Origin of the sequence: Kitasatospora sp. YST-16 (assembly GCF_026802215.1) — a bacterium.
In the GTDB taxonomy this organism is placed as follows: Bacteria; Actinomycetota; Actinomycetes; order Streptomycetales; family Streptomycetaceae; genus Kitasatospora; species Kitasatospora cineracea.
This window is the reverse complement of sequence record NZ_CP113837.1, coordinates 2388284-2847086: the sequence shown is the minus strand read 5'-3', so window position 1 is coordinate 2847086 and position 458803 is coordinate 2388284. Positions and strand designations below refer to the sequence as shown.

The window sequence follows — 458803 nt, the reverse complement described above, 5'->3', positions numbered from 1 at the left end:
GTCTTCCTCGGCCTCGAACTCCGCAGGCTCGCTGACCGGGGTGTGAGCCGCGGAGTGGACCAGCAGGGTTCCGCCGAGGAATGCGGCGGCGGGCCAACCGGCGACGATGATGCGCAGCCAGGTCGGGGTGTGGCCGAGGTCCAGCAGCCCGGCGGTGCCGATGTTGGCCCCGAGCGAGGCGGCGAGGGCGATCACGAACCAGACCCAGGCGAGCCGGACGGAGGCCCGGGAGCGGAGCCGACGCCAGGCGGCGACCAGCAGCAGGTCCACCGAGACCGGGTAGGCCCACGCCTTCCAGCCGGTCTGTCCGGCGGCTTCGGCCAGGTCGTGCAGGTGGGCGAAGGACAGCGCGGCGGCGATCGCGGCCTGGAGCAGTACGGCGTCCAGCTTGGGCAGGCGGCGCATCGGGTCACCTCCCGTTCGACTGTGCGGCGGGTTCGTCCGAGGTGGTGCCGGCGCCGAGGCAGTCCAGGCAGGTGGCTTCCTGGTCGGCGACCTGACGCCGGCGGTTCCCCCGGCCGATGTGGACCGCGACGCTGATCTGCCCGGTGCCTTCGCAGGCGGAGCACTCACGGGGCGCGGATGCGGCGGTCACAGCACTACCGGTTTCGGCTGGACCGGTCGGCGGCGCGGCGGGCGTCCCGGGCCACCTCGGCGGCCTCGCGGTCGTTCGGGTTGTTCGCGGCGATCCGCTCCAGCAGATCGGCCTTCTCGGCCAGTAGCGGGCCGGTGTCACCGCCGGCACGGACGCGGGCGAGGAAGGCCCCGATCTCGGCGATGGAGGGCTTACGGGCCATGGGAGTTCAGCTCCATTCGGGCATGGCGCGGGTAGGGACTTGGCGCGATGCGGACACGCCGGCCGTACTTGCGTGGGGTGCTACTCGGCGATCGGAGCCGAGGCGTAGAGCGGCGGGGCGGACGGCATCGGCGGGACGTCAGCCGAGCTTCCGAAAGCCGCCGTGTCCTGCGGGCGGAACGCCGCCAGGCGGTACAGGTCGGGCGTCAGGTGCGCGAACTTGGTGCAGCGGTCGGCGACTTCGCCGAGCGAGCGGTACGGGGTGCGGATCTCGTACCACCGGCCGGAGGTGTCACCGGCGACGGCCATGCCGGGCATGGTCGGGCTGATCCGGGTGGCCGCGACCATGGCCGCTTCGGAGATGTCCCCGAGGCCCATGCGCGCGGTCTCCACGTCGTTGACGCGGTGGACGGTGCGGCCGGTGAGCTGGGAGCGCAGCATGGTCGCGCCCTTGCCCAGGTCGGAGCCGAAGCGCTGGCCGTTGATCTCCAGGAAGATGCCTGCGGCACGGGCGAGTTGGGCGAGCCGGATCAGCGCGGTGACGATCTGGTTCCGGCGCGGTTCGTCGGCCTTCGACGCCACGAGGAACAGCTCGGCGATCTCGTCCACCAACACCACGATCGGCACCGGGCGAACCTTCTCCGGCAGGCCCCAGACGTCGGCGGTCATCTCCTCCGCCGGCACCGAGCCGGGCATGCCTTGGTAGGCCCGGATCAGGTCGTACCGGTCGTCCATCTCGATCAGCAGTGCCAGCAGCAGGCCGAGAGCTTCCTCCTGGCTGGTGGCCAGCGCGGAGAGGCGGGGGGCGAAGGGCCGCTGTTCGATACCGCCCTTGCAGTCGATGCCGACCAGGGCGACCGGCTGAGCGGCCAAGCCGTGGATCAGGTTCCGGGTCAGCATGGACTTTCCGGACTGGCTCGCACCGAGGTTCAACCCGTGCGCGACCTCCCGGAAGTCCCGGACGTGCGCCGTACCGTCCGAACGCTGGGCGACCGGGACGCGCAGCAGGCTGTCACCCTTGATGCCGGTCCGGCGCGGCATCCGGACTTCCCGGAGCACGTCGTAGCCGACGATCCGCAGATCCACGATCCCCGGCTTGACCTCGGAGACGTACACCGCGTGAACGCCCCAGGCGTGCCGGAGCCGCTGGGCGGCGTTGGCCACGTCCTCGGTCTCCTGGCCACGGGCGAGCCGGAGACGGATGCGCAGGCCGGTGGCCGAGCCCCGGACGCCCTTGATCTTCGGAACGGCGGGCTTGCTCTCCCGGTTGGTCGCCTGCGCGGCCATGGCACGCCAGAACGAGGGCTCGACCGTCAGCCCGCAGGACTCCATCACGGCGTCGTAGTCGCGGTGGATCCGGGCGATGGTCAGCGGAAGGCCGACCGTGGACCAGTACGCGCGCGGGTGCTTCACCTTCGCGTAGAGCGCGGCCCCGGTGCCGGCGGCGGCCGGGATGCCGAGTTCAAGGAGAGCGGCGGTCAGCGCAGACACCGGTCATCAGCCCTTCGCGCCGACGAGCGCGGACATCGTGGCGGTGACGGCCTCGGCGCGGAAGGCGATGCCCGTGCGCTTCTGGCCGTTGAACTCGTTCTCCCAGGGGCGGGCGATAAGCTTGGTGAGCGCCACCAGCGTCCCAGGAACCAGACCCTCCGGGAGGCCGGGCTGCGGCACGGTCAGCGACAGGATCTCGGCCTGGCCGTTGGCGACGAAGGTGACGTCGAGCGTCATCAGCGGGGCGCCCGTCTCGGTGTCCATCGCCATCTCGCCGGTCCGCCGGTCCTTGAGCTTCGGCCGCGGCTCCTGGGCGACCATCACCAGCGCGCCGGTCGTGTCCACGGGGATGAGACGCATCTTCGGTACTCCTTCGCTGAGCCGGGGCATACGTCCCCGGGCACCGATCGGCCCCACGGAAGGGCCGAAGGTCATCAGCTCCTCAAGTCCTTAAGTCCTCATGAGGAGTTGATATGAACTATGACGGCGCATCAGCTAGTCGTCAACTCCTCTTGAGGACTTAAGATGTTCGGGAGACCACGACAGGACGGTGACGGCCCCATGGCCAACCAGTACGAGCGGATTTCCACCGATCTGCGGCAGCAGATCGCCAGCGGCGAGCTGGCCCCCGGCGAGAAGCTGCCGGCCGAATCGCAGCTCGCGAAGCACTACGACGTGAGCGTGCCGACGGTCCGCCAGGGCGTGGGAGTGCTCCAGGCCGAGGGGCTGGTCGAGAAGCAGCACGGTCGCGGGACGTTCGTCCGCCGGCAGCCGAAGAAGGTCACCCGGAGCAACGAGCGGCACCAGTGGGAGAAGGACCGGGCCCGCCAGCCGGAGGGCGTCCGCAAGAGCACCGGCGCGACCGAGCACGACACCGGCCTGACGGTGGACGACCTGGCCTTCCAGGCGAAGTACGACACGGTGCCGGCGACGGCGGACTTGGCCGCAGAGTTCGGCGTTCCGGAGGGAACCGACCTGCTCAGGCGCGAGTACCGGACGAGGTACAGCCAGGAACGGCACCCCTTCAACCTCGTTCGCTCCTACCTCCCGCTCGACCTGGTCTCGGCGAACCCGGACCTGCTGCGCGAAGACTGCGAACCGTGGCCCGGCGGGACGCAGAACCAGCTCCACACGCTCGGGATCGAACTCGACCGCATCGTGGAGACCTTCCGAGCCCGGCCCCCGACGCCCGAGGAAGCCGAAGAACTCGGCCTACCGGTCGGTGTCGCGGTGGTCCTGCTCCGGAAGACTTCGTACGACACCACGGACCGCGTGGTGGAGGTCTCCGACGTGACCCTGCCCGGCGACCGCACCGAGATGGTCTACACGACCAAGCTGGAGAGGTGGTGAGCATGGCCAACACCGTCAGCGTCATCACGGCAGTGCACGGCCCGGCGGCGAAGTTCCTGGCCGACGCCTACAAGTCGCTGTTGGAACAGGACCTGCCCGTCGGGTGGGACTGGCAGTGGGTGATCCAGGAGGACGGCGAGACCGACGAGGTAGCGCCGCACGTCCCGGACGACCCGCGCATCAGTTTCGGCCAGGGGCGCCACGGCCGCGCCGGCATGGCCCGCACGATCAGCCTGGCCCGTGCGACGGGCGAGTTCGTCAAGGTGCTGGACGCGGACGACATGCTGACCCCCGGAGCCCTGGCCCGAGACCTTGCGGTGCTCACCAGCCGGCCGGACGTGGCGTGGACGACCTCCCGGGTGCTCGATCTCCTGCCGGACGGCCGCACGGTCGGCTTCGACCAGGACCCGCCCGAAGGCCCGATCGAGCGCGGCGAAGTACTCCAGCACTGGAAGGCCCACAACTACCGGGCCCAGGTTCATCCGGCCACGCTGTGCGCCCGGCGCGATCTGGTGCTGGCGCTGGGCGGTTGGATGGCGCTCCCCGCTTCCGAGGACACCGGGCTGCTGATGGCGCTGGACGCCGTCAGCCGCGGGTGGTTCGTCGCCGACACCGGGCTGCTCTACCGGAAGTGGCCGGGGCAGAGCACCAGCCAGGCCGCGCACGTGCTGGAGACCGAGTGGGAGTCCCGGATGGCGGTGATCGAGGCGCGGGCCGAAGCCCTGTCCGCCCTGAACGCATGGCGGTTCGACGGCGCCTGATGCCTGTCCGTTGACCAGTACGGCCCCGGTAGCGAGGGAGACCTTGCCGCCGGGGCCGTTCGCTGTCTTCCGACTGGCTACTGCTCGGCCGAACTCTCCCTCTGCTCAGGGAGGATGAGGCCGCGGGCGGTGTGCTGGTCGCCGACGAACCCGCCGGACACTCCGAGGTCGGCGCGGGCGACTTCGTGGAAGACGTTGATCGCCCGGAAGATCTCCGTATGGAGGGCCCTCCACTCCTCAAGGGGCCCGTCCACCAGCCGGCGGGCCCGCCAGTCGATCGCCAGCGCGGCTGCGTTCACGGCGTGAGCCGACTCGATCACCCGGTCCCCGGCCAGCATCATCAGCCGCTCGAAGGCGAGCGCGCGCCGGCCCTCGGCCTCGGTGAGGTCCATCAGCAGCTCGTGCTCCGTCCTCGGCATGTCGCGGATCGAGTGCGTGACCTCGTAGGCCAGGACAGAGGCGTAGATGCAGGACCGGACGCTGCCCACGTACTCGACGTAGGCGTCGAGCTTCTTCTCGTCCCAGCGGACCCGGAGCGAGTCCCGGCGCTTGCTGCGCTCCACGAGCTGATTCGTCGCGTAGGTGCTCAGCCCACCCAGCAGCACAGCCGCGATTGTGACGAGCTGTGTAACCGTATCCATGATCCCCCGATGTGACGCGACGTCAGCCGAACCAGCCGAGCATACGGACGGTCGGGCCAGGTCAACAGGGGGCAAGGGAAGTGATCAGGGGGTGGTGGAGGGAGTGCGTAAAACTCTTCTCTACGGGTTCAAGGGCGCTTCGCGCCCGGGGCGCGGCCCATCCGCTCGCCCCCGCCCTTGTCTTCGCCCGGGCGAGGCGGCGGCCGGCCGCGCACGGCGGACAGACGGTCGTAGGTGGTTGCGGCCCAACGCGCCGTCGTGGCTGGGGCGGGCGGCTCCACGGTTTTACCCACCTGCCAGGACCGGGCCCCGCACCGAGCAAGACCGGGGGGCCACTCGGCCAAATTGCGGTCAGGCCCAAAGAGCCCTGACCGAGTCGCAACAGCTTACGGCCCCCCGATCATGCTCGGACCCAGACCAGGCAGGACACCGGCCAAAACCGCTCCACCGCCCTCGTGACGTGCCCGGTTGCCCCCGAGAGTGCCGCGCCCGTCACGCGGCGCGCACCTGGCATCACCTCACCCAGCTGACAGCACCACCCTCAGTCTCGTAAGCTTCACGGCATGCCCAAGAACACCGGTCGGCAGGCAGGTCTGTTTGCAGAGACCCTCGACGACGTCACTGCAGACGACACCGTCGTGCCCAGCTTGATCCCGTCGACATCGCCGTTTCACCAGCCTCGCGAGCTGACAGCAACCGAGCGTGAGCGGTTCCGTAGGATGTCGCAGGAGTCCCGGCGTGCCCGCCAGTCAGCCCTTGCCGGCGAGGGGCCAGAGCCACTTCATGAGATCAATTTCCCTCGTCTCGACCCGTTCAGTCTGATGCCGCAAAGGCCCGCCTCAGGGCTTCGATCGCTCTCACTCTTCAGTGGTGGCGGAGGCCTTGATCTTGGGTTTGAGCGTGCAGGTTTTGAGCACATGGCATCCTACGAAATCATGGAAGATGCCGCGGCGACGCTCCAGAAGGCAAGGCCGGACTGGGAAGTTCATGGTGGCGCCGATGGGGATGTTCGGAGGGCAAATTTCAAGCAATGGCGAGGGAAGGTCGATATCCTCCATGGAGGGCCGCCTTGTCAGCCATTTTCCAACGCGGGTCGACAGCGTGGCCATCTCGACGAACGCGATATGTGGCCAGAATTTGTTCGAGCCGTCAAGGAGATCAACCCAGTCGCATTCGTCGGGGAGAACGTCCCAGCGCTTGCCGGAGTCAAGTTTTCCGAGTATGTGAAGGAGCGGATTATTGCGCCGCTTTCTCCTGGGTACCATATTAGTCGTGTGATTCTTCAAGCTAGCGATTTCGGCGTCCCACAGGTCCGTCGCCGGGTGTTCTTTGTTGGATTCCGCAACAAGCGATCCTTGAAGCGCTGGAACGCACCCTCGCCTAGTCACTTCTGGGGTGAAGCTCCGCTCGACAGTGATATCCAACGGTGCATGGGCCTTCGAGAAGCGCTCGGATTGCCGGATATTGGTGTCGATGACTTGTCGCCGACTATCCGAAGTGGACTGACTGGCCCTCGGCACACGACCTCGATCCTGAACAGCGTTGCAGCCCAGAAGAGATTCGAGACGTTGGAGATTTGGCCGAACGGAGTCGCTGCCTCTAGGGAGGCAGCGCGCTCGTTCGTGGCAAAGAACGGCCATTTCCGCTTGTCCATCCCCGATGTTGCTCTTATCCAGGGATTCCCTCAGGACTGGCCCTTTGTGGGAGCCACGTATATGGCTCTAGGGCAGATCGGAAATGCGGTTCCGCCGCCACTGGCCTACGCCGTTGCCTGCTCTGTATCCGCCGCTGTCTGAAGAAACTGGCGAGTGAGGCTTCGGAGCGTCTGTGCGTGCTCCGCGGAGATTTCCGGGAACTGACGGATACGCCATGCCTCGATGTGAGGGTTATTTCTAGTGGCACCTCGCGACATGACGTACTCGCAGCGCGCGCGCATGATCTCGAGCATTGCGGTGCCAGAGTATCCATCGGGATGGTCGGACGCGGCGGCGTACTGTGAGACCGACCAGTTCCGCTTCATCACGGACTCGGCTTCTTTGCGGGTGTAAAATTCCCGATCCCCGAAGAGCTCGTGGACAGATTCCATAGTTACGCCCAGGGGGGCGTACTTGCCTAGAATTATATCCGGCTGGGCATAATCCACCTGGGCGTCAACCCACTGTTGCATATGTGCGGGCGACGCATAGTGGCAGCGGATCATGTTCACTGAGTGATCATCGAAGATTCCGAAAAGCCAATGCATGTTCCGCCATTTTTCAACATGCCTTGGGCCGAAATCTCGGACGGTGGAGATAGATTTCCCCGTTGTGGTCGACTTCAGCTCAAAGTCGAGCACACTGCCATCGGGGAGATGGAGATGAGCGTCGACATCTCCCCGCTTTCGATCGGGCAGCACCGTAAGGTTGAACAGTGCTGCCATGTGGCGTTCACGAACGTCATCCTGGGCTGGCATGGGTGGATCATGCCACGGCAAGCGCGCGACTGGTGGAGGTTCGGGTCGGGTCTGCCACAGCCTGACGCCCCAAGATCGAACCCACTGTTGGCCAGGCCGAGTTGGTAGGCGGTGCCGCCAATCGCGCGGGAGGGCGATCTTGATCCGGACCGTATGCGGACCGGACTGCTCCCCCCTAGCGACGCTCGGGGCTTCGGTGCTGGGCAGAGTAGGCCAGGGTTGAGAGCGATCAGCAGACTGTAAATCTGTCGCGCAAGCTACGCAGGTTCGAACCCTGCACCAGCCACCGGATAGTGAAGAAGCCCCTGGGCTGCGGAAACGCAGCTCAGGGGCTTCTTTCGTTGCCGCGGGCCGGGCGGCTCAGCCCGGGTGGTTCTGGCGGGGGAGGGCCAGGGTGACGGTGTCGGCGAATTCGCGGACGGCGCTGGTGCGGGAGACGATGCGGCCGCAGTGGACGACCAGGCGGGACTGGCCGCCGGAGAGGGCGCCGTCCAGGGTGTCGCCGCGGACGGCGAGGAGTTCGGCGGGGAAGCCGGCGTCGACCCGGACGGGGGGCAGGCCGAGGGTGGTGCGGGCCTGGGCGGAGACGGCGTCGTAGGCGGCTTCGGGGGAGAGGGCGCCGCTCGCGGCGAGCAGGCGGGCGGCGTCCAGCGGGTCGGCCCGGCCGACCGGGTTGGAGGGGTCGCGGAGGGCTCCGGCGCCGGCCGTGAGGGCGACCCGGGCGCGGGCGAACTCCCGTACCAGGGACGGGCGCAGGCCGATCGGGGGGCCTTCGAGGCCGGTGCAGCCGCCGTTCTGCGGCAGGCAGGCGACCCGGATGCCGGCGCCGGCCAGCACGCCCGCGCCGCCGGGCGGCAGCGCGCTGCACGGGCCGAGCGTGACCCGGGGCCGGTGCGGGGCCAGCGCGGCGACCAGTCGGGCGAGTTGGGCCTGGTCGGCGGCGTTGGTGTGCAGGTCGACCGGGCAGTCCGCCTCGGCCGCGGCGTCCAGGACGGCCTGCGCGTAGCCGACCGGGTCCGGGTCGAGGTCGGGGCAGCCGCCCGCCGCGTCCGCGCCGAGTTTGAGGGCGTCCCGCAGCAGGGCCCGGCCGTCGGCCCCGGCGCGGCCGGTGAGCAGCCGGGGCATCGCCACCGCCTGCAGTTCGGCCAGCCCGCGCAGCGCCTGGCGGGCGGTGAGGACGGCCTCCAGCCGGCGCAGCCCGTGCGCGTCGCCGATCCGGACGTGGGTGCGCTGGGCGGTGGCCCCGTAGCCGAGCGAGGTGAGCGCGGACTCGGTGGCCCGGCGGACCAGTTCGGCCGGGCCGTCCGGGGCGGGTTCGGGCAGGGCGGCGGCGAACGCGCTGTCGTGGTGCCCGTGCGGTTCGGCGGGGGCGGGCAGCAGCAGGTAGCCGGAGAGGTCGATCCGGGCGCCGGTGGTGACGGTGGGCTGCCCGGGCAGGGCGGGCAGCGGCCCGAGGCTGCCGACGGTGCCGACGGCCTGGATCCGGTCCCCGCTGATCCGGACGTCCACCACCCGGCCGTCCAGCAGTCGGGCGCCGGTGAGCAGCAGCACCGGCCCGTGCCCGAGCGGGTTGGCGGGCGGTGGCTGGGCGCCCTCGGTGGGTTCGCTCATCGGCCCGCTCCTCCAGTCCCGTTGACCGCCCGGCGGCTCCGGGGCCCGGTGCGGGCGGGCCGGCCGGCGGCGCGCCCGTGCGGCCGTGGGCGGCCGCGCGGGGGATCACTGACGGTCGAGCCTAGGCCGCGCTCGGCGGGGACCGGTGGATGCGGGCCGCCAGGACGTGTCGGGACGTGTCGGGCGGGCCCGGGTTGCGGCGGGGGTCGAACGGGTGTCGGGTGACGGCCCGTCAGTACGGGCCCGCCGACCTGCGGAGATCCGGCGCGGATACGGATTTCACCTCTGGCCCGGAACCGTGTAATCTCTTCCTCGTTCGCCCCTATAGCTCAGTCGGTAGAGCGTCTCCATGGTAAGGAGAAGGTCTGCGGTTCGATTCCGCATGGGGGCTCTGGTGAAGAGTTCCTCGCCTCGGCGGGGTTCCGATCATCAAAGCGGTGTAGCTCAGTTGGTAGAGCAAGCGGCTCATAATCGCTGTGTCACCGGTTCAAGTCCGGTCACCGCTACCCCGCGTAGTCGATCGGGGGATCACTCCCGATCGGCTACTCTTGTCTGTGTTCTTATTCGTTGTCCAAGGAAGGCACTCCCGTGGCTGCCACCGATGTCCGCCCGAAGATCACGCTGGCCTGCGTGGAGTGCAAGGAGCGGAACTACATCACCAAGAAGAACCGGCGTAACGACCCGGACCGTCTTGAGATGAAGAAGCACTGCCCGCGTTGCAACTCTCACACGGCGCACCGCGAAACCCGCTGACTTTGCCTCGACTCCAGGCCGCACCCCACCACGGGGAGCGGCCTGGAGTCATTTCTGCATGACGGGCCGGACGCCGGGCCGGACGCACGACCAGAGGAGTTGCCCCCATGCCGCTCGACCCCTCGTTCATCGGGCGGACCTACCCGCCCACCGAACCGTACGAGGTGGGCCGGGAGAAGATCCGCGAGTTCGCCGCGGCGATCGGTGACGCGAACCCGGCGTACACCGACACCGAGGCCGCCAAGGCGTTCGGGCACCCGGACGTCATCGCTCCGCCGACCTTCCCCTTCATGCTGAGTTTCCGGGCCGCGGCGCAGGTCGTGAACGACCCCGAACTCGGGCTGGACTACAGCCGGGTGGTGCACGGCGACCAGAAGTTCGTCTACGCCCGCCCGGTGCGGGCCGGTGACCGGCTCTCGGTCACCATCAGCATCGACGCGATCAAGTCGCTGGCGGGCAACGACGTGCTGACCGTCCGCGGCGAGGTCGACGACGCCGGCGGCGAGCACGTGGTGACGTCGATCATGACGCTGGTGGCGCGCGCCGCCGAAGCCGGGGAGGAGTGACCGTGACGGTCCGCTTTGACGAGGTCCAGGTCGGCACCGAGCTGCCGGCGCAGTCGTTCCCGGTCACCCGGGCGACGCTGGTGCAGTACGCCGGTGCCTCCGGGGACTTCAACCCGATCCACTGGAACGAGAAGTTCGCCCTGGAGGTCGGCCTCCCGGACGTGATCGCGCACGGCATGTTCACCATGGCCGAGGCCGCCCGGGTGGTCACCGACTGGGTCGGCGACCCGGGCGCGGTGGTCGAGTACGGCGTCCGCTTCACCAAGCCGGTGGTCGTCCCCAACGACGGCGTCGGCGCCACCGTCGAGGTGACCGGGAAGGTCGCCGCGCTGCTGGAGGACAACCGGGTCCGGGTCGACCTGGTGGCGACCAGCGGCGGGCAGAAGGTGCTCGGGATGGCCCGGGCGGTCGTCCGGCTGGGCTGAGCGCCCGCGGGGTGCGGTTTCCGGGGGCCCGGCCCCCGGAACGCGCCCCACCGGTCCGCTTGCCAAAGTTATTGGCCAATCACTAACCTGGGGGGCATGGCCAGGAACAGCATGCGGATGTCCGCCGAGGAGCGGCGCGAGAGCGTCGTCCGGGCGGCCATGGTGGAGTTCGCCCGGGGCGGGTACCGGGGGACGTCCACCGAGGCGATCGCCCGCCGGGTGGGCGTCTCGCAGCCGTACCTGTTCCGGCTCTTCCCCAACAAGCAGGCGATCTTCGAGGCGGCCGCCGAGCACTGCATCGAGGAGACCTGGCGGGTCTTCGACCGGGCGTCGGAGGGCCTGACCGGGGAGGCGGCGTGCGAGGCGATGGGCGCCGCGTACCTGGACCTGATCGCGGACCGCGAGCAGGTCATGATGCAGATGCAGATCTACGTCTCGGTGTTCGCGGCGGAGTCGGCCGGCGAGCACGGCATCGGGGAGGCGGCCCGGGAGGGCTGGATGCGGCTGTTCGAGCGGGTCCGGGAGCGGATCGGCGGCGACCAGGAGGCGGCGACCGGGTTCATGGCGCACGGCATGCTGATCAACACCCTGGTGGCGCTCGGGTACCCGGCGGGCCACCGGATCTGGTCCGGGCTCGAGGGGCCCCGCGCGCAGGAGGCCGGGGAAGGCTGAGGCGCTCCGCCGGGGACGGCGGCGCGCCCTTTTTTCGGCCCGTGAAAGTTATTGATCAATCACAACCTTTGGGGGAAAGAGAAGATGAACAGGCAAGCCGTCTGGACCCTGGTGGTCGTCAGCGTCGCCAGCTTCATGGCCGGACTCGACAACCTGGTGGTCACCACCGCGCTCCCCGCGATCCGCACCGACCTCGGCGGGGCGCTCGCCGACCTGGAGTGGACGGTCAGCGCGTACACCCTGACCTTCGCCGTCCTGCTGATGTTCGGCGCGGCCCTCGGCGACCGCTTCGGCCGCCGCCGGATGTTCGTCGCCGGACTCGCCGTCTTCACCCTCGGCTCGGCCTCCGCCGCGCTCGCCCCCGACATGGGGACGCTGATCGCCGCCCGCGCCGTCCAGGGCGCCGGCGCGGCGGTGATGGTGCCGCTCACCCTCACCCTGCTCACCGTCGCGGTCCCCGCCGCCCGGCGCGGCATGGCCTTCGGCATCTGGTCCGGCGTCGCCGGGCTGGCCGTCGCCACCGGCCCGCTGATCGGCGGCAGCCTCACCGAGCACTTCTCCTGGCAGTGGATCTTCTGGGTGAACGTCCCGGTCGGCCTGGTGCTGCTGCCGCTGTCCCGCGCCGTGCTCGGCGAGAGCCGCGGCGAGCACCCCCGCCTCGACCTCCCCGGCACCGCACTGGTCAGCGCCGGACTGTTCGGCCTCGTCCTCGGCCTGGTCCGCGGCAACCCCGACGGCTGGACCGACCCGCTGGTGCTCGGCTCGCTGACCGGCGGCGCCCTGCTGCTGGCCGCCTTCGTCGGGTACGAGATCCGCGGGGCGCAGCGGCCGATGCTCCCGATGCGGCTGTTCCGCAGCCGGGCGTTCAGCGCCGTCAACGCCGCCAGCCTGCTGATGTACCTGGGCATGTTCGGCTCGATCTTCCTGATCAGCCAGTACTTCCAGGGCGTCAACGGCTACAGCTCCGAGCAGGCCGGCGTCCGGATGCTCCCCTGGACGGCCATGCCGCTGCTGGTCGCCCCGGTCGCCGGGCTGCTCACCGACCGGATCGGCGGCCGCCCCATCGTGGTCACCGGACTGGTCCTGCAGGCCCTCGGCCTGCTCGGGATCGCCCTGCTCGCCCAGCACTCCGCCGGGTACGGGCAGCAGGTCCCGGTCCTGATGGTCTGCGGCATCGGCATGTCCCTCTACTTCGCCCCCACCGCCAACCTGGTGATGGCCAGCGTCCGCCCCGCCGAACAGGGCATCGCCTCCGGCGCGAACAACGCGATGCGCGAGGTCGGCGGCGCGCTCGGAGTGGCCGTGCTCTCCGCCGTGTTCTCCGCCCGCGGCGGCTACGGCAGCACCGCGGCCTTCACCGACGGGCTCACCGCCGCGCTGCTGGTCGGCGCCGCCGCGATCGGGGCCGGCGCGGTCGCCGCCGCGCTCGTCCCCCGGCGGCACGGCATGCGGACCGCCGCCGGAGCCGACCCCGAACCCGTCCTGGCCGGCCGGTCCTGACCGGCCCGGCACCCGCCACCGCACGAGGAGGAACCGACCGTGCTCGCCATGACACTCCCCTGGACCCCGGGGCCCGCCGCGCAGCGGCCACCGGCCCGGCCCGTGGTGATGGCCGCCGAACTCCAGGTCCGCGGACTGCGCCACGTCCCCGGCTTCCTGCGGCAGTCGCTGAAGGTCCGCGACCGGGCCCGCCGCGCCCCCGGCGCGCTCGGCGTCACCCTGCGCGCCGCACCGCTGCGCCGCACCTTCTGGGTGCTCTCCAGCTGGAGCGACGAGGAGGCGCTCGCCGCGTTCGTCCGCTCCGGGCCGCACCGGCAGGCGATGACCGCGCTCCGCCCCGTGATGGCCCGCTCCGCGTTCGCCAGTTGGGAGGCACAGAGCGCGGCCGAACCCGGCTGGACCGAGGCCCGCCGCCGGCTCGCCGAAGCCGGGTAGTGCCCGCTCCGGGGCCCGTGCGATCCGGCCCCGCGCACCGGCCCGGTGGCCGGGGGCGGGCCGGATCTCGCTTACGCTGGGGCGGTGATCGAGCAGATGGATGCGCCGCTGGCCCCGTTGACGACGCTGCGCCTGGGCGGCCCCGCCCGCCGGCTGGTGACCGCCGGGACGGACGCCGAGGTGGTGGCCGCGGTGCGGGCCGCCGACGCGGCCGGGGAACCGCTGCTGGTGCTCGGCGGCGGGTCGAACCTGGTGATCGGGGACGCCGGCTTCCCCGGCACGGTGCTGCGGATCGCCACCGAGGGCTTCGCCCTGGACGGGACGCTGCTGGAACTGGCGGCCGGCGAGGTCTGGTCGGACGCGGTGGCCCGCACCGTCGCCGCCGGACTGGCCGGCCTCGAGTTCCTGGCCGGCATCCCCGGCTCGGCGGGCGCCACCCCGGTGCAGAACGTCGGGGCGTACGGGCAGGAGGTCGCCGAGAGCATCACCGAGGTGGTCGCGTACGACCGCCTGCTCGGCGAGAGCGTCACCCTGGCCAACGCCGACTGCGCCTTCTCCTACCGGCACAGCCGCTTCAAGGCCGACCCGGACCGGTACGTGGTGCTGCGGGTGCGGTTCCGGCTCGCGGACGAGGGCGGCCTGTCCTCGCCGGTGAAGTACGCCGAGGTGGCCCGGGCGATGGGCGTCGAGCCGGAGCAGCGGGTCAAGCTCGGCGACGCGCACGCCGAGGTGCTGCGGTTGCGCGCGGGCAAGGGCATGGTGCTGGACGCCGCCGACCACGACACCTGGTCGGCCGGCTCGTTCTTCACCAACCCGGTCCTGACGGACGCCCAGTTCGCCGCGTTCACCGCCCGGTTGGGCGACCTGCGGGCGCCGGCCTACCCGGCGGGGGAGGGGCTCACCAAGACCTCCGCGGCCTGGCTGATCGACAACGCGGGCTTCCGCAAGGGCCACGGCAGCGGCCCGGCGACGCTCTCCACCAAGCACACCCTCGCCCTGACCAACCGCGGCTCGGCGACCACCGAGGACCTGCTCGCCCTGGCCCGCGAGGTCCGCGACGGCGTCCGGGCGGCGTTCGGGGTGGAACTGGTCAACGAGCCGGTGATGGTGGGCGTCAGCCTCTGAGGCCCCGGGGGCGGTGCGGCCGGTACTCAGCCGGCGGCTGAGTACCCGCGCGCTGTCGGGCCGCGCCCCGGGTGCGGGACGCTCGGCCGGTGAGAGCGACGACCGCGGACCGCGCACCCCTGCTGCTGCCCCTGCTGACCGCCGTCCTGGCCTGGGCCGCCTGGCTGGGGTGGGACGGGGAGCGGGACGTCGCCCCGGACGGCACGGTGTCCGGTCCGTACGAGGGGTGGCAGGTGCTCGGCCTGGTGCTGACGGTCGGCGCGGCGGTGTGCTGGTCGGCGCACCGGGGCCGGGCGCGCGCCGCGGTCGCGGGCAGCACGGCGGGCCTGACGGGCGCCGCCTGGGCGGACTGGTCCGGGGAGGGCGACGGGCTGTTCGTGGTCGGGGTGGCCCTGGTCGCGGTCGGCGCCCTGGCGGCGGGCGGGCTGCTCGCCGCGGCGACCGGCGCCCTCACCCGGCGACGTCGCCGTCGGCACTAGACCGGTTCCTCCACCAGCCAGGCGTCGACCTCGCCGAGCAGTTCCTTCACCACGTGCTCGGGGGCCCGCGAGGAGCGGATCGACTGGCGGGCGAGCTCGGCCAGCTCGGCGTCGGTGAAGGCGTGCGACTCGCGGGCCAGGGCGTACTGGTCGGCCAGCCGGGAGCCGAACAGCAGCGGGTCGTCGGCGCCCAGGGCGAGCGGGACGCCGGCCTCGAAGAGCGCGCGCAGCGGCACCTGCTCGGGGCTGTCGTAGACGCCGAGGGCGACGTTGGAGGCCGGGCAGACCTCGCAGGTGACCTGCCGGTCGGCGAGGCGCTGGAGCAGCCGCGGGTCCTCGGCGGCGCGCACGCCGTGGCCGATCCGGGCGGCGCCCAGGTCGTCCAGGCAGTCCCGGACCGACTCCGGCCCGGCCAGCTCGCCGCCGTGCGGGGCCGCGATCAGCCCGCCGTTGCGGGCGATGGCGAAGGCCCGGTCGAAGTCCCGGGCCAGGCCGCGGCGCTCGTCGTTGGACAGGCCGAAGCCGATCACGCCCTGGTCGGCGTACCGGACGGCGAGCCGGGCCAGCGTCCGGGCGTCCATCGGGGACTTCATCCGGTTCGCCGCGACCAGCACCCGGATCCCGACGCCGGTCGCCTCGGACGCCTCCCGGACGGCGTCCAGGACCAGTTCCAGGGTCGGGGTCAGGCCGCCGAGCAGCGGTGCGTACGAGGTCGGGTCGACCTGGATCTCCAGCCAGCGGGAGCCGTCGGCGCGCTCGTCCTCGGCGGTCTCCAGGACCAGCCGGCGGATGTCGGACTCGTCGCGCAGGCAGGAGCGGGCGGTGTCGTAGAGCCGCTGGAAGCGGAACCAGCCGCGCTCGTCGGTGGCCCGGAGCTTGGGCGGGTGCTCGGAGCTGAGCGCCTCGGGCAGCCGGATGCCGTGCTTGTCGGCGAGTTCGAGCAGCGTCGCGGGGCGCATCGAACCGGTGAAGTGCAGGTGCAGATGGGCCTTCGGCAGGCTCCGGACATCACGCAGGCGATCCATTCACCGATCCTGCCGCAAAACCCCCCGGAACAGGAACCGCCCCCCGCACATCGCCCGAAGGGGTGAGGTGCGGGGGGGCGGCCGTGACGGACCGTCAGTCGCGGGCCTCGGACAGCAGCTTCTGCATCCGGCTGACGCCCTCGACCAGGTCGGCGTCGCCCAGCGCGTAGGACAGCCGCAGGTAGCCGGGGGTGCCGAAGGCCTCGCCGGGGACGACCGCGACCTCGGCCTCGTCCAGGATCAGCGCGGCCAGCTCGGCCGAGGTCTGCGGGCGCTTGCCGCGGATCTCCTTGCCCAGCAGGCCCTTCACCGACGGGTAGGCGTAGAACGCGCCCTCCGGCTCGGGGCAGAGCACGCCCTCGATCTCGTTCAGCATCGCCACGATGGTGCGGCGGCGGCGGTCGAACGCGGTCTTCATCTCGTCCACCGCGGACAGGTCGCCGGCCACCGCGGCCAGCGCCGCGCGCTGCGCCACGTTGGAGACGTTCGAGGTGGCGTGCGACTGCAGGTTGGCGGCCGCGCTCACGACGTCCTTGGGGCCGATCAGCCAGCCCACCCGCCAGCCGGTCATGGCGTAGGTCTTGGCCACGCCGTTGACCACGATGCACTTGTCGGCCAGCTCGGGCAGCAGGGCCGGCAGCGAGGTGAAGGTCGCGTCGCCGTACACCAGGTGCTCGTAGATCTCGTCGGTGAGCACCCACAGGCCGTGCTCCAGCGCCCAGCGGCCGATCGCCTCGGCCTCGGCCTCGGTGTACACGGCGCCGGTCGGGTTGGACGGCGAGACGAACAGCACCACCTTGGTGCTGGCGGTGCGGGCGGCCTCCAGCTGCGCCACCGAGACCTTGTAGCCGGTGGTCTCGTCGGAGAGCACCTCGACGGGGGTGCCGCCGGCCAGCTTCACGGCCTCCGGGTAGGTGGTCCAGTACGGCGCCGGGATGATCACCTCGTCGCCCGGGTCGAGGATCGCGGCGAAGGCGTTGTAGATCGCCTGCTTGCCGCCGTTGGTCACCAGCACCTGCGAGGCGTCCACCTGGTAGCCGGAGTCGCGCAGCGTCTTGGCGGCGATCGCGGCCTTCAGCTCCGGCAGGCCGGCGGCCGGGGTGTAGCGGTGGTTCGCCGGGTCCTGGCAGGCGGCGACGGCGGCGTCCACGACGTAGCCGGGGGTCGGGAAGTCGGGCTCGCCGGCGCCGAAGCCGATCACCGGACGCCCGGCGGCCTTGAGGGCCTTGGCCTTGGCGTCGACGGCGAGGGTCGCGGACTCGGCGATGGCGCCGACCCGGGCGGAGACCCGGCGGTTCGCGGGGGACAGGTTCTCGGGGGTGGGTGCGCTCATGCCTGAATGCTCCCAGACCCCACGGGCGGCGGGCATCGCGGTTTCAGCAGGAGTACAGGGGTGTTCCAGCGACCGTCCCGCGGACCCGGACGATCTCGGGCGGAAGCCGATCGAAGCCGGAGGATCTCGGGCGGACGGCGTCGAAAGTCGGCGAATGTGGATCTCGGTGAATGAGGTTCGACCAATCGGCGAAGAACCCGTACACTCACTGCTCGATGGCTCCCGAAGTGCGGATCCTTCGGCCGGGTACACCACACGGCCGGTCGGATGCGGTAGGTTGGGGGCCGCACCGGAACCGCGAGGTTCCGTAGGGCACTAGCTCAATTGGTAGAGCACCGGTCTCCAAAACCGGCGGTTGGGGGTTCGAGTCCCTCGTGCCCTGCTGCTCGATCTGTGCCAAGCCCGTTCGCTCCGCAGAGCGAGCGGGCTTGATGCGGAGAGGGCCCCACCCAGCACAGCTTTCGCCGGACAGCCCGTGCACCAGGCACGGGCCTCCGCAGGACCGGATTCAGGTGAGGACGAGTGACGGAGACCACGGGCTCCACCGCAACGCCTGAGAGCGGCAACCCCGAGGGGACCGAAGGCGCCGCGGACGGTGCGACCGCCGAGGACGGCAAGCTCTCCCGGCGCGAGCGCCGGCGGGCCAACAAGGCGTCCGGTGGCGAGGGGAAGAAGTCCGGCAAGCGGGCGAAGAAGGGCCTGTTCGCCCGGACCGCGATCTTCTACCGCCAGATCATCGCCGAGCTCCGCAAGGTGGTCTGGCCCACCCGCAGCCAGCTGATCCAGTACACCACCGTCGTGGTGACCTTCGTGATCGTGATGATGCTGCTGGTCGCCGGCCTCGACTGGGTCTTCGCCAAGGGTGCCTTCTGGATCTTCGGCTGACGTCCGATCCGGCAGAAAACCGCCGGGACCCCGCAGGTCCCGCACCGCATACCTCACCCCGACCCGGGCCGAATCCTTCGGCCCGGGTCGAGCTGTCGGCGCGAAGGACAGCGGGCGACTACCGTTGAGTCGGTACTGTTGAGGTATCCGTTCCACAACCAGGAAAGAAGCAGCGACCGTGTCTGAGTCCCCCCTGTACGACGCCGACGAGACCGTCCGCGAGGCGGATGTCGCCGCCGAGCTGGACGCGGCCGAGGCTGCCGACGTCGAGACCGCCGACGTCGAGACCGCTGAGGAAATCGTGGACGAGGCGGACGCCGAGGAGGACGAGGTCGAGGCCGCCGACGAGCTGGAGGCGGGGGAGCCCGCCGAGACCGCCGCCGTGCACGAGGTGGACGAGGCCGAGGCCGCCGACGTCGAGACCGCCGAGGTCGAGGAAGAGGCCGAGGCCGCCGAGGAGGTCGAGAGCGACCCGGTCGCCGAGTTCCGCGAGCAGCTGCGCCGCGCCCCCGGCGAGTGGTACGTCATCCACACCTACGCCGGCTACGAGAACCGGGTGAAGCAGAACCTGGAGCAGCGCTCCGTCTCGCTGAACGTCGAGGACTACATCTTCGAGTCCCAGGTTCCGCAGGAGGAGGTCGTCCAGATCAAGAACGGCGACCGCAAGACCATCCGGCAGAACAAGCTCCCCGGCTACGTGCTGGTCCGGATGGACCTCACCCCGGAGTCCTGGGGCGTCGTGCGCAACACCCCCGGTGTCACCGGCTTCGTCGGCAACGCCTACGACCCGTACCCGCTGACCCTGGACGAGGTCGTCAAGATGCTCGCCCCCGACGTGGAGCGCGCCGCCGCCAAGGAGGCCGGCAAGGCCTCGCCGGTGCGCCCGGTCGAGGTGCAGGTGCTGGACTTCGAGGTCGGCGACTCGGTCACCGTCACCGACGGTCCGTTCGCCACCCTGCAGGCGACCATCAACGAGATCAACCCCGACTCGAAGAAGGTCAAGGGCCTGGTGGAGATCTTCGGCCGGGAGACCCCGGTCGAGCTCTCCTTCGACCAGATCCAGAAGAACTGATCCACGTACTCCGGTTCCGGGGCGGGGGCGAAGGCCCCCGCCCCGGAACCGTTTTGGTCCAGCGCCGCCTCAGCGGTTAGCCTGGTCCGATGTGTGCCTTGGCAGCCGGGTTTCGCCCCGGGGCCGGGCGCATCAGCACTCACCTCTCGGAAGGACCCGGAGAGAAATGCCTCCCAAGAAGAAGAAGGTCACGGGGCTTATCAAGCTCCAGATCAACGCCGGTGCGGCCAACCCGGCGCCGCCGGTCGGCCCCGCGCTCGGCCAGCACGGCGTCAACATCATGGAGTTCTGCAAGGCGTACAACGCGGCCACCGAGTCGCAGCGCGGCATGATCGTGCCGGTGGAGATCACGGTCTACGACGACCGTTCCTTCACCTTCGTCACGAAGACCCCGCCGGCTGCGCGCCTCATCCTGAAGGCCGCGGGCATCGACAAGGGCTCCAAGGAGCCGCACAAGACCAAGGTCGCCAAGCTGACCTCGGCCCAGGTGCGCGAGATCGCCACCACCAAGATGCCCGACCTGAACGCCAACGACCTGGACGCGGCGGAGAAGATCATCGCCGGCACCGCCCGGTCGATGGGCATCACCGTCGAGGGCTGACCAGCCCGTACGTCCCCCGTGGTAGGGCCCAGCGCGGCCCGCGACTACCACGAACTCCATTAATCACCAGGAGCAGCAGTGAAGCGCAGCAAGGCCCTCAAGGCCGCGGACGCCCAGGTCGACCGCGCCCGGATCTACGCCCCGCTCGAGGCCGTCCGCCTCGCCAAGGCGACCTCCACCACCAAGTTCGACGGCACCGTCGAGGTCGCCATGCGTCTGGGCGTCGACCCGCGCAAGGCCGACCAGATGGTCCGCAGCACCGTCATCCTCCCGCACGGCACCGGTAAGACCGCTCGGGTCCTGGTCTTCGCGAACGGTGAGCGTGCCGAGGCCGCGCGTGCCGCGGGCGCCGACATCGTCGGCTCCGACGAGCTGATCGACGAGGTCGCCAAGGGTCGTCTGGACTTCGACGCCGTCGTCGCCACCCCGGACCTCATGGGCAAGGTCGGCCGCCTGGGCCGCGTGCTCGGTCCCCGTGGCCTGATGCCGAACCCGAAGACCGGCACCGTGACCCCGGACGTCGCCAAGGCCGTCAACGACATCAAGGGCGGCAAGATCGAGTTCCGCGTCGACAAGCACTCGAACCTGCACCTGATCATCGGCAAGACCTCGTTCTCCGACGAGCAGCTGGTCGAGAACTACGCCGCCGCGCTGGACGAGGTCCTCCGGGCCAAGCCGTCCGCCGCCAAGGGCCGCTACATCAAGAAGATCGCCTTCTCCACCACGATCGGCCCCGGCATCCAGGTGGACCCGAACCGCACCCGCAACCTCCTCGTCGAGGAGGACCCGGCGGCGGTCTGACCCCGAGTCAGTTCCCCACGCGGTCAACGCTTCACCGGGCCCGCACCCCTTCGGGGGTGCGGGCCCGGTGGCGTTCGGAAACGGTTTGCGCGGGCGGCGGAGCGGTTCGGTAGAGTCCAGGGTCGTCATCAGGATGAGAATCCGATTAGAGGGGGACCTCCGTGCGCGCACTGCGTACCGTTGCCGTGGCCTGTCTGGCCCTCGGCGCCTTGACCGCCTGCAGCAGCTCCGGCTCGACCGGTTCGACGGGGGGCTCCGGCAGCTCGCAGGCCGCTTCCGCCCCGGCGGCCGACGGCGCGGGCAAGGGCGGCTCGAAGCTCGCCCCCAAGGAGGCCCTGCTCGCCGCGGCCGCGGTCATGGACAAGGCCGGCAGCGCCAAGCTGACCGTCAAGGGCGGCGGCAGCGACGGCACCGCCGACTACGTCTGGAAGTCCCCGTCCTCCTTCCTCATGCACACCACGCAGGAGGGCAAGCAGGTCGACGTCCTGTTCGCCGGCGACCAGATGTACATCGGGGCCACCCCCGAGATGGCCGCCGTGGCCAAGGGCAAGAAGTGGATGTCGCTCAGCGCCAAGGACTCCTCGGGCGCGGTGGGCAACGAGGCCGGCGCCTTCGCCTCGATGATGCAGCTGATGAACCCGTCGGTGCAGCTGGTCGCCGCCTCCCAGAACGCCACCCTGGTCGGCACCGAGACGGTGGCCGGCCAGAGCGCCACCCACTACCGCAGCGACATCAAGGTGGACGAGCTGGTCGCCAAGATGCAGCTCGACGCGTCGACCAAGGCCCAGGTGCTGGCCGAGCTCAAGAAGAAGGGCTCCAGCTCCACCGTCGACCTGTGGGTCAACGGCAAGGGCGAGCTGGTCCAGCAGTCCAGCGCCAGCCTGACGGCCGACAGCGGCAGCACCCCCGGCGTGGTCACCTACGGCGACCTGGGCAGCGTCAAGGCCACCCCGGCCCCGGCCGCCTCCGAGGTCTTCTCCCTCACCGACCTGATGCAGCAGTAGGCCGGGCCGGCCCGTGTCCCGGGGGCGGCTCCGGGACGCGGGCGGACCGCATGGCATCGTGGGAGGGACCGGACGGCGGGGAACGGCAGGAGGAGGGACCGATGGCGGCACCGGCGCGTTGGGCCGCGGCCCTGCTGGCGGCCGTCCTGCTGGTCGGCACGGCCACCGCCTGCACCGGCTCGGGCACCGCCGCCGACCCCGCCTCCCCGTCCAGCCCGACCCCGTCCACCGGGGAGGCCAGCCCGACCGACCGCTCCCCGCACGGGGTGCTGCTCTCCGCGCAGCTGGTGCTGCACGACGCCCGGCGCGCCGAGTACACGGCGGTGCTCGCCGGCGAGGACGCCAAGGGCGCGCTGTTCTGGGCGCCCAAGACGGTGCTGAAGTACCAGGCCGAGGGGGTGGGCCGGACCCTGGTGGTGCTGGACACCTCCGCCTACCTGGGCGGCGACCCGGGGACCGCGGCCCGGCTCGGCGGCCCGCACTGGCAGAAGTTCTCCGACGGCCGGATCCCGTACGGCGGCCTGATCGACCGGCTCAGCCCGGTGGTCGCGGTCGCCGCCGCGGCGGCCGCGGACGAGCCGCGGCTGATCGGCGAGGAGAAGCTGCTCGACACCACCGTCGAGCACTACCGGGTCACGGTGAGCGCCGCCCGGTACGTCGCCGCGCAGAACCAGCTCGACCAGGGCCGGCGGCAGGCGCTGGAGGCCGCGCTCGGCCCCGGCGACGTGGTGCTCGACCTCTGGCTCGACGACCGCGACCAGCTGGTCCGGCTGCGCCGGGCCGCCGCCGAGGTGGACACCGTCGACTACACCGGGTTCGGCAGTTCCGCGATCTCGGTGCAGGCCCCCGCGGAGGCCGACACCGCGCCCGGCGCCGGCGCCAGCCCGCCGCCGCTCCCGTAGGCCAAACCCGTTTCCGGAAGCCGATTTGGCCAAACCCGTTTCGTCCCGTTACGCTGGCCGAGCCAAAGACCGCTGGTTGTCGCCGTTCCCCGCGAGGGCGGACGGTACCGAAGGGTCCGCACCCGTTGCGGATCGCCCGCGCAGGTTGTGGAGCAGAGTGAAGATCTCCGGGCCGTTCACGGTCCGTCGAGGTCATTGCAAGCCCCGTGCGCCTGCGCGCCGGGGCTTCTTCGCTTCCTGGGGTCCGCGGCGTTGGATGGTCGACTTCTCGAAGGTCGGCCCGACTTCGACATCACGGAAGGAGGCGTAAGCCTATGGCCAGGCCCGACAAGGCTGCCGACGTCGCCGAGATCACGGACAAGTTCCGTGCCTCCAGCGCCGCCGTTCTGACCGAGTACCGCGGTCTCACGGTGAAGCAGCTGAAGACGCTTCGTCGCTCGCTCGGCGGCAACGCCGATTACGCCGTGGTGAAGAACACGCTGACCAAGATCGCGGCCAACGAGGCCGGGATCTCCGAGCTGGACGACCTGTTCGCCGGTCCGACGGCTGTCGCCTTCGTCACCGGTGACCCGGTGGAGTCGGCGAAGGCTCTGCGTGACTTCGCCAAGGAGAACCCTGCTCTCATCATCAAGGGCGGTGTCCTTGACGGTAAGGCGCTGTCCGCCGATGAGATCAAGAAGCTCGCGGACCTCGAGTCCCGCGAGGTGCTGCTCGCCAAGCTGGCGGGCGCCCTGAAGGCCAAGCCCTCCCAGGCTGCCGCCGTCTTCCAGGCGCTCCCGTCCAAGCTCGTGCGCACCGTTGAGGCGCTGCGCGAGAAGGTCGAGCAGGGCGGTGCCGGTACTCCGGCTCCCGCCGAGGACGCGGAGTAACCACTCCCGTCCCAGCGGGCCCGTAAGCACGCCCGCCAACCCGTACATCCGGCACCTGCCGATTTAGTGGAAGGACGCCAATCATGGCGAAGCTCAGCACCGAGGACCTGCTCGAGCAGTTCGAGGGCATGACCCTGATCGAGCTCTCCGAGTTCGTCAAGGCCTTCGAGGACAAGTTCGACGTCACCGCCGCCGCCCCGGTCGCCGTTGCCGGCGTTGCCGGCCCGGGCGCCGTCGCCGAGGCCGTCGAGGAGCAGGACGAGTTCGACGTCATCCTCGACGGTGCCGGCGACAAGAAGATCCAGGTCATCAAGGAGGTGCGCGCCCTCACCTCCCTCGGCCTGAAGGAGGCCAAGGACCTCGTCGACACCGCCGGTGCGAAGGTTCTGGAGAAGGTCGCCAAGGACGTCGCCGAGAAGGCGAAGGCCCAGCTCGAGGGCGCCGGCGCCAAGGTCACCGTCAAGTGACTCGTTCCTCTCTCTGAGAGGTGCTCTTCCGGCCGGGCCGGCCACCCTTCGGGGTGGCCGGCCCGGCCTGCTCGCGTTCCGGGCCGGGGCGCCCGGGTTGCTCCCGATGGCCCACGCCGGACTCGGCTCCTGTCGGCGGCCGGGAGTAGGGTGATCGCTGTCGTCGGCCCCCGGGCACGGGCAGCGTGTAACGCGCCGGGCGGTCCGGACGATGGGCAGTACGAGGTCCACACCCTGGTGCGGGCCTTGACGAACAGCACGCGGCGCGCGATTCTCAAGGCGCGTGCCCAAGCGGAACCGTCTCCGATGCATATTCGGCGGCGGCACTGGGAAGGTTCCCGGTGACGCAGAAGTGGGTGCGACGGCCCGGCCGGTGAGGGATCACTGCCCGGGTTGTCGGTTGTACGGGAGGAGCGTCCGATTCGGTCTCCGAATCAGGGCTTGCTAGCAGTGTCGCCTTTGGCTACACTGTCCCTTTGCGCTGCCTGTTAGCTGCTCCGTGACTCGTCGCCCGGAGTGGTCCCTGTCCTGACCTGGGGTTTTCCGCCTCGGCCAAGGCCCGGCCGGTATGCGCGTAGTGAGCTCCGAGCCCTCGGAAGGACCCCCCTCTTGGCCGCGCCGCGCAACGCCTCGAACAATTCCGCATCCACCGCCCCGCTCCGCGTCTCGTTCGCGAAGATCAAGGAGCCCCTCGAGGTCCCCAACCTCCTCGCCCTGCAGACCGAGAGCTTCGACTGGCTGCTCGGCAACGCGGCCTGGAAGTCCCGGGTCGAGGCTGCCCTGGAGAGCGGTCAGGACGTCCCCACCAAGTCCGGTCTGGAGGAGATCTTCGAGGAGATCTCCCCGATCGAGGACTTCAGCGGGTCGATGTCCCTGACCTTCCGGGACCACCGTTTCGAGCCGCCGAAGAACTCCATCGACGAGTGCAAGGACCGCGACTTCACCTTCGCGGCCCCGCTCTTCGTCACCGCGGAGTTCACCAACAACGAGACCGGTGAGATCAAGTCCCAGACCGTGTTCATGGGCGACTTCCCGCTCATGACCAACAAGGGCACGTTCATCATCAACGGCACCGAGCGTGTCGTCGTGTCCCAGCTGGTGCGTTCCCCCGGCGTCTACTTCGACTCCACCCTGGACAAGGTCTCCGACAAGGACATCTTCTCCGCCAAGATCATCCCCTCCCGCGGTGCCTGGCTGGAGATGGAGATCGACAAGCGCGACATGGTCGGTGTCCGCATCGACCGCAAGCGCAAGCAGTCGGTCACCGTGCTGCTCAAGGCCCTCGGTTGGACCACCGAGATGATCCTGGAGGAGTTCGGCGAGTACGAGTCGATGCGCGCCACCCTGGAGAAGGACCACACCCAGGGCCAGGACGACGCGCTGCTCGACATCTACCGCAAGCTGCGCCCGGGCGAGCCGCCGACCCGCGAGGCCGCGCAGACGCTGCTGGAGAACCTGTACTTCAACCCGAAGCGCTACGACCTCGCCAAGGTCGGCCGCTACAAGGTGAACCGGAAGCTGGGCAACGCCGAGTCGCTCGACTCCGGCGTGCTCACCGAGCCGGACATCATCGGGACGATCAAGTACCTGGTGAAGCTGCACGCCGGCGAGACCGAGTGGCGCGACGACACGAGCCGCGACATCGTCATCGAGGTCGACGACATCGACCACTTCGGCAACCGCCGCCTGCGCAACGTCGGCGAGCTGATCCAGAACCAGGTCCGCACCGGCCTCGCCCGCATGGAGCGCGTGGTCCGCGAGCGGATGACCACCCAGGACGTCGAGGCGATCACGCCGCAGACCCTGATCAACATCCGGCCGGTCGTCGCCTCCATCAAGGAGTTCTTCGGCACCAGCCAGCTGTCGCAGTTCATGGACCAGACGAACCCGCTGTCGGGCCTGACCCACAAGCGCCGTCTGTCCGCGCTCGGCCCCGGTGGTCTGTCCCGCGAGCGGGCCGGCTTCGAGGTCCGCGACGTGCACCCCTCGCACTACGGCCGCATGTGTCCGATCGAGACCCCCGAAGGCCCGAACATCGGTCTGATCGGCTCGCTCGCCTCGTACGGCCGGGTCAACGCGTTCGGCTTCATCGAGACCCCGTACCGCAAGGTCGTCGACGGTGTCGTCACCGAGGCCGTCGACTACCTGACCGCGGACGAGGAGGACCGGTACGTCATCGCGCAGGCCAACGCCCCGCTCACCGCGGAGCTGACCTTCGCCGAGCCGCGCGTCCTGGTCCGCCGCCGCGGCGGCGAGATCGACTACATCCCCGGCACCGAGATCGACTACATGGACGTCTCGCCGCGCCAGATGGTGTCGGTCGCGACCGCCATGATCCCCTTCCTCGAGCACGACGACGCCAACCGCGCGCTGATGGGCTCGAACATGATGCGCCAGGCCGTCCCGCTGCTGCGCAGCGAGGCGCCGCTGGTCGGCACCGGCATGGAGTACCGCTGCGCCGTCGACGCCGCGGACGTGATCACCGCCGACAAGGCCGGCGTGGTGCAGGAGGTCTCGGCCGACTACGTCACCGTCGCCAACGACGACGGCACGTACAACACCTACCGGGCCGCCAAGTTCACCCGCTCCAACCAGGGCACCGCCTTCAACCAGAAGGTGCTCGTGGACGAGGGCCAGCGGGTCGAGGTCAACCAGGTGCTGGCCGACGGCCCGTGCACCGACGAGGGCGAGATGGCCCTCGGCAAGAACCTCCTCGTGGCGTTCATGTCGTGGGAGGGCCACAACTACGAGGACGCGATCATCCTGTCGCAGCGCCTCGTCCAGGACGACGTCCTCTCCTCGATCCACATCGAGGAGCACGAGGTCGACGCCCGTGACACCAAGCTGGGCCCCGAGGAGATCACCCGGGACATCCCGAACGTCTCCGAGGAGGTCCTCGCCGACCTCGACGAGCGCGGCATCATCCGGATCGGCGCCGACGTCGTCACCGGCGACATCCTGGTCGGCAAGGTCACCCCGAAGGGCGAGACCGAGCTGACCCCGGAGGAGCGCCTGCTCCGCGCGATCTTCGGCGAGAAGGCCCGCGAGGTCCGCGACACCTCGCTGAAGGTGCCGCACGGCGAGTCCGGCAAGGTCATCGGCGTCCGCGTCTTCGACCGCGAGGAGGGGGACGAGCTTCCCCCGGGCGTGAACCAGCTGGTCCGCGTCTACGTCGCCCAGAAGCGCAAGATCACCAACGGTGACAAGCTGGCCGGCCGCCACGGCAACAAGGGCGTCATCTCCAAGATCCTGCCGGTCGAGGACATGCCGTTCCTGGAGGACGGCACCCCGGTCGACATCATCCTGAACCCGCTGGGCGTCCCGTCCCGAATGAACCCGGGACAGGTCCTGGAGATCCACCTCGGCTGGCTCGCCATGCAGGGCTGGGACGTCTCCGGCCTCGCCGACGAGTGGGCCAAGCGGCTCCAGGCGATCGGCGCCGACACGGTCCAGGGCGGCACCAACCTCGCCACCCCGGTCTTCGACGGCGCCCGCGAGGACGAGATCACCGGCCTGCTGGACAACACCACCCTCACCCGCGACGGTGAGCGCCTGGTGAACTCCACCGGCAAGGCCCGGCTGTTCGACGGCCGCTCCGGCGAGCCGTTCCCGATGCCGGTCTCGGTCGGCTACATGTACATCCTCAAGCTGCACCACCTGGTCGACGACAAGCTGCACGCCCGTTCGACCGGCCCGTACTCGATGATCACCCAGCAGCCGCTCGGTGGTAAGGCGCAGTTCGGTGGTCAGCGCTTCGGTGAGATGGAGGTGTGGGCCCTTGAGGCGTACGGCGCCGCTTACGCGCTGCAGGAGCTGCTCACCATCAAGTCCGACGACGTCCTGGGCCGCGTGAAGGTCTACGAGGCCATCGTCAAGGGCGAGAACATTCCCGAGCCCGGCATTCCCGAGTCCTTCAAGGTCCTCATCAAGGAAATGCAGTCGCTCTGCCTCAACGTGGAGGTGCTGTCCTCGGACGGCCAGTCCATCGAGATGCGCGACAGCGACGAGGACGTGTTCCGCGCCGCCGAGGAGCTCGGCATTGACCTGTCCCGGCGCGAGCCGAGCAGCGTCGAAGAGGTCTGACGGAGGCCGGGCCGGCCGTTCCCGAACGGCCGGCCCGCCCCCAGGCCCCCCTCAGACCAACAGACAGACTCTCGAATCACGAAAGAGGGCTTGACGACCAGTGCTTGACGTCAACTTCTTCGACGAGCTCCGCATCGGACTGGCCACCGCCGACGACATCCGCCAGTGGTCGCACGGCGAGGTGAAGAAGCCGGAGACCATCAACTACCGCACGCTGAAGCCGGAAAAGGACGGCCTCTTCTGCGAGAAGATCTTCGGTCCCACCCGGGACTGGGAGTGCTACTGCGGCAAGTACAAGCGCGTCCGCTTCAAGGGCATCATCTGTGAGCGCTGCGGCGTCGAGGTGACCCGCGCCAAGGTGCGCCGCGAGCGGATGGGCCACATCGAGCTGGCCGCCCCGGTCACCCACATCTGGTACTTCAAGGGCGTCCCGTCGCGCCTGGGCTACCTGCTGGACCTGGCGCCGAAGGACCTCGAGAAGGTCATCTACTTCGCCGCCTACATGATCACCTGGGTCGACGACGAGCGCCGCCAGCGCGACCTGCCGTCCCTGGAGGCGCACGTCTCGGTCGAGCGCCAGCAGATCGAGAACCGGCGCGACGCCGACCTGGAGGCCCGGGCCAAGAAGGCCGAGTCCGACCTGGCCGAGCTGGAGGCCGAGGGCGCCAAGGCCGACGTGCGCCGCAAGGTGCGCGAGGGCGCCGAGCGCGAGATGAAGCAGCTGCGCGACCGCACGCAGCGCGAGATCGACCGCCTCGACGAGGTCTGGACCCGGTTCAAGAACCTCAAGGTCCAGGACCTGGAGGGCGACGAGCTGCTCTACCGCGAGCTGCGCGACCGCTTCGGCACCTACTTCTCCGGCTCGATGGGCGCCGCGGCCCTCAAGGACCGCCTGGAGTCCTTCGACCTGGGCGAGGAGGCCGAGCGCCTCCGCGAGATCATCCGCACCGGCAAGGGCCAGAAGAAGACCCGCGCGCTCAAGCGCCTCAAGGTCGTCTCCGCCTTCCTGCAGACCAGCAACAAGCCCAAGGGCATGGTGCTCGACTGCGTCCCGGTGATCCCGCCGGACCTGCGCCCGATGGTCCAGCTCGACGGTGGCCGCTTCGCCACCTCCGACCTGAACGACCTGTACCGCCGCGTCATCAACCGCAACAACCGCCTGAAGCGGCTTCTCGACCTCGGCGCGCCCGAGATCATCGTGAACAACGAGAAGCGCATGCTCCAGGAGGCCGTCGACGCGCTCTTCGACAACGGCCGCCGCGGCCGCCCGGTCACGGGCCCCGGCAACCGTCCGCTGAAGTCGCTGTCCGACATGCTCAAGGGCAAGCAGGGTCGTTTCCGCCAGAACCTGCTCGGCAAGCGCGTCGACTACTCGGCCCGTTCGGTCATCGTCGTCGGCCCGCAGCTCAAGCTGCACCAGTGCGGCCTGCCCAAGGCCATGGCGCTGGAGCTCTTCAAGCCGTTCGTGATGAAGCGCCTGGTCGACCTGAACCACGCGCAGAACATCAAGTCGGCCAAGCGCATGGTCGAGCGCGCCCGCCCCGTGGTGTGGGACGTCCTCGAAGAGGTCATCGCCGAGCACCCGGTGCTGCTGAACCGTGCGCCCACCCTGCACCGCCTCGGCATCCAGGCCTTCGAGCCGCAGCTGGTCGAGGGCAAGGCCATCCAGATCCACCCGCTCGTCTGCACCGCGTTCAACGCGGACTTCGACGGCGACCAGATGGCCGTGCACCTGCCGCTGTCCGCGGAGGCGCAGGCCGAGGCCCGCATCCTGATGCTGTCCTCGAACAACATCCTGAAGCCGGCCGACGGCCGCCCCGTCACCATGCCGACCCAGGACATGGTGCTGGGCCTGTTCTTCCTCACCTCGGACCGCGAGGAGGTCAAGGGCAAGGGCCGTTCCTTCTCCTCGACCGCCGAGGCGATCATGGCCTTCGACGCCCGCGAGCTGGACGTCCAGGCCACCATCGACCTGCGGATGGCCGCCGGCACCGTCCCGCCCCGCGGCTGGACCCCGCCGGTGGACGAGGACGGGCAGCCGACCTGGCACGAGGGTGAGCCGTTCCGGATCACCACCACGCTGGGCCGGGCGCTCTTCAACGAGCTGCTGCCCGAGGACTACCCGTTCGTCGACTACGAGATCGGCAAGAAGCAGCTCTCGGCGATCGTCAACGACCTCGCCGAGCGCTACCCGAAGGTCGTCGTCGCTGCGGCGCTCGACAACCTGAAGGCGGCCGGCTTCCACTGGTCGACCCGTTCCGGTGTCACCGTCTCGATCTCGGACGTCATCGTCCCGCCGACCAAGCCCGCCATCCTGGAGGGCTACGAGGCGCAGGCGGAGAAGGTCCAGCGCCAGTACGAGCGCGGTCTGATCACCGACAACGAGCGCAAGTCCGAGCTGATCGGCATCTGGACCCGCGCGACCAACGAGGTCGCCGACGCGATGGCCGCGAACTTCCCGAAGACGAACCCCATCTTCATGATGGTCGACTCGGGCGCCCGCGGAAACATGATGCAGATGCGTCAGATCGCCGGTATGCGCGGTCTGGTGTCGAACGCGAAGAACGAGACCATCGCGCGTCCCATCAAGGCCTCGTTCCGTGAGGGCCTGTCCGTGCTGGAGTACTTCATCTCCACCCACGGTGCCCGCAAGGGTCTGGCCGACACCGCGCTGCGCACCGCCGACTCGGGTTACCTGACCCGTCGTCTGGTGGACGTCTCGCAGGACGTGATCATCCGCGAGGAGGACTGCGGCACCGAGCGCGGCCTCAAGCTGTCGATCGGCTCGGTCGGCGCGGACGGCGTGCTGCGCAAGGCCGACGACGTCGAGACCAGCGTCTACGCCCGCATGCTCGCCGAGGACATCACCGTCGACGGCAAGCTGATCGCCACCGCCAACACCGACCTCGGCGACGTCCTGATGGACGAGCTGATCCGGCACGGCGTGAGCGAGGTCAAGGTCCGCTCGATCCTGACCTGCGAGTCCGCGGTCGGCACCTGTGCCTTCTGCTACGGCCGCTCGCTGGCCACCGGCAAGCTGGTCGACATCGGTGAGGCGGTCGGCATCATCGCCGCCCAGTCCATCGGTGAGCCCGGCACCCAGCTGACCATGCGCACCTTCCACACCGGTGGTGTGGCCGGTGACGACATCACCCAGGGTCTGCCCCGTGTCGTCGAGCTCTTCGAGGCCCGCACCCCCAAGGGTGTCGCCCCGATCTCGGAGGCCCAGGGCCGGGTCCGCATCGAGGACACCGAGAAGACCCGCAAGGTCGTCGTCACCCCCGACGACGGCAGCGACGAGATCGCCTACCCGGTCTCCAAGCGCGTCAAGCTGCTGGTCAGCGAGGGCGAGGCGGTCGAGGTCGGCCAGAAGCTGACCGTCGGTGCGACCAACCCGCACGACGTGCTGCGCATCATGGGCCAGCGTGCCGTCCAGATCCACCTGGTGGCCGAGGTCCAGAAGGTCTACAACTCGCAGGGCGTGTCGATCCACGACAAGCACATCGAGATCATCATCCGGCAGATGCTCCGCCGCGTGACGATCATCGAGTCGGGCGACGCCGAGCTGCTCCCGGGCGAGCTCGTCGAGCGCGGCCGCTTCGAGCAGGAGAACCGTCGCGTGGTCTCCGAGGGCGGCCACCCCGCCTCCGGCCGTCCGCAGCTGATGGGTATCACCAAGGCCTCGCTGGCCACCGAGTCCTGGCTGTCGGCCGCCTCCTTCCAGGAGACGACCCGGGTGCTCACCGACGCGGCGATCCACGCCAAGTCGGACCCGCTGCTGGGCCTCAAGGAGAACGTCATCCTCGGCAAGCTCATCCCGGCCGGTACGGGTCTGCCCCGCTACCGCAACATCCGGGTCGAGCCGACCGAGGAGGCCAAGGCCGCGATGTACTCGGCCGTCGGCTACGACGACTACGACCTGTCGCCGTTCGGCGCGGGCTCCGGTCAGGCCGTCCCGCTGGACGACTACGACTACGGCCCGTACACCGGCTGAGCGATCGGCTGATCCGGCACGGCTGTACCGCAGGGCGGTCACCCCACTCGGGGTGGCCGCCCTGCGGCGTTCCCACTAGGGGATCCCCCTGGGGACGGAGGCGGGGGAACCACTCCCTGGAGGGAGGCGGCGGCGGGGGCCGGCCGGGAGACTGGTGGGTGTCGAGAGGAGGCCGCGGTGAAGCGGATCATGGGGGCGGCGGCGGTCGTGGCGCTGCTGGCGGTCGGGGCGGTCGGGTGCGGGCCGTGGGACGACCAGAAGAAGACGGTGTCCTACGAAGTGCCCGGCCAGGTCACCGAGTTGGAGGTGGACGGGCAGGTCGGCGGGATCGAGGTGCGGGCCGGGGACGGGCCGGTGCAGGTGGTGGAGAAGCGCACCTGGCGGGACCGGGAGCCGCAGGCCACCCACGTGCTCGCCGACGGGGTGCTGAAGCTGGCGTACTCCTGCTCGCAGTGCGGGATCGGCTACCAGGTGCGGGTGCCGGCCGGGACGGTGCTGCGGCTGAAGGAGACCACCGGCGGCATCTCGCTGCACGGGATGGCGGGCGACATCACCGCGCGGACCGTCACCGGCGGGGTGGAGGCCAGCGGGCTGCGCGCCGCCAACGTCACGCTGGAGGCCGAGACCGGCGGGGTGACGGCGCGGTTCGCCGCGGCGCCGACCCGGGCCGAACTGCGCACCGAGACCGGCGGGGTGCAGCTGACCGTGCCCGCGGGGGAGGCGTACGCGGTGGACGCGCACGCCTCGACGGGCGGCACCGACGTGAGCGTGCCCTCGCAGGCCGGGGCCGCGCACGCGCTGGTCGCCCGGGCGAACACCGGCGGCGTGAAGGTCAGCACCGGCTGATCGCCAACTGTCGGTGCCGGGCCGTAGATTGGGCGGTGTCGGCAGGTGGCGAGGGCCCCGCCGGCTCCCCCGAACTCTGTGCCCGAAAGGGGCGTCGGCCATGGCTGCCACCGTTTCCGCGGACCCGCAGGTGACCTACCTGGAACTCTCCGAGGACGAGGGGAGCGCCCACAAGTTCTACGAAGTCACGGTCAAGGAAGCCGAGTTGACCATCCGCTACGGCCGGATCGGTGAGAGCGGCACCACCAAGACCACGGTGTGCGCGAGCGCCGAGAAGGCCGCCGCGCAGGCCGCGAAGAAGATCGGCGAGAAGGTCCGCAAGGGCTACGCCCCGGCCGTCCGGGGCGTGCGCCAGCGCCGGTCCGTGACCCGCCGGCAGATCACCTCCAGCCGCTCCACCGCCCACCAGGCGCCGCTGCTGTGGCGCTTCCGCTCCGGCTCGCCCGCCTTCGGCGTGTACGTCGGCGAGGAGCACGCCTGGGTCGGCAACGAGAAGGGCGACGTCTACACGCTGACCACCGACGGGCAGGTCACCGGCCGGTTCGGGCTGCCCGACGGCGTCAAGTGCATCGTCGCCGACGACTGGTGGATCTACGCGGGCTGCGACGACGGCAAGGTGTACGACCTCGGCGGGAAGGTGCCGCGGGTGGCGTACGAGATCGCCCAGGACGTGGACATCTACTGGCTGGACATCCACGACGGCGTGCTCGGCGTCGCCGACGAGCGCGGCGGGCTGACCACCGTCGACCACGAGGACGAGTTCCAGTGGCGGCGCAGCGCCCAGGGCTCGTCCGGCTGGATGGTGCGCTGCGACGCCGACTCGGTCTACCACGGCTGGTCGGCGGGCGTCGCCCGGTACGCCAAGCGCGGCGGCGACCAGCTCTGGCACACCCGCACCAAGGGCCAGGTGCTGTTCGGCTGGCAGGAGAAGGACGAGGTGTTCGCGGGCACCTCGCAGGGCTGGGTGCACCGGCTGCGCAAGGCCGACGGCTCGGAGGCCGCCGCGTACAAGTGCGACGCCGCGGTGTTCTCCTGCGCGGCCTCCCCCGACGGGGAGTTCGTGTTCGCGGGCGACAACCACTCGTCCGTCTACTGCTTCGCCGCCGACGGCACCCGGCTGTGGAAGCTCGGCACCGGCTGCGGCTCCGCGTACAGCATGCAGTACCGCGACGGGCGGCTGTACCTGGTCACCACCGACGGCTCGCTGGCCTGCCTGGACGCCTCCCAGGGCGCCGTGCGGGCCGCCGAGCAGGGCACCCTGCCGGCCACCGCCGAGGTGAGCGGCGCGGGCGTCGAACGGGTCGCGGCCGGCGCCGAGCTGGAGACCGTCAGCGCCGGTGCGGTGGCCGCCGGGACGGGCGCCGGGGGCATCGAGGTGGAGTGCGTGGCCGAGGGCGGGCGGCTGCGGGTCCGGGTGGTCACGCCCGGCTACGACGCGGCGCTGCGGGTGCAGTTCCCGAAGGACGTCCGGGTCGCCGGGGCGCGGTACCTGGTCGCCGAGGTGCGCCGGTCCGAGTCCGGCGGGTTCTACCGGGCCCGCGGGGAGATCAAGCGGCTGCTGTGACGTCCCGGGCGGTTCGCGCAGGGGGCGCTCCCGGTCGGGGGCGCCCCCTCGCGGGTGCGGGAGGGCCGCGGTGACCGTGCAGGCGATGCGCGGCGAGCCGGAGGGCGCCCCTCGCGGGTGCGGGAGGGCCCTGCGGCGGCCGGCCGACGGTGCGAGAGGATGCGCGGCATGGGGAAGTGGACGGAGGGCCTGCTGGCCCGGGGGCGGGCCCGGCCGTGGGCGGTGAACGGGCCGCTGGTCGCGCTCGCCGTCGGCGTCTCGCTCTGGGGGGTGTACGCCGACCAGCACGACGACGAACGCCAGTGGTGGGCCTACGCGTTGGCGCTGGCCGGGTCGCTGCCGCTGTGGTGGCGGCAGCGGGCGCCGTGGGCGGTGATGGTGGTCACCGCCGTCCCCACCGCGGTGCTGTCGGTGACCGCGCACTTCGCCATGCCGCAGATCCAGGTCGCCACCGCGGTCGCCATCTACACCGTCGCCGACCGCGGCCGGGACTGGCAGCGCGCCGTGCTGCTGGCCTTCGTGGTGGCCGGCAACGTGGTCGGCACCCGGTCCTTCGGCGGCATGCTGTTCAGCCTGGTGGTGTCGGTGGGCAGCTTCGCCATCGGCTCGCTGGTGCGGGAACTGCGCCGGCTGGCCGGCGTCGAGGCCGAACGGGCCCGGCAGGCCGGGCTGCGGGCCGCCAGCGACGCCGCCCGGGCCGTCGCCGAGGAGCGCGCCCGGATCGCCCGCGAGATGCACGACATCCTCGCCCACGCGGTCTCCCTGATGGTGATCCAGGCCGAGGCCGGGCCGCTGGTGGTGCGCGGCGACCCCGACCGGGCGATCCGCGCGTTCGACGCGATCGCCGACTCCGGGCGCGACGCGATGGTGCAACTCCGGCGGGTGCTGGGCGTGTTGAAGGAGGAGGGCGCGGCCCCCGCGCTCGCCCCGCAGCCCCGGCTGGCGGAACTCGCGGGCGTGCTGCAGCGGGTCCGCGACTCCGGGGTGGCGGTCGACGCCGAGATCGAGGAGGCCGGGCCGGCCGAGGTGCAGGCGGCGGCCTTCCGGATCGTCCAGGAGGCCCTCACCAACGTGGTCAAGCACGCCGGGGCCCGGCACGTCAGCGTCCGGGTCGCGGTCCGGGACGGGGACCGGCTCGCGGTCGAGGTCGCCGACGACGGGGCCGGGGCCGGGGTGGGGGCGGCGGGCGCGGCCGGGAACGGGGCCGGGATCGACGGGCGCTCCGGCGGGCGCGGCCTGCTCTCCATCCGGGAGCGCGCGGCGGCCTGCGGCGGCAGCGCCGAGACCGGGCCCCGGACCGACGGACCCGGCTACCTGGTGGCCGCCGTGCTGCCGCTCAACGCCTGAACAACTCCCCAGGAAGGCAAGCGAGTTGACCATTCGTGTAGTGATCGCCGACGACCAGGAACTGGTCCGGGCCGGCTTCGGCATGATCCTCGACGCCCAGCCCGACATCGAGGTCGTGGCCGAGGCCGGCGACGGGCAGCAGGCCGTCGAGGCCGTCCGCGCCCACGCCCCCGACGTGCTGCTGCTCGACGTCCGGATGCCCGTCATGGACGGCATCGAGGCCGCCCGCCGGGTCTGCGCCGAACACCCCGCCTGCAAGGTCATCATGCTCACCACCTTCGACGTCGACGACTACGTCTTCGACGCGCTGCACGCCGGGGCCAGCGGTTTCCTGCTCAAGGACGTCCGCCGCGACGACCTGGTCCACGCCGTCCGGGTCGTCGACTCCGGCGAGGCCCTGCTCGCCCCGTCCGTCACCCGCCGCGTCATCGGCGAGGTCACCGCCCGCAAGGCCGGCGCCGCGCCGGTCGTCCCGCGGATCCTCGGCCGGCTCCTGGAGTCGCTCACCGCACGGGAGTTGGAGACCCTGCGGCTGGTCGCCCGGGGCATGTCCAACGCCGAGATCGCCGCCGAACTGGTGGTCAGCGAACACACCGTCAAGACGCACGTCAGCAACCTGCTGCAGAAACTCGGCCTCCGCGACCGGGTGCACGCGGTGGTCTTCGCGTACGAGGCGGGGGCGGTTACGGCGGGGGAGTAGGCCGCCCGCACTCCCCGGGCCCCTAGGGGTAGCAGGGGCGCCCCGGCCGGGCTCCGGGCGGGCCCCGAGAAGGCCCCGAGGGGCTCCTCCGCAGGAGGGAGCGGGCACTCTCACCGGCGCGGGGGAGGCGCCGCGCGGCCCGGCGGAGGAGGGTTGAGGTGTCGGGAAGAAGGCACTCTCACAAGGCGGTTGGGACGATGGCGGCGGGACGACGGGCACTGGGCTGGGCGACGGGACTGCTGGCGGTGTACGGGCTGGTGCGGCTGCTGCCGGGCTCGCGCGGAGTGGGCGTCGGCTGGACGGTGGGGCACCTGGCGCTGTTCGCCGGACTGGCTCTGCTGGGAGCGGGGCTGGTGGAACTGTGGCGGCTCGGCGGCCGCACCGGGGCGTGGGGCCGGACCTGGCTCGGCCTCGGCTGCGCCGGGGTCGCGGCGGGGCTCGCCCAGGCCGGCATCGACCTGTACGCCAACGCCGTCTCGGCCGACCGGGCGGCCCGCTCGGAGCTGTTCGACCGGGTGCAGTCGGTGCCCGGGGTGATGCCGCTGGTGTACTCGGTGGTGCCGATGCTGCTCTACGTCGGCCTGCTCGCGCTGCTGGTGCGGCTGGCGCTGCACCGGACCGTCCCGTGGTGGAGCCCGGCGCTGGTGCTGCTGGGCACCCTGGCGATGGGGGCGTCCCTGGACCTGTTGGCGCTCGGCGCGGTGCTGTACCTGCTGGCGTTCCGGCCGGTGATAACCGGTGGCCGCGGCGGGCTGCGGGCCGTACCGTCCGGGAAGTGAACGCACACTTCGTCATCACATTGTCTCCAAGCCCGCCCACGGGCACGCGGGAGCGGCACTAGGCTCGGGGTAACCCGCTCCGTCGACTCCCGAGTGAGGCATGTTGTCCACCGTCGCAAGCAGTGCTCCTGGACCGGACGACGCCTTGAGGGTGCGTCAGATCTTCCGGTACCTCGCCGAGGCAGGTGAGAGTCGGGTCAAACCGGTGCGCTCGCTGGAGCAGGCGCGGCACGTTCTGTGGCTGTCCGACATGCCTTACGGCACACCGGAGTTGCAGTGCTTCCTGGCCGCACCGCTGTCGGGCGACGAGCCGTGCTGGCTGGCAGTGGAGCGTCCTCCCCACCGTGAGGCGCCGGCACCGGGTGGCCTGCTCGCCGACTGGCTGGACGCCACTGAGGCGGCGGACTGCGATCGGGAACGGCCGCCCGCGCTCCGGGCGGAAACCGAGCTACCCGGAACGGAGACCGGTCCGGACGACGGGGAGACGCGGGTCGTCACGACAGTGGCGCTGGAGAGCTTTCCGCGCCGTGTCGAAGTGGAGGCCGAGTACCAGGTCTGGGCGGGACTGTGGGCCGAGTGGGCGGAGTGGCGGCGTGCGACCAGGCCGATCGGCCGGTTGTACGAGAGCCTGTACCGGATCCACGAGGATGCCAGTGCGCTCGGTGAGAGCTACGAGCTGGTGCTCTGCTTCGGTTACTTGACCTGGTCGGCGGGCGAGGAGCCGATCCGGCGCCACCTGCTGACCGGTCGGGCCGTCCTCGACCTTGATGTCCACACCGGGCGGCTGGTGCTCACCCCCGATCCCGAGTCACCGGGTCTGGTGCTCGAGGAGGGCATGCTCGACGCGAACCAGAAGGTCCGCAGCGACACCCGGGAGGTGATCCGCCGCAGCCTGGAGGACGCGGGGGCCGTCACCGAGCAGAACGACATCGAATACGTCCACCAGGCCCTCGAAGCCTGGGCGATAGCCGCCCATCAGAACGGCCGCTACCTGCGGCAGGAGGCTCAGCACCGGTCCTCGTCGGCGGTCGAACCGCGGGTCAGCTTCGCTCCCGCGCTGGTGCTCCGGGAGCGCAGCCGCCGCACCAACATCGACGCGCTGCAGGGCATCGCCCGGGCGATCGAGCAGGGGGCCGGGCCCACCGATCTGTTGCGGTTCATCGCCGGACACACCGAGGACGGGAACGGACAGGACCCGCAGCACACCTCCACCACCCCCGACGGACCGGTGGAGACGTACTTCGCGCTGCCGTCCAACGAGGAGCAGCGCACCATCGCCGAACGGCTGCGGGCCGGCCGACTGGTGGTTGTCCAGGGGCCGCCCGGGACGGGCAAGACCCACACCATCGCCAACCTGGTCACCGACCTGCTGGCGCAGGGGCAGCGCGTGCTGATCACCAGCCACACCGCTCGGGCGCTGAAGGTCCTCAAGGACAAGCTTCCTGCCAGCATCCGTGAACTCTGTGTCAGCCGCACCGACGACGGACTCGCCGCCCAGCAGGAACTGCGAGGGTCGATCCAGGCGATCCTGGAGCGCCAGGGAAGCTACGAGCGCCGCGCCTACCAGCGCCGGATCGACAACCTGGAACAGCGGCTCCGAGGCGCCCGGACAGCCCAGGCCCTGGCCCTGACCGAACTGCGGGCGATACGCGAGCAGGAGACGTACCAGCACCCCGTCGAGATCGGCGACTACCAGGGCACCCTGCAGGAGATCGCCCACCGGCTCGCCGCGGAGGAGCCCGTACTCGGGTGGCTCGGACCCGTACCGACCGCCAGCCCGGGCGTCACCTCCGACCAGGTCCGAGCGCTGCGGGAGGCATCGGCGGCTTACACCCCGCAGCACCGGGTCGCGGTCGACGAGGTGGCGGAGCTCCCCGCCGAGGGCGAGATCCTCGGGGCAGCCGCCTTCGAGCAGGACCTGCGGGCGGTGCAGAAAGCGGAGCAGGGGCTGGCGGCACTACGGCACAACGACCTCACGGACCGCCTCGACGGCCCCGTCGCCCGACTCGCGCCGGACGCCCAGCAGCGGGTCTCCGCCGCCCTCGAGACGTACTCCGCCGCCCGAACCGCTACCGCGACCCTTCCCGGGTGGGCCGAACCGCTGCGGGCCGAAGCGCTCGGCGGCGATCAGTGGCAGTTGCGCAGCCGGCACCGGACCACGGTGGAATCGCTGCAGCAGGCGAAGGAACGGGCCGCTGCCCTGAACGGCTGCCGGGTGGACGGACTGGAGGCCCACGACGTCGCCACCGCGCTGCGGTTGGCCACCACCCTGCGCGACGGGCTGGCAGCGGGCGAGAAACTGCGCGGCCCGCTCGGCCTCAAACCGAAGTTGCGTAAGGCGGTCGGGGACTTCCCCGAGACCGTGCGGGTCGACGGGCTCGCCGTCGACAACGTGGAAGCCGCCACCAAGGTGCTCGCCCGGGTCGAACTGGAACGGCACCTGCAGGACGTCGAGCAGGAGTGGGAGGACGCCACCGCCCCCTGGCAGGCGCTCACCCGAAGGCTGGCCCGACTGGAGTCCGCCGCCGCCGTCCTCGACGGGCTGATGGTTCTGGTCGCGGCCCGCACCGGGCTGCTCGACGCCCTCGCCCCGGTGCCGGAACTGACTGTCCGGCCCTGGCACCTGGACGAGGAGTGCCGGGCGCTCGGCGCGCTGCTCACCGCCCGGGAGGCCCTGCGCGGGGCCGAGGCGCCGAAGGCCCGGCTGGCCGCCACCGAGCAGGCCCTGGTGGCCTGGGCCGACCGTGCCGACACCGCCGCTGCTCCGGTCCGGCTGCTGCTGCGCGCGGTGCGCGAATCCGCCGCCGAAGCGTACCGGGAGCACTCCGATGCGCTGGCCGGTCTGCGGACCGCACTGGAGCTCAAAGCCCGCTACGAGGCCGCACGGCAACCGGTCGCCGCCGTCCTGCCGGAGCTGGCCCAGCAGTTGGGGGAGGACCCAGGTGCCGACCGCTGGACGGACCGGATCCGGGCGTTCGAACGGGCCTGGGCCTGGTCGGCCTGGTCCGAGCGGATGCGCGAACTGACCGATCCGGCGGCTGAGGAGAAGCAGCGCAAACTGCTGGCCGAGGCGGATGGCGACATCCGGATCGCGCTGGAAAAGCTCGCGGCCGACCGCTCCTGGTTCGGCTGCCTGGAACGGCTGACCGACGGGGAGGCGGTGGCCCTGGCCTCGTACCAGCAGAGTGTCAGCCGTTTCGGGAAGGGCACCGGCAAGCACGCCCACCGCTACCGGGTGCAGGCGATGGAGAGCCTGAAGGAGTGCCAGGGCGCCGTCCCCGCCTGGATCATGCCGCTCTACCAGGTCACCGCGACCGTTCCGATGGACCGGGCCGGCCGTTTCGACGTGGTCATCATCGACGAGGCCAGCCAGTCAGGCCCGGAGGCGCTACTGCTGGCCTGGCTGGGCAAGAAGATCATCGTGGTCGGTGACGACAAGCAGGTCAGCCCCGCCAACGTCGGCCTCGACCAGGACCAGCGCTTCCAACTGCAGAACCGGCTGCTGGAGGCGCTCCCCGCATCCCGGCGCAACCTGTTCAGTCCGATGGCGAGCTTCTTCGACATCGCCACCGGTCTGGCCGGTGGCCGGGGCCGCCTGATGCTCCAGGAACACTTCCGGTGCATGCCGGAGATCATCGGCTTCTCCAACGAGCTCTCCTACCACGGCAGGCTCCAGCCGCTGCGCCAGTTCGGTGCGGACCGCCTGCCTCCGATCCGCACCACGTACGTCCCCAGCGCCTACGTCGACGGCACCGGCCAGCGCCAGTACAACCGGGCCGAGGCCGAGCAACTGGTCGACCAGGTGGTCCGGTGCTGCACCGACCCGGCCTACCAGGGCCGCACCATGGGCGTGATCACCATGCTCGGCAGCGGGCAGAAGCAGCTCATCGAAGACCTGCTGAGCGAGCGGCTGCCGGTCGACGTCCGCCAGCAGCGCAAGATCCGGATCGGCGACGCCGAGGACTTCCAGGGCGACGAGCGCGACATCGTCTTCATCAGCCTGGTGATCAGCCTGGCCGGCGATGACGGGCCGCGCCGCCCCGGGCCGTTCGCCAGCGAGGCCATGCAGCAGCGGCTCAACGTGGCCGCGTCCCGGGCCCGTGACCAGGTCTGGGTGTTCCACAGCGTGACCGCCACCGACCTCGGCCCAAACGACCTGCGCCGCAAGTACCTGGAGTACTGCCTGCGCCCCGCTGACGAGCGCAGGGGCCCCGGACCCGAGGACGTCCGACCTGACGTCCGGCACGAGGACTTCGACAGCCTCTTCGAACAGCGGGTCTACCTGGCGCTGCGCGGCCGTGGCTACCAGGTCCGGCCGCAGTACCCCGCCGGCCGATACCGGATCGACCTGGTGGTGGAGGGTGGCACCCGGCGACTCGCCGTGGAGTGCGACGGTGACGCCTTCCACAACGAGGAGAACGCCGACGCCGACGCGGCCCGGCAGCGCGAACTCGAGCGCGTCGGCTGGACGTTCGTGCGGATCAGGGGCAGCCGGTTCTTCCTCGATCCAGAACGTGCCCTGGAACCGTTGTGGGCCGAACTGGACCGCCTCGGCATCTCACCCGGCGGATTCGAGGACGCAGCTGACGGCGAGGCCACCGAGAGCACCGGCGGCGCCGACGAGCTCCACGTCCTCGAGCCCGACCCGTCCGCGGCTCCCGCACCCACTCCCGCCGTGCCGGCGGCCGACGTCCCGGGCCGGTCGGAACGCCCGGTCTTCCCCGTGACGGTGGTGTCGGTGAACTCCTACCGCCGGGCGCAGCGCGAGCTGACCTTTCTGGAGGACCGGATCGCCTCACCGGCCGAGCTGGGCCCGGCAGTCGACGGTGCTGCGCTCGCAGCCCGGCGGGCGGCCCAGGACGAGGCGCGTCAGCGGGACGAGGAACGCCGGGCATTCCTGCGGACATACCTGGACCAGGTGACGCCGGACCAGCGGTTGACGGGTGTGGGAGTGGTGGTGCCGGGCTGCCTGATCGGGGTCGAGCACGAGGGCGACCCGGAGACCGTCCTGTACACGATCTCGACGGCGCCGAGCACGGAGGCGCAGCGGATCTCACCGAACTCGGATCTCGGAAGGGCGCTGCTGTGGTGCGAGGTGGGCGAGCACCTCAGCTACCAGATCGGACGGGACGGGACCGAACGGGCCGTGGTGCGGTTCATCGAGGACTGACGGCGCCTCACCGTCCGTGCCGGTGATAACCGGTGGCCGCGGCGGGCTGCGGGCCGTACCGTCCGGGGAATGACTGGGAAGCGGCCGCTGGTGGCGGTGTTGACGGGTGCGGGCATCTCCACGGACTCGGGGATCCCCGACTACCGGGGCCCGCAGGGGCTCTGGCAGCGGGACCCGGGCGCGCAGGACCTGGTGACGATCGGCCCGTACCTGGCGAGCGGCGAGGTGCGGCGCCGGTCCTGGCTGATGCGGCGGGACGCGGGCGCGATCGGCGCCGAGCCGAACGCCGGGCACCGGGCGCTGGTGGACCTGGAACGGGCCGGCGTCCCGGTGCGGGTGCTGACGCAGAACGTGGACGGGCTGCACCAGGCGGCCGGGCTCCCGGCCCGCAAGGTGGTCGAGCTGCACGGGACGGCCACCGAGGTGCAGTGCGTGCGCTGCCGGGTGACCGGCCCGATGGCGGCGGCGCTGGAACGGGTCGCCGCGGGCGAGGACGACCCGGCGTGCGAGCAGTGCGGCGGGGTGCTGCGGCCGCGCACCGTGATGTTCGGCGAGGCACTGGACGAGCGGGTGCTGCAGCAGGCGGACGCGATCGCCAGGAACTGCCAGGTGTTCCTGGCGGTCGGCAGCTCGCTGCAGGTGCACCCGGCGGCGCTGCTGCCGAGGATCGCGCTGGAGCACGACGCGCGGCTGATCGTGGTCAACGGCGAGCCCACGCCGTGGGACTGGGCCGCGCACGAGGTGATCCAGGTGCCGATCTCGCAGGCGCTGCCCGAGCTGGTGGCCCGGCTGGTGGACGGCGACCTGTCCGAGGTGTGAGCCGCGGGCGCGGTGGGGCGGAGACGTAGCATGGCGGCCCGACGAGCAGGGAGGACCCCCATGTCGATCGACGCCTTCGACCCGTGGTCGGCCGCGTTCGTGGCCCGCCCCTACCCGGCGTACGCCGCGCTGCGCGAGCAGGCGCCCGTCCACCACTACGCGCCGACCGGCCAGTGGCTGGTCTCCCAGTATGCCGACGTCAACGCGCTGCTGCGGGACCGGCGGCTCGGCCGCACCTACACCCACCGGTTCACCCACGAGGAGTTCGGGCAGCCCGCGCCGGACCCCGCGCACGAGCCGTTCCACACCCTCAACGACCACGGCCTGCTCGACCTGGAGGGCCCCGACCACACCCGGATCCGCCGCCTGGTCGCCAAGGCGTTCACCCCGCGGATGGTCGAGTCGCTGCGCCCCACCGTCCGGCGGCTGGCCGGCGAACTCGTCGACGGCCTGCTCGCCGACGGCGGCGGCGACCTGATCGCCGAGGTCGCCGAACCGCTGCCGGTCGCGGTGATCGCCGAGATGCTGGGCGTCCCGGAGTCCGACCGGCACCTGCTGCGCCCCTGGTCCGCCGACATCACCGGCATGTTCGAACTCCACCCGAGCGAGCAGACCGCCCACCGCGCCGTCACCGCCAGCCTCGAATTCTCGGCCTACCTGCGGGAGTTGATCCGCCGCCGACGCGCCGACCCGGGCCCCGACCTGATCAGCGCGCTGGCCCTGGCCGCCGAGGACGGGCAGGTGCTCAGCGAGCAGGAGACGGTCTCCACCTGCGTCCTGCTGCTCAACGCCGGCCACGAGGCCACCGTCAACACCACCGGCAACGGCTGGCTCGCCCTGTTCCGCAACCCCGGCGAACTCGCCCGGCTGCGCGGCGCCGTGGACGAACTGCTGCCCACCGCCGTCGAGGAACTCATGCGGTACGACACCCCGCTGCAGATGTTCGAACGCTGGGTGCTGGACGACATCGAGGTGGCCGGCACCCGCATCCCGCGCGGCGCCGAGGTCGCCCTGCTGTTCGGCTCCGCCAACCACGACCCCGACCGCTTCACCGACCCCGAGCGGCTCGACCTCGGCCGCACCGACAACCCGCACCTCACCTTCGGCGCCGGAATCCACTTCTGCCTCGGCGCCCCGCTCGCCAGAATGGAACTCACCGAGTCCTACGGCGCACTGCTCCGCAAGGCCCCCGGGCTGACGCTGCAACGCGAACCCGACTGGCGCCCCGGCTACGTGATCCGCGGACTGGAGCAGCTGCTGGTCGAGACCTGAGGGGGAACACGCGATGCGACGGGCGACGGGCGCGATGCTGGGACTGGCGATCGGCGACGCGCTGGGCAAGCGCACCGAGTTCCTCACCCTCGACGAGATCGGGCTGCTCAGCCCCGACTGGCGGCGGCTCCCGCTCCCGAAGAAGGCCCAGGTCACCGACGACACCCAGATGACCCTGGCCCTCGCCCGCGCCCTGCGCGCGGCCCTCGCCGAGGGCCCGCTCACCCCCGAGCGCCTCGAACTCCCGCTGCGCGCGGAGTTCGTGGACTGGTGGCGCTCCCCGGACAACGACCGCGCCCCCGGCATGACCTGCCTGCGCTCCTGCTCCCGGCTCTCCACCGGCGGCCCCTGGCAGGCCGCCAGTGACCTCGGCTCCAAGGGCTGCGGCGCGAACATGCGGGTCGCCCCGCTCGGCCTGGTCCGGGAGCTGACGGACCGTCAGGTCTCCGGCGCGTCCCAGCTGCAGTCCGGCCTCACCCACGGCCACCCCACCGCGCTGGCCGCCAGCGAACTCACCGCCTTCACCGTCCGCCGGCTCGCCCAAGGCGCCGACCCCGCCGAACTCCCCGCCCGGCTGCGCGCCCACGCCCGCGAACAGCGCACCCGCTACGACGGGTTCTGGCTCGGCGACCTCTCCGCCCGGGACCACTTCGGCTCCCCGGAGGAGTTCATCGCCCGCGGCTGGGACGAGTGCCTGCTCGCCCTCGACCGGCTCGACGCCGCACTGGCCGCCGCCGACCCCGAGGCCGACCCGTGCGAGCGCACCGGCGCGGGCTGGGTCGCCGAGGAGGCCTTCGCCAGTGCGCTGCTCTGCTTCCTGCTGTTCCCCGACGACCCGGTCGCCGCCGTCCGCCGCGCCGCCGTCTCCTCCGGCGACTCCGACTCGCTGGCCTGCCTGGCCGGAGCCTTCGCCGGCGCCCACCGCGGCGCGGACGCCTGGCCGGCCGACTGGACCGACCGGATCGAGTACCGCGAGGACCTGCTGTCCTTCGGCGCCCACTGGGACTGAACCGCCGGACCTGGGACTGAACCGCCGGACCTGGGACCGAACCGCCGGACCTGGGACCGAACCGCCGGACGGACGGCCCGTCAGAGGCCGGTGTCGCGCTGCCGGAACCGCGTCCGCCCGGACGGGTCGGCCGGGAGGACAACGGCGGCCGGGGAGCCGCGGGGGCGGGGGCCGCCGCGGCGACGGCCGCCTGCGGGTAGCGCGCGGCCAGGGCCGTCCGGTCGCCGTGGGTGGCCGCGGTGACCAGGTCGTCGGCCACCTGCAGGACGACGTCGCGGCCCTCCACCAGGGCGCACCAGTCGGCCGGCAGGCCGGACAGGCCGTGCAGGGCGCCGACCAGGTTGCCGCAGACCGCGCCGGTGGAGTCGCTGTCGCCGGAGTGGTTGACGGAGAGCACCAGGGCGGTGCGGGCGTCCGGGGCGGCCAGGGCCGCGTACACGGCGACGGCCAGGCACTCCTCGGCGATCCAGCCGAGGCCGACCCGCTCCACGCCCTCCGCGCTGCCGGGGCCCTCGTCGGCGATCCGGACGGCCCGGCGCAGCGCGTCGCCGGTCTCCTGCCCCAGGTACTGCGCGTCGACCTGGGCCAGGACCGCGTCGATCGCCGCGCGCAGCGGCTCCCCGGCGGCGACCCGGGCGACCAGGGCGGCGAACGCGCCCGCCGCGAGGTAGCCGGTGGGGTGGCCGTGGGTGAGCTGGGCGGCCACCGCGGCCTGCCGGAACGCCTCCTGCGGGCCCAGCCCGAACAGGCCGAACGGGGCCGAGCGCATCACCGTCCCGCAGCCCTTGGAACCGGGGTTGACCGGCCCGTCCTGGCCGAACGGGGCGGCGGGCCGGTAGCCGGTGGCCACCCCGGTGGTGCAGGCGTTGCCGGGGGCCCGGGAGGCGTACAGGAAGTCCTGGGCGGCCAGCCAGCCGTCCGGGTTCGGCCCCGGCTCGGGCAGCCGCTGGGTGAGGAACCAGCGCCGGTACGCGGCGTGCAGGTCCTCCGGGCGGCCGCCGCGCAGCAGGCCCTCCGCGGTGAACAGGGTCATCTGGGTGTCGTCGGTGACCTGCCCGCCGAGCCCGGCGTCCGCCAGGTCGGTCAGGCCGTCCGGCCCGAACCGGGCCCGGATCTGGTCCAGCCGCTGGAACTCGATCGGCCAGCCCAGCGCGTCGCCCAGCGCGCCGCCGAGCAGCGCGCCCCGTACCCGGTCCGTGAAGTCCATCGCTCTTTCCCCCTCGGTCGGGTGCCGCCGGCCGGTCAGCGCTCGATGCGCCCCGAGCCGCGGTGCAGGGAGGCGCGGTCGGCGGCGGCCCGGCCCTCGACCCAGCCCTCGCCGTCGCTCACCCGCACGCGCTGCGACACCAGTTTGGGGAACATCTTGCCCACCGCGTCGTCGACGGCCTCCGCCCGGGCCGCCAGTACCGGCAGCAGGCCCCCGGCCGGGACGGCCGGCAGCGGCCCGCCGTCCGGCCCGGCACCGTCCCCGGCGCCGCTCCCGGCACCGTCCGGGCGGCCCGCCACGGCCTCCTCGGTGGCCCGCTCGGTGGCCTCGGCCAGCCGCTCCCGGATCCGCGCCGCGTACGCCACCAGGAAGGACTGCCGGAACGCCTTGGTGCGGGCCGCGCCGTCCTTGTGCTTGCGGCTGCCCGCCCGGTGCATCGCCGCCGTGGCCTGCACCAGCAGCGAGGTGTACAGCAGCTCCACCGCGTCCAGGTCGGCGTCGAAGCCGACCACCGTGCAGAACCCGAACTCCTTCGCCCACACCACCCGGCACCGGTTCGCCGCCGCCACCGCGTCCAGCAGCATCGTCTTCGGGCCCTCGTACGGGTTGTCCACGCCGATCCGCACCGCCGCCGGGCCGTCCGCCGACCGGCCGCCGCCCGCCGCCAGCAGCGCCTCGTCGATCGAGTGCCGGGCCATCAGCTCCTGCGCCTTCGCGGTCAGCGCCTCCGCCTCGTCCGGGAACCCGGTCGACTCGGCCTTCGCCAGCAGCGCCCGGATCCGGCCCAGCATCCGCGGCTCGCCCGACCGGGGCTCGCTCGCCCGCGGCGCGGACCGCCCGGGCACCGGGCCCACCGGCTGGACCGGCGGCAGCAGCGCCCAGGCCCGCAGCAGCTCCAGCGCCGCCGTGGCCAGCGCGAACCGGTCCAGCCGGTGCCGGGCCGCGAACTCCGGCAGGAACGCCTCGTCCGACGGCCACCACGGCCGGGCGTCCAACTCCCGCAGCTGCTCCTGCCAGCGCCGGTCCAGCGCCGCCACCGGGTGCCGCCGGCCCTCCGCCGCGATCAGGTCCACCGCCAGCGCGACCTGCACCGGGCCCAGCTCCCGCCGGGCCACCCGCACCAGGTCGGCGGGCTGCCAGCCGGCCGCCCAGCAGCGGCCCACCGCCCGCTCGGCCGCTCCCAGCAGCGCCCGGCTCACCCCCGGCCACCGGTCCGCGGAGGCCGCCAGCAGCGACGCCGCCCCGTCCACCACGTACTCCAGACCCCCGGGCTGCGCACCCGCCACCCGGGCCACCGCCTCCGCCACCAGCTCGTCCACGGGCTGATCGGTGCTGGCCACGGCGGTTCCTGCTTCCTGCGGGGGACGGGGGACCCCGGGGGAGGGGACGCCCTCCATGATGCCGGAGCGGGCCCGCCCGCCCGTCCGGCCCTCAGCCCGCGCCGCCGGTCCCGCCGGTCACCGCTCGACGACCTTGGCGAGGATCTCCGGCGCCCGCGCCAGCAGCCGTCCCGAGGCCAGCCGGATGCCCAGCAGGGCCGCGCCCGCCCCGTACAGCGCGCCGACCGGCAGCACCGGCCAGGCGGGGTGGTGGCCGAGCAGCAGGAAGCCGAGCAGGGCTCCGAAGGGCAGGCAGAGCAGCGCCACGCCGATCATCGAGCCGAACGCGTTGAGCATCACCGCGCCGTTCTGCCCGGGCGCCGCGTTGCGCATCGGGTTGCCGTCGGCGGGCAGCGCGTACGGCGCGTGCACGCTGAGCAGGCAGCCCAGGCCGATCGCGGTGCCCAGCACGGCCAGGGACAGCCCGAGGGCGGGGGCCAGACCGGTCCAGTCGCCGGTGAGGGCGGCCACCGGCGGGCCGAACAGCACCAGGACCGGCACGCCGTACGCCGCCACGGCCAAGGCCCGGCCGCGCAGTTCGTCCCGGGCGTCCCGCCGGGTGGACAGGGTGGCCGCGATCATCCAGAACCCGGAGCCGTCCATGCCGAACAGGTTGCCGGACTGCAGGCCGAGCATCAGGCCGCCGATGGCGATCACGTACACCGAGCTCCAGCCCTGCACCACCGACAGCGCCGCGAACACCGCGGTCATCCCGATGCCGGTGAACACCGCGGCCTTCGCCCGCGGCTCCCGCCAGGCGTACCGCAGCTGCCGCTGGGCGACGGTGCCGACCCGGCCCGCGGGCAGCAGCCGCCACAGGCCCGCCGCCCGGGCCGCCGCGGCGGGCGAACTCTCCAGCAGCGTCGAGGAGTCGCCGCTCACCATCAGCTCCCGCAGGCTGCGCAGCCACCAGCGCAGCAGCACCGCCAGCAGGGCCGCGGTCAGCAGCAGCTGCCCGGCCGCGACGGCGTACGCGCCCTCCCCGGCCGAGCGCACCGCGTCGATCGCCGCGACCGGCGGCAGCCACCGCACCACCGAGGCGTACGGGTGCAGCACCGACAGGTCGACGCCCCGGCCGGAGCCGTTCAGCGAGCTCTGCAGGGCGAGGTTGCCGCCCTGCGCCAGCACCGCGAACAGCAGGCCGCCGAAGACGGCGAAGTCCTTGCCGCGCCGGCTGGACAGCATCCGGGCGTTGGCCGCCCCGATCGCCCGGATCAGCGCGACCAGCACCAGCAGGGTCAGCGGCACCGCGAGCACCGCCACCGCCGCCGAGGCCGCGCCCCGCCCGGCGGCGACCGCGGCGCCGGTCAGCAGCAGCAGGTTGATCAGCGGCCCCGGCCCGACCAGCCCGCCCAGCAGGGTGCCGCGCAGCAGCACGGCGGGCCGCAGCGGCAGCATGGTCAGCCGGGTCGGGTCGGCGCTCTCGTCGCTGGAGAAGAAGAACAGCGGCATCGCCGCCCAGCACCCGGTCAGCCCGGCGACCAGCACCGCGGCCGCGTCCGCCGCCCCCGTCCGGCCGTGCAGCACGGCCAGCCCGAAGGCCGCGGACAGGCCGAACAGCAGCCCGATCAGCAGCCCGATCAGGTACCCGGCGGCCAGCCCGGGGCTGCGCCGCAGCCCGTTGCGCAGCAGCCGGAGCTTCAGGGCGACGAGGGTGCGGACGACCGCCCGGTCGTCGGCGGTGACGGAGGCGGTGGAGGAGGTGGAGGAGGCGGGGGCGTCGGCGGTGGTCAACGGTGGCCCCCGCCCAGCCAGCCGAGCGCCTGCCCGTCGTCCGCGCGGACGCCGACCAGCCCGAGGAACGCCTGGTGCAGCGAAGTCCCGCCGCGCACCCGGTCGATGGGCCCGGCGGCGACCACCTGCCCGGCGTTCACCACGGCGACCCAGTCGCACAGCGACTCGACCAGCTCCATCACGTGGCTGGAGAACACCACCGTCGACCCGGAGGCCGCGTACCGGGTCAGCACGCCGCGGATGGTCTGCGCGGAGACCGGGTCGACGCCCTCGAACGGCTCGTCCAGGAACAGCACGTCCGGGTTGTGCAGCAGCGCGGCGGCCAGGCCGATCTTCTTGCGCATGCCGGTGGAGTAGTCGGCGACCAGCTTGTCGGCGGCGCCGGTCAGGTCGAGCACCGCCAGCAGCTCCTCGGCCCGCCGGTCGGTCTCCGCGCCGTCCAGGCCGCGCAACCGGCCGTTGAAGCGCAGCAGTTCGCGTCCGCTGAGCCGCTCGAACATCCGCAGCCCCTCGGGCAGGATGCCGATCCGCGCCTTCACCGCGACCGGGTCCTGCCAGACGTCCGCGCCGTGCACCAGCACCGTCCCCCGGTCGGGCCGCAGCAGTCCGGTGGCCATCGACAGCGTGGTGGTCTTGCCGGCCCCGTTCGGGCCGACCAGGCCGATGAACGACCCGGCGGGCAGGTCGAGGCTGAGCCCGGCGACGGCGGTCTGCGCACCGAAGCGCTTCCACAGGTCGCGGATCGAGACGGCGGGCGGCGGAGTGGTCGCCTCCATGGCGGGTGGTCTCCTTGTCGACGGCGGTCCGGACGGATTCTTCCGACGGGTTCCTGCACGGGGGAGCGGTGGCCGAGGGTGTGCCTGACGTGACCCTATGATCATTCCTTTACCCGGACATCCCCCGTTCGGCGGTACGCCACCCCTTCCCCCGCCGGGACCGGCAACTACCCGGCCCCTCCGTTCGTCCTGCATCCTGGGAGCGCACACGCAGCAGGGGGAACGGGAGGAGGCCGCGGTGGCAGGACAATGGGGACCGCCGGCGCCGTACGGGCAGCAGCCCTGGCAGCCGGCGCCGACGCCGCAGTCCGCGATGCGGGCCGCCAACTCCGACCGCGAGCGCACCATCGACGTGCTGAAGGCCGCCTTCGCCGAGGGCCGGCTGACCGCGGCCGAGTACGAGCACCGGATGTCCGCGACCCACCAGGCCGCCACCTACGGGCAGTTGGCCGCGCTGGTGGCCGACCTGCCGTCCGGGCCGATGGTGCAGCCGTTCGGCGCGCCCGTCCCGGTGGTGCCGCCGACGTTCATGCCGGCCTTCCTGCCGCCGCCGCCCGCCCGCAACAACGGCCTGGCGGTGGCCTCCGCGACGCTCGGCTGCCTGACGATGCCGGTCTCCGGCTTCATCTCCATCATCTCCGGGGTGCCCGGCCTCATCGCCCTCGGCCTCGCCGGCACTTCCGCCGTGGTCACCGGACACATGGCCCGCGCCCAGCTGCGCACCACCAAGGAGGACGGGGACGGCCTGGCGGTGCTGGGCCTGATCCTGGGCTGGCTCTCGGTGGCGGCCATGCTGCTCGCCGTTCTGATCGTGACGGCGCGTTGAACCGCACCGCCCACCCGGGCGCACTCCATTTGTTTTGACCGCCGCCTGTGCGCTAGGTACGCTCTGACCTTGTGCCTGGGGTGTGCCCGGGTCCTTGTGCGTGCCAGCAGATCGGCCGCCGCAGCGGAGACTCCACCCGCTCGGTGTGTGCCGTAGCCGCAGCGCAGCTCATGGGATTCCGCGATTCTTCCCCCGAAGAAGGCCAACACACCCGACCGCGTGGGTCGGAGGGTGCGGGCCATACCGCAGGTTAGTTCCACCAAGCCTTGGCACACAGAAAACGGAGAAACGGTGCCTACGATCCAGCAGCTGGTCCGAAAGGGCCGGCAGGACAAGGTCGAGAAGAACAAGACGCCCGCACTGAAGGGTTCGCCCCAGCGCCGCGGCGTCTGCACGCGTGTGTACACGACCACCCCGAAGAAGCCGAACTCGGCTCTCCGCAAGGTCGCCCGTGTGCGCCTCACCAGCGGGATCGAGGTCACCGCTTACATTCCGGGCGAGGGCCACAACCTGCAGGAGCACTCCATCGTGCTGGTCCGCGGTGGCCGTGTGAAGGACCTTCCTGGTGTCCGCTACAAGATCATCCGCGGTTCGCTCGACACCCAGGGTGTCAAGAACCGCAAGCAGGCCCGCAGCCGCTACGGCGCCAAGAAGGAGAAGTAAGAATGCCTCGTAAGGGCCCCGCCCCGAAGCGCCCGGTCATCATCGACCCGGTCTACGGCTCCCCCCTGGTGACCTCGCTGGTCAACAAGATCCTGCTGCACGGCAAGCGCTCCACCGCCGAGCGGATCGTCTACGGCGCCCTCGAGGGCGTCCGCGAGAAGACCGGCGCCGACCCGGTGGTCGCGCTCAAGCGCGCCCTGGAGAACGTCAAGCCGACCCTCGAGGTCAAGTCCCGCCGCGTCGGTGGCGCCACCTACCAGGTGCCGGTCGAGGTCCGTCCGGGCCGCGCCAACACCCTGGCGCTGCGCTGGCTGGTCGGCTACTCCCGCGCCCGTCGCGAGAAGACCATGACCGAGCGTCTGCTCAACGAGATCCTCGACGCCAGCAACGGCCTGGGCGCTTCCGTGAAGCGTCGCGAGGACACCCACAAGATGGCCGAGTCCAACAAGGCCTTCGCGCACTACCGCTGGTAGTCCGAACCCCGTCACTAGACAGAGAGAGAACGAGCCACCATGGCTGCAACCTCCCTTGACCTCGCCAAGGTCCGCAACATCGGGATCATGGCGCACATCGACGCGGGCAAGACCACCACCACCGAGCGGATCCTGTTCTACACCGGTGTCTCGTACAAGATCGGTGAGGTCCACGACGGCGCTGCCACGATGGACTGGATGGAGCAGGAGCAGGAGCGCGGCATCACCATCACGTCGGCCGCGACGACCTGCCACTGGACCCTCGACGGTGTCGACAACACCATCAACATCATCGACACCCCGGGCCACGTCGACTTCACCGTCGAGGTGGAGCGCTCGCTGCGCGTCCTCGACGGTGGCGTGACGGTGTTCGACGGCGTCGCCGGTGTCGAGCCCCAGTCCGAGACCGTGTGGCGGCAGGCTGACCGCTACGGCGTCCCGCGCATCTGCTTCATCAACAAGCTGGACCGCACGGGCGCCAACTTCTTCTTCTGCGTGCAGACCATCGTGGACCGCCTCGGCGCCACCCCGCTGGTCATGCAGCTGCCGATCGGCGCCGAGGGTGACTTCACCGGCGTCGTCGACCTGGTGAAGATGAAGGCGCTGGTCTACTCGGCCGACGCGCCCAAGGGCGAGATGTACGACACCGTCGACATCCCGGCCGACCTCGCCGAGCAGGCCGCGGAGTACCGCGAGGCCCTGATCGACACCGTCTCCAACGTCAGCGACGAGGTGATGGAGCTCGCCCTCGAGGGCGAGGACATCCCCGAGGACGTGCTGGTCGCGGCGATCCGCAAGGGCACGCTCGACTCGTCCTTCACGCCGATCTTCTGTGGTTCCGCGTTCAAGAACAAGGGCGTCCAGCCCCTGCTCGACGCGGTGGTGAAGTACCTGCCGTCGCCGCTCGACATCGAGGGCATCGAGGGCACCAAGCCGAACAACCCGGAAGAGAAGATCGTCCGCCAGGCCTCGGACGACGAGCCGCTCGCCGCGCTCGCGTTCAAGATCATGTCGGACCCGCACCTGGGCAAGCTCACCTTCGTCCGCGTGTACTCCGGCCGCCTGGAGTCCGGCACCTCGGTGCTGAACTCCGTCAAGGGCAAGAAGGAGCGCATCGGCAAGATCTACCGCATGCACGCGAACAAGCGTGAGGAGATCGACTCGGTGGGCGCCGGCGACATCATCGCCGTGATGGGCCTCAAGCAGACCACCACCGGTGAGACGCTGTCCGACGAGAAGAACCCGGTCATCCTGGAGTCCATGGACTTCCCGGCCCCGGTCATCCGCGTCGCGATCGAGCCCAAGTCCAAGGGCGACCAGGAGAAGCTGGGTGTCGCCATCCAGCGCCTGGCCGAGGAGGACCCGTCCTTCCAGGTCAACACCGACGAGGAGACCGGCCAGACGATCATCGCGGGCATGGGCGAGCTGCACCTCGAGGTGCTGGTCGACCGCATGCGCCGCGAGTTCAAGGTCGAGGCCAACGTCGGCAAGCCGCAGGTCGCGTACCGCGAGACGATCCGCAAGGCCGTCGAGCGCATCGACTACACGCACAAGAAGCAGACCGGTGGTTCCGGCCAGTTCGCGAAGATCCAGATCGCGATCGAGCCGCTGGAGTCCGGCGAGGGCTACGAGTTCGTGAACAAGGTCACCGGTGGCCGCGTTCCGAAGGAGTACATCCCCTCGGTCGACGCCGGTTGCCAGGAGGCCATGGAGTTCGGCGTGCTCGCCGGCTACCCGCTCCAGGGCGTCCGCGTCAGCCTGCTCGACGGTGCGTCGCACGACGTCGACTCGTCCGAGCTGGCGTTCAAGATCGCCGGTTCCATGGCGTTCAAGGAAGGTGCCAAGAAGGCGTCGCCGGCTCTGCTGGAGCCGATGATGGCTGTCGAGGTCACCACCCCCGAGGACTACATGGGCGACGTGATCGGCGACATCAACTCCCGCCGTGGCCAGATCCGGGCCATGGAGGAGCGTCACGGTGCCCGCGTCGTCAAGGCGCTGGTGCCGCTCTCCGAGATGTTCGGCTACGTCGGTGACCTGCGCAGCAAGACCTCTGGTCGCGCAAGCTACTCGATGCAGTTCGACTCGTACGCCGAGGTTCCGCGGAACGTGGCGGACGACATCATCGCCAAGGCCAAGGGCGAGTGACGTCCCGGTAATCGGGATGAATCAGACCCTTTAGGCTAGAAGGAGGGCACCCGGACGTTTGCCCGTCCGGGTTCCGCCCGGGAGCCCTCCGGCACCCCCCACCCGCGGGACGGCTACGGGGCGCGACACCAGCGCCCCGTTACCAAAAACCCGATCCAGACCAACTGACGTCGTACGGCGTACAGAACTGTCCTCAGGAGGACTGCAGTGGCGAAGGCGAAGTTCGAGCGGACGAAGCCCCACGTCAACATCGGCACCATCGGTCACATCGACCACGGTAAGACCACGCTGACCGCGGCCATCACCAAGGTGCTGCACGACGCGTACCCGGACATCAACCCCTTCACGCCGTTCGACCAGATCGACAAGGCGCCGGAGGAGCGTCAGCGCGGTATCACCATCTCCATCGCGCACGTCGAGTACCAGACCGAGGCGCGTCACTACGCCCACGTCGACTGCCCGGGTCACGCGGACTACATCAAGAACATGATCACCGGTGCGGCCCAGATGGACGGTGCGATCCTCGTCGTCGCCGCCACCGACGGCCCGATGCCGCAGACCAAGGAGCACGTCCTCCTGGCCCGCCAGGTCGGCGTCCCCTACATCGTCGTCGCCCTGAACAAGGCCGACATGGTGGACGACGAGGAGATCCTGGAGCTCGTCGAGCTCGAGGTCCGCGAGCTCCTCTCCGAGTACGAGTTCCCGGGCGACGACCTGCCGGTCGTCCGCGTCTCGGCGCTGAAGGCGCTCGAGGGCGACAAGGAGTGGGGCGAGAAGCTCCTCGGCCTCATGCACGCCGTCGACGAGGCCATCCCGACCCCGGCCCGCCTCACCGACCAGCCGTTCCTGATGCCGATCGAGGACGTCTTCACGATCACCGGTCGTGGCACCGTCGTCACCGGCCGCATCGAGCGCGGCATCCTCAAGGTCAACGAGACCGTCGACATCATCGGCATCAAGACCACCAAGACCACCACCACGGTCACCGGTATCGAGATGTTCCGCAAGCTGCTCGACGAGGGCCAGGCCGGTGAGAACGTCGGTCTGCTGCTCCGCGGCATCAAGCGCGAGGACGTCGAGCGCGGCCAGGTCATCATCAAGCCGGGTTCGGTCACCCCGCACACCGACTTCGAGGCCCAGGCCTACATCCTGTCGAAGGACGAGGGTGGCCGTCACACCCCCTTCTTCAACAACTACCGCCCGCAGTTCTACTTCCGCACCACGGACGTGACCGGCGTCGTGACCCTCCCCGAGGGCACCGAGATGGTCATGCCGGGCGACAACACCGCCATGACCGTCGCGCTGATCCAGCCCGTCGCCATGGAGGAGGGCCTGAAGTTCGCCATCCGTGAGGGTGGCCGCACCGTCGGCGCCGGCCAGGTCACCAAGATCGTCAAGTAATTGCCGATCTAGGGCCTGCCCGTACCACAGGCAGCGAAGGGGCCCCCGACACCGCGAGGTGTCGGGGGCCCCTTTTCGGCATCCCTGCCTTCGAACAGCCCCGGGGGTGCCGGATAGACTGACCGCCCTCCGTCCTTGCGCCCCCCGCGAGGATCATTCCGGGCGTGAGGCCCGCCTCGTGAAAGCTCTCCCGCATGACTGACGCTCCCGCTCTCACGCAGCCATCGCCCTCCCCGCACGGCGCCCGGAACCCGGACCGGGCCGGGGCGGCCGCCGACGGACGGGTCCGCCGTCCCCGGCTCTACGCGCTCGACGGGATGCGCCTCGTCGCCGCCCTGAGCGTGCTGTCCTTCCACTGGACGGCGTACGTCGGCATCGGCAACGTGTGGCAGGGGAAGACCCCGCGGCAGGTCATCCCGACGGTGAACCACCTGGCCTCCTACGGTTGGCTCGGCGTCGAACTGTTCTTCGTCATCAGCGGCTTCGTCATCTGCATGAGCTGCTGGGGCAAGCGGCCGGGCGACTTCTTCGTCTCCCGGGTGGTCCGGCTCTACCCCGCCTACTGGGCGGGCATCGCGCTGACCAGCGCGGTGGTGCTGGGCCTCACCGGGTACGCCCGGCTGGGGGCTGCCGAGGGGCTGGACCTCAAGCGCATCCTGATCAACCTGACCATGCTTCAGGAACCCTTCGGCGTCCGGCACGTCGACGGCGTGTACTGGACGCTCTGGGCCGAGATGCGCTTCTACCTGCTCTTCGCCGTGGTCGTGGCGATGGGCCTGACCTACCGTCGGGTGATCGCCTTCTGCGGCATCTGGGCGGTGGCCGGCGCGTTGTCCGTGCCCGCCCAGATCCCGCTGCTGACCACCCTGGCGATGCCCGACCAGGCGCCCTTCTTCATCGCCGGCATCGCCATGTTCCTGATGTACCGGTACGGCCAGAACCTTCTGCTCTGGGGCATCGTCGGCTTCTGCTGGCTGCTGGCGCTCTCCCAGATCGTCTCGATCAAGGCGGTGTACGAGAACGTCCTCGGCTACCACCTCTCCTGGAACGCGATCGCGCTCGGCATGACGCTGGCCTTCGCCGCGGTCCTGGCCGCCGCCCTGGGCATGTTCAACTGGGCGAACTGGAAGTGGCTGACGGTGGCGGGCGCGCTGACCTACCCGCTCTACCTGATCCACCAGGAAGTCGGCTGGACGGTCATCCACCTCAGCCTGTCGAACGGCCTCGGCGTCCGCGCCGCACTGGGCGTCGCGCTCGTCTCGATGCTGGCTGCCGCCTGGCTGATCCACCGCCTGGTCGAGCGCCCGGTGTCCGGGGTGCTGAAGAAGCACCTGGACAGCTCGATGAAGACGCTCCGCCGGCTCTCCGACGAGAACCCGGCGAAGACCGGGAGCTGATCCCCGGTACCCGCGCCCGGAACGGACCGCAGGCGCTCCTCCACCACTGGACTCCCAGCCCGACAGGAAGACCTTGATGCCACGCTCCGAAGCGGAGACCCCTGACGCCGCCGTCCATCGGAGAGCTCCGGCGGCGTCCGAGGCGGCGGGCGGCACCGGCATGCGCTCCCCGGCCGCCTACCGGTGGGCGGTCCGGCACATCTGGGTGTGGCCCACCCTGGCGGCCCTGCTGATCACCACCTTCCGGGCGGGCAGGCCGGAGATGGGGCAGGACGAGCTGATCAGCTGGGAGATGTCCACCCGCTCGATGGGCCGGATCATCGACACGGTGCAGAACGTGGACGGCGTGCACGCCGCCTACTACCTGCTGCTGCACGTCTGGACCGAACTGTTCGGCGACTCGCTGTACAGCCTGCGCGGCCCCGGCATCCTGGCGATGACCGGCGCGACGGCCTTCGTCGCGCTCTCCGCCCGGCTCCGGTTCGGCAACGCGGCGGCGCTCGCCTCCGGCCTGCTGTTCTGCCTCGTCCCGTCGGTCACCCGGTACGCCCACGACGTCCGCTCGTACGCGTTGGTGATGTTCTGCGTCGCCGGGGCCACCTGGGCCCTGCTGCGGGCCCTGGAACGGCCGACGGTCTGGTGCTGGCTGGCCTACGTGCCGTTCGTGGCCGGTGCCGGGGTGCTGCACGTGGTCTCGCTGACCTTCCTCAGCGGGCACGCTGCGGTGGTGCTGCTGCGGTGCGCTGGCCGGCGGAGCCTCCGCCTGCTGCTCGGCTTCGCCCCGGCCGTCCTGGTCGGCGTCCTGTGCACGCTGCCGGTCGTCCGGCTGGGACAGGCCCAGGCCGGGCGCCAGATCGGCTGGCTGCAGAAGCCGACCCTGCACGACCTGCCGGCCATGTGGCCGGGCCTGTTCGCCGGGACGGCGGTGAGCGTCGCCGTCCTGGCGTGCGCGGCGCTGCCGCTGGCCTGGCGCGGCGGCAGGCTGCCCGCGCTGGAGTTCGCCCTGCTCGGCCTGCTGCCGTTGTTCGCGGTGTGGGTCTTCTCGATGGAGGGCCAGTCCTCGTACTGGCTGGCCCGGTACGTCCTGTTCACCGTGGCGCCCTTCGTGGTCCTGGCGGGCGCGGGGATCGCGGCACTGCGGCCCAGGGCGCTCGGCGCCCTGGTGCTGGCGGTGATCGCACTGCTCGCCCTGCCCGACCAGCGGTTCATGCGGACGGTCGGGTCGCACGACTGGTTCACCTACCCGGCCCTCCCGCCGTACGGGCTGTCGACCCACACGGTCGACTTCCGCGGCGCGGCCGCGGTGCTGGAGAAGGGCTACCGGCCCGGCGACGGCGTGGTCTACCTGCACGACCCGCTGGACTGGCGGTCGGTGAACTACGGCGTCGGCTACGAGCTGCCGCGCTCGATGAAGATGCGGGACGTCTTCGTCCAGCAGAGCGCCGTCGCGCGGAACGACATCTGGTCGGTGTCCTGCCCGGAGCCGGCCAAGTGCCTCGGCCCGGAGCCGCGGCTGTGGGTCGTCACGCTCGGAGTGGACCAGTCCAATCCGTTCCCGACCATCCCGCAGGCGCAGGTGGACGCCATCACCGGCGCGTACCGGGTGGCAGAGGTCCACCGGCTCGCCGACATGACCGTCACCCTGGTGGTCAAGGCGCAGTAACGGAGAGCCGGAGGGGCCGGAGCGCTTCGGTGCTCCGGCCCCTCCGGCTCTCCGCAGCCCGGTGTCAGCCGACCGGCGGAGCGGTGCGGGCCCGCCACAGGTCGGCGACGCCGTCGGCCAGGGTCCGGGTGGGAGCCCAGCCGAGCTGCTCGCGGGCCAGCGAGACGTCCATCTGCTGCCACTCCGTCTCCGGGCCGGTGCCGTCGGGGGCGGGCACCTCGGTGATCTCGGTGGGCACCCCGCTGGCCTCGATCAGCAGCTCCACCAGGACCCGGGCGGCGGTGGCCCGGCCGGTGCCGACGTTGATCACCGGGACGGTGGTGCGCGTGCCGATCGCGGCCAGCACCGCGTCCACGGTGTCGGCCAGGTCGACGAAGTCGCGCTGCGCGGTCAGCGGCTGCAGCGACAGCTGCGCGGTGCGCCCGGCCAGCCGGGCCTCGTCCAGCTTCGCGGCCATCACGCCGAGCAGGCTGTGCCCGGGCTGGCCGGCGCCGACCACGTTGCCCAGCCGCAGCGTCACGGCGTCGATCCGGCCGTCCGCGACCGCCCGGGTGATCGTCTCGGTGGCGGCCAGCTTCAGCTTGCCGTACTCCATCACCGGCGCCGGCGCGTCGTCCTCGCGCCGGCTGGTGCCGATCGGGGCCATGCCGTACTCGTGCACGGTGCCCAGGTGCACCAGCCGGGCCGGGCGGGCCATCGCGGCGACCGCCTCGACCAGTCGGTCGACCAGCACCACGTTGGCCTCGTGCATCTGCTCGTCGGTCAGGCCCCACATGCCGCCGGCCGCGTTGACCACGGCGTCGACGCCCTCCCGGTCCAGCAGCGCGGCCAGCTCGGCGGGGGCGGTGGCGGACAGGTCCACGGAGGCGAAGCGTCCGGCCGGCGGGTCGGCGGGCACCGTCCGGGCCAGGGTGAGCACCTGGTGGCCGCGCTCGGCCAGCCGGGCGCACAGCACCCGGCCGATGAACCCGGTGCCGCCGAGGACGGCCACCCGGGCGGGAGCGGAGGGGGGAACGGACATGGCGCGCAACTCTCCTAGGGGACGGGGGACTTCAGCGGCCGCGGCCGGAGCCGGCCGCGGCGTTCTTCAGCAGCGACTTCGCGCCCTTCCACTGCTTGGCCCTGAGTGCCCCGGGCACCAGGGTCAGCGCGTGGATGCGGGCCGAGATGTGCAGCCGGGACGCCTTCGCGGCGCGGTGCCAGCCCTGCGCGTCCAGCCGGTCGGCGGCGTCCAGGAAGTAGCGGTGCGCCTCGGCGAAGCGGTGCCCGGAGAACGCCGAGGTGGCGGAGACCGACAGGTGCCGGCGGTACTGGAAGCTGCGCACGTCGTCGATGGCCATCTCCTCGCCGGCCTGCAGCAGGTCGATCACCAGCGCCAGGTCCTGGATGATCTCCAGGTTGTCCCGGAAGCCGGTGCCCTTGACCGCGTCGGTGCGCCAGCAGATCGACGGGAAGTACAGCCAGTTGCCCTTCAGCAGGCTGACCGCCAGCTCCTCGCCGCCCATCGTGTACCGGCCGGTGCGCCGGGGCGCGTACAGCCGCCGCTTGGCCTCGTCGGCCAGCGAGCTGGCGGGCTTGCCGTCGCCGTCGATCACCTCGACGCCGGGCTGGATCATCGCCACGCCGGGGAAGGCCTCGATCGAGGTCCGGACGTTGGCGACGTAGTTCGGCAGCATCACGTCGTCGGTGCCCATGAACACCAGGTACTCGTGCTCGGCCAGCCCCAGGCACTTGCGGTAGTTGCCGGTCACGCCGAGGTTCTGCTCGTTGCGGAAGTACCGCACCCGCGGGTCGCCGAGCTGCTCGAACCACTCCGGGACGCCCGGCTCCTTGCCGTCGTCGACGACGGTCAGGCGCCAGTCCCGGTCGGTCTGGGCCAGGACGCTCCGTACCGCCTCCTGCATCAGGGCGACATTGCCGTAGTAGGGGAGCAGCACATCGAGCGTGGTCATGTCGGGGCACATCCGCTGAGGTGGGTGGGAGGGCCCGGGGGCCCGGCGGCGGGCCCATCATACGTGCGCGCCCCGTGGCCGAACGGGTCGGCGGCGGGGCGCGCGGGCGGCTCCGGGACGGCTCAGTCCTGCCGCAGACTCCGGTAGAACTCCTGGCACTTGTCGTACTCGGGCAGCAGGCCGGAGGCGAGCGCCTCGGCCAGCGTGGGCGCCTCGGCGTCCTTCGCGGACAGCTGCGGGTCCTCCACCGGCCACTCGATGCCGAGCTCCGGGTCGAGCGGGTGCACGCCGTGCTCGCCGGTCGGGTTGTAGGTCTCCGAGCAGACGTATGACAGCGTCGCGTCGTCGGTCAGCGCGCAGAAGCCGTGGCCCAGGCCCTCGGGGATGTACACCGAGCGGCGGTCGGCGTCGTCGAGCCGGACGAACTCCCACTTCCCGAACGCGGGGGAGCCGACCCGCAGGTCGACGACCACGTCCAGCACCGCGCCGCGCACGCAGCTGACGTACTTGGCCTGGCCGGGCGGTACGTCGGCGAAGTGCACACCGCGCACCACGCCCTTCGCGGAGACCGACAGGTTGCCCTGGGCGAGGCGCAGCGGGTGCCCGACCACCTCGGACAGCTTGTCGAAGCGGTACCACTCCATGAACAGGCCGCGCGGGTCGCCGAACTGCTGCGGGGTGACCTCGAAGGCGCCGGGGATCGACAGCTCGCGGAACTTCACCGGGGGTTCTCCTCGTCCAGCAGGGCCAGCAGGTACTCGCCGTACCCGCTCTTGGTGAGCGGTTCGGCCAGGGCGCGCAGCTGCGCGTCGTCGATCAGTCCGGCCCGCCAGGCGGTCTCCTCCAGGCAGCCGATCTTGAAGCCCTGGCGCTCCTCGATGACCCGGACGAACTCGGAGGCCTGCACCATCGACACGAAGGTGCCGGTGTCCAGCCAGGCGGTGCCCCGGTCCAGCGTGGTGACGTGGAGCTGGCCGCGCCGCAGGTACTCCTCGTTGACCGAGGTGATCTCCAGCTCGCCGCGGGCGCTGGGCTCCAGCTCCGCCGCTATCCCGACCACCTGGTTGTCGTAGAAGTACAGGCCGGGCACCGCGTAGCGGGACTTCGGCTTCGCCGGCTTCTCCTCGATGGACAGCACCCGCCCGTCCTCGGCGAACTCCACCACGCCGTACGCGGTCGGGTCGGCCACCGGGTAGGCGAAGACCCGGCCGCCCTCGGGCGAGGTGTGCTGGGCGAGCCGGGTGCCCAGCCCGGAGCCGTGGAAGATGTTGTCCCCGAGGATCAGCGCCACCGACTCGTCGCCGATGAAGTCCGCGCCCAGCACGAAGGCCTGGGCGATGCCCTCGGGCTTCTCCTGCACCGCGTACTCCAGCCGCAGGCCGAACTGCGAGCCGTCGCCGAGCAGCCGCTCGAACTGGTCCCGGTCCTGCGGGGTGGTGATGATCAGGACCTCGCGGATGCCCGCCATCACCAGGGTGGAGAGCGGGTAGTAGATCATGGGCTTGTCGAAGACCGGCAGCAGCTGCTTCGAGACGGCCCGGGTCAGCGGCCAGAGCCGCGAGCCGGTGCCGCCTGCCAGGAGGATTCCACGCATGCGGGCAGCTTACGGGGCCCGGCGGGGGCGGGGGAGACCGAGGGCGGGGGCCCGGGGCCCGGCGGGTAGACTGCCGCCACTATGCGCATCCTCGTGACCGGCGGAGCCGGCTTCATCGGTTCGGAGTTCGTCCGCCAGCTCCTCGGCGCGGATCCGGCCGCCCAGATCACCGTCCTCGACAAGCTCACCTACTCGGGCGTCGAGGCCAACCTCGCCCCGGTCGCGGGCCACGCGGGCTACGCCTTCGTGAAGGCCGATATCTGCGACCCGGAGGCCGTCGACGCCGCGATGGCCGGCCACGACGTGGTGGTGCACTTCGCCGCCGAGTCGCACGTCGACCGCTCCATCGAGGGCGCCGGCCCGTTCGTCACCACCAACGTGCTGGGCACCCAGGTCCTGCTGGACGCCGCCCGCAAGCACGGCGTCGGCCGCTTCGTGCACGTCTCCACCGACGAGGTGTACGGCTCGATCTCCGAGGGCTCCTGGACCGAGACCTGGCCGCTGGTCCCGAACTCCCCGTACTCGGCCTCCAAAGCCGCCTCCGACCTGCTGGCGCTGGCCTACCACCGCACCCACGGCATGGACGTGGTGGTCACCCGCTGCTCCAACAACTACGGGCACTACCAGTTCCCGGAGAAGGTCATCCCGCTGTTCACCACCAACCTGCTGGACGGCCGGAAGGTCCCGCTGTACGGCGACGGCGGCAACATCCGCGACTGGCTGCACGTCTCCGACCACTGCCGCGGCATCGAACTGGCCATGAACAAGGGCCGGGCCGGCGAGGTCTACAACATCGGCGGCGGCACCGAGCTGACCAACAAGGAGCTCACCGGCCTGCTGCTGGAAGCGGCCGGCGCCGACTGGGACCGGGTCGAGCGGGTCGCCGACCGCAAGGGCCACGACCTGCGCTACTCGCTGGACATCAGCAAGATCAGCGAGGAGCTGGGCTACGCCCCGCAGGTCCGCTTCGAGGACGGCCTGGCCGCCACCCTCGCCTGGTACCGCGACAACCGCGACTGGTGGGAGCCGCTCAAGGCCCGCACCGGTCTCCAGGGCTGAGCCGCGGAGAGGGAACCGTTCCCGTGAGCAACCCGATCGGCAAGCTGCTCGGCGCGCTGCCCCCCGGCGTCCGGCTGGTCGCCGGGGGCACCGTCGTCCTCGGCGCGTCCTCGTACATCTACCTGGCCCTGGCCGGCTACAGCCTGGACAAGAGCCAGGTGGCGGGGATCTCGGTGCTGTGGACCGTGGTTATGTCCGTCGGCTACGGGCTGTTCACCCCGGTCGAGCTGGAGCTCAACCGGCTGGTCTCCACCCGCGACGCGGTCGGCCAGGGGCCGCTGGCCGCCGCCCGCCGGGTCCTGGTGTTCACCGGGGCCGTGCTGGCCCTGGTGCTCGCGGTGATCGCCGCCGCCGCCCGGCCGATCGCCGACGCGCTGTTCTCCGGCGACCTCGGACTGGTGGTCGGCCTGGCCGGCGCGATGGTCGGACTGGCCGTCAGCTCGGTGGTCCGCGGCGTCCTGGCCGGCCTCGGCCGGTTCAAGCCCTACGGTCGGCAGCTCGCCGTCGACGGCGGCCTGCGGATCCTGCTGGCCGCGCTGCTCCCGCTGGTCGGCCTGCACTCGGCGGTCGCCTTCAGCCTGATCCTGGTGGCCGCGCCGCTGGCCGCCTCGGTGATCGGCCTGCGCGGCGTGCTGGCCGACCGCCGCGGCGGCCCGGCGCCGAGCTGGCCCGCGGTGGTCCGCGGGGTCGGCATGCTGACCGGCTCGACCCTGCTGTCCCAGCTGATGGTCAACGCCGCGGTGGTCAGCGTGAAGCTGCTCGCACCGCACGACAACGACCTGGTCTCCGCCCTGCTGAACGCCGTGGTGCTGGCCCGGGTTCCGCTGTTCGCCTACGCCGCGATCCAGGCCTCGCTGGTCTCCGCGCTCTCCGGCGCGGCCGCGGTGGGCGACCACGCGGAGTTCCGGCGCACCCTCACCCGGACGGGGGGGATCGTGGCCGCGATGTGCGCGCTGGCCGGCCTCCCGACCGTCCTGCTCGGGCCCGACCTGATCCGGTTGGCCTTCAACGCGGCCCCGGTGCTGGACCGCGCGGACTTCCTCTGGCTGGTCCTGGGCACGCTGTTCTTCATGCTGGCCACGGTGTTCGGCCAGGCCCTGCTCTCCGTCGGCCGGCACCGGCAGCAGCTGTTCTCCTGGCTGGCGGGCACCATTGTCCTGGCGGCCGTGACGCTGTTGCCCGGGCAGGTCGCGCCGCGGGCAGAATTCGGCTACCTGGCTGGTGCCGCGATCAGCGCTGCTGGCATGCTGTGGTCGCTGGTTCGTTCGCTGTCCCACGGCCGGCGCCCAGCAGCCGACCGGGCGGCCGACGAACGGCACCCCGCACCGGCCGTACCCGGTACCTCGGACCGTTATGCGCGGTAGGCGTCGGACGTTTCGCACGGCACGACGGAGAACGTGCTGCGACCGCCGCGCCCACCGCCGCTGAAAGGCGAATCTTGTCGTGCGACTAACGATCATCACCTCCATCACCGGTGTACTGGTGCTGCTGTACATCCTCGAGCTGCTGCGGCGTCAGCAGCTGCGGGAGAAGTACGCGGTGATCTGGCTGGCCATCGGCATCGCGGTGGCCCCGCTCGGCTTCTTCCCCGACCTGCTGGACTCCACCGCGGGCCACCTCGGCATCGCGTCCGGCGTCAGCCTGGTGCTCTTCGCGGGCTTCGTCCTGGTCCTGCTGGTCTGCCTGCACCTGAGCTGGGAGGCCAGCCGCCTGGAGGCCGAGACCCGCAGCCTTGCCGAGGAGGTCGCGCTGCTGCGCTCCCACCTGGTCGAGCACCACGGGTACCCGGTCAGCAAGCAGAACAAGGCGGAGACCGCCGACGACACCGAGGTGTACTCATGATCGACGGCAAGCGCGTCCTCATCATCCTGCCCGCCTGGAACGAGCAGGACGGCCTCCCCGGTGTCCTCAAGGAGATCCGCACGACCCTCCCGGGCGTGGACACCCTGGTGGTCGACGACGGCTCCACCGACCGCACCTCCGCGGTCGCCGCGGAGTTCGGCTCCCCGGTCGCCCAACTCCCGTACAACCTCGGCGTCGGCGGCGCGATGCGGCTGGGCTACCGGTACGCCTTCCTGCACGGCTACGACGTCGCCATCCAGGTCGACTCCGACGGCCAGCACGACCCGGCGTACGTCCCGGTGATGCTGGAGAAGCTCAAGGAGGCCGACCTGGTGATCGGCGCCCGCTTCGCCGGCCAGGGCGACTACACGGTGCGCGGCCCCCGCAAGTGGGCGATGAGCCTGCTGTCCGTGGTGCTCTCCCGGATCACCCGCACCAAGCTGACCGACACCACCTCCGGCTTCCGCGCCTCGAACAAGCAGCTGATCGAGTTCTTCGCGCAGTGGTACCCGGTGGAGTACCTCGGCGACACCATCGAGAGCATGGTCGGCGCCGCCCGCTGCGGCTTCGTCGTGCGCCAGGTGCCGGTCGCCATGCGCGAGCGGACCACCGGCACCCCCAGTGCCTCGCCGATCAAGGCCACCGTCTACCTGGGCCGGGCCGGCCTGGTCCTGCTGCTGGCGATGATCCGCCGGATGCCCAAGCACCTCAAGGCCCTGGCCCCGGGACGTGGTTCACGGAAGTCACGGAACCGACTCGTCGGCCAGAACTGAGAGTGGGACGGCGATGACTGAGGTCACACCCGAGCCGGGCTCCTCCCTCGGCTCCGAACACGACGTCGAGACCGGCGCCGGGGAGCGCCCGACAGGACGCTGGGGCGCCCGTTGGGTGCTTCCCGTGTCGTTGGTCACCGGTTACCTGGCCCAGGTGTTCTTCCGGCTGTGGCTCGACCGCGGTCAGAACTTCCCGGTGGTCCTCCCGGACGAGCCGATGTACCTGGTGATCGCCCGGGTGCTGGCCGGACTGCCGACCACCGAGATCCCCGGCAACGAGGTCATCCCGGGCGGCTATCCACTGCTGCTCGCGCCCGCGATGCGGCTGGCGGACGGTCCGGTGCAGGCGTACCACCTGATCATGGTGACAAACGCCCTGATCAGCGCCCTGGTGCTGCCGCTCGGCTACTGGGCGGCGCGTCGACTGCAGGTACCGCGTGGCCTGTCGTACCTGTTCGCCTTCGCCGCGGCGCTGCTGCCGCCGGCGGTGTTCTACGCGCAGTACGCGATGGCCGACACCCCGCTGCCGGCGCTGGTGCTGGCCTGGCTGATCGGCATGCACGGACTGCTCTCCGACGGGACCCGGCGGCGCCGGGTCCTGTTCGGCCTGCTGACCGGCGGCGCCGCGGGCTACATGATGCTGGTGCACGACCGCGGCAGCGTGGTGGTCGTGCTCACCGGCCTGGTGCTGCTGGTGGTGCTGGTGTTCGGTTGGGCCCCGCGGATCGCCACCGCGACCGGGCTGGGCGCGATCGTGGCGCTGTTCTTCGCCAAGCAGGTCATGACGCAGTGGCTGGTGTCGCACATCGCCAACGCGCACCCCAGCCAGGTCGGCAACGTCCTGGTGGAGAACCTGGAGAACAGCGAACTGCTGGACCGCACGGTGATGCGCACGGTCGGGCACCTCTGGTACTTCGCCACCTCCACCTGGGGCATCGGCGCGATGGTCGCGCTGGCCTGCGTCGTGGTGGTGTTCACCCGGGGCCAGTCGAAGGCGAACCGGGTCTGCGCCTTCCTGATGGTCTCGCTGATGTGCGGCGTGGCGCTGGCGGCGGCGGCAGCCCTGCCGGAGGACGGCCGGATCGACACCATCGTCTACGCCCGCTACCTCTCGCTGCTGGTCCCGGTGTTCTTCCTGGTCGGCCTGGTGCTGATCCTCCGCCTGCCGTGGAAGCGGCTGGCCCTGCTGGGCGGCGTGACGGTGGTGCTGGTCGGGGCGCAGACCCTGCTGCTGCTGCACCTGGCGGGCGGCGTCTGGAAGAAGTCCTACTTCATCCTGTGGGGCCTGCCGGACGTGACCTTCCTGTCCACCCTCACCGGCGGCAGCTGGTGGTCCTTCCACGCCTGGCGGACCACCGTGGTCGCCCTGCTGGTGCTGGCCGTCGTGCTGCTGATCCGGGTGCCGGCCCGCACCGGCCGCCGGGCTGTGCTGGCGAGCGGGGCGGTCGGCGTGCTGTTGCTGGCCTTCGGAGGGTGGGCCACCTACAGCATCACCGAGAACGTGGTCAAGCCGAACACCCGGTCCCGGTACGGCGACGCGACCGGGTTCCTCAAGCAGGCCGGGATCAAGCCGGGGGAGAAGCTGGTGATGGACTCGGGTTTCCGCTGGGAGACCCAGATGACCCTGGCGTTCACCGTGCTGGACGGCAAGGTCATGACGCGCGACGTGCTCTCGGGCAAGGACCAGGTCCCGGCTGAGGCGACCGCGGTGGTGGTCTGTCTGTGGGACACGGCCAAGCCCGCCGATCAGAGCTGGCCGAACCACCCCGCCGACTGGCACGTGGCGGTGGCGCACCAGGACAAGGGCTACGTGCTCTGGCGCAAGGGCTGAGGACCGCCGCTCCACCGGTCGGCCCCCCGGACGCTCGCGCGTCCGGGGGGCCGATTGGCGTATCGCGCTCCTCCTGTGGCAGGATGTCCGGGTTGCTCGGTTGAGTACCGATGCTGCGCGCCTCCCGCCGGGAGGACCGGAAGCGAGTCCCATGTACTCGTCGTTCCCGTGAATGGCCGTTCATGTGCCCACGTGCTGTGTGTGGGTGCAGTGGTGTGTAAGCGACACCGCGGCAGCTGCGGGGCGAAAGTACGGGAATCTTCCGGGAAGCGTGTGCGGGGTACCGGCCCGGCTCACCCCAACTCCCAGAAGTTCGAAACCGACGAGATGTTTCGCCGGTTTTTTGCAAGCGCGAGGGCGACACGCCCGAGCGCGGGGGTCGGAGGGGGAGTCGTGCAGCGACGTACGACACAAAGGACTACGAAGTAGCCATGGCGGGACAGAAGATCCGCATCCGGCTCAAGGCCTACGACCACGAGGTCATCGACTCCTCGGCGAAGAAGATCGTCGAGACGGTGATCCGGACTGGTGCGCAGGTCGCGGGCCCGGTGCCGCTGCCCACTGAGAAGAACGTTTACTGCGTCATCCGCTCGCCGCACAAGTACAAGGACTCGCGCGAGCACTTCGAGATGCGCACTCACAAGCGTCTGATCGACATCCTCGACCCCACGCCGAAGACGGTTGACTCGCTGATGCGTCTCGACCTGCCGGCGGGCGTCGACATCGAGATCAAGCTCTGAGAGGCGCACCGAAGATGGCTAAGCAGATTAAGGGCATCCTGGGCGAGAAGCTCGGCATGACCCAGGTCTGGGACGAGAACAACCGGGTCGTCCCGGTGACCGTCGTCAAGGCCGGGCCGAATGTCGTGACCCAGGTCCACACCGCCGACAGCCCGGCCGGCTACGACGCCGTCCAGATCGGCTTCGGCGAGATCGACCCCCGCAAGGTGAACAAGCCCCTCCAGGGCCACTTCGCCAAGGCCGGTGTCACCCCCCGCCGCCACCTGGTCGAGCTCCGTACCGCGGACGCGTCCGAGTACACCCTGGGCCAGGAGATCACCGCCGAGCTGTTCGAGGCGGGTGTCAAGGTCGACGTGACCGGCACCTCCAAGGGCAAGGGCTTCGCCGGTGTCATGAAGCGTCACAACTTCAAGGGCCTCGGCGCCGGTCACGGCACCCAGCGCAAGCACCGTTCGCCCGGCTCCATCGGTGGCTGCGCCACCCCGGGTCGTGTGTTCAAGGGCATGCGCATGGCGGGTCGGATGGGCCACGAGCGCGTGACCACCCAGAACCTGACCGTGCACGCGGTCGACGCGGAGAAGGGTCTGCTGCTCATCAAGGGCGCGATCCCGGGTCCGAACGGCGGCCTCGTCCTCGTCCGCACCGCGGCGAAGGGGCTGTGAAGGATATGAGCACCATTGACATCCTGTCGCCGGCCGGCGACAAGGCCGGCAGCCTGGAGCTGCCCGCCGAGATCTTCGACGCCAAGGTCAGCGTCCCGCTGATGCACCAGGTCGTCGTGGCGCAGCTCGCCGCGGCTCGCCAGGGCACCCACAAGGTCAAGCGTCGTGGCGAGGTCCGCGGTGGCGGCAAGAAGCCGTACCGCCAGAAGGGCACCGGCCGCGCCCGCCAGGGCTCGACCCGCGCCCCGCAGTTCGCCGGTGGTGGCGTCGTGCACGGTCCCGTGCCGCGCGACTACTCGCAGCGCACCCCGAAGAAGATGATCGCCGCCGCCCTGCGCAGCGCGCTCACCGACCGGGCTCGTCACGAGCGCATCCACGTCGTCACCGGCGTGACCGCGACCGAGGCTCCGTCGACCAAGGCCGCCAAGGTCCTGTTCGGCAAGATCTCCGAGCGCAAGAACCTCCTCCTGGTGGTCGAGCGCGAGGACGAGCTGGGCATCCTGTCCGCTCGCAACCTGCCGAACGTGCACATCCTGGACGCCGGCCAGCTGAACACCTACGACGTGCTCGTCTCCGACGATGTGGTCTTCACCCAGGCCGCCTTCGAGCGTTTCGTGGCCGGTCCGGCCGCGTCCGCCAAGGCCGTTGCTGCTGAGGGCGAGCTCGAAGGGACTGCCGCCTGATGAGCGAGATCACCTCCAAGACGTTCACGGACCCCCGTGACGTCCTGATCAAGCCGGTCATCTCGGAGAAGAGCTACTCGCTCCTCGACGAGAACAAGTACACGTTCGTCGTGGCTCCCGGTGCCAACAAGACCCAGATCAAGCAGGCCGTCGAGTCGGTCTTCTCGGTCAAGGTCGAGGCCGTGAACACGCTGAACCGCCAGGGCAAGCGCAAGCGCTCCCGCACCGGTTTCGGCAAGCGCAAGGACACCAAGCGCGCGATCGTGACGCTGGCCGAGGGCAACCGCATCGACATCTTCGGTGGTCCGGTCGCCTGACCCTCGGGTCAGGGACTGCGATCGTCGTAAAGGACGAGGACAGAAATGGGTATCCGCAAGTACAAGCCGACTACGCCGGGCCGTCGCGGCTCCAGCGTGGCCGACTTCGTCGAAATCACGCGGTCCACGCCGGAGAAGTCGCTGGTTCGCCCGCTGCACAGCAAGGGCGGCCGTAACAACGCCGGTCGTGTCACCGCTCGCCACCAGGGTGGCGGTCACAAGCGCGCCTACCGTCTGATCGACTTCCGTCGTCACGACAAGGACGGCGTGCCGGCCAAGGTCGCTCACATCGAGTACGACCCGAACCGCACCGCGCGCATCGCGCTCCTGCACTACGCGGACGGCGAGAAGCGCTACATCATCGCCCCCCGCGGCGTCGCGCAGGGTGACCGGATCGAGAACGGCGCTGGCGCCGACATCAAGCCGGGCAACAACCTGCCGCTGCGCAACATCCCGGTCGGTACCACCATCCACGCGGTGGAGCTCCGTCCCGGCGGTGGCGCCAAGCTGGCCCGTTCCGCGGGTTCCGGCATTCAGCTGCTCGCCCGTGAGGGCCGCATGGCGCACCTGCGCATGCCCTCCGGTGAGATCCGCCTGGTGGACGCGCGCTGCCGCGCGACCGTCGGCGAGGTCGGCAACGCCGAGCAGTCGAACATCAACTGGGGCAAGGCCGGCCGTATGCGCTGGAAGGGCGTCCGCCCGACCGTGCGTGGTGTGGCCATGAACCCGATCGACCACCCGCACGGTGGTGGTGAGGGTAAGACCTCCGGTGGTCGCCACCCGGTCTCGCCGTGGGGCAAGCCCGAGGGCCGCACCCGTCGCCCGAACAAGGCGTCGGACTCCCTCATCGTGCGCCGCCGCAAGACCAACAAGAAGCGCTAGGAGCAGGTCAGATGCCGCGCAGTCTCAAGAAGGGCCCCTTCATCGACGACCACCTTCAGAAGAAGGTGGACGTGCAGAACGAGGCGGGCACGCAGAACGTCATCAAGACCTGGTCCCGTCGTTCCGTGATCTCCCCGGCCATGCTGGGCCACACGATCGCGGTTCACGATGGCCGCAAGCACGTCCCGGTGTTCGTCACCGAGTCGATGGTCGGCCACAAGCTCGGCGAGTTCGCTCCCACGCGCACCTTCAAGGGGCACGTGAAGGAAGACCGCAAGTCGAAGCGTCGCTAATCGCTTCCGCGAGCTGTAGCGCCAGAACGACAAAGTGACTTACTCCATTAAGGGGACAACCATGGAAGCCAGGGCCCAGGCGCGGTACATCCGCGTCACGCCCATGAAGGCCCGCCGCGTGGTGGACCTCATCCGTGGCCTGCAGGCCACGGAGGCCCAGGCGGTCCTGCGTTTCGCTCCGCAGGCCGCCACCGTGCCGGTCGGCAAGGTGCTCAACAGCGCCATCGCCAACGCCGCGCACAACTACAACCACTCCAACGTGGACGACCTCTACATCTCCGAGGCGTACGTTGACGAGGGTCCGACCCTGAAGCGGTTCCGTCCGCGCGCCCAGGGCCGTGCCTACCGGATCCGCAAGCGGACCAGCCACATCACCGTGGTCGTCAGCAGCAAGGAAGGGACCCGGTAATGGGCCAGAAGGTTAACCCGCACGGGTTCCGCCTCGGCATCAGCACGGACTTCAAGTCCCGTTGGTACGCCGACAAGCTGTACAAGGACTACGTCAAGGAAGACGTCGCCATCCGGCGTCTCATGACGCAGGGCATGGAGCGCGCCGGCATCTCGAAGGTGGAGATCGAGCGCACCCGTGACCGCGTCCGCGTGGACATCCACACCGCTCGTCCGGGCATCGTGATCGGCCGCCGTGGCACGGAGGCCGACAAGATCCGCGGCAAGCTGGAGAAGCTGACCGGCAAGCAGGTCCAGCTGAACATCCTCGAGGTCCGCAACCCCGAGATGGACGCCCAGCTCGTGGCCCAGGGCGTCGCGGAGCAGCTGTCCTCCCGCGTCTCCTTCCGTCGCGCCATGCGCAAGAGCATGCAGTCGACCATGAAGGCCGGCGCCAAGGGCATCAAGGTCCAGTGCTCCGGTCGTCTCGGCGGCGCCGAGATGAGCCGTTCGGAGTTCTACCGCGAGGGCCGTGTGCCGCTGCACACCCTGCGCGCGAACGTCGACTACGGCTTCTTCGAGGCCAAGACCACCTTCGGCCGCATCGGCGTGAAGGTCTGGATCTACAAGGGCGACGTCAAGAACATCGCCGAGGTCCGCGCTGAGAACGCCGCCGCCCGCTCCGGCAACCGCCCGGCCCGTCCCGAGGGCGGTCGTCCCGCCCGCGGTGGCGAGCGCGGTGGCCGTGGTGGCGAGCGCGGCGGCCGCGGCCGTCGTCCCGCCGCTGCTGCCGAGGCCCCCGCGGCCCAGGCCGCGGTCGAGGCTCCGGCTGCCGAGAACACCGGAACGGAGGCCTGACCGCAATGCTGATCCCCCGTCGGGTCAAGCACCGCAAGCAGCACCACCCGAAGCGCCGCGGCGCTGCCAAGGGTGGCACCGAGCTGGCGTTCGGCCAGTTCGGCATCCAGGCCGTGACCCCGGCCTACGTGACGAACCGTCAGATCGAGTCCGCTCGTATCGCGATCACCCGTCACATCCGTCGTGGCGGCAAGGTCTGGATCAACATCTACCCGGACCGCCCGCTCACCAAGAAGCCGGCCGAGACCCGCATGGGTTCCGGTAAGGGTTCGCCGGAGTGGTGGATCGCGAACGTGCACCCGGGTCGGGTCATGTTCGAACTGTCGTACCCGAACGAGAAGATTGCCCGCGAGGCGCTCACGCGTGCCGCGCACAAGCTTCCGATGAAGTGCCGGATCGTTCGGCGCGAGGACGGTGAGAGCTGATGTCGGCCGCTACCAAGGCTGCTGAGCTTCGGGAACTGGACAACGAGGCCCTCGTTGCCAAGCTCCGCGAGGCCAAGGAGGAGCTGTTCAACCTCCGCTTCCAGGCGGCGACCGGGCAGCTCGACAACCACGGACGGCTCCGGCTGGTCCGTAAGGACATCGCGCGGATCTACACCCTGATGCGCGAGCGCGAGCTGGGCATCGAGACGGTGGAGAACGCCTGATGACTGAGAACACCAACGAGACGCGCGGTTTCCGCAAGACCCGTGAGGGTCTCGTCGTCAGCGACAAGATGGACAAGACCGTCGTCGTCGCCGTCGAGGACCGCGTCAAGCACGCGCTGTACGGCAAGGTCATCCGCCGTACCAACAAGCTGAAGGCGCACGACGAGCAGAACGCGTGCGGTGTCGGCGACCGTGTCCTCCTGATGGAGACCCGGCCGCTGTCCGCGACGAAGCGCTGGCGCGTCGTCGAGATCCTCGAGAAGGCCAAGTAACAAGGTTGTTCGCGGTACGGCCGTATGTGCACCGGGCCCCAGGGGCGCGGGTGTGAGCAGCGGCCGGCCCGTCAACACTTGTTGACGATCAGGAGAAAGCTGTGATCCAGCAGGAGTCGCGACTGCGCGTCGCCGACAACACGGGTGCCAAGGAGATTCTCTGCATCCGCGTTCTCGGTGGCTCCGGTCGCCGCTACGCCGGTATCGGGGACGTCATCGTCGCCACCGTCAAGGACGCGATCCCCGGCGGTTCGGTGAAGAAGGGCGACGTCGTCAAGTGCGTCGTCGTTCGCACCGTCAAGGAGCGCCGCCGTCCGGACGGTTCGTACATCCGCTTCGACGAGAACGCCGCCGTGGTTCTCAAGAACACCGATGGCGACCCCCGCGGTACCCGCATCTTCGGCCCGGTGGGCCGCGAGCTGCGCGACAAGAAGTTCATGAAGATCATCTCGCTGGCGCCGGAGGTGCTCTAACCCATGGCGAACAGCATGAAGATCAAGAAGGGTGACCTGGTCCAGGTCATCACCGGCAAGGACAAGGGCAAGCAGGGCAAGGTCATCCAGGCCATCCCCGCTGACAACAAGGTCCTGGTCGAGGGTGTCAACCGGGTCAAGAAGCACACCAAGCCGGGCCCCGGCACGCAGGGTGGCATCGTGACCGTCGAGGCCCCGGTGCACGTCTCCAACGTCCAGCTGGTCGTGGAGAAGGACGGCAAGAAGGTCGTCACCCGCGTCGGCTACCGCTTTGACGACCAGGGCAACAAGATCCGCGTTGCCAAGCGGACCGGTGAGGACATCTGATGTCTGAGACGACTGTTGAGAAGGTGACCCCCCGCCTCAAGGAGAAGTACCTCTCCGAGGTCAAGGGTCAGCTGCACGAGCAGTTCTCGTACGAGAACGTCATGCTGATCCCCGGCCTGGTCAAGGTCGTGGTCAACATGGGTGTCGGTGAGGCCGCCCGTGACAGCAAGCTGATCGAGGGTGCCATCAAGGACCTGACCGCGATCACCGGTCAGAAGCCGGCCGTCACCAAGGCCCGCAAGTCCATCGCGCAGTTCAAGCTGCGCGAGGGCCAGCCGATCGGTGCCCACGTCACCCTCCGTGGTGACCGCATGTGGGAGTTCGTGGACCGTCTGGTGTCGCTGGCGCTGCCGCGTATCCGTGACTTCCGCGGCCTCTCGCCCAAGCAGTTCGACGGCCGTGGCAACTACACCTTCGGTCTGACCGAGCAGGTCATGTTCCACGAGATCGACCAGGACAAGGTCGACCGTCAGCGCGGTATGGACATCACCGTCGTGACCACCGCTCAGACCGACGATGAGGGCCGGGCGCTGCTGCGCGCTCTGGGCTTCCCGTTCAAGGAGGCGTGAGCCATGGCGAAGAAGGCCCTGATCGCTAAGTCCGAGCGCAAGCCGAAGTTCGGCGTCCGGGCGTACACCCGGTGCCAGCGCTGCGGCCGTCCGCACTCGGTGTACCGCAAGTTCGGCCTGTGCCGTGTGTGCCTCCGTGAGATGGCGCACCGCGGCGAGCTGCCGGGCGTGACCAAGAGCTCCTGGTAAGTCCTTACCGGAAGTTCTGACATCAGCGAGCAGTGTGCCCGACCTCGACGCTTTTGGGTTCCCGCGAGGGATCCCGTAAGGTGTTGGGGTCGGGCCCCTGCTGCGGCGTCCCCTCCGGGCGACCCGCGGCCTTCCTGAGAGGGCTCGCGACACCCAGTCTTACTACGTCGCAGGTCCCCTGCGCTTGTGCCCCTTTCGCACTCCACCGAGTGCGCGGAGGGGGACCTGGCGCGGAGAAACCACGGCGGGAGAGGCCTGAGGCCACCATGACCATGACCGACCCCATCGCAGACATGCTCACGCGTCTGCGTAACGCGAACTCGGCGTACCACGACTCCGTGGCGATGCCGGCCAGCAAGATCAAGGCGCACGTCGCCGAGATCCTGCAGCAGGAGGGGTACATCTCCTCCTACAAGGTTGAGGAGCCCGTCGAGGGCGAGGTCGGCAAGAAGCTGACCATCGAGCTCAAGTTCGGCCCCAACCGCGAGCGTTCCATCGCCGGCATCAAGCGCATCAGCAAGCCGGGTCTGCGTGTGTACGCAAAGTCCACCAACCTGCCGAAGGTGCTCGGCGGCCTGGGCGTGGCGATCATCTCCACGTCCTCCGGCCTCCTGACCGACAAGCAGGCCGCCAAGAAGGGCGTAGGCGGAGAAGTTCTCGCCTACGTCTGGTAATTCGGGAAACGGAGGTACAGCAATGTCGCGCATTGGACGGCTGCCCATCCAGGTTCCCGCTGGTGTGGACGTCACCATCGACGGCCAGACGGTCTCGGTGAAGGGCCCCAAGGGCACCCTCACCCACGTCGTCGCCGCGCCGATCGAGATCGGCAAGGGCGAGGACGGCACTCTGGTCGTCACCCGCCCGAACGACGAGCGTCAGTCGAAGGCCCTGCACGGCCTGTCGCGCACGCTGGTGGCGAACATGATCACCGGCGTGACCGCGGGCTACCGCAAGTCGCTGGAGATCAGCGGCGTCGGCTACCGAGTCACGGCGAAGGGCTCCGACATGGAGTTCGCGCTGGGCTACAGCCACCCGATCCTGGTCACCGCGCCGGAGGGGATCACCTTCGTCGTCGAGACGCCCACCAAGTTCCACGTGGACGGCACCGACAAGCAGAAGGTCGGCGAGATCGCCGCCAAGATCCGCAAGCTGCGCAAGCCCGACCCGTACAAGGCCAAGGGCGTCAAGTACGCGGGCGAGGTCATCCGCCGCAAGGTCGGAAAGAGTGGTAAGTAAGCGATGAGCGTCTCTGTCAAGATCGGCAAGGGCAACGCCTACAAGAACGCCGCCCGCAAGCGCCGCGCCATTCGCGTTCGCAAGCGCGTCGTCGGCACCGAGGTGCGTCCGCGCCTCGTCGTGACGCGTTCGAACCGCCACATGGTCGCCCAGGTCATCGACGACGCCAAGGGTCACACCCTGGCGTCGGCGTCCACCCTCGACGTGTCCATCAAGGGCACCGAGGGCGACAAGACCGAGCTGGCCAAGAAGGTCGGAAGCCTGGTCGCCGAGCGCGCCAAGGCCGCCGGCGTCGAGTCGGTCGTCTTCGACCGCGCGGGCAACCGGTACGCCGGCCGCATCGCCGCCCTGGCGGACGCGGCCCGCGAGTCCGGGCTCGACTTCTAAGCCGCTCGTCGACTCTGTCGGCGGACGTAAACGAGAGAGGTAATTCCAATGGCTGGACCCCAGCGCCGCGGTAGCGGCGCCGGCGGCGGCACCGGTGGCGAGCGGCGCGACCGTAAGCGGGACGAGCGGGGCGGCGCCCCGGTCGCCGAGAAGACCGCTTACGTCGAGCGCGTCGTCGCGATCAACCGTGTCGCCAAGGTTGTCAAGGGTGGTCGTCGTTTCAGCTTCACCGCGCTGGTCGTGGTGGGCGACGGTGACGGCACCGTGGGTGTCGGTTACGGCAAGGCGAAGGAGGTTCCGGCCGCCATCGCCAAGGGCGTTGAGGAGGCCAAGAAGAACTTCTTCAAGGTCCCCCGTATCCAGGGCACCATCCCGCACCCGATCCAGGGCGAGAAGGCCGCCGGCGTCGTGCTGCTGAAGCCGGCGTCCCCCGGTACCGGTGTCATCGCCGGTGGCCCGGTGCGTGCCGTCCTGGAGTGCGCCGGCGTTCACGACATCCTGTCGAAGTCGCTCGGCTCGGACAACGCGATCAACATCGTGCACGCCACCGTGGCCGCTCTGAAGGGCCTCGTGCGCCCCGAGGAGATCGCCGCCCGTCGTGGCCTGCCCCTGGAGGACGTGGCCCCGGCCGCGCTGCTCCGGGCCCGTGCGGCTGGGGTGAGCGCCTGATGGCTCGCCTGAAGGTCACCCAGACCAAGTCGTACATCGGTAGCAAGCAGAACCACCGTGACACCCTCCGTTCGCTCGGCCTGAAGCGGCTGAACGACACCGTGGTGAAGGAGGACCGCCCGGAGATCCGCGGCATGGTCCACACCGTTCGCCACCTCGTCACGGTCGAGGAGGTGGACTGATCATGTCGGACTCGCCGATCAAGCTCCACAACCTGAAGCCCGCCCCGGGTGCCAAGAAGGACAAGATCCGTGTTGGTCGCGGTGAGGGCTCCAAGGGCAAGACTGCAGGTCGTGGTACCAAGGGCACCAAGGCCCGCTACCAGGTTCCGCAGCGCTTCGAGGGTGGCCAGATGCCCCTCCACATGCGCCTGCCGAAGCTGAAGGGCTTCAAGAACCCGGCCCACAAGCAGTTCCAGGTCGTGAACCTGGACCGCCTGGCCGAGCTCTACCCGAACGGTGGCGAGGTCACCGTGGCCGACCTGATCGCGAAGGGCGCCGTTCGCAAGAACGAGCTCGTCAAGGTCCTCGGCCAGGGCGACATCGCGGTGGCGCTGCAGGTGACGGTCGACGCCGTCTCCGGCTCCGCCGCCGAGAAGATCACCGCGGCCGGCGGTTCGGTCACCGAACTGCTCTGACGCGGTCGATCTGACGCACGGACAGACACCGGGCCCCGAGCCCCTCTTGTGAAAGGGGGGCCGGGGCCCGGTGCCGTTGGCACCCCTTGCACACGCTCTATTTGTGTGTCAAACCCGGGCAAGCCGTACCCCATGAGTGGGGGAGCGGCCGCACGCGCTTCTTTCCGGCCCCCGGGCACTGTTAGAGTCCGTGAAGTTCCCTTTCCCCACATCAGGACCGACCCTTCCGCCGACGACGCGCGGGAGGCGCAGGAGGCACCGTGCTCAGTGCGTTCGCGCGGGCGTTCCAGACGCCCGACCTGCGCAAGAAGCTGCTGTTCACGCTGGGCATCATGGTGCTGTTCCGGCTGGGCGCCCACGTCCCCATGCCCGGAATCAACTTCCAGGCCGTCCACGCGTGCGTCAACGGGCAGAAGGAAGGCCTGTTCGGGCTGGTCAACCTGTTCAGCGGCAACGCGCTGCTGCAGCTGACCATCTTCGCGCTCGGCATCATGCCGTACATCACGGCCAGCATCATCCTGCAGCTGCTCACCGTGGTCATCCCGCGGCTGGAGGCCCTGAAGAAGGAGGGGCAGGCCGGCACCGCGAAGATCACCCAGTACACCCGCTACCTGACCATCGCCCTCGCGGTGCTGCAGGGCACCGGCATCCTGGCGACCGCGTCCAGCGGTGCGCTGTTCTCGGGCTGCCCCGAGGGCGGCAACATCGTGCCGAACCAGTCGATCTTCCGGATCGCCACCATGGTCATCATCATGACCGCCGGCACCACCGTCATCATGTGGCTGGGTGAGCTGATCACCGACCGCGGCATCGGCAACGGCATGTCGATCCTGATCTTCACCTCGATCGCGGCGGGCTTCCCCGGCTCGATGTGGGCGATCAAGGAGTCCGGCAAGCTGCTGGACGGCTGGGGCGAGTTCGCCTCGGTCATCGCGGTCGGCATCATCGTGGTCTGCCTGGTCATCTTCGTCGAGCAGGCCCAGCGCCGGATCCCGGTGCAGTACGCGAAGCGGATGGTGGGCCGCCGGTCCTTCGGCGGCACCTCGACCTACATCCCGCTGAAGGTCAACCAGGCCGGCGTCATCCCGGTCATCTTCGCCTCCTCGCTGCTGTACATCCCGGCGCTGGTGGTGCAGCTGACCAACTCGCAGGCGAGCTGGGCGATCTGGATCCGGAACCACTTCGTCAAGGGCGACCACCCGGTCTACATGGCGACCTACTTCGTGCTGATCGTCTTCTTCGCCTTCTTCTACGTCGCCATCTCCTTCAACCCCGAAGAAGTTGCCGACAACATGAAGAAGTATGGTGGCTTCATCCCGGGCATCCGGGCCGGCCGGCCGACGGCCGAGTACCTGAACTACGTGCTCACCCGCATCACGTGGCCGGGTTCCCTCTACCTGGGCCTCATCGCGTTGATCCCGATGGTCGCCCTGGTCGCCTTCGGACAGCAGACCAACTTCCCGTTCGGCGGCACCTCCGTGCTCATCGTCGTCGGCGTCGGACTCGAAACTGTGAAGCAGATCGAGAGCCAACTCCAGCAGCGCAATTACGAAGGGTTCCTCCGCTGATGCGAATCGTCCTCGTCGGACCCCCCGGGGCCGGGAAGGGTACTCAGGCGCACGTTCTGGCCAAGACCCTGTCCATTCCCCACATCTCCACCGGTGACCTGTTCCGTGCCAACATCAGCCAGGGCACCCCGCTGGGTGTCGAGGCGAAGTCCTACATGGACGCCGGGCGCCTGGTGCCCGACGAGGTCACCATCGGGATGGCCAAGGACCGCATGCTCCAGCCGGACGCCGCAGGCGGCTTCCTGCTGGACGGCTTCCCGCGCAACCTGGGCCAGGCGGAGGCGCTGGACGCCATCCTGGCCGAGAACGGGATCGCGCTGGACGGCGTGCTGGACCTTGAGGTCCCCGAGGACGAGGTCGTCAAGCGGATCGCCGGTCGCCGGCTGTGCCGCAACGACGGCGCCCACGTGTTCCACGTGGTGTACAACCCGCCGAAGGTCGAGGGCGTCTGCGACGAGTGCGGCGGCGAGCTGTACCAGCGCTCGGACGACACCGAGGAGGCCGTCCGGGTCCGCCTGGAGGAGTACCACTCCAAGACCGAGCCGATCATCGGCTACTACCAGGCGCAGGGCCTGCTGGTCACCATCTCCGCCCTCGGCAAGGTGGACGAGGTGACCGAGCGCGCGGTCGCCGCCCTGGAGCAGAACAAGAACGCCTGACGCCACGACGCGTCGTGAGACGGCCGGGTCGCCCCGAAGCGGGCGCCCCGGCCGTCTCGTGCGTCGTACGGTGGAGGGCAGTCCGAAATCAGAACGTGGAAGGCGTTGACCAGATGGTGGAGATCAAGACCCCCGAGCAGATCGCCAAGATGCGGGCGGCCGGGCTGGTCGTCGCCGAGGCGCTGAAGGCCGCCCGCGAGGCGGTCGCCCCGGGGGTGACCACCGGCGAGCTGAACGACATCGCCGACGCGGTCATCGCCAAGCACGGCGCCACCTCCAACTTCCGCGCCGACCACGGCGGTCTGTGGTTCCCGGGGGTGATCTGCGCCTCGGTGAACGAGGAGGTCGTGCACGGCATCCCCGGCGAGCGGGTGCTGAAGGCCGGCGACCTGATCTCGATCGACTGCGGCGCGATCCTGGACGGCTGGCACGGCGACGCGGCGATCACCGTCGCGGTCGGCGAGACCGCCGCCGAGAACGTGATGCTGTCGAAGGTCACCGAGGGCTCGATGTGGGCCGGCATCGCCCAGATGAAGAAGGGCAACCGGCTGGTCGACGTCTCCCGGGCGATCGAGGGCTTCGTCCGCCGCCAGCCGCTGCCGCCGAAGGGCAAGTGGGGCATCACCGAGGGCTACGGCGGCCACGGCATCGGCACCGCGATGCACATGGAGCCGCACGTGCTGAACTACGTGGCCGGCCGCGGCAAGGGCATGAAGCTGGTCCCGGGCACCGTGCTGGCGATCGAGCCGATGGTCTCGCTCGGCACCCCGCACACCGCGGTGCTGGAGGACGACTGGACGGTCGTCACCACCGACGGCACCTGGGCCTCGCACTGGGAGCACTCGGTGGCCGTCACCGAGCAGGGCCCGCTGGTGCTGACCGCCTTCGACGGGGGCCGGGCCGAGCTGGCCAAGCTGGGCGTCACCGCGGCGCCGGACCCGCTGGGCTGAACCGGATGATCTGAGGGACTTCTCTCACTGCGGGCGGATCGGGCCCGGGGGTTTGGACCTCCGGGCCCCTTGTCCTATTTTCATCAGCTGACACCCGCAGCAACCCCAGGGGAGAGACAGTGCTCAAGGGCTTCCGCGACTTCATGATGCGCGGCAACGTCATCGACATGGCCGTCGGTGTGGTCATCGGTGCCGCGTTCACCGGCGTGGTGACCGGTTTCGTCACCGCCTTCCTCACCCCGGTGGTCGGCGTGGTGGTCGGCGCGGCCGGCGACTTCAGCGCCTACACCTTCTCGGTGGCCGGCGTGCACTTCCCGTACGGCCAGTTCCTGAACGTGCTGATCGCGTTCGTGCTGACCGCCGCGGTGCTGTACTTCTGCGTGGTGCTGCCGGTGTCCAAGGCCACCGCCCGGTACCTGCCGAAGAAGCCCTCGGTGCCCAAGCGCCCCTGCCCCGAGTGCCTGACCGAGATCCCCGAGGCCGCCCGCCGCTGCTCGGCCTGCACCGCCGTGGTGCAGCCGGTCGTCCCGGTGCAGGTCGCCGCGAAGTACTGAGCCCCGGCACCGCGCCGAGCTGATTTCGCTCCGGTGCGGTGCTTGGTTTACGATGGTGCGTCGGCTCTCTCGTAGCGTGTTCCCGCACGCCCTCAGCCCAGGGGAATCCCCCGTGGCAGAGGTGAAGCCTGGTTCGCACGAGCGTTCCGCATACGGTAGCCGGACCCGAAGGGTGGATCTCGCAGTTCATGGCTAAGAAGCAAGGCGCCATTGAGATCGAGGGCACCGTGATCGAGTCTCTTCCGAACGCGATGTTCAAGGTCGAGCTGCAGAACGGTCACAAGGTCCTCGCGCACATCAGCGGCAAGATGCGCATGCACTACATCCGCATCCTCCCGGATGACCGGGTCGTGGTGGAGCTCAGCCCCTACGACCTGACCCGCGGCCGGATCGTCTACCGCTACAAGTAACAACCGCCAGATCTAGACCCCGGAGAACCTGAATCATGAAGGTCAAGCCGAGCGTCAAGAAGATCTGCGACAAGTGCAAGGTGATCCGCCGCCACGGCCGGGTCATGGTGATCTGCGACAACCTGCGCCACAAGCAGCGCCAGGGCTGATCCACCCCCCAGCATTTCTCGTAGGACCTTCGCGCGACGCGCACCAACGTCATAAGCGGGCCGCCCGATCCGTCCGTCCCGGACGGACTGCCACCCCCGGTCAGAGGCCGGGGCTCCCTGTCGAGAGACAGCGAGTAGGCGGCACGTCAGACCTCTGAGAAGAACCACAGGAGCCTTGAATGGCACGCCTTTCCGGCGTTGATCTCCCCCGCGAGAAGCGGATCGAGATCGCCCTCACCTACGTCTACGGCATCGGCAAGACCCGCGCCCAGCTGGCCCTCGCCGAGACCGGCGTGAGCGGTGACATCCGCGTGCGCGACATCAGCGAGGACGACCTCGTCAAGCTGCAGAAGTTCGTGGACGCGAACTTCGAGGTCGAGGGTGACCTCCGCCGCCAGGTCGCCGCCGACATCCGCCGCAAGGTCGAGATCGGCTGCTACGAGGGCCTGCGCCACCGTCGCGGTCTGCCCGTCCGCGGCCAGCGCACCCACACCAACGCGCGTACCCGCAAGGGCCCGCGTCGCGCGATCGCCGGCAAGAAGAAGCCGGGCAAGAAGTAGTCCGTCCCGTCACCGGACATCCCTCCGGCCCGCGGGTCAGCGGACCGACCACCTCAGTAGGAGAACAGACTTATGCCCCCCAAGGGTCGTCAGGCTGCCGGCGCGAAGAAGATCCGCCGCAAGGAGAAGAAGAACGTCGCTCACGGGCACGCCCACATCAAGAGCACGTTCAACAACACCATCGTTTCGATCACCGACCCCTCGGGCAACGTGATCTCCTGGGCCTCTGCCGGCCACGTCGGCTTCAAGGGCTCGCGCAAGTCCACCCCGTTCGCCGCGCAGATGGCCGCCGAGGCCGCTGCCCGTCGCGCGCAGGAGCACGGCATGCGCAAGGTCGACGTCTTCGTCAAGGGTCCGGGCTCCGGCCGTGAGACCGCGATCCGCTCGCTCCAGGCCACCGGCCTGGAGGTCGGCTCGATCCAGGACGTCACCCCCACCCCGCACAACGGCTGCCGTCCGCCGAAGCGCCGCCGCGTCTGACGCGACGCCTGGGGTCACCAGGCGTCCGGTGTTTCAAACCTGGTACGGGGTCCCGTTCTCGACGGGACCCCGTACGCTTGAGTTCTATCGGCATCAAATAGTGGGTGCCGAAGACAACTGGAGGATCCAGAACATGCTGATCGCTCAGCGTCCTTCGCTGACCGAAGAGGTCGTCGACGAGTTCCGCTCGCGGTTCGTGATCGAGCCGCTGGAGCCGGGCTTCGGCTACACCCTCGGCAACTCGCTCCGCCGCACGCTCCTCTCCTCGATCCCGGGTGCCGCCGTCACCAGCATCCGGATCGACGGCGTCCTGCACGAGTTCACCACCGTGCCGGGCGTCAAGGAGGACGTCACCGACCTCATCCTGAACATCAAGCAGCTGGTCGTCTCCTCGGAGCACGACGAGCCGGTCGTGATGTACCTGCGCAAGCAGGGCCCGGGTGTGGTCACCGCCGCCGACATCGCGCCCCCGGCCGGTGTCGAGGTGCACAACCCCGAGCTGGTCCTCGCCACGCTGAACGGCAAGGGCAAGCTGGAGATGGAGCTGACCGTCGAGCGCGGTCGCGGCTACGTCTCCGCCGTGCAGAACAAGGCCTCGGGCCAGGAGATCGGCCGCATCCCGGTCGACTCCATCTACAGCCCGGTGCTCAAGGTCACCTACAAGGTCGAGGCGACCCGTGTCGAGCAGCGCACCGACTTCGACAAGCTGATCGTCGACGTCGAGACCAAGCCGGCCATGCGTCCGCGCGACGCGATGGCGTCGGCCGGCAAGACCCTGGTCGAGCTGTTCGGCCTGGCCCGCGAGCTGAACGTCGACGCCGAGGGCATCGACATGGGCCCGTCCCCGACGGACGCCGCCCTGGCCGCGGACCTGGCGCTGCCGATCGAGGAGCTGGAACTCACCGTCCGCTCCTACAACTGCCTCAAGCGCGAGGGCATCCACACCGTGGGTGAGCTCGTCGCCCGCTCGGAGGCCGACCTGCTCGACATCCGCAACTTCGGTGCGAAGTCGATCGACGAGGTCAAGGCGAAGCTGGCCGGCATGGGCCTGGCCCTCAAGGACAGCCCGCCCGGGTTCGACCCGACCGCCGCCGCCGACGCCTTCGGCGCCGACGACCTGGACGACCAGGGCTACGCGGAGACCGAGCAGTACTGAGTTCCCTGAAGTCTTGACGCCGGGGGCGGTTCCCAGTGGATCGCCCCCGGGGCCATGAGAAGTCGTGCGGGCACAGTGTCCGCACGCCCGCTGCGGTACCTGGTACGGCCGTAGTCGGAGATACGAGGAGTAACCATGCCCCGTCCCACCAAGGGTGCCCGTCTCGGCGGCGGCCCGTCCCACGAGCCGCTCCTGCTGGCCGGCCTGGCCCGCGAGCTGTTCCAGTACGGCCGCATCACCACCACCGAGGCCAAGGCCCGTCGCCTGCGCCCGCTGGCGGAGAAGCTGATCACCAAGGCGAAGAAGGGCGACATCCACAACCGTCGCCTGGTGCGCAAGACCATCACCGACGTGTCGGTGCTGCACACCCTCTTCACCGAGATCGCCCCGCGGTTCGAGAACCGCCCCGGCGGCTACACCCGCATCACCAAGATCGGCAGCCGTCGCGGCGACAACGCCCCGATGGCCGTGATCGAGCTGGTCGAGGGCGAGATCGCCACCAAGGCGACCGTCGCCGAGGCCGAGGCCGCCGCCAAGCGCGCCGTCAAGGAGGCCGACCAGGCCGCCGAGGCGAAGGCCGACGAGGCCGCCGAGACCACCGAGGCCTGAGCCTCCGCGTAGTCTTCGTCCGGGCCCGCCCTCCCGCTCGTCGGGGGAGCGGGCCCGTTCGCATCCCAGCAGTGAGACAGGGGAGTTGGAGTGGTGAACGACTGCGCGGAGCTGCCGCCGGTGAAGGACGGCCCGGCGGACGGGCACACCCGGATCCGGCTGGACCTCGCCTACCACGGCGCGGAGTTCTCCGGCTGGGCCCGGCAGCGCGAACGGCGCACCGTGCAGGGCGAGTTGGAGGACGCGCTGCGGATCGTGCTGCGCAGCGAGGAGAACTTCCCGCTGACCGTGGCCGGCCGCACCGACGCCGGGGTGCACGCCCGCGGCCAGGTCGCGCACGTCGACCTGCCGGACGCGCTGTGGGCCCAGCACGGGCAGAAGCTGCTGCGCCGGCTGGCCGGGCGGCTGCCCGCCGACGTCCGGGTGTACCGGGTCTCCGAGGCGCCCCACGGCTTCGACGCCCGGTTCGCGGCGGTCTGGCGGCGCTACGCGTACCGGGTGGCCGACCACCCCGGCGGGGTCGACCCGCTGCTGCGCGGGCACGTGCTGTGGCACGACCGGCCGCTCGACCTGGCGAAGATGAACGAGGCGGCGGCGCTGCTGGTCGGCGAGCACGACTTCGCCGCGTACTGCAAGAAGCGCGAGGGCGCCACCACCATCCGCACCCTGCTGGAACTGCACTGGGACCGGGTGCCGATCGACCCGTACGCGGCCCAGGAGGGCTCGCTGGCGGTGGCCACCGTGCGGGCGGACGCGTTCTGCCACAACATGGTGCGCGCGCTGGTCGGGGCGATGCTGCTGGTCGGCGACGGGCACCGGCCGGTGGAGTTCCCGGGGGAGGTGCTGGCGGGCGGGGTGCGCAACTCGGCGGTCAACGTGATCCGGCCGCACGGGCTGACGCTGGAGGAGGTCGGCTACCCGGCCGACGACCTGCTCGCCGAGCGCAACCGGATCTCGCGGCGGCTGCGGACGCTGGGGGAGCCGGTCCCCGCGGGTGCTCCCGGCAGGTAAAGGGTTTGGTCGGCGGCGCGCGCCTTGGCACAATCCGAAGGCATGGGACACGTCGAGATTTCGCACCTTGAGTACTACCTGCCGGACGGGCGGGTGCTGTTCGACGACGCGTCCTTCCGGGTCGGCGAGGGCGCGGCCGTCGCGCTGGTCGGCGCCAACGGCGCGGGCAAGACCACGCTGCTGCGCATGATCGCGGGGGACACCCAGCCGCACGGCGGCTCGGTGACGGTCACCGGCGGGCTGGGCGTGATGCGGCAGTTCGTCGGCACCACCGGCCGGGAGAGCACCGAGGACGCCCCGGGCGCGCTGCCCGCCGACGCCTCGGTGCGCGACCTGCTGGTCTCCGTCGCCCCGAAGCGGATCGCCGACGCGGCCCGCGCGGTGGACGCCGCGGAGCTGGCGATGATCGCCCAGGACGACGAGAAGTCGCAGATGGCCTACGCCCAGGCGCTCTCCGACTGGTCGGACGCCGGCGGCTACGAGTACGAGGCCGACTGGGACGTCTGCACGACGGCCGCGCTCGGCATGCCGTTCGAGCGGGCCCAGTGGCGCGGCCTGAACACCCTCTCCGGCGGCGAGCAGAAGCGGCTGGTGCTGGAGGCGCTGCTGCGCGGCCCGGACGAGGTGCTGCTGCTCGACGAGCCGGACAACTACCTGGACGTGCCGGGCAAGCGCTGGCTGGAGGAGGCCATCAGGGCCACCAACAAGACCGTGCTGTACATCTCGCACGACCGCGAGCTGCTCTCCCGCACCGCCGAGAAGATCATCGCGGTGGAGTCCGGCGCGACCGGCTCCAGCGTCTGGGTGCACGGCGGCGGCTTCGACACCTTCCACGAGGCCCGCAAGGCCCGCTTCGAGCGCTTCGAGGAACTGCGCCGCCGCTGGGACGAGGAGCACGCCAAGCTGAAGAAGCTGGTGCTGACGCTCCGTCAGGCCGCCGCGGTCAGCCACGAGATGGCCTCCCGGTACGCCGCCGCGCAGACCAGGCTGAAGAAGTTCGAGGACGCCGGCCCGCCCGAGGCGCCGCCGCGCGAGCAGTCGATCACCATGCGGCTCAAGGGCGGCCGCACCGGCGTGCGGGCCTTCACCATGCAGGGCCTGGAGCTGTCCGGTCTGATGAAGCCCTTCGACCTGGAGGTCTTCTACGGCGAGCGGGTCGCGGTGCTGGGCTCCAACGGCTCCGGCAAGTCGCACTTCCTGCGGCTGCTGGCCGGCGACGACACGGTGAAGCACGGCGGCGAGTGGAAGCTCGGCGCCCGGGTCGTGCCGGGGCACTTCCGGCAGACCCACGCCCACCCCGAACTGCTCGGCCGCACGGTGCGCTCGATCGTCGAGGAGGAGCACGCGCTCTCCCGCGGCGCGGCGATGTCCGCGCTGCGCCGCTACGAGCTGGACCGGCAGGAGGAGCAGAAGTTCGAGTCGCTCTCCGGCGGCCAGCAGGCCCGGCTGATGATCCTCAAGCTGGAGCTGTCCGGCTCGACCGCGCTGCTGCTCGACGAGCCGACCGACAACCTGGACCTGGAGAGCGCCGAGGCGCTGCAGCAGGGCCTGGAGGCGTTCGACGGCACCGTGCTGTGCGTCACCCACGACCGCTGGTTCGCCCGCAGCTTCGACCGCTTCCTGGTGTTCGGCTCGGACGGCCGGGTCTACGAGGCCCCGGAGCCGGTCTGGGACGAGACCCGGGTCGTCCGGGACCGCTGAACCGGAGCCCGTCCCGCCGGGCCGGTTTGGATTCCACCCCACCGGCCCGGTAAGGTTGGCCGCTGTTGTGCGTATTGGCTCGCTCTATCTCACGTGAGAGGTCGGTACGCCGGAGACGACAGGCCGAACTCCAGCGGCTGCCCGAATTGCGTCCGGGCGGATCGGCTGGAGGCCCCGGGCCTTGGTGCTCCTGTCAGGACCCACTCACTGAAAAGCGAAGGCTACGACCGTGCGTACGTACAGCCCCAAGCCCGGCGACGTCCAGCGTCAGTGGCACGTCATCGACGCGACCGACGTCGTGCTCGGCCGCCTGGCCTCCCAGGCCGCCAACCTCCTGCGGGGCAAGCACAAGGCGATCTACGCGCCGCACGTTGACACTGGTGACTTCGTCATCATCATCAACGCCGACAAGGTGCACCTCTCGGGCAACAAGAAGACCCAGAAGCTGGCCTACCGCCACAGCGGCTTCCCGGGCGGTCTCCGCTCGGTCCGCTACGACGACCTGCTCGCGAACAACCCGGAGAAGGCCGTCGAGAAGGCCATCAAGGGCATGGTTCCGAAGAACAGCCTGGGCCGTCAGATGCTCTCGAAGCTGAAGGTCTACTCGGGCGACCAGCACCCGCACGCTGCGCAGCAGCCGGTGCCGTTCGAGATCACCCAGGTCGCGCAGTAATTCCGGCCACCACACACCCCAACTGACGTAGAAGAGCTGAGGAACACCGTGGCCGAGACTGCCATCGAGAGCACCCTCGAGGTCGACTTCGACGACGAGAACGTCGACGAGTACACCACCGAGACCGAGTACACCACCGAGTCGCTGGCCGGCCGCTTCGGCGAGGCCGTCCCCGGCGCCGGCCTCGGCCGCCGCAAGGAGGCGATCGCCCGCGTGCGCATCGTCCCCGGCACCGGCCAGTGGAAGATCAACGGTCGCACCCTGGAGAACTACTTCCCCAACAAGGTGCACCAGCAGACCGTGAACGAGCCCTTCAAGCTCCTGGAGCTGGACGGCCGCTACGACGTCATCGCCCGCATCGCGGGTGGCGGCGTGTCCGGTCAGGCCTACGCGCTGCGCCTCGGCGTGGCCCGCGCCCTGAACGAGGCGGACGTGGACAACAACCGCGCCGCGCTCAAGAAGGCCGGCTTCCTGACCCGTGACTCGCGCGCCGTCGAGCGCAAGAAGGCCGGTCTCAAGAAGGCCCGCAAGGCGCCGCAGTACAGCAAGCGCTAATCGCACCCTTCATGCGATCCTCGCCCCGGAGCACTCCAGTGCTCCGGGGCGTTGTGCCTCCCGGGCCGGTGCGGAGTCCGCGGGGGCGGCACCACCCGAGCCCGGTACAGGCGCGACAGAACGGACGAACGCGAACATGACACGACTCTTCGGTACGGACGGGGTGCGCGGTGTGGCCAACGAGGGCCTGACCGCGGAGCTGGCACTGGGCCTGTCGGTGGCCGCCGCGCACGTGCTCGGCGACGCCAACGCGTTCGAGGGCCACCGGCCGGTGGCCGTGGTCGGCCGGGACCCGCGGGCGTCCGGAGAGTTCCTGGAGGCCGCCGTGATCGCCGGCCTGGCCAGCGCCGGCGTCGACGTGCTGCGGGTCGGCGTGCTGCCCACCCCCGCGGTGGCCTACCTGACCGGCGCGCTCGGCGCGGACTTCGGCGTGATGCTCTCCGCCAGCCACAACGCGATGCCGGACAACGGCATCAAGTTCCTCGCCCGCGGCGGCCACAAGCTGGACGACGCGATCGAGGACGCGATCGAGGCGCACTACCGCCGCTACGGCGTCGGCGACGAGACCTGGACCCGCCCGACCGGCGGCGCGGTCGGCCGGGTCCGCCAGTACAACGAGGGCTTCGACCGGTACGTGGCGCACCTGGTCGCGGTGCTGCCGAACCGGCTCGACGGGGTCCGGGTCGTCATCGACGGCGCGCACGGCGCGGCCGCCCGGGTCGCCCCCGAGGCGTTCGCCCGGGCCGGCGCCGAGGTGGTGCACACCCTGGGCACCGAGCCGACCGGCCTGAACATCAACGACGGCGTCGGCTCCACCCACCTGGACAAGCTGCGCGCCGCGATGAAGGAGCACCGGGCCGACCTGGGCATCGCCCTGGACGGCGACGCCGACCGCTGCCTGGCCGCCGACGCGGACGGCAACGAGGTCGACGGCGACCAGATCATCGCCGTCCTCGCGGTCGCCATGAAGGAGGCCGGCACGCTGCGCGGCAACACCGCGGTCGCCACCGTGATGTCCAACCTGGGCTTCAAGCTGGCGATGGAGCGCGAGGGCGTCGAGCTGGTGCAGACCGCGGTCGGCGACCGGTACGTGCTGGAGGAGATGAAGCAGCACGGCTACGCGCTCGGCGGCGAGCAGTCCGGGCACGTCATCCTGCTCGACCACGCCACCACCGGTGACGGCACCCTGACCGGCCTGATGCTGGGCGCCCGGCTGGCCGCCACCAAGCAGCCGCTGGCCGATCTTGCCTCGGTCATGACCCGGCTCCCGCAGGTGCTGATCAACGTCAAGGGCGTGGACAAGAACCGGGTCGAGTCCTGCGTCGAGCTCCAGGCCGCGGTCGCCGAGGCGGAGGCCGAACTGGGCAGCACCGGCCGGGTCCTGCTGCGCAAGTCCGGCACGGAACCGCTGGTCCGGGTCATGGTCGAGGCGGTCGGCGAGGAGCAGGCGCAGGACGTCTGCCAGCGGCTCGCGGACGCGGTCCGGCTGCACCTGGGGTGACGGGCCGCGGGGCCCGCCGGGGCCCCGCGGCAGGCGCCTACTGCTGCGGGGCGGCGTTCTTCTTCACGGGGATCCACACCTGGTAGAAGCCGTTGCCGTAGCTGTTGCGGTAGGGGATGCTGACCAGCAGCCGGTACTTGCCCTCGGTGCGCAGCTGCTTGGTGAGCTTGTCGTCCAGGGCCCCGGTGACCGTCCGGTCGAACACCACGACGTCGAAGTAGCTGTCGGTGAGGGCGGCCTGGAAGCCCGCCTCGCCGGTGAGCAGCTTCTTGTCCTTGTTCTGGTAGGTGATCGTGTACGTGGACGTCCACTGGCCGAAGCCGACCTGCTTGCGCAGGTAGTAGCGCGGCACCGAGTTCGCCTCGACCAGGTAGTGGCCGTCGGGCACCAGTTGCCGGTTCAGGGTGGAGATCAGCTGGTCCGAGTTCGGCCAGGCGTGGTACAGGCTGGTGGACTGCACCATGCCGAGCACCAGCATGGTGACCCAGGCGAGGATGCCGAGCTGCGGGTGGCGGAAGTGCGAGCCGACCACGCGGGTGATGCCGAGGGCGGCCATCGGCGCGGCGAAGAGCAGGCCGTAGCCGATGTGCTTGTGCAGCGAGACGCTCTCGTGGATCCAGATCTGGTAGGCCGGGGCGAGCAGTGCGGTGCCGGTCAGCAGCAGGCCCATCAGGACCCGCCACAGCCGCCGTGGCACCCGGACGGCCTGCAGGGTGGGGGCCTCGTTCATCCGGCCCTTGCGGGCGTACAGGACGGTGCCCAGCAGCGCGAGGGCGAACAGCAGGCCGCCCCACTCGACGCAGTCGCGGAGCATCTCCGTCCGGACGCCGTGGCCGGTGGCGCGGCCGGTGGTGGTGGACTGCAGGCCCGCGAGGATGTCGGAGCCGGTGAGGCGCAGCGCCGCGTACGCGCCGCCGACCGCGACGGCGGGGATCAGGAACAGCCGCAGCAGCGACCGCCACGCGTGGTACGGGACGGCGGCCAGGCAGGCCAGCGCGACGACCACCGGGGCGTACATCAGCGAGGCGTACTTGACCGCGACGGCCAGCAGCAGGACCGGCGGGAGGGTCAGGGTGCTCAGCCACCAGCCGCGCCGGGCGGTGCGCACCGCCAGCCAGGCGGCGAGCGCGATCAGGAACAGCGCCATCGCGTCGTAGGTGGCCAGTGCGCCCATGAAGAGGGTGGACTGGGTGACCGCGAAGCAGCCCGCCGCGACCAGCGCGACCCGCTCGTTGAACAGCCGGCGGGTCATCATGTACAGCAGCGCGGTGGCGCCCAGCATGAACGCCAGCGACAGGGCGCGGGCGCCGGCCAGGCCGAAGTAGGCGTCGGCCGCGGCGGCCAGCGGCGGGTACAGCAGCGGCGATCCGGAGAAGTACGCGGCGAAGGAGTCCGGCAGCGGGGCGCCGCCGTTCAGGTGGTGCAGCTGGAGGTGGCCGGCGTACAGGTACAGGGCCTCGTCCTCGAAGGCGCTGTTGCCGAGCCGGAGCGTCAGCAGCGCCTGGGCGACCAGGATGCCCAGCAGCACCAGGCGGCTGATCCAGGTGCGGCGGCTGCTCGGCAGCGGGTCCCAGCCGACCTCGGGGACCTCGGGGAGGGTGTACCCGGGTTCGGCGGGTGCCGCCGGCTGCTCCGGGACCTCGGGTTCGGCGGTGAACCAGCCGAAGTTCCGTTCCGCGTGGTAGCGGTCCTCCCGGGCCGGGAACTCGGAGGAGTACGTGTCGTCGCGCTGCTGCGTCATCAGGGTTTTCTCGGATCGAAGCCGTACTGCGGGTCGGCGGCGTGCTCCTTGAACGCCTTCAGCGAACTGGGCGTCTTCTCGAGCCGCCAGTCGGCGCGCTTGCTGATGTTGAACCAGACGAAGCCGAGGACGTCGGGGTGCGCCTCGACGCCGGCGAACAACTGGTCGACGAACGAGGACGCCTTCCTGCCGGGTTCGGCGGCGGTCTCGCTGATGATGAACGGTTTGCCGCTGAACTTGCGGACCTGGTTCATGGTCGGGCCGTAGACCTGCTCGAAGTCCTTGTCGCAGCACTCGGTCCAGTAGCCGACCATGCCGATCCAGTCGACGTAGCCGTCGCCCGGGTAGTACGGCTGGAGGGCGACCTGCTGCACCGGGTTGACGATGTTCGGGCTCCACACCCAGATGACGTTGGACGCGCCGCGGTCCTGGAAGATGTCGTGGATCCGGTGCCACGCGGCGACGAAGTCCTCGGGGCTGTTCGTCTTGGTGCCCCAGTCGTACCAGTGGCCGTTCATCTCATGGGCGAAGCTGATCGCCACCGGCACGTTGGTCTTCTGCACCGCGGTGGCGAACGCCTTGATGTACGCGTCCGAGTCGCCCTTGCCGATGTCGGCCAGCGGGGTCTTGTGCGGTTCCCAGGCGATGTACGGCAGGGCGCCGTTCTGCCAGGTCAGCCGGACGCCGGTGGAGTCGAACTGGTCGCCCCAACCGGCGTAGTTCTCGATGACGTTGGGCTGCTTGCCGACCATCTCGGCGTACTTCTGCACCGGTTCCATGGAGGCCGGCGCGCCGTCCAGCGCGACACCGATGTACTTCTTCGCGGGCTGCAGCAGCGGCGTCAGGTCGACCGGGGCCTGGCTGCTGGGGGCGGCGGAGGCCACCTGGGTGTCGCCGGAACCGAAGGCGTCACCGCCGTTCGACGGTCCGGGCCGGTCGCAGCCCGGCAGCAGCATGAGCACACCGGCCAGCAGCAGGCAGGCGGTGGTCCTGGCTCGACGGGTCGGGTTCACGCGGCCTTCTCGCTTCGGGGCTGGAGGAGGGTGCGGCCGACCACCAGGGCGTAGAACAGCCCGGAGGCGAGCACCAGGGCGTAGTCCGGCGGGTACCCGGTCAGGATGCGCCAGACGGCGATGCCGACCCAGGCGAGCGCGGTGCCGCCGCCCCAGACCCACAGCCCGGTCCACAGCCGGCGGGTCCGGTTCTTCTTGGCGGTGCTGGAGCCGGTCGGCTGCCAGGCCATCCGCTTGCGGCGCAGGATGTCCCAGATCGCGAAGAAGTGCGCCCAGCCGTACATCATCCGGCAGGACCAGGCTTCCAGGCGGTACGGGACGCGGTGCCAGAGCGGGAAGATCACCGTGGTGTACACCAGGCTCGGCAGCACCAGCCAGAGCCGCTCGACCAGGAACATCTCCGGGTGCCAGATCAGCAGGACGAGCGGGATCACCGGCGACAGGAAGATGAAGATCGCGGTGTGGATGTAGTAGAAGAACCCGGACATGTAGCACAGCCGGCTGCCCCAGCGGAGCTTGGTGTCCCAGAACTTGCGGCTGCCGAGCAGGCTCATCGAGCCGGAGCACCAGCGGTACTGCTGGTTGTAGAAGGCGCCGGCGGTGTCCGGGCAGACCCCGGTGGCCAGTGCCAGCGGCACGTAGCGCAGTCCCCAGCCGAGGCGGCGCAGGTCGAAGCCGGTGTGCACGTCCTCGGAGTGTTCGATCAGGGTGGTGCCGCCGTTCTCCTCCAGCGCGGACCGCCGGTAGACGGCGCAGCTGCCGACGCAGATCGCGCCGTCCCTGGCCTGCCGGGAGACCTGCACGGAACGGTAGAACAGCTCCTGCACGGCGCCGGCGCCGCGCTCGACCCAGCTCTGCGAGTCCAGGACCCGGAAGTACTGCGGGGACTGCACGATGCCGAGCTTCGGGTCGGCCTCCAGGTGCGGGAGGAGTTCGTTCAGCAGGTCGGCGCGCGGGGTGAAGTCGGCGTCCAGGATGAGGATGTACTCGCCGTCGGAGTTGCCGAACCCGAAGTGCAGGTTGCCCGCCTTCTTGTACCAGCCGCGGTTCGGGCGGGTGCCGTAGCGGAAGCCGAAGTCGGCGGCCATCGCTTCGAGTTCGGGGCTGGCCGAGTCGTCGAGGACGTAGGGCATGCACAGGCCGGGGTAGTGGTCGGCCATCTCCCGGACGTGCGTCCAGGTGTTGTGCAGGATCTCGATCGGCTCGCCGCACACCGGGAGGAAGACGTCGACCGCGGGGTACTCCTGGGGGCGCCAGGAACGCACCAGCTGCCGGTGGCCCTTGAGGTCGAAATCGCCGTTGAGGCCGGTGACCCGCAGCGAGATCAGGTAGTAGACCACGGTGAACAGCAGGAACGGCGAGTAGATCCACAGCCAGGGCGTGTTCGCGAGCAGGGTGGCCTGACTGGCGGCCAGGCAGCCGAAGCTGATCAGCGAGCTGAGCGTCAGCACCCACAGGTGGCGCTTGGCGTACGAGAACTTCTCGCTGTCGTCCGGCGGTTGCGGCAGCAGTCCGAGCTGCGGTGCGACCGGGTCCCTGCGGCGGCGCTGGGCGGGGACGGCTGCGCGGCGCCGGCTGCGGCGCGTCGATTCGGTACTGCTGGACAAGAGGGCCCCCGTGGCCGTGCTTCGGACTCGATTTCAGCCTGCCTGCGCGGAGATCGGCGTGAACCGGCGGCCGCTAGAGCTTAGCCGACGGCGTTCGCCGGGCCGGGGCCGGGTAGTGACGTTTGCATTACGGTGCGAGGCGCCGACGGGGCGGAAAGCGGACATTTCGGTTTGCTATGGAGGCGGCATCACCGAATGGGCGCACATGCCCTAGCATTCACGCACATGAGCGATGGGATGGGTGTACCGCAGAGTCCGAACACTCCTGGCGGCCAGCCGCAGCAGCCTTACAACGGCGCTCAGCCGGTGCCCGGACAGCCGCCGGTCCAGGGCCCGCCGATGCAGGGCCCGCCGGTCCAGGGCCCGCCGCCGTTCCCGCAGCAGCCCCAGCCCCAGCAGTGGCAGCAGCCACAGTACTCCTACCCGGGGCCGCCTCCGCTGCAGCAGCCGTCCGGGCCGGACTGGCAGCAACTCGCCGACGAGCGCGAGGCGCAGGCGCGCCGCAAGCGGCTGATGGTCACCCTGAGCATCGGCATCGGCGTGGCGGTGCTCGCCGCGGGCGGGGTCGCCATCGCGCTGCTGAGCCAGGGCAGCGACCAGCCGGACCCGATCGCCTCGGGCTCGGCCACCCCCTCCGCCCCGGCCTCCGGTTCCGCCAAGCCGTCGGCCTCCGGTTCCGCCAAGCCCTCGGCCAGTTCGTCGCCGGGCAAGACCCTGCCGCCGGCGATCACCATCGACGCGCTCTTCGCCGACCAGTCGCTCAACATCGGCGGGCACAACTACGTCCGCAAGACCACCGTCACCGACACCCCGTGCTGGAAGGCAACCGGCAACGGCCTCGGCGACGTCCTCAGCAACGCGAACTGCGACCAGCTGATGCGCGGCACCTACTACACCGGCAACACGGCGGTGACGGTGGGCGTCGCGACCTTCAAGAGCGAGGCCGACGCGGCCAAGGCGGGCAACGGCTTGAAGGGGCAGATCCAGCCGCTGTTCGGCAAGGACAACGTCACCGAGTTCTGCCGCAACGTGGCCTGCGCGTCGACCGGCCGGGTCGAGGGCCGCTACCTGGTGTTCACCATCGCGGGCCCGATCAGCGGCGGCGCGGGCGACCAGGACCCGGTGGCCCAGAGCTCCGGCAAGGAACTCGACGGCTACTTCGACCAGTTGCTGGCCAAGGGGGCCTGACAGTCGAACGAGGGGGACGGAACGGATGAACCGCCGATCGTGGTGCCGCGGTGCGGCAGCGCTGGTGCTGCTCGCCGCCGGGGTGTCGTGCTCGGCGCAGTCCGACGGCACCGGCCCGGCCGGTGCGATGTTCGGCGAGGACGCGGACCAGTCCCCGTCCCCGACGGCCACCGCCCCGCCGCCGTCCCCCACCCGGCCCACCAAGGACGAGCTGCTCCGTTCCGCCGGGGTGTACTTCGGGGTGAGCACCTACCAGACGCCGTTGGCGTCCGAGACCGACGCGGTCGCGGCGGCGGCCGGCAAGCGGCCGACGATGCTGCAGTACTTCCTGGACTGGCGCAAGGAGTTCGACCCGGCGACGGTGCGGGAGATCTACCGGCAGGGCGCGGTGCCGATGCTCACCTGGGAGCCCGGGGACGCCCCGTACGAGGCCGACCAGCCGTGGTACTCGACCCGCCGGATCGCCTCCGGCGAGTTCGACGCCTACATCACCCGCTTCGCCCGGGGAGTGCGCGACCAGCAGTGGCCGGTGGTGCTGCGGTTCGCGCACGAGATGAACGGCGACTGGTACCCGTGGGCGGCGAAGGCGAACGGCAACCGGCCGGGCGACTACGCGGCGGCCTGGCGGCACGTGCACGACATCTTCGCCCAGGAGCACGCGGACAACGTCATCTGGCTGTGGAGCCCGAACGTGCTGCGCGGCACCTCCGCGGACCTGCAGAGTCTCTACCCGGGCGACGCGTACGTCGACTGGCTGGGGATGGACGGCTACGGCTTCGGCGAGAGCACGGCCTCCGAAGTCCTCGACCCGACCTACATCCGGCTGCGGGAGATCGCCGACAAGCCGGTGTTCGTCTCGGAGACCGGCGCGATGCCCGACCCGGGCAAGCCCGGCTGGATCACCGACCTGTTCCAGTGGATCGCCGACCACCCGAAGGTGCCGGGCTTCGTCTGGTTCGAGCACAGCGTCGAGCAGGGCGGCCGCTACGACTACCGGTTCGCCGCCGACCCGGCCGCCCGCGAGGCGTTCGCGGACGGCCTGGCCACGCTGAAACTGCGCACCTGGCCCGTGACGGGGAAGCCCCCGTCCTGAGGCGGGCCGCCCCGGTGCCGCTCAGAGCTTGCGCAGCAGCGCCCGGCGGACCTTGTGGTCCTGCCCCTTCTGCAGCACCAGGGTGGCCCGGCCGCGGGTGGGCAGCACGTTCTCCAGCAGGTTCGGCTTGTTGATGGTCCGCCAGACCTGTCGGCCGTAGTCCATCGCCTCCTCCTCCGGCACCTCGGTGAACCGCCGGAAGTAGGAGTTCGGGTCCTGGAACGCGGTCTGCCGCAGCTTGCGGAACCGGTCCAGGTACCAGGCCTCGATGTCGTCGGTGCGGGCGTCGACGTAGATCGAGAAGTCGAAGTAGTCGGCGACCGCCATCCTGGTCCGCCCGTCGGTGCCGGGCAGGGCCGGCTGCAGCACGTTCAGGCCCTCGACGATCAGGATGTCCGGGCGCTCCACCACCAGTTGCTCGTCCGGGACGATGTCGTACACCAGGTGCGAGTACACCGGCGCGGTCACCCGCTCCTTGCCGGCCTTCACGTCCGCGACGAAGCGCATCAGCGCCCGCCGGTCGTACGACTCGGGGAAGCCCTTGCGGGCCATCAGGCCGCGCCGGCGCAGCTCCGCGTTGGGCAGCAGGAAGCCGTCGGTGGTCACCAGCTCGACCCGGGGGTGCTCGGGCCAGCGGGCCAGCAGCGCCTGCAGCAGCCGGGCGGTGGTGGACTTGCCGACCGCGACCGAGCCGGCCACGCCGATGATGAACGGGGTGCGCACCCGCTCGGTGTCCGGGGTGTCCAGGAACGTGCCCACCGCGCCGCGCAGTTCGTGCGTGGCGTGGATGTACAGGTTCAGCAGCCGGGACAGCGGGAGGTAGACGTCGCGGACCTCGTCGAGGTCCATCGCGGTGCCGAGCCCGCGCAGGCGCTCGACCTCCTCGGCGGTCAGCGGCAGCGGGGTGCGCTCGCGCAGCGCACTCCACTCGGCGCGGTCCAGATCCACGTACGGGGAGGGAGTGGGCGCGGACGGCGCACCCTTCGTACAGAGTTCGGTCAGCACGGTGTCCATTGTGGGCCGTCTCCGGGGCGACGGGTGTTGTGGTGTCGGTCACCCGGTGTGGTCACCCGACCCCCCGGGGCCCGAACAAGCGCACTTATGCTGGCGCACATGTGCGGAATTGTTGGATATACCGGGCCTCAGGCGGCCCTCGACGTAGTGATCGCAGGTCTGCGGAGGCTGGAGTACCGGGGCTACGACTCGGCCGGCGTCGCGGTGCAGACCGCAGGAGCCGACGGGCAGTGGCTCCTGTCCACCGACAAACGGGCCGGAAAGCTCGTCAACCTCGAGAAGTCGCTGGCCGAAACCCCTCTCCCGGCCGGCACCACGGGCATCGGACACACCCGGTGGGCCACCCACGGCGGCCCCACCGACGCCAACGCCCACCCCCACCTCGACGACCACCGCAAGGTCGCGGTCGTCCACAACGGCATCATCGAGAACTTCGCGCGGCTGCGCGCCGACCTCACCGACCGGGGCCACACCCTCCGCTCCGAGACCGACACCGAGGTCGTCGCCCACCTGCTCGCCGAGGCCTACGACGGCGACCTGGCCGAGGCCATGCGCGCCGTCTGCCGCCAGCTCGACGGCGCCTTCACCCTCGTCGCGGTGCACGCCGACGCCCCCGGCACGGTGGTCGGCGCCCGCCGCAACTCGCCGCTGGTGGTGGGCGTCGGCGACGGCGAGAACTTCCTCGCCTCGGACGTCGCCGCGTTCATCGCGCACACCCGCGAGGCCATCGAGCTCGGCCAGGACCAGGTCGTCGAACTGCGCCCCGAGGGCGTCACGGTGACCAACTTCGACGGCACCCCCGCCGAGGTCCGCGAGTACCACGTCGACTGGGACGCCTCGGCCGCCGAGAAGGGCGGCTACGACTACTTCATGCTCAAGGAGATCGCCGAGCAGCCGAAGGCCGTCGCCGACACCCTCCTCGGCCGGATCGGCACCGACGGCCGGCTCACCCTCGACGAGCTGCGCATCCCCGACCAGGTGCTGCGCGAGGTCGACAAGGTGGTGATCGTCGCCTGCGGCACCGCGTTCCACGCCGGCATGATCGCCAAGTACGCGATCGAGCACTGGACCCGCGTCCCCTGCGAGGTCGAGGTCGCCAGCGAGTTCCGCTACCGCGACCCGATCATGGACGACCGCACCCTGGTGATCGCCATCTCGCAGTCCGGCGAGACCATGGACACCCTGATGGCGCTGCGGCACGCCCGCGAGCAGGGCGCCAAGGTGCTGGCGATCTGCAACACCAACGGCTCGACCATCCCGCGCGAGTCCGACGCCGTCCTCTACACCCACGCCGGCCCCGAGGTCGCGGTCGCCTCCACCAAGGCGTTCCTCACCCAGCTGGTCGCCTGCTACCTGGTCGCCCTCTACCTCGGCCAGGTCCGCGGCACCAAGTGGGGCGACGAGATCTCCTCCGTGATCCGCGAACTCGGCGACGCCCCCCGGCAGGTCGAGCAGGTCCTCGGCACCATGGAGCCGGTCCGCGCCCTCGCCCGCTCGCTGGCCGACGCCCGCTCGGTGCTCTTCCTCGGCCGGCACGTCGGCTACCCCGTGGCCCTCGAAGGCGCGCTCAAGCTCAAGGAGCTCGCCTACATGCACGCCGAGGGCTTCGCCGCCGGCGAGCTCAAGCACGGCCCGATCGCCCTGATCGAGGAGGGCCTGCCGGTCGTCGTCGTGGTGCCCTCGCCGCGCGGCCGCTCGATCCTGCACGACAAGATCGTCTCCAACATCCAGGAGATCCGGGCCCGCGGCGCCCGCACCATCGTGATCGCCGAGGAGGGCGACGAGGCCGTCGTCCCCTACGCCGACCACCTGATCCGCATCCCGGTCACCCCGACCCTGCTCCAGCCCCTGGTCTCCACCGTCCCGCTCCAGGTCTTCGCCTGCGAGCTGGCCACCGCCAAGGGCCACGAGGTCGACCAGCCGCGCAACCTGGCCAAGTCCGTCACGGTCGAGTAGCCGCGTATCGTCCCTGCCTGGAGGTGGACGTCCACCTCCAGGCAGGGACGAAGGAGCGGGACGTGATCATCGGGGTCGGCATCGACGTGGCGGACATCGGACGGTTCGGGGAGTCCCTGGAACGCACCCCCGGGCTCGCCGAACGCCTCTTCACCCCCGCCGAACTCACCCTCCCCTCCGGCCTGCGCCGCGGCACCGCCTCGCTGGCCGCCCGGTTCGCCGCCAAGGAGGCCGTCGCCAAGGCCCTCGGCGCCCCGCCCGGCCTGCGCTGGGAGGACGCCGAAGTCCGGGTCGAGGACTCCGGCCGCCCCCTGCTGCACATCACCGGCACCGTCGAGGCCCGCGCCGCCGCGCTCGGCGTCACCTCCTGGCACGTCTCGCTCAGCCACGACGCGGGCGTCGCCTCGGCCGTCGTCATCGCGGAAGGGTAGTCAGGGGGCTCCGGTGGAAACGGCGGGTCGATGCTGCCGGCGGTCGGAGCCCATCGGAGTGCCCGTGCTGCTGCGGGTGGCAACAGAACCGGAAGCAGACGCGCGCAACGGCAGTGCACCGCCGGCAGACTCGGGCTCGCCGTTCCCCGAGCCCCTGAACACGCGCTCTCGTGAGCCCCAGATTCCGCCTCTCGTCGAGAATGGAGAACCCGCATGCGCCACGCCCACACCGTCGAGCAGGTCCGGGCCGCCGAGGCCGCGCTGATGGCCCGGCTGCCGGAGGGGGCGCTGATGCAGCGGGCCGCCGCCGGGCTGGCCGCCGTCTGCGCGGGGCTGCTGCCGCGGGTGTACGGGAGCCGGGTGCTGGTGCTGGCCGGGTCCGGCGACAACGGGGGAGACGCCCTGTTCGCCGCCGCCCGGCTGGCCCGGCGCGGGGCCCGCGCCGAGGCGCTGCTGCTCGACCCGGCGAAGGCGCACGCCGAAGGGCTGGCCGCGCTGCTCGCCGCGGGCGGCCGGACCACTACGGACCCGGACGCCTTCGGCCGGGCCGACCTGGTGCTGGACGGCATCGTCGGGATCGGCGGCCGCGGCCCGCTGCGCCCCGCCGCCGCCCCGTTCGCCGCCATGGCGCGCCGCGGCCGCCTGGTCGCCGTGGACGTCCCCTCCGGGGTGGACCCCGACACCGGCGAGGTCGCCGGGCCCGCGCTGCGCGCCGACGTCACGGTCTGCTTCGGCACCCACAAGCCCGGCCTGCTGATCGACCCCGGCGCGCAGTACGCGGGCGTCGTCCACCTGGTCGACCTCGGCCTCGACCTGCCGCCCGCCCCCGTCCGGGCCCTCCAGCACGCCGACGCGGCCGCGCTGCTGCCCGTCCCCGGCGCGGAGAGCGACAAGTACCGGCGCGGGGTGGTCGGCGTCGCCGCCGGGTCCGCCCGCTACCCCGGCGCGGCCGTGCTGGCCGTCGCCGGGGCGCTGCACGGCGGGGCCGGGGCGGTGCGCTACACCGGGCACGCGGCCGCCGAGGTGGTCCGCCGGCACCCCGAGACGCTGGTCACCGAGGACGGCCCGGCCCGGGCCGGACGCGTCCAGGCGTGGGTGGTCGGCCCGGGCGGCGGCGAGGACGCCGAACGCACCCTGCGCGAGGCGCTCGACACCGGCGCGCCCGTCCTGGCCGACGCCGACGCGCTCACCGAACTCGCCCGCCTCGGCCCGGCCGCGCTGGCCGGCCGCGACGCGCCCGTCCTGCTCACCCCGCACGCCGGGGAGGCCGCCCGGCTGCTCGCGGGCGTCGGCGAGGACGCCGACGCCGGGGCGGTCGCCGCGCGGCGGCTGTGGGCGGCCCGGCTGCTCGCCGCCCGCTACGGCGCGACCGTGCTGCTCAAGGGCTCCACCACGGTCGTCGCCGACCCGGACGGCCGGGCCCGGGTCAACTCCACCGGCACCGGCTGGCTCGGCACCGCCGGCAGCGGCGACGTCCTCTCCGGCCTGGCCGGCTCGCTGCTCGCCACCGGACTCGCCCCGCTGGACGCCGCCTCCGCCGCCGCCTACCTGCACGGCCTGGCCGGGCGCCACGCCGCGGGCCCCGGCGCCCCGATCACCGCCCTCGACCTCGCCGCGGCCCTGCACCACGCCTGGGGCTCGCTCACCGGCTGAGGGCCGCCGCCGGAACCGGAACGCGGGCCACCGCGTGGAAGCACCCGGGACGGCCGACGGGCCGGGGCGGGCGGGTGACGCGCCCCGGCGGGCCGTGCCCCTGCTGGGGGGAGTGGCCGCTGTCTGGGAGACTGATACGCGATGACGACTGCGAACACCACCGGGACGCCCGCACTGACCCAGGGCGCGCGGGCCGAGGCGACCATCGACCTGGCCGCGCTGCGCGACAACCTGGCCGCGCTGCGCGCGCGCACCAACGGGCCCGAGCTGATGGCGGTGGTCAAGGCGGACGCCTACGGCCACGGCGCGCTGCGGTGCGCCCGGGAGGCGGTCGCGGCGGGCGCGGGCTGGCTCGGGACGGCCACGCCGCAGGAGGCGCTCGCCCTGCGGGCCGCGGGCATCGGCCCGGAGCAGGCCCGGATCCTGTGCTGGCTGTGGACGCCGGGCGGGCCGTGGGCGCGGGCGCTGCGCGAGTCGGTGGACGTCTCGGTCAGCGGGCAGTGGGCGCTGGACGAACTGCTGGCCGCCGTCCGGGAGACCGGCATCCCGGCCCGGGTGCACCTGAAGGCCGACACCGGCCTGGGCCGCAACGGCTGCCAGCCGCACGACTGGCCCGACCTGGTGGAGAACGCCGTCAAGGCGCAGGCCGACGGCCTGCTGCGGGTGGTCGGCGTCTGGTCGCACTTCGCGGCCGCCGACGAGCCCGGACACCCCTCGATCCAGGCCCAGTTGGACTCGTTCGCGCAGGCCCTGGCGTTCGCCGAGCGGGCCGGCGTCGACCCCGAGGTGCGGCACCTGGCGAACTCCCCGGCGACGCTGCTGCTGCCGCAGTCGCACTACGACCTGGTCCGGCCCGGCCTGGCCATGTACGGCCTGTCGCCCGTCCCCGACGTCGGCTCCCCGGCCGACTTCGGGCTGCGCCCGGTGATGTCGCTGGCGGCCCGGCTGGCACTGGTCAAGCGGGCGCCCGGCGGCCACGGCATCTCGTACGGGCACCACTACACGACGGCCGGCCCGACCACGCTCGGCCTGGTCCCGCTCGGCTACGCGGACGGCGTGCCGCGGCACGCCAGCAACACCGGGCCGGTGCAGATCGGCTCGACCTGGTACCGGGTGGCGGGCCGGGTGGCGATGGACCAGTTCGTCGTCGACCTCGGCGGGGACACCCCGGAGACCGGCGACGAGGTGCTGCTGTTCGGCTCCGGCGAGCGGGGCGAGCCCACCGCCGAGGACTGGGCGCGGGCCTGCGGCACCATCGCGTACGAGATCATCACCCGGATCGGGGGCCGGGTCCCCCGACGCTACGTCGGCGGACTGCGGGGGTGACCGATGGCTGAGGAGTCCACCGGCGGGGTGTCCAGGGCCGGGCTGATCGGCATCTCGCTGGGCGTGCTGGCGGCCGGCGCCGCGGCCGGGGTGGCGATAGAGCGGCTGACGGTCGGCCGGGCGATGCGCAAGCGGGCCCGCGAGGAGCTCGACGCGGCCGCCGCCTTCGGCTCGCTGCGCGGCACCGCCACCACGGTGCCCGCCGCCGACGGCACCGGCCTGTACGTCGAGGTCGACGAGGCCCCGGCGGCCGGCGGGCCGACCGTCGTGTTCTGCCACGGCTACTGCCTCAACCAGGACGGCTGGCACTTCCAGCGGGCCGCGCTGCGCGGCGCGCTGCGCACCGTGTTCTGGGACCAGCGCAGCCACGGCCGCTCCGAGCGCTCCCGCTCGTACGCGGGCGGCGAGCCCGCCTCGATCGACCAGCTCGGCGCGGACCTGGAGGCGGTGCTGGACGCGGTCGTCCCCGAGGGGCCGATCGTGCTGGTCGGGCACTCGATGGGCGGCATGACCGTGATGGCGCTGGCCGACCGGCGCCCCGAACTGTTCGGCCCCGGCGGCCGGGTGGCCGGCGTCGCGCTGATCGGCACCCTGGCGGGCGACTGGGACGCGGTGCCGCTGGGCCTGCCCGCGGTCGGCGCCAAGGTGGTCAAGCGGGTCGTGCCCGGGGTGATACGGCTGCTGGGCCGCCAGGTCGAACTGGTCGAGGCCACCCGGCGCTGGGGCGCCGACCTGGCCGCGGTGTTCTACCGGCGGTTCTCGTTCGGCAGCAAGGACGTCGACCCGGCGGTGGCCCGGTTCGCCGAGCAACTGCTGGACGCCACCCCGATCGACGTGGTCGCCGAGTTCTACCCGACCTTCTCCGCGCACGACAAGCGGGCCGCGCTGGCCGCCATGGACGGCCTGCCGGTCCTCGTCCTGGCCGGCACCAAGGACCTGCTCACCCCGCCCGAGTACTCCGAGGCGATCGCCGCCGCGCTGCCCGGCGCCCGGCTGGTGCTGGTGCCGGACGCCGGGCACCTGGTGATGCTGGAACGCCCCGGCACCGTCGACCGGGAGCTCGCCGCGCTGCTGGAGCGCGCCGCCGACCGGGCCGGGACCGGCCCGCTGCCGGACGCGGTGCGGGAGTTGGCGGCCGAGCAGCCCGAGGACTGAGCGGAACGCTCCGTCCGGTGTGGCACCTTAGGGGTGGCCGCAACGAACGAAGAAGGACGCCATGGGCTCGCAGACCACTCTGACCGTCGACACCGCGGAGCGGATGACCGGCCTCGGCCGGCGCCTGGCCGCCCTGCTGCGCCCCGGCGACCTGGTGCTGCTCTCGGGGGAGCTGGGCGCCGGCAAGACCACGCTGACCCGCGGCCTGGGCGAGGGCCTGGGGGTGCGCGGCGCGGTCACCTCGCCGACCTTCGTGATCGCCCGGGTGCACCCCTCGCTGACCGGCGGCCCCGCGCTGGTGCACGTCGACGCGTACCGGCTGGCCGGCGGCCTGGACGAGATGGAGGACCTCGACCTGGACGTGTCGCTGCCCGAGTCGGTGGTCGTCGTGGAGTGGGGCGAGGGCAAGGTCGAGGAGTTGTCCGAGAACCGGCTGGAGATCCGGATCGAGCGCACCCTGGGCGGCGAGACGGCGGACGAGCTGGGCGAGTCGGACGGGCGGCGGGTCACCGTCACCGGGCTGGGCGGGCGCTGGGACGCCGCGGACCTCACCGGTTTGAGTGAGAACTGACCCGGGTTTCCGACAGCGTGTCGGGAAACGGTTGCGGCGCACGGCGGGGCCGTGATGGGATGGCGCCAGCAGGTTAGGTATGCCTAACTAGGGAGGCGCCCGATGGCGAGCACACCCCCCAGGACCACCGAGGACCGTCCCGCGGCCCGGCCGGCCGCCGAGCCGGAGCGGGCCGCCGCCGCACCGGTGCCGATGCGCGCCCTGCTGGCGGCCGGCCGGGCCGCCGAGGCCGTCTCCACCCCGCCGGAGCGCAAGGCGGCCTGAGCGCGGTGCCGTCTCCGGGGCGAAAGGCCCGGGTCAGGCGATCACCACCACCCGGGTGCCGTTCGGCGCGAAGTCCCACAGCGCCTGGCCGTCCGCCCGGGACGCCCGGATGCCGCCGGTCTTCGTCTTCGGGTCCAGCGCCGGGGCCGGCGCCTTCTCGTCCACCAGGGCGCTGAACCCGAACACCGTGCCGGACTGCTGGGCGAACCGCACCACGTGCTCGATCTGCCGCCCGTCCGTGCCGGTGCCCGCCGCGGTCCGGCTGGTGACGGTGTAGGTGCCCGCGGCCGGCAGGGTGTTGCCCGGCACCACCTTGAACGCGGCCACCACCGGGTTCGGCTTCTTCGGGTCGACCAGCCACACCTGGTGCTCCTGCAGCGCGTACACCACCCGCAGGCCGGTGCCGGACTCGGCGGGCAGCGGCGGCACGCTCGGCCGGGCGCTCTCCGGGGCGGAGGCCGACGGGGCCGCGCTCGACGCGGACGGCACCGCCGCGACCGCGCGCGAGGCCGCGCCGTTCGCCTGGAAGGCCAGCAGCCCGATCACCGCCAGGGCGCCCAGGGTCAGCCCGCCGACCACCGCACCAGGACCCAGCTTCGCCACGTCAGCTCCTCAACGCTCCGCGCCGCACCGTATCGACCTCAGCGAAGCCCATCGTGCCAGGTGCGGTCCGCCGTTCCGGCCTCCTGTCGGTCGTGTGTTCCGGCCGGACCGGGTCGCACGGGCCCCGCGCCGGACCCTCTAACCTTGGACCCGTGCTCCTCCTCGCCTTCGACACCGCCACCCCCGCCGTCACCGCCGCCGTCCACGACGGAGAGCGGGTGCTCGCCGAGTCCTACGAGGTCGACGCCCGCCGGCACGGCGAACTGCTGCTGCCCACCATCGCGGCCGTGCTGCGCGCCGCCGGAGCGGACAAGCGCGACCTGACCGGCCTCGCGGTCGGCGTCGGCCCCGGCCCGTACACCGGCCTGCGGGTCGGCCTGGTCACCGCCGCCGCCCTCGGCGACGCGCTCGGCCTGCCCGTGCACGGCGTCTGCACCCTCGACGCGATCGCCCACCAGGCCCGCACCGAGGGCCTGACGGGGGCGTTCACGGTGGCCACCGACGCCCGGCGCAAGGAGGTCTACTGGGCCTCCTACGCCGCGGACGGCACCCGGACCGGCGGCCCCGCGGTGGACCGCCCGGCCGAGACCGACCCCGGCGAGCGGACGGTCGGCGCCGGCGCCCTGCTGTACGGACTGCCCGCGGCGAGCGGCCCCGAGCACGTCTCGGCGGGCGCGCTGGCCGACTTCGCGGTCCGCGAGCTGGCCGCCGGCCGGGAGCTGCTGCCGAACGCGCCGCTGTACCTGCGGCGGCCGGACGCGCAGGTCCCGGCGGGCTACAAGGCGGTGCTTCCGGCGTGACCGGCGCTCCCGGACGGGCGGGCGGCCGGCGTGGCTGAGTACGCGCTGCGGCCCATGCGGTGGTGGGACATCGAGGCCGTCATGGTGCTGGAGCACCGGCTGTTCCCCGAGGACGCGTGGTCGCGGGGCATGTACTGGTCGGAGCTGGCGGAGGCGTTCCCCGGCGGGAGCCGGCACTACGTGGTGGCCGTCGACCGGGGCGGGGCGGTCGTCGGGTACGCCGGGCTGATGGCGGTCGGGCCGGACAGCGACGTGCAGACCATCGCGGTGGACGCCGACCGGCAGGGGGCGGGGCTCGGGACGCTGCTGCTGACCGAACTGGTCGGGGAGTCGGTCCGGCGCGGCTGCGCCGAGCTGCTGCTGGAGGTGCGGGTGGACAACCTCCGGGCGCAGCGGTTGTACGAGCGGTTCGGGTTCGAGCCGGTCGGGATCCGGCGGGGCTACTACCAGCCCGCCAACGTGGACGCACTGGTGATGCGTCTGGACCACCTGGCAAGCGACGCAAGCGATCTGAAGGATCATCACAATGGCTGACGAACCCCTCGTCCTCGGCATCGAGACCTCCTGCGACGAGACCGGCGTCGGCATCGTCCGCGGCACCACCCTGCTGGCCGACGCGGTCGCCTCCAGCGTCAACGACCACGCCCGCTACGGCGGCGTCGTCCCGGAGATCGCCAGCCGGGCGCACCTGGAGGCGATGGTCCCGACCATCCGCCGGGCGCTGGACACCGCCGGGGTGAAGGCGAGCGACCTGGACGGCATCGCCGTCACCGCGGGCCCCGGCCTGGCGGGCGCGCTGCTGGTCGGCGTCAGCGCCGCCAAGGCGTACGCGTGGGCGCTGGACAAGCCGCTGTACGGCGTCAACCACCTGGCCTCGCACATCTGCGTGGACCAGCTGGAGCACGGCCGGCTGCCCGAGCCGACGATGGCGCTGCTGGTCTCCGGCGGGCACTCCTCGCTGCTGCTCAGCGGCGACATCACCGCCGACGTGCGGCCGCTGGGCGCGACCATCGACGACGCGGCGGGCGAGGCGTTCGACAAGGTGGCGCGGGTGCTCGGGCTGGGCTTCCCGGGCGGGCCGGTGGTGGACCGGATGGCCAAGGAGGGCGACGGGAAGGCGATCGCCTTCCCGCGCGGGCTGAACAACGCCGGGGACCCGGCGTACGACTTCTCGTTCTCCGGCCTGAAGACCGCCGTGGCGCGCTGGGTGGAGGCCAGGCGGCGGGCCGGCGAGCCGGTGCCGGTGGCGGACGTCGCCGCGTCCTTCCAGGAGGCGGTCACCGACGTGCTGACCCGCAAGGCCGTCCGGGCCTGCAAGGACAACGACGTCGACCACCTGATGATCGGCGGCGGCGTGGCCGCCAACTCGCGGCTGCGCGAGATGGCCCAACAGCGCTGCGACAAGGCGGGCATCGTGCTGCGGGTGCCGCGGCCCGGCCTGTGCACCGACAACGGCGCGATGGTGGCCGCGCTCGGCGCCGAGATGGTCTGGCGGAACCGCACCCCGTCCTCCTTCGACCTGTCGGCGGACTCCTCGCTGCCGGTCACCGAGACCCACGTCCCGGGCGAGCACGGCAGCTTCCACGCGCACGCGCACGAGGCCCTGAAGTGACCCTGGCGGCCATGTGGGAGGCCCGGGCGGCGGACGGCCGGGGCGCCGAACTGCACGCCTGGGCCCGGGAGTCCGCGCTGCCCGCGGTGCGCGGCGCGGCCGGCCTGGAGCGGGTCGAGCTGTTCACCGCGCCGGGCGAGCGGGTGCTGCTGATCGCGCTGTGGACGGGCGAGCCGCAGCCGGTGCCCGAGCCGCCCGCCGGGCTGCTGGCCCGCCCGGTGCACCGCTGGACCTTCACCCGCACGGATGCCGGGTAGGCAACCGCCGAACCGGTACCCTGCGTCCTGAACATCGACACGCGTGTAGAAGCAGCAGAGGCGACGGGGGCACCGGTGGGCATGCGGGAGCGGATCGGGTACGGGGCGGGCGCGCTGGCCGTGCTGCTGGCGGCGAGCGGCTGCGGGAGCGACCCGGCCCCGGCCGGGTCGTCCGCCGCCCCGGCCAAGCCCGCCGCGGCGTCCTCCGCGGCCGGCTCGCCGTCCGCCGGCGGGTCCGCCTCCCCGGCCCAGGACGCGGTGCCCGAGGCCGCCTGGGCCAAGTGGGGCCTCAAGCCGATGCCCAAGGCGCCCGCGCCGCCCGCCGACCGCCCGATCAAGCTGACCAAGTCCGGCCAGGTGCCGGTGTTCAGCGAAGTCCCGACCTCCGACAAGGTCGTGTTCATCACCATCGACGACGGGGCCGAGAAGGACCCGAAGTTCGTCGAGATGCTCACCGAACTCAAGGTCCCGATCACGATGTTCCTGACCAAGGACATCGTGAAGGGCGACTACGGCTACTTCAAGCCGCTGCAGGCGCTCGGCAACAGCATCCAGAACCACACCGTCAGCCACCCGGTGATGAGCAAGCTCACCGCCGCCCAGCAGAAGTCGCAGGTCTGCGACGACCAGGCGGCCCTCACCGAGCAGTACGGCACCGCCCCGTACCTGTTCCGCCCGCCCTACGGCGACGGCGCCAACACCCCGACCCTGAACACCGCCGTCCAGGAGTGCGGGCCGCGCGCCGTCGTGCTGTGGCGGGAGTCGATGCAGATCCACGACATGCAGTACCAGGCCGCCGACAAGAAGCTGAAGAACGGCGACATCATCCTCGCCCACTTCCGCGGCCCGTCCGAGCTCAAGGGCGAGACCATGACCCAGATGTTCGGCGAACTGCTCTCCCGGATCCAGGAACAGGGCTTCGCGGTCGCCCGCCTCGACGACTACATCGCCAAGCCGACCGGCTGACCCAGCATCATCACCGGGCCGGCCGCGGTGCGGGCCACGATCACCGTCACCGCGTTCGGCCCGGCCGGCTTCACCTGCCGCCGCAACTCCTCCGGGACGACCGACGCCCCGCGCTTCTTGACCACCAGGGTGCCGATCCGGCGCTCCTTCACCAGCGCCTTCAACCGCTTCACCTGGAACGGCAGCACGTCGGTCAGCTCGTACGCCTGCGCGTACGGGGTCGGCCGCAGCTCGTCCGAGGTGACGTAGGCGATCATCGGGTCGATCAGCCGCCCGCCCACCGCCGCCACCACCTCCGCCACCATCCGGCCCCGGATCACCGCCCCGTCCGGCTCGTACAGGTAGCGCCCCACCGGGCCCACCGGCGGGGCCGGCAGCGCGCCGCCGGACAGCGAGTGCGGGCCCGGCAGCAGCGTCGCCCGGTACGGCTCGGCGGCGTCCGTGCCGAACCACAGCACCGCCTCCTTCACCTCGCCCCGGTCCGAGACCCACTCCGCCTCGGCGCCCTCCGGCACCAGCTCGTGCGGGATGCCCGGCGCCACCTTCAGCGCGCCGAACGGGGCGCCGCGGGCCGCCTCCACCGCCCAGGACAGCGGCGGCGAGTACGCCTCGGGGTCGAACACCCGGCCGCGCGAGGTGCGCCGCGCCGGGTCGGTGAACACCGCGTCGAAGCCCGCCGTGTCGACCTCCGCGACGTCCGCCTGCCGGACCTCCACCAGGTCGGCCACGCCCAGCGCCGCCGCGTTCGCCCGGGCCACCTCGCAGGTCAGCCCGTCCCGGTCGACCGCCAGCACCGCGATCCCGGCCCGGGCCAGCGCGACGGCGTCCCCGCCGATCCCGCAGCACAGGTCGGCCAGCCGCTTCACCCCCAGCGCCGCGAACCGGCCCGCCCGCCACTCGGCGACCGACCGCCGGGTGGCCTGCTCCACCCCGTGCTGGGTGAAGTACATCGAAGCGGCGTCCGCCCCGAACTTCGCCTCCGCCCGCTGCCGCAGCCGGGCCTGCTCGAACGCCGCCCGCACCAGCTCCGCCGGGTACTCCCGCCGCAGCCTGGTCGCCAGCGCCAGCTCCCCGGCCGCCGTGAACCCCCGCAACTCGGCCAGCAGCGCCTGCCCCTGCTCGGTCAGCAGCGCCCGGAACGACTCGATCTCCACCGGGCCATTGTCCCCGCCCGGCGCCGGTGCTCAGAGCCCGACCACCGAGGACAGCGCCACCGCCAGCACCGGGCCCGCCGTCCACAGCGAGAGCGGCGCGATCCGGTACCCCCGCCGGGCGGTCAGCGCCGTCGCCAGCACCGGCACGGCCACCGCCAGCAGCAGGAGCAGCCCGCACACCGCCACCGCCGAGCCCGCCCCGTCGCCGGTCCCGTCCGGCTCGGACATCACGGCCAGGCCGAACACGCCCACCACGAACAGGTACGGGACCGCCATCAGCAGCGGCACCACCAGGGCCAGCAGCCACACCGCGTGGAACGCGTCCCGCCGCACGGACGGTCGAATCGTCGTCATGCGCCCAGCGTGGCAAGGGGATCGGCGCACCGCCTGAGTGCCGCTACTCAACCCGCGCGGGCCCGTGCTCAGCGCGGCGCCAGCGGCGAGAAGGCCCGCAGGACCCCCAGCGGCAGCCCCGCCAGCAGCGCCGCCGGTGCGAGCCGCAGGCCCAGGCGGCGCGACACCAGCACACCGGTCGCCAGCAGCACCGGTACGGCGCCCAGCAGGCCCAGGCCGCCCACCAGCAGGAAGCCCCCGACCAGCTGCCCCGGCAGGCCGAAGACCGACGGATCGGCCACGTACGCGTAGCTGAACCTCAGCATGGTCAGCAGCTGGGGGAGCTGGGTCAGCGCCAGCACCTCCAGCGCCAGCAGCCACGTCGCGTGCAGCGCGTCCCGGCCGGCGGGGCGTCGAATCGTCGTCATGTGCCCATCCTGGCCGGGCCGTTGGTGCACCACCTGAGTACCCGGGCTCAGCTCCGTCCGGCGCGGGTACCCGTTCCCGGGGGGCGTGCGGCGGGTGGCGGGCGAGAATCCGACACGACGTCGTTGGCACTCTGGTTGACTGAGTGCTAACGGCGTCCTAAGGTCGTTCCTGGCACTCCCCCCAGGGAGAGTGCTAACGCGATGAAGCGTGTCCGACCCCCGCGACGGCGGGCGCGCAGAAGTCGCCACCTACCTGTTAGACAACCCCGTAATCTCCGAAGGGGAGCTCGGACGTGACCACCAGCAGCAAGGTTGCCATCAAGCCGCTCGAGGACCGCATCGTGGTCCAGCCGCTCGACGCCGAGACCACCACCGCCTCCGGCCTGGTGATCCCGGACACCGCCAAGGAGAAGCCCCAGGAGGGCGTCGTCCTGGCCGTCGGCCCGGGCCGCTTCGAGGACGGCCAGCGTCTGCCGCTCGACGTCGCCGTCGGTGACATCGTCCTGTACTCGAAGTACGGCGGCACCGAGGTGAAGTACCAGGGCGAGGAGTACCTCGTCCTCTCGGCCCGCGACGTCCTCGCGATCATCGAGAAGTAAGACGTCCGCGCAGTAAGACGTCCCAGCCCGCCCCGGATCCGTGTCGCACCGACAGGGGCCCGGGGCGCGGTTGTTGCTCCACGTACGCAGACCTACCCCTGAGGAAACGGGACCATGGCGAAGACCCTGCAGTTCGACGAGGACGCCCGCCGCTCGCTGGAGCGCGGTGTCAACAAGCTGGCCGACACCGTCAAGGTGACCATCGGCCCCAAGGGCCGCAACGTCGTCATCGACAAGAAGTTCGGCGCCCCCACCATCACCAACGACGGTGTGACCATCGCCCGCGAGGTCGAGCTCGACGACCCGTACGAGAACCTCGGCGCGCAGCTGGTCAAGGAGGTCGCCACCAAGACCAACGACGTCGCGGGCGACGGCACCACCACCGCCACCGTGCTGGCCCAGGCCCTGGTCAACGAGGGCCTGCGCAACGTCGCCGCCGGCGCCGGCCCGGCCGCCCTGAAGAAGGGCATCGACAAGGCCGTCGCCGCCGTCTCCGAGCACCTGCTCTCGGTGGCCCGCGAGATCGAGGGCAAGGACGACATCGCCGCCGTCGCCTCCCTCTCCGCCCAGGACGCCCAGGTCGGCGAGCTGATCGCCGAGGCGATCGACAAGGTCGGCAAGGACGGTGTGATCACCGTCGAGGAGTCCAACACCTTCGGCGTCGAGCTCGAGTTCACCGAGGGCATGCAGTTCGACAAGGGCTACCTGTCGCCGTACTTCGTCACCGACGCGGAGCGCCAGGAAGCCGTCCTGGAGGACCCGTACGTCCTGATCAACCAGGGCAAGATCTCCTCCATCCAGGAGCTCCTGCCGCTGCTGGAGAAGGTCCTGCAGGCCGGCGGCTCCCGCCCGCTGCTGATCATCGCCGAGGACGTCGACGGCGAGGCCCTCTCCACCCTGGTGGTCAACAAGATCCGCGGCACCTTCAACGCGGTCGCGGTCAAGGCCCCCGGCTTCGGCGACCGCCGCAAGGCGATCCTCGGCGACATCGCCACCCTCACCGGCGGCCAGGTCGTCTCCGAGGAGGTCGGCCTCAAGCTCGACCAGGTCGGCCTGGACGTGCTCGGCACCGCCCGCCGGATCACCGTCACCAAGGACGAGACCATCGTGGTCGACGGCGCCGGCGACTCCGCCGAGGTCGCGGGCCGGGTCGCCCAGATCAAGGCCGAGATCGCCAACACCGACTCCGACTGGGACCGCGAGAAGCTCCAGGAGCGCCTCGCCAAGCTGGCCGGCGGCGTCTGCGTGATCAAGGTCGGCGCGGCCACCGAGGTCGAGCTCAAGGAGCGCAAGCACCGCCTGGAGGACGCCATCTCGGCGACCCGCGCCGCGGTCGAGGAGGGCATCGTCGCCGGCGGCGGCGCCTCGCTCGTCCACGCCGCGAAGGTCCTGGCGGACGGCCTCGGCCTGTCCGGCGACGAGGCCACCGGTGTCGCCGTCGTCCGCAAGGCGCTCGCCGAGCCGCTGCGCTGGATCGCCCAGAACGCCGGCCTGGAGGGCTACGTCATCACCTCCAAGGTCGCCGAGCTGGAGGCCGGCCAGGGCTACAACGCCGCCACCGGCGAGTACGGCGACCTGGTCAAGGCCGGCGTCATCGACCCGGTCAAGGTCACCCGCTCCGCCCTGGAGAACGCCGCCTCCATCGCCTCCCTGCTGCTCACCACCGAGACCCTCGTGGTGGAGAAGAAGGAAGAGGAGGAGGCCGCGGGCCACGGCCACTCGCACGGCGGCCACGGCCACAGCCACTGAAACGGCTAGCCGCCAGGCACTGAAGGGGCGCGAGGAACTGCGCGACCGGCCGGGCACCCCCGTGGTGCCGGGCTCGGGCCGCCGGGGCCTCGCGCCCCTTCGCGTGGAGCAGGGCCCCGGAGGCACGTCGTCGGCCGCGGGCGGTGCCGGGCGCGCAGTTCCCCGCGCCCCCGCTTTCGCAGTCTCTCGGGCCCTGGTGTTTTCCGGCTCCCCTTACAGTTGACGGCGTGATCGAAGCCCGCCACCTCCGCGTCCTGCACGCCGTCGCCCGGACCGGGTCGTTCTCCGCCGCGGCGCGCGAACTGGGGTGCACGCAGCCCGCGGTGAGCCAGCAGATGAAGGCGCTGGAGAAGGCGGTGGACACCCCGCTGGTGGTGCGGTCGGGGCGGGAGATGCAGTTGAGCGAGGCCGGGCGGGTGCTGCTGCGGCACGCGGACGGGATCCTCGCGGGGCTGTCGGCGGCCGAGGAGGAGGTCGCGGCGATCGCCGGGCTGCGGGCCGGGCGGGTGCGGCTGGTCTCGTTCCCGACGGCGAGTTCGACGCTGGTGCCGCGGTCGGTGGCGCAGGTGCGGGCGGCGCACCCGGGGGTGCGGGTCTCGCTGGTGGAGGCGGAGCCGACCCAGGCGCTGGCGATGCTGCGGGGCGGCGAGTGCGAGGTCGCGCTGGCGTTCCGCTACCCGGACTCGCAGGGCGGGCTGAGCCTGCCGTCCCCGCACGCGACGCTGCGCGAGGCGCGGGCCGAGGCGGCGCTGGAGGCGGCGGCGACGGCGGCCGCGAACGACTGGACGGAACTGGTGGTGCGCCCGCTGCTGGACGATCCGCTGGTGGGCCTGGTGCCGGCCGGGCACCCGCTGGCGGGCCGGGGCGAGGGCGACCCGGTGGACCTGGCGGAGCTGGCGGGGGAGCAGTGGATCGCGGGCTGTCCGCAGTGCCGGGGGCACCTGGTGGAGCTGTGCACGGACGCGGGCTTCGCGCCGGCGATCGAGTTCGCCACCGACGACTACCCGGCGGTGGTGGGCCTGGTCGGCGCGGGCCTGGGGGTGGCGGTGCTGCCGGGGCTGGCGCTGGAGTCGGTGCGGCACCCCGGGGTGGCGGCGGTGCCGGTGCGGGTGGCGTCGGGCGAGCCGGCCCGGCGCGAGGTGGTGGCGCTGACCCTGCCGGACCTGGCGGAGGTTCCGGCGGTGGCGCTGATGCTGGACCAGCTCGCGGCGTCGGCCGCCGCCCGCTGAGCGCGGCGCCGGCCGGGGACGGGCGGGCGACGCGTCCGCGTGGTGCGGGCCGCTGCGGCGGGGACGGCCGCGGCGGGGCGGGGGTTCAGCGGCGGATGGTCTGCGGCATCGCCAGCGGGACTTCGGCCAGGCGGTTGCGGGAGCGGCCGAGCAGCTCCTCGCGTTCGTCCTCGGTCATGCCGCCCCAGACCCCGTAGGGCTCGCGGACGGCCAGGGCGTGGGCCGCGCACTGGGTGCGGACCGGGCAGCGCATGCAGACCTCTTTGGCGCTCGTCTCGCGGGAGGTCCGGGCCGCGCCGCGCTCGCCCTCGGGGTGGAAGAACAGCGAGCTGTCGACGCCGCGGCAGGCGGCGGAGAGCTGCCAGTCCCAGAGGTCTGCGTTGGGGCCGGGGAGGCGGGAGAAATCTGCCATGGCTCATTCCCTTCATGGCTCGGGACCTGGCGGCTCGGCTGCGACTGCTGCGGCGAGGCTGCACGGGGCCGGTACGGACACCTGGAAATATGACTTACGCCAACTACACGGACAAGTCACCCACAGTCCGACGAATCAGTCAATGACCTGACAGAAGCTATAAAAACGGACAAACGGGGCAAGAGGTTTGAACCCGATTGCTGCACCGATCGGGTGCCCGATCGGGCGCGGGCCCTCCGCGGAGGGCGTGCGCGGCGCGGGCACCGCGCGCGAGCTGCACAAAAGTGCGGCGTGTGCACCGCGAGGTGGCTCTTCTGTGATGGGTCGGCCACGTACAGTGGTGGATATGGACGTGAGGCCGTAACTCATTCGAGTGACGGTCGTTGGATGTACGGAGGCGGTCAGCGGGCGCAGGACAGGGAACGGTCGCGCAGCGAGGCGATCGGGACGGGTCCGTCCGGGGCCGTGTCGGAGAGGTTCGTACCAGCCAGGAGGCTCAACGTGACGCGGATCAGCTGCGGAGGACGACGGTCATGACATCCGTACTCGTCTGCGACGATTCCCCGCTCGCCCGGGAGGCGCTTCGCCGTGCGGTGGCGACCGTGCCCGGCGTGGACCGGGTGACCACTGCGACGAACGGTGAGGAGGTCCTCCGCCGCTGGGTGGCCGACCGTTCCGATCTCGTTCTGATGGACGTCCGGATGCCCGGCCTCGGCGGGGTGGAGACGGTCCGCCGGCTGCTGTCGGCCGACCCGGGCGCCCGGATCATCATGCTCACCGTCGCCGAGGACCTGGACGGGGTGGCCCTCGCGGTCGCCGCCGGGGCCCGCGGCTACCTGCACAAGGACGCCTCGCGCGCCGAGCTGCGGGCCACCGTCACCCAGGCGCTGGCCGACCCGACCTGGCGGCTCGCCCCGCGCCGGCTGCGCAGCCCGGACATGGGCGCCGCACCGACCCTGACGGCCCGTGAGATCCAGGTGCTGGAGGGGATGAGCCACGGCCGCTCCAACGCCGAGATCGGCCGCGAGCTGTTCCTGTCCGAGGACACCGTGAAGACGCACGCCAGGCGGCTGTTCAAGAAGTTGGGCGCCTCGGACCGCGCGCACGCGGTGGCGCTGGGCTTCCGTTGGGGCCTGGTCCGCTGAGCGGGCGCGCGAACTGCGCTCGCTCGGACGTGTGACGTTGTGGTCCCGAGGCTGCACCATGGAGTAGTGGAGCACCTCGGGGACCAGCGGACAGGCAGGGGAGGCGGCACGGTGCACGCGGCGACGGATAACGTTCCGATGCACAAGTCCGGACGCGGTGCCGCGTTTTCCGGCCCGACCAGGCACCATGGACCGATGCGTGACGACGAGGAGGCCGCCGGGCCCGACCCGGTGCAGCCCGCCCCCGAGGGTGCGGCTGCCGATCCGTCGTCGGCACCGGGCGGTCCGGTGACCGGATCCGACGGTCCGTCGGGGGCGGCGGTCCGCCCGCCCGTCCTCGGTGCGGGGACGTCGCCCGAGGTGGCCGAACTGGTCGCGGCGGCGGTCCGCGGGGACGGCCCGGCGATCGAGGCGCTGCTCGGCTACGTGCTCCCGCTCGCGCTGCGGTACTGCCGCGGCCGGCTGGTGCGGCTGCCCGGCGGGGCCCGGCACCACGTGGACGACGTGGCCCAGGAGGTGTGCGTCGCGGTGCTCTGCGCGCTGCCCCGCTACCGGGACACCGGGCGCCCGTTCGAGGCCTTCGTGTACGGGATCGCCGCGCACAAGATCGCCGACCTGCAGCGGGCCGCGATGCGCGGGCCCGGTTCGACCGTGATCCCGCCGGACGACCTGCCGGAGACCCCGGACGACTCGCTCGGCCCGGAGGAGCGGGCGCTGCTGTCCAGCGACGCCGAGTGGATCAAGGAGCTGCTGTCCTACCTGCCGGCCCGGCAGCGCGAGCTGGTGCTGCTGCGGGTGGCGGACGGGCTGTCGGCGGAGGAGACCGGCGAGGTGCTCGGGATGTCCCCGGGCGCGGTGCGGGTCGCCCAGCACCGGGCGCTGTCCCGGCTGCGGGCGCTGGCGGAGGAGAGCGGCTGACCCGGCCCCGGGTGCCCGGCCCGCGGAAGAAGCGCGGGCCGTCGGGTGTTGTCAAGAGGGCGCGACGACCTACCCCGGGTCACCAGTACCATGGGGTATCGGCGCCTGGTCGGGTCGCCAAAGTTTCTCCGGTGCGCGCGGGGTTCCGTTGGAGGTTCCTCCAGAGCATCGGGCGCCTTGGCGGCCGATGACAGCCGGGCGCCCGTGCGCAGAACGACGGCCCGCCACGGAAGGTTCCCCATGTCTTACAACGCCGCCGGCGTACCCGAGAAGTTCGCCATGCTCGGACTCACGTACGACGACGTCCTGCTGCTGCCCGGGGCCTCCGAGGTGCTGCCCAACCAGGTCGACACCTCCTCGCGGATCTCCCGGAACGTGCGGGTCAACATCCCGCTGCTGTCGGCCGCGATGGACAAGGTCACCGAGTCCCGGATGGCGATCGCGATGGCCCGCCAGGGCGGCGTCGGCGTCCTGCACCGGAACCTGTCGATCGAGGACCAGGTCAACCAGGTCGACCTGGTGAAGCGCTCCGAGTCCGGCATGGTCACCGACCCGATCACGGTCGGCCCGGAGGCCACGCTGGCCGAGGCCGACGCGCTGTGCGCCCGGTTCCGGATCTCCGGCGTGCCGGTGGCCACGGCCGAGGGCAAGCTGCTGGGCATCGTCACCAACCGCGACATGGCCTTCGAGACCGACCGCAGTCGCAAGGTCGGCGACATCATGACGCCGATGCCGCTGATCACCGGCAAGGTCGGCATCTCCGGCGAGGACGCGGTCGCGCTGCTGCGCCGCCACAAGATCGAGAAGCTGCCGCTGGTCGACGACGAGGGCCGGATCAAGGGCCTGATCACCGTCAAGGACTTCGTCAAGGCCGAGAAGTACCCGAACGCCGCCAAGGACGCCGAGGGCCGGCTGCTGGTGGGTGCCGCCGTCGGCGCCTCCGCCGAGGCCTTCGACCGCGCCCAGGCGCTGGTCGGCGCGGGCGTGGACTTCCTGGTCGTCGACACCTCGCACGGGCACTCGCACAACGCGCTGTCCTGGATCTCCAAGATCAAGTCCGCCGTGCCGGTGGACGTCGTCGGCGGCAACGTCGCCACCCGGGACGGCGCCCAGGCGCTGCTCGACGCCGGCGTGGACGGCGTGAAGGTCGGTGTCGGCCCCGGCTCGATCTGCACCACCCGCGTCGTCGCCGGCGTCGGCGTCCCGCAGGTCACCGCGATCTACGAGGCCGCCCAGGCCTGCCAGGACGCGGGCGTCCCGATCATCGGCGACGGCGGCCTGCAGTACTCCGGCGACATCGGCAAGGCGCTGTGCGCCGGCGCCGACACCGTGATGCTCGGCTCGCTGCTGGCCGGCTGCGAGGAGTCGCCCGGCGAGCTGCTCTTCATCAACGGCAAGCAGTTCAAGTCGTACCGCGGCATGGGCTCGCTGGGCGCGATGCAGACCCGCGGGCAGGCGAAGTCCTTCTCCAAGGACCGCTACTTCCAGGCCGAGGTCTCCTCGGACGAGAAGCTGATCGCCGAGGGCATCGAGGGCCAGGTGCCCTACCGCGGCCCGCTGTCCGCGGTGCTGTTCCAGCTGGTCGGCGGCCTGCGGCAGACCATGGGGTACGTGGGCGCGGCCAGCATCGAGGAGATGCAGACCAAGGGGCGGTTCGTCCGGATCACCTCGGCGGGCCTCAAGGAGAGCCACCCGCACGACATCCAGATGACGGTCGAGGCGCCGAACTACAACGCGCGCTGAGCCACCGGGACCGCCCGGCCGCGGAGGACCGCGGCCGGGCGGTCCCGTGCTGTCCGGGGCCGGGCGCGCCCCTGGCGGGGCAGGTGGGGGCGAGTACGGGATACTTGGGGGCGTGGCCGGGGGGACCCGGTCGGGAGATGGAAAGCAGCAGAAGGGCTCGAAGTGACTGAGATCGAGATCGGGCGAGGCAAGCGCGGCCGCCGGGCGTACTCCTTCGACGACATCGCCGTCGTCCCCAGCCGCCGTACGCGTGACCCGAAGGAGGTCTCGATCGCCTGGCAGATCGACGCCTACCGGTTCGAACTGCCGTTCCTGGCGGCGCCGATGGACAGCGTGGTGTCGCCGCAGCAGGCCATCGCGATCGGGCAGCTGGGCGGCCTGGGCGTGCTGAACCTGGAGGGGCTGTGGACGCGGTACGAGGACCCGCGCCCGCTGCTGGAGGAGATCGCCGCGATCACCGACGAGGCGGCGGCGACCCGGCGCCTGCAGGAGGTGTACGCGGAGCCGATCAAGGCCGAGCTGATCAAGGAGCGGATCAAGGAGGTCCGTGACTCCGGCGTCGTGACCGCCGCCGCGCTCTCGCCGCAGCGCACCGCCGAGTTCTCCAAGGCCGTGGTGGACGCGGGCGTCGACGTGTTCGTGATCCGCGGCACCACGGTGTCGGCCGAGCACGTGTCGGGCGCGGCCGAGCCGCTGAACCTCAAGCAGTTCATCTACGAGCTGGACGTGCCGGTGATCGTCGGCGGCTGCGCCACCTACACCGCCGCGCTGCACCTGATGCGCACCGGCGCGGCCGGCGTGCTGGTGGGCTTCGGCGGCGGCGCCGCGCACACCACCCGCAACGTGCTGGGCATCCAGGTCCCGATGGCCACCGCCGTCGCGGACGTCGCGGCCGCCCGCCGCGACTACATGGACGAGTCCGGCGGCCGGTACGTGCACGTGATCGCGGACGGCGGCGTCGGCTACAGCGGCGACATCCCGAAGGCCGTCGCCTGCGGCGCGGACGCGGTGATGATCGGCGCCGCGCTGGCCCGCGCCACCGACGCGCCCGGCCGGGGCTACCACTGGGGCATGGAGGCCGTCCACGAGGAGCTGCCGCGCGGCAAGCGGGTGCACCTGGGCACCGTCGGCACCACCGAGCAGATCCTGGCCGGCCCGTCGCACACCCCCGACGGCACGATGAACCTGTTCGGCGCGCTGCGCCGGGCGATGGCCACCACCGGCTACACCGAGCTCAAGGAGTTCCAGCGGGTCGAGGTCACGGTCAACCCCGGCCGGTGACGCCTCGCTGAGCACCCGTCAGCAGGCCGCAGGGCCCCCGCCGCAACCGGCGGGGGCCCTGCGGCGTCCGTACGCCGGGGAGACACCCGGAGGTCACCGGCCGGTCGGACCGGGGGCGGGTGGCCGGGCCGGGGCGGGACAGGGGATGATGGGGGCTCCGGCGTGCGACCGCCGCCCCCGGCGGTCCGACATGCCGTCAGGTCACGGCCGGGGTGCCCGCCGAGGGCCGCAACACCATGGGGAGAGCGCACCGATGACGCAGCCGCAGGAACCGACCGGCCGACTGCTGGCGGACCGCTACCGGCTCGGCGAGGTGCTCGGGCGCGGCGGCATGGGCACCGTCTGGCGGGCCGAGGACGAGATGCTGGGCCGGATCGTCGCGGTCAAGGAACTGCGGATGACCGGCACCGTCGACGAGATCGAGAAGCACCGGCTGGTGGTCCGCACCCTGCGCGAGGCCAAGGCCACCGCCCGGATCCGGCACACCGCGGCCGTCACCGTCTTCGACGTGGTCGAGGAGGACGACCGGCCGTGGATCGTGATGGAGCTGGTGGCCGGCCGCTCGCTGGCCGACGTGGTCGCCGAGGACGGCCCGCTCGCCCCCGAACGGGCCGCGAGGATCGCGCTCGACCTGCTCGGGGTGCTCGGCGCCGCGCACCGCCAGGGCATCCTGCACCGCGACGTCAAGCCGTCCAACGTGCTGATCGGCGAGGACGGGCGGACCGTGCTCACCGACTTCGGCATCGCCAGCGTCGAGGGCGACACCTCCATCACCTCCACCGGCATGCTGGTCGGCGCGCCCTCCTACATCGCCCCCGAGCGGGCCCGCGGCAAGCTGCCCGGACCGCCCTCCGACCTGTGGTCGCTGGGCGGCACGCTGTACGCGATGGTCGAGGGCGTCCCGCCGTACGACCGGGGCGACGCGCTGGCCACCCTCACCGCGGTGATGACCGAGCCGCTGCCGGAGCCGCGCAACGCCGGGCCGCTGCGCGGCGTCATCGAGGGCCTGCTGGAGAAGGACCCGGCGAAGCGGATGGACGCCGACGCCGCCCGGCCGCTGCTCGAACTGATCGCGGCCGGCAAGCCGCTGCCGGAGGCCGAGACGGTGGCCGTCCCGAAGCCGCCGGAGCCCGGGCCGGAACCGGCCGCGGCGCCGATCGCGGAACCGGCCGCCGGGCCGGCCGCCGGGCCTGCGCGGAAGGCCGAAGTGCCGCCTGCGGGCGGGCCGTTCGGCTCGCGGCGGCGGGCGCTGCTGGCCGGGGCGGCGGCGGTCGCGGCGCTCGCGCTGATCGCGGCGCTGGTGGTGTTCTGGCCCCGCGGCCACGGCGGCGGCGCGGCCGCCGCGGACCAGGCGTCCCCGGCGGCCGCGGCGTCCGCGCCGGCCGGCCCGCCCTCGGCGGAGGCGTCCGCGAGTCCGTCGGCCGACGGCTCGCCCTCGGCGCCGGCCGCCGCGGACCCGTCGCCGGTGCTGTCGCCCGGGCAGCTCCCGGCCGGGTACGCGGTGTACAAGGACAAGTCCGGGTTCAGCATCGCGCTGCCCGACTGGATGTCCGACCAGGGGCCGGACTACCGCGCCACCAGCCGGCGCTTCGAGGGCCGCGGGCTGCGGCTGGTCGTCGACTGGCAGTCCCCGGCCGGGGCGAGCGCCCTGAAGGACTGGCAGGAGTCCGACCGCAACGCCAGGATGACCAACTACCGCAAGGTCCGGGTGGAGGCCGTCTCCTACCGGGACTGGGCCAACGCCGCCGACTGGGAGTGGACCTACACCGGCAAGACCGGCACCCTGCTGCACTCGCTCAACCGCGGCTTCGTCACCGGCAACGGCAAGTACGGGTACGCGATCTACTGGACCATGCCCGAGGAGGTCTGGTCGGCCCCGGACGGCTCGCTGGCCCGCCGGATCGCCTTCGAGAGCTTCCAGCCCGCGCCGTAGGTCGCGGCGGCCGGGGGCCGTACGCTGGCGGGACGACGGCGTGAGGAACAGGCATGCGAGCGGAGCCGGGTCAAGTGGTGGCCGGGCGGTACCGGGTGACGGACCGTTCGGAGGGGGAGGTCGGCCTTCCCGCGGTGGACGTCCAGAGCGGGGCGCGGGTGCGGCTGTTCGGGCTGGAACTGCCCGAACTGCTGGTGCCCGGGCACCCGGTGGGGGCGCCCGCGCCGTCGTACGGGCCGCGGCTGACCGCCCGGGTCGCGCAGGTCGCGGCGGCCGCCGCCGCGCACCCGCGGCTGCTGCGCGGGCTCGCGGCGGGCCCGGAGGACGAGGTGCTGTGGGTCGCCGAGGAGGCGGTGAGCGGGGTGCCGCTGGAGCGGCTGGCCGGCAACGGCCCCGTCTCGCCGTACCGGGTGGCGGAGATCGGCGCGGACCTGGCGGGCGCCCTGCGGGCGGTGCACGAGGCCGGTCTGACGCACGGGAACCTGACCCTGCGCACGGTGCTGGTCTGCGAGGACGGCGCGGCGATGCTCGGCGGGCTGCTGCTGGGCGCCGCCGAGGAGGAGCTGTGCGCGGCGCTCGGCGGCGAGGTGCCGCGCCGGGTGTACGAGACCCGGGCGCTGATGCTCGGACCGCTCGCCGAGCGCTGGGCGATCGACGCGGGCGCCCCCGCCGACACCTGGGCGCTGGGCGTGCTGCTGTACCGCCTGCTGACCGGCCACGGCCCCTACCCGGAGCACGACCTGCCGGCGCTGCTGGCGGCCGTCCGGGACGGGCAGCACCACCCCGCGGACGGCTGCGGCCCGCTGCGGCCGCTGGTCGAGCGGCTGCTGCGGCCGGACGCCGCGGCCCGGCCCGACGCGGCCGCCGTGCAGCGGGAACTGCGCGACCTGCTGGCGTTCGCGCCCGAACCGGGCCTGGACGGCCCGCCCGGGCCGCTGCTGCCGGTGCCCCGCCCGGAGGCCGGTCCGCTGGTGCCGCGGCCGCGCGGCGGCCGCCGCCCGGCCCGGCCGACGGACCGTCAGGGCCCGGCCCGCCCGCCGCGGGTGCCGCCGAAACTGCTCGGGCCGCTGGTGCTGGCGGGCGTGCTGGTGCTGCTGTGCGCGGCGATCGGGGTGATCGTCGCGGTCGCGGGCTGAGAGCGCCCGGTCACCGTGCGATGCGGAGGCCGGGGCGCGATTCCCGGCGGGCGCCGGGCAGCCTAGGCTTGCCTCCTGAACCGTCGGTGCGAGCAGGCACACGGTCTGCCAGGACCCCGTCCGACCGGCGGTGGGGGAATGAAGGGGGGGACGGTCATGGGCGCACAGGACCAGTCGACAGGCCGTCTGCTGGCCGGGCGTTACGCGCTCGGCGAGCGTCTGGGACGCGGCGGGATGGGGACCGTCTGGCGTGCCAGGGACGAGATGCTGGACCGGGAGGTGGCCGTCAAGGAGCTGACGGTCAGCCACCTCTCGGAGGAGGACCTGGAGATGCTCCAGACCCGGATGAAGCGCGAGGCCCGGGCCGCGGCCCGGATCAAGCACCCGGGCGTGATCACCATCCACGACGTGCTGGAGCAGGACGGCCGGCCGTGGATCGTGATGGAGCTGGTGGACGGCCGCGCGCTGTCCGACGTGATCAACCAGGACGGCACCCTGACGCCCCGGGAGGCCGCCGGCGTCGGCCTCCAGGTGCTCGCCGCCCTGCACCGCGGTCACCAGCTGGGGGTGCTGCACCGCGACGTCAAGCCCGCCAACGTGCTGCTGGAGCACGGCACCGGGCGGGCCGTGCTGCTCGACTTCGGCATCGCCAAGTTCGAGGGCGCGATGGACATCACCCGCCCCGGCGACCTGGTCGGCTCGCCCGACTACCTGGCCCCGGAGCGGGCCCAGGGCCAGCGGCCCGGACCGGCCTCCGACCTGTGGGCGCTCGGCGCGACGCTGTACCACGCGGTCGAGGGCGAGTCGCCGTTCCGCCGCGACAACCCGCTCAGCACGCTCACCGCGGTGGTGGACGAGCCGCTGCCCGAACCGCGCCGGGCCGCCGGGCTCGGACCGGTGCTGGCCGCGCTGATGGCCAAGGACCCGGCCGAGCGGCCCGGCGCCGACGAGGCCGGCCGGATGCTGCGCGAGGTCGCCGACGGGCACACCGTCAGCATCCGGGTCCCCGAGCAGGCCGGGGAGCCGCGGCTGCCCACCCAGGTCGTCCCGGTGGTCGACCGGACCACGGAGGCGGCCGAGGCCGAGGCCGCTGCCGCCGCGGCGGCCGCCGCCGCGGTGGCCGAGCCGGTCACCGAGCCGGTCCGCACCCCGGTGCAGCCGGCCGCGCCCGCGCCCGCGCCCGCTCCCGCCGCCGCTCCCGTTCCGGCGCCCCGGCGCCGGCGCGGCCGGGCGGTGCTGTGGACGCTGGTCGGCGCGCTGCTGCTGGCCGGGGCGGGCGGCGGCGTCGCGTACTACCTGCACCAGCACCGCGGGACGCCGGTGGTCGCGCCCGAACCGACCCCGCCCGCCCCGCTCCCCACCGGGGACAACCCGCTGCCCAGCGACAGCCCGCTGCCCAGCGGCGCGCCCGCGCCCGCCGGGTACACCTGGAAGGACGACCCGGCCGGGTTCCGCTTCCTGCTGCCCACCAACGGCACCTGGGTGCGCACCGAGAAGGACGGCGGGCAGATCTACTACACGCCCGACAAGCAGGAGCACTTCCTGCTGTTCGCGGTGATGGTCGGCCAGCCGCTCGCGCCCGAGGACCACTTCCTGCAGATGGAGGGCTCGCTCAGCAAGAGCCTCACCGACTACCAGCGCACCAGCCTCGACACCGCCAAGATCAAGGGGCAGGAGGCGGCGGTGTGGGAGTTCAGCTTCGGCGCCAAGGACGCCCGCCGCCACGCCAAGGAGGTCGAGTTCCGGCGCGCCGACGGGACGGCGTTCATGGTGTACGTGTCCGGGCCGGAGAAGGACTGGCGCGACAGCCTGCGGCAGTTCACCACCGTCCTGAACAACTTCACGCCCACCATCTGACCGGACCCGCCCGCCGTCCGACCGGAATCCGACCCGCCGCCTTTTGGTGTTACCGGCGGGTACACAAGTCGGGTTCCAGGGCCTAGGCTGCCCGCATGACGGAGAGCACGATCCAGGGCCGGCGCAACCCCGCGGCGAAGGGGGCGGCGCGCGACGTCGCCTCGGCGGTGCCGGCCGCGCTGGTGGCGCGGCTGGCCGAGGGCGTGACCGCGACCGGCGGTCAGCGCGCCGAGACGCTCGCGCCGCTGACCGGCGAGGCGCTGGCCGCGCTGCCGGTCTCCTCGGAGGCGGACGTCGAGCAGGCGTTCGACCGGGCGCGGCGGGCCCAACCCGCCTGGGCCGCACTGTCGGTGCGGCACCGGGCGGGCGTCCTGCTGCGCTTCCACGACCTGCTGCTGCGGCGGCAGGACGAGGTGCTGGACCTCATCCAGGCGGAGACCGGCAAGGCCCGGCTGCACGCCTTCGAGGAGGTCATGGCGGTCGCCTCGGCCGCCCGGCACTACGGCCGCACCGCGCACTCCTACCTGAAGGACCGCCGCCGCGGCGGCGCCGTGCCCGGCCTGACCAGCGCCGTGGAGGCCCGCCGCCCCAAGGGCGTGGTCGGCCAGATCTCGCCGTGGAACTACCCGCTGGAACTGTCCGTCGGCGACGCGCTGCCCGCGCTCGTCGCGGGCAACGCGGTGGTCAACAAGCCGGACACCCAGACCGCGCTGACCGCGCTGTGGGCCCGCGAGCTGTTCGTCGAGGCCGGACTGCCCCCGCAGGTGTGGCAGATCGTGCTCGGCGACGGCCCCGTGGTCGGCCCGCAGGTCGTCGAGCGCGCCGACTACGTCGCCTTCACCGGCTCCACCCGCACCGGCCGCGACGTCGCCCGCCGGGCCGCCGAGCGCCTGGTCGGCGCCTCGCTCGAACTCGGCGGCAAGAACGCCATGCTGGTGCTCGCCGACGCCGACCTGGACCGGGCCGCGGCCGGCGCCGTCCGGGCCTGCTTCTCCTCGGCCGGCCAGCTCTGCATCTCCATCGAACGGCTCTTCGTGCACCGCTCGGTCGCCGACGCCTTCCTGGCCAAGTTCGCCGAGAAGACCGCCGCGCTGCGCCTGGGCGGCGGCCTCGCCTACGGCGCCGACATGGGCTCGCTGGTCTCCCACCGCCAGCTGGAGACCGTCACCCGGCACGTCGAGGAGGCCGTCAAGGCCGGCGCGAAGGTGCTGGCCGGCGGGCAGGCCCGGCCCGACCTGGGCCCGCTGTTCTACGAGCCCACCATCCTCGACGGCGTCACCCCCGAGATGGCGGTCTGCGCCGAGGAGACCTTCGGCCCGGTCGTCTCGGTCTACCGCTTCGACACCGAGGACGAGGCCGTCACCGCCGCCAACGCCACCCCGTACGGCCTGAACTCCAGCGTCTGGACCAGGGACACCCGCCGCGGCCGCAAGGTCGCCGCCCGGCTGCGCACCGGCACCGTCAACGTCAACGAGGCGTACGCCGCCGCCTACGGCTCGGTGGCCTCCCCGATGGGCGGCATGGGCGACTCCGGGCTCGGCCGGCGGCACGGCGCCGAGGGCATCCTGCGCTACACCGAGGCGCAGACCGTCGCGGTGCAGCGGCTGCTGCCGATCGGCCCGTCGATGGGCATGGACGACCGGAAGTTCGCCGAGTTCTTCACCACCGGCCTGAAGGCCATGAAGGCGTTCCGACTGAAGTAGCACCGGAGGAGGGGCAGCAGTGTCGTACGACTACGACGTCGTGGTGGTCGGTTCGGGCTTCGGAGGGTCGGTCGCGGCCCTGCGGCTGACCGAGAAGGGCTACCGGGTCGCCGTCCTGGAGGCCGGGCGCAGGTTCCGCCGCGAGGAGCTGCCCAGCACCTCCTGGAACCTGCGCGACTACCTGTGGGCACCCGCCCTCGGCCGCTACGGCATCCAGCGCATCCACCTGCTGCGCAACGTGCTGATCCTGGCCGGGGCGGGCGTCGGCGGCGGCTCGCTGAACTACGCCAACACCCTGTACGTGCCGCCGAAGGCGTTCTTCGAGGACCGGCAGTGGCGGCACATCACCGACTGGCAGGCCGAGCTCGCGCCGTTCTACGACCAGGCGCAGCGGATGCTCGGCGTCCGGCTCAACCCGACCATGACCCCCTCCGACGTGCACCTGAAGGCCGCCGCCGAGGCGATGGGCTGCGGCGACACCTTCCACCTGGCGCCCGTCGGGGTGTTCTTCGGCGACGGGCAGGACGGCACCGGCGAGGCCAAGGCCGCCCCCGGCGGCGAGGTCGACGACCCGTACTTCGGCGGCGCCGGGCCCCGCCGCAAGGCGTGCACCGAGTGCGGCGAGTGCATGACCGGCTGCCGGCACGGCGCCAAGAACACCCTCACCGAGAACTACCTGTACCTGGCCGAACGGGCCGGCGCCGAGATCCTGCCGATGACCACCGTCAAGCGGCTGCGCCCGCACGGCGAGGGCTACGCCGTCGACGTGCTGCCCACCGACGCCCGCACCCGGCGGGCGCAGAAGGCCGGGGCGCGCACGATCACCGCCGAGCGGGTCGTGGTCGCGGCCGGCACCTACGGCACCCAGAGCCTGCTGCACCGGATGCGCGAGGGCGGGCTGCTGCCCCGGATCTCCGCCCGGCTCGGCCACCTCACCCGCACCAACTCCGAAGCCCTGGTGGGCGCGCAGACCTCCACCCGGCGCTACGGGGAGCGCCCCGACTTCACCCGCGGGGTGGCCATCACCTCCTCGGTGCACCCCGACGCCAACACCCACATCGAGCCGGTCCGCTACGGGCGGGGCTCCAACGCGATGGGCGCGCTCTCCATCCAGCAGGTGTCCGGCGCCGGGCGCGGCCCGCGCTGGCTGCGCTACCTGGGCACCGCCGCCCGGCACCCGTGGACCTTCGTCCAGTCGATGAACCAGCACCGCTGGTCGGAGAAGACCATCATCGGCCTGGTCATGCAGTCCCTGGACAACTCGCTGACCGTCTCGCTGAAGAACGGGAAGCTCACCTCCCGGCAGGGCCACGGCGCGCCCAACCCCAGCTGGATCCCGGCCGCCGAGGAGGGCGCCCGGGCGCTGGCCGCCTCCATCAACGGCTTCCCCGGCTCCACCGCGGGCGAGATCTTCGACATCCCGCTGACCGCGCACTTCCTCGGCGGCTGCCCGATCGGCGACAGCGCCGAGACCGGTGTCGTCGACCCCTACCACCGGCTGTACGGGCACCCCGGGATCAGCGTGGTCGACGGCTCCGCGGTCTCCGCCAACCTGGGCGTCAACCCCTCGCTGACCATCACCGCGCAGGCCGAGCGCGCCATGTCGATGTGGCCCAACCGCGGCGAGGCCGACCCGCGCCCCGAACCGGGCACCGCCTACCGCCCCGTGCCGCCCGTCGCACCGCGCCAACCCGCCGTCCCCGCAGGGGCGTTCGGCGCGCTGCGGCTGCCGCTGCTGCCCGTCCCGGCGGTGCCCCGGCGGGCCCCGGAAGAAGATTGACAGCCCTTCGGCCGCGGTGGGATAAACGGGCCCTCGGAACACGGACCATCCCGGGGGGACCACCATGCCCATCTGCCAGTCCTGCGGAGCGGCCTCGCCCGACCCGGCGGTGACCTGCGCCAACTGCGGGAGGCCGGTCGCCGCGCCCGCCATCGGCGACGTCGTCGAGGACACCGGCACCGCCGCGGCCGGCCCCTCCCCGTGGGGCGCCGGCCGGGTGCACCACCCCCGGGAACTGCCCGTCCCCTCCCGCGGCTGGCTGACCGCGGGCCGGGTGCTGATCGCACCGACCGGACTGCTGGTGCTGGCCGCCGTGATCGGCGCGGGCAGCGACGACGGCCGCGCCGGCTCGGAGATCTTCGCCACCGCCTGGTCGGCCGAGGGCTTCCAGACCTGGCTGGCCCTGGTCCTCACCGCCTTCGGCACCCCCCTGCGCATGGTGATGAGCGCGCCCGGCACCAGGGCGGACACCATCTCCAGCGACAGCCACCTGATCATGTACGTGGTCGCGCTGGGCTGGCTGCTGGCGCTCTGGGGCGGCCAGCACCTCACCGCCCGGGCCCGCCGCCGGAGCGCCGCCGCCGAGCCGACCGTGGCCGCCGCCGGCCTCCAGGCGCTGCGCACCGGCGCGCTGTCCGCCGCCCTCGCGCTGCTGCTGGGCCTGCTGGCCGGCCACGACGCGGACACCGGCGCGAAGAGCGCCGAGCTGAAGGTCGAGCTCGGCCCCGCGCTGCTGCCGCTGGCGCTGTCCGCGGGCCTGGCCGCGGCCGTCGTGGTGCTGGCCGTGGACGGCGCGCCCGCGCTGCGAGCCGAGGCCGCCCGGCGCGGGTGGCTGGGCAGCCTGCTGCTCGCCTGGCAGCACGCCTCCCGGGTGGTCGGCGGCCTGCTGGTGCTGCTCACCGCCGTCGCGCTGGTGGTGCAGCTCTCCTCCGACACGGTCTTCCCGGACAGCGGCTCACTGGGCCTGGTCACCAACAACGGCCTGCTGCTCCACGGCGTCGGCAGCGGCGCGACCCTGCTGTCCGCCGGGGCCTTCGGGCTCGGCCACCGGTCGATGTCGCTGTTCGACCTGGACGGCCACGGCAGCGGCTGGTGGTGCGCGGTGCTGCTGCCGCTGGCCGCCGCGCTGGCGCTCGGCTGGTCCGCGCACCGGGGCCGGCTGGGCCGGCGCGACCGGGCCGTGCTCGCGGGCCTGTACGCGGTGCTCACCGCCGCCCTGCTGCTCGGCACCTCGATCTGGGCCGCCCAGAGCCGGAGCAGCGCCGCCGGGGTCGGCGGGTTCTCGCTGCGGGACCGGGACGCGCTCGGCTGGTCGCTGCCGTCGGTGCTGGTCGCCTGCGCGCTCTGGGCGCTGCTCGGCGCGCTGGTGGTGCCCGCCGTGCTGGACGCCGTGCGCGGCACCCCGTACCGCCGGCCGCCCCGGCCGCTCCCGCCGTCCCGCCCGCGCCGTCCGTCCCGCCGATGCCCGTCGTGCCGCCGCTGCCCGGGCAGACCGTGGCCGACACCCTCGCGCACGGGTCGGTCGAGCCGGTGGCCGACCTGCCGCCGACCGCCGCCGTCGCGGCCGATGCGGGCGGCGACCCGCACGCCGCGTACCGGCGCCCGGACGCCGGCTGAGCCCGCGGGCCCCGGACAGGGCAAAGGGCCCCGCGGGGGAACGGGGCCCTTTGTCGCAGCACTCGGCGTCAGGGCCGCGCCGGTGCTGGGAGACGGCGCCGGGGGAGGAGCGCCGTCCGGGAAGGATGGTCATGGCACGCGCCGGGGCCGTCCGGGCCTCACGGAGCGTGAAAGGGGGCCGTGCGGGTCGACGGCCTCATCGCGGCCGGGGGTGTACGGTGAGCCCCCGCCTCCCAGCATCGTCGTGGACGAGGGCCTTGCCGTGCAACCGATTCGGCGTAAAAGAAGGGGTGGACGGAACAGGACACGGCGCGGGGGAGCGCCGGACCGGACCGCCAGGAGGCGGTCACCGTCCGTGATAACGGCTTGCGGGGCGTACCGGGGCGTACGCCGGAGCGGGCGGCTGACTGAGGTGTGGCGGCCGGCACCGGTACCGGCCGCCACACCCCGGGTCCGCCCGGTCGCGGACGGGGTCGCTGTCCCCTGCTGACCCGACCGCGGCACCGGGGCGCGGTCCCACGGCGGGCCCGTGCCCGCCACGCGCACCCGGTGGACCGGAAATGATCCACGCGTGGTTCCGCCGCCCGGTGCGGCCCGCACCTGGAGGGTGCCGGCGTCTCGTGCGGTCTCCCGGTGCAACGATTCGCCTGCCCGGCCGGTCACGGGCGGCGGTGCGGGCAGTCGGGTGAAAGCGTCCCGGTAGACTCGGGGGCGACACCCCCTTGTACCGCCGCCGGAAGGCCGTCTGTGTCCGCTGATACACCCGCCCAGTCCGCACCCGAGAACGACACCGTCCTGGTCGTCGACTTCGGTGCCCAGTACGCCCAGCTCATCGCCCGTCGGGTGCGTGAGGCGCGGGTCTACAGCGAGATCGTGCCGAGCTCCATGCCGGTCGCCGAGATGCTCGCCAAGAACCCGAAGGCGATCATCCTCTCCGGCGGTCCGTCGTCGGTGTACGAGGAAGGCGCCCCGCAGCTCGACCGCGCGCTCTTCGAGGCCGGCGTCCCGGTCTTCGGCATGTGCTACGGCTTCCAGCTGATGGCCAAGACCCTCGGCGGCACCGTCGACAACAGCGGCGCCCGCGAGTACGGCCGCACCGCGCTGACCGTCACCCGCTCCGGCTCCACCCTGTTCGAGGGCACCCCGGACCGGCAGTCGGTGTGGATGTCGCACGGCGACGCCTGCTCGGCCGCGCCCGAGGGCTTCACCGTCACCGCCTCCACCGACGTGGTGCCGGTCGCCGCCTTCGAGAACGACGACCTCAAGCTGTACGGCGTGCAGTACCACCCCGAGGTGATGCACTCCGAGCACGGCCAGCAGGTGCTGGAGCACTTCCTGTACCGCGGCGCCGGCATCGCCCCGAACTGGACCACGACCAACGTGGTCGAGGAGCAGGTCGCGCTGATCCGCGAGCAGGTCGGCGACAAGCGCGCCGTCTGCGGCCTGTCCGGCGGCGTGGACTCCGCGGTCGCCGCCGCGCTGGTGGCCCGCGCCATCGGCGACCGGCTGACCTGCGTGTACGTCGACCACGGCCTGATGCGCAAGGGCGAGACCGAGCAGGTCGAGAAGGACTTCGTCGCGGCCACCGGCGTCAAGCTGGTCGTGGTCGACGCCGAGGAGCGCTTCCTGACCGCGCTGAAGGGCGTCTCCGACCCCGAGCAGAAGCGCAAGATCATCGGCCGCGAGTTCATCCGGGTCTTCGAGCAGGCCCAGGCCGAGATCGTCGCCGACGAGGGCCCCGCCGTGGAGTTCCTGGTCCAGGGCACCCTGTACCCGGACGTGGTGGAGTCCGGCGGCGGCACCGGCACCGCCAACATCAAGTCCCACCACAACGTCGGCGGCCTCCCCGAGGACCTCGAGTTCCAGCTCGTCGAGCCGCTGCGCAAGCTGTTCAAGGACGAGGTCCGGATGGTCGGCCAGGAGCTCGGCCTGCCTGCCGAGATCGTCCAGCGCCAGCCGTTCCCCGGCCCCGGCCTCGGCATCCGGATCGTCGGCGAGGTCACCAAGGAGCGCCTCGACCTGCTCCGCGAGGCCGACGCCATCGCCCGCGAGGAACTGACCCTGGCCGGCCTGGACGCCGAGATCTGGCAGTGCCCCGTGGTGCTGCTGGCCGACGTCCGCTCGGTCGGCGTCCAGGGCGACGGCCGCACCTACGGCCACCCGATCGTGCTGCGCCCGGTCTCCTCCGAGGACGCCATGACCGCGGACTGGTCGCGCCTGCCCTACGAGGTGCTGGCGAAGATCTCCACCCGGATCACCAACGAGGTCAAGGACGTGAACCGGGTCGTCCTGGACGTCACCTCCAAGCCGCCGGGCACCATCGAGTGGGAGTGATCCCACCGGCAACCGTGTGACCGCGCCGCCGCTTCCCGCGCCAGGGGAGTGGCGGCGCGGCCATGTGGGAAGGGCACCGGGCACAATCGGACCCGACCCCGCCGGCGGACGGCGGGCGGCGAGCGGCGAGCGAGAGGGCGGCAACGATGGCGACCGGCACCGGCGGCACGGCGGGCACCAGGACCACCGAGTGGAAGGCCCTGGGCGCGCGCTACGCGCTGCTGCCGCTGCGGCTGTTCCTGGGGGCGACCTTCGTCTACGCCGCCTTCGACAAGCTCTCCGACGCGCACTACCTGGCCGGCGCCGGCGACGCCGCCTCCTTCCACTCCCAGACCGTGGCCGCCCAGGACAGCAGCCCGATCGGCTGGGCGCTGGGCCCCGCGCTGCACGCGCCGACCTTCTTCGGCCTGCTGATCGCCTTCGGCGAACTCGCCGTCGGCCTCGGCACCCTGTTCGGCCTGTGGGGCCGGGTCGCCGCGCTCGGCGGCGCACTGCTGTCCGCCACCCTCTGGCTGACCGTCAGCTTCCACACCACCCCGTACTACCTCGGCAACGACCTGGCCTACCTGCTGGCCTGGACGCCGCTGCTGCTGGCCGGGACCCCCTACCTGTCGGTCGACGGCTACCTCGCCGCCCGGGCCGCCCGCGACCGGGCCCGCGGCCTCGCCGAGGACGCGGTGCGCCGCCGCGCCCTGCTGGACGGCGGCATCGCGGCCGTCGCGCTCGGTGGCGCCGGGCTGCTCTCCGGCTCGCTCACCGCGAGCTTCGGCCGGGACGGGACCCCCGTCGCGGCCGGGACCGCGGGCGGCGCCGGCGCCACCAGCCCCGTTCCGCAGCCCGGGCCCGCGGTGCCGGCCGCGCAGGTCCCGGTCGGCGGCTCCGCCACCGTCAAGGATCCGGCCAGCGGCGACGCCGTCTACATCGTCCAGCCCGCCGCCGGGCAGTACGCCGGGCTGTCCTCGGTCTGCACCCACTCCGGCTGCGCGGTCAACCCGCCCAAGGACGGCAAGCTGTACTGCCCCTGCCACGGCTCCACCTTCGACGCCGCCACCGGCGCGGTCATCACCGGCCCGGCCGTGAAGCCGCTGCCCAAGTACGCCGTCACCAAGAGCGGCGACCGGCTGGAGCTCGGCCCGCAGCAGGCCTGAGCCCCGCTCAGTCCAGGCTGTGGTCGTCGTCGCGGGCCCCGCCCCGGCCGCGGCGGGAGGCCGCCACCAGGGCGCCGGCCAGGCCGCCCGCGCCGAGCACGATGCACGCCAGCGGCAGCACGAAGCGGCTGTTCACCTCCCGGTCGTTCAGCGAGGCCACCAGGTACAGCACCGCCAGGGCGGTGAACAGCCCGCCCGCGACCAGCGCGTACAGGTCGAACCGATGCTTCCTCATCACCGCACCACCTCGATGTCGCCGGCGCCCACCGTCACCGTCAGTTCCAGTACTCCCTTGGACGGCTGGCCGTCCGGGACCTCGATCACCACGTCCTCGTCGGTGAACGGCCCGTCGAAGCGCTGCCCGTCCGGCAGGTCGACGCCGCCCGCGCCGTCGCGCAGCTTCAGCCGCAGCTCCACCCCGGCGGGCACCGTCACCCGGGCGCTGCCCGCGCCGACCCGCAGCTCGGTGGCGAGGGTGCCGCCGTGCGGGTCCAGCGCCGACAGGTCCAGGCGGGCGTCGCCCAGGCCCAGCGTGTACCGCGAGCGCAGGTCGTCCTGGGCGGCCGTCCAGGTGCGGTCGCCGGTGGAGTCGGCGACCGTCGCCGAGGTGCCGGCCGCCAGCACCAGGCCCGCCGTCAGCAGCAGCGCCAGCAGGGTCAGCCCGCGGGTCCGCCCCCAGCGGGAGCTGATCGCCATGGCCAGGCCCAGCGGCAGCAGCGCCACCGCCAGCACCGTCGACCAGCGGTGCTCGCCGTGCCCGGCCGCCCCCACCGCCCAGGACGCGCCGAGCGAGACCAGTACCGCCGACGCCCCCAGCACCGAGCGGCCGCGCTCGGCCTTGCGCCGGGCCTTCCACTCGCGGTGCCGGGCCATGCTCTCCCGGTGCCGTTCCATGGCCTGCCGCTGGGCCTCGTGGCGCCGGTCGGCCCGCTCCCGGAAGTCCGTCATCCGGCGTTCCATCCGGTCCTGGTAGGTCTCCTCGCGCGGCTCCTTGCGCAGCGGGTCGCCCTCCGGCAGGTCGGTGCGCTGCCACCACGGCCGGGCGGGCGCCCCGGCGGCGGCGTGGCGCCGCCGCCGTACGGGTCGCGCTCCGGGTGCCGCGGGTCCCACAGGTAGCCGGACGGGCCGACCGGCGGGGTGTCGCCGTACTCCTCGGAGCGGGCCGTGCCGGCCTCCGCGTGCCGGGCCCGGATCCGCTCGTGCAGCTCCGCGCTGCGGGCCCGCCACTCGACCCGCAGGTCCCGGCCGACCGACTCGCTCCAGGTCTTCCAGTCGGCGAACGGGCCGGAGTCCTCCAGCCGGTCGCGCGGGGCGGCCCCGGGGGCCGGCGCGGCCGGGTTCTCGCCGTCGAAGCGGCGCCGCCGCTCCGGGTCGTAGCGCAGCGCCAGGAACACCAGCGCGGCGAGCAGCAGCAGCGGGAACAGCTGGCCGCCGTCGCCCATCGAGGAGAAGAACACCCCGGTGCCGATCACCGTCACCAGCACCGCGCCCACCGACTGGCCGTCGACCCGGCCGGTCAGCACCCGCTGCAGCTCGGTGCTGCCGCCCTCGCCGTCCGCGGCCTCCCGCGGCACCACCAGCCAGGCCAGCCCGTACAGGAACAGCCCGAGTCCGCCGGTCAGGCCGAGCACCGCGATCACCACCCGGAACACCACCGGGTCGATGTCCAGGTAGCGGCCGAGGCCGCCGCACACGCCCGCCACCACCCGGTGCCGGGAGGAGCGGGTGAGCGCCGGGCGGCCCGCTTCGGGGGCGGCCGGCGGGTCCTCCGGGATCTGGTCGTCCGTCATGCCTCCATCCTTCCGGGCCGCCGGGCCCCGCCCAACCGTCCGGGGCCCGGGAGCGACCCTGAACTGTCCCTGAGGGCGGACTAGGGGCCGGACCCTGATGCGCCGCCGCACCGGCACCTGCCACCATCGGTGCCGTGGCCGTACCCGAGACCAGAAACACCGAGCCCGTCCCGACCGACCCGCCGGACGGCGGGACGCCCTACCGGCGGCTGTACCGCAGCCCGCACGGCCGGATCCTCGGCGGCGTCTGCCAGGGCCTGGCCACCCACCTCGGCGTGCCCGTCACCTGGGTGCGGCTGGCGTTCATCGTGCTGTTCTTCTCCGAGGGCATCGGCGCCCTGCTGTACGCCGCGTTCTGGGTGGTGGTGCCGCTGGGCATCAACCAGGCCGCCCCCGGCGCCGCCCCCGCCCGCCGCCCGGCCGCCGACCCCGGCCGCTTCGGGTGGCTGCGCGACCTGCTGGAGCGCACCTTCCACGGCGAGCAGGACGCCCCCGCCGCGGCCGGCGACGGTCCGGCCCCGGCGGGCGCCCGGACCGGCCGGGGCGGCAGCATGGGCCAGCTGTTCGCGCTGGTCGCCCTGGTGATCGGCGTGATGGCGCTGCTGTCCGCGCTCGGCATCCAGACCGCCAAGCCGTACGTGTGGCCGCTGCTCGCGGTCGGCATCGGCGTCGCCCTGGTGTGGCGGCAGGCCGACGACTCGCGCTGGCAGAGCTGGTTCGGCCCGACGCCGGGCAGCCGCCGCGGCGCCTACCTGCGGGTGCTGGCCGGGGCGCTGCTGGTGGTGGCCGGCATCATCGGCTACTTCGTCACCCAGGGCGTGGACTCCCCGGTCGCGCTGGTCGTGGAGTCCTCGCTGGCCGTGGTGGCGGGCGTGCTGGTGCTCGGCGGGCCGTCCATGCTGCGGATGTGGCAGGACCTCGGCGCCGAGCGCACCGCCCGGATCCGGGCCCAGGAGCGGGCCGAGATCGCCGCGCACGTGCACGACTCGGTGCTGCACACCCTCACCCTGATCCAGCGCCGGGCCGAGGACCCCAAGGAGGTGCTGCGCCTGGCCCGCGCCCAGGAGCGCGAACTGCGCCTGTGGCTGTACCGCCCGGAGGCCGCCGCCGAGGCCGCCCCCGACACCCTGGCCGAGCACCTGCGCGAGATCGTTGCCGAGGTCGAGGACCGGCACGGCGTCCACCTGGAGCTGGTCTGCGTCGGCGACTGCCCGATGGACGAGAAGATCGCCTCGCAGATGCAGGCGGCCAGGGAAGCCATGGTGAACGCCGCCAAGTACGGTGGCGGTGGACCGGTCCAGGTCTACGCGGAGGTGGAGGGGAGGACGGTGTCGGTGTTCGTCCGCGACCACGGCCCCGGCTTCGACCCCGACGACCTCCCCGAGGACCGCATGGGCGTACGCGAATCGATCATCGGCCGGATGCGGCGCAACGGGGGCACCGCGCGGGTGCGGCCCGCGCCGGACGGCGGGACCGAGGTCGAGCTGGAGATGGAGAGGGCGGCAGATGACTGACGCAGCGTCAGCGGAGGCACCCGGCAGGCGGGCCCGGGTGGTGCTGGTGGACGACCACCGGATGTTCCGCACCGGCGTGCGGGCCGAGATCGGGCGCACCGACGAGACCGGCATCGACGTGGTCGGCGAGGCCGACGACGTCGAGTCCGCGGTCCGGGTGGTCGCCGAGACCCGGCCCGACGTGGTGCTGCTCGACGTGCACCTGCCCGGCGGCGGCGGCGTCGAGGTGCTGCGCCGCTCGGCCGGCGTCGAGGGGGTGCGCTTCCTCGCGCTGTCCGTCTCGGACGCCGCCGAGGACGTGATCGGCGTGATCCGCGGCGGCGCCCGCGGCTACGTCACCAAGACCATCACCGGCACCGACCTGGTCAACGCGATCTTCCGGATCTCCGACGGCGACGCGGTGTTCTCGCCCCGGCTGGCCGGCTTCGTGCTCGACGCGTTCGCCGCCACCGACACCCCGCCGGTCGACGAGGACCTCGACCGGCTCACCCAGCGCGAGCGCGAGGTGCTGCGGCTGATCGCCCGCGGCTACGCCTACAAGGAGATCGCCAAGCAGCTGTTCATCTCGGTGAAGACCGTGGAGAGCCACGTCTCCGCGGTGCTGCGCAAGCTCCAGCTCTCCAACCGGCACGAACTGACCCGCTGGGCCACCGCCCGCCGCCTGGTCTGACACCCCGGCCCACCGCTGCCCCCGCCCCTTCCCTCCGGCCCGCCGACGGAGCGGCGGGGCAGCGGACGGGCGGCAGGTGACGGTGTGTTTGGATAGGGCCGTGCCGACTTCCCGCCCCCGTCGCCCCCGGGTGCGACGACCCTCCCGTCCCGCCGCCGTGCCGGCCCCCGCGGCCGGACACCGCGACGGCCCCGCCGCATGAGCGTCGGAGCGGCCCGCGGTCCCGCCCGCGGCCCGGACACCGACCCGACCCCGACCGGACCCCGACGGCGCGCCGGGCAGGCCCTGCTGGCCCGGGCCGGCCGCCTGCTGTGGCTCTGGCCCACCGCGCTGACCCTCGCGGTCTGCCTGTACGGGGCGGGCGGACCACTGCCGTGGGACGACGAACTCGCCACCTGGAACGCGGCGAACCGCTCCCCGGCCGAGATCTTCCACCTGCTGGGGAACCTGGACGCCGTGATCGGCGCCTACTACCTGCTGATCCACTTCTGGACCGAGGCGTTCGGGCACTCCGTCCTCGCGCTCCGGATCCCCTCCGCGCTGGCCATGGCCGGGGCCGCCGCCTTCGTCACGCTGACCGGCCGCAAGCTCTTCACGCCCACCGCCGGCCTGGTCGCGGGCCTGCTGTTCGCGTTGACCCCGTCGGTGTCCCGGTACGGGCAGGAAGTCCGCGGCTACGCCTTCGTGGTGCTCTTCGCCGCCGCCGCGACCTTCCTGCTGCTGCGCGCCCTGGAACGGCCCACCGCCGGACGCTGGGTGCTGTACGCGCTCGCGCTGGCCGGCGCCGGACTGTTCCACGTCGTCGCGCTGGTCCTGATCGTCCCGCACGCCCTGGTCGCGGCCGGGCGGTGGTGGACCGGCCGCGCGCGCGGCGTGCTGGTCGGCCACCCGCTCGCCGTCCTCGGCGCGGTGCTGCCGCTGCTCCCGCTGATCGCGCTCGGCCAGGACCAGGTCGGCCGGCAGCTCAGCTGGCTGGCCAAGCCCACCGTCCCGGCCGTCGCCCGGATGTGGCCCAACCTGTACGGCTCGGCCTGGGTCGGCCTGCTGGTGCTCGCCTGCGCGGCGCTGCCGCTGGCCTGGCCGCACGGGCGCCGCCCGGCGGTGGAGGCCGGCCTGGTCGCCGTGCTGCCGATCCCGCTGCTGTGGGCCGCCTCGCAGGGGCACACCTCCTACTTCCTCGACCGCTACCTGCTCTTCACGCTGCCCGCCTGGGCCGTGCTGGCCGGGGCCGGCCTCGCCGCGCTGCGCCCCCGCGCGCTCACCGCGATCGGCCTGGCCGCCGTCCTGGTGCTCGGCGCGCACGACCAGCGGGTGGTGCGCCAGCGCTACGCGCACACCACGTGGGACGGCGCGGCCGCGGCGAAGGTGATCGCCGACGGCTACCGGCCCGGCGACGGCGTCGCGCCGCAGCGCTACGGGAACGCGATCTTCACCGCCGTCCCCACCGCGCTCGACCTCTACCTGCCCGAACGGGTCCGGCTCGACGACGTCTTCGTCGAACGCAGCGCGGTCGAACTCGGCGAGCTCTACCCGCAGTTGTGCGCCGACCCGGCGGCCTGCCTGGACGGCGTCCAGCGGGTCTGGGTGGTCACCGTCCTGCCGGACGAGGACACCGCCCCGGGCCGGGCCCCGGTCGTCCACGACGACCCGTTCGAGGGCTTCGACCCCGCGCAGGCCGCGGCACTGCGCAAGGCCTTCCCGAAGAGCACCGTCACCCACCGGCACAACGTCCTGGTCACCCTGATGGAACGCTGACCCGGGCCACCTGCCCGCCGGGCCGCCCGCGCCCGCTCCCGCGCCCGGCGAGCCTGCGCGGGCCGCCGCACCCCGCTGCATAGCGTGGGCGCCGTGCCAGCCACCCCCGCGACCGCGCCCGGCCGGCGCCCGCCGGACGGGGCGGGCCGTGCCCCGGGTCCTGACCGGGGACGCCGACGCGCCGGGCCGCGCACCCGCCGCCCGCCGGCGCCCCCGCTACCCCCGCCCCGCCGTCCGGGCCGCCCTGCTCGGCTACCTCGCGGTCCGGGCCGCCGGAGTCCTGCTGCTGGCCGGCTGGGCCGGCCCGGTCGGCGCCGCGCACCGGCTCGACGGCATGTGGGACGCCCACTGGTACCGGCAGATCGCCCTGCACGGCTACGCGGGCACCCCGCCGGTGCCCGGCCCGTACGGCCCGTACGAGGCGTACGCGTTCTTCCCCGGGTACCCGCTCCTGGTCCGGGCCGCCGCGCTGCTGCTCCCGGTCGGCGCGGCGGCGCTCGCGGTGGCCTGGGCGGCGTCGCTGGCCGCCGCCGGGGGGATCTTCGCGGTCGCCGCCCGGCTGTACGGCGACCGGGCCGGGGTGTGCGCCGCCGTGCTGTGGGGCGTCCTGCCGTACGCGGTGGTGGAGAGCGCCGCCTACTCGGAGCCGCTGTTCACCGCCTTCGCCGCCTGGGCCGTGCACGCGGCGCTCCGGCGCCGCTGGGTGGCCGCCGGGCTGCTCTGCGCCGCCGCCGGGCTGACCCGCCCGACCGGGGCCGCGCTCGCCCTGGCGGTCGCCGTCGCCGCGCTGCTGGAGTGGGCGCGTCCGGGCCCGGGCGCGGCCGGCCGCCGCGACCCGCGCGCCCTGGCCGGGGCGCTGCTGGCGCCGCTGGGCTGCGCGGGCTTCGTCGCCTGGGTGGGGTGGCGCAAGGGCCGCTGGGACGGCTACTTCCGGGTCCAGGACGCCTGGCAGAGCCGGTTCGACCTCGGCCGCTCCACCCTGCTCGCCTTCCGCCGCCTGCTGACCGCCGCCGAACCGGTCTGGCTGGCCGACGTGGTCGCCGCCGGCACCCTGCTGGCCGCCGTGCTGCTGCTGGCGCTCTCGGCGCTGCGCCGCCAGCCGCCGGTGCTGCTGCTGTACAGCGCCGCGATGCTGGCCCTGGCGCTCGGCGACGCCGCCTACTTCACCTCCCGGGCGCGCTTCCTGCTGCCCGCCTTCGGACTGCTGCTCCCGCTCGCCACCGCCCTGGCCCGCACCCGCGGCCGGGCGGTGCCCGCGGTGCTGCTCGGCGCGGCCGCGCTGCTCTCCGCGGCGTACGGCGGCCACGTCGTCCTGGTCTACCCCGACGCCCCGTGACCCGCGCCCGCGGCGCCGGGCCGCCGGAACCCGCGGTCCCCGCGGCCCCGTTCGGGGAAGCGGCCTGGGATGTCGGCGGCGGGTCATAGACTCGAAGGGCCATGAGTAGCCTCTTCGATGACCTCCCGCTCCCCGGCTTCGAGCGTCCCGCCGTCGGGTCGAGCCCCCGCCCCGCAGCGCCGCAGGCGCCGCTGCCGCAGTGGTCGGAGGAGGAGGCACCGCCCGCCGACGAACCGCCCTACGAGCCGTACGACGCCGGCCCCTACGACGAGCCGTACGGGGAGGACATCCCCGACGGGCTGTTCGCCACCGACCACGCCGCCGAGGCCGAGCGCGACGCCTGGCACCGCAACGGCGCGGCCCGCACCGTGGTCGACCCGGCGCAGCTGCTGGAGGGCATGAACGACCCGCAGCGCGAGGCCGTGCTGCACGCCGGGTCGCCGCTGCTGATCGTGGCCGGCGCCGGCTCCGGCAAGACCCGGGTGCTCACCCACCGGATCGCCCACCTGCTGGCCGCCCGCGGCGTGCAGCCCGGCGAGATCCTGGCGATCACCTTCACCAACAAGGCCGCCGGCGAGATGCGCGAGCGCGTCGAGGCGCTGGTCGGCCCGCGCGCCAAGGCGATGTGGGTCTCCACCTTCCACAGCGCGTGCGTGCGGATCCTGCGCCGCGAGGCCAAGCAGCTGGGCATGAACTCCAGCTTCTCGATCTACGACTCGGCGGACTCGCAGCGCCTGATGTCCCTGGTCTGCCGGGACCTCGACCTCGACCCCAAGCAGTTCCCGCCGAAGTCCTTCACCGCCAAGGTCAGCAACCTCAAGAACGAGCTGATCGACGAGGAGACGTACGCCGACCAGGCCGCCAACCCGATGGAGAAGAAGCTCGCCGAGGCGTACTTCCTCTACCAGCGGCGGCTGCGCGAGGCCAACGCCCTCGACTTCGACGACATCATCATGACCACCGTCAACCTGCTGCAGGCGTTCCCCGACGTCGCCGAGCACTACCGGCGCCGGTTCCGGCACATCCTGGTCGACGAGTACCAGGACACCAACCACGCCCAGTACACGCTGGTGCGCGAGCTCTCCGGCGGCTCCGCGGGGCAGGCGCCCCGGATGACGGCCGACGGCGACTACGTGAACCCCGCCGACGCGCAGCTCGCGCAGATCCCGCCTGCCGAGCTGTGCGTGGTCGGCGACGCCGACCAGTCGATCTACGCCTTCCGCGGCGCGACCATCCGCAACATCCTCCAGTTCGAGGAGGACTACCCGAACGCGACGACGATCCTGCTGGAGCAGAACTACCGCTCCACCCAGACCATCCTCACCGCCGCCAACTCGGTCATCGAACGCAACACCAACCGCCGCAAGAAGAACCTGTGGACGGCCGGCGACCAGGGCGAGCAGGTCGTCGGCTACGTCGCCGACGACGAGCACGGCGAGGCCCAGTTCATCGCCGAGGAGATCGACCGGCTCACCGACGCCGGCCACGCCCGCCCCGGCGACGTGGCGATCTTCTACCGCACCAACGCCCAGTCCCGGGTCTTCGAAGAGGTGTTCATCCGGGTCGGCCTGCCCTACAAGGTCGTCGGCGGCGTGCGCTTCTACGAGCGCAAGGAGGTCAAGGACGTCCTGGCCTACCTACGGGTGCTCTCCAACCCCGAGGACACCGTCCCGCTGCGCCGCATCCTCAACGTCCCCAAGCGCGGCATCGGCGAGCGCGCCGAGGCGATGATCGACGCCCTCGCCTCCCGCGAGCGGATCTCCTTCGCCGCCGCGCTGCGCCGGGTCGACGAGGCGTACGGGATGGCCGCGCGCTCCGCCAACGCCGTCAAGAAGTTCAACGAACTGCTGGCCGGGCTGCGCCAGGTCGTCGAGTCCGGCGCCGGACCGGCCGCCGTGCTGGAGGCCGTCCTGGAGGAGACCGGCTACCTCGCCGAACTGCAGTCCTCCACCGACCCGCAGGACGAGACCCGGGTGGAGAACCTCCAGGAGCTCGCCTCGGTCGCCCTCGAGTACGAGAAGGACCCGGGGGAGCGCCCCGAGGGCGACGAGGGCCCGCCGGTCGGCTCGCTCGCCGACTTCCTGGAGCGGGTCGCCCTGGTCGCCGACTCGGACCAGATCCCGGATGCGAAGCAGTCCGGGACATCAGAAGGAAGCCCGGACGACGAGGACGGGGCCGGGGTCATCACGATGATGACCCTGCACACCGCCAAGGGCCTGGAGTTCCCCGTCGTCTTCCTCACCGGCATGGAGGACGGGATCTTCCCGCACATGCGGGCCCTCAACCAGGCCAAGGAACTGGAGGAGGAGCGCCGCCTCGCCTACGTCGGCCTCACCCGGGCCCGGCAGCGGCTCTACCTGACCCGCTCGGTGCTGCGCAGCGCCTGGGGCCAGCCCTCCTACAACCCGGCCTCGCGCTTCCTGGAGGAGATCCCGGAGAAGCTGATCGAGTGGAAGCGCACCGGCGCCGCCGCGGTGCCGGTCTCGCGCGGCTACTCGTCCTCGGGCTCGTCCGGCTCGGGCTCCTCGCGGGGCTCCGGCTCCTCGGCGGCCGCCTCGCCGAAGGCCGGCTGGGGCAGGTCCGCCCGGACGGTCACCGACCGGGAGGTCGTCGCGCTCGCCGTCGGCGACCGGGTCAGCCACGACAGCTTCGGCCTCGGCACCGTCGTCGCCACCCAGGGCGTCGGCGACAAGGCCCGCGCCACGGTCGACTTCGGCTCCGCCGGGCGCAAGGAACTGCTGCTGCGCTACGCCCCCGTCGAGAAGCTCTGACGGGCCGGGCGGCCCCGCACGCTGTGATTTTGCCCTCCTCTCGGCAGGTGGGGAAGGACGGCGGCCCCGCCGGGCCGCTACCCTCCCCTCAGATCTGTTAAAAGTGGTTAACACCGAGCCCGCGGCCGAGAGCGGCCGGGTGGTGGACAACGTGGTCCAGGAGGCAGTCATGGTGGTGTCGGGGCCGATCCGAGTCGTGGTCGCCAAGCCCGGACTCGACGGGCACGACCGGGGAGCCAAGGTCATCGCGCGCGCCCTGCGCGACGCCGGCATGGAGGTCATCTACACCGGCCTCCACCAGACCCCCGAGCAGATCGTCGACACGGCGATCCAGGAGGACGCCGACGGCATCGGCCTGTCCATCCTCTCCGGCGCGCACATGACCCTCTGCGCCAAGGTGATCGAGCTGCTCAAGGAGCGCGACGCCGCCGACATCAAGGTCTTCTGCGGCGGGATCATCCCGGACGCCGACATCACCGAGCTGAAGGCCCTCGGCGTCGCCGACATCTTCACCCCGGGCACCTCCACCCAGGACGTGGTCAGCTGGGTCGAGTCCAACCTGCGCTCCGCGTAGCGGACCGGACGGGCAGCACGGCAGGGGCCGGGAGCGGAAACACCGCTCCCGGCCCCTGCCGCGTCCGGGTCTGGTCGCGTTCGGGCCTAGTCGAGTTCGGCGAGCATCGCCTGGCGGAAGCGGAGGGTGCCGGCGAGGCGGGTGAAGGTGTCGGACCAGGCGGTGTCGGGGGAGGTGTCGGCGGCGAGGGCCTCCACGGCGGGGGCGGTCTCGGGGGCGAGGGCGCGTTCGGTCATGCCGAGGACGCCGCTGTGGCTCCAGGGGTAGGAGCCGAGTTCGGCGGCGCGCTTGAGGGCGGCGACGACGGCGGTGGAGAGCGGGGGCGTCCACGGGGTGGCGCAGGCGCCGAGGAGTTGGAAGGCGTCGCCGAGGCCGTGGGTCTGGACGAACGCGGCCGTCCAGGCGGCACGTTCGGCGGGCGGCAGGACGGCGAGCAGCTTGGCGGGGGCGCCCGGCGCGCGGGTGTCGCGGCCGGGGCGGGGCGGGGTGCCGAGCAGGGCGCGGGCCCAGGCGGCGTCCTGCTGCCGGACGGCGGCCCGGGCCCAGGCCTCGCGCAGGTCCTCGGCCCACTCGGCGCCGCCGCCGTCGGGCGAGTCGGTGGTGGGCAGGGCGAGCAGCTGCTCGGGGGTGCGGCCGGTGTCGGCCGTCCAGCCGGCGAGCGGCGCCCCGGCGACGACCTCGCCGAACCACCAGGCGCGCTCGCCGCGCCCGGTGGGGGACTTCACGGGTATGCCGTCGCGCTGCATGGCGGCGTCGCAGGCGGCGGGCGGGGTGATGTGCAGCCGGTCGCCGTCGGGCCGGACGGCGCTCCGGGCGCGGGCGGCCATCCGGGCGGCCAGGGCGGAGCCGGGCAGGGTGGAGAGCAGTTCCGCGGCGGTGGCCCGGACGTTCTTGGAGCGGTCGGAGAGCGCGGCCTCCAGGAACTCCTCGTCGGCGGCGGAGAGCCCGTCCTGGAGGGCGTCCAGGAAGAGCACCCGGTCCTCGGCCCGCTCGGTGCTCCAGGTGGAGGCGAGCAGGGCCAGTCCGGCGGCCGGGTCGGTGCGGCGCAGCCGGGTGAGGTGGGTGACGCGTTCCGCGAACAGCCCTTCCTGCCAGAGGAGTTCACCGGGCTGGTCGAGGGCGTCCTGGTCGCCGGCGGTGCGGGTGACGTACTTCCAGTCGGGATTGTGCGGGGCCAGCCAGCGGCCGAGCGGGCCGGCCAGGGTGACGGCGTCGGAGCGGAGTTCGGAGCGGGCCCGGCCGGTGTCCAGCAGGGCCGGGACGAGGGCGGGCGGCAGCCGGTAGCCGCGGGTGCGGGCGGCGGTCAGCCACTGCGGGAGGAGTTCGGAGAGGTTGGCGGTGGTGCCGTGGCCGCTGCGGGTGCCGAGCAGGACGGCCAGTCGGCGGGCGGCGGCCTCGGGCAGCGCGGGCCGGGGGTCGGCCGGGGCGGGCTCGGGGGTGTCGACGGCGGGCGCGGGCAGCGCGCCGGCCCGGCGGCGGACGGCGGCGACGGCGGCCAGGTCGAGCAGCGCGCCGGCCGGGTCGGCCCGGTCGACGGCGGCGGACAGCGGGGTGCGGGCCTCGGGCAGCGGGCGGCGGTCGGTGCCGAGCAGGGCGGCGCCCTGCAGGTCGGCCCAGTCGTCGGAGCCGGTGGGGCCGGTGGGGCCGGTGCCGGTGAGGGGGGAGGCGGTCATGCCCGGACTCCGTTCGGCCGGTGGGTGATGGTGCGGTGGCGGCGGCCCCAGCCGCTGGCCAGGGCGGCGCGGCGGGCGGCGTGGTGCAGGGTGATGCGTCGGACGGCGGTGTGCTGCCGGGTGCGGGTCATGGTTTCCTCCGGTCGACGGTGGCGGTGCGTCAGGGGGCGCCGGGGAGCGTCCCGTTCCGTCGGGGGGTGGGCTTGCGGTGCGGGGAGCGTGGGTGACGGCGCATCAGGGCGTGCCGGGCTGACCCGGCGGCCGACGGTTCGTCAGCGGGGTTGCGTGCGTGTCGGGTTGGGGCGAGGTGGGTTCGGGCGGCGGCGGTCAGCCGAGGGCGACCGGCCGGTGGTCGGCGTCCCAGGCGGTGACCGGGGCGAAGCCGTGGTGGCCGCACTCGCCGAACAGGGTGACGGGGTGGCCGGCGGAGACCGCGGCGAGCCGCCACAGGGCGGGCTCGGGCAGGGCGCCGCGGCGCACCGGCAGGGTGTGGGTGCCGTCGGTGAGCTGCCAGCCGTCCGGGGTGCGGACCGGCACCACGTCGGCCAGCACGGCCGGCCAGCTGTCCAGCCACGGGTCCTCGGCGACGGCGGCGCCGTACTCGGCGAGCGCCGCGGCGGGCGACAGGCCGGCCGGCGCGGCGGCCGGGGCGGGCTCGGGGCTGCCGTAGCGGGTGCCGAGGACGGCGCGCAGCGGGCGGGCGCCGGGGTGGTAGGCCAGGTCGGCCTCCAGCAGGCGGCCGGTGGGCAGGGCGAGGTCCGGGGCCTGGCCGGGGCGGCCGAAGGCGAGCAGTAGGGCCTGCCGTCCGGTCTTCGCGCCGCGCAGCCAGACCCGGCGGGTGGTCAGCCGGTCGTCGGCGGTGTCCCGGCTGCCCAGGACGTGCCAGCGGTCCCGGACGGTCGGGCCGGCGAGCAGCTCGGCGGTGTCGGTGGTGAAGCCGACCCGGGTGCGGACGGTCGCCGCGAGGGCCTGGGGCAGGGTGTCGATCCGGCCGTAGGCGCCGGCCAGCAGGTGCAGCATCGCGTACTCCTCCAGCAGTTCGTCCTGCGGGGCCCCGGCCAGCGCCCGGACCCGGGAGGCCAGGCCGGGGGCCTGGGCGTCGACCATCCGGGCGGCGACCTCCTCCCAGGCGCCGGCCGGCTGCGGGTCGGCCAGGCCGCGGCGGACGCCGTCGACGAGCCGCAGCCGCAGCTCGCGGGCTCCGCCGGCGACCCGGGCGGAGCGCTTCCCGGCCCGCTTGCGGGCGGCCTCCGGGTCCGCGTCGGCGGCCCTGGCCTGCTGCTTGGCGGCCTTGTCGGCGGCGGCCCGGCCGCGGCCGTCCAGCCACTCCTGCACCCAGTCCGGCGGGGTGGCCCCGTCGGCGACCGCCCCGGGCCCGGCGGCCCACAGCAGGAGCAGCCCGAGGGCGTGCTTGCACGGGAACTTCCGGCTCGGGCAACTGCACTTGTACGCGGGCGTCCCGAGCTCCACCGCCGTCCGGTAGGGCGTGCTGCCGCTGCCCTTGCACAGGCCCCACAGCGCGCCGCCGCCGGTGCCGGTGGCCGACCACGGGGCGGGCCCGGAGAGCTTGCCCGCGGCCTTCAGGGAAGCCGGGTCGGGCGCCAGCGAAAGGACGTGTTCGGTGCTCCAGCGTTCCTCCATGGCACCGACGATAGGGGGACCCACTGACAACCCCTCAGGGCGCTGGCGGGGCCCTGGCGGGCGTCCTAGTCGGTGAGGGCGCCGAACACCATGTTCCACCAGCTGTCCGGGGCGGCGAAGGCGTACGGGTCGCGGGCGGCGAGGTACTCGCGGAGCTTGGCGGTGTACTCGTCCGCCTGCCGGTCGGACACCCCGGCGACGTGCTTGAGGCGCAGCGCGTACCGGTAGAGGAACTCGACGAAGGAGGCCAGGTCCCGGTTCACGATCTCGGCGGTGGGCTCCTCGCCGAGGCCGAGCAGGATCACGTACCCGTTGTCGAGGTCCAGGCAGTAGCGCATCAGGTCGGCGTCGGTGGGGCCGCCGAGGGCCAGCACGGTGACGCCGTCGTCCCCGGCGCTGATCGGCACCAGGGTGTACGCGAGCGGGTCGCCCTTCACCTTGGCCGTGAACAGCACGTCGACGAAGACCGGCACGCCGACCTCCGCGAGCAGGCGGGCGTCCTCCTCCGGGATGCCGTTGGCGAGGGCCTCCTCCAGGGGCATCCGGACGATGCCGTCGGGGCTGAACAGCTCGGCGAGTTCGGCGTATGTGGCCACGTCAGGTCTCCAGTGTCGTCACGGTGCGGTGGGCCGGTCGCCGTCAGGCGGGGACGCGGCCGGCGGCCTGCAGCAGGCGCCACCAGTCGTCCCGGGCGAGGTCGTCCGGGTCGTCGCTCTCGACCAGCTCCGGGAAGCGCGGTCCGGCGGCCCAGTCGGAGACGAACGCGTCGAGGCCGTCGGCGAGCCGGACCAGGGTGCAGCCCTGGTACCAGAGGCCGCTGCCGGCGCGGGCCGCCCAGACGCTGCCGTCGGTGGTGTCGAGCAGCAGCGGGGCCTCGTTGACCGTGCCGATCATCAGGTAGTCCTCGACGTTCGGGATCCCGGCGGCCCGGGCGAGCGTCTCGGCGTACTCGTAGAACGGGAGTTCCTCGGCGGGGAGGACGGTCGCCCGCACCCCGAGGTGGATCCCGTTGCTCAGCGACAGTAGCCGCCGCAGGTCGGCCGGGAGCCCGTCGGGCAGCGAGCCGGCCGGTGCGCCCGGGCGGATCCGGACCGCCGGCAGGTCGGGGTCGGCCTGCCGGGCGCGGATCAGCTCCGGGATGAGCAGTTCCATGGTCTCGCCGCTCGGCACCGCTACCACCACTTCCACTTCACCTTGATCTTGATCGGGGTCCCGACCGGCACCTTGTGGTCCTCCAGGCTCCGGTTGATCTGCTGTGAGCCGATGTCCCAGTTGGTCCACTTGTGCAGCATCCGGAGATTCTTCCACGAGTCCTGGCCGCCGAGTTGGAGCTCGTTGATGTGGTCCGCCTCCATCGCGTGGACCCGCTCCATGATCTTGTCGTAGTTCGGCGAACCCTTGTGCTCGTTGTGCAGGATCTGGATCAGGGCGTTCTTGTACTCGGTGGTCAGCTCCTTCTCGCGCGCCACCTTCGGCGCGTTGAAGAGCTTGCCCTGCTTGCCGAGCCGCTGCAGGGCCATGGCCTTCTGCATGAACTCCAGCCGCGGCATGCCGTGCTTCCACTCGAGCGTGATGGTGTGCGGCTCCAGTCCGGGCTTGGGCCCGTGGTGCTCCGGGCCCTGGGCCTTGCGGACGCCGTCGGCCTTCGAGTCCAGCCGGAGGATCTTCTTGAGGGCGTCCTCCAGGTTCTTGTCGTTCTGCTCGTGGTTCTTGGAGGTCTGCTGCAGACCCTTGGCCATGTTCTGCAGGTGTTCCTGCAGTTGGCTCTCGGCCTTGCGGATGACGTCCAGGATCTTGGTGGAGCCGTTGGCCACCGCCGAGGCCAGCGGGTCCTGGCCGTGGTGCTTGAGCAGCCGTTTGTGGGCGTTGCCGCTGTGCGGGCCGGCCGCGCCGTGCAGGCGTTCGGCGTGCTGCATCAGGCGGCGGGCCATTCGGTCGGTCTCGCCGTAGTTGTGGCGGATCTCGCTCACTGCCGGGCCTCCCCGCCGGTCACCGCGGAGCCGAGCTGCGACTGCTTCGCCCCGTCCAGGCCGGAGCGGCCGACGGAGCCCCAGTCGACGCCCTGCTTCATGCCGAGGGCGTTCTCGCCGAGTTGCAGCACCAGGTCGCCGGCCATGTTGGACAGCGCGTTGAGGACGGGCTCCTCGACGACCGAGAGCAGCTGCTGGACGATCTGCTGCTCGGCCTCCTTGAGCAGGCGGCGGACGATCAGCCGGGTCGCCTGGGTGGCGCCCAGCGCCCCGGCCTCGGAGAGGCCGAAGGTGAACGGCGCGGCGGCCTGGGCGGCGATCACCTCGACGGCCAGGGCGACGAGTTGGGCGACCGCGGCGATCTTGGCGCCGGTGATCACCAGGGCGGCGCCGTCCAGTGCGGTGGCGAGCAGCCGGCCGGCCTCGCCGAGGCCCTCCAGGTGCTTGCCCGCCACCGAGGTCCAGTGGTTGTTGAAGGCGTCGCTGGCCGGGCCGACGTTCTCCGAGACCAGGCGGGCGACGGCGGCGATGGTGTCGGTGCGCCCCTCGTCGACCTCCTCGGCGAACGCCCGCATGCTGTCGGCGATCTCGCGGAACTCGTCCTCGTCCACGTTCGGCCAGTTGACGCCGATGAGGTCGAGGACCCAGGCGACCTCGTCGGGCAGGACCACTCCCATGACACGCACCCCCCGAGCGCTAATCAGTCCATCGGACGATATGGCCCGTCCGCCGCGGGGGGCAAGGAAGTTGGCGGACCGGCGGACCGGCGGCCGCGGCTCCGGTTGTCAGTGGCGGGGGGCAGAGTGGAACTCGCACGGGGCGAACGGGAGTTCTCCCGCCCAGGTCAGCGCCCGTGCCGCCCGTCCTTCTCGCGCCCGCTGCGCGCACCGTTCTGATGACCCGTGAGATCCCCGTGAGATCGGAGCAGTCGATGACCACCGAGACGACCAGCGAGGTCCTGCGGCAGCACGCCGAGGACGCGTTCGCCGAGGAGCTGGCCGCCCTCGCCCGGCACGACGACCGGACCAGGCCGGAGCGCTGGCGGCTCTCACCGTGGGCGGTCGCCACCTACCTGCTGGGCGGCGAGCTCGCCGACGGCACGGTGATCACGCCGAAGTACATCGGGCCGCGCCGGGTGATCGAGGTCGCCGTGACCACGCTGGCCACCGACCGGGCGCTGCTGCTGCTCGGCGTGCCCGGCACCGCCAAGACCTGGGTCTCCGAGCACCTCGCCGCGGCGATCTCCGGCGATTCGACGCTGCTGGTCCAGGGCACCGCCAGCACCCCCGAGGAGGCCGTCCGCTACGGCTGGAACTACGCCCAGCTGCTGGCCCACGGCCCCAGCGAGGACGCGCTGGTGCCCTCCCCGCTGATGCGCGCCATGCGGCACGGGCAGATCGCCCGGGTCGAGGAGCTCACCCGCATCCCGGCGGACGTGCAGGACAGCCTGATCACCATCCTGTCCGAGAAGACCCTCCCCGTCCCGGAGCTGGGCTCCGAGGTGCAGGCGGTGCGCGGCTTCAACGTGATCGCCACCGCCAACGACCGCGACCGCGGCGTCAACGAGCTGTCCTCCGCGCTGCGCCGCCGCTTCAACACCGTGGTGCTGCCGCTGCCCGGCACCCTGGAGGAGGAGGTGGAGATCGTCACCCGCCGGGTCGGCCAGCTCGGCCGCTCGCTCGACCTGCCCGAACTGCCGGGCGGCGCCGAGGAGATCCGCCGGGTGGTGACGGTCTTCCGCGAGCTGCGGGCCGGACTGACGGCCGACGGCCGGACGAAGGTGAAGACCCCCAGCGGCACGCTCTCCACCGCCGAGGCGATCTCGGTGGTCACCAACGGCCTCGCGCTGGCCGCGCACTTCGGCGACGGCGTGCTGCGCGCGGGCGACGTCGCGGACGGCATCGTCGGCGCGGTGGTCCGCGACCCGGTCGCCGACCGCCAGGTGTGGCGCGAGTACGTGGAGGGCGTGGTCCGCGACCGCGACGGCTGGAAGGACTTCTACCGGGCCGCCCGGGAGGTTTCCGCGTGAGTGCCGAGGCCATGAGCGCCAAGGCGGCGGGCGCGGAGACGGCGGGCGCGGAGACGGCGGGCGCCAGGGCGGCGGGCGCGGAGGTGACGCTGCTCGGGGTGCGCCACCACGGCCCCGGCTCGGCCCGCGCGGTGGCCGCCGCGCTGGCCGCTCTGCAGCCCGACGCGGTGCTGATCGAGGGCCCGCCGGAGGCCGACGGGCTGGTCGCGGCCGCCGCCGAGAAGGAGATGGTGCCGCCGGTCGCGCTGCTCGCCCACGTCGCCGACGACCCGGCGCGGGCCGCGTTCTGGCCGTTCGCCGAGTTCTCGCCCGAGTGGGTGGCGCTGCGGCACGCGCTGGACGCCGGCGTGCCCGTCCGGTTCATCGACCTGCCCGCCGCGCAGAGCCTCGCGCTCGGCCCGCGCGGCGCCGAGGACGCACACGGTGAGGACGCACAGGGCGGGGCCGCGCCCGGCGAAGGCGACCCAACCGTTACCGGGGAGGGCGACACCTCCGGCGGCGACGGCGCGTCAGAAGAAGGGGAGGGGTCGGGAGTGCCGGGGGGCACTTCCGGGCCCGCGCCCGTCGACCCGATCGCCGAACTCGCCGCCGCCGCCGGCCACCCCGACCCGGAGTCCTGGTGGGAGGACGCGGTCGAGCACCGCACCCCCGACGGCGACCCCCTGGCCCCGTTCGCCGCCCTCGCCGAGGCGATGGCCGCGCTGCGCGAGCACCACCCCGCCGAGCGGCGCGACCTGGTCCGTGAGGCCGCCATGCGCCAGCAGGTCCGGGCCGCCCGCCGGGCCGGGCACCGGCGGATCGCCGTGGTCTGCGGCGCCTGGCACGTCCCGGCGCTCGCCGCGACGCCCACCGTCGCGCACGACCGGGCCCTGCTCGCCGAGCTGCCCAAGAAGCTCAAGGTCGAACTGACCTGGGTGCCGTGGACGCACCGCCGGCTGTCCCAGCACACCGGCTACGGCGCGGGCATCGACTCGCCCGGCTGGTACCACCACCTGTTCACCTCCCCCGAGCAGCCGGTCGCCCGCTGGATGACCAAGGTCGCCGAACTGCTCCGCGCCGAGGACCACCCGGTCTCCTCCGCGCACGTCATCGAGGCGGTCCGGCTCGCCGACACCCTCGCCGCGGTGCGCGGCCGCCCGCTGCCCGGCCTCACCGAGACCCTGGACGCGGTGCGCGCCGTGATGTGCGACGGCTCGGACGTCGCGCTCGCCCTGGTGCACCGGCGCCTGGTGGTCGGCGACGCGCTCGGCGAGGTCCCCGACTCGGTGCCCGCCGTCCCGCTCCAGCGCGACCTCACCCGCCTGCAGCGCACCCTGCGGCTCAAGCCCGAGGCCGAACCCCGGGACCTCGTCCTCGACCTGCGCAAGGACCTCGACGGCGAACGCTCCCGGCTGCTGCACCGGCTGCGGCTGCTCGGCCTGCACTGGGGCCGCCCGTCCCGGGACGGCGTCAACTCCACCGGCACCTTCCGGGAGACCTGGCAGCTGTGCTGGGAGCCGGAGTTCTCGGTCCGGCTGGTCGAGGCCGGCCAGTGGGGCACCACCGTGCGCTCCGCCGCCACCGGCAAGGCCGTCGCCGACGCCGCGAACGCCGAACTCACCGCCCTGACCGCGCTCGCCGAGCAGTGCCTGCTGGCCGACCTGCCCGACGCGCTGCCCGAGGTGATGCGGGCCCTCGCCGACCGCGCCGCGCTCGACACCGATGCCGGGCACCTGGCCGCCGCGCTCCCCGCCCTGGTCCGCACCCTGCGCTACGGCGACGTCCGGGCCACCGACACCAGCGCGCTCACCGCCGTCGCGCACGGCCTCGCCGAACGCCTCAGCCTCGCCCTGCCCGCAGCCTGCACCGGCCTCGACGCGGACGGCGCGGCCGCCCGCCGCACCGAACTCGACGCCGTCCACCAGGCGATCGCCCTGCTCGGCGGCGACACCGCCGAACGCTGGGCCGGCGCGCTGGCCGCCCTCGCCGCCCGCGAACCGCACGGCGGCCCCGCGACCGGCGTCCCCGGCCTGCTGCGCGGCCGCGCCGTGCGGCTGCTGCTGGACGACGGGCGGCTCGACGCGGAGGAGGCCGGGCGGCGGCTCGGCCTGGTGCTCTCCACCGCCTCCGAACCGGCCGACGCGGGCGGCTGGGTCGAGGGCTTCGTCTCCGGCGGCGGCGCGCTGCTGCTGCACGACCCGACGCTGCTCGGCCTGCTCGACGCCTGGCTGTGCGGGGTGCCGGCCGACGCCTTCACCGACCTGCTGCCGGTGCTGCGCCGGACCTTCTCCTCGCTGGAGACGGGCGTCCGCCACACCATCGGCTCCCGGGTCGCGGCCGGCCCGCTCACGGCTCCCGCGGGGGGCTCCGCCCCGAGCGCCCCGCTCGACGAGGAGCGCGCCGACGCGACCACGGAGGTGCTGGCCCTCCTGCTGGGCGTGCACGTCCCGCAGCCGCGCATCCCGCGCCAGACGGACCGCCGGGCCACGGCCTGACCTCTCCCCTCCCTTTCCCCTTCCGCTTCGCGCAGTTCCCCGCGCCCCTCGGGGCGCGGGAGTTAAGGAGTGATTCGAATGACTGTCCGTCAGGACGACGAGCGGATGCGGCGCTGGCGGCTGGTGCTGGGCAGCGACGGGGACGGCACGGGGGTGCGGCTGACCGGGCGGGACGCGGCGATGGACGGGGCGCTGGGGGCGCTGTACCGGGAGGACGGGAAGCGGTCAGCGGGGCTCGGGGGGTCGGCGCCGAAGGTGGCGCGCTGGCTGGGGGACATCCGGGAGTACTTCCCGACCAGCGTGGTGCGGCTGATGCAGCAGGACGCGATCTCCCGCCTCGGCCTGGACCGGCTGCTGCTGGAGCCGGAGATGCTGGCCGCCGTCGAGCCGGACGTGCACCTGGTGGGGACGCTGCTGTCGCTGAAGCACGCGCTGCCGGAGACCACTCGGGAGACGGCCCGGATGGTGGTCGGCAAGGTGGTGGCGGAGCTGGAGCGCCGGCTCGCCGACAAGACCCGTTCGACGGTCGGCGGGGCGTTGGACCGCAGCGCCCGGGTGAACCGGCCCCGGCACCGGGACATCGACTGGGACCGCACCATCCGGGCCAACCTGTCGACGTACCTGCCCGAGTACCGCACGGTCGTCCCGGAGCGGCTGGTCGGCTACGCGCGGGCGCAGCGGGCGGTGAAGAAGGACGTCATCCTGTGCATCGACCAGTCCGGGTCGATGGCGCCGTCGGTGGTGCACTCGGCGGTGTTCGGCGCGGTGCTGGCGTCGATGCCGAGCCTGGACACCCGGCTGGTGGTGTTCGACACCTCGGTGGTCGACCTGACCGAGCAGCTGAGCGACCCGGTGGACGTGCTGTTCGCCACCCAGCTGGGCGGCGGCACCGACATCAACCGGGCGCTGGCGTACTGCCAGTCGAAGATCAGCCGCCCGTCCGAGACGATCGTGGTGCTGATCAGCGACCTGTACGAGGGCGGGATCCGCGACGAGATGCTGAAGCGGGTCGCGGCGATGAAGGCCGCGGGGGTGCAGTTCATCGCGCTGCTGGCGCTGTCCGACGAGGGCGCCCCGGCGTACGACCACGCGCACGCGCAGGCGCTGGCGGAGCTGGGCGCCCCGGCGTTCGCCTGCACGCCGGACGCGTTCCCGGAGATCATGGCGGCGGCGATCGAGAAGCGTCCGCTGCCGGTGCCCGACCGGGGGTGAGCGGAATGGTCTGGGGCCGGTCAAGGGGCGCGGCGCCCACTCGTCCGGGTGAAGCGGTGGTGGGCCTCACCGCTGCGCGCCCCCGCTGGTGAGGGGCCCGGACCGGGGCGGTTGTGACGGTTCTCACCAAGGCGGACCCGGCCCCGGGCGAAACACGCCGGTCGTCCGGGGATAACCTGCCATGCGGACGTGACGCGCGTGTTGATTGACGATGCGCCCGGCAACTGCGTGGGCCGCAAGGCCGTACATCTGCGTACCCGCTCAGTGTCGACGACCCGCAGCGAAGATCCTGCCGTGGCACGCTCGTAGAGACACATTCCGCGACCACGAACAAGGACAAACACGTGGACCTGTTCGAGTACCAGGCGAGGGACCTCTTCGCCAAGCACGGCGTACCCGTGCTTGACGGCGATGTCATCGAGACCGCCGCAGACGCTGCCGCCATCGCGGAGCGCTTCGGCGGCCGAGCCGTCGTCAAGGCTCAGGTGAAGGTGGGTGGCCGAGGCAAGGCCGGTGGCGTGAAGCTCGCGTCCGACCCGCAGGACGCCGTGGCCAAGGCCGAGGCGATCCTCGGCATGGACATCAAGGGCCACACCGTCCACAAGGTGATGCTGGCCCAGACCGCGGACATCAAGGAGGAGTACTACGTCTCCTTCCTGCTCGACCGCACCAACCGCACCTTCCTGGCGATGGCCAGCGTCGAGGGCGGCGTGGAGATCGAGGTCGTGGCCGAGGAGAACCCGGACGCGCTGGCCAAGATCCCGGTCGACGCGAACGAGGGCGTGACTCCGGAGAAGGCCGCCGAGATCGTCGCCGCCGCGAAGTTCCCGGCCGAGATCGCCGACCAGGTCGCCGACGTCCTGCAGAAGCTCTGGGTCGTCTTCGTCAAGGAGGACGCCCTCCTGGTCGAGGTCAACCCGCTGATCAAGTCCGGCGACGGCAAGATCATCGCCCTCGACGGCAAGGTCTCCCTGGACGAGAACGCCGAGTTCCGCCAGCCCGAGCACGAGGCCCTCGAGGACAAGGCCGCCGCCAACCCGCTGGAGGCGGCGGCGAAGGCCAAGGGCCTGAACTACGTCAAGCTCGACGGCCAGGTCGGCATCATCGGCAACGGCGCGGGCCTCGTCATGAGCACCCTGGACGTCGTCGCGTACGCCGGTGAGAACCACGGCGGCGTGAAGCCGGCCAACTTCCTCGACATCGGCGGCGGCGCGTCCGCCGAGGTGATGGCGAACGGCCTGGAGATCATCCTGGGCGACACCGACGTCAAGTCGGTCTTCGTCAACGTCTTCGGCGGCATCACCGCCTGTGACGCGGTCGCCAACGGCATCGTGCAGGCCCTCGCGCTCCTGGAGAGCAAGGGCGAGGCCGTCACCAAGCCGCTGGTCGTCCGCCTGGACGGCAACAACGCGGAGCTCGGTCGCCAGATCCTGACCGACGCCAACCACCCGCTGGTCGAGCAGGTGGACACCATGGACGGCGCCGCTGACCGCGCCGCCGAGCTGGCCAACAAGTAAGGAAGGGGACTTCAACACCATGGCTATCTTCCTTACCAAGGACAGCAAGGTCATCGTCCAGGGCATGACCGGCTCCGAGGGCATGAAGCACACGCGCCGCATGCTCGCCTCCGGCACCCAGATCGTCGGCGGCGTGAACCCGCGCAAGGCCGGCACCACCGTGGACGTGGACGGCACCGAGGTGCCCGTGTTCGGCACCGTGGTCGAGGCGATCGAGAAGACCGGTGCCGACGTCACCGTCATCTTCGTGCCGCCGGCGTTCACCAAGTCCGCCGTGATCGAGGCCATCGACGCCGAGATCGGCCTCGCCGTGGTCATCACCGAGGGCGTGCCGGTGCACGACACCGCCGCGTTCTGGGCCCACGCCGGCGCCAAGGGCAACAAGACCCGCATCATCGGCCCGAACTGCCCCGGCCTGATCAGCCCCGGACAGTCCAACGCGGGCATCATCCCCGCCAACATCACCGGCTCGGGCAAGATCGGTCTGGTGTCGAAGTCCGGCACCCTGACCTACCAGCTCATGTACGAGCTCCGTGACCTCGGCTTCTCCTCCGCGGTGGGCATCGGTGGCGACCCCGTCATCGGCACCACCCACATCGACGCCCTCAAGGCGTTCCAGGAGGACCCGGAGACCGAGCTCATCGTCATGATCGGCGAGATCGGCGGCGACGCCGAGGAGCGGGCCGCGGCCTACATCGCCGAGCACGTCACCAAGCCGGTCGTCGGCTACGTCGCGGGCTTCACCGCGCCCGAGGGCAAGACCATGGGCCACGCCGGCGCCATCGTCTCCGGCTCCTCCGGCACCGCCCAGGCGAAGAAGGAGGCCCTCGAGGCCGCCGGCGTCAAGGTCGGCAAGACGCCGTCCGAGACCGCCCGCCTGGCCCGCGAGCTGATCGCCGCCGCGAAGTAAGCAGTAGCAGGTAGCAGGTAGCAGGTAGCAGGTAGCAGTACGGCGGAGGCGCCGCGCACCGTTCGTGACGGTGGGCGGCGCCTCCGGCGTTCCCGGGTCCGGCCGGGTCCGGCCGACCCCGGTCAGGGCGTGCGCGGCGGGGCGCAGTGCTCGACCGGGCCGCACGGGCCCGCCAGCGGGGGCGGGAGCGGGCGGCGCTCCGGCGGGGGCGGGGCGAACAGCGGGCGGCGGGCCGCGAACAGGCCGGGCGGCAGCGCGTCCGGGCCCGGCAGGTCCGCGGCGGCGGCCGGGGCCAGCGGCGGCGGCAGCGGGCCGACCGGGCCGCCGGCCACCCGGACCGGGACCCCGGGCGTCGGCCCGCACCACGGCGTCCGCAGCCCCGGCGCGCCGCCCGGGGCCGCCGGGCCGGCGCTGCCCGAACCGGCCGAGGTGCAGGCCGTCTGCCGCACCGGCTCCGGCCGGGCCGGCCCGGACGGGCCCACCCCCAGCAGGGTGGCCGCGATCGCCCCGCCCACCACGGCCGTCAGCGCCGCCGCCGCGCCCGTCACCAGGCCGGTGTGCAGCCGGCTGTCCGCCACCAGCCGCGCCGTGGACGGCAGCCGCGGGCCCGGGCAGCCGTGCACCGCCGCCCGGTGCAGCAGCTCCGCCAGCCGATCCGCGAACCCCGGCTCCTCCGGGTCCGCGCCGACCAGCGCCGGCACCTCCCGGGCCAGCGCGGCCCGGGCCGCCCGCACCCGGCCCGCGGCGGCCGCCGTGCTCGACTCCACCTCCACCGCGACCCGCTCCACCGGCAGGCCCAGCGTGTCGTGCAGCACCAGCGCCCGCCGCCGCGGCCGCGACAGCCGCAGCAGGGCCTTCACCAGCGCCCGGTCACGACGGGTCAGCTTCTGCGGCGGCTCGGGCGGTTCGGGCGCGCCCGCCGCGCCGACCGCGATCCGGCGCCGCGGCCACCGCAGCAGGTGCGCCCGCCGCGGGCCGCCCCGGTGCCAGGGCGACAGCGCCAGGTCGAACGCCGCCCCGCGCACCCGCCCCTCCGGGTCGGGGTCCGCCGCCACCTCCGCCCACCGGCGGGCGGCCGCGCCCAGCGCCAGGTGCACGCAGTGCACGGCGCGGTGGCGGTGGCCGGTCAGCAGGAAGGTCTGCTGGACCAGGCGGGTGTGCACCCGGGCGGCGAACTCGTCGAAGGTGGCGGGGGCGGGCTCGGCCGCGGGCCCGGCGGCGGGTGCGTCGGCGGGCGCGTCCGGGCGCGGGGGCCGACGAACTCGGCGGCGGCGGAATCGGATGACGGTGCGTCAGGTGCGTCAGGCGCGTCAGGCGCGGGGGGTTGGGGTGCCTGGGGTGCTTCCGGGGCGAGGGTGGCGAGCAGCGCGAGGGCCTCCTCGCGGTCGCGGACGCCGAGTTTGCGGATCGCCCGGTTGAGGTGGTTGCGGGCGGTGCTGGGGGCGACGCCCAGGTGCCGGGCCGTCGCGCGCAGGTCGTCGCCGGCGGCCAGCCGGGCCAGGGCCTGGGCCTCGTGCGGGGCGAGGCGGCGGAGCAGGAGTTCGGCGTCCTCGCGGGCCCTGGGCGAGGTTCCGGTGGTCGGCTCGGGCTCGGCGGTCGAGGGCGAGGTCACCGGTCTCCTCCGTGGCGTCCGGGGCAGGTACGTGCCGGAAAAAGGCACATGTACTGATAATCCGGGACACGGCGAAGGTTCGCCCGTTGACACCCCTCAACGGGTGGCCTTGGCAGCATGAGGGCCATGACGCAGCTGATGGGCCGTCCGATCCTGGGCCTGCCGAGCGACTTGGACAGCCGCTCCACCCTCACCGACCTGCTCACCGGCGTCCGCACCGCGCTGCTCACCCTGTCCGTGGTCGCCGCCCCGGTGTTCGGCCTGTGGGTGCTGGCCCCGTACGGCGACGACACGGCGCAGGACGCCGCCCGGGCGGTCTTCGGGCTCTGGCTGCTCGGCCACGGCGCCCCCCTGGCCCGCGGCCCGCAGGACGCCCCGCTGACCGTCGCCCCGCTGCTGCTCACCGCCGTCACCGCCGTGCTGCTCTCCCGGGCCGGACACCGCCAGGCCCGGCGCGCCCGGGGGCGCGGATGGGTCCGCTGGCGCTCCCCGCTCACCGTGTACGCCGGGTACCTGCTGGTCGCGGCCCTCGCCGTCGCCCAGTGCGCCGACCCGCGGGCCCTGCTGCACTCCCGGGCGGTCGCCGACCTCGCCGCCGTCGCCCTGCTCGCCGCCGCCGGACTCGGCCACGGCCTGTGGTCCGGCCTCGGCCGCCCCTGGGCCCTGCCCCGGCTGCCGCTGCCGCCCGCGTACTGGCCGGACGGCGCCGGGGCCGCCGTCGGACGGGCCCTGGCCGGCTGGCTGCTCGCGCTGACGGCCGGCGGCGGGGCGGTGTTCGCCGTCGCCGTGCTGCTCGGCTCCGCCGGACAGGACGCGCAGCGGCTCGGCGGCGGGGCGGCCGACTGGCTCGGACTGCTGCTGGCCTGCTTGCTACTGGTGCCCAACGGGCTGCTCTGGGCGGCGAGTTACGCCCTCGGGGTGGGCTTCGCGGTCGGCACCGGCGGCCACGCCGGACCGCTCGGCACCCGGCTCGGCCCCGGCCCCGACTTCCCGCTGCTCACCCTGCTGCCCGCCGACCGCGGCCCCGACTGGCACCTGCTCGCCTGCGCCGCCCCGCTCGCCGCCGCGACCGCCACCGCGCTGCTGCTCGGCCGCGCCGCCACCCGCTGGACCCCGGCCCAGACCGCCGCCGTCGCCGCCGCCACCGCCCTCGCCGCCATCGGGCCCGGCCTGCTCGCCGGGTACGCCGCGGGCGGTGCGCTCGGCCCCGGCCGGATGTCCGAACTCGGCCCGGTGCCCTGGCAGTTCGCCCTCGCCCAGAGCGCCTGGCTGCTCGCCGTGGCGCTCCCAGGGGCACTGCTGCACCGCTGGTGGCTCGGCCGCCACGGCGACGGCGCGGGCCCGGTGATCCGGGCCCGGGTCGGGGCGTACCGGCTGGTGTGCCGCCTCGCCGCGTAGGCGGGGGCGGGAGGGCACAGGCAGGGGCGCGGGGAACTGCGCGCAGCGGCAGGGGAGCGCCGGCGAGACCGCGACGGCGACACCGGCTTGCTGCCACCTCGCGATCTTGCTGTGCGTGCGTGGCTGGTCGAAGGCGGCGCGTCGAAGGCGGCGCTCGGTGCTGCTCACGCGTCCTTGCGGCGCAGGGTGCGCAGGCCGGCGAGGACTGCCGCCGCCGTCCAGGCGGCCATCAGGAGCAGGCCGGTGGTGTGGCCGTAGTGGATGCCCGGGGTGTCGTCGAGGCGCAGGGCGTACTGGCCGGCCCGGTCCGGGAGGAACTGGGCGGCTTCCCGGATGCCCGGGATGCCGGCCAGGACGGTGGTGCCGAGGAAGACGGCGGGCGGGAGCAGGCCGAGTGCCGCGGTCTGGTTGCGCAGCGCGGTGGTGAGCGCCAGGCACAGGACGAGCAGCAGCGGGTGGTAGATGACTCCCGCGGCCAGTGCCCGGGTGGTGCCGGGGGCGGTCGGGTCCAGGCCCACCGTGCCGATGGTGGCGGCCAGTTGGGCGCCGACGGTGGCCAGGCCGACGGCCAGGCCCAGGCCCGCGCCGAGCAGGAGCTTGGCGCGGTAGAACCGGAGCCGGTCCGGGACGGCGGCGAGCGAGGTGGCCAGCGTCCCGGAGGCGTACTCCTGGCCGATCAGCAGGACGCCCAGGCAGGCGACCGCGACCTGGCCGAAGTTCAGCCCGTAGAACAGGCCCTCCATCGGGTCGTCCCGCAGCGAGTCGTCCGAGTGCCCGTACGCGACCTGGACGGCCGTGGTGATCCCGGCGCTGAGGGCGACCGCGAGCAGCGGGGCCGCCCACAGCGGGCGCAGGGTGGCGAACTTCGCCCACTCGGCGCGCAGCGGGCGGGTGCGGGCGCTCATGCCGCCACCGCCCGGTACTCGACGGCGTCCGCGGTCATCCGCATGAAGGCCTCCTCCAGGGAGTCGTGGGTGACGGAGAGTTCGACCAGAGCGACCCGGTGTTCGGCGGCCAGCGCGCCCAGCCGGCCCGGGTCGGCGTCCGGGACGTCGAAGGCGCCGTCGCCGCTCGGCACCGCGTCCGGGTGGGCGGCGGACAGCAGCGCGGCCAGCGCGGCCGGGTCCACGGCGCGGACCCGGACCCGGCGGCGGCCGTGCACGGCGAGGAAGTCGGCGGTGGAGGTGTCGGCGAGCAGGCGGCCCCGGCCGATCACCACCAGGTGGTCGGCGGTCACCGCCATCTCCGCCATCAGGTGCGAGGAGACCAGCACCGCCCGGCCCTCGCCCGCGAGCCGGCGCAGCAGGCCCCGGATCCACCGGATGCCCTCCGCGTCCAGGCCGTTCACCGGCTCGTCCAGCAGCAGCGCGGCCGGGTCGCCGAGCAGCGCCGCCGCCACGCCCAGGCGCTGGCGCATGCCGAGTGAGAAGGTCCGGATCCGGCGGTCGGCGACCTCGGCCAGGCCGACCAGCGCCAGCACCTCCCGGACCCGGCGGGCCGGCAGCGCGTGCGAGGCGGCGATCCAGCGCAACTGCCCGGCGGCGGTCCGGCCCGGGTGCACCGCCTGCGCGTCCAGCAGCGCGCCGACCCGGTCCAGCGGCCGCTCCAGCGCGGCGTACGGCCGCCCGTCCACCAGCGCCGCCCCGGACGTCGGCCGGTCCAGGCCCAGCACCATCCGCAGCGTCGTCGACTTCCCCGCCCCGTTCGGCCCCAGGAAGCCGGTCACCCGCCCCGGTTCGACCCGGAACGCCAGGCCGTCGACCACCCGCCGCCCGTCGTACTCCTTGGTCAGGTCGCGGATCTCGATCACGGCAACTCCCTTCGTCCGGCTGCTGGTTCGAGTCAACCGCCCGGACCGGGCCCGCCGGATCCCGCCCGCGAGTGGCCCGCCTCCCTCCCGGGAGGGAGCCGGGCGGACAGGAGGGTGCGGCAGGATGGCCGGATGGCCGCCCTGTTCGCTCCGTTGCTGCGTCCCGTGACGTACACCCGCTGGCTGCACCTGATGATCGGCACGGTGTTCGCCGGGGTGGTGCTGCTGGTGTACCCGGGGACGGAGGGGGTGTCGACGGGGCGCGCGGTGCTGTGGGGGGTGGTGCTGGACGTGCCGCTGCTGTGCCTGGCGGCGCTGGTGCCGGGGATGCGGCGCGGGGAGGGGGTGCAGGCGCGGCTGCTGCTGGGGCCCGCGCGGGAGGAGGAGATCGGGGTCGCGCCGTCGGCGGGCTGGGCGGACCGGGGGCGGACGGCGTGCTGGCTGGTGGCCCGGGTCGGGCTGGGCGTGGCGGTCGGGGCGGTGACGGTGGCGGCGGTCCGGGCGGTGGTGCACGCGCCGCTGCTGGCGCTGCCGGCCGTCCCCGGCCTGCTCTGGCTGACGGTGCTCGCCGGGAAGCTCCAACTCGCGCTCGCGGTAAGTCTTTTGGGGCCGTCGGGGGCGGAGCGGCTGGCGGCCGCCGAGGCCCGAGCGGAGCGGCTGCTGGAACGCAACCGGCTGGCCCGGGAACTGCACGACTCGATCGGGCACGCCCTGACGGTGACGGTGGTGCAGGCGGGCGCGGCCCGCGAAGTGGCCGATCCGGCGTTCCGGGAACGGGCGTTGGAGGCGATCGAGACCACCGGGCGGCGGGCCCTGGACGACCTGGAACGGATGCTGGTGCTGCTGCGCGAGAGCCCGGACGCGACCGCCGCCGAGCGTCCCGGCCTGGACCGGGTCGGCGAACTGTTCACCGCCGCCCGGTCGGCCGGCAGCCCCGTCGACGCCCAACTCGACGTCCGGGCCGCCGAGTTGCCCGGCGTGCTGTCCCGGGAGGCGTACCGGATCGTCCAGGAGGGCGTCACCAACGCGCTGCGGCACGCCCCGGGCGCACCGATCCGGGTCCGCGGCGCCGTCAGCGGCGGGGTGCTGGAGCTGTCCTGCCGCAACGGCCTTGCGGTGAAGGGCAGTTCGCACCGCGGCGGCGGCAAGGGCCTGCGCGGGGTGCGGGAGCGGGCGGTGCTGCTCGGCGGCGACTGCGAGGCCGGCCCCGACGAGGCGGCCGCGGACGGGACGGCCTGGCTGCTGCGGGTGCGGCTGCCGCTACGGTTGGGCCGGTGACGGTGATCAAGGTGCTGCTGGTCGACGACGAGGAGTTGATCCGGTTCGGCCTGCGCGCCGTCCTGGACGCCCAGCCCGACCTCGACGTGGTCGGCGAGGCCGCCGACGGCGCCGAGGCGCTCGGCCTGGTCCGCACGCTGCGCCCCGACGTGGTGCTGATGGACGTGCGGATGCCCGGCCTGGACGGCCTCGCCGCGACCCGGGCGATCCTGCGCGGCCCCGACCGCCCGCCGAAGATCCTGGTGGTCACCACCTTCGAGGCCGACGACTACGTGTACGAGGCGCTGCGCGCGGGCGCCGACGGCTTCCTGCTCAAGCGCTCCCGCCCGGCCGAGGTGGTGCAGGCGGTGCGCCTGGTCGCCGCGGGCGAATCACTGCTGTTCCCGGCCTCGATCCGCCGGCTGGCCGCCGCCCGGGCCGGCCGGGACCCGGCGGACGGCGGCGCGGTGGCCCGGGCCGGACTGACCGCCCGCGAGGGCGAGGTGCTGCGGCTGATGGCCCGCGGCCTGTCCAACGCCGAGATCGGCGACCGGCTGCACCTGGGCGTGCAGACCGTCAAGACGCACGTCAGCAGCCTGCTCGGCAAACTCGGCGCCCGGGACCGCACTCAGGCCGTGATCGCCGCCTACGAGTCGGGCTTCGTCACCCCGGAGTCGGACTCCGGGCAGTCGTAGGACGGCGCGGCGGTCGCGCCCGCGCCCACGCCCGGGCACGGGCCGTGGCACGGCACCGGGCGCGGGTCGGGGCGCGGCGTGGGGTCGGCGCACAGCAGGCGGTCCCCGAGCAGGTGGTCGCAGTCGCCCCGCTTGATGGCGTGGCGCAGATCGGCCCACTCGTCGGGGTCCACGACCAGCACCTTCCGCGGATCGGTGGCCCGGGCGATGGCCACCCCGTGGCGGGAAGCCGCCAGCACCAGCCCGTCCAGGTCGTCGCTGACCGCGTGCCAGTCCAGCCCGGGAAGGCCGTGCGGGTAGTACTCCACCGGGTGCATCATCGCGCTCCCCCTTCCGGCCGCCGCGGGTCGATCTCGGCCCACAGGTGCTCCCACCGCTCGTTCCTGCCGTGCCCGAACCGGTCGCCCGCGCCGAGCACCCGGAGCACCGCCGCCGCCACGGCTGAGTCCGGGTGCTCCACCACCCGGGCGGTGATCCGGAACCCCCCGTCACCGGTGCCCTCGACCAGCGGCTGACGCCCGGTCAGCCGGTGCAGCGCGCCGCCGATCCAGCGGGCCCGCTCGCCGGCGTCCCCCGTCGGCGGGTCGGTCTGTGCTGACAACGCTTCTCCTTCCTCTCCTCGATCGGGTGAACCGGACGACGTCATCCGGTGCCGCCGCGGGCGTCCGGGACGGGACCGAGACCGTCCCGGTGGACGGGCACCTCCGTCCCGCCGCCGACCGGCCGCACCCACATCAGCCCGCACCACTCGCCCATGTACCGGACGACCTCCCCGGACTTCCGGTCGAGCACCAACTCGCCCACGGCGGAAGGCCGGTACGCCTCGGCCGCCGGGGGCTCGTCCCCACCGCTCACTCTCTGCTCCGATCCTTCGGCGATGTGTCACCAGCATCGGCACCGGCGACTACGATCGGAAGCGGTTTCCATTCAACATCTCGGCACGTTGAAAAGAGGGAACGTCCGTGCGCATCAACGAACTTGACCCCTCGTCATCCCCGCTGGCGGCCTTCGGCTGGCAGATCCGTGAACGGCGGCGACGCGAGGGCCTCACCCAGGGCGAGCTGGGCCGGCTGGCGGGCTACACGGCGGCGTACGTGTCCCTGATCGAGAACGGGCGACGACGCCCACCTGTTGAATTCATCCGGGCCCTGGACCGGGCGCTGGGCGCGGCGGGGGCCCTGGAGGGCGCGTGGTGGATGCTGGGCCACACCGCGTTCCGCGGAGGTTTTCCGGAGTACGTCGGCCTTGAGGCGGTAGCCCGCCGCATTCGGGTGTGGGAAGTCGGAATTACGCCCGGTATTGCGCAGACCGAGGAGTTCGCGCGAGCGCTGGAATCCGGTTATGTGGAGCGGGGGTCGGTGACGCCCGAGCAGGCCGAAGAGCGGATCGGCGTGCTGCTCGGCCGGCAGGCCCCGCTGCACCTGCCGGACCCGCCTGAGTTGCACCTGGTGCTCGACGAGAGCTGTATCCGCACGGTGGTCGGTTCGCCCGGAGTGACGGCGCGGCAACTCGCTTGGCTGGCAGAGCTGTCGGCCCTCCCCAATGTGGTCCTCCAGGTCATGCCGTTCACCAGCGGGGCGAGACGCCCTTTCATGCATATGACCATTCTGCTGACACTGGCTGACGGTGCCTCGGTCGGCTATACCGAGACGCACCAACGGGGTTATGTCGAACACGAAAGCGAAACCGTGGCGGGATGGGTGGACGAGTATCATCGCCTGCAGATCGAAGCACTTTCCCCGGCTGACTCCCTCGCGCTGATCAGCAAGGCTCGGAAGGATCTGTGCAACATGCTCTCTGTCGACCAGGCCAAGGCCGGTTGGTTCAAGTCCAGTTACTCGGGGGGCGGCGGCGCGTGCGTCGAGGTCAGCACCGCCTACGCGGAGTCCCACGGCGTGGTGCTGGTCCGTGACAGCAAGGACCCGGACGGCTCGTACCTGACCCTGCCGGTTGCCGCGTGGAGCGCCTTCGCGGGCGCGGTCTGATCCGGTCGGACGGCGAACGGCAGCAGTCCCCGGCGGTCCGCCGGGGGCTGCTGGTGTTTCCGGGGCCGGGACGGGACTACTGGTCGGTGGAGACTTCGGCCAGGTTGCTCAGCCAGGTCGGGACCTCGTACTCCTGGGAGCAGCTGCGGGCGGCTTCCTGGGTGACCGAGGCGGTCCGGCAGTCCAGGTAGTCGTGGTAGGCGAACTGGATGGTGAAGACGCTCAGCGAGACCACCAGGGCGAGGCCGCCGGTCAGCAGGGCGCCGAGCGCGGCCGGGACCTGGGGGCGGACGGGGCGCGGGGCGAACGGGTCGCTGACGGGTTCGGCGGGGGTGCGCAGGACGGCGACGGCGTACCAGACGGCGAGCAGGGACAGCGGGAAGGCCAGCCAGTAGAGGCCGAAGAGCACGGTGAGCAGCGCGGCGAAGCCCGACAGCAGGGCGTTGCGGGCGGTGCGCTGCGCCGGGTCGTCGGGCTTGGGCGGGGCGGGCTGCTGGGGGTCCTGGTCGGGGCGGTGGCCCCACGGCGGCGGCTGGGGCCGGTCCTCGTCGGGGGAGCCGTCCGGTCGTGGGCCGGAGGCGGGCGGCCGCGGGGTGCGGGGACGCCAGGGCTGGTCGGGCGCGCCGGGCGGAGGGGGCGCGAAGGGGTTGCGCTCGCCGCTGTCCTCGCCGCTGCTCATGGTGTCCCGTTCCTGTCTCGTCGGGTGGCCGTCCGGGGGTGGGGGAGTGGACGGTCGGTCAATGATCCCCCAGCCGGTTCCCGGCCGTGCGGCACCCTGCCGGGTCGGTGCCGTGCCGGGTGGGAGATCCCCGTCTCAACTACGCGCGTAGCGTGGCCGTCCGGTTACGGGTGGCCTCCCACCAGCCGTTATCGTGGTGACGGTCGGCAGCTTCCCAAGGTTCCTCGGGCCACCGCAGCGCCGCGGCCGCCCGGCGACCCGCCGCCGTCGCTCCCGACCTGCCGCCGCCCGTAGTGGCCCCACCGACGGTGGACGTACCAGCGGGCGACAACCCGACGTACGGAGAATCGCGCCCGTGGCTGCCGCTGACGCCCAAGTGTTCCCGCCCCGTACCCCCGGACCGGCCCGGCTGGTGGTGCTGGTCTCCGGCTCCGGCACCAACCTCCAGGCGCTGATCGACGCCGCCGCCGACCCCGCCTACGGGGCGGAGATCGTCGCGGTGGGCGCCGACCGCGACGGCATCGCGGGCATCGAGCGGGCGGAGAAGGCCGGCATCCCGGTCTTCGTCCAGCGGATCAAGGACCACGCCGACCGGGCCGCCTGGGACGCCGCGCTGACCGCCGACATCACCTCGTACGCACCGGACCTGGTGGTCACCGCCGGGTTCATGAAGATCCTCGGCCCCGCGTTCGTCGCCGCCTTCGCCGGGCGCACCGTCAACACCCACCCCGCGCTGCTGCCCGCCTTCCCGGGGGCGCACGGCGTCCCCGACGCGCTGGCGTACGGGGTGAAGGTCACCGGCTGCACCGTGCACCTGGTGGACGCCGGGGTGGACACCGGGCCGATCATCGCCCAGGGCGTGGTGGAGGTCGAGGACGCCGACCACGCCGACGGCGGCGAGGCGCTGCACGAGCGCATCAAGACTGTCGAGCGCAAGCTGCTCGTCGAGGTCGTGGGCCGGCTGGCCCGCGAAGGACACCGCATCGAAGACCGAAAGGTATGGATTCCGGCATGAGCGCCGCTTCCTCCGCCAGCAAGCCCGTCTCCGAGAACGTGCGCCCCATCCGGCGCGCGCTGATCAGCGTCTACGACAAGACCGGGCTGGAGGAGCTGGCCCAGGGGCTGCACGCCGCCGGGGTCGCCATCGTCTCCACCGGCTCCACCGCCGGGAAGATCGCCGCCGCGGGCGTCCCGGTCACCGAGGTCTCCGAGCTGACCGGCTTCCCCGAGTGCCTGGACGGCCGGGTCAAGACCCTGCACCCGCGCGTGCACGCCGGCGTGCTGGCCGACCTGCGCCTGGAGTCGCACCGCGCGCAGCTCGCCGAGCTGGGCGTCGAGCCGTTCGACCTGGTCGTGGTGAACCTGTACCCGTTCACCGCCACCGTCGCCTCCGGCGCCACCCCCGACGAGTGCGTCGAGCAGATCGACATCGGCGGCCCGTCCATGGTCCGCGCCGCCGCGAAGAACCACCCCTCGGTGGCCGTCGTGGTCGACCCGGCCTGCTACGCGGACGTGCTGACCGCCGTGCGGGGCGGCGGCTTCGACCTGCTGACCCGCAAGCGCCTGGCGGCCGCCGCGTTCGCGCACACCGCCGCGTACGACGTCGCGGTGGCGAGCTGGTTCGAGGAGTCGGGCTACACCGAGTCCGAGGCCGCGTTCCCGACCTTCCTCGGCGACACCTGGGAGCTCGGCAACGTCCTGCGCTACGGCGAGAACCCGCACCAGCAGGCCGCCCTGTACACCGACGGCACCGGCGGCCTGGCGGGCGCCGAGCAGCTGCAGGGCAAGGAGATGTCCTACAACAACTACGTGGACACCGACGCGGCCCGCCGCGCCGCCTACGACCACGCGGGCCCGGCCGTCGCCATCATCAAGCACGCCAACCCGTGCGGCATCGGCACCGGCGCGGACGTCGCCGAGGCGCACCGCAAGGCCCACGCCTGCGACCCGGTCTCCGCGTACGGCGGCGTGATCGCCGTCAACCGCCCGGTGAGCGTCGAGCTGGCCGAGCAGATCGCCCCGATCTTCACCGAGGTCGTCGTCGCCCCCGGCTACGAGGACGGCGCCCTGGAGGTGCTGGCCAAGAAGAAGAACCTGCGGGTGCTGCGCGCCCCCGAGGCCCCCGCCGACAAGCTCGAATCCCGCCGGATCTCCGGCGGCCTGCTGCTCCAGCAGGTCGACCGGGTCGACGCGGCCGGCGACGACCCGGCCACCTGGACGCTGGCCACCGGCGCGGCGCTGTCCGCCGACGAGCTCGCCGAGCTGTCCTTCGCCTGGCGGGCCTGCCGGGCCGTCAAGTCCAACGCCATCCTGCTCGCCAAGGACGGCGCCTCGGTCGGCGTCGGCATGGGCCAGGTCAACCGGGTCGACTCCTGCAAGCTCGCCGTCGAGCGGGCCGGCGAGCGCGCCACCGGCGCCTACGCCGCCTCGGACGCGTTCTTCCCGTTCGCCGACGGCCTGGAGATCCTGCTCGCCGCGGGCGTCAAGGCCGTGGTGCAGCCCGGCGGTTCGATCCGCGACGAAGAGGTCGTCGCCGCCGCCGAGAAGGCCGGCGTCACCATGTACCTCACCGGCACCCGGCACTTCTTCCACTGACCCGGCGCGCCCGATCCGGCGCCGGGAACGCCCGAGGGCCCCGTACTCCGCGGAGTACGGGGCCCTCGGGCTGCGCGGGGGCGGGTTACTTCTTGACCACCAGGGTGCCGGCGGCCCGGTCGTGCCAGCCCTGCAGCTTGCCCGAGTTGTCGAAGAACGGCGACACCCAGACCAGGATCATGCCGATGCCGCAGACCAGGTAGCCCACCCACGGGATGATGTAGCGGACGAATCCGGCGCCCAGGCCCGGGTGCTGGCCGTTGTTCTCGCGGACCACGCGCAGGCCCAGCGCCATCTTGCCGACGGTCGCGCCCGCCAGGCTGATCAGCAGCCACTCGTAGAGCAGGCTGAACACCGCGATCACCGCGAACATGGTGAAGAACGCGGCCACCGCGCTGGTGCTCGCGTTCGACACGCAGGTGTTGTAGTCGGAGCTGGTGTAGTCGCACTCGTTGGCCTTGTTCGCCAGGCCGACCGCGCCGGCCATGCCCGCCGCCATGGCGATGCCGATGACCACGCCGGTCACCAGGCCGTCCAGCAGCCGCGCCAGGAAGCGCTGGCCCATGGTGGCGACCTGCACGGTGCCCAGGTGCGCGATGTTGATGTAGCCGTTGTTGGCCTGGATCGTGCCGGCCGGCTGCGGGTAGCCGTAGCCGGGCTGCGGCGGGACCTGCTGCGCGTAGCCGTACGGCTGCTGCTGCTGCTGCTGCTGCGGGTAGCCGTAGCCGGGCTGCTGCGGGGGCTGCTGCTGCGGGTAGCCGTAGCCGGGCTGCGGGGGCTGCTGGCCGTACGGGTTGTTCGGGTCGGGCGGGTAACTCATCGGTGCCTCCGGGCAGGAAGGGGTGTGGACGGAAAAACCTGGGGACGGGCGGGCAGAGACGCCGACCGCGGGGCAGAGTAGCGGACCATCCGGACAGGACACAGGGCAACAGCCATCGACCGACCGCCCGTTCAGAACCGGAACGGGCCGAGCCGGGCCAACTCCCAGGCCCAGGCCGGCAACAGGGCGGCGGCCAGCAACAGGTTGCGGCCCGCGTACGACAGCTCCCGCCACCGGCGGCCCGGGCCGAGCGGCCAGCCCACCAGCAGCACGGCGGCCAGCGCCGTCACCGGGTTCGCCAGCAGCGCCGCGCCCCAACGCCCGTGCCCCGCCTCGATGAACACCGTGGTGCTGCCGCACAGCGGGCACGGCACCCCGGTCAGCAGCCGCAGCGGGCACAGCACCCCCGGGTCGTGCGCGTCGTGCGCCGCCGCCACCGCGACCGCCGCCCCGGCGACCACCGCCCCCGCAGCAGCACCCGCAGCGCCGCACCCGGCACGGTGCCCGCCGACCACCGGGGCGCGGCCGGGAGCGGGACGGCGCGGACCGGGGCCGGGGCCCCGGGGGCGGTCACGGCCGCAGGGGGGCGCGAACGGGCAGGGCGGCAGCCGCGCCGCGGACGACCGACGGCCCCGGCAGGTACGGTTCGCTCACTGTCGTTCTTCCCCCGAACATCTCGTCCCCCGCCGGCGGACGGCCCGTCACCAGACCCGGTGCGGCAGGGATTGCCAAGCCATCGTCGTCCGTACCACGCCGCGCTGTCCAGCCGCCAGCCGCAACCCGCACCGGACCGTGGCACAACCGCAACGGGCCGGCACGCTCCGTGTCCGCCCCGGGGACGCTCGGTGGCCACCGCGCCGCGCCGGTCCGACGGGCGGTACGGCGGCACGCCCCCCGCCCCGGATCCGGGAGAATGGGCCCATGACTGCCCAGATTCTCGATGGCAAGGCCACCGCGGCCGCGATCAAGTCCGAACTCGCCGTCCGCGTGGCGGCCCTCAAGGAACGGGGCATCGTCCCCGGCCTCGGCACCGTCCTGGTCGGCGACGACCCGGGCAGCCGGTGGTACGTCAACGGCAAGCACCGGGACTGCGCGGAGATCGGCATCGCCTCCATCCAGCGCGAACTGCCCGCCACCGCCACCCAGGAGGACGTCGAGAACGTCGTCCGCGAGCTCAACGCCGACCCGTCCTGCACCGGCTACATCGTCCAACTCCCGCTCCCCAAGGGCCTGGACCAGAACCGCGTGCTCGAACTCATGGACCCCGACAAGGACGCCGACGGCCTCCACCCGACCTCGCTCGGCCGCCTCGTCCTCGGCATCGACGGCCCGCTGCCCTGCACCCCGCTCGGCATCGTCGAACTGCTCCGCCGCCACGGCGTCGCCCTCGACGGCGCCGAGGTCGTCGTGGTCGGCCGCGGCATCACCGTCGGCCGCTCCATCGGCCTGCTGCTCACCCGCCGCAGCGAGAACGCCACCGTGACGCTCTGCCACACCGGCACCCGCGACCTCGCCGCGCACCTGCGCAAGGCCGACATCATCGTCGCCGCCGCGGGCGTCCCGCACCTGGTCAAGCCCGAGGACGTCAAGCCCGGCGCGGCCATCCTCGACGTCGGCGTCTCCCGCAGCGAGGGCAAGATCGTCGGCGACGTGCACCCCGGCGCCGCCGAGGTGGCCGGCTGGATCTCCCCCAACCCCGGCGGCGTCGGTCCGATGACCCGCGCCATGCTCCTCAACAACATCGTCGAGGCGGCCGAGCGCCGCGCCGGCGTCTGACACCGGTGCCCGGCGTCCCGCGGCGAGGCCGCCGCCGTCCCCCCGTCACCACCCTGGGCACCCTGCCCCCGGAGGGCTCCGCGGCCGCCCTCGGCCGTCGCCACACCCTCCCGCTGCGCCAGTGGCCGATCACCCTGGTGCTCGCCGTGGCCGCGGCCGGCCTGCTCACCACCTGGAGCGGCCACTTCCGGCCCGGCCTGCTCACCGTCGGCGCGGCGATGCTGCTCGGCGGCCTGCTCCGGCTCGGCCTGCCCGACGTCGGGCTGCTCGCCGTCCGCAGCCGGTTCACCGACGTCACCCTGATGTTCCTGCTCGGCGGCGCGATCCTGCTGCTCACCCTGGTCGCCCAGCCCGACCCGTGGCTGCGGGTGCCGGTGCTGGAGAACATCGGACGGCTGATCGGGCACCCGATGCGGTGAGCGGAGCCGGGGCGCGGGGAACCGCACGCGGTTCCCCGCGCCCCTGGCTTCGCGCTCTTCGGCCTTGCGATAGCCTTGCCCAGGTCTCTCGATATCGAGAGATCATCCTCGGCTCCAGCGCGCCGGTGTGCCTGGGGCACCTGGCGATCGCAGGAGAAGGCTGAAATGACTCGCACCCCCGTCAACGTCACCGTCACCGGAGCCGCCGGCCAGATCGGCTACGCGCTGCTCTTCCGCATCGCCTCGGGCCACCTGCTGGGTGCCGACGTCCCGGTGAACCTGCGCCTCCTGGAGATCCCGCAGGGCCTGAAGGCGGGCGAGGGCGTCGCCATGGAGCTGGACGACTGCGCGTTCCCGCTGCTGCGCGACATCACCGTCACCGACCAGGCGAACACCGCCTTCGACGGCGCCAACGTCGCCCTGCTGGTCGGCGCCCGTCCGCGCACCGCGGGCATGGAGCGCGGCGACCTGCTCTCCGCCAACGGCGGCATCTTCGGCCCGCAGGGCAAGGCCATCAACGACAACGCCGCGGACGACATCAAGGTCCTGGTGGTCGGCAACCCGGCCAACACCAACGCCCTGATCGCCCAGCGCAACGCCCCGGACGTGCCGGCCGAGCGCTTCACCGCGATGACCCGCCTGGACCACAACCGGGCCGTCGCCCAGCTCGCCAAGAAGGCCGGCGTCACCGTCGAGGACGTCAAGAAGGTCACCATCTGGGGCAACCACTCCGCCACCCAGTACCCGGACCTGTTCCACGCCGAGATCTCCGGCAAGGCCGCCTTCGACGCCGTCGGCGCCGACCAGGAGTGGGTCGAGAAGTTCTTCATCCCGAAGGTCGCCAAGCGCGGCGCCGAGATCATCGAGGTCCGCGGCGCCTCCTCGGCCGCCTCGGCCGCGAACGCCGCCATCGACCACGTGCACACCTGGGTCAACGGCACCCCCGAGGGCGACTGGACCTCGATGGGCATCGTCTCCGACGGCTCGTACGGCGTGCCGGCCGGCCTGATCTCCTCCTTCCCGGTCACCACCAAGGACGGCAAGTTCGAGATCGTCCAGGGCCTGGACCTCTCCGAGTTCGACCGCAAGCGGATCGACGCCTCGGTCGCCGAGCTCGCCGAGGAGCGCGACGCGGTGCAGGAGCTCGGCCTCATCTGAGCCCCTCCCCGCAGTGGTCGAACGGCCGGGTGCCCACGGGGCGCCCGGCCGTTCCCGTGCGGGCGGCGGCCCTACACTCGGCCCGTGAGCGAAACCCTGCAGGACGCGGCGCTCGTCCTGGTGTTCATCATGCTGGGCGGCCTGTTCAACGTCGCCGAGATCGCGCTGATCTCGCTGCGCGAGGGCCAGATCCGGGCCCTGGAGGCGGTGGGGACGCGGCGGGCCGCGCGGGCCGCGCACCTGGCGGCGGACCCGAACCGGTTCCTGGCGGCGGTGCAGGTCGGGGTGACCTGCATGGGCTTCCTGTCGGCGGCGTTCGGCGCCGACACCCTGGCGGGCAAGCTGGCGCCGGTGTTCGTCCGGGCGGGCCTGTCCGAGGGCGTCGCGGACGCGGTCGCGCTGGTCGGCCTGACCCTGGTGATCTCCTACGCCTCGCTGGTGCTGGGCGAGTTGACGCCCAAGCGGATCGGCCTGCAGCGGGCCGAGTCGATCGCGCTGCTGGCCGCGCCGGTGGTGGACGTGATGTCGGTGGTGCTGCGGCCGGCGATCTGGCTGCTGGGCCACTCCACCAACCTGATGGTCCGGCTGCTGGGCGGCGACCCGAGCGCCGGGCGCGGCGTGATGAGCCCCGAGGAACTGCGCGGCCTGGTCGCCGCCAACACCGAACTCGGCTCGGACGAACGCGAGTTGATCAACGAGGTGTTCGCGGCCGGGGAGCGCCAGCTGCGCGAGGTGATGGTCCCGCGCACCGAGGTGACCTTCCTGGACGGCGACCGCCCGGTCGCCGAGGTCCGCCACGAGACCGACTCCGCCCCGCACTCCCGCTACCCGGTGGTCGACGGCTCGTACGACGCGGTGACCGGCTTCGTGCACGTCCGCGACCTGTACGGGGCGCGCGGCGAGCAGGCCGTCCGGGTGCGCGAGCTGGCCCGCCCGGTGAAGCTGCTGCCCGCCACCAAGCGGGTGCTGGAGGCGATGAGCGAGATGCGCCGGGAGGGCCACCACCTGGCGATCGTGGTCGACGAGTACGGCGGCACCGCGGGCATCGTCACCCTGGAGGACCTGGTCGAGGAGGTGGTCGGCGAGATCCGCGACGAGTACGACGCCCAGGACACCACCGCGACCCGCCGGCTGGCCGGCGGCGGCATGGAGATCGACGGCCTGCTCAACCTCGCCGACTTCACCCAGGAGACCGGCCTGGCCCTGCCCGAGGGCCCGTACGAGACGGTCGCCGGGTTCGTGGTGCGCGAGCTGGGCCGGCTGCCCCGCAAGGGCGACCAGGTGGTCACCGAGACCGGGGCCCGGCTGACCGTGGCCCGCCTCGACGGGCGGCGGATCGAACGGCTGCGGGTGAGCACCGTCACACCGGCCGGTCCGCTCGCCCCGGAGGTTTCCTGACCGGCCGGGGAAGCTGGAACAATGGCCCCATGGTCAACGCAGCGGTCACCGGTCCCGTGAAGGACCGTCCCCGGGTGCTCTCCGGCATCCAGCCCACCTCGGGCTCCTTCCACCTGGGCAACTACCTCGGCGCGGTGCGCCAGTGGGTCGACCTGCAGGAGGCCAACGACGCCTTCTACATGGTGGTCGACCTGCACGCGATCACCGTCGAGCAGGACCCGGCGGTGCTGCGGCAGAACACCCGGATCTCCGCCGCCCAGCTGCTCGGCGCCGGCCTGGACCCGGAGCGCTGCACCCTGTTCGTGCAGTCCCAGGTGCCCGAGCACGCGCAGCTGGCCTGGGTGATGAACTGCCTCACCGGCTTCGGCGAGGCGTCCCGGATGACCCAGTTCAAGGACAAGTCGGCCAAGCAGGGCAGCGACCGCACCACGGTCGGCCTGTTCACCTACCCGGTGCTGATGGTCGCCGACGTGCTGCTCTACCAGGCCGACGCGGTGCCGGTCGGCGAGGACCAGCGCCAGCACCTGGAGCTCACCCGCGACCTCGCGGACCGCTTCAACACCCGCTACGGCAAGACCTTCACCGTCCCCGAGCCGTACATCCTCAAGGCCACCGCCAAGATCCAGGACCTCCAGGACCCGGCCGCGAAGATGAGCAAGTCCGCGGCCACCGACAAGGGCCTGGTCAACCTGCTCGACCCGGCGAAGACCAGCGCCAAGAAGTTCAAGAGCGCGGTCACCGACACCGACACCGTGGTGACCTACGACGAGGCGAACAAGCCCGGCGTCTCCAACCTGCTGCGGATCCACTCCGCGCTCAGCGGCCGGTCGATCGACGAGCTGGTCGCGCACTTCGAGGGCAAGATGTACGGCGCCCTGAAGACCGAGCTGGCCGACCTGTTCACCGAGTGGGTCACCCCGTTCCAGGCCCGCACCCAGCAGTACCTGGACGACCCGGCCGAGCTGGACCGGGTCCTCGCGCTGGGCGCCGAGAAGGCCCGCGCGGTGGCGTCCGAGACGCTCGCCGAGGTCTACGACCGGGTCGGTTTCCTGGCGCCCAAGCGCTGATGCCGACGGCTGCCGCCACCGAGGGGGACGGCCTCGACGAGGCCGTCACCATCGGCGTGTCCATACACGTCCCGGAGCCGTACGGCAGCCTGGTGCAGGACGCCCGGGCCGGGCACGGCGACCCGCAGGCCAGGTCGATACCGACCCACGTCACCCTGCTGCCGCCGACCGAGACCCGCACCGGCTTCCTGCCCGCGATCGAACGCCACCTGCGGGCGGTGGCCGCCGCGCAGCGGCCGTTCCGGATGCTGCTGCAGGGCAGCGGCACCTTCCGGCCGGTCTCCCCGGTGGTGTTCGTCCGGGTCGAGGAGGGCGCCCAGGAGTGCCGGGTGCTGGAGGCCGAGGTCCGCTCCGGCCCGCTGGCCCGCGAGCTGGCCTTCCCCTACCACCCGCACGTCACCGTCGCGCACGGCCTGCCCGAGCCCGTCCTGGACCGCGCGTACGAGGACGCCCGGGGGTTCCGGGCGGTCTTCGAGGTCGCCGAGTTCGTGCTCTCCCGGTTCGGCGCCGACTCGGTGTGGCGCCCCTGGCGGAGCTACGCGTTCGGGCCGGCCTGAGCGGCCCGGACACCCCGGCCGTCCGGGGCGTCCGGGCTGGGAGTTCCCGGCGGGTTCACTGGGAGTCCGCCGGGAGCCGTCCGGCGAGTTCGAGCATCCGGTCCACCACCCGGGCCGCGGCCCGGCCGTCGTCGAGCGGGCAGAACCGCTCCCGGAACGCCCGGTAGCGCTCCCGGTACGGCTCCGGGTCGAGGTCGCGCAGGGCGGCCACCACGGCGGCCGAGTCCGCCAGCAGCGGGCCCGGGGCGCTCGACTCGAAGTCGAAGGTGAAGCCGCGCAGCCGGTTGCGGTAGTGCTCCAGGTCGTAGGTGAAGAACAGCATCGGCCGACCGGTCACCGCGAAGTCGAACATCAGCGACGAGTAGTCGGTGACCAGCACGTCGGCGGCCAGCATCAGGTCGGCGACGTCCGGGTGGTCCGAGACGTCCCGGACGAAGTCGTCGTCCGGCATCCGCCCGCCGACGTGCACGTGCGGGCGCAGCAGCAGCACGTGGTCCCCGCCGAGGGCTGCCCGGGCCGCCCCGAGGTCCAGCTGCAGGTCGAGCCGGTAGCGGTCGCCCTCGCGCTGGTCGTCGCGCCAGGTCGGGGCGTACAGCACCGCGGTGCGCCCCTCGGGGACGCCGAGCCGGGCCCGGACCGCGGCCCGCTCGGCCGGGTCGGCGCGCACCAGCCGGTCGTTGCGCGGGTAGCCGGCCTCCAGCAGTTCGCCGCGGTAGTCGAAGGAGTCGGCCAGCACCGGGGTGGCGAACGGGCTGGGGGAGAGCAGCAGGTTCCACTGCCGGACCTCGTGCTCCAGCCGGTCCAGGTAGCCGTCCTCGGTCATCCACGCGGCCCGCACCTGGCGCGCTATCCGCTTGAGCGGGGTGCCGTGCCACAGCTGGGCGACGACCTGGCCCTCGCGGCGCTCCAGGAACTCCGGGAAGTGCGTGTTGCCGACCAGGTAGCGGCTGGTGGCCAGCGCCTCGTACCACTCGGGGCTCCACATCCGCAGCGCGGTGGTGCCCGGCGGGGGCTGCTCCTGGCCGTCCTCGACCACCCACAGGTGCTCCAGCGGCAGGCCGCGGGCGGCCAGTTCCTCGTGCACGGCGCGCGGGTTGCAGGAGTAGCTGCGGCCGCCGAAGACGTCGTACAGCACGGCGTCGCGCAGCGGGCGGCGGCGGGCCTCCGGGTAGGCCACGGTGCGCAGCCGCAGCTGGCGGCGGGCACTGCGCTCGGCGGCGGTGAGCACCGGGGTGCTGTCCAGGATCAGGGTGTCGTGCCAGCGGCGCTCCAGCACGAAGGTCTTGGGGCCGCGCGCGGCGCGCAGCGGCAGCGCCTCCAGGACGCCGGGGTGCAGGCGCAGCGACAGCTCCTCGTGCTCGGGGGCGCCCGCCCGGCGCAGCGACAGCTCCCAGACGCCCTTGGCGAGCGGGCGGGGGCGGCCGTCGGAGGCCGGCGGCTCCAGCGGCAGGACGGTGCCGAACCGGCCGTCCGGGCCGGTGGTGACGGGGCGCCGGCGCTCCCGGCCGTCGCCGCTGTGGCGCAGCACCAGTTCGAGCGCGGCGCCGTCGTGGTGCGGCAGCTCGCCGGCCACCCGGTAGCCCTCCGGGACGGCGGTGAGGGTGTCGACCAGCGGCTCCGGGTCCTGGACGCAGAACTGCAGGTGCAGGTCGGAGAGCTGCTTGGCGTACAGCACCTGCCGGTCCGGCAGCGGGAGTTGGCGGCGGCCGGCCGGCGGGCAGTCGGCGCGCAGGTCGACGGTGGCGCCGCCGGGGCCGAGCAGGGCCGGCTCCCAGTGCCCGGTGAGCGAGCACTGCCCGGCGGCGATCCGGGCGGTGAACGCGGCGCCGTCCCAGTCGGTGGCGCAGCCGACGGCGGTGTCGGTCTCCCGGTGACGCAGTATCAGCCGCCCGCCGGCGGCCGCGGCGGGGGCCCGGCCGGAGAGCCGGAAGCCGTCGGGGGTGCGCTCCAGGCCGGTGACGGCGCCCAGGCCGGTGAGCACGGTCAGCTGCAGGGTGCCGCCGCCGAACCGGGGGACCAGCAGCACGCCCTCGTCGACCCAGCGGGCGGGCGGGTACTCGGCGCTGCCGCACCAGTGCGCGGCCAGCGGGGCGCGGGCCCGGACCTGGCCGGCGGCCACCAGCGCGTCGACCCGCCAGGTGCCGGGCCGCCACCGGCCGCCCGGGCCCAGCGACCGGGGGTCGAGCAGCGCGGTGAAGCCGGTCCAGTCGAGGCCGTGCGCCTGCTGGCCGCTGTCGTCGGTGGCCTCGGGCAGGTAGCGGGGGTGGGTCGGCAGGACCAGCGGCCGCTGCTCGGTGGGCGGGGTCAGTTCGAGGGTGACCGCGGTCTCGCCCGGGCGGTCGCCGGGATGGCCCTCCAGCCGCCCGTCGCCGGACAGCGACAGGACGTCGCCGTCCCAGACGGCCTGGCGCAGCCCGACCCGGGCGGAAGCGGCCGGTGCGGTGCGGAGGCGGTCCTGGCGGCCGGCGAAAAGGGAGATGCGAGACACTCGCCCATGACAGCCAGGTGAATGGGGAAAGTCAATTCCCTGCTTTCTGGGAAAGTTCTCAGCTTTTCCTGAAATATGCAGGGAATTGGCAGTCCATTGACCGGCGGCGACGCGGCCGCCGCCGGTCGGCGCCCCCGGCTACTCGCCCTCGGTCAGCAGCGCGTCCACCACCCGCGCCGCGGCCTGGCCGTCGTCCAGGTCCCCGTACGCCTCGCGGAACGCCGCGTACTTCTCGGCGTACCGGGCGGCCGTCCCCGGCAGGTCGCCGAGCGCCGCGACCACCTCGGCGGAGGTCCGCAGCAGCGGGCCGGGCGCCTGGGCCTCGAAGTCGAAGCTGAAACCGCGCAGGTTGTCGCGGTAGTGCTCGAGGTCGTAGGTGAAGAACAGCACCGGGCGGCCGGTGTTCATGAAATCGAACACCGAGGCGGAGTAGTCGGTCACCAGCACGTCGGCGACCAGCAGCAGCTCCGCCGTGTCCGGGTAGGTGCTGACGTCCCACACGTAGCCGTTGCCGGCCTCGGCGATCTGCCCGCGCACCACCTCGTGGCCGCGCACCAGCAGCACCTGGTCGTCGCCCAGCGCGGCCCGGGCCGCGTCCAGGTCGAGCTGCAGGTTCAGCTGGTAGCCGCCGTCCGGCAGCCGGCGGTCCTCCCGGAAGGTCGGCGCGTACAGCACCACCTTCTTGCCCTCGGGCAGGCCGAGCTGCTCGCGCACCCGCTCGGCGGTCTTCTCCCGGTCTGCGGCGAACAGCAGGTCGTTGCGCGGCGAGCCGCTCTCCAGCACCTTCCCCCCGTACCCGAAGGCGCGCCGCAGCACCGGCACCGACCAGCGGTTGCCCGCGGTCAGCAGGCTCCACTGCGGCACCTCCTCCTTGAGGTGCTCCAGGTACCCGGAGTCGGTGAACCAGACCTTCTCGAAGTCGGTGCCGATCCGCTTCAGCGGCACGCCCTGCCAGGTCTGCAGGACGACCTGGCCGGGGCGGCGGCGGAAGTACGTGGGCAGGTGGGTGGAGGTGACGATGTACTTCGCGGTGGACAGCGCCCGGAACCACTCGGGGGAGCGGTGCCGGACCGCCTCGGCGGTCTGCGGCAGCTCGGCCTGCAGGTCCACCGAGGTCCACAGGTGGCGCAGCGGCAGGCCGCGGCGGACCAGCTCCTCGTGCACCGCCCGCGGCGAGTCGCTGTAGACGCCGCCGTCCGCGGCCCACCAGTCCTCCCGGACGGTGTGGTACAGCACCGTGTCGGTCAGTGGGCCGGCCTGCTGCTCGGTGTAGGCGTGGCGCAGGGCGCGCTGCCGGTAGCCGCTGCGCTCGTCCGGCCCCAGCGGGTCGTGCGACTCCAGCGAGAGGGTGTCGAAGCCGCGGCGCTCCAGGGCGATCCGCTTGCCGCGGGCCTCGACCTCCAGCGGCAGCGCGTCGAAGGTCCCCGCGGCCAGCGCGGCCGCCGGCCACGGGCTGTCGACCGGCGCGCCGACCGGGCGGAACAGCACCGTCCAGGTGCCCTTGTGCAGCGGCACCCGGCCGGCGAAGGACGCGGTCGGCACGGCGGGCAGCGCGGCCCGGAACCGGCCGTCGGCGATCTCCACCGGGTAGGCGTGCTCCTCCTGGCGCTTGTGGTGCCGGATCACCAGCTCGTAGCGGTGCGCGCCGGGCAGCGGGAACGAGCCGCTGAGCACGAAGCCCTCGCCGTCGGCGGCCCGGGCCACCTCCTCGATCACCGGCTGCAGCACCTGGTCGCACAGCTGCAGGTAGCCGGACGGGGAGGGCTTGGCGTACAGCGAGCGCCCGCCCGGCAGCGGCAGGTGCAGCTCCACCGGCGCGGTGCGGTCGTCCAGCACCAGCGGCAGCGTGCTGCCGTCGGCCAGCTTGAGTTCGAGGTCCCAGCGGTCCCGGGTGCGCTCCTCGGCGGTCGGGTCGAGGGCGTCCCAGGCCTCCCGGACGGCGGTCAGGTCGGCGGTCCGGAACCGCGCGGTGAACGGCAGGTCGCGGCCGGCCGGGGTGCCCAGCTCCAGTTCGGCGAACAGCTCGCGGTCCGACTCGACGTGGGTGAGCCGCAGTTCGGCGCCGGCCAGGTCCGGGCCGGAGCGGACCAGGCCGCGCAGTTCGACCGCGCCGTCCGCTGCGGCGGCCGCCACCGCCCGGGCGCGCACCCGCTCCACCCGCAGCAGCAGGTGGCCGTCCCGGGACCACGGCACGATCCGGACGTCGTCCTCGACCCAGTGCACCGGCGGGTACTCGTTGCGGTCGTGCCAGCCGACCGACACCCGGCCCTTGTACACGCCGCCCTTGCCGGCCCCGGCCACCAGGACCCGCCAGGAGCCCTCCTTCCAGGCGCCGCGGGACTTCAGCCGCTGCGGGTCGATGGACGCGGCGAAGCCCGCCCAGTCGCAGCTGTACAGGTCGTGCGGGGAGCTGGAGGTGGCCTCCGGGGAGTACTGCGCCTTCGTCTGCACGGCCACCACGCCGCGGCCCTTGGCCTCGCGCAGGATCAGCGCCTTGACCATGTCGTGCTTGTGCTCGGCGCCCAGGTGCTCGGGGAAGGCGTGGCCGGTCAGCTGGAGCTTCCCGCCCTCCCAGCGGGCCTCGTACAGCCGCGAGCGCATCACCAGGGCGTTCTTCAGCCGCAGCACGTCCGCGGGCACGCTCTTGCGGCCGCCGCGCAGGAACGGGTAGTCGGCGTACGGGCGCAGCAGGCCGCGGGCCGGGGCCGCGCCGTTGCTGTCCTGCTCGAAGCGGAGCTGCTCGATCAGCTCCTCCAGCCGGCCCTGCAGGGTCAGGTGGTACTTGAGCCGCAGCGGGGCGCGCAGCTTGCGGACCTGCTCGGGGCCGATCGCGCGCAGCAGCCGGCCGACCGACTCCAGGTAGGCCGCGTTGTACTCCGGGTCGTTCTCCAGCACCGAGCCGAAGAACATCGGGATCTCCTCGACGAGGTTGTTCTCGTCGTAGGTGCGCAGGTACTTGCGGTACTTCGGGTCGCCCTGCGCGGAGAGCCAGTCCCGGACCAGCTCCATCGACTTGACCCGGTCGATGACGCCCCGCGGGTTGGTCTTCATCTGGGTGATCGACATCTCGCCGACCTCCCGCTCGCGCCAGTGGTAGATCGGCTCGGCGAGCACGTCGACCCGGCGGGCCATGAAGTGGTGCGGCACGCTGACCGGGGCGTCCTCGTACAGGATGCCCTCGGGGTACAGCACGCCCGCCTCGTCGAAGAACGAGCGCCGGTAGACCTTGTTCCAGGCGGTGCGGTCGGTGATCAGCGCCGGGATCTCGGTGATGTGGGTGCGCAGCCGGGTCGCCGCGAACGGCTTGCGGTGGCCGCCGGACTGGTAGTGGCCGACCGCGCGGAAGCGCTGCACGTTGCCGGTGCAGAAGTCCGAACCGGTCTCGTCCAGGGTGCCGATCATCAGCTCGTACGCGGACGGCGGCATGGTGTCGTCGCTGTCGACGAAGGCGAGGAACTCGCTGTCCGGGGAGACGTGCCGGTAGCCGGTGTTGCGCGCCGCTCCCAGGCCCTTGTTGACCTGCCGCACCAGCCGGAACCGGGAGTCCTTCGCGGCGTACGCCTCGGCGATGGCGGCACTGGAGTCCTTGGAGCCGTCGTCGACCATGACGCACTCGAAGTCGGCGAAGGTCTGGGCGGCGATGGAGTCCAGGCACTCCTCGAGGTAGCGCTCGACGTTGTAGATCGGGACGACGACGGACAGACGGGGGGCCATCGGTAGCGCAGAGCCTTTCCTCAGGGAGTGCGACCGGCGGGCCCGAGAAACGTGCTAAAGCGGACCGGCACCGGCCGCGATCCTACCTCTCCGGGCTTGCTAGTCTGCGCCAGGCCAGGCCAGGTCGGGAGAGTGAAGAGATGCCGCGGTTCAGCGTTGTGGTGCCGGTGCACGCCGTCGAGGAGTACCTCCCGGAGTGCCTGGAGTCGGTCCTGACCCAGTCCTTCACGGACTTCGAACTGATCGCGGTCGACGACCGCTCGCCGGACGGCTGCGGCGCGATCCTGGACGCCGCGGCCGCCCGCGACAGCCGGGTCACCGTCCGGCACCTGCCGGAGAACGTCGGCCTCGGCCCGGCCCGGAACGCCGGCGCCGAACTCGCCACCGGCGACTACCTGGTCTTCCTGGACAGCGACGACACCCTCACCCCCGGCCTGCTCGCCGACACCGACGCCCGGCTGCGCGCCACCGGCGACCCCGACCTGCTGGTGTTCGACTACGCCCGCAGCTACTGGGACGGCCGGGTCACCCGCTCCGCCTCAGCCCCGGTCTTCGCCCGGCCCGGCGCCGAGGTGTTCACCCTCGACGAGCGCCGCGACCTGCTCGACCTGCTGCAGGTCGCCTGGAACAAGGCGTACCGCCGCGAGTTCCTGCTCCGGCACGGCCTGGACTTCCCGCCCGGCTACTACGAGGACACCCCGTTCACCTACCCGGCGCTGCTCGCCGCCGAGCGGATCACCCTGCTCGACGCCGTCGGCGTCCACTACCGCCAGCGCCGCGAGGGCGGCAACATCCTCGCCACCGCCTCCCGCAAGCACTTCGACGTCTTCGCCCAGTACGACCGGGTGTTCGCCTTCCTCGACACCCGCCCCGACCTGGACCGCTGGCGCCCCGTCATCTACCGGATGATGCTCGGCCACCTCGCCACCGTGGTCTCCAAGCCCGGCCGGGTCCCGGCCGGCGACCGCCGCGAGTTCTTCCGCCGGGCCGCCGAGCACTGCGCCCGGCACCGCCCGGCCGGCTACCGGCCGGCCCCCGGCCGGGAGGGCCTGCGCGGCGAACTGCTCGGCCGCGGCAACTACCTGGGCTTCCAGGGACTGCGGGTGCTCGCCCGGGCCCGCCGCGCCGTCCGCCGCTGAGCCGGCGCTGAGCCGCCGCCGGACCGCCGCTGAGCCGCCGCGCCGTCCGCGGCCGAACCGCCGCCCGGTGAGCGGACGCTGACGGTGCGTCACGGTGCGCCCCGTTCCCGCGTCGTTCCCGCCCCGGTGGCCCGGACGGCGGTATACAGCCAGGCGTGGACTTCCTCACCAAGCTGCCCGTGATCGGCCCGGCGGCCGCCCGCCTGCTGCGCAGCCGCCCCTACCGGGTGTACCTGCTCTTCGACGACGTACAGGGCAACCGGCTGGCCGGGGCGGTCACCTTCTTCGGCTTCCTGGCCCTGTTCCCGCTGCTCACGGTGGCCCTGGCGATCGCCCTGGCCACCCTCTCCGACTCCCGGGTGCACCAGCTCCAGGACAAGATCACCGAGCAGCTGCCCGGCCTCGCCGACTCGCTCGACCTGAACGCCATGGTCGCCAACGCCGGCACCGTCGGCCTGGTCTCCGGCCTGCTGCTGGTGGTCTCCGGCCTCGGCTGGGTGGACACCATGCGCGGCGCGGTGCGGGCCATATGGCGGCTGCCGGACGACGGCGGCAACCCCGTCCTGGTGAAGGCCCGCGACTGCGTGGTGCTGCTCGGCCTCGGCCTGGTCTGCCTGGCCTCGCTGGCCGCCTCCGCGCTCGCCACCACCCTGGCCCACCGGCTCGCCGACGGCCTGGACCTGCACGGCACCGCCGCCCGCTGGCTGCTGTCCGGACTCGGCTTCCTGATCGCGGTCTGCGCCGACCTGCTGCTGTTCGCCTACCTGCTCGGCCCGTTCCCGCGGATCACCGGCCAGCACCGCCGGGCCCTGCTGGAGGGCGCGCTGATCGGCGCGGTCGGCTTCGAACTGCTGAAACTGCTGCTCTCCTCCTACCTGGGCTCGGTGGCCGGCCGCAGCCTGTACGGGGCGTTCGGCGTGCCGGTGGCGCTGCTGCTGTGGATCGACTTCGTCTCCCGGCTGCTGATGTACTGCGCGGCCTGGACCGCGCTCGCCGACCCGGAGGAGGCCCGGCAGCGCGCCCTGCGGCAGGCCGGGGCCGCGCTGGAGGCCGCCGCGAAAACACCCGCTCCTCCTGCTGTCCGCCATCCGGACGAGTGACTATGATCCCGGTCACAGCCGACCGGCTTCCGCCGACCGCACGCCGCCGCCGCGCCCTACCCGGTCGCCGGCCAGCTCCCCAGGAGACCGTGTGTCCGCACCCGACACCGCCGCCGTGCCGCCCGCCCCCACCGGGCTGCCCGTGCCGGCCACCCCCGACGACGTCCCGGGCTGGTTCTTCCGGGCCGACCAGGAGGTCTTCGCGCACCTGCTCGACCGGCAGAGCGCCGCCGGCACCACCGGCGACCTGCTGGAGCTGGGTGCCTACCTCGGCCGTTCGGCGATCCTGCTCGGCAGCCACCTGCGCGACGGCGAGACCCTCACCGTCTGCGACCTGTTCGACCTCGACGCGCCGGACGACGAGAACTCCGCCGAGATGGACATGTCCTACCGGCAGACCCTGACCCGGCGCGCCTTCGAGACCAACTACCGGGCCTTCCACCCCGCCCTGCCGGTGATCGTCCAGGCCCCCACCTCGGTGCTCGCCGACGGCCGGATCCCGGCCGGCAGCTGCCGCTTCGTCCACGTCGACGCCTCCCACCTGTACGAGCACGTGGCCGGCGACATCCTGGTCGCCCGGGACGCCCTGGCCAAGAACGGCGTCGTCGCCCTCGACGACTACCGGGCCCCGCACACCCCCGGCGTGGCCGCCGCCGTCTGGGAGGCGGTCTTCACCCTCGACCTGCGCCCGGTCCTGCTCACCCCCGAGAAGTTCTACGGCACCTGGGGCGACCCCGACGCCGTCCGCGCCGACCTGCTGGCCCGGGACTGGCGCGGCGAGGGCTTCCGGCTCGACGAGGAGCACCTCGCCGGGCAGCTCTGCCACCGCCTCGCCTGGGACGAGCCCCGGTCCGGGCCGTCCCGGACGCCCGCCCCGGCCCGCCGCTCGCTGCCCCGCCGGGTCGCCCTCGACGTGCTGCCGCCGTTCGCCACCCGCTCGGTGCGCCGGGCCCTGCGCGCCGCCCGCCGGGCCGCCTGACGCCCCGGGACGCGCCGGGACGCGCCGGACGGGCGCGTGCCCGTCCGGCGTCCGGTCAGCCCCCGGCCGGCCAGCCCCCGACCGGGCGGCCCGGCGGCGCAGCGCCCGCAGCCGCAGCAGCCCCGCCACCGCGACCGCCGCGCACAGCCCCACCGCCGACCAGGTGGCGGCCCCGGGCCGCCCGCCGCGGCGTGCGCCGCCAGCCCGCTCGCCGGACCGGCCGGCGCGGCCGGCGGAGCCGACCCGGCCGGGGTGCCCGAGGGCGCCGGGGCGTCCGCCACCGGCTGCGCGGCGGCCGCCGGGGCCTGCTGCTCCGGGGCCCCGTCCTCGGCCAGCACCCCCACCGGGGTGACCTTGCCGGCCGCGGCGAAGCCCCAGTCCAGCAGCGCCGCCGCCTCGTCGTACACCTTCGTGCCGTTCGCCGGGTGCATCACCGTCACCAGCAGGGTCCGCCCGTCGCGCTCGGCCGCGCCGGTGTAGGTGGCGCCCGCGTTGGTGGTGTAGCCGTTCTTCACCCCGATCAGGCCCGGGTACTTGCCCAGCAGCCGGTCGGTGTTGGCGATGCCGAAGCTCCCGCGCTGCCCGGTCTTCTTGTCCACCGCGCCCGGGAACTGCGCCCAGCGGGTCGCGCAGTAACCGCGGAACTCCGGATTGCGCAGGCCCGCCCGGGCGAACAGGGTCAGGTCGTACGCCGAGGTGACCTGCCCGTCCATGTCGTAGCCGTCCGGGCTGACCACGTGGGTGTCCCGGGCCTGCAACTGCTCGGCCCGGGCCTGCATGTCGGCCACCGTCTTCGCCACGCCGCCGTTCATGTTCGCCAGCACGTGCACCGCGTCGTTGCCGGAGGACAGGAACACCCCGCGCCACAGGTCCTCGACCTTGTAGTCCAGGTCCTCCTTGATGCCCACCAGGCTGCTGCCCGCGCCCATCCCCTGCAGCTCCGTCCACGTCACCCGGTGCACCTGGGAGGCCGGGAAGCGCGGCAGCACGGTGTCCGCGAACAGCATCTTCAGCGTCGACGCGGGCGGCAGCTGGGCGTGCGCGTTGAACGCCGCCAGCACCTGCCCGCTGCCCGCGTCCGCGACCACCCAGGACTGCCCGGTCAGGTCCTTCGGCAGCGGCGGCGCCCCCGGCCCCGGCGCCACCTGCGCCCCCGCCGCGCCCAGCCGCTCCCCGCCCACCACGCCGGGCGGCGGGGCGTCCCCGGGCACGGCGGCGCCCGCCGGCAGGACGGGCACCAGCAGCAGGGCGGCAGCGGACGAACCGTGGAGAATCCGGCGGATTATCAGCATTCCGGGAAAATAACCCGCACCCCGCCCGGCCCCCGGCGACGCCGCCGCCCCGCGCCACGAACGAGTACCGCCCGCTGCTCCGATCGGCGGGCCCCGCATACTGGACGGGCACCCCGTCTGCCGCGAAGGACCCCGCCATGAAGCTCAGCCGCCCGGTCTCCTGGTTCCTCACCGCCTTCGGCGTCTGGTCGCTCTTCGTCTGGACGACCTTCGCCAAGAACCTGTGGAAGGACTCCGGCGGCCAGGCCTTCGTCAACGGCGACCACTCCCAGCCCACCGCGTTCTTCTGGGTCCACCTGCTGCTCACCATCACCTCCCTGCTGCTCGGCCTCGCCATCGGCTGGATCGGCGTCCGCGGCCTGCGCGCCCTGCGCGGCGCGGCCGCCGCCGAGGGCACCGCCGCCGAATAATCCCCCCGCGAAAAGGCCCGTCCGAGGCGTGGTCAATTCGCTTGCGCAGCACCGGGGCCGAGGAGAAAGATGCCCGGCCGGGCGGGCCCGACCCGCCCGTCCGACGTCTCCCTGGGGGGAACCTTGACCCGAGCCGTGTCCCCGCGCCTGCTCGCCGCCTGCGCGACGGCCGTCCTCGCCGCCGGCCTGTTCGCCGCACCCGCCGCGCAGGCCGACACCGGCCCCGCCGTCACCGGACCGGCCGTCCTGCCCGGCCCCGTCCTCGACAGCGCCGCCGCCGACGGCTGCGCCGCCACCGGCACGCCCGGCTGGACCACCACCGCGGACCCGGTCCTCAGCGCGCACACCACCGCGCCCGCCGCCCGCTTCAAGCTGTGGGACGCGCACGGCACGAAGCTCCTCGACACCACCGCGGACACCGCCGCCGACGGCACCGTCCGGGCCCCCGCCACCGGCCTGGCCGAGGGCGCCGGCTACACCTGGCAGGTCTGGCCGCAGTACCGCCCCGGCTCCGGACAGCCCACCGCCACCTGCCGCTTCGGCGTCGACACCGCAGACCCCGCCGTCCCCACCGTGCACTCCGCCGACTTCCCCGAGCAGGGCGGCGGCAAGTACGCGGGCCAGCCGGGCGTCTTCACCTTCTCCGCCACCGACAGCGGCTCCGGCACGGCCTGCTTCCAGTACGTGCTCAACGGCATGTTCGGCGTGCCCGGCGCGGGCACCGACCTGTGCGCACCGGGCCCGGGCACCGTCCCGGCGGGCCCCGACGGCACCGCCACGCTCACCATCAAGCCCGGCGACTGGGGCAGCAACGACCTCCAGGTCCGGGCCGTCGACCACGCCGGACGGATCGGCCGGGGCGCCCGCTACTCCTTCTACGCGCCGTGGAACCCCAACCCGCCCAAGGCCCTCGGCGACGTCGACAACGACGGCGTCCCCGACATCCTGCTGCCCGACTCCCGGGGCAACCTGCTGGTCATCAGCGGAGACTCCGCCACCACCGCCCCGAGCACCGTCGTCCCGGCCGTCTGGTCCCCCATCGGCGGGAGCTGGACGGGCCTGCAGGTGCTCCACAAGGGCTGGAGCGGCGGCGGCGCGCCCGCCGACACGGTCTACGCCCACGACCCGGGCGGCAGCTACCTCTACCAGTACGTCAACCAGGGCTCCCTGCCGCTGGGCGTGCGCTCCCCGTCGCTGTCCGGGCACGCCACCAGCTGCGTCGACACCGCGTTCAACCAGGTCGCCTGCCCGGCCGACATGCTGCACGACTACTCCGACGTCCAGCAACTGGTCGCCTTCGGGCCCACCGACCCGCTCCAGCCCGAGGGCATCACCCTGCTGGACGTCGAGCACGGAGACCTCTGGCTCCAGAACGACCCCTCCTGGTTCGGCGACGCCACCCGCCTGACCACCAGCGGCGCCTGGAACGGCTACGACCTGATCGCCCCCGGCCCCGACGCCGACGGCAACCTCGCCCTGTGGTCCCGCGAACAGGCCACCGGCACCCTGCGCGCCCACCCGGTGCCCAAGCTCGCCGGCGGCGGCTACGACTTCTCCGGCCTCGCCGACCCCGCCACCGGCACCGTCCTCGGCACCTTCCCGGCCGCCGACTACCCGACCCTGGGCAGCTCCGGCGACCTCGACGGCGACGGCCGCCCCGACCTGTACGCCGTCACCGCCGACCGCCACCTGCTCACCTACCGCGGCACCACCGCGCCCACCGACCGGGGTGCCCTGGCCTGACGCCGCCCCCTCGGGGCCCCGGGGGCCCGCGCCGGAGCTTCCCGGTGCGGGCCCCCTTCAAGTGGCCGAATCCCGCTGCTAGCCTGCCCGGCACGAACTGCTGGGAGGGCTTCGGCGTGAGTACCAGTACCACCCTCGGTGAGACCCGCCCGGAGTGGGCGCGGCGGCAGGAACGGGAGCGGCGGCACCGGCGGGCGAAGTCCCGGCTGCGGCTGCCGTCCGCGGTGGCCGCGGCCTGCTGGGCGGTGCTGCTGCTGTGGTGGGCGGCGGTCTACCCGGCGTTCACCGGGGACGCCCCCGAGCCGGGCGCGCCGCTGTACGCGGCCGCGGTGCGGGCCCTGCACACCGGCCCTGCGGTGCTGGTGCAGACCGCGGCGGCGGCCTTCGCCCTCGGCTACCTGGTGGCCGCGCTGGCCCACTTCGGGGTGCGCGGGCGCTACAGCGGGCCGGTCGCGCTGGCGCTGGCCGGGCTGCCGCCGACCGCGAGCCTGGTGGTCTCGGCCACCCCCGAGGCGGTCGCCACCGTCGCCGCGCTGCTGCTCACCGGGGCGGGGCTGCGGCTGCTCGCCCGGCGGGCCCAGGGCACCCTCGCGCAGGGCGGCCCGGCCCAGCGGCTGGATCTGGCCGCGCTGACCGCGGCCGTCTGCGCCCTCGCCCTGACCGGCACCCGGGGCGCCGGAACGGCCCTGGTCGCCGTCGCGGTGCTGCTGCTGTTCCTGCCCGGGGCCCGGGTGCGCCTCGCGCTGCTGACCGTGCTCGCGCTGGCGGTGCCGATCGCGCTCGGACTGCTCGGCCACCCCGCCGCCCGCGGCGGCGACCTGCACCCGCTGCGGGCCGCCGACCTGGCCCGGGCCCAGTACCGGGCCGCCGCCCCGTTGGACCCGGCGCTGACGGCGGCCGCCCCGCCCGCCGACTGGGCCGCGGCGGGCGCCGACTGCTCCGCCACCGCCGCCCTCACCGACCGCTGGAACCCGGCCGCGGCCCGCCGTGCCGGAACCGAACTCGCCGACGCCTGGCGGCAGTTGCTCCGCGACCACCCCGACCGGGTACTGGACGCCCGGCTCTGCCGGGGCCGGATCGCCTGGGCCGTGTGGGCGGCCGACGGCGGCCCGCACGCCGCCACCGCGGTGCCCGGCCCGGCGGCCGGCTCGCACGGCCTGTGGCACCCGCTGCACGCCGCCGCGAGCTGGAGCCATACCCTGCTGCGCGCCCCGCAACTCGACTGGCTGCTGTGGCGCGGCGCCCTGTGGGCCTACCTGGGCCTGGCCGCCGCCGTGCTGCACGCCTGGCGGCACCGGATCCGGGCCCTGGTCCCGGTGGCCGGCGCGGCCGTCCTCGGCGCCCAGCTGGCACTCACCGCCTCCGCCGCCGACCAGGACTACCGGACGATGGGCGCCGCCCTGTTCCTCGGCCCGCTGCTGCTCACCCTCGCCACCGTCCGCACCCGCCGCCCCGCCTGAACGCCGCCCCGCCCGGACGCCGCGCGGACCGGACGCCGAAGGGCCCGCCCGGAGCGAACTCCGGACGGGCCCTTCGAGCGGGTCGGACTAGAAGCGACGCGTGACGAGCGCGCGCTTCACCTCCTGGATCGCCTTGGTGACCTCGATGCCGCGCGGGCAGGCCTCCGAGCAGTTGAAGGTGGTGCGGCAACGCCACACGCCCTCACGGTCGTTGAGGATCTCCAGGCGCTGCTCGCCGCCCTCGTCGCGCGAGTCGAAGATGAAGCGGTGCGCGTTGACGATCGCCGCCGGGCCGAAGTACTGGCCGTCGTTCCAGAACACCGGGCACGAGGAGGTGCACGCGGCGCACAGGATGCACTTGGTGGTGTCGTCGAAGCGCTCGCGGTCGGCCTGCGACTGCAGCCGCTCGCGGGTCGGCTCGTTCCCGTTGGTGATCAGGAACGGCATGACGTCCTTGTACGCCTGGAAGAACGGGTCCATGTCCACGATCAGGTCCTTGAGGACCGCGAGGCCCTTGATGGCCTCGATCGTGATCGGCTTCTCCGGGTTGACGTCCTTGATCAGGGTCTTGCACGCCAGCCGGTTGCGCCCGTTGATCCGCATGGCGTCCGAACCGCAGATGCCGTGCGCGCAGGAGCGGCGGTACGTGAGCGTGCCGTCCTGCTCCCACTTGATCTTGTTGAGCGCGTCCAGGACGCGCTCCTTCGGGTCCATCTCCAGCTGGTAGTCCACCCACACCGGGTCCGGGTGCTCCTCCGGGTTGAACCGGCGGATCCGGAAGGTGACGCTGATCAGCTGGGTGCTGCCCGCCTCGACCGCGTCCAGCGCGGCCGAGTGCGTCTCGACGGTCGGAGTGGACATCAGTACTTACGCTCCATCGGCTGGTAGCGGGTCTGCACGACCGGCTTGTAGTCGAGGCGGATCGAGGTGGAACCGTCCTCGGCCACCTCGCGGTACGCCATGGTGTGCTGCATGAACTTCACGTCGTCGCGGGTCGGGAAGTCCTCGCGGTAGTGACCGCCGCGGGACTCCTCGCGGGCCAGCGCGGAGACGACCAGGACCTCGGCCAGGTCGAGCAGGTTGCCCAGCTCGACGGCCTCCAGCAGGTCGGTGTTGTAGCGCGAGCCCTTGTCCGCGATCGAGACGTTCTTGAAGCGCTCCTTGAGCGCCGCGACGTCCTCGACGGCCTGCTGCAGGGTCTTGCCGGTGCGGTAGACGGACACGTTGGTGTCCATCGACTCCTGCAGCTCCTGGCGGATCTTGGCGACCGACTCGGTGCCGGTGGACTCCCGCAGGCCCTCCACCAGCGCCTCGACCAGCGCGCCCGGGTTCTCCGGCAGCGGCACGAAGTCGTGCTTGTCGGAGTACTCGGCGGCCGCGATGCCCGCCCGGCGGCCGAACACGTTGATGTCCAGCAGCGAGTTGGTGCCCAGGCGGTTGGCGCCGTGCACCGACACGCACGCGACCTCGCCCGCGGCGTACAGGCCCGGGACGATGTCGGTGTTGTTGCGCAGGACCTCGCCCTCGACGTTGGTCGGGATGCCGCCCATCGCGTAGTGCGCGGTGGGCTGGATCGGGATCGGGTCCGTGTAGGGCTCGATGCCGAGGTAGGTGCGCGCGAACTCGGTGATGTCCGGCAGCTTGGCGTCCAGCTGCTCCGGCGGCAGGTGGGTCAGGTCCAGGTAGACGTGGTCGCCGTCGGGGCCGCAGCCGCGGCCGGCCCGGATCTCCGAGTAGATCGCGCGGGAGCACACGTCACGGGACGCGAGGTCCTTCATGACGGGGGCGTAGCGCTCCATGAAGCGCTCGCCGTCCTTGTTGCGCAGGATGCCGCCCTCGCCGCGGGCGCCCTCGGTGAGCAGGATGCCCATCCGCCAGATGCCCGTCGGGTGGAACTGGAAGAACTCCATGTCCTCCAGCGGCAGGCCCCGGCGCAGCGCCACGGCCTGGCCGTCGCCGGTCAGGGTGTGCGCGTTCGAGGTGACCTTGAACATCTTGCCGGTGCCGCCGGAGGCGAACACCACGGCCTTGGCCTGGAAGACGTGGATCTCGCCGGTGGCGAGCTCGTAGGCCACCACGCCGGCGGTGCGGCCCTCGTTGATCAGCAGGTCGAGGACGTAGAACTCGTTGAAGAACTCGACGCCGTGCTTGACGCAGTTCTGGAACAGCGTCTGCAGGATCATGTGGCCGGTGCGGTCCGCGGCGTAGCAGGACCGGCGGACCGGGGCCTCGCCGTGGTTGCGGGAGTGGCCGCCGAAGCGGCGCTGGTCGATCCGGCCCTGGTCGGTGCGGGAGAAGGGGAGACCCATCTTCTCCAGGTCGAGGACCGCGTCGATGGCCTCCTTGCACATGATCTCGGCGGCGTCCTGGTCGACCAGGTAGTCACCGCCCTTGACCGTGTCGAAGGTGTGCCACTCCCAGTTGTCCTCCTCGACGTTGGCGAGCGCGGCACACATGCCGCCCTGCGCCGCGCCGGTGTGGGACCGGGTCGGGTAGAGCTTGGTCAGCACCGCGGTGCGGCTGCGCTGCGTCGACTCGATGGCCGCGCGCATGCCGGCGCCGCCGGCGCCGACGATGACGGTGTCGTACTGGTGAATCTGCATGGGGGTCAGTCGCCTCTGGTGGCTCGTCTAGATGTTCGGGTCGAAGGTGAAGATCACCAGGGTGCCGAGGACGACCGTGAAGACGGTCGCGACACCGAGGAGACCCTTGAGCCACAGACGAGTGGCGTCCTTCTCCGCGTAGTCGTTGATGACGGTGCGCATGCCGTTGGAGCCGTGCAGCATCGCCAGCCACAGCATCAGCAGGTCCCAGACCTGCCAGAACGGGGACGCCCAGCGGCCCGCCACGAAGGCGAAGCTGACCCGGGAGACACCGCCGTCCAGCATCAGGTTGATCAGCAGGTGGCCGAGGACCAGCACCACCAGGACGACACCCGACAGGCGCATGAACAGCCAGGCGAGCATCTCGAAGTTGGTGCGGGTGCGGCGCGGGGTCTTCTTCGTGCGGGTCCGGGCGGGCTCCACCACGAAGGCGTCGGCCGGGTTGCCGGTGCCCAGTCCCTTGGCGGTGTGGGCCTGGAGGGAGGGGACCACCAGGTCGTTGGTGTCAGTCGACATCAGGATCAGCCCCCGAACCAGGTGCGAAGGGTGTGCTCGAGGACGGGGTAGAAGGCGCCGGCCATCAGGACGACCCAGACGCCCACGACGGTCCACAGCATCTGCTTCTGGTACTTCGGGCCCTTGGCCCAGAAGTCCACCGCCACGACCCGCAGACCGTTCAGGGCGTGGAACAGGATGGCGGCCACCAGGCCGTACTCCATCAGGTTCACCAGCCAGAACTTGTACGTGGCGATCACCGAGTCGTACGCCTCGGGCGACACCCGCACCAGGGCGGTGTCCAGGACATGTGCGAACAGGAAGAAGAAGATCAGGACGCCGGTGACTCGGTGAGCCACCCAGCTCCACATGCCTTCCCGGCCGCGGTACAGCGTTCCAGCCGGCACGGAAAACCCTCCGGAAGCGGTTCGGGGGCTCGGCCGGCTTCGGTGTCGGTCAGCCCGGCCGGATACGGTCCACCGGCCGCGAGCATCCTATCGACGCGCCGTCGGCAACCGCCGTCGGGGGCCCCTGGTGTGATCAATCAGGCACGCACGGCCTAATCGGAACGGGAACTGTGACGCTGCGTCACGGTTCGACTGCGCTACGGTACGCCTCCCGCTCCCCCCGCTGCCCAGCCGAGAGGCCCGCCGTGCGACCCCTGCCCGCCCTCGCCGCCCCCACCGCCCTCGCGCTCGCGCTCGCCGCGGCCGGCTGCACCGGCGCGCCGCGCCCGCCCTCCGCCGACGCCGTGGTGGCCACCGCGGCGGCCTCCGCCGGGAGTTCCGCCGGGCCCGAGTACGACGCCGCCGCGGTGCGCGCGCTGGCCGTCACCGACGCCGACCTCGCCCCCGGCTGGCACGTCACCCTGATGCAGCCCGGCCGGAGCGACATCTCCAGCCCCCCGCAGACCGCCGACGCCCCGGCCTGCCAGCCCGTCCTGGACGCCCTCACCCCGTCCAAGGGCGCGGCCGGCCCGCTGGCCGAGACCGACCTCGACATCGCCCGGGCCGGCGACACCCCCGCCTCGCTCTACACCGCGGTGCTGGCCTTCCGGCCCGGCCGGGCCGCCGCCGTGCACTCCGGGCTCGACCGGGTCCTCGACCGCTGCCGGGCGTTCACCTCCACCGCCGGCCGGCACCTGCTCACCCGCCTCGACACGCCCACCCCCGGAGGAGCCGACGCCGCGACCGCCTTCACCCTCACGAATGAAACCGGCGGCACCACCATCGTCCAGCGCGCCCTGGTCACCCGGACCGGGGACCTGCTGGCGGTCTTCACCACCCTCGACGCGACGGGGCACCCGGCGCCGGAGCCGGACCGGGGCGTGGTGGCGGCGCAGCTGGCCAAGTTCGGCCGGAACGGGATGCGGCCGGGGCCCCGGGAAGGGGCCCCGGCCGGGGGGTCCGTCAGCTCTTGACCGCGACCAGGTGTTCCAGGCGGCTGAGCGCGATGCGGCGCAACTCCTCGGCGGAGACCAGGCGTTCCTCGTCGGGGTCGTTGGCGAGCCGGGTGCGGAGCGAGGTGAGGACGGCGTCCAGCATCTCCTCGGGGTCGACGCCGTCCAGGCAGACCACGAAGACGTACCCGAACCGGGCCTCGTACGCGGCGTGGGCGGCGCGCAGCGCGGTGTGCGCGGCCTGGCTGCCGGGCGCGCGCATGCCGAGCAGCGGCTGGGGCATCCAGCTCTCGTCGGCGAGGGCCTCCGCGAGGTCCGCGGGGCGCAGGTCGTAGCTGGCCTCGCTGGCCGCGGCGAGCAGGGACTCTATGTCGGGATAGGGGCGGTGGGCGGTGAGGCGGAGGGCCCAGCGGTGGCTGCCGCAACAGGCGAGCAGCGCCTCCTCCACCGCACCGGAGTCGGCTTCGTTGAACCGGTGAAGCCCCAGCAGGGACGGTGCCGACCGCACGTCGAGACGCTGCGGCGGGATGTCGCTGGCCAGCGGATCCTCCTCGTGAGGGCAGGAAGGCGGAATGCTGCAGAGACGGGGGGTGGGCCGGGGAAGGCGGGTGCGGCGGTGCCGCCGCGCGGGGCCGGTACAGCTCGGCGGGGCAGCGCCTCCACGGTAGTTGAGGGCTCATCAGTTGGGGAGGCGGCGGGCCGATTTCACCCGATCGAGCTATCAAGTTGTGACCCGCCGCCCTTTCCGTTCACGCGGAACGGATCAACTGGCCCGGTGCACCTTGTGGTTGGCGGCCTGGGCGCGGGGCCGGACCACCAGCAGGTCGATGTTCACGTGGGCGGGCCGGGTGACCGCCCAGGAGACGGTGTCGGCGACGTCCTCCGAGGTGAGCGGCTCGGCGACGCCCGCGTAGACCGCGTCCGCCTTCTCCCGGTCGCCGCGGAAGCGGGTCAGCGCGAAGCCCTCCGACTTCACCATGCCGGGCGCGATCTCGATCACCCGGACCGGCTCGGCCACGAGTTCGAGGCGCAGGGTCTGGGCCATCGAGTGGACGGCGTGCTTGGCCGCCACGTACCCGCCGCCGCCCTCGTACGCGGCCAGCGCCGCGGTCGAGGACATGATCAGCACGGTGCCCTCGCCGGTGGCGCGCAGCGCGGGCAGCAGCGCCTGGGTCAGGTGCAGCACGCCGATCACGTTGACCTCGTACATGGTGCGCCAGTCCGCCGGGTCGCCGCTCTCGACGCTCTCCGCGCCGAGCGCGCCGCCCGCGTTGTTCACCAGCACGTCGACCCGGCCCACCTCGGCGGCGAACGCGTCCACCGCGGCTCGGTCGGTGACGTCCAGGGTGTAGGGGCGGCCGCCGATCTCCTTCGCCAGCGCCTCGATCCGCTCGGTGCGGCGGGCGGTCAGCACCACCTCGAAGCCGTCCGCGGCCAGGCGGCGGGCGGTGGCCGCCCCGATGCCGCTGCTGGCGCCGGTGACCACGGCCACCTTCTGCTCGGTCATGTTCGTGCACTCCTCGTGTGTCCGGTCGGTGGACCGATCATCCCAAGGAGCGGGTCGCGGATGTTGTGAGCAAGGTCCCAGCCGTGGCATCTGTCTGCTCCCGACGGGGCACGGCTACATTGCGTATCCAGCCGACCCGTTAATCGGCGCTAACCCTCACACCTTTCCCGCGGAGGACACCCATGGCAGCCGAGCCCCGCCGCACCGAGTCGGGCCTGCCGATCGAGCCGGTGTACGGCCCCGACACCCTGGACGGCTTCGACGCCGCGAGCCGGCTCGGCGCGCCCGGCCGGTACCCGTTCACCCGCGGCGTGTACCCGACCATGTACACCGGCAAGCCGTGGACGATGCGCCAGTACGCCGGCTTCGGCACCGCCGCCGAGTCCAACGCCCGCTACAAGCAGCTCATCGCCAACGGCACCATGGGCCTGTCGGTGGCCTTCGACCTGCCGACCCAGATGGGCTACGACTCGGACGCCGCGATCTCGCACGGCGAGGTCGGCAAGGTCGGCGTGGCGATCGACAGCGTCGAGGACATGAACGTGCTCTTCGGCGGCATCCCGCTCGGCGAGGTCTCCACCTCGATGACCATCAACGCGCCCGGCTCGCTGCTGCTGCTGCTCTACCAGCTGGTCGGCGAGGCCCAGGGCGTGCCGTCGAACAAGCTCACCGGCACCATCCAGAACGACGTGCTCAAGGAGTACATCGCCCGCGGCACGTACATCTTCCCGCCCAAGCCCAGCCTGCGGCTGATCGCCGACGTGTTCCAGTACTGCCGGGCCGAGATCCCCAAGTGGAACACCATCTCCATCTCCGGCTACCACATGGCCGAGGCCGGGGCGAACCCCGCGCAGGAGATCGCCTTCACCCTCGCCAACGGCATCGAGTACGTCCGCACCGCGGTCGCCGCCGGGATGGACGTCGACGACTTCGCGCCCCGGCTCTCCTTCTTCTTCGTCTCCCGCACCACGCTGCTGGAGGAGGTCGCCAAGTTCCGTGCCGCGCGCCGGATCTGGGCCCGCGTCATGAAGGAGGAGTTCGGCGCGAAGAACCCCAAGTCGCAGATGCTCCGCTTCCACACCCAGACCGCGGGCGTCCAGCTCACCGCCCAGCAGCCCGAGGTCAACCTGGTCCGGGTCTCGGTCCAGGCGCTCGCCGCGGTGCTGGGCGGCACCCAGTCGCTGCACACCAATTCCTTCGACGAGGCGATCGCCCTGCCGACCGAGAAGTCCGCCCGGCTCGCGCTGCGCACCCAGCAGGTGCTCGCCTTCGAGACCGACGTCACCGCCACCGTCGACCCGTTCGCCGGCTCCTACGTGGTCGAGGCGATGACGGACGAGCTGGAGGCCGCCGCGCTGGAACTGATGGCCAAGGTCGAGGACATGGGCGGCGCCGTCGCCGCCATCGAACAGGGCTACCAGAAGGGCGAGATCGAGCGCACCGCGTACCGCATCCAGCAGGAGCAGGACTCCGGCGAGCGGACCGTGGTCGGCGTCAACCGCTTCCAGCTCGCCGAGGAGGAGCCCTACGAGCCGCTGCGGGTCGACCCGGCGATCGAGGCCCAGCAGGCCGAGCGGCTGGCCCGGCTGCGGGCCGACCGGGACACCTCGGCGGTCGACCGGGCGCTGTCGCAGCTGCGCAAGGCCGCGGAGGGCACCGACAACGTGCTCTACCCGATGAAGGAGGCCCTGGCGGCCCGGGCCACGGTCGGCGAGGTCTGCGACGCGCTGCGCGGCGTGTGGGGGACGTACGTGCCGGTCGACCGGTTCTGAGGCCGCGACGCGAGGGCGGCGGCGCTCCGGCGGTGCGACTCGCCGCCGGTGCCGCGACCTTGCCGGCGTGCGCCTTCCGCTTCGCGCAGTTCCCCGCGCCCCTGACGGGGCGCGGGGACGGAGTCGGAGCCGGGGGACGGCGAGAGGGGCCTGCCGGGGAATCCCCCGGCAGGCCCCTCCGTCGTGCGCTGCGGGCTACTTCTTGATGGCGAAGGACTTGAAGAAGTCCTTGCCCGGGGAGCCCAGGCCGGTGGCGGTGTCGTAACCGCGGTCGGCCGAGAGGCCGAAGTCGGCGCCGATCTTGTAGAGGCGGACCCGGAGGGTGTTGTTCACCACGCCGAGGTCGACCACGTTGCCGCGCTTGGTGTGGACGGCGTCGTCGTTCACGTCGTGGAAGGCCTTGCTGCCGGCCCGGTCGTAGAGGGCCGGGTTGGCGAAGCCGAGGGCGCGGCCGCCGCGGGACTGGATGGCGTTGGCGAACATCGCGGCGGTCTCCGGGGCGGAGACCGAGGTGCCGCCGTAGCCGCCCTCGCTGTAGGTGCCGCCGTCGGTGAAGCCGACCAGGGTGGCGGCGACCAGGTCACCGCTCATGGCGATGTCGGGGGTGGCGCGCAGCGGGGTGGCGGACTTGGTGCCGTCGGCCGCGGTCTTGGAGATCCGGTCGGGGACGACGCCCTGCTGGTACCACGGCTGGGCGAAGTCCTTGGAGACGCCGCCGCCACCGCCGAAGTAGAAGGTGCCGGGGAACGGGCTCCAGGACTTCTGGTCGGCGGAGAGCACCGAGCGCAGGTCGCCCATCGAGACCTCGGCGCCGTACTTGCCGGCCTTGTCGTCCAGTTGGAGGGCGGTGCCGCCGACCGAGGTGACCCACGGCGAGGCGGACGGCCAGTCGGCCTGCGCCTGGTTGGTGTCCTTCTGGCAGTTGGCGCCGGTGGCGGCCGCGCCCGGGGAGCTGTCGCCGCAGTCGCCGGAGGAGAAGGTGAAGCCGATGCCGGTCACCGCGCCGAGCTGGAAGATCTGGTTGTCGGCGGCGACCACGGCCGGGTCGATGTCGCCCCCGGTGCCGTGCATGATCTCGCCCCAGGAGTTGGAGACGATGTCGGCCAGGTGCCCGTCGACGACCTTGGCCATCGCGTCGTACAGGTCCTCGTCGTAGCAGGAGTTGCCGCCGACGTAGACGACCTGCGCGTCGGGCGCGAGGCCGTGGACCATCTCGACGTCGAGCGCCTCCTCGCCGGCCCAGCCGGCCGGGCCGCCGCACTCGTCCTGGTGGGTCCACTTGTCCGGGGTGACGTACTCGGTGTACTGGCCCGGCTTGAACGGCTGGTCGCCGTGCAGCGAGGAGTAGTGGTTGGCGTCCTGCTCCATGGTGGACAGGCCGTAGGCGTCGATGATCGCCACCCGGGCGCCCTTGCCGGAGACCTTGGCGTCGGTGACGCCGTAGGCCTTGCGCAGCTGGGAGGGGACGTACGAGCAGGGGGCGAAGGGCTCGTTCTTCTCGTAGCCGACCGGGGCGCCCTTGGCGGTCTTGGAGCCGTAGCCGTCCTCGGAGCAGGTCGGCACGTCCGGCAGGGTGGCCGGGGCCTTCTTGTCCGGGGCGGCGAGCCGGGAGGCGGCGTTCGCGCGCTGCTCGGCCTCGCGCACCGAGGTGGCGGTCGAGCTGTTCTTGTGGATCGCGTCGGCCAGGCCGGAGACGGCCAGCACCGAGCCGGCCACCGCGGCGGGGACCTTGGCGTCGGTGGTGGGCGCGCGGTGGGTGCCGTCCGCGGTGCGGTAGTTGTGGAAGCCGGTGCCGAAGGCCTTGGCCATCGCGGCGGTGGAGCCGGCCACCTGCACGTAGTGGTTGGTGCTGGCGGAGACCGTCAGGCCCGCGCCGGTCACCCAGTCGGTGACGGCCTTGACCTGCTCCGGGCCGGCGCCGAACTTCGCCTGGACCTGGTCCGAGGTCAGGTACTGGCCGTAGGAGCCCGAGTTCGGGTCGGAGACGGCCTTGGCGAGCGCGGCCAGGCCGCTGGCGTCGCGGCCGGCCAGGTAGATCCGCGCGGTGGCCGGGGCGGCCGCGTCGGCGGCGCCGGCGTCGGCCTGCGGGGTGGCCCACTCGGGGTGGGTGCCGGGCAGCGCCTGGGCGCCGTCGCCGGCCGGGGTGGCGGCGGAGGCCGGAGCGACCGCGCCGAGGGTGGCGAGGATGAGTGCGGCGGCGACGGTGGCCGGCGCGATGCTCTTGGCGAGCTTGTTGCGCGCGATGGGCACGTCGGTCCCCCCTTCTCGTTCGATGGATCGTCAGCTGCCCCTCGTGAGGGCGTGACGAGGTGCGCCGCGAGCGGAAGACCCCCCACCGCGGCACCGGAGTTGACTGTGCGGAAGCTGTCTATTCGGACTGATGTACGCCACTCAAGAGCAGGTCCGAAAGCTTTACCCCCGCATGACTCGATCGGGGGGAAACGTTTGACCGGGGCGCTCCGGGGCCCGCACGGAGCAGCCGCCGTGTCCGATCGCCGGTGCGGGTCGTTGCACAGGGGCAGGGGGGTCGGAACGAAGGGCGGCGAAACGAAGTGTCCTACCCACCCCAGCGGCCGCTATGCACCCATCCGGTGATCAGTTCTCCGGAACCCGGGCCAAAACCCCACCGTCGGCCTACTCTTGTCAAGGTGAACGATCCCCAGCCGGCAGCCGCCGCCACCGTCACCGCCGCCCGCCCGCCCGCCGACCTGCGCGCCCGGGTGGCGTCGTACCGGGACGAGTTGATCGAGCTGCGCCGTGACCTCCACCGGCACCCCGAGCTCGGCCGCCAGGAGTTCCGCACCACCCGGCTGCTGCGCGAGCGGCTGGTCGCCGCCGGGCTGGAGCCGCGGGTGCTGCCGGGCGGCACCGGGCTGCTGGTGGACCTCGTCCCGCCGGGCACCGCGCCGGGCACCCCGCTGCTGGCGTTCCGCGCGGACATCGACGCGCTGCCGATCGACGACGCCAAGCAGGACGTGCCGTACCGCTCCACGCTCCCCGGCCGGGCGCACGCCTGCGGCCACGACGTGCACACCGCGGTGGTGCTCGGCACCGGCCTGGTGCTGGCCGAGGCGCTGGCCGCCGGGGAGCTGGCCCGCCCGGTGCGGCTGATCTTCCAGCCCGCCGAGGAGATGATGCCCGGCGGCGCGCTGGACGTCGTCGCGGCCGGCGGGATGGAGGGGGTGGGGCGGATCTTCGCCGTGCACTGCGACCCCAAGGTGCCGGTCGGCCGGATCGGGCTGAAGACCGGGGCGATCACCTCGGCCTGCGACAAGGTGCGGATCGCGCTGGACGGCCCGGGCGGGCACACCGCCCGCCCGCACCTGACCACCGACCTGGTCACCGCGGTGGCCAAGCTGGCCGCCGAACTGCCCGCCGGGCTCTCCCGCCGGATGGACCCGCGCTGGGGCGTCTCGCTGGTGTGGGGGCGGATCGCGTCCGGCTCCGCGCCGAACGTGATCCCGCAGCACGCCGAACTGGAGGGCACCGTCCGCTGCCTGGAGCTGGCCGGCTGGCGGGAGGCGCCGGAGGTGCTGGAGGAACTGGTCGCGCACCTGGCCGAGACGCACCGCGCCAAGTGGACGCTGGACTACCACCGGGGCGTCCCGCCGGTGGTCAACGAGGCCGCGTCGATCGACCAGTTGGAGACCGCGATGAACGCCCGGTTCGCCGACGGCAGCGGCCCGGTGGTCGAGCCCACCGAGCAGAGCCTGGGCGGCGAGGACTTCTCCTGGTACCTGGAGCACGCCCCCGGCGCGCTGGCCCGGCTCGGGGTGCGCGGCCCGGACGAGAAGGGCCCGCGCGACCTCCACCAGGGCGACTTCGACGCGGACGAGCGGGCGATCGGCATCGGCGTCGAACTGTTCGCCGCGCTGGCGCTGGAGCACGCCCGGATCTGACCCGGGACGAAACCGGGGGGCCCTTCCCCGGGGCGGCCGCTGCGTGATCGAATCATCCGCGCAGTGATCACCCAGGGGAGGACCCGCACCATGCACAGCACCCGCCGCAAGCTCCTGTTCGCCGCCGGAGCCACCGCCGCCGCCGGCCTGGCCGCCGCACCGGCCGCGCACGCCGTCGATCCGACCGCGCCGGTCGTCGACTGGATCAGCGTCATGGCGTACGGCGACCTGGTCGTCAACGGCGACTACGGGCCGGCCATCAGCGCGGCCATCGCGGCCTGCCCGCCCGGCGGGGTGGTGTACTTCCCGGCCGGGCAGTACGTGGTGAGGACGACGGTGGTGGTGCCCGGCCACATCACGCTGGCGGGCACGCTCGGCAGCCGCTGGTTCGACTACCTGCCGAAGACCGACAACCGCCCGATCCCGCCGGTGTCCATCAAGCCGATGTGGGGCGACTTCACCGGCACCGAGCTGATCCGGCTGGAGGGCAACGGCGCCCGCCTGCGCGACCTGACGCTGGCCTCCGGCCGCACCCCGAACAACAGCGGCGGCAACGTCGACGGCCTGGCCGCGAGGGGCGGGATCAAGGCCGTCCGGCTGCAGAACCTCGGCATCTTCAACTTCCGCGGCTACGGCGTCTACACCGACAGCAAGGACGGTGAGTTCCCCGGCGGCTGGGAGGTCTCGCACCTGAACCTGGCCTCCAACAGCCTCGGCGGCTGGCGCTCGGACAACACCACGGGAACGGCGCCCTTCGCCTTCGCCGACTCGATGTTCGACTCCTGCGAGGCGGGTGCCAACAACACCGGCGACGGCTGGTACTTCGGCGGCATCGGCGCCACCGGCTTCACCGGCGTCCGGGCCACCTGGAACGACGGCAACGGCTTCCACCTGACCGGCAAGTGCGGGACGGTCGGCTTCACCGAGTGCCAGACCGACCGCAACCACCGCAACGGCTGGCTGATCGAGAGCGCCCAGAACGACCCCGCCCACGCCCCCGCGCCGCACGTCATCACCCTGACCGGCTGCCAGGCCAGCCGCGACGGCCGCAACGACAACGTCAACCCGGGCGGCTACGCGGGCTTCCGGGTCACCGCCCCGGCCGGCGGCGCCGCCGCCCTCCCGGTCGCGCTGACCGGCTGCGCCACGCACGTCTCCGACGACGACGGGTCCGGCGGCCTGCTCTCCCCCGACTACGCGGTGTACGCCGACCACGCGCTGCGGGTGCTGCTCACCGGCTGCGTGCTGACCGGCACGGTGGCCAGCGTGCGCGACGACGGCGGCGCGGTGCTGGACACCGGCACCACCATGCACAACCGGTCCACCAGGACGGCGGTGTCCTACGACATCCCGTCACCGGTGCTCACCCCGGTCGGCAACGCCCCGCAGCCCGCCGACTCGGGCTACGGCACCTGGTCCTTCGACCCGGCCGCCGCCACCGGCCAGGGCGCCCAGCTGACCTCGGGCAACGTCTACCTGGTACGGGTGGAGACGCACCAGCCGGTCACCGTCTCGGCGGTCTCGGTGCTGCTGACCGGGTCCGGCTCCGGGTTCGGCACGGGCAACCTCGTCGGCGTGTACGACCGGACCGGCAAGCTGCTGGCCCGCACCTCGGGCGAGCAGTCCACGGCCTGGGCGGGCGCGGCGAACAAGCTGTGCCGGATGCCGCTGTCCGGGCCGGTCACCCTGGGGCCCGGCTTCCACTGGGTGGCGCTGCTGGCCAACGGGACCACCCCGCCGTCCTTCGCCCGCGGCTCGTCCTTCCCCGACCCGGGCGCGTTCCTGAACGCCGGGCTCACCCCGGCCACCTACCGGGTCGCGAACCTGAACGGCAGCGCCACCGCGCTGCCGGCCACCTTCGACCCCGCGCAGAACCGCAACGCCACGGTGCAGGTGTTCTGGGTCGGCCTGAGCTGAGCGGCCCCGGGGGTGCCGCGCCGGAGGGTTCGGCGCGGCACCTTCTCGGGGATCGGTGGCGGGGCGTACCGTGGTGGCCCGGTACCAGCCGGTAATGAACATCGGGTTGACCGTGTGTGCGGCTATGTCCGGATTTGCCTGGGCGTACGACCACATTTTGATAACAACCCGGATGCCTCCGCAGGCCGTAACACAACCGTGTTCTACGCGCGTTACGGTGGCGCTCGACCACGCCAACCGGGTGTGTGAGAAGGAGAAACTCCCTTGCGCCGTTCACTCAAGCTCGCCGCGGTCGTGCTCTCGGGTTCCCTGGGCATCGCCTCGCTCGCCGCCTGCGGCGCAAAGAGCACCGACGACAAGTCCTCGGCCGGTGCCGGGGCCTCCGGTTTCAAGGTCGGCATGGCCTACGACATCGGCGGCCGCGGCGACCAGTCCTTCAACGACTCCGCCGCGCGCGGCCTGGACAAGGCCAAGAACGAGCTGGGCGCCACCGTGAACGAGGCCGAGGCCAAGTCCGGCGAGTCCGAGAGCGACCGCGAGCAGCGGCTCAAGTCCCTGGTGACCAGCGGCTTCAACCCGATCATCGCGGTCGGCTTCGCCTACCAGGACGCGGTGGACAAGGTCGCGGCGGAGAACCCGAACGTCAACTTCGCCATCATCGACTCCGCGGCGGCCGACCAGCCGAAGAACGTCACCTCGCTGACCTTCTCCGAGGAGCAGGGCTCCTACCTGGCCGGCGTGGCCGCGGCCAGCAAGTCGAAGACCAACCACATCGGCTTCATCGGCGGCGTGCAGTCCGAGCTGATCAAGAAGTTCGAGGCCGGCTACACCGCGGGCGCCAAGTCGGTGAACTCCGGCATCACCATCGAGGTCACCTACCTGAGCACCCCGCCGGACACCTCCGGCTTCGCCGACCCGGGCAAGGGCAAGCAGGCCGCCCAGGGCCAGCTCGACAAGGGCGCCGACGTCATCTACTCGGCGGCCGGCTCCTCCGGCACCGGCGCGATCGAGGCCGTCTCCACCGCCGCCGGCGAGAAGAACGACAAGTGGGCCATCGGCGTCGACTCCGACCAGGCCAAGCAGCCGGCCCTGGAGAAGTACAAGACCCACATCCTCACCTCGATGGTCAAGAACGTGGACACCGCGGTGTTCACCTACATCAAGTCGGCCAAGGACGGCAACGTGCTGACCGGCGTGAAGAACTTCGACCTCAAGGAGGGCGGCGTCTCGCTGGCCGTCACCGGCGGCTACATCGACGACCTCAAGGCGAAGCTCGACGCCGCCACCCAGCAGATCACCAGCGGCCAGACCACGGTCCCGACCGCCCCGTAAGGACGGCAGCGGCCCCGCCGCACCCCGCCCCCACCCGGCGGCGGACCGGCGGGCCCACCGGATCGCACGGCAGGGGCCCGGACGGATGCGCCCAGGCGCGCCCGCCCGGGCCCCTGCCGGTTCCGTCCCCACCGCCGCACCACGCCCCGGCCCCGCGGCGCGGCTCCTCCCGGGTTTCCCCCTGAGCCCTCAGCGCGACGAAGCGCCCGACGACCAGCAGGAGATCGCCATCACCCCCTCCGACTCCGTCCCGACGGACGGCACCCCCCGCGCGGGGACGGCGACACCTGCCGTCGAACTGCGCGGCATCACCAAGCGCTTCCCCGGCGTGGTGGCCAACCACGACATCGACATCACCGTGCAGCGGGGCACCGTCCACGCGCTGATGGGCGAGAACGGCGCGGGCAAGTCCACCCTGATGAAGATCCTCTACGGGATGCAGAAGCCGGACGAGGGCACCATCGCCATCGACGGCGAGCGGGTGGAGTTCTCCACCCCGGCGGACGCCATCGCGCGCGGCATCGGGATGGTCCACCAGCACTTCATGCTGGCCGACAACTTCACCGTCTGGGAGAACATCGTCCTGGGCGGCGAGAGCCTGCACGGCATCGGCGCCAGGGCCAAGGCCCGGATCCGCGAGCTCTCCGACCAGTACGGCCTGGGCGTCAAGCCGGACGCGCTGGTCGAGGACCTGGGCGTGGCCGACCGGCAGCGCGTCGAGATCCTCAAGGTGCTCTACCGCGGCGCCCGGATCCTGATCCTGGACGAGCCGACCGCGGTCCTCGTCCCGCAGGAGGTCGACGCGCTGTTCGACAACCTGCGCGAGCTCAAGGCCGAGGGCGTCACCGTCATCTTCATCTCGCACAAGCTGCACGAGGTGCTCTCGGTGGCCGACGCGATCAGCGTGATCCGCCGCGGCACCACCGTCGGCGACGCCGACCCGCGCGAGGTGACCGCCCGTCAGCTCGCCGAGCTGATGGTCGGCGCCGAACTGCCCTCCCCGGAGAGCCGCGAGTCCACCGTCACCGACACCGAGATGCTCCGGGTCGAGGGCCTGCGGATCGCCAAGCCGGACGCCGAGGGCGTCGAGCGGGTCGTCCTGGACGACGTCTCGCTGCGGATCCGCAAGGGCGAGATCCTCGGCATCGCCGGCGTCGAGGGCAACGGCCAGGCCGAACTGGTCGAGGCCATCATGGGCATGCTGCCGCTGGACGCCGGCACCGTCGTGCTGGACGGCGCCGACCTGACCCGCACCCTGACCCGGGCCCGCCGCGAGGCCGGCATCGGCTACATCCCCGAGGACCGGCACCGGCACGGCCTGCTGCTGGAAGCCCCGCTGTGGGAGAACCGGATCCTCGGCCACGTCACCGAGCGGCCCAACTCCAAGGGCGTGCTGCTCGACCTGGTCGGCGCCCGCGCCGACACCCAGCGGATCGTCGAGGAGTACGACGTCCGCACCCCCGGCATCGAGGTCACCGCGGCCTCGCTGTCCGGCGGCAACCAGCAGAAGCTGATCATCGGCCGGGAGATGAGCCACTCCCCGAAGCTGCTGATCGCCGCCCACCCCACCCGCGGCGTGGACGTCGGCGCGCAGGCCCAGATCTGGGAGCAGATCCGCTCCGCCCAGCGCGACGGCCTCGCGGTGCTGCTGATCTCCGCCGACCTGGACGAGCTGATCGGCCTGTCCGACACCATCCGGGTGATCTACCGCGGCCGCCTGGTCGCCGACGCCGACCCGGCCACCGTCACCGCCGAGGACCTGGGCAGCGCGATGACCGGCGCCGCCACCGGCCACATCGAGTCCGACCCGGAGGCCGTCGCCGAGGCGCAGGCCCTCGCGGCCGAGGCCACCGAGGCCGCCGCCGAGGCGACCCCGCCCACCGACACCGCCGACGACGAGCAGGCGGGGGAGTAACCACATGACCAGTCCCAACCCCCCGGCCGCACCCGCGGCCAAGCGGTCGCTGCGCGAGCGCGTCGACCTGGAGCGGATCGGCCTCGCGCTGGCCGCCCCCGTGCTGGCCGTGCTGCTGTCGCTGATCATCGCCGGCACCCTGCTGGCGGTCTCCGGCCGCGACCCGTTCGACGCGTTCTCCATCATGTGGAACTACGGCACCGCGTCCGACGGCCAGGTCGCCACCCTGAACAAGGCCATCGTGTACTACCTGGCCGCGGCCGCCGCCGCGTTCGGGTTCCGGATGAACCTGTTCAACATCGGCATCGAGGGCCAGTACAAGCTGGCCATGCTGTTCGCCGCGTACGTGGGCAGCCAGATCGACCTGCCGGCCTTCGTGCAGATCCCGCTGCTGCTGGTGGTCGCCATGTGCGTCGGCGGCCTGTGGGCGTCGATCGCCGGCCTGCTGAAGGTCTACCGGGGTGTCAGCGAGGTCATCTCGACCATCATGCTGAACGCCATCGCCGTCGCGCTGATCGGCGTGCTGCTGGTGCCGGGCGTGCTCGCGCCGAAGACCAGCGGGACCACCAACTCGATCCAGACCGGCAAGATCTCCGAGTCCAGCCGGTTCTTCTCGTTCGAGACCCAGGGCGGCACCCTGTGGGGCTTCCTGGTGATCGCGGTGCTGGTCGGCGTGGTCTTCCACTTCACCCTGAACCGCACCCGGTTCGGCTTCGACCTGCGCGCCACCGGCCGCTCGGAGAGCGCCGCGGGCGCCTCCGGCGTCAACGTCAAGCGCATGGTGATCACCTCGATCGTGGTCTCCGGCGCGCTGGCCGGCCTGGTCGGCCTGCCCGAACTCATGCAGAACACCCCGTACTTCGGGCAGAACGTGCAGAGCGGCCTCGGCTTCATCGGCATCTCGGTGGCGCTGCTCGGCCGCAACACCCCGATCGGCATCGCGTTCTCGGCGCTGCTGTTCGCCTTCCTGGACGCCTCCGGCGCCCAGCTGCCCACCCGGGGCGACTACCCGGCCGAGATCATCCCGGTGATCCAGGGCACCATCGTCATCTGCGTCGTCGTGGCCTACGAACTGGTGCGCCGCTACGGCCTCAAGCGCCAGCAGCAGAAGGTCGGCGCCGAGCTCGCCGCGCAGGCTGCCGCGGCCGCCCAGAAGGAGGTCGCGGCATGAGCACCGCAGTCGCCGACAAGCCCAAGACGCCGGCCGCCCCCGCGAAGCGGGCCAAGCTCACCTGGCCGGTGGTGCTGCTGCTGATCGCGCTCGCCCTGGTGCTGTTCGCCGCCGTCGGCGCCGCCACCGGCAACCACGGCCTGACCTCCTCCGGCCAGATCACCGCCGCGCTGGCCTCCGCCGTCCCGATCGCCATGGCCGGCCTCGGCGGCCTCTGGGCGGAGCGCGCGGGCGTGGTCAACATCGGCCTCGAAGGCATGATGGTGGCCGGCACCTTCTGCGGCGCCTGGGGCGGCTTCCTGGTCAACCCGTGGGTCGGCCTGCTGGCCGGCATGGCGGGCGGCGCGCTCGGCGGCCTGCTGCACGCGCTGGTCACCGTCACCTTCGGCGTCGACCACATCGTCTCCGGCGTCGGCATCAACCTGCTGATCCCCGGCATCTGCGCCTACGTCAACCGGATCTACTACAAGGACTACGTGGCCGACGGCGCCGGCGCCAACCAGTCGCCGCCCGCCGACGCGCTGCCCACCTTCACCTTCCCCGGCCTCTCCAGCTGGCTGGACGGCATCGAGCAGCACCACTGGTTCCTGGTCTCCGACGTGGCGGGCATCGTCCGCGGCCTGGTCACCGACCTGTCGGTGGTCACCCTGATCGCCGCCGCGCTGCTGGTCGCCAGCTACTTCCTGCTCTGGCGCACGGTGTTCGGCCTGCGGCTGCGCTCCTGCGGCGAGAACCCGACCGCTGCCGAGTCGCTGGGCGTCAACGTCTACAAGTACAAGTACCTCGCGGTGGTCGCCTCCGGCGCCTTCGCGGGCCTCGGCGGCGCCTACCTGTCGCTGGTCGCCGCGCACTTCTACCGGGACGGCCAGACCCAGGGCCGCGGCTTCATCGGCCTGGCCGCGATGATCTTCGGCAACTGGATGCCGGGCGGCCTGGCCGCCGGCGCGGGCCTGTTCGGCTTCACCGACAGCCTCCAGCTGCGCGACGCCGACTCGGTGCACGTGCTGCTGCTGGTGGTCGCCATCGCGATGGCGCTGCTCGCGCTCTGGCAGTTCTACCGCCGCAAGCTCACCGCCGGCGTGATCAGCCTGGTCGTCGCGGGCGGCACCGCCACCTGGTACGCCTGCACCGACCAGGTGCAGCGCCCGCTGATCGTCGCCACCCCGTACGTCATCACCCTGGTGGTGCTCGCGCTGGCCTCGCAGCGGCTGCGGATGCCCAAGGCCGACGGCCAGGTCTACCGCAAGGGGCAGGCCAAGTGACGGCGGCCGTCGAGGTCGGGGACGTCGACTGGGAGGCGCTGCGGGAGGCCGCCCGGGCCGCGATGCGGCACGCGTACGCGCCCTACAGCAAGTACCCGGTCGGGGCCGCGGCCCTGGTCGAGGACGGCCGCACGGTGGTCGGCTGCAACGTGGAGAACGCCTCGTACGGCCTCGGCCTGTGCGCCGAGTGCGGGCTGGTCTCCGCGCTGCACGCCTCCGGCGGCGGCCGGCTGGTCGCCTTCACCTGCGTGGACGGCGGCGGCGAGCTGCTGATGCCGTGCGGGCGCTGCCGGCAGCTGCTGTACGAGCACGGCGGGCCCGACCTGCTGGTCGAACTGCCCTCCGGGGTGCGGCCGATGAGCGAGGTGCTGCCGGACGCGTTCGGGCCGGACAAGTTGTAGCTGTTTGCCTGGTTACGCGCGTAGAGTGTCGCGGGGGACATCCCGCGGCACTCTACGCATTTCACCTCTTACGGCCACCTCTTCTGGAGCACGTGTATGGACGCCATCTCCGTCATCCGGGCCAAGCGCGACCGGGGCGAACTGACCGACCCCCAGATCGACTGGGTCATCGACGCCTACACCCGCGGCGAGGTCGCCGACGAGCAGATGTCCGCCCTGGCCATGGCCATCCTGCTGAACGGCATGACGGCCCGGGAGATCAGCCGCTGGACCGACGCGATGATCCGCTCCGGCGAGCGGATGGACTTCTCCTCGCTCGGCGTCCCCACCGCCGACAAGCACTCCACCGGCGGCGTCGGCGACAAGATCACCCTCCCGCTCGCCCCGCTGGTCGCCGCCTGCGGCGCCGCCGTCCCGCAGCTCTCCGGCCGCGGCCTCGGCCACACCGGCGGCACCCTCGACAAGCTGGAGTCCGTCCCCGGCTGGCGCGCCCTGCTCTCCAACGAGGAGATGCTCGACGTGCTGCGCGGCTGCGGCGCCGTCATCTGCGCCGCCGGCGACGGGCTCGCCCCCGCCGACAAGAAGCTCTACGCCCTGCGCGACGTCACCGGCACCGTCGAGGCCATCCCGCTGATCGCCTCCTCGATCATGTCCAAGAAGATCGCCGAAGGCACCGGCGCCCTCGTCCTGGACGTCAAGGTCGGCTCCGGCGCCTTCATGAAGAACCTCGACGACGCCCGCGAACTCGCCCGCACCATGGTCGAGTTGGGCCGCTCCGCCGGGGTCGCCACGGTTGCCCTGCTCACCGACATGTCCACCCCGCTCGGGCTCACCGCCGGCAACGCGCTCGAAGTCCGCGAGTCGGTCGAGGTGCTGGCCGGCGGCGGCCCCGCCGACGTCGTCGAACTCACCCTCGCCCTGGCCCGCGAGATGCTCGCCGCCGCGGGCGTCCACGGCAAGGACCCGGCCGACGCCCTGCGCGACGGCACCGCCATGGACCACTGGCGCCGCATGATCACCGCCCAGGGCGGCGACCCCGACGCCCCCCTCCCGGTCGCCCGCGAGACCCACGTCGTCCCCGCCCCCGCCACCGGCGTCCTCACCGCCCTCGACGCCTACGCCGTCGGCGTCGCCGCCTGGCGCCTCGGCGCCGGCCGCGCCCGCAAGGAGGACCCGGTCCAGGCCGGCGCCGGCGTCGAACTCCACGCCAAGCCGGGCGACCCGGTGACCGCCGGCCAGCCCCTGCTCACCCTGCACACCGACACCCCCGAGCGCTTCCCCTACGCCCTGGAGTCCCTGGAGGGCGCCGTCACCGTCGCCCCCACCGGCACGGCGTTCACCCCGGCGCCGATCGTGCTGGACCGGATCGGCTAGCCGGGTGCCGGCGTCCCGCGCACCGCTCAGCCGGAGTAGGTGCGCAGGACGCCGGTGTCGAGGGTCCAGGGGCCGACGGTGATCACGTCGCCGAAGGCGAAGTCGGTGCGGCAGGTGTAGTTCGGTTCGTCGTGCACGATGCCGGTGCCCGTGCGGGGGTCGACGAGCAGGTAGGTCGGGATGCCCATGGCGGCGTAGTCACGGGCCCTGGTCCGGTGGTCGAACTCCAGGAAGTGCGGGGCGACGACCTCCACGACCAGGAGCGGGCGGGCGACCGGGGCCGGGAGGACCGCGAGGTCGGGACGGCGCAGGAGGCCCAGGGACGGGGCTTCCAGGGGCGCGGCCGGGACCACCCGTCCGGGGGCCGCCAGCTGGGCGGCCAGTTGACGCCGGACCAGCTCGACGGCGGCGCCGTGCCTGGGGCCCGGCAGGAGCGCGAGGTGAACCGTGCCCTCGGCGATCTCCGGAGCCCGCAGGTCCGGCACCGCGGGCACCAGGTCGGCCAGTGCCCGCAGTGCTCGGTATTCGTCGGTCATGCCCGCACGGTAGCGGCCCCCGCGCGGCGGGTGGCATGGGCGCGGTGGGTGGCGTAGAGGGTGACGCCGGCCGCGCAGGCCATGGCGGTGAGGGCGACGGTGGCGGTGCCGGACCAGCCGGTGGAGTGGTAGGCGTCGGCGCCGAGGGTGCCGCCGAGGCTGTTGCCCAGGTAGTAGGCGATCAGGTAGAGGGCGGAGGCCTGGGCGCGGCCGGTGGTGGCGGTGCGGCCGACGGCGGAGGAGGCGGTGGCGTGGCCGGCGAAGAAGCCGGCGGTGATCAGGACCAGGCCGAGGACCGCGCAGAGCAGGGAGCCGGCGAGGGAGAGCAGCAGGCCGGCGGTGGTGGTGCCGATCGCCAGGTAGAGGGTGCCGCGGCGGCCGCAGCGGGCGGTCAGCCGGCCCGCGGAGGCGGAGGACGCGGTGCCGACCAGGTAGACCACGAAGATCGAGGCGGCCACCGACTCCGGGAGGTGGAAGGGGGCGGCGGTCAGCCGGTAGCCGACCGTGTTGTAGACCGCGCCGAAGACGGCCATGAAGAGCATGCCCAGCGCGTACAGCCGCAGCAGCAGCGGGTTGCGCAGGTGCGCGGTGACGGTGGCGGCCAGGGCCCGGGCGTCGACGGGGACGCGGCGGAAGTGCCGGGCGCGCGGGACCAGGGCGCGGAAGGCGAGCGCGGCGAGCAGCGCCAGGGCGGCCGAGACCGCCAGCCCCCAGCGCCAGCCCCAGGCGGCCGCGGCCCAGCCGGAGACCAGCCGGCCGCCCATCCCGCCGATCGAGTTGCCCGCCACGTACAGCCCCATCGCGGAGGCCAGCGCCGACGGGTGCACCTCTTCGGCGAGGTAGGCCATCGCGGTGGCGGGCAGGCCGGCCAGGGCCGCGCCCTGCACCGCGCGCAGCACCACCAGGGTGGTGAGGTCCGGGGCGAACGGCAGGGCCAAGGCGAGCAGCGCGGCGGCCAGGGTGGAGGCCGTCATCACGGCGGTGCGCCCGTAGCGGTCGGACAGGGCGCTGGCCGGGAGCAGGGCGAGGGCGAGTCCGAGGGTGGAGGCGGAGGCCGTCCAGCTGGCCTGACCGGGTGTCAGGCCGAGGTCGGCGGAGAGGACCGGCAGCAGGCCCTGGGTCGAGTACAGCAGGACGAAGGTGGCCACTCCCGCCGCGAACAGGGCGAGGTTGGCGCGGCGGAAGTCCCGGCTGCCGGGGCGCAGGCGCAGGTCGGCGGGGGTGCTGGTGGGGGCGGGCGCGGACGCCTCGGTACTGGCGGGCTGCATGGTGCCGACGCTAGGCCCGGGCCGCTTGATGCGTCCAATGCATGAATGGGGGAGCATTGATGCCATGACGCATGAGAGCAGCTCCGGGCCCGCCCGCCTCGCCGAACTCGGCCCGGACGCCGATGTGACCCTGCTCGCACCGCAGTTGGCGGAGTTCGCGGCGGTCGCCCGGCTGGAGCACGTCACCCAGGCCGCCCAGCTGCTCGGCAGGCCGCAGCCCACCCTGTCGCGCGCCATCGCCCGGCTGGAGGCCGACCTGGGCGTCGGCCTGCTCGCCCGGCAGGGCCGCACCGTCCGGCTCACCCGCTCCGGCCGGATCCTGCTGGACGCCGTCGAGCGGGCCCTCGCCGAGGTCGAGCGCGGTGTCGAGGCGGCCCGGGCGGAGGCCGACCCGGCGGCCGGGCGGGTCGCCTTCGGCTTCCTGCACACCATGGGCACGGACGCCGTCCCCGCCCTGCTGCGAGGCTTCCGGGCCGGGCACCCGCGGGTGCGCTTCCAACTGGTCCAGGACTACGTGGCCGCGATGCTGGAGCGCCTGCGGGCCGGGGAGCTCGACCTGTGCCTGGTCTCCCCGCTCCCGGACGAACCCGGCCTGACCGCCCGGCCGCTGGACGAGCAGCGGCTCTTCCTCACCGTCCCCGCCGACCACCGCCTCGCGGCCCGCCGCCGGATCCGGCTCGCCGAGGTCGCGCGGGAGAGCTGGGTGACGGTCGAGGAGGGGTACGGGCTGCGCCACATCATGGAGGGCTTCTGCGCGGAGGCCGGGTTCACCCCGCGGATCGCCTTCGAGGGCGAGGAGGTCGAGACCCTGCGCGGCCTGGTCGCGGCCGGCCTCGGCGTCGCGCTGCTCCCGCCCGCGCTGGTCCCCCGCCCCGGCGTCGTCGAACTGGAGGTCACCGCCCCCCGTACCCGCCGCGCCATCGGCCTCGCCTGGCACGCGAACCGCCCGCTCACGCCGCCGGCGGCGGCCTTCCGCGACTTCGTGCTCTCGCGCCGGGGGAGCATCCTGGCGCACGACTGAGAGGCTCCTCCGCGGGGGTGGGCGGACGGGTTCCGGTTCGGGCGGGTGGCGTGGCGATAGGCAATCTACGCGCGTAGGGGCTATGCTCCGGCAATGGAGAAGCAGATCAGTGCAATCGCGGGCACCACGGCCCCGCGCGTTCCCACCCCCGAGCAGATCGTCCGGGCGCCGAAGGTGCTGCTGCACGACCACCTGGACGGCGGGCTGCGGCCGGAGACGATCGTCGAACTGGCCGCCGACTGCGGCTACCGGGGGCTGCCGACCACGGACCCGAAGGAGCTCGGGGAGTGGTTCCGGGAGGCGGCCGACTCCGGGTCGCTGGAGCGGTACCTGGAGACCTTCGCGCACACCTGCGCGGTGATGCAGACCCGGGCCGCGCTGGTGCGGGTCGCGGCGGACTGCGCGGAGGACCTGGCCGCCGACGGGGTGGTGTACGCCGAGGTGCGGTACGCGCCGGAGCAGCACCTGGAGGGCGGGCTGAGCCTGGACGAGGTGGTGGAGGCCGTCAACGAGGGCTTCCGGCTGGGCGAGGCCAACGCCCGGGCGCGCGGGCACCGGATCCGGGTCGGCACGCTGCTGACCGCGATGCGGCACGCCGCCCGCTCGCAGGAGATCGCCGAGCTGGCCAACCGGCACCGGGACCGCGGCGTGGTCGGGTTCGACATCGCGGGCGCCGAGGCGGGCCACCCGCCGACCCGGCACCAGGCGGCGTTCGACTACCTCAAGGGCGAGAACAACCACTTCACCATCCACGCGGGCGAGGCGTTCGGCCTGCCGTCGATCTGGGAGGCGCTGCAGTGCTGCGGCGCGGACCGGCTCGGCCACGGGGTGCGGATCGTGGACGACATCACGGTCGGTGCGGACGGCCGGGTCGAGCTGGGCCGGCTGGCCGCGTACGTCCGGGACAAGCGGATCCCGCTGGAGATGTGCCCGACCTCGAACCTGCAGACCGGCGCGGCCTCCTCGTACGCCGAGCACCCGCTCGGGCTGCTGGCCCGGCTGAAGTTCCGGGTCACCGTCAACACCGACAACCGGCTGATGAGCGGCACCTCGATGAGCCGCGAGTTCGCGCACCTGGTGGAGGCGTTCGGGTACACCCTGGCGGACCTGGAGTGGTTCACCGTCAACGCGATGAAGTCGGCGTTCCTGCCGTTCGACGAACGGCTGGCGATGATCAGCGACGTGATCAAGCCCGGGTACGCCGAGCTGAAGGCGGAGTGGCTGTTCGGCCCGCGGGGCTGAGCAGGGAGGGCCTCCCGGACGTCCAGGGAGATGGTCGGACTTATCACTCTCCGGAGTGGTCGGGCTTTGGAGGGCGCGGGGACTTCTCACTACGGTGGGCCGGTCACTGCTGACTCGGTGTGACGGCGACGTCCCCGACTCCGGGCGTCCGCCGGTGCACCGGCCCGACCAGGACTGAGGACGCACACATGAAGCAGGCCACTCTCAAGGCCGCCGGCACCGCCGCGCTCGGCGTCGCCTTCGCCGCCGTCGCCGCGGGCTCCGCCGCCGCCGCGCCGGCCGCCCCCGGCGGCCTCGGACTGCCGACCGGCGCGCTCACCAACCCCGGCGTGACCGGTGCGGCCACCGGCGCGGTGAGCAAGCTCCCCGGCGGCGACCAGCTCGGCACGGTCACCGGCACCCTCAACCCGGCCGCCGGCGCCCGGCCCACGCCCCCGCCGTCGAGCAGGCCCCGCCGGTCGCCGAGCAGACCGGCCCGGGCGGCGCCGACCAGATGCAGGGCGCCCCGGCGCCGTCCGCGCCCGCCGCGGCGGCCAACCGGGTCGGCGGCCTGGACTCCGTCCCCGGCGGCCAGGGCCTGGCCAAGACCCCGGTCGGCGGCGTGGTCGGCACCCTGAGCAGCCTCTCCCCGACCAGCGGCGGCGCCCCGGGTCTGCCCAGCCTGCCGGGCCTGGGCGGCTGACGCACCGGACGCGCACGCACGACAGGGGCCGTTCCCGCTGGGGGAACGGCCCCTGTCGTGCGTGCCGGAGCGCCGGGCTCGACGGCGGGCCCGGGCGGCGGGCCCGGGCGGCGCGGGCCGGGCGGCGCGGGCCGGGTCACGGCTCCTGGGGGAGCAGCAGCCACAGCGCCAGGTAGACCAGGAACTGCGGGCCGGGCAGCAGGCAGGACACCAGGAAGATGATCCGGACCGTCCACGGGTCCAGCCCGAAGCGCTGGGCGATCCCGGCGCAGACGCCGGCGATGACGCGACGGTGGCGGGGGCGGGCGAGGGTGCTCATCTTCTCCTCCGTGGGGGTGGGCCCGGTGCGGTCCGTCCGACCGGGCGATGACTCCATCCTGCCGCCGTGACCTGGCCTTTCACGTCAGCCGCGAAGCCGATCCGGACCCTGGTGCGGTCCCCGGGCGGGAGGACGCCGGACTCGGGGTCGGCTCCGGGGACACCCTGAGTTTGTGCGGCGGGCCATCGAAGGTAATGGGGTAGTAAATAAGTGGGAGGTAAGGCAAGGGCCGTTTCCGGTCGCTGGAAGACTCGCGCATCCGATCGTCATAGGAAACGGGAACAGACTCTGATGCGTGCGAACCGGCTGCTGGCCGTCACCGTGCTCTCCGTCCTCGGTGTCACCGGCCTGACGGCCTGTGGTCCCGACGCGACCAAGAAGGGCGACTCCGCGCCCGCCGCCTCCGGCTCCGCCGGTGCCGCCGCCTCGAAGCCCGCGGCGGGCGGTGGCCTGGAGGGGCTGTCGGTCGAGCAGATCATGACGAAGATGCGGGCCGCCAACGGGAAGCTCAAGAGCGTCAAGGCCGCCTTCCAGGTGCAGGAGGCGGAGGGCGACATCAGCGGTGACGTCGCCGCCGACTCCACCGGCAACTGCGCCGGCACCATCGGCATCAAGGGCAAGGGCAAGGCGGAGATCCTGCGCATCGGCGGGAAGGTGTGGCTCAAGCCGGACGCCGAGTTCATCAAGGTGGTCGTCCCGGGCGCCAACACCTCGGTCGCCAACCTGATCTCCGGCAAGTGGCTGACCTCCACGAAGTCCGCCACCATGGCCGGCCGCTTCGACCAGTTCTGCGACATGCCGCTGGGCCTGATGAAGAAGGCCGGCCTGAACGAGGACGGCACGCCGGACAACAGCGGGACCAAGAACAGCACCAAGAAGGTCGGCGGGGTCGACGCGGTCGTCCTCACCGTGGGGGGCGAGGAGAGCGGCAAGCAGATGGAGGTCGCCATCGCCGACCAGGGCGAGGCCTACCTGCTCTCGGTCGACGGCGGCGAGAGCGGCAGCATGCGGTTCAGCGACTTCGACAAGCCGGTGCCGGCGACCGCCCCGGCGGCCGACCAGGTCGTCGACGTGGACAGTCTGAAGAAGGCCGCGGGCTGATCCGTCCGGTGCTCAGCCCCGCGGCGCGGCCGGGGGGCCGAGCACCTGCAGGGCCGGGCGGGGGAGCGTCCGGTTCCGGTCCTCGGTGCGGCCGGCGGCCGGTGCCGGGGTGCCCTCGGCGGCTTCGGCCACCCCTGCGGTCTCGGCGGTCTCGGCGGCCTCGATCCAGCCGGCGGTGGAGCGGCGGCGGTCCAGGGCGCGCAGCGGGGGCATCAGCAGCAGGTGGGCCAGGGCCGCGCCCGCGATGCCGAGCAGGACGTCGTCCACGTCCAGGACGTGGCCGGGGGCCCAGCCCTCCAGGATCTCCAGGGCGGTGCCGAGCAGTGCGGCCGCGCCGGTGGTGCGCAGGAAGGACAGCAGCCAGGAGCGGCGGGGGGAGCCCACGGCGAGCGGCAGCAGCACCCCGATCGGGGCCAACGGCAGCATGCCGGAGCCGAGTTGGCGGACGGCGGCGGCCGGGCCGAGGGACAGCGCCTGGTGGACCGAGGAGAACGGGCTGAGGTTGGGCGGGCTGGTCCAGGCGACCGGGACGGGCCGCAGGCTCAGCCAGCCGAGCAGCAGCAGGTGCAGGCCGAGCAGCAGCCGGGCCGCCGTCCGCGACCGGTACGGCGCCGCCGCTCCGGCACCGGCCCGCCCGGCCGTCGGTCGGCGGGTCGGGCGGTGGTCGGCGGTCGCGGGGTCGCGGGGTGCGGTGGTGTGCACACTGCGGGGGACGCAGGTTCCGTCCGGCCCGGTTCCCCGCGGCCGTCCGGCGGCCCCGCCGGGTCCTGTGGTCTTCCGCACCCCCGTCGCCCCCGGCTCAGGGGCAGGTGCTGGCGGACGGGGCGACGAACGCACTGCTGGGGGTGGCCGGCGGCGCCGGGGCCGGGGTCCGGCCGGCCGCCGGGGAGGGGCCGGGCGCGGGGACGGCGGACGGGGAGGCGCTCTCCGGCGCCATCGGGACCAGCACCTCGCCCGGGCAGGCGGTGCGGCTGGCCGGGGCGCCGGCGTCCACCGGCACCTCGGTGGGGCGGATGCCGCAGCCGGCCAGCAGCGCGGGGGCGAGCAGGCCGCCGGCCAGCAGGGCCAGCGCGCGGGACCGGTGGGCCCGGCGGGCGGGACGGGGACGGTGACGGGGACGGGGGGTCATCGGCGGTCCTCCGGCCCGGGGGCGGGCGGCTGGGTGAGCGGCAGGGTGAGGGTGAAGACCGCGCCGACGCCGTCCGGGTTGTTGGCGGCGGTGATGTCGCCGCCGTGGATCCGGGCGTTGGCCTCGGCGATGGACAGGCCCAGGCCGCTGCCCTCCGAGCGGGCCCGGCCCTTGTCGGCCTTGTAGAAGCGGTCGAAGACGTGCGGCAGCACGTCCTCCGGGATGCCGGGGCCGCCGTCGGAGACCGAGACGACGACGGTGTGCGCCTCGTCGTCCTGGCGGACCCTCACCTTCACCGGGGAGCCGCCGTGCTTGAGCGCGTTGCCGATCAGGTTGGCGAACACCACGTCCAGGCGGCGCGGGTCGACCACGGCCAGGATGCCGCGCGGGGCGTCCAGTTCGACCGCGTCGTACCAGGCCCGGCCGTCGATGCAGGACATGATCAGGTCGGCCATGTCGACCTCGTCGGCGACCAGCTTGGCGGTGCCCGCGTCGAACCGGGTCACCTCCATCAGGTTCTCCACCAGGCCGGACAGCCGGCGGGTCTCGGAGACCACGATCCGCACGGCCGGCTCGATCATCGGGTCGAGGGCGTCGGCCTCGTCCTCCAGGATGTCGGTGACGGCGGTCATCGCGGTCAGCGGGGTGCGCAGCTCGTGCGACATGTCGGCGACGAACCGGCGGGACTGCGCCTCGCGCGCGCTCAGCTCCGCGACCTGCTCCGAGAGCGACTCCGCGGTGCGGTTGAACGTCCTTGCCAGCTCGGCGAGTTCGTCGTTGCCCTCGACGTCGAGCCGGGTGTCCAGCTCGCCCTCGCCGAGCCGCCGGGCGGCGTCCCCGAGCCGGCGCACCGGCCGCAGCACGGTCGCCGAGGCGGCCTGGGCGAGCAGCGCCGAGCCGACCAGCGCCAGCAGGGTGGCGATCGCCAGCGAGACGCCCAGGGTGTTCAGGTCGGCCCGCTCGTTCTGCAGCGACTTGAACATGTAGGCGGTCGGCCCGCCCGGCACCACCTTCGTCCCGCCGACCACGTACGGCCCGGCCAGGTTCACCCGCTGCCAGTACAGGTGGTACTCGTACGGGTTGCCGGGGCCGGTCTCGCGCGGCTTGTTCACCGCGGTGACCAGCGCGGCCGGCACCTGCCGCAGCGAGAAGCCGATCGGGTCGGAGGACGCCGTGCAGCCCGGCACCGAGTCGTCGACCACCACCACGTCGTACGCCAGCCCGGAACTGGCCACCTGGACGGCCAGCATCCGCAGGTCCTGGCAGGTCGGGTGCAGCGGCAGCAGCGAGACGTTGCGGGTCAGCGAACCCCGGAAGTCGTTCAGCGCGGTGTCCTGGGCACGCTTGAGCACCGCGTCGCGGTTCAGCCAGTAGGCGATGCCGGACGCGGAGACGGCGGTGACCAGCGCGACCGCGGCGAACACCGCTATCAGCCGGACCCGCAGTGAACTGAGCCGCCGCCAGGACGCCGAACGGGCGCGGCGCGGCGCGGTCTGATGGTCGGTCAAAAAAGGCTCACCAGTCGGAGGGGGAGAAGGGTCACGCGGGCGGGTCGAGACGGTAGCCGACCCCGCGGACGGTGCGGATCAGCGTCGGCGCGGACGGCACGTCCTCGACCTTCGCCCGCAGCCGCTGCACGCAGGCGTCCACCAGCCGGGAGTCGCCCAGGTAGTCGTGCTCCCACACCAGCCGCAGCAGCTGCTGGCGGGAGAGCGCCTGCCCGGGGCGGCGGCTCAGCTCCAGCAGCAGCCGCAGCTCGGTCGGGGTCAGCTGGAGGTCCTGGCCGTCCTTGGTGACGGTCATCGCCGAACGGTCGATCACCAGGCCGCCGTACGCCGCCGAGTCCGAGCTCTCCCGCTCGCCGCGGCGCAGCACCGCCCGGATCCGGGCGTCCAGCACGCGCGGCTGGACCGGCTTGACCACGTAGTCGTCGGCGCCGGACTCCAGGCCGACCACCACGTCGATGTCGTCGGAGCGGGCGGTCAGCAGGATGATCGGCAGTTGGTCGGTGCGCCGGATCCGCCGGCAGACCTCGAAGCCGTCGATGCCGGGCAGCATCACGTCCAGCACGATCAGGTCCGGGCGCTGCTCCTTGAACAGGCGCAGACCGTCCTCGCCGGACGCGGCGGCGGCCACCCGGTGACCCTGGCGGGTGAGGGCGAGCTCGAGGCCGGTGCGAATGGCGTCGTCGTCCTCGATCAGAAGCAGGAAAGACACGGGGGTCATTGTGTCCCACCCGGCCACCGGAAGCACCCACCCGGGTGACTCCCGGCGCACCGGGAACCGGACCGCCCCGCTCCGGCGTCCGCATCCGAGGAGCCCGGGACCGTCACGGACCGCCCCTCCTTGTGACAGCCCTGTGACAGTCGACGGACACCGCCATGACGCGCGGACGGCAGGATTTTCCTCGTCGCCGCAGAACGGAGCCGGGCCACCGCCCGGAACCGCAGCGGCGCAGAACCGCTCGTACCGACCATGGGGGTGCCCGATGACCGCAACGCTGACGACCCGAAACGCCGGGCCGCGTTCCGCCGTCCTCGGCACCAACCGGACGCGGCACGAGGAGGAGAACGCCGGCAACGTGCTCGTACGGGGGTGCGCGCACAACGCCGGGACCCGCCGCCCGGTCGTGGGGACCAGGAGCGGGGACACCACCCACGGCCGGTTGGGGAACCTGGCCGCGGGCCGGACGCTGCGGGTCGCACCGCAGACCTTCCGGGGCGAGCAGGCCGAACAGGGAGGCGCGCAGGGGGAGCACCCGGCCGCCGCGACGGACGAGGCGCGCGACATCGCCGAGTTCACCGCGTACGTGCGCGAGCGCCGCGCCTCCCTGTACGCCACCGCCTACCACCTCACCGGCGACCGCTACGAGGCCGAGGACCTGCTGCAGAGCGCCCTCTTCTCCACCTACCGCGCCTGGGGCCGGATCACCGACAAGGCCGCCGTCGGCGGGTACCTCCGCCGCACCATGACCAACCTGCACATCTCCGCCTGGCGCCGCCGCAAGGTCAACGAGTACCCGACCGAGGAACTCCCCGAGCACGCCGGCGACACCGACGCGATGGGCGGCACCGAACTGCGCGCCGTGCTCTGGCAGGCGCTCGCCAAGCTGCCCGAGAACCAGCGCACCATGCTCGTGCTGCGCTACTACGAGGGCCGCACCGACCCGGAGATCGCCGACATCCTCGGCATCAGCGTCGGCACCGTGAAGAGCTCCATCTGGCGCGCGCTGCGCCGGATGCGCGAGGACGAGCAGCTCAACCGCTCCGGCGACACCGTGCACGCCTTCGGCGAGCTGGTCGCCTGACGACACCGGGACTCCCGTCGGGGGACGGGCAGTGGGGGGAAGGGCGCGGGACACGGCGGACGGCTCGGGGGAGACGGCCGCGGGGGGAAGGTCCCGCACCCGAACGGAACGGGCGGGGCCCCGGTGCGGGGGAAACGGCACCGGGGCCCCGCCCGTTCGCCGTGCGCCGGTTCAGTGCGCGCCGGCGGTGTGCAGCACGTCCTGGGCGCGGTTCAGGCCGCGCAGCACGAACGCCTCCACGGCGTCCGCGCAGCGCTCCAGCAGCTCCGGCATCCGCTCCCGCTCCTCGTCCGAGAAGCGCTCCACCACGAAGTCGCTCACCTTCACGCCCTTCGCCGGGCGCCCCACGCCCACCCGCAGCCGGGCGTAGTCCGCGGTGCCCAGCGCCGCGTGCACCGAGCGGGCGCCGTTGTGCCCGCCCGGGCCGCCGCCGCGCTTCAACCGGGCCGCGCCGAACGGGAAGTCCAGGTCGTCCTGCACCACCAGCAGCCGCTCCAGCGGGACGCCGTGCCGGCGCAGCAGAGCGGCCACCGGGCGCCCCGACAGGTTGATCGACCACTGCGGTTCGGCCAGCAGCACGGTGCGGCCGTCCAGCTCGAACGAGGCGGTGCGGGTGGTCAGGCCCCGCCAGCGGGCGCCGTGCCGCTCGGCCAGCCGGTCGGCCACCAGGAAGCCCGCGTTGTGCCGCGTTCCCGCGTACCGGCGGGTCGGATTGCCCAGCCCCGCCACCAACCAGCGTCCGTCCACCGCCCCGCGCCCCCTCAGACCAGTTCGGCGGGCAGCTGCCGGGCCACCGCGGCGATCCGGCGGCCCGCCTCCACGCCGGAGCAGGCGTAGGAGCCCAGTTCGACCTGCCGGGCCACGATGCCGCGTTCGGCCCGCATCAGGCGCAGGCCCCGGCGGACCAGGTAGGGGACCGACTTGCGGCCCTCCCGGACGTCCCGCCGGAAGCGCCGCCAGGCGGTCGTGGAGGGCTTGTTGCGCAGGCACAGGGCGTCGCCGAGCAGGCCCTCGGCGGCGCAGCGGCGGACCAGTTCGGCGGCGAAGATGCCCTCGGCGACGAAGCCGGCCGCGCCGTCCAGCTCCAGCAGGTGGCTGCCGGCCCGGCCGTTGTCCGGGATCGAGTACACCGGGACCTCGGCCCGGCCCTCGAAGGCCAGGGTCCGGATCGCGGCCAGTGCCTGTTCCGCGTGCCAGGAGAGCGGGGAGTCCCAGTCCGTCCCGCCGTCGTCGGGCAGTTGCGGCAGGGACGGGTCGTCGCCGTCCTTGTAGAAGTCGTCCAGCTGCAGCACCGGGAGGCCGCTGCGCTCGGCCAGCGAGGACTTCCCCGACCCCGAGGGGCCCGACAGCAGGATGACGCGGGATATCGGGCGGCGGTTCAGCGGGGTGTCACTCACGGGAAACCAGTCTGAGGCATCACAGGGGCAGCTCGGAACCCGCCGGTCGGCCCCTCCTGCGAACGGGGCGGGTGCGCGGGCATGGGGACGGGCCCGCACCAGGGGGGGAGAAGTGCGGGCCCGTCACGGCCGCCCGGGCCCCGGGGGGGGTAGGGCACTGAGGACGGCCGGTCTGCGGGGTCGGGCGGGTGGGCTAGATGCCCATCGGGTGCCAGACCGTCTTGGTCTCCAGGAAGGAGAGGAGCCGCCCGGTGCCGGGAGCGGCCGTCCAGTCCTCGGCGGACGGGTCGGCGGCCGGCCGGACCACTCGCTTCAATGTATCCGCCGCCGACGCCTCCAGCGCCGCCGCCGCGCCGGGCCCGTCCGGGTCGATCGCCCCGGCCAGGTCGAGCGCGTTGACGTCCTGGTGCGAGGCCAGCGTCGGGGCGAGGTCGGCGGTGCGGCCGGAGAGCAGGTTGACCACGCCGCCCGGCACGTCCGAGGTGGCCAGCACCTCGCCCAGCGACAGCGCGGGCAGCGGGGCCTGCTCGGCCGCCGCGACCACGACGGTGTTGCCGGTGGCGATCGCCGGGGCGATCACCGACACCAGGCCCAGCAGCGAGAAGCCGGTGCCGGCCCGCGGCGCCAGGACGCCGACCACGCCGGTCGGCTCCGGGGTGGACAGGTTGAAGAACGGCCCCGCCACCGGGTTGGCGCCGCCCGCGACCTGCGCGACCTTGTCGGTCCAGCCCGCGTACCAGACCCAGCGGTCGATCGCCGCGTCCACCAGCGCCGCCGCCTTCTTCGCGCCCACGCCCTCGGCCGCGGCCACCTCGGCCGCGAACTGCTCCCGGCGGCCCTGCAGCATCTCGGCGACCCGGTACAGCACCTGGCCGCGGTTGTACGCGGTGGTGCCCGACCAGCCCTTCACCGCGGCGCGGGCCGCCAGCACGGCGTCCCGGGCGTCCTTGCGGGTGCCCAGCGGGGCGTTCGCCAGCCACTGGTCCTTGCTGTCGGTCACCTCGTACACCCGCCCGCTCTCCGAGCGCGGGAACTTCCCGCCGACGTACAGCTTGTAGGTCTTGAAGACGTCCAGTCGGACGGTGGTCTCAGACATCGAGGTACGCCTCCAGGCCGTGGCGACCGCCCTCGCGGCCGTAACCGGACTCCTTGTACCCGCCGAACGGCGAGGTCGGGTCGAACTTGTTGAAGGTGTTCGCCCACACCACGCCCGCCCGGAGCCGGTTCGCCATCCACAGGATGCGCGAGCCCTTCTCCGTCCAGATGCCCGCGGACAGGCCGTACGGGGTGTTGTTGGCCTTCTCCACCGCCTCGGCGGGGGTGCGGAAGGTCAGCACGGACAGCACCGGGCCGAAGATCTCCTCGCGGGCGATCCGGTGCGCCTGCGAGACGCCGGTGAACAGGGTCGGACGGAACCAGTAGCCCGCGCCCGGGAGTTCGCACTCCGGGGCCCAGCGCTCGGCGCCCTCCTGCTCGCCCGCCGCGGCCAGCTCGGTGATCCGGGCCAGCTGCTCGGCCGAGTTGATCGCGCCGATGTCGGTGTTCTTGTCCAGCGGGTCGCCGACCCGCAGGGCGCCCATCCGGCGCTTGAGCGCGTCCAGCAGCTCGTCCTGCACCGACTCCTGCACCAGCAGGCGGCTGCCCGCGCAGCACACGTGGCCCTGGTTGAAGAAGATGCCGTTGACGATGCCCTCGACCGCCTGGTCCAGCGGCGCGTCGTCGAAGACGATGTTGGCGGCCTTGCCGCCGAGCTCCAGGCTCAGCTTCTTGCGGGTGCCCGCCAGCTGCTTGGCGATGGCCCGGCCCACCGGGGTGGAGCCGGTGAAGGCGACCTTGTTCACGTCCGGGTGCGCGGTCAGCGCGGCGCCGGTGCGGCCGTCGCCGGTGACGATGTTCACCACGCCCTTCGGCAGGCCCGCCTGGCGGCAGATCTCGGCGAAGCGCAGAGCCGTCAGCGGCGTCGTCTCGGCGGGCTTCAGGACCACCGTGTTGCCGGTGGCCAGCGCCGGGGCGACCTTCCAGGCCAGCATCAGCAGCGGGAAGTTCCACGGGATGACCTGCGCGGCCACGCCCAGCGGGCGCGGGTTCGGGCCCCAGCCCGCGTAGTCGAGCTTGTCGGCCCAGCCCGCGTAGTAGAAGAAGTGCGCGGCGACCAGCGGCAGGTCGACGTCGCGGGTCTCCCGGATCGGCTTGCCGTTGTCGATCGACTCCAGGACGGCCAGCTCGCGCGAGCGCTCCTGGATGATCCGGGCGATCCGGAACAGGTACTTGGCGCGCTCGCTGCCCGGCAGCGCCGACCAGTCGGCGAACGCCTTGCGGGCGGCCGCGACCGCGCGGTCCACGTCCTCCCCGGTGCCCTGGGCGAACTCGGCGAGCACCTGCTCGGTGGCCGGGTTGACGGTCTTCAGCGCCTCCGAGCCGGAGGAGTCGACGAACTCGCCGCCGATGAAGTGGCCGTAGCTCGTGGCGATCTCGCCCGCGGCGGCGGGGGACTCGGGGGCCGGGGCGTACGCGAACAGGCTCCCCGTGCGGGCGGGCCGCTGCGCGTCCCCGGCCGGGGTCTCGGTCTTCTTGGTCTTCGCCATCGTCCTCAGTCCACCGTCACGTAGTCGGGACCGGAGTACCGGCCGGTGCTCAGCTTCTGGCGCTGCATCAGCAGGTCGTTCAGCAGGCTGGAGGCGCCGAACCGGAACCAGTGCGGGCTCAGCCAGTCGTCGCCCAGGGTCTCGTTCACCATCACCAGGTACTTCATCGCGTCCTTGGTGGTGCGGATGCCGCCGGCCGGCTTCACGCCGATCTGCACGCCGGTCGCCGCGCGGAAGTCGCGCACCGCCTCCAGCATCAGCAGCGTCACCGGCGGGGTCGCGTTCACGGCGACCTTGCCGGTGGAGGTCTTGATGAAGTCCGCGCCGGCGATCATCGCCAGCCAGGACGCCCGGCGGACGTTGTCGTACGTCTGCAGCTCGCCGGTCTCGAAGATCACCTTGAGGTGGGCCGAGGTGCCGTCGGGGCGCTCGCAGGCCGCCTTGACGGCCCGGATCGTCTCGAACACCTCCAGGTAGCGGCCGGAGAGGAACGCGCCCCGGTCGATCACCATGTCGATCTCGTCTGCCCCGGCGGCGACCGCCTCCGCGGTGTCGGCCAGCTTGACCGGCAGGCCGGCCCGGCCGGAGGGGAACGCGGTGGCCACCGAGGCGACCTGGACGGCGCTGCCGCGCAGCGCCTCCTTCGCGGTCGCCACCATGTCCGGGTACACGCAGATCGCCGCGACCCGCGGGGTGGAGCGGTCCGACGGGTCGGGGCTGAGGCCCTTCGCGCACAGCGAGCGGACCTTGCCGACCGTGTCCGCGCCCTCCAGCGTGGTCAGGTCGATCATCGAGATGGCGAGGTCGATGGCGAAGGCCTTGGCGGTGGTCTTGATCGACCGCGTGCCGAGGGTGGCCGCCCGCGACTCCAGACCGACCTGATCGACCCCGGGCAGGCCGTGCAGGAAACGGCGCAAGGTGGCCTCGGACGCCGCGACGTCCGCGAGACCGCCGCCCGCGGCGCCGGGGGCGTTGGCTGCAAGAGTGGACATAGTCACCAGAGCAGCATATCTACGCGCGTAGGAAGCCGGTAGGGCGGGGCGGTTTCGAGTCCTGACCGAAATGTGCCCACCCGCCGGAGCGGAGAGCGCCCGGCCCCGGGACGGGGACAATGGCGGGATGAGCGGCGGTACGAAGGCGCGGGGGCGGCGGCCCGGGGGCGGGGACACCCGGGGGGCGGTGCTGGCGGCGGCCCGGACGGAGTTCGCGGCGCGCGGCTACCAGAAGGCCAGCATGCGGGCGATCGCCCGGGCCGCGGGGGTGGACGCGGCGCTGCTGCACCACTACTTCGGCAGCAAGGACCGGCTGTTCATGGCGGCGCTGGAGTTCCCGCTCGACCCGCGCACGGTGGTGGAGAGCGTGTTCGCGGGCGACCCGGCAACGGTCGGCGAGCGGGTCGCGGGCTTCGTGCTGGGGCTGTGGGAGCAGCCGCCGGTGCGCGAGCGGCTGCTGGCGCTGGTGCGGACGGCCGCCGCCAGCGAGGAGGTCGCGGCGCTGATGCGCGACTTCATGGTGACCGAACTGGTCGCCCGGGTGGCCGGCCTGCTCGACCTGCCGGACCCGGAACTGCGGGTCGAACTGGTGATGTCGCAGGTCGTCGGCCTGGCGGTGGCCCGCTACGTGATCGCCGTCGAGCCGCTCGCCTCGGCACCCCCGGAGGTGCTGGCCCCCCTGCTGGGCCGCACCGTCCAGGGGTACCTGACGGGCTGAGGGGACGTCAGGCGCCGCCGCCGAAGCGCTCGGTCCAGGCGGCCAGGTCCTCGTCGGTGATCTTGGCGAACAGCACCGGCGGGACGGTGAAGCCGGTGCCGGCCGGGACGAGGGACAGCTCCCGGGCCTCGTCGGCCGACACCCAGGTGCGGGTGTCGCCGTCCAGCGCGAAGGACTCCCGGATCGCCTTGGCCGCGGCCGGGATGAACGGCTCGGAGACCACCGAGTAGAGGTGGATCAGGTTGATCGCGGTGCGCAGGGTGCGCGCGGCCGCCTCCGGGTCGGTCTTGATCTGCGTCCACGGCGCGGTGACGTCCAGGTACGCGTTGCCCGCGGACCACAGCGCGCGCAGCGCCTGGGCGGCCTTGCGGAAGTTCAGCGCGTCGAGCTGGGCCTCGTACTCGGCGAGCAGCTCGGCGATCTGGGTGCCGAGGGCGAGCTCCGCCTCGCCGTTCGCCGCGCCGGCCGGGACCTCGTCGCCGAAGCGCTTGCGGCTGAAGGAGAGCACCCGGTTGACGAAGTTGCCCAGGGTGTCGGCGAGGTCCTTGTTGACGGTCGCCGCGAACAGGTCCCAGGTGAAGCTGGAGTCGTCGGACTCCGGGGCGTTCGCCATCAGGTAGTAGCGCCAGTAGTCGGCCGGCAGCAGCTCCAGCGCGACGTCGGTGAAGATGCCGAGCTTCTGGCTGGTGGAGAACTTCCCGCCGTAGTACGTCAGCCAGTTGAACGCCTTGACGTAGTCGACCTTCTTCCACGGCTTGCGCGAGCCGAGGATGGTGGCCGGGAACATCACGGTGTGGAACGGGACGTTGTCCTTGGCCATGAACTCGGTGTACCGGACGGTGTCGTCCGCCTCGTACCACCAGGAGCGCCAGTCGCCGCCGGTGGCGTCCGCCCACTCCTTGGTGGCGCCGATGTACTCGATCGGGGCGTCGAACCAGACGTAGAACACCTTGCCCTCGGCGGCCAGTTCGGGCCAGGTGTCGGCCGGGACGGGGACGCCCCACTCCAGGTCGCGGGTGATCGCGCGGTCCTGCAGGCCCTCGGTGAGCCACTTGCGGGCGATCGAGGAGGCCAGTACGGGCCAGTTGTCGCCGTTGGCGGCGATCCAGGACTCGACCTCGTCGGTCAGCTTCGACTGGAGCAGGAACAGGTGCTTGGTCTCGCGGACCTCCAGCTCCGAGCTGCCGCTGATCGCCGAGCGCGGCTCCAGCAGGTCGGTCGGGTCGAGGACCCGGGTGCAGTTCTCGCACTGGTCGCCGCGGGCCTTGTCGTAGCCGCAGTGCGGGCAGGTGCCGACGATGTAGCGGTCCGGCAGGAAGCGGCCGTCCGCGATCGAGTAGACCTGGCGGATCGCCCGCTCCTCGATGAAGCCGTTGGCCTGCAGCTCGCGGGCGATCTCCTGGGTGATCTCCCGGTTCTGCGGGGAGGAGGAGCGGCCGAAGTAGTCGAAGGACAGCTGGAAGCCGTCGTAGATCGCCTTCTGCTGCTCGTGCGCCCGGGCGCAGAACTCGGCCACCGGCAGCCCGGCCTCCTGGGCGGCCAGCTCGGCGGGGGTGCCGTGCTCGTCGGTGGCGCAGATGTACAGCACCTCGTGGCCGCGCTGGCGCAGGTACCGGGAGTAGACGTCCGCCGGGAGCATCGACCCGACCATGTTGCCCAGGTGCTTGATCCCGTTGATGTAGGGAAGCGCGCTGGTGATCAACTGCCGAGTCATCTCTTGGATGCTCCCTGTTCTCCGGCGGGCGCGCCGACGCGCCCGCGGGTGGGTGTCAGAGGACCGGTGCGGGGCCGTCAGGGCAGCCGCCCGGCCGCCGCCAATCGTACCGAACCGGCCGGTCCCGGCCGGACCGGTTATCCGGGGGCTGTCAAGCGGGGCGGGCGGACCGGGGGAGCGGGCGGCGGGGACGGGCCGGGGCGCGGGCGGAGGAGCCCGCGGGGAGCCGGTGTGCGGGCGCTTGACGCGGCCGGGGCGCGGCGAGAAACTCATCACATGATGAATTCTTCGGCGGGGCCGGCCGACGGCCCCGCGATCCGGATCGCCGGACTGGTCGTCCGCCGGGGCCCGGCCACCGTGCTGCCCGGCCTGGACCTGGAGGTCGGCCGGGGCAGCGTCACCGGCCTGCTGGGCCCCAGCGGTTGCGGCAAGACCACGCTGCTGCGCTGCGTCGTCGGCGTGCAGCGGACCGCCGCCGGGAGCGTCACCGTGCTCGGCCGGCCCGCCGGGGACGCCGCGCTGCGCGACCGGGTCGGGTACGTCACCCAGGCCCCCTCGGTCTACGGGGACCTCACCGTCGGCGAGAACCTCGACTACTTCGCCGCCGTCCTCGGCGCCCCGCCCGGCGCCGCCGCCCGGGCGATCGGCCAGGTCGGGCTGGACGCCCACCGCCGCACCCCCGTCGCCCGGCTCTCCGGCGGCCAGCGGGCCCGGGTCTCGCTCGCCGCCGCCCTGCTCGGACACCCCGAACTGCTGGTCCTGGACGAACCCACCGTCGGCCTCGACCCGGTGCTGCGGAAGGAGCTCTGGGAACTGTTCCGGCAGCTCGCCGCCGACGGCGCCACCCTGCTGGTCTCCAGCCACGTGATGGACGAGGCCACCCGCTGCGACCGGCTGCTGCTGATGCGCGAGGGCCGCCTGCTCGCCCACGACACCCCCGCCGCGCTGCTCGCCGCCACCGGCGCGGCCGACGTCGAGAGCGCCTTCCTCACCCTCGTGCGGACCGGACAGGAGGCCCACCGGTGAACGCCGCGACCCGCCGCACCCTCGCCACCGCCCGCCGGGTGCTGGCCCAACTGCGGCACGACCCGCGCACCGTGGCGATGCTGCTGCTGGTGCCCTGCCTGCTGCTCGTCCTGCTCAAGTACGTGTACGACGGGCAGCCCCGCACCTTCGACCGGCTCGGCCCCGAACTGCTCGGCGTCTTCCCGCTGCTGGTGATGTTCCTGGTCACCTCGGTCGCCATGCTCCGCGAACGCACCGGCGGCACCCTGGAACGCCTGCTCACCATGCCGCTCGGCAAGCCCGACCTGCTGCTCGGCTACGCGCTCGCCTTCGGCGCCGTCGCCCTGGTCCAGGCCGCCCTCGCCTCCGCCCTGACCATCGGCGTGCTCGGCCTCGACGTGGCCGGGCCGACCTGGATGCTGTTCGCCGTCGCGGTCGCCGACGGGCTGCTCGGGATGGCGCTGGGCCTGCTGGTCTCGGCGTTCGCCGCCACCGAGTTCCAGGCCGTCCAGTTCCTGCCCGCCGTCCTGCTGCCCCAACTGCTGCTCTGCGGGCTGTTCGTGCCCCGCGCCGAGATGGCCCCCGTGCTGCGCTGGGTCTCCGACGTCCTGCCGCTCTCGTACGCCGTCGACGCGATGGGCCGGACCACCGCGCAGGGCGGGGTGGGCGGCCGGGTCCTGGCCGACCTCGCCGTGGTGGCCGGGAGCGCCCTGCTCGCGCTCGCCCTCGGCGCCGCCACGCTGCGCCGCCGCACCGCCTGACCGGGCGGCCCGCGGGACGGTCATTCGTGACCGTCCCGTGCCCGGGTCGCCATTGGGGACGGCCGCGGGCCTGGGGCAGAATCGACGGCATGACCGAATCCGACCGGACACCCCACCAGGGTTCCGCCGCCGAGGAGCCCGTGTACGCCGACCGCGTCTACCGCTCCGTCCCCAGCGTCATCGCGGGCGCCATGATGCTCGCCGTCGCCGCCTGGCTGATCATCGACGCCGTCGTGTCCGGCACCGGAGCCACCCCGTGGGTCGCCCTCGCCGCCGCACCCGTCTTCGCCTTCCCGGTGATCGCCTACACCCTGCGGCCCGTGGTGCGCGCCAACGACCGGCGGCTGGTCGTCCGCAACCCGCTGCGCACGATCGTCGCGCCCTGGGGGAAGGTCGAGCAGCTCAAGGCGGGGTACTCGGTCGAGCTCTTCGCGGACGGCCGCAAGTTCCAGGTCTGGGCGATCCCGGTCTCGATCCGCCAGCGCAAGAAGGCCACCCGCCGGGCCACCCGGGCCGCGGCCGAGGGCGACCCGAACCTCCCGGCCCGGCCTGCCCGCAAGACCCCCCGCCCGGACCAGCTCGACCCGACCCGGGCCTGGTCCGACGCCGTGGTCACCGCCCTCCAGGAGCAGGCCGAGCGCAACGCCCACAAGCCCGCCGCGGCCGGTGAGCTGCAGGCCACCTGGTGCTGGTGGATCATCGCCCCGACCCTGGCGGGCCTGGTCGCGCTGGTCTCGGTGATCGCGGCGACCTGACCGGCCGGGTCGACCGGGCCGGACCGCTCAGCGGTCCAGCGCGACGACGTACTTGCCCTCGGCCCGCCCGGCGGCCAGCAGGTCGTGCGCGGCGGGGACGGCGGCCAGGCCGGGCAGCACCGTCAGCGGGGTGTCCAGCGAGCCGGTCGCCAGCAGGTCGAGGGTGCGGCGGACGGCGCCGGCCACCTTCGCGGGGGCGTGGGTGAGCAGCCCGTTGTGGCTGAAGCCGGTGAGGGTGGCGTTGGCCCCCAGCAGGCGGGGGAGCGGCGGCAGCGGCGCGGGTTCGGCCCCGCTCGCGTTGCCGAACAGGACGATCCGGCCGCCCGGGGCGAGCAGGTCGAGGTCGAGGTCGAGCGCGGTGGTGCCCAGCGGGTCGAGGACCAGGTCGACGCCGCGGCCGCCGTTGGCCGCGCGCAGCTCGGCGGCCAGGTCGTCGCCGCCCCGGGCGTGCACGGCGTGGTAGCCGTGGCGGCGGGCGGCCCCGGCCTTCTCCGGACGGCCGACGGTGCCGAGCAGGCGGCCGCCGCCGAGGTGGGGCAGCAGGCGGGCGACGGCGGTGCCGATCCCGCCGCTCGCCGAGTGGACCAGCACGCTCTCGCCGGGGGCGAACCGCCCGGCGTCGGTGAGCAGCAGCAGCGCGGTGGCCAGGCCGAGCGGCGTGGTGGCGGCGACCTCCAGCGGGACGCCGTCCGGGACCGGGACGGTCAGCTCCGCGTCGGCGACCGCGACCTCGGCGAGACCGCCGCCGCGGGTGGCGGCGACCACCCGGGTGCCGACGGCGAGGTGGGTGACGCCCTCGCCGAGGGCCAGGACGGTGCCGGCGACCTCCTTGCCGGGGTGGTGCGGCCAGTCGGCGGTGTAGCCGCCGTCGCCGCGGCGGGCCATCACGTCGACGAAGTTGAGCCCGGCGTAGGCGACCTCGACGGCGACCTGGCCGGGGCCGGGCCGCGGCGGTTCGAGGTCGAGGACGTGGCTGTGCTCGGCGCCGCCGGCTTCGGTCATGACGAGTGCGCGCATGGTGGTCCCCCTGGATCGGTCCGGATCGGTCGCAGTTACGATGTTCTACGAACGTCGAAATTAGTACCACGCCATTTCGAGATCTGTCGAACATCGCAGGGAGAGGTGCCCCCGTGCCCCGAGCCAGCCGCCGCCGCGAGGCGCCCCACTACCCCGACACCGCCGACATCGACCTGCTGGACGTGCTGCACGCGCTCTCCGACCCGACCCGGATGACCATCGTGCTGACCCTCGGCCGGGAGCCCGAACGCGCCTGCGGCACCTTCCCGGTGGGCGTCGCGCCCTCCACCCTCAGCCACCACTTCAAGGTCCTGCGCGAGGCCGGCCTGATCCGCCACCGCGAGGAGGCCAACCGCCGCCTGACCACCCTGCGCGCCGCCGACCTGGAGCAGCGCTTCCCGGGCCTGCTGGCCGTCGTGACCGCCGCGTACGCGAACGGGTAGTGAGTGGGGCGAAGTGTGACATGTCCGGTGGTCGACGCATCGGTGTCGACCGCCTTCTGATGCTCACTCAGGAATGTTAAAACCGTTGCAATGGGCCGTGCTTGATGCTGCGTCAGGACCTGACGGCATGTCTCATTCTCTCCGGGCAGGTCGATTTCCCGAACACCCTTTGTCTGCCAACGAATTCATCATCACTGCAGGTAGGAGCGGTACTTTGCTCGGTGGAAGTCGATTGACCGGGCGGCTCTTGGTGATTCATTGATGAATATTCAGGGCAATATTGGGCATCTTGCTGCCCGGGCTTGACCCGTTCTTCACGGAGGCTGCATTGTTCCCGTTCGAATGCCTGCTCATCGGGGGCAGGCAGTTCGGAGGGAGACCGCGCGCGCCATGTCCGATACGACCTCACCGAGACACCGTCGATGGTGCGCCCGGCCCGACCGGAGGGGCGTGCTCGGCCGCGCGACGGTGGCCGCGGCCACGGCGCTCGTGCTCACCGCGATCTCCTCCCCGGCCGCCTGGGCCGTCGACCCGACGCCCGGGCCGGTGTCCACCGCGGGCGCGGACGGCGCGCAGCCGCAGGCCGAGAGCGAGCAGGCCGGGGCGATCCGCTCGGCCCTCCAGCGGGCCGAGGAGACCGGCAAGCCGGTTCGGATCGACGCGATGACGAACGAGACCACCGAGGTCTTCGCCGACACCGACGGGCGGACGCTGTACTCGGAGGCCAACGCCCAGGACGTCCGCACCAAGCGCAACGGCACCTGGCAGGACCTCGACGCGACCCTGCACGGCAACCCGGACGGCACCGTCACCCCGGCACTGACCGGCACGGACCTGGTGCTCTCCGGCGGCGGCAGCGGCCCGCTGGCGAAGATCACCGCCGCCGACGGCACCTCGATGTCGATCACCGCGCCGTTCCCGCTGCCGAAGCCCACCTTGGACGGGGCGACCGCCACCTACGCCTCCGTGCTGCCCGACGTGGACCTCCAGGTGACGGCCCGTCCGGACGGCGGCTGGCGGGACGTGATCGTGGTCCGGACCACGCAGGCCGCCGCCGACCCGCGGCTGAAGAGCCTGCGCTTCCCGCTGAGCACCAGCGGCCTGAAGGTCGGTGCGGACGCCGCGGGCAACGTCTCGTTCAAGGACGCCGCGGGCAAGGTGCGCTTCCACGCGCCGACCCCGTTCCAGTGGGACTCCACCGCCGCTCCCGCCCCGGCTCCGCTGCTGAAGTCGGCCGGTGTCCAGGCCAAGTCGCTGTTCGCCGCGCCCGCCTCCACCGAGGTGGAGGCCGCGGCCGGGACCTCGACCGCCGAGCGGCCCGGCTCCGGCGCCGCGGTCTCCGCCATCGGGATCGCCGCCCGCGACACCGAGTTGGTGCTCACTCCGGACCCGGCCACCTTCGGCCGGGGGACCGGCCCCTGGTACCTCGACCCCGAGACCAGCGTCGACAAGGGCGCCACGGTCAACGCGCAGGTCCAGGAGAACCACCCCGACACCGCCAACGTCAACACGCTCAGCGCGCTGGGCGTCGGCTACTGCGGCTACTCGGACTGCAGCGGCTACGGCCGCTACCGCGCGTACTACCAGATCCCCAGCCCCGACGGCCTGTTCGAGGGCGGCGGCCACGGCGCCGCGACCGTCACCCGGGCCACCCTGTCCACCAACGTGGTCGACGCCTCGTCCCCGGGCACCAAGTCGACGCTGAACGTCTACAGCGCTCCGGCCTTCCAGGGCACCACCACCTGGAACAACCAGCCCTGCGGCACCAACGGCAAGATGACCGGCTGCACCTGGGCCGCCAACGCCGACGTCACCGGCACCGGCACCGGCACCATCAGCTGGGACGTCACCTGGTGGATGCAGAAGATCGTCAACGACAAGACCCCGAACTGGACGATCGGCATCTCGGCCGAGAACGAGACCGACAAGCTGCTGCGCCACCACCTGGGCTCCAACGCGCACATCACCACGTACTACGACATCACGCCCACCATCTGGTGGCCCCGCACCACCCCGACGCCCGGCTACACCAACGACCCCACCATGGGGACGCAGGTCAACGACTGCCAGACCCCCGGCGGCGACGCCTGGTACAAGCCCGGCTGGGTCGGCGCCAACCAGTACATCTACCTGAACGCCAGCGCCTGGTCGCCGATCGGCGCCGGCACCACGGTCAACTTCAACATCTGGGACGACAACAACAGCGGGTGGCGCGCCACGCCCAGCAGCAGCGGAGCCGGTAGCTACGGCGACGCCACAGTCCCGGTCGACCGCCTGACGGACGGTCACCAGTACGGCTGGACGGCGAACGTCACCGACACCCAGCTGACCTCGGGCAACACTCCCTGGTGCTACTTCCGCGTGGACAAGACCCCGCCGCAGGTGAGCATCAGCTCCGACGACTTCCCGGCCAGCGGCACCATCGGTGCCGCCCCGAAGAAGAAGGCCGGCGAGAGCGGCACCTTCGTCCTCAGCGCCCAGGACCCGGCCCCCGGGGCCGGCCTGAACGCCTCGGGCCCGGCCTGTATCCGCTGGAGCACCGACCCGACCGCGGTCACCGGCTGGTCCTGCAACGCCACGGGCACGCCCAACAAGGACGGCGTGGTGAAGAGCGTCGACCCCAACGACCCCACCCGGATCACCGGCACCATCGCCTTCAAGCCGCCCCGTTGGGGCACCAACACCCTGTACGTGCAGGCCATGGACGTGGCGGGCAACTACAGCCAGCCGATGCCGTACACCTTCTACGCCCCCTGGGACGCCAGCACCGCCGCCGGCGCTCCCGGTGACCTCGACGGCGACGGCCGCGGCGACGTCCTGCTCCCGGACGACCTCGGCAACCTGCGGGTGGTCGGCCTGGACAGCGACATGACCGCCATCCAGGGCGCCCCGGTCGGCCTCGCCCCCGGCGGCACCTCCTGGAAGAGCAACCCGGCCGCCAACCTGACCGTCCGCACCACCCACCTCGGCGCCCTGCGCCAGTCGCCCACCCCGGTGGACGACACCATCGCGTGGACCAACGCGGTCTCCGGCGGCACCTCGCTCGCGAGCAACCTGTACCTGTACCAGAACAACGGGGACGGCACCTTCAAGGCGCCGGTGCTCCTCGCCAAGCCGGACTACCCCAAGTTCGTCGGCGCGAACGGCACCGTCTCCGAGACGGAACCCACCGGCTGGACCTACGACTGGAGCAAGCTGACCCAGGTGGTCGCGCTCGGCCGCACCAGCGCCCCCGCCAGTGCCAACGAAACGAAGATCCCCCAGGACCAGACCGCCCTGCTCACCGTGGAGAACGGCAACCTCTGGCTCTACCGCACCCTCTCCACCAACGACGTGGCGGCACCGGTGGTCAAGGTCTCGGACGCCAAATGGGACAACTACGAGCTGATCGACCCCGGCAACGCCTCCGGCACCGCCCAGCCCACCCTGTGGACCCGGGACAGGACCGACGGCACCGTCCGGGCCTACGACATCAAGCTCGACGCCAACGGCCGCCTGGACTTCGGCAACCTGGTCGACCCGACCAGCAAGGCCCGGACGCTCGGCACCCAGAAGTTCACCGTCGCCGCCTACCCGCAGCTCGGCTCCAGCGGCGACGCCACCAAGGACGGCCTGCCCGACCTCTGGGCGCTCGACACCGCCAACCGCCTCAAGGTGTGGCCCGGCACCGCCACCGCCGGCTCCACCGCGGTGACCGGCTTCGCCGGCACCCCGTACGACCAGGGCGACAGCCGTCGCACGGTCGACCGGATCAAGCTCTCCAACCCCGGCGGCTCCGTCGTCACCGACGTCTACGGCAGGAAGCCGATGACGGTCGGCAGCGCGGTCACCTTCCCGACCGACACGGTGAACGGCAGGAGCACCACCGTCGCGCGCTTCGACGGAACCACCGGCGCCAACTCGAAGATCGCCTACGGGACGGGCCAGACCGACCGGATCAAGATCGACACCACGAAGTCCTTCACCGTCAGCGTCTGGGCCAAGCCCGCCGCCGTGGGCGGTCCGGTCCTGTCCACCACGGGCTCCGTCTCCAGCGGGTTCATCCTCTGGCCCGACAAGGACGGCACCTGGCACTTCGGCATGGCGACCAGTGACAACTCCGGCTGGAACTACCACCAGACCTCGGAGGCCAGCACCAGTGCCGCCGCCTACAAGGCGGACCGCTGGGACCGCCTGACCGCCAGCTACAACGCCACCACCGGTGGCATGTCGCTGTACGTCAACGGCGTGCTCGCCGGCAGCGCTTACCACGCCGGCAAGTTCGGCTACAGCGCGCCACTGGTGATCGGCAGCTACCAGGACGCGGGCGCGTTCGCCTCCGCGTTCAACGGCAGCGTCAGCGACGTCGAGGTGTACGACGTCCCGACCGACCCGAGCAGCACCACCAGCCGGATCATGGCCAACCTGCCGACCGGGGTCGGCGCCAACAAGTGCCTGAACGCCAACGGCAGTGTGGACGCCAACGGCACCGCGATCCAGATCTGGGACTGCAACCCCAGCGCCGCCCAGCAGGCCACCGTGCAGCCGAACGGCACCATCAAGGTGCTCAGCCGCTGCGTCGACGTGACCGGTGCCGCCACCGGCAACGGCACCAAGATCCAGCTGTGGACCTGCGACGGCAACCCCGCCCAGCAGTGGCTCTACCGAGCAGACGGTTCGCTCTACAACCCGATGTCCGGCCGCTGCCTGGACATCCCGAACGGCAACCTCGCCAACGGGACGCAGCTGCAGATCTGGGACTGCAACCAGACCTACCCGCAGCGCTGGGGCACGGGGGCGGCCGCCTGACCGACCCGCCGGACCAGGCCGGCCGGGGGCGCCACCAGCGCCCCCGGCCGGGCCCACCGCCCCGGAAATCCGCACGGAATTCTCCGACGGAATTCCGCCGAGGCGGTTTCAGGCGCACCTTTCGAAAGGCTTTCCGGGGTGCTCCGGAAAAGTTCCCGTCCGATTGGTCATTTCTATAACGGAATGGTCAAGTTGCCTGTTGAGGGCTGGTGTTGACGGTCCGTGAATCTCTAGTTTCAGAGTCGACCATCGCGCATGTTCCTGTGGCGTCCTGTTTCCTGACGGGGCGTCTTTTGTGCGTGGTCCCACATCATCTGGGGAGATTCATATGGGGGCACAGCGTGAACGCACCCCGCGCCACCGGCTGAGAGGCCGGTCCAGGGCGCTGGGGTTGCTGACGCTCATGGCCGTGACCGGGTCACTGCTCGGCGCGCCACCGGCGTTCGCCGAGAAACCGCCGAAGGTCTGGGTACCGCCCACCACGCCGCTGCAAGAGGCGGACTCGGTGGCCGGACGCTCCGACGGCGCCACCGGGACCACCGCCACCGGCGGCGTCCCGCGGCAGTGGAAGCAGTCCGCCGCGACCGCGGCGAAGGCCGGCACCGCGACCGTCCAGGTCACCGACGTGTCGGCGGAGCAGGAAGCGGCGCGCCGGCTGGGCGGCGGGGCCGCCCCGGCGGCCGGCGGCAAGGCCAAGGTCAAGGCCGGCGACCTGCCGGTGTTCCTGACCGACCTGGGCACCGCCAAGGACAAGGCCGACGGCACGCCCTCGGTCAAGGTCGACCTGCTGGAGGAGGGCAAGGCCAAGGCGGCCGGCTCGACCGGCCCGGTGGTCCGGCTCGAAGGGGCCGGCGGCGCGGCCAAGGGCGGCCACAAGTTCCAGGTCGCCCTGGACGTCAAGGCGCTGACCGGCAACGCGATGTGGTCCGACCGGGCCCGACTGGTGCTGCTGCCCGAGTGCGCGCTCACCACGCCGAACGCCGCCGAGTGCCGCACCAGCACCCCGGTGCCGTCCACCGTCGACCCGGTCTCCGGTCTGCTGACCGCCGACGTGCAACTGCCCGAGGCACCCGCCGCGGGCATCGCCACCCGTGCGGCGCTCGACAGCGGCTCGACCGGCACCGTCGTGCAGGCCGGATTCGTCCAACAGACCGCCACCGCGTCCTCGGGTGCGATGGTGCTGGCCGCGCAGGCCACCTCGTCCGGCTCCTCGGGCTCCTTCGCGGCGACGCCGATCGCCCCGTCCGCTGCCTGGAGCGCGGGCTCCAACGTCGGTAACTTCACCTACTCGTACACCTTCGACATGCCGACCGCGGTCGGCGGGTCCGCCCCCAGCGTGGTGCTGGGCTACGACTCCTCGTCGGTGGACGGCCGCACCGCGGCCACCAACTCGCAGTCGGGCTGGGTCGGTGACGGCTGGGACTACTCGGCCGGATCGATCTCCCGCTCCTACAAGCCCTGCGCCAAGGCCGGCATCGACATGTCGGGCGACGAGTGCTGGGCCGGGCAGTCGCTCCAGCTCAACCTGGCCGGCCACTCCGGCGTCGTGGTCAAGGACGACACCACCGGCGTGCTGCGCCTGCAGGGCGACGACGGCACCCTGATCACCCCGCTGACCGGCCTCAACAACGGTGCCTGGAACGGCGAGGGCTTCAAGGTCACCACCACCGACGGCACCCAGTACTACTTCGGCGCCAACCACCTGCCCGGCGGTGACGGCACGGACGCGGCCAGCAACTCGGTCAACACCGTGCCGGTCTACCACCCGCACGCCGGCGACCCCTGCTACAACTCCTCGACCGGTCTGGCCTCCTGGTGCCAGATGGGCTGGCAGTGGAACCTCGACTACATCGTCGACCTGCACGGCAACCTGATCAAGTACCAGTACGCCAAGGAGTCCAACTACTACGCCCGCGGCGGCGGCCAGAACAACGGCACCGGCACCCGCACCGCGTACGACCGGTACTCCGACGTCACCTCGATCCAGTACGGCCTGCGGCTGTCCGATCAGATCGCCTCCAAGGGCGCCGGCAACCCCGCCTCGAAGATCGACTTCACCACGGCGGAGCGCTGCTTCGCCTCCGGCTCGATCACCTGCACCGCCGCCCAGCGCGTGGTGGCCAACCAGTCCTCCTGGCCGGACACCCCGCTCGACCAGGCCTGCACCTCGTCCGGCACCTGCACCAACTACGGCCCGTCGTTCTGGACCTCCAAGCGGCTGACCAAGATCCAGACCACCGTGTACGTCGGCGGCGCCGCCCGCGTGGTGGACTCCTGGGCGCTCAACCAGGTCTTCTCCGACCCCGGTGACGGCAACGCGCCCACCCTGTGGCTGAGCTCGATCCAGCGCACCGGCAAGAACGGCCAGGCCGACACCACGCTGCCCGCCGTGTCCTTCACGGCCGCGCAGATGGCCAACCGGGTCGACGGCCTCGTCCCGGCGGTCTCGCAGTTCAACCGCCCCCGGATGAAGGAGATCACCACCGAGACCGGTGGCAGGATCACCGTCAACTACAAGCCCACCGAGTGCTCCCGCACCAACAACACCATGCCGGCCTCCGAGGCCGCGAACACCATGGCGTGCATGCCGGTGAAGTGGGTCCCCCCGGGCTCGCAGGCCGGCACCAAGCCGATCGACGACTGGTTCCACAAGTACCTGGTCTCCTCGATCGTCGAGTCCTCGCTGGTCACCAGCTCCACCGTGGCCAAGGAGACCCAGTACTCCTACGGCGGCGGCGCGGCCTGGCACCGCAACGACTCCGAGTTCGCGGACGACGACACCCGCACCTACGACAACTTCCGCGGCTACCAGACCGTCACCACCACGACGGGCTCCGGCTCGGACGGCCCCCGCACCAAGTCGGTCAGCACCTACCTGCGCGGCATGGGCGGACAGGTCACCGACAGCTGGGGCGAGTCGATCACCGACGTGGAGGAACTGGCCGGATTCGTCCGGGAGACCCAGAACTACGAGTCGGACGCGGCGGGCGCCAAGGTCGTCGGCGGCGAGCTCACCACCCCGTGGCTTTCCAAGATCACCGCGACCCACACCCAGCCCGGCACCCTGCCCAAGGTGACCGCCCGGTACGTCAACACCGCCAGCGTCAAGAACCGCTCGCTGCTCTCCGACGGCAAGTGGCGCACCACCGAGCGCAAGGCCACCTACGACGAGGACCACGCCGGACGCGTCCTGACCACGGACGTCCTCGGCGACACCACGCTCAGCGGCTACCCGCAGCGCCAGTGCACCTCGGTGACGTACGCCTCCGGCAGCAACCCCGCCCTGGTAGAGATGCCCTCCCGCATCCTCACCCTGGCCGGCGGCTGCGACCAGACGCCCAACCAGATCAACACCATCTCCGACGCGCTGACCGTCTACGACGGCCAGGCCCTCGGCACCATCGGCGACAATGCCGACCAGACCGAGACCCGCGTCCTGGAGTCGTACGGGGCCAACAACACCCCCAACTACCGGGTGACGGCCAAGGCGCAGTACGACGCCTACGGCCGCCAGACCGCCACCACCGATCCCAACCGCACCGACACCGCCCACCCCAACGGCGCGACCACCACCACGGCGTACACCCCCGCCACCGGTGAACTGCCGTCCCAGGTGGACGTCACCAACCCGCTCGGCTGGAAGTCCACCACCGTCGTCGACCCCGCTCGCGGCCTGCCCACCAAGGCGACCGACGAGAACGGCCGCACCACGCTGGAGACCTACGACGCCCTCGGCCGCCTCACCGCGGTCTGGCTGCCCGGCCGCGACCCGTCCAGCACGGACGCCCGGAAGACCGCGCCCAACCGGAAGTTCACCTACGCGCTGAACGGCTCGGCGTCCCCGTCGGTCGTCACCAGCGAGAGCATCCGCGAGGACCGCACCTACGCCAAGAGCCTGCAGATCTACGACGGCCTCGGCCGCGTCCGGCAGTCCCAGTCGATACCGGTGCAGGGCCAGGTCGGCCGCCTGATCTCCGAGGCGTTCTACGACTCGCACGGCTGGCAGGTCAAGTCCACCCCGTCCTACTACAACGCCGACTCCGGCCCGGTCGCCACCGTCTTCCTGCCGCAGGACTCGCAGGTCCCGACCCAGACCTGGAACGAGTACGACGGCCTCGGCCGCATCACCGCCAGCAAGTTCATCTCCTACGGCCAGGAGCAGTGGCGCAGCACGGCCTCCTACCCGGGCGCCGAGCGCACCGACGCGACCCCGCCGCCCGGCGGTTACGCGACCACGACGATCACCGACGCCACCGGCGCGGCCGTCGAGGTCCGGCAGTACAAGGCCGGCACCCCGACCGGGGCGTACGACACGACCACGTACGGGTACGACGTCGCGGGCAAGCCGACCTGGGTCCAGGACAGCAGCACCCCGGCGCACCGGTGGACCTACAGCTACGACCTGCTCGGCCAGCAGACTAGCTCGACCGACCCGGACACCGGCACGTCGACCACGGCCTACGACAAGGCCGGACACCCCGTCACCACCACCGACGCGCGCGGCAAGTCGACCAGCACCACGTACGACCTGCTGGGCCGTCCGGTCGCCTCGTACGACGGGACCAGCACCACCGACGCGAGCAAGAAGCTCGCGGAGACCACCTACGACTCCCTGGCCCTGGGCAAGCCCACCAGCACGACCACCTACGCCGACGCCCCCAACGGCACCGGCAGGGTCGCCTACGTCAACACGGTCAGCGGCTACGACATCGGCTACCGGCCGACCGGGACGTCCGTGACGATCCCGTCGGTCACCAAGGAAGAGAAGCTGGCCAAGACCTACACCTGGTCGAACAGCTACTCGTTGGTCCTCGGGCTGGCCAGGAGCACCACGCTGCCCGCGGTCGGCGGTCTGGCGGAAGAGACCGTCGGCAACTCCTACGACGTCGACGGCAACTTCCAGACCTCCAGCGGCCTGGACTACTACGTCCAGGACATGCAGTACGACGCGTTCGGCCGTCCCACCCGCACCACGGTGGGCGCGTCCGGCAAGCAGGTCGTCTCCACCCAGCAGTACGACCCGGGCACCGGCAACGTCGTACAGTCCACCCTGGACAAGCAGACCGCGGCCACCACCCACGTCGACTTCACGAACTACACCTACAACAAGGTGGGTTCGATGACCTCGGCGAAGACCGTCCGGGACGGCACTGCCACCGACCTGCAGTGCTTCACCTACGACTACCTCGGCCGGCTCTCCGCGGCCTGGACCGACAAGGGCACCACCACCACCGCCCCCGCGCCCTCGGTGCAGGGCATCGGCGGCTGCACCAACGCCACCGAGCCGACGGCGGCCACCGCGTCCGCCCGGATCGGCGGCCCGGCCCCGTACTGGCAGTCCTACTCCTACGACCTGACCGGCAACCGCACCAAGCTGGTCCAGCACGACACCACCGGCGCGGTCGTCAACGACAAGCAGACCGACCAGACCTTCGCCGCCGGCCCGAACACCGCCACCACCGACCCGGCCACGGGCGGCGGCACCGGCGGACCGCACGCGCTGCTCACCTCCAAGACCAGCTCGAACGGCACCAGCAAGGTCACCACGTCGACCTACGACGCCACCGGCAACACCACGTCCCTCACCAGCACCAGCGGCACCAAGACGCTGACCTGGAACAACCAGGGCAAGCTCGCCAAGGTCCATGACACGGCGGCACCCGCCAACGACACCAGCTACGTCTACAACGCGGACGGCAGCCAGCTGATCCGGCGCGTGGGCAGCAAGACCACCATCAACCTGGGCACGGACGAGCTCACCCTCGACACCGTCACCGGCAAGACCACCGCCACCCGCTACTACGGCGCGCCCGGCGGCCTGACCATCACCCGCACCGCCGACGACGCCGGCGCCACGGCGCTCTACTACCAGGCGTCCGACCCGCACGGCACCGCCGGCGTCCAGCTGGACGCCGCCAACCTGGGCGTCACCCGGCGCCCCACCGACCCCTTCGGCAACGCCCGCGGCACCCAGCCCGGCAACGGCGTCTGGGCCGGCGACAAGGGCTTCGTCGGCGGCACCATCGAAGGCACCGGATTCACCAACCTCGGCGCCCGCCAGTACGACCCGGCCACCGGACGCTTCCTGTCCGTCGACCCGGTCTTCAACGGCTCGGACCCGCAGTCGTGGAACGGCTACGCCTACGCCAACAACAACCCCGTCGACCACGCCGACCCGTCCGGCACCTGCATCCCCGACGACACCGGCCGCTGCATGTCGGCCGCCGGCTGGGACGCCTTCGCGGCCGGGAAGACCGGGCTCGACCAGGGCAGCGGCAGCAGCGGAAACAGCTCCACCAGCACCAGTCCCGCCTCCAAGGAAGCGAAGAACGCCTCCAACGAGGCCGTGCGCCAGAAGCAGGCCGCCGATGCGGCGCTTGCCAAGGCGAAGCAGGCCCGCGAGGAACTGGTCAAGAAGATCGTCGACGTGGTCGGCGACCTGATCGGCTTCAACGACGCCCGCGACTGCTTCACCAAGGGCGACGTGATGGGCTGCATCAACACCGCCCTGAACTTCGTTCCCTGGAGCAAGGTCTTCAAGGCCGTCAAGGTCGGCATCAAGGCGTTCAAGCTGTGGCGCGAGGGCGAGAAGGCCTACGACGCCATCCGCAGCGCGGAACGTGTGGCGAAGGAAGCTGAAGAAGTCCTCTCTTCTGCCCGAAAAGCCGAAAAGGAAATTGCCGATTCCGAGGCTCAGGCCGCCAAGGCAGATGCACCAAAAAAGGCAGAATCCCCCGAAGGGGAAGTTGAATATGCAGGTGGCAGTAAGGGTAATTCATGGGCGGAAGACTCTGCAATTGAGAGTGCCACTGGGAAGTCTTCCAGGTCGCGATCAAAGGCGCTTGAGGTTGTGATATCCGAAGACTTCAAGGATCTAAAGCTAACTCATATTCCCAAGTATAGCCCGACCGTTAATACGGGCATGGCAAAGAAGGGGGTGGGGACGCAGATCGGAAGGAAAAGATTCTCCAGTAGAAATGATTTGAGGAACACTATTGTTCACGAGGAGTTGCATCATAGATGGTATGCTCGGGGTATGACTGGGCATCATCCTAGGGATGGTTCTGGAACTTCTGACCGCTTCTATGAAGTTGTCGATAGGTATATGAAGATGAGGGGCTGGAGTGAGTGAGCAAGGTGCTAATTTTTATTTGAAGTGCACCAATTGCGCGTCTGAAGTGACTGGCTGGCACAGCCAGTCTGTAAATAGGGGAGAGCTCAGGTGGAACTCGGAGTGGGAATGTGAAGCCTGTGGTCTTATCAGTGATGATGGTGGGGTCGGTGCCGCTCCAAACCTTGTTCGAGAAGCCATCATCGCCAAATGGGGGATGGTTCGCATGAGCGTGACGTCCGTAGCGGATAAACCTCTCGCCCTAAAGACCATCCGCCGCCTGTCCGGGCTCTCTATAGGCGAGTCGGTAAGTCTCCTTAAGGAGCTTTCAGGTCGAGGCGTCGAGCGAACTTTCATCGAGGCTGAGTTTATCTCCGGAGCCCTGGAGGAGGTTGGGGTTAGGTGCTCAGTTGTGAAGATCGAGAGCTAGCGATTGAGGCTCGCAATTTCCAGCACCTCATCCCTGTCGCGATGTGGGGTTAAATAGTCAGATGGATTCCTTTGTTGGCCGATGTGGAGGGTTTCATTGCCGCATCGGCCAACAATTTTATGTCCAACCACCGATTGGATTTTGGCAAATTTTCCATGTAGTGCCATTTGGTGCGAGGGGGTGAATTTTACCTGAGGGGGATATATTTATCGCGTCACCCGGGGTGCATGGAAGTGATTCAGGCCAGGCCCGCCGCCGTGGCGAAGTTCTGCTTGAGGGCGTCCAGCAGGTCCTGGGCGGTGGAGCGGACGGCGGGCAGGTCGGCGCGGGAGGCGACCGGGAGGACGGCCTCCAGGTAGCACTTGAGCTTGGGCTCGGTGCCGGAGGGGCGGACGACGACGCGGGCGGAGCTGACGGCCGGGCCGGTGAGGAAGTACCGGAGGCCGTCGGTCGGGGGGAGCTCCGGGGTGCCGGCGGTCAGGTCGTCGGCGCGGGTGACGGTGAGGCCGGCGAGTTCGACCGGGGGCTTGTCGCGGAGGGCTGCCATCGCGTCGGAGATGACGGAGAGGTCGTCGACCCGGACCGAGAGCTGGTCGGTGGCGTGCAGGCCGTGGGCGAGGGCCAGGTCGTCCAGGAGGTCGGTGAGGGTGCGGCCGTCGCGCTTGAGGCCGGCGGCGAGTTCGGCGATCTGGAGGGCGGCGGTGATGCCGTCCTTGTCGCGGACGCCGTCCGGGTCGACGCAGTAGCCGAGGGCCTCCTCGTAGCCGTAGCGGATGTCCTCGGTGCGGGAGATCCACTTGAAGCCGGTGAGCGTCTCGGCGTAGCCCAGGCCGGCCGCGGCGGCGATCCTGCCGAGCAGGGTGGAGGAGACGATGGTGGTGGCGAAGACGCCGTCGGAGGTCTTGGCGGCCAGGGCCGCGCCGAGCAGGGCGCCGACCTCGTCGCCGCGGAGCATCCGCCAGCCGCCGTCGGCGGCGGGGTCGGGGACGGCGACGGCGCAGCGGTCGGCGTCCGGGTCGTTGGCGATGACCAGGTCGGGGCGGGCTTCGCGGGCGGCGGCGAAGGCGAGGTCCATCGCGCCGGGCTCCTCCGGATTGGGGAACGCGACGGTGGGGAAGTCCGGGTCGGGCTCGGCCTGTTCGGCGACCACGGTCGGCGCCGGGAACCCGGCCGCGGCGAACGCGGCCAGCAGCACGTCGCGGCCGACGCCGTGCAGCGGGGTGTAGACGGTGGCCAGGTCGCGCGGGCCGGCCGGGTCGAGGACGGCGGCGGCGCGGGCCAGGTAGGCGGCGAGGACGTCGTCGCCCAGCACCTCCCAGCCGGACTCGGCGCGCGGGACGTCGGCCAGCGCGCCCAGCGCGTCGATCTCGGCGGCGATGTCGGCGTCCGCGGGCGGCACGATCTGCGAACCGTCGCCCAGGTACACCTTGTAGCCGTTGTCCTGCGGCGGGTTGTGGCTGGCGGTGACCACCACGCCGGCCGCCGCGCCCAGGTGCCGGATCGCGTACGCCAGCACGGGCGTGGGCAGCGCGCGGGGCAGCAGTGCGGCGCGCAGCCCGGCGCCCACCACCACGGCGGCGGTGTCGAGGGCGAAGTCGTACGACTTGTGGCGGGCGTCGTAGCCGATCACCACCAGGTCGCCGAGCGCCGGGTTCTTCCGCACGTACGCGGCCAGGCCGGCGGCGGCCCGGATCACCACGGCGCGGTTCATCCGCATCGGCCCGGCCCCCAGCTCGCTGCGCAGCCCGGCGGTGCCGAACTGCAGCCGCCCGGCGAAGCGCTCGGCCAGCCGGGACCAGGCGATCCGCTCCTCGGCCTCGGCCTCCGGCCCCTCGGCGGCGGCCAGCAGCGCGGTCAGCTCGGCGCGGGTCTGCGGGTCGGGGTCCTCGGCCAGCCAGGCGCGGGCCCGGTCGAGGAGGTCGGTGGTGGGTGCCTTCGGCATGCGGCCCGCTCCCTGTGTGTGGAGGACGAGAGGACGAAAGGTGTGAGGACGAGGAAGAGGAAGAGAGGTGTGGAGGGTGGGGACGGGAGCGGGGACGGGCGCGTGCGGTGCGGTGCGGTGCGGGCCGGACCGGGTCCCGACGCCCGCCGGAGGAGGGCCCGCCGGGTTCGGCGGACGGCCCGGCTGCGGCGCCGCGGACCGGCCTCGCGACCCCGGGGCGCCCGGCGACTCGGCCGCAGTGCCGCAGGCCCGGTCGCCGTTGCCCCGGCCCGGCTCCGGCGGCCCGGGACCGGCTTCGCGGTCCCGAAGCCTGGCCCGGATGCCTCGGGTCCGGCCCTCCGGCCCCGGTCCCGCGCCGCGTCCGACGGCCCGGACCGGTGTGCGGAACCGGTTTCGCGGTCCCGCGTGCTCCGGCCCGCTCGCCCGGCCGCCGTTGCTCCGACTCCGACTTCGGCTCCGGCTCCGGCCCCGGCGTGGCGGTCCGGCTCCCGTCCCGTTGCCCCGTGCTGTTGCTCGCCACATCGCCCGATTCTCCGTCAGGCGGGCGGCGCGGGGCGGGAGTCCGGCTCCTGCCGGGGTGTCAGATCCGTTCCAGGACCTTCGCCAGCAGGGCGCCCATCCGCTTGGCGGAGGCCTTGCCGGCCTCCAGGACCTCGGCGTGGTTGAGGGGCTCGCCGGTGATGCCGGCGGCCAGGTTGGTGACCAGCGAGATGCCGAGCACCTCGGCGCCGGCCTCGCGGGCGGCGATGGCCTCCAGGGTGGTGGACATGCCGACGAGTTCGCCGCCGATCACCCGGGCCATGTTGACCTCGGCCGGGGTCTCGTAGTGCGGGCCGCGGAACTGCACGTAGACGGCCTCGTCGAGGGACGGGTCGACCTCGCGGCACAGGGTGCGCAGGCGCTTGGAGTACAGGTCGGTGAGGTCGACGAAGTTGGCGCCGACGATCGGGGAGTCCGCGGTCAGGTTGATGTGGTCGCTGATCAGCACGGGCTGGCCGGGGACCCAGCCCTCGCGCAGGCCGCCGCAGCCGTTGGTGAGCACCACGGTGCGGCAGCCGGCCGCGGCGGCGGTGCGCACGCCGTGCACCACGGTGGCCACGCCGTGGCCCTCGTAGTAGTGGTTGCGGCCGAGGAAGACCAGGGCCCGGCGCTCGCCGCCGCCGGGGATCCGCACCGAGCGGATGGTGCCGGCGTGGCCGGCCACCGCGGGGGCGGGGAAGCCGGGCAGGTCGGTGACCGGGAACTCGGCCAGCGTCTCGCCCAGGGCGTCGGCGGCCGGCACCCAGCCGGAGCCCATCACCAGGGCGACGTCGTGGCGCTCGGCGCCGGTGAGTTCGCGCAGCCGGTCGGCAGCGGCCCGGGCGGCGGCGTAGGGGTCGGCGGAGACGACCGTCTGAGGAGATGCGTTCACACGGTCGAGGATAGGTCAAATCTGCCTACGCGCGTAGACAGCACGCCCAGGCCATGCCGGATCGTTACCCGGATTGCGTGGAACGACAGCATTCCTCCCCCGCCGGAGCACCCGGCTGGGCGGAAGGCACAGGCCCGGCCGGACCGGTGCACGGGCCCGGCAGGGCAAGGGCAGGGCCGGCGGCGCGGGCTCAGCAGGGCCGGCGGCGCAGGTCCAGCACGTAGTCGTCGGGGGCGCCGGCGCTCTCCGCCGCGTCCGCGATCAGGCCGAGGTAGCGGGCGGCGGGCAGCCCGCCCTCGTAGTCGTTGAGCACGTACGTCCAGACCGCGACCTCGCCGTCCAGGGTCTGCGCGCGCAGCTTCACCTTGCGGTAGATGCCGAGCTGCACGCCCTCCCAGCGGTCCAGGCCGTCCTCGTCCATCGGGGCCACGTCGTAGAGCGAGACGAAGACCTGCTCCTTCTCGTCCTCCACCACGGTGGCCAGCGAGCCCTCCCAGCCGAGCTGTTCGCCGCCGAAGGTCAGCCGCCAGCCGGGCAGCCAGCCGGTGCCGCGCAGCGGGGAGTGCGGGGCGCGCCGGGACATCTGCCGGGCGTCGAGGTTGGTGGCGTAGGCGGCGTAGAGCGACATGGCGCCAGCCTACGGGAGCGGGGCGGTCCGCCGGGCTGCGCGTCCGGGGCGGGCCTACGGTGGAGGGAGGTCTCATCCCGCGGGCGGACCCGCCGGGTCGGGGGCGGGGTGCGCGCCGGACGGGAGCGTCCTGATGCGACAACTACCGGTAGTGGCGGGTGCACCGGCCGTGGCGGCGGTGCTGCTCGCGGCCGCGGTCGGCTGCGGTTCCAGCGGCGGCTCGGGCGGCGGCGCGGGTGCCAGCCCGCCGGGCCCGGTGACCGTCACCGCGGCGCCCACCCCGACCGTCACCGTCACCCCGACGCCGACCCCGACCGTCACCGTCACGCCGACGCCGACCCCGACGGTCACCGTCACGCCGCAGACGGTCACCGCGACGCCGAACCCGACCGTCACGGTCACCACCGCGAAGGGCGGCGGCAACCCGACGCTCACCAGCGCGATCGCCGTGGTGCAGCAGTACTACGAGGACATCAGCAACCACGACTACGCGGCGGCCTGGGCGCTCGGCGGCAAGAACATCGGCGGCAGCGACTACAACGGCTGGGTGAAGGGCTACGCCACCACCGCCAGCATCTACCTGGGCACCACCAGCACCTTCGGCTCGAACCAGGTGCGGGCGGTGATCTACGCGGTCCAGACCGACGGCAGCACGAAGACCTACGAGGGCACCTACACGGTGTCCGGCGGGGTGCTGGTGTCGGCCTCGATCCAGCAGACCGGCTAGCCGGGCGGGCAACAACAACGCCCCCGGCGTGGAATCCGTTCCGGCATGCGGGACAATGGGGCACGTGACTCGGATCGTGATCATCGGTGGCGGACCAGGCGGATACGAGGCGGCCCTCGTGGCCGCCCAGCTCGGCGCGGAGGTGACCGTCGTCGACCGCGACGGTCTGGGCGGATCGGCGGTGCTGACGGACTGCGTGCCGTCCAAGACGCTGATCGCCACCGCCGAGGTGATGACCAGCTTCGACAGCTCCTACGAGGAGCTGGGCATCCTGGTCGCGGACGGCACGCCGGACCCGGCCGACCCGGCCCGGGTGGTCGGCGTCGACCTCGGCAAGGTCAACCGGCGCGTGAAGCGCCTGGCGATCGCCCAGTCCCACGACATCACCCAGGCCGTCACCCGGGCCGGGGTCACCGTGCTGCGCGGCCGCGGCCGGCTCGGCACCGGCGGCCAGGCGATCGACGGCTCCCGCGAGGTGCTGGTCGAACTCGCCGACGGCGCCGTCGAGTCGGTGCGCGCCGACGCGGTGCTGATCGCCACCGGCGTCCGCCCGCGCCAGCTGCCCGACGCGCAGCCGGACGGCGAGCGGATCCTGGCCTGGACGCAGGTGTACGACCTGGAGGAGCTGCCGCGCGAGCTGATCGTGGTCGGCTCCGGCGTCACCGGCGCCGAGTTCGCCGGGGCCTACCAGGCGCTCGGCTCGAACGTCACGCTGGTCTCCTCGCGCGACCGGGTGCTCCCGGGCGAGGACCCGGACGCCGCCGAGGTGCTGGAGGACGTGTTCCGCCGCCGCGGCATGAACGTGATGAGCCGCTCCCGGGCCGAGAGCGCCAAGCGCGTCGGCGACCGGGTCGAGGTGACGCTGGCCGACGGCAAGGTGATCACCGGCACGCACTGCCTGATGGCGGTCGGCTCGCTCCCCAACACCGAGGAGCTGGGCCTGGAGGAGGCCGGCGTCGCGGTCAACGACTGGGGCCAGATCAAGGTGGACCGGGTCTCCCGCACCTCCGCCCCCGGCGTGTACGCGGCCGGCGACTGCACCGGCGTCTTCATGCTGGCCTCGGTGGCCGCCATGCAGGGCCGGATCGCCATGTACCACGCGCTCGGCGACGCGGTGCAGCCGCTGAACCTGAAGACCGTGGCGTCCAACGTGTTCACCGACCCGGAGATCGCCACCGTCGGCTACACCCACGCCGACGTGTCCTGCGGGAAGATGGACGCCGTCGAGGTCAAGCTCCCGCTGCGCGGCAACCCGCGGGCCAAGATGCAGGGCATCCGGGACGGCTTCGTGAAGCTGTTCGCCCGCCCCGGCACCGGCATCGTGGTCGGCGGCGTGGTGGTCGCCCCGCGCGCCTCCGAGCTGATCCACTCCATCTCGCTGGCCGTCGACAACAACCTGACGGTGGAGCAGGTCGCCAGCGCCTTCACGGTGTACCCGTCGCTGTCCGGCTCGACCGCCGAGGCGGCCCGCCAGCTGCACATCCGCAAGCGCGAGGGCGCGGGCTCCTAGCGGGGCGCGCGGGCCTCGGACCCCCGGGGCGCGCGGGACGTACGGGAACGAGCCGGGCGCGCGCTGCCCGGCTCACCCGCCCGGTGGAGCGCGCATTGTACGGTCGTGCGCCGTCCCGAGGTGAGCAAATCCCGTTACCAGGTGCAAACGCCTGAAAGCAGACGGTCACTCGGGTTACCGTCGGTCCTGTGTTTGCAGCAGAACGTCGCCAGTTGATCCTCGAGATGGTGCGCGCCAACGGAGCCGTGTCGCTCCGTGAGCTGGCCCGCGTCGTCCAGACCTCCGAAGTCACCGTCCGCCGGGACGTCCGGGCGCTGGAGTCCGAAGGGCTGCTCGACCGCCGCCACGGCGGCGCGGTGCTGCCCGGCGGGTTCAGCCGTGATCCGGGCTACCCGCAGAAGACCCACCTCGCCACCGCCGAGAAGAGCGCCATCGCCGACCTCGCCGCGGACCTGGTCGAGGAGGGTGACGCCATCGTGGTCGGCGCCGGGACGACCACCCAGGAGCTGGCCCGCCGGCTGGCCCGGGTGCCCGGGCTGACCGTGGTCACCAACTCGCTGCTGGTCGCCCAGGCGCTGGCGCACGCCAACCGGGTCGAGGTGGTGATGACCGGCGGCACCCTGCGCGGCTCCAACTACGCCCTGGTGGGCAGCGGCGCCGAGCAGTCGCTGGCCGGGCTGCGGGTCACCAAGGCGTTCATCTCCGGCAGCGGACTGACCGCCGAACGCGGCCTGTCCACCGCCAACATGCTCTCCGCCTCGGTCGACCGGGCCCTGGTGCAGGCCGCCAACGAGGTGATCGTGCTGGCCGACCACACCAAGCTCGGCGCCGACAGCATGTTCCAGACCGTCGCCACCGAGGCGATCACCCGGCTGGTCACCGACGAGCGCACCCTGCTGGAGGACCTCACCTCCCGCGAGCAGCACGCCCTCGCCGACTGCGGGGTGCAGGTCTCGGTGGCCTCGCTCGGCCTGGCCACCGAGAGCGCCGCCCACCAGCAGGCCGCCCGCCGCCCCGGCCCGCCGCAGCCCGGCCTGGCCCCCGGCGCCCCGCTGCCCGGCCAGCGCCGCCCCGCCCCGCACGGCGCCCTGCCGCCCGCCGCCCGGCTCGCCGAACGGATCCGCTGACCGCGCGGGCGGCCGACCCGCCCGGCGGCGCCGCACTGACCGGTTCCGGCCCGCCCGCGGCCGACCCCTGGCCGCCCCGGCCGAGCCGCTTGTAGCGTCTGCCCCCATGGACGCAGCGAGCGAAACACTCGACCGCACAACCGAATTGACGGTGCGTCGGGCCCGCGGCGGCCGCGGCCCCGCGACCTGGGGCCAGCGCGCCATCCACACCGCCCTGGTCCGGCTCGGCGCCGAGTCGCCCCGCTACAACCTGCGGCTGGCCGCCCCCGTCGACCCCGGCGCGGAGCCCGGCACCGTGCTCCGCGCCTGCACCGAACTGCTCCACCTGCACGACGCGCTGCGCACCCGGCTGGTCGAGCAGGACGGCGCACTGCACCAGCTGGTCGACGCCGACGGCACCCTCCCGGTGGCGCTGCTGCACCGGGACACCCCCGAGCGGGCCGCCGCCGCGGCCGCCGAACTGCTCGACCGGTACGCCCGGGAGCCCTTCGACCCGGCCCGCGAGTGGCCGGTGCGGCTCGGCCTGGTGCTGGTCGACGGCCTGGTCCGGCAGACCGTCCTGGTGCTCTCGCACACCGCCGCCGACGGCTGGGGGATGCGCCGCGCCGTCCGCGACCTGATGCTGCTGGCCGCCGGGCGCAGCGCCCGGGACCTGCGCGCCGAACGGGAGTTCGCCCAGCCGCTGGACGAGGCCGCCGAGCAGGCCGGCCCGCGCGGCCGCCGCCGGGACGCCGCCGCCCGCCGGCACTGGCGGGAGAAGCTGGCCGCCGGCCCGCGGGCCCTGCTGCCCCGCCCGGCCGCCGCGCCCGACCCGGCGCGGACCTTCCCGTACGCGGTGCTGCGCTCTCCGGCGCTGGCCGACGCCCTCCCGGCGGCCGCCGCCCGGCTGCGCACCGGCGACGCCACGGTGCTGCTGGCCGCCGCCGCCACCGCACTGGGCCGGCTCGGCGGGCAGCGCGAGTTCCTCTGCCAGGTGGTGGTCGGCAACCGGTTCACCGAGCGGTCCGCGGAGGCCGTCACCACGCTCGCCCAGGAGGGCCTGTTCCACCTCCCGGAGCTCGCCGACGACTTCGCCGAGACCGTCCGCCGCGCCCACGGCCCGGCGCTCACCGCCTACCGGCACGCCGGCTACGACAAGCCGCGGCTGGACGCCGAACTGGCCGGGCTGCGGGCCGCGGGCGTCGAACCGGCCGACCACTCGGTGGTCTGGAACGACACCCGGGACCCGCTGGCCGCGCTGATGGCCGACGCGCCGGGGCCGGGCGGCGCGGGGGAGCGGGAGCTGAGCTTCCCGGACGAGTTCCCGGCCCGCCCCGGGGTGTCGGTCGCGGTGGACGTGGTCGCGGTGCCCGGCGCGGTCGAGCTGCGGATGGTGGCGGACGGCGCGCTGCTGGACCGGGCGCAGATGGCCGGGTTCCTGTGCGGCGTCGAGGAGTTGGTGCTGGGCGCGGCGGGCGCGGCCGATCCGGTCGGCGCGGCCGGGTAGGCCGAAGGGCGGCGGGGTCCGGAGACTCCCGCCGCCCTTCCGGGGCGTGCGCGTCCTACCCTCAGACGTCCTTGATCTCGCAGAGCGCGGCGCCGCTGGAGACGGAGGCGCCGACCTCGGCCTTGAGGCCGACCACGGTGCCCGCCTTGTGGGCGTTCAGCGGCTGCTCCATCTTCATCGCCTCCAGGACCACGATCAGCTCGCCCTCGGCGACCACCTGGCCCTCCTCGACGGCGACCTTCACGATGGTGCCCTGCATCGGCGAGGCCAGGGTGTCGCCGGAGACCGCCGAGGCGGCCTTCTTCGCGCCCACCCGGCGCTTGGCCTTCGCCGAGCCCGCGGCGGCCGCCGGGGCCGAGGCGACGCCGAGGGAGGACGGCAGCGAGACCTCGATCCGCTTGCCGCCGACCTCGACCACCACGGTCTCGCGGCCCTCGGGCTCCTCGCCGTCGCCGCCCGCGCCGGTGAACGCCGGGATGGTGTTCTCGAACTCGGTCTCGATCCACCGGGTGTAGACCGTGAACGGCTCGGCGGAGCCGGTCAGTTCGGGGGCGAACGCGGGGTCGGTGACCACGGCCTGGTGGAACGGGATGGCGGTGGCCATGCCCTCGACCTTGAACTCCTCCAGGGCGCGCTTGGCGCGCTGCAGGGCCTGCTTGCGGTCGGCGCCGGTGACGATCAGCTTGGCCAGCAGGGAGTCCCAGGCCGGGCCGATCACCGAGCCGGACTCCACGCCGGCGTCCAGCCGGACGCCCGGGCCGGACGGCGGGGCGAACAGCGTGACGGTGCCGGGCGCGGGCAGGAAGTTGCGGCCCGGGTCCTCGCCGTTGATCCGGAACTCGAAGGAGTGGCCGCGGATCTCGGGGTCGTCGTAGCCGAGCTCCTCGCCGTCCGCGATCCGGAACATCTCGCGGACCAGGTCGAGGCCGGCGACCTCCTCGGAGACCGGGTGCTCGACCTGCAGGCGGGTGTTGACCTCCAGGAAGGAGATCAGGCCGTCCTGGGAGACCAGGAACTCGCAGGTGCCGGCGCCGACGTAGCCCGCCTCGCGCAGGATCGCCTTGGACGCCCGGTACAGCTCGGCGTTCTGCTCGTCGGTCAGGAACGGCGCGGGCGCCTCCTCGACCAGCTTCTGGTGCCGGCGCTGCAGCGAGCAGTCGCGGGTGGAGACGACCACCACGTTGCCGTGCTGGTCGGCCAGGCACTGGGTCTCCACGTGCCGCGGCTTGTCGAGGTACTGCTCGACGAAGCACTCGCCGCGGCCGAACGCGGCGACCGCCTCGCGGACCGCCGACTCGTACAGCTCGGGGATCTCCTCCAGCGTGCGGGCGACCTTCAGGCCGCGGCCGCCGCCGCCGAACGCCGCCTTGATGGCGACCGGCAGGCCGTGCTCGGCGGCGAACGCGACGACCTCGTCGGCGCCGGAGACCGGGTCGGCGGTGCCGGCCACCAGCGGGGCGCCGGCGCGCTGGGCGACGTGCCGGGCGGTGACCTTGTCGCCCAGGTCGCGGATGGCCTGCGGCGGCGGGCCGATCCAGGTCAGGCCGGCGTCGAGCACGGCCTGCGCGAACTCGGCGTTCTCGGAGAGGAAACCGTAGCCGGGGTGGACCGCGTCCGCTCCCGAGTCGGCGGCGGCCTTGAGCACCTTGGCGATGTCCAGGTAGCTGGTGGCGGGGGTGTCGCCGCCCAGCGCGTACGCCTCGTCGGCGGCCCGCACGTGCAGCGCGTCCCGGTCAGGCTCCGCGTACACGGCGACGCTGGCGATACCCGCGTCCCGGCAGGCCCGGGCGACGCGGACGGCGATTTCTCCGCGGTTGGCGATGAGCACCTTGCGCACTGTGGCTCCCTTCTCGAACCTCGTCGAGTCTATGGATTGGAGGGCGCTACCGGCGAGTAGTCCCTGGTGGTGAGCGTGCTCACACGCTCGGTTGCCGTACTCCCGTGCCAGTGGCGGCCGTTGGCGGCGCGTCGCAGGCAGTGGGCCCTGGGCGATCGTGCACCGGAGCGCTGGAGCGCCGGTCGGGGGTGGGGTGGCCTTCGCCACACCGGGGTCGGTTCAGACCGCCGCCGGTTCCGGACGGCTGACCGCCGCGTCCGTCACGTCGGCCTCGAACTCGACCACGTCCGGCCCGTACGCGCGGGCGTTCACCACCCGGAGCACCACCGCGAACGCGCCGTCCCGGCCGTGCTTGCGGGCCAGCTCCCGGTGGTGGGCGACCAGGTAGCGGGCGGCCGCGTGGTTGGAGACCGCGGTCTGCCCGGCGATCAGGAACACCGGCCGGCTGCCCTCGCGCAGGTGCACCCGGGCCAGCAGCACGTGGGCCCGCTGGCCGGGCTCCTCCCGGGAGGTCAGGAACCGGAACTCCCGGGTGCCGACCAGCAGGGTGTGCACCGGGTGCCCGGCCTCCGCGGGCGGGTCGACGAACGCCACCCCCGGCAGCCAGGACTCCAGGTGGGCCGCCGTCCGCCGGTTGCCGACCGGGCCGCCCACGCAGAACTCGGTCTTGTCGCCCAGCCCCTGCCGGACCTCGTCGTGCCCGGTCAGCGTCGCCCGCGCGCCGCACTCGCGCACCAGCGCGGACAGCTCCATCAGCGCGTACACGTCGTCGCGGGCCACGCTCTTGGCGTCCGTGGCCGACGCCTGGCGGTTGACCACCAGCAGCGCCTCGCCGCCGGCCGGCAGCCCGAAGAACGCCCGCTCCCGTTCCAGCCGGCGCCGACGGCGCAGCGACTGGGCCAGCCAGCCCAGCCCGGCGCTGATCGCCGAAGCGACCAGTCCCAGAACGACGTTGAGCACTCCATCGGTCATCTTCGGCTCCTCGTCGCCCCTTTCCGGTCCGGCTGCGTCAGCCTAACGGCGCCCGGCTGGAGAGGGGGTGGAACTCTGCAACAGATGTGCGGGCCCGGTTCTGTCCGATTCCGCAACCGGGAAACCGGAGCGGGGTGATCCGGTTCCGGGCCGGCCATAACGGAATGGTTCAGACCATTGACCCCCGGTCGGGCCGCTCCCTACCGTCACAGCCACTACGCACCGTCCGCACGATTCACGGGGGAAAACGTGAAGCGTTCCGCACTGCCCGTCGCGCTGGCCGCGACCGCCCTGCTGCTCACCGCCTGCTCCGGCGGCGGAGGCGCGAAGGCCGACCCGGCGCCCAGCGCCGACACCTACGGCTGCGTCACCCAGGAGCAGGCCGCCAAGGGCTCCTTCACCCTCGACGGCGGCACCGCCGCCGGGAACCACCTGGACGCCTACTACCGGGACTCCGACGCCGGACACGCCAAGGTCGGCGTGGTCTTCTCGCACCAGGCCGACGGCTCGCTCTGCGAATGGGCGCCCGTCCTCGACCGGTTCACCAAGGCCGGCTACGCGGTGCTCGCCTTCACCTGCTCCGGCGACGTCACCGAGGGCATCAAGGCCGCCGAACGCTACTACCAGGGCAAGGGCGTCGGCGCGGTCGCCCTGGTCGGCGCCTCCAAGGGCGCCGCCGCCTCACTGGTCGCCGCCAAGCTCGACAACCCGCTGCCGGTCAGGGCCGTGGTCTCGCTCAGCTCGCCCGAGTCGTACCCGCTGTTCAACGCCGCCCTGGCGGTCACCGTGGTGAAGACCCCGACCTACTTCGCCGCCGAACAGCTCGACTCCCCGTTCGCCGCCAACGCCAAGGCCCTGTACGACGCCTCCGTCGCCGAGGACAAGCAGCTCAAGGTCTACCCCGGCGGCAACCACGGCGCCCCGCTGCTCCGGGACGGCGCGCTGCCCGACGTGCTCGGCTACCTGGCCAAGCACGCCCCCGCGACGGGCTGACGGGCCCTCAGGCCCACAGGTCGGTGATGCGCACGTCCAGCTCGGCGAGCAGGCGGCGCAGCAGCGGCAGCGACAGGCCGATCACGTTGCCGGGGTCGCCGTCGATCCCCTCCACGAACGGTGCCGAACGGCCGTCCAGGGTGAACGCCCCGGCCACGTGCAGCGGTTCGCCGGAGGCGACGTACGCGGCGACCTCGGCGTCGTCCGGCGTCCCGAACCGGACGGTGGTCGAGGCGGTCGCGGCGGCCCGCCGCCCGGTCGCGGTGTCGATCACGCAGTGGCCGGTGCGCAGCACGCCCGCCCGGCCGCGCATCGAGCGCCAGCGCTCCAGCGCCTCCGCGGCGTCGGCCGGCTTGCCCAGCGCGACGCCGTCCAGCTCCAGCACCGAGTCGCACCCGACCACCAGCGGCGGCTCGCCCGGCTCCGCGGCCAGCTCCCCGGCCACCTTCTCCGCCTTCGCCACCGCCAGCACCAGCGCCAGCTCGCCGGGCGTCGGAGCACTCAGCGCGTCCTCGTCCACCCCGCTCACCCGCACCAGCGGCTCCAGGCCGGCCTGCCGCAGCAGGCCCAGACGGGCGGGGGAAGCGGACGCGAGAACCAGCGGGCGACGAGCGGTCATGCCCCCAGCCTAGGGCCTAGAGCAGCACCAGGGCCGCCCCCGCCAGGGCCAGCAGTGCGAGCACCAGCCCCGTCCGCCGCAGCCTCAGCTGCACTTCACGAGCCTCTTGCGACGGCTCGTCGCGGGGGTCTGACCAGAGCACACCCCCACCCTGCAACGGCCTTCCGGCGCGGCGCCTGAGTATCCGTACTCACTCCGCCGCGCCGGGGCGCCGGGTCAGCGCGGCCAGAGGCTGGTGCGCCAGGCGTGCGGGCCCGGGGCGGGCAGCGGGCGGTGGGTGCGGGTGGTCCAGGCGGTGGCCGGGCCGCGCGCGGGGGCGGCGGCCCGCGTGGCGGCCCGGGATTGGACCACCGCCAGGACGGTGGCCAGCTCCTCGGGGGTCGGCTGCCCGTGCAGCACGTGGATGGGCGTCATGGTGCGGAGCTCCCTTCAGGGGTCAGAGCGGGATGTTGCCGTGCTTCTTCGGCGGCAGCGCCTCCCGCTTGCCGCGCAGCGCCCGCAGCCCGCGGACGATGTGCCGCCTGGTCTCGCTGGGCGCGATCACCGCGTCCACGTAGCCGCGCTCGGCGGCCAGGTACGGGTTGAGCAGGGTGTCCTCGTACGAGGCGAGCAGTTCGGCGCGGCGCTCCTCGCCGACGCCCTCGGCCTCGGCGGCGGCGATCTCCCGGCGGTGCAGGATGTTGACCGCGCCCTGGGCGCCCATCACGGCGATCTGGGCGGTCGGCCAGGCCAGGTTGAGGTCGGCGCCCAGGTGCTTGGAGCCCATCACGTCGTACGCGCCGCCGAACGCCTTGCGGGTGATGACGGTGATCAGCGGCACGGTGGCCTCCGCGTAGGCGAAGATCAGCTTGGCGCCGCGCCGGATGATGCCGTCCCACTCCTGGCCGGTGCCGGGCAGGAAGCCGGGCACGTCGACGAAGGTCAGCACCGGGATGTTGAACGCGTCGCAGGTGCGCACGAAGCGGGCGGCCTTCTCGCTGGCCGCGATGTCCAGGCAGCCGGCCAGGTCCATCGGCTGGTTGCCGACCACGCCCACCGGGTGGCCCTCGACCCGGCCGAAGCCGACCACGATGTTGCCCGCGTACAGCGGCTGGACCTCCAGGAAGTCGCCGTCGTCCAGCACGTGCTCGATCACCCGGCGGATGTCGTACGGCTGGTTCGCCGAGTCCGGGACGATGGCGTCGAGTTCGAGGTCCTCGTCGGTGATCGACAGGTCCGCCTGCTCGGGGTAGGCCGGCGGGTCGGAGAGGTTGTTGGAGGGCAGGTACGAGAGCAGGCTCTTGACGTACTCGATCGCCTCCTTCTCGTCGGCGGCCAGGTAGTGCGCGTTGCCGGACTTGGTGTTGTGGGTGCGGGCGCCGCCCAGCTCCTCCATGTCCACGGTCTCGCCGGTGACGGTCCTGATCACGTCGGGGCCGGTGATGAACATGTGCGAGGTCTTGTCGGCCATCACCACGAAGTCGGTGACGGCGGGGGAGTAGACCGCGCCGCCCGCGCACGGGCCCATGATCAGCGAGATCTGCGGGATCACCCCGGAGGCGTGCACGTTGCGGCGGAAGATCTCGCCGTACAGGCCGAGCGAGACCACGCCCTCCTGGATCCGGGCGCCGCCGGAGTCGTTGATGCCGATCATCGGGCAGCCGGTCTTCAGCGCGAAGTCCATCACCTTGACGATCTTCTCGCCGAACACCTCGCCGAGCGAGCCGCCGAACACCGTGAAGTCCTGGGCGAACACCGCGACCTGGCGGCCGTCCACGGTGCCGTAGCCGGTGACCACGCCGTCGCCGTACGGGCGGTTCTTCTCCTGGCCGAAGTTGGTGGAGCGGTGCCGGGCGAACTCGTCGAACTCCACGAAGGAGTCCTCGTCGAGCAGTTCGAGGATCCGCTCACGGGCCGTCAGCTTGCCCTTGGCGTGCTGCTTCTCGACCGCCGCGGCCGAGCCGGAGTGCACCGCCTCGTCGATCCGCCGGCGCAGGTCGGCGAGCTTCCCGGCGGTGGTGTGCGGGTTCTGCGGTGCCTGGGTCATTCCGGTGGCTCTCCCTGCGTCCTCGGCCGCCGGCCCGGCGCGTGAGGGGTGCGGGCAGGGCGGCGCTGCGGTCTACCGTTGAGTAGCGTAACCAGCGCCGACGCGCGCGTGGTTATGGCCATCGCCACATCGTCCCACTGCCCGTTCTGCGGGACGATGATGCGGCGTGCGGCGTCCGTGCGGCGGCCTAGGCTGGCCCGGTGACCACTCCCGACAGCCCCCGTCCCCGCCGCTCCGGCCTGCGCGGCTTCGGCCACGACGGCCCCTCCCCGTGGACCGACCTGGAGCGCCCCCCGCTGGACGAACGGGCCCTGCGGCTCGACCTGCTGCGCCCCGGGGCCCTGTGGACCTCACTCGATGTGGTGACCGAGACCGGCTCCACCAACGCCGACCTCGCCGCCCGGGCCAAGGACGGCGCGCCCGAGGGCGCGGTGCTGGTCGCCGAGTCGCAGAACGCCGGTCGCGGCCGCCTCGACCGCCGCTGGAACGCCCCGCCGCGCTCCGGGCTGTTCCTGTCGGTGCTGCTGCGCCCGCAGGGCGTGCCGATGGAGCGCTACGGCTGGCTGCCGATCCTGATCGGCACCGCCGTCTCCGCCGCCCTCGACCGGATCGCCGAGGTGCGCACCGGCCTGAAGTGGCCCAACGACCTGCAGGCCGTCGTCGACGGGCAGGAGCGCAAGCTCGGCGGCATCCTCACCGAACTGTCCGGCGGCGCCGTGGTGGCCGGCCTCGGCCTGAACGTCTCACTGCGCGCCGACGAACTGCCCGTCCCCACCGCGACCTCGCTCTCCCTGGCCGGCGCCGCGACCACCGACCGCTCGACCCTGCTGCGCGCCGTGCTGCGCGAGTTCGCCGAACTGTACGGCGAGTGGACCGCCGCGGCCGGCGACCCGCACGCCAGCGGCCTGCTGCCCGCCTACACCGCCCGCTGCACCACGCTGAACCGCCCGGTGCGGGTCCAGCTCCCCGGGGAGCGCGAACTGCTCGGCGAGGCCGTCGCGGTGGACGGCGACGGCCGCCTGGTGGTGCGCACCCCCGACGGCGCCCGGCACCCCGTCGCCGCCGGGGACGTGGTGCACGTCCGCCCGCAGGACTGACCCCGCGGCGGCCGCGCCGGTCTCACCCAGCGGGACCGGCCGACCGGCTGCCGGGCGGATGCCCCGGATTACGCGATTCCGTGCGAACATTCCACCTGGCAGCGGTGTGAGGCTCGCCACTACCCCCGCGGTGGTCGCGTGCCCGCACCTCGAAGACGGCAAGACACAAGTGCGGCAGGCCGCACGGGGACGGACCGGTGACAGACAACGGCGGCGCCACGGAGGGCTCCGGCAACGGCGCGACGGACGACGGGGCCACCGTCGCCACCGACCTGGAGCGGCTGATCCTCGACGCGCCGCGCAAGTACACCCCGTACCAGGCCGCGCGCGCCGCCGAAGTCCCGATGGACCTCGCCACCCGGTTCTGGCGCGCCATGGGCTTCCCCGACATCGGCCAGTCCCGCGCCCTCACCGACAACGACGTGATCGCGCTGCGCCGGCTGGCCGGCCTGATCGAGTCCGGGCTGCTCAGCGAGCCGATGGCGATCCAGGTCGCCCGCTCCACCGGCCAGACCACCGCCCGGCTGGCCGGCTGGCAGATGGACACCTTCCTCGACAACCTCACCCAGCCCGTCGAACCCGGCATGACCCGCTCCGACGTCGCCTACCCGCTGGTCGAACTGCTGCTCCCCGAGCTGGAGCAGTTCCTGGTGTACGTCTGGCGCCGCCAGCTGGCCGCCGTCACCGGCCGGGTGGTCGCCGCCGCCGAGGACCACGAGGTCACCTCCGGGCGGCTCGCCGTCGCCTTCGCCGACCTGGTCGGCTTCACCCGGCTCTCCCGCCGGCTGGAGGAGGAGGAACTCGGCGAACTCGTCGAGGGCTTCGAGAACACCTGCTCCGACCTGATCGCCGGCCAGGGCGGCCGGGTGGTCAAGACCCTCGGCGACGAGATCCTGTTCGTCTCCGAGGACCCGGCCACCGTCGCCGAGATCGCCCTCTCCCTGGTCGAGACGCTCGCCAAGGAGGACAACATGCCCGCCCTGCGGGTCGGCATGGCCTTCGGCACCGTCACCTCCCGGATGGGCGACGTCTTCGGCACCACCGTCAACCTGGCCTCCCGGCTGACCTCGATCGCCCCCAAGGACGCCGTCCTGGTCGACGGCGAACTCGCCGCCGCGCTCGACCAGCACGGCACCGCGACCCTCCCCGAGAGCGCCCCCGCCCCCGGCCACCGCTTCCACCTCCAGCCGATGTGGCGCCGCCCGGTCCGCGGCCTCGGCCTGGTCGAGCCCTGGCTGCTCACCCGGGTGCCCACCGGCGACTGACCTGCCGGCGGCGGGGCGGGGTCAGATCATCTTCCGGACGATCTCGTGAACCGTGGTGGAGGGGTTGAGGTGTTCTCCGCAGCAGCTTTCCCAGCGTTTCGCCGCCCGGTCGACCGCGGACTCCACCCCGTCCCGGTAATGCTTGAACTCCAGACGGCTCTTGTCGTACTTCGGAAGGTGCTTCTTCAGTAGTCGGGCGAGGCCCCGGTAGTCGGGGACCTCCGCGTTGCACGCGGTGAAGTGCAGAAGAAGCCAGTACTCGAAGCACGGGACCGAAAGAGCGATCCTGATTCCGTGCTTCCGGGCGAGCTTCATCGCCGGACCGAGGTCGAATTCGTCCTTGTCGATGACGGCCCAGCACTCTTCGAAGTCGTCCTGGGACTGCTCGCGCCGCTTGATCGCGGACCGTACGACATCGAGCGGACTGCCGACCTCTACGGCGATTTTCACGACGACGTTGGAGTTCTTCCTCTCGTCCCGCAGGGATTCGAAATACTGCTTCTCGGTCTCTTGCGCGCCACAGATCACAAGGATGCGGTCCTGCAATCGGCGGGAGCCGGTCGGCCGTCTGCGGCCCGAAGTGGTGCGACGGATGCCGGACATCAGGAATCGCCCTCACCGCGGGCAACTGCATCGATCATGCCGGACGACGTGACGTAGGGGATTGCCCCAACCGCGCCACCCAGGTAGCGACGTTCCCAGTTCAAGCCGTCGCGGGGTTTGAAATCGGTCAGGGGGAAGAGCGCGGACTCGCCGTTCCCGTTCTTCTCCATGAACCAGATCTCGTCCCGCCGGAGCAGTTCATCGCCACCGTGCCGACCGAGCAGCGACGTGTCATGGGTGGTGAAAACCAATTGGGCCCCCCGGGGGTTCGCGTCAGGGTCCTGGAACAGCTTCACCATGTGGGCCAGCAGCACCGGATGGAGGCTGGTGTCGAGCTCGTCGACGACCAGGGTCCACCCGTTCTCGAGTGCCCCGATCAGGTAGCCGGCGGCTTCGAACCACGCCCTCGTGCCACGGGACTCCTGTTCGAGGGGGAATTTCGCGTTCCGGACCCCGGAGTGTTCGAAGAGCACCGATTTATTGAGGCTCTGGAGATTGTGGATCTGAAGGAGCAGATCGGGAGGGACCCTCTCGCCGGAGTGGAGTACTTTCACCGCGCCTCCGGGCTCAAGGGTCAGGCGCGCCGCGTCACCGTCCAGATCCTTGCTGTCCACCCGCTCGATCGAGATGGCCGGAGTTTCGCGTTCGACGCCGAGGATGCCGAAGTCCGCAGCCCTGATCAGCCTGCGAATCCGTTCGGACGTCTCCGGAGCCGCCAGCATTTCCATGGTGCGGTGGCGCATCTGCGAGATGTTCGCGCGCTCGTCCGAGGCGAACCAGAGAGACCGGTGGAACCAGTCGAAAACGGTGCGCGGCTCTTCGATCTTCGCCCGGGCGGCATAGGAGAGGAAGAGCCCGTTGTCAGGTGTCAGTTCATCCAGGAGCCGGACGCGGGGTGATCCGAAGGCGCGCCCGAACTTGAACTTCGCGCCGGTCCGCTCGAACAGCAGCTGCTTCCTGCCCGAGGGGTACGAGTACAGCCACTCCTCGGTGACGCGCATCCTGTCGATGCTGAACCCGTAGGAGTACTTGATCCCCCCGGCCACCAGGTCGACGGCGTACGAGGACGGACTTTCGGGTGATTCGGCATCGAGCATGAAAGGCTGCTGGGGGACGCCTTCCGTGCCGCGCCATTCGGCGCTCTGCTCCGTGACGGCGTCGTGCATGAACCGGAGGCCGTTGAGAATGTTCGATTTTCCCGAGGCGTTCGGTCCGTAGACGGCCGCGACCCGGATGGAGGTCTCGTTCTTCCGGTAGACGGGGCGCAGGTCGAAATCCTGCTCAGCCTTGATCGAGCGGTGGTTGGCGATCCTGAAGCCCAAGAGCATGGCGACCTCCGGAGCCCTCGAACGGGGCTTGTGAACAAGTGATTTGCGCTATTGGCAGTAAGGGAACCCTACGGCGTGCCGGTGGGGGTGCACCAGTAGGTACTTCGTCAGGAGTGGCGCCGCCACCCCTCGGTGCGACAGGTCTCGAATGGGTCCGCCGTGGTCGAAGAAACCTTCGATGCGGATGGCCGTAGGTCGGACGCGTGTGCCGGATGTCCCGGTGGGGCGTGTGTGTCCGGCGCCTGCTTTGGCCAAAACCCTCCTGAACCGACCTAGGCTGGGTGAAAGGGTCACGTGGGCAGGAGGGCGGCTGACGGTGAGTAGCGGTGAGTGAGGCGACCATGGACGAGCGGGCCTCGTTCGAGGCGGCGGCGCCCGACCTGCGGCTGCAGGCCGTGGTGGAACTCGCCCAGGACATGGCGGGCGCGCTGACCCCGCTGGAGGCGGTCCGGGCCGCCGCCGCCCGGGCCGTCTCCGCGCTCGGCGCCACGATGGCCGCCGTCTCGGTCTGGGACCGCGAGTCCGGGCGGCTGCGGGTGCTCGTCAACCACGGCGAACTCTCGCCCGGCGAACAGGAGTTGCCCGAGGATGAGTCGTACCCGGTGGCCGACTTCCCGGAGATCGTCACCTACCTGGAGGAGCACTGGACCACCGGCCGGCTGCCCCGCGCCTGGGTCCAGACCGCCGAGGACAGCGGCCCGCACACCGGCCACGACCACCCCGGCTCCGGCGCGTTCTGCCGCCAGCGGGCCGCCGGGCTGCGCCGGCGCGGCCGCGGCTGCTGCCTGGTCGCGCCGATCGTCCTGCACGGCCAGGCCTGGGGCGAGCTCTACCTGGCCCGCGGCATCGGCATGCCGGTCTTCACCGGCGCCGACGCCGAGTACGCCACCCTGCTGGCCGCCCAGGTCTCGGCCGGCCTGGCCCAGACCGAGCGGGTCGCCGACCTGCGCCGCCTCGCCTTCACCGACGCGCTCACCGGCCTGGCCAACCGCCGGGCCGTCGACGCCCGGCTCGACGAGGCGCTCAAGGCCCACACCCGGGACGGCGCGGTGGTCTCGCTGGTGGTCTGCGACGTCAACGGACTCAAGCGGGTCAACGACCAGCTCGGCCACGAGATGGGCGACCGGCTGCTCGAACGCTTCGCCCACCAGCTCTCGCTGTCCGCCGCCAAGCTCCCCGGCAGCCTGGCCGCCCGGCTCGGCGGCGATGAGTTCTGCCTGCTCGCGGAGGGCCAGTCGGCCGACGAGGTGGTCGCCGTCGCCGAGGAACTCTGCGTCCGCGCCCTGGAGTTGACCGACGGCGAGGGCGTCGCCTGCGGCATCGCCTCCACCGGCGACTCGATCGGCCCGGTCACCACCCCCGACCGGCTGTTCCGGCTCGCCGACGCCGCCCAGTACCGGGCCAAGGCCGGCCGGGCCGCGCACCCCGTGGTGGCCGGCCGCAGCCACGGCCCCGCCTACGCCCCCGACCCGACGGTGCAGCTCGCCGACGCCGCCGACCCGCAGCAGCGCCGGGCCCCCGGCGGGCGGCCGGGCGGCGACCGGCGGCGCTTCCGCGGCGCCGCGCACAGCGCCGACCCCGGGCAGCTGCTCGCCGCCGTCCTCGGCGCCCTCGACCAGGCCGGCCCGACCCACCCCGCCGACACCCTCGGACGGCTCGCCCTGGTCGCCGAGGCCGCCTCCCGGCTGCTGAACGCCGTCGGCTGGTGGATCTCCTACGTGCCGCCCGGCTCCCCGCTGATGCGCACCGCCCGGCACGCGGTCTACCGGATGACCGGCGGTCCGGCCTCCGCCCGGGCCCAGACCCAGCGGGCCCAGATCGAGGCCCCCGACGCGGTCTTCGACCTGCGCCACTACCCGCTCACCTCGCGGGCCGTCACCGGCGGCTCCTTCACCCTCCGGGCCGGGGCCCCCGGCAACGACGCCGCCGAGGAGGCGGTCATGGTGGTCTCCGGCTACCGGGCGATGGCCGCCGCGGGCGGCACCAACCCGGCCGGCGGCTGGCTGCTCGAACTCTTCGCGGACGAGTCCACGCTGCCGTTCACCCAGACCGCCCCGGCCCTGCGCGCCCTGGTCGCGGTCGCGCTCGCCGGGCCCTGCTCGCCGCCGCCCGCGTAGCCGCGGCTCAGGCGCCCGCGGGGACGACGGCCAGCCGGTCCACCAGCAGCTCCACCCGCTGCTCGGTGAACTCGCGCGGCAGCCGCCCGGTCCGGGTCAGGGTGGCCAGGCCGTGCAGGGCGGCCCAGAAGGTCTCGGTGAACAGCCCCGGGTGGACGCCCTCGCCGGTGACCTCGGCGAGGGGTTCCAGCAGGGCGGCGAAGGCGTCCTTGAGCGGGGCGGGGGTGTCCTCCTGGGCGTAGGGGAGGCCGCCGTCCAGCTGGAAGATCGCGTCGTAGACCGCCGGGTGCCGTTCGGCGAAGTCCAGGTAGGCGCGGGCCAGTGCGGCGACCCGGGCCCGCGGGCCGTCCGCCGCGGCGGTGGCGGCCCGCACCGCCGCGGCCAGTTCGGCGGCGCCCTCCAGGGCGACCGCGCCGATGATCTCGCGCTTGCCGCGGAAGTGGCTGTAGAGGACGGGCTGGCTGTACTCGATGCGCTCGGCGAGCCGGCGGGTGGTGACGGCGTCCCAGCCCTGCTGCTCGGCGAGTTCGCGGGCGGTGGCCACGATGAGGCGTTCGCGCCCGGCCCGTTCGCGTTCCTTGCGTTCCTGTACCGACATGAGTCGATCCTAGCATCGCTAGACAAGAGAGCGGCAGTAGCGCTAGCGTTGCACCATCACCTAGCGCCGCTAGGTCGCAGTCCGGGAGGGAATGCCATGATCAACGCGCTCGAGGTCGTCACCGTCGTCGCCGTCGGCCTGATGGTGGGGGTGGAGCTCGCCGTCGCCTTCGTGGTCAACCGGATCCTCGGCGCGCTGCCCGAGGACAGCTACCAGCTCGGCCGTGCCCACGGCGGCCGGATGCTCGGCGCCCTGATGCCGTTCTGGTACTTCGGCTCGCTCGGCCTCGCCGCGGCCTGGGCCGCCGCCCGCTGGCACCACCCCGGCACCCCGCTGGTGGTCACCGCCGCCGGGCTGCTGGTGGCCAGCGTGCTGATGTCGGTGCTGCTGCTCGTCCCGATCAACAACCGGAGCAAGCACTGGACCCCGGAGAACCGGCCCGCCGACTGGCGCGAGCAGAGCGACCGCTGGGACCGCTACCACTACGCCCGGGTCGCCGTCCTGGTCGCCGCGTTCGCCCTGCTGGTCGCCGCGCTGGTCTGAACGGGCGGCCGGGGCCCGGGTTCGGGGCCCGGGGTCCGGGGCCTGGGCCTGGGCCTGGGGCCTAGCCGATCCGGTCGGGGCGGGTGTAGACGTTCGCGGTGTCCTCGCGCAGGAAGCCGACCAGGGTCAGGCCCAGCTCCTCGGCCAGGTCGGCGGCCAGCGAGGACGGGGCGGAGACCGCGGCCAGCAGCGGCAGGCCGGCCAGCGCGGCCTTCTGGGTCAGCTCGAAGGAGGCCCGGCCGGAGACCAGCAGCAGGTGGCCGGCCAGCGGGAGCCGGCCCTCGCGCAGCGCCCAGCCGACCACCTTGTCCACCGCGTTGTGCCGGCCGACGTCCTCGCGCGCGCACAGCAGCGTCCCGTCCGCGGTGAACAGGCCCGCGGCGTGCAGGCCGCCGGTGCTGTCGAAGGTGCGCTGGGCGGCGCGCAGCCGCTCGGGGAGCAGGTAGAGGGTCTCGGCGGGGACGCTCAGCGGGTCGGTGGAGACGTCCCAGCGCGAGCGGGTCCGGACGGCGTCCACGGTGTCCCGGCCGCACAGGCCGCAGGCGCTGGTGGTCAGCAGGTTGCGGTGGGCCGATAGGGCCGGGCGGGCGCCGCGGACGGTGGCGTCGACCACGTTGTAGGTGTTGGCGCCCCCGGCGTCCGTCCCGGCGCAGTAGCGCAGCGCGGCCAGCTCCTCGGTGGCGCCGACCAGGCCCTCGCCGACCAGGAACCCGGCGACCAGGTCGAAGTCGTGGCCGGGGGTGCGCATGGTGACGGTCAGCGCCTCGCCGCCGATCCGGATCTCCAGCGGCTCCTCGGCGGCCAGGCTGTCGGGCCGCGCCCCCCGTTCCCCGCCGCGCAGCCGTACCACCCGTCGCCGTTCCGTTGCCCGCGCCATGCGTCTCGCACCTCCGCGGGCCAGTCAACCACCGGCGGCTGGCCGGACGGGGTGCGCGACGCTGCTTGTCACATCACCATTCACCTGATGAGATTGTGCATATGGATATGCACAGTGTGGTCGTCCGGGTCGGCAAGGCCGACGTCAGCGCCGAGGACGTCCTCGCCGTCGCCCGCGGCGGGGCCCGGGTGGAGATCGGGCCGGACGCGCTCGCCGAGATGGCCGCCGCGCGGGCCCGGATCGACGCGCTGGCCGCCGAGCCGCGGCCGGTGTACGGCGTGTCGACCGGCTTCGGGGCGCTCGCGGTGCGGCACATCAGCCCCGAACTGCGGGCCCAGCTGCAGCGCTCGCTGGTGCGCTCGCACGCCGCGGGCATGGGGCCGGTGGTGGAGACCGAGGTGGTCCGGGCGCTGGTGTTCCTGCGGATGAAGACCCTGGCCTCCGGCCGCACCGGCGTGCGCCCGCTGGTCGCCGAGACGATGGCCGCCCTGCTGAACGCCCGGATCACCCCCGCGGTGCGCGAGTTCGGCTCGCTGGGCTGCTCCGGCGACCTCGCCCCGCTCTCGCACTGCGCGCTGGTGCTGATGGGCGAGGGCACCGCGTTCGGCCCGGACGGGGTGGAGAAGCCCGCCGCCGAACTGCTCGCCGCCGCCGGGATCGCCCCCGTCGAACTGCTGGAGAAGGAGGGCCTGGCCCTCATCAACGGCACCGACGGCATGCTCGGCATGCTGGTGATGGCGCTCGCCGACCTGCGCCGGCTCTACACCACCGCCGACGTCACCGCCGCGATGAGCCTGGAGGCGCTGCTCGGCACCGACAAGGTGCTCGCCCCCGAACTGCACGCCCCGATCCGCCCGCACCCCGGGCAGGCCGCCGCCGCCGCCAACATGCTGGCCGTGCTGCGCGGCTCCGGCCTGACCGGCCACCACCAGGACGACGCGCCGCGGGTCCAGGACGCGTACTCGATCCGCTGCGCCCCGCAGGTCGCCGGCGCCGGCCGGGACACCCTGGCGCACGCCGCGCTGGTCGCCGAACGGGAACTGGCCGCCTCGGTGGACAACCCGGTGGTGCTGCCCGACGGCCGGGTCGAGTCGAACGGCAACTTCCACGGCGCGCCGGTCGGCTACGTGCTGGACTTCCTGGCGATCGCCGCCGCCGACCTGGCCTCGATCTCCGAGCGGCGCACCGACCGGCTGCTGGACAAGGCCCGCTCGCACGGCCTGCCCGCCTTCCTGGCCGACGACCCGGGCGTCGACTCCGGCCTGATGATCGCCCAGTACACCCAGGCCGCGCTGGTCAGCGAGAACAAGCGGCTCGCGGTGCCCGCCTCGGTCGACTCCATCCCGTCCTCGGCGATGCAGGAGGACCACGTCTCGATGGGCTGGTCCGCGGCCCGCAAGCTGCGCCAGGCGGTGGCCAACCTCGGGCGGGTGCTCGCGGTGGAACTCGTCGCCTCCGCACGGGCGTTGGAGATCCGGGAGCAGGCCGCCGAGCAGCCGGGCGCGCTCGCCCCGGCGACCGCCGCCGCGGTCGCCGCCGCCCGCGCGGCCGGCGTCGGCGGACCGGGCCGGGACCGTTTCCTCTCCCCGGACCTGGAGGCCGCCGCCGACCTGGTCGCCTCCGGCGCGCTGCTGGAGGCGGTCGAGCAGGTCACCGGACCGCTGGCCTGACCGGCCGCGAAACGGGCGGGCCGGGCGGTGGGCGGGCGGCGCACCCGCCGGCTCGCGCTCCGGAGCCGCCCGTCCCGCCAGGCGATACGGGATTGCCCACCTGGCGGGACTGCGCCACAGTCGTCCCACCGTCGAAGCCACCGGCGACCGCCCAACCGAGCGTGGAGGTAGCGCACATGACCGCCCTGGACGAGACCGGCACCGCCACCGGGCCCTCCGCCCGGCTGCTCCACCTCTTCGAGGGCCACCGCCTCACGCCCACCCAGCGGCGGATCGCCCACTCGCTGGTCCGGCACGCCGCCGAGGCGCCGTTCCTGTCCAGCGTGGAGGTCGCCGAACTGGCCGGGGTCAGCCAGCCCTCGGTGACCAGGTTCGCGGTCGCGCTCGGCTACGACGGCTACCCGGCGCTGCGCAAGCAGCTGCGCGAGCTCGGCGTCGGCGAGCCGGGCACCCCCGAGAGCCACCACGACGTGGTGCGCAACGAGCACCAGCAGGCCGTGCTGGCCGAGATCGAGCACCTGCGCCACCTCGCCGAACTGCTCGCCGACCCGGCCCCGATCGTCCGGGCCGCCCGGATCCTGGCCGCCTCCCGCCCGCTGCCCGTGCTCGGCCTGCGGGCCGCCTCCGCGCAGGCCCGCGGCTTCGCGTACTTCGCGGGCAAGGTGCACCCCGACATCCGGCTGCTCGACGAGGGCGGCTCGATGCTCGCCGACCGGCTGGAGCAGGTCGCCGCCGCCGGGGCCACCGCGCTGCTCTGCTTCGCGCTGCCGCGCTACCCGCGCGAGCTGATGGACGCCCTCGCGGTGGCCCGGGAGTGCGGGCTGACGGTGCTCACCGTCGCCGACTCGGCGTTCGCCCCCGTCGCCAAGCTCTCCGACGTCCTGCTGCCCGCCGCCGTCGGCACCGGCCTGGTCTTCGACACCGCGTGCGCGCCGATGATGCTCGGCCGGGTCCTGCTGCAGACCATGTGCGACGAACTGCCGGACGCCGAAGCCCGGCTGGAGGCGATCGAGCAGTCCGCGACGGCCCGTCAACTCTTCCTGGACTGACACCCGTTGTTCGCCGAATGACACCTTTCCACCGGGTTGGCGACGGGCGGTGAGCGGGCATGCCTCTCGGTAGGGAGAAGACAGCTTGGACGGGGGAAGTCCAATGCCACCGCCGATCCACCAGATGAGACTCACCGGCCGGCTCGGTTCCGGGGCCGACGAATGGTCCTGCCCGCTCTGCGGCCGCCGCATCGCGCTGCGCCGCCTGCCCGACCCCGAACTGATCGTCCTCGACCCGGGCGACGAGGAGGCCGTGCACATCGGCGTCCTGGAGCCCGGCGACCCGGCCTCCGAGGCCGCCGCCGCCCGCTACGGCGTCGGCCCGGTCCAGCACATCCCGCGCCCCCCGGCCCGCCCCGGCCAGCCGACCCCCGAGCCCGACGCGGCCGACCGCCGCTGGCTGGCCGAGATCGGCATCGACTGGGACGGCGACGAGGCGGCCTGAGCCACCGCCCGCGGCGGCGCGGACGGGAGCAGACTGGAGGTGGCGCACCGGACGGGTGCGGTGGCGGGTGAGGGCGATGAGGTACTGGCACCACGGGCCCCGCGGCGGAATGCCGTGGGTGTGGCCCGGGATCGCGTTCCTGCTGTTCGGGCTGCTGCTGGTGGTCCTGCTGGCCGTGCTGTGGCGGGTGGCCGGGCAGCACCGGACGACCGGCGTCCCGGCGCCCCGGTGGGGGAGCGCCCCGCCGCCGGCCCGGCACGCCGAGGCGGAGCGGCTGCTGGGCGAACGGCTGGCCCGGGGCGAGATCGAGGTCGAGGAGTACCGGCGGCGGCTGGCCGCGCTGCGCGGCGAGCCGGGGGAGGAGGGGGCCGCGGGGAAGGGGCCGGACTGATCCGCGGGCGCGGGACTCTGGCCGGGCCGCTGCTGTTTGGATATATTCAGCCTCGTTGATCGTGAATGGAATCCATCCGGCAGAGAGGCTGGCCCATGGCAGAGCAGACGAGCGGCCCGCGCGAGGTCCGCGCGGCCCGGGGCACCGGGCTGAGCACGCAGGGCTGGCAGCAGGAGGCCGCCCTGCGGATGCTGATGAACAACCTGGACCCGGAGGTCGCCGAGCACCCCTCCAAGCTGGTGGTCTACGGCGGCACCGGCAAGGCCGCCCGGGACTGGCGCTCCTTCGACGCGATGGTGCGGACCCTGCAGGGCCTCAAGCAGGACGAGACCATGCTGGTCCAGTCCGGCCGCCCGGTCGGCGTGATGCGGACCCACGAGTGGGCGCCGCGGGTGCTGATCGCCAACTCCAACCTGGTCGGCGACTGGGCGAACTGGGAGGAGTTCCGCCGCCTGGAGTCGCTCGGCCTCACCATGTACGGCCAGATGACCGCCGGATCCTGGATCTACATCGGCACCCAGGGCATCCTGCAGGGCACCTACGAGACCTTCGCCGCCGTGGCGAACAAGAAGTTCGGCGGCACGCTGGAGGGCACGATCACCCTCACCGCCGGCCTCGGCGGCATGGGCGGCGCCCAGCCGCTGGCCGTCACCATGAACGGCGGCGTGGCGATCTGCATCGACTGCGACCCGTCCCGGATCGCCCGCCGGATCGAGCACCGCTACCTCGACGTCGAGGCCCGCAACCTCGACCACGCCCTGCAGCTGGCCGTCGAGGCCCGCGACAAGCGGCAGCCGCTCTCCATCGGCCTGCTCGGCAACGCCGCCGACCTGCTGCCGCAGCTGCTCGCCACGGACGCCCCGATCGACATCGTCACCGACCAGACGAGCGCCCACGACCCGCTCGCCTACCTGCCCACCGGCGTCGCCTTCGAGGACATGGCGGCCTACGCGGCCGACAAGCCCGCCGAGTTCACCACCCGGGCCCGCGAGTCGATGGCCCGGCACGTGGAGGCGATGGTCGGCTTCCAGGACCGCGGCGCGGAGGTCTTCGACTACGGCAACTCGATCCGCGGCGAGGCCCAACTCGCCGGGTACGACCGGGCGTTCGCCTTCCCCGGGTTCGTCCCCGCGTACATCCGGCCGCTGTTCTGCGAGGGCAAGGGCCCGTTCCGCTGGGCCGCGCTCTCCGGCGACCCGAAGGACATCCACAAGACCGACAAGGCCGTCCTCGACCTGTTCCCGGAGAACGAGTCGCTGCACCGCTGGATCACCATGGCCCAGGAGAAGGTGCACTTCCAGGGCCTGCCCGCGCGGATCTGCTGGCTCGGCTACGGCGAGCGCGACAAGGCCGGCGAGCGGTTCAACGACATGGTGGCCTCCGGCGAGCTGTCCGCGCCGATCGTGATCGGCCGCGACCACCTGGACTGCGGCTCGGTCGCCTCCCCCTACCGGGAGACCGAGGCGATGCTCGACGGCTCCGACGCGATCGCCGACTGGCCGCTGCTCAACGCCATGGTCAACGTCGCCTCCGGCGCCTCCTGGGTCTCCATCCACCACGGCGGCGGCGTCGGCATCGGCCGCTCGATCCACGCCGGGCAGGTCACCGTCGCCGACGGCACCGCGCTGGCCGGCGAGAAGATCCGCCGGGTCCTCACCAACGACCCCGGCATGGGCGTCATCCGGCACGTCGACGCCGGCTACGACCGGGCGGACGAGGTCGCTGCGGAGCGGGGCGTTCACATCCCCATGAACGAGCGCAGCCCGATGGCGGAGCTGTGAGCTTCGACGCGATGTGGGCGGAGCTGCTCCCCGTGGGCCGCTCCGCCGCCACCGGCGGCTACCGGCGGCACGCCTGGAACTCCGCCGACGCCGAGGGCCGGGCCTGGTTCGAGCAGCAGGCCCGGTCCCGGGGCCTGGCGTACGAGATCGACCGCAACGGCAACCAGTGGGCCTGGCACGGGGACCCGGCCGCCGGGAACGCCGTGGTCACCGGCTCGCACCTGGACTCCGTCCCCGACGGTGGCGCCTACGACGGGCCGCTCGGGGTCGTCTCCGCCTTCGCCGCCCTCGACGAACTGCGCGCCCGCGGGGCCGGGTTCACCCGCCCGCTGGCGGTCGTCAACTTCGCCGACGAGGAGGGCGCCCGGTTCGGCGTCGCCTGCGTCGGCTCCCGGCTGGCCACCGGCGCGCTCGACCGGGACGCCGCGTACGCGCTGCGCGACGCCGACGGCGTCCGGCTGCCCGACGCCATGGAGAAGGCCGGGCACGACCCGGCGCTGATCGGCGCCGACCCCGAACGGCTCGGCCGGATCGGCGCGTTCGTCGAACTCCACGTCGAACAGGGCCGGTACCTCACCGAGCGGCAGCCGGTCGGCGTGGCCGGCGCGATCTGGCCGCACGGGCGGTGGCGGTTCGACTTCCACGGCGAGGCCAACCACGCCGGCACCACCCTGCTCGCCGACCGCCGCGACCCGATGCTCACCTACGCCACCACGGTGCTCGCCGCCCGCAAGAAGGCCCGGCTGGCCGGGGCGCTCGCCACCTTCGGCAAGGTCGCCGTCGAACCCAACGGCACCAACGCGATCGCCTCGCTGGTCCGCGGCTGGCTGGACTCGCGCGCCCCCGACGAGCAGACCCTGCACCAACTGGTCGAGGGCATCGAGCAGTCGGCGGTCGAGCGGGGCGGGCGCGACGGCGTCCGGGTCGAGCTCACCCGCGAGTCGTACACCCCCGTGGTCGACTTCGACGGCCCGCTGCGCGACCGCCTCGCCGCCCTGCTCGGCGCCCCCGTGCTGCCCACCGGCGCGGGACACGACGCCGGGATCCTGGCCGCCGCCGTCCCGACCGCCATGCTGTTCGTGCGCAACCCCAGCGGGGTCTCGCACTCCCCGGCCGAACACGCCGAACGGGCCGACTGCCACGCCGGCGTCACCGCCCTGGCCGACGTACTGGAGGACCTCGCATGCCGGCCGTCGTGACGTACTGGGCCGAACACGCCTGGCTGCCGCACCGGGGCGGCCCGGCCGTCCGGCCCGAGGTGCTGATCACCGCCGGCCCGGACGGCCGGATCACCGGGGTCGTCCCCGACAGCGGGCCCTGCCCCGCCGGGGCGGTCCGGCTGGCCGGGCTCGCCCTGCCCGGCCAGGCCAACGCGCACTCGCACGCCTTCCACCGGGCGCTGCGCTCCACCGTGCAGGTCGGCTCGGGCACCTTCTGGACCTGGCGCGACACCATGTACAAGGCCGCCGCCGCGCTCGACCCCGACCGCTACCTGGCGCTCGCCACCGCCGTCTACGCCGAGATGGCGCTCGCCGGGATCACCGCCGTCGGCGAGTTCCACTACCTGCACCACGCGCCCGGCGGCGCCCGCTACGCCGACCCCAACGCGATGGGCGCGGCCCTGGTCGAGGCCGCCGCCCGGGCCGGCATCCGGATCACCCTGCTCGACACCTGCTACCTGTCGTCCGGGTTCGGCGCCGGACCCACCGGGCCCCAACTCCGGTTCTCCGACGGGGACGCCGACGCCTGGGCCGAACGGGCCTCCGCCCTGGCCGGCGCCGAGCACGCCCGGATCGGCGCCGCCGTGCACAGCGTCCGGGCCGTCCCCGCCGGGCAGTTGGACACCGTCGCGCAGTGGGCCGCCACCCGCGGCGCCCCGCTGCACGTCCACCTCTCCGAGCAGACCGCCGAGAACGACGCCTGCCTCGCCGCGCACGGCGTCACCCCGACCCGGCTGCTCGCCGACCACGGCGTGCTCGGCCCGCGCACCTCCGCCGTGCACGCCACCCACCTCACCGACGAGGACGTCCGGCTGCTCGCCGAGACCGGCACCACCATCTGCATGTGCCCCACCACCGAACGGGACCTCGCCGACGGCATCGGCCCGGCCCGGCGGCTCGCCTCGGCCGGCTGCCCGGTCACGCTCGGCTCCGACAGCCACGCCGTGATCGACCCGTTCGAGGAGGCCCGCGCCCTCGAACTCGACGAGCGCCTGCGCACCCGCACCCGCGGCCACTGGACCGCGAACGCCCTGCTGAAGGCCGGCACCGCCGACGGCCACGCCTCGCTCGGCTGGCCCGAGGCCGGCCGCCTGGAGGCCGGCGCGCTCGCCGACTTCTGCGTCCTCGCCCTCGACACCGTCCGCACGGCCGGGGCGCCGCCCGTGCTCGGCGCCGAGACCGCGGTCTTCGCGGCGGGCGCGGCCGACGTCCGCCACCTGGTGGTCGGCGGGCGGCACGTCGTCCGGGACGGCGTGCACCGGCTCGTCCCGGAGACCGGGCGGGCGCTCGCCGCGGCCATCGGCGCCCTGCGGTAACGACGCCCCGCGGCAACGGCCCGCCCCCCGTCCGACCGCCCCCGCCGGGGCGCCCGACTCCCGTGAAGGACCAGCGCGTTCATGAGCCTGCTCATCAGCAACATCGGTTCGCTCGTTACCAACGACCCGGCCCTGGGCGAGGGCCCGCTCGGGCTGCTCGCCGACGCCGCCGTGGTGGTGGACGGCGAGCGGATCGCCTGGGTGGGCCCGGCCGCGGCCGCGCCCGCCGCCGACGAACACGCCGACGCGGGCGGCCGGGCCCTGCTGCCCGGCTTCGTGGACAGCCACTCGCACCTGCTGTTCGCGGGCGACCGGACCGCCGAGTTCAACGCCCGGATGTCGGGGCGGGCGTACAGCGCGGGCGGCATCCGCACCACCGTCGCCGCCACCAGGGCCGCCCCGGACGCCGAGCTGAACGCCAACCTGACCCGCTACCTGGCCGAGATGCTGCACCAGGGCACCACCACCGTCGAGGTGAAGTCCGGCTACGGGCTGAGCACCGAGGACGAGGCCCGGGCCCTGCGGATCGCCGCCGGGCACACCGCCGAGACCACCTACCTGGGGGCGCACGTGGTGGCGCCCGAGTACGCGGACGACCCGGCCGGGTACGTCGAGCTGGTGACGGGCGAGATGCTGGCGGCCTGCGCCCCGTACGCCCGCTGGGTGGACGTGTTCTGCGAGCGCGGCGCCTTCGACGGCGACCAGGCGCGGGCGGTGCTGACCGCCGGGAAGGCCGCGGGCCTGCTGCCCCGGGTGCACGCCAACCAGCTCGGCCACGGCCCCGGCGTGCAGCTCGCGGTGGAGCTGGGCGCCGCGTCCGCCGACCACTGCACCCACCTGACCGACGCGGACGTCGCCGCGCTGGCCGGCGGCGAGACGGTGGCCACCCTGCTGCCGGGCGCCGAGTTCTCCACCCGGGCGCCCTACCCGGACGGCCGCCGGCTGCTGGACGCGGGCGCCGCCCTCGCGCTGTCCACCGACTGCAACCCGGGCTCCAGCTTCACCAGCTCGATGCCGTTCTGCGTGGCCGTCGCCGTCCGCGAGATGGGCCTGACCCCCGACGAGGCGGTGCACGCCGCCACCGCGGGCGGCGCGCTCGCGCTGCGCCGCACCGACGTGGGCCGGATCGCCCCCGGCGCCCGGGCGGACCTGCACCTGCTGGACGCGCCCTCGCACGTCCACCTGGCCTACCGCCCGGGCGTCCCGCTGACCGCCGCCGTGTGGCAGGGCGGCGTCCGCAAGGTGTGACGCCCGGTCAGCGGACGTCGCCCATCAGCTTCCCGACCCGGCCGCGGGCGGCGAACAGGCCGACGCCCGCGGCCACCGCCAGCACGCCCTGGACGGCGAAGTACCAGGTCGAGCCGACCACGTCGTCGCCGAGCAGCAGCTGGGCCAGGGCGGCCACGCAGTCGCCCGCGGTGACGGCCAGGAACCAGACGCCCATCATCTGGCTGGCGTACTTGGCGGGCGCCAGCTTGGTGGTGACGGACAGGCCGACCGGGGAGAGGGTCAGCTCGCCGGTGGTCTGGATCAGGTACACCACGGCCAGCCAGAGCGGCGAGACCTTGACGCCGCCCGAGGCCGCCGCCATGGCGAGCATCATCACCAGGAAGGACGCGCCGATCATCAGCAGGCCGAAGGCGAACTTCGCGGTGGTGGAGGGGTTGCGGCCGCGCCGGGCGGCGGCGTTCCACAGCCAGGCGAAGACCGGGGCCAGCGCCATGATGTACAGCGGGTTCAGCGACTGGAACCAGCTGGAGGGGAAGGAGAAGCCGAACAGGCTCCCGGCGGTGTTCCGCTCGGCGAACACGCTCAGGGTGGACCCGGACTGGTCGTAGATCATCCAGAACACCGCGGCGGCCGCGAAGAACCACAGGTAGCCGCCCATCCGGGAGCGCTCCGCGCCGGTCAGGTCGCGGTCGCGGCGGATCCGGGCGAACACCAGCACGGGGATCGCGATGCCGGCCAGCGACAGCGGCCAGATCGCCCAGGAGACGGTGAAGTGCCCGGTGCCGGCCACCACGCCGTAGAACACGGCGGCGGCGGCCAGCCAGATCCCGGCCTTGCGCAGCACCGCGCGGCGCTCGTCCCGGCTCATCGGCGCGGCGACGACGTTCGAGGCCGGGCTGAGGTGGCGGCTGCCCAGCAGGTACTGGACCAGGCCCAGCGCCATGCCGACACCCGCCAGCGCGAAGCCCAGGTGCCAGTCGACCTGCTGGCCGACGGTGCCGATCACCAGCGGCGCGAGGAAGGCGCCGAGGTTGATGCCCATGTAGAAGATGGTGAAGCCGCCGTCGCGGCGCGAGTCGTCGTCCTTGTCGTAGAGCTGGCCGACCATCGTGGAGATGTTGGCCTTCAGCAGGCCGGAACCGATCGCGATCGGGACCAGGCCGGCGAAGAAGAACCCCTTGCTGGGGACGGCGAGCATGAAGTGCCCGACCATGATGATCAACCCGCCGAGGGCGACGGTGCGCCGGGCGCCGAGCAGCCGGTCGGCGATCCAGCCGCCGGGCAGCGCGAGCAGGTAGACCATGGCGTTGTAGACCGAGTACACGGCGGCGGCGGTGGCCGCCGGGACCTCCAGGCCGCCCTTGGCCGCCTCGGTGGTCATGTAGACCACCAGCAGGGCCCGCATGCCGTAGAAGCTGAAGCGCTCCCAGGTCTCGGTCATGAAGAGGGTGGCCAGGCCGCGGGGGTGGCCGAGGAAGGTCCGTCCGGGGGTGGGGGAGGGCCGTACCTCGGACTCCAGGGTGGTCGAAGCCATGCTGATTCCTTGCCTGTTTTCTCGGGTTCCCCACCACTCTAAGTCGCGGATTCGACCGACTGCGGAGAGTGAATGGTATGCAGAAGGTAAAGTCTGGCGGCCGTGCGCCGTGCATTTTGATGCCGTGGCCGGAAGATTGCCTGCGATGCCAAGGGTGCTGCGAAGAATGTCCGTGAAAGTACAGTTGCTGCCGCAGGGGCCTGCCGATCGCAGATGATCACCGGCTGTGACGGTGTTCACAGCGCCCGGCCCGGGCGCGCCGGGACTGCCCGAGACCCTCTGATCAGCGGCCGCCGCGCGGTCTACCATCGCCCCTATGACCTGTGTGCTGCTGGCCGAGGACGACCCGGCAATCTCCGAACCGCTGGCCCGCGCCCTGCGCCGCGAGGGCTACGAGGTGCTCGTCCGCGAGGACGGACCGGCCGCCCTGGGCGCCGGCCTCAGCGAGGACGTCGACCTGATCGTGCTCGACCTCGGGCTCCCCGAGATGGACGGCTTGGAGGTGTGCCGGCGGCTGCGCGCCGACGGCAAGAGCTTCCCCGTCCTGGTGCTCACCGCCCGCGCCGACGAGGTGGACACCGTGGTCGGCCTGGACGCCGGCGCCGACGACTACGTCACCAAGCCGTTCCGGCTGGCCGAACTGCTCGCCCGGGTCCGGGCCCTGCTCCGCCGCGGCAACGTGGACCAGCTGACCACCGGCGCGCACGGCGTCAAGATCGACATCGAGTCGCACCGCGCCTGGCTCGGCGAGGAGGAACTCACCCTCTCCGCCAAGGAGTTCGAGCTGCTGCGGGTCCTGGTGCGGGACGCCGGACGGGTCGTCACCCGCGAGGAGATCATGCGCCAGGTCTGGGACACCACCTGGTGGACCTCCACCAAGACCCTGGACATGCACATCTCCTGGCTGCGCAAGAAGCTCGGCGACGACGCCGCGAACCCGCGCTACATCGCCACCGTGCGCGGCGTGGGCTTCCGCTTCGAGAAGAACTGACCGGAGCCCGAGAAGAACTGACCGGAGTCCGAGAAGGACCGGCCGGAGTTCGAGGAGAACCGACCGGAGGACCCGCGGCGGACCCGACCGCGGCGGCCCGAACCGAACCGAAGGGCCGCCAGGCGTGAAGCGCAGGATGATCAACTCGCTGCTGGGCGTCGTCCTGGTGGTGGTCACGGTGTTCTGCGTGCCGCTGGCCCTGATCGAGAAGCAGTCGATCGTCAACGCCGCCAACGACCGGGTGGACGCGGTGGCGGTCCGGGTGCTCGGCCTGGTCGAGAGCCGGCTCGCCGCGGGCGAGCCGGTCAGCGGCGAGAAGTTCGCCGCCGTCGTCACCGACGAGTACTACGTCACCGTGGACATCCCCGGGCAGCCGCAGATCGCCCTCGGCCAGCCGGTCCGGGGCGACGCGCTGTCCGCCACCGAGCCCGGCGCCAGCGGGGAGACCGTCACCGTCGCGCAGTCCCGCACCGCGCTCGACCACGAGATCGGCAACATGCTGCTGCTGCTCGGCGTGGTCGCGCTGCTCGCCGTCCAGGCCGCCGTGGCGCTCGCCGTCTGGCAGGCCAAGCGCCTCGCCCGGCCGCTCACCGACCTCGCCGAGACCGCCGAGCGCCTCGGCTCCGGCGACCCCCGCCCGCAGGGCCGCCGCTACGGCGTGCCCGAACTCGACCGGATCGCCGAGGTGCTGGACACCAGCGCCGAACGGATCGCCCGGATGCTCACCGCCGAACGCCGGCTCGCCGCCGACGCCTCGCACCAGCTGCGCACCCCGCTCACCGCGCTCTCCATGCGGCTGGAGGAGATCACCGCGCTCGCCGAGGACCCCGGCACCGTCCGCGAGGAGGCCGCGATCGGCCTCCAGCAGGTCGAGCGGCTCACCGACGTGGTGCAGCGGCTGCTCACCAACCAGCGCGACCCGGGCAGCCCCACCGCGGTGACCTTCGGGCTCGACGAGGTGGTCAAGCAGCAGGTCGAGGAGTGGGCCCCGACCCTGCGCGACAGCGGCCGCCGGCTGGCCATCGAGGGCCTGCGCGACGCCCGGGTGATCGGCACCCCCGGCACCGTCTCCCAGGTGCTCGCCACCCTGATCGAGAACTCGCTGATGCACGGCGCCGGCACCATCACGCTGCGGGTGCGCCGCTCCGGCAGCTCGGTGGTCGCCGAGGTCCAGGACGAGGGCGCGGGCGTCCCCCGCGAACTCGGCAACCGGGTCTTCGAACGGGCGGTCAGCGGCCGCAACTCCACCGGCATCGGACTGGCCGTCGCCCGCGACCTGGCCGAAGCCGACGGCGGCCGCCTCGAACTGCTGTCGCTGCGGCCGCCGGTGTTCGCGCTGTTCCTCGCGCACGGGGGCGAATGAGCCTGCCCCGCGGGGGAGTTCGCGGTGGGGTGCCTCAGTTCGCCAGGGTGCGGCTCGGCCCGGCGGCCAGCAGCAGCTCCGCCTCCTGCACCACGGCGGGCTCCTCCAGCTCCGGCATCGCCTTGAACACCCAGGTGCGGTAGGAGACGAAGCGGAACACGGTGGCCACCACCAGGCCCAGCACCTTGCCGCCCATCTTCTCGAACGGGGTGTCCAGGCCCAGGACGTACTGGGTGAAGCCCAGGGTGCCGGTCTCGATCAGCATGCCGATGCCGCTGAACAGCAGGAAGAGGGTGATCTCCCGCTTGCGGGAGGCGGCGTCGCGGTCCCGGTACAGCCAGTACCGGTAGCCCAGGTAGTTGGTGGCGATGGCCACCAGCGTCGCGGCGATGTTGGAGCGCAGCGAGGCCAGGCCGACGCCGTTGGTGAGGATCCAGAACAGGCCGAAGTTGACCACCACGCCGCTGGCACCGATCACGGCGAAGCCGATCGCCTCGGCGGACAGCCCGCGCATCCGCTGGGTCAGGGAGGGACGCGTCTCGGTGCTGGTCGTCATCCGGGCTGTCTCCGTCTGCTTCACATGATCGGATAAGTGGTGTTCTACGATCCGGCCCACCAGGCTACCCGCAATCCCCGCGGCCTCACCCCCGCCCCGGTGCGAGAAGCCCCGCCGCACGCCGGAACGGGCGTCGCGCCCGCCGGTGCCGAGCCCTCCCACCGGCCCGGATATCCTGGAGCGCGTGACTGTAGCGGGCAATGCGAACTTTCCAGTGGTCGGAGTCATCGGCGGCGGGCAGCTCGCCCGCATGATGCACCAGGCGGGCATCCCGCTGGGCATCCGCTTCAAACTCCTCGCCGACACCCCCCAGGAGTCGGCCGCGCAGGTGGTCGGCACCACCGTGCTCGGCGACTACCGCGACCTCGACACGCTGCGGGCCTTCGCCGCCGACTGCGACGTGATCACCTTCGACCACGAGCACGTGCCCACCGAGCACCTGCGCACCCTCCAGGCCGAGGGCATCGCCGTCCGCCCCGGGCCAAACGCGCTGGTCAACGCCCAGGACAAGGGCGTCATGCGGGCCAAGCTCGACTCCATCGGCGTCCCCTGCCCCCGGCACCGGCTGGTCGCCGACCCGGCCGACGTCACCGCCTTCGCCGCCGAGGGCGAGGGGTACCCCGTCGTGCTGAAGACCGTCCGCGGCGGCTACGACGGCAAGGGCGTCTGGGTCGTCGAGGACGAGAACGAGGCCGCCGCCCCCTTCCTGGCCGGCGTCCCCGTCCTGGCCGAGGAGAAGGTCGACTTCCTGCGCGAACTCGCCGCCAACGTGGTCCGCTCGCCCAGCGGCCAGGCCGTCGCCTACCCGGTCGTCGAGTCCGTCCAGGAGAACGGCATCTGCGCCGAGGTCACCGCCCCCGCGCCCGGCCTCGACCCCGCCCTCTCCGACGAGGCCCAGCAGCTCGCCCTGCGGATCGCCGGCGAGCTCGACATCACCGGCCACCTCGCCGTCGAGCTCTTCCAGACCCGCGACGGCCGCATCCTGGTCAACGAGCTCGCCATGCGCCCGCACAACTCCGGCCACTGGACCCAGGACGGCGCCGTCACCTCCCAGTTCGAGAACCACCTGCGCGCCGTCCTCGACCTCCCCCTCGGCGACCCCCACCCCCGCGCCAAGTGGACCGTCATGGTCAACGTCCTCGGCGGCGACTACCCCGACATGTACCGCGCCTTCCTGCACTGCATGGCCCGCGACCCCGGCCTCAAGATCCACATGTACGGAAAGGACGTGAAGCCCGGCCGCAAGGTCGGCCACGTCAACGTCTTCGGGGACGACCTCGAAGACGTCCGCGAGCGCGCCCGCCACGCGGCCGCCTACCTGCGAGGAACGATCACCGATTGACCTGGAAGTCCCCTCGGCCTCGCGGCCGGGCCGCCGCGCACGAGCGCGGCGGTCGGGACGACTTCCTGCTTCACCGACGACTGCCCGCCCGGAGTGCTCCGTTGAGGTCCTACGCCGTCTCCACAGGCTGCAACCGCCAGTCCGGCGGCCAGGATGTTGCGCGCCGCATTGACGTCCCGGTCGTGGACGGCGCCGCAGGCGCACTCCCACGTGCGGACGTGCAGCGGCAGGTGGTCGCGGACGGTGCCGCACACACCGCACAGCTTGGAGCTGGGGAACCACCGGTCGACGACGACCAGCTCCCGGCCGTACCAGGCGCACTTGTACGCCAGCATGCTCCGGAGTTCGGCCCAACCCGCATCAGCCACCGCACGGGCGAGCCGACGGTTCCTGAGCATCCCGCGCACCGGCAGGTCCTCGACCACGACCGCTTGGTTCTCACGGACGAGCCGAGTGCTCAGCTGGTGCAGGAAGTCCCGGCGCCGGTCGGCGATCCGGGCGTGGATGCGGGCCACCTTGCGGCGGGCCTTCTCCCGGTTGCTGCTGCCCGGGGCCTTGCGGGCCAGCTCGCGCTGCGCCCGGGCCAGGCGGGTACGGTCACGGCGCTCGTGCCGGGGATTGGGGACCTTCTCCCCGGTGGAGAGCACCGCCAGGTGCGCGATGCCCAGATCAACGCCCACGGCGGTGTCCAGCACGGGCAACGGCCGCACATTCGGGTCCTCGCACAGCAGCGACACAAACCAGCGCCCCGCCGCATCCCGCGAGACCGTCACCGTGGACGGCGAGACGCCCTCGGGCAGCGGCCGCGACCAGCGGATATCCAACGGTTCGGCCATCTTCGCCAGCACCAACCGCCCGTCGCGGTAGCGGAACGCCGAACGCGTGTACTCGGCGCCGGCCCGCGAGCGCTTCTTCGACTTGAACCGCGGATGCCCCGCCCGCCCCGCGAAGAAGTTCACGAACGCCGCCTGCAGGTGCCGCAGCGCCTGCTGCAACGGCACGCACGACACCTCGGACAGGAACGCCAGCTCCGCCGTCCGCTTCCACCCCGTCAGCAGCGCCGACGTCGCCCCGTACCCCACCCGCTCCCCGCGTTCCGCCCAGGCCTCCACGCGCGCGGCCAGGGCCAGGTTGTAGACCAGCCGCACGCACCCGAACGTGCGCGACAGCTCGGCCGCCTGCGCATCCGTCGGGTAACAGCGGTACCTGAAAGCCCGCTTCACGTGAGTGGTCGCCACGACACCCACGCTAGGACCCGTCACTGACAGCACGTCAGTCGATCACCTGCTGTGATGCCGGAACGTCCTGACGACAGCCCGGCCCGCCCGCCCCGGCCCAAACCCCGGGGTACCTATGAGAGGACTCTCCCTATGACGCAGCCCCCCCTTGTCGGCATCGTGATGGGCTCCGACTCCGACTGGCCCGTGATGGAGGCCGCCGCGCAGGCGCTCGACGAGTTCGAGATCCCGTACGAGGTCGACGTGGTCTCCGCGCACCGGATGCCGCGCGAGATGGTGGCGTACGGCGAGCGGGCGCACGGGCGCGGGCTGAAGGCGATCATCGCCGGGGCCGGCGGGGCCGCGCACCTGCCGGGGATGCTGGCGTCGGTGACGCCGCTGCCGGTGATCGGGGTGCCGGTGCCGCTGCGCTACCTGGACGGCATGGACAGCCTGCTGTCGATCGTCCAGATGCCCGCCGGGGTGCCGGTGGCCACCGTGTCGGTCGCGGGCGCGCGCAACGCCGGGCTGCTCGCGGTGCGGATGCTGGCCGCGTTCGACGCCGAACTCGCCGAGAAGATGGTCGAGTTCCAGGCCGAGCTGAACAGCCAGGCCACCGAGAAGGGCCGCAAGCTGCGCGCCAAGGTCGCGGGGAACGACTCCTTCGGCTTCGGCAAGTAGTAGAACGGGGGGATGACCCCCGAACTGCTCGACCGCGCCCGGGCCGTCCTGCGCACCACGCCGGTGGTGGACGGCCACAACGACCTGCCCTGGGCGATGCGCGCCCAGGCCGGGTACGACCTCGACGCCGTGGACCTGACGGCGGACCAGAGCCACCGGCTGCACACCGACCTCGGCCGCCTGCGGGCGGGCGGGGTCGGTGCGCAGTTCTGGTCGGTGTACGTGCCGGCCGAACTGGCGGGGGACGACGCGGTCAGCGCGACGCTCGAACAGATCGACTTCGTCCGGGCGATGGCCGCCCGCCACCCCGACCACCTGCGGCTCGCGCTGACCGCCGACGAGGTGGAGGCCGCCCGCGCCGAGGGCCGGATCGCCTCGCTGATGGGCGCCGAGGGCGGACACTCCATCAACTCCTCGCTGGCCACCCTGCGGGCGCTGTACGAGCTGGGCGTGCGCTACCTGACGCTCACCCACAACTCCAACGTGCCGTGGGCGGACTCCGCCACCGACGAGCCCGTGCACGGCGGGCTGACCGCGTTCGGCGAGGAGGTGGTGCGGGAGATGAACCGGCTCGGCATGCTGGTCGACCTCTCGCACGTCTCCGCCGACACCATGCGCGACGCGCTGCGGGTCTCCGAGGCCCCGGTGGTCTTCTCGCACTCCTCGGCCCGCGCCGTCTGCGACCACCCGCGCAACGTCCCCGACGACGTGCTGGCGGGGCTGCCCGCCAACGGCGGCGTGGTGATGGCCACCTTCGTGCCCAAGTTCGTGCTGCCCGCCGCCATCGAGTGGACGCTCGCCGCCGACGCCAACATGCGGGCCAAGGGCCTGCACCCGCTGGAGACCACCCCCGAGGCGATGGCCGTGCAGCGCGCCTACGAGGCCGAGCACCCCCGCCCGGTCGCCACCGCCGCCACCGTCGCCGACCACCTCGACCACCTGCGCGAGGTGGCCGGCGTCGACCACATCGGCCTCGGCGGCGACTACGACGGCACCGCGTTCACCCCGGCCGGCCTGGAGGACGTCGCCGGCTACCCGGTGCTGGTCGCCGAACTGCTGCGCCGCGGCTGGTCCGAGGCCGACCTGGCCAAGCTGACCTGGCACAACGCGGTGCGGGCGCTGCGCGGCGCCGAGACGGTCGCCACCCGGCTGCGGGCCGAGCGCCGCCCCTCGATCGCCACCCTGGCCCGGCTGGACGGCGCGTGAACCACCGCCTTGACCTCGCCCCTGGGGCAGGGGGCAGCGTTGCCGGTGCGGAGGAGGAACGGCTGCTCACCACCGGTGAGTTCGCCCGCCGCGGCCTGCTGTCGCCGAAGGCGCTGCGGCTGTACGACCGGCAGGGACTGCTGCCGCCGGACCGGATCGACCCGGACAGCGGCTACCGGTACTACCGGCCGGAGCGGCTGGCCACCGCGCGGCTGATCGTCCGGCTGCGCGGCCTGGACATGCCGCTGGCCACGGTCGCCGAGGTGCTCGCCCTGCCGGGCCCCGCGGCGGCCGAGCGGGTCGCCGCGTACTGGGCCGCCGTCGAACGGCGGACCGCCTCGCAGCGGACGCTGGCCGACCACCTCCGCGTCCAACTCAGCGGACTCGAAGGGATCGACGAGATGTACCGGATCGAACAGCGCGACGTGCCCGAGCAGTTGGTGCTCACCGAACAGCGCCGGGCCAGGCCGGAGGAGCTGGACCGCTTCATCCCGGAGGCCACCGCGCGGCTGGCGGCGGTGGCCGAGGCCCACGGCGGGGTGGCGGCCGCCCCGTTCGTGGTCTACCACGGGGACGTCAACGAGGACGCCGACGGCCCGGTGGAGGTCTGCGTCCCGGTCGACCCGGCCCGCGCCGCGGGCCTGACCGCCGCGCACCGCACCGAGCCCGCGCACCGGGAGGCGTACACCACGGTCACCAAGGCGCAGGTGGAGTACCCGCAGATCCTCAGCGCGTACGACGCCGTCTGCGCGTGGATGGAACGGGCCGGCACCCCGCGCACCGGCGCCGGCCGGGAGGTCTACTTCGCGGACTGGGCGACCGCCGGGCCGGCCGACGAGGTCTGCGACATCGCCTTCCCGATCGGCGCGCCGACCGGCGGCTGACCGGCGGGGCCGGGCCACCGGCCGACGGCCGGAGCGCCGGGCCGCCGCTACAGCAGCGGCAGTTCGATCGCCGGGCAGCGGTCCATCACCATGTCGAGGCCGGCCGCGCGGGTGCGCGCGCAGGCCGCCTCGTCGATGACCCCGAGCTGGAACCAGACCGCCTTCGCACCCACCGCCACCGCCTGGTCGGCGACCGGCCCGGCCAGCTCGGAGTTGACGAACACGTCCACCACGTCGACCGGGAACGGGATCTCGGCGAGCGAGGCGTAGCCCGGCTCGCCGAGCACCGTTTCGGCCTTCGGGTGCACCGGCACGATCCGCTTCCCGGCCCGCTGCAGCACCCGGGCCACGCCGTACGCGGCGCGCGCGGTGTTGTTCGACAGGCCGACCACGGCCCAGGTGTCGCCGGAGGAGGTGAGGACCTTCCGGACGGTGGCGTCGTCTGTGTGGCTCATGCCGGGGAGAACGGACGGCCGGGCCCGGTCATTCCGGGCCCGGCCGTCGCGCGTGCGCGGGGCGGGTCACTCCGCGGAGGGGCGGCCCATCGCGCGGTAGGTCCAGCCGGCGGCCCGCCAGGCGTCGCCGTTCAGCACGTTGCGGCCGTCCACGAGGTGGCGCTCGGCGACCACCGCGCCGACCTCGGCCGGGTCGAGCTCGCGGAACTCCTGCCACTCCGTCAGGTGCAGCACCACGTGGGCGCCCTCGGCGGCGTCCAGCGGGGAGGCGGCGTAGGACAGGCCGGGGAACATCTTGCGGGCGTTGTCCATCGCCTTCGGGTCGTAGACGGTGACCTGGGCGCCCTGCAGCTGGATCTGCCCGGCCACGTTCAGCGCGGGCGAGTCCCGGATGTCGTCCGAGTTCGGCTTGAAGGCCGCGCCCAGCACCGCGACCCGGCGGCCCAGGAAGCTGCCGCCGCACTGCTCGCGGGCCAGCTCCACCATCCGGGAGCGGCGCCGCATGTTGATCGAGTCGACCTCGCGCAGGAAGGTCAGCGCCTGGTCCGCGCCCAGCTCGCCGGCCCGGGCCATGAACGCCCGGATGTCCTTGGGCAGGCAGCCGCCGCCGAAGCCCAGGCCCGCGTTCAGGAACTTGCCGCCGATCCGGGCGTCGTACGACAGCGCCTTGGACAGCTGCACCACGTCGGCGCCGGCGCTCTCGCAGACCTCGGCCATCGCGTTGATGAAGGAGATCTTGGTGGCCAGGAAGGAGTTGGCGGCGGCCTTGACCAGCTCGGCGGTCGGGAAGTCGGTCACCACGAACGGCACGCCGTCCGCGATCGGCCCCGCGTACACCTCGCGCAGCACCTGCTCGGCGTGCTCGCTGCGCACGCCGACCACCAGCCGGTCCGGGTGCAGGGTGTCGCCGACGGCGAAGCCCTCGCGCAGGAACTCCGGGTTCCAGGCCAGTTCGGCCTGCGCCCCGACCGGGGCCAGCTCGGCCAGCCGGGCGGCCAGCCGGTTCGCCGAGCCCACCGGCACCGTCGACTTGCCGACGACCAGGGCGGGCCGCTCCAGCAGCGGGGCCAGCGAGTCCAGCGCGGAGTCCACGTAGCTCATGTCGGCCGCGAACTCGCCCTTGCGCTGCGGGGTGTTGACGCAGATGAAGTGGACGTCGCCGAAGGCCGCGACCTCCTCCCAGGAGTCGGTGAAGCGCAGCCGCCCGCTGGACCCCTCGTGGCCCGCCACGTGCTTGAGGAGCAGCTCCGACAGTCCGGGTTCGTACATCGGCACCCGGCCGGCGGCCAGCGCGGTCAGCCGGTCCCGGTCGATGTCGAGACCGAGGACCTCGAACCCGAGCTCCGCCATGCACGCGGCATGCGTCGCGCCCAGGTAGCCGGTGCCGATCACCGTGATGCGGGGAGCCACGCGCGTTCCCTTTCGATCCGGGCCGTACCGGGAGTGAGCGACGGCCGCAGCCATTGATGGTAGCCGCCCCGCCGAGTGCCGGGGATGAGCCGGTTTCACGGTTTTCGTTCGAAGACCTGTACGGAAGGTTCACAATGCCGCCATGACTTCCAAGGGGCGGCACGACGAACCGGACGAGGACCCCGGCCCGCTGAGCATCTTCGACCGCGACGAGGACGACGAACCCGATCCCGCCGACCCCGACGGGGACGCGCCGGAACCCGCCCCGCGCCGGCGCCGGGGCCGGCGGCTGCTGGCGTGGACGCTGGCCGTGCTGCTGGTGCTGGCGGGCGGGGCGTTCGGCGGGCTGCTCTGGGCGGCCGACCACTACGCCTCCTCGGTGCGGCGGATCCCGGACGCCTTCCCGACGCTGCCGGCCTCCGAGCAGCCGTCGGCCGTCCCGCACAGCGGCCAGACCTTCCTGCTGGTCGGCCTGGACGCCCGTTCCGACGAGCCGACCACCGGCAGGGACGCCAAGGCCCCGGCCTGGCAGGCGGGCGCCCAGCGCAGCGACACCATGATGCTGATGCACATCTCGGCCGACCGGAAGTCGGTCGCGCTGGTCTCCATCCCGCGCGACACCTGGGTGCCGGTTCCGGGCCACGGTCAAGCGAAGATCAACGCCGCCTACTCCTGGGGCGGCCCCGCGCTGACCGTCCGAACCGTCCAGGACCTCACCGGGATCAGGATCGACCACCTCGCGGTGATCGACTGGAACGGCTTCCGGGCCCTCACCGACGCGGTCGGCGGCGTGGACATCACCATCCCGCGCACCATCGAGGCCAAGGGCGACGCCCGCGAGTGGCTGGCCGGCACCCACCACATGGACGGCGCCGAGGCGCTGCTCTACGTCCGCGAGCGGCACGGCCTGCCGGGCGGCGACCTCGACCGCACCAAGCGCCAGCAGAACTTCCTGCGCGCCCTGATGCTCAGGACCATGAGCTCCGGCACCCTCGCCAGCCCGTCCAAGCTCACCGGCCTGCTCGGCACCATCGGCGACGTCGCCAGCGTCGACGACCGGCTCAGCAACACCGACCTCTACGACCTGGCCTGGAGCCTGCGCGACATCCGCCCCGACGGCGTGCACTTCATGAACGCCCCCTTCGGCGGCTTCGACACCGTCGACGGCCAGGCGGTGGTGCTGATGGACGACGGCGCCGCGAGCGTGCTGTGGACCGCCATGCGCACCGACCGGATGGACGACTACCTCGCCGAGCACCGCACCAGCGCCGACATCCTCGGCCGGGACGTCAGCTGAACCCGGGCCCGCCCTGTTGCCCCGGTCACCTGCCGCCGGGGCGCCCCCGACCCTAGGATGTCCACTACTTAACGGTAATTAACGTGAGGGGCGAGCAACATGGCGGGCAACTCCGGGGCGGACTTCGACCTCTACCGGCTCGGCGAGGAGCACGAGATGCTCCGGGAGTCGGTGCGTTCGCTGGCGGAGGCGAAGATCGCTCCGTTCGCGGCGGCGGTGGACGAGGAGGGGCGTTTCCCGCAGGAGGCGTTGGACGCGTTGCGGGCGGCGGATCTGCATGCGGTGCACGTGCCGGAGGAGTTCGGTGGTGCGGGGGCGGACGCGTTGGCGACGGTGCTGGTGATCGAGGAGGTGGCGCGGGTGTGTGCGTCGTCGTCGTTGATCCCGGCGGTGAACAAGCTGGGGTCGCTGCCGGTGCAGTTGGCGGGGTCGGAGGAGTTGAAGGCGAAGTACCTGGGGGCGCTGGCGCGGGGGGAGGGGATGTTCTCGTACTGCCTCTCGGAGCCGGAGGCGGGTTCGGACGCGGCGGGGATGCGGACGCGGGCGGTGCGCGACGGGGACTTCTGGGTCCTCAACGGGGTGAAGCGGTGGATCACCAACGCGGGTGTCTCGGAGTACTACACGGTGATGGCGGTGACGGATCCGGAGAAGCGTTCGAAGGGGATCTCGGCGTTCGTGGTGGAGAAGGGGGATGCGGGGGTCTCCTTCGGTGCGCCGGAGAAGAAGTTGGGGATCAAGGGTTCGCCGACGCGGGAGGTGTACTTCGACAACGTGCGGATCCCGGCGGAGCGGATGATCGGGGCGGAGGGCACCGGTTTCGCCACGGCGATGCGCACGCTGGACCACACCCGGGTCACCATCGCGGCGCAGGCGCTGGGTATCGCGCAGGGCGCGCTGGACTACGCGAAGGGGTACGTGAAGGAGCGCCGGCAGTTCGGGAAGGCGATCGCGGACTTCCAGGGTGTGCAGTTCATGCTGGCGGACATGGCGATGAAGTTGGAGGCCGCCCGGCAGTTGACGTATGCGGCGGCGGCGAAGTCGCAGCGTACGGACGGTGATCTGACGTTCTTCGGGGCGGCGGCGAAGTGCTTCGCCTCGGACGTGGCGATGGAGATCACGGTGGACGCGGTGCAGTTGCTGGGCGGGTACGGGTACACGCGGGACTATCCGGTGGAGCGGATGATGCGGGACGCGAAGATCACCCAGATCTACGAGGGCACCAACCAGGTCCAGCGCATCGTCATGGCCCGCAACCTGCCCTGACGGGCGGTCGGTTCGCGCCCCGGCCCGCTCACCCGCCGACCGGTTCGCGTCCCTGCTCGCTCACCCGCCGGCGCTCCCCGACCTTCCGGGCCGGGGCGCCGGCCCAGATCTCGCCGGGCCCGGTGGAGCGGGTGAGGACGGCGTTGGCGCCGACCACGGTGTCGGCGCCGACGGTCAGGGTGCCGCTCTTGCAGACGATCTTCGCGCCCGCGCAGACCACCACGCCGTCCTCCAGCACCACCCGCCGCATCGCGGACAGCTCCTGCGGGACCCACGGGTCGGCCCGGCCGATGGTGACGCCGTTGTACAGCGTGACGTTCGCGCCCAGCGTGGTGTACGGGTGCAGGACGGTGCCGAAGCCGCGGTGGAACACCACCAGGCCGGGGCCGATCTCGGCGGCGGCCGGCACCTCCATCCCGTAGAGGGCCAGGGCCTCCTGGACCAGGCGGCCGAACGGCCGGCTGCGGCGGCGGTAGATGAGGGCGGTCACCAGCGACATGGCGGACATTCTCCTGTCCGGCCCCCCGACCCGCCGTCAACGACGCGCCCCGCGGCGGCAGTTCGGATTCGCCGTACGAATTCCGAACGCCGCCGCGGGGCGCACCCCCCTCAGCGGGCGGTCACTTCACGTCGGGGACGGCGGTGTCGTTCTTCATCGCGTCGAAGACCGCCTTGGACTTCGCCGGGTCCCACTTGACCGCGGACTCGCCGGTGGGCGTGTGGTAGTCCGGGTTCCCGATCGGGACGGTGATGGTCTTGCCGTCGCCGCCGGTGACGCCCTTCATGGCGAGGAACATCGAGCCCAGGTCGGTCAGCCCGGCGTCGTCGTCGACGATCACGGTGTCCAGGCCGGCCGAGACCAGCGGGTAGAAGGTGAACGGGTTGAGCAGGGTGGTCGGCGAGGCGGCCTGCTTGGCCAGCGCGCCGAGGAACTTCTGCTGGTTGCGCATCCGGCCGAGGTCCTGGTCGGCCATCTGGTGGCGCTGCCGGACGAAGGCCAGCGCCTGCTTGCCGTTCAGGGTCTGGGTGCCGGCCTGCAGGTCGAGGCCGGAGTCCTTGTCCTTGACCGGCTGGTCGATGGTCATCTCGACGCCGCCGACGGCGTCCACCAGGCCGACGAAGCCGGCGAAGCCGATCTCGGCGTAGTGGTCGATCCGCAGGTCCATGTTGGTCTCGACGGTCTGCACCAGCAGCCGGCCGCCGCCCGCCGCGAAGGCCGCGTTGATCTTGTGGGTGGCGGCGGGGATGGTCTTGCCGCTGCCGGAGGTGTCCTGGTGCGCCGGGATCTGCACCCAGGAGTCGCGCGGGATCGACATCAGGGTGTTCCCGTTGTCGCCGATGTGCAGGATCATCATCGAGTCGCTGCGCTTGCCCTCGGCGGAACCGGTGTGCAGGTTCTGCTCGTCGGCGTCGGTCAGGCCGGCCCGGCTGTCCGAGCCGACGATCAGCCAGTTGGTGCCCTTGCCCGCGGCCGGGCGGCCCGGGTAGTCGGCCAGCACGTTCTCGTGGTGCAGCTTGCCGTCCGCCCAGAAGTAGGTGCCGACCATGGTGACCAGCAGGGCCAGCACCAGGCCGAGCACCGAGTAGCCGACGATCTTCTTGCGCGAGCGGCGCGGCCGGGCCCCCGGCCCGGCCCCGGGGCCGCCCCACCGGGCCGCTGCGGCTCGGACGGCTGCTGGCCGTGGGGCTGCCGACCGTACGGGGGCTGCCCGCCGCTGCCGCTGCCGCCGTACGGGGGCTGCCCGCCGCCGCCGTACGGGGGCTGCCCGCCGGGGTGCTGGCCCGGGCCGGGCGGGCGGCCCGTGGTCGGCCGGTCCTGCTGGGCGGGGCGGGAGAGCGGGACGCCCGTGCCGCGCGGATTCAGCTCCGGCGGCAGCGGCGGCTCGGCCGCCGGTCCGCCCTGGCCCCGCGCCGCGTCGCCCTGCCCGTATGCGCCGCCCCCCGGGCGCTCCTGCCACGTGTTCATGGGGGAAGGATGCCCGAACCGGGCGCCGCGCAGTGATCGCGGGGGCGCCGCGGGCCCCGTTGTGGCCGTTTTGATGCAGGGCGCGGACGGTTCCGGGGAGTGTTCACCAGGCGGGCACGGCCTTGACCCGCCGAAACCGGGCGTGTTTGCATGACGGCATGGAGCAGCTTCAGGTCCTCACCCGTCGGCGGCACGTCGACCACGGCCGGGTGTCCTGTTCGCTGTGTCGCGGCTGACGATGCCCGCCGCGCGCACTCACCCCAGGCGACCCGCGCCCTCGCCTCCCCTCTTCCTCCTCCCTTCCCCGGCCGCGCCCTGCCCGCGGCCGTACGCCCCGAGGTGACTCCATGGCCGTGATCCTGTCCGTCTCCGGCTCCCCGTCCGCGACCTCCCGCACCACCCGGCTGCTGCGCCACGTCGACCGCCGGCTCGCCGCCGACGGCCACCTGGTGCACCCGCTGGACGCCCGCGCGCTGCCCGCCGCCGCCCTGCTCGCCGCGGACACCTCGGACCCGGCGATAGCCCGGGCCGTCGAGCTGTTCGAGCAGGCCGACGGCGTGGTGATCGGCACCCCGGTCTACAAGGCCGCCTACTCGGGCCTGCTGAAGGCCCTGCTCGACCTGCTGCCGCAGTACGCGCTGCGCGGCAAGACGGTGCTGCCGCTGGCCACCGGCGGCTCCACCGCGCACGTGCTGGCGGTGGACTACGCGCTGCGGCCGGTGCTCAACGCGATGGGCGCCGGGCACGTCACCCAGGGCTGGTTCGTGCTGGACCGGCACGTCGGGGTGCGCGAGGACGGCGCCACCGAGTTGGAGCGCGAGACCGAGGTTCTGCTCACCCCGGTGGTGGACGCCTTCTCCGCCGCACTCGCGCCCCGCGCGGAACTCGCCACCACCGGCTGACCGTTCGTCAACCAGAGGGCTCCGACCGGGGCCCGGACCCTCAGACCGCGCCGCGGCAACCCCTAGGGGAGAGGGCCCGGGCCCCGGACGCATTCCCGGGACGGGGCTCAGCCCGGTGGAGGACGACCGGCCCCGACCGCCGCTCCTACCGTGGAGCCATCCCCCCCAGCCCCACCACGAAGGTGGTGCTGGCCCCACCCCGAAGACGGATGCCTGCTGGATTCCGCGACCGGTGCGGTGCCCGGAAGGCTGGGGGCCAACGGGTGGACCCACAGCGAGGAGCATTCAGTGACCACGGCAGCGAACGCCGCTCACCTCTCACACCTGCCGGAGCGCGGCACCGCCGCCGCCCAGGCCCGGCAGGTCACCAAGGCGTACGGCGCGGGGGAGACCCGGGTGACGGCGCTCGACGCGGTCGACGTGGACATCGAGCGCGGACGCTTCACCGCCATCATGGGCCCCTCCGGGTCCGGCAAGTCCACGCTGATGCACTGCCTGGCCGGGCTGGACGCCGTCTCCCAGGGCCGGATCTGGATCGGCGACACCGAGATCACCGGCCTGAAGGACAAGCAGTTGACCCGGCTCCGCCGGGACAAGATCGGCTTCATCTTCCAGGCGTTCAACCTGCTCTCCACGCTGAACGCGGTGGAGAACATCACGCTGCCGATGGACATCGCGGGCCGCAAGCCCGACCGCGCCTGGCTGGAGCAGGTGATCGACACCGTCGGCCTGTCCGGCCGGCTCAAGCACCGCCCCGGCCAGCTCTCCGGCGGCCAGCAGCAGCGCGTCGCGGTGGCCCGCGCGCTGGCCGCCCGCCCCGAGATCATCTTCGGCGACGAGCCCACCGGCAACCTCGACTCCCGCTCCGGCGCCGAGGTGCTCGGCTTCCTGCGCCGCTCGGTCGACGAACTCGGCCAGACCATCGTGATGGTGACGCACGACCCGGTGGCCGCCGGCCACGCGGACCGGGTGCTGTTCCTCGCCGACGGCCGGATCGTCGACGAGATGCACAACCCCACGGCCGACACCGTCCTGACCCGCATGCGCCGTTTCGACGGCAAGCGCACCAGCTGAGACGGGGCCGGAAGACATGCTGCTCAAGACCTCGCTGCGGAGCTTCTTCGCCCACAAGTGGCGCCTGGTGCTCTCCCTGCTCGCCGTGGTGCTCTCGGTCGCCTTCGTGGCCGGCACCCTGGTCTTCTACAACACCGCCACCAGCACCTTCGACAAGCTGTTCGCGGCCACCGCCTCCGACCTCTCGGTCGCCAAGGCCGAGGACGAGATGGCCCGGCGCGGCGGCCCCGCCGCGATCCCCACCATCCCGGCCGGCACCCCGGCGAAGCTCGCCGCCGAGCCCGGCGTCAAGGCCGCCCTCGGCCAGGTCATGGTCTCCACCGCCGTCCTGGTCGACCCGGCCACCAACAAGCTGGTCGGCCCGACCACCGGCGCCCCCACCCTGACCGGCAACTGGACGGACACCCCGCGCAACTCGGTCGACGTCACCTCCGGCCACGTCCCGCAGGGCGCCGACCAGATCGTGCTGGACGCCGACACCGCCAAGAAGTCCGGCCTCGGCCTGGGCGCCCGGCTGCGGGTCATCACCGACAGCGGCGACCACGACTTCACCATCTCCGGCATCGCCACCTTCCGCACCACCAACCCCGGCGCCGCCCTCGCCTTCCTGGACACCCCCACCGCCCAGCAGGTGCTGCTCGGCACCGAGGCGTACACCTCGGTCGAGGTGTTCGGCGACGGCAGCCGCAGCGACGAGCAGCTGAAGGCCGCCGCGCTGGCCGACCTCGGCAGCGGCTTCCAGGCCAAGACCGCCGCCGAGCAGCAGCAGGAGAACGCCGACGACGTCGGCTCCTTCCTCGACTTCATGAAGTACGCGATGCTCGGCTTCGCCGTCCTGGCGGCTGGCGTCGGCGGCTTCCTGATCGTCAACACCTTCTCCATGCTGGTCACCCAGCGGACCCGGGAGATCGGCCTGCTGCGCGCCATCGGCGGCAGCCGCTCCCAGGTCAACCGCTCGGTGCTGACCGAGGGCCTGATCCTCGGCGTGCTCGGCTCCACCCTCGGCATCGGCGCCGGCCTCGGCCTGGCGCTCGGCCTGATCCAGCTGATGAAGGCCGCCGGGATGAACCTGGACGCCACCTCGCTGGACGTCACCTGGACGGTGCCCGCCGTGTCGTACGCGGTCGGCGTGCTGGTGACGCTGTTCGCGGCGTTCGTGCCGGCCCGCCGGGCCTCCCGGATCACCCCGATGGCCGCGCTGCTCGACCACGCGGCCCCGCCCGAGCCCCGGGCCAACCGGATCCGGGTCGCAGTCGGCGCCCTGGTCACGGTGCTCGGCGCCGCCGCCCTGGTGCTGGCCGGCACCTCCACCGGCTCCACCGGCGGGATGCTGATCGGCCTCGGCGTGCTCGCCACCCTGGTCGGCGCCGTGGTGCTCGGCCCGCTGCTGGTCTCCGGCCTGCTCCGGCTGCTCGGCGGCGCGCTGCCCGCCCTGTTCGGCCCGGCCGGCCGCCTCGCCCAGCGGAACGTGATGCGCAACCCGCGGCGCACCGGCTCCACCGCCGCCGCCCTGATGATCGGCCTGGCCGTGGTGATCGGCGCCTCCGTGGTCACCTCCTCCATGGTCACCTCGGCCACCGCCCAGATCGACAAGTCCGTCGGCGCCGACTACATCGTGGCCGGCGGCCGCACCGGCCTCACCCCGGCCATGGCCGACGCGGTCGGGCACACCGCGGGCATCGACCACGTCACCCGGCAGAAGTCCGTCCCGGCGGACCTCACCACCCCCGACGGCACCCGCACCGAGACCGAACTGGTCGCCGCCGACCCGAGCTTCACCCGGGACTTCCGGCTGCCGCTCGCCGCCGGCACCGCCGAGGGCGTCTTCGCCGAACCCGGCGGCCTCTCGGTCGACCAGAAGTTCGCCGACGCGCACCACCTGAAGGTCGGCGACCCGATCGCCGTCGGCTACGACAAGGGCCGCACCCAGACCCTCAAGGTCGCCGCCGTCCTGAAGACCGGCAACCAGCTCTTCGACGGCAACTTCTTCACCGGCATCCCCACCGTCTCCGCCGCGCTCGGCGGCGAACTGCCCGCGGACTCCGCGGTGTTCGCCGGCGCCTCGGCCGGCGCCGACAAGGCCGAGGTGCTCGCCGCCCTGCAGAAGTCCCTGGAGGGCTACCCGCAGCTGACGGTCAAGGACCAGGCCGGCTACAAGGAGATGATCAAGTCCCAGGTCGACCAGCTGCTCTACATGGTCTACGGCCTGCTCGGCCTGACGATCGTGGTCGCCGTCCTCGGCGTGGTCAACACCCTGGCCCTGTCGGTGATCGAGCGGACCCGGGAGATCGGCCTGCTGCGCGCCATCGGCCTCTCCCGCCGCCAGCTGCGCCGGGTGGTCCGGCTCGAATCGGTGGTCATCGCCCTGTTCGGCGCCGTCCTCGGCACCGCGCTCGGCCTCTCCTGGGGCGTCACCGCCCGGTCCGTGCTGGCCGACCAGGGCCTGACCGCCCTGACGATCCCGACCGGCACCGTGGCCGTGGTCCTGGCCGGCTCCGTGCTCATCGGCCTGATCGCCGCCCTCGTCCCGGCCTTCCGGGCCGCCCGGATGAACGTGCTGGCCGCCATCGCCTCCGACTGACCCCGCCCCGACGGCGGGCCCGGCGGGCCCGGTGGGCCGGAAGCGTTCCGACGCTTCCGGCCCCGCCGCGTTCCCGGGGCCAGCCGCGTCCCCGGGGTCAGGACGGGCAGCCGATCTCGCTGCCGCTCTCCGCACCGGCCACCGCCGTCGGCGACGCCGCCGGGCCGGCCTTCTCGGGCGCCGCGGCCCGGGCGGCCGGAGCCGCCGAGGATGCCGCCGAGGACACAGCCGAGGACGCCGCCGGGTCCGCCGGGGCCCGGTACTCGCTGCCCGCGACCACCTGGAAGGTCGGGCCCAGGCCCGGCACCGGATCGAGCTCGGCGTCGGGCAGCGCGGCGGCCAGGGTCTTCACCGACTCGTCCCAGCGCGGGTCGTAGCGGATCACCGTCCGGGTGGCGGCCGACCCGTCGCCCAGGGCGTTGGACGGGGCGTTGGACGGCGTGCCGGTGGTGGCGAAGCCCGCCTTGCGCAGCTCGGCGTCGACCCGGAAGCCCAGCCCCTGGACGCCCGCCCCGTTGAGCACCTGCACCCGGACCTGCGCCGGAGGAATCGTTCCGGCAACGGGCGAGGCGCTCGGCCCGGCGGCAGCGGCAGCGGCGGCGGACGGCGCGGCGGCCGCGGCCCCGGTGAGCGGCCGCCCGGCCCGGACCGCCTCGAACAGCGCCGCCGCGCCCTTCTCGTCCCACAGCACGGTGGAGCCCCAGCCCGGCACCTGGTGGTCCACCTCGGACAGCGGCACCGTGGCGAAGTCCGCGTCCGAGGCCGACAGGTCCTTCAACCGGCCCGCGAAGTCCAGCAGTTCGGCGTTGCCCAGCCCCTTGTCGACCTTCACCGAGCGCAGCACGGTGTCCAGCACCCCGGTGAGCTTCGCCGGGTCGAGCAGGGTCCCGCCGGAGGCGGCCCGGCGCAGCAGCTGGGCCAGGAACTTCTGCTGCCGGTGCATCCGCCCCAGGTCCGAGGAGCCGTCCACGTGCCGGGCCCGGACGTAGCGCAGCGCCCCCGCCCCGTCCAGCCGGGTGGTGCCGGCCGGCAGGTCCAGGCCCGAGTAGTCGTCCTTGAGCGGCTTGGGCGTGCACACCTCGACGCCGCCCAGCGCGTCCACGGTGGAGACGAAGGCGAGGAAGTTCACCTCGACGTAGTGGTCGATCCGCAGCCCGGTGTTCTGCTCCACGGTGCGCACCGCCAGCGGCGCCCCGCCCATCCCGTACGCCGCGTTGATCTTGCCCTTGGCGGCGGCCACCTGCCGCCCGGTGGCGGGGTCCTGGTGCGCGGGGATGTCCACGTAGGAGTCGCGCGGGACGGAGACCACGGTGGCCCGGCCGCGGTCCGCGGACAGCTGCACGACCATCATGGTGTCGGTGCAGTGGCAGGACTCGCCGCCCGCGTGCAGCACGTCCTTGAGGGTGGACTCCGGGATGCCCGCGCGCTCGTCGGTGCCCACCACCAGGAAGGTCGACGCCCCGTCGTCGGCCGGCCGGTCGGGGCCGCCGCCGATCGCGTCCACCCGGTCGAGCGAGGCGCCGACGCCGTTCAGCACCGCCCACCCGCCGCACGAGGTGGCCAGCACCGCGAAGGAGAGCGTGCCCGCCGCCCAGCGCCCCCACCTCCGGCGGCCGGGCCGCCGCCTCCGGGCCGGTGCGGACAGGCGGGCGGGCGGGCGCTGGTGGGGCATCTTCCGCATGCTAGGCGGGCCGGCCCGACCCGCCCGGACGGCGCGCCGGACGGGGGAGGACCCCGTCTGACAAGCGCGGTCCGGCGCCGGTACGCTCGGGCACGATGAACACCAAGGCTGCTGAGGAGCTGCCGGCGGTCTCCGTGATCATGCCGGTGCTCAACGAGGAACGTCACCTGCGCACCGCCGTCCGCCGCATCCTGGAGCAGGAGTACGCCGGTGAGCTGGAGGTGGTGATCGCCCTGGGCCCGTCCGCGGACCGGACCGACGCGATCGCCGCCGAACTCGCCGCCGAGGACCCGCGGGTGCGCACCGTCCCCAATCCGACCGGCCGCACCCCGGCCGGCCTGAACGCGGCGATCCGGGCCAGCCGCCACCCCGTGGTGGTCCGGGTCGACGGCCACGGACTGCTGACGCCCGGTTACATCGCCACCGCCGTCCGCCTGCTCGACGAGATGGACGCCGCCAACGTCGGCGGCATCATGCACGCCGAGGGCGAGACCGACTGGGAGCACGCCGTCGCCGCCGCGATGACCTCGAAGATCGGCGTCGGCAACGCGGCCTTCCACACCGGCGGCCTGGCCGGCCCCGCCGAGACGGTCTACCTCGGGGTGTTCCGCCGCGAGGTGCTGGAGCAGCAGGGCGGCTACAACGAGGAGTTCGTCCGGGCCCAGGACTGGGAGCTCAACTACCGCATCCGCCAGGCCGGCGGCCTGGTCTGGTTCACCCCGCAGCTCCAGGTCACCTACCGGCCGCGGCCGAGCGTGCGCGCGCTGGCCAAGCAGTACAAGGACTACGGCCGTTGGCGCCGGGTGGTCACCCGCTACCACCGCGGCTCGGTCAACCTGCGCTACCTGGCCCCGCCGATCGCCCTGCTCGCCGTGCTGGCCGGCCTGGTGCTCGGCGCCGCGCTGCACCCGGCGTTCCTGGTCCTGCCGGCCGGCTACGCCGCGGCGATCGTCCTCGGCAGCCTGCGCAGCACCGGACTGTCGTCCAAGCAGCACCTGCTGCTCCCGCTGGCCCTCGGCACCATGCACATGAGCTGGGGCTTCGGCTTCCTCACCTCCCCGCGCCGGCTGGCCCGCACGGTGATCGCCTCCACCGCGCCCGCCCCGATCGACCCGAAGCCCACCCCCGCCCCCTGACGGGGCGTCGAGGACGGTCCCCGGAACCCCGGACGGGGGCCGTCCCCCCGCACTAGGCTCGCGCCATGACGAGCAGCGCCCCCCGGATCGAGGCCACCGCCGACGTCGACCCGCGCGCCACCATCGGCCCCGGCAGCACCGTCTGGCACCTCGCCCAGGTCCGCGAGGACGCCGAGATCGGCGCCGAGTGCATCATCGGCCGCGGCGCGTACGTCGGCCCCGGCGTGAAGCTCGGCGACCGCGTCAAACTGCAGAACCACGCCCTGGTGTACGAGCCGGCGGTGCTGGAGGACGGCGTCTTCGTCGGCCCCGCCGCCGTCCTCACCAACGACCTCTACCCGCGCTCGGTCGACCCCGACGGCCGGCTCAAGCGCGGCGAGGACTGGCAGGCCCGCGGCGTCACGCTGCGCGAGGGCTGCTCCGTCGGCGGCCGGGCGGTCCTGGTGGCCGGCGTCACCGTGGGCCGCTGGGCGCTGATCGCGGCCGGCGCCGTGGTCCACCGGGACGTCCCCGACCACGCGTTGGTGGCGGGCGTCCCGGCCCGCCGGATCAAGTGGGTCGGCCGGGCCGGCGAGCCGCTCACCCCCACCGCCCCCGGCCGCTGGCGCTGCCCGCGCACCGGCGAGACCTACACCGAGACGGCCCCGGAGACGCTGGTCCTGGACGCCTGAGAGCCGGGCCCCGAGCCGCTACTTCGCCTTCGCCGCACAGACGTTGGTGTCGTCGGCCTGCACCCGCTGGATGTCCTTGGGCGCCTCGGTCGGCGGCGCCGTCGCCGCGCCGCCGCCCGCCCCGGTGAAGTCCTTGCCGAGCACGACGACCACGCCGTCCTTCGCGCCGAGCCGGCTGCCGGGCTGCACCGCCGTCGCGGGCAGGCCGAGGGCCGCGGCGACGGCCTGCGCCTCGTCCTCGTGCCCGGCCGGGTAGGTGACCGCGCTGGTCGCCGCCGCGTCCGCGTTGTTGCCCGCGACGGCCAGCGCGAAGCCCTTGCCCTGGAGGGCGGTGGCGGCCTTGCCGGCCTGGCCGGAGGCGCCGCTGCCGTTGCGGACGGTGACCTTGACGCCGGCCGCGTCGACCTGGGGCGCGGCGGGCGCGGAGGAGGCCGGAGCGGAGGGCGCGGCCGGGGCGGTCTCCTGCTGCGGGACGTCGGTCAGCGAGCGGTCCGCGGCGATCATGGCGAACAGCTGCTGGGCGTCGTTCGGCTTGAGGGCCAGCCGGTTGTTGTCCACCGGGTCGTCGATCACCGGCACCGTGGTGAAGGTGATGTTCTTGGTGTCGATCCGGGAGATGTCGAGCGCCAGGTCCTTCAGCTTGTTGACGCTGCCGATCCCGTCGTCGACGGTCAGCGCCTTGGTGGCGGCGTCGGCCAGGTCCCACAGCTTGCCGGGGTTGGTCAGGGTGTCGCTGCTCTTCATCTTGCGGATCATCGAGGAGATGAACTGCTGCTGCAGCGGGATCCGGGTCAGGTCGCCGCCGAGGCCCACCGCGTGCCGGGTGCGGACGAAGGCCAGCGCCTCCTCGCCCTGCACCACGTGCCGGCCCGCGGTCATCTTCAGGTGCGAGTACGGGTCGTTGATGTCGGTCGAGGCGCACACCTCGACACCGCCCACGGCGGTCGAAAGGGTCTTCACCGCTTCGAAGTTGACCATCATGAAGTGGTTGATCCGGACGCCGGTCAGCTTCTCGACGGTCTTCCAGGTGCAGCCGGGGTCGCGGCCGTCCTGGCCCAGGCTGGTGTTGAACATCGCCCGGGCCTCGCCGGGGATGTTCTTGTCGCCGGCCTTGCAGTCCGGGACGGGCACCATCAGGTCGCGCGGGATGGACAGCACCGTCGCGTTGGAGCGGTCCTTGGAGATGTGGAACAGCAGCGTGGTGTCCGCGTGCCCGGCCGAGCCCTCGTCGCCGTACTCGCGGCCGAGGCCGACCCGGCTGTCGGTGCCGATCACCAGGATGTTCAGCGCGTCGGTCGCCTGCGGGCGCTCCGACTCCTCGCCGACCTCGACCTTCACCGAGGAGATGTTGTTGTTGAAGTGCTGGTAGACGTAGTACGCGCCGCCGCAGCCCGCGACCAGCACCAGGCCCAGCGAACCCGCGGTCCACTTCAGCACCCGCCGCCCGCGCGAGGAGCGGCCCTTGCGCCGCGCAGCCCGTCCGCCGGGCACCGCCGTCGCGCCCCGGCCCCGTCGACCGCCGTTGCCCGCCGCCGCTGCGGAGTCCGCCGCCGGAGTCCGCCGGGCGCCCTGCGGGCGCGGCGCGGCACTGCGGGAACGCGCGGCGGGAGCGGCCGGAGCGGGACGGCCCGCGTCCAGGTCGAGCCGGAACTCGCCGGTCTCCGGATCGAGCACCCACTGGTCGGCGGGGTCGACGCCCGGCGTGGTCGAGTCCGCCGAGTCGCCCCGGTTCCGGTGTCCGCTGTTCATCCCGGACACCCTAGACGAGCCTGACCGCGAAACCGTCCGCGATGTGATACCCGTCACCCGACGAAACGGCGGAAAACGGCGGCGGCGCGCCCCGTCCGGCCGGTTCCGCCGGACGGGAGCGCGCCGTCGCCGCACTCCACTGCCATCGCCCCAGGACTACCCGCCCCGGCGGGCCGGGCCCGTCACCCGAGACGCAGAGTCACCCGTTCGGAGTCGATCCGGCTCTGCCACTGATCCTCCGTCAACTGCCCGGAGTTGCGGCACAGGACGACCGACGCGCCCGCCGCCAGCGGCGCCAGCAGGCCCGCCTCCAGGCCCGTCCAGTCGTCGAAGGACAGCGTCGAGAGAACGCGGCTCCCGCTGTCCAGGCCCAGCCGGGCGGCGCCCTCCCGGGCCAGCGCCACGGCCTGCTCGCCGGTCAGCTTCAGCGGCAGCCCGTCCACCACCGTCTCCAGCGCCACCGCCTGCGGGTCCACCGGCGAGTACGGGGCGAACCGGTCGCCCTGCCCGGGCACCTCCGCCGCGTAGTCCAGGAACCCGTCCGGCCGCTGCGGGAACCGGCCGCCCAGCGGGCGCAGCGCCAGCGCCACCCGCTCGCCCGGGCACTCCTGCGCGGCCGCCAGCCCGTCCGGTCCGGAGACCACCAGCTCGGTGTCCTTCGGCTCGCCCTGCGGCACCGCCACCACGCCCACCGACCAGCAGGCCAGCAGCCACACGGCGCTCTGCCAGTGGGCCGGCAGCAGCAGCGCCGCCCGGTCGTCCGGCGAGGCGTTCAACTCGTCCTGCAGCAGGTTGGCCGTCTTGGCCACCCAGTTGTCGAACGTCTTCGCCGACAACTCCACCCGTTCCCCGGTCGAGTCGTCGTAGAAGGTCACCAACGGGCGGGACGGGTCGGCAGCGGACCCCGGGCGCAGGAAGGCCTGCAGCAGCTCGGCGGGGGTACGGGCGTCGGCAGCGAAAGGCGCAGTCATGGTGCACCCCAGCCTACGTCCTGCCCCCCGCCGGACGGGAGGGTGCCCGGCCCGTCGGAGGGCCGCGTCGCGTTACGCTCGCCCCTGCCCGCACCCGGCCCCCGCGGCCCCCGCCCCGAACCCCGAGGACGTACCGATGCCCGCCCAGACCCGGCAGTGGCGGCCCGGCTACCCCCTCGACCTCGGCCGCACCCTCTTCCCGCTCCAGCGCGGCAGCGGCGACCCGGCCTTCCGCCGCACCCCCGACGGCGCGGTCTGGCGCACCTCCCGCACCCCGGACGGCCCCGGCACCCTGCGCATCCTCCAGCGCACCGGCGAGATCGACGCCACCGGCTGGGGGCCCGGCGGCGGCTGGCTGCTCGAACGGCTCCCCGCGCTGCTCGGCGCCGAGGACGACCCGGCCGGGCTCGCGCTCCCGCCCGGACCGCTGCGCGAGGCCCAACGCTCCTGCCCCGGGCTCCGGTTGACCCGCACCGGCCTGGTGATGGAGTCCCTCGTCCCGGCGATCCTGGAGCAGAAGGTCACCACCATGGAGGCCTACCGCGCCTGGCGCACCCTGCTGCACGACCACGGCACCCCGGCCCCCGGCCCCGCCGCCGACCTCGGCATGCGGACCGCCCCCTCCGCCCGCGACTGGACCCTCGTCCCCAGCTGGGCCTGGCACCGGGCCGGCGTCGACCCCAAGCGCTCCGCGACCGTGCTGCGCGCCGTCCGCCTCGCCTCCCGCCTCGAACAGGCCGCGGCGATGCCCCCCGCGGAGGCCTTCGCCCGCCTCACCGCCGTCCCCGGCGTCGGCCCGTGGACCGCCGCCGAGACCCTGCAGCGCAGCAACGGCGACGCCGACGCGGTCTCCGTCGGCGACTTCCACCTCCCCAACACCGTCGGCTGGGCCCTGGCCGGCCGGCCCCGCAGCGACGACGCCCAGATGCTCGCCCTCCTGGAGCCCTACCGCCCGCACCGCCACCGCCTCTGCCGCCTGCTCCCCCTCACCGGAGCCCGCCCCCCGAAGTACGGCCCCCGCCTCACCCCCAACGACCACCGCGGACGGTAGCGATCAAGGGGCCCGGGGAACGGCGGGTCGATGCCGCTGCCGGTCGGAGCCCGTCGGAAGGCCCGTGCTGCTGAGGGCCTTTCACCGGCAGCGCCCCGATCTCACCGCACCGTCAAGAACGCCTCCGCCGACCGCTCCTGACGCTCCCGCGGCTCCTCCGCCGCCCGCCCCACCGCGACCGCCCCCATCGGGTCCCACCCCGCCGGAAGCCCGAGCGCCTCCCGGACGGTGTCGCGGCAGAACATCGTCGACGACACCCACGCCGAGCCGTAGCCCTCGCCGGCCAGGGTGACCAGCAGGTTCTGCACGGCGGCTCCGACCGCCACCACGAACATCTCCCGCTCGGCCGCGGCCCGCCGCCCGTCGGGGTAGTCGTGGGAGCCGTCCATCACCAGGCACGGGACGATCAAGTACGGTGCGCCGCGCAGCACTTCGCCGCGGGCGGTGCGCCGGGCGATCCGCTCCTCGCTCCAGCCGTCGAGCTCCCGCAGGTCCCGCTGCCAGGCGCCGAGCATGGCGTCCAGCAGCGCGGTGCGGGCCTGCGCGGTCTCCAGCAGGACGAACCGCCAGGGCGTGGTGTGGTGCGGGGCGGGCGCGGTGACCGCGGCGGCCACGGCCCGCCGCACCGCGCCGCCGTCGACCGGCTCGTCGGTGAAGGCGCGCACCGTGCGCCGCAGGGTGACCGCCTCGCGGACGGCCTCCGAGGTGCCGAGGCGGAACATGTCCTGCCCGGCGGAGCGGACGAGCCGGCGCGCGCCCTCCCCGTCCTCCTCGGTGACCAGCCCGGCCAGGCCGCGGACGACCGCCACCGGGGTGCCGGTGGCCTTGCCCTTGACCAGGTCGGCGGCGGCGGCGAGTTCGTCGGCGGTGGCGGTGACGGTGAGCCGCAGCTCGTTGCCGTGGCTGTCGACCCGGCCGCGGTGGTCCTCCAGCACGGGCAGTCCGGCGGCGCCGATGGCGACGTCGGTGAGCCCGCTGCGCCAGGGCCGGCCGAAGGTGTCGGTGATCAGCACGGCCAGCCGACGCCCGGTCAACTCCTGCAGCCGGGAGCGCAGTTGCCGGGCCGAGGCGTCGGGGTCGACCGGCAGCAGCAGGATCGTCCCGGGCGGGGTGTTGGAGGCGTCGACGCCGGCCGCGGCCATCACCAGGCCGTTGCGGTTCTCGACGATCCGGGACCGGCCGCGGCGGGCCACCACCCGGACGGTCTCGGCGTCGATCGCGGCCTCCCGGTCGTCGGCGCGCACCAGCCGCCCCTCGGCCTTGGAGACCACCTTGGAGGTGACCACCACGACGTCGCCGTCCGCGAAGTCGCCCGCCTTGGCGATCAGTTCGGCGAGGTCGTCGCCGGCCGCGACCTCCGGCAGCCCGCGCACCGGCAGGACGTGCAGCCCCGCGCTCCCGCTCACGCGGCGACCTCCGCGGCCAGCGCCAGCGCGGCGCGCGCCATCTCGGCGGTGGCCTCGACGGAGCTCATCAGCAGCGGGACGGCCCGGCAGGCGATCCCGGCGGTGGCCACCTCGTCGACCGCGGCGGCGTCGGCGGTGTCCACCAGCCAGCCGTCCAGCAGCCCGCCGTCGCGGCGCGCGCCGTAGTGCCGGGCGACGGCCGCCGCGGTGGTCTCCACGCCGACGGCGGCCAGCACCTTGTCGGCCATGCCGCGCACGGGGGCGCCGCCGACGATGGGGGAGAGGCCGACCACCGGGGCGCTCGCGGCGGCGACCGCCTCCCGGATGCCGGGCACGGCCAGGATGGTGCCGATCGAGACCACCGGGTTGGACGGCGGCAGCAGGACCAGGTCGGCCTCGGCGATCGCCTCCAGCACGCCGGGCGCGGGCTTCGCGTCCTCGGCGCCGACCGCGACGATCGCCTCGGCCTCGACGGCGGCGTGCAGCCGCACCCAGTACTCCTGGAAGTGCACCACCCGCGGCCCGTCCGCGTCGGTGATCCGGACGTGCGTCTCGACCCGGTCGTCGCTCATCGGCAGCAGCCGCACGCCGGGCTGCCAGCGGTCGCACAGCGCCTCGGTGACGGCGGACAGCGGGTACCCGGCGGCGAGCATCCGGGTGCGGACGATGTGGGTGGCGAAGTCCCGGTCGCCGAGCCCGAACCACTCGGGCCCGACGCCGTAGGCCTTCAGCTCCTCCTTGATCGACCAGGTCTCGCCGGCCCGGCCCCAGCCCTGCTCCTCGTGGATGCCGCCGCCGAGGGTGTACATCACGGTGTCCAGGTCGGGACAGACCTTCAGGCCGTGGAGGTGGATGTCGTCCCCGGTGTTCCCGATCACGGTGATCCGGTCCTCGGGGGTGAGGGCCGCCCGCAGTCCGCGCAGGAACCTGGCCCCGCCGATCCCGCCCGCCAACGCAGTGATTCGCATGGCTTCATCCTGCCAGCGCGTCAGTGCACCCGGTGACGCTCCGGGGCCGTGGCGGCGGCCGGGTACTGGTTCATCTCGACCAGGCCGGGCGTGTAGAGGTGGACGGAAACCGCGGGCTCCAGCGAGGCGTTGACCATCTCGTGCAGGTATCCCGGGGAGAACACCCGCAGCCCGCCGGCGGCCAGGGCGCGCGAGCCCTCGCCGCCGGCCGTCAACGAGCGCTCGGAGAGTTCGCCCCGGACGACGGTCATCACGCCGGAGGAGCGGCCGTGGTCGTGGAAGCCGCTGGACTGGCCGGGCAGCCAGCTCAGCAGCCACACCTCGTAGCCGGGGCCGGTCTCCAGCCGGGCGTACCAGCGGGTCAGCGCGTCGTAGCGGACCAGCGGCTCCCAGCGGGCCCGGTCGGCGGCGATCTCCCGGACCAGCCGGGCGTAGCCGCCGAGCGTGGTGGGGTGCGCGGGCAGGTCGGTGCGGGCCAGGTGCGGGAAGGCCAGCGGGTCGCCCGCGATGGACAGGTCGCTCAGGCCGTCGGTCCAGCGGGGCGCGGCGGGGGCGGGCAGGCGCTTGCGGTCGCGGTTGCGCTTGCGGGGGCGGGGCATTCGCACGGTGACGTCCTCGGGTTCGGCTGCGGGTGTGGATCAGCCGGGGCCGCGAGGACGTTCAGGGGGGACTGTCGCGCGGTCGGCCTCTGTTCCGGGGCGGCGCGCGGTGGGACGCGGGCGCCTAGATACAGCGGAGACAGCGGCGACAACACGAGGAGTTCACGGCAGCGCCGAGGAGCGCCTGGCGGCGCCGGTCGGCGGAGGTGGCCGGGAACTCTGACATGCGGGCAAGCAGACCGCAACCGACCCTCCAGTGTCAAGGCGGTCCGACGGACATTCGGGTCACATCGGCTCTGAACCACCGGATGGGGTGATAAGCGCCCATTAAGGTTTCGAAGTGAAAAACCCCGGGAAGGGACGCCCTGAGATCGCCCCGGACCGCCCCGGTCGGGAGCGGCAGTGGGGCCTGATGGCTGGTCAGGAACCAGGCGCGATGTCCGGGTTGTCCGGATATGTACACTATTCGTAGTGGCTTGGTTCCGGGGAGTGAATCCTCGGCCCAATACCAGAGCTCGGCTTGACTGGGCCAGAGTGACGCAACTGTAATTTCTCTCGTGTCGTTCCGCCGCACCGGCAACGGCAACACCACGGGGACGCCAAGAGGGGCAGAGGAGGCGCGCCAGTATGAGCGAGCTCTTTGAGCTGTTGATCGGTGAGGGCATCGAGGAAGACGAAGAGGAACTCGGCTGGCAGGAGCGCGCGTTGTGCGCCCAGACCGACCCGGAGTCCTTCTTCCCCGAGAAGGGCGGCTCCACCCGGGAGGCCAAGAAGGTCTGCCTGGCGTGCGAGGTCCGGGCCGAGTGCCTGGAGTACGCCCTCGCCAACGACGAGCGGTTCGGCATCTGGGGCGGCCTGTCCGAGCGCGAACGCCGCCGGCTCAAGAAGAGCGCGGTCTGAACCCCCGTCCGCACCAGGACCAGTAGCGGCGCCCCATCGCACCGGTGGGGCGTTTTCGCGTTCCCGGGCCGCCACCGCCGCGGGCCGCCGCGCCGGGTGCTGCCGCGGCCGCCGGCCGCCGCGCCGGGTGCTGCCGCGGCCGCGCTCGCGCCGCCGGACCCGTTACCCGCTGCACCGTCTTTTCACACCCGCCGGGGACGATCGCGCCACCCGGAGCCGTTAGTGTGGTGCGTCATCTGCCGTCAAACCCGAACCGGTGGTCCGCGCACCCGATGACTGTCTACAGCCACCAGAGCGGCTTCTCCGCTGCCAGGCCGCCCGCCTACCCGCGCCACTTGGTCACCGCCGTGATCGTCTCGCACGACGGCGCCCGCTGGCTGCCGCAGGCGCTCGCCGGACTGCTCGGCCAGGACCGCCAGGTCCAGCGGATCCTCGCGGTGGACACCGGCTCCACCGACAACTCGCCCCAACTGCTCGCCGACACCCTCGGCGACTGGCTCCCCGACAGCGGCCCGCAGGTCCTCGGCCGCCGGGTCGGCTTCGGCCGCGCCGTCGGCGAGGCCGTCTTCAACAGCCCCCCGCTGCGCCCCGAGGACCTCTCCTACAGCCTCGACCCGTCCGGCTACGACCCGGTCACCGGCGGCTGGGACGACTTCGGCGACCCGCTCGGCGGCGAGGACGACTTCGGCCGCGGCGGACCGCGCGAGACCCAGCCGGTCGAATGGCTCTGGCTGCTGCACGACGACTGCGAACCGCAGACCGACGCCCTGCGCCGGCTGCTCCAGGTCGCCGACTCCACCCCGACCGCCGCCGTGGTCGGCCCCAAGCTCCGCTCCTGGTACGACCGCAGGCAACTGCTCGAAGTCGGCGTCACCATCGCCCGCTCCGGCCGCCGCTGGACCGGCCTCGACCGCCGCGAGCAGGACCAGGGCCAGCACGACCAGGTCCGCCCGGTGCTCGCCGTCTCCACCGCCGGCATGCTGGTGCGCCGCGACGTGTTCGAGGAACTCGGCGGCTTCGACAAGGCGTTGCCGCTGATGCGCGACGACACCGACTTCTGCTGGCGGGTCAACGCGGCCGGCCACCGGGTCGTGGTCGCCCCCGACGCGGTCCTCCGGCACGCCGAGGCCGCCAGCCGCGAACGCCGCAGCATCGACTGCGCCCCCGCCCACCCGCACCGGGTCGACAAGGCAGGCGCCGTCTACACCCTGCTCGCCAACTCCAAGGGCCTGCTCTTCCCGTACACCCTGCTCCGGCTGGTCGTCGGCACCCTGCTCCGGGTGCTGGTCAACCTGGTCGGCAAGGACCCCCGGCAGGCCTACGACGAGATCGCCGGCCTCGGCCACGAACTGCTGCGCCTGCCCCGGCTGATGGCCTCCCGGGCCCGCCGCCGCAAGACCCGCTCGGTCGACTCGCTGGACGACCGCACGCTGTTCCCCGCCCCCGGCGCCACCGTCCGGCTGGCCGTCGAGAACGTCGTCTCCTCGCTCGGCATCGGCGGCACCGACGACACCGGCGGCCGGCACGGCTCGGTCGAGTCCGGCCCCGGCGACGAGGACGCCGACGACCTGGTGGTCGAACAGTTCGCCCTGCTCAAGAAGTTGGTGCGGCGCCCGGCCCCGGTGCTGTTCGCCGCCCTGCTGCTGTTCGCGCTCGCCGCCTGCCGCAACCTGATCGGCTCCGGCTACCTCCAGGGCGGCGCCCTGCTGCCCGCCGCGGACGGCGCGGCCGGCCTGTGGGACGCGTACGCCGCGCCCTGGCACGCCGTCGGCACCGGCTCCACCGCCACCGCCCCGCCCTACCTCGCGGTGCTGTCGATCCTCTCCTGGGCGCTGTTCGACCACGCCGACCTCGCGCTCACCCTGCTCGTGGTGCTCTCCGTCCCGCTCGCCGCGGTCAGCGCCTACCTGGTCTCCCGCCCGCTGATCGCCTCCAAGGCCGTCCGCGCCTGGGCCAGCGCCACCTACGCGCTGCTGCCCGCCGCCACCGGCGCGCTCGCCCAGGGCCGGATCGGCACCGCCGTGCTCGCCGTGCTGCTGCCCCCGCTGGCCCGCGCCGCCGCGATCACCGCCGGCCTCGGCATCCGCAAGGAGACCGCCGCCAAGGGCGCCCGCCCCGGCTGGCGGTCCGCCTGGATGACGGTGCTGATGCTCACCGTCTGCACCGCCTTCGTCCCGCTCACCTGGGCCATCGCCGTCCCGCTCTGCCTGGCCGCGCTGGCCCACGCGGTGCTCCGCGGCGGCGCGTTCGGCTCCGGCGTCCAGGCGGTGCGGCTGCTCGGCCTGCGCGTCCTGGTGATCCTCGGCGTGCCGGTCCTGGTGCTCGCCCCCTGGTCGCTCCAGGTGCTCACGAACCCCTCCCGGCTGCTGCTGGAGGCCGGCGTCCCCGGCTTCAACGGCCCGGCCGCCGACCCGCTCGGCCTGGTCCTGGTCAACCCCGGCGGCGCCGGCACGCCCCCCGTCTGGCTCTCCGCCGGCGTGGTGCTGGCCGCCCTCGCCGCGCTGCTGCGCGCCGACCGCCGCCGCGCCGTGCTGGCCGCCTGGGGCGCCGCCGCCGCCGGGCTGCTGTTCTCGGTCGCGGTGGCCGGCACCGCCGTCACCCCCGCCTCCGGCGGCCCCGAGACCGCCGCCTGGGCCGGCCCCGCCACCCTGCTGGCCGGCGTCGCGCTGCTGGCCGCCGCCGCGATCGGCGCCGACGGCGCCAACACCCGGGTCTCCGGCATCGCCTTCGGCTGGCGCCAGCCGGTCGCCGCGCTGGTGCTGGCCGCCGCCGTGCTCGCCCCGGTCGGCACCGCCGTCTGGTGGGCCCTCACCGGCGCCGACGGCCCGCTGCGGCGCGGCACCGACGCGCAGGTCCCGGCGTTCATCGCGGAGTCCGGCAACACCACCGACCGCTCCCGCACCCTGGTGGTCACCGGCGACGCCGACGGCGCCGCCGTCCGGTACGCGCTGGTGCGCGGCGCCGGCCTGACCACCGGCCAGGCCGAGGGCACCGTGGACGCCGCCGACGACGGGCAGCTCTCCCCGCTCACCGCCAAGCTGCTGGCCGGCTCCGGCGGCGACCTGGCCCGCACCCTGGCCGGGTACGGCATCAGCTACGTCGAGGTGAAGGACCCGGTGATCGCCAAGGTCCGCGACGTCCTGGACACCACGCCCGGCATCGTCCGGCTCAGCCTCGACAACGGCACCGGCCTGTGGCAGATCACCAGCGTCCCCGGCACCCGGGCGCAGATCACCAGCCCCGGCACCGTCCCGCTGGTCGTCCCGGCCGGCCGGCACGACATCTGGACCACCGTCCCGGCCGGCCCGGCCGGCCGCCAGCTGCGGCTCGCCGAACAGGCCGACGGCGACTGGCAGGCCACCCTGAACGGCAAGGCCCTGACGCCCGTCACCGTCGACGGCTGGGCCCAGGGCTTCACCCTGCCCGCCGAGGGCGGCCGGCTCGACGTCACCCGCGCCGGCAGCGTCGCCCACACCGCCTGGTCCTGGGGTCGGCTCGCGCTCGGCGCGGTCGTGCTGGTCCTGGCCCTGCCCGGACGCCGCAACACCAACGACGACGACATCCCCGAGGACGTCGTCGCCGCCCAGGCGCTGGCCGCCCAGGCCCAGGCCCAGGCGCCCGCCCCCGGCAGCCGCCGGGCCCGCCGGATGGCCGAACGCGGCGAGGGCGAGGACCCGCAGGCCGAACCCGGCGTCTACGCCCCCGGCGTCCCCGCCCAGCAGACCGCCGAGCCCGACCCGGAGCCCTACCGGCCCGACCCCGAGCCGTTCGCCGACCCGTACCAGGCCGACCCCTACCAGGCGGACCCGTACCAGGCCGACCCGTACCAGCAGCAGGGCTACCAGTCCGACGGCTACGGCTACGACTACACCCAGCAGCAGCCGGTCGGCGCGCCCCCGCAGGGCGACGGCTACGACCCGTACGGCCAGCAGCCGGCCTACGGCTACGACACCCCGCCCGCCCAGGGCTGGACCGACCCGTACGCCGCCGGCTACCCGCAGCAGGACGGGCAGCAGCAGACCTGGCTGCCCGAACAGCAGCAGCCCACCACCTACTACGACCCCAACGACCCCTACGGCGGCGGCCACCCGCAGCAGCCCGGGACGGGGAGCTGACCCGCGATGAAGAAGCCCACCCTGAAGGCGCCCAAGCTCAAGGCCCCCGGCCTGAGCGCCGTGGCCGGCGGCAGCCGCACCGGCCAGTCCCTGCTGGCCGGCGTGGCCGTGCTCGGCCTGGTGTTCGGCATCGCCGAGCTGCGCGCCCCGGCCGCCCCGCCGCGGCCGCCGGCCGGCGCACCACCGCGCAGGTCGAGCGCTCCGCGCTGGTCTGCCCGCCGCCGATGCAGGGCGTCACCGGCTCCACCTCCCTCACCCTGTTCAGCCCCGAGGGCGGCACCGGCAGCACCGGCACCGGCCTGCTCGCCGACACCACCCCCGACAACGTGATCGCCGCGCAGAACCCCGCGCAGCCCGCCGCCGCCGGGGCCCCGGCCGCCCCGTCCGGCCCGGCCCCGGCCCCGGCCGGGCAGCCCTCCGGCAGCCCGGGCGCCGCCGCCGTTCCCGTGGTGGACGCCCGGATCTCGCTGGCCAAGCCCGGCGTCCCGGTCACCGGCCCCGCCGCCAACACCGACACCGCCCCCGGCAGCTTCGCGGTCGCCACCGGCAACCTGGCCCCCGGCTTCACCGCCACCCAGGTCACCACCTCCGAGCAGAGCGGCCCCAGCCTGTCCGGCGCCGACTGCATCCCCTCCGGCACCAGCTTCTGGTTCTCCGGCGCGAGCACCGCCGCCAACCGGGTCGACTACGTCACCCTGGTCAACGCCGACAGCCTGCCCGCCGTCGTCGACCTGCGGATGTACGGCGACAAGGGCCAGATCGACAACGAGCTCGCCACCGGCATCGCCATCGCCCCCGGCAAGTACGAGACGATGAGCCTCAGCAGCCTCACCAAGGGCCCGGTCGACAACCTCGCCCTGCACGTGGTCACCCGCAGCGGCCGGATCGGCGCGGGCGTGCACGCCGTCGACACCGGCAAGGGCACCGACTGGCTGGAGCCCTCCGCCGACCCCAGCCCCTCCGTGGTCATCCCAGGCATCCCCGAAGACGTCACCACCGCCCACCTGGTGGTCGCCACCGACTCCGCCGACGACGCCGACCTCAAGGTCCAACTCTCCGGCAAGAACGGCTGGTTCACACCCGCGGGCCACGAGACCGTGCACGTCAAGGCGGGCATGACCGCCGCCCTCGACTTCCAGTTCACCGAGCAGACCCGGGAGGGCGCGAGCGCGATCCGGCTCACCCCCTCCAGCGAGGGCCACCCCACCCCGATCGTGGCCGGCCTGCGGGTCGACCGGGAGAACAAGGGCAAGACCGAGTCCGCCTGGCTGGCCGGCGGCAACCCGATCGGCGCCCGCGCCTCCGTCGCCGACAACCGGGCCGGCCAGACCAAGCTGATCCTCACCGCCGTCGACAGCGACGCCAAGGTCAAGGTCAGCAGCTCGGCCGGCGCCGCCGGCGGCACCCCCGCGAGCAAGGACGTCGACGTCCCGGCCGGCACCACCGTCACCGTCGACGGGATCGACCCCGCCGACGCCAACGGCCCCTACGCGCTCACCCTCCGGACCGTCAGCGGCGGCCCCGTGCTGGCCACCCGCCAGCTCAGCGCCGTCACCAAGGACGTCCCCACCTTCACCACCCAGCAGTTCCGCGACGACCACGCCACCGTCGAGGTCCCGCACGTCGTCGGCGACCCCGGCGTGGTCCTCACCGGCCGCTGAACCGACCCCCGGTACGACCCCCGGACGCGGCGCTACTCCTCGCCGTACCGGGGGTCGATCGCGTCCGGCGACAGCCCCAGCAGCTCGGCGACCTGCTCGATCAGGATCTCGTGCACCAGCGCCGCCCGGTCCTCCTTGGACTTGGCGCGGATCTCCACCGGCCGCCGGTAGACCAGGATCCGGCTGCGCCGCCCCGGCGCGCCGCCGACCACCCGGCCGAGCGGGACGGCGTCCGGCTCGGGCTCGCCCTTGGCCGGCAGCGGGACCTCCAGGACGGCGAACTCCACGTCCTCCAGCTGGGGCCAGCGCCGCACCAGGCGCTCCATGGACTCCCGGACGTAGTCGTCGAAGAGCTCGGAGCGGGTCAGCGAGATGGGCACCTGCGGCGGGGCCAGCGGCCCGCGCATGCCGCGGCCGTGCCGGTCGCGGTGCTTGCGGCGGCCGGAACCGGGCGGGGACGGGGGTGTCGAGCTGTCCATAGCAGTGTCGAGCGTAGTCCCTGGATGCCCGGAAGTGGACCACTCCAGCACGGCGCGTAACGGCGAGCTGACACGCGAGCCGGGGGCGGGTCTTCGCGGGCCGGTCCGACTTGCGGTACCGTCCACCCTCGTGAGCTCTGTACGTCGTTGTTCGCGCACTGCGTGCGGCCGCCCGGCCGTGGCGACGCTGACGTACGTCTACGCGGACTCCACCGCGGTGCTCGGCCCGCTGGCGACCTACGCGGAACCGCACTGCTACGACCTGTGCGCCGAGCATGCCGAGCGCCTGACCGCCCCGCGCGGCTGGGACGTGGTCCGGCTGGCCGGCGACACCGGCCCGCTGCGGCGCAGCAGCGACGACCTGGAGGCGCTGGCCAACGCGGTGCGCGAGGCGGCCCGCCCGCAGGAGCGCACGCCGCGTCAGGGCCCGCCCCCGGAGGGCGAGTCCGGCCGCCGCGGCCACCTGCGGGTGCTGCGCTCCCCGGAGAGCTGAGCGAGGGCACCGCCGAGCGGCCACCGGCGCCCGGTACGCTGCCCCTCTGCGGTCCGGACCGGCCTCCGCCGTCCCTCCGCGGCACGTCGCAGCACACACACGGGAGCATTCTGGTGCGGGACCTCAAGCAGCTTGTGAAGGCGTACGACGTCCGGGGCGTCGTGCCGGACCAGTGGGACGAGTCGCTGGCGTACGCCTTCGGTGCGGCCTTCGTCGAGGTGGTCGGCGGCAGCGCGGTGGTCGTCGGCCACGACATGCGCCCCTCCTCGCCGTCGCTGTCCCGCGCCTTCGCCGAGGGCGCGGCCTCCCGCGGCGCCGACGTGGTGGAGATCGGGCTGTGCTCCACCGACCAGCTGTACTACGCCAGCGGCAGCCTGGACCTGCCCGGCGCGATGTTCACCGCCTCGCACAACCCGGCCCAGTACAACGGCATCAAGCTGTGCCGCGCGGGCGCCGCCCCGGTCGGCCAGGACACCGGGCTGTCGGAGATCCGCGAGCTGGTCGAGTCCTGGCTTGCCGCCGAGACCGACGGCAAGGTGCACGTCCCGGCCGCCGCGCCCGCCGCCGTGGGCACCCTCTCCGCCAAGGAGACCCTGGGCGGCTACGCCGACCACCTGCGTAAGCTGGTCGACCTGACCGCGATCCGCCCGCTCAAGGTCGCGGTGGACGCGGGCAACGGCATGGGCGGCCACACCGTCCCCACCGTCTTCGACGGCCTGCCGCTGGACGTCGTCCCGATGTACTTCGAGCTGGACGGCACCTTCCCCAACCACGAGGCCAACCCGCTGGACCCGGCCAACCTGGTCGACCTGCAGGCCAAGGTCCGCGAGGTCGGCGCCGACCTCGGCCTGGCCTTCGACGGCGACGCCGACCGCTGCTTCGTCATCGACGAGAACGGCGACCCGGTCTCCCCGTCCGCGATCACCGCCCTGGTCGCCGAGCGCGAGATCGCCCGCGCCCAGGCCGCCGGCGAGGCCAACCCGACGATCATCCACAACCTGATCACCTCCTGGACGGTGCCCGAGGTGGTCCGCGACCTCGGCGGCGTCCCGGTCCGCACCCGGGTCGGCCACTCCTTCATCAAGCAGGAGATGGCGAACACCGACGCGGTCTTCGGCGGCGAGCACTCCGCGCACTACTACTTCCGAGACTTCTGGCGCGCTGACACCGGCATGCTGGCCGCGCTGCACGTGCTGGCCGCGCTCGGCGGGCAGGACGGCCCGCTGTCCGCGCTGACCGCGAAGTACGAGCGGTACGCCGCCTCCGGCGAGATCAACTCCACCGTCGCCGACCAGGCCGCCGCCACCGAGAAGGTCCGCGCCGCCTACGCCGGCCTGGAGGGCGTCACCACCGACGAGCTCGACGGCCTCACCGTGGCCGGCCCGGACTGGTGGTTCAACCTGCGCGCCTCCAACACCGAGCCGCTGCTGCGCCTGAACACCGAGGCCAAGGACCCGGCGAAGATGGCCGAGCTGCGCGACGGCGTGCTGGCGATCGTCCGCGGCTGACCGCCCCGGAGTCAGCCCGCCGCTGACTTTTCGCGTGCCCCGGCCGGTAGGGTTGCCACCGGCCGGGGTACTGCTGTGTCACCGGCTTCCCGTACCGCCGTCTTCCCGAGCCCCGGAGTCCGACCGCCATGAGCCTGCCGTCCTTCCTGCTGGAGATCCTGGTCTGCCCGGAGTGCCGCTCCCCGCTCGACGAGGAGACCGAGGGCGAGGTGCACGAGCTGCGCTGCACCGGCGAGGGCTGCGGCCTGGTCTACCCGGTGCGCGACGGCATCCCGGTCCTGCTGGTGGACGAGGCCCGCCGCCCGTCCTGACCCCTGCCCCGCCAGTCGCTGGAGGCCAGCCGCCATGTTCGACGACTCCCTGCTGGACGACCGGGCCGCCGTGCAGCGCGCCGACCGCCGGCGCGAACTGCTGGCCCTGGCCGGAGCGGGCGCCCGGATCCGGATCGCCCTGCGCCGGGCCGACGCGGCCGGCGTCAACGCGCTGAACCCGGACGGGCGGCCGCGCGCGGTGTTGGTGGCCGGCCACGGCGCCGCGCTGACCGCGGCCGGCACGCTGGCCGCACTGGCCGTGCCCAGCTGCCAGGTCTGGCCGCTGCCGCCGTCCGACGCCCGCCCCGGCGGGTTCGCCTTCACCGACGGTGGGACGTGGCAACTGCCCGGCTGGGCCGGGTCGTTGGACCTGATCGTGGTGGCCAGCGAGAACGGCCGCGAGGGCGGCCTGATCAACCTGGCCGAGCAGGCGTACACCCGCGGCTGCGCGATCGCGGTGATCGCCCCCGAGGGCTCCGAACTGTTCGAGGCGGCGCTCCAGGTGCGCGCCCTGCCGCTGCCGTTCGAACCGAGCACGCTGGAGCCGGAGGGCTCCGACGCCGAACCCGACCTCCCGGCCGAGGACCCGGCCGCGCTCTGGGCCTTCCTGGCCCCGCTGCTCACCCTGGCCGACCGGGTCGGCGCCGCCCAGCTCGCCCCCGGCGCGCTGGAGGCCGCAGCCGACCGCCTCGACGAGGTCGCGGTGCGCTGCCGCCCCGACGCCCAGTCGTACGACAACCCGGCGAAGACGCTGGCTGCCCGGCTCGCCGAGACCGTCCCGCTGCTGTGGTCCGAGGGCGCCCCGGCCGCCGCCGCGGGGAGCGGTTCGCCGCCGCGCTGGCCGACCGGGCGGCCTGCCCGCGCTGGCCGCCCGCCTCCCGCAGGCGCTGACCGCGCACCGAGGCATGTTCGCCGGCCGGCTCGGTGGCGGGACCGACCCCGACGACTTCTTCCGCGACCGGGTCGACGAGCCGGTGCCGCTCCAGCTCCAGGTCCTGATGCTCCGCCACACCCCGGGCGTGGCCGAACTCGAGCAGCCCGGCTGGCCGGTGGCCCGGGCCCGCCGACTGGCCGCCGCCCACGAGGTGCGGATCACCGAGCACGCCTCCAGCCTGGAGGACCCGGTGCAGGCACTGGCCGAGCTGATCGGCCTGACCGACTTCGCCGCCGTGTACCTGGGCCTGGCCACCCGGGGCTGACACGGTATCGTCCCTTCGTCAACCAAGGCCCGGCAAAGCCCGGGCCCACGCGGAGGGACACGGGGTTGAGTACCGAAGGCGGCACCAAGGCACTGGTCGCGGCACTGTCCGCGAACCTGGGGATCGCGGTCAGCAAGTTCGTGGCGTTCGCGTTCTCGGGGTCGTCCTCGATGCTCGCCGAGGGCGTGCACTCGATCGCCGACTCCGGCAACCAGGTGCTGCTGCTGGTCGGCGGCAAGCGCTCGAAGCGCGCCGCCACCGAGGAGCACCCGTTCGGCTACGGCCGCGAGCGGTACGTGTACGGGTTCCTGGTCTCCATCGTGCTGTTCAGCATCGGCGGCATGTTCGCCATCTACGAGGGCTACGAGAAGATCGCCCACCCGCACGAGCTGGAGAACTGGTACTGGCCGGTCGGCGTGCTGGTCTTCGCCATCCTGCTGGAGGGCTACTCCTTCCTCACCGCCTACAAGGAGGCGTCGAAGGACAAGGGCCAGCACGGCTGGTCCGCGTACATCCGCCGGGCCAAGGCCCCCGAGCTGCCGGTGGTGCTGCTGGAGGACTCCGGCGCGCTGGTCGGCCTGGTGCTGGCGCTGCTCGGCGTCGGCCTGAGCGCCGCCACCGGCGACGCGGTCTGGGACGGCATCGGCACCCTGTGCATCGGCGTGCTGCTGGTGGTCATCGCGCTGGTGCTGGCGCTGGAGACCAAGTCGCTGCTGATCGGCGAGTCCGCCGACGCCGACGTGGTGGCGAAGATCCGGGCCGCGCTGGTCGACCACGACACCGTCACCTCGGTGATCCACATGCGCACCCTGCACGTCGGCCCCGAGGAACTGCTGGTCGCCGCCAAGATCGGCGTCAACGCCGAGGACAGCGCCGCGGTGATCGCCGAGGCGATCGACCACGCCGAGGTCCGGGTCCGCAAGGCCGTGCCGATCGCCCGCGCGATCTACCTGGAGCCCGACATCTACTCCGAGGAGAAGGCCCTGGCGGGCCCCGACGCCGACGCCACTCCCGGCGGACCGGGCCCGAACGCCCACTGAGCCGCGCCCGTTCGGTGTAGATTCGTCGGCAGTGCCAAACGTCGCTGCTGATGGCGGTCGATCGGAGCCCGGCTCCGGTCGAGGGAGAGAGGTCCTCCGACGGATTGTGCCGCAGCAGAGGGCCGCCCACCGCGCCCTCTGCCGCTCAGCACACCCGTAACCAGGCCCATCCCGCGAGGAGTTCGAATGTCGAACCAGCCCACCGGCGACTTCAAGGTCGCCGACCTCTCCCTGGCCCCGTTCGGCCGCAAGGAGATCCAGCTCGCCGAGCACGAGATGCCCGGCCTGATGTCGATCCGCGCCGAGTACGCCGCCAGCCAGCCGCTCGCGGGCGCCCGGATCACCGGCTCGCTGCACATGACCGTGCAGACCGCCGTCCTGATCGAGACCCTCACCGCCCTGGGCGCCGAGGTCCGCTGGTGCTCCTGCAACATCTTCTCCACCCAGGACCACGCCGCCGCCGCCATCGCGGTCGGCCCCGAGGGCACCCCCGAGGACCCGCAGGGCGTCCCGGTCTTCGCCTGGAAGGGCGAGACCCTGGAGGAGTACTGGTGGTGCACCGAGCAGGCGCTCACCTGGCCCGACGGCCAGACCCCCAACATGATCCTGGACGACGGCGGTGACGCCACCCTGCTGATCCACAAGGGCGTCGAGTTCGAGAAGGCCGGCGCCGCGCCGTCCCCCGACACCGCGGACAACGACGAGTTCCGGATCATCCTGGAGCTCCTCAACCGCACCCTGGTCGAGACCCCGCAGAAGTGGACCGAGGTCGCCGCCACCATCAAGGGCGTCACCGAGGAGACCACCACCGGCGTCCACCGCCTGTACGAGATGCACCGCGACGGCAAGCTGCTGTTCCCGGCCATCAACGTCAACGACGCCGTCACCAAGTCGAAGTTCGACAACAAGTACGGCTGCCGCCACTCCCTGATCGACGGCATCAACCGCGCCACCGACGTCCTGATCGGCGGCAAGGTCGCCGTCGTCTGCGGCTACGGCGACGTCGGCAAGGGCTGCGCCGAGTCGCTCCGCGGCCAGGGCGCCCGGGTCATCATCACCGAGATCGACCCGATCTGCGCCCTGCAGGCCGCCATGGACGGCTACCAGGTCACCACCCTCGAGGACGTGGTGGGGATCGCCGACATCTTCGTCACCACCACCGGCAACAAGGACATCATCCTGGCCTCCCACATGGAGCGGATGAAGCACCAGGCCATCGTCGGCAACATCGGCCACTTCGACAACGAGATCGACATGGCCGGCCTCGCCAAGCTCCCCGGCGTGGTCCGGACCGAGGTCAAGCCGCAGGTCCACGAGTGGCGCAAGGCCGACGGCAAGACCATCATCGTGCTCTCCGAGGGCCGCCTGCTCAACCTCGGCAACGCGACCGGCCACCCCTCGTTCGTGATGTCCAACTCCTTCGCGAACCAGACCATCGCGCAGATCGAGCTGTTCACCAAGACCGAGCAGTACCCGGTCGGCGTGTACGTCCTCCCCAAGCACCTGGACGAGAAGGTCGCCCGCCTCCACCTGGACGCGCTGGGCGTCAAGCTCACCACCCTCACCCAGGAGCAGGCCGACTACATCGGCGTCCCGGTCGAGGGCCCGTACAAGGCCGAGCAGTACCGCTACTGAGCCGCTACTGAGCACAGCCCGGTGCCCCGGTGCCCCCCGCGCGGGGAGCACCGGGGCACCGGCGCGTCCGGGACCGCTACGGCAGCACGTCGACCGACCAGCCGGAGTCGTCCGTGCCGCGCGACACCACCCGGTCCAGCCAGACCGCCAGCGAGGCGTCCGCGTCCGACCCCGGCTGCACCTCCCGCACGCACCGGCGCACCCCGCCGCCGGACGCGCACGCCGCCGGATCCGGCAGCGGCACCGTTCCCCCCTCCAGCCCCGGCGCGCCGGTGGACTGCGAGTTCGGCGGGACGTACGCGTTCCCCCCGCCCGGCTCCGCCGACACCGTGACGTCGTGCGAACCGTTCTGCTGGAAGCCCACCTCGGCCCGCCACAGGTCCTGCCCGTTCACCGCCCGGCGCAGCGACGCCCGGGTGACCACGGTGTCGGCCGGCAGCGAGGACAGCGCGAGCGGCATCGCCGGCGTGTACCGGCCCACCGTCACCCCCGCCGCGATCCGCAGCGGCACCGACTGCCGGTCCTCCTCCGCCAGGCCCGAACTGTCCAGCTGGTACCAGATCCCGTCCGCGCCGCGGAAGCGCAGCAGGTCCGTCCTCGCCGCGAACGCCGGATCGCTCGACGACACCCAGTACGCCTCCTGCCCGTTCACCGGCGGCGCCGCGATCCGCAGCCCGTCCCCCGTGCCGATCAGCGGGTCCACGTCCGGCGTCACCCCCTCCGGGAACGCCGTCAGCACGAACTGGCCCCACTTGGCGCTCCCCGCCGCGCCCACCTCGGCGACCACGTCCGAACCGCCCGCCCCCGAGCGGTACTCCACCGCCGTCACCGAATCCGGCAGCCAGCCGAACCGGGCCGGCGCGGTCAGCACCGTCCGCCTCGTCGCCGGCGGCGCCGAAATCCCCCCGGACGGCGACGCGCTCTGCCGGGAGACCCGGATCCCCGCCGGATCCGCCCCGCCCCCCGGGCCCAGCACGGCGAACGACCCCGCCGACAGCACCACCGCCGCGGCCGCCGCGACCACCGTCCACCGCCGCCGGCGCAGCACCGCCCGGCCCCGCAGCACCGCCAGCGCCGGATCCACCCGCGAGGGCGGCGCCGCCTCCTCCTCCACCGCCACGTACCGCGCCATCCGCACGGACAGCTCCTCGCCTTTCCCGCTCATGCCCCTGACCTCCCCGCCGGACGCAGCGCCGGCGAACGCCGCAGCGCCTCCAGCGCCCGCGAACTCTGGCTCTTCACGTTGCCGCTGGAACACCCCAGCTCGGCCGCGGTCTGCTCGACCGACAGATCGCAGTAGTAGCGCAGCACCAGCGTCGCCCGCTGCCGCGGCGGCAGCGCCGCCAACGCCTCCCGCAGGTCCAGCGACACCGCCAGGTCCGGCCCCGCGGCCGCCGCCCCCTCCGGCGTCCGCGCCGCGGGCCTGGTCCGCCGCCACCACGCGGTGCGCTGCTCGGCCAGGAAGGTGTTCACCAGCACCGTCCGCGCGTAGCCGTCCCGGTTCTCCGCCCGGCTCGCCCGGCCCCAGTGGGTGTACAGCTTGGTGATGCTCTCCTGCACCAGGTCGTCCGCCCGGTGCCAGTCCGCGCACAGCAGGTACGCGACCTTCCGCAACCAGACCGCCCTGGACGCCACGAACGCGGTGAACTCCTCGTCCCGCGTCGGCTCCGCCATCCCGGCGCCCTCCCTCTCCGTCACCGGCGGCACGGGTCGCGCCGCCGACCCCCTGATGCGACCGGCCCCCGAGAAGGTTGCACCACCGGTTACGTAGGCTTCCCCCCATGCCGAACGGCCGCTACTCCCTCCACGACCCGCACGACGGAACCCCGCTCGGCGAGGAGCGCTTCCAGTGCGCCCCCGGCCCCGCCGGCTGGCGCTACGTCGCCAAGCGCTACCGCCCCGACGGCACCGTCCAGGGCACCACCGACCTCACCCTGGACGCCCGCCACCGCCCGATCCGGCTCGAACTCCGCTCCGGCGGCTGGCAGGTCCGCGGCGGCGCGCTCGAAGGCGTCCACTGGGTCCGCGCCGATGCTGCGGGAACCGGGGAAGCCACCGAGGGGGAGGACCGGGCGCACGCCTTCACCGGCGACTCCCCGGCCTTCCTGGTCGCCACCGCCCGGCTGCTCGCCCTCGACCCCGGCGCCAGTGCCCGGATCCGCCTGGTCTCCTTCACCGGCGACGCCCTCGCCCCCCGCACCCTCGACCAGGGCTGGCAGCTCCACTCCGTCCAGGACCACCCCACCGACAGCGGCCCGCTCCCGGTCGAGCACTACCGGGTCACCGACCTCGACACCGGCGAGGTCCGCGACCTCCACCTCACCGGGGACGTCCTGCTCGGCGCCCCCGGCATCGAACTCGAAGAACTCGACTCCCCGCCCAACCCGCGCCGCTGAACCCCGAGCCCCGTTCCTCCGGCCCGCCGAACCGCTCAGGCCGGCGGCGCGAACCCGCCCGCCGAACCGGACTCGACCGGCGCCGGCGCGGACATCGGCGGCACGGGCGGCGGCAGGACGGGCGACCCGGCCGGCGCCATCGGTGCCGCGGGCTTCTCGAACGCCACCGGCTGCGCCGGAGCCTGCGGGTACCCGAGCTGCCGCACCGGCTGCGCCGGCTCCGGGCCCGGCGCCTGCGGCGGTATCGGCATCGGCATCGGCACCGGGGCCTGCTGGAACGGCACCCCGCCGCCGTACCCCGCCGGCACCCCGTACCCGGTCTGCGCCGCGTAGGCCGCCATCGCCGCGGCCGACGCCCGCTCCCACTCCCGGCGCTGCCGCTCCATCGACACCGCCCCCAGGTACACCAGCGACGGCAGCCCCGCCGGCACCGGCCACCCCGTCCGCTGCGCCAGGTCCGCGGCCAGCCGGTCGCCCAGCCCCGCCGCCACCGGCTGGTCCAACTCGTGCATCCGGCTCAGCACCTGGCGCGACGACAGCCACAGCCCGTCCGGCACCGCGGACAGGTCCAGCGCCACCAGGTCCGCGCCCAGCGCGTGCATCACCTGCGGCGGCACCGGCGGCACCGACCCCTGGTCCCGGGCGCTCTGCGGCAGCCGCTCCCGGACCACCATCGTCCCGCCGAAGATGTCGCCGAGCCGGCGCCCCTTCACCGATATCAGCGCGGACAGCACCGCGGGCAGCGCGAACAGCCCGAAGTCGATCACCCCGACCAGCCCCCGCACCAGCGCGTGCCGGAACCGGATCGGACCGCCGTCCATCCGCACCACCCGCAGCCCCAGCGCGACCTTCCCCAGCGACCGCCCGTGCGACAGCGTCTCGACCAGCACCGGCAGCAGCACCGTGCAGAACACGAACACCGAGATCTCGAACGCCATCGCGGCGGCCATCTCCAGGTCGGAGAGCCCCAGCATCAGCCCCACGCTCAGGATGAAGTACGCCATCACGTACACCACCCAGTCCAGCAGCCGGGCCAGCGCCCGCGACGGCAGCTGCGCCGTCCGCAACCCCAGGACGACCGCCTCGCCGGTCACCAGCTCGCTCACGCCACCCACCCGCTCCGCTCCGCGGCCCGCCGGCGACCCCACGTCGCCCGGTCCGACCCCTCGACCAACAGCGGCAAACATAAGGCCGGGCACCCCCCGCGGGTAACCCCGGTCCGACGCTTCCGGCGTCCCCCGGCACACCGCCCGCCCGCTCTGGCAAGCTAAGCCCCGCAACCAGCCCGGCCGCACACCGACCAGTGCCCGCGGCCCGCCCCACCGCGCCCCCGGAGAGAGCCGCCATGGACCTGGACGTCTTCGTCGCCGCCCACCAGGCCGAGTGGCACCGGCTGGAGGTCCTCAGCAGCCGCCGACGGCTCACCGGCGAGGAGTCCGACGAGCTGATCGCCCTCTACCAGCGCGCCACCAGCCACCTCGCCCAGGTCCAGGCAGCTGCCCCGCACCCCGGCGTCGAGGGCCGGCTCACCACCCTGGTCGTCCGCGGCCGCAACGCCGTCGCCGGCGCCCGCGCCTCCTCCTGGCGCGACGCCGCCCACTACTTCACCGCCGGCTTCCCCGCGATCCTCTACCGCACCCGCCGCTGGTGGCTCACCGTCGGCGCGGTCTCCTTCCTCCTCAGCGCCGTCGTCGCCTGGTGGACGGGCACCCACCCCGAGATGATCAAGTCCCTGCTCTCACCCGAGCAGTACGAGCAACTCACCAAGCCCGGCGGCGAGTTCGAGGCCTACTACACCGAACACCCCTCGGCGAACTTCGCCGCCCAGGTGTGGACCAACAACGCCTGGGTCGCCGCCCAGTGCCTGATCTCGGCCGTCCTGCTCGGCGTCCCGGTCCTGTACATCCTGCTGGTCAACGTCCTCAACCTGGGCAGCGGCATCGGCATCATGGCCTCGGCCGACCACCTCCAGCTCTTCCTCGGCCTGCTCATCCCGCACGGCCTGCTCGAAATCACCGCGATCTTCGTCGCCGGCGGCCTCAGCCTCCGCCTCGGCTGGACCGTCGTCGACCCCGGCCCCCGCACCCGCACCGTCGCCCTCGCCGAAGAGGGCCGCGCGGTCATCGGCTCCGTCATCGGCCTCACCGCCGTCCTGATGGTCACCGGCTTCATCGAGGGCTTCATCACCGGCTCCGCCCTCCCCAGCTGGCTCCGCATCGGCATCGGCCTCACCGTCGAAGCCCTCTTCCTCCTCTACGCCCTGGTCCTCGGCAAGCACGCCGCCACCGCCGGCGAAACCGGCGACGTCGAAGCCGCCGACCGCACCGAGCACCAGCCGATGGTCGGCTGACCGCCCGCACCGCGCTCCGGGCTCCGGGCTCCGGGCCTCGCTGGGGCACTGGCGGCCCTCGTGGCCCTTGCCGCTTCCGGTGACGCGCCGCTTGCTGCGGCGTGGCGTGGTCATGGACGGCCCGCCAAACCTGGTAGCCTGATGATCAACCCGGCGGGACCATTGACGTGGCTCCTATGGGCTAGTAGGTTTGAACGGTTGGGAGCGACTGGACATACAGTCCGCCCGAGCGTAGTGTCTACGACACCGCCGAAGCGAGGCATCGCGTCCGAGAGGATGCTGGCCCGGTTCCGGCAAAACCCCGAAGCAGAGCAGTGCAGAGCTTTTGATAAGGTCTGCAGCGAAGTCGAAGGAATTCCCACTCCAGCGGGAATGGAAATCAGAGCGAAAAACCTCTGGTAAGCTGGAAACACGAAAGAACGAAGCGCCCGGAGGGTCCGCAGGAATGCGGTCCGAAGGAAGTGTCCGTTCCTTGAGAACTCAACAGCGTGCCAAAAGTCAACGCCAGATATGTTGACATCCCCGGCCTCGACGTTTGTCGGGGTTGGAGATTCCTTTTGAAGTAAACACTAGCGAGGACGCAGTGCGCGGGGCCGCCTTATTCCGGTGGTTGCCGTGCCGCTCCCCGTGGAGACATTCACGGAGAGTTTGATCCTGGCTCAGGACGAACGCTGGCGGCGTGCTTAACACATGCAAGTCGAACGGTGAAGCCCTTCGGGGTGGATCAGTGGCGAACGGGTGAGTAACACGTGGGGAATCTGCCCTGAACTCTGGGACAAGCCTTGGAAACGAGGTCTAATACCGGATACGACCGCAGGATGCATGTTCTGCGGTGGAAAGCTCCGGCGGTTCAGGATGATCCCGCGGCCTATCAGCTTGTTGGTGGGGTAACGGCCCACCAAGGCGACGACGGGTAGCCGGCCTGAGAGGGCGACCGGCCACACTGGGACTGAGACACGGCCCAGACTCCTACGGGAGGCAGCAGTGGGGAATATTGCACAATGGGCGAAAGCCTGATGCAGCGACGCCGCGTGAGGGATGACGGCCTTCGGGTTGTAAACCTCTTTCAGCAGGGAAGAAGCGCAAGTGACGGTACCTGCAGAAGAAGCACCGGCTAACTACGTGCCAGCAGCCGCGGTAATACGTAGGGTGCGAGCGTTGTCCGGAATTATTGGGCGTAAAGAGCTCGTAGGCGGCCTGTCGCGTCGGATGTGAAAGCCCGGGGCTCAACCCCGGGTCTGCATTCGATACGGGCAGGCTGGAGTGTGGTAGGGGAGATCGGAATTCCTGGTGTAGCGGTGAAATGCGCAGATATCAGGAGGAACACCGGTGGCGAAGGCGGATCTCTGGGCCATTACTGACGCTGAGGAGCGAAAGCGTGGGGAGCGAACAGGATTAGATACCCTGGTAGTCCACGCCGTAAACGTTGGGAACTAGGTGTTGGCGACATTCCACGTCGTCGGTGCCGCAGCTAACGCATTAAGTTCCCCGCCTGGGGAGTACGGCCGCAAGGCTAAAACTCAAAGGAATTGACGGGGGCCCGCACAAGCAGCGGAGCATGTGGCTTAATTCGACGCAACGCGAAGAACCTTACCAAGGCTTGACATACACCGGAAACGTCCAGAGATGGGCGCCCCTTGTGGTCGGTGTACAGGTGGTGCATGGTTGTCGTCAGCTCGTGTCGTGAGATGTTGGGTTAAGTCCCGCAACGAGCGCAACCCTTGTTCTGTGTTGCCAGCGAGTAATGTCGGGGACTCACAGGAGACTGCCGGGGTCAACTCGGAGGAAGGTGGGGACGACGTCAAATCATCATGCCCCTTATGTCTTGGGCTGCACACGTGCTACAATGGCCGGTACAAAGGGCTGCGATGCCGCGAGGCGGAGCGAATCCCAAAAAGCCGGTCTCAGTTCGGATTGGGGTCTGCAACTCGACCCCATGAAGTTGGAGTTGCTAGTAATCGCAGATCAGCATGCTGCGGTGAATACGTTCCCGGGCCTTGTACACACCGCCCGTCACGTCACGAAAGTCGGTAACACCCGAAGCCGGTGGCCTAACCCGCAAGGGGAGGAGCCGTCGAAGGTGGGACCAGCGATTGGGACGAAGTCGTAACAAGGTAGCCGTACCGGAAGGTGCGGCTGGATCACCTCCTTTCTAAGGAGCACATAGCCGAATGCGAGCGCATGTCTCGCACGGTTGCTCATGGGTGGAACGTTGACTATTCGGCACGGTTCGGCGCAAGCCGCCAGTACTGCCTTCTTCGGGGGCGTGGAACGCGACTGCTTGCAAGGGACCGGGTCGGGCACGTTGTTGGGTCCTGAGGGAACGGGAGTTGCCTCATGGATGCCGGCCTCATGCCGGGCGCCCTGTTGTGGGGTGTCGGGTTTGGGTGTCTGGTCGTTGTTTGAGAACTGCACAGTGGACGCGAGCATCTGTGGCCAAGTTTTTAAGGGCGCACGGTGGATGCCTTGGCACCAGGAACCGATGAAGGACGTGGGAGGCCGCGATAGGCCCCGGGGAGCTGTCAACCGAGCTTTGATCCGGGGGTGTCCGAATGGGGAAACCCGGCAGTCGTCATGGGCTGTCACCCGCTGCTGAACACATAGGCAGTGTGGAGGGAACGCGGGGAAGTGAAACATCTCAGTACCCGCAGGAAGAGAAAACAACCGTGATTCCGGGAGTAGTGGCGAGCGAAACCGGATGAGGCCAAACCGTTGTGGTGTGAGACCCGGCAGGGGTTGCCACGACGGGGTTGTGGGAAGGTTCTTCAGTCGTCTGCCGGCGGCTGGGCGAGTCAGAAACCGTATGGGTAGTCGAAGGACATGCGAAAGGTCCGGCGTAGAGGGTAAGACCCCCGTAGACGAAATCTGTACGGCTCGCTTGAGCTTCTCCCAAGTAGCACGGGGCCCGAGAAATCCCGTGTGAATCTGGCGGGACCACCCGCTAAGCCTAAATATTCCCTGGTGACCGATAGCGGATAGTACCGTGAGGGAATGGTGAAAAGTACCGCGGGAGCGGAGTGAAATAGTACCTGAAACCGTGTGCCTACAAGCCGTGGGGGCAGCCTTCGGGCTGTGACTGCGTGCCTTTTGAAGAATGAGCCTGCGAGTTTGCGGTGTGTAGCGAGGTTAACCCGTGTGGGGTAGCCGTAGCGAAAGCGAGTCCGAATAGGGCGTTCGAGTTGCATGCCCAAGACCCGAAGCGGAGTGATCTAGCCATGGGCAGGTTGAAGCGCGGGTAAGACCGTGTGGAGGACCGAACCCACCAGGGTTGAAAACCTGGGGGATGACCTGTGGTTAGGGGTGAAAGGCCAATCAAACTCCGTGATAGCTGGTTCTCCCCGAAATGCATTTAGGTGCAGCGTCGCGTGTTTCTTGCCGGAGGTAGAGCACTGGATAGGCGATGGGCCTTACCGGGTTACTGACCTTAGCCAAACTCCGAATGCCGGTAAGTGAGAGCGCGGCAGTGAGACTGTGGGGGATAAGCTCCATGGTCGAGAGGGAAACAGCCCAGAACACCGACTAAGGTCCCTAAGCGTGTGCTAAGTGGGAAAGGATGTGGAGTCGCAGAGACAACCAGGAGGTTGGCTTAGAAGCAGCCACCCTTGAAAGAGTGCGTAATAGCTCACTGGTCAAGTGATTCCGCGCCGACAATGTAGCGGGGCTCAAGCACACCACCGAAGTCGTGTCATTGCAGCATATAGGGCCAACGCCTGCTGTGATGGGTAGGGGAGCGTCGTGTGCCGGGTGAAGCAGCCGAGGAATCGAGTTGTGGACGGTTCACGAGTGAGAATGCAGGCATGAGTAGCGATACAAGAGTGGGAAACTCTTGCGCCGATTGACCAAGGGTTCCTGGGTCAAGCTGATCTGCCCAGGGTAAGTCGGGACCTAAGGCGAGGCCGACAGGCGTAGTCGATGGACAACGGGTTGATATTCCCGTACCCGCTTTGAAGCGCCAACGTCGAACCTCTTGATGCTAAGCCCGTGAAGCCGCCCGGAGTCTTCGGACAATGGGACGTGGTGGAGCCGGTGACCCAACGGGGTAGTAGGTGAGCGATGGGGTGACGCAGGAAGGTAGTCCAGCCCGGGCGGTGGTAGTCCCGGGGTAAGGGTGTAGGACGTTGCGTAGGCAAATCCGCGCAACACGAAGTCTGAGACCTGATGCCGAGCCGATTGTGGTGAAGTGGATGATCCTATGCTGTCGAGAAAAGCCTCTAGCGAGTTTCATGGCGGCCCGTACCCCAAACCGACTCAGGTGGTCAGGTAGAGAATACCGAGGCGTTCGGGTGAACTGTGGTTAAGGAACTCGGCAAAATGCCCCCGTAACTTCGGGAGAAGGGGGGCCATTGCTGGTGACGGGACTTGCTCCCTGAGCTGGTGGTGGCCGCAGAGACCAGCGAGAAGCGACTGTTTACTAAAAACACAGGTCCGTGCGAAGCCGTAAGGCGATGTATACGGACTGACGCCTGCCCGGTGCTGGAACGTTAAGGGGACCGGTTAGTCCGATTTCGGTCGGGCGAAGCTGAGAACTTAAGCGCCAGTAAACGGCGGTGGTAACTATAACCATCCTAAGGTAGCGAAATTCCTTGTCGGGTAAGTTCCGACCTGCACGAATGGCGTAACGACTTCTCGACTGTCTCAACCACAGGCCCGGTGAAATTGCATTACGAGTAAAGATGCTCGTTTCGCGCAGCAGGACGGAAAGACCCCGGGACCTTTACTATAGCTTGATATTGGTGTTCGGTTCGGCTTGTGTAGGATAGGTGGGAGACTGTGAAGCGGCAACGCCAGTTGTCGTGGAGTCGTCGTTGAAATACCACTCTGGTCGTGCTGGATGTCTAACCTGGGTCCGTGATCCGGATCAGGGACAGTGTCTGGTGGGTAGTTTAACTGGGGCGGTTGCCTCCTAAAGGGTAACGGAGGCGCCCAAAGGTTCCCTCAGCCTGGTTGGCAATCAGGTGTTGAGTGTAAGTGCACAAGGGAGCTTGACTGTGAGACTGACGGGTCGAGCAGGTACGAAAGTAGGGACTAGTGATCCGGCGGTGGCTTGTGGAAGCGCCGTCGCTCAACGGATAAAAGGTACCCCGGGGATAACAGGCTGATCTTCCCCAAGAGTCCATATCGACGGGATGGTTTGGCACCTCGATGTCGGCTCGTCGCATCCTGGGGCTGGAGTAGGTCCCAAGGGTTGGGCTGTTCGCCCATTAAAGCGGTACGCGAGCTGGGTTTAGAACGTCGTGAGACAGTTCGGTCCCTATCCGCTGTGCGCGTAGGAGTGTTGAGAAGGGCTGTCCCTAGTACGAGAGGACCGGGACGGACGAACCTCTGGTGTGCCAGTTGTCCTGCCAAGGGCATGGCTGGTTGGCTACGTTCGGGAGGGATAACCGCTGAAAGCATCTAAGCGGGAAGCCTGCTTCGAGATGAGCACTCCCACCTCCTTTGAGAGGGTAAGGCTCCCAGTAGACGACTGGGTTGATAGGCCGGATATGGAAGCCCTGTGAGGGGTGGAGTTGACCGGTACTAATAGGCCGAGGGCTTGTCCTCAGTTGCTCGCGTCCACTGTGTTGTTCTGAAACAACGACCCCCGCACACGCGGGCGGTACACAGTTTCATCGTGTTTCGGTGGTCATAGCGTGAGGGAAACGCCCGGTTACATTCCGAACCCGGAAGCTAAGCCTCACAGCGCCGATGGTACTGCAGGGGGGACCCTGTGGGAGAGTAGGACGCCGCCGAACAATCATTGTGGGAAAGCCCCCTGACGGGAAGTCAGGGGGCTTTTTCGCGTTCAGCTGCCGGTGCTGTCCAATGCGGCCTTGAGTTCGGCGAACAGGGCGGTCGGAGGGTGCTGGCCGTGGTGGGCGGCGATGGTGGTCCACAGGCGTTCGCCTAGGACGGTGGCGGCGCGTAGGGCGGTGGTCAGGGCTTGGGGGGTGGCGGGGGCGGTGGCGGTGCGGAGTTCTGCGGTGGTGGTGGGGGAGAGTTCGCGTTCGGCGGCGCGGGAGGGGGTGAGCCAGTGGGTGGTGGAGTTCTCGGCCAGGCGGGCCATCCAGAGGAGGTGGCGGTGGGCGTGGCCTAGGGCGTCCCAGGCGCGGAGGTGTTCGCCGCGGGCGGTCAGGTGGTGGGTGAGGACCAGCCAGTTGGCGAGCGGGTCGCAGTACTCGGCGATGATGCCGGGGTTGTCGAGGTCGGGGACGTAGCGCAGCGGGAGGGAGTCCAGGACGGGGGCCAGGGCGCCGTTGCGGTCGACCAGCAGCATCCGGTCGGTGGTGGCGCCGCGGGCCGGCCAGGTGGCGACGGTGGGGATCTCGTCGGCGGTGGTGAAGTGGAACTCGCCGCGGACCAGGCCGGGGAAGAAGGCGACGTGGGAGCCGAACTCGTTGAGCAGGACGTAGCTGGTGGGGGCGATGGCACTGCACCAGGCGGTCGGGTCGATCTCGGTGCGGCGCTCGGGGGTGAAGAACAGCCAGAACTCGATGTCGCTGTGGGCGTCGGCCTCGCCGGCGGCGAAGGAGCCGTACATCAGGGCGGCGTCCAGGCCCGGGTCGGCTTCGCAGGCCGCGCGGACACGGGTGATCAGCTCTTCTTGATACAGCATCCGGGTATCCAAGCAACCGCGGCCGGAGTGGGCAACGCGGTTACGGGGAACGGGAGATGAGGGTGGGTCAGAGGCGGCCGGCGGCCTTGAGGGCGAGGTAGGCGTCGGCGAGGGCGGGGGCGATGGACTCGGGCGGGGCGTCCAGGACGGTGATGCCGCGGCGGGTGAGGAGGTCGGCGGTGCGGCGGCGGTCGGCGCGGGTCTGTTCGGCGGCGGCGGCGCCGTAGACGTCGCGGACGGTGGTGCGGGGGGCGTGCACGAGTTCGTCCAGGCGGGGGTCGGCGACGGAGGCGAGGACCACCTCGTGGCGCTTGGTGAGGAGCGGGAGTTGGGGGAGCAGGCTCTCCTGGATCTGGTGGGCGTCGAGGCCGGTGAGCAGGACGATCAGGGAGCGGTGCGGGGCCATCCGGAGGGCGGTGGAGGTGAGGGCGCGCAGGTCGGTCTCGATCAGGGCGGGTTCGAGCAGGGACATCGCGTCGGTGAAGGCGGGGAGCACCTCGGCGGGGGAGCGGCCGGCGACGGCGGCGCGGCGGTGGCGGTCGTGGGCGAGCAGGTCGACGCGGTCGCCGGCCTTGGTGGCGAGAGCGGTGAGCAGCAGGGCGGCGTCGAGGGCGGCGTCCAGGCGGGGGGCGTCGCCGACGCGGCCGGCGGAGGTGCGGCCGGTGTCGAGGACGATCAGGACGTGGCGGTCGCGTTCGGGGCGCCAGGTGCGGACGGCGACGGTGCTGCGGCGGGCGCTGGCGCGCCAGTCGATGGAGCGGACGTCGTCGCCGGGGAGGTACTCGCGCAGGGAGTCGAACTCGGTGCCCTGGCCGCGGGTCAGGACGGAGGTGCGGCCGTCGAGTTCGCGCAGGCGGGCGAGGCGGGAGGGGAGGTGCTTGCGGCTGGTGAAGGCGGGCAGGGCGCGGATCCGGCAGGGGGCGTCGAGGGTGGCCTGGCGGCCGGCCAGGCCGAGCGGGCCGAGCGAGCGGACGGTGACCTTGCCGGCGTGGTGGTCGCCGCGCCGGGTGGGGGCGAGCGGGGTGGTGAGGCGGCGGCGTTCGCCGGCCGGGACGGTGACGGTGTGCCGGGAGGCGGTGGTGGCGGTGCCGGGGGCCCAGGCGGAGGGGTACCAGGCGTCGCGGATCCGGGCGCGCAGCGGGCGGCCGGAGGGGTTGGCGACGAGCAGGTCGACGGTGGTGGCCTCGCCGAGGCGGACGGTGGGGTCGCCGGAGCGTTCCAGGGCCAGGCGGCGGACCGGGGCGGCGAGCAGCAGGTCGGCGGTGACGGCGGCGAGCAGGGGCAGCATGACCACGCCGATGCCCGTCCAGGAGGGGAGGAGCAGACCGACCAGGAGGGCGCCGAGGGCGGCGATGAGGGCCGTTCGGCCGGTCAGGGCCATGGGGTGGCTGGGCTCGCTTTCTGGGGGTGGGGGCGGCGGTGGGCCGGGGCGCGGGGCCCCGGCCCGGGCGGGCTACCGGGGGGCGGGCGTCTGGGCGAGGACGGCCTGGATGACGCTGTCCGCGGTGGTGCCCTCCATCTCGGCCTCGGCGCGGAGCTGGACGCGGTGGCGCAGGGTGGGCAGGGCGAGTGCCTTGACGTCGTCGGGGGTGACGTAGTCGCGGCCGGCCAGCCAGGCCCAGGCGCGGGAGGTGTTGAGCAGGGCGGTGGCCCCGCGGGGGGAGACGCCCATGGCGAGCGAGGGGGACTGCCGGGTGGCCCGGACCAGGTCGACGATGTAGGCGAGGACCTCGGGGGAGACGGTCAGTTTGGCGATCTGGGCGCGGGCGGCGGCCAGGTGCGCGGCGCCCGCGACCGGGCGGACGCCGGCCGAGGCGAGGTCGCGCGGGTCGAAGCCGTTGGCGTGCCGGGACAGGACCTGGAACTCCTGGTCGCGGGTGGGCAGCGGGAGGATCAGCTTCATCAGGAAGCGGTCGAGCTGGGCCTCGGGCAGCGGGTAGGTGCCCTCGTACTCGACCGGGTTCTGGGTGGCGGCGACCAGGAACGGCTCGGGGAGCTTGCGGGGTTCGCCGTCGACGGTGACCTGGCGCTCCTCCATGGCCTCCAGCAGGGACGCCTGGGTCTTGGGCGGGGTGCGGTTGATCTCGTCGGCGAGCAGCAGGTTGGTGAAGACCGGGCCGGGCTGGAAGGAGAACTCGGCGGTGCGGGTGTCGTAGACCAGCGAGCCGGTGACGTCGCCGGGCATCAGGTCGGGGGTGAACTGGATGCGCTTGGTCTCCACGTCGAGGGCGGTGGCCAGGGTGCGCACCAGGAGGGTCTTGGCGACGCCGGGGACGCCCTCCAGCAGGACGTGGCCGCCGCAGAGCAGGGCCACGACGATGCCGGTGACGGCGGCGTCCTGGCCGACCACGGCCTTGGCGATCTCCTCGCGCAGGCCGGTGAGGGCGGCGCGGGCGTCGCCGGACTGGGCCGGGACGGTCTTGAGCAGCTGGTCGGTCACGGCTGTCGTACCTGCCATTCCATGTCTTCGAGGTCGTCGGCGAGCCGCAGCAGTGCGGCGTCGTCGGTGGGGGCCGGGCCGTACAGCAGGTGCTGGAGGTCGGCGGCGGGGCGTCCGAGCCGGGCGGCGGCGGCCTCGGTGAGGGCGGCCGGGTCCGGGTCCCCGGTGGTGTGCGGGAGGCCGAGGGCGGCGGCGGCCCGACGGCGGGTGGCGCGGCGCAGGGTCTCGGCGGCGTGGCCGCGGGCGTTCGCGCGGTGGTAGAGCCGGGCGCGGCCCTCGGTGGTCTCGGAGGCGCGGACCACGGCGGGCAGTTGTTCGGTGAGCACCGGGCCGAGGCGGCGGGCGCGCCAGGCGGCGGCGAGCAGGCCGGCCAGGGCGAGCTGGAAGGTGGCCCAGTACCAGCCGTCCGGGATGAAGTCGCCGAGCGTCCTGGGTTCGTCGTCGGCGGCGGTGTAGGCGGTCGGGGCGAGGATCTGCCAGACCAGGTGCGGGCGGGCGCCGAGCAGGCCGAGGGAGAGGGCGGCGTTGCCCTCGTGGTCGAGGGCCTCGTTGGTGAGCGGGGCGCCGGTGCCGAGGACGACCACCTGCTGGTCGCCGCGGGTGCGGCTGACCAGGGTGTCGTGGTCGGCCTTCGGGTAGCAGCCGGTGTCGCCGGGGCGGCCTTCGTAGCCCTGGCCGCCGAGGGTGGCGGCCCCGGCCCGGGAGGCTTCGGGCAGCGGGCAGGACGGGGGGAGGGCGGTGGAGGTGCCGGTGTCGGCGGAGGTGCCCTCGATGCCGGGGGCGAAGGCGTTCAGGACCGGCTGGTCGGGGGCGACCAGGACGAGGCGGCTGCGGTGGCCGGGGGTGAGCGCGGCGAGGCTCGCCAGGTCGTGGTAGGCGAGTTCGGCGGGGCGGGTGAGGACGACGGTGGTGTCGTCGGCGCGCAGGGCGGTGGCGAGTTCGGCGGCGCTGGTGGCGGTGCGGGAGTCGATGCCGTGCTGCCGGAGCAGCTGGTCGACGGCGCGGGTGCCGCGGGGGTCACCGGAGCGGGGGTCGAGCGGGTCGTAGCTGGAGTTTCCGGGGATGCCGGCGACCAGGGCGCCGACCAGGACCAGCACCAGGGCGGCCAGCAGCCACCAGCGGGAGCGCCGCCACAGGACGCGCAGGGGGGCGCGGGGTGCGGGTGGCGCGGCGGGGGCCGCGGGGGCCTCGGGTGCGGCGGTGGCGGGCGGTGGGGCGGTGGTGGTCATGCGGGTCCTCCGCCGGCCGGGACGGGCGTGGGGCGGGTGCGTCCGAGGGCGTGGTCGAGGTCGGCGAGCAGCCGGTAGGCGGCTTCGTCGGCGGGGCGCTCGCCGAACGCGATGTCGTCGAACAGCCTTGCCGCGGAGGCGAGTTCGGCGGCGTGCCGGGGCAGGGCGCGGCCGGCTTCGGCGGCGGCCTCGTCGGCGGTGCGGCCGGGGCGGGGGGAGAGCACGGTGCGTTCCTCCAGGCCGCGGACCAGGGCGCGCATCTGGTCGCGGACGGCGTCCGCCCAGGCGCCGGCGGCGGCGTGCGCGGCGGCGTCGGCGCGGTGCCGGGCGGCGCTGCGCGGTCCTTCGGCGCCGGCGAACAGGCTGCCGTCGGAGCGGGCGGCGCGGCGGGGTGCGCCGTAGCGCCACCAGGCGAGGCCGGCCAGGGCGAGCAGGACGACCAGCAGCACGACGAGCGCGGCGTTGCCGCCGCCGCCGAGCGGTGTGGCGACGCCGTCGAAGGCGCGGCCGATCTGGCGGCCGATCCAGTCCATGACGCGTTCGACGATGCCGGGTTCGTGCTGGTGGTAGACGGCTTTGCGGAGTTCCTCGTGCGCGGCGTCGCGGGCGGCGTCGCGCGGTACGTCGACCGGGGCGCCGTCCGCGAGCAGCGCCACCGTCCCCCGGGTTCCCATCTGGTCAGACCCCCGAGGGGACGGCCGCGGCGGGCCGGGCCGGGCCGGGGCGGTCGGCGGCAGCGGCGGTGAGTTCCAGGTCGAGCGCCTCGCGGCGGAACCGCCGGTCGGTGTAGACCAGGGCGTACAGGGCGCCGGCCAGCGGGACGGTCACGGTGTGGGCGAGGGTGCCGCCGATCGCGGTGATGGCGATGCCGACGGCGGCGTCGGTGTCGTCGCTGCCGAGGCCGCCGGAGAGGCCGACGACCAGGTCGGAGACGAGCCGGCCGGGGACGAGCAGCACCTCGGTGAGGAAGTACAGGGCGATCGAGAAGACCAGCAGCAGGGCGAAGATCCGCCACCAGGCGCCGCGGGCCAGCCGCCAGGAGCGCTTGAGGGCGGCGCCGACGGTCTGCTTCTCGAGCATCAGCGCGGGCAGGGCGAGCAGCAGCCGCACCGACAGCCAGAGCGCGGGCAGCGGGGCGAGCAGCAGCAGGGCGAGCCAGCCGGCGCCGCCGGTGGCGGCGGAGAGCAGGACGGGCAGGGCGGCGGGGGCGGCGAGGGCGGCGAGCAGGATCAGCACGACCAGCAGGTAGAGGCCGAGCAGCGGGCCGAACCGGGGCCGGACCAGGGCCCAGGCCTCCCGGAGCGGGGTGTCCCGGCCGGTCAGGGCGTTGCCGACGACGGGGGCGAGCAGGCCGGCGGCGAGGATGCTGAGCAGGGCGGCGACCGGGCGGGTGTAGAAGGAGGAGAACAGCGCCTCGGCGTCGGTGCCGTTGAGGTGGATCCACCAGTCGACGCCGGCCTGGGCGAGTTCGACGAGCGCGCCGAGGCCGAGGCCGAACCCGAACGCGGCCCGCCAGTTGCGGCGGACCAGGGCGAACGCGCCGTCCATCAGTTCGCCGAAGCCGAGCGGCCGCAGCGGGATCAGCGGGGTGCCGGGGAGCGGCGGGAGGGCGCCGGCGGGGGTGCCGGGGAGGGGTGCTGCGGGCGTCGAGTGGCCGGTTTCGGCGGTGCCGGGCGGTGGTTCAGGAGAACCGGGTGAGGTCCAGCCCGGGGTCTCGGTCATCGACGCTCCTCGTCGGGGCACCCTGGCTCGGATGCTTCGGGGTGTTTATCGTGCCATGGTGCGCACGCGTGCCCCAGGGGTATCCCGTTGCTGATCCACAACGGTCCGGACAAGGGCTCCGGACCATGACCTTTGCGATGGTATGACTGGTTCGGCGGGCGGCCGGGGGCGCGGGCGGAACGGCCGTGCGGCGCAGGTCACATTCGGGTGATGAGAAGATGGAGACATGAAGGGACGTGTCCTCGTCGTCGATGACGACACCGCACTGGCCGAGATGCTCGGCATTGTGCTGCGTGGTGAAGGTTTTGAGCCGTTTTTCGTCGCTGACGGGGACAAGGCGCTGGCCGCCTTCCGGGAGACCAAGCCGGACCTCGTACTGCTCGACCTGATGCTGCCCGGACGGGACGGCATCGACGTGTGCCGGCAGATCCGGGCCGAGTCGGGCATTCCGATCGTCATGCTGACCGCGAAGACCGACACGGTCGACATCGTGGTCGGCCTGGAGTCCGGCGCCGACGACTACGTGACCAAGCCGTTCAAGCCCAAGGAACTGGTCGCCCGGGTGCGGGCCCGGCTGCGCCGGGCCGAGGAGCCCACGCCGGAGCAGCTGACCATCGGGGACCTGGTGATCGACGTCGCCGGGCACTCGGTCAAGCGCGAGGGGCGCGGCATCCCGCTGACCCCGCTGGAGTTCGACCTGCTGGTCGCACTGGCCCGCAAGCCCTGGCAGGTGTTCACCCGCGAGGTGCTGCTGGAGCAGGTCTGGGGCTACCGGCACGCGGCCGACACCCGCCTGGTCAACGTGCACGTGCAGCGCCTGCGCTCCAAGATCGAGAAGGACCCGGAGCGCCCGGAGATCGTGGTCACCGTGCGCGGCGTCGGGTACAAGGCCGGACCCAGCTGAGGATGAGCGAGGCAAGGCCCGAGGACTCCCCGCCGGACGACCGCTCCGGCGGGGAGAACGCTGTGCGCGGCGACGTGCTGAGTTCCACCACGACCGGCCGGCCGCGCCGGCGGCGGTGGTGGGCGGCGCTGCTCGCGCCGGTGGTCCGCCCGTTGCGGTACCCGGTGGGCCGGCTGCTGGCGCTGTACCGCCGCTCGATCCAGCTGCGGGTGGTCGCCATGACCCTGCTGCTGTCCTTCGTGGTGGTGCTGGTGCTCGGCGTGGTGGTGGTCGCCCAGGTGCGCACCGGCCTGCTGGAGGCCAAGCAGAAGTCCGCGCACGGGCAGGCCCTGGGCGGCTTCCAGATCGAGCAGGACAAGATCAACGAGGCGATCAACCTCCAGGCCAAGGCCGGACCGACCGCCGACCCGACCCGCGACCAGATCAACTCCTGGCTGACCAAGCAGGTCTCCGACCTGGCCTCCGGCGGCTCCGGCGTCTACTCGGTGATCGCGCTCGCCCCCGGCGACCAGGAGGCCAGCGCCTCCAGCGCCGGCCTGCGCGGCGCCCGCTACTCCGGCACGATCCTGCCCGACTCGATCACCTCCGACCTGCGCCGCTCGGTCGCCGCCGACCCGACCAACCCGCAGGAGCAGCCGGTCAAGCTGCACCGCGCCCCGAACAGCCAGACCCCGCCCGGCGACGACAAGGGCCTGGCGATCGGCAAGCAGTTCACCGGCCCGGACGGCAAGCCGTACCAGCTGTACTACGTCTTCTCCTTCTATCAGGAGACCTCCACCCTCAACCTGGTGATCGGCACCCTGGCCACCGCCGGGCTGTTCCTGGTGATCCTGCTCGGCTGCATCGCCTGGGTGGTGGTCCGCCAGGTCGTCACGCCGGTGCGGATGGCCGCCGGGATCTCCGAGCGGCTCGCCGCCGGGCACTTCGACGAGCGGATGAAGGTCACCGGCACCGACGACATCGCCCGCCTCGGCGAATCGTTCAACCGGATGGCCAACGGCCTGCAGGCGCAGATCCGCAAGCTGGAGGAGCTCTCCCGGGTGCAGCGCCGGTTCGTCTCGGACGTCTCGCACGAGCTGCGCACCCCGCTGACCACCGTCCGGATGGCCGCCGACCTGATCTACGACAGCCGCGAGGACCTGGACCCGATGGCGGCCCGCTCCGCCGAGCTGCTCCAGGACCAGCTGGACCGCTTCGAGTCGCTGCTCGCCGACCTGCTGGAGATCAGCCGGTTCGACGCGGGCGCGGCGATCCTGGACGCCGAGCCGGTCGACCTGCGCGACATCGTGACCAGGGTGGTCGAGGCCGCCGACCCGCTGGCCCGGGCCAAGGGCAGCGCGGTGCTGATCCGCGGCGCCGAGAACCCGGTGCTGGCCGAGGTCGACGGGCGCCGGATCGAGCGGATCCTGCGCAACCTGGTGGTCAACGCGCTGGAGCACGGCGAGGGCCGGGACGTGGTGATCCGGCTCGGCTCGGCCGAGGGCGCGGTCGCCGTCGGCGTGCGCGACTACGGCATCGGCCTCAAGCCCGGCGAGGCCTCCCGGGTGTTCCACCGCTTCTGGCGGGCCGACCCGTCCCGGGTGCGGACCACCGGCGGCACCGGCCTCGGCCTGTCCATCGCGGTCGAGGACGCCCACCTGCACGGCGGCTGGCTGCAGGCCTGGGGCGAGCCCGGCGGCGGCTCGCACTTCCGGCTGACCCTGCCGCGCACCCGCGGCGGCGAGATCGCCCGGGCCCCGTTCCGGCTGGAGCCGGAGGACTCCCGCTACAACCGCGGCATGTCCTCGGCCGGCGCCCCCTACCGCCGCACCGCACGCGGCACGGCCGCGCTGCCCGGCGGCGAGTCCACGGCCGTCCCGGAGACCCCGGACACCGAGCGGCACGCCTTCGGCTCCGGCCTCGGCGGCGTGCTCAGCATCGGCCCCGGCCTCGGCCGGCCCGCCGCCGCCCCGGTCTCCGACCCGTCGGACGTCACCGGCTACGGCGCCACCGGCGCGCAGATCGTGGTCGACCGCGGCCGACCGACCCAGCCGGCCCCGCCCGCACCGGACGGCGCCGACACCGACCAGGAGGGGACCGCCGGTGCGCAGGACCGACAGGACGGCTGACCGGCGGGCCCTCGCGGTGGGCTGGGCGGTGCTGCTGGCGACCGCCGCCACCGGCTGCGTCTCGATGCCCTCCGGCGGCGCCCCGCAGCGCCTGGAGGTGTCGCAGAACGCCGCCGACGGCCTCCAGGTGCACGTCTACCCCGTCGCCCCGCACAAGGGCGAGAGCCCCCGGGACCTGCTGGCCGGCTTCCTCGACTCCTCCAACGCCGACCAGGCCAACTACGACACCGCCAAGCAGTACCTGACCGTCGCCGCGGCCCAGAGCTGGAAGCCCGACGCGGGCGTGGTGGTGCTGGCCGGCGCCCCGAGCCCGGACAACCCGCTCATCGCGGACGTCGCCACCACCGTCCAGCTGACCGTCACGGGCAAGCAGGTCGCCGGGCTCGACGCGCAGCACAGCTACCAGGCCCACTCCGGCGACGCCTACCAGCGGACCTTCACCTTCGTGAAGGAGTCCGACGGCCCGGACAAGGGCGAGTGGCGGATCAGCGACCTGCCCGACGGCCTGATCGTCGACCAGACCAACTTCAAGAACACCTACAAGCCGGTCCACCGCTACTTCTTCGCGCAGAACGACAGCTCGGCCGCCCACCCGCAGGCCGCCCCGGCACTGGTGCCCGACCCGATCTACCTGCGCCGCCGAATAGACCCGCTGACCGAGGCCGCCCAGGCCACCGCCGACGGGCCCTCCCGCTGGCTCGGTCCGGTGGTGACCTCCAAGCTGGACGGCGTCCGGGTGCAGAGCGCCAGCATCGGCGACAGCCGGGTGGCCACCGTCAAGCTGGAGGGCGGCGACCCGGCCGCCTGCAAGCAGATGGCCCAGCAGCTCTTCCAGACCCTGGCCGACCAGCAGAGCAAGCTGGACCGGCTCGACCTGACGCTGACCGGCGGCAGCTGCTCGCTCAGCAGCGGCGAGGCCGCCCTGGTCGCCCCCGGCGTGCTGGCCGGCACCGACAACGGCGTGGCCGCCTACATCCAGCTCAACGACGGCCGGCTCACCCGCTACCAGGACGGCGGCCTGGACCCGATGCCGGTCCCCGGAGTGCTCGGGCAGGTCCCGCAGGCCGGCCAGTTCCGCCCCGGCCCGGGCGCCGTCGCGGTCCGCCGGGACGGCAACGTCGCGGCCGCGGTCAGCGCCGACGGCCACGAGCTGGTCGAGGCCGAACTGGCCGACGGCGGCAAGTACGGCGAGCCGGTCGTGCGCAGCCCCGGCAGCCTGGCCTCGCCCAGCTGGGACGGGCGGCAGGACCTGTGGCTGGTCGACCGCGACCCGGCCGCGCCCAAGGTGCTGATGGTGCGCGACCGCACCGTCGCCCAGGTGCAGGTCGACGGGCTGGGCGGGCAGACCGTGCAGTCGCTGCGGATCTCCTCCGACGGCACCCGGATCGCCCTGCTGGTCAGCCGCGGCAGCGGCCCGACCACGCTGCTGCTCGGCCTGGTCGAGCACGGCGGCACCGCGAAGCAGCCGACCGCCCGGATCACCGGGCTGCGCGACATCGCCCCGCAGCTGACCGAGGTCGCCGCCGTCTCCTGGGGCGACACCGACCAGCTGGTGGTGCTCGGCAAGGAGACCGACCGGCTCCAGCAGCTGCACTTCCTGGGCACCGACGGCTCGCAGTCCACCGACTCCCCGCTGCAGGGCGGCGAGTCGATGACGGCGCTGTCCGCGACCGAGGCCCGGCTGCCGGCCGGACCGACCGGCCCGTCCGGCCCGGCCGTGCTGGCCTCCTCCGAGCGGGGCCTGTCCCTGCTGAAGGACAACCAGTGGCACGAGGTGCCCACCAAGTCGAAGGCCGACGCGTTCATCTACCCGGGCTGAGCCCGGCCCCGCCCGCCGCCTCCCCGGCCTCCCCGAGCAGCGCCCCGCGCCGCACCGCCCCCGGCCCGCGCCGGGCGGCCGCCGCGACGGTGGCCGCCGCCCGCGGCGGGCAGCCCGCCGCGCGCAGCGCCCGGGCCGCCTCGGCCAGGCTCGCCCCGGTGGTCACCAGGTCGTCCACCAGCACCAGCCGGTGCCCGGCCAGCCGCCGGGCCAGCCGGGCCGGCACGGCCAGCGCCCCGTCCAGGTTGCGGCGGCGCTCGGCGGCGCCCAGGCCCGCCTGGTCGGCGACCGGGCGGCTGTGCCGCAGCACCGGCGCGACCAGGGTGGCGACGCCGCCGCGGCGCAGCTCGCGGGCGGCGGCCCGGGCCAGCCGCAGCGTCGGGTCGTGGCCGCGGGCCCGGGTGGCGGCGCGGGCCGAGGGGACCGGCACCAGCAGCAGCGGGGCGGCGCCCGCGCCGGTCGCGGAGCGCACCGCGGCGGCCAGCGCGCCGCCCAGCGGGGCGGCCAGCCGGAGCGCGCCGCGCTCCTTGTGGGCGAGCAGCAGTTGGCGCACCGGCCCGGCGTAGGGGGCGGCGGCGTGCACCGGCGGCAGCCCGGGCGGCGGGCGGTGCGGCCCGGCCGGTCCGGCGGCGGCGCCGTCGAGCAGCGCGCGGCAGGGCGGGCAGAGGCCGGTGAGGCCGCTTCCGCAGCCGGCGCAGCGGGCGGGGAGCAGCAGGTCGAGCAGGGCGGCGAGGACCGGGGCGGGGCCGGATCCGGGCTGGTGGGCGGTGCTGCGGCTCGTCACGGAACCCCTCCGGAACGCTCGCCGGGCGGCGACATCAGCCATACGGTGGGCGGTGCCGGGCGTGTTGTCCAGCCGTTCACCGTTGTTTCACCCGTAGGTGGGTAAACAGGGGAGAACAGCCGGACCGCCGACCGGACGTCGGTACGTTCGTTCGACTGGGGAGGCGAGATCCCCGAGTCAGGTGTTGCATGAGGTTTCCAGGGGTTTCGAACGCTCCTGGTGGGGAGGAAGTGAGGTAAGGGCCGGTGGTCCTCGCGGGTTCCCCGGGCGGTGTCCGGGGGCGGGCGGTGACCGACTGGTCCGGCTGGGTCTCACGCCGGTTCGGGACGCACTCCGGGCCGGTCAGCACGAGGGATCGGAGTTCTGCGTGGACATCGTCGTCAAGGGCCGCAAGACCGAGGTGCCCAAGAGGTTCCGCGAGCACGTGGCCGAGAAGCTGGAGAAGGTCCAGAAGTTCGACACCAAGGCGATCAGCCTGGATGTCGAGGTGTCCAAGGAGCCCAACCCGCGCCAGGCGGACCGCGCCGACCGGGTGGAGATCACCCTCCGCAGCCGTGGCCCGGTGATCCGGGCCGAGGCGTCCGCCAGCGACCCGTGGGCGGCGCTGGACCTGGCCTCCGCCAAGTTGGAGGCGCAGCTGCGCAAGTCCGCCGACCGCCGCCGGGTGCACAAGGGCGGCACCAACGGGCGCGCCCCGGTCAGCGTCGCCGCGGCGACCGCCGCGCTGGCCGACCTGCCCGCCGCCGAGGCCGCCCCGAGCGTCAACGGCACGGCCCGCAAGACCGTGGCGGGCAACCTGGAGGTGGAGGGCGACGGGCCGCTGGTGGTCCGCGAGAAGACCCACGCCGCGGCGCCGATGTCGCTGGACCAGGCGCTGTACGCGATGGAGCTGGTGGGCCACGACTTCTACCTGTTCCAGGAGAAGGACAGCGGCCTGCCGAGCGTGGTCTACCGTCGGCACGGCTACCACTACGGCGTGATCCACCTCAAGGAGGACCTGGCCGCCGCGGTGGACGCCGCGGGGGCGGGCGGCGCGATCAACGGGCCGGACGAGGAGTAGGCAGGACTGACGGCGGGCCCCGCCCGCAGCCGGAGCACCACGGTGACCCCGGCGGCCGCACCGGCCGCCGGGGTCACCGGCGCGTGCGGCGGCGCCGGGGTCACCCAGCCGGGCGGTCCGGCGGCGCAGGGTGACCGGAGCGGGCCGGGGCCGTGGAATGATGGGGCGCGTCGAACGTGGCCGGAGGCGGGGGAGGGGCGGATGGGGGAGCTTTCGCGCGAGGGACTGGGGCCGGAGGACGCCGGCTTTCCGCCGCGTCGCGCGGAGCCGATCCGGGTGCTGGTGGTGGACGACCACGCGCTGTTCCGCCGCGGCCTGGAGATCGTGCTGGCCGAGGAGCCGGACATCCGGGTGATCGGCGAGGCCGGGGACGGCGCGGAGGCCGTGCTGAAGGCCGCCGACCTGCTGCCGGACATCATCCTGATGGACGTCCGGATGCCCCGGCGCAGCGGCATCGAGGCGTGCACCGCGATCAAGGACGTGGTGCCCAGCGCCAAGATCATCATGCTGACGATCAGCGACGAGGAGGCCGACCTCTACGAGGCGATCAAGGCGGGCGCCACCGGCTACCTGCTGAAGGAGATCTCCACCGACGAGGTGGCCACCGCGATCCGCGCGGTGGCCGACGGGCAGTCGCAGATCAGCCCGTCGATGGCGGCCAAGCTGCTGACCGAGTTCAAGTCGATGATCCAGCGCCGCTCGGACGACCGGGAGCTGCTGCCCGCGCCCCGGCTGACCGACCGGGAGCTGGAGGTGCTCAAGCTGGTGGCCACCGGGATGAACAACCGGGAGATCGCCAAGGAGCTGTTCATCAGCGAGAACACCGTCAAGAACCACGTGCGCAACATCCTGGAGAAGCTCCAACTGCACTCCAGGATGGAGGCGGTGGTGTACGCGATGCGTGAGAAGATCCTCGAAATAGGCTGAGCGCGCGCCGGGAGCGGCCGCCGGACCCGCCCGGGCCCGGCGGCCGCTCCGGTGTTTCAGCCCAGCAGCTTCTCCAGCTCCGGCCGCAGCGACTCGTCCGCCAGCCGCTCCACCCGGACGTCCGAGCAGCCCACCCAGTAGGCCGCCTCGCGCAGCGCCTCGGCCAGCGCGGGGACGAACTTCGGTGCGTCCAACGAGATTTGACGGGCCACCAGGGTGCTGCCCTCGCGGGCCGGGTCGACCCGGCCGACCAGCCGGCCGGCGGTCAGCAGCGGCATGGCGAAGTAGCCGTGCACCCGCTTGTGCTTGGGGGTGTACGCCTCCAGGCGGTGGCTCATGCCGAAGATCCGCTCGGTGCGCGGGCGGTCCCAGACCAGCGAGTCGAACGGGGAGAGCAGGGTGGTGCGGTGGCGCCCGCGCGGCTCGGCGGCCAGCGCCGCCGGGTCGGCCCAGGCGGGCGCGCCCCAGCCCTCCACCTCGACCGGGACCAGGCCCGACTCCGGGAGCGCGGCGTCCAGTTGGGCGCCCTTGAGGCGGTGGTAGTCCATCAGGTCGGCCCGGGTGGCCACGCCGAGCGCGGCCCCGGCCCGGGCCACCAGCCGGGCCAGGCACGCGGCGTCGGTCGGGTCCTGCCCGAACAGCTCGCCGGGGACCGCCCGTTCGGCCAGGTCGTAGACCCGCTTCCAGCCGCGGCGCTCGGTGACCACCACGTCCCCGAAGGCCAGCGCCCGCTCCACGGCGATCTTGGTGTCCGACCAGTCCCACCACTCGGACGTCTTCTTGGCGCCGCCGAGCGCGGTGGAGGTCAACGGGCCCTCGGCGCGCAGCTTGTCGATCACCGCGGCGTACGCCTCGGGGGAGACCGGGTGGCCCCAGACCCGGCCCTTGCTCCGGTAGGCGCGGCGGCGGAACGCGAACAGCGGCCACTCCTCGATCGGCAGCACGCAGGCCGCGTGCGACCAGTACTCGAAGGCGGTGCCGGCACCCCAGTACGCCTGCTCCACCGGGCGGCGGCCGACCGCGCCGAGCCGGGCGTACGGCACCAGCTCGTGCGAGCGGGCCAGCACCGAGATGGTGTCCAACTGGACGGCGCCGAGCTGCCGCAGCACGCCCTGCGCGCCGGAGCGGCGGTCGGGGGAGCCGAGCAGGCCCTGGGCGCGCAGTGCGAGCCGGCGGGCGTGGTCGGCGGGGATCCGGACAGTGGGCGGGGGCGTCGCGGCAAGGGTCTCGGCCATGGGGCGAGGCTAGGCGCGGGCACTGACAACCGGCCGACGGCGAACCGCTTTGACCGTTTGCACCCGGCATCGCACGATGTGCTCCCAGGGGTGACACAGGAATACCGTGCTGACGGACCTCCCGGCCGCTCGGGCTCCTCGCATACGATGGCCCGTACGGTGGGGTGGACTCCCCACCGGCAGTCATCCAGAGCCGAATGAGGCAAGGAGCCCGCTCACGTGTCCGTCTTCGACAAGATCCTGCGCGCAGGCGAGGGCAAGATCCTCCGCAAGCTGCAGCGGATTGCCGCCCAGGTCAACTCGATCGAAGAGGACTTCGTCAACCTCACCGACGAAGAGCTGCGCGCGCTGACCGACGAGTACAAGGCCCGCCTCGCCGACGGCGAGAGCCTCGACGACATCCTCCCCGAGGCGTTCGCGACCGTCCGCGAGGCCGCCAAGCGCGTCCTGGGCCAGCGCCACTACGACGTCCAGCTGATGGGCGGCGCCGCCCTGCACTACGGGCACGTCGCGGAGATGCGCACCGGCGAGGGCAAGACCCTGGTCGGCACCCTGCCCGCGTACCTGAACGCGCTGACCGGCAAGGGCGTGCACCTGATCACCGTCAACGACTACCTCGCCGAGCGCGACTCGGAGTGGATGGGCCGGGTGCACCGCTTCCTGGGCCTGGAGGTCGGCGTGATCCTGGCGAACATGTCGCCGGCCGAGCGCAAGCGCCAGTACGGGATGGACATCACGTACGGCACCAACAACGAGTTCGGCTTCGACTACCTGCGCGACAACATGGCGTGGTCGCAGGACGAACTGGTGCAGCGCGGCCACAACTTCGCCATCGTCGACGAGGTCGACTCGATCCTGATCGACGAGGCCCGCACCCCGCTGATCATCTCGGGCCCGGCCGACCAGGCCACCAAGTGGTACAACGACTTCGCCAAGCTGGTGCAGCGCCTCAAGATCGACCGCGACTACGAGGTCGACGAGAAGAAGCGCACCGTCGGCATCCTGGAGGAGGGCGTCGGCCGGGTCGAGGACTACCTGGGCATCGACAACCTCTACGAGTCGGTGAACACCCCGCTGGTCGGCTTCCTGAACAACGCCATCAAGGCCAAGGAGCTCTACAAGGCGGACAAGGACTACGTCGTCATCAACGGCGAGGTCATGATCGTCGACGAGCACACCGGCCGCATCCTGGCCGGCCGCCGCTACAACGAGGGCATGCACCAGGCGATCGAGGCCAAGGAAGGCGTCGAGGTCCAGAACGAGAACCAGACGCTGGCCACCATCACCCTGCAGAACTTCTTCCGCCTCTACGACAAGCTGTCCGGCATGACCGGTACCGGCACCACCGAGGCGGCCGAGTTCCACCAGATCTACAAGCTCGGCGTCGTCCCGATCCCGACCAACAAGACCCCGAGGCGGATCGACCAGCCGGACCTGATCTACAAGTCCGAGCCGGCCAAGTTCGCCGCCGTGGTCGAGGACATCGCCGAGCGGCACGAGAAGGGCCAGCCGGTGCTGGTCGGCACCGTCTCGGTCGAGAAGTCCGAGTACCTGTCGCAGGAGCTGCGCAAGCGCGGCATCCCGCACGAGGTGCTGAACGCCAAGCACCACGAGCGCGAGGCGCAGATCGTCGCGCAGGCCGGCCGCAAGGGCGCCGTCACCGTCGCCACCAACATGGCCGGCCGCGGCACCGACATCATGCTCGGCGGCAACCCCGAGCACCTGGCCGCCGCCGAGCTGGCCCAGCGCGGCATCACCCCGGAGGAGACCCCGGAGGAGTACGAGGGCGCGCTCCCGGCCGCGATGGAGAAGGCCAAGGCCGCGGTCAAGTCGGAGCAGGAGGAGGTGCAGGAGATCGGCGGCCTGTACGTCCTGGGCACCGAGCGGCACGAGTCCCGCCGGATCGACAACCAGCTGCGCGGCCGCTCCGGCCGCCAGGGCGACCCGGGCGAGTCCCGGTTCTACCTGTCGCTGGGCGACGACCTGATGCGCCTGTTCAAGGCCGGCATGGTCGAGCGCGTGCTGTCGATGGCGAACGTCCCCGAGGACGTGCCGATCGAGTCGAAGATGGTCACCCGCGCCATCGCCTCCGCGCAGACCCAGGTCGAGCAGCAGAACTTCGAGATCCGCAAGAACGTCCTCAAGTACGACGAGGTCCTCAACCGCCAGCGCGAGGTCATCTACGGCGAGCGCCGCCGCGTCCTGGAGGGCGAGGACCTGCAGGAGCAGGTCGGCCACTTCATGGACGACACCGTCGCCGCGTACGTCAACGCCGCCACCGGCGAGGGCTTCGAGGACGACTGGGACCTCGACAAGCTGTGGACGGCGCTCAAGCAGCTCTACCCGGTCTCGCTCGACCTGGACGAGCTGGAGGAGGAGGCCGCGGACAGCGGCGGCCTGACCCCCGAGCTCCTCACCAAGGCCATCCAGGAGGACATCGCGGCCGCCTACGGCCGCCGCGAGGACCAGCTCGGCGACCAGATCATGCGCGAGCTCGAGCGCCGGGTCGTCCTCTCGGTGCTGGACCGCCGCTGGCGCGAGCACCTCTACGAGATGGACTACCTGCAGGAGGGCATCGCGCTGCGCGCCTACGCCCAGCGCGACCCGCTGGTCGAGTACCAGCGCGAGGGCTTCGACCTGTTCTCCGCGATGATGGAGGGCATCAAGGAGGAGTCCGTCGGCTACCTGTTCAACCTGGAGGTCCAGGTCGAGCAGCAGGTCGAGGAGGTCCCGCTGCCGGAGGACGAGCAGGTGCTGCTCGACAAGCTGGAGAAGGACGCCGTCCCGGCCGCCCGCCCGGAGATCCGGGCCAAGGGCCTGGAGGCCCCCGAGCGCAAGCGGCTGCACTACACCGCCCCGTCCGACGAGATCGGCGGCGGCGTGATCGAGGGCGACTTCGAGGAGGACGGTGCGGTCGACGAGGGCGACGGCCTGACCCGCGCCGAGCGCCGCAAGGCCGCCAAGGCGGCGAAGGGCGGCCGGCGCCGCAAGGCCTGACCGGCCGGCTGTCCGACGGGGCGCCGCCTCCTGCGGGAGGCGGCGCCCCGCCGCGTTCCCGGGGCGGTCGTCGCCCGGGTCGCACGGCGGTGCCCGCGGTGTTCCCGGGCGGTTGTCGTTCGGTCTCCACGGCGGTGTCCGCGGTGTTCCCGGGCGGTCGTCATCTGGTCTCCACGGCGGCGCACTGCCACTGGCCGGTGCGGGTGTGCTGCTCCAGCCGGAAGGCCAGCACGTGGTGCCGGGGCCCGAACTCCACCCGCACGCACGCCTCCACCGCGCCCGGGCCCGGCGCGCAGTCGTGCACCCGGCCCAGCCGGGGGCGCTGGGCCCGGCCGCGCGGGCGCAGCGGGCCGGTCCGCACCAGCGCCGCGAGCTGGTGGAAGCCCGGCAGCGTGGTGTGCCGCTGCAACTGGTGCACCGGGCGGGCCCCGGACAGCACCTCCACCAGCCGGTGCGCGAACCGCCCGGCGAGCTCGGCGTGGCCGGTGCTGCTCGGCGCGGCCGTCCGGGCCCGGTACGGCGGGCGGGGGCCGTCGCACGCCGCGCGCGGGCTGCGGGCCGGGCGCGGGCCGGTCCCGGCGGGGTGCTGGGGGTGCTGGGGGTGCTGGGGCTGCGGGTGCGGTTCCGGGTGCGGGTGGCGGACCGGGCGGCGGGGGGCCGGTACGGGGCGGACCAGCGGACGGATCCGCGGGCCGGGCGTCCGGGTGAGCTGCTCGGTCATCGTGGCCCTCTCGGTGGGGAAGTGTCGGGGTGCTGCGGGGCCTTTGGTATCGGGTCGGCAAAGAGCGCTCCAAGGGCTTTTCCGGCCCCGCGGAAGCCGCCGGAAATCCACCCGTACGGGTGGCGGCCCGGTGTTCGCAAGGGCGGTGCGGCCGGTGCCGGAGCAGGGAGTTGACGGCGGCTCGGGTGCCGGAACGGTCCGTAGGGGGACGTCGGCGGTGACCTGATCGGCGCAGGGAGCGGGCGGCGGAGGGCCGTCGCGGGCGGCCCGGCGGGCTGCGTATTCTTGACCCGTCCGCAGTGTCCGAGAGAGGTGCCACCGATGCGCGTGTACGTGCCCACCACGTTGAGCGACCTGGCGGTGGCGCACCCCGGGGGCGTCCTGGAGCAGAGCGTCGCCTACGCGGTGACGCCCGCGCTGCGCGAGTGGTACGTCAGCGACGACCTGGAGGAACTCGAGTACGCGGCGCTCAACCGGGCCGCGCTCTCCTCGGTCCGCCTGCTGGCCGCCGACCCGGACGCCCCGCGCCGCCGGGTGGTCCTCGCCGTCGAGGTCGCCGACTCGGCGGTGACGCCGTTCCCCGGCGACGAGTACCAGGACCAGGCCTCGCTCGGCCGGGTCGTGCTGGGCGGCCCGATCCGGCTGGCCAAGGCCGCCGCGGTGCACGCCGACGACGCCGATCCGGACGTCCTCGCCGACGTGGCGGCGGCGGTCGGGGCGATCGCCGCCGCGGACGGTGGCGACCAGGACGCGCAGTTCACCGTGGACGGCGCGGAGGACCACGAGCTGCTCTGGTTCGCCATCCAGGAGATCCCCGGCCTGATCGGCTGACCCCGCCCCGCGGCTTTCCCGCAGACCCCGTCACGGCCACCCGGCCGGGGCGGGGTCTGCGGCGTTCTCGGGGCGGAGTCCGGGCCGTGGCCGGTGGCCGGTGGCCCGGTGGGCGGGGGCGGAGCCGTGGAGTCGTTCCTCGGGCGATGTCGTTGCGTTTGCAAGTATGTGTGTCTGCAATTATTGTCGAAGCACGTAAGGCGCACCGGCAATCGTATGGAGGTCCGCGTCATGCCCCTCGCGCTTCTCGCCCTGGCCATCGGGGCGTTCGGAATCGGCACCACCGAGTTCGTGATCATGGGCCTGCTGCCCGAGGTCGCGTCCGACTTCGGGGTGAGCATCCCGACCGCCGGCCTGCTGGTCACCGGTTACGCGGTCGGCGTGGTGGTCGGGGCCCCGCTGATGACCGTGCTCGGCACCCGGATCAGCCGCAAGCGGATGCTGATGCTGCTGATGGTGCTGTTCACCGCCGGCAACCTGCTGTCCGCGCTGGCGCCCGGGTTCGGGGTGATGCTGGCCGGGCGGATCGTCGCCTCGCTCGCGCACGGCGCGTTCTTCGGCATCGGGTCGGTGGTCGCCGCCGAGCTGGTCGCACCGGAGAAGAAGGCCGGGGCGATCGCCACCATGTTCACCGGGCTGACCGTCGCCAACATCGTCGGCGTGCCGCTGGGCACCTTCGTCGGCCAGCAGATCGGCTGGCGGACCACCTTCGCCGCCGTCGCCGCGCTCGGCGTGGTCGGGCTGCTGGGCATCGCCAGGCTGGTGCCGGAGCTGCCCCGGCCAGCGGGGGCGCACCTGCGGCGGGAGCTGGCCGCGTTCAAGAACGCGCAGGTCGTGCTGGCGATGGGCATGACGGTGCTCGGCTTCGGCGGGGTGTTCGCCGCGATCACCTACATCAAGCCGATGATGACCGAGGTCGCCGGGTTCTCCGAGGGCTCGGTCACCTGGCTGCTGGTGCTGCTCGGGGTCGGCATGTTCCTGGGCAACCTGCTGGGCGGGCGGTTCGCCGACCGCCGGCTGATGCCGATGCTGTTCACCACCCTGGGCGGCCTGACCGCGGTGCTCGCGCTGTTCACCGTCACCGCGCACAACGAGGCCACCGCCGCCGTCACCCTGCTGCTGATCGGGGCGCTCGGCTTCGCCACCGTGCCGCCGCTGCAGAAGCGGGTGCTGGATCAGGCGCACGGCGCGCCGACGCTGGCCTCGGCCGTCAACATCGGAGCATTCAACCTGGGCAACGCGCTGGCGGCCTGGCTCGGCGGCGCGGTGATCACCGCCGGGCTCGGCTACACCGCCCCGAACTGGGTGGGCGCGCTGCTGGCCGGCTCCGCGCTGGTGCTGGCCCTGGTCTCGGCCGGGCTGGAACGCCGGGCGAAGGCCGCCCCCGCGGCCGTCCGGGTCCCCGTCCTCAACCACTGAACACCCTCGAACTCCCCTCCTGGAGAAGGAACATGAGCACCACCGTCCCCACCGTCACCCTCAACAACGGCATCGAGATGCCCCAGCTCGGCTTCGGCGTCTTCCAGGTCCCCGACGAGGAGACCACCGCGGCCGTCGCCGCCGCGCTGGAGGCCGGGTACCGCAGCATCGACACCGCCGCGATCTACGGCAACGAGCGCGGCGTCGGCAAGGCGCTGGCCGCGTCCGGGCTGCCGCGCGAGGAGCTGTTCGTCACCACCAAGCTGTGGAACGCCGACCAGGGCCACGACGCCACCCTGCGGGCCTTCGACGCCAGCCTCGACAAGCTCGGCCTGGAGTACGTCGACCTGTACCTGATCCACTGGCCCACCCCGGCCCGGGACCTGTACGCCGAGTCCTGGAAGGCCATCGAGGAGCTCGCCGCCGAGGGCCGGATCCGCGCGGCCGGCGTCTCCAACTTCCAGCCCGCGCACCTGACCCGGCTGATCGAGGCCGGCGGACTCGTCCCCGCCGTCAACCAGGTCGAGCTGCACCCCGGCCTCCAGCAGGCCGAGCTGCGGGCCTTCCACGCCGCGCACGGCATCGCCACCGAGGCCTGGAGCCCGCTCGCCCAGGGCGCCGTGCTGGACGACCCGGCGATCACCGCGATCGCCGCGCGCACCGGCAAGTCCCCCGCCCAGGTGGTGCTGCGCTGGCACCTGCAGCTCGGCAACCTGGTGATCCCCAAGTCGGTCACCCCGGCCCGGATCCGGCAGAACCTGGACGTCTTCGACTTCGCGCTCACCGAGGACGACATGACCGCCATCGCCGCCACCGACCGGGACTTGCGCACCGGCCCGGACCCGGACCAGTTCAACTGACCCACCCCCCGGGGCCCGCGCGCCGGGCCGGGCCGCCGCGCCCGGCCCGGCGCGTACGCTTGGCGGGTGCGCACACACATAGTCTGGGACTGGAACGGCACCCTGCTGTCGGACATGGCGGCCGTGGTGGCGGCCAGCAACGCGGCGTTCGAGACGGTGGGGATCGCGCCGATGACGCTGGAGGAGTACCGGGCGCAGTACGAGATCCCGATCCCGCGGTTCTACGAGCGGTTGATGGGGCGGGCGCCGAGTGCGCAGGAGTGGCTGGCGCTGGACGACGCGTTCCACGTCAAGTACACGGAGCTGTTCCCGAGTTGCGGGCTGACGCCGGGAGCCGAAGGACTGCTGGCGGGGTGGGCGGCGGGTGGCGGGAGCCAGTCGGTGCTGTCGATGTACGAGCACGAGAAGCTGGTGCCGGCGGTGGACGCGTTCGGCCTGACCAGGCACTTCCTGCGGGTGGACGGGCGGCGCGGGGCGGCCGGCGGGCGCAAGGCCGGGGAGCTGGCCGTGCACCTGGACGCGTTGGGCGGGGCGATCGACCGGGGGCGGACGGTGCTGATCGGGGACGCTGCGGACGACGCCGAGGCGGCGCTCGCGGCGGGCATCAAGTCGGTGCTGTACACCGGGGGTTCGCACACCCGGGAGAAGCTGGCGCACCTCGGCGTGCCGGTGGTGGACTCGCTGGCGGAGGCCGTCGCGGCGGCGCGGGAGCTCGCCGGGTAGCGGCGGGGAATGCGGAGGAATCCGCCGGGGAACGCGGGGGAACCCGCCGGACAGGCGTGTCACGCCGGGGCGGTGGGCGCGGGCGCGGCCAGGGTGGGAGGAGCACAGCACGCGGGAACCACCCTAGGGAGCACCCCAGCACCATGCCGATCGACGCGGTCACCAACGTCCCCCCGCCCGTCGCCGAGCCGCCCCGCGCGTACGCGCCGGGCAGCGCCGAACGGGCCCGGCTGGAGCGGAGACTGGACGAGCTGGCCGGGCGGCACACCTCGCTGCCGATGGTGATCGGCGGGGAGCGCCGGCTCGGCGGCGGCGAGCGCACCGAGCTGGTGCAGCCGCACCACCACGCGGCGAGGCTCGGCGTGCTGGGCAGTGCGACGGCCGCCGACGTGCGGGCCGCGGTGGACGCGGCGCTGGCGGCGGGCGAGCAGTGGCGGCGGCTCGCGTTCGACGACCGGGCGGCGGTGTTCCTGCGGGCCGCGGACCTGCTGGCCGGGCCGTGGCGGGAGACCCTGGTGGCCGCGACCATGCTGGGGCAGTCGAAGACGGTGCGGCCGGCGGAGATTGACGCGGCGTGCGCGCTGGCCGACCGCTGGCGCGGCGACGTGCACGCGGCCCGGCTGCTGCTGGCCGAGCAGCCGTCCTCGGGGCCGGGCGGGTGGAACCGGGCCGACCACCGCCCGCTGGAGGGCTTCGTCTGCGCGATCACCCCGTCCGACTCCACGGCGGACGCCGGGAGCCTGCCGACCGGGCCCGCGCTGCTGGGCAACACCGTGGTGTGGAAGCCCGCGCCCGCCCAGACCCTGGCCGCGCACCTGACGATGCTGCTGCTGGAGGAGGCGGGGCTGCCGCCGGGGGTGGTCAACCTGGTCACCGGGGACGGGCAGGCGGTCGCCGAGGTGGCGCTGCGCGACCCGGCGCTGGCCGGGCTGCACTTCGCCGGCTCGGCCGCGGCGTTCCGGCGGCTGTGGCGGGAGGTCGGGGCGAACGTCGCCCGCTACCGCGGCCACCCGCGGCTGGCCGGCGCGACCGGCGGCGGCGGGGACTTCCTGCTCGCCCACCCGTCGGCGGAGCCGGCGGCGGTGCGCACCGCGCTGGTCCGCGGCGCCTTCGGGTACCAGGGCCAGGGGCGTTCGGCGCTGTCGCGGGCGTACCTGCCGCGCGGCCTGTGGCGGCGGATCCGGGACGACCTGCTGGGCGAGGTGGACGAGCTGCCCGTCGGCGACGTCACCGACCTGAGCAACTTCATGGGCGCGCTGATCGACGAGCGGGCGTTCACCGCCGCGGTCGACGCGATCGGGCGGGCCGAGGCCGACCCGGCGGTGCAACTGCTGGCGGGCGGCCAGTACGACGGCGCGATCGGCTGGTTCGTCCGGCCCACCGTGCTGCTCGGCGGCACCGACCGGTACGGCGGGTGCGCGGGGCCGCTGCTCGCGGTGCGGGTGTACGAGGACGACCGCTGGGAGGAGGCGCTGGAGCTGGTCGCCGCCGACGCCCCGGACGCCCGTCCGGCCGGCGCGGTGTTCGTGCGGGAGCGGCCGGCGCTGGCCCGGGCGGTGGAGCGGCTGCGCTTCGCCGCGGGCGACCTGCGGGTCAACGGGGAGCCGTCCGGCGGCGGCGCGGCGGCCCCGGACCCGGCGCGCTGGACGTCCGCCCGCTCGATCCGGGAGACGTTCACTCCGCCGACCGACTACGTCCACCCGCACATGGAGTGGTCACCCGAATGACGGACGGCCCAGGTGAGGGGCATTGGACAAGGTGTCCAGGAAGGCTCGATCTTCCTGCGGGATTGCTCCTCCGTGTCCCCTGACACCTTCGTTTCGTCAGGCTAGGCTGACGACGTCGCCGGTTATCGGTCAGGCAGGCCAAACGTGCTGTCGTACCCGGGCGGAACGCGACTCATGCGTGCCTTGAGCGCTTTTCACCCCTCGCGTACGGGAGGATTGCCGACGGGGCCCGGCGGTGCACCCACAGTCATCACCGAGTCACGCAACGGCGCGCGACAGGAGCCAAACAGCCATGCAGACCAAGCTGGACGCAGCCAAGGCCGACCTGCTCAGGAAAGCAGCAGCAGCCGCTGAGAACAGCCAGGTGGGGGGAGCGGCGCCGGGGGAGGGCCTGAGCAACGGTGCTCTGGCCGCTTACCTGCACCACTACTACCTCCACACCGCCCCCGAGGACGTCATCAACCGGGACCCGGTGGACGTGTACGGGGCCGCGGCCTCCCACTACCGGCTGGGCCTGAAGCGCCCGCAGGGCACCGCCGAGGTCCGGGTGCACACCCCGACCGTCGAGGAGAACGGCTGGTCCTGCGGCCACACCGTGGTCGAGGTGGTCACCGACGACATGCCGTTCCTGGTCGACTCGGTCACCAACGAGCTGACCCGCCTGGACCGCGCCATCCACCTGGTCGTCCACCCGCAGCTCGCCGTGCGCCGCGACATCACCGGCAAGCTGCTGGAGATCCTCGACACCGACGCGTGCAACCGCGCCCAGGCCGCCGGCACCGAGTGGCCCGAGGACGCGGTGGTCGAGTCCTGGATGCACATCGAGATCGACCGCGAGACCGACCGCGACGACCTGCGCACCCTCGAAGCGGGCCTGCGCCGGGTGCTGGGCGACGTCCGCGAGGTGGTCGAGGACTGGTCGAAGATGCGCGACTCCGCGCTCCGACTGGCCGACGAGCTCGCCGAGGAGCCCCCCGCGCACCTGCCCGAGCAGGAGGTCGGCGAGGCCTGGGAGCTGATGCGCTGGCTCGCCGACGACCACTTCACCTTCCTCGGCTACCGCGAGTACGACCTGGTCGAGCACGAGGGCGAGGAGGTGCTCAAGGCGGTGGCCGGCACCGGCCTCGGCGTGCTGCGCGCCGACCCGCTCAGCCACGACACCGACCACCACCCGGTCTCCGAGGCGTTCGGCCGGCTCTCCGCCCCCGTCCGCGCCAAGGCGCACGAGAAGAAGCTGCTGGTCCTCACCAAGGCCAACAGCCGCGCCACCGTGCACCGCACCGCCTACCTCGACTACGTCGGCGTGAAGAAGTTCAACGCCGCCGGCGAGCCGGTCGGCGAGCGCCGCTTCCTCGGCCTGTTCTCCTCCGCCGCGTACACCGAGTCCGTCACCCGGATCCCGGTGGTGCGCCGCAAGGTCCAGGAGGTGATGACCGGGGCCGGCTTCTCCGGCGACAGCCACGACGGGCGCGACCTGCTCCAGATCATGGAGACCTTCCCGCGCGACGAGATGTTCCAGACCGCCGCCGCCGAGCTCCAGTCGATCGCCACCAGCGTGCTGTACCTCCAGGAGCGCCGCCGGCTGCGGCTGTTCCTGCGCCAGGACGAGTACGGCCGCTACTACTCGGCGTACGTCTACCTGCCGCGCGACCGCTACACCACCCGGATCCGGCTCGCCCTCACCGACATCCTCAAGACCGAGCTGAACGGCGACGCCATCGACTACACGGTGTACGCCACCGAGTCGGTGCTCACCCGCCTGCACTTCGTGATCCGGGTCGCCCCCGGCACCGAGCTGCCGCAGCTGTCCGACGCCGACATCGAGCGGATCGAGAACCGGCTCGCCGAGGCCGCCCGGTTCTGGATGGACGGCTTCAACGACCAGCTGGGCACCGAGTTCGGCGAGGAGCGGGCCGCCGAGCTGTCCCACAAGTACGCCAACGCCTTCCCCGACGGCTACCGCGCCGACTTCCCGCCGCGCACCGCCGTCGCCGACCTCAAGCAGATCGAATCCCTCACCGGCGAGGGCGACTTCCGGCTCAACCTGTACCAGCCGGTCGGCGCCGGCGACGACGAGCGCCGCTTCAAGATCTACCGGGTCGGCGGCCCGATCTCGCTCACCGAGGTGCTGCCCGTCCTGCAGCGCCTGGGCGTCGAGGTCCTCGACGAGCACCCGTACGCGCTGCGCCGCACCGACGGCACCACCGCCTGGGTGGTCGACTTCGGCCTCCGGCTCCGCGAGGGCACCGACCTCACCGAGGAGGACCGCGAGCGCTTCCAGGACACCTTCGCCGCCACCTGGCGCGGCGAGGCCGAGAACGACGGCTTCAACGAGCTCGTCCTCACCGCCAAGCTGACCTGGCGCCAGGCCGTGGTGCTGCGCGCCTACGCCAAGTACCTGCGGCAGGCCGGCTCCACGTTCTCCCAGGACTACATGGAGGACGCGCTCCGCAACAACACCCACACCACCCGGCTGCTGGTCAACCTGTTCGAGGCCCGGCTCTCGCCCAGCCACCAGTCCGGCAGCGGCGAACTCACCGAGGGCATCCTCGAGGAGCTCACCGGCGCCCTCGACGAGGTCGTCTCGCTGGACGAGGACCGCATCCTGCGCTCCTTCCTGCACCTGATCAAGGCCACCCTGCGGACCAACTTCTTCCAGCACGACGGCGAGGGCCGCTGGCACTCGTACGTGTCGATGAAGTTCGACCCCAAGGCCATCCCCGACCTGCCCGCGCCGCGCCCCGCCTTCGAGATCTGGGTGTACTCGCCCAGCGTCGAGGGCGTCCACCTGCGCTTCGGCAAGGTCGCCCGCGGCGGCCTGCGCTGGTCCGACCGGCGCGAGGACTTCCGCACCGAGATCCTCGGCCTGGTCAAGGCCCAGATGGTCAAGAACACCGTGATCGTGCCGGTCGGCGCCAAGGGCGGCTTCGTCGCCAAGCAGCTGCCCGACCCGTCGATCGACCGGGACGCCTGGCTCGCCGAGGGCATCGCCTCGTACAAGACCTTCATCTCCGCGCTGCTCGACATCACCGACAACCTGGTCGCGGGCGAGGTCGTCCACCCGGTGGACGTGGTGCGCCACGACGAGGACGACACCTACCTGGTGGTCGCCGCCGACAAGGGCACCGCGACCTTCTCCGACATCGCCAACGGCGTCGCCGAGCAGTACGGCTTCTGGCTCGGCGACGCGTTCGCCTCCGGCGGCTCGGCGGGCTACGACCACAAGGGCATGGGCATCACCGCCCGCGGCGCCTGGGAGTCCGTCAAGCGCAACTTCCGCGAACTCGGCGTCGACACCCAGTCCGAGGACTTCACCGTCATCGGCATCGGCGACATGTCCGGCGACGTGTTCGGCAACGGCATGCTGCTCTCCGAGCACATCCGGCTGGTCGCCGCGTTCGACCACCGGCACATCTTCCTCGACCCGAACCCGGACGCCGCGGCCTCCTACGCCGAGCGCCGCCGGCTGTTCGACCTGCCGCGCAGCTCCTGGGACGACTACGACAAGTCGCTGATCTCGGCCGGCGGCGGCGTCTACCCGCGCTCCGCCAAGGCCATCCAGCTCTCCGCGCAGGTCCGCGAGCGGCTCGGCATCGACGCCGCCAAGCTCACCCCCGCCGAGCTGATGAAGGCCATCCTGCAGGCCCCCGTCGACCTGTTCTGGAACGGCGGCATCGGCACCTACGTCAAGGCGTCCGCCGAGACCAACGCCGAGGTCGGCGACAAGGCCAACGACGCGATCCGGGTCAACGGCGGCGACGTCCGGGCCCGGGTGATCGGCGAGGGCGGCAACCTCGGCTGCACCCAGCTCGGCCGGATCGAGTTCGCCTCCACCGGCGGCCCGCAGGGCAGCGGCGGCTGGATCGACACCGACGCCATCGACAACTCGGCCGGCGTCGACACCTCCGACCACGAGGTGAACATCAAGATCCTGCTCAACCAGGTGGTCGCCGACGGCGACATGACGGTCAAGCAGCGCAACGCCCTGCTCGCCGAGATGACCGACGAGGTCGGCCACCTCGTGCTGCGCAACAACTACGCGCAGAACGTCGTGCTCGCCAACGCCGTCGCCCAGGCCGCCAGCATGGTCAACGTGCACTCCCGCATGATCAACCGGCTGGAGTCCAACGGACAGCTCGACCGGGCCCTGGAGTACCTGCCCACCGAGAAGCAGATCCGCGACCGCCAGCAGGCCGGCCGCGGCCTCTCCCAGCCCGAGCTGTCGGTGCTGCTCGCCTACACCAAGATCACCCTCGCCGACGAGCTGCTCGCCACCGACCTGCCCGACGACCCGTACTTCCGGGACGTGCTGCACGCGTACTTCCCCAGCGCGCTGCGGGCCCGGTTCGCCGAGCAGATCGACCACCACCCGCTGCGCCGCGAGATCATCACCACCCTGATCGTCAACGACACGATCAACCGCGGCGGCTGCACCTTCGCGTTCCGGCTCCGCGAGGAGACCGGCGCGACCATGGAGGAGATCGCCCGCACCCACGCCGCGGCCCGCGCGGTCTTCGGCCTGGAGCAGATCTGGGACCAGGTCGAGCGCCTCGACAACCAGGTCGCCGCCCGGGTCCAGACCAAGATGCGGCTGCACTCCCGCCGCCTGGTCGAGCGCGCCACCCGGTGGATGCTCAACAACCGCCAGCCGCTGGACATCGCGGACACCATCGCGTTCTTCCACGACCGGGTCAACCAGGTCTGGGACGCGCTGCCCAAGCCGCTCACCGGCGAGGACCTGGCCTGGTTCGAGTCCGTCCACCAGGAGCTGTCCGCGGCCGGCGTCCCCGACGAACTGGCCACCCGGATCGCCGGCCTGTCCTCCGCGTTCCCGACCCTCGACATCGTCGGCGTCGCGGACCGCTCGGACACCGAGGTGATGGAGGTCGCCGAGCTGTACTACGACCTCGGCGACCGGCTCCAGATCAGCCACCTGCTCGACCGGGTCATCGACCTGCCGCGCACCGACCGCTGGTCCTCGATGGCCCGCGCCGCGATCCGCGAGGACCTGTTCGCCGCGCACTCCGCCCTCACCGCGGACGTGCTCGCCGCCGGGCCCGCCGGCTCCAGCCCCGAGGAGCGCTACACCGCCTGGGCCGCCCTCAACGGCACCCTGCTCAGCCGGGCCCGCACCACCCTCGACGACATAAGGGGTTCGGACAACTACGAACTCTCCAGCCTCTCCGTCGCGATGCGGGTGATCCGCACCCTGCTGCGCAACGGCCGCTGAGCCGGGGGAGGTCCGAGGCCGGGGGCCGGGAGCGACACGCGTCGCTCCCGGCCCCCGGCCGTTTGCGGCCGGGCCGGGCCGGGCCTAGTCCCGGCCCGGCAGGGCCAGCACCGCCTCCAGGCCGCCCTCCGGCAGGCCGGCCAGCCGCAGCTCCCCGCCGTGCGCCCGGACCACCGCCGCCACGATCGCCAGCCCCAGCCCGTGGCCGCGCCGCGCCGGGTCGCGCTGCGCGGTCCGGCCCCGGCCGCGCAGGAACGGCTCGGTCAGGGTGTCGACCAGCGCCCCGTCCAGCTCCGGGCCGGAGTTGCGCACCGCCAGCCGCACCCACCCCGGCCGCCGCTCGTCCGGGCCGGTGCGGACCTCGGCCCGGCCGCCGGCGGGCAGGTTGTGCCGCAGCGCGTTCTGCAGCAGGTTGACGGCCGCCTGCCGGAGCAGCACCGCGTTCCCGGTGGTCGGCGCGGGGTCCAGGGCGGCGTCCACCGCGACGCCCAGCGCCGCGGCCTCCGCGGCCGTCGCGGCCAGCGCCTCGCGGACCGCCGCCGACAGCTCCAGCGGCGCCGACTCCGGTTCCCGGTGCGAGAGTTCGGCCAGTTGCAGGAGCGCCTCGGTGACCTCGATGCCGCGCTGGTTGGTGTCCTGCAGCCGGGCCACCAGCTTCGGCCAGTCCTGGTGCGCCGGGTCGGCCGCGGCGACCTGCAGCATCGTCCGGTTGATCGCCAGCGGGGTGCGCAGCTCGTGCGAGGCGTTCGCGGCGAACCGCTGCTGGGCGTCGAAGGAGCGCTCCAGCCGGGCCAGCATCTCGTCGAACGCGTCGGCGAGTTCGGTGAACTCGTCGCGCGGCCCGGCCAGCGCGATCCGGTGCCCCAGGTCGCCGCCGGACGCCCGCCGGGCCGCCGCCGTCACCTCCTGCAGCGGCCGCAGCACCCGCCCCGCCACCAGCCAGCCGCCCGCCATCCCGACCGCCGTCAGCAGCGCCAGCGCGTACCCGGACGCGGCCAGCAGCGACTCCAGGATCTCCTGCCGGGACGGCGCGTCCGCCCGGTCGCGCGGATTGGCGGGCATCAGCGGGTAGTTGGGCACGTACTTCATGCCCACGTACACCACGGCGAGGCAGAGCACGCCGGTGGTCACGGTGAACAGCGTGTAGCTGAGGGTCAGCCGCATCCGGGCGGTCAGCCGCCGGGGCCGGGTCACCGCACGTCCAGCCGGTAGCCGACGCCCGGCACGGTGTGGATCACCCACGGCTCGCCGAGCCGCTTGCGCAGGCCCGAGATGGTGATCCGGACGGCGTTGGTGAACGGGTCGGCGTGCTCGTCCCAGGCGCGTTCCAGCAGGTCCTCGGCGCTCACCACGCCGCCGCCGGCGGCCATCAGCACCTCCAGCACCGCGAACTGCTTGCGCGGCAGCGCCACGTAGCGGCCGTCCCGGTACACCTCGCGGCGGAACGGGTCCAGCCGCAGGCCCGCGCGCTCCAGCACCGGCGGCGCGCCCTGGGCCGGGCGGCGGGCCAGCGAGCGCAGCCGCACCACCAGCTCCGCCAGGTCGAACGGCTTGGTCAGGTAGTCGTCGGCGCCCAGTTCGAACCCGGCCACCTTCTGGTCCAGCCGGGCCGCCGCGGTCAGCATCAGCACCCGGCAGCCCAGCCCGGCCGCGACGATCCGCCGGCACACCTCGTCGCCCGGGACGTCCGGCAGGTCCCGGTCCAGCACCACCACGTCGTACCGGTGCACCGCCAGCCGCTCCCACGCCGACTCGCCGTCGCCCGCCACGTCGCAGGCGATCGCGGCCAGCCGCAGCCCCGCCTGCACGGCCTCGGCGAGGTACTCCTCGTCCTCCACCACCAGCACCCGCACGCACCGCTCCCGTTCCTCGACGCCCCCGGCCATTGGACACCGCCGGGCATGTCGAAAACGTATGCCCCGGCGCAGACGCCCGCGCAACACCCGCCGACCTGCAATGGGCCCGGGACCCAGACACGGACGGCCGGGAGGCGGAGATGAAGAAGAGCGCACGGACCACGATCACCGGACTGGGCGCGGTGGCGCTGCTCGGCGCGGTGGCCGCGTACAGCCTGGTCCCCGGCGGCGGGGACGGCGCGGAGGACGGGATCCCGGCCGGCGGCTCGGTCGCCGTCGACGCGGACGTCCCCGCGGTCCGCGGCCTCGACCCGGCGCTGCTCGCCGCCGTCCGGGCCGCGGCGGCCGACGCCCGCGCGCAGGGCGTCGAGCTCCGGCTGACCTCCGGCCGGCGCAGCCCCTCGTACCAGCAGCGCCTGCTCGACCGGGCGGTCGGCCGCTACGGCTCCCTCGACCTGGCCCGCCGCTACGTCAACACCCCGGAGAAGTCCACCCACGTCTCCGGCCGCGCCGTCGACGTCGGCCCCACCGACGCCGCCGACTGGCTGGGCCGGCACGGCACCCGCTACGGCCTCTGCCAGGTCTACGCCAACGAGATGTGGCACTTCGAGCTCCTCACCGCCCCCGGCGGCTCCTGCCCGCCCCAACTCCCGGACGCCGCGGGCTGAACGGGGCCGGGGGCGGTGCGGGCCGTCCGGCCCGGCGGGGATGATGAGGGCGTGACGGAACGCTTGGACGAGTTGCTGGGGGAGCCCGGACGGCCGGGGGCGCCGGCGAGCTGGGACGCCGCCGAGGCGCTGCTCGGGGTGCCGCTGCCGGGCGCGTACAAGGCGTTCGTGGACCGCCGGGGGCCGGGCGTGCTGGACGGCTTCCTGACCGTCTTCGGGCCGGTGGACGGCACCGCGGCGGAGGCCCGCGCCCTGTGGGGCACCTGGTACGGGTGGCGGCAGGGCCAGGAGCGCAACCCGGACTTCGACCCGTTCCCGTACCACCCCGAACCCGGCGGCCTGATCGGCTGGGGCTCCGACCGTCCCCCAGCCTCCGGCCGGGGGCGCCCCCCTCGGCGGCGCCTGGTTCTTCCTCGCCCAGGGCCCCGACCCGGACCGCTGGCCGATCGCGGTGTTCAGCGACACCGGCCAGTGGTACGCGACCCGCGGCAGCTTCGACGCGTTCCTGCTGCGCTGCCTGGAGCGCCGGGACTACCCGCTCTTCCTGGACTTCACCTGGCCGCACCCCGAGCCCCGCTACCTGCCGCACCCGGCCGGCTGAGGCTCAGTTCTCGGTGGCCCGCCGCAGCGCGGAGGCGAGCAGCGCCAGGTCGGTGGGGCCGTTGCCGAGCTCGCGGACCGGACGGGGGGAGGGCGCGGCGCCGTGGTCCTCCAGGCGCTGGGCGACGACGGTGGGGCGCAGCGTCGCGGTGCGGGGGATGCGGCCGCTGACCCGGGCGCCCTGGAAGGCGGTGACCGCGCCGTCCGGGCGGCGCAGGTAGCCGCGGCCGGGGGTGGTGCCGGGGAGCGCGGCGGCGTCCGGGAGGTGGACCAGCAGGTCGGAGTCGCCGGGCTGCTCGGTGCGCAGGGCGATCCGCAGCTGCGCGCACTCGTCGAGCTCGGTGCCGGCGGTGCTCTCGGGCGAGCCGGTCGTGGCGACCACGTGCACGCCGAGCCGGGCGCCGTGCACCGCGACGGCGGCCAGCGCGCGGGCCAGCGGGCGGCCGCCGGGGAGGCGGGGCCGAGCAGCGCGTCGTAGTCGTCGACCAGGACGACCAGCCGGGGCGGCGCGGCGTCGGCGGCGGGGGCGGGGGCGCGTCGGGGGAGCGGCGCGGCTCGACCACCCGGACCTGCGGGGCGGGGTCGGCGGCGGGGCCGCCGACCAGGGCGGGGGTCTTGGCGAGGGCCCGCCGGGTGTGCCAGTCGGTGAACGTGAGGCCGTCGAACAGGGCTTCGCGGTGGGCGAGTTCGTCGGTGAGGCGCTCGGCGGCGAGCAGCGCGCCGCGCGGGTCCTCGGCGGCGTTGACGTGGCCGGTGACGTGCGGGAGGTCGGTGCAGCCGGCCAGGCCGCCGTCCTCGGCGCGGTCGCCGTCGACCGTCAGCAGGGCGAGCCGGTCGGGCCGTTCGGAGACGGCGAGCGAGGCGGCGAGGCTGCGCAGCAGTTCGGACTTGCCGGAGCCGGGGCCGCCGCCGATCAGCAGGTGGTCGCCGTCCTCGGCGAGGTCGACGGCGCAGTTCTCCTCGCCGCCGGCGCCGCGGGCGGTGCCGAGCAGGGCGGTGGCGCCGCCGGCCCCGGCGGGCAGGGCCTGCCAGCTCTCGGCGAGCCGGGCGGGGGAGAGCGACTCGGAGCGCAGCAGGTCGAGCAGGCGCAGCGCCTCGGGCAGCGGGCCGCGCGGGGAGGCGCCGGTGTCGGCCTCGGTGAGCGGGGCGAGGGTGCGGGCGAGCCGTTCGGCCCAGGCGGGGGAGACCGCGTCGAGGGCGACGTCGGTGAGGCGCTCGCGGGTGCCGTTGGCCGGGCGGTCGAGGGTGAGGCGGGTGGAGACCTCGCCGGTGACGGTGCCCACGGCGCCCAGGCCGGTGGGGAGTTCCTCGGGCGCCGCGGCCAGGCAGAGCGCGAAGACGCCGGCCGCGGGGCCCTGGCGCAGCAGCAGGGCGAGGGCGTGCCGGCCGGCCTCGGTGCCGGGGTCGCCGTCGACCAGGACGACGGTGGCGGGCGGGCCGGGGGTGGCGGCGGCGAGCTCGGTGAGCCGGGCCTCGGCCTGCTCGGGGCCGAGGCCGTAGAGCAGCCGGCAGGCCTGGCCGTGGGCGGGGCGCAGGTGCGGGAGCCACTGGGCCCAGGCCCAGTCCTCGGCGGGCTGCCCGGCGGCGACGACGACCAGGGCGAGGCCGCTGGGCGGGTGCAGGGCGGCGAGCTGGGCGAGGGCGGCGCGGGCCAGGCCGGTGAGGCGGTGGCGCGGGCCGGCCAGGCCGAGGCTGCCGGCGGTCTGCAGGTCGACGGTGACGGGGACGGCGGGCAGCAGGGCGCCGGGGGCGGCGCCGGGGCGGCGGGCAGGTCGGCGGTGCCGAGCCGGAGGGTGAGCGCGTCGGGGTGGTCGGGGCCGCGCTCCCACAGCCGGGGGCCGGTGCCGAGCGCGGTGAGCAGCAGGGCGGCCGGGTCGGGCCAGCGCTCGCGCTGGTTGGCGGCCTGCCGCAGCCGGGCGGCGTCGTGCTGGCGGCCGCCGTCGGGGGCGGGCGCCTCGGCCTTGCCGCGGCGCAGCCAGCGGCCGCCGCGCCCGGTGGCGGGGGCCTGCTCGGGCTCGGGCGGGCCGGGCGGCAGCGGTGGGCGGCCGGGGGCGGTGCGGGCGCCGGTGCGCGGGGCGAGCCGGAGCCGGCCCTCGCCGTCGGGGACGGTGGGCCGGGCCGGGGTGTCCGTGGTGCGGGCGAGCTGGAGGGTGGACTCGCCGATCCGCAGCAGGGCGCCGGGGGCGACGTCGGCGGACTCCTCGCGCAGCCACTGCTCGTCGAGCCGGGTGCCGTTGGTGGAGCCGAGGTCCTGGACGGTGGCGCGGCCGTCGGCGGCCAGGTGCAGGGCGAGGTGCAGGCGGGAGACGTCGGGGTCGTCGAGCGGGACGTCGGCCTCGGCGGAGCGGCCGATCCGGATCCGCTCGCCGTGCAGGCGGTGGACGCCGCCGGCGTCGGGGCCGCCGACCACCCGGAGCTCGGCGGCGGGGCGCTCGTCGGCGCCCTCGGCGTCCGGGTCGGGCTCGCCGAGGGAGAGCACCGCGCCGTCCACCAGCGGGGGGTGGCCGAGCGGGGTCTGCTCGTCCAACCGCCGTTCCCCGTCGTAGAGGTGGACGTGGGTGGCGGAGCGGGGGCCGCGGACGCCGACCGCTCCGGCCAGCGCGGTGGCGACGGCGCCGAGCGCGGTGCCGTCCGGCGCGGTGACCAGCACGTCGGCGGCGCTGCCGGCGCTGCCCGTGCTGCCGGGGGCGGCCGGGCCGCTGCGCGGTCGAAGGACGGTGAGCCGGATCTGCATCTCGCCCGGGGTCCCTTCTGCACACGTGTGGTGCGTGCCATCCTGCCACTCGGGACGGACAGTCCGCGCACGGTACCGGATTTGACGATCTTGCGATCATCGCCATGGTGAATCCGACGGGGAGTCAGGTCAAGGAGCCCCGGACGCCCGCCCGGCCGACAGCGCGCGGCCCGGCCGGGCAACGCCTCGGAAACCCGCTCGGGCACCGTTAGAGTTGCCGAAATACGGGAGCCCGCCCGCCCGGGCGGACTCCCCAGGCCCCGGCGCCGTTCACGGGAACGGGGGAGTGCCGGAACGCGGCCCCGGCAGCGGGCGCCGGGTGACCGAACGGAGTGCACAGGTGCGGCCTGTCGGCAGCAAGTACTTGCTCGAGGAGAGCCTCGGACGCGGAGCGACCGGCACGGTCTGGCGCGGCCGGGTGCGCGAGGACGCCGCCGTGCCGGGCCTGCTGCCCGGCCAGGCGGTCGCGGTGAAGGTGCTGCGCGAGGAGCTCGCCGCCGACCCGGACGTGGTGATGCGCTTCCTGCGCGAGCGCTCCGTCCTGCTCCGGCTGACCCACCCCAACATCGTCCGCACCCGCGACCTGGTGGTCGAGGGCGAGCTGCTCGCCCTGGTGATGGACCTGGTCGACGGCCCCGACCTGTACCGCTACCTGCGCGAGTCCGGCCCGCTGTCGCCGATCGCCGGCGCCCTGCTGATGGCCCAGATCGCCGACGCGCTGGCCGCCAGCCACGCCGACGGCGTCGTGCACCGGGACCTCAAGCCCGCCAACGTGCTGCTGGCCACCCTCGCGGTGGACGGCGGCGAGCGGATGCACCCGATGCTCACCGACTTCGGCATCGCCCGGCTCGCCGACTCCCCGGGCATCACCCGCACCCACGAGTTCGTCGGCACCCCCGTCTACGTCGCCCCCGAGTCCGCCGACGGCCGCCCGCAGACCGCCGCGGTGGACGTCTACGGCGCCGGCATCATGCTGTACGAACTGGTCACCGGCCGCCCGCCGTTCCAGGGCGACAACCCGCTGGCGGTCCTGCAGGCCCACCTCGCGCAGGAGCCGCAGCGCCCCCGCACCATGCCCGAGCCGCTGTGGACGGTGGTCGAGCGCTGCCTGCGCAAGGACCCGGCCCAGCGCCCCACCGCCGTCTCGCTGGCCGAGGCGCTGCGGGTGGTCGCGGCCGGCGTCGGGGTGCACTCCTCCCCGGCCGCGGTGGACGCCGCGCTGGCCGTCGGCGACCTGCTGGTGCCCGCCCCGGCGCCGGCCGCCCCGGCCGGCGCGCACGACGCCACCCTGGCCGGCGTCGGCTACGACCCGGCCGCCGCCACCCAGGTCATGGCGCACCAGCCGCCGGCGCCCGGCACCGAGGACCGCACCCAGCCGATCGCCCCGCAGCCGCCCGCCGCCCCGCCCGCGGAGCGCACCCGGGTGATGCCCGCGGTGCCGCCCGCCCCCGAGCAGGCCCCCGCCCAGCCGGAGGGCCCGCACCCCTGGCAGACCCAGCTGCGCGCCGCCCGGGACCGCAACGCGCAGACCCGGATCGGCTACTTCGAGCCGGACGGCCCCGGCGAGCCGCAGGTCGCCCCGCGCCCGTACCAGGCCGGCCAGCACCCGCAGCAGGGCGGCGGCTACCCGCAGCCGGGCCCCGGCGGCCGCCCGCCGGTCGCCCCGCCGCCCTACCAGCGGCCCGCGCAGGACGGCCGCTACGCCCCGCAGCAGGGCCCGTACCAGCCCCAGCAGCCGCAGCAGGGCGGCCACCCGCAGCAGGGCCGGGGCGGCCGTCCGCCGGTCGCCCCGCCGCCGTACCAGGCGCAGCAGCACCAGCAGCCGGCCGGCTACGGCGGGCAGCCGGGCTACGAGGCGCCGCCGAACTACGGCGCCCCGCAGCGCCGGGCCGAGCCGCCGCCCCGCAGCGCCGCCCGGAGCCGGAGCCGCCCCGCGAGCGGGAGCGCGAGCGCGAGCCGCGCCGGCGCAGCCCCAACCGGATGCGGATCCCCGGCCTGGGCTGCCTGAAGGGCTGCCTGCTGGTGCTGGTGGTGCTGGCGGTCGGCTGCCTGGCGCTGTGGAACTTCACGCCGCTGCCGCACTACTGGGACAACGTGGTCGGCTGGTACGACTCGGCCCGGAACTGGGTCACCAGCCATACCTGACAGTGGAATTGACGCTTTGTCGACAATCTCGCGAAATTCCACCGGATCGGTACCTCCCCGGGGGCCCTCCGCGGCCCCCGGAGGCCCCGCGGGCGCGTAGGTTGTTCGTCGAGCACCGACCTACACGAGCCCACGGAGCAGCATTGGCACGCAAGATCGGCAGCCGGTACACCGTCCACCAGGTGATCGGCCGCGGCTCGGCCGGCTCCGTGTGGCTCGGCGAGGGCCCCGACGGCCCGGTCGCGGTGAAGCTGCTGCGCGAGGACCTCGCGGCCGACCAGGTGCTGGTCGGCCGCTTCGTCCAGGAGCGCGCCGCCCTCACCGGCCTCGACCACCCGCACGTGGTCGGCGTCCACGACATGGTGGTCGACGGCAGCGACCTCGCCCTGGTGATGGACCTGGTCCAGGGCAGCGACCTGCGCACCCGGCTGGAGCGCGACGGCGTGCTCAGCCCGCTGGTCGCCGCCTCGGTGATCGCCGACGTCGCCGACGGCCTGGCCGCCGCGCACGCCGCCGGCATCGTGCACCGCGACGTCAAGCCGGAGAACGTCCTGCTCGACCTCGCCGCCCCGCCCGGCCCCGGCGGCGCCCCGCGCGCCAAGCTCACCGACTTCGGCATCGCCCGCCTGGTCGACGCCCCCCGCCGCACCCGGGCCACCCGGATCATCGGAACCCCCGACTACCTCGCCCCCGAGATCATCGAGGGCCTGGAGCCGCGCGCCGCCGTCGACATCTACGCCACCGCCACCGTGCTGTACGAACTGCTCACCGGCACCACCCCGTTCGGCGGCGGCCACACCGGCGCGGTGCTGCGCCGGCACGTCACCGAGAACGTCCCCCCGGTCGAGGGCATGCCGGACGGCCTGTGGCGGATCATCTCCGAGTGCCTGGCCAAGGCCCCCGCCTCCCGGCTGCGCGCCGCCGAGCTGGCCGCCCGGCTGCGCGCCCTGCTGCCCGAACTGGCCGGCGTCGGCCCGCTCGCCGTCCCCGAGCAGCGCGCCGCCGTCGAGGAGGTCCCCACCCCCGGCGAGGCGGTCTACGCCGAGAGCGACGCCTTCGCCGGCAGCGGCACCCACCGCCGCCGCCGCGGCCCCGCCGTCCCGCTGGTGCCCGGCCCGCAGCCCGACTCCACCCGGGACACCCACACCAGCCTGCGCCGCCCCTCCGCCCAGGAGCTGGCCTCCTACGCCGAGGAGTCCCGGGCCCAGCGCGACCGCCCCGCGGCCGGCCCGCACCGCCGCACCCGGGCCCAGATGATCCGCCGCCGCCGCACCCTGGCCGTGCTGATCGCCGTGGTCCTGCTGCTCGCGGGCGCCGCCGCCGCGTGGACGGCGTTCGCCGCCGAGCCCCCCGCGGGCGCCTCCGCGGCGGTGCACACCGGCTGGTACCCCCGGTTGTAGCCGAGCCCCCCCGCCGAACCATTACCCTTGAGGCGTGGCAGCCGTCGATCCTTCCGAAGAGCTCAAGAACCTCGATTCGACCATGGCGTCGATCGAGGCCGTCCTCGACCTGGACAAGATCCGGGCCGACATCGCGACCCTGGAGGAGGAGGCAGCCGCCCCCAACCTGTGGGACGACCTCGCGAACGCGCAGAAGGTCACCAGCCGGCTCTCCTTCCTCCAGGGCGAGCTGCGCAAGGTCGAGACCCTGCGCGGCCGGGTCGAGGACCTGGGCGTCCTGTTCGAACTGGCCGAGGCCGAGGACGACGCGGACACCCGCGCCGAGGCCGAGACCGAGCTGGTCGCCGTGCAGAAGGCCGTCGAGGAGCTGGAGGTGCGCACCCTGCTCTCCGGCGAGTACGACGCCCGCGAGGCCCTGGTCAACATCCGCGCCGAGGCGGGCGGCGTCGACGCCGCCGACTTCGCCGAGCAGCTGATGCGCATGTACCTGCGCTGGGCCGAGCGGCACGGCTACCCGACCGAGGTCTACGACACCTCGTACGCCGAAGAGGCCGGCATCAAGTCCGCGACCTTCACCGTCAAGGCGCCGTACTCCTACGGCACCCTCTCGGTCGAGCAGGGCACCCACCGCCTGGTGCGGATCTCCCCGTTCGACAACCAGGGCCGCCGGCAGACCTCCTTCGCCGGCGTCGAGGTGCTCCCGGTCGTCGAGACCTCCGACCACGTCGACATCGACGAGGGCGACCTGCGGATCGACGTCTACCGCGCCTCCGGCCCCGGCGGCCAGGGCGTCAACACCACCGACTCCGCGGTCCGGATCACCCACCTGCCCACCGGCATCGTGGTCTCCTGCCAGAACGAGCGCTCCCAGATCCAGAACAAGGCCTCGGCGATGAACGTCCTCCAGGCCAAGCTGCTGGAGCGCCGCCGCCAGGAGGAGCGCGCCGCGATGGACGCGCTCAAGGACGGCGGCTCGTCCTGGGGCAACCAGATGCGCTCCTACGTCCTGCACCCGTACCAGATGGTCAAGGACCTGCGCACCGAGCACGAGGTCGGCAACCCGCAGGCGGTGCTCGACGGCGACATCGACGGCTTCATCGAGGCGGGCATCCGCTGGCGCAAGCAGCGCGAGAACTGAACGCGCGGTTAAAGAGCGGCAAGGCAAGAACGGGAAGGGCCCCTCCGCCGTGGCGGAGGGGCCCTTCCCGTGGTTCGTGGTTCGTGGTCAGCGCAGCAGCAGGGCGAGCACGAGCACCGCGGCGAACAGCAGGCCGAGCAGCACCGCGGGGTTGAGCGCGGCGAACGGCCCGTGCTGCTCCTGCTGGAGCCGGGCCCTGTTGGCGCGGCACACCGGGCAGCGGCCGTCGCTCACGCGGCCGTTGCAGTTGGCGCACACCAGTTGGTCGCAGGTCATGCGATCTCCTCCTTGCTGCATAGCCAACGTGCCGGAGGCGGATTCGGTTCCGACTGCTTACCACTCTGCCAGGTTCCCCACCCCTCGGCTCCCGGAGGAGAAGGGTTATCGATCTGTGACGTAGCTCGCAATTTCCGGGGCGAACCCGAACAACACCTGACGAAACCACGGTCAGTAGGCGTCCGGCGACTGCGGGTGCAGTTGGGCATCGCGTAAGGTCACTGGCTCCGATCCACCTAGGATGGCCCCCGTGATGCAGCCGTGATCAGATTCGACAACGTCTCCAAGACCTATCCCAAGCAGAACCGTCCGGCCCTGGACAACGTCTCGCTGGAGATCGAGAAGGGCGAGTTCGTCTTCCTGGTCGGTTCGTCCGGTTCGGGCAAGTCGACGTTCCTGCGCCTGTGCCTGCGCGAGGAGCGCCCCTCCACCGGCGACGTGCACGTGCTCGGCAAGGACCTGGGCAAGCTCTCGAACTGGAAGGTGCCGCACATGCGGCGCCAACTGGGCACCGTCTTCCAGGACTTCCGCCTGCTGCCGAACAAGACCGTCGGGCAGAACGTGGCGTTCGCCCTGGAGGTCATCGGCAAGCCGAAGAGCGCCATCAACAAGGTGGTGCCCGAGGTGCTCGACCTGGTCGGCCTCGGCGGCAAGGAGGACCGGATGCCCGGCGAGCTGTCGGGCGGTGAGCAGCAGCGCGTGGCGATCGCCCGCGCGTTCGTGAACCGGCCGATGCTGCTGATCGCCGACGAGCCCACCGGCAACCTCGACCCGCAGAACTCGGTCGGCATCATGAAGCTGCTCGACCGCATCAACCGGACCGGCACCACCGTGCTGATGGCGACCCACGACCAGGCCATCGTCGACCAGATGCGCAAGCGCGTCATCGAGCTCGACAAGGGCCTGCTGGTCCGCGACCAGGCCCGCGGCGTCTACGGCTACCAGAGCTAGAAGAGAGAAGCATGCGCGCCCAGTTCGTTCTGTCGGAGATCGGCGTCGGTCTCCGCCGCAACCTGACCATGACCATCGCCGTCGTGGTCAGTGTCGCGCTGTCGCTCGCCCTCGCCGGTGCCTCGCTGCTGGTCCGCGACCAGGTCAACTCCATGAAGGACTACTGGTACGACAAGGTCGAGGTCAGCATCTACTTCTGCACGAAGGCGGACCACAACTCGCCGCAGTGCGCGTCGGGCGAGGCGACCGACGACCAGATCCAGGCGGTCAAGGACGGCCTGGCGAAGATGCCGCTGGTGCAGAACTACACCTTCGAGAACTCGCAGGAGGCGTTCAAGCACTTCCAGGAGAGCAACCCGGACAACCCGCTGCTGGCGGCGGTCGGCCCGGACGCGATGCCGCAGTCCTGGCGGGTCAAGCTGAACGACCCGACCCGGTTCGACGTGGTGCAGAGCGCCTTCGCCGGCAAGCCCGGCGTGAAGTCGGTCGAGGACCAGCGGAAGATCCTGGAGAACCTGTTCGGTCTGCTGCGCGGCCTGCAGACCGCCGCGTTCGTGATCATGGTGCTGATGCTGTTCGTCGCCCTGCTGCTGATCGTCAACACCGTCCGGGTGTCCGCGTTCAGCCGCCGCCGCGAGACCGGCATCATGCGGCTGGTCGGCGCCTCCAACTTCTACGTGCAGATGCCGTTCATCGCGGAGGCCGCGTTCGCCGCGCTGCTCGGCTCGGCGCTGGCCTCGGCGCTGCTGCTGGGCGGGCACTTCTTCGTCCAGGGCTGGCTGGCCAAGAAGGTGGCGTTCATCCACTTCATCGGCCTGTCCTCGGTGCTGGCGGTGATCCCGCTGCTGGTCGTGGTCGGCATGGCGATGGCCGGCGTGGCCGCGTTCTTCACCCTGCGCAAGTACCTGAAGGTCTGACGGACCGTCGGCGCCACCGGCCGGCGGGCCCGCCGCGGCACTAGACTCGCGGGCATGCCGACACCGCAGCGGGTACGCCAGGGGATGACGCTCGGCCTGGTGTTCGGCGCGGTGCTGTTCGCCGGAGCCGCCTCGGGGGCCTGGGGAGAGCCGGACGGCTCCTCCCGGGCCCCTTCGTCGTCCGAGGGCCCGCCGCACGCCGACCTCGCCGGGGCCGACCTCACCCCGCAGCAGGCCCGGCAGTTGGTCGGCGACAGCGGCGACCGCTGGGCGGCCTACCTGAGCCCGCAGCAGTACGCGGACCTCACCGGCGGCCGGTACGCGGGCGTCGGGCTGAACGTGGACCGGGAGGCCGGCGGGCCCACCCTGGTCGCCGAGGTGGTGCCCGGCTCGCCCGCCGCCCGGGCCGGCATCGAGCCCGGCCAGCGGCTGGTCACCGTCGACGGGGCGCCCGCCGAGCAACTGCCGGTCACCGAACTGGTCTCCCGGCTGCGCGGCGGACCGGCCGGCAGCACGGTCGCCGTGGACGTCCGGGACGGGGCCGGGCCGGTGCGCGAACTCACCCTCACCCGGGCCGAACTCTCCACCCGCGAGGTCGAGGTGGAGCACCCGGCGCCCGGCGTGGCCCGGATCGCCGTGCACGCCTTCACCGAGGGCGTCGCCGAGCAGGTGCGGGCCGCCGAGGCCGGCTCCCGGGGCGTGGTGCTCGACCTGCGCGGCAACTCCGGCGGGCTGGTCGGGGAGGCCGTCGACACCGCCTCGGTGTTCCTCGACGGCGGCCCGGTGGCCAGCTACCAGGTGCACGGCGAGCACCGCGAACTGACCGCCGCCCCCGGCGGCGACACCGCCGTCCCGCTGGTGGTGCTGGTCGACGGCGGCACCATGAGCGCCGCCGAACTGCTGGCCGGCGCGCTCCAGGACCGCAGCCGGGCCGTCCTGGTGGGCAGCCGCACCTTCGGCAAGGGCACCGTCCAGCAGCCCAGCCGGCTCGCCGACGGCTCGGTGCTGGAACTCACCGTCGGCCGCTACCAGACCCCGGCCGGCCGCTCCCCGGACGGCACCGGCGTCCAGCCCGACGTGCCGGCCGCCGGCGAGGACCCTCAGGCGCTCGCCCTCAAGGTGCTGGACGGGCTGAGCGGCTCCGCCCCCGGCGCCACCGGCACCCCCGCCGCCCCCGCTGCGCCCGCCGCCGGGGCCGCCGGGCCCGCCGCGCCGTAAAGGGGCTGCCGCGCCCGCCGCCGAAGTGCGAGAATGACCGGGCTATGGCAAAGGAAACGGGCAAGAAGCTGGTCGCGCAGAACAAGAAGGCGCGGCACGAGTACACCATTCTCGACACCTACGAGTGCGGCATGGTGCTCACCGGTACCGAGGTCAAGTCGCTGCGCGAGGGCCGGGCCAACCTGGTCGACGGCTACGCGTACGTCCAGGGCGGCGAGGCCTGGATCGACAACGTCTTCATCCCCGAGTACGCCCAGGGCACCTGGACCAACCACTCGGCGCGGCGCAAGCGCAAGCTGCTGCTGCACAAGATGGAGATCCGCAAGATCGAGTCCAAGGCGAAGGAGAGCGGCCACACGCTGGTCCCGCTGTCGCTCTACTTCAAGGACGGCCGCGCCAAGCTCGAACTCGCCCTCGCCGTCGGCAAGAAGCTGTACGACAAGCGGCAGACCCTGCGCGAGCGCCAGGACCGCCGCGAGTCCGACCGCGCGGTGGCCGCCGCCCGCCGGCGCTCCGGCCAGGGCTGATCCCCTGTCAAGCGTCTGACGGGGCCCGGCCAACCGGTGTGATGGGACGCCTCCGTATCATCTCCGGGTGGACATCTCGCTGTTGAGTGGCTGGCTGCCGTGGACCTTCCGAATACTGGCCGTGGTGGCGGTCGTGGCGGCGCTGTTCAGAGTCAGCCCGTTCTGGGTCCGCCACCGGCTGCCCTGGGTGGTCGGCGGGGCGGCCGTCGGCACCGGGCTGGCCGCGCTGCTGGTGCTGGCGTTCGGCGGCATCCAGGACCCGCTGCCGCCCGGCCTGTGGCTCTGGGTGTGCTGCGCCCTGCTGGGCCTGGGCGGCCTGGCGGCCGGCGTCCGGCGGGTCCGCTGGTGGAACCTGACCGCCGTCCCGGTGGCGGTCGGGATGTCCCTGCTCTGCGCCGCCAACTCGATCAACATCTCCACCGGCTACTACCCGAACGTGGACGCGGCGTTCGGCGACCTGACGAACGCCCCGGTGCCGCAGCAGATGACCCTGGAGGAGGCGCTGTCCACCGTCGGCCGGGCCACCGAGGGCCGGGTGGTCGTGGTGGACATCCCCGCCGAGCCGAGCGGCTTCAAGCACCGCCGCGAACTGGTCTACCTGCCGCCGGCCTGGTTCCGCAGCAAGGTCCGGCCCAAGCTGCCGGTGGTGGAGATGATCGGCGGCCAGTTCGCCGCGCCCGACAACTGGATCCGGGCCGGTGGGGCGGCCGGGAGCGCCGACGCGTACGCCGCCGCGCACAACGGCTACGCCCCGATCCTGGTGATGGCGGACGCCACCGGGGACTTCAAGACCGACACCGAGTGCGTCAACGGCAAGCACGGCAACGCCGAGGACCACCTGGTCAAGGACATCCCGCCGTACGTCGCCAAGACCTTCGGCACCGCCACCGACCCGCGCTCCTGGGCCGTGGTCGGCTGGTCGATGGGCGGCACCTGCGCGGTGGACCTAGCCGTGGTGCACCCCGACGTGTTCGGCCACTTCGTCGGCATCTCCGGCGACCTCGGCCCCAACCTCGGCAGCAAGCAGGCCACCATCAACGACCTGTACGGCGGGAACGCCGCCGCCTGGGACGCGCACGACCCGCTGACCGTCCTCGGCCGGGCCAAGAAGGACGCCTACCGGGGTTCCAGCGGCTACTTCCTGGTCGGCGGCGAGGAGGGCGGCAAGCACCTGGAGAACGCCCAGGCCCTGGACCGGGCCGCCCGGGCGGCCGGGCTGGACACCAAGGTCGAGGTCCACCTCGGCAAGCACGACTGGCAGTTCGGCACCGCCGGTTTCAAGCTGGCGCTGCCCTGGCTGGCCCAGCGGACCGGCCTGCCCGGCGCGAACTGACCTCGGGCGGCCCCGGGCATCAATGCGCTGGACCCTTGACGCGCCGGTTGAGTACTATGGCAGCGCACCACCCGGAGGGCCCCGCCCGCCGGAGCTGTTTCTCAAAAAAACATGGGGATGATCGGTTTCGACAGTGACAGTCGAAACAGGAGAAGCGAGCCGAGGAACGCGGCAATGATCTCGTTAACCATCTGTCGCAAAAAAATAATCGCCAACTCTAAGCGCGATTCCCAGCAGTTCGCTCTCGCAGCCTGATCTGCGAAAGTGAATGGGTGTCAGCCCGGGGCGTTCCCGACCCGGATCCTGGCATAATCTAGGGAACTCAACCTTCCACCCCGGTCGCGGGGGTGGCGGGGAAACCAAACAGTGACTGGGCCTGTTGGCGGCTTGTCCGCGTGACCGCCAGGGCCGAGAAACTCACAGCGGACTGCGCTCGGAGAAGTCCTGAATCCACTTCACTGGACCCGGGTTCGATTCCCGGCATCTCCACCACCCCATGTGCACCGCAGAGCCGCCCCCCGTTCACCGGAGGGCGGCTCTCGTGCGTTCCGGGCCCTCACACGCCGCCTCCGGGCCGGGTGAGCGGACGGTACCGCGCCCTTCACACCGCACAACGAGTCCGAAATCGTGGGTTCCTAGCGTCATGCCCAAGGACAACGGAACGCGAAGGAGCAGCCCCATGGACGGCACCACCACGCGCGGCAGGACGGGCGGCCGCTGGATCCAGCAGTGGGACCCGGAGGACACCGCGTTCTGGGCGGCCACCGGCCGCCGCACCGCCCGCCGCAACCTCGCCTTCTCGGTGCTCTCCGAACACATCGGCTTCTCGATCTGGAGCCTGTGGTCGGTGATGGTGCTCTTCATGGGCAAGGAGTACGGCATCGACCCGGCCGGCAAGTTCTTCCTGGTGGCGATGCCCACCCTGGTCGGCGCCTTCGTCCGGATCCCCTACACCGTGGCGGTCGCCCGGTTCGGCGGCCGGAACTGGACGGTGGTCTCCGCGCTGCTGCTGCTCCTGCCCGCCCTGGCCGCCTGGTACGTGATGCACCCCGGCACCTCGTACACCACCTTCATGCTGGTCGCGGCGCTCACCGGGTTCGGCGGCGGCAACTTCGCCTCCTCGATGACCAACATCAACGCCTTCTACCCGGCCCGGCACAAGGGCTGGGCGCTCGGCCTGAACGCCGGCGGCGGCAACATCGGGGTGCCGGTGATCCAGCTGGTCTCGCTCGGCGTGATCGCCTGGGCCGGAGCCGGCCACCCGCGGCTGGTGCTCGGCGTCTACCTGCCGCTGATCGTGGTCGCCGCGCTGTGCGCCGCCCTGTTCATGGACAACCTCGCCCCGATGCGCTCCGACACCGGCGCGCTGGCCGCCGTCGTCAAGGAGAAGCACACCTGGCTGATGTCGGTGCTGTACATCGGCACCTTCGGCTCCTTCATCGGCTTCTCCTTCGCCTTCGGCCTGGTGCTGCAGAACCAGTTCGGCCGCACCCCGCTGCAGGCCGCCCAACTCACCTTCCTCGGCCCGCTGCTGGGCTCGGTGATCCGCCCGCTCGGCGGCAAGCTCGCCGACCGGTACGGCGGCGCCCGGATCACGCTGTGGAACTTCGCCGCGATGGCCGCCGCCGCGAGCGCGGTCACCTACGCCTCGTCGATCCGCTCGCTGCCGGTCTTCCTCACCGGCTTCGTCGCCCTGTTCGTGCTCGCCGGGCTCGGCAACGGCTCCACCTACAAGATGATCCCCGGCATCTTCGACGCCAAGGCCCAGGACCGGATCGCCGCCGGGGCCGCCGCCGAGGAGGCCGCCGCCTGGTCGCGCCGGATGTCCGGCGCCGCGATCGGCGTGATCGGCGCGGTCGGCGCCCTCGGCGGGCTCTTCATCAACCTCGCCTTCCGGGAGTCCTTCCTGATCGCCAAGTCCGGCACCCCCGCCTTCGTCTCCTTCCTCGCCGCCTACGCCGTCTGCTCCGCCCTCACCTGGGCGGTCTACCTGCGCCGCCCCGCCGCCGGGGCCGCCACCGAAACCCCCGCCCTCACCCGGGTCTGACCGGGCGTCACACTCCCGGAAGCACCCCGGAAGCACCCCGGAAGCATCCCGCAAGAACCCCGCAAGCACCCCCTCGGAAGCCCCCGGACCGCCCCGACCTGCCGCGAAACACGCCGGTAATCGGGGCGACCCGGGGGTGACACCGCGACCGGACACGATTGATCACCCACCCGACCGCCGCCCCGTCCCCCGCCAGGACACTCCGGGCCGCGCAGCTAAGGACCACACCGCATGGCCGACCCGACCCGATGCCAGCCGGCCGAACCGGCGCCCACCGATGCCGAGCCCACCGAAGCCGCCGCGCCCACCGATGCCGCGACCACCGTCGCCGAGCCGGCCGCGGCCGCCGGGCCCGCCGAGGCCGGCCCGCTGGCCGGCTGGACCGTCGGCATCACCGCCGCCCGCCGCGCCGACGAACTCGCCGCCCTGCTGCAGCGCCGCGGCGCGGACGTGCTGCGCGCCCCCGCCCTGCGGATCGTCCCGCTCGCCGACGACGGCGAGCTCCACACCGCCACCCGCGCCCTGATCGCCGACCCGCCCGACCTGGCCGTCGCCACCACCGGCATCGGCTTCCGCGGCTGGCTGGAGGCCGCCGACGGCTGGGACCTCGGCGACGACCTGCGCGCCGCCCTCGGCCGGGCCGCCGTGCTGGCCCGCGGTCCCAAGGCCAAGGGCGCGATCCGCGCCGCCGGGCTGCGCGAGTCCTTCTCCGCCGCCACCGAGTCCTCCGCCGAGGTCCTCTCCCACCTGCTCGACCAGGGCGTCGACGGCCGCCGGATCGCCGTCCAGCTGCACGGCGCCCCGCTGCCCGGCTTCGTCGAGTCGCTGCGCGCCGCCGGCGCCGACGTGGTCGAGGTGCCGGTCTACCGCTGGCTGCCGCCCGCCGACCCCGGCCCGCTCGACCGCCTCCTCGACGCGGCCTGCACCGGCGCGGTCGACGCCGTCACCTTCACCTCCGCGCCCGCCGCGATCAGCCTGCTGGAGCGGGCCGCCGAGCGCGGCCGCACCGAGGAGCTGCTGCACGCCCTGCGCCGCGACGTCCTGGCGGTCTGCGTCGGCCCGGTCACCGCCGCGCCCCTGGACGCGCTGGACGTCCCCACCGTCTGGCCCGAGCGGATGCGGCTGGGCGCGATGGTCCAGACCCTCACCGCCGCCCTCCCGGCCCGCTCCCGTCCGCTCCCGGTGGCCGGCCACACCCTGGAACTGCGCGGCCGGGCCGCCCTGGTCGACGGCCTGCTGCGCCCCGTCCCGCCGGCCGGCATGGCCCTGCTGCGCACCCTGGCCCACCGCCCCGGCTGGGTCGTCCCGCGCGCCGACCTGCTCCGCGCGCTGCCCGGCAGCGGCGACGACGAGCACGCCGTGGAGTCCGCGATGGCCCGGCTGCGCCAGTCGCTCGGCGCCCCCGGCCTGATCACCACCGTGGTCAAGCGCGGTTACCGGCTCTCGCTCGACCACTGAGCGGAGCCACCGGGCGGGGCCGCCGGGCGGGGCCGCCGGGCGGGGGTCCGGGCGTTCGGCGGGGCCCCGTCTACCGGAGAGGAGGCCGGTTCCCTGTAAGATCTTCCGTCCGCCTTTTTCTCCGCACCTTTGGGGGGCTCCTTGGGCGCGCACGGCTCCGCCGAGCACCGATCCGACACCGTCCGCGACCGCGAGATCGCGGGGGAGCAACGGCATCTCGACACCGTCTACCGGCGGTTGGAGGAGAAGCTGGCCGAGGCGGAGTACATCCTGGAGGACGCCGCCAAACGGGTGCAGGTCGGCACCCCCGGCGCGCTCGCCGAGCGGGACGCCCAGGTGTACCGGGCCGGTGCCCACCTGCAGCGGTTGAACAACGAGTTCGAGGACTTCCTGTTCGGCCGGATCGACCTCCAGCAGGCCGACGCGCCGGAGGAGCACGGGATCCCGTCCCAGACTCCGCTGGACCCGGCCGACCCGGCCGTCGCCGAGAGCCTGCACATCGGCCGGCTGGGCGTGCTGGACGCCGAGTTCGGCCCGCTGGTGATCGACTGGCGGGCCCCGGCCGCCGCGCCGTTCTACCGGGCGACGCCGCTGGAGCCGGGCCGGGTGATCCGGCGCCGGGTGATCCGGTCGAAGGGCCGGAAGGTGATCGGCGTCGAGGACGACCTGCTCCGCCCCGACCTGGCGCCGACCCTGGACGGCGAGGAGCTGGCGGTGGTCGGCGACGGCGCGCTGATGGCGACGCTGGGCCGGGCCCGCGGCCACTCGATGCGCGACATCGTCTCCTCCATCCAGAAGGAGCAGGACGAGGTGATCCGGGCCGCCGCCGCGGGCGCCACCCTGGTCACCGGCGGCCCCGGCACCGGCAAGACCGCGGTGGCGCTGCACCGGGCCGCGTTCCTGCTCTACCAGGACCGCCGCCGGTACGCGGGCGGCATCCTGGTGGTCAGCCCGACCGCGCTGCTGGTCTCGTACACCGAGGGCGTGCTGCCCTCGCTGGGCGAGGAGGGCCAGGTGGCGATCCGCGCGGTCGGCAGCCTGGTGGACGGGATCGAGGCGTCCCGCTACGACAGCCCCGAGGTGTCCCGGATCAAGGGCTCGGCGCGGATGGTGCAGCTGCTGCGCCGGGCGGCGCGGGCGGCCCTGGAGCTGGGCGCGCCGACCGAGCTGAAGGTGTTCGCCCGCGGCCGGGCACTGCGGCTGGACGCGGGCCGGCTGAAGGCGGTGCGCGGCAACGTGGTGGGCGGCGGCGGCACGCCGCTGAACCTGCTGCGCCCGCGGGCCCGCCGCCTGCTGCTGGACGCACTCTGGTCGGAGGCGGTCCGCGACCTGCCGAAGCCCACCAGCCACGCGGAGCGCGAGCAGCGCCAGGAGGAGCGCGAGTCCTTCGACGAGTACGTGTCCGACGAGGCCCCGTTCCTGGCCTTCCTGGACGCCTGGTGGCCCGCCGTCACCCCGCGCCGGGTGCTGGCCACCCTCAAGCAGCACCGGCACACCAACCGGATCGCCCGCCGCGCGGTCACCCCGGAGGAGTCCCGGCTGCTCGCCGCGTCCTGGCGGCACCTGGACGAGCGCGGCGCGGGCGACCTGTCCGCGCACGACGTGGCGCTGGTCGACGAGCTGCAGGTGCTGCTCGGCGAGCCGGCCCGCCCGAAGGTGCGCGAGGTGGACGCGGTCGACATGCTGACCGGCCTGGACGAGGTCACCACGTACGGCGAGCGGATGTACCGCCAGCGCGAGCGCGAGCGCGTTCCGGAGGAGCGGCGCGAGTACGCGCACGTGATCGTCGACGAGGCGCAGGACCTCACGCCGATGCAGTGGCGGATGATCGGCCGCCGCTCCCGGATGGCGACCTGGACGATCGTCGGCGACCCGGCGCAGTCCTCCTGGCCGTTCCCGCAGGAGGCGCAGGCGGCGATGGACGAGGTGCTGGCGGGCAAGCCGCGCCGCCGGCACACGCTGACCGTGAACTACCGCAACCCGGCGGAGATCGCCGAGGTGGCGGCGAAGGTGCTGGAGCTGGCCGCCCCGGGCACCCCGTCGCCGAGCGCGGTGCGGGCCACCGGCGCGCACCCGCGGTTCGCGGCGGTCCGCGAGCCGGACGCGGCGGCGTTCGGCGCGGCGGCCCGGGCCGAGCTGGAGCGGCTGCTGGGCGAGGTGGACGGCACGGTGGCGGTGGTGGTCCCGATGGACCGCCGGGCCGAGGCGGCCACCTGGACCGAGGGCCTGGGCGAGCGGGTGGTGGCGCTGGGCAGCCTGGAGGCCAAGGGCCTGGAGTACGACGCCACCGTGGTGGCCGACCCGACCGGCATCGCGGGCGAGTCGGAGGCGGGCCTGCGGGTGCTGTACGTGGCGCTGACCCGGGCCACCCAGCGGCTGACGGTGCTCTCCGGCCCGGACGACCTGCCGGACGCCGCGGGCGTCCCGGCGCTGCTGAAGTAGCCGGAGCAGCACGAAGGCCCCCCACCCGGAGGTGGGGGGCCTTCGCCACGTTGAACACCGACCCGCCATGCTCGCCTCGCGGCAAGTGGTCCCTCGAAGGGACGAAGGTTGGGCCCGGGGGCTTGGATCGAGCCGGTGCCGTTCCAATGTAACGCATCCGCGCCGACGGGCAAGGAGGTGCTGCTCCGGACCGGGCGCTTTGTGGGGTCCGCACACTCAATGCACGTTATTTCTGGCAAGCCCTTGGTCGGTGCGACCATCGAGGTCTAGCATGCCGAGCGGCATGGAACTTCAACAGTTTGTTGATTCAGGAAGAAGGACGTCGATGGCGACGGTGCCCAGTGTCTCGAACTCGATCACGGTCCGGTTGGAGGTCCCGGCCACCGGCAACGCGGTGAGCTCGATCACCACCGCGGTGGAGTCCTCCGGCGGTTCGGTCACCGGTCTCGACGTCACGGCCTCCGGCCTGGAGGCGCTGCGCATCGACGTCACCGTGGCGGCGTCCTCGGTGGCGCACGGCCAGGAGATCGTCGAGAAGCTCCGCACCATCGACGGCGTGAGCATCGGCAAGGTCTCCGACCGCACCTTCCTGATGCACCTCGGCGGCAAGATCGAGATGTCCTCGAAGCTGCCGATCCGCAACCGCGACGACCTGAGCATGATCTACACCCCCGGCGTGGCCCGGGTCTGCATGGCGATCGCCGAGAACCCGGAGGACGCCCGCCGGCTGACCATCAAGCGCAACAGCGTCGCGGTGGTCACCGACGGCTCCGCGGTGCTGGGCCTGGGCAACATCGGCCCGAAGGCCGCGCTGCCGGTGATGGAGGGCAAGGCGGCGCTGTTCAAGCGGTTCGCGGGCATCGACGCCTGGCCGCTGTGCCTGGACACCCAGGACGCCGACGAGATCGTGGCGATCGTCAAGGCCATCGCGCCGGGCTTCGCGGGCATCAACCTGGAGGACATCTCGGCGCCGCGCTGCTTCGAGATCGAGGCCCGGCTGCGCGAGGCGCTGGACATCCCGGTCTTCCACGACGACCAGCACGGCACCGCGATCGTGGTGCTGGCCGCGCTGACCAACGCGCTCAAGGTGGTCGGCAAGGAGATCGGCGAGATCCGGGTCGTGATGAGCGGCGCCGGCGCCGCGGGCACCGCGATCCTCAAGCTGCTGATGGCCGCGGGCGTCGCGCACGCCACCGTGGCGGACGTCCGCGGCGTGGTCCACCAGGGCCGCGAGGACCTGAACGACAGCCTGCGCTGGATCGCCGAGAACACCAACCGCTCCGGCCGCACCGGCACCCTCAAGGAGGCGGTGGCCGACGCCGACGTGTTCATCGGCGTCTCCGCCCCGAACGTGCTGGACGGCGACGACCTGGCCACCATGGCCAAGGACGCGATCGTCTTCGCGCTGGCCAACCCCGACCCGGAGGTCGACCCGGCGGTGGCCCGGCAGACCGCCGCGGTGGTCGCCACCGGCCGCAGCGACTTCCCCAACCAGATCAACAACGTGCTGGTCTTCCCGGGCGTCTTCCGCGGCCTGCTGGACGCGCAGAGCGCCAGCGTGGACACCGAGATGATGCTGGCCGCCGCCCGGGCGCTGGCCACCACCGTCACCGACGACGAGCTGAACCCGAACTACATCATCCCCAGCGTCTTCCACCCGGGCGTGGCCAAGACCGTCGCGGCCGCCGTCCGGGACGCCGCGGTGGCCGCCCGCGGCGACGCCGAGCCGGCCCCCGAGACCCCCACCCCGGGCATCGTCGGGACGCTCGACACCGGTGCTTTCCCGGCCGTTCAGCTCTGAGCTCCGCCCCGTCCGGCGTCCCCGCGTCCGGCGGGGGCGCCCGAGCCCTTGCGACACAAGGGCAAGGGGCGTGTTTGGGCTTGTCGGTGCCAGGGCGTACGGTAGCCCTGCGACGGGGAGGCGTGTCCGACAAGTACGGTACGTCCCCAGTTGCGCCACGGCGTGTCGTCCCGGCCGCCGCCCGTTCCGGCCGTGCCGGAGCCGACGGAGCGTCACACCTCCGTCGGGTGGGCGCTGTTCGGGTCAACCACGCCGGTTCCCGATTGGCTTTCTCAGTGCCGGTCGGGGCAGGATTCGTACCCAGGCGGGCAGTTTGCGGCGCTTCGCGGTGCGAGCCCGGCCCCTGACCACCCCTCGCCTGAACGAACACCGTCGCGCGGACCGGCCATGCCTCCGTGCACGGCAGAGCAACAGACCACAGGAGTACACATGAACCGCAGTGAGCTGGTGGCCGCGCTGGCCGAGCGCGCCGAGGTGACCCGCAAGGACGCCGACGCCGTGCTGGCCGCCTTCGCCGAGATCACCGGCGAGGTCGTCGCCAAGGGCGACGAGAAGGTCACCATCCCCGGTTTCCTGACCTTCGAGCGCACCCTGCGCGCCGCCCGCACCGCCCGCAACCCGCAGACCGGCGAGCCGATCCAGATCGCCGAGGGCTACAGCGTCAAGGTGAGCGCCGGCTCGAAGCTGAAGGAAGCCGCGAAGGGCAAGTGACCCCCCGCAGCTGAACGCACCGGTGGCCCGGACCCCTCGGGGGTCCGGGCCACCGGCTTTCCCGCGCGCCGCGCTCAGGCGGTCAGCAGGACCTCGGACACCTCGGAGCCCGAGGGCAGCTCGATGTGCGCGCCCAGGTCGCGCAGCTTGTCCATGAAGTTCTCGTAGCCGCGGTTGATCAGGTCGATGCCGTGCACCGTGGAGGTGCCCTCGGCGGCCAGCGCCGCGATCAGGTACGAGAAGCCGCCGCGCAGGTCGGGGATGACCAGCTCGCCGCCCATCAGCTTGGACGGGCCGGAGACCACCGCGGAGTGCTTGAAGTTGCGCGCCCCGAACCGGCACGGGGTGCCGCCCAGGCACTCGCTGTACAGCTGGATGTGCGCGCCCATCTGGTTCAGCGCCCCGGTGAAGCCCAGCCGCGACTCGTACACCGTCTCGTGCACGATCGACAGGCCGGTGGCCTGGGTCAGCGCCACCACCAGCGGCTGCTGCCAGTCGGTCTGGAAGCCCGGGTGCACGTCGGTCTCCAGGGCGATCGCCTTGAGCTCGCCGCCCGGGTGCCAGAACCGGATGCCCGCGTCGTCGATCTCGTAGGCGCCGCCGACCTTCCGGAAGGTGTTCAGGAAGGTCATCATCGGGATCTGCTCGGCGCCCCGGACGTAGATGTCGCCCTTGGTGGCCAGCGCCGCGCACGCCCAGGAGGCCGCCTCCAGGCGGTCCGGCAGCGCCCGGTGGGTGTAGCCGTCCAGCTCGTCCACACCGGTCACCAGGATGGTGCGGTCGGTGCCCAGCGAGATGATCGCGCCCATCTTCTGCAGCACGCAGATCAGGTCGACGATCTCCGGCTCGATCGCGGCGTTGCGCAGCTCGGTGACGCCCTCGGCGAGCACCGCGGTCAGCAGTACCTGCTCGGTCGCGCCGACCGACGGGTAGGGCAGCTCGATCTTGGTGCCGCGCAGTCGCTGGGCGGCCACCAGGTAGGTGCCCTGCGGGTGCTTCTCGATGGTCGCGCCGAACTGGCGCAGCACCTCGAAGTGGAAGTCGACCGGCCGGCCGCCGATGTCGCAGCCGCCGAGGCCCGGGATGAACGCGTGCCCGAGCCGGTGCAGCAGCGGACCGCAGAACAGGATCGGGATCCGCGAGGAGCCGGCGTGCGCGTCGATGTCCGCGACGTTGGCGGACTCCACGTGCGACGGGTCGAGGATCAGCTCGCCGTCCTCGTCGCCGGTGCGGACGGTGACCCCGTGCAGCTGCAGCAGGCCGCGGACGACCTTGACGTCCCGGATGTCCGGGACGTTGCGCAGTCTGCTGGGGCCCTGGCCGAGCAGCGCGGCGACCATGGCCTTGGGGACCAGGTTCTTGGCGCCGCGGATCTGGATCTCGCCTTCGAGCGGGTTTCCGCCGTGGACCAGCAGGACGTCGTCGGTCATCGTTCTCGCAATCCGGGTGCGCAGGAGGTTTTCGGCTGCGGAGTTGGGGGAAGGGCCCTTCACCACCACTAGATGGTAGGGGGTGGGCGATTGGTTCCGGTGTGCCCTAATGGTGATCATGCTGTAGGGGGGACTCCACGGCACCGCCACTGGGCCGGACGGGTGGCCCGTCGAGGGCCGGTCCGGCGGCCCCGCGGAGCGGGTCGCCGGGTGTCCGGGGACGGCCGGTCGGGGGCATGATGTCAGACATGGAAGCGGCCCCCTCGCTCACCGGGCGACTGCTCGTGGCGACGCCCGTGCTGACCGACCCGAACTTCGCCAGGTCGGTGGTCCTGCTGCTCGACCACGACGCCCAGGGGGCGCTCGGGGTGGTGCTCAACCGGCCCACCCCGGTGGACGTGGCCGCCGTGCTGGACGGCTGGGCGCCGCTGGCGGGCGACCCGGCGGTGCTCTTCCAGGGCGGCCCGGTGGCCCTGGACTCCGCGCTGGCGGTGGCCGTCGTCCCCGGCGAGGAGCAGCACGGCGCCGACCCGCTCGGCTGGCGCCGGGTGCACGGCGCGATCGGCCTGGTCGACCTGGAGGCGCCGCCCGAGGTGCTGGCCGGGGTGCTCGGCGGGATGCGGGTGTTCGCCGGCTACTCGGGCTGGTCGCCCGGGCAACTGGAGGAGGAGATCGCCGAGGGCGCCTGGCACCCGGTCGACTGCGAGGCGGGCGACGTCTCCTGCGCCGAGCCGGACCGGCTCTGGCGGGAGGTGCTGCGCCGCCAGCGCGGGCCGCTGGCGATGCTCGCCACCTACCCCGACGACCCGCTGCTGAACTGAGCCCGGAGCCCGCGCACGTGGTGGCCCGGTTCCGGGCGGCCCCCATAGACTTGGCACCCATGAGCACTCTTGAGCCCGAGCGCGGTCTCGGCACCGGCACCCTGGTCGAGCCCGTCCCGCAGACTTCGCACGGGGACGGCGACCACGAGCGCTTCGCCCACTACGTCCAGAAGGACAAGATCATGGAGAGCGCGCTCTCCGGGTCCCCCGTGGTGGCGCTGTGCGGCAAGGTCTGGGTGCCCGGGCGCGACCCGAAGAAGTACCCGGTCTGTCCGATGTGCAAGGAGATCTTCGACGGGCTGAACAACCCCGGCGGGGACGACAAGAAGGACTGACCGCGGACGACCTGCGCAGATACCTCCCGACTGGTCTATGCCAATCGGGGTGGTCCGGGGCAGGATGAGGCCCATGGACCTCATCCCTGCCCCGTCGCACGTCCAGGCCCGCACCGACGCCCCGCCCTTCGTCCTGCACGCCGGCTCCCGGATCGCCGCCGCCCCGGGCACCGGAGCCGCCGCCCGCCGGCTGCGCGCCGAGCTGTCCGCCGCCACCGGCTTCGACCTGGACCCGGCCGCCGCCGGGCAGGACGGCGACCTGGTGCTGGCGCTCGACCCGGAACTCGGCGCCGAGGAGTACCGGCTGAGCGCTGCGGCCGACGCCGTCCGGCTCACCGGCGGCAGCGCCGCGGGCCTGGCGCACGCCGCGCAGACCCTGCGCCAGCTGCTCGGCCCCGCCGCGTACCGCAGCGCTCCGCTGCCCGGCGCGAGCTGGACGGTGCCCGCGGTGGAGGTCCGCGACGCGCCCCGGTTCGGCTGGCGCGGCGCCATGCTGGACGTCTCCCGGCACTTCATGCCCAAGGCCGGCGTGCTGCGCTTCATCGACCAGCTCGCCGCGCACAAGCTCAACGTCCTGCACTTCCACCTGACCGACGACCAGGGCTGGCGGATCGAGGTCAAGCGCTACCCGAAGCTCACCGAGGTCGGCGGCTGGCGCGAGCGCTCGATGGTCGGCTACCGGGCCGGCAAGCGGCACGACGACCAGCCGCACGGCGGCTACTACACCCAGGACGACCTGCGCGAGATCGTCGCGTACGCGGCCGCCCGGCACATCACCGTCGTCCCCGAGGTCGACCTGCCCGGCCACAACCAGGCCGCCGTCGCCGCGTACCCCGAGCTCGGCAACACCGACGTGGTCGACACCGCCGCGCTCGGCACCTGGACCGACTGGGGCGTCAGCGAGAACATCCTGAACCCCTCCGAGGCCACCCTGCGGTTCTACGAGCACGTGCTGGAGGAGGTGCTGGAGATCTTCCCCTCCACCTTCGTGCACCTCGGCGGGGACGAGTGCCCCAAGGACCAGTGGAAGCGGTCCCCGGCCGCACAGGCCCGGATCGCCGAACTCGGCCTCGAGGACGAGTTCGAGCTGCAGAGCCACATCATCCGGCACTTCGACCGCTGGCTGGCCGAGCGCGGCCGCCGGCTGATCGGCTGGGACGAGATCCTGGAGGGCGGGCTGGCCCCCGGCGCGGCCGTCTCCTCGTGGCGCGGTTACGACGGCGGGATCGCCGCCGCGAACGCCGGGCACGACGTGGTGATGTGCCCCGAGCAGCACGTGTACCTCGACCACCGGCAGGCCGACGGCGAGGACGAGCCGGTCCCGGTCGGCTGGGTGCGCACGCTGGAGGACGTCTACCGCTTCGAGCCCGTCCCGCCGCAGCTCGACGGGGACGCCGCCGCGCACGTCATCGGGACCCAGGCGAACATCTGGACCGAGTTCATGGACACCGGCCGGGACGTCGACTACAAGGCGTTCCCGCGGCTGGCCGCGTTCGCCGAGGTCGCCTGGTCCGACCTGCCGCGCGACCCGGCCGCGCGCGACTGGGCGGGCTTCGAGCGCCGGATGGCCGGCCACTACCCGCGGCTGGACGCGCTCGGCATCGAGTACCGCCGCCCCGAGGGCCCGCGCCCCTGGCAGCGCAAGCCCGGCATCGTCGGCCGCCCGCTGGCCGGGAAGCCCGGACCGTCCGGCGAGAACACCGCCCCGTGAGCCCGCGGGCCCGGTGACGGAGAGTCAGGAGGAGGGAACTCCGGGCGAGGCCCGGTCGTCATGACCAGGTGAACAACCGATCACCCGGGACACGACCTGATCGCGGCCGCGTCCGGAGTTGTCCCGAGTTGTTCGGACCTGTCCGCCACCCGGGAAATGATCAGCGGTCTTTGTGTGCCAGAGTTGCCCAACCCGCACCGATCGCCCGTACCCTACGGGCGGCAGTCCGCACTGCAAATGGAGCACGGTGGGAACCTGGTGAACCGGACGATCATGTTGCCGGCCTCGGTGGACGAGGCGGTCGAAGCGCTGGCCGCGACCCCCGGGGCGGTGCCGGTGGCGGGCGCCACCGACCTGATGGAGGCCGTCAACGCCGGGCGGCTGCGGCCCGCCGCCCTGATCGGACTCGGCCGGATCACCGAACTGCGCGGCTGGCGCTACGAGGATGGCGGCACCGCCGTCCTCGGCGCCGGACTCACCCACGCCCGGATGGACCGCCCCGACTTCGCCGCCCTCATCCCCGCCCTCGCCGACGCCGCCCGCACCGCCGGACCCCCGCAGGTGCGCAACGTCGGCACCCTCGGCGGCAACGTCGCCACCGGCGACCCGGCCGGCGACACCCTCCCGGTGCTCGCCGCCCTCGAAGCCACCGCCACCCTCGCCCGGGCCGGCAGCGTCCGCGACGTGCCGATCAGCCACCTGCTCACCGGACTCGACCCGCTGCGCCCCGGCGAACTGCTCACCTGGGTGCGGGTCCCGCTGCTGCACGCCCCCCAGGTGTTCCTCAAGTCCACCGGCCGCAGCGGCCCGGCCCGCGCCGCCGCCTCCGTCGCCCTGGTCCTCGACCCCGCCCGGCGCGGCGTGCGCTGCGCCGTCGGCGCCGTCGCCCCCGTCCCGCTGCGGCCGCTGGAGGCCGAGAGCTGGGTGGCCGGCTGCATCGACTGGGACGCCCGCGGCGCCGAGGGCGCGGTCCTGATCGACCCCGCCGCGCTCGCCGCGTTCGGCGAGTACGTGGCCGGAGCGTGCGTCCCCGAGGGCGGGCCGCACGGAGAGGGGGCGGGCTCGGCAGCGACCCGCCTGCGGCGTACCGTGGCGGTGCTGGCCCGCCGGGCACTGGGAAGGGCGCTCAAGTGACGGACGAACTGCTGAACCACCCCGGGGCGCTCACCGGCGACGTGCGCCCCACCGCCTCGTACGCGCTGCGCGTCAACGGCGTCGAACGGCCCGTCACCGACGCCTGGATCGGCGAGAGCCTGCTGTACGTGCTGCGCGAGCGGCTCGGCCTGGCCGGCGCCAAGGACGGCTGCGAACAGGGCGAGTGCGGGGCCTGCTCGATCCAGGTCGACGGCCAGCTGGTCAACGGCTGCCTGGTGCCCGCCGCGCTCGCCGCGGACAGCGAGATCAACACCGTCGAGGGCCTGTCCGGCGCGGGCGGCGCCAGCGACGTCCAGCAGGCGCTCGCCGACTCCGGCGCCGTCCAGTGCGGCTACTGCACCCCCGGCCTCGCCATGGCCGTCCACGACCTGCTGCAGCGCAACCACCGCCCCGGCGAGGTCGAGGCCCGCCAGGCGCTCTGCGGCAACCTGTGCCGCTGCACCGGCTACCGCGGCGCGCTCGCCGCCGTCCAGGCCGTCGCCGACGCCCGCGAAGCCGCCCTGGAAGCCGAGCTCGAAGCCGCCGAACAGGCCGCCGCCGCAGGCCCGGCCGCCGAGCACGCCCCCCCGGCCGCCGCCGAACCGCCGCACCCCGACCCGGGCGGCGAACTCCCGCTGTACGCCGACTCCGAGATCTGGCACGAGGCCGACCAGCCGGCCCCGCCGCAGCCCCCCGTCGCGCAGGACGACGACACCCTGCGGGCCGGCGGCTACGCCTACCCGCCCACCCCGCCGCACGGCACCGCCGTCCCGGGCTCCTGGACCGGCACCGACGCCTACGCGGCCCCCGACGCCTACGCGGCCCCCGACGCCTACGCGGCCCCCGACGCCTACGCGGCCCCCGGCGGCTTCCCCGCTCCCGATGCCTTCGCCGCGGGCGATGCCTTCGCCGCGGGCGGCACCGACCCGTTCGGCACCACCACGTACCACGACGCGGGCCCCTACGACGGCACCGTCTACGCCACCGACGGCTACGGCACCGACGGCTACGGCACCCCGTACCCCGGCCACGACGCCACCCCCGCCCACGGCATCCGCCTCCCCGAGGACGAGAACGCATGACCTCCGCCACCGAGCTCCCGGCGGCCGCCCCCGCGGACCACGAGACCGGCACCACCGGCCTCGGCACCTCCCCGCTGCGCACCGACGCCCTCCCCAAGGCCCTCGGCATCTACCCCTACGCCGCCGACCTGTGGGCCGAGGGGCTGCTCTGGGGCGCCGTGCTGCGCTCCCCGCACCCGCACGCCCGGATCGTTTCGGTCGACACCGCCCCCGCGCTCGCCGTCCCCGGCGTGCACGCCGTGGTCACCGCCGCCGACCTCCCCGGCGGACCGGACGGCACCCCGGACGGCGCCCCCGACGGACCGCTCGCCGCCGACCGCCCCGTGCTCGCCGCCGGCGTCGTGCGCCACCACGGCGAGGCCGTCGCCGCCGTCGCCGCCGACCACCCCGACACCGCCCGGCTGGCCGCCGCCGCGATCCTGGTCGAGTACGAGGTGCTGGAACCCGTCACCGACCCCGAGGCCGCCTTCCACGCCGCCCCGCTGCACCCCGACGGCAACCTGTTCCGGCACCTGCCGCTGCGCACCGGCGACCCCGACGCGGTCGGCGAGATCGTCGTCGAGGGCCTCTACCAGGTCGGCCGGCAGGACCCGGCCCCGATCGGCGCCGAGGCCGGCCTCGCCGTGCCCCGCCCCGACGGCGGCGTCGAACTGCACCTGTCCTCCACCGACCCGCACGGCGACCGCGACCGCACCGCCGCCCGCCTCGGCCTCGACCCCGACCGGGTCCGCCTGGTCGTCACCGGCGTCCCCGGCGCCACCGGCGACCGCGAGGACCTCTCCTTCCAGGTCACCCTCGCGCTGCTCGCGCTGCGCACCGGACGGCCGGTCAAGATGGCCCTCACCCGCGCCGAGTCCTTCCAGGCCCACAACACCCGGCACCCCGCCCTGCTGCGCTACCGCCACCACGCCGACGCCGAGGGCCGGCTGGTCAAGGTCGAGGCGCAGATCCTGCTCGACGGCGGCGCCTACGCCGACGTCTCCGCCGAGGCGCTGGCCGCCGCCGTCGCCTTCTCGGTCGGCCCCTACACCTGCCCCAACGTCTTCGTCGACGCCTGGGCGGTGCGCACCAACAACCCGCCGGCCGGCCGGATGCGCGGCGAGGGCGCCCTGCAGACCTGCTTCGCCTACGAGTCGCAGCTCGACCAGCTCGCCCGGCAGCTCGGCGTCGACCCGGTGGAGATCCGCCGCCGCAACGCCATGACCACCGGCGACCCGCTGCCCACCGGACAGGCCGTCACCTGCCCCGCCCCCGTCGAGGCCCTGCTCGACGCGCTCGACGCCTCCCCGCTGCCCGCCCTCCCGCTCGACGACCCGGAGGCCGACTGGCTGCTGCCCGGCGGCCCCGGCGGCGCGGGCGACCCCGCCGCGGTGCGGCGCGGCATCGGCTACGCGGTGGGCATGGTGCACATGCTCGGCGCCGAGGGCGAGGACGAGGTCGCCACCGCGACCGTCCGGGTCTCCGGCGACCACGCCACCGTGATCTGCGCGGCCGTCGACTCCGGCCAGGGCTTCGCCACCCTGGCCCGGCAGATCGTCCAGTCCGTGCTCGGCGTCAGCGAGGTGTACATCGCGCCCGTCGACTCCGACCAGTCCGCGGCCGGGCCCGCCGCCCGCAGCCGGCACACCTGGGTCTCCGGCGGCGCCGTCGAGCGGGCCGCGCTGATGGTCCGCCACCAGATGCTGCAGCCGATCGCCGCCGACTTCGGCATGTCCGTCGAACTGCTCACCATCACCGACGGGAAGATCACCTCGTATGACGGCGTGCTCGGCATGCCGGTCAGCGAGGCCCTGGAGGGCCGCGAGCTCTGGGCCACCGCCCAGTGCCGGCCGCACCCCACCGAGCCGCTCGACCCCGAGACCGGGCAGGGCGACGCCTTCGTCTCCATCGCGTTCTGCGCGATGCGCGCCGTCGTGGACGTCGACATCGAACTCGGCGCCGTCCGGGTCGTCGACGTCACCGTCGCCCAGGAGGTCGGCCGGGCCCTCAATCCCCGGCAGATCGAGGACCGGATCGAGGGCGCCGTCGCCCAGGGCGTCGGACTCGCCCTGCTGGAGAACCTGCGCACCGAGGGCGGCGTCCCCGTCAACGCCTCGCTCACCGGCTACCGGCTCCCCACCGCGCTCGACACCCCCGACGTCCGGATCGCCGCCCTGCTGGAGGAGCGCGACGTGGTCGCCCCGTTCGGCGCCAAGGCCGTCAGCGCGGTGCCCGCCGTGGTCGCGCCCGCCGCGGTCGCCGCCGCGGTCCGCGCCGCGACCGGGCTGCCGGTCGGACGGCTGCCGATCCTGCCGGAGGACGCCACGGTGCCGGCCTGACGGGGCTGCTGGGGGCTGCTCGGTCCGACGACGGGCCTGGCGCGGGCCTGATCGGTCCGGTGGCCCCGCCCGTTCGGGCGGGGCTTCAGCGCTTCTGGTCGGTCTTGGTTTTGCTCTTGCTCTTGGTCGCCGACGTCGCGGCGCGGACGTGCTCCGCCCAGGCCGTCTGGAACGCGTCGCCGCTCTGGCCGGTCGCCGCGGCCAGCTCCTCCGCGTACCCGCTCGGCTTGGCGTAGTGCGCGGCGACGAAGGCGAACACCTTGGCCTCCCCGTACGTCGCCGCCAGGTACCGCACCGCGTCGCCGCTCAGCGCGTAGTTCGCGGACCGGGCCTCGGCGGTGTCCGCGTAGAACTCGCCCTCCTCGCCCGGCAGCCGGCCGTCGAACTCCACCTCGCGCAGGTCGTCGGCCAACTCCTCGCGGGCCAGCGAGTCCTTGCCGCGCAGCGCCATGAACTCGGCGAAACCCTCCGCCACCCAGTCGTGCGGCTGCCCCTTGCCGGCGGCCGTCGGACGCTCCGACAGCAGCGTGGCGACGATCGCGTGCGCCATCTCGTGCCGGCCGATGTCCGTCACGCCCTCCTGCCAGTGCGAGCCGGTGAACCGGCTGTCGGTGGTGTCCATCACGATCCGGCTGCTGCCGACCGTCATCCCGTCCGCACCGTTGCGGCCCGGCGCGTCGGCCGCCACCACCGGCATGTTGACGCCGGCCTCCAGGCTGTCGTCCTGCTTCCCGTCGCCCTGGTACAGCTTGTTGTAGACCTCCCGGTTCTTCTCCAGCACCACGAAGAACCCCTGCGCGCCCCGCCGTTCGCCGGCCGGCGCCGGCGCGAACTGCCGCCAGGCCGACAGGTCGTCGCCCGCGGCCCGGGCCAGCACGTCCACGTCCCGGTCCAGTTCGCCCTCCTGGCCCTTGTCCGCCATCGCCACCAGGTGGTCGCGCACCCGCACCGACAGGTCGTCGTACACGTCCCACGGCGCCGGGTAGTACCCCGTGTCCAGGCTCTTGCCCTGGTGGTCCTTCACCGCCCCGACCCCGGTTATCACCTCCGTGCCCGACCCCACCGGCAGCACCTGCCACCCGTACTCCTCGGCGATCGGCAGGTTGTCCACGTCCTTCACCTGGTGCACGAAGTCCACCCGCAACTGCCCGTTCAACGGCGACGTGGACACCTCCCAACGCGCCGTCTCCCACGGCACCTTGAGCAGGTTCCGGAACACCAGCCGCTGCCGGTCCTTCACCGCCCCCGCCGCGAACGGCCGGACGAACGCCTCCTCGTCCTTCGCCGCCAGCGCCCGCGTCAACCCGTCCGCGACCTTGCGCCAGTTCTCCTGCTCCACCACGTACGCGGGCGTCGTCGGCCGCTTCCGGTGCACCTGCAGGTACGCCGTCCCACCCACCGCGGCCGCCACCACCAGCAGCACCACCCCGATCCCCAGCCACGCCAGCACCCGCGCACCCCGCCGCGGCGGCTGCGGCGGGTACGGGTACGGGTAGGGGTACGGCGGCCGGTACTGCTGATCCTGGTACTGCTGGTACGGCGGCGGCGGGTACACCGGCCCCGACTGCCCCGGAAACGACTGCTGCCCCGGCACCGGCCCACCGGACTGCGGCGGATGCGTCAAGAGACCCCCCTGGACGAACGACGCGCCATTCATAGCACAGCCCCCGACCCACCCCCACCAGCCCTTTCCCCACCAGCAGTGCGTGAACGATACGATCCCCCCGTCCCAGCCCCCACAACCCGGGCCGGGACACCGACCGGGGGGTGGGGACACGCATGACGCACAGCCGAATCACGCGAACACTGGGCACGGCCGCCCTGACCGCAGGCATCCTGCTCGGCACCCTGCCGACCGCGCCGGCGGCGTCGGCGGACCAGGTGCGGGACGGGCAGTGGGCGAACTCGTACTTCGGGCTGGACAAGGTGTGGTCGGTCAGCAAGGGCGACGGGGTGACCGTCGCGGTGATCGACACCGGGGTCAAGGCCAGTCACCCGGATCTGACCGGGTCGTTACTGCCGGGCTATGACCCGGGGGGCCAGGGCCGGGAGATCAAGCCGACCAGCGAGCACGGGACGGGCATGGCGAGTCTGATCGCCGGTCACGGGCACGGCAACGGCGAGGGCGTGGTCGGCCTCGCGCCCGGTGCCAAGATCCTGCCGGTCTACCGGGGGGAAGGCAACACGATGCCGCAGGGCATCGAGTGGGCAGTCGACCACGGTGCCAAGGTCATCAACATCTCCCAGGTCACGACCACGAGTGGGCCGGAAGACTTCGTCGAGGCGGTGTCCTACGCCCTCCAGCACAAGGTGCTGGTCGTGGCCGGTTCCGGTAACAACGCCGGCGCGGTCCGCACCCCGGCGAACACTCCAGGTGTGTTGGCGGTCGGTGCCGTGGACAAGAACCAGAAGATCTGGGGGAAGTCGAACTACGGTCCCGAGCTCATGCTGACGGCACCCGGTGTCGGCATTGTGACGGCCGCCCCCGAGACGGTCGGCTCCTGCCGGAACCCGTACTGCATCGGCGACGGGACTTCGGTTGCCACCGCTTATGTCTCTGCCGCGGCGGCCCTGGTGTTCGCCAAATATCCGGATCTCACGCCAGGGCAGGTGGCCAATCGCCTGGTGAAGACTGCCACGGTCCCCGCCGGTGTCTCCCAACTACCCGACGCCCGCTACGGGTACGGCACCATCCATCCCTACGAAGCCCTGACCAAGGACATCCCGCCCGGCCCCGCCCAAGGACCACTAGCAGCCTCCGCCGACACCGCAGCCACGGACAGCACTGGCCAAGGCCCGGACGGGCATCGCTCCGATCCGGCTGTACAGGGCATCCAACAGCCGTCGTCCGGCCTGTCGTTGCCGCTGATCGCGGGCATCGGCGGCGGCGCGGTGGCGCTCCTGATCGTGGTGATCGTCGTGGCGGCAGTGGCGAGCAGCCGGAAGCGCAGGCGGGCCCAACCGCTGCCCTACCAACCGGGCCCCGTCCCGCCGCCCCACACCGCCCCGCCGGGCTGGCCGCCCGCGCCGCCGCAGCAGTACGCGCAGCAACCGTACGGGCCGCCACCGGGGTATCCGCAGCAGCAGGCGCCCTATCAGGGGCCTTACCAGGGCGGCGGTCGGTAGCCGAGGAAATGTAGTGGCCCTGCCACGGGAGGCCAGTGCCAGGGCGGGTGGCGGACGATACGATCGGACCGTCCTGTGTTCCGGGGGCGCTGCGAGAACGAACGGGCTGTCTACTGACGGGTGTTTGATGAGGCTGGCCAGACTGACAGGTGCGCTCGGTACGACCGCTTTGACAGCGGGCATGCTGTTCTCGGGGGCGCCGGTGGCGTCGGCGGACCAGGTTCGGGACGGGCAGTGGGTGAACTCGTACTTCAACCTGGACAAGGTGTGGGCGGTCAGCAAGGGCGACGGCGTGATTGTCGCGGTGATCGACTCGGGCGTTGACGCCTCGCACCCGGACCTCGCGGGTTCGGTGCTGCCCGGCTACGACCCGGGTGGTCAAGGCCTCAACACGAATCCCACGGATGATCACGGCACCTCGATCGCGGGAATCATCGCGGCGCACGGCCACGGAAGCGGAGACGGCGTGGTCGGCCTTGCGCCGAGCGCGAAGATCCTCCCCATCTACAAGGGGAAAGCGGACGGGACCAGCGCTCTTCCCGAAGACATCAAGTGGGCGGTCGACCATGGCGCCAAGGTCATCAACCTTTCCCTGGGGAGTGACGCGAAAGCAGGTTCGCGCTCTGCTCTGACAGAGGCGGTCGCCTATGCGGCAAAGAACGACGTGCTCATCGTGGGGGCGGCGGGCAACGAATCCCTCAAGACCGTGGACAGCCCCGGCAATGAGCCCGGGGTGCTCGCTGTGAGCGCCGTCGACAAGTCCGGTGCGATCTGGCCTCGGGCGAATTCCGGCCCCGAGGTGAAGATCGCAGCCCCCGGTGTGGACATCGTCATCGCCTGTGCGGGCGGAAAGTACTGCATTGGTGACGGCACGTCCGAAGCGACCGCGTACGTCTCCGGTGCGGCGGCCCTTCTCCGTGCGAAGTACCCTGAACTGACGGCTGGTCAGGTGGCCAGCCGGTTGGTCAAGACGGTGCAGGTGCCTGCTTCGCTGCAGGGTGCGAAGGTGCCTGACTCGCGTTACGGGTACGGGATCTTGGCGTTGTACGAAGCCCTAACCAAGGACATTCCCGCAGGTCCGCCACAGGGCCCGCTCGGTGGTGCCTTCGGAGCGACTTCGGAACCCTCGTCGACTTCTTCCGCGGCTGCGGGCGGCGCAGGGGCAAGTCCGGCCGGCACCCTGCCGCCTCTTCACTCGGTGTCCGGCGGGAGCTCTGCGAGCTCCGGCGTGGGAACCGGAGCTCTGGTCGCGGTCGTTGGCGGGGCCGTCGTACTGGTGGTCGTCATCGTGATCGTCGTGGCAGCGAGTCGTCGTCGTGCCGCCTCGGTGCCACCGCCTGGCCACCCGCCGTACGGTGCTGCTCCTCGATGGCCTCCGGCTCCCCAGCAGTACAGCGGTCAGGGACAACCAATGCCTCCACAGCCGTACGGGAACCAGGCTGCTCCGCCGCAGTACCCTCCGCAGCAGAACCCCTACAACTGATCGCAGGCTTCGGTGGCGGCGCGGTGGCACTCCTGATCGCGGTAATCATGGCGGCGGCAGTGGCGAGCAACCGGAAGCTCAGGCGAGTCGAACCGCTGCCCTGTCAACATCAACCGGGCGCCGGCCGGCCGCCCTACACCGCCCCCGCCGGGTATCCGCAGCAGCAGGCGCCCTATCAAGGGCCTTACCAGGGCGGCGGCTGGCAGTAGCCAGGTGGTGGTGAAACGTGACAGACCTGTCGTGGGAGGCCCCTGTCCGGGCGAGCGACGGACGATAGGATCGGACCGTCCTGCGTTCCGGGGGCGCTGCGAGAACGAACGGGCTGTCAATCGACTGACGGGGTACTGATGACGCTGACCAAAGCCATGCGCGTGCTCGGCGCGACGACACTGACGGGAGCGTTGCTGTTCAGCGCCGCCCCGATGGCGTCGGCGGACCAGGTGCGGGATGCGCAGTGGGCCAACTCGTACTTCAACCTGGACAAGGTGTGGTCGGTCAGCAAAGGCGATGGTGTGATCGTCGCGGTGATCGACTCCGGGGTCGATGCGAACCATCCCGACTTGGCGGGGTCCGTGCTGCCGGGATACGACCCGAGTGGTCATGGGTGGGACGCCAAGCCGACCGAGGAGCACGGGACGGGCATGGCGAGCCTGATCGCCGGGCACGGGCACGGCAATGGTGAGGGCATACTCGGCCTTGCGCCCGGAGCCAAGATCCTGCCGATCTACCGGGGAACGACGACGACGACCAGCGATGCCATGCCGCAGGGCATCAAGTGGGCGGTCGACCACGGTGCCAAGGTCATCAACATCTCTCAGGTCACGCCCCGAGGGGTGGAGGACGGCTTCGCCGATGCGGTGTCCTACGCGCTCCAGCACAAGGTGCTGATCGTGGCCGGCTCCGGAAACGACGCCGGCCCGGTCCGCACCCCGGCGAACATTCCCGGGGTGCTGGCGGTCGGTGCCGTGGACAAGAGCCAGAAGGTCTGGGCGAAGTCGAACTACGGCCCGGAGGTCATGCTGACGGCACCGGGCGCCGACATGGTGATGGCCGGTGTGGAGGGGCTCGGTTCCTGCCAGGGCCAGTACTGCAAGGCCGACGGCACTTCGGACTCGACCGCCTACGTTTCCGCTGCTGCGGCCCTGGTGTTCGCCAAGTACCCGGACCTCACACCGGGGCAGGTGGCCAACCGTCTGGTGAAGACGGCTGCAGCTCCTGCCGGTGCCGCCCAACTGCCGGATGCCCATTACGGATACGGAATCGTCCAGCCGTACGCGGCGCTCACCAAGGACGTTCCCGCCGGATCCGCACAGGGGCCGCTCGCTGCCGGTGCCGCTGCTCCGTCCGCCGGCTCCCAGGCATCGACAGGCGCGGGCAACGGTGACGCGAGTACGGGCGGACTTGATTCTCCCGGTGCTGTGACGGGTATTCAGCAGTCTTCGTCGGGGTCGTCGTCGTTGCCTCTGATCCTGGGCATCTGTGGTGCTCTGGTCGTGCTGCTCATCGTGGTCGTTGCGATTGCCGTGGCAAGCAGCCGGAAGCGGAACCGTTCGCAGGGGTTCCAGGCCCAGGTCGGCGCTCCTGCTCAGTACGGGACCCCGCCAGGGTGGGGCCCGGCACAGCAGCAGTACGGCCAGCCCGGGCAGCAGCCCCCGCCGCCGTACGGCTACCCGCCGCAGCAGCCGCCTTATAACAACCCGTACCAGGACGGGAACCAATCGCGTTGACGGTGTGTTAGCGCGCCGTCCAAACGCGATACGATCGAACGCTCTGACTGAGACAACCCGTCAGTCAGAGTGCTACCACGGGGAAGTTTCGACACTCCAGGGGGAGAGGGCCTCGTGTCCGACGGATACAGCGTCAACCCTGCAGAGCTGGAGGCAGTCGTCAAACGACTGCGGGCCCTCCAGCAGAACATCAGCACCTGCGGGACCAACACCAAGTACAAGACCGACATCACCCAGGATGCCTTCGGCGGTGACTTCGTCGAGGCCCGGGCACTGTACAGCGCGCACGGGAACATGCAGGCGTTCCTGACCCAGACGATCTCGTCCATCGACGCGCTCATCAACGAGTACGGCGACAAGACCCAGATCGTCCACGACCGCTACGTGGGTCGTGAGGACGACGGTCAGACAACCATGAACCAGATTCAGGCGGGGTGAGTCAGAGATGGCCGAGAGGACGCAGTTCGACAGCTACGCCCTGATCCCGCTCAAGAACATGGTGTCCGGCTCGAATCCCGGGCGGATCAAGGAAGTCGGTCAGCACTGGCAGAACGTCCACGAGGAGCTGACGCAGGCCGCCGCGGACCTGCAGGCGGCGATCGAGCACGCCACCGCGAACTGGACCGGCGCGGCCTCGCAGGGCTTCGCCACCAAGGGCGGGCAGATCCAGCAGGGCATGGTCAGCACCGCCGCGCACGCGCAGAACACGTCCGTGGCGATGAACTACGCGGCGACCGCGCTCGAGCAGACCAAGTCGACCATGTCGCAGATCAAGGTCCCTAGCTTCATGGACCGGGTCGGCAAGACCTTGAGCGACGGCTTCGCCAGTTCGGACGAGGGGTTCAAGCGTGACCTCGCGTCGGGCATGAACCGGATCGACGCGGTCAACAAGAACGCGCACGACCTGTCCGCCACCGAGGTCGCGCACCAGTACGCGATCGGTGTGATGGAGCACCTGGGCCCGCAGTACACCCAGGCTGCGGCGTACATGGACGCCGGTCAGCCCAGCATCTCGGAGCCCGGGCAGAAGTTCCCGCCGGACCCGCCCACCACGGTTCTGCCGCCCGGCCACACCCCGCCGAGCCTGCCCAACCCGAAGTACCCGAGCGGGGTGCCGCCGCAGGAGCCGCAGCAGCCTCCGACGACGGGGCTGCCCGGGGTGCCGCATCCGACGCAGCCGGTGCATCCGGTGCAGCCGGTGGTTCCGCCGGGGGGGACGTTGCCTCCTGGGGGTACGTTGCCGCCGTTCACTCCGCCGACGTTCACGCCTACGCCGCTGCCGCCTTCGACCGGGATCCTGGGGGTTGACCCGCCGCCTGTGGTGGGGACGCCGCCGGGGTCCGGTGGTGGGCTGCCCGGTGGGGTGGGGACGCTGCCGAGTGGTGGTGGCGGTGGTGTCGGCGGGTCCGGTGGCGGTGGTTACGTGCCGGGTGTCGGCGGTGGCGGTTACCTGCCCGGTGGCGGTGGTCTCGGCGGTGGTGGCCGGGTGTCCGGCGGCGGTGGGCTGTCGGGTGCCGGCGGGGCCGGTGGCAGCCGGGTGTCCGGTGGCTCGGGTGCCGGAGGTGCCGGCCGTGGTGCCGGTGCCGGTGCCGGTGCTGCGGGGGCCGGTGGCTCGGGTGCCGGTGGTGCCCGCGGGGCTGCGGGAGCCGGCGGGATGGGCGGCATGCACGGCGGTGGCGCCGGTGGTGCGCGGGGTGGTGCTGCCGGTGGCAAGGGCGGCAGCGGCCTGGTGCGCAAGGCCGGTGGCACGGTCGGTGGTGCGAAGGCCGGCGGTGCCGGTGGACGGGCGTTCACCGAGGGCGGTTCGGGCATCGGGAAGGGGCGTGCCGGGCAGGCGGGCGCGGCCGGGATGCACGGCGGCTCGGGCAGCGGCGGCAGCAAGAAGAAGAACCAGGGGCACCGTCCCGACTACCTGGTCGAGGACGAGGACACCTGGCGCGGTGGCGAGGCCAACCCCGGCGTCATCGAGTAGTCGAACGGGGATGCGGCGGGCGTCGGCGGTGGTCCTGGGGACCGTTGCCGGCGCCCGCCGCCGTTGTGCGCGCGGGGTGGTCAGTCGAGGTGGAGGGTGACCCGGTCGTCGTAGAAGGCGACCAGGCCGGCGATCTTCTGGGACTCGGCGAACGGGGTGGGGTACGTCCAGGCGATGTTCGGGTGGAGGGTGTCGCCGAGGCGGACGGAGAGGTGGTCGGCGGCGCCCTTGTAGGGGCAGTGGGTGGTGCGGGTGCCCGGTTCGAAGAGCGGGAGGACCAGGTCGGTGGGGGCGAGGTAGCAGCGGACGGGCAGGCCGGTCTCGAAGAGCAGGCGCGGGGAGCGGGAGAGCGCCAGCAGGGTGCCGTCGAGTTCGACCCGGACGGTGCGGGAGGAGGCCAGGATGTCGATCCGAGTGTACGGGGAGCGGGCGTGGGTGAAGACCTGCTCGTCCTCCTCGTACCAGGCGTCCATCGCCGCCCAGTCGAAGCGCAGGTGGTCGCGGAGCGCCCCGGCGGGGGCGTCGGGGTACTGGCGGACGGCGTGCTCGGCGGTGCGGCCGTTCGCGGTGAGGTCGAAGACCCGGGCGGTGCCGAGCAGGGGGCGGCTGGAGACCCGGTCGGTGGGGGTGAGCAGGTCGGTGCGGACGTCGGCGGTCGGGAAGTAGTGGACGGGGTGGCGGGGGCGTTCCCAGACCAGCAGGGCGCGGGTGGTGTCGGCCACCGCCAGCCCGCCGAGGTAGGTGCGGATGCGTTTGCCGCAGGGTTCGATCCGCGGCACGGTGCCGTCGCTGGAGGCCATGCCCGGGACAACGGCCGGCGCCGCCCGGGAGTTTCCGGACGGCGGGGCGGGAACCGGGGAAGCGAAAATCGAAAAGGGGAAATGGAAATGGCGGCGGAATTCACCGGGCGACCGGCCGAGAATGGCGGGCGCCCGGTGAATTCCGCCGGGGTGGAATGGAGACCATGACGGGAATCGAACCCGTGTAAACCGCTTTGCAGGCGGTTCCCTCAGCCACTCGGGCACATGGTCATGGGGGGTGGTGCGAACGGTGCTGGAACGGTGCCGCGAACGGCGCGATCGGGCCCGCGCAGACGTCAGGACGCCTTCGGCACAGGGGAGTTGCGGATCAGGCGCAACAGCGGCAGCGGTGGCCGCGGCGACAGGAGCGGGCGCAGCCGGGACAGGAGGCACAGGTGCGGGGCGCTGCGAGGGCCGCCGTCTTCCTGTTCATCGCCTTCTCCTGTCGTGTGCCGGACCGTGCCGGACTGTGTGGGGCTGCACCGGATGCTTCCTGCGGTCCGGTGAATTCACTATAGCGGGCGGCGGCGGGGCGGAGTCAATGTCCTTTCATGAATTCCGTGTTTCGCCGCTGTGCTACCTTCGGTGGTGAGGCGGCCGTTCGCGGCGCGTCCCGGACGAGGTGCGTCGTACCCGGCACGACAAGACGGCGCGGTAGGTGGTTCGACTACTGCGGAGGAGTCCGTCGTCATGGCTTGGGTGGTTCTGATCGTGGCCGGAGTGCTGGAGACCGTGTGGGCGGTGGCACTGGAGGCGTCCAAGGGGTTCTCGCGGCTGGTGCCGAGCGTCGTGTTCGCGGTCGCGCTGGCGCTGTCGATGGGCGGGCTGGCGTACGCGATGCGGTCGATCCCGCTGGGGACGGGGTACGCGGTGTGGGTCGGCATCGGCGCGGTGGGCACCGCGGTGTACGGGATGGTGGCGATGGGGGACGCGGTGAGCGCGGCCCGGATCACCTGCCTGGTGCTGATCCTGTCCGGGGTGGTCGGACTCAAGGCGCTGCACTGATGCCTCCATCACCTGTACTGCCCGCACTGCCTGCGCCGATGCCCGTACTGCCTGCGGCGATGCCCGCCCCGGTGCGGCGGGGGAGGTCCTAGGCCGCGGGGCGGAGTCCGGTTCCGACCGCAGGTCAGGATCAAACTGCCGCAACGGCACTTACCATGTCGAGGTGACCAGCACCTCCCAGGCCGAAACGGCAGCGCCCCCGCATCCCCTCCTCCCCGGCGACGACGGCACCGGCGGAGTGCTCAGCGGCCCCTGGCGGGCGCTGACCCTCGGTATCGTGTCGGTGGTGCTGCTGCTGGCCTTCGAGGCGACGGCGGTGAACACCGCGATGCCGACGGCCGCCCAGCAGCTCGACGGCATCGGCCTGTACGCCTTCGCGTTCTCCGGGTACTTCACCACCACCCTGCTGGCGATGGTGGTCTCCGGGCAGTGGTGCGACCGCCGCGGCCCGGTCGCCCCGCTGTTCAGCGGCATCGCGGTGTTCGCCGCCGGGCTGGTGACGGCCGGCACGGCGGTGAACATGTGGATGTTCGTCGCGGGCCGGGCGGTCCAGGGCCTGGGCGGCGGGCTGGTGATCGTCGCGCTGTACGTGGTGGTCGGCCGGGCGTTCCCGGAGCGGCTGCGGCCGTCGGTGTTCGCGGCGTTCTCGGCGGCCTGGGTGCTGCCCTCGATCCTCGGCCCGGTGATCTCCGGCGCGGTCACCCAGCACCTCGGCTGGCGCTGGGTGTTCCTCGCGGTACCGGTGCTGGTGCTGCTGCCGCTCGCGGTGATGGGGCCGGCGCTGCGCCGCTCGGAGCGGTCCCAGCCGCCGGTGCGGGCGGGCCGGTACGACTGGCGGCGCACCCGGGACGCGGCGATGGTCGCGGTCGGTGCGGCGCTGCTGCAGTACGCGGGCCAGCGGCTGGACGCCTGGGCGCCGCTGCCGGCCGTGGCCGGGCTCGTGCTGATGGGCCCGGCGGTGCTGCGGCTGCTGCCGCGCGGCACGCTGCGGGCGGCGCGCGGGCTGCCGACGGTGATGCTGCTGCGCGGGGTCGCGGCGGGCGCGTTCTTCGCGTCGGAGCTGTTCATCCCGCTGATGATGCAGACCCAGCGCGGGCTGTCGGTAACGATGGCGGGCCTGACGCTGGCGCCGGGCGGGCTGTCCTGGGCGTTCGGGTCCTGGCTGCAGGGGCGGCCGGGTGCGGACCGGCACCGGGCGGCGCTGATCCGGGCCGGTTTCGTGGCGACGGCGGTGGCGGTCGGCGGGGCGGCGCTGGTGCTGTTCCCGGCGGTGCCGGTGTGGGTGACGGCGGTGTTCTGGGCGGTCGGCGGCGCCGGGATGGGCCTGGCGATCGCCAGCATCAGCGTGCTGATGATGAAGCTGTCCGAGCCGGAGGAGACCGGCGGCAACTCGGCGGCCCTGCAGCTCAGCGACGCGCTGGGCAACGTCCTGCTGACCGGCCTGGCGGGCGTCCTGTTCGCGGCCCTGGGCGGCGGCGCGGTGGGCGCGGCGGCGGACGGCGGGGCGCTGCCGGCGGGGGCGTTCGCCGCGGTGTTCCTGACCATGCCGGCGGTCGCGCTGGTCGGCGCGGTCCTGTCGGGGCGGGCGACGGCGAAGGCCGCGGCCTGACGGACGGCTCCGGCCGGGCCGCGCCCGGGCGGGGAGCGCGGCCCGGCCGGAGCCGGGGGCCGGGGTGGAGCCGGGGGCCGGGGTGGAGCCGAGGGCCGGGGGTGGGGCCGGGGGCTACTTGCCGCCCGCCACCGCCGGGACGGACGGGGAGGCCGCGCCCTTGGCCGGGGTGCCGGACCCGCCGAGGTAGGCGTTCCAGCCCTCCTTCGGGGCCTGGCCCGGGGGGAGGGCCTGGAGCTTCTTGAGCACCGCCGGGTCCTGGGCCTCCAGCCATTCGACGAGCTGCCGGAAGGAGACCATCCGGACCTCGGGCTTGTCGGCGATCTGCTTGAGGGTCTCCTCGACGGCGTTCATGTAGATGCCGCCGTTCCACTGCTCGAAGTGGTTGCCGATGATGAACGGCGCCCGGTTGCCGTTGTAGGCGCGGTCGAAGCCGGCCAGGTACGAGTCGCGGGCCTGGGTCTGCCAGAACGCCTGCTTGCCGGGGTCGCCCTTGGTGTTGTCGCCGGACTGGTTGTACATGATGTTGTAGTCCATCGAGAGCACCTGGAAGGTGTGCCCGGGGAACGGGATGGACTGCAGCGGCATGTCCCACAGCGCGCCGCCGGCGAACTTCTGCGGCCACATCTGCAGGCCGCCGGGGCCCGAGCTGTCGTACTTCCAGCCGCGCTTGACGGCGGTGGGGAGCAGGCCGCGCTGGCCCTCCAGACAGGGGGTGCGGCCGCCGATCAGCTCCTTGCGGTAGTCGAAGGGCAGCGCGGGGAGCTCGGTGTTGCCGGTGTTGGTGCGCCAGTTCATGACGAAGTCCATGGCCTGCTGGATCTCGCTGTCCCAGTCCTCGGGGGACCACTTGCCGCCGCCGTTGGCGCCGCAGAAGTGGCCGTTGAAGTGGGTGCCGATCTCGTGGCCGTCCAGCCAGGCGGCGCTGACCTGCTCGATGGTGGCGCGGATGTGCTGGTCGCTGAGGTAGCCGATGTCGGAGGCGCCGATCGAGTGCTGCGGGGGGTGGTACAGGGTCTTCTTCGACTCGGGCAGGGTGTAGATGCCGCTGAGGAAGAAGGTCATGGTGGCGTCGTGTTCCTTGGCGAGCTTCCGGAACCGGCTGAACAGCTGGTTGTCGAGCTCGCCGGCGCCGTCCCAGGAGAAGACCACGAACTGCGGGGGCCGCTGGCCGGCCTCCAGCGGGACGGCCTGCGGCTGGTGGGGCTGCGGGCCGGTGTCGGAGGTGGAGCCGTCGCCGATCAGGGTGGCGGGGGGCTTGGGGACGGCGCTGGGGCTGCCGTTCGCGGCGAGGCCGTCGGCCTGCGCGGGCGGGGCGGAGCCCCCGCTCCCGGAGGTGCTGGCGCAGCCGGCGGCCAGGGTGGCGGCGGTCGCCGCACCGGCGGCCAGCAGCGTCCTGCGGGAGAGGGCGTCCATGTCTCACATCCGTTCACCAGGGAGTCAGGGGAAGTCACCGGCCGGATGAACGGTCCATCAGATGAAATGGAGAGATGCGTCGTCCGGGGGAGTCGGCCTCAGCATGGCACGCGTCCGGGCGCCGCGCCGGTAAGCACGCCCCCGGTACGGATGACCGGGGGACGCCACGCCGGGACGCTCACCTGTTCGGCGCACCGGGCCGGGGCGGCGGCGGGGCCGGGGAGTTGACTGGACGTCAGGGCGACCGGCGCACGGCCCGGCCCGCCCGTACCGTCCGACGCACCCAGCCCGCCCGATGCACCCGCCGGCGCACCCCGCCGCCCGACGCACCCGCAGACACGGAGGTCGCACCCGCCGATGTGGCAGCCGCTGATCGACGCCTACCGCGACCGGATCGTCGACACCGGACGGGAGCCGCTGTTCCTGCTGCTGCTCGGCCTGGTGCTGTCGTTCCTGTTCATCCGGCTCAGCACCCGGATGATCCGGGCCCGGGTCCGCTGGTGGCCGGGCAACGTGGCCCCGGGCGGGCTGCACATCCACCACGTGGTGTTCGGCCAGACCCTGCTGCTGGTCTGCGGGGTCGCCGCGTTCGCGGTGCGCGGCGACGGCGGCGACTGGTGGAACCTGCTCGGCTTCGGGTTCGGCGTCGGCGCGGGCCTGGTGCTGGACGAGTTCGCGCTGGTGCTGCACCTCAAGGACGTCTACTGGTCCACCCAGGGCCGCACCTCGGTGGACGCCGTGATGCTGGCCGCCGCGGCGATCGGGCTGCTGCTGGTCGGCGAACTCCCGCTCGGCGGCTTCGCCCGGCACCCCGACGGGCCGACCCTGGCCGGGGCGGCCGTGCTGCTGGCGCTGGTCGTGGTCAGCCTGCTCAAGGGCAAGACCTGGACCGGGCTGCTGGGCATCATGCTCTGGCCGCTGGCCCTGGTCGGCGCCGTCCGCCTCGCCCGCCCCGCCAGCCCGTGGGCCCGCTGGCGCTACCGCTCCCGCCCCCGCCGGCTGGCCCGCGCCGAGCGCCGCGAGGACCGGATCCACCGCCGCCTGGTCGCCGTCAAGACCGCCGCGTACGACCTGGTGGCCGGCACCCCCGACGCCGACCCGGAGGCCCCGCCGGAAGCCGCGGCGCCGGAGCCCGCGCCCGTCGATCCGGTGCCCGTTGATTCGGTGCCCGCCGAGCCGGTGCCCGGGCGGCCGCCCGCGCGCTGGCGGCTGCGCTGCGCCGCGGCGGCCCGCTGGTACCTGCGGATCGCTACCTTGCTGAACCTGCTTGGCGCGCTGGTCGCCCCGTTCCGGGCCCAGGTCGAACGGGCCGACCGGGGCGAGTACTTCACCCCCGTGCTGGTCACCTCCGGCTTCACCACCGCGCTGCTGACCGGGCTGCTCGCGGTGATGCTGCGCCGCCGCAAGCGGGCCGCCTGGATCGCCGCGCTGGCCGTCACCGCCGTGCACGCCGCCGTCTACGCCCTGGCGCTGGCCTTCCCCGAGTACCGCGCCCACCCGTTCAACTGGGTCTCCGCCGCCCTCACCCTGGCGCTGCTGCTGGCCCTGCTGGCCGCCCGCCCGGTGTTCCGGGTCCGCGGCGGGCGGGGCAACCTGCCGCTGGCCGCCGCCGTGCTGCTGCTCGGCGGCGCGCTGCTGACCGGCCTGGGCGCCGTCGCCGTCCGGCTCGCGCACACCGACGGGGTGCCCGGCTGGGGCGAGGCCGCCCGGTACGCGGTGCTGCGGCTGGTCACCGTCTCCGGCGTGCTCCGGGTCACCGACGTGGACGTGCCGGGCTGGGTCGACCTCGGCCTCAACCTGCTGGCCACCGCCCTGCTGCTGCTCACCCTGCGGATCCTGCTGCGCTCCGCGCACGGCGCCGAGGGACAGGGCCCCGAGGACGAACGGGCGCTGCGCGCCCTGCTGGAGCGGCACGGCGGACGCGACTCGCTCGGCTACTTCGCGCTGCGCCGCGACAAGTCGGTGTGCTTCTCGCCCAGCGGCAAGGCCGCCGTCGCCTACCGGGTGGTCAACGGGGTGGCGCTGGCCTCCGGCGACCCGGTCGGCGACCCGGAGGCCTGGCCGCAGGCGATCGAGGAGTGGCTGCGCCGGGCCCGCGCGCACGCCTGGATCCCCGCCGTCACCGGCGCCGGCGAGCGCGGCGGCACCGTCTACGTCCGGACCGCCGGGCTGCGCGCCCTGCACCTGGGCGACGAGGCGGTGGTCGCCGCGGCCGGCTTCACCCTGGAGGGCCGGGAGATGCGCGGCCTGCGGCAGACCTGCCGCCGGCTGGCCCGGGCCGGGTACACGGTGGTGGTCCGCCGCCACCGGGACGTCCCCGCCGTGGAGTTCGCCGACCTGGTCCGGCTCGCCGACGCCTGGCGGCACGGCCGCACCGAACGCGGCTTCTCGATGGCGCTGGGCCGGCTCGGCGACCCCGCGGACGGCGACTGCCTGCTCGCCGAGTGCCGCGACGGGGCCGGGCGGACGGCCGCGCTGCTCTCCTTCGTCCCCTGGGGCGCGGACGGCCTCTCGCTCGACCTGATGCGCCGCGACCGGGAGTCCGACAACGGCCTGGTCGAGTACACCGTCGCCGAACTGCTGCTCCGCGCCGGGGAGTTCGGGACGGCCCGGGTGTCGCTGAACTTCGCCATGTTCCGCGAGGCGTTCGAGCCGCGGCTGGGCGCGGGCCCGGTGCTGCGGCTGTGGCGCGGGGTGCTGCGGTTCCTGTCCCGCTGGTGGCAGCTGGAGTCGCTGTACCGGGCGAACGCCCGCTACCGGCCGGTCTGGGAGCCGCGCTACGTGCTGTACGAGAAGCCCTCCGAGCTGCCCGCGATCGGCCTGGCCACCGCGCTGGCCGAGGGCTTCCTGACCAGGCCCCGGCTGCGGCGCGGCCGCCGCCGCGCTGACGGCGCGTCACCCGGACAGAACCCACCGGGTGCCCGGGCCCCGGCACCCGGGTGAACTGGGCGGGCCGGAGTCGGCGGAGGACGGAGGGCGTGCGGTGGGCGAGCGGACGTGGACCGGGGCGGTGGCGGCCGCAGGAGCCGTCGTCGCGGGCGCCTGGCTGCTGAACGGCGGCCTGACCGGCACCCTGCCGCCGGCGCCGGCCGCCGCGCAGGCGTACGACGGCACCCCGGTCGGCCCGGCCGTCCCCGCGCTGCCGCCCTCGCCGCCGGTGCGGGTGCGGATCCCGGTGCTCGGGGTGGACGCGCCGGTGGCCCGGCTCGCCCTGGACGGCGAGGGCCGGCTGCAGCCGCCGCCGGAGGAGGACCGCAACCTGGCCGGCTGGTACCGGGACGGCGCCGCGCCCGGCTCCAGCGGGGCGGCGGTACTGGCCGGGCACGTCGACAACGCGCACGGCCCGGCGGTGTTCTACCGGCTGGGCTCGCTGCGCAAGGGCGACCAGCTGGAGGTCGCCCGGGCGGACGGGGCGGCCGCCTGGTTCCAGGTCGACGGGGTCGAGGTCTACCCGAAGAGCGGGTTCCCCGACCGCAAGGTGTACGCGGCCACCCCCGACGCCCAGCTGCGGCTGATCACCTGCGGCGGCGGCTTCACCCGGGAGGGCGGCTACGACGGGAACGTGGTGGTCTACGCCCACCTGGTCCGCACCCAGCGGGCCTGAGCGGCCGGGAGCGGGCGGGGGAGTCGCGCGGCCGGGAGCCGTCGGGCCCGAGCGGCCGCCGTCCTGACGGTGCGTGAGGGCGCGCCGCCAGGACGGCGGCCGGTCAGGCCAGCAGCTCGGCGAGCGCCCGGTCGCAGTCCAGGTGGCTCAGCTCCCGGCCCTCGGGCACCGCCAGGTAGCTGTGCCACAGGAAGCGGCGCAGGTCGGCCCGGTCGAACTGGAGCAGCGCGACGCCCTCGGGGGAGCGCAGCTCGACCACGGTGCGGGTGCCGAGCGCGGGGCGGACGTGGACGTCGCCCTCGCCGCTGGGCAGGTCCAGCCCGGCGGCCAGCAGCTGGCGGGCGAACACCCACTCGACCCCGTCGGCCGGCCCGGGGGACGGCTCGGCGGGCAGGTCGGCGTACGGGTCGGCCGGGTCGCCGTACTGGTCGCCGTACGGGTCGGCCGGGTCGTCCAGCGGGTCGGGCTCCAGGGCGTACTCGGCGGGGAAGACCATCCGGACCGCCAGTGGGTCGTCGGCCCGGTAGTGCAGGGTCACCCGCAGCAGCGCGGAGCGGTGGGTGCTGACGATCAGCCGGGCGTGCGTGGTGTGCTCGACCGGCGCGGGCGCTGCGGACACGGCGGTTCCTCCCGAAGGTGCGTGCTGGTACGGGTGCGACCGGTGTCGCTCCCCGGTGAGGAAGAGTCGGGAAGGGCGGAAGGGATTACACCGGTTCCGGCCCCTCCTTCAGTGATCTGCGTCACACCCGGGTGGACCAACCCGGGTATTCCGGGCCGCCGGTCCGCGCCCCCCATGGGCAGCGGCGGGCCCGCCGGGCAGGATCGCGGGAGCCGCCCGGGCCGCCGTGGACCGCCCGTCCGGCGACCCCGGGGGAGGGCCGTGACCATCGAGGAACGAGTGCCGACGGCCGGGCGGGCCCCGCTCGCCGCGTACACCGAGCTGTACCGGCGCCACCACCCCGGCCTGCTGCGATACGCCCGCGGCCTGACCGGCGGCGACCCCTGGCGGGCCGAGGACCTGGTGGCCGAGGCACACCTGCGGGTGTGGCGGCGGCTCGCCGCCGGGCACCGGATCGAGGACCCGCGGGCCTACCTGGCCGCCACCGTCCGGCACCTGGCGGCCGCGCCGGTGCGCGAACGGGCCGCCGGGACGCTGCCCGAGCGGGTCGGCGGGGAGGCCGCCGACCCGGCGCCCCGGGTGGCCGAGACCGACCGGATGCGCGGCCTGCTCGCCCAACTGCCCGCGCGCTGGGCCCGGGCGCTGTGGCTCTCCGAGGTCGAGGGACTGCCGCCCGGCGAGGTCGGCGACCGGCTCGGGATGGGCCGCGGCGCCGCCGCCGTCCTGCTGCACCGGGCCCGGGAGGGGCTGCGGCTGGCCTACCTGCGGGCCTATCCCGGTGCCCCGCGCGACCCCGGCTGCGCCGCGCACTGGGCGGCGCTCGCCGGGCAGGCCCGCGGCCGGGCCGGGCGGCGGGTCCGGCGGCACTTGGCGGACTGCGCCGACTGCCGGGGCCGCCTCGTGCTGCTGCGCCGGGTCAACCTCCGGCTGGCCGGGGCGGCGGCGCTGCTGGCCGCGCTGCTGCTGTCCCCGTTCGACGGCCCGGAGCGGCGGATCGAGGCCGCGGCGGGCTGCGAGGTGCGCCCCCGGGTCGCCGGCCGGGAGGACGACCGGTCCGCCGCCCGGACCGCGCTGCGCGACACCTCCGACCGCGCGGTCTCCGGTTGGACGCCGCGCCGGCCGCTGCCGGCCGGCGCGCACCCGGCGGCGGCCCGGCCGGGCACCGGCGAAGGGCACGAGGGGGCCGCGGAGGCCCGCGGGTAGGCGGGCCGCGACGGCGCGGCCGGAGCGCGGCGCCGCCGCCCGGCGGGTCCGCGGCGGCCGGTTCCCCCGGCGGCCGGGCGCACCCGCGGCCGGTGCCGGAGGCGGCCGCCCCGGACGCCCGGCCGGGCCGTGTGCAGGTCCGGTGACGAGCGCCCGGCCGCAGTGGGACGCACGCCACAGGGGCGTGCCGCGGCGGCCGACCGGGCTTCGGGAGGGGCTAGGCTGGGCAGGTTCCACGACCGCCCGCCGCCCGCGGGAGAAGGGCCGTACATGGGCCCTGACCTGCGACGACCCTGTTCGGAGACCGTGACTACCGCCGCCTCCTCCTCGATGGCCCCGCTGTTCTCGCACGCCGACAGCACCCACCCCCGCCCGAGTGGCACCTCCGCCGCCGCGCACCTCTCCCCGGCCTTCCCGGGCCGCGCCCCCTGGGGCACCGCGGCCAGCCTGCGGGCCTGGCAGCAGGGGGCGCTGGACCAGTACATCGAGAAGCAGCCCCGGGACTTCCTGGCAGTCGCCACCCCGGGCGCCGGCAAGACCACCTTCGCCCTGACCCTGGCGTCCTACCTGCTGCACAACCACCTGGTGCAGCAGGTCACCGTGGTCGCGCCCACCGAGCACCTGAAGAAGCAGTGGGCCGAGGCCGCCGCCCGGATAGGGATCCGGCTCGACCCGGCGTACTCCTCGGGCCCGCTGTCCAAGGACTACCAGGGCATCGTGATCACGTACGCGGGCGTCGGGGTCAACCCGATGCTGCACCGCAACCGGACCGAGGCCCGCAAGACGCTGGTGATCATGGACGAGATCCACCACGCCGGCGACTCCAAGTCCTGGGGCGAGGCCTGCTTCGAGGCGTTCGAGCCGGCCACCCGCCGGCTCGCCCTCACCGGCACCCCGTTCCGCTCCGACACCAACCCGATCCCGTTCGTCCAGTACGAGGCGGGCAGCGACGGCATCCGCAAGTCGATCGCCGACTACACCTACGGCTACGGGCACGCGCTGGCCGACCACGTGGTCCGCCCGGTGATCTTCCTCAGCTACTCCGGCAACATGCGCTGGCGCACCAAGGCCGGCGACGAGCTGGAGGCCCGGCTCGGCGAGCCGATGACCAAGGACCTGATCGCCCAGGCCTGGCGCACCGCGCTCGCCCCGCAGGGCGAGTGGATCCCGGCGGTGCTGCAGGCCGCCGACCGGCGGCTGACCGAGGTCCGCAAGGGCATCCCGGACGCGGGCGGCCTGGTGATCGCCACCGACCAGACGGTGGCCCGCGCGTACGCCAAGCTGCTGCGCGAGATCACCGGCGAGAAGGTCGCGCTGGTGCTCTCCGACGAGGCCGAGGCCTCCCAGCGGATCTCCGACTACGCCGAGGGCACCTCGCGCTGGATGGTGGCGGTCCGGATGGTGTCCGAGGGCGTCGACGTGCCCCGGCTGTGCGTCGGCGTGTACGCCACCTCGATCTCCACGCCGCTGTTCTTCGCCCAGGCCGTCGGCCGCTTCGTGCGCGCCCGCAAGCGCGGCGAGACCGCCTCGGTGTTCCTGCCGACCATCCCGATGCTGCTCGGCTTCGCCAACGAGATGGAGCTGCAGCGCGACCACGTCCTGGACCGGCCCAAGAAGGAGGGCGAGGGCCTGTTCGACGAGGAGGACCGGCTGCTCGCCGAGGCCGAGAAGGCCAACGACGGGGCGGACACCGGCACCGAGGAGTTCTCCTACGAGGCGCTGGGCAGCGACGCGGTCTTCGACCGGGTGCTGTACAACGCCATGGAGTTCGGCATGCAGGCGCACCCCGGCAGCGAGGAGGAGGAGGACTACCTCGGCATCCCGGGCCTGCTCGAACCCGACCAGGTGCAGATGCTGCTGCAGAAACGTCAGCACCGGCAGATCCAGCGCTCCAAGGCCAAGCCCGCCGAGGAGGCCGACCTGCTCGAACTCCCGGCCGACGAACGCCCGGTGGTGACCCACCAGGAGCTGCGCGAGCTGCGCAAGGAGCTGAACGCGCTGGTCGCCGCCTGGCACCACCGCACCGAGCAGCCGCACGGCACCATCCACAACGAGCTGCGCCGGCAGTGCGGCGGGCCGCTCACCGCGCAGGCCACCGCCAACCAGTTGAAGGCGCGGATCGGCCGGATCCGGGAGTGGGCCACCCAGGGCTGACGGGTCGTCGGCTCCACACCTTCAACACTTGGCAAAGGGAATGTGGAGACATGTGATCGCATGATCCGCTAATCTGCGGCGTGCCGGTGCTGGGGGGACACCACACATGGGGACGCCTCGGCATGCGGTCACACCTGTCGGCGCCGCCGTCCACGCGGCCTGCCGGCCCGCAACCCCTGAGGAGCACCCCGTGGCGTACCCCGCCCAGAACCCCGAGCTGTCCGACAAGTCGAAGCTCGTCGCCGGCCTGCTGCAGATCTTCCTCGGCGGCCTCGGCATCGGCCGCTTCTACACCGGCCACGTCGGCATGGGCGTCGCCCAGCTGCTCACCTGCGGCGGCTTCGGCCTCTGGGCGCTGATCGACGGCATCATCTTCCTGGTCAGCGACACCCGCACCGACGCGCAGGGCCGCCTGCTGCGCCCCTGACGTGCCCACCGAACCGGCCGGCCGGCACCCCGTCCCGCGGACGACCGCGACGGGGGCGCCGGCCGTCGGCCGTCCACCGGCCCGCGCCGCTCCCCGGTCCTGCTGCGCCACCCCGCGGCCGGCCCGCTCGGCCTGCTCGCCGCGGGCCTGGCCGGCGCGGCGTACCTCTACTCGCGCGACCCGCACCGGTCGGGCCAGGTGCTGCCGTTCTGCCCGTGGCGCCGCCTGACCGGCCTGCAGTGCCCTGGTTGCGGCGGCACCCGGATGGCGTACGACCTCCTGCACGGCGACCTCGCCGCCGCCTGGCACGACAACGCCGCGCTGCTGCTGGCCCTGCCGTTCGTCGCCGCCTGGTTCGCGGTGCGGCTGCGGCACGGGCTGGCCGGGCGGCACTGGCGGCTGCGGATGGGCCCGCGCGCCGTGGCCGCGCTGCTCGTCGGCGCGGTGCTCTGGACGGTCGGCCGCAACCTGTTCTGAGCCGCCCGGCCGCCGGACCCGCCGACCCGGCGGCGCACTGATATCGGACGCTTGAGTGCTTGCGGCGCGAGTTATGAGTGCCTTATCCGATTTTTCATCACGACTTTCCATCGATGCTGCCCGAATTTTGGACAACCACTTCCACCGGGCGGCCCCGTTCATTAGCGTCTCCCCACAATCGTCCGGGACCCACCCATCAGCCCGGACGGGTACCGCGGAGCCCCGCGTCCCGTCGACGTCGCCGAGGCCGGACTCCCGCGCCGGACACCCTTCCTGCGCGCGACCAATTCCGGTGCGGCTCACGGCAGTTCTGTCGTAGGGTCGGACTTGCCGCGGAAAGGACCTGGCGCCTCGTGACTGCTGAGACTTCCCAGACCCTGGACAGAGGTGTCCGGGTGCTGAAACTGCTGGCCGACTCCGAACGCGGGCTGACGGTGACCGAGCTGGCCGCCCGGCTGGCCGTCAACCGCACGGTGGTCTACCGCCTGCTCGCCACCCTGGAACAGCACGGCCTGGTCCGCCGGGACATCGGCGGCCGCGCCCGGGTCGGCCTCGGGGTGCTCCGGCTCGCCCACCGGGTCCACCCGCTGCTGCGCGAGGCCGCGCTGCCCGCGCTGCGCTCGCTCGCCGAGGACCTGGGCGCCACCGCCCACCTCACCCTGGTCGACGGCAACGAGGCGCTCGCCGTCGCCGTGGTCGAACCGACCTGGACGGACTTCCACGTCGCCTACCGCACCGGCCTGCGCCACCCGCTCTCCGAGAGCGCGGCCGGCCGGGCCATCCTGGAGGCCCGCAGCTTCCCCGGCCAGCGCCGCCCCGAGCAGGGCTGCGTGATCACCCGGGCCGAGGAGCAGTCCGGGGCCAGCGGCGCGGCCGCCGCGCTGATCGGCCTCAGCGGCATCGAGGGCAGCGTCGGCGTGGTGATGCTCAACGGCCTGGTGCCCGAGCGGGTCGGCCCGCGGGTGGTCGAGGCCGCCACCGAGGTCGCCGACGCGCTGCGCTGAACCCGCCGACCCCGGGACGCCCCGGGGCCCCCGGCCGATCCGCGCGGCCGTCCGTGCCGGGCCGCGCGGTGTGTTTGGATGCGGGGTGTGCCTTCCCAGAACCTGCCCCCGGCCCTGACCGCCCCGCGCACCCGCGCGCTCGCGCTGTGCGCGCTGCCGGTGCTCGCGCTGTTCGCGGTGGCCGCGTTCGTGCCGCTGCCCTTCACCCTGGAGTCGCCCGGCGACACCGCCGACACCCTGGGCGCGTACAACGGGAGCAACCCGGTGATCCGGGTCAGCGGGACGCCGCAGCGCGAGACCACCGGCCAGCTGCGGGTGGTCACCGTCGAGGCCACCAACCCGGGGCAGCGCAACACCCTGTGGGACTCGCTGGCGGCCTGGGCCGACCCGAAGCGGGCGGTGGTGCCCACCGAGGAGGTCTACCCGGAGAGCGACAGCGGCAAGGCCGACGAGGCCACCCAGCAGCAGATGACGCAGTCCCAGGACAGCGCCACCCTGGCCGCGCTGAACTACCTGCACCTGTCGCCGGAGCAGGTCAAGGTCGAGATCGACCTGGGCCGGATCGGCGGCCCGAGCGGCGGCCAGATGCTGGCGCTGGGCATCGTCGACAAGATCGCCGGGAACGGCCGGGGCGGCGACCTGACCGGCGGGCGGAACGTGGCCGGCACCGGCACGGTCGACGCGGACGGGCGGGTCGGCCAGGTCGGCGGCATCCCGCTCAAGACCCAGGCGGCGCGCGCGGCCGGGGCCACGGTGTTCCTGCTGCCGCGCAGCGAGTGCGCCCAGGGCAAGGTCAACACCCCCGACGGCCTGCAACTGGTGCCGGTGGACACCCTCTCCGACTCGATCGCCGCGCTCGATGCGCTGAACAGCGGCGGCGCCGTCCCGCACTGCTGACGTCCCGTCACCGGCGGCGGAAGGCCCCGGCGGGCGAGCGGGCGGGCGGATCGGAGCCGGTGACGGGGCCGGGCGGGGCGCCCCCGTGCGCCCGTCCCCCTCGTACGGCACTCCCGGCGCTACCGGCCGAACGCGGCGGCCACCAGGTCGTCGCCGACCCGGGCCCGGAGCAGGGCGGCGATCTCCGGTAAGCGGTGCGCCTGGGCCATCGGCAGCGCCACCGAGACCGCGGCCAGGTCGCCGCCCAGCACGAGCGGCACCGCCGCCCCGGCGGTGTCCAGCGCGTACTCCCGGTACTGGGTGATCGGCGCGGCCCGCTGCGGTCCGTGCCGGGGCAGCAGCGGCAGGTGGGCGGGCTCGCGCAGGGTGTACGGGGTGAACGGCACCATCGGGTAGCGGGCCAGGTGGGAGCGCCGCTCCTCGGCGGACATCAGGGCCAGCAGGGTCTTCCCGGCCGCGTGGGCGTGCGCCCCGGACCGGAAGCGCCGCGGGTCGGCGGTGGGGGCGCCGGGGGCGGGGGCCGCGGCGACCAGGTCCACCTCGCCGTCCTTGTAGCGGGCGAAGTGGACGGCCGCGGACAGCTGGTGGGCGATCCGGCCGAGCAGCCCGTCCAGCCCGCCCGGCCGGGACGGGCCGGGCGCCGGGCCCTCGGGCCCGTTCCGGCCGGTCAGCCCGGACACCGCGGGGCCGGTCCGGTACCGGCCCTCGCGCCGCTCCAGGTAGCGGTCGTGCACCAGGGTGCGCAGCAGGTGGTAGGTGGTGCCCAGGGCCAGCCCGGTGTCCCGGGCGAGCTGCTTGGCGGTGGCGCCCGACGGGTGCCGGGCGGCGGCCTCCAGCAGCCGCAGGGCGCGCTGCGCGGAGGCGATCAGGGTCGGCGCCTCGGTGAGCCGGCTCATCGCCGCGCCCCCCGGTCCCCGACGGGCCGGTGCGGGCGCGGTGCTGACGTCGGGGCAGCCGGCGGGTACGCGGCGGGTGCGGTACGTATGCTCATGGCTGCGATCTTTGCGTGCACGGGCAGAGGCATATGCCAAAAATCGGCCGAATCCGGGAGGCGCGCCCGGCGGACCGGCGGCGGCCCGGTCAGCAGCCGCCCCCGGCGGCCTGCTCCACCAGCGGCAGGACCCGGAACGGCACCGGGTTCTCCAGCGCGATCGCGGTGGACGCCCGGACGATTCCGTCGAACCCGACCACCCGGTCGATCACCCGCTGCAGGTCCGCGTTCGAACGGGCCACGATCCGCACCAGCATGTCCCCGTGGCCGGTGATGGTGTGCAGTTCCAGCACCTCCGGCACCGCCGCCAGGTGCGCCCGGACGTCCGCGCCCTGCCCCTGCGAGATCTCCAGGGTGGCGAACGCCGTCACCGGGTAGCCGAGCGCCGCCGGGTCCACCTGCGGGCCGAAGCCGCCGATCACCCCGCGCGCCTGCAGCCGGTCCAGCCGGGCCTGCACCGTGCCGCGGGCCACCTGCAGGCGGCGCGAGCACTCCAGCACGCCGATCCGCGGCTCCTCGGCGAGCAGCCGGATCAGCTTTCCGTCCAGCGCGTCGATGGCGTCGGGCTGCGGGGGCACGGGGCGGCTCCAGGGGTGGTGCGAGCGGTCGGGCATCGACCGACATTGTGCGGCCGCCCCGGCCCGCGCGTCAGCCCGGGACGTCCGCGGGCCCGGGGCATCCGCCCAGCCCGGGGCGTCCTCCGAGGCGTCCGCCGGGGCACCCGCGGTGCGGCCGCGGGGCCCGTTCGCCCCCGGCTCCAGGCGTCCGACGGGCCCGGGGCGCCGGTCAGTTGCCCACCACGAAGGTCTGCACGTTGGGGGCGGTGCCGTTCCAGGACACCATGAGGGTGGAGACCCGGTCGTCCTTGGAGAAGTTGACCTGAAGCCACTGGTCGCCGTGCCAGACCTGCATCGACCAGCCCGCCTCCGGCACCGCCGAGACCAGCCGGGCCTCGGTGGCCCGCACGTCGAGCGCCACCCGGCCGCCCAGCATCGGGTAGCTGTGCAGGGTGCTGGGCGGGCTGCTGCTCCTGCGGGCCGTCGCGCTCGGCCGGGCCGGGGCGCTCGACCCCGCGGCCGCCGGGGTGGTGGCGCCCGCCGACGGGTCCGGGTCCGGGCTCGGGCTCGGGGCCGCCGCGGACGGCGGCGCGCTGCTCGGGGGCGGCCCCGACGGGGTCGGCCCGGCCGGTCCCCCCGGCTTCGAGGAGGCCACCGAAGGCAGTTGAACCGCCACCGGTTGCTCGAACACCGTGTCGACGAGCACCGCGTGCACGCCGAGCCAGGACAACGCCACCGCTGCTCCGGTGGCCGCCGTCCAGGCGCCCAGTTGAACCAGTCCGCTCCGCATCGCGGGCCATCCTGCCGTACGAAGGTCACGGCCAGGTCAGTGGGCCGGGCATTCCACAGAAACCTTGTGGAAAAAGGGCGGTGAGCTTCAGGGAAGCTCAAGGCCCCGCCCGGGCCGGGCCGTCCCGGAGCCACCCGAGGTACAGACCAGTGCGCCGCCATGCCGTACCGTGCAGCCCCATGGCAACAGTGCTTGTGGTCGAGGACGACCCCTTTGTGCGTTCCGCCCTGATCCGCCATCTGGCCGACACCGGCCACGCCGTGCGCTCCGTCGGCACCGCGCTGGAGGCCCTGCGCGAAGTCGCCCAGGTCGGCTGCGACCTGGTGGTCCTCGATCTGGGCCTGCCCGACCTGGACGGCAGCGAGGCGCTCAAGATGATCCGCGGCCTGACCAACGTCCCGGTGATCATCTCCACCGCGCGGGACGACGAGGCGGAGATCGTCCGGCTGCTGAACGACGGCGCCGACGACTACCTGGTGAAACCTTTCTCCGGGGAGCACCTCACGGCCCGGATGGCCGCCGTCCTGCGCAGACTGGGCGGCGGCGCCCTGATGGCACCCCAGATCCTGCGGGTCGGCGGCCTGGCCATCGACCCGCAGCGGCGCGAGGCCCTGCTCGACGGGCAGCGGCTCGACCTGACCCGCCGCGAGTTCGACCTGCTGGCCTTCCTCGCCGCCCGGCCCGGCGTGGTCGTCCCGCGCAAGGAGATCCTGGCCGAGGTGTGGCGGCAGACCTACGGCGGCGACCAGACCATCGACGTCCACCTGTCCTGGCTGCGCCGCAAGCTCGGCGAGACCGCCTCCAGCCCGCGCTACCTGCACACCGTGCGCGGCGTCGGCGTCCGGCTGGAGGCCCCCGGCGGACCGGTCGGGGGCGCGACGTGAAACGCATCCTCCGCTCGCTGCGCTGGGCGATGGTCAAGGCCGCCATCGCCGGCACCGTCATGGTCGCGCTCGCCTTCCTCATCCCGCTCGGCCTGATGGTCCAACAGACCGCCCGCGACCGGGCGTTCACCGCCGCCGAACGGCAGGCCGCCGCCCTCGGCCCGGCGCTGGCCATCACCACCGACCAGGAGGCCATCGCCAAGGCGATGGCCTCCACCGACTCCGGCGCCCGCGACCGGCTCGCCGTCCACCTGCCCGGCGGCGCCACGGTCGGCAGCGCCCGCACCGACAACGACCAGCTGCCCAGCACCGACAGCCAGGGCTGGACCCGCACCGTCCGGGCCGGCACCGTCCGGGTCGAGGGCGGCTACGCGCTGCTGCAGCCCGTCGCCGTCGACAACGGCCGGGTCGCCATGGTCGAGGTGTTCGTCCCCGACGCGGACCTCTCGCGCGGCGTCGGCACCGCCTGGCTGGTGCTCTCCGGCGTCGCGCTCGCCCTGGTCGCGGTCTCCGTCGCGGTCGCCGACCGGATGGGCACCCGGATCATCCGCTCCGCCCGCCGCCTGGCCACCGCGGCCCGCTCGCTCGGCTCCGGCAACCTCACCGTGCGGGTCCCGGTGGAGGGGCGCGAAGCGGCCGGCGCGCCCGAAGAACTCCGCGAGGCCGCCTACGCGTTCAACGCGATGGCCGACCGGGTGGTCCACCTGCTGGCCGCCGAACGGGAACTCGCCGCCGACCTGTCGCACCGGCTGCGCACCCCGCTCACCGTGCTCCGGCTCAACGCCGCCGCCCTCGGCGAGGGCGACGCCGCCGACGCCACCCGGCACGCCGTCTCCCAGCTCGAGCGCGAGGTCGACCAGATCATCCGCTCCGCCCGCCGCCACCCGGTGGACGCCCCGCCGGTCGCCCTCGGCTGCGACGCCGTCGAGGTGGTCCGGGACCGGGTCGGGTTCTGGTCCGCGCTCGCCGAGGACGAGGGCCGCCCCTGGCAGCTGGCCGGCGACGAGGAGCCGGCCCCCGTCCTGGTGCAGCGCGGCGACCTGGCCGCCGCCGTCGACGCGCTGCTCGGCAACGTCTTCCGGCACACCGCCGTCGGCACCCCCTTCGCCGTCGACGTGGTCGCCGCCGAGGACGCCGTCACCGTCCTGGTCGGCGACGGCGGCCCCGGCTTCACCGACCCGGACGCGGCCATCCGCCGCGGCGCCGGACACGGCGGCGAGGGCTCCACCGGCCTCGGCCTGGACATCGTCCGCAAACTCGCCGAGGGCACCGGCGGCGACGTCGTCCTCGGCCGCTCCGCCGTCCTCGGCGGCGCCGAGATCGCGGTGCGGCTCAACACCCGCACCGAGGTCGAACTGCCCAGGCAGCAGCGCCGCCGGACCGGCCGGCTGATCCGCAAGGACTGAGGACCGGACGCCGGGGGCCACGATGCCGACACAGGAGCTGTTACCGCGGGGGCGGCAGCTCGGTGTCGATCCCCTCCCTTAAATGCGTCCTAAGCGTCGGCCAACGCTGTCTCATGCGGCCCCGGCCCGGACGGGCGGGCCCACCACGGGGGTGCGCGGCCCGGAACCGGTGCGGCCCGGCGGCGGCGACCCGTCCGTGGGGCGCTCCGGCGGCCGTTCGATCGAGCGGTCCGTCGAACGGTGTGCCGAACGTTCTGCCGAGGGGTCGGCGACGCGGGCGGGGCCGGTCGGCGGCCCGGTCGGAATTCGAACAGCGGCCGACCGGCGGGCCGGGCCCGGCCGTCCGGTCGTCTGTCCGTCCGACGGCCCCGGGAGGGGAGCCCGGAGTGACCGCGACCAGTGGCGGCGGCCGACCGTTCGGGTAGTGTCGGCTGCTGGCCAGCGCAGGTCGACGGCGGACGGAGCAAGACAGTGAGCACGGTGCACACGGAACGCGGCACGCCCCCAGGCAGCCCCGACCGGCCGCCCGTCCCGGCCTGGCAGCGCGTCCTGACCGCCCCCGGCCGACAGCTCACCGCCATCACCGCGGCCCTGCGCGCCGCCCCCCGGCGCCCGCTGCGGCTGGCCGCCGCGGTCGCCCTGGTCTCGCTGCTCGCCTACGCGACGGTCCGGCACTTCGTCGGCACCTCGATGGTCGACATGATCGTCTACCGGGCCGAGGGCGCCGCCGTCGCCGACGGCCACGACCTGTACGCGCTGCGGGTCACCGAGTGGAACCTGCCCGCCACCTACCCGCCGTTCGCCGCGATGCTGTTCGTGCCGACCACCTGGTTCGGCGTCCCGTTCCTGCGCCTCGCCGTCACCGCCGGGAACCTGCTGCTGCTGGCCACCCTCGCCCACCTGTCCTTCAAACTGGTCGGCTGGCCGCGCCGCGACCTGCGGCCGGTCGGCGTCCTGCTGGTCACCGGACTGGGCGTCTGGCTGGAACCGGTCTTCACCACCCTGCGCTACGGCCAGATCAACCTCGCGCTGGCCTGCCTGATCCTCTGGGACCTCACCCGCCCCGACTCCGCCCGCAGCAAGGGCGTCGCCATCGGCATCGCCGCCGGGATCAAGCTCACCCCCGGCCTGTTCGCCGTCTACCTGCTGGTCACCGGCCGGGTCCGGGCCGCGTTCGTGGCCGGCGCCACCTTCGTCGGCACCTTCCTGATCGGCGCGCTGGTGCTCCCCGACGCCACCTGGGGCTTCTGGACGAAGTACATGTTCGACTCCAGCCGGGTCGGCAAGACCGTCATCGTCGACAACCAGTCGCTGCGCGGCCTGGTCGCCCGGCAGGTACACCTCGAAACACCCGGCGCCGCCGCCACCCTGCTCGGCGTCCTGGTCGCCGCCGCCGGACTCGGCATCGCCGTCTGGGCGCACCGCAGCGCCCGCTGGTCGCCGCGCGCCGACGCCTGGAGCGTGTGCACCGCGCTGATCACCGCGGTGCTGGTCTCCCCGATCAGCTGGACCCACCACTGGGTGTGGTGCGTCCCCGTCCTCGTCCTGCTCGCCGCCGAGGCCGCGCACGAACGCTCCCGCCCCGCCGCCGTCCGGCGCCTGCGCTGGCGGCTCGTCTTCGGTCTGACGCTGCTCGGCTTCCTGTCCTTCGCCATGTGGATCGTCCCGCACAAGGGCGACCTGGACCTGCACCTGTCGGTGCTCAAGCAGTTCCCGGCGAGCGTCTACCCGCTGATGGGGCTGTGCTTCCTCGCCGTCGCCGCCCTCCGGGTCCGCTCCCGGCGGCGTGCGGCCGGCGCCCCGCTGGTGCGCGTCCCCGCCCCGCGCAGCGGCGTGGACGGGCTCGGCAGCCCCGGCGCCCAGAAGGCCCCCGCGGCCCGCTGAACCCCGGGGCGGCCGTTCGCCGGGCCCGCCGTGCTGTTCCGTCCCCGTGCCGCTGCTCGGATCTGTGCTGCTGCTCGGGTCTGTGCCGCTGTTCGAGTCGGTGCTGCCGTCCTGTTCGGTGCCGCCGTCCGTCCCGGGCGTCCCGAGGGTGGGCGTTCCGGCGGGCGGCCGGGCGGCCGGGTCGGGGCCGCGTCCAGAGTGGGCGCAGGGCGCGGGTGCGCGGGCGTCGGGTGCGGGTGGGCCGGTGGCTGTGCGCACGCCGTCACCCGCGCCCGGGGCCGTGCCGCGCGCCCCCTCACGCCAGCAGCTCCGCCAGCGAACCGTCCAGGTCCATCGCCTCCAGTTCCGCCCCCGGCGGCACCAGCCGGTGCGCCCGCTCCAGCCAGGCCGCCACCGTCGGCAGCGGCGCCTCCAGCAGCGCGTCGCCCGCCGGCGAGCTCAGCGCCATGCACAGCACGCTGCGCCGTCCCGACCGGGTCGGCCAGATCCGCACGTCGCCCTGGCCGCACGGCCGGAACGTCCCCTCCACCAGCAGCTCCCGGGCGAACACCCAGGTCACCGGCGTTCCGCTGTCCAGGTGGAAGGTCACGTACACCGCGAACGGATCGTGGCTCCCGTACGACAGCCGCGCCGCCACCGGGACGCTGCGCTCCGGCGACAGCACCAGGTTCAGCTCCAGCTCCTGCTCCACCACTCCGGTCGACTGTCCGGCCATCGTCCTCACCTCTCCGCCACGCGGGGCCGCCGTTCGGCCCCGCACCAGCCGAGAGCGGGGCGGCCGCGGACTCTTACACGGGTTCCGGGACTTTCCGCGGAACTTTTTTCCGGCAGAACCTTTTCCGCCCCGCCCCGGTTGTTCCGGACGGGAACACCGGAACCCGGAACCCGGGGCCGTGCCGGCCACCGCCCGTCACCGTCCCGGAGCCGCCCCCTCCACCCCAGGGGGTAACCGCAGTACCACGTGTCCCCGTTCGTTTCACGAGTTCCGGTGAACCCGGGGGACGAGGCCGCCCGAGGTACTACCCTTTGTGACTGCCCGGCGACTCTCCGCCCGCGGCTCCCCCACCCACGTCCGCACACCCACACGCCGCGGTGCCGGTACGAAGGAAGACGCAATGACGGACCGGCCCTCCACCGCAGGCTCGATTCTCGGCGCCACCCTGGCCGGGGACGCCGGAGCGCCCGGCTACTACCCCGACCCCTCGGTGCCCGGCTTCCTCCGCTACTGGGCCGGCCACGCCTGGGTCCCCGGCACCAGCCGCCCCGCCCCCGCCCCCGGCGAGGCCCTCCACCCGCCGCGCTTCGTCGCCCGCTACCTCACCGCGCCGCCCTACAGCCTCCCGCCCGGCCTGGTCCCCGCCGCTCCCGCCGCCCCCGCCGCGCCGCTGGTCGAGACCGGTCCGATCTACCTCGACGAGACTGCTGCCCAGGCGCTCTTCACCATGTCGGCCCACCCGGAGACGGCCGCCGGGCCGGACGGGGACGAGGGCGGGGGCGGGAACGGTGCTGGTCCCGGGGCTGGGGCTGGGGCCGGGGGCGGGGTCGGGGCCGGGTTCGACGGTCCGGGGGAGTTGGAGATTCGTCCCCGCAGTGAGATGGAGCCGCTGCGCCCCGTCGAGGCCGGGCCGTGGGCGGTCGCCGGGAACGGGTTGCGGCCGGTCGCGGCCGAGTCCTGGGCCACTGCCGCCGCGCTGCACATCGGCGGGAGTGGGAGCGGGGCCGGGACCGGGGCCGTGGTCGCGCCGCGGCGGGGGCCGGAGGTTCGTGAGGTGGAGGCGGTCGTCCGGCCGTTGGAGCTGACCGAGGCCGCGCCCGTGGTGGAGGAGCTCTTGTCGGAGCCCGAGCCGGAGCCCGAGCCCGTGCCCGCGCCGCGGGACGCGCAGCCGCTCGGCGGCACGCCCTGGCACGGGGCCGGCGGTGGCGGTTCGGTGAGGCTGTCCGCTGCGCCCGGCGCGCTGGTCGAACCGGTGCCGCAGCCGGCGGAGCCGACGTCCGCCGACCCGGCCTCGGGCTGGCGGGCCGATCCGCAGGCGCAGCGCGGGCTGATGGAGACCGGTGGGGCCCCGCGCTGGGTCTCCTGGGGCGTCGAGCCGGAGCCCGAGCCCGAGCCCGAATCTGTAGGTGCGCCCGAGCCTGCGGCTGCGTTGGTGGCGGCTCCGAGCCCGGCCCCGGCTTCGAGCGCTGAGGCCCAGCGGCCGGGGCGGGAGCCGCGGACGGCGCACGTCACCAGCGAGCGGGTCCGTCCGCCGCGTCGGGCCGCCGAGGCCCGGGAGACGGAGGCCCGTACCGGTGCGGCGGCCCGCCGTCCCGCTGCGGCCGACGGGGCCGGGAAGCGGCGTCCGGCGGCCCCGGCGGCCGTGCCCGCGGGGGTCGGGGCGCGGGCGTTCGGGTGGCTGGTGGACGGGGTGGTGACGGCGGTGGTCGGTGCGGCCGTCGCGGTGCCGATGGTCGGGACGGTGCGGGCGCACGTCCAGGAGAAGATCGACCAGGCGGCGCAGGCCGCGAGCATGACGGGCCGTCAGCACCAGGTGTGGCTGCTGGACGGGACGGTGCTGGGCCGGGTGGGCGTGCTGCTCGGCGTGCTGCTGGTGTTCGGGCTGCTGTACCAGGTGCTGCCGATCGCCCGGACCGGTCAGACCTTCGGCAAGCGGCTGGCCCGGGTCCGGGTGGTCCCCGCGGGCGGGACCGGTACGCCGGGGTTCGGCCGCTCACTGGTGCGCTGGCTGCTGCGCGGCCTGGGCACCGCCGTCTTGCTCGGCCCGGCCGTCGCGCTGCTGGACCGGACCGCCCGGCGCGGCTGGCACGACCGGGCGGCGCGGACCCGGGTGGTGCGGGTGGAGCGCGGCTGAGGCACCGTCAACCGTCCGCCGCTGCACGGCCCGTCGTCCGGTCGGGCCCGGTCGGCCGGTGTGCGGAAGGCGGTGGAACGAACTTAAACGGGCAGAAACGGCGCAAATATCCCAACATCGTAGTATTTGCGATGGTCTACTCGTGCCATGAGCACCAGCGACCCCTCCGGAACCGAGCCGGAGGAGGGCGGACGGCCTTCCTTCGACAAGCAGTCCCCGCCCTCGGGCAGCCCGTACGACACCCCGCCCGGCTACGGCGGCCAGTACGGCGCGCCGGCCGGCTCGGGCTCCCCCCACGACAGCAACCAGCCGCCCGGCTACGGCCCGTCCCCCGGGTACGGACCCCCGCCCGGCGGTCCAGGCGGTCCCAGCGGCCCCGGTGACCCGTACGGTTCGCCCTACGGCAGCCCAGGGCCCGGCCCCGTCCCCGGGATGCCCGCGCTCGGCGGCTGGGGCGCGCGGATCCTCGCCCGGCTGGTCGACTACCTCATGGTGCAGGTGATCGCCGTGGTGGTGCTGCTCCCGTTCCTGCACTTCAACAAGCAGAGTGGCTGGATCGGCTCCTTCTGGTTCAGCTGCGCGCTGTACCTGGTCTACGAGGGCCTGATGCTCAGCCGGGACGGCCAGACCCTCGGCAAGAAGCTGATGAAGATCCGGGTCGCCATGCTCGCCGACGGTACCGCCCCCACCGCCGCTGCCGCCTGGAGCCGCGCCGCGACCTTCATCGTCCCCGCACTGATCTGCTGCGGCGGCCTCTGGTGGGCCGTCGACGGGCTGTTCGGCGTCTTCGACAAGCCCTACCGCCAGTGCATCCACGACAAGGCGGCCAAGACCGTGGTGGTCTCGACCGCCTGACCGGACGTCCTGCCGGTCGTTCGGCCGGTCGTTCGGCCGGTCGTTCCCTTTTGGGCCCCGGGCCTGCGGCAGCCGTTCACCTGCCGCCGGCCCGGGAGTCTTCGCGTTCGCGCTCCGGGCTCCCCTCGGGTCCGCTTCGGGCTCCCCTTGAGCTCCCCCCGGATGCTGCGTTAGCGCGACTGGTGCGCGTACGCCGGCTGCCGGGCGGCGGTGGCCGCAGGCTCGGGCTGGTCGGTGCCGGGCGCCGCGGCCCGGGGCGCGAAGGACTGCGGCGCGCGACGGGTGGTGGCGGGGGACAGCAGGACGGCCGACAGCGTTCCGAGCGCGACGGCGAAGCCGACCAGCACCGCGATCCGCCACACCCCCGTCTCCCCGGACACGGCCAGCAGCGCCACCGCGGCGACCACCGCGATCAGCGTGCCGACACCCAACTGCACGGCACTGAAACGACTCCCGGACACGAGCCGGGCAGCCCGGGACGCGGTGACGGCACGGGACGGAACGGCGGGGCGCGGCATGACGGACGACCCTTCGCGCGGAGCGGGGAGAGCGACGGGGAACAGCGGGGGAGCGGCGGGCGGGGGACCCGGCTCGACAGGCACGGCGGAACAACATCGGTAAGTACAGCCTAACCGCTGGGAGTTGACCTACTCCGGGGCACAGGGGGCGCACGGACTCACACCCCGGCAGCGCGCGACCACGTCCTCCGCGCTCGCCGCATCGGTGGAACCGCGACCACCGCGTTGACGGAACCCCGGCTGCCGCGGTCACCGCGGCCACTGCGGTCACTGCGGTCACCGCGGCTGCTGCACTGGCCGAACTGCGGTCCGGGCCCGCCCGATAACGTGCCGTACGGCGGAACGCCGAGCACGCGTACCGCGCAGCGCCGCCGCCGAACAGCGTGGGGAGGGCGGCCGAGCGCGCCCGGAGCCGTCCGCCGCACGCCCCCGCACCCGTCTCCGACCCCGGGAGCCGCCATGACCGTCCCCGCCGACTGGCCCACCACCGCCGAGGCCGCCCGCGCCGAACAGGAACGCCTGCGCCCCCTGGTCGTCCCCGAAGGCCCCGAACCCCCGCGCCGCCCCAGCACGTTGATCGCCGGCGTGGACGTCGCCTACGACGACGAGCGCGACGTGGTCGCCGCCGCGGCCGTCCTCCTCGACTACGCCACCCTCGACGTCGTCGAACAGTCCACCGCCGTCGGCCGGGTCGCCTTCCCCTACGTCCCCGGCCTGCTCGCCTTCCGCGAACTCCCCGCTGTCCTCGACGCCCTCGCCCGCCTCACCCGCACCCCCGACCTCGTCGTCTGCGACGGCTACGGCCTGGCCCACCCCCGCCGCCTCGGCCTCGCCAGCCACCTCGGCGTCCACACCGGCCTCCCCACCCTCGGCATCGCCAAGAACCCCTTCACCTTCACCCACCAGCCCCCCGGCGACCGCCGCGGCGACTGGTCCCCCCTCCGCGACGGCCCCGAAACCGTCGGCCGCGCCCTGCGCACCCGCCAGGGCGTCAAGCCCGTCTTCCTCTCCGTCGGCCACCGCATCGGCCTCGACGAAGCCACCGCCGTCACCCTCGCCCTCACCCCCTCCTACCGCCTCCCCGAAACCACCCGCCGAGCCGACTCCCTCTGCCGCCGGGCCCTCGCCGCCACCTGATCCCACCCGCACCCACCAGGGGGCGTGTTGACGGCCCGTTCCATGTGTTAGACATAGAGGTTGGAGCCAACTTTCTTTCAGGCCCCAGGCGGTCGAGCAGCAGTCGCGCGGGGCAGCAGGTACGGGGGAGGTACGAGACACATGAGCACGAGCGGCAACGGCTTCCAGGTCGAGGTCGACAACCTGCGGGCGTTCGCGGCCCAGGTGCGTGGCTTGCTGAGCGAGTACGAGAGCGGTGCCAGCACTTCGGCGGTCTATGGCCCGAGTGGGGTCAGCTCGGCGGCATTCGGGAGTTTTCCCGAAGCGCAGGAGCTGTACCAGCAGTACAACGTCATGCGCACTGAGCTGAGCGCGCTTCTCAACAGCATCCAGGACGCCATCGATGCGGCGCAGCAGAACGCGGACCACACTGCTGCGAACTACGAGGAGCACGAGCAGGACACCCGCACGCGCATGACGCTGTCGCAGGACGGCTGGGCCACGACCTGGAGCCAGTCGGAACTGGACGCACGACAGAAGGCCGCGTCCACGCCGACGACCACGACCACGACGAGCCAGCCGACGACCACGACGAGGCCGCAATGGTGACGGCGCGGAAGAGCAGGGAAGCAGGCGCAGACATGGGGCGAGGTGCTGCACGATGAGGATGGCCGACCAGAGTGGTGGCGTGGTCACCGACTTCTCCACCCACAGCCATGCCGAGCTGATTTCCATGGTCCACTCGATGGACTCAGGTTCGGTCATGGCCGCGGCAGATCCCTGGCGTCGAGCGCACCAGACCCTGACGCAGATCCAGAGTGCGTTGACCACCGCCACCGGCGACGCCACCAGCACCTGGCAGGGCAGCACCAGCGACGCCTTCCACACGCACATGACCTCACTCGCCGACAGCGTCAACGCTCTGGCCGCTCACGCGGACCACACGGCCACTGCGCTGCAGTTGATGTCCGCGGCGATCGACCAGGCCAAGAGCGACATGCCGGAGGAGCCGGGGTTCTGGGACAAGGTCGGCGACGGAATCAGTGACGCCGCCAAGGAATCGGTCGGCATCAGCGATGCGGACACTCAGCAGGGCATCGCCGACACGCGCAAGCAGGAGGCGGTCGGTGTGATGCAGGTGCTGGCGGCCAAGTACAGCGCCACCGCCAGCCGTCTACAGCCTCCGGCGAGGAACTTGGTCGATGACAAGCAGGAAGTGACGCCGCCGGACAACGGGGGCGCCGCAGGTCTTGCTGCAGCGATCGCGGGCATCAGCACCGGTCTCGTCCAGGGTGCTGGAGGGGTGAGCGGTTCCTCCGGGTCGCAGACCTCGCTCAAGAGCACCTCGACCACCCGGGCGCCGCAGGCGCCGAAGGTCAAGGCCGCGGTGATCCGTCCGACGGACGCGGGCATCTCCGGCGGAACGGCCAACCCGCTGCCGCAGCCGAAGGGCCCCGGCACGGGGATCGACGGCATCCAGGGCGGCACCGGCGGCATCCGCGGTGGCGGCACCTCGACGATCGGCGGCCCCGGTGGGTCCGGCGGTCTGCAGGGTCCGTCCGGCGGTGGCAGCGGCGGGTTCGGCGGTGGCGGCACCAGCACCGGGCTGGTCGGCGGCGGTGGCGGGACCTTGGCGGGCGGTACCGGCATCGGTGCCCGCGCCGGGTTCAGCGGCAACAGCGTTTCGAAGTCCGGGACGTTCGGCTCCAACGGCCTGAACGGTGGTGGCGCCGGTACGGGTGGTGCCGCGGGCGCCGGTGCGGGCAGCGGGACCGGTGGCCGGGCCGGTGGCCTGGGCGGTGGCGGCCTCGGCGGCGGTGCCGGTGAGGGCGGTGCCGGTGGTGGCCTCCGCGGCCGGGCCGGTGGTGGCCTGGCGGGCCGGGCCGGTGGCATGGTCGGCGAGGCTGCGCACGGCAGCACCGGCGGACGGGCCTTCTCCGAGGGCGGGTCGGGCATCGGCCGCAGCCGCCCCGGCCAGGTAGCCGGAGCCGCCGAGGCCGGTCACGCGGGTGGCCGGGGCCAGGGCGGCGCGGCCGGCAACGGCGCGGGCATGGCTGGCCACGGCCAGTCGAGCAAGCGCGCCAAGAAGGGCACCTCGGACCGACCGGACTACCTGGTGGAGGACGAGGAGACCTGGGCCTCCGGCGGGAACGCGAACCCGAACGTGGTGGAATGACGTTCGGTCAGTAGAACAGTCGGACATTACCTGGCCGCCCTGCAGACTCGAGGGTCTGCGGGGCGGCCGCTCAACGAGGGGTGACGAGGCTTGACGACCAGCCGATCCGTGCGCGGTCTGGCCGCGCTCGCTGCGGGAGCCCTGCTGTGGGGCGTGAGCGTCGGACCTGCGGCGGCGGACCAGATCCGTGAGCAGCAGTGGGCCCTGAAGAACTACGGGGCCGACACTCGGGTTTGGCCGATCAGCCAGGGCGAGGGGGTGATCGTGGCGGTCGTTGATTCGGGTGTAGACGCGAACCATCCCGACCTAGCTGGCCAGATCCTTGCGGGTTTTGATGTTACTGGTGGTAGTGCGGACGGCAGGACTGACACTGACGGCCACGGAACGGCCATGGCCAGCGTTATTGCCGGGCGTGGCCACGGGGACAACGCGGGCATCATGGGACTCGCCCCAAAGGCGAAGATCCTTCCGATCAGGTTCTCTCCGCGGGAAAAGACACAGGTCGATGGTGGCAGTAACGACGCAGATATCGCCAAGGGCGTTCGTTACGCAGTAGACCACGGCGCCAAAGTGATCAACATGTCCTTTGCCGGGGCTGGCATCGAACCGGAACTCCGCTCGGCAATCGAGTATGCGGTCCAGAAGGATGTTGTGCTTGTCGGCGGCTCCGGAAACACGCCGGGCATTCCAGTCTCCTACCCGGCGGCTGCGCCGGGGGTGGTGGCAGTCTCGGGAGTAACTGAGCAGGGCGATCCGTGGGCGAAGTCCACGACGGGACCACAGGTGACCTTGGCTGCTCCCGCTGAACACATCATGCACGCGGATATCAAACAAGGGTATTCCTCGGGCGACGGCACTTCCGACGCAACGGCTTTCGTCTCAGCAGTTGCCGCGCTCGTGCGGTCGAAGTACCCGGACCTGTCCGCGGGCCAGGTCATCAACCGGATGATCAAGAGCGCCGTTCAGCAGAAGGGCCAGGGCTCCTTCCCGAACGACAAGTACGGCTACGGCATCGTGTCTCCGGCAGGGGCGTTGGCCGCGAACCCGACGGTGGACAACGGGCCGAAGGAGAACCCGCTGCTCAAGCGGGCGGAGCCGAACTACGGTGATACGAGCGCTCCGTCCTCGGGGGCGTCCAACTCTTCCAAGGCGCCGTCGGCCGGTGCCGGGAACTCGACCGCTCCGCAGGCGAGCGGTGACGCGGACAGCAAGAAGAGCAACACGGGGATGCTGATCGCGGTCGGTGGCGGTGTGCTCGCGCTGATCGTGATCGTGGTGATCGTCGTGCTCGTCCGGCGTTCCAAGAACGGCAACAACGGCGGTGGCCCCGGCGGTCCTGGGGGCCCCGGTGGTCCAGGGGCGCCCGGCGGGCCGGGTGGTCCCGGGTACGGGTACCAGCAGCAGGCGCCGCAGCAGCAGTCGGCCGGGTACGGGTACCAGCAGGGGCAGCAGGTGCCGGGGTACCCGCCGCAGCAGCCGCCGGCCGGGGGGAATCCGTACCAGAGTTGAGTCGGTCGGTGCTTGACCGGTAGGTAGCAGACCTCTCGCGGTCGGTCAGTCGGTGTAATGCCCTGGCCGGGCTGTGGGGGGTCTGCTGCTGTTCGGGGACGATTCCGGACGATCGATGTGGGGGTGCCCGGGATTGTCCGAGAGAGCGGTTCGACTGTCTCGATTCCCTGCCGTGCCAGGGGAGTTCTTTCTTCGCGGGGTCGCGTGCCTGGCGTAGTGGAATTTTTCGGTCAATGAAAACCAGAATACTGTCTGGCCGCCCGGCGGGATCGATGATCCTCGGGTGGCTGTCCAATGGGGGGATTGGTTTGACGACCAGCCGATTCGTGCGCGGCCTGGCCGCGTTCGCTGCGGGGGCCTTGCTGTGGGGTGCGAGCGCCGGTCCGGCGGCGGCGGACCAGGAGCGGCAGAAGCAGTGGGTGCTGAACAAGTACGGTCTGGCCAAGGACGTCTGGCCGGTCAGCCAGGGCGACGGGGTGATCGTCGCGGTCATCGACAGCGGCGTCGACGCGAGCCATCCGGACTTGGCCGGGCAGGTGCTCCCTGGTCTCGATCTCACTGGTGCCGGTGGGGACGGGCGGATCGACACCGAGGGCCACGGTACGGCGATGGCCTCCGGTATTGCCGCGCACGGGCACGGAAACAACGCCGGCGTGATGGGGATCGCACCCAAGGCGAAGATCCTGCCGGTGAAGTTCGACTTCAATGAAAAACTGGGCACGGTCGACAACGTGGACTTCGGCGAGGCGATCCGCTTTGCGGTCGATCACGGCGCCAAGGTCATCAACATGTCGTTCTACGGCGGGAGTCCGAGGGACCCCGGGTACCGGGACGCGATCAACTACGCCATCTACAAGGACGTCGTCCTCGTGTCGGCCTCCGGGAACCACGCCGGCTTGCCGATCGACTACCCCGCGGGGTTCCCGGGCGTGGTGGTGGTGTCTGGCGTCGCTCAGGACGGGAGCATGTGGCCCAAGTCGACCACGGGCCCGCAGGTGACCTTGGCGGCTCCGGCCGACGGCATCCACCGGGCCGACCTCAAGCACGGGTACGGGACGGCTTCCGGTACTTCCGAGGCCGCGGCCATCGTGTCGGGGGTCGCGGCGCTCGTGCGGTCGAAGTACCCGGGCCTGTCGGCGGGCCAGGTCATCAACCGGATCACCAAGAGCGCCTTCAAGCCCGAGGGCCAGGGCCCGTTCCCGAACGAGAAGTACGGCTACGGCATTGCGTCCCCGTCCGGTGCGCTGGCCGCGAACCCGGCGGTGGACAACGGGCCGAAGGAGAATCCGCTGACCGATCGGGCGGAGCCGGACTACAGCGGTGGCAAGGGTGGTGGCTCGTCCGCGCCGTCCGCTCCGGTTTCGAAGTCGCCGTCGGCCGGTGCCGGGGGTGGTTCGGCCGCCCCGCTGGCGAGCGGTGACGCGGAGGGCGGGAAGAGCAGCACGGGGATGCTGCTCGCGGTCGGGGGCGGCGTACTCGTCCTGGTCGTGATCGTGGTGGTGGTCGTGCTCGTCCGGCGTTCCAGGAACGGCGACAACGGCAACGGCCCCGGCGGTCCTGCCGGGCCGGGCGGCTCCGGGTACGGATACGGCTACCAGCAGCAGCAGCAGCCGACCGGGCACGGGTACGGGCAGGGACAACAGCCGCAGGGGTACCCGCAGCAGTACCAGGCGGGTGAGGGTAACTCGTCCTGGAGGTGACGGGGGTGCTCTCCCCACGGAGGGGGCGCTGCGGGGAGACACGCCTACGGATGGGGGAAGGTGTTCGCGGGGGTGGGGGTGGGGCGGGTAGGAGAGGGGGAATGTGTCGTCGGATGTTCGGAGGTGGTTGCTGTGGTGCGGTGGGTGTGTGCGGTGGCGGGGTTGGTCGTGGTGATGGCGGGGGTTTCGGCGGGGGTGGCGGGGGCTGTGGGGGAGGAGGAGCGGGCGGTGTGTGCGCGGGTGTTGGAGGGGGTGGTGCCGGGGTTGGTGCCGACGTCGGCGGTGTGTGAGGTGAACGTGGTGGGGCAGGGGGGTCGGTAGGGTCGGTCGTATGGGTGATGGGGTGGAGTGTTACGCGTGTGCCCGGGAGGGCGAGTTCGAGCGGTTGCCGCGGTACGAGCGGATCGCGGTGGACGAGCACTGGCGGGTGGTGCATGCGGTGGGTTGTGCGTTGCCGGGGTGGCTGGTGCTGCTGCCCCGGCGGCACCTGGAGTCGATGGCGGAGTTGAGCGGGGCGGAGGCGGCGTCGCTGGGGGTGTGGCAGGTCAGGTTGGCGCGGGCGCTGGAGGTGGTGACGGGGTGCCGGAAGGCGTACGTGGCGCAGTTCGGGGAGGCGGAGGGGTTCGCGCACGTGCACTTCCACGTGGTGCCGCGTGGGGAGGACTTTCCGGTGGAGTGGCTCGGGCCGCGGGTGTTCGGGTTGCTGAAGGCGGGAGAGCGGGCGGTGTCGGTGGAGCGGATGAACGAGCTCGCCGAGCGGTTGGCCGTGGTGCTGGAGGGCTGAGCGGGGCGGGGGAGTTGGCGGGATCTCGCGGGTGGGTGGCATTTCCGCTGCTGGCCGGGTGGCGGTCGGGGCGACGATCCTGGGGGCATGATCACTCCTGACACCAAGGACTGGACCTGGGTCCTCGAACGCCCCTGCGCCGACTGCGGGTTGGACACCTCCGCGCTGCTCTTCGACGCGGTGCCGGGCCTGGTCCGGGCCAACGCGGAGTTCTGGACGGCGCTGCTGGACGGCGGCGGCGCCGGCGGCGTGGAGGGGCTGCGCGAGCGTCCGGCTCCCGGGGTGTGGGCGCCGTTGGAGTACGCCTGCCACGTCCGGGACGTGTTCCGGACGATCGAGGGGCGGCTGCGGCTGATGCTGGCCGAGGACGGGCCGGTGTTCGCCGACTGGGACCAGGACGCCACCGCCGTCGAGGAGCGCTACCGGGAGCAGGACCCGGCCGTGGTGGCCGGTGAGATCGCGCTGGCGGCCGAGCGGCTGGCGGGCGTCCAGGCGGCGGTGCCGGCCGGCGGTCGGCAGCGGGCCGGGCAGCGCGGTGACGGTGCCCGGTTCACGGTGGAGTCCCTCTCCCGCTACACCGTCCACGACGTGGTGCACCACCGGTACGACGTCACCGGTGAGCGGCAGGGGAGTTGACGGGAGATCAGTTCGACTGGTGGAGGGCGGGGTCGCCCGGCGTCAGCGTCCAGGCGGGCAGGCCGTGCGGGAGGGCTTCGGCGAGTGTGCTGGTGGGGCCGGTGGCGAGGCGGGCGGTGAGCAGGAAGCGGTGTCCGTCGCCGACCCGGCGGGGTTCGAAGGCGAGGTGGAGGAACGGCGCGGACGGGGTCGAGGCGGCGGCGAGCCGGTCCAACTCGCCTGCTGCGGAACGCCATTCATCGGCGGGGACGTACTGGCGCATGACCGAGTGCCAGACCACGGTCAGCGTGCCCGGCGCGGTCTCGACGCCGCGCAGGAACGCGGCCGCACCGACCGCCTCGACCGGGGCGGGCGTCCGGGCGGCGAGGGCGAGGGCGCCGTTCAGCCGCTGGGAGCGCGGGAGTTGGTCCGCCCACAGGTAGGCGCGCAGGGCCAGCGCGCCGTCGGCGGAGCGCGGGTCGATCGGGGTCGGGTCGCAGCCGCGCCGGTCCGTCACCCGCTGGAGCGGGGCGTCGCGCAGCCAGGCGGGCGGCTCGCCGCGCCAGGCGTCGGCGAGGACGACGGGGGAGTCCGGCGGGCCGTACGAGAAGCCCTCGGAGGCGCAACGGAACTGCTCGGCAAGGAGGTTGAGGCCCGCGCTGGAGCCGAGCTCGTACAGCCGTACCGGCAGCGGGGGCACGGCGGGGCCGGCGGGGGAGGCGAGCTGGCGCTGGGCCCAGGCGAGGCCGGTGAGCAGCAGGTTGGCGCGGCCGACCTCGTTGGTCTGCGGCGGGCGGGTGAGCCACTCGCGGACGAACGGCAGGTGGGCGGCGACGGCGGCGCGGAAGGCCGGCCAGGGGGCGTCCGGGTCGGCGGGGTCGAAGCGGCCGCCCGCGTCGGGGTAGTGCGCGGCGAGGTCCGGGGCCCGGCCGGACAGCACCAGGGCGTGGACGGCGCCGAGCAGTCGCAGGGCGACGGCGGTCGGGCCGGGGGCGTCCTCGTGCCCGGCGATCGCCGCCGCGCACGGACCGCCGGCGGCCAGGTCCCCGGCGGCCCGGCGCAGCAGGGCGGCGGACAGCGGGGAGCCCAACTCGGCGCAGGCGTACGCCTGGTGGTGGAACATGGCCACGGCGTGGTCGAAGGACATCCGGGGGCTCCGTCTCGGTCCGGTGGGGCGGGTCGGCTCGCGCCGCAGGTCACGGCCCATGAGCGGCCCATGGGCGGTCCAGGGGTGGTCCACGGGCAGTCCATGATCGGACGGCCCCATCCTTCGCCGCCTCCGTCCGCGCGGGTAGGGCGCCTCGGCGTGATGTCGATCACCGGTGCTCCGGGTACGACCGTCCCGGGCGGGTACGCCCCGAGTGCGGAGGTACGCCACGGGCGGACGAGGCAACGAGGGGGCGTGCAAGCGGCTCTGTGCGCCCTGGTGGAGGCGCTGACGGAGGTGCGGGTGGGGGCGGGTGGGTGCGCGGGTGGGGGCGGGGGACCGGTGGGCTCACCAGTCGGTGGTGCGCCGCCGGTGGGTCTGGCGGAGCTGGCTGGTGATGCTGGCGGTGTCGCCGCCCATCACGTCCGCGATCTCGGGCGTGGCCAGGCCGACCACGTAGTGCAGGATCGCCAGGTCCTCGTCGCCCTCGATGTCGGGGCGCAGCCCGCTGGTCCCGGCGGCCCCGGCCGTGCCGTTGTGCTGCTCGGTGACGGTGTCGCGGAGGATCTGCCAGGCCTCGGCGGCCGGATTGGGGCTCTCCAGGACGGTGGGCCAGACCGCGGCGATCGCGTGCAGGGCGAGCCGGACCACCCGGTGGGCGGCGCCGGGCTCCTGGAACCAGACCCGGGCGTAGCTCCGGTAGCGCGGTTCGTGCAGTTCGCAGAAGGCGGCGAACTCGACTGACACGTACGGAAGTTCGGCGGATCGATCAGCGGATGCCGAGTCTGCGGCCGGGACATGACGGTCAGTCACATCAGCTGCCTCTCGATCTGGGTCCGGACGGGGAGCGTCAGCGCTCACTCTAGGCCCTCGGGCGGGTGCTGTGGGTGACAAGTCTGCTGAGATGCCCGGGGGTGGGCCCGATTCGGGTCGTTGTGTGACGGCGCGTCAGTAAATGCCGCCCGCCCGGTGCGGCCCCGAGAGCATCTTCGCTGGTCGGAGGCGGTGTGTCGGCGGCAGCCGCAAGGGAGTTGGTGCGCCGCTGTAGGCCCTGCGGGTGAACGCGAAATCGGCGCCTGGCCTCACCTTCACGGGCGAATCCCGGGCCGCGGGCATGACCACCATCACACGCCGTTCCGGCCGGACCGCCCCGGCCACCGGCCCCGCGACCGCCGCCACCCGCCCGGCGGCGCCCCCGGGAACCCGAAACTCTCACCGTCCGTCGGAGCGCGCTCCACGATCGCGCGCCCCGTACCGGCCGTGTTCCGGCGGAGGCGGCCAGGTCCAGGCCCGGCCCCGGTTCGGCCCAGGCTCGGACCCGGTTCGGCCCAGGCTCGGACCCGGTTCGGCTCCGGTTCGGCCCCGGCTCGGTCCGTGCTCGGCTCAGGTCCGACCCCGGCCCGGTCGGGTCGGGTCGCGCCCGAATCGCACCCGAGGCGGCAGCCGGATCGCCGTCCGATCGCGGTCGTGCCACGCCCCGGCGTCGGGCGGAGGAGCTGACGTACCGTCAGGAAGCCCGCCAGCGGGGCAGGTGGGCCCTTTGGCGGGCCTCGGCGACCCCGGGGGCGTCAGGGGTTTCGCGGGCCCGGCCGGAGCCCTTCACGGCCTTCGCGCTCCCGGGCCGGACCTTCGCGCTGGGCGGGTCCGGCCCGGTCCTCAGTTCTCGCGTGCCGACCGGGCGGCGGTGTTCCCGTCGAACCGGACGGTGGCGCCCGCGCCCCCGGCGGTCCGGGCGGCGGCTTCGGCGCCGGACCGCGCCGCGGTCCCGTCCGGGCGTCCGGCGGCCTCGTCGGCACGCACCGCGGCCTCGTCGGCGCGTGCCGCGGCCCGGGCGGCGGCACCGGCGGCGGCCTCGGCGGCCGCGCTCTCGGCGGCGCGCGCCGCGGCGGCCACGCTGTCGGGTTCGCGGCGGGTCTGCTCGGGGATGCCGGCGGTGCGGGGGTCGGTCCGGGGGTCGGTCCGGGCCGTGGTCTCGGCGGCCTCGACGCTCTCCCGGGCAGCCAGGTAGGCCTGCACCGCGGCGATGCCGTAGACCGGCTGGATGAGCTGGTGGCCCTTGAAGAAGGGCCGGGCGGGGGCGAATCCGGCGGCGGTGACCAGCTCGCGGATCTCGGTTATCTCTTCTTCGCTGCGCGCGGTGAAACGGACTTCCCAGCCCTTCTTGTACGTCCGTCCGTCCTCCCCGCCGCGTCTGGCGGGATCCGGCTGGCGGACGTAGCCGGGCAGGCGGCCGAGGCGTAGTCGGGCGGCGCGCTGGGCTGATGACTCGTCGCGGGGCATGTGCCCGATGGTAGGCAATTCGTGACGGCCGCCGACGCCAGCGGGCGTGACGTTGGGTGTGGGCTCGATCACTTCCGGTCAGGTTTCGCAGGTCGGCGGCGCGGACTCGGTCGGATCGCAATGCTGTGTCGATCCGATGAAAATCGGATAGTAGAAAACAAGTCCGATCTATTACGGCAACGGAGTGAACATCCGATACGCCGAATGGGTGAGGGTATGCGGACTTTAGTGCGGAGCAGTCCCGGTTTGACGACGGTTGCGTAACAGGTCGTCAGGTCGGACGCCGGGTGTCGGAGGCGAGGGGGAACGTGGACGGCATGAGCTACCGGATTCCGCAGCAGCCCGTGTCCCTCGAAGAACTCGCCCGGCGCCAGCAGAACGTGGTGACGGCCAGTCAGCTCCGCGCCCGCGGCGTCCCGGCCCGGATGGTGAGCGAGCACTGCCGCAGCGGCGGCCCCTGGCAGCGGCTGCTGCCGCGGGTCTACCTGCTGCAGGACGGCGCGCCGACGCCCGAGCAGCGGATGTGGGCCGCGCTGCTGTACGCGGCGCAGAACGGGCCGGCCGGGGACGGGGCCCGCGAGGGTGCGGTGATCACCGGCGCGGCGGCGCTCGCGCTGTACGGGTTCGTGTCGGTGCCGCGGCTGCCTGCGGTGCGCGGGGTGGAGGTGCTGGTGCCCAGGCAGCGCCGGCTGCGGGACGCCGGGCAGGTGCGGATCCGGCGCACCGGGCGGGTGCTGGAGGCCCGCTCGGTGCACGGGCTGGCGGTCGCCCCGGTGGCCCGGGCGGTGGCGGACGCGATCAGCGAGTGGGCCGAGCAGGGCGCGTTCGAGTCCGGCCGGGTCGGCCCGGGGCTGCTGCGGGCGCTGCTGCGCGAGGCGCTGGAGCGCGAGGGCGGCTGCCCGGCGGCGGAGCTGCTGGCCGAGCTGGCCGAGGCGCGGCTGCTTGCGGTGCCCCGGGTGCGGGCGGCGGTGGACGAGCTGCTGGCGGCGCGCCGGGAGGCCGCGTTCGCCGAGCTGACGGCCCTGGCGGCGGAGCGGGGCCTGCCCGTCCCGCTGCCCGGGCCGGAGCTGCGGATGCGCGGCGGCACCTACATCGCGGTGCCGGACCTGTACTGGCCGGAGGCGGCCGTGGCGGTGGAGGTGGACTCCGAGCTGCGCTGCGTCAGCGAGGGCGAGGCGGCCTGGGTGCGCGGCGGCCAGCACCGGATGGAGTACCTGGGCGTGCGGGTGGTGTACATCGGCTCCGCCCGGCTCGCCGCCGAACGGGACGCGGTCGGCGGCGAGTTGGCCGAGGCGTACGGGATCGGCGGCGAGAACGTGGTGGAGCTGGTGGTCACCGGGCGCTGAGGCGCCGGGAGTTGACGCCGCGTCAGCTGCGGACGACCGGGGTGCCGGTCAACTCGACGCCCGCGGAGCGCAGTTCGTCCAGCGCCTCGGCGGTGGTGGCGGGGGCGACGCCGGCCGTCAGGTCGAGCAGGACGCGGGTGGCGAAGCCCTCGCGGGCGGCGTCCAGGGCGGTGGCGCGGACGCAGTGGTCGGTGGCGATGCCGACCACGTCGACGTCGGTGACGCCGCGTTCGTTCAGCCAGTCGGTGAGGGTGCCGCCGTGCTCGTCGAAGCCCTCGAAGCCGCTGTACGCGGCGGCGTGCGCACCCTTGGAGAAGACCGCCTCGACCGCGCCGGAGGTCACCGAGGGGGCGAAGTTGGGGTGGAAGCCCACGCCCTCGGTGCCGGCCACGCAGTGCGCGGGCCAGGAGCGGACGTAGTCGGGCTCGGCGGCGAAGTGCGGGCCGGGGTCGATGTGGTGGTCGCGGGTGGCGACGATGTGGGCGTAGCCGGGGGCGGACTCGGCGATCAGGTCGGTGATCGCGGCCGCGACCTCGGCCCCGCCGGCGACGGGCAGGCTGCCGCCCTCGCAGAAGTCGTTCTGCACGTCGACGACGATCAGGGCCCGGTGCATGGCTGGCTTCTCTCGTTCGGGTGGGGGTGCGGTCCAAAGCCCGGGGGTCTCGGCCGCGGCGGTGTCGGGGTGGTCCGGGCGGGGCCCGGACGGTACAGCGGTTGGCACTCTAGGCAGTGCGGGGCGGCCGCGAAAGTGCGGAAGGGCAAGGGCGGGCAAAGCCGGGCCGGGCCCGGCCCCGTCCGGGCCTCTCGGTTCCACATCAGGCCCTGCTCGGCCCCGTCCGGGCCGCCCGGCCCCGGTCGCCCCGGCTGCCGCGGGCTCAGCCGGACAGCCGCTCGGTGGTGATGACCGGCTCGCCGCGGGAGAGCTGGGTGGCCGACAGCGGCAGCGCGGCGCGGGCCCGGCGGTGGCGGTCCCGGGCGGCGTCCAGCGGCTCGCGGCCGACCACCTCGCCGTCGGTGATCAGCGGGACGTGCAGCAGGTGCGGCTCCAGCTCGGCCGGGACGGGGCCGGTGCCGACCACCTCGGCCTCGGCGACGCCGTCCCGGTCGGGGCGCCGGGCGGCCCACTTGCGGCCGCCGACGCTGGTCTTGCCGCCGGCCGAGCGCTTGGCGACCGCGACCAGCTCGCCGCCGGGCGCCGACTCGCGGGCGACCAGCTTGTAGACCATCGCGCAGGTCGGGTGGCCGCTGCCGGTGACCAGGCTGGTGCCGACGCCGTAGCCGTCGACCGGGGCGGCGGCGAGCGCGGCGATCGCGTACTCGTCCAGGTCCGAGGTGACGATGATCTTGGTTTCGGTGGCGCCGAGCTCGTCGAGCTGGCGGCGCACCCGGTGGGCGAGCAGGGTCAGGTCGCCGGAGTCGATCCGGACGGCGCCCAGCTGCGGGCCCGCCACCTCGACGGCGGTGCGGACCGCCTCGCCGAGGTCGTAGGTGTCCACCAGCAGGGTGGTGTCGCGGCCCATCGAGTCGATCTGCGCGGTGAAGGCGTCCTTCTCGCTGTCGTGCAGCAGGGTGAAGGCGTGCGCGGCGGTGCCGGTGGTCGGGATGCCGTAGGTGAAGCCGGCCTCCAGGTCGGAGGTGGCGGCGAAACCGGCCAGGTAGGCGGCCCGGGCGGCGGCCACCGCGGACTGCTCGTGGGCCCGCCGGGCGCCCATCTCGATCACCGGGCGGTCGCCCGCGGCGGCGGTCATCCGGGAGGCGGCGGCGGCGATCGCCGAGTCGTGGTTGAGGATCGACAGGATCACCGTCTCCAGGATCACCGCCTCGGCGAAGCTGCCCTCGACGGTCAGCAGCGGCGAGCCGGGGAAGTACGCCTCGCCCTCGGGGTAGCCGTGCACGCTGCCGGTGAAGCGGTAGTCGGCGAGGAAGCGCAGGGTCTCCTCGTCCACCACCCGCTGGTCGGCCAGCCAGTCGAGTTGCGGGGCGGTGAAGCGGAAGTCCTCGATGGCGTCCAGCACCCGGCCGGTGCCGGCCAGCACGCCGTAGCGGCGGCCGTCGGGCAGGCGGCGGGTGAACACCTCGAAGACCGAGCGGCGGTGGGCGGCCCCGCTGCGCAGCGCGGCCTGCAGCATGGTCAGCTCGTAGCGGTCGGTGAGCAGCGCGGAGCTGCGGTGCGCGGTGATGGCGTCCATGGGGATGATGCTACTACCACTTAGCGTCAAAGTGACGATTTCTCTCCGCGGACCGTGTCGGACCGGGTCCGGCCGTGTCGGACCACCCTGATTCGCTCCTGGGTCCCTCGGATGGAAGCATGGGTCGGGGGGAATCCGAGGTCGACGAGGAGAGACGGACTGTGAGTGTCGCGCCGGTGGAGATCGAGCGCCCGGAGGTGGAGGGGGTTCCGGTCACGGAGCCGGACACGCCGTGGGTGACCATCGTCCACAACGACCCGGTCAACCTGATGAGCTACGTCCAGTACGTCTTCCAGAGCTACTTCGGCTACCCGAAGGACAAGGCGCACCAGCTCATGATGGACGTGCACCACAAGGGGCGGGCGGTGGTCTCCAGCGGCACCCGCGAGGAGATGGAGCGCGACGTGCAGGCGATGCACGGCTACGGCCTGTGGGCCACCCTGCAGCACGACTGACGGACCGTCACCCACCATCCACGAGGGACTGATTCCACACACATGGCCGGTTTGTTCGAGAGTGCGGACGGCGGTGGCGCGGCGATCGCGCTGGACGAGTTCGAGGCCTCCATCCTGCGCTCGCTGGAAGTCCAGATGCTGGAGCTGATCGGGCCGCCGCCCGGCGGCGGCAGCGACGACCCGCTGGCCGCGCTGTTCGCGGAGGGCCCCACCGAGGCCCCCGAGGACCCGGCGCTGCTGCGGCTGTTCCCCGACGCGTACGGCGGCCCGGACGCCCCCGAGGACCCGCGGACGGACGAGATGGCCGCCGAGTTCCGCCGCTACACCGAGCTGGACCTGCGGGCCCGCAAGCGGGACGACGCGCTGGCGGTGGTCCGGGCGCTGGACGGGCTGGGCGGCGCGGGCGGGGTGATCGAGGTCGAGGCGGGCGAGTTCCCGCACTGGCTGGGCGCGCTGAACGACCTGCGGCTGACCCTGGGCACCCGGCTGGAGGTCGCCGAGGAGGACGACGAGGGCCTGTACCGGCTGCCCGACTCCGACCCGCGCAAGCCGCTGGTGATCGCCTACCTGTGGCTGGGCGCGATGCAGGAGAGCCTGCTGGAGGCGATGGCGGGCTGACCGCCGCCCCCGGCGCCCCGCTCCGGCACCGCCGTGCCGGTGCCGCTCCGGCGCCGTCGCTCCCGCCGCGCCGCCCCCGCTTCGGCGCCTCCGTTTCGCTCATATTGTCCGATTGCTCAGGTAACGCTCAGATGTGAGCCGTTCCGGGGCTTTCGCATGGTTCACTGCTGCCTCCCCGGGAAGACGGGGCCCGTCGGCCGGCCGGTCGGCGCGGACCGGGAGGCGAGGCGGGCGGATGACGCAGCAGACGGCGGACGAGGCGGCCGGGGCCGTCCCCGACGAGGAGGGCTACCAGCGGGGCCTGGGCAGCCGGCAGATCCAGATGATCGCCATCGGCGGCGCGATCGGCACCGGCCTGTTCCTCGGCGCCGGCACCGCCATCTCCAAGGCCGGGCCCAGCCTGCTGCTGAGCTACGCGGTGGCCGGCGTGGTGATCTTCGTGATCATGCGGGCGCTCGGCGAACTGCTCACCTACCGCCCGGTGTCCGGCAGCTTCGCCGAGTACGCCCGGGAGTTCCTCGGCCCGTTCGCGGGCTTCGTCACCGGCTGGACGTACTGGCTGTTCTGGGTGGTCACCGGCATGGCCGAGACCACCGCCGCCGCCGTCTACGTCCGCTTCTGGGCGCCCGGCATCCCGCAGTGGACCACCGCGCTGGCCTTCCTGCTGGTGCTGTACGCCGCCAACCTGATCTCGGTGAAGCTGTTCGGCGAGATCGAGTTCTGGTTCTCGATGGTCAAGGTCACCGCCATCCTCGGGATGATCCTGATCGGCATCGGCGTGCTCACCCTCGGCTTCTCGGACGCCGGCGACACCGCCTCGATCACCCACCTGTGGCAGGACGGCGGCTTCTTCCCCAAGGGCGTCGGCGCCACCGTGATGACCCTGCAGATCGTCATGTTCGCCTACCTGGGCGTGGAGTTGGTCGGCGTCACCGCGGGCGAGAGCGAGAACCCGGAGAAGACCCTGCCGCGGGCCATCAACACCCTGCCGCTGCGGATCGCGCTGTTCTACATCGGCGCGCTGGTGATCATCCTGTCGCTGGTGCCGTGGACCGAGTTCCAGCCCGGCGTCAGCCCGTTCGTCGCCGCGTTCGGCAAGATCGGCATCCCGGCGGCGGCCGGCATCATCAACTTCGTGGTGCTCACCGCCGCGCTCTCCTCCTGCAACTCCGGGATGTACTCCACCGGCCGGATGCTGCGCGACCTGGCCCTGCGCCGGCAGGCCCCCGGGCGGCTCACCCGGCTCAACGCCCGCCGCACCCCCGCCGCCGCGATCACCGTCTCCTGCCTGCTGATGGGCGCCGGCGTGGTGCTCAACTACTGCGTCCCGGAACGGGCCTTCCAGTACATCACCTCGGTCGCCACCGTCTGCGGCCTGTGGACCTGGGGCGTCATCCTGGCCAGCCAGATCCGCTACCGCGCCGCCTGGAAGGCCGGCCGGCTGCCCGCCCCGACCTTCCGCGCCCCCGGCGGCAACTGGAGCCGCTGGCTCTCGCTGGCCTTCCTGCTGCTGGTCGCCGTCCTGATCGCGGTCGACCCCGACGCCCGGATCTCGCTGTACGTCTTCCCCGGCTGGGCGCTGTGCCTGGCCGTCGGCTACGCGGTGCTGCGCCGCCGCGACCCGGCCGCCGTGCACGCCGACCCGGACGCCCACCTCCACGCGGGGGACGGCAACTGACGCCTCGCTATCCTGGCCGCATGCTGACCATCACCCGAGAACTGCGCGACCGGATCGTCGCCCACGCCCGCGCCGACCACCCGGACGAGGCGTGCGGCGTGATCGCCGGACCGGCCGGCACCGGACGCCCCGAGCGGTTCATCCCGATGCTCAACGCGGCCCGCTCGCCCACCTTCTACGAGTTCGACTCCGGCGACCTGCTCAAGCTCTACCGCGAGATGGACGACCTCGACGAGGAGCCGGTGGTGATCTACCACTCGCACACCGCCACCGAGGCGTACCCCTCCCGCACCGACGTGAGCTACGCCTCCGAGCCGTTCGCCCACTACGTGCTGGTCTCCACCGCCGAGGGCACCGGCGAGCAGGACCCCTACCAGTTCCGCTCGTTCCGCATCGTGGACGGCGTGATCACGGAGGAAGACGTCGAGGTGGTCGAGGCCCACCAGGGCTGAGCGACGCCCGCCCGGGGACGGGCCGTCCCGCCGCACCTCCACGCGGCGGAACGGCCCGTTTTCTCATTCCCCGGAACACTCCCGACCGGATGCCGAGACAAGCATGTCAAAGCGGGGGCGGGAATCTATACGATGAGCCCATGCGTTCCGTCGATGTGAGCAATCAGGCCCCAGGCACCCGCCTCGTGGCGCGCCTGCACGTCGACCTGTGCCGGCTCGCCAGCGCGATCTGTCCCGGCACCGCCGCGCGCTGACCGGCGGCACCGACCGGCAAGCCCCAGACAGCACCCGCCCCGCGCCCCGGGGCCCTTCCCCCTGCCGCGCCCCGCCCGGCCCGGCAACCCGAACTCACTCCACAGGAGCGCAGCCATGGCCATCGAGGTCCGCATCCCGACCATCCTCCGTACCTACACCGACGGCGCCAAGGCCGTCGACGGCAACGGCGCCGACCTCGGGGAGCTCTTCACCGACCTCGACTCCCGGCACCCCGGCATCGCCGCCCGGCTGCTGGACGGCGGCGAGCTGCGCCGCTTCGTCAACGTCTACCTGAACGACGAGGACGTCCGCTTCCTGGACGGCATCTCCACCGCCCTCTCCGACGGCGACAGCGTCACCATCCTCCCGGCCGTGGCCGGCGGTATGAAGTAATGCGCTACGACAGCCCGATCGAGGCCATCGGCAACACGCCCCTGGTGCGGTTGCCGAGGCTCTCGGCCGGGATCCCCGGGAACGAGGACGGCCGGGTCACGCTCTGGGCCAAGCTCGAGGACCGCAACCCGACCGGCTCGATCAAGGACCGCCCGGCGCTGCGCATGATCGAGCGCGCCGAGGCGGAGGGCCGGCTCACCCCCGGCTGCACCGTCCTGGAGCCCACCAGCGGCAACACCGGCATCTCGCTCGCCATGGCGGCCAAGCTCAAGGGCTACCGGATGGTCTGCGTGATGCCGGAGAACACCAGCGAGGAGCGCCGCGAGCTGCTCCGGATGTGGGGCGCGGAGATCATCCCCTCGCCCGCCGCCGGCGGCTCCAACACCGCGGTGCGGATCGCCAAGGAGATCGCCGCCGAGCACCCCGACTGGGTGATGCTCTACCAGTACGGCAACCCGGACAACGCCGGCGCGCACTACGCCACCACCGGCCCGGAGATCCTCGCCGACCTGCCCACGATCACCCACTTCGTGGCGGGCCTGGGCACCACCGGCACCCTGATGGGCATCGGCCGCTACCTGCGCGAGAAGGTCCCGGGCGTGCAGATCGTCGCCGCCGAGCCGCGCTACGACGACCTGGTCTACGGCCTGCGCAACCTGGACGAGGGCTTCGTCCCCGAGCTGTACGACGCCGAGGTGCTCACCACCCGCTTCTCGGTCGGCTCGGCCGACGCCGTCACCCGCACCCGCGAACTGCTCCAGCAGGAGGGCATCTTCGCGGGCGTCTCCACCGGCGCGGTCGCGCACGCCGCGATCGGCGTGGCCCGCAAGGCCGCCAAGGCCGGCGAGCGGGCGGACGTGGTGTTCGTGGTCGCCGACGGCGGCTGGAAGTACCTGTCCACCGGCATCTACACCGCCGAGACCACCGAGGCGGCGGTCGAGGCACTGCAGGGCCAGCTCTGGGCCTGACGGCCCCGGGCGGCCGGACCACGGCGCGGCACCCCGACCCGGGGGCCGCGCCGTCCGCTTGTCCGATCATCGATCCGCTGTGACATCGCGGCATTTGTCCGTCCCGGGTGACCGCTTCGTCACGGAACGGTCACCGCGCCGGTCGCGCCCCGCCCCCCGGACCGGGCCGCGCCAGGCTGGCGGCGCACCACTGGTACGCCGTCATCCCGGAGGTGGGCGCGATGCCCGGCCGAGAGCTCTGGTCCTACGTCGAGATCGCCCGGCACATCAACGTGCGGGCCGAGACCGTGCGCAACTACAAGCGGCACGGACTGCTGCCCGACCCCGACCACCTGGACGCCGCGGGTCACCCCCGCTGGTACCCGGAGACCATCCGCGACTGGGCGCTGGCCCGCCCCGGACGCCGTTGACGGCGCCCCTTCCCCGCCCTTCCCCGTCCTGGTGATTCCGCCCACAGCCCGGCACGGGAGAGGGGGCAAAGTGCCGCCCGGCCCTTACTCTCGACAGTCAAAGCACCGACGGAGACGAAGAACCCCGCCCCGCCCCACCGGCGGCGCGGACGGCCGCGGACGATGGCCCGACGGGGCGGGAAGGGCTCGGCATGAAACTGACCGTGGTGGGGTGCTCGGGGAGCTTCCCGTCCGTGGACTCCCCGTGCTCCAGCTACCTGGTGGAGCACGACGGCTACCGCCTCGTCGTCGACCTCGGCAACGGCGCGCTCGGCGCGCTGCAGAAGTACGCCGATCTGTACGAGGTGGACGCCGTGCTGCTCAGCCACCTGCACGCCGACCACTGCGTCGACCTGTGCGCCTACTGGGTGGCCCGCAACTACCGGGTCGAGGGCTGCCCCGACCCGCTGCCCGTGCACGGCCCGGCCGGCACCGCCGAACGGCTCGCCCGCGCCTACGACATGCCGGAGAAGCCCGGCATGACCGAGGTCTTCGACTTCCGCGACCTCACCGACGGCGCCCGCCTGGAACTCGGCCCGTTCACCGTCACCGCCGCCCGGGTCAACCACCTGGACTGCGAGGCGTACGGCTTCCGGATCGAAGCCGGCGGCCGCAGCCTGGTCTACTCCGGCGACACCGGCGTCTGCCCCGACCTGGTCGAACTCGCCCGCGGCACCGACCTGTTCCTGTGCGAGGCGGCCTACACGGACGGCAAGGAGACCTTCGACTCCATCCACCTCAACGGCACCCAGGCCGGCGAGCACGCCGCCGAAGCCGGCGCCGCCCGCCTGGTGCTCACCCACATCCCCCCGTGGACCGACGCCGAACGCAACCGCCGCGACGCCGCCGCCGCCTTCCCCGGCCCGGTCGAACTCGCCCGCGCCGGAGCCGTCTACGAGCTGTGAACCGGCGTCAGCCAGTGCCGGTGGCGGGGGTCGGCGCCGCTCACCGCGGCCCGGTACGCCTCGGCCAGGCGCTTGGTCAACTCACCTTCTGCTGAAGGCAGTTCACGGTTGTCCAGGGAGGCGACCGGGACGACGCCGGCGGCCGTGCCGGACAGGAAGACCTCGTCGGCCGCGTACAGGTCGGAGCGCAGCAGGGGCTCGATCCGGACCTCGGCGCCCAGGTCCCGGGCCAGGGTCAGCAGGGTGTCCTGGGTGATGCCCTCCAGGGCGCCGGCGCTGGCCGGGGTGGTGCGCAGCACGCCGTCGCGGACCGCGAACACGTTCTCCGAGCTGCACTCGCTGACCGTGCCGTCCGGGGCCAGCAGCAGGGCCTCGTCGAAGCCCGCGTCGGTGGCCTCCCGCCGGGCCAGCGCCGAGTTCAGGTAGGGGCCGGTGGCCTTCGCCGCCGGGGGGACGGTGTTGGGGTCGGTGCGCCGCCAACTGCTGGTCATCAGCCGCAGCCCGCGCCCCGCCGCCAGGTAGGCCGGCCACTCCCAGGAGGCGATCGAGACGCTGGTGGGGGAGTTGCGCATGTCCAGCCCCATCGAGCCGTAGCCCAGGAAGGCCAGGTGCCGCAGGTAGCAGGAGCGGTGACCGTTGGCCGCCACCAGCGCCACCGTCGCATCGGCCAACTCCTGCCGGTTGTAGGGGAGTTCGATGCGCAGCATGCGGGCGCTGCGCTCCAGCCGGGCCAGGTGCTCGTCCAGCCGGAACACCGCGGGCCCGTCGGCCGTCTCGAACACCCGGGTGCCCTCCAGCACCCCGGTGCCGTAGTGCAGGGCGTGGGTGAGGACGTGGACGCGGGCCTCCTGCCAGGGCACCAGCGCGCCGTCGAACCAGATCACGGAAGACTCGGGAATCGCCATGCCGCCATCCTGGGGACCCGGGCCCGCCCGGCGAAGGCCCCCGGCCGCGCCGGATCAGGCCATGGCCGCCACCGGATCCCCCGTCCCGGATGCCGGACGCCGTCCCCCGCCTCGGACGCCGGGCGTCTCGCATGCTGAAAACCGCGCTCCGCTCCCCGGCCGCGGGCCTAGGCTCCCGGAGGGTGGAGACCAGCACCGCCCTGTACGCCCGCCTGCTCGCCGACCCCGGCCTGCCGCTGGACTCCCTGCGTGACGAACTCGGCTGCGAGGAACGGGAGTTCGAGCGGGCGCTGGGCGAGCTGCGCGGCCTCGGGCTGCTCCAGCGGACGTCGGCGACCACCAGCGGGGTGGCGGCCGTCTCGATCGACACCGCGGTGCGCCAGCTGCTCGCCGACTCCGACCGCCGCTTCACCGCGCTGCTCGGCGAGGCCCGCCGCACCCGCGAGCGGGTCGAGCACCTGCACACCCGCTACCTGCCGCTGCAGAGCGGCGGCACCGCCCACGAACTGGTCCGCGGCGCCGACCGGGTGGCCGCGCTGCTGGAGGACGCCGCCCGGGCCGCCCGCACCGAGGCGCTGTCGCTGCGGCCGGGCCAGGACCAGTCCGAGAGCGGCCTGGCCGAGAAGCTGGCCCGCGAGCGGATCGCGCTGGCCCACCGGGTCACCCTGCGCACCATCTACCCGGCCGCCGCGCTGCACCAGGGCGCGGTGCTGGCCCACGTCCAGGCGCTGACCGGGGCGGGCGCGCTGATCCGGGTCGCGCACACCCTGCCGCTGTGGCTGATCGTGGTCGACGCGCACCTGGCCGTGCTGCCCGCGCCGGGGGAGCCGCCGGGCAGCGCGGCGGTGGTGGTCCGGGACCCGGCGGTGGTCGGCGTGGTCCGCGAGCTGTTCGAGCACTTCTGGGCGGCCAGCTGGATCCCGCCGGAGCTGCTCGGCCGCACCACCCCCGACGACCGCCACCGCGAGGTGCTGCGGCTGCTCGCGGCCGGCCTCACCGACCAGGCGATCGGCCGCAAGCTGGAGGTCTCCGACCGCACGGTGCGCCGCCTGGTCGCCGACCTGACGACGGCGCTGGGCGCGCAGTCGCGCTTCCAGGCGGGCGTGCACGCGGCCCGGCTGGGGTGGATCTGAGGGGCTACCCGTCCTCGAAGCCGTCGTCGTCCTCGCGGCCCGGCGTCTTGAGGTCGAAGCGCAGGATGACGAACCGGAAGACCGTGTAGTAGACCGCCGCGAAGCACAGCCCGATCGGGACGACCAGCCAGGGTTTCGCGGCCAGGTTCCAGTTCAGCACGTAGTCGATGGCGCCCGCGGAGAAGGTGAAGCCGTGGTGCACGCCCAGCGCCCAGGTGACGGCCATGGACAGGCCGGTGAGCACGGCGTGCAGGACGTACAGGACGGGGGCGACGAACAGGAAGGAGAACTCGATCGGCTCGGTGATGCCGGTGGCGAAGGAGGTCAGGGCGAGCGAGAACATCAGGCCGAGCACGGCCCGGCGGCGTTCGGGGCGGGCGCAGTGGGCGATGGCGAGGGCGGCCGCGGGCAGGCCGAACATCATGATCGGGAAGAAGCCGGACATGAACTGGCCGGCGGTGGGGTCGTGCTGGAAGAAGCGGGTCTGGTCGCCGTGGAACTCCTGGGTGCCGACGGGGTAGGAGCCGGCCTGCTGCCAGAAGAAGGTGTTGGCGAACTGGTGCAGGCCGAACGGCAGCAGGGCCCGGTTGATCAGGCCGAAGACGCCCGAGCCGAGCGCGCCGAGGCTGATCGCCCAGGTGCTGAAGTGGTCGACGACCTGGCCGATCGGGCCCCAGCACAGGCCGAAGAAGACGCCGAGCGCGGTGCCGACGAAGGCCATCACGATCGGGACCAGCCGGCGCCCGTTGAAGAAGCCCAGCCAGTCGACCAGCCGGGTGCGGTGCAGCCGCTGCCAGAGGACCGCGGAGAGCAGCCCGACCACCACGCCGCCGAGCACGCCCGGGTCCTGGTAGGTGGCCTCGACGTCCCGGCCGGGCAGCACCTGGTAGTCGGTCTTGGGGAAGGCGGTGAGCACCTGGTGGTACGTCAGGAAGCCGACCAGGGCGGCGAGCGCGGTGGAGCCGTCGGACTTCTTGGCGTAGCCGATGGCGATGCCCACGCAGAACAGCAGCGGCATCCAGTCGAAGACGGCGTGGCCGGAGGCGGAGAAGACCTTGGCGACCCTGGTCCAGCCCAGGCCCTGGTCGCCGAAGACGTCCTCCCGGCCGAGCCGCAGCAGGATGCCGGCGGCGGGCAGGACGGCGATCGGCAGCTGCAGGCTGCGGCCGATCTTCTGGAGCGCCGCGAAGACCCGGGAGCGCAGCTCCCGGCCGCCGGAGGCCGCCGCGGGCCGGGGGTTCTGCGCGGTCGTACTCATAGCGGTGGTCCTCACGGCAGCGCGATCCTGGTCTAGACCACTTAAGGTCTCGTTCAGCTTTCTAGCACGCGCCGAACAGGGACCGGAACCCTCTTAAGGTTCGCCGGGGACAAGCGCCGCTGAATCGAAACCTTGCCGGATCGCCGCCGGGCAGCACGGCGCCCCCGGACGGGAGTCCACCTCCCGTCCGGGGGCGCGCGCGGCGCTGACCCGGGGTCAGGCCTTGGTCACGTCCTCGACCTCGTCGTCGTCCTCGCGGCCGGGCGTCTTCAGGTTGAACTTGGTGATGATGAACCTGAAGAGGAAGTAGTAGACCACCGCGAAGCACAGGCCGATCGGGATGATCAGCCACGGCTTGGTGGCCAGGCTCCAGTTGATGACGTAGTCGAGCAGGCCCGCGGAGAAGCTGAATCCGTCGTGGACGCCGAACCCCCAGGTGATCGCCATCGAGGCGCCGGTGAGCAGGGCGTGGACGGCGTACAGCAGCGGGGCCACGTAGGCGAAGGAGTACTCGATGGGTTCGGTGACGCCGGTGACGAACGAGGTCAGCGCGACCGAGGTCATCAGGCCGTAGATCTCCTTGCGCCGGTGCGGCTTGGCGGAGGCCGCGATGGCCATCGCCGCGGCGGGCAGCGCGAACATCATGATCGGGAAGAAGCCGGAGGTGAACTGGCCCGCCGTCGGGTCGCCCGCCAGGAAGCGGTTGATGTCGCCGTTGACGACCATGCCGTCCGGCTTGGTGAAGGAGCCGAACTGGAACCAGAGGAAGGTGTTCAGCAGCTGGTGCATGCCGATCAGCAGCAGGGCGCGGTTGGCGACGCCGAAGATGCCGGAGCCGCCGGCCCCCAGGTCGGCCAGCCACTGGGAGAAGTCGTTCATGCCGGTGCCGATCGGCTTCCAGACCCAGGCCATCAGCGAGCCGAACAGCAGGCCGACCAGGGCGGTGATCATCGGGACCAGGCGGCGGCCGTTGAAGAAGCCCAGCCAGTCGACCAGCCTGACCCGGTGGTAGCGCACCCAGAGCCAGGCCGAGAACAGGCCCATCAGGATGCCGCCCAGCACGCCGGGGTTCTGGTAGACGGTGCTCGCCGCCTTGCCGCCGGCGAAGTCGATGCACTGGTTGCCCTTGAGCACGGTGGGGGCCGGGCAGTCCTCGGGGAACGCCTGCAGGACGGCGTAGTAGACCAGGAAGCCGGCCACCGCGGCGAGCGCGGTCGAGCCGTCGGCCTTCTTGGCCATGCCGATGGCGACGCCGATGCAGAACAGCAGCGGCAGGCCCAGTGCGGAGTTGAGCAGGGCGCCGCCGGCCGCGCCGATGGCGGTGGCCACGTTGTCCCAGCCGAGGCCGTCCTTGCCGAAGATGTCCGGCTGGCCGAGACGGTTCAGGATGCCGGCGGCGGGCAGGACGGCGACCGGCAGCTGGAGGCTGCGGCCCATCTTCTGCAGGCCGCCGTAGAAGGTGTGCCACCAGGTGGACTGGTTCGCCGTGGCGCCTGTTGAACTCATCGTCGGCCCTCCGCTGCCGTTCCCGTTCCCCTCTGGGGATCCATCCGTGCGCGGGGCCAGGAACACCGGCGGACCGTCCTGCGTTGTCCCGAGTGCACCTAGAATTGGTGTAGACCACTTTCGGGGCAGTGGCGGTCCGCGGGTTCGAGAGCCCGATGATCGCCATCCTCCGGCGGGCCCGGAGGCGGCCGCGCGCTGAGGTAGCCCGAAAGTGGACTAACGTGGCATACCGTCCGGAATCGGGTGATGCTGGTTGCGCCGTCGGAAGGCGCGGCAAACTGATCCCGGGTCACCTCCGGCCGGCACCACCGCACACGCAGTACGGCACCCGGCGACCGACCGCCGAAGCGCCGAGACAGAGGGAGAAAGACCATGGCCAGCAAGGCTGAGAAGATCGTCGCCGGTCTCGGCGGAATCGAGAACATCGACGAGGTCGAGGGCTGCATCACCCGGCTGCGCACCGAGGTCCACGACGCCTCCAAGGTCGACGAGGCGGCGCTCAAGGCGGCCGGCGCCCACGGTGTGGTGAAGATGGGCACGGCCATCCAGGTCGTCATCGGCACCGACGCCGACCCGATCGCCGCCGAGATCGAGGACATGATGTGAGCTGAGCCTCCCCGCAGGCCCGCTCCACCCGCGACGGCCCGCCCGCCGGAGACCACCGGCCGGCGGGCCGTCGCGCGTGCGCCCCCGCCGGGGCCCCGCCCGCGACCCGATACGCTCGTGCCCATGTCTCGCATCGACGGCCGCACCCCCGACCAGCTCCGCCCCGTCACCATCGAACGGAACTGGAGCAAGCACGCCGAAGGCTCCGTCCTGGTCTCCTACGGCGACACCAAGGTGCTGTGCACCGCCAGCGTCACCGAGGGCGTCCCGCGCTGGCGCAAGGGCAGCG

The 458803-nt window shown here is 72.9% G+C and carries 402 protein-coding genes, 4 tRNA genes, 3 rRNA genes, 1 other RNA gene, 4 pseudogenes and 1 riboswitch (2 of these 415 cut by a window edge); of the genes and pseudogenes, 281 read left to right on the top strand and 133 right to left on the bottom strand.

What is annotated here, in order from left to right; all coding sequences use genetic code 11:
• The 4 genes from OU787_RS12855 to OU787_RS12840 form a co-directional block, all read right to left on the bottom strand.
• Positions 1–405: the 5' portion of a DUF2637 domain-containing protein gene (locus OU787_RS12855; RefSeq protein ID WP_268659391.1), read on the bottom strand. Its footprint begins 309 nt before the window's first position; the window shows 405 of its 714 coding nt (coding positions 1–405); it begins with the start codon at positions 403–405; its stop codon lies beyond the left edge, outside the window.
• Positions 406–599: 194 nt separating this feature from the next.
• Positions 600–797 carry a hypothetical protein gene (locus tag OU787_RS12850; RefSeq protein WP_268659390.1) on the bottom strand — a complete coding sequence of 66 codons (198 nt, stop codon included), beginning with the start codon at positions 795–797 and terminating at the stop codon, positions 600–602.
• A gap of 80 nt (positions 798–877) precedes the next feature.
• Positions 878–2287 carry an FtsK/SpoIIIE domain-containing protein gene (locus OU787_RS12845; RefSeq protein ID WP_442788459.1) on the bottom strand — a complete coding sequence of 470 codons (1410 nt, stop codon included), beginning with the start codon at positions 2285–2287 and terminating at the stop codon, positions 878–880.
• Between the two features lie 6 nt (positions 2288–2293).
• Positions 2294–2647 (bottom strand): SCO3933 family regulatory protein, encoded by a 354-nt coding sequence (locus OU787_RS12840; RefSeq protein ID WP_268659389.1) that lies wholly within the window; start codon positions 2645–2647, stop codon positions 2294–2296.
• A gap of 201 nt (positions 2648–2848) precedes the next feature.
• On the opposite strand from OU787_RS12840, the gene OU787_RS12835 reads away from it, so the two are divergent.
• Both OU787_RS12835 and OU787_RS12830 read left to right on the top strand, forming a co-directional pair.
• Positions 2849–3637, top strand: a complete 789-nt coding sequence (locus OU787_RS12835; protein WP_268659388.1) for a GntR family transcriptional regulator — start codon at positions 2849–2851, stop codon at positions 3635–3637.
• 2 nt (positions 3638–3639) lie between these two features.
• The gene (locus OU787_RS12830) at positions 3640–4398 is read left to right on the top strand and encodes a glycosyltransferase family 2 protein (protein ID WP_268659387.1); all 759 of its coding nucleotides are present in this window, start codon (positions 3640–3642) and stop codon (positions 4396–4398) included.
• Positions 4399–4475: 77 nt separating this feature from the next.
• Here OU787_RS12830 and OU787_RS12825 read toward each other — a convergent pair whose 3' ends face one another.
• Positions 4476–5003 carry a hypothetical protein gene (locus OU787_RS12825; protein WP_327059373.1) on the bottom strand — a complete coding sequence of 176 codons (528 nt, stop codon included), beginning with the start codon at positions 5001–5003 and terminating at the stop codon, positions 4476–4478.
• Between the two features lie 599 nt (positions 5004–5602).
• On the opposite strand from OU787_RS12825, the gene OU787_RS12820 reads away from it, so the two are divergent.
• On the top strand, positions 5603–6835 hold the full coding sequence (locus OU787_RS12820) for a DNA cytosine methyltransferase (protein WP_268659385.1): 1233 nt from the start codon (positions 5603–5605) through the stop codon (positions 6833–6835).
• Here the strand turns inward: OU787_RS12820 and OU787_RS12815 are convergent.
• Together OU787_RS12815 and OU787_RS12810 are read right to left on the bottom strand one after the other, a co-directional pair.
• A complete protein-coding gene (locus OU787_RS12815; RefSeq protein WP_268659384.1) occupies positions 6799–7491 on the bottom strand; it encodes a hypothetical protein in 693 nt (230 codons plus the stop codon). The genes OU787_RS12820 and OU787_RS12815 overlap by 37 nt on opposite strands.
• 360 nt (positions 7492–7851) lie before the next feature.
• The gene (locus OU787_RS12810; RefSeq protein WP_030462147.1) at positions 7852–9102 is read right to left on the bottom strand and encodes a hydrolase; all 1251 of its coding nucleotides are present in this window, start codon (positions 9100–9102) and stop codon (positions 7852–7854) included.
• 318 nt (positions 9103–9420) lie between these two features.
• Between OU787_RS12810 and OU787_RS12805 the strand changes: the two genes are divergently transcribed.
• The 10 genes from OU787_RS12805 (at position 9421) to OU787_RS12760 (ending at position 15057) form a co-directional block, all read left to right on the top strand.
• Positions 9421–9493, top strand: a tRNA-Thr gene (locus OU787_RS12805).
• A gap of 42 nt (positions 9494–9535) precedes the next feature.
• A tRNA-Met gene (locus tag OU787_RS12800) sits at positions 9536–9608 on the top strand.
• A gap of 82 nt (positions 9609–9690) precedes the next feature.
• Positions 9691–9855: a 50S ribosomal protein L33 gene (gene rpmG, locus OU787_RS12795; protein ID WP_006604855.1), complete on the top strand. Its 165-nt coding sequence runs from the start codon at positions 9691–9693 to the stop codon at positions 9853–9855.
• Between the two features lie 107 nt (positions 9856–9962).
• Positions 9963–10421, top strand: a complete 459-nt coding sequence (locus OU787_RS12790) for a MaoC family dehydratase N-terminal domain-containing protein (protein ID WP_030462148.1) — start codon at positions 9963–9965, stop codon at positions 10419–10421.
• Positions 10418–10846 (top strand): MaoC family dehydratase, encoded by a 429-nt coding sequence (locus OU787_RS12785; protein WP_030904773.1) that lies wholly within the window; start codon positions 10418–10420, stop codon positions 10844–10846. Before OU787_RS12790 ends, OU787_RS12785 begins: the two co-directional genes overlap by 4 nt.
• Before the next feature lie 96 nt (positions 10847–10942).
• Entirely contained in the window at positions 10943–11518 is a 576-nt protein-coding gene (locus OU787_RS12780) for a TetR/AcrR family transcriptional regulator (RefSeq protein WP_268659383.1), read from the top strand.
• 84 nt (positions 11519–11602) lie between these two features.
• Complete coding sequence (locus OU787_RS12775; protein WP_107066626.1) at positions 11603–13018, top strand: DHA2 family efflux MFS transporter permease subunit; 1416 nt, start codon at positions 11603–11605, stop codon at positions 13016–13018.
• Between the two features lie 48 nt (positions 13019–13066).
• A complete protein-coding gene (locus OU787_RS12770) occupies positions 13067–13453 on the top strand; it encodes an antibiotic biosynthesis monooxygenase family protein (protein WP_268659382.1) in 387 nt (128 codons plus the stop codon).
• A gap of 84 nt (positions 13454–13537) precedes the next feature.
• On the top strand, positions 13538–14578 hold the full coding sequence (locus tag OU787_RS12765) for a UDP-N-acetylmuramate dehydrogenase (protein WP_030462153.1): 1041 nt from the start codon (positions 13538–13540) through the stop codon (positions 14576–14578).
• An 89-nt stretch (positions 14579–14667) separates the two neighbouring features.
• Positions 14668–15057: a hypothetical protein gene (locus tag OU787_RS12760; protein WP_268659381.1), complete on the top strand. Its 390-nt coding sequence runs from the start codon at positions 14668–14670 to the stop codon at positions 15055–15057.
• On the opposite strand, the gene OU787_RS12755 is transcribed toward OU787_RS12760, so the two are convergent.
• Together OU787_RS12755 and OU787_RS12750 are read right to left on the bottom strand one after the other, a co-directional pair.
• Positions 15054–16082, bottom strand: coding sequence for an adenosine deaminase (locus OU787_RS12755; protein ID WP_268659380.1), 1029 nt, complete (start codon positions 16080–16082; stop codon positions 15054–15056). The genes OU787_RS12760 and OU787_RS12755 overlap by 4 nt on opposite strands.
• A gap of 94 nt (positions 16083–16176) precedes the next feature.
• Positions 16177–17415 carry a pyridoxal phosphate-dependent aminotransferase gene (locus OU787_RS12750; protein ID WP_268659379.1) on the bottom strand — a complete coding sequence of 413 codons (1239 nt, stop codon included), beginning with the start codon at positions 17413–17415 and terminating at the stop codon, positions 16177–16179.
• Between the two features lie 309 nt (positions 17416–17724).
• Here OU787_RS12750 and OU787_RS12745 point away from each other — a divergent pair.
• The 20 genes from OU787_RS12745 to OU787_RS12650 all read left to right on the top strand — a co-directional run bounded on the left by OU787_RS12745 (position 17725) and on the right by OU787_RS12650 (position 45599).
• A tRNA-Trp gene (locus OU787_RS12745) sits at positions 17725–17797 on the top strand.
• Positions 17798–17937: 140 nt separating this feature from the next.
• On the top strand, positions 17938–18300 hold the full coding sequence (gene secE / locus OU787_RS12740) for a preprotein translocase subunit SecE (RefSeq protein ID WP_030457455.1): 363 nt from the start codon (positions 17938–17940) through the stop codon (positions 18298–18300).
• 178 nt (positions 18301–18478) lie between these two features.
• On the top strand, positions 18479–19372 hold the full coding sequence (gene nusG, locus OU787_RS12735) for a transcription termination/antitermination protein NusG (protein WP_268659378.1): 894 nt from the start codon (positions 18479–18481) through the stop codon (positions 19370–19372).
• A gap of 166 nt (positions 19373–19538) precedes the next feature.
• Positions 19539–19973 carry a 50S ribosomal protein L11 gene (gene rplK, locus OU787_RS12730; RefSeq protein WP_030457453.1) on the top strand — a complete coding sequence of 145 codons (435 nt, stop codon included), beginning with the start codon at positions 19539–19541 and terminating at the stop codon, positions 19971–19973.
• Positions 19974–20051: 78 nt separating this feature from the next.
• A complete protein-coding gene (gene rplA / locus OU787_RS12725) occupies positions 20052–20774 on the top strand; it encodes a 50S ribosomal protein L1 (protein WP_014136322.1) in 723 nt (240 codons plus the stop codon).
• A gap of 161 nt (positions 20775–20935) precedes the next feature.
• Complete coding sequence (locus tag OU787_RS12720) at positions 20936–21778, top strand: hypothetical protein (protein ID WP_268659377.1); 843 nt, start codon at positions 20936–20938, stop codon at positions 21776–21778.
• A 101-nt stretch (positions 21779–21879) separates the two neighbouring features.
• Positions 21880–22680, top strand: coding sequence for a hypothetical protein (locus OU787_RS12715; protein WP_268659376.1), 801 nt, complete (start codon positions 21880–21882; stop codon positions 22678–22680).
• Between the two features lie 314 nt (positions 22681–22994).
• A complete protein-coding gene (gene rplJ / locus OU787_RS12710; RefSeq protein WP_014136320.1) occupies positions 22995–23549 on the top strand; it encodes a 50S ribosomal protein L10 in 555 nt (184 codons plus the stop codon).
• Between the two features lie 83 nt (positions 23550–23632).
• Positions 23633–24016, top strand: a complete 384-nt coding sequence (gene rplL, locus OU787_RS12705; RefSeq protein ID WP_030457450.1) for a 50S ribosomal protein L7/L12 — start codon at positions 23633–23635, stop codon at positions 24014–24016.
• Positions 24017–24625: 609 nt separating this feature from the next.
• Positions 24626–28099 (top strand): DNA-directed RNA polymerase subunit beta, encoded by a 3474-nt coding sequence (rpoB, locus tag OU787_RS12700; protein ID WP_030457449.1) that lies wholly within the window; start codon positions 24626–24628, stop codon positions 28097–28099.
• A 100-nt stretch (positions 28100–28199) separates the two neighbouring features.
• Positions 28200–32093 carry a DNA-directed RNA polymerase subunit beta' gene (locus OU787_RS12695; RefSeq protein WP_030457448.1) on the top strand — a complete coding sequence of 1298 codons (3894 nt, stop codon included), beginning with the start codon at positions 28200–28202 and terminating at the stop codon, positions 32091–32093.
• A gap of 177 nt (positions 32094–32270) precedes the next feature.
• Positions 32271–32939: a hypothetical protein gene (locus tag OU787_RS12690; protein WP_268659375.1), complete on the top strand. Its 669-nt coding sequence runs from the start codon at positions 32271–32273 to the stop codon at positions 32937–32939.
• A 100-nt stretch (positions 32940–33039) separates the two neighbouring features.
• Positions 33040–34503: a WGR domain-containing protein gene (locus OU787_RS12685; RefSeq protein ID WP_268659374.1), complete on the top strand. Its 1464-nt coding sequence runs from the start codon at positions 33040–33042 to the stop codon at positions 34501–34503.
• 168 nt (positions 34504–34671) lie between these two features.
• Positions 34672–35850, top strand: coding sequence for a sensor histidine kinase (locus tag OU787_RS12680; protein ID WP_268659373.1), 1179 nt, complete (start codon positions 34672–34674; stop codon positions 35848–35850).
• Positions 35851–35875: 25 nt separating this feature from the next.
• Entirely contained in the window at positions 35876–36550 is a 675-nt protein-coding gene (locus OU787_RS12675) for a response regulator transcription factor (RefSeq protein WP_030457444.1), read from the top strand.
• Positions 36551–36747: 197 nt separating this feature from the next.
• Positions 36748–37329, top strand: a complete 582-nt coding sequence (locus OU787_RS12670) for a hypothetical protein (RefSeq protein ID WP_268659372.1) — start codon at positions 36748–36750, stop codon at positions 37327–37329.
• A 151-nt stretch (positions 37330–37480) separates the two neighbouring features.
• Positions 37481–42499, top strand: a complete 5019-nt coding sequence (locus OU787_RS12665) for an AAA domain-containing protein (protein WP_268659371.1) — start codon at positions 37481–37483, stop codon at positions 42497–42499.
• 69 nt (positions 42500–42568) lie between these two features.
• Entirely contained in the window at positions 42569–43318 is a 750-nt protein-coding gene (locus OU787_RS12660; protein ID WP_030457440.1) for an SIR2 family NAD-dependent protein deacylase, read from the top strand.
• A 60-nt stretch (positions 43319–43378) separates the two neighbouring features.
• Positions 43379–44590, top strand: coding sequence for a cytochrome P450 (locus tag OU787_RS12655; RefSeq protein WP_030457439.1), 1212 nt, complete (start codon positions 43379–43381; stop codon positions 44588–44590).
• Positions 44591–44603: 13 nt separating this feature from the next.
• Positions 44604–45599, top strand: a complete 996-nt coding sequence (locus OU787_RS12650) for an ADP-ribosylglycohydrolase family protein (RefSeq protein WP_030457438.1) — start codon at positions 44604–44606, stop codon at positions 45597–45599.
• A gap of 361 nt (positions 45600–45960) precedes the next feature.
• Here the strand turns inward: OU787_RS12650 and OU787_RS12645 are convergent.
• The 4 genes and pseudogenes from OU787_RS12645 to OU787_RS12630 form a co-directional block, all read right to left on the bottom strand.
• Positions 45961–46806, bottom strand: a pseudogene (locus OU787_RS12645) (ADP-ribosylglycohydrolase family protein); the annotation flags it as partial.
• A gap of 35 nt (positions 46807–46841) precedes the next feature.
• Entirely contained in the window at positions 46842–48146 is a 1305-nt protein-coding gene (locus OU787_RS12640) for a DUF2786 domain-containing protein (RefSeq protein WP_030457436.1), read from the bottom strand.
• Between the two features lie 117 nt (positions 48147–48263).
• A complete protein-coding gene (locus OU787_RS12635; RefSeq protein ID WP_268659370.1) occupies positions 48264–49919 on the bottom strand; it encodes a transporter in 1656 nt (551 codons plus the stop codon).
• Positions 49916–50695 (bottom strand): ABC transporter ATP-binding protein, encoded by a 780-nt coding sequence (locus tag OU787_RS12630; RefSeq protein ID WP_030457434.1) that lies wholly within the window; start codon positions 50693–50695, stop codon positions 49916–49918. Before OU787_RS12630 ends, OU787_RS12635 begins: the two co-directional genes overlap by 4 nt.
• 238 nt (positions 50696–50933) lie before the next feature.
• Here OU787_RS12630 and OU787_RS12625 point away from each other — a divergent pair, with 238 nt between their 5' ends.
• From OU787_RS12625 to OU787_RS12595, 7 genes are all read left to right on the top strand, one after another.
• Positions 50934–51521 carry a DUF1707 and DUF4190 domain-containing protein gene (locus OU787_RS12625; RefSeq protein WP_268659369.1) on the top strand — a complete coding sequence of 196 codons (588 nt, stop codon included), beginning with the start codon at positions 50934–50936 and terminating at the stop codon, positions 51519–51521.
• Positions 51522–51812: 291 nt separating this feature from the next.
• On the top strand, positions 51813–52184 hold the full coding sequence (rpsL, locus tag OU787_RS12620; RefSeq protein ID WP_014144289.1) for a 30S ribosomal protein S12: 372 nt from the start codon (positions 51813–51815) through the stop codon (positions 52182–52184).
• Between the two features lie 2 nt (positions 52185–52186).
• Positions 52187–52657 (top strand): 30S ribosomal protein S7, encoded by a 471-nt coding sequence (gene rpsG, locus OU787_RS12615; RefSeq protein WP_030457432.1) that lies wholly within the window; start codon positions 52187–52189, stop codon positions 52655–52657.
• 39 nt (positions 52658–52696) lie between these two features.
• The gene (gene fusA, locus OU787_RS12610) at positions 52697–54802 is read left to right on the top strand and encodes an elongation factor G (protein WP_030457431.1); all 2106 of its coding nucleotides are present in this window, start codon (positions 52697–52699) and stop codon (positions 54800–54802) included.
• Positions 54803–55009: 207 nt separating this feature from the next.
• Positions 55010–56203, top strand: a complete 1194-nt coding sequence (gene tuf, locus OU787_RS12605) for an elongation factor Tu (RefSeq protein ID WP_030457430.1) — start codon at positions 55010–55012, stop codon at positions 56201–56203.
• 194 nt (positions 56204–56397) lie between these two features.
• Positions 56398–57600 carry an acyltransferase family protein gene (locus OU787_RS12600; RefSeq protein WP_268659368.1) on the top strand — a complete coding sequence of 401 codons (1203 nt, stop codon included), beginning with the start codon at positions 56398–56400 and terminating at the stop codon, positions 57598–57600.
• Positions 57601–57676: 76 nt separating this feature from the next.
• On the top strand, positions 57677–59263 hold the full coding sequence (locus OU787_RS12595) for a glycosyltransferase family 39 protein (protein ID WP_268659367.1): 1587 nt from the start codon (positions 57677–57679) through the stop codon (positions 59261–59263).
• A gap of 64 nt (positions 59264–59327) precedes the next feature.
• Here the strand turns inward: OU787_RS12595 and OU787_RS12590 are convergent, their stop codons facing one another.
• The 4 genes from OU787_RS12590 to rfbA all read right to left on the bottom strand — a co-directional run bounded on the left by OU787_RS12590 (position 59328) and on the right by rfbA (position 62809).
• Entirely contained in the window at positions 59328–60284 is a 957-nt protein-coding gene (locus OU787_RS12590; RefSeq protein WP_268659366.1) for an NAD-dependent epimerase/dehydratase family protein, read from the bottom strand.
• A 31-nt stretch (positions 60285–60315) separates the two neighbouring features.
• On the bottom strand, positions 60316–61215 hold the full coding sequence (locus OU787_RS12585; RefSeq protein ID WP_030457427.1) for a glycosyltransferase family 2 protein: 900 nt from the start codon (positions 61213–61215) through the stop codon (positions 60316–60318).
• 122 nt (positions 61216–61337) lie between these two features.
• Complete coding sequence (gene rfbC / locus OU787_RS12580) at positions 61338–61937, bottom strand: dTDP-4-dehydrorhamnose 3,5-epimerase (RefSeq protein WP_030457426.1); 600 nt, start codon at positions 61935–61937, stop codon at positions 61338–61340.
• Positions 61934–62809: a glucose-1-phosphate thymidylyltransferase RfbA gene (gene rfbA, locus OU787_RS12575; protein ID WP_030457425.1), complete on the bottom strand. Its 876-nt coding sequence runs from the start codon at positions 62807–62809 to the stop codon at positions 61934–61936. The genes rfbC and rfbA overlap by 4 nt, the downstream gene beginning before the upstream one ends.
• Before the next feature lie 81 nt (positions 62810–62890).
• Here rfbA and rfbB point away from each other — a divergent pair, with 81 nt between their 5' ends.
• The 41 genes from rfbB (at position 62891) to glmM (ending at position 91080) form a co-directional block, all read left to right on the top strand.
• Entirely contained in the window at positions 62891–63868 is a 978-nt protein-coding gene (gene rfbB, locus OU787_RS12570) for a dTDP-glucose 4,6-dehydratase (protein WP_030457424.1), read from the top strand.
• Positions 63869–63891: 23 nt separating this feature from the next.
• Complete coding sequence (locus OU787_RS12565) at positions 63892–65232, top strand: hypothetical protein (RefSeq protein ID WP_051816408.1); 1341 nt, start codon at positions 63892–63894, stop codon at positions 65230–65232.
• 79 nt (positions 65233–65311) lie between these two features.
• A complete protein-coding gene (locus tag OU787_RS12560; RefSeq protein WP_268659365.1) occupies positions 65312–65710 on the top strand; it encodes a DUF2304 domain-containing protein in 399 nt (132 codons plus the stop codon).
• Positions 65707–66483: a glycosyltransferase family 2 protein gene (locus tag OU787_RS12555; protein WP_268659364.1), complete on the top strand. Its 777-nt coding sequence runs from the start codon at positions 65707–65709 to the stop codon at positions 66481–66483. Before OU787_RS12560 ends, OU787_RS12555 begins: the two co-directional genes overlap by 4 nt.
• A gap of 13 nt (positions 66484–66496) precedes the next feature.
• Positions 66497–68314: a hypothetical protein gene (locus tag OU787_RS12550; RefSeq protein WP_268659363.1), complete on the top strand. Its 1818-nt coding sequence runs from the start codon at positions 66497–66499 to the stop codon at positions 68312–68314.
• A 431-nt stretch (positions 68315–68745) separates the two neighbouring features.
• Positions 68746–69054, top strand: a complete 309-nt coding sequence (gene rpsJ / locus OU787_RS12545; RefSeq protein ID WP_012785157.1) for a 30S ribosomal protein S10 — start codon at positions 68746–68748, stop codon at positions 69052–69054.
• 14 nt (positions 69055–69068) lie between these two features.
• Positions 69069–69716, top strand: a complete 648-nt coding sequence (gene rplC, locus OU787_RS12540; RefSeq protein ID WP_014136287.1) for a 50S ribosomal protein L3 — start codon at positions 69069–69071, stop codon at positions 69714–69716.
• Between the two features lie 5 nt (positions 69717–69721).
• A complete protein-coding gene (gene rplD / locus OU787_RS12535) occupies positions 69722–70399 on the top strand; it encodes a 50S ribosomal protein L4 (protein ID WP_014136286.1) in 678 nt (225 codons plus the stop codon).
• Positions 70399–70716 (top strand): 50S ribosomal protein L23, encoded by a 318-nt coding sequence (gene rplW, locus OU787_RS12530; protein WP_030457419.1) that lies wholly within the window; start codon positions 70399–70401, stop codon positions 70714–70716. Before rplD ends, rplW begins: the two co-directional genes overlap by 1 nt.
• A 45-nt stretch (positions 70717–70761) precedes the next feature.
• Positions 70762–71598, top strand: a complete 837-nt coding sequence (rplB, locus tag OU787_RS12525; protein ID WP_030457418.1) for a 50S ribosomal protein L2 — start codon at positions 70762–70764, stop codon at positions 71596–71598.
• An 11-nt stretch (positions 71599–71609) separates the two neighbouring features.
• Positions 71610–71891, top strand: a complete 282-nt coding sequence (gene rpsS, locus OU787_RS12520; RefSeq protein ID WP_014136283.1) for a 30S ribosomal protein S19 — start codon at positions 71610–71612, stop codon at positions 71889–71891.
• Between the two features lie 61 nt (positions 71892–71952).
• Positions 71953–72300, top strand: a complete 348-nt coding sequence (gene rplV / locus OU787_RS12515) for a 50S ribosomal protein L22 (protein WP_030457417.1) — start codon at positions 71953–71955, stop codon at positions 72298–72300.
• Positions 72300–73136, top strand: coding sequence for a 30S ribosomal protein S3 (gene rpsC, locus OU787_RS12510; protein WP_030457416.1), 837 nt, complete (start codon positions 72300–72302; stop codon positions 73134–73136). Before rplV ends, rpsC begins: the two co-directional genes overlap by 1 nt.
• A 5-nt stretch (positions 73137–73141) precedes the next feature.
• Positions 73142–73561, top strand: coding sequence for a 50S ribosomal protein L16 (gene rplP / locus OU787_RS12505; RefSeq protein WP_030457415.1), 420 nt, complete (start codon positions 73142–73144; stop codon positions 73559–73561).
• Positions 73561–73785, top strand: a complete 225-nt coding sequence (gene rpmC / locus OU787_RS12500) for a 50S ribosomal protein L29 (RefSeq protein ID WP_030457414.1) — start codon at positions 73561–73563, stop codon at positions 73783–73785. The genes rplP and rpmC overlap by 1 nt, the downstream gene beginning before the upstream one ends.
• Positions 73785–74057 (top strand): 30S ribosomal protein S17, encoded by a 273-nt coding sequence (gene rpsQ, locus OU787_RS12495; RefSeq protein WP_014136278.1) that lies wholly within the window; start codon positions 73785–73787, stop codon positions 74055–74057. Before rpmC ends, rpsQ begins: the two co-directional genes overlap by 1 nt.
• A gap of 101 nt (positions 74058–74158) precedes the next feature.
• Positions 74159–74530 carry a 50S ribosomal protein L14 gene (rplN, locus tag OU787_RS12490; protein ID WP_030300391.1) on the top strand — a complete coding sequence of 124 codons (372 nt, stop codon included), beginning with the start codon at positions 74159–74161 and terminating at the stop codon, positions 74528–74530.
• Positions 74531–74545: 15 nt separating this feature from the next.
• Entirely contained in the window at positions 74546–74857 is a 312-nt protein-coding gene (gene rplX, locus OU787_RS12485) for a 50S ribosomal protein L24 (protein ID WP_030457413.1), read from the top strand.
• Positions 74857–75426, top strand: coding sequence for a 50S ribosomal protein L5 (gene rplE, locus OU787_RS12480; RefSeq protein WP_030457412.1), 570 nt, complete (start codon positions 74857–74859; stop codon positions 75424–75426). The genes rplX and rplE overlap by 1 nt, the downstream gene beginning before the upstream one ends.
• Positions 75427–75429: 3 nt before the next feature.
• Positions 75430–75615, top strand: a complete 186-nt coding sequence (locus OU787_RS12475; RefSeq protein ID WP_008747480.1) for a type Z 30S ribosomal protein S14 — start codon at positions 75430–75432, stop codon at positions 75613–75615.
• A 266-nt stretch (positions 75616–75881) separates the two neighbouring features.
• Positions 75882–76289, top strand: a complete 408-nt coding sequence (gene rpsH / locus OU787_RS12470; RefSeq protein WP_030055831.1) for a 30S ribosomal protein S8 — start codon at positions 75882–75884, stop codon at positions 76287–76289.
• Positions 76290–76311: 22 nt separating this feature from the next.
• Positions 76312–76851, top strand: coding sequence for a 50S ribosomal protein L6 (gene rplF / locus OU787_RS12465; protein WP_030457411.1), 540 nt, complete (start codon positions 76312–76314; stop codon positions 76849–76851).
• A 3-nt stretch (positions 76852–76854) separates the two neighbouring features.
• The gene (rplR, locus tag OU787_RS12460; RefSeq protein ID WP_014136272.1) at positions 76855–77238 is read left to right on the top strand and encodes a 50S ribosomal protein L18; all 384 of its coding nucleotides are present in this window, start codon (positions 76855–76857) and stop codon (positions 77236–77238) included.
• A 48-nt stretch (positions 77239–77286) separates the two neighbouring features.
• Positions 77287–77907 (top strand): 30S ribosomal protein S5, encoded by a 621-nt coding sequence (gene rpsE, locus OU787_RS12455; RefSeq protein WP_030457410.1) that lies wholly within the window; start codon positions 77287–77289, stop codon positions 77905–77907.
• Positions 77907–78089, top strand: a complete 183-nt coding sequence (gene rpmD, locus OU787_RS12450; RefSeq protein ID WP_014136270.1) for a 50S ribosomal protein L30 — start codon at positions 77907–77909, stop codon at positions 78087–78089. Before rpsE ends, rpmD begins: the two co-directional genes overlap by 1 nt.
• 2 nt (positions 78090–78091) lie before the next feature.
• Positions 78092–78544 (top strand): 50S ribosomal protein L15, encoded by a 453-nt coding sequence (gene rplO / locus OU787_RS12445; RefSeq protein WP_030457409.1) that lies wholly within the window; start codon positions 78092–78094, stop codon positions 78542–78544.
• Between the two features lie 260 nt (positions 78545–78804).
• Positions 78805–80112, top strand: coding sequence for a preprotein translocase subunit SecY (gene secY / locus OU787_RS12440; protein WP_030457408.1), 1308 nt, complete (start codon positions 78805–78807; stop codon positions 80110–80112).
• Positions 80112–80771 (top strand): adenylate kinase, encoded by a 660-nt coding sequence (locus OU787_RS12435; RefSeq protein ID WP_030457407.1) that lies wholly within the window; start codon positions 80112–80114, stop codon positions 80769–80771. The genes secY and OU787_RS12435 overlap by 1 nt, the downstream gene beginning before the upstream one ends.
• Before the next feature lie 113 nt (positions 80772–80884).
• Positions 80885–81721: a type I methionyl aminopeptidase gene (map, locus tag OU787_RS12430; protein WP_030457406.1), complete on the top strand. Its 837-nt coding sequence runs from the start codon at positions 80885–80887 to the stop codon at positions 81719–81721.
• Positions 81722–81840: 119 nt separating this feature from the next.
• Positions 81841–82275: a large conductance mechanosensitive channel protein MscL gene (gene mscL, locus OU787_RS12425; RefSeq protein WP_268659362.1), complete on the top strand. Its 435-nt coding sequence runs from the start codon at positions 81841–81843 to the stop codon at positions 82273–82275.
• 188 nt (positions 82276–82463) lie between these two features.
• Positions 82464–82685, top strand: coding sequence for a translation initiation factor IF-1 (gene infA / locus OU787_RS12420; RefSeq protein WP_003956442.1), 222 nt, complete (start codon positions 82464–82466; stop codon positions 82683–82685).
• 35 nt (positions 82686–82720) lie between these two features.
• Positions 82721–82834, top strand: a complete 114-nt coding sequence (gene rpmJ, locus OU787_RS12415) for a 50S ribosomal protein L36 (protein WP_003956441.1) — start codon at positions 82721–82723, stop codon at positions 82832–82834.
• 179 nt (positions 82835–83013) lie between these two features.
• Positions 83014–83394 carry a 30S ribosomal protein S13 gene (rpsM, locus tag OU787_RS12410; protein WP_014136258.1) on the top strand — a complete coding sequence of 127 codons (381 nt, stop codon included), beginning with the start codon at positions 83014–83016 and terminating at the stop codon, positions 83392–83394.
• A gap of 72 nt (positions 83395–83466) precedes the next feature.
• Positions 83467–83874, top strand: coding sequence for a 30S ribosomal protein S11 (rpsK, locus tag OU787_RS12405; protein WP_014136257.1), 408 nt, complete (start codon positions 83467–83469; stop codon positions 83872–83874).
• Between the two features lie 133 nt (positions 83875–84007).
• Complete coding sequence (locus tag OU787_RS12400; protein WP_030457404.1) at positions 84008–85030, top strand: DNA-directed RNA polymerase subunit alpha; 1023 nt, start codon at positions 84008–84010, stop codon at positions 85028–85030.
• A 135-nt stretch (positions 85031–85165) separates the two neighbouring features.
• Positions 85166–85639, top strand: a complete 474-nt coding sequence (gene rplQ, locus OU787_RS12395; RefSeq protein WP_030457403.1) for a 50S ribosomal protein L17 — start codon at positions 85166–85168, stop codon at positions 85637–85639.
• A gap of 120 nt (positions 85640–85759) precedes the next feature.
• The gene (gene truA, locus OU787_RS12390; protein WP_442788629.1) at positions 85760–86650 is read left to right on the top strand and encodes a tRNA pseudouridine(38-40) synthase TruA; all 891 of its coding nucleotides are present in this window, start codon (positions 85760–85762) and stop codon (positions 86648–86650) included.
• 42 nt (positions 86651–86692) lie between these two features.
• Positions 86693–88351, top strand: coding sequence for an ABC-F family ATP-binding cassette domain-containing protein (locus OU787_RS12385; protein ID WP_268659360.1), 1659 nt, complete (start codon positions 86693–86695; stop codon positions 88349–88351).
• Between the two features lie 229 nt (positions 88352–88580).
• On the top strand, positions 88581–89024 hold the full coding sequence (gene rplM, locus OU787_RS12380) for a 50S ribosomal protein L13 (RefSeq protein ID WP_014136251.1): 444 nt from the start codon (positions 88581–88583) through the stop codon (positions 89022–89024).
• A gap of 48 nt (positions 89025–89072) precedes the next feature.
• Positions 89073–89579, top strand: a complete 507-nt coding sequence (gene rpsI, locus OU787_RS12375; protein WP_030457400.1) for a 30S ribosomal protein S9 — start codon at positions 89073–89075, stop codon at positions 89577–89579.
• A gap of 136 nt (positions 89580–89715) precedes the next feature.
• A complete protein-coding gene (glmM, locus tag OU787_RS12370; RefSeq protein WP_268659359.1) occupies positions 89716–91080 on the top strand; it encodes a phosphoglucosamine mutase in 1365 nt (454 codons plus the stop codon).
• A 37-nt stretch (positions 91081–91117) separates the two neighbouring features.
• On the opposite strand, the gene OU787_RS12365 is transcribed toward glmM, so the two are convergent.
• The 3 genes from OU787_RS12365 to OU787_RS12355 are packed head-to-tail and all read right to left on the bottom strand — an operon-like array spanning position 91118 to position 95441.
• On the bottom strand, positions 91118–92821 hold the full coding sequence (locus OU787_RS12365; RefSeq protein ID WP_268659358.1) for an ArnT family glycosyltransferase: 1704 nt from the start codon (positions 92819–92821) through the stop codon (positions 91118–91120).
• A complete protein-coding gene (locus OU787_RS12360; RefSeq protein ID WP_268659357.1) occupies positions 92821–93834 on the bottom strand; it encodes a glycoside hydrolase family 26 protein in 1014 nt (337 codons plus the stop codon). The genes OU787_RS12365 and OU787_RS12360 overlap by 1 nt, the downstream gene beginning before the upstream one ends.
• Positions 93831–95441 (bottom strand): glycosyltransferase family 2 protein, encoded by a 1611-nt coding sequence (locus OU787_RS12355; RefSeq protein WP_442788458.1) that lies wholly within the window; start codon positions 95439–95441, stop codon positions 93831–93833. Before OU787_RS12355 ends, OU787_RS12360 begins: the two co-directional genes overlap by 4 nt.
• Positions 95442–95666: 225 nt before the next feature.
• Here OU787_RS12355 and OU787_RS12350 point away from each other — a divergent pair, with 225 nt between their 5' ends.
• The gene (locus OU787_RS12350) at positions 95667–96629 is read left to right on the top strand and encodes a hypothetical protein (protein WP_268659356.1); all 963 of its coding nucleotides are present in this window, start codon (positions 95667–95669) and stop codon (positions 96627–96629) included.
• A gap of 25 nt (positions 96630–96654) precedes the next feature.
• Positions 96655–97722 (top strand): glycoside hydrolase family 26 protein, encoded by a 1068-nt coding sequence (locus OU787_RS12345; RefSeq protein WP_268659355.1) that lies wholly within the window; start codon positions 96655–96657, stop codon positions 97720–97722.
• 21 nt (positions 97723–97743) lie between these two features.
• Here the strand turns inward: OU787_RS12345 and coaA are convergent, their stop codons facing one another.
• Positions 97744–98736, bottom strand: coding sequence for a type I pantothenate kinase (gene coaA, locus OU787_RS12340; RefSeq protein WP_030457394.1), 993 nt, complete (start codon positions 98734–98736; stop codon positions 97744–97746).
• 99 nt (positions 98737–98835) lie between these two features.
• Between coaA and glmS the strand changes: the two genes are divergently transcribed.
• The 7 genes from glmS (at position 98836) to OU787_RS12305 (ending at position 106092) form a co-directional block, all read left to right on the top strand.
• Positions 98836–100692, top strand: a complete 1857-nt coding sequence (gene glmS, locus OU787_RS12335) for a glutamine--fructose-6-phosphate transaminase (isomerizing) (RefSeq protein ID WP_030457393.1) — start codon at positions 98836–98838, stop codon at positions 100690–100692.
• Between the two features lie 62 nt (positions 100693–100754).
• Entirely contained in the window at positions 100755–101123 is a 369-nt protein-coding gene (locus tag OU787_RS12330; protein ID WP_030457392.1) for a holo-ACP synthase, read from the top strand.
• A gap of 213 nt (positions 101124–101336) precedes the next feature.
• The gene (locus OU787_RS12325) at positions 101337–102776 is read left to right on the top strand and encodes a bifunctional ADP-dependent NAD(P)H-hydrate dehydratase/NAD(P)H-hydrate epimerase (RefSeq protein ID WP_030457391.1); all 1440 of its coding nucleotides are present in this window, start codon (positions 101337–101339) and stop codon (positions 102774–102776) included.
• A gap of 141 nt (positions 102777–102917) precedes the next feature.
• Positions 102918–104102, top strand: coding sequence for an alanine racemase (gene alr / locus OU787_RS12320; RefSeq protein WP_051816404.1), 1185 nt, complete (start codon positions 102918–102920; stop codon positions 104100–104102).
• A gap of 3 nt (positions 104103–104105) precedes the next feature.
• Complete coding sequence (locus tag OU787_RS12315) at positions 104106–105257, top strand: alpha/beta fold hydrolase (RefSeq protein ID WP_035953449.1); 1152 nt, start codon at positions 104106–104108, stop codon at positions 105255–105257.
• Positions 105258–105318: 61 nt separating this feature from the next.
• On the top strand, positions 105319–105828 hold the full coding sequence (gene tsaE / locus OU787_RS12310; protein WP_030457388.1) for a tRNA (adenosine(37)-N6)-threonylcarbamoyltransferase complex ATPase subunit type 1 TsaE: 510 nt from the start codon (positions 105319–105321) through the stop codon (positions 105826–105828).
• A 102-nt stretch (positions 105829–105930) separates the two neighbouring features.
• Entirely contained in the window at positions 105931–106092 is a 162-nt protein-coding gene (locus OU787_RS12305; RefSeq protein ID WP_157852046.1) for a hypothetical protein, read from the top strand.
• 33 nt (positions 106093–106125) lie between these two features.
• On the opposite strand, the gene OU787_RS12300 is transcribed toward OU787_RS12305, so the two are convergent.
• Positions 106126–106695, bottom strand: a complete 570-nt coding sequence (locus tag OU787_RS12300; RefSeq protein ID WP_268659354.1) for a L,D-transpeptidase — start codon at positions 106693–106695, stop codon at positions 106126–106128.
• Positions 106696–106847: 152 nt separating this feature from the next.
• Here OU787_RS12300 and tsaB point away from each other — a divergent pair, with 152 nt between their 5' ends.
• The 5 genes from tsaB (at position 106848) to OU787_RS12275 (ending at position 110330) form a co-directional block, all read left to right on the top strand.
• The gene (tsaB, locus tag OU787_RS12295) at positions 106848–107495 is read left to right on the top strand and encodes a tRNA (adenosine(37)-N6)-threonylcarbamoyltransferase complex dimerization subunit type 1 TsaB (RefSeq protein WP_030457386.1); all 648 of its coding nucleotides are present in this window, start codon (positions 106848–106850) and stop codon (positions 107493–107495) included.
• A 54-nt stretch (positions 107496–107549) separates the two neighbouring features.
• Positions 107550–108029 carry a ribosomal protein S18-alanine N-acetyltransferase gene (gene rimI / locus OU787_RS12290; protein ID WP_268661854.1) on the top strand — a complete coding sequence of 160 codons (480 nt, stop codon included), beginning with the start codon at positions 107550–107552 and terminating at the stop codon, positions 108027–108029.
• Entirely contained in the window at positions 108022–109107 is a 1086-nt protein-coding gene (tsaD, locus tag OU787_RS12285) for a tRNA (adenosine(37)-N6)-threonylcarbamoyltransferase complex transferase subunit TsaD (RefSeq protein ID WP_268659353.1), read from the top strand. Before rimI ends, tsaD begins: the two co-directional genes overlap by 8 nt.
• 11 nt (positions 109108–109118) lie before the next feature.
• Positions 109119–109364 (top strand): hypothetical protein, encoded by a 246-nt coding sequence (locus OU787_RS12280; RefSeq protein ID WP_387850617.1) that lies wholly within the window; start codon positions 109119–109121, stop codon positions 109362–109364.
• 81 nt (positions 109365–109445) lie between these two features.
• Positions 109446–110330: a polysaccharide deacetylase family protein gene (locus tag OU787_RS12275; RefSeq protein WP_268661853.1), complete on the top strand. Its 885-nt coding sequence runs from the start codon at positions 109446–109448 to the stop codon at positions 110328–110330.
• Here OU787_RS12275 and OU787_RS12270 read toward each other — a convergent pair.
• The 3 genes from OU787_RS12270 to OU787_RS12260 all read right to left on the bottom strand — a co-directional run bounded on the left by OU787_RS12270 (position 110306) and on the right by OU787_RS12260 (position 112245).
• Positions 110306–111484 carry a class I SAM-dependent methyltransferase gene (locus tag OU787_RS12270; RefSeq protein WP_268659352.1) on the bottom strand — a complete coding sequence of 393 codons (1179 nt, stop codon included), beginning with the start codon at positions 111482–111484 and terminating at the stop codon, positions 110306–110308. The two genes, OU787_RS12275 and OU787_RS12270, sit on opposite strands and share 25 nt — an antisense overlap.
• Positions 111485–111514: 30 nt before the next feature.
• Positions 111515–111838 (bottom strand): hypothetical protein, encoded by a 324-nt coding sequence (locus OU787_RS12265; RefSeq protein ID WP_157852045.1) that lies wholly within the window; start codon positions 111836–111838, stop codon positions 111515–111517.
• A 68-nt stretch (positions 111839–111906) separates the two neighbouring features.
• Positions 111907–112245 carry a hypothetical protein gene (locus OU787_RS12260; protein WP_268659351.1) on the bottom strand — a complete coding sequence of 113 codons (339 nt, stop codon included), beginning with the start codon at positions 112243–112245 and terminating at the stop codon, positions 111907–111909.
• Between the two features lie 293 nt (positions 112246–112538).
• Between OU787_RS12260 and groES the strand changes: the two genes are divergently transcribed.
• The 3 genes from groES (at position 112539) to OU787_RS12245 (ending at position 115822) form a co-directional block, all read left to right on the top strand.
• The gene (gene groES / locus OU787_RS12255) at positions 112539–112844 is read left to right on the top strand and encodes a co-chaperone GroES (RefSeq protein WP_014136232.1); all 306 of its coding nucleotides are present in this window, start codon (positions 112539–112541) and stop codon (positions 112842–112844) included.
• A 114-nt stretch (positions 112845–112958) separates the two neighbouring features.
• Positions 112959–114593: a chaperonin GroEL gene (groL, locus tag OU787_RS12250; RefSeq protein ID WP_030457378.1), complete on the top strand. Its 1635-nt coding sequence runs from the start codon at positions 112959–112961 to the stop codon at positions 114591–114593.
• Between the two features lie 227 nt (positions 114594–114820).
• Positions 114821–115822: a LysR family transcriptional regulator gene (locus OU787_RS12245; RefSeq protein WP_030457377.1), complete on the top strand. Its 1002-nt coding sequence runs from the start codon at positions 114821–114823 to the stop codon at positions 115820–115822.
• An 85-nt stretch (positions 115823–115907) separates the two neighbouring features.
• Here OU787_RS12245 and OU787_RS12240 read toward each other — a convergent pair whose 3' ends face one another.
• Positions 115908–116234 (bottom strand): WhiB family transcriptional regulator, encoded by a 327-nt coding sequence (locus tag OU787_RS12240; RefSeq protein WP_030457376.1) that lies wholly within the window; start codon positions 116232–116234, stop codon positions 115908–115910.
• 533 nt (positions 116235–116767) lie between these two features.
• On the opposite strand from OU787_RS12240, the gene OU787_RS12235 reads away from it, so the two are divergent.
• The 12 genes from OU787_RS12235 to OU787_RS34555 all read left to right on the top strand — a co-directional run bounded on the left by OU787_RS12235 (position 116768) and on the right by OU787_RS34555 (position 134829).
• Positions 116768–117379 carry a response regulator transcription factor gene (locus OU787_RS12235; protein ID WP_014136228.1) on the top strand — a complete coding sequence of 204 codons (612 nt, stop codon included), beginning with the start codon at positions 116768–116770 and terminating at the stop codon, positions 117377–117379.
• Between the two features lie 195 nt (positions 117380–117574).
• Positions 117575–118297: an RNA polymerase sigma factor ShbA gene (gene shbA / locus OU787_RS12230; protein WP_081966661.1), complete on the top strand. Its 723-nt coding sequence runs from the start codon at positions 117575–117577 to the stop codon at positions 118295–118297.
• A 240-nt stretch (positions 118298–118537) separates the two neighbouring features.
• Complete coding sequence (gene guaB / locus OU787_RS12225; protein WP_268659350.1) at positions 118538–120040, top strand: IMP dehydrogenase; 1503 nt, start codon at positions 118538–118540, stop codon at positions 120038–120040.
• A gap of 162 nt (positions 120041–120202) precedes the next feature.
• The gene (locus OU787_RS12220) at positions 120203–121321 is read left to right on the top strand and encodes a GuaB3 family IMP dehydrogenase-related protein (protein ID WP_030457373.1); all 1119 of its coding nucleotides are present in this window, start codon (positions 120203–120205) and stop codon (positions 121319–121321) included.
• 253 nt (positions 121322–121574) lie between these two features.
• Positions 121575–123254: a serine/threonine-protein kinase gene (locus OU787_RS12215; protein ID WP_268659349.1), complete on the top strand. Its 1680-nt coding sequence runs from the start codon at positions 121575–121577 to the stop codon at positions 123252–123254.
• Positions 123255–123307: 53 nt separating this feature from the next.
• Positions 123308–124390, top strand: a complete 1083-nt coding sequence (locus tag OU787_RS12210; protein ID WP_268659348.1) for a protein kinase — start codon at positions 123308–123310, stop codon at positions 124388–124390.
• A gap of 156 nt (positions 124391–124546) precedes the next feature.
• A complete protein-coding gene (locus OU787_RS12205) occupies positions 124547–126247 on the top strand; it encodes a serine/threonine-protein kinase (protein WP_268659347.1) in 1701 nt (566 codons plus the stop codon).
• A gap of 95 nt (positions 126248–126342) precedes the next feature.
• A complete protein-coding gene (locus OU787_RS12200; protein WP_030457369.1) occupies positions 126343–127950 on the top strand; it encodes a succinic semialdehyde dehydrogenase in 1608 nt (535 codons plus the stop codon).
• Between the two features lie 19 nt (positions 127951–127969).
• Positions 127970–129730 (top strand): GMC oxidoreductase, encoded by a 1761-nt coding sequence (locus tag OU787_RS12195; RefSeq protein WP_030457368.1) that lies wholly within the window; start codon positions 127970–127972, stop codon positions 129728–129730.
• A 64-nt stretch (positions 129731–129794) separates the two neighbouring features.
• On the top strand, positions 129795–131837 hold the full coding sequence (locus tag OU787_RS12190) for a hypothetical protein (protein WP_268659346.1): 2043 nt from the start codon (positions 129795–129797) through the stop codon (positions 131835–131837).
• 257 nt (positions 131838–132094) lie between these two features.
• On the top strand, positions 132095–133681 hold the full coding sequence (gene guaA / locus OU787_RS12185; protein WP_030457366.1) for a glutamine-hydrolyzing GMP synthase: 1587 nt from the start codon (positions 132095–132097) through the stop codon (positions 133679–133681).
• A gap of 146 nt (positions 133682–133827) precedes the next feature.
• On the top strand, positions 133828–134829 hold the full coding sequence (locus OU787_RS34555) for a Rieske 2Fe-2S domain-containing protein (RefSeq protein WP_327059372.1): 1002 nt from the start codon (positions 133828–133830) through the stop codon (positions 134827–134829).
• Positions 134830–134836: 7 nt separating this feature from the next.
• On the opposite strand, the gene OU787_RS12170 is transcribed toward OU787_RS34555, so the two are convergent.
• The 3 genes from OU787_RS12170 to OU787_RS12160 are packed head-to-tail and all read right to left on the bottom strand — an operon-like array spanning position 134837 to position 136619.
• Positions 134837–135064, bottom strand: a complete 228-nt coding sequence (locus tag OU787_RS12170; protein WP_030457364.1) for a hypothetical protein — start codon at positions 135062–135064, stop codon at positions 134837–134839.
• Entirely contained in the window at positions 135064–135777 is a 714-nt protein-coding gene (locus OU787_RS12165) for a LiaF domain-containing protein (protein WP_268659345.1), read from the bottom strand. The genes OU787_RS12170 and OU787_RS12165 overlap by 1 nt, the downstream gene beginning before the upstream one ends.
• Positions 135774–136619, bottom strand: a complete 846-nt coding sequence (locus OU787_RS12160) for a PspC domain-containing protein (protein WP_268659344.1) — start codon at positions 136617–136619, stop codon at positions 135774–135776. The genes OU787_RS12165 and OU787_RS12160 overlap by 4 nt, the downstream gene beginning before the upstream one ends.
• A gap of 134 nt (positions 136620–136753) precedes the next feature.
• Between OU787_RS12160 and OU787_RS12155 the strand changes: the two genes are divergently transcribed.
• The 6 genes from OU787_RS12155 (at position 136754) to OU787_RS12130 (ending at position 145239) form a co-directional block, all read left to right on the top strand.
• Positions 136754–138133, top strand: a complete 1380-nt coding sequence (locus OU787_RS12155) for an ATP-binding protein (RefSeq protein WP_268659343.1) — start codon at positions 136754–136756, stop codon at positions 138131–138133.
• On the top strand, positions 138126–138803 hold the full coding sequence (locus OU787_RS12150) for a LuxR C-terminal-related transcriptional regulator (RefSeq protein ID WP_030457361.1): 678 nt from the start codon (positions 138126–138128) through the stop codon (positions 138801–138803). Before OU787_RS12155 ends, OU787_RS12150 begins: the two co-directional genes overlap by 8 nt.
• 198 nt (positions 138804–139001) lie before the next feature.
• Positions 139002–140558, top strand: coding sequence for a glycosyltransferase family 39 protein (locus OU787_RS12145; protein WP_268659342.1), 1557 nt, complete (start codon positions 139002–139004; stop codon positions 140556–140558).
• 148 nt (positions 140559–140706) lie between these two features.
• Positions 140707–141894 carry a hypothetical protein gene (locus tag OU787_RS12140; protein ID WP_268659341.1) on the top strand — a complete coding sequence of 396 codons (1188 nt, stop codon included), beginning with the start codon at positions 140707–140709 and terminating at the stop codon, positions 141892–141894.
• A gap of 101 nt (positions 141895–141995) precedes the next feature.
• Positions 141996–144665, top strand: a complete 2670-nt coding sequence (gene pcrA, locus OU787_RS12135) for a DNA helicase PcrA (protein ID WP_030457358.1) — start codon at positions 141996–141998, stop codon at positions 144663–144665.
• Between the two features lie 169 nt (positions 144666–144834).
• On the top strand, positions 144835–145239 hold the full coding sequence (locus OU787_RS12130; protein ID WP_030457357.1) for a cobalamin B12-binding domain-containing protein: 405 nt from the start codon (positions 144835–144837) through the stop codon (positions 145237–145239).
• 86 nt (positions 145240–145325) lie between these two features.
• Here the strand turns inward: OU787_RS12130 and OU787_RS12125 are convergent, their stop codons facing one another.
• The 7 genes from OU787_RS12125 to OU787_RS12095 all read right to left on the bottom strand — a co-directional run bounded on the left by OU787_RS12125 (position 145326) and on the right by OU787_RS12095 (position 151200).
• Positions 145326–146912 (bottom strand): DUF5691 domain-containing protein, encoded by a 1587-nt coding sequence (locus OU787_RS12125; RefSeq protein WP_268659340.1) that lies wholly within the window; start codon positions 146910–146912, stop codon positions 145326–145328.
• Positions 146909–147043, bottom strand: coding sequence for a hypothetical protein (locus tag OU787_RS12120; RefSeq protein ID WP_268659339.1), 135 nt, complete (start codon positions 147041–147043; stop codon positions 146909–146911). The genes OU787_RS12125 and OU787_RS12120 overlap by 4 nt, the downstream gene beginning before the upstream one ends.
• 196 nt (positions 147044–147239) lie before the next feature.
• The gene (locus tag OU787_RS12115) at positions 147240–148553 is read right to left on the bottom strand and encodes an SWIM zinc finger family protein (protein WP_268659338.1); all 1314 of its coding nucleotides are present in this window, start codon (positions 148551–148553) and stop codon (positions 147240–147242) included.
• Between the two features lie 65 nt (positions 148554–148618).
• Entirely contained in the window at positions 148619–149149 is a 531-nt protein-coding gene (locus OU787_RS12110) for an SUKH-4 family immunity protein (protein WP_030457354.1), read from the bottom strand.
• A gap of 43 nt (positions 149150–149192) precedes the next feature.
• On the bottom strand, positions 149193–149741 hold the full coding sequence (locus OU787_RS12105) for a hypothetical protein (RefSeq protein ID WP_268659337.1): 549 nt from the start codon (positions 149739–149741) through the stop codon (positions 149193–149195).
• Complete coding sequence (locus OU787_RS12100) at positions 149726–150523, bottom strand: hypothetical protein (RefSeq protein ID WP_268659336.1); 798 nt, start codon at positions 150521–150523, stop codon at positions 149726–149728. The genes OU787_RS12105 and OU787_RS12100 overlap by 16 nt, the downstream gene beginning before the upstream one ends.
• On the bottom strand, positions 150520–151200 hold the full coding sequence (locus tag OU787_RS12095; protein WP_030457351.1) for a WXG100-like domain-containing protein: 681 nt from the start codon (positions 151198–151200) through the stop codon (positions 150520–150522). The genes OU787_RS12100 and OU787_RS12095 overlap by 4 nt, the downstream gene beginning before the upstream one ends.
• A gap of 254 nt (positions 151201–151454) precedes the next feature.
• Between OU787_RS12095 and OU787_RS12090 the strand changes: the two genes are divergently transcribed.
• The 5 genes from OU787_RS12090 (at position 151455) to sucD (ending at position 158665) form a co-directional block, all read left to right on the top strand.
• Positions 151455–152552, top strand: a complete 1098-nt coding sequence (locus OU787_RS12090; RefSeq protein ID WP_268659335.1) for an ATP-binding protein — start codon at positions 151455–151457, stop codon at positions 152550–152552.
• 11 nt (positions 152553–152563) lie between these two features.
• Entirely contained in the window at positions 152564–155026 is a 2463-nt protein-coding gene (locus OU787_RS12085) for a DUF5682 family protein (protein ID WP_268661851.1), read from the top strand.
• A gap of 78 nt (positions 155027–155104) precedes the next feature.
• On the top strand, positions 155105–156238 hold the full coding sequence (locus tag OU787_RS12080; RefSeq protein WP_268659334.1) for a VWA domain-containing protein: 1134 nt from the start codon (positions 155105–155107) through the stop codon (positions 156236–156238).
• Between the two features lie 344 nt (positions 156239–156582).
• Entirely contained in the window at positions 156583–157755 is a 1173-nt protein-coding gene (sucC, locus tag OU787_RS12075) for an ADP-forming succinate--CoA ligase subunit beta (protein WP_030457347.1), read from the top strand.
• A 19-nt stretch (positions 157756–157774) separates the two neighbouring features.
• Positions 157775–158665, top strand: a complete 891-nt coding sequence (gene sucD, locus OU787_RS12070) for a succinate--CoA ligase subunit alpha (RefSeq protein WP_030457346.1) — start codon at positions 157775–157777, stop codon at positions 158663–158665.
• A gap of 122 nt (positions 158666–158787) precedes the next feature.
• Here the strand turns inward: sucD and OU787_RS12065 are convergent, their stop codons facing one another.
• Positions 158788–159828 (bottom strand): hypothetical protein, encoded by a 1041-nt coding sequence (locus tag OU787_RS12065; RefSeq protein WP_268659333.1) that lies wholly within the window; start codon positions 159826–159828, stop codon positions 158788–158790.
• Positions 159792–160277 carry a helix-turn-helix domain-containing protein gene (locus OU787_RS12060; RefSeq protein WP_268659332.1) on the bottom strand — a complete coding sequence of 162 codons (486 nt, stop codon included), beginning with the start codon at positions 160275–160277 and terminating at the stop codon, positions 159792–159794. The genes OU787_RS12065 and OU787_RS12060 overlap by 37 nt, the downstream gene beginning before the upstream one ends.
• 126 nt (positions 160278–160403) lie before the next feature.
• Between OU787_RS12060 and OU787_RS12055 the strand changes: the two genes are divergently transcribed.
• Complete coding sequence (locus OU787_RS12055; protein ID WP_268659331.1) at positions 160404–161675, top strand: cell division protein PerM; 1272 nt, start codon at positions 160404–160406, stop codon at positions 161673–161675.
• Positions 161676–161839: 164 nt separating this feature from the next.
• On the opposite strand, the gene OU787_RS12050 is transcribed toward OU787_RS12055, so the two are convergent.
• Together OU787_RS12050 and OU787_RS12045 are read right to left on the bottom strand one after the other, a co-directional pair.
• Positions 161840–162580 carry a hypothetical protein gene (locus OU787_RS12050; RefSeq protein ID WP_268659330.1) on the bottom strand — a complete coding sequence of 247 codons (741 nt, stop codon included), beginning with the start codon at positions 162578–162580 and terminating at the stop codon, positions 161840–161842.
• Positions 162577–163485, bottom strand: coding sequence for an ATP-binding cassette domain-containing protein (locus tag OU787_RS12045; protein ID WP_268659329.1), 909 nt, complete (start codon positions 163483–163485; stop codon positions 162577–162579). Before OU787_RS12045 ends, OU787_RS12050 begins: the two co-directional genes overlap by 4 nt.
• 132 nt (positions 163486–163617) lie before the next feature.
• Here OU787_RS12045 and OU787_RS12040 point away from each other — a divergent pair, with 132 nt between their 5' ends.
• The gene (locus OU787_RS12040) at positions 163618–164763 is read left to right on the top strand and encodes a sensor histidine kinase (protein WP_268659328.1); all 1146 of its coding nucleotides are present in this window, start codon (positions 163618–163620) and stop codon (positions 164761–164763) included.
• Positions 164760–165437, top strand: a complete 678-nt coding sequence (locus OU787_RS12035; protein ID WP_268659327.1) for a response regulator transcription factor — start codon at positions 164760–164762, stop codon at positions 165435–165437. Before OU787_RS12040 ends, OU787_RS12035 begins: the two co-directional genes overlap by 4 nt.
• Here the strand turns inward: OU787_RS12035 and OU787_RS12030 are convergent.
• From OU787_RS12030 to OU787_RS12020, 3 genes are read right to left on the bottom strand one after another with little or no spacing between them, the layout of a single operon-like run.
• Positions 165389–165757, bottom strand: coding sequence for a hypothetical protein (locus OU787_RS12030; RefSeq protein WP_268659326.1), 369 nt, complete (start codon positions 165755–165757; stop codon positions 165389–165391). The genes OU787_RS12035 and OU787_RS12030 overlap by 49 nt on opposite strands.
• Positions 165754–166038, bottom strand: coding sequence for a hypothetical protein (locus tag OU787_RS12025; RefSeq protein WP_268659325.1), 285 nt, complete (start codon positions 166036–166038; stop codon positions 165754–165756). The genes OU787_RS12030 and OU787_RS12025 overlap by 4 nt, the downstream gene beginning before the upstream one ends.
• A gap of 41 nt (positions 166039–166079) precedes the next feature.
• Positions 166080–166292 (bottom strand): hypothetical protein, encoded by a 213-nt coding sequence (locus OU787_RS12020; protein ID WP_268659324.1) that lies wholly within the window; start codon positions 166290–166292, stop codon positions 166080–166082.
• A gap of 107 nt (positions 166293–166399) precedes the next feature.
• Here OU787_RS12020 and OU787_RS12015 point away from each other — a divergent pair, with 107 nt between their 5' ends.
• Positions 166400–167422, top strand: a complete 1023-nt coding sequence (locus OU787_RS12015) for a Scr1 family TA system antitoxin-like transcriptional regulator (RefSeq protein ID WP_268659323.1) — start codon at positions 166400–166402, stop codon at positions 167420–167422.
• Between the two features lie 76 nt (positions 167423–167498).
• On the opposite strand, the gene OU787_RS12010 is transcribed toward OU787_RS12015, so the two are convergent.
• Positions 167499–168101 carry a hypothetical protein gene (locus OU787_RS12010; RefSeq protein ID WP_268659322.1) on the bottom strand — a complete coding sequence of 201 codons (603 nt, stop codon included), beginning with the start codon at positions 168099–168101 and terminating at the stop codon, positions 167499–167501.
• 355 nt (positions 168102–168456) lie between these two features.
• On the opposite strand from OU787_RS12010, the gene purN reads away from it, so the two are divergent.
• On the top strand, positions 168457–169116 hold the full coding sequence (purN, locus tag OU787_RS12005) for a phosphoribosylglycinamide formyltransferase (RefSeq protein ID WP_232794771.1): 660 nt from the start codon (positions 168457–168459) through the stop codon (positions 169114–169116).
• Positions 169113–170696 (top strand): bifunctional phosphoribosylaminoimidazolecarboxamide formyltransferase/IMP cyclohydrolase, encoded by a 1584-nt coding sequence (gene purH, locus OU787_RS12000; RefSeq protein ID WP_268659321.1) that lies wholly within the window; start codon positions 169113–169115, stop codon positions 170694–170696. The genes purN and purH overlap by 4 nt, the downstream gene beginning before the upstream one ends.
• Positions 170697–170781: 85 nt before the next feature.
• Here purH and OU787_RS11995 read toward each other — a convergent pair whose 3' ends face one another.
• A complete protein-coding gene (locus OU787_RS11995) occupies positions 170782–171516 on the bottom strand; it encodes an RDD family protein (RefSeq protein ID WP_268659320.1) in 735 nt (244 codons plus the stop codon).
• 131 nt (positions 171517–171647) lie between these two features.
• A complete protein-coding gene (locus OU787_RS11990; RefSeq protein ID WP_268659319.1) occupies positions 171648–171977 on the bottom strand; it encodes a DUF2752 domain-containing protein in 330 nt (109 codons plus the stop codon).
• Positions 171978–172437: 460 nt separating this feature from the next.
• Between OU787_RS11990 and OU787_RS11985 the strand changes: the two genes are divergently transcribed.
• The 6 genes from OU787_RS11985 (at position 172438) to OU787_RS11960 (ending at position 177891) form a co-directional block, all read left to right on the top strand.
• Positions 172438–173292 carry a bifunctional methylenetetrahydrofolate dehydrogenase/methenyltetrahydrofolate cyclohydrolase gene (locus OU787_RS11985; protein WP_030457330.1) on the top strand — a complete coding sequence of 285 codons (855 nt, stop codon included), beginning with the start codon at positions 172438–172440 and terminating at the stop codon, positions 173290–173292.
• Positions 173293–173297: 5 nt separating this feature from the next.
• Entirely contained in the window at positions 173298–173711 is a 414-nt protein-coding gene (locus OU787_RS11980) for a DUF3017 domain-containing protein (RefSeq protein ID WP_081966657.1), read from the top strand.
• A gap of 165 nt (positions 173712–173876) precedes the next feature.
• On the top strand, positions 173877–174869 hold the full coding sequence (locus OU787_RS11975; RefSeq protein WP_030457329.1) for a malate dehydrogenase: 993 nt from the start codon (positions 173877–173879) through the stop codon (positions 174867–174869).
• A gap of 84 nt (positions 174870–174953) precedes the next feature.
• Positions 174954–176267, top strand: a complete 1314-nt coding sequence (locus OU787_RS11970) for a hemolysin family protein (RefSeq protein WP_030457327.1) — start codon at positions 174954–174956, stop codon at positions 176265–176267.
• Positions 176268–176296: 29 nt separating this feature from the next.
• Entirely contained in the window at positions 176297–177334 is a 1038-nt protein-coding gene (gene trpS / locus OU787_RS11965) for a tryptophan--tRNA ligase (RefSeq protein WP_030457326.1), read from the top strand.
• Complete coding sequence (locus tag OU787_RS11960) at positions 177334–177891, top strand: 2'-5' RNA ligase family protein (protein WP_051816394.1); 558 nt, start codon at positions 177334–177336, stop codon at positions 177889–177891. The genes trpS and OU787_RS11960 overlap by 1 nt, the downstream gene beginning before the upstream one ends.
• 55 nt (positions 177892–177946) lie before the next feature.
• Here the strand turns inward: OU787_RS11960 and OU787_RS11955 are convergent, their stop codons facing one another.
• Both OU787_RS11955 and OU787_RS11950 read right to left on the bottom strand, forming a co-directional pair.
• Positions 177947–180379: a CDP-glycerol glycerophosphotransferase family protein gene (locus OU787_RS11955; protein ID WP_268659318.1), complete on the bottom strand. Its 2433-nt coding sequence runs from the start codon at positions 180377–180379 to the stop codon at positions 177947–177949.
• Positions 180380–180517: 138 nt separating this feature from the next.
• The gene (locus tag OU787_RS11950; RefSeq protein WP_268659317.1) at positions 180518–184093 is read right to left on the bottom strand and encodes a bifunctional glycosyltransferase/CDP-glycerol:glycerophosphate glycerophosphotransferase; all 3576 of its coding nucleotides are present in this window, start codon (positions 184091–184093) and stop codon (positions 180518–180520) included.
• Positions 184094–184233: 140 nt separating this feature from the next.
• Between OU787_RS11950 and OU787_RS11945 the strand changes: the two genes are divergently transcribed.
• From OU787_RS11945 to OU787_RS11935, 3 genes are all read left to right on the top strand, one after another.
• Positions 184234–185232, top strand: coding sequence for a glycosyltransferase family 2 protein (locus tag OU787_RS11945; protein ID WP_030457322.1), 999 nt, complete (start codon positions 184234–184236; stop codon positions 185230–185232).
• A gap of 155 nt (positions 185233–185387) precedes the next feature.
• Complete coding sequence (locus OU787_RS11940; RefSeq protein ID WP_030457321.1) at positions 185388–186332, top strand: YihY/virulence factor BrkB family protein; 945 nt, start codon at positions 185388–185390, stop codon at positions 186330–186332.
• Positions 186333–186423: 91 nt separating this feature from the next.
• Positions 186424–187311, top strand: a complete 888-nt coding sequence (locus OU787_RS11935) for a class I SAM-dependent methyltransferase (RefSeq protein WP_268659316.1) — start codon at positions 186424–186426, stop codon at positions 187309–187311.
• Between the two features lie 485 nt (positions 187312–187796).
• Here the strand turns inward: OU787_RS11935 and OU787_RS11930 are convergent.
• Positions 187797–188603, bottom strand: a pseudogene (locus OU787_RS11930) (D-alanyl-D-alanine carboxypeptidase family protein); the annotation flags it as partial.
• Between the two features lie 137 nt (positions 188604–188740).
• Here OU787_RS11930 and OU787_RS11925 point away from each other — a divergent pair.
• The 3 genes from OU787_RS11925 to OU787_RS11915 all read left to right on the top strand — a co-directional run bounded on the left by OU787_RS11925 (position 188741) and on the right by OU787_RS11915 (position 192216).
• Complete coding sequence (locus OU787_RS11925) at positions 188741–189013, top strand: SCO4848 family membrane protein (RefSeq protein WP_268659315.1); 273 nt, start codon at positions 188741–188743, stop codon at positions 189011–189013.
• Positions 189014–189136: 123 nt separating this feature from the next.
• Entirely contained in the window at positions 189137–190756 is a 1620-nt protein-coding gene (locus OU787_RS11920; RefSeq protein ID WP_268659314.1) for a hypothetical protein, read from the top strand.
• Positions 190757–190872: 116 nt separating this feature from the next.
• Positions 190873–192216 (top strand): hypothetical protein, encoded by a 1344-nt coding sequence (locus OU787_RS11915; RefSeq protein WP_268659313.1) that lies wholly within the window; start codon positions 190873–190875, stop codon positions 192214–192216.
• 87 nt (positions 192217–192303) lie between these two features.
• On the opposite strand, the gene OU787_RS11910 is transcribed toward OU787_RS11915, so the two are convergent.
• Genes OU787_RS11910 through sdhC form a run of 4 tightly spaced genes read right to left on the bottom strand, consistent with a single transcriptional unit; the run spans position 192304 to position 195721 of the window.
• Positions 192304–193077, bottom strand: a complete 774-nt coding sequence (locus OU787_RS11910) for a succinate dehydrogenase iron-sulfur subunit (RefSeq protein WP_030457316.1) — start codon at positions 193075–193077, stop codon at positions 192304–192306.
• The gene (gene sdhA, locus OU787_RS11905; RefSeq protein WP_030457315.1) at positions 193077–194819 is read right to left on the bottom strand and encodes a succinate dehydrogenase flavoprotein subunit; all 1743 of its coding nucleotides are present in this window, start codon (positions 194817–194819) and stop codon (positions 193077–193079) included. The genes OU787_RS11910 and sdhA overlap by 1 nt, the downstream gene beginning before the upstream one ends.
• 27 nt (positions 194820–194846) lie before the next feature.
• Positions 194847–195335, bottom strand: coding sequence for a succinate dehydrogenase, hydrophobic membrane anchor protein (gene sdhD / locus OU787_RS11900; protein WP_030457314.1), 489 nt, complete (start codon positions 195333–195335; stop codon positions 194847–194849).
• A gap of 5 nt (positions 195336–195340) precedes the next feature.
• Entirely contained in the window at positions 195341–195721 is a 381-nt protein-coding gene (sdhC, locus tag OU787_RS11895) for a succinate dehydrogenase, cytochrome b556 subunit (protein ID WP_030457313.1), read from the bottom strand.
• 245 nt (positions 195722–195966) lie between these two features.
• Here sdhC and OU787_RS11890 point away from each other — a divergent pair, with 245 nt between their 5' ends.
• Positions 195967–196734: a hypothetical protein gene (locus OU787_RS11890; RefSeq protein WP_268659312.1), complete on the top strand. Its 768-nt coding sequence runs from the start codon at positions 195967–195969 to the stop codon at positions 196732–196734.
• On the opposite strand, the gene OU787_RS11885 is transcribed toward OU787_RS11890, so the two are convergent.
• Complete coding sequence (locus tag OU787_RS11885; RefSeq protein ID WP_030457311.1) at positions 196724–197221, bottom strand: 2-oxo-4-hydroxy-4-carboxy-5-ureidoimidazoline decarboxylase; 498 nt, start codon at positions 197219–197221, stop codon at positions 196724–196726. The genes OU787_RS11890 and OU787_RS11885 overlap by 11 nt on opposite strands.
• A 255-nt stretch (positions 197222–197476) precedes the next feature.
• Positions 197477–198220, bottom strand: a complete 744-nt coding sequence (locus tag OU787_RS11880) for an SDR family oxidoreductase (protein WP_030457310.1) — start codon at positions 198218–198220, stop codon at positions 197477–197479.
• A 182-nt stretch (positions 198221–198402) separates the two neighbouring features.
• Between OU787_RS11880 and OU787_RS11875 the strand changes: the two genes are divergently transcribed.
• Positions 198403–199992, top strand: coding sequence for an acyl-CoA mutase large subunit family protein (locus tag OU787_RS11875; RefSeq protein ID WP_268659311.1), 1590 nt, complete (start codon positions 198403–198405; stop codon positions 199990–199992).
• Positions 199993–200187: 195 nt separating this feature from the next.
• Here OU787_RS11875 and OU787_RS11870 read toward each other — a convergent pair whose 3' ends face one another.
• Positions 200188–202242 (bottom strand): S53 family peptidase, encoded by a 2055-nt coding sequence (locus OU787_RS11870; protein ID WP_268659310.1) that lies wholly within the window; start codon positions 202240–202242, stop codon positions 200188–200190.
• A 398-nt stretch (positions 202243–202640) separates the two neighbouring features.
• Between OU787_RS11870 and OU787_RS11865 the strand changes: the two genes are divergently transcribed.
• The 8 genes from OU787_RS11865 (at position 202641) to OU787_RS11830 (ending at position 213263) form a co-directional block, all read left to right on the top strand.
• A complete protein-coding gene (locus tag OU787_RS11865; RefSeq protein ID WP_380374630.1) occupies positions 202641–203891 on the top strand; it encodes an amidohydrolase in 1251 nt (416 codons plus the stop codon).
• Between the two features lie 90 nt (positions 203892–203981).
• Positions 203982–205808 (top strand): hypothetical protein, encoded by a 1827-nt coding sequence (locus tag OU787_RS11860; RefSeq protein ID WP_268659309.1) that lies wholly within the window; start codon positions 203982–203984, stop codon positions 205806–205808.
• A 264-nt stretch (positions 205809–206072) separates the two neighbouring features.
• Positions 206073–207140 (top strand): BMP family lipoprotein, encoded by a 1068-nt coding sequence (locus tag OU787_RS11855; protein WP_030457306.1) that lies wholly within the window; start codon positions 206073–206075, stop codon positions 207138–207140.
• Positions 207141–207225: 85 nt separating this feature from the next.
• Positions 207226–209055 carry an ABC transporter ATP-binding protein gene (locus OU787_RS11850; protein ID WP_268659308.1) on the top strand — a complete coding sequence of 610 codons (1830 nt, stop codon included), beginning with the start codon at positions 207226–207228 and terminating at the stop codon, positions 209053–209055.
• 4 nt (positions 209056–209059) lie between these two features.
• Entirely contained in the window at positions 209060–210226 is a 1167-nt protein-coding gene (locus tag OU787_RS11845) for an ABC transporter permease (protein ID WP_051816391.1), read from the top strand.
• A complete protein-coding gene (locus OU787_RS11840; RefSeq protein ID WP_030457303.1) occupies positions 210223–211488 on the top strand; it encodes an ABC transporter permease in 1266 nt (421 codons plus the stop codon). Before OU787_RS11845 ends, OU787_RS11840 begins: the two co-directional genes overlap by 4 nt.
• On the top strand, positions 211485–211889 hold the full coding sequence (locus OU787_RS11835) for a cytidine deaminase (protein ID WP_030457302.1): 405 nt from the start codon (positions 211485–211487) through the stop codon (positions 211887–211889). Before OU787_RS11840 ends, OU787_RS11835 begins: the two co-directional genes overlap by 4 nt.
• A gap of 96 nt (positions 211890–211985) precedes the next feature.
• Positions 211986–213263, top strand: coding sequence for a thymidine phosphorylase (locus OU787_RS11830; protein ID WP_268659307.1), 1278 nt, complete (start codon positions 211986–211988; stop codon positions 213261–213263).
• Between the two features lie 26 nt (positions 213264–213289).
• On the opposite strand, the gene OU787_RS11825 is transcribed toward OU787_RS11830, so the two are convergent.
• Both OU787_RS11825 and OU787_RS11820 read right to left on the bottom strand, forming a co-directional pair.
• On the bottom strand, positions 213290–213799 hold the full coding sequence (locus OU787_RS11825) for a Uma2 family endonuclease (RefSeq protein ID WP_268659306.1): 510 nt from the start codon (positions 213797–213799) through the stop codon (positions 213290–213292).
• The gene (locus OU787_RS11820; protein WP_268659305.1) at positions 213796–215067 is read right to left on the bottom strand and encodes an MFS transporter; all 1272 of its coding nucleotides are present in this window, start codon (positions 215065–215067) and stop codon (positions 213796–213798) included. The genes OU787_RS11825 and OU787_RS11820 overlap by 4 nt, the downstream gene beginning before the upstream one ends.
• 64 nt (positions 215068–215131) lie before the next feature.
• Between OU787_RS11820 and OU787_RS11815 the strand changes: the two genes are divergently transcribed.
• From OU787_RS11815 to OU787_RS11805, 3 genes are all read left to right on the top strand, one after another.
• On the top strand, positions 215132–216088 hold the full coding sequence (locus OU787_RS11815; protein ID WP_268659304.1) for a LysR family transcriptional regulator: 957 nt from the start codon (positions 215132–215134) through the stop codon (positions 216086–216088).
• Between the two features lie 93 nt (positions 216089–216181).
• Positions 216182–217330, top strand: a complete 1149-nt coding sequence (locus OU787_RS11810; protein WP_268659303.1) for an adenosine deaminase — start codon at positions 216182–216184, stop codon at positions 217328–217330.
• A gap of 493 nt (positions 217331–217823) precedes the next feature.
• Positions 217824–218012, top strand: a complete 189-nt coding sequence (locus OU787_RS11805) for a hypothetical protein (RefSeq protein ID WP_268659302.1) — start codon at positions 217824–217826, stop codon at positions 218010–218012.
• Positions 218013–218148: 136 nt separating this feature from the next.
• Here OU787_RS11805 and OU787_RS11800 read toward each other — a convergent pair whose 3' ends face one another.
• Entirely contained in the window at positions 218149–218331 is a 183-nt protein-coding gene (locus tag OU787_RS11800) for a PspC domain-containing protein (RefSeq protein WP_030905187.1), read from the bottom strand.
• A gap of 291 nt (positions 218332–218622) precedes the next feature.
• Here OU787_RS11800 and OU787_RS11795 point away from each other — a divergent pair, with 291 nt between their 5' ends.
• Positions 218623–219432, top strand: coding sequence for a hypothetical protein (locus tag OU787_RS11795; RefSeq protein ID WP_268659301.1), 810 nt, complete (start codon positions 218623–218625; stop codon positions 219430–219432).
• 12 nt (positions 219433–219444) lie between these two features.
• On the opposite strand, the gene OU787_RS11790 is transcribed toward OU787_RS11795, so the two are convergent.
• The 4 genes from OU787_RS11790 to OU787_RS11775 all read right to left on the bottom strand — a co-directional run bounded on the left by OU787_RS11790 (position 219445) and on the right by OU787_RS11775 (position 222778).
• The gene (locus OU787_RS11790; RefSeq protein ID WP_051816387.1) at positions 219445–220134 is read right to left on the bottom strand and encodes a VanZ family protein; all 690 of its coding nucleotides are present in this window, start codon (positions 220132–220134) and stop codon (positions 219445–219447) included.
• A gap of 97 nt (positions 220135–220231) precedes the next feature.
• On the bottom strand, positions 220232–220561 hold the full coding sequence (locus OU787_RS11785; protein WP_268659300.1) for a hypothetical protein: 330 nt from the start codon (positions 220559–220561) through the stop codon (positions 220232–220234).
• Entirely contained in the window at positions 220558–222069 is a 1512-nt protein-coding gene (locus OU787_RS11780; RefSeq protein WP_030457291.1) for a sensor histidine kinase, read from the bottom strand. The genes OU787_RS11785 and OU787_RS11780 overlap by 4 nt, the downstream gene beginning before the upstream one ends.
• 31 nt (positions 222070–222100) lie before the next feature.
• Positions 222101–222778 (bottom strand): response regulator transcription factor, encoded by a 678-nt coding sequence (locus OU787_RS11775; RefSeq protein ID WP_198544925.1) that lies wholly within the window; start codon positions 222776–222778, stop codon positions 222101–222103.
• A gap of 283 nt (positions 222779–223061) precedes the next feature.
• Here OU787_RS11775 and OU787_RS11770 point away from each other — a divergent pair, with 283 nt between their 5' ends.
• On the top strand, positions 223062–223868 hold the full coding sequence (locus tag OU787_RS11770) for a SigE family RNA polymerase sigma factor (RefSeq protein WP_369794873.1): 807 nt from the start codon (positions 223062–223064) through the stop codon (positions 223866–223868).
• Between the two features lie 171 nt (positions 223869–224039).
• Here OU787_RS11770 and pth read toward each other — a convergent pair whose 3' ends face one another.
• The 5 genes from pth to deoC all read right to left on the bottom strand — a co-directional run bounded on the left by pth (position 224040) and on the right by deoC (position 228842).
• A complete protein-coding gene (pth, locus tag OU787_RS11765; protein WP_030457288.1) occupies positions 224040–224615 on the bottom strand; it encodes an aminoacyl-tRNA hydrolase in 576 nt (191 codons plus the stop codon).
• Between the two features lie 14 nt (positions 224616–224629).
• Complete coding sequence (locus OU787_RS11760; protein ID WP_030457287.1) at positions 224630–225265, bottom strand: ATP-binding protein; 636 nt, start codon at positions 225263–225265, stop codon at positions 224630–224632.
• A gap of 193 nt (positions 225266–225458) precedes the next feature.
• On the bottom strand, positions 225459–226361 hold the full coding sequence (locus OU787_RS11755; RefSeq protein ID WP_268659299.1) for an aldehyde dehydrogenase family protein: 903 nt from the start codon (positions 226359–226361) through the stop codon (positions 225459–225461).
• Positions 226354–227850 (bottom strand): aldehyde dehydrogenase family protein, encoded by a 1497-nt coding sequence (locus tag OU787_RS11750; protein WP_268659298.1) that lies wholly within the window; start codon positions 227848–227850, stop codon positions 226354–226356. Before OU787_RS11750 ends, OU787_RS11755 begins: the two co-directional genes overlap by 8 nt.
• 5 nt (positions 227851–227855) lie before the next feature.
• Positions 227856–228842 carry a deoxyribose-phosphate aldolase gene (deoC, locus tag OU787_RS11745; RefSeq protein ID WP_030457284.1) on the bottom strand — a complete coding sequence of 329 codons (987 nt, stop codon included), beginning with the start codon at positions 228840–228842 and terminating at the stop codon, positions 227856–227858.
• Positions 228843–228969: 127 nt separating this feature from the next.
• Here deoC and OU787_RS11740 point away from each other — a divergent pair, with 127 nt between their 5' ends.
• Positions 228970–229560, top strand: a complete 591-nt coding sequence (locus OU787_RS11740; RefSeq protein WP_030457283.1) for a TetR/AcrR family transcriptional regulator — start codon at positions 228970–228972, stop codon at positions 229558–229560.
• Positions 229561–229567: 7 nt separating this feature from the next.
• Here OU787_RS11740 and metG read toward each other — a convergent pair whose 3' ends face one another.
• On the bottom strand, positions 229568–231274 hold the full coding sequence (gene metG, locus OU787_RS11735) for a methionine--tRNA ligase (protein ID WP_268659297.1): 1707 nt from the start codon (positions 231272–231274) through the stop codon (positions 229568–229570).
• A gap of 276 nt (positions 231275–231550) precedes the next feature.
• Here metG and OU787_RS11730 point away from each other — a divergent pair, with 276 nt between their 5' ends.
• The 3 genes from OU787_RS11730 to OU787_RS11720 all read left to right on the top strand — a co-directional run bounded on the left by OU787_RS11730 (position 231551) and on the right by OU787_RS11720 (position 233795).
• The gene (locus tag OU787_RS11730; RefSeq protein WP_268659296.1) at positions 231551–232300 is read left to right on the top strand and encodes an ABC transporter ATP-binding protein; all 750 of its coding nucleotides are present in this window, start codon (positions 231551–231553) and stop codon (positions 232298–232300) included.
• Entirely contained in the window at positions 232297–233040 is a 744-nt protein-coding gene (locus tag OU787_RS11725) for an ABC transporter permease (RefSeq protein ID WP_268659295.1), read from the top strand. The genes OU787_RS11730 and OU787_RS11725 overlap by 4 nt, the downstream gene beginning before the upstream one ends.
• 89 nt (positions 233041–233129) lie before the next feature.
• Positions 233130–233795 carry a PH domain-containing protein gene (locus OU787_RS11720; RefSeq protein ID WP_030457279.1) on the top strand — a complete coding sequence of 222 codons (666 nt, stop codon included), beginning with the start codon at positions 233130–233132 and terminating at the stop codon, positions 233793–233795.
• 27 nt (positions 233796–233822) lie between these two features.
• On the opposite strand, the gene OU787_RS11715 is transcribed toward OU787_RS11720, so the two are convergent.
• The gene (locus OU787_RS11715) at positions 233823–234812 is read right to left on the bottom strand and encodes a quinone oxidoreductase family protein (protein WP_268659294.1); all 990 of its coding nucleotides are present in this window, start codon (positions 234810–234812) and stop codon (positions 233823–233825) included.
• Positions 234813–234925: 113 nt separating this feature from the next.
• On the opposite strand from OU787_RS11715, the gene OU787_RS11710 reads away from it, so the two are divergent.
• From OU787_RS11710 to OU787_RS11700, 3 genes are all read left to right on the top strand, one after another.
• Positions 234926–235255, top strand: a complete 330-nt coding sequence (locus OU787_RS11710; protein ID WP_268659293.1) for an ArsR/SmtB family transcription factor — start codon at positions 234926–234928, stop codon at positions 235253–235255.
• A 450-nt stretch (positions 235256–235705) separates the two neighbouring features.
• A complete protein-coding gene (locus OU787_RS11705; RefSeq protein WP_268659292.1) occupies positions 235706–240043 on the top strand; it encodes a ricin-type beta-trefoil lectin domain protein in 4338 nt (1445 codons plus the stop codon).
• Positions 240044–240446: 403 nt separating this feature from the next.
• Complete coding sequence (locus OU787_RS11700) at positions 240447–247175, top strand: RHS repeat-associated core domain-containing protein (RefSeq protein WP_268659291.1); 6729 nt, start codon at positions 240447–240449, stop codon at positions 247173–247175.
• A gap of 647 nt (positions 247176–247822) precedes the next feature.
• Here the strand turns inward: OU787_RS11700 and OU787_RS11695 are convergent.
• The 3 genes from OU787_RS11695 to OU787_RS11685 all read right to left on the bottom strand — a co-directional run bounded on the left by OU787_RS11695 (position 247823) and on the right by OU787_RS11685 (position 251565).
• Complete coding sequence (locus OU787_RS11695; RefSeq protein ID WP_268659290.1) at positions 247823–249526, bottom strand: phospho-sugar mutase; 1704 nt, start codon at positions 249524–249526, stop codon at positions 247823–247825.
• 580 nt (positions 249527–250106) lie between these two features.
• Complete coding sequence (locus tag OU787_RS11690; protein ID WP_268659289.1) at positions 250107–250937, bottom strand: purine-nucleoside phosphorylase; 831 nt, start codon at positions 250935–250937, stop codon at positions 250107–250109.
• 190 nt (positions 250938–251127) lie between these two features.
• A complete protein-coding gene (locus tag OU787_RS11685; protein WP_030457274.1) occupies positions 251128–251565 on the bottom strand; it encodes a gamma-glutamylcyclotransferase in 438 nt (145 codons plus the stop codon).
• A 151-nt stretch (positions 251566–251716) separates the two neighbouring features.
• Here OU787_RS11685 and OU787_RS11680 point away from each other — a divergent pair, with 151 nt between their 5' ends.
• From OU787_RS11680 to OU787_RS11665, 4 genes are all read left to right on the top strand, one after another.
• Positions 251717–252292, top strand: coding sequence for a hypothetical protein (locus OU787_RS11680; RefSeq protein ID WP_268659288.1), 576 nt, complete (start codon positions 251717–251719; stop codon positions 252290–252292).
• Between the two features lie 55 nt (positions 252293–252347).
• Positions 252348–253802, top strand: coding sequence for an NAD(P)H-quinone dehydrogenase (locus OU787_RS11675; protein WP_030457272.1), 1455 nt, complete (start codon positions 252348–252350; stop codon positions 253800–253802).
• Positions 253803–254026: 224 nt separating this feature from the next.
• Positions 254027–254929, top strand: a complete 903-nt coding sequence (locus OU787_RS11670) for a DeoR/GlpR family DNA-binding transcription regulator (protein ID WP_051816414.1) — start codon at positions 254027–254029, stop codon at positions 254927–254929.
• 106 nt (positions 254930–255035) lie between these two features.
• On the top strand, positions 255036–256415 hold the full coding sequence (locus tag OU787_RS11665) for a condensation domain-containing protein (RefSeq protein WP_030457270.1): 1380 nt from the start codon (positions 255036–255038) through the stop codon (positions 256413–256415).
• Between the two features lie 61 nt (positions 256416–256476).
• Here the strand turns inward: OU787_RS11665 and OU787_RS11660 are convergent, their stop codons facing one another.
• Both OU787_RS11660 and OU787_RS11655 read right to left on the bottom strand, forming a co-directional pair.
• Positions 256477–258252: an acetyl/propionyl/methylcrotonyl-CoA carboxylase subunit alpha gene (locus OU787_RS11660; protein WP_268659287.1), complete on the bottom strand. Its 1776-nt coding sequence runs from the start codon at positions 258250–258252 to the stop codon at positions 256477–256479.
• 219 nt (positions 258253–258471) lie between these two features.
• Positions 258472–259224 (bottom strand): hypothetical protein, encoded by a 753-nt coding sequence (locus tag OU787_RS11655; RefSeq protein WP_030457268.1) that lies wholly within the window; start codon positions 259222–259224, stop codon positions 258472–258474.
• Positions 259225–259473: 249 nt separating this feature from the next.
• Here OU787_RS11655 and OU787_RS11650 point away from each other — a divergent pair, with 249 nt between their 5' ends.
• Positions 259474–260217 (top strand): hypothetical protein, encoded by a 744-nt coding sequence (locus tag OU787_RS11650; RefSeq protein WP_268659286.1) that lies wholly within the window; start codon positions 259474–259476, stop codon positions 260215–260217.
• 7 nt (positions 260218–260224) lie between these two features.
• Here the strand turns inward: OU787_RS11650 and OU787_RS11645 are convergent, their stop codons facing one another.
• From OU787_RS11645 to OU787_RS11630, 4 genes are all read right to left on the bottom strand, one after another.
• Positions 260225–260836, bottom strand: a complete 612-nt coding sequence (locus OU787_RS11645; protein ID WP_123555225.1) for a Maf family protein — start codon at positions 260834–260836, stop codon at positions 260225–260227.
• 16 nt (positions 260837–260852) lie between these two features.
• Positions 260853–260978, bottom strand: coding sequence for a morphogenic membrane protein MmpB (mmpB, locus tag OU787_RS11640; protein ID WP_255358028.1), 126 nt, complete (start codon positions 260976–260978; stop codon positions 260853–260855).
• Positions 260979–261052: 74 nt separating this feature from the next.
• Positions 261053–261250, bottom strand: coding sequence for an acyl-CoA carboxylase subunit epsilon (locus tag OU787_RS11635; protein ID WP_030457265.1), 198 nt, complete (start codon positions 261248–261250; stop codon positions 261053–261055).
• A gap of 22 nt (positions 261251–261272) precedes the next feature.
• Positions 261273–262862, bottom strand: coding sequence for an acyl-CoA carboxylase subunit beta (locus tag OU787_RS11630; RefSeq protein ID WP_268659285.1), 1590 nt, complete (start codon positions 262860–262862; stop codon positions 261273–261275).
• A gap of 200 nt (positions 262863–263062) precedes the next feature.
• Here OU787_RS11630 and OU787_RS11625 point away from each other — a divergent pair, with 200 nt between their 5' ends.
• Both OU787_RS11625 and OU787_RS11620 read left to right on the top strand, forming a co-directional pair.
• Positions 263063–263959 carry a biotin--[acetyl-CoA-carboxylase] ligase gene (locus OU787_RS11625; protein ID WP_380374664.1) on the top strand — a complete coding sequence of 299 codons (897 nt, stop codon included), beginning with the start codon at positions 263063–263065 and terminating at the stop codon, positions 263957–263959.
• A gap of 197 nt (positions 263960–264156) precedes the next feature.
• Positions 264157–265224 carry an adenylate/guanylate cyclase domain-containing protein gene (locus OU787_RS11620; protein ID WP_035953436.1) on the top strand — a complete coding sequence of 356 codons (1068 nt, stop codon included), beginning with the start codon at positions 264157–264159 and terminating at the stop codon, positions 265222–265224.
• A gap of 21 nt (positions 265225–265245) precedes the next feature.
• Here OU787_RS11620 and OU787_RS11615 read toward each other — a convergent pair whose 3' ends face one another.
• Together OU787_RS11615 and OU787_RS11610 are read right to left on the bottom strand one after the other, a co-directional pair.
• Positions 265246–265827 (bottom strand): RloB family protein, encoded by a 582-nt coding sequence (locus OU787_RS11615; RefSeq protein WP_268659284.1) that lies wholly within the window; start codon positions 265825–265827, stop codon positions 265246–265248.
• On the bottom strand, positions 265827–267155 hold the full coding sequence (locus tag OU787_RS11610; protein WP_268659283.1) for an AAA family ATPase: 1329 nt from the start codon (positions 267153–267155) through the stop codon (positions 265827–265829). The genes OU787_RS11615 and OU787_RS11610 overlap by 1 nt, the downstream gene beginning before the upstream one ends.
• A gap of 416 nt (positions 267156–267571) precedes the next feature.
• On the opposite strand from OU787_RS11610, the pseudogene OU787_RS11605 reads away from it, so the two are divergent.
• Positions 267572–268714 (top strand): annotated as a pseudogene (locus OU787_RS11605) (diguanylate cyclase domain-containing protein); the annotation flags it as partial.
• Between the two features lie 565 nt (positions 268715–269279).
• Here OU787_RS11605 and OU787_RS11600 read toward each other — a convergent pair.
• On the bottom strand, positions 269280–269870 hold the full coding sequence (locus OU787_RS11600; RefSeq protein WP_268659282.1) for a TetR/AcrR family transcriptional regulator: 591 nt from the start codon (positions 269868–269870) through the stop codon (positions 269280–269282).
• A gap of 96 nt (positions 269871–269966) precedes the next feature.
• On the opposite strand from OU787_RS11600, the gene OU787_RS11595 reads away from it, so the two are divergent.
• Positions 269967–270413, top strand: coding sequence for a DUF1772 domain-containing protein (locus OU787_RS11595; protein ID WP_030457259.1), 447 nt, complete (start codon positions 269967–269969; stop codon positions 270411–270413).
• A 61-nt stretch (positions 270414–270474) separates the two neighbouring features.
• On the opposite strand, the gene fdhD is transcribed toward OU787_RS11595, so the two are convergent.
• Entirely contained in the window at positions 270475–271290 is an 816-nt protein-coding gene (gene fdhD / locus OU787_RS11590) for a formate dehydrogenase accessory sulfurtransferase FdhD (protein WP_030457258.1), read from the bottom strand.
• A gap of 107 nt (positions 271291–271397) precedes the next feature.
• Between fdhD and hutH the strand changes: the two genes are divergently transcribed.
• From hutH to hutI, 8 genes are all read left to right on the top strand, one after another.
• Positions 271398–272960 (top strand): histidine ammonia-lyase, encoded by a 1563-nt coding sequence (gene hutH / locus OU787_RS11585; protein WP_030457257.1) that lies wholly within the window; start codon positions 271398–271400, stop codon positions 272958–272960.
• 176 nt (positions 272961–273136) lie between these two features.
• A complete protein-coding gene (locus OU787_RS11580) occupies positions 273137–274009 on the top strand; it encodes a MurR/RpiR family transcriptional regulator (RefSeq protein ID WP_030457256.1) in 873 nt (290 codons plus the stop codon).
• A gap of 124 nt (positions 274010–274133) precedes the next feature.
• Positions 274134–274454, top strand: a complete 321-nt coding sequence (locus tag OU787_RS11575) for a hypothetical protein (protein WP_123818266.1) — start codon at positions 274134–274136, stop codon at positions 274452–274454.
• A 76-nt stretch (positions 274455–274530) separates the two neighbouring features.
• Positions 274531–274845 (top strand): SHOCT domain-containing protein, encoded by a 315-nt coding sequence (locus OU787_RS11570; RefSeq protein WP_268659281.1) that lies wholly within the window; start codon positions 274531–274533, stop codon positions 274843–274845.
• Positions 274846–274940: 95 nt separating this feature from the next.
• Positions 274941–276626, top strand: coding sequence for a urocanate hydratase (gene hutU / locus OU787_RS11565; protein ID WP_268659280.1), 1686 nt, complete (start codon positions 274941–274943; stop codon positions 276624–276626).
• Between the two features lie 11 nt (positions 276627–276637).
• Complete coding sequence (locus OU787_RS11560; RefSeq protein WP_030457253.1) at positions 276638–277825, top strand: allantoate amidohydrolase; 1188 nt, start codon at positions 276638–276640, stop codon at positions 277823–277825.
• Positions 277810–279162, top strand: a complete 1353-nt coding sequence (locus OU787_RS11555; RefSeq protein WP_268659279.1) for a formimidoylglutamate deiminase — start codon at positions 277810–277812, stop codon at positions 279160–279162. Before OU787_RS11560 ends, OU787_RS11555 begins: the two co-directional genes overlap by 16 nt.
• 81 nt (positions 279163–279243) lie before the next feature.
• Positions 279244–280410 (top strand): imidazolonepropionase, encoded by a 1167-nt coding sequence (gene hutI / locus OU787_RS11550; RefSeq protein ID WP_268659278.1) that lies wholly within the window; start codon positions 279244–279246, stop codon positions 280408–280410.
• 7 nt (positions 280411–280417) lie between these two features.
• On the opposite strand, the gene OU787_RS11545 is transcribed toward hutI, so the two are convergent.
• Positions 280418–281926, bottom strand: a complete 1509-nt coding sequence (locus OU787_RS11545; RefSeq protein WP_268659277.1) for a peptide MFS transporter — start codon at positions 281924–281926, stop codon at positions 280418–280420.
• 316 nt (positions 281927–282242) lie between these two features.
• Between OU787_RS11545 and OU787_RS11540 the strand changes: the two genes are divergently transcribed.
• Entirely contained in the window at positions 282243–282917 is a 675-nt protein-coding gene (locus OU787_RS11540) for a response regulator transcription factor (protein WP_014136090.1), read from the top strand.
• A 124-nt stretch (positions 282918–283041) separates the two neighbouring features.
• The gene (locus tag OU787_RS11535; RefSeq protein WP_030457249.1) at positions 283042–284280 is read left to right on the top strand and encodes an ATP-binding protein; all 1239 of its coding nucleotides are present in this window, start codon (positions 283042–283044) and stop codon (positions 284278–284280) included.
• Positions 284281–284314: 34 nt separating this feature from the next.
• On the opposite strand, the gene OU787_RS11530 is transcribed toward OU787_RS11535, so the two are convergent.
• Entirely contained in the window at positions 284315–284836 is a 522-nt protein-coding gene (locus OU787_RS11530) for a GtrA family protein (RefSeq protein WP_035953431.1), read from the bottom strand.
• Positions 284837–285020: 184 nt separating this feature from the next.
• Here OU787_RS11530 and OU787_RS11525 point away from each other — a divergent pair, with 184 nt between their 5' ends.
• The gene (locus OU787_RS11525; RefSeq protein WP_268659276.1) at positions 285021–286178 is read left to right on the top strand and encodes a 5-(carboxyamino)imidazole ribonucleotide synthase; all 1158 of its coding nucleotides are present in this window, start codon (positions 285021–285023) and stop codon (positions 286176–286178) included.
• Here OU787_RS11525 and OU787_RS11520 read toward each other — a convergent pair.
• A complete protein-coding gene (locus OU787_RS11520) occupies positions 286151–287416 on the bottom strand; it encodes an RNA-guided endonuclease InsQ/TnpB family protein (protein WP_268659275.1) in 1266 nt (421 codons plus the stop codon). The genes OU787_RS11525 and OU787_RS11520 overlap by 28 nt on opposite strands.
• 132 nt (positions 287417–287548) lie before the next feature.
• On the opposite strand from OU787_RS11520, the gene purE reads away from it, so the two are divergent.
• The 3 genes from purE to OU787_RS11505 are packed head-to-tail and all read left to right on the top strand — an operon-like array spanning position 287549 to position 290166.
• Positions 287549–288076 (top strand): 5-(carboxyamino)imidazole ribonucleotide mutase, encoded by a 528-nt coding sequence (gene purE / locus OU787_RS11515; protein WP_268659274.1) that lies wholly within the window; start codon positions 287549–287551, stop codon positions 288074–288076.
• A gap of 12 nt (positions 288077–288088) precedes the next feature.
• Positions 288089–289282 carry a dipeptidase gene (locus tag OU787_RS11510; RefSeq protein WP_268659273.1) on the top strand — a complete coding sequence of 398 codons (1194 nt, stop codon included), beginning with the start codon at positions 288089–288091 and terminating at the stop codon, positions 289280–289282.
• On the top strand, positions 289279–290166 hold the full coding sequence (locus OU787_RS11505) for a MerR family transcriptional regulator (RefSeq protein ID WP_268659272.1): 888 nt from the start codon (positions 289279–289281) through the stop codon (positions 290164–290166). The genes OU787_RS11510 and OU787_RS11505 overlap by 4 nt, the downstream gene beginning before the upstream one ends.
• A gap of 47 nt (positions 290167–290213) precedes the next feature.
• Here the strand turns inward: OU787_RS11505 and OU787_RS11500 are convergent, their stop codons facing one another.
• Together OU787_RS11500 and OU787_RS11495 are read right to left on the bottom strand one after the other, a co-directional pair.
• Positions 290214–290621 (bottom strand): CoA-binding protein, encoded by a 408-nt coding sequence (locus OU787_RS11500; RefSeq protein ID WP_030457243.1) that lies wholly within the window; start codon positions 290619–290621, stop codon positions 290214–290216.
• Between the two features lie 66 nt (positions 290622–290687).
• Positions 290688–292031: a UDP-glucose dehydrogenase family protein gene (locus OU787_RS11495; RefSeq protein WP_030457242.1), complete on the bottom strand. Its 1344-nt coding sequence runs from the start codon at positions 292029–292031 to the stop codon at positions 290688–290690.
• Positions 292032–292173: 142 nt separating this feature from the next.
• Between OU787_RS11495 and OU787_RS11490 the strand changes: the two genes are divergently transcribed.
• Positions 292174–293328: an LCP family protein gene (locus OU787_RS11490; RefSeq protein ID WP_268659271.1), complete on the top strand. Its 1155-nt coding sequence runs from the start codon at positions 292174–292176 to the stop codon at positions 293326–293328.
• Positions 293329–293427: 99 nt separating this feature from the next.
• The gene (locus OU787_RS11485) at positions 293428–294591 is read left to right on the top strand and encodes an acyl-CoA dehydrogenase family protein (RefSeq protein WP_268659270.1); all 1164 of its coding nucleotides are present in this window, start codon (positions 293428–293430) and stop codon (positions 294589–294591) included.
• Positions 294592–294619: 28 nt separating this feature from the next.
• Here OU787_RS11485 and OU787_RS11480 read toward each other — a convergent pair whose 3' ends face one another.
• Positions 294620–295090: a serine O-acetyltransferase gene (locus OU787_RS11480; protein ID WP_051817280.1), complete on the bottom strand. Its 471-nt coding sequence runs from the start codon at positions 295088–295090 to the stop codon at positions 294620–294622.
• Between the two features lie 121 nt (positions 295091–295211).
• Complete coding sequence (locus OU787_RS11475) at positions 295212–296171, bottom strand: LCP family protein (protein WP_268659269.1); 960 nt, start codon at positions 296169–296171, stop codon at positions 295212–295214.
• A gap of 733 nt (positions 296172–296904) precedes the next feature.
• Between OU787_RS11475 and ssuE the strand changes: the two genes are divergently transcribed.
• From ssuE to OU787_RS11460, 3 genes are all read left to right on the top strand, one after another.
• Positions 296905–297459 (top strand): NADPH-dependent FMN reductase, encoded by a 555-nt coding sequence (ssuE, locus tag OU787_RS11470; protein WP_030461931.1) that lies wholly within the window; start codon positions 296905–296907, stop codon positions 297457–297459.
• A gap of 288 nt (positions 297460–297747) precedes the next feature.
• Complete coding sequence (locus tag OU787_RS11465) at positions 297748–298533, top strand: ABC transporter ATP-binding protein (protein ID WP_232795075.1); 786 nt, start codon at positions 297748–297750, stop codon at positions 298531–298533.
• A gap of 16 nt (positions 298534–298549) precedes the next feature.
• Positions 298550–301114, top strand: a complete 2565-nt coding sequence (locus OU787_RS11460) for an ABC transporter permease (protein ID WP_030461929.1) — start codon at positions 298550–298552, stop codon at positions 301112–301114.
• 97 nt (positions 301115–301211) lie between these two features.
• Here the strand turns inward: OU787_RS11460 and OU787_RS11455 are convergent, their stop codons facing one another.
• Positions 301212–302786 carry an LCP family protein gene (locus OU787_RS11455; RefSeq protein WP_268659268.1) on the bottom strand — a complete coding sequence of 525 codons (1575 nt, stop codon included), beginning with the start codon at positions 302784–302786 and terminating at the stop codon, positions 301212–301214.
• Between the two features lie 104 nt (positions 302787–302890).
• On the opposite strand from OU787_RS11455, the gene OU787_RS11450 reads away from it, so the two are divergent.
• Positions 302891–303931: a glycosyltransferase family 2 protein gene (locus OU787_RS11450; RefSeq protein WP_268659267.1), complete on the top strand. Its 1041-nt coding sequence runs from the start codon at positions 302891–302893 to the stop codon at positions 303929–303931.
• 65 nt (positions 303932–303996) lie between these two features.
• Positions 303997–304602 carry an acyltransferase gene (locus tag OU787_RS11445; RefSeq protein ID WP_268659266.1) on the top strand — a complete coding sequence of 202 codons (606 nt, stop codon included), beginning with the start codon at positions 303997–303999 and terminating at the stop codon, positions 304600–304602.
• An 18-nt stretch (positions 304603–304620) separates the two neighbouring features.
• Here the strand turns inward: OU787_RS11445 and OU787_RS11440 are convergent, their stop codons facing one another.
• Positions 304621–306351 (bottom strand): LCP family protein, encoded by a 1731-nt coding sequence (locus tag OU787_RS11440; protein WP_268659265.1) that lies wholly within the window; start codon positions 306349–306351, stop codon positions 304621–304623.
• A gap of 182 nt (positions 306352–306533) precedes the next feature.
• Positions 306534–307322, bottom strand: a complete 789-nt coding sequence (locus tag OU787_RS11435) for a TIGR03089 family protein (protein WP_030461924.1) — start codon at positions 307320–307322, stop codon at positions 306534–306536.
• A gap of 136 nt (positions 307323–307458) precedes the next feature.
• On the opposite strand from OU787_RS11435, the gene OU787_RS11430 reads away from it, so the two are divergent.
• A complete protein-coding gene (locus tag OU787_RS11430) occupies positions 307459–308373 on the top strand; it encodes a DNA-3-methyladenine glycosylase family protein (protein ID WP_268659264.1) in 915 nt (304 codons plus the stop codon).
• Positions 308374–308474: 101 nt separating this feature from the next.
• Here OU787_RS11430 and OU787_RS11425 read toward each other — a convergent pair whose 3' ends face one another.
• From OU787_RS11425 to OU787_RS11415, 3 genes are read right to left on the bottom strand one after another with little or no spacing between them, the layout of a single operon-like run.
• On the bottom strand, positions 308475–309779 hold the full coding sequence (locus OU787_RS11425; RefSeq protein WP_268659263.1) for a coenzyme F420-0:L-glutamate ligase: 1305 nt from the start codon (positions 309777–309779) through the stop codon (positions 308475–308477).
• Positions 309776–310747, bottom strand: a complete 972-nt coding sequence (cofD, locus tag OU787_RS11420) for a 2-phospho-L-lactate transferase (protein ID WP_030461921.1) — start codon at positions 310745–310747, stop codon at positions 309776–309778. The genes OU787_RS11425 and cofD overlap by 4 nt, the downstream gene beginning before the upstream one ends.
• 20 nt (positions 310748–310767) lie before the next feature.
• On the bottom strand, positions 310768–311346 hold the full coding sequence (locus tag OU787_RS11415) for a cysteine dioxygenase (protein ID WP_380376837.1): 579 nt from the start codon (positions 311344–311346) through the stop codon (positions 310768–310770).
• Between the two features lie 627 nt (positions 311347–311973).
• On the opposite strand from OU787_RS11415, the gene OU787_RS11410 reads away from it, so the two are divergent.
• The 3 genes from OU787_RS11410 (at position 311974) to OU787_RS11400 (ending at position 318022) form a co-directional block, all read left to right on the top strand.
• Positions 311974–312246 (top strand): WhiB family transcriptional regulator, encoded by a 273-nt coding sequence (locus tag OU787_RS11410; RefSeq protein ID WP_014136066.1) that lies wholly within the window; start codon positions 311974–311976, stop codon positions 312244–312246.
• A 272-nt stretch (positions 312247–312518) separates the two neighbouring features.
• The gene (locus OU787_RS11405; RefSeq protein ID WP_268659261.1) at positions 312519–316361 is read left to right on the top strand and encodes a glycosyltransferase; all 3843 of its coding nucleotides are present in this window, start codon (positions 312519–312521) and stop codon (positions 316359–316361) included.
• A gap of 224 nt (positions 316362–316585) precedes the next feature.
• Entirely contained in the window at positions 316586–318022 is a 1437-nt protein-coding gene (locus OU787_RS11400) for a DUF5719 family protein (protein WP_268659260.1), read from the top strand.
• Positions 318023–318054: 32 nt separating this feature from the next.
• Here the strand turns inward: OU787_RS11400 and OU787_RS11395 are convergent, their stop codons facing one another.
• Positions 318055–318501 carry a metallopeptidase family protein gene (locus OU787_RS11395; protein WP_030461917.1) on the bottom strand — a complete coding sequence of 149 codons (447 nt, stop codon included), beginning with the start codon at positions 318499–318501 and terminating at the stop codon, positions 318055–318057.
• Positions 318502–318568: 67 nt separating this feature from the next.
• Here OU787_RS11395 and OU787_RS11390 point away from each other — a divergent pair, with 67 nt between their 5' ends.
• From OU787_RS11390 to ahcY, 6 genes are all read left to right on the top strand, one after another.
• A complete protein-coding gene (locus tag OU787_RS11390) occupies positions 318569–318994 on the top strand; it encodes a DUF3499 domain-containing protein (protein WP_081967094.1) in 426 nt (141 codons plus the stop codon).
• A 110-nt stretch (positions 318995–319104) separates the two neighbouring features.
• A complete protein-coding gene (locus tag OU787_RS11385; protein ID WP_268661848.1) occupies positions 319105–320502 on the top strand; it encodes a phosphomannomutase/phosphoglucomutase in 1398 nt (465 codons plus the stop codon).
• Between the two features lie 128 nt (positions 320503–320630).
• Entirely contained in the window at positions 320631–320813 is a 183-nt protein-coding gene (locus OU787_RS11380) for a Trm112 family protein (protein WP_030461914.1), read from the top strand.
• A gap of 905 nt (positions 320814–321718) precedes the next feature.
• Entirely contained in the window at positions 321719–322012 is a 294-nt protein-coding gene (locus OU787_RS11375) for a hypothetical protein (protein ID WP_268659259.1), read from the top strand.
• Positions 322013–322077: 65 nt separating this feature from the next.
• Positions 322078–323052, top strand: coding sequence for a cation diffusion facilitator family transporter (locus OU787_RS11370; protein ID WP_030461912.1), 975 nt, complete (start codon positions 322078–322080; stop codon positions 323050–323052).
• A 186-nt stretch (positions 323053–323238) separates the two neighbouring features.
• Positions 323239–324687, top strand: a complete 1449-nt coding sequence (gene ahcY / locus OU787_RS11365; protein WP_268659258.1) for an adenosylhomocysteinase — start codon at positions 323239–323241, stop codon at positions 324685–324687.
• Between the two features lie 76 nt (positions 324688–324763).
• Here ahcY and OU787_RS11360 read toward each other — a convergent pair whose 3' ends face one another.
• Positions 324764–325852: a hypothetical protein gene (locus tag OU787_RS11360; RefSeq protein ID WP_268659257.1), complete on the bottom strand. Its 1089-nt coding sequence runs from the start codon at positions 325850–325852 to the stop codon at positions 324764–324766.
• Positions 325849–326361: a SigE family RNA polymerase sigma factor gene (locus OU787_RS11355; protein WP_268659256.1), complete on the bottom strand. Its 513-nt coding sequence runs from the start codon at positions 326359–326361 to the stop codon at positions 325849–325851. The genes OU787_RS11360 and OU787_RS11355 overlap by 4 nt, the downstream gene beginning before the upstream one ends.
• 107 nt (positions 326362–326468) lie before the next feature.
• Here OU787_RS11355 and OU787_RS11350 point away from each other — a divergent pair, with 107 nt between their 5' ends.
• A complete protein-coding gene (locus tag OU787_RS11350; RefSeq protein WP_268659255.1) occupies positions 326469–327083 on the top strand; it encodes a hypothetical protein in 615 nt (204 codons plus the stop codon).
• A 35-nt stretch (positions 327084–327118) separates the two neighbouring features.
• Here OU787_RS11350 and OU787_RS11345 read toward each other — a convergent pair whose 3' ends face one another.
• Positions 327119–328189: an RDD family protein gene (locus OU787_RS11345; protein WP_268659254.1), complete on the bottom strand. Its 1071-nt coding sequence runs from the start codon at positions 328187–328189 to the stop codon at positions 327119–327121.
• Between the two features lie 239 nt (positions 328190–328428).
• Here OU787_RS11345 and OU787_RS11340 point away from each other — a divergent pair, with 239 nt between their 5' ends.
• The 4 genes from OU787_RS11340 (at position 328429) to rrf (ending at position 335165) form a co-directional block, all read left to right on the top strand.
• Entirely contained in the window at positions 328429–329433 is a 1005-nt protein-coding gene (locus OU787_RS11340; RefSeq protein ID WP_268659253.1) for a stage II sporulation protein M, read from the top strand.
• Positions 329434–330069: 636 nt separating this feature from the next.
• A 16S ribosomal RNA gene (locus OU787_RS11335) occupies positions 330070–331585 on the top strand.
• 282 nt (positions 331586–331867) lie between these two features.
• Positions 331868–334974, top strand: a 23S ribosomal RNA gene (locus OU787_RS11330).
• Between the two features lie 74 nt (positions 334975–335048).
• Positions 335049–335165 (top strand): 5S ribosomal RNA (gene rrf / locus OU787_RS11325).
• The 16S, 23S and 5S rRNA genes sit together here, the layout of an rRNA operon.
• 50 nt (positions 335166–335215) lie before the next feature.
• Here the strand turns inward: rrf and OU787_RS11320 are convergent.
• The 6 genes from OU787_RS11320 to OU787_RS11295 form a co-directional block, all read right to left on the bottom strand.
• Positions 335216–336025, bottom strand: coding sequence for a nucleotidyltransferase domain-containing protein (locus tag OU787_RS11320; RefSeq protein ID WP_268659252.1), 810 nt, complete (start codon positions 336023–336025; stop codon positions 335216–335218).
• Positions 336026–336092: 67 nt separating this feature from the next.
• Entirely contained in the window at positions 336093–337406 is a 1314-nt protein-coding gene (locus tag OU787_RS11315; RefSeq protein ID WP_268659251.1) for a DUF58 domain-containing protein, read from the bottom strand.
• Positions 337407–337478: 72 nt separating this feature from the next.
• Entirely contained in the window at positions 337479–338483 is a 1005-nt protein-coding gene (locus OU787_RS11310; RefSeq protein ID WP_051816824.1) for an AAA family ATPase, read from the bottom strand.
• A complete protein-coding gene (locus OU787_RS11305; protein WP_268659250.1) occupies positions 338462–339694 on the bottom strand; it encodes a DUF4350 domain-containing protein in 1233 nt (410 codons plus the stop codon). The genes OU787_RS11310 and OU787_RS11305 overlap by 22 nt, the downstream gene beginning before the upstream one ends.
• The gene (locus OU787_RS11300) at positions 339691–340368 is read right to left on the bottom strand and encodes a DUF4129 domain-containing protein (RefSeq protein WP_268659249.1); all 678 of its coding nucleotides are present in this window, start codon (positions 340366–340368) and stop codon (positions 339691–339693) included. Before OU787_RS11300 ends, OU787_RS11305 begins: the two co-directional genes overlap by 4 nt.
• A gap of 4 nt (positions 340369–340372) precedes the next feature.
• Entirely contained in the window at positions 340373–341416 is a 1044-nt protein-coding gene (locus tag OU787_RS11295; RefSeq protein ID WP_030459578.1) for a glycerophosphoryl diester phosphodiesterase membrane domain-containing protein, read from the bottom strand.
• A gap of 226 nt (positions 341417–341642) precedes the next feature.
• Here OU787_RS11295 and mtrA point away from each other — a divergent pair, with 226 nt between their 5' ends.
• The 3 genes from mtrA to OU787_RS11280 are packed head-to-tail and all read left to right on the top strand — an operon-like array spanning position 341643 to position 346247.
• A complete protein-coding gene (gene mtrA / locus OU787_RS11290) occupies positions 341643–342320 on the top strand; it encodes an MtrAB system response regulator MtrA (protein ID WP_030459579.1) in 678 nt (225 codons plus the stop codon).
• A 2-nt stretch (positions 342321–342322) separates the two neighbouring features.
• Entirely contained in the window at positions 342323–344428 is a 2106-nt protein-coding gene (gene mtrB / locus OU787_RS11285) for an MtrAB system histidine kinase MtrB (protein ID WP_268659248.1), read from the top strand.
• Positions 344403–346247 (top strand): LpqB family beta-propeller domain-containing protein, encoded by a 1845-nt coding sequence (locus OU787_RS11280; protein WP_268659247.1) that lies wholly within the window; start codon positions 344403–344405, stop codon positions 346245–346247. Before mtrB ends, OU787_RS11280 begins: the two co-directional genes overlap by 26 nt.
• On the opposite strand, the gene OU787_RS11275 is transcribed toward OU787_RS11280, so the two are convergent.
• Positions 346231–347031, bottom strand: coding sequence for a ComF family protein (locus OU787_RS11275; protein ID WP_030459582.1), 801 nt, complete (start codon positions 347029–347031; stop codon positions 346231–346233). The two genes, OU787_RS11280 and OU787_RS11275, sit on opposite strands and share 17 nt — an antisense overlap.
• A gap of 367 nt (positions 347032–347398) precedes the next feature.
• On the opposite strand from OU787_RS11275, the gene hpf reads away from it, so the two are divergent.
• Together hpf and OU787_RS11265 are read left to right on the top strand one after the other, a co-directional pair.
• Positions 347399–348091 (top strand): ribosome hibernation-promoting factor, HPF/YfiA family, encoded by a 693-nt coding sequence (gene hpf, locus OU787_RS11270; RefSeq protein ID WP_030459583.1) that lies wholly within the window; start codon positions 347399–347401, stop codon positions 348089–348091.
• 201 nt (positions 348092–348292) lie between these two features.
• Positions 348293–349018 carry a response regulator gene (locus OU787_RS11265; protein WP_030459584.1) on the top strand — a complete coding sequence of 242 codons (726 nt, stop codon included), beginning with the start codon at positions 348293–348295 and terminating at the stop codon, positions 349016–349018.
• Between the two features lie 56 nt (positions 349019–349074).
• Here the strand turns inward: OU787_RS11265 and OU787_RS11260 are convergent, their stop codons facing one another.
• On the bottom strand, positions 349075–350253 hold the full coding sequence (locus tag OU787_RS11260) for a winged helix-turn-helix domain-containing protein (RefSeq protein ID WP_268659246.1): 1179 nt from the start codon (positions 350251–350253) through the stop codon (positions 349075–349077).
• A 219-nt stretch (positions 350254–350472) separates the two neighbouring features.
• Here OU787_RS11260 and secA point away from each other — a divergent pair, with 219 nt between their 5' ends.
• Positions 350473–353250: a preprotein translocase subunit SecA gene (secA, locus tag OU787_RS11255; protein ID WP_030459586.1), complete on the top strand. Its 2778-nt coding sequence runs from the start codon at positions 350473–350475 to the stop codon at positions 353248–353250.
• A gap of 160 nt (positions 353251–353410) precedes the next feature.
• On the opposite strand, the gene OU787_RS11250 is transcribed toward secA, so the two are convergent.
• Positions 353411–353971 carry an Rv3235 family protein gene (locus tag OU787_RS11250; RefSeq protein WP_268659245.1) on the bottom strand — a complete coding sequence of 187 codons (561 nt, stop codon included), beginning with the start codon at positions 353969–353971 and terminating at the stop codon, positions 353411–353413.
• Positions 353972–354292: 321 nt separating this feature from the next.
• On the opposite strand from OU787_RS11250, the gene OU787_RS11245 reads away from it, so the two are divergent.
• The 6 genes from OU787_RS11245 to OU787_RS11220 all read left to right on the top strand — a co-directional run bounded on the left by OU787_RS11245 (position 354293) and on the right by OU787_RS11220 (position 364761).
• Positions 354293–354802, top strand: coding sequence for a DUF6912 family protein (locus tag OU787_RS11245; protein WP_030459587.1), 510 nt, complete (start codon positions 354293–354295; stop codon positions 354800–354802).
• Between the two features lie 231 nt (positions 354803–355033).
• Complete coding sequence (locus OU787_RS11240; protein WP_030459588.1) at positions 355034–356221, top strand: MFS transporter; 1188 nt, start codon at positions 355034–355036, stop codon at positions 356219–356221.
• A gap of 32 nt (positions 356222–356253) precedes the next feature.
• A complete protein-coding gene (locus OU787_RS11235) occupies positions 356254–357081 on the top strand; it encodes an aldo/keto reductase (RefSeq protein ID WP_268659244.1) in 828 nt (275 codons plus the stop codon).
• A 66-nt stretch (positions 357082–357147) separates the two neighbouring features.
• The gene (locus OU787_RS11230) at positions 357148–357804 is read left to right on the top strand and encodes an HAD family hydrolase (protein WP_268659243.1); all 657 of its coding nucleotides are present in this window, start codon (positions 357148–357150) and stop codon (positions 357802–357804) included.
• Between the two features lie 149 nt (positions 357805–357953).
• Positions 357954–359531 (top strand): aldehyde dehydrogenase family protein, encoded by a 1578-nt coding sequence (locus tag OU787_RS11225; protein WP_268661847.1) that lies wholly within the window; start codon positions 357954–357956, stop codon positions 359529–359531.
• 292 nt (positions 359532–359823) lie between these two features.
• Complete coding sequence (locus OU787_RS11220) at positions 359824–364761, top strand: NAD-glutamate dehydrogenase (protein WP_268659242.1); 4938 nt, start codon at positions 359824–359826, stop codon at positions 364759–364761.
• A gap of 84 nt (positions 364762–364845) precedes the next feature.
• Here OU787_RS11220 and OU787_RS11215 read toward each other — a convergent pair whose 3' ends face one another.
• Both OU787_RS11215 and OU787_RS11210 read right to left on the bottom strand, forming a co-directional pair.
• Positions 364846–365955 (bottom strand): sensor histidine kinase, encoded by a 1110-nt coding sequence (locus OU787_RS11215; protein ID WP_030459593.1) that lies wholly within the window; start codon positions 365953–365955, stop codon positions 364846–364848.
• Positions 365952–366614, bottom strand: a complete 663-nt coding sequence (locus tag OU787_RS11210) for a response regulator transcription factor (RefSeq protein ID WP_030459594.1) — start codon at positions 366612–366614, stop codon at positions 365952–365954. The genes OU787_RS11215 and OU787_RS11210 overlap by 4 nt, the downstream gene beginning before the upstream one ends.
• A gap of 143 nt (positions 366615–366757) precedes the next feature.
• Here OU787_RS11210 and OU787_RS11205 point away from each other — a divergent pair, with 143 nt between their 5' ends.
• Together OU787_RS11205 and OU787_RS11200 are read left to right on the top strand one after the other, a co-directional pair.
• On the top strand, positions 366758–367285 hold the full coding sequence (locus tag OU787_RS11205) for a M15 family metallopeptidase (RefSeq protein ID WP_268659241.1): 528 nt from the start codon (positions 366758–366760) through the stop codon (positions 367283–367285).
• Between the two features lie 451 nt (positions 367286–367736).
• Complete coding sequence (locus OU787_RS11200) at positions 367737–367886, top strand: hypothetical protein (RefSeq protein WP_268659240.1); 150 nt, start codon at positions 367737–367739, stop codon at positions 367884–367886.
• On the opposite strand, the gene OU787_RS34810 is transcribed toward OU787_RS11200, so the two are convergent.
• Together OU787_RS34810 and OU787_RS34805 are read right to left on the bottom strand one after the other, a co-directional pair.
• Entirely contained in the window at positions 367837–369168 is a 1332-nt protein-coding gene (locus tag OU787_RS34810; protein WP_442788628.1) for an FtsK/SpoIIIE domain-containing protein, read from the bottom strand. The two genes, OU787_RS11200 and OU787_RS34810, sit on opposite strands and share 50 nt — an antisense overlap.
• Positions 369169–369474: 306 nt before the next feature.
• Positions 369475–370619: pseudogene (locus tag OU787_RS34805) on the bottom strand (FHA domain-containing protein); the annotation flags it as partial.
• A gap of 340 nt (positions 370620–370959) precedes the next feature.
• On the opposite strand from OU787_RS34805, the gene OU787_RS11190 reads away from it, so the two are divergent.
• The 4 genes from OU787_RS11190 to prfB all read left to right on the top strand — a co-directional run bounded on the left by OU787_RS11190 (position 370960) and on the right by prfB (position 375302).
• Positions 370960–372627 carry a serine/threonine-protein kinase gene (locus OU787_RS11190; protein WP_268659239.1) on the top strand — a complete coding sequence of 556 codons (1668 nt, stop codon included), beginning with the start codon at positions 370960–370962 and terminating at the stop codon, positions 372625–372627.
• Positions 372600–372764, top strand: coding sequence for a hypothetical protein (locus tag OU787_RS11185; RefSeq protein ID WP_268659238.1), 165 nt, complete (start codon positions 372600–372602; stop codon positions 372762–372764). The genes OU787_RS11190 and OU787_RS11185 overlap by 28 nt, the downstream gene beginning before the upstream one ends.
• A gap of 143 nt (positions 372765–372907) precedes the next feature.
• Positions 372908–374164, top strand: coding sequence for a serine/threonine-protein kinase (locus OU787_RS11180; RefSeq protein ID WP_268659237.1), 1257 nt, complete (start codon positions 372908–372910; stop codon positions 374162–374164).
• Between the two features lie 34 nt (positions 374165–374198).
• Positions 374199–375302 (top strand): peptide chain release factor 2, encoded by a 1104-nt coding sequence (prfB, locus tag OU787_RS11175; protein ID WP_030459600.1) that lies wholly within the window; start codon positions 374199–374201, stop codon positions 375300–375302.
• A gap of 87 nt (positions 375303–375389) precedes the next feature.
• Here prfB and OU787_RS11170 read toward each other — a convergent pair whose 3' ends face one another.
• Positions 375390–375578, bottom strand: coding sequence for a hypothetical protein (locus tag OU787_RS11170; protein ID WP_030459601.1), 189 nt, complete (start codon positions 375576–375578; stop codon positions 375390–375392).
• Between the two features lie 261 nt (positions 375579–375839).
• Here OU787_RS11170 and ftsE point away from each other — a divergent pair, with 261 nt between their 5' ends.
• The 11 genes from ftsE to OU787_RS11115 all read left to right on the top strand — a co-directional run bounded on the left by ftsE (position 375840) and on the right by OU787_RS11115 (position 388983).
• Positions 375840–376529 (top strand): cell division ATP-binding protein FtsE, encoded by a 690-nt coding sequence (ftsE, locus tag OU787_RS11165; protein ID WP_030459602.1) that lies wholly within the window; start codon positions 375840–375842, stop codon positions 376527–376529.
• 11 nt (positions 376530–376540) lie between these two features.
• Complete coding sequence (gene ftsX, locus OU787_RS11160; RefSeq protein ID WP_030459603.1) at positions 376541–377446, top strand: permease-like cell division protein FtsX; 906 nt, start codon at positions 376541–376543, stop codon at positions 377444–377446.
• A 54-nt stretch (positions 377447–377500) separates the two neighbouring features.
• Complete coding sequence (locus OU787_RS11155) at positions 377501–378664, top strand: S41 family peptidase (protein WP_268659236.1); 1164 nt, start codon at positions 377501–377503, stop codon at positions 378662–378664.
• Positions 378665–378708: 44 nt separating this feature from the next.
• Positions 378709–379191 (top strand): SsrA-binding protein SmpB, encoded by a 483-nt coding sequence (gene smpB / locus OU787_RS11150; protein ID WP_030459605.1) that lies wholly within the window; start codon positions 378709–378711, stop codon positions 379189–379191.
• A 67-nt stretch (positions 379192–379258) separates the two neighbouring features.
• Entirely contained in the window at positions 379259–380524 is a 1266-nt protein-coding gene (locus tag OU787_RS11145; RefSeq protein ID WP_268659235.1) for an alpha/beta hydrolase, read from the top strand.
• 113 nt (positions 380525–380637) lie between these two features.
• Positions 380638–381016: a transfer-messenger RNA gene (gene ssrA / locus OU787_RS11140) on the top strand.
• 187 nt (positions 381017–381203) lie between these two features.
• Entirely contained in the window at positions 381204–382571 is a 1368-nt protein-coding gene (locus OU787_RS11135) for a nitrate/nitrite transporter (protein WP_030459607.1), read from the top strand.
• Positions 382572–382802: 231 nt separating this feature from the next.
• Positions 382803–384029, top strand: a complete 1227-nt coding sequence (locus OU787_RS11130; protein WP_268659234.1) for a uroporphyrinogen-III synthase — start codon at positions 382803–382805, stop codon at positions 384027–384029.
• A 141-nt stretch (positions 384030–384170) separates the two neighbouring features.
• Positions 384171–386471 carry a HelD family protein gene (locus OU787_RS11125; RefSeq protein WP_268659233.1) on the top strand — a complete coding sequence of 767 codons (2301 nt, stop codon included), beginning with the start codon at positions 384171–384173 and terminating at the stop codon, positions 386469–386471.
• A 325-nt stretch (positions 386472–386796) separates the two neighbouring features.
• On the top strand, positions 386797–388272 hold the full coding sequence (locus OU787_RS11120) for an NAD-dependent malic enzyme (protein WP_030459610.1): 1476 nt from the start codon (positions 386797–386799) through the stop codon (positions 388270–388272).
• 429 nt (positions 388273–388701) lie between these two features.
• On the top strand, positions 388702–388983 hold the full coding sequence (locus OU787_RS11115; RefSeq protein ID WP_030459611.1) for an HU family DNA-binding protein: 282 nt from the start codon (positions 388702–388704) through the stop codon (positions 388981–388983).
• A 74-nt stretch (positions 388984–389057) separates the two neighbouring features.
• On the opposite strand, the gene murA is transcribed toward OU787_RS11115, so the two are convergent.
• Entirely contained in the window at positions 389058–390413 is a 1356-nt protein-coding gene (murA, locus tag OU787_RS11110; RefSeq protein WP_030459612.1) for a UDP-N-acetylglucosamine 1-carboxyvinyltransferase, read from the bottom strand.
• 239 nt (positions 390414–390652) lie between these two features.
• On the opposite strand from murA, the gene OU787_RS11105 reads away from it, so the two are divergent.
• The 6 genes from OU787_RS11105 (at position 390653) to OU787_RS11080 (ending at position 397814) form a co-directional block, all read left to right on the top strand.
• Complete coding sequence (locus OU787_RS11105; RefSeq protein WP_030459613.1) at positions 390653–391234, top strand: YqgE/AlgH family protein; 582 nt, start codon at positions 390653–390655, stop codon at positions 391232–391234.
• 59 nt (positions 391235–391293) lie between these two features.
• Positions 391294–391569: a DUF3039 domain-containing protein gene (locus tag OU787_RS11100; protein ID WP_030459614.1), complete on the top strand. Its 276-nt coding sequence runs from the start codon at positions 391294–391296 to the stop codon at positions 391567–391569.
• A gap of 73 nt (positions 391570–391642) precedes the next feature.
• Complete coding sequence (locus OU787_RS11095; protein WP_268659232.1) at positions 391643–393280, top strand: beta-N-acetylhexosaminidase; 1638 nt, start codon at positions 391643–391645, stop codon at positions 393278–393280.
• A gap of 237 nt (positions 393281–393517) precedes the next feature.
• A complete protein-coding gene (locus OU787_RS11090; RefSeq protein ID WP_030459616.1) occupies positions 393518–394414 on the top strand; it encodes an FAD binding domain-containing protein in 897 nt (298 codons plus the stop codon).
• Positions 394411–395496: a (2Fe-2S)-binding protein gene (locus tag OU787_RS34800; RefSeq protein WP_442788453.1), complete on the top strand. Its 1086-nt coding sequence runs from the start codon at positions 394411–394413 to the stop codon at positions 395494–395496. Before OU787_RS11090 ends, OU787_RS34800 begins: the two co-directional genes overlap by 4 nt.
• Complete coding sequence (locus OU787_RS11080) at positions 395493–397814, top strand: xanthine dehydrogenase family protein molybdopterin-binding subunit (RefSeq protein WP_030459618.1); 2322 nt, start codon at positions 395493–395495, stop codon at positions 397812–397814. The genes OU787_RS34800 and OU787_RS11080 overlap by 4 nt, the downstream gene beginning before the upstream one ends.
• 85 nt (positions 397815–397899) lie before the next feature.
• Here the strand turns inward: OU787_RS11080 and OU787_RS11075 are convergent, their stop codons facing one another.
• The gene (locus OU787_RS11075) at positions 397900–399408 is read right to left on the bottom strand and encodes a hypothetical protein (protein WP_268659231.1); all 1509 of its coding nucleotides are present in this window, start codon (positions 399406–399408) and stop codon (positions 397900–397902) included.
• A gap of 185 nt (positions 399409–399593) precedes the next feature.
• Between OU787_RS11075 and OU787_RS11070 the strand changes: the two genes are divergently transcribed.
• The 5 genes from OU787_RS11070 (at position 399594) to OU787_RS11050 (ending at position 406122) form a co-directional block, all read left to right on the top strand.
• A complete protein-coding gene (locus tag OU787_RS11070; protein ID WP_268659230.1) occupies positions 399594–400940 on the top strand; it encodes a S8 family serine peptidase in 1347 nt (448 codons plus the stop codon).
• Between the two features lie 181 nt (positions 400941–401121).
• Complete coding sequence (locus OU787_RS11065; protein WP_268659229.1) at positions 401122–402423, top strand: S8 family serine peptidase; 1302 nt, start codon at positions 401122–401124, stop codon at positions 402421–402423.
• A 347-nt stretch (positions 402424–402770) separates the two neighbouring features.
• Positions 402771–404150, top strand: coding sequence for a S8 family serine peptidase (locus OU787_RS11060; RefSeq protein WP_268659228.1), 1380 nt, complete (start codon positions 402771–402773; stop codon positions 404148–404150).
• 114 nt (positions 404151–404264) lie between these two features.
• A complete protein-coding gene (locus OU787_RS11055; protein WP_030459622.1) occupies positions 404265–404588 on the top strand; it encodes a hypothetical protein in 324 nt (107 codons plus the stop codon).
• A gap of 7 nt (positions 404589–404595) precedes the next feature.
• On the top strand, positions 404596–406122 hold the full coding sequence (locus OU787_RS11050) for a WXG100 family type VII secretion target (protein ID WP_268659227.1): 1527 nt from the start codon (positions 404596–404598) through the stop codon (positions 406120–406122).
• A gap of 80 nt (positions 406123–406202) precedes the next feature.
• Here the strand turns inward: OU787_RS11050 and OU787_RS11045 are convergent, their stop codons facing one another.
• Both OU787_RS11045 and OU787_RS11040 read right to left on the bottom strand, forming a co-directional pair.
• Positions 406203–406922, bottom strand: a complete 720-nt coding sequence (locus OU787_RS11045) for a DUF427 domain-containing protein (protein ID WP_030459624.1) — start codon at positions 406920–406922, stop codon at positions 406203–406205.
• A 156-nt stretch (positions 406923–407078) separates the two neighbouring features.
• Positions 407079–407153: transfer RNA gene (locus tag OU787_RS11040), tRNA-Cys, on the bottom strand.
• Positions 407154–407510: 357 nt separating this feature from the next.
• Positions 407511–407578: riboswitch (guanidine-III (ykkC-III) riboswitch) on the top strand.
• 34 nt (positions 407579–407612) lie between these two features.
• Between OU787_RS11040 and OU787_RS11035 the strand changes: the two genes are divergently transcribed.
• Together OU787_RS11035 and OU787_RS11030 are read left to right on the top strand one after the other, a co-directional pair.
• A complete protein-coding gene (locus OU787_RS11035; protein WP_030459625.1) occupies positions 407613–407927 on the top strand; it encodes a DMT family transporter in 315 nt (104 codons plus the stop codon).
• A 163-nt stretch (positions 407928–408090) separates the two neighbouring features.
• Positions 408091–409536: an MFS transporter gene (locus tag OU787_RS11030; protein ID WP_268659226.1), complete on the top strand. Its 1446-nt coding sequence runs from the start codon at positions 408091–408093 to the stop codon at positions 409534–409536.
• Between the two features lie 114 nt (positions 409537–409650).
• Here OU787_RS11030 and OU787_RS11025 read toward each other — a convergent pair whose 3' ends face one another.
• Positions 409651–410952, bottom strand: a complete 1302-nt coding sequence (locus OU787_RS11025; protein WP_030459627.1) for a hypothetical protein — start codon at positions 410950–410952, stop codon at positions 409651–409653.
• A 357-nt stretch (positions 410953–411309) separates the two neighbouring features.
• On the opposite strand from OU787_RS11025, the gene OU787_RS11020 reads away from it, so the two are divergent.
• On the top strand, positions 411310–413895 hold the full coding sequence (locus tag OU787_RS11020; protein ID WP_268659225.1) for a phosphatidylglycerol lysyltransferase domain-containing protein: 2586 nt from the start codon (positions 411310–411312) through the stop codon (positions 413893–413895).
• Positions 413896–413935: 40 nt separating this feature from the next.
• Positions 413936–414556 carry a class F sortase gene (locus OU787_RS11015; RefSeq protein ID WP_030459629.1) on the top strand — a complete coding sequence of 207 codons (621 nt, stop codon included), beginning with the start codon at positions 413936–413938 and terminating at the stop codon, positions 414554–414556.
• 103 nt (positions 414557–414659) lie between these two features.
• Here the strand turns inward: OU787_RS11015 and OU787_RS11010 are convergent, their stop codons facing one another.
• The gene (locus OU787_RS11010) at positions 414660–415175 is read right to left on the bottom strand and encodes an SsgA family sporulation/cell division regulator (RefSeq protein WP_268659224.1); all 516 of its coding nucleotides are present in this window, start codon (positions 415173–415175) and stop codon (positions 414660–414662) included.
• A 261-nt stretch (positions 415176–415436) separates the two neighbouring features.
• Between OU787_RS11010 and OU787_RS11005 the strand changes: the two genes are divergently transcribed.
• The 6 genes from OU787_RS11005 (at position 415437) to OU787_RS10980 (ending at position 421337) form a co-directional block, all read left to right on the top strand.
• On the top strand, positions 415437–416378 hold the full coding sequence (locus OU787_RS11005; protein ID WP_268659223.1) for a sigma-70 family RNA polymerase sigma factor: 942 nt from the start codon (positions 415437–415439) through the stop codon (positions 416376–416378).
• 330 nt (positions 416379–416708) lie between these two features.
• The gene (locus OU787_RS11000) at positions 416709–418532 is read left to right on the top strand and encodes a DEAD/DEAH box helicase (protein ID WP_030459632.1); all 1824 of its coding nucleotides are present in this window, start codon (positions 416709–416711) and stop codon (positions 418530–418532) included.
• Positions 418533–418722: 190 nt separating this feature from the next.
• Positions 418723–418959 (top strand): TM2 domain-containing protein, encoded by a 237-nt coding sequence (locus tag OU787_RS10995; protein WP_030459633.1) that lies wholly within the window; start codon positions 418723–418725, stop codon positions 418957–418959.
• Positions 418960–419223: 264 nt separating this feature from the next.
• On the top strand, positions 419224–419436 hold the full coding sequence (locus tag OU787_RS34795) for a DUF2752 domain-containing protein (protein ID WP_442788451.1): 213 nt from the start codon (positions 419224–419226) through the stop codon (positions 419434–419436).
• 353 nt (positions 419437–419789) lie between these two features.
• Positions 419790–420440, top strand: a complete 651-nt coding sequence (locus tag OU787_RS10985; protein WP_030459635.1) for an IclR family transcriptional regulator — start codon at positions 419790–419792, stop codon at positions 420438–420440.
• A gap of 87 nt (positions 420441–420527) precedes the next feature.
• A complete protein-coding gene (locus tag OU787_RS10980) occupies positions 420528–421337 on the top strand; it encodes a hypothetical protein (protein WP_268659222.1) in 810 nt (269 codons plus the stop codon).
• 119 nt (positions 421338–421456) lie between these two features.
• Here the strand turns inward: OU787_RS10980 and OU787_RS10975 are convergent, their stop codons facing one another.
• The 3 genes from OU787_RS10975 to OU787_RS10965 all read right to left on the bottom strand — a co-directional run bounded on the left by OU787_RS10975 (position 421457) and on the right by OU787_RS10965 (position 423675).
• Positions 421457–422233: a helix-turn-helix domain-containing protein gene (locus tag OU787_RS10975; RefSeq protein ID WP_030459637.1), complete on the bottom strand. Its 777-nt coding sequence runs from the start codon at positions 422231–422233 to the stop codon at positions 421457–421459.
• 184 nt (positions 422234–422417) lie between these two features.
• The gene (locus OU787_RS10970) at positions 422418–422942 is read right to left on the bottom strand and encodes an Lrp/AsnC family transcriptional regulator (protein WP_051816831.1); all 525 of its coding nucleotides are present in this window, start codon (positions 422940–422942) and stop codon (positions 422418–422420) included.
• A gap of 172 nt (positions 422943–423114) precedes the next feature.
• A complete protein-coding gene (locus OU787_RS10965; protein WP_268659221.1) occupies positions 423115–423675 on the bottom strand; it encodes a hypothetical protein in 561 nt (186 codons plus the stop codon).
• Positions 423676–423854: 179 nt separating this feature from the next.
• Here OU787_RS10965 and OU787_RS10960 point away from each other — a divergent pair, with 179 nt between their 5' ends.
• The 3 genes from OU787_RS10960 to OU787_RS10950 all read left to right on the top strand — a co-directional run bounded on the left by OU787_RS10960 (position 423855) and on the right by OU787_RS10950 (position 427849).
• The gene (locus OU787_RS10960) at positions 423855–424559 is read left to right on the top strand and encodes a response regulator transcription factor (RefSeq protein ID WP_030459640.1); all 705 of its coding nucleotides are present in this window, start codon (positions 423855–423857) and stop codon (positions 424557–424559) included.
• 17 nt (positions 424560–424576) lie between these two features.
• Positions 424577–425965 carry a sensor histidine kinase gene (locus OU787_RS10955; RefSeq protein ID WP_035954918.1) on the top strand — a complete coding sequence of 463 codons (1389 nt, stop codon included), beginning with the start codon at positions 424577–424579 and terminating at the stop codon, positions 425963–425965.
• A 471-nt stretch (positions 425966–426436) separates the two neighbouring features.
• A complete protein-coding gene (locus OU787_RS10950) occupies positions 426437–427849 on the top strand; it encodes a glycosyltransferase 87 family protein (protein ID WP_268659220.1) in 1413 nt (470 codons plus the stop codon).
• A gap of 295 nt (positions 427850–428144) precedes the next feature.
• On the opposite strand, the gene OU787_RS10945 is transcribed toward OU787_RS10950, so the two are convergent.
• Complete coding sequence (locus OU787_RS10945) at positions 428145–428564, bottom strand: SsgA family sporulation/cell division regulator (RefSeq protein ID WP_014135973.1); 420 nt, start codon at positions 428562–428564, stop codon at positions 428145–428147.
• A 400-nt stretch (positions 428565–428964) separates the two neighbouring features.
• On the opposite strand from OU787_RS10945, the gene OU787_RS10940 reads away from it, so the two are divergent.
• Together OU787_RS10940 and OU787_RS10935 are read left to right on the top strand one after the other, a co-directional pair.
• Positions 428965–430698, top strand: a complete 1734-nt coding sequence (locus OU787_RS10940; RefSeq protein WP_268659219.1) for an RDD family protein — start codon at positions 428965–428967, stop codon at positions 430696–430698.
• Positions 430699–430845: 147 nt separating this feature from the next.
• Positions 430846–431553 (top strand): RDD family protein, encoded by a 708-nt coding sequence (locus OU787_RS10935; RefSeq protein WP_268659218.1) that lies wholly within the window; start codon positions 430846–430848, stop codon positions 431551–431553.
• Positions 431554–431723: 170 nt separating this feature from the next.
• On the opposite strand, the gene OU787_RS10930 is transcribed toward OU787_RS10935, so the two are convergent.
• Entirely contained in the window at positions 431724–431990 is a 267-nt protein-coding gene (locus tag OU787_RS10930) for a hypothetical protein (RefSeq protein WP_268659217.1), read from the bottom strand.
• 540 nt (positions 431991–432530) lie between these two features.
• On the opposite strand from OU787_RS10930, the gene nfi reads away from it, so the two are divergent.
• The 7 genes from nfi to OU787_RS10895 all read left to right on the top strand — a co-directional run bounded on the left by nfi (position 432531) and on the right by OU787_RS10895 (position 439992).
• Positions 432531–433208 (top strand): deoxyribonuclease V, encoded by a 678-nt coding sequence (gene nfi / locus OU787_RS10925; protein ID WP_268659216.1) that lies wholly within the window; start codon positions 432531–432533, stop codon positions 433206–433208.
• A 141-nt stretch (positions 433209–433349) separates the two neighbouring features.
• Entirely contained in the window at positions 433350–433796 is a 447-nt protein-coding gene (locus OU787_RS10920) for a hypothetical protein (protein ID WP_268659215.1), read from the top strand.
• 79 nt (positions 433797–433875) lie between these two features.
• Positions 433876–435363 (top strand): WXG100 family type VII secretion target, encoded by a 1488-nt coding sequence (locus OU787_RS10915; protein WP_268659214.1) that lies wholly within the window; start codon positions 433876–433878, stop codon positions 435361–435363.
• Positions 435364–435453: 90 nt separating this feature from the next.
• Positions 435454–436872, top strand: coding sequence for a type VII secretion-associated serine protease mycosin (gene mycP, locus OU787_RS10910; RefSeq protein WP_268659213.1), 1419 nt, complete (start codon positions 435454–435456; stop codon positions 436870–436872).
• Between the two features lie 308 nt (positions 436873–437180).
• Entirely contained in the window at positions 437181–438572 is a 1392-nt protein-coding gene (locus OU787_RS10905) for a S8 family serine peptidase (protein ID WP_268659212.1), read from the top strand.
• A gap of 331 nt (positions 438573–438903) precedes the next feature.
• Positions 438904–439356 carry an HIT family protein gene (locus OU787_RS10900; RefSeq protein WP_268659211.1) on the top strand — a complete coding sequence of 151 codons (453 nt, stop codon included), beginning with the start codon at positions 438904–438906 and terminating at the stop codon, positions 439354–439356.
• Positions 439357–439443: 87 nt separating this feature from the next.
• Complete coding sequence (locus OU787_RS10895; RefSeq protein WP_268659210.1) at positions 439444–439992, top strand: DinB family protein; 549 nt, start codon at positions 439444–439446, stop codon at positions 439990–439992.
• Positions 439993–439999: 7 nt separating this feature from the next.
• Here OU787_RS10895 and OU787_RS10890 read toward each other — a convergent pair whose 3' ends face one another.
• The 3 genes from OU787_RS10890 to OU787_RS10880 form a co-directional block, all read right to left on the bottom strand.
• Positions 440000–441118, bottom strand: a complete 1119-nt coding sequence (locus OU787_RS10890; protein ID WP_268659209.1) for a DUF2332 domain-containing protein — start codon at positions 441116–441118, stop codon at positions 440000–440002.
• A gap of 348 nt (positions 441119–441466) precedes the next feature.
• Positions 441467–441865, bottom strand: coding sequence for a hypothetical protein (locus tag OU787_RS10885; RefSeq protein WP_051816889.1), 399 nt, complete (start codon positions 441863–441865; stop codon positions 441467–441469).
• 909 nt (positions 441866–442774) lie between these two features.
• Positions 442775–443398 carry a hypothetical protein gene (locus tag OU787_RS10880; RefSeq protein ID WP_268659208.1) on the bottom strand — a complete coding sequence of 208 codons (624 nt, stop codon included), beginning with the start codon at positions 443396–443398 and terminating at the stop codon, positions 442775–442777.
• Between the two features lie 317 nt (positions 443399–443715).
• Between OU787_RS10880 and OU787_RS10875 the strand changes: the two genes are divergently transcribed.
• Entirely contained in the window at positions 443716–444744 is a 1029-nt protein-coding gene (locus OU787_RS10875) for a type IV toxin-antitoxin system AbiEi family antitoxin domain-containing protein (protein ID WP_268659207.1), read from the top strand.
• Positions 444745–444766: 22 nt separating this feature from the next.
• On the opposite strand, the gene OU787_RS10870 is transcribed toward OU787_RS10875, so the two are convergent.
• Both OU787_RS10870 and OU787_RS10865 read right to left on the bottom strand, forming a co-directional pair.
• On the bottom strand, positions 444767–445357 hold the full coding sequence (locus OU787_RS10870; protein ID WP_030459890.1) for an isochorismatase family protein: 591 nt from the start codon (positions 445355–445357) through the stop codon (positions 444767–444769).
• A 262-nt stretch (positions 445358–445619) separates the two neighbouring features.
• Entirely contained in the window at positions 445620–446933 is a 1314-nt protein-coding gene (locus OU787_RS10865) for a nicotinate phosphoribosyltransferase (RefSeq protein ID WP_030459889.1), read from the bottom strand.
• Positions 446934–447094: 161 nt separating this feature from the next.
• Here OU787_RS10865 and clpS point away from each other — a divergent pair, with 161 nt between their 5' ends.
• The 9 genes from clpS to OU787_RS10825 all read left to right on the top strand — a co-directional run bounded on the left by clpS (position 447095) and on the right by OU787_RS10825 (position 453106).
• A complete protein-coding gene (gene clpS, locus OU787_RS10860) occupies positions 447095–447388 on the top strand; it encodes an ATP-dependent Clp protease adapter ClpS (protein WP_030459888.1) in 294 nt (97 codons plus the stop codon).
• A 42-nt stretch (positions 447389–447430) separates the two neighbouring features.
• Positions 447431–448006, top strand: coding sequence for a DUF2017 domain-containing protein (locus OU787_RS10855; protein ID WP_030459887.1), 576 nt, complete (start codon positions 447431–447433; stop codon positions 448004–448006).
• Positions 448007–448241: 235 nt separating this feature from the next.
• On the top strand, positions 448242–449684 hold the full coding sequence (locus OU787_RS10850; protein WP_051816887.1) for an amino acid permease: 1443 nt from the start codon (positions 448242–448244) through the stop codon (positions 449682–449684).
• A 20-nt stretch (positions 449685–449704) separates the two neighbouring features.
• On the top strand, positions 449705–450136 hold the full coding sequence (locus OU787_RS10845; RefSeq protein ID WP_100838111.1) for a Mov34/MPN/PAD-1 family protein: 432 nt from the start codon (positions 449705–449707) through the stop codon (positions 450134–450136).
• A gap of 140 nt (positions 450137–450276) precedes the next feature.
• The gene (locus tag OU787_RS34550) at positions 450277–450390 is read left to right on the top strand and encodes a putative leader peptide (protein ID WP_310794779.1); all 114 of its coding nucleotides are present in this window, start codon (positions 450277–450279) and stop codon (positions 450388–450390) included.
• 115 nt (positions 450391–450505) lie between these two features.
• The gene (locus OU787_RS10840; protein WP_014135950.1) at positions 450506–450784 is read left to right on the top strand and encodes a MoaD/ThiS family protein; all 279 of its coding nucleotides are present in this window, start codon (positions 450506–450508) and stop codon (positions 450782–450784) included.
• Positions 450784–451752, top strand: coding sequence for a PLP-dependent cysteine synthase family protein (locus tag OU787_RS10835; RefSeq protein WP_030459884.1), 969 nt, complete (start codon positions 450784–450786; stop codon positions 451750–451752). Before OU787_RS10840 ends, OU787_RS10835 begins: the two co-directional genes overlap by 1 nt.
• Positions 451753–451973: 221 nt before the next feature.
• Positions 451974–452162, top strand: coding sequence for a MarR family transcriptional regulator (locus OU787_RS10830; protein ID WP_030459883.1), 189 nt, complete (start codon positions 451974–451976; stop codon positions 452160–452162).
• Positions 452163–452353: 191 nt separating this feature from the next.
• Positions 452354–453106 carry an MBL fold metallo-hydrolase gene (locus OU787_RS10825; RefSeq protein WP_030459882.1) on the top strand — a complete coding sequence of 251 codons (753 nt, stop codon included), beginning with the start codon at positions 452354–452356 and terminating at the stop codon, positions 453104–453106.
• On the opposite strand, the gene OU787_RS10820 is transcribed toward OU787_RS10825, so the two are convergent.
• Complete coding sequence (locus OU787_RS10820) at positions 453094–454011, bottom strand: branched-chain amino acid transaminase (protein ID WP_268659206.1); 918 nt, start codon at positions 454009–454011, stop codon at positions 453094–453096. The genes OU787_RS10825 and OU787_RS10820 overlap by 13 nt on opposite strands.
• Positions 454012–454193: 182 nt before the next feature.
• Between OU787_RS10820 and OU787_RS10815 the strand changes: the two genes are divergently transcribed.
• Entirely contained in the window at positions 454194–455144 is a 951-nt protein-coding gene (locus OU787_RS10815) for a helix-turn-helix domain-containing protein (protein WP_030459880.1), read from the top strand.
• Positions 455145–455148: 4 nt separating this feature from the next.
• Here the strand turns inward: OU787_RS10815 and OU787_RS10810 are convergent, their stop codons facing one another.
• The gene (locus OU787_RS10810; RefSeq protein WP_030459879.1) at positions 455149–456402 is read right to left on the bottom strand and encodes a PTS transporter subunit EIIC; all 1254 of its coding nucleotides are present in this window, start codon (positions 456400–456402) and stop codon (positions 455149–455151) included.
• Positions 456403–456618: 216 nt separating this feature from the next.
• On the bottom strand, positions 456619–457908 hold the full coding sequence (locus tag OU787_RS10805; RefSeq protein WP_030459878.1) for a PTS transporter subunit EIIC: 1290 nt from the start codon (positions 457906–457908) through the stop codon (positions 456619–456621).
• 372 nt (positions 457909–458280) lie between these two features.
• Here OU787_RS10805 and OU787_RS10800 point away from each other — a divergent pair, with 372 nt between their 5' ends.
• Entirely contained in the window at positions 458281–458514 is a 234-nt protein-coding gene (locus tag OU787_RS10800) for a glucose PTS transporter subunit EIIB (RefSeq protein WP_014135942.1), read from the top strand.
• 123 nt (positions 458515–458637) lie between these two features.
• Positions 458638–458803: the 5' end (the start) of a ribonuclease PH gene (rph, locus tag OU787_RS10795; protein WP_268659205.1), read on the top strand. The gene runs 560 nt beyond the window's last position; the window shows 166 of its 726 coding nt (coding positions 1–166); it begins with the start codon at positions 458638–458640; its stop codon lies off the right edge, out of view.

What these genes read in the sequence shown, in the direction of transcription:
- OU787_RS12850 (WP_268659390.1), bottom strand. Translation starts at nt 797, where the DNA reads ATGGCCCGTAAGCCCTCCATCGCCGAGATCGGGGCCTTCCTCGCCCGC.
- OU787_RS12840 (WP_268659389.1), bottom strand. Translation starts at nt 2,647, where the DNA reads ATGCGTCTCATCCCCGTGGACACGACCGGCGCGCTGGTGATGGTCGCC.
- OU787_RS12835 (WP_268659388.1), top strand. Translation starts at nt 2,849, where the DNA reads ATGGCCAACCAGTACGAGCGGATTTCCACCGATCTGCGGCAGCAGATC.
- OU787_RS12830 (WP_268659387.1), top strand. Translation starts at nt 3,640, where the DNA reads ATGGCCAACACCGTCAGCGTCATCACGGCAGTGCACGGCCCGGCGGCG.
- OU787_RS12820 (WP_268659385.1), top strand. Translation starts at nt 5,603, where the DNA reads ATGCCCAAGAACACCGGTCGGCAGGCAGGTCTGTTTGCAGAGACCCTC.
- OU787_RS12815 (WP_268659384.1), bottom strand. Translation starts at nt 7,491, where the DNA reads ATGCCAGCCCAGGATGACGTTCGTGAACGCCACATGGCAGCACTGTTC.
- OU787_RS12810 (WP_030462147.1), bottom strand. Translation starts at nt 9,102, where the DNA reads ATGAGCGAACCCACCGAGGGCGCCCAGCCACCGCCCGCCAACCCGCTC.
- OU787_RS12790 (WP_030462148.1), top strand. Translation starts at nt 9,963, where the DNA reads ATGCCGCTCGACCCCTCGTTCATCGGGCGGACCTACCCGCCCACCGAA.
- OU787_RS12780 (WP_268659383.1), top strand. Translation starts at nt 10,943, where the DNA reads ATGGCCAGGAACAGCATGCGGATGTCCGCCGAGGAGCGGCGCGAGAGC.
- OU787_RS12775 (WP_107066626.1), top strand. Translation starts at nt 11,603, where the DNA reads ATGAACAGGCAAGCCGTCTGGACCCTGGTGGTCGTCAGCGTCGCCAGC.
- OU787_RS12770 (WP_268659382.1), top strand. Translation starts at nt 13,067, where the DNA reads ATGACACTCCCCTGGACCCCGGGGCCCGCCGCGCAGCGGCCACCGGCC.
- OU787_RS12755 (WP_268659380.1), bottom strand. Translation starts at nt 16,082, where the DNA reads ATGGATCGCCTGCGTGATGTCCGGAGCCTGCCGAAGGCCCATCTGCAC.
- OU787_RS12750 (WP_268659379.1), bottom strand. Translation starts at nt 17,415, where the DNA reads ATGAGCGCACCCACCCCCGAGAACCTGTCCCCCGCGAACCGCCGGGTC.
- rplK (WP_030457453.1), top strand. Translation starts at nt 19,539, where the DNA reads ATGCCTCCCAAGAAGAAGAAGGTCACGGGGCTTATCAAGCTCCAGATC.
- OU787_RS12715 (WP_268659376.1), top strand. Translation starts at nt 21,880, where the DNA reads ATGGCGGCACCGGCGCGTTGGGCCGCGGCCCTGCTGGCGGCCGTCCTG.
- rplJ (WP_014136320.1), top strand. Translation starts at nt 22,995, where the DNA reads ATGGCCAGGCCCGACAAGGCTGCCGACGTCGCCGAGATCACGGACAAG.
- rplL (WP_030457450.1), top strand. Translation starts at nt 23,633, where the DNA reads ATGGCGAAGCTCAGCACCGAGGACCTGCTCGAGCAGTTCGAGGGCATG.
- OU787_RS12685 (WP_268659374.1), top strand. Translation starts at nt 33,040, where the DNA reads ATGGCTGCCACCGTTTCCGCGGACCCGCAGGTGACCTACCTGGAACTC.
- OU787_RS12680 (WP_268659373.1), top strand. Translation starts at nt 34,672, where the DNA reads ATGGGGAAGTGGACGGAGGGCCTGCTGGCCCGGGGGCGGGCCCGGCCG.
- OU787_RS12670 (WP_268659372.1), top strand. Translation starts at nt 36,748, where the DNA reads ATGGCGGCGGGACGACGGGCACTGGGCTGGGCGACGGGACTGCTGGCG.
- OU787_RS12660 (WP_030457440.1), top strand. Translation starts at nt 42,569, where the DNA reads ATGACTGGGAAGCGGCCGCTGGTGGCGGTGTTGACGGGTGCGGGCATC.
- OU787_RS12655 (WP_030457439.1), top strand. Translation starts at nt 43,379, where the DNA reads ATGTCGATCGACGCCTTCGACCCGTGGTCGGCCGCGTTCGTGGCCCGC.
- OU787_RS12650 (WP_030457438.1), top strand. Translation starts at nt 44,604, where the DNA reads ATGCGACGGGCGACGGGCGCGATGCTGGGACTGGCGATCGGCGACGCG.
- OU787_RS12630 (WP_030457434.1), bottom strand. Translation starts at nt 50,695, where the DNA reads ATGGAGGCGACCACTCCGCCGCCCGCCGTCTCGATCCGCGACCTGTGG.
- rpsG (WP_030457432.1), top strand. Translation starts at nt 52,187, where the DNA reads ATGCCTCGTAAGGGCCCCGCCCCGAAGCGCCCGGTCATCATCGACCCG.
- fusA (WP_030457431.1), top strand. Translation starts at nt 52,697, where the DNA reads ATGGCTGCAACCTCCCTTGACCTCGCCAAGGTCCGCAACATCGGGATC.
- OU787_RS12600 (WP_268659368.1), top strand. Translation starts at nt 56,398, where the DNA reads ATGACTGACGCTCCCGCTCTCACGCAGCCATCGCCCTCCCCGCACGGC.
- OU787_RS12595 (WP_268659367.1), top strand. Translation starts at nt 57,677, where the DNA reads ATGCCACGCTCCGAAGCGGAGACCCCTGACGCCGCCGTCCATCGGAGA.
- OU787_RS12590 (WP_268659366.1), bottom strand. Translation starts at nt 60,284, where the DNA reads ATGTCCGTTCCCCCCTCCGCTCCCGCCCGGGTGGCCGTCCTCGGCGGC.
- OU787_RS12585 (WP_030457427.1), bottom strand. Translation starts at nt 61,215, where the DNA reads ATGACCACGCTCGATGTGCTGCTCCCCTACTACGGCAATGTCGCCCTG.
- rfbA (WP_030457425.1), bottom strand. Translation starts at nt 62,809, where the DNA reads ATGCGTGGAATCCTCCTGGCAGGCGGCACCGGCTCGCGGCTCTGGCCG.
- rfbB (WP_030457424.1), top strand. Translation starts at nt 62,891, where the DNA reads ATGCGCATCCTCGTGACCGGCGGAGCCGGCTTCATCGGTTCGGAGTTC.
- OU787_RS12555 (WP_268659364.1), top strand. Translation starts at nt 65,707, where the DNA reads ATGATCGACGGCAAGCGCGTCCTCATCATCCTGCCCGCCTGGAACGAG.
- OU787_RS12550 (WP_268659363.1), top strand. Translation starts at nt 66,497, where the DNA reads ATGACTGAGGTCACACCCGAGCCGGGCTCCTCCCTCGGCTCCGAACAC.
- rpsJ (WP_012785157.1), top strand. Translation starts at nt 68,746, where the DNA reads ATGGCGGGACAGAAGATCCGCATCCGGCTCAAGGCCTACGACCACGAG.
- rplC (WP_014136287.1), top strand. Translation starts at nt 69,069, where the DNA reads ATGGCTAAGCAGATTAAGGGCATCCTGGGCGAGAAGCTCGGCATGACC.
- rplD (WP_014136286.1), top strand. Translation starts at nt 69,722, where the DNA reads ATGAGCACCATTGACATCCTGTCGCCGGCCGGCGACAAGGCCGGCAGC.
- rplW (WP_030457419.1), top strand. Translation starts at nt 70,399, where the DNA reads ATGAGCGAGATCACCTCCAAGACGTTCACGGACCCCCGTGACGTCCTG.
- rplB (WP_030457418.1), top strand. Translation starts at nt 70,762, where the DNA reads ATGGGTATCCGCAAGTACAAGCCGACTACGCCGGGCCGTCGCGGCTCC.
- rpsS (WP_014136283.1), top strand. Translation starts at nt 71,610, where the DNA reads ATGCCGCGCAGTCTCAAGAAGGGCCCCTTCATCGACGACCACCTTCAG.
- rplV (WP_030457417.1), top strand. Translation starts at nt 71,953, where the DNA reads ATGGAAGCCAGGGCCCAGGCGCGGTACATCCGCGTCACGCCCATGAAG.
- rpsC (WP_030457416.1), top strand. Translation starts at nt 72,300, where the DNA reads ATGGGCCAGAAGGTTAACCCGCACGGGTTCCGCCTCGGCATCAGCACG.
- rplP (WP_030457415.1), top strand. Translation starts at nt 73,142, where the DNA reads ATGCTGATCCCCCGTCGGGTCAAGCACCGCAAGCAGCACCACCCGAAG.
- rpmC (WP_030457414.1), top strand. Translation starts at nt 73,561, where the DNA reads ATGTCGGCCGCTACCAAGGCTGCTGAGCTTCGGGAACTGGACAACGAG.
- rpsQ (WP_014136278.1), top strand. Translation starts at nt 73,785, where the DNA reads ATGACTGAGAACACCAACGAGACGCGCGGTTTCCGCAAGACCCGTGAG.
- rplX (WP_030457413.1), top strand. Translation starts at nt 74,546, where the DNA reads ATGAAGATCAAGAAGGGTGACCTGGTCCAGGTCATCACCGGCAAGGAC.
- rplE (WP_030457412.1), top strand. Translation starts at nt 74,857, where the DNA reads ATGTCTGAGACGACTGTTGAGAAGGTGACCCCCCGCCTCAAGGAGAAG.
- OU787_RS12475 (WP_008747480.1), top strand. Translation starts at nt 75,430, where the DNA reads ATGGCGAAGAAGGCCCTGATCGCTAAGTCCGAGCGCAAGCCGAAGTTC.
- rpsH (WP_030055831.1), top strand. Translation starts at nt 75,882, where the DNA reads ATGACCATGACCGACCCCATCGCAGACATGCTCACGCGTCTGCGTAAC.
- rplF (WP_030457411.1), top strand. Translation starts at nt 76,312, where the DNA reads ATGTCGCGCATTGGACGGCTGCCCATCCAGGTTCCCGCTGGTGTGGAC.
- rplR (WP_014136272.1), top strand. Translation starts at nt 76,855, where the DNA reads ATGAGCGTCTCTGTCAAGATCGGCAAGGGCAACGCCTACAAGAACGCC.
- rpsE (WP_030457410.1), top strand. Translation starts at nt 77,287, where the DNA reads ATGGCTGGACCCCAGCGCCGCGGTAGCGGCGCCGGCGGCGGCACCGGT.
- rpmD (WP_014136270.1), top strand. Translation starts at nt 77,907, where the DNA reads ATGGCTCGCCTGAAGGTCACCCAGACCAAGTCGTACATCGGTAGCAAG.
- rplO (WP_030457409.1), top strand. Translation starts at nt 78,092, where the DNA reads ATGTCGGACTCGCCGATCAAGCTCCACAACCTGAAGCCCGCCCCGGGT.
- OU787_RS12435 (WP_030457407.1), top strand. Translation starts at nt 80,112, where the DNA reads ATGCGAATCGTCCTCGTCGGACCCCCCGGGGCCGGGAAGGGTACTCAG.
- map (WP_030457406.1), top strand. Translation starts at nt 80,885, where the DNA reads ATGGTGGAGATCAAGACCCCCGAGCAGATCGCCAAGATGCGGGCGGCC.
- infA (WP_003956442.1), top strand. Translation starts at nt 82,464, where the DNA reads ATGGCTAAGAAGCAAGGCGCCATTGAGATCGAGGGCACCGTGATCGAG.
- rpmJ (WP_003956441.1), top strand. Translation starts at nt 82,721, where the DNA reads ATGAAGGTCAAGCCGAGCGTCAAGAAGATCTGCGACAAGTGCAAGGTG.
- rpsM (WP_014136258.1), top strand. Translation starts at nt 83,014, where the DNA reads ATGGCACGCCTTTCCGGCGTTGATCTCCCCCGCGAGAAGCGGATCGAG.
- rpsK (WP_014136257.1), top strand. Translation starts at nt 83,467, where the DNA reads ATGCCCCCCAAGGGTCGTCAGGCTGCCGGCGCGAAGAAGATCCGCCGC.
- OU787_RS12400 (WP_030457404.1), top strand. Translation starts at nt 84,008, where the DNA reads ATGCTGATCGCTCAGCGTCCTTCGCTGACCGAAGAGGTCGTCGACGAG.
- rplQ (WP_030457403.1), top strand. Translation starts at nt 85,166, where the DNA reads ATGCCCCGTCCCACCAAGGGTGCCCGTCTCGGCGGCGGCCCGTCCCAC.
- OU787_RS12385 (WP_268659360.1), top strand. Translation starts at nt 86,693, where the DNA reads ATGGGACACGTCGAGATTTCGCACCTTGAGTACTACCTGCCGGACGGG.
- glmM (WP_268659359.1), top strand. Translation starts at nt 89,716, where the DNA reads ATGACACGACTCTTCGGTACGGACGGGGTGCGCGGTGTGGCCAACGAG.
- OU787_RS12365 (WP_268659358.1), bottom strand. Translation starts at nt 92,821, where the DNA reads ATGACGCAGCAGCGCGACGACACGTACTCCTCCGAGTTCCCGGCCCGG.
- OU787_RS12350 (WP_268659356.1), top strand. Translation starts at nt 95,667, where the DNA reads ATGAGCGATGGGATGGGTGTACCGCAGAGTCCGAACACTCCTGGCGGC.
- OU787_RS12345 (WP_268659355.1), top strand. Translation starts at nt 96,655, where the DNA reads ATGAACCGCCGATCGTGGTGCCGCGGTGCGGCAGCGCTGGTGCTGCTC.
- coaA (WP_030457394.1), bottom strand. Translation starts at nt 98,736, where the DNA reads ATGGACACCGTGCTGACCGAACTCTGTACGAAGGGTGCGCCGTCCGCG.
- glmS (WP_030457393.1), top strand. Translation starts at nt 98,836, where the DNA reads ATGTGCGGAATTGTTGGATATACCGGGCCTCAGGCGGCCCTCGACGTA.
- OU787_RS12325 (WP_030457391.1), top strand. Translation starts at nt 101,337, where the DNA reads ATGCGCCACGCCCACACCGTCGAGCAGGTCCGGGCCGCCGAGGCCGCG.
- alr (WP_051816404.1), top strand. Translation starts at nt 102,918, where the DNA reads ATGACGACTGCGAACACCACCGGGACGCCCGCACTGACCCAGGGCGCG.
- OU787_RS12315 (WP_035953449.1), top strand. Translation starts at nt 104,106, where the DNA reads ATGGCTGAGGAGTCCACCGGCGGGGTGTCCAGGGCCGGGCTGATCGGC.
- tsaE (WP_030457388.1), top strand. Translation starts at nt 105,319, where the DNA reads ATGGGCTCGCAGACCACTCTGACCGTCGACACCGCGGAGCGGATGACC.
- OU787_RS12305 (WP_157852046.1), top strand. Translation starts at nt 105,931, where the DNA reads ATGGCGAGCACACCCCCCAGGACCACCGAGGACCGTCCCGCGGCCCGG.
- rimI (WP_268661854.1), top strand. Translation starts at nt 107,550, where the DNA reads ATGCGGTGGTGGGACATCGAGGCCGTCATGGTGCTGGAGCACCGGCTG.
- tsaD (WP_268659353.1), top strand. Translation starts at nt 108,022, where the DNA reads ATGGCTGACGAACCCCTCGTCCTCGGCATCGAGACCTCCTGCGACGAG.
- OU787_RS12280 (WP_387850617.1), top strand. Translation starts at nt 109,119, where the DNA reads ATGTGGGAGGCCCGGGCGGCGGACGGCCGGGGCGCCGAACTGCACGCC.
- OU787_RS12275 (WP_268661853.1), top strand. Translation starts at nt 109,446, where the DNA reads ATGCGGGAGCGGATCGGGTACGGGGCGGGCGCGCTGGCCGTGCTGCTG.
- OU787_RS12265 (WP_157852045.1), bottom strand. Translation starts at nt 111,838, where the DNA reads ATGACGACGATTCGACCGTCCGTGCGGCGGGACGCGTTCCACGCGGTG.
- OU787_RS12260 (WP_268659351.1), bottom strand. Translation starts at nt 112,245, where the DNA reads ATGACGACGATTCGACGCCCCGCCGGCCGGGACGCGCTGCACGCGACG.
- groL (WP_030457378.1), top strand. Translation starts at nt 112,959, where the DNA reads ATGGCGAAGACCCTGCAGTTCGACGAGGACGCCCGCCGCTCGCTGGAG.
- OU787_RS12240 (WP_030457376.1), bottom strand. Translation starts at nt 116,234, where the DNA reads ATGGCAGATTTCTCCCGCCTCCCCGGCCCCAACGCAGACCTCTGGGAC.
- OU787_RS12235 (WP_014136228.1), top strand. Translation starts at nt 116,768, where the DNA reads ATGACATCCGTACTCGTCTGCGACGATTCCCCGCTCGCCCGGGAGGCG.
- shbA (WP_081966661.1), top strand. Translation starts at nt 117,575, where the DNA reads ATGCGTGACGACGAGGAGGCCGCCGGGCCCGACCCGGTGCAGCCCGCC.
- guaB (WP_268659350.1), top strand. Translation starts at nt 118,538, where the DNA reads ATGTCTTACAACGCCGCCGGCGTACCCGAGAAGTTCGCCATGCTCGGA.
- OU787_RS12215 (WP_268659349.1), top strand. Translation starts at nt 121,575, where the DNA reads ATGACGCAGCCGCAGGAACCGACCGGCCGACTGCTGGCGGACCGCTAC.
- OU787_RS12210 (WP_268659348.1), top strand. Translation starts at nt 123,308, where the DNA reads ATGCGAGCGGAGCCGGGTCAAGTGGTGGCCGGGCGGTACCGGGTGACG.
- OU787_RS12205 (WP_268659347.1), top strand. Translation starts at nt 124,547, where the DNA reads ATGGGCGCACAGGACCAGTCGACAGGCCGTCTGCTGGCCGGGCGTTAC.
- OU787_RS12200 (WP_030457369.1), top strand. Translation starts at nt 126,343, where the DNA reads ATGACGGAGAGCACGATCCAGGGCCGGCGCAACCCCGCGGCGAAGGGG.
- OU787_RS12190 (WP_268659346.1), top strand. Translation starts at nt 129,795, where the DNA reads ATGCCCATCTGCCAGTCCTGCGGAGCGGCCTCGCCCGACCCGGCGGTG.
- OU787_RS34555 (WP_327059372.1), top strand. Translation starts at nt 133,828, where the DNA reads ATGGCGACCGGCACCGGCGGCACGGCGGGCACCAGGACCACCGAGTGG.
- OU787_RS12170 (WP_030457364.1), bottom strand. Translation starts at nt 135,064, where the DNA reads ATGAGGAAGCATCGGTTCGACCTGTACGCGCTGGTCGCGGGCGGGCTG.
- OU787_RS12165 (WP_268659345.1), bottom strand. Translation starts at nt 135,777, where the DNA reads ATGACGGACTTCCGGGAGCGGGCCGACCGGCGCCACGAGGCCCAGCGG.
- OU787_RS12160 (WP_268659344.1), bottom strand. Translation starts at nt 136,619, where the DNA reads ATGACGGACGACCAGATCCCGGAGGACCCGCCGGCCGCCCCCGAAGCG.
- OU787_RS12150 (WP_030457361.1), top strand. Translation starts at nt 138,126, where the DNA reads ATGACTGACGCAGCGTCAGCGGAGGCACCCGGCAGGCGGGCCCGGGTG.
- OU787_RS12145 (WP_268659342.1), top strand. Translation starts at nt 139,002, where the DNA reads ATGAGCGTCGGAGCGGCCCGCGGTCCCGCCCGCGGCCCGGACACCGAC.
- pcrA (WP_030457358.1), top strand. Translation starts at nt 141,996, where the DNA reads ATGAGTAGCCTCTTCGATGACCTCCCGCTCCCCGGCTTCGAGCGTCCC.
- OU787_RS12130 (WP_030457357.1), top strand. Translation starts at nt 144,835, where the DNA reads ATGGTGGTGTCGGGGCCGATCCGAGTCGTGGTCGCCAAGCCCGGACTC.
- OU787_RS12125 (WP_268659340.1), bottom strand. Translation starts at nt 146,912, where the DNA reads ATGACCGCCTCCCCCCTCACCGGCACCGGCCCCACCGGCCCCACCGGC.
- OU787_RS12120 (WP_268659339.1), bottom strand. Translation starts at nt 147,043, where the DNA reads ATGACCCGCACCCGGCAGCACACCGCCGTCCGACGCATCACCCTGCAC.
- OU787_RS12115 (WP_268659338.1), bottom strand. Translation starts at nt 148,553, where the DNA reads ATGGAGGAACGCTGGAGCACCGAACACGTCCTTTCGCTGGCGCCCGAC.
- OU787_RS12095 (WP_030457351.1), bottom strand. Translation starts at nt 151,200, where the DNA reads ATGGGAGTGGTCCTGCCCGACGAGGTCGCCTGGGTCCTCGACCTCATC.
- OU787_RS12090 (WP_268659335.1), top strand. Translation starts at nt 151,455, where the DNA reads ATGACCACCGAGACGACCAGCGAGGTCCTGCGGCAGCACGCCGAGGAC.
- OU787_RS12085 (WP_268661851.1), top strand. Translation starts at nt 152,564, where the DNA reads ATGAGCGCCAAGGCGGCGGGCGCGGAGACGGCGGGCGCGGAGACGGCG.
- OU787_RS12080 (WP_268659334.1), top strand. Translation starts at nt 155,105, where the DNA reads ATGACTGTCCGTCAGGACGACGAGCGGATGCGGCGCTGGCGGCTGGTG.
- sucD (WP_030457346.1), top strand. Translation starts at nt 157,775, where the DNA reads ATGGCTATCTTCCTTACCAAGGACAGCAAGGTCATCGTCCAGGGCATG.
- OU787_RS12055 (WP_268659331.1), top strand. Translation starts at nt 160,404, where the DNA reads ATGACGCAGCTGATGGGCCGTCCGATCCTGGGCCTGCCGAGCGACTTG.
- OU787_RS12050 (WP_268659330.1), bottom strand. Translation starts at nt 162,580, where the DNA reads ATGAGCGCCCGCACCCGCCCGCTGCGCGCCGAGTGGGCGAAGTTCGCC.
- OU787_RS12040 (WP_268659328.1), top strand. Translation starts at nt 163,618, where the DNA reads ATGGCCGCCCTGTTCGCTCCGTTGCTGCGTCCCGTGACGTACACCCGC.
- OU787_RS12030 (WP_268659326.1), bottom strand. Translation starts at nt 165,757, where the DNA reads ATGATGCACCCGGTGGAGTACTACCCGCACGGCCTTCCCGGGCTGGAC.
- OU787_RS12010 (WP_268659322.1), bottom strand. Translation starts at nt 168,101, where the DNA reads ATGAGCAGCGGCGAGGACAGCGGCGAGCGCAACCCCTTCGCGCCCCCT.
- purH (WP_268659321.1), top strand. Translation starts at nt 169,113, where the DNA reads ATGAGCGCCGCTTCCTCCGCCAGCAAGCCCGTCTCCGAGAACGTGCGC.
- OU787_RS11995 (WP_268659320.1), bottom strand. Translation starts at nt 171,516, where the DNA reads ATGAGTTACCCGCCCGACCCGAACAACCCGTACGGCCAGCAGCCCCCG.
- OU787_RS11985 (WP_030457330.1), top strand. Translation starts at nt 172,438, where the DNA reads ATGACTGCCCAGATTCTCGATGGCAAGGCCACCGCGGCCGCGATCAAG.
- OU787_RS11975 (WP_030457329.1), top strand. Translation starts at nt 173,877, where the DNA reads ATGACTCGCACCCCCGTCAACGTCACCGTCACCGGAGCCGCCGGCCAG.
- trpS (WP_030457326.1), top strand. Translation starts at nt 176,297, where the DNA reads ATGGTCAACGCAGCGGTCACCGGTCCCGTGAAGGACCGTCCCCGGGTG.
- OU787_RS11960 (WP_051816394.1), top strand. Translation starts at nt 177,334, where the DNA reads ATGCCGACGGCTGCCGCCACCGAGGGGGACGGCCTCGACGAGGCCGTC.
- OU787_RS11950 (WP_268659317.1), bottom strand. Translation starts at nt 184,093, where the DNA reads ATGGCCCCCCGTCTGTCCGTCGTCGTCCCGATCTACAACGTCGAGCGC.
- OU787_RS11945 (WP_030457322.1), top strand. Translation starts at nt 184,234, where the DNA reads ATGCCGCGGTTCAGCGTTGTGGTGCCGGTGCACGCCGTCGAGGAGTAC.
- OU787_RS11925 (WP_268659315.1), top strand. Translation starts at nt 188,741, where the DNA reads ATGAAGCTCAGCCGCCCGGTCTCCTGGTTCCTCACCGCCTTCGGCGTC.
- OU787_RS11910 (WP_030457316.1), bottom strand. Translation starts at nt 193,077, where the DNA reads ATGTCCACTCCGACCGTCGAGACGCACTCGGCCGCGCTGGACGCGGTC.
- sdhA (WP_030457315.1), bottom strand. Translation starts at nt 194,819, where the DNA reads ATGCAGATTCACCAGTACGACACCGTCATCGTCGGCGCCGGCGGCGCC.
- sdhD (WP_030457314.1), bottom strand. Translation starts at nt 195,335, where the DNA reads ATGTCGACTGACACCAACGACCTGGTGGTCCCCTCCCTCCAGGCCCAC.
- OU787_RS11880 (WP_030457310.1), bottom strand. Translation starts at nt 198,220, where the DNA reads ATGACCGAGCAGAAGGTGGCCGTGGTCACCGGCGCCAGCAGCGGCATC.
- OU787_RS11875 (WP_268659311.1), top strand. Translation starts at nt 198,403, where the DNA reads ATGGCAGCCGAGCCCCGCCGCACCGAGTCGGGCCTGCCGATCGAGCCG.
- OU787_RS11860 (WP_268659309.1), top strand. Translation starts at nt 203,982, where the DNA reads ATGCACAGCACCCGCCGCAAGCTCCTGTTCGCCGCCGGAGCCACCGCC.
- OU787_RS11850 (WP_268659308.1), top strand. Translation starts at nt 207,226, where the DNA reads ATGCGCCCAGGCGCGCCCGCCCGGGCCCCTGCCGGTTCCGTCCCCACC.
- OU787_RS11845 (WP_051816391.1), top strand. Translation starts at nt 209,060, where the DNA reads ATGACCAGTCCCAACCCCCCGGCCGCACCCGCGGCCAAGCGGTCGCTG.
- OU787_RS11840 (WP_030457303.1), top strand. Translation starts at nt 210,223, where the DNA reads ATGAGCACCGCAGTCGCCGACAAGCCCAAGACGCCGGCCGCCCCCGCG.
- OU787_RS11830 (WP_268659307.1), top strand. Translation starts at nt 211,986, where the DNA reads ATGGACGCCATCTCCGTCATCCGGGCCAAGCGCGACCGGGGCGAACTG.
- OU787_RS11825 (WP_268659306.1), bottom strand. Translation starts at nt 213,799, where the DNA reads ATGACCGACGAATACCGAGCACTGCGGGCACTGGCCGACCTGGTGCCC.
- OU787_RS11820 (WP_268659305.1), bottom strand. Translation starts at nt 215,067, where the DNA reads ATGCAGCCCGCCAGTACCGAGGCGTCCGCGCCCGCCCCCACCAGCACC.
- OU787_RS11815 (WP_268659304.1), top strand. Translation starts at nt 215,132, where the DNA reads ATGACGCATGAGAGCAGCTCCGGGCCCGCCCGCCTCGCCGAACTCGGC.
- OU787_RS11810 (WP_268659303.1), top strand. Translation starts at nt 216,182, where the DNA reads ATGGAGAAGCAGATCAGTGCAATCGCGGGCACCACGGCCCCGCGCGTT.
- OU787_RS11805 (WP_268659302.1), top strand. Translation starts at nt 217,824, where the DNA reads ATGCAGGGCGCCCCGGCGCCGTCCGCGCCCGCCGCGGCGGCCAACCGG.
- OU787_RS11800 (WP_030905187.1), bottom strand. Translation starts at nt 218,331, where the DNA reads ATGAGCACCCTCGCCCGCCCCCGCCACCGTCGCGTCATCGCCGGCGTC.
- OU787_RS11795 (WP_268659301.1), top strand. Translation starts at nt 218,623, where the DNA reads ATGCGTGCGAACCGGCTGCTGGCCGTCACCGTGCTCTCCGTCCTCGGT.
- OU787_RS11785 (WP_268659300.1), bottom strand. Translation starts at nt 220,561, where the DNA reads ATGACCCCCCGTCCCCGTCACCGTCCCCGTCCCGCCCGCCGGGCCCAC.
- OU787_RS11755 (WP_268659299.1), bottom strand. Translation starts at nt 226,361, where the DNA reads ATGTCTGAGACCACCGTCCGACTGGACGTCTTCAAGACCTACAAGCTG.
- OU787_RS11750 (WP_268659298.1), bottom strand. Translation starts at nt 227,850, where the DNA reads ATGGCGAAGACCAAGAAGACCGAGACCCCGGCCGGGGACGCGCAGCGG.
- deoC (WP_030457284.1), bottom strand. Translation starts at nt 228,842, where the DNA reads ATGTCCACTCTTGCAGCCAACGCCCCCGGCGCCGCGGGCGGCGGTCTC.
- OU787_RS11740 (WP_030457283.1), top strand. Translation starts at nt 228,970, where the DNA reads ATGAGCGGCGGTACGAAGGCGCGGGGGCGGCGGCCCGGGGGCGGGGAC.
- metG (WP_268659297.1), bottom strand. Translation starts at nt 231,274, where the DNA reads ATGACTCGGCAGTTGATCACCAGCGCGCTTCCCTACATCAACGGGATC.
- OU787_RS11730 (WP_268659296.1), top strand. Translation starts at nt 231,551, where the DNA reads ATGATGAATTCTTCGGCGGGGCCGGCCGACGGCCCCGCGATCCGGATC.
- OU787_RS11720 (WP_030457279.1), top strand. Translation starts at nt 233,130, where the DNA reads ATGACCGAATCCGACCGGACACCCCACCAGGGTTCCGCCGCCGAGGAG.
- OU787_RS11715 (WP_268659294.1), bottom strand. Translation starts at nt 234,812, where the DNA reads ATGCGCGCACTCGTCATGACCGAAGCCGGCGGCGCCGAGCACAGCCAC.
- OU787_RS11700 (WP_268659291.1), top strand. Translation starts at nt 240,447, where the DNA reads ATGGCCGTGACCGGGTCACTGCTCGGCGCGCCACCGGCGTTCGCCGAG.
- OU787_RS11695 (WP_268659290.1), bottom strand. Translation starts at nt 249,526, where the DNA reads ATGCCGAAGGCACCCACCACCGACCTCCTCGACCGGGCCCGCGCCTGG.
- OU787_RS11685 (WP_030457274.1), bottom strand. Translation starts at nt 251,565, where the DNA reads ATGTCGCTCTACGCCGCCTACGCCACCAACCTCGACGCCCGGCAGATG.
- OU787_RS11675 (WP_030457272.1), top strand. Translation starts at nt 252,348, where the DNA reads ATGGGGCACGTGACTCGGATCGTGATCATCGGTGGCGGACCAGGCGGA.
- OU787_RS11670 (WP_051816414.1), top strand. Translation starts at nt 254,027, where the DNA reads ATGGTGCGCGCCAACGGAGCCGTGTCGCTCCGTGAGCTGGCCCGCGTC.
- OU787_RS11665 (WP_030457270.1), top strand. Translation starts at nt 255,036, where the DNA reads ATGGACGCAGCGAGCGAAACACTCGACCGCACAACCGAATTGACGGTG.
- OU787_RS11655 (WP_030457268.1), bottom strand. Translation starts at nt 259,224, where the DNA reads ATGACCGATGGAGTGCTCAACGTCGTTCTGGGACTGGTCGCTTCGGCG.
- OU787_RS11645 (WP_123555225.1), bottom strand. Translation starts at nt 260,836, where the DNA reads ATGACCGCTCGTCGCCCGCTGGTTCTCGCGTCCGCTTCCCCCGCCCGT.
- OU787_RS11635 (WP_030457265.1), bottom strand. Translation starts at nt 261,250, where the DNA reads ATGACGCCCATCCACGTGCTGCACGGGCAGCCGACCCCCGAGGAGCTG.
- OU787_RS11630 (WP_268659285.1), bottom strand. Translation starts at nt 262,862, where the DNA reads ATGACCCAGGCACCGCAGAACCCGCACACCACCGCCGGGAAGCTCGCC.
- OU787_RS11615 (WP_268659284.1), bottom strand. Translation starts at nt 265,827, where the DNA reads ATGTCCGGCATCCGTCGCACCACTTCGGGCCGCAGACGGCCGACCGGC.
- OU787_RS11610 (WP_268659283.1), bottom strand. Translation starts at nt 267,155, where the DNA reads ATGCTCTTGGGCTTCAGGATCGCCAACCACCGCTCGATCAAGGCTGAG.
- OU787_RS11600 (WP_268659282.1), bottom strand. Translation starts at nt 269,870, where the DNA reads ATGTCGGTACAGGAACGCAAGGAACGCGAACGGGCCGGGCGCGAACGC.
- OU787_RS11595 (WP_030457259.1), top strand. Translation starts at nt 269,967, where the DNA reads ATGATCAACGCGCTCGAGGTCGTCACCGTCGTCGCCGTCGGCCTGATG.
- fdhD (WP_030457258.1), bottom strand. Translation starts at nt 271,290, where the DNA reads ATGGCGCGGGCAACGGAACGGCGACGGGTGGTACGGCTGCGCGGCGGG.
- hutH (WP_030457257.1), top strand. Translation starts at nt 271,398, where the DNA reads ATGCACAGTGTGGTCGTCCGGGTCGGCAAGGCCGACGTCAGCGCCGAG.
- OU787_RS11580 (WP_030457256.1), top strand. Translation starts at nt 273,137, where the DNA reads ATGACCGCCCTGGACGAGACCGGCACCGCCACCGGGCCCTCCGCCCGG.
- OU787_RS11575 (WP_123818266.1), top strand. Translation starts at nt 274,134, where the DNA reads ATGAGACTCACCGGCCGGCTCGGTTCCGGGGCCGACGAATGGTCCTGC.
- OU787_RS11570 (WP_268659281.1), top strand. Translation starts at nt 274,531, where the DNA reads ATGAGGTACTGGCACCACGGGCCCCGCGGCGGAATGCCGTGGGTGTGG.
- hutU (WP_268659280.1), top strand. Translation starts at nt 274,941, where the DNA reads ATGGCAGAGCAGACGAGCGGCCCGCGCGAGGTCCGCGCGGCCCGGGGC.
- OU787_RS11560 (WP_030457253.1), top strand. Translation starts at nt 276,638, where the DNA reads ATGTGGGCGGAGCTGCTCCCCGTGGGCCGCTCCGCCGCCACCGGCGGC.
- OU787_RS11555 (WP_268659279.1), top strand. Translation starts at nt 277,810, where the DNA reads ATGCCGGCCGTCGTGACGTACTGGGCCGAACACGCCTGGCTGCCGCAC.
- hutI (WP_268659278.1), top strand. Translation starts at nt 279,244, where the DNA reads ATGAGCCTGCTCATCAGCAACATCGGTTCGCTCGTTACCAACGACCCG.
- OU787_RS11545 (WP_268659277.1), bottom strand. Translation starts at nt 281,926, where the DNA reads ATGGCTTCGACCACCCTGGAGTCCGAGGTACGGCCCTCCCCCACCCCC.
- OU787_RS11540 (WP_014136090.1), top strand. Translation starts at nt 282,243, where the DNA reads ATGACCTGTGTGCTGCTGGCCGAGGACGACCCGGCAATCTCCGAACCG.
- OU787_RS11530 (WP_035953431.1), bottom strand. Translation starts at nt 284,836, where the DNA reads ATGACGACCAGCACCGAGACGCGTCCCTCCCTGACCCAGCGGATGCGC.
- purE (WP_268659274.1), top strand. Translation starts at nt 287,549, where the DNA reads ATGACGCAGCCCCCCCTTGTCGGCATCGTGATGGGCTCCGACTCCGAC.
- OU787_RS11510 (WP_268659273.1), top strand. Translation starts at nt 288,089, where the DNA reads ATGACCCCCGAACTGCTCGACCGCGCCCGGGCCGTCCTGCGCACCACG.
- OU787_RS11500 (WP_030457243.1), bottom strand. Translation starts at nt 290,621, where the DNA reads ATGAGCCACACAGACGACGCCACCGTCCGGAAGGTCCTCACCTCCTCC.
- OU787_RS11490 (WP_268659271.1), top strand. Translation starts at nt 292,174, where the DNA reads ATGACTTCCAAGGGGCGGCACGACGAACCGGACGAGGACCCCGGCCCG.
- OU787_RS11485 (WP_268659270.1), top strand. Translation starts at nt 293,428, where the DNA reads ATGGCGGGCAACTCCGGGGCGGACTTCGACCTCTACCGGCTCGGCGAG.
- OU787_RS11480 (WP_051817280.1), bottom strand. Translation starts at nt 295,090, where the DNA reads ATGTCGCTGGTGACCGCCCTCATCTACCGCCGCCGCAGCCGGCCGTTC.
- ssuE (WP_030461931.1), top strand. Translation starts at nt 296,905, where the DNA reads ATGGCCGTGATCCTGTCCGTCTCCGGCTCCCCGTCCGCGACCTCCCGC.
- OU787_RS11460 (WP_030461929.1), top strand. Translation starts at nt 298,550, where the DNA reads ATGCTGCTCAAGACCTCGCTGCGGAGCTTCTTCGCCCACAAGTGGCGC.
- OU787_RS11455 (WP_268659268.1), bottom strand. Translation starts at nt 302,786, where the DNA reads ATGCCCCACCAGCGCCCGCCCGCCCGCCTGTCCGCACCGGCCCGGAGG.
- OU787_RS11450 (WP_268659267.1), top strand. Translation starts at nt 302,891, where the DNA reads ATGAACACCAAGGCTGCTGAGGAGCTGCCGGCGGTCTCCGTGATCATG.
- OU787_RS11445 (WP_268659266.1), top strand. Translation starts at nt 303,997, where the DNA reads ATGACGAGCAGCGCCCCCCGGATCGAGGCCACCGCCGACGTCGACCCG.
- OU787_RS11440 (WP_268659265.1), bottom strand. Translation starts at nt 306,351, where the DNA reads ATGAACAGCGGACACCGGAACCGGGGCGACTCGGCGGACTCGACCACG.
- OU787_RS11435 (WP_030461924.1), bottom strand. Translation starts at nt 307,322, where the DNA reads ATGACTGCGCCTTTCGCTGCCGACGCCCGTACCCCCGCCGAGCTGCTG.
- OU787_RS11430 (WP_268659264.1), top strand. Translation starts at nt 307,459, where the DNA reads ATGCCCGCCCAGACCCGGCAGTGGCGGCCCGGCTACCCCCTCGACCTC.
- cofD (WP_030461921.1), bottom strand. Translation starts at nt 310,747, where the DNA reads ATGCGAATCACTGCGTTGGCGGGCGGGATCGGCGGGGCCAGGTTCCTG.
- OU787_RS11415 (WP_380376837.1), bottom strand. Translation starts at nt 311,346, where the DNA reads ATGCCCCGCCCCCGCAAGCGCAACCGCGACCGCAAGCGCCTGCCCGCC.
- OU787_RS11410 (WP_014136066.1), top strand. Translation starts at nt 311,974, where the DNA reads ATGAGCGAGCTCTTTGAGCTGTTGATCGGTGAGGGCATCGAGGAAGAC.
- OU787_RS11405 (WP_268659261.1), top strand. Translation starts at nt 312,519, where the DNA reads ATGACTGTCTACAGCCACCAGAGCGGCTTCTCCGCTGCCAGGCCGCCC.
- OU787_RS11400 (WP_268659260.1), top strand. Translation starts at nt 316,586, where the DNA reads ATGCAGGGCGTCACCGGCTCCACCTCCCTCACCCTGTTCAGCCCCGAG.
- OU787_RS11395 (WP_030461917.1), bottom strand. Translation starts at nt 318,501, where the DNA reads ATGGACAGCTCGACACCCCCGTCCCCGCCCGGTTCCGGCCGCCGCAAG.
- OU787_RS11380 (WP_030461914.1), top strand. Translation starts at nt 320,631, where the DNA reads ATGAGCCTGCCGTCCTTCCTGCTGGAGATCCTGGTCTGCCCGGAGTGC.
- OU787_RS11375 (WP_268659259.1), top strand. Translation starts at nt 321,719, where the DNA reads ATGTTCGCCGGCCGGCTCGGTGGCGGGACCGACCCCGACGACTTCTTC.
- ahcY (WP_268659258.1), top strand. Translation starts at nt 323,239, where the DNA reads ATGTCGAACCAGCCCACCGGCGACTTCAAGGTCGCCGACCTCTCCCTG.
- OU787_RS11360 (WP_268659257.1), bottom strand. Translation starts at nt 325,852, where the DNA reads ATGAGCGGGAAAGGCGAGGAGCTGTCCGTGCGGATGGCGCGGTACGTG.
- OU787_RS11355 (WP_268659256.1), bottom strand. Translation starts at nt 326,361, where the DNA reads ATGGCGGAGCCGACGCGGGACGAGGAGTTCACCGCGTTCGTGGCGTCC.
- OU787_RS11350 (WP_268659255.1), top strand. Translation starts at nt 326,469, where the DNA reads ATGCCGAACGGCCGCTACTCCCTCCACGACCCGCACGACGGAACCCCG.
- OU787_RS11340 (WP_268659253.1), top strand. Translation starts at nt 328,429, where the DNA reads ATGGACCTGGACGTCTTCGTCGCCGCCCACCAGGCCGAGTGGCACCGG.
- OU787_RS11320 (WP_268659252.1), bottom strand. Translation starts at nt 336,025, where the DNA reads ATGCTGTATCAAGAAGAGCTGATCACCCGTGTCCGCGCGGCCTGCGAA.
- OU787_RS11315 (WP_268659251.1), bottom strand. Translation starts at nt 337,406, where the DNA reads ATGGCCCTGACCGGCCGAACGGCCCTCATCGCCGCCCTCGGCGCCCTC.
- OU787_RS11310 (WP_051816824.1), bottom strand. Translation starts at nt 338,483, where the DNA reads ATGGCAGGTACGACAGCCGTGACCGACCAGCTGCTCAAGACCGTCCCG.
- OU787_RS11305 (WP_268659250.1), bottom strand. Translation starts at nt 339,694, where the DNA reads ATGACCACCACCGCCCCACCGCCCGCCACCGCCGCACCCGAGGCCCCC.
- OU787_RS11300 (WP_268659249.1), bottom strand. Translation starts at nt 340,368, where the DNA reads ATGGGAACCCGGGGGACGGTGGCGCTGCTCGCGGACGGCGCCCCGGTC.
- OU787_RS11295 (WP_030459578.1), bottom strand. Translation starts at nt 341,416, where the DNA reads ATGACCGAGACCCCGGGCTGGACCTCACCCGGTTCTCCTGAACCACCG.
- mtrA (WP_030459579.1), top strand. Translation starts at nt 341,643, where the DNA reads ATGAAGGGACGTGTCCTCGTCGTCGATGACGACACCGCACTGGCCGAG.
- mtrB (WP_268659248.1), top strand. Translation starts at nt 342,323, where the DNA reads ATGAGCGAGGCAAGGCCCGAGGACTCCCCGCCGGACGACCGCTCCGGC.
- OU787_RS11265 (WP_030459584.1), top strand. Translation starts at nt 348,293, where the DNA reads ATGGGGGAGCTTTCGCGCGAGGGACTGGGGCCGGAGGACGCCGGCTTT.
- OU787_RS11260 (WP_268659246.1), bottom strand. Translation starts at nt 350,253, where the DNA reads ATGGCCGAGACCCTTGCCGCGACGCCCCCGCCCACTGTCCGGATCCCC.
- OU787_RS11250 (WP_268659245.1), bottom strand. Translation starts at nt 353,971, where the DNA reads ATGACCGAGCAGCTCACCCGGACGCCCGGCCCGCGGATCCGTCCGCTG.
- OU787_RS11245 (WP_030459587.1), top strand. Translation starts at nt 354,293, where the DNA reads ATGCGCGTGTACGTGCCCACCACGTTGAGCGACCTGGCGGTGGCGCAC.
- OU787_RS11240 (WP_030459588.1), top strand. Translation starts at nt 355,034, where the DNA reads ATGCCCCTCGCGCTTCTCGCCCTGGCCATCGGGGCGTTCGGAATCGGC.
- OU787_RS11235 (WP_268659244.1), top strand. Translation starts at nt 356,254, where the DNA reads ATGAGCACCACCGTCCCCACCGTCACCCTCAACAACGGCATCGAGATG.
- OU787_RS11220 (WP_268659242.1), top strand. Translation starts at nt 359,824, where the DNA reads ATGCAGACCAAGCTGGACGCAGCCAAGGCCGACCTGCTCAGGAAAGCA.
- OU787_RS11205 (WP_268659241.1), top strand. Translation starts at nt 366,758, where the DNA reads ATGAAGAAGAGCGCACGGACCACGATCACCGGACTGGGCGCGGTGGCG.
- OU787_RS11185 (WP_268659238.1), top strand. Translation starts at nt 372,600, where the DNA reads ATGCGGATCCCCGGCCTGGGCTGCCTGAAGGGCTGCCTGCTGGTGCTG.
- OU787_RS11170 (WP_030459601.1), bottom strand. Translation starts at nt 375,578, where the DNA reads ATGACCTGCGACCAACTGGTGTGCGCCAACTGCAACGGCCGCGTGAGC.
- ftsX (WP_030459603.1), top strand. Translation starts at nt 376,541, where the DNA reads ATGCGCGCCCAGTTCGTTCTGTCGGAGATCGGCGTCGGTCTCCGCCGC.
- OU787_RS11155 (WP_268659236.1), top strand. Translation starts at nt 377,501, where the DNA reads ATGCCGACACCGCAGCGGGTACGCCAGGGGATGACGCTCGGCCTGGTG.
- smpB (WP_030459605.1), top strand. Translation starts at nt 378,709, where the DNA reads ATGGCAAAGGAAACGGGCAAGAAGCTGGTCGCGCAGAACAAGAAGGCG.
- OU787_RS11135 (WP_030459607.1), top strand. Translation starts at nt 381,204, where the DNA reads ATGGACGGCACCACCACGCGCGGCAGGACGGGCGGCCGCTGGATCCAG.
- OU787_RS11130 (WP_268659234.1), top strand. Translation starts at nt 382,803, where the DNA reads ATGGCCGACCCGACCCGATGCCAGCCGGCCGAACCGGCGCCCACCGAT.
- OU787_RS11120 (WP_030459610.1), top strand. Translation starts at nt 386,797, where the DNA reads ATGGCGACGGTGCCCAGTGTCTCGAACTCGATCACGGTCCGGTTGGAG.
- OU787_RS11115 (WP_030459611.1), top strand. Translation starts at nt 388,702, where the DNA reads ATGAACCGCAGTGAGCTGGTGGCCGCGCTGGCCGAGCGCGCCGAGGTG.
- murA (WP_030459612.1), bottom strand. Translation starts at nt 390,413, where the DNA reads ATGACCGACGACGTCCTGCTGGTCCACGGCGGAAACCCGCTCGAAGGC.
- OU787_RS11105 (WP_030459613.1), top strand. Translation starts at nt 390,653, where the DNA reads ATGTCAGACATGGAAGCGGCCCCCTCGCTCACCGGGCGACTGCTCGTG.
- OU787_RS11100 (WP_030459614.1), top strand. Translation starts at nt 391,294, where the DNA reads ATGAGCACTCTTGAGCCCGAGCGCGGTCTCGGCACCGGCACCCTGGTC.
- OU787_RS11095 (WP_268659232.1), top strand. Translation starts at nt 391,643, where the DNA reads ATGGACCTCATCCCTGCCCCGTCGCACGTCCAGGCCCGCACCGACGCC.
- OU787_RS11090 (WP_030459616.1), top strand. Translation starts at nt 393,518, where the DNA reads ATGGAGCACGGTGGGAACCTGGTGAACCGGACGATCATGTTGCCGGCC.
- OU787_RS11080 (WP_030459618.1), top strand. Translation starts at nt 395,493, where the DNA reads ATGACCTCCGCCACCGAGCTCCCGGCGGCCGCCCCCGCGGACCACGAG.
- OU787_RS11070 (WP_268659230.1), top strand. Translation starts at nt 399,594, where the DNA reads ATGACGCACAGCCGAATCACGCGAACACTGGGCACGGCCGCCCTGACC.
- OU787_RS11065 (WP_268659229.1), top strand. Translation starts at nt 401,122, where the DNA reads ATGCTGTTCTCGGGGGCGCCGGTGGCGTCGGCGGACCAGGTTCGGGAC.
- OU787_RS11060 (WP_268659228.1), top strand. Translation starts at nt 402,771, where the DNA reads ATGACGCTGACCAAAGCCATGCGCGTGCTCGGCGCGACGACACTGACG.
- OU787_RS11050 (WP_268659227.1), top strand. Translation starts at nt 404,596, where the DNA reads ATGGCCGAGAGGACGCAGTTCGACAGCTACGCCCTGATCCCGCTCAAG.
- OU787_RS11045 (WP_030459624.1), bottom strand. Translation starts at nt 406,922, where the DNA reads ATGGCCTCCAGCGACGGCACCGTGCCGCGGATCGAACCCTGCGGCAAA.
- OU787_RS11035 (WP_030459625.1), top strand. Translation starts at nt 407,613, where the DNA reads ATGGCTTGGGTGGTTCTGATCGTGGCCGGAGTGCTGGAGACCGTGTGG.
- OU787_RS11025 (WP_030459627.1), bottom strand. Translation starts at nt 410,952, where the DNA reads ATGGACGCCCTCTCCCGCAGGACGCTGCTGGCCGCCGGTGCGGCGACC.
- OU787_RS11020 (WP_268659225.1), top strand. Translation starts at nt 411,310, where the DNA reads ATGTGGCAGCCGCTGATCGACGCCTACCGCGACCGGATCGTCGACACC.
- OU787_RS11000 (WP_030459632.1), top strand. Translation starts at nt 416,709, where the DNA reads ATGGCCCCGCTGTTCTCGCACGCCGACAGCACCCACCCCCGCCCGAGT.
- OU787_RS34795 (WP_442788451.1), top strand. Translation starts at nt 419,224, where the DNA reads ATGGCGTACGACCTCCTGCACGGCGACCTCGCCGCCGCCTGGCACGAC.
- OU787_RS10975 (WP_030459637.1), bottom strand. Translation starts at nt 422,233, where the DNA reads ATGAGCCGGCTCACCGAGGCGCCGACCCTGATCGCCTCCGCGCAGCGC.
- OU787_RS10970 (WP_051816831.1), bottom strand. Translation starts at nt 422,942, where the DNA reads ATGCCCGACCGCTCGCACCACCCCTGGAGCCGCCCCGTGCCCCCGCAG.
- OU787_RS10965 (WP_268659221.1), bottom strand. Translation starts at nt 423,675, where the DNA reads ATGCGGAGCGGACTGGTTCAACTGGGCGCCTGGACGGCGGCCACCGGA.
- OU787_RS10960 (WP_030459640.1), top strand. Translation starts at nt 423,855, where the DNA reads ATGGCAACAGTGCTTGTGGTCGAGGACGACCCCTTTGTGCGTTCCGCC.
- OU787_RS10945 (WP_014135973.1), bottom strand. Translation starts at nt 428,564, where the DNA reads ATGGCCGGACAGTCGACCGGAGTGGTGGAGCAGGAGCTGGAGCTGAAC.
- OU787_RS10940 (WP_268659219.1), top strand. Translation starts at nt 428,965, where the DNA reads ATGACGGACCGGCCCTCCACCGCAGGCTCGATTCTCGGCGCCACCCTG.
- OU787_RS10935 (WP_268659218.1), top strand. Translation starts at nt 430,846, where the DNA reads ATGAGCACCAGCGACCCCTCCGGAACCGAGCCGGAGGAGGGCGGACGG.
- nfi (WP_268659216.1), top strand. Translation starts at nt 432,531, where the DNA reads ATGACCGTCCCCGCCGACTGGCCCACCACCGCCGAGGCCGCCCGCGCC.
- OU787_RS10920 (WP_268659215.1), top strand. Translation starts at nt 433,350, where the DNA reads ATGAGCACGAGCGGCAACGGCTTCCAGGTCGAGGTCGACAACCTGCGG.
- OU787_RS10900 (WP_268659211.1), top strand. Translation starts at nt 438,904, where the DNA reads ATGGGTGATGGGGTGGAGTGTTACGCGTGTGCCCGGGAGGGCGAGTTC.
- OU787_RS10895 (WP_268659210.1), top strand. Translation starts at nt 439,444, where the DNA reads ATGATCACTCCTGACACCAAGGACTGGACCTGGGTCCTCGAACGCCCC.
- OU787_RS10890 (WP_268659209.1), bottom strand. Translation starts at nt 441,118, where the DNA reads ATGTCCTTCGACCACGCCGTGGCCATGTTCCACCACCAGGCGTACGCC.
- OU787_RS10880 (WP_268659208.1), bottom strand. Translation starts at nt 443,398, where the DNA reads ATGCCCCGCGACGAGTCATCAGCCCAGCGCGCCGCCCGACTACGCCTC.
- OU787_RS10875 (WP_268659207.1), top strand. Translation starts at nt 443,716, where the DNA reads ATGAGCTACCGGATTCCGCAGCAGCCCGTGTCCCTCGAAGAACTCGCC.
- OU787_RS10870 (WP_030459890.1), bottom strand. Translation starts at nt 445,357, where the DNA reads ATGCACCGGGCCCTGATCGTCGTCGACGTGCAGAACGACTTCTGCGAG.
- OU787_RS10865 (WP_030459889.1), bottom strand. Translation starts at nt 446,933, where the DNA reads ATGGACGCCATCACCGCGCACCGCAGCTCCGCGCTGCTCACCGACCGC.
- OU787_RS10855 (WP_030459887.1), top strand. Translation starts at nt 447,431, where the DNA reads ATGGCCGGTTTGTTCGAGAGTGCGGACGGCGGTGGCGCGGCGATCGCG.
- OU787_RS10850 (WP_051816887.1), top strand. Translation starts at nt 448,242, where the DNA reads ATGACGCAGCAGACGGCGGACGAGGCGGCCGGGGCCGTCCCCGACGAG.
- OU787_RS10845 (WP_100838111.1), top strand. Translation starts at nt 449,705, where the DNA reads ATGCTGACCATCACCCGAGAACTGCGCGACCGGATCGTCGCCCACGCC.
- OU787_RS34550 (WP_310794779.1), top strand. Translation starts at nt 450,277, where the DNA reads ATGCGTTCCGTCGATGTGAGCAATCAGGCCCCAGGCACCCGCCTCGTG.
- OU787_RS10840 (WP_014135950.1), top strand. Translation starts at nt 450,506, where the DNA reads ATGGCCATCGAGGTCCGCATCCCGACCATCCTCCGTACCTACACCGAC.
- OU787_RS10835 (WP_030459884.1), top strand. Translation starts at nt 450,784, where the DNA reads ATGCGCTACGACAGCCCGATCGAGGCCATCGGCAACACGCCCCTGGTG.
- OU787_RS10830 (WP_030459883.1), top strand. Translation starts at nt 451,974, where the DNA reads ATGCCCGGCCGAGAGCTCTGGTCCTACGTCGAGATCGCCCGGCACATC.
- OU787_RS10825 (WP_030459882.1), top strand. Translation starts at nt 452,354, where the DNA reads ATGAAACTGACCGTGGTGGGGTGCTCGGGGAGCTTCCCGTCCGTGGAC.
- OU787_RS10820 (WP_268659206.1), bottom strand. Translation starts at nt 454,011, where the DNA reads ATGGCGATTCCCGAGTCTTCCGTGATCTGGTTCGACGGCGCGCTGGTG.
- OU787_RS10810 (WP_030459879.1), bottom strand. Translation starts at nt 456,402, where the DNA reads ATGAGTACGACCGCGCAGAACCCCCGGCCCGCGGCGGCCTCCGGCGGC.
- OU787_RS10805 (WP_030459878.1), bottom strand. Translation starts at nt 457,908, where the DNA reads ATGAGTTCAACAGGCGCCACGGCGAACCAGTCCACCTGGTGGCACACC.
- OU787_RS10800 (WP_014135942.1), top strand. Translation starts at nt 458,281, where the DNA reads ATGGCCAGCAAGGCTGAGAAGATCGTCGCCGGTCTCGGCGGAATCGAG.